This window comes from Veillonella parvula (assembly GCF_018378075.1).
Lineage (GTDB): Bacteria > Bacillota > Negativicutes > Veillonellales > Veillonellaceae > Veillonella > Veillonella parvula_K.
Genome location: NZ_JAGZYE010000001.1, coordinates 1 through 461,373, shown reverse-complemented (window position 1 = coordinate 461,373; position 461,373 = coordinate 1). Strand labels below are relative to the sequence as shown.

The window sequence follows — 461,373 nt, the reverse complement described above, 5'->3', positions numbered from 1 at the left end:
GAGACGAGCTCTCTCGTGTCGAGTGTGGCTTTAATAGATGAAAGTTGCCTAATTGGGGAATTGACCATTCAAGCTGGATTGACTCATTCTGAGCAGTTGGTACCTCATATTGATATGCTATTACGAGCTTCTCAAGTTGAAAAAAGTGAATTAAAAGGTATTATGGTTAGCATTGGACCTGGTTCTTTTACAGGCTTACGTATTGGTATGGGGACAGCTAAAGCTATGGCTTATGCCTTACAAATTCCTTTATATGGCGTAATGACCATGGACAGTTTAGCTCGTAATGTAGCTTATACGGACCGCACGATTTGTACCGTTATCGATGCTCAGAAAAAACATGTCTATGCAGGTATCTACAAATATGATGGTAATGAATTGGTCTGCAAAGAGGAGCCTTTTGTCATTGCTGCTAATGATTTATTAGATCGACTCCGAGCCTCTGAAGAATATGTAGTGTTCCTTGGGGATGGCGTTAAGCGAATAGAGAAGCTACTAGATGAAAGTGATACAAATTTAACGATTTTAGATATATCGCAACGTATTCCAAAAGCTAGTTCTCTATTACTAGCTGGCCGTAGATTGGTAGGCTCTGAAGAGAGTTCTGACCCTATGGATATGGTTCCTTATTATATTCGACGATCAGAAGCAGAAGTGTTATGGGAAGAACGCCATAAAAATAATCCTGAAATGTTGAAACAAAATCCTACAGTTGTAGTTACTGAGGCAGCAGGAGTCGAATAATGGAGATTCGTTTGGCTACAATAGATGATGCTCAAGCTATCTATACTATTGAACAACAGTCTTTTTCTGTTCCTTGGAGTTTAGAATCTGTTCTCGTTGAGTTAGAAGGGGCATCAAATAAATTATATATGGTAATTTGTGAGGAGAACAAAATTGTTGGATATGCAGGTGCTTGGCTTGTATACGATGAAGGTCAAATTACGAATATCGCCATTATTCCTTCCGCACGAGGTAAGGGATACGGATCAAAACTTACAAAACAATTAATAGATGAATGTCTTATGAGAGGTATGAAAGAAATTTTCTTAGAGGTGCGCATATCTAATCTTGCAGCATTGGCTATGTATAGAAATTTAGGATTTTCTGTAAAAGGAATTCGTAAAGATTATTATTCAGAGCCTATGGAAGATGCTTATATTATGTCTCTCGTTTCAGAGGAAATAGAATGAGTATATACACATTAGCCTTGGAAAGTAGCTGTGACGAAACCTCTGCTTCTGTCCTTAAGGACGGGCGCACTGTTTTGTCTAATGTTATTTCAAGCCAAGTGCCAATACATAGAAAATTTGGTGGCGTTGTACCTGAAATTGCATCACGTCATCATATAGAACAAGTGATACCCGTAATAGACCAAGCATTACGTGATGCAAATGTGACTTTACAAGATATCAATCATATTGGTGTTACGTATGGGCCAGGTCTTGTAGGGGCTTTATTAGTTGGTGTAGCTGCTGCAAAAGGGTTATCCTTTGCTACAGGGATTCCCTTGGTGCCAGTGCACCATATGGAAGGTCATATTTTTGCTAACTTTTTAGCTAATCCAGAACTGGAGCCTCCGTTTTTAAGTCTCGTTGTATCTGGTGGTCATACCATGTTAGTACATGTAAAAGGATATGAAGAATTTGATGTTCTTGGTCAAACACGAGATGACGCAGCTGGCGAGGCTTTTGATAAGATTGCACGGGTTATGGGATTCCCTTATCCAGGGGGCCCTCATATCGATGCCCTTGCCGTTGAAGGGAATCCAGAGGCTATTGAATTTCCAAAGGCTTTAAGTGAACCAGGTAATTTTGAATTTAGCTTTAGTGGTTTGAAATCCGCAGTTTTAAACTATTTAAATAGTAAGCAACAAAAGAATGAGCCTATTAATCAAGCTGATGTGGCCGCATCATTCCAGAAGGCCATCGTAGATGTGTTAGTAGAAAAGACGAAAGATGCCGCACATACTTTAGGTGAAAGTCGTATTACTATTGCTGGCGGTGTATCAGCTAATAAAGGATTACAAAAGGCTTTAGAAGCTATGTGTGTAGAAGAAGGCTTTACTTATTACAAACCACATAAAATTTTGTCTACTGACAATGCGGCCATGATTGGATGCCGAGCTTATTATATGGCGCAGGCCGGAAAATTTTGCGATTTAACATTGAATGCAAAGCCCAGTGTTGAAATTGGATACGTATCTTGGAAAGAGGATTAATCGTGGATATTGGTCAAGATATTTTAAATAGAACACCATTAGGACCATTACAAACCTCATTACTTGAGCATATTAGTAAACTCATATCCTTTGGCGAGTCTTTAACTCGTCAAAGGATACAGATTTTTACACCCCTACTAGAGACAGGACAAGGTGAGAAATCACAACAATGTGCAGATATGCTATGCATAGAACGCAGTGATCAAGGGATTACTACATGTCAATTAAAAGGCAGTCATACGTGGCATGCTATGATGAAAGATGGTCAACCACTTATCGGGTTAGATGACAAGCAGCGTCAATATGTCTTTCCTATCGTAGACAACGGAGGTCGTATTATTGGGGGTATATCTTTTACATTATCACCATCTATTAAGGCAGAACAATATGAGCAAGAATATTTTTTGTCTGATACGATGCAACGTCTTATGCTGACGGCTACTGATGAACAAATATTGTCTTACGAACCCATGTCCTATTTTGATGGTTTAATTATTTTCGACGACACTTATAAAATACTGTATGCTAACGATGCAGCTATGAAGTTAGTAGATGTATTAGGCTTTGATCGTCGCTTGGTAGGTTCATCAATTTTTAGCAGTACCTTAAAGATGTCCGCTATACAGCAGGTATTATTAGATAGAAGTATACGTACAAATGAAGAAATCTATCAAGATATGGTAATTCGTCAGCACATGATTCCTATTGCTATGGGGCGCAATGAAACGAGGTGCTTTTTAGTTCTTCATGATTGTACTCGTGAAAGTAAACAGCAACAAGAATTATTGGTTAAAAATTCCATTATCAAAGAGGTTCATCATCGTGTAAAAAATAACTTACAAACTGTAGCAGGGTTATTGCGTATGGAGGCGAGACGCTCTAGCTTGCCAGATGTAAAGCAAGCACTCCAAGAGGGGATTAATCGCATTGAGAGCATGGCTCTAGTTCACGATATAGTGTCTCATTACGATGAGGATTATATTGGTATACGATCAATTTATGATGAATTATGTCGTTTGTTGCGTATGAGTATGGTGCGACAAGACCAAGAGGTTACTTTTACTTACAGTGGTGAAGATATGCTAATTTCTTCTCATATGGCGAGTTATGTATCTCTTATAATTAATGAATTGATTACGAATAGCTTAGAACATGGGTTAGACGGGAATCGTGGAAATGTTCATCTAGCAGTTACTGATGCAGGTAGTACAATTAAACTGGCTTTTACAGATAACGGAAAAGGATTGCCTAGTGATTTCTCTGTTTCTTCTAATAAACGGTTAGGTTTAACAATTATTAATAATTTAGTTACTCATGAATTAAAAGGAAGTTTATCCATAGAAAATACTGGAACAGGTGTATTGGTGACGATATATATGAAAAAGGAGGCATAAATGCGCGTTTTAATCGTGGATGATGAATCCCTAATACGTATGGATTTACGAGATATTATTGAGTCTTGTGGTCATGAAGTCGTTGCAGAAGGTACAAATGGTGTTGAAGCTTTAGCACTTTGTAAAAAACATAAGCCAGATATTATATTGATGGATGTTAAGATGCCAGAATTAGATGGTATTGAGGCGGCACGTCAAATTGGCTTTCACCATGAAGCACCTGTAGTATTATTAACAAGTTATAGCCAGCAAGATTTAATCGATAAGGCTCGAGATTCTGGTGTATATGGCTATTTAATTAAACCAGTACGGGAGGAACAGTTAGTTCCTACCTTAGAGATGGCTTTAGGTCGCTATAAAAGTGATGCTCAGTTGCGAGAAAAGATGGCTGAGCTAGAACAGTCATTAGAAGATCGTAAAATCATTCAAAAGGGAACTGGTATATTAATGGAACTATATTCTATATCTGAAGTGGAAGCGTATAATCGGATCCGCACTTTAAGTATGAATAAACAAATATCTATTATAGAAACATGTAATCTCATCATTAAACAGTCTAATAAGTCAAATAATATCTAAAAAGTCAAAAAATCAAAATTAGTACTTGCAATTATTTTAACTTCGGTTATAATAATACTTGTGATTAGCACTCAATGAGTTAGAGTGCTAATAAATTATGGAGATTAACTAGTAAAAAGGAGTGACATTATATGTTAAAACCATTAGCTGACCGCGTTCTTATCCGTCTAGAAGCAAAAGAAGAAAAAACTAAAAGTGGTATTTTCCTTCCTGATACAGCTAAAGAAAAGCCTCAAGAAGGTGTAGTTGTAGCTGTAGGTGCTGGTAAAGTATATGACAATGGTCAACGTGTAGCTCCAGAAGTTAAAGTTGGCGACACTGTTATGTTTGCAAAATATGCTGGTAGCGAATTAGAAATCGATGGCGCTATTCATTTGATTATTAGCGAACGCGATATTTTAGCAGTATTATAATCGCTGATTTATAGTCTATATGACTATAAAAACTGATGATACATTTTATATTGCTTAAGGGCACATATATTTCGTTACATTGGATAGTGTTACTATTTAGGAGGTAATACATATGGCAAAAGAAATCTTGTTTAATGAAGAAGCTCGTCGCGCTTTAGGCCGTGGCGTCGATCAATTAGCAAATGCTGTAAAAGTTACATTAGGTCCAAAAGGTCGTAATGTTGTGTTGGATAAAAAATTTGGTTCCCCAACAATTACAAATGATGGTGTAACCATTGCTCGCGATATTGAACTTCCAGATCCATTTGAAAACATGGGGGCTCAATTAGTAAAAGAAGTTGCTACTAAAACTAACGACGTAGCAGGTGATGGTACTACTACCGCAACAGTATTGGCGCAAGCTATGATTCAAGAAGGTATGCGCAATGTAGCAGCCGGTGCAAACCCAATGATTTTGAAAAAAGGCATTGAAACAGCAGTAAAAACTTTGGTTGAAGAAATTAAAAAACGCTCTATCAAAGTTTCTGGTAAAGCTGAAATTGCTCAAGTTGCAAGCGTATCCGCTGCTGATGAAGAAATCGGTGGTTTAATTGCTGAAGCTATGGAAAAGGTTGGTAATGACGGTGTTATTACTGTTGAAGAATCCAAAGGTTTGCAAACTGCATTAAATGTAGTAGAAGGTATGCAATTTGATCGTGGTTACATTTCCCCTTATATGGTAACTGACCCTGATCGTATGGAAGCCGTTATGGATAACCCATATATCTTGATCACTGATCGTAAAATCAGTGCCATCGCAGACATGTTGCCAACACTTGAAAAAGTAGTAAAAGTAGGCAAAGAACTTCTTATTATCGCTGAAGATGTAGAAGGGGAAGCATTGGCTACATTAGTAGTAAACCGTTTGCGTGGTACATTCAAAGCTGTAGCTGTTAAAGCTCCTGGCTTTGGTGATCGTCGTAAAGCTATGCTTGAAGATATCGCTATCTTAACAGGCGGTACTGTTATTACTGAAGATATGGGTCGCAAGCTTGATTCTGTAGAGCTTGAAGATCTTGGTACAGCTCGTCAAGTTCGCATCACTAAAGATGAAACTACAATCATCGATGGCGCAGGTGATAAAGATGTAATTGCTAAACGCGTTAACCAAATCCGTGCACAAGTTGAAGAAACATCTTCTGATTTCGACCGTGAAAAATTACAAGAACGTCTAGCTAAATTGTCCGGTGGTGTTGCAGTTATCGAAGTAGGTGCTGCTACAGAAGTTGAAATGAAAGATAAGAAACTTCGCATTGAAGATGCATTGAATGCAACTCGTGCAGCTGTTGAAGAAGGTATTGTAGCTGGTGGTGGTACTACATTCATCGATATCATCCCTGCATTGAATACATTGGAAGCTACTGGTGACGTTCAAACTGGTATTAACCTTGTAAAACGCGCTGTAGAAGAACCACTTCGTCAAATCGCATACAACGCAGGTCTCGAAGGTTCTGTAGTAGTAGAAAAAGTTAAAAATACTGAAGCTGGTGTAGGTTTTAATGCCTTGACTGAAGAATACATCGATATGGTTAAAGCTGGTATTGTTGACCCTGCAAAAGTTACTCGTTCTGCCCTTCAAAATGCCGCATCTATCGCATCTCTTGTATTAACTACTGAAACAATCGTAGCTGATAAGGTAGATGAAAATGCAGCAGTTCCTGCAATGCCTCCAATGGGTGGTATGGGCGGTATGATGTAATCAGCTGGTTAGAATTAATTTTATAAGAAATATAATAATCCTAATGAATTGTGAATTACATTTTTCATATTCATTAGGATTATTTTTTACTGATAAATTAATCTATTGTAAGGGTGTAATATTTTAAATAAGATATTATTATATTCAAGCTGACCAGATTTAAAGTGACTAGATTATGTTGATTACATCGATAAAATTGATTTTGTATACAATGTATGATATAATTCTATAGAATTTAATAGTGAGTCTTATTGACATAGTTATTCTCTAATAGTATAATTAGTGTATCGAATTTATTCGATTTGTTATATTTGAATTGAAAGAAGGATCACTATGTTGAACTTTATTTTTAAAAGTAAACCTAATTATGTAAATTTTGGCTTATTGATTTATCGCCTTGCATTGGGCATTTCCATGTTTTATCATGGTTATTTAAAATGGCTTAGCGGAGCTGAAGGGCTCTACAAAGTAGGGACTATGTTAGCACCTTTAGGTGTATCCGGTGGTTATGAGATGTTAGGCACTATGGCAGCACTTGCAGAAATGATTGGTGGTATTCTCATTGCAGTAGGATTATTTACACGTATTGGTGCTACTCTAGTTGTAGGTACTTTAGCAACTGCGACTATTGTGAGTTTGAATGGTAGTTTCTTTAGCTGGGACTACCCATCTCAATTAGGCTTTGGTGCACTTATGTTATTCTTTGCTGGTGCTGGTCGCTTTAGTTTAGATAAAGCTTTATTTAAATAATTAGGAAATTAGAATAAAAGACTCATCGGCTGATGAGTCTTTTATTTATGTAGAAAGGTTATCATGAACAAAAAAACAGTTCCATTCACGTCAGAACAATTAGAAAATATTATTGCTCAGTATCCAACTCCATTCCATATTTATGATGAAGAAGGAATTATTGAGAATATGAAATCTTTCATCAATGCATTCTCTTGGAATAAGGGATTTAAGCAATATTTTGCAGTTAAAGCAACTCCAAATCCGTATATCATGCGTTTGTTACAAAAGCTTGGGGTTGGCGCAGACTGTTCTTCCTTAGCGGAACTACTTTTATGTGAAAAAGTGGGTATTACGGGCCATGATATTATGTTCACATCTAATGATACACCATATGTGGAGTATAAAAAGGCACTTGAAATGGGTGCAATCATCAATCTTGATGATATTACACATATCGAATATTTAGAAAAAAATCATGGCTCTTTGCCAGATACATTCTGCGTGCGTTATAATCCGGGTTCTTTAAAAGAAGGGGGCAATACAATTATTGGCCTTCCTGAAGAAGCTAAATATGGTATGACACGCGAACAAATATTTGAAGCGTACAAACAATTACAAGCTAAAGGTGTAAAACACTTTGGTATTCATACAATGGTTGTTTCTAACGAACTTGATATTGACGGTTTAGTTGGTACAGCAGAGCTTTGCTTTAATCTTGCTGTAGATATTAAAAAAGAACTTGGTATCACTGTTGAATTTATTGATTTAGGTGGAGGTGTAGGTGTAGCTTATAAACCAGAACAAACACCAGTAGACTTCCGCGTATTAAGCAAGGGTGTAGAAGAAGCGTATAATCGAATTTTAGTAGCTAATGGACTTAATGATGTAGCATTGGCTTATGAATGTGGGCGTATGGTAACAGGTCCATTTGGTTATCTTGTTTCTACTGCTATTCATAAAAAAGATATTTATCGTCATTACATCGGTTTAGATGCTTGTATGGCAAATCTTATGCGTCCGGCGTTGTATGGCTCTTATCATCACATTACCGTAATGGGGAAAGAAAATGCTCCCAAGGATCATGTATATGATGTAACAGGCTCCTTATGTGAAAATAATGATAAATTTGCTATTCAACGAGAGCTGCCAAAAATTGATATTGGAGATCGTGTCATCATTCACGATGCTGGTGCACATGGACATTCTATGGGTTTCAATTATAATGGTAAATTACGTTCTGCAGAGTTATTGCTACATAAAGATGGCTCTGTTACACAAATTCGTCGTGCTGAAACATATGATGATTTATTTGGAACTCTTGATTTTTCAAACCTATAATTTAATATTGAGAATCGAATAGGATGAGAATTAATATTAATAAAAACCTATCAATATATGTAATACTTGATATTCTTTTAATTCCTGTATATTTTAGTAGGAATATCTTGCTATCATTTAGATAAGAATGTATAATGAGTGTAGATTGTTATGCACATACTTGCTAAGTTGGCGAGAATTACGGCGGTATTCACGTTAGTGCGTACCGCCTTTTTATATGTGTCAGTATATACGTTTTATATATAATGAGTGTATGTTTCTTATGGTTACATACAAATAAAAGGAGTGAACATTTTGGCTGAATTACTTCAGATAAAAGATTTAAAGGTATCTGTTGAAGAGAAACAAATCTTAAAAGGTATTGATTTAACAATTAATAAAGGTGAAATTCATGTTGTGATGGGGACAAATGGTGCTGGTAAATCTACACTTGCTAATGCAATCATGGGTAACTCTACATATACAGTAGATAGTGGTTCTATCATTTTTGATGGTAAGGATATTACGGAAGATGCAGTAAATGATCGTGCAAAAGCGGGTATTTTTATGTCCTTCCAAAATCCAATTTCTATTCCTGGTATTACTGTAGAAAACTTCATTCGTACAGCTAAATCCACAATTACTGGTGAAAATGTACGTGCATTATCTTTCAAAAAAGAATTGAAAGAAAAAATGGATGAATTATCCTTTGATTTATCTTATGCGCAACGTTATGTAAATGAAGGCTTCTCTGGTGGTGAACGCAAGAAGAATGAAATTCTTCAAATGTCCATTTTGAATCCTAAATTGGCTATTCTTGATGAAACTGATTCTGGCCTTGACGTAGATGCGGTTCGTATCGTATCTGAAGGTGTACAACGTTTCCATAACGAAGAAAATGCTGTATTAATCATTACTCATCATAACCAAATTTTACAAAAACTAAAACCAGACTATGTTCATGTGTTGATCAATGGCAAGATTGTTAAAACTGGTGATGCTTCTCTTGTACGTGAAATCGAAGAAAAAGGTTATGACGCATACAAAGCATTAGCATAGGAGGCATAATGGAAGAAAGAAAGAAAACCCAAGTCGCGGATATGGACCGTGGCGTCTATGATATAAAGAACGAATTTGAATATTCTTATATCTCTGATGCTGGTTTAACAGAAGATATTATCCGTGAGATTTGGTCTAATAAAAATGAACCAGAATGGATGCTCGATTTCCGTTTAAAGTCTTTGGAAATCTATAATCGCATGGGCATTCCAAATTGGATTCCTGATATCTCGGGCTTAGATATGGCAAATATTCATACATATGTTAAGCCTAAAGTAGATATGAAAGAAAACTGGGATGAAGTTCCAGAAGAAATTAAAAGTACTTTTGACCGCTTAGGTATTCCAGAAGCGGAAAAAACATCTCTAGCTGGTGTTGGTGCTCAATATGATTCTGAAGTTGTTTACCACAGTATTCAAGAAGATCTTGTTAAGCAAGGTGTTATCTATACTGATATCGAAACAGCATTACATGAACATGAAGAAATCGTAAAAAAATACTGGATGACATTAATTCCACCTACAGACCATAAATGGGCTGCTCTTCACGGTGCCGTTTGGTCTGGTGGTTCCTTCATATACGTTCCTGCAGGTGTACAAGTAGAGATTCCATTGCAATCTTACTTCCGTTTGAATGCACCAGGTGCTGGTCAGTTCGAACATACGATGATTATCGTAGAAGAAGGGGCTAAATTGCACTTTATCGAAGGTTGTTCTGCTCCTAAGTATGATGTGTCTAACCTGCATGCAGGCGCTGTTGAACTGTTCGTTAAAGATAATGCTACATTGCGTTATTCTACAATTGAAAACTGGTCTAAAAACATGTACAACCTTAACACAAAACGTTGTGTAGTAGGTAACAATGGTACAATTGAGTGGGTATCTGGTTCCTTTGGCTCCAAAGTTTCTTGTTTGTACCCAATGAGTATTCTCAACGGTGAAGGTGCACATGCTGAATTTACAGGTGTAACATTCGCAGGTGAAGGACAATTCCTCGATACAGGTTGTAAAGTGGTACATAATGCACCATATACAACAAGTAATGTAAACTCTAAATCCATTTCTAAATCCGGTGGCGCTGCAATTTATCGTGGCCTTTTGAAGATTGGCCCTAAAGCTGAACATTCCAAAGCAACAGTTTCTTGTGAATCCTTGATGCTTGATGCTGAGTCTCAATCTGATACAATTCCGGCTATTATCGTAGAAAATGACAATGTGGATTTAGGTCATGAAGCTAAAATCGGTCGTATTTCCGACGAAGCAATTTTCTATCTTATGACTCGTGGTATTAGCGAAGAAGAAGCTCGTGCGATGCTAGTTCGTGGTTTCGTAGAGCCAATCTCTAAAGAATTGCCACTTGAATATGCAGTAGAAATGAACAATCTAATCAATCTTGAATTAGAAGGTTCTATCGGTTAAGGAGGAATTATGAGCGAATTACTATTTAATGAACTCCCTAGACCGACATTCAGATGGTTGCGCGTTAATCATACTGTAAGCTCTCTAGCTGGAGAAGATACAGCGGTACAATCCATCGCTGTGGAAGCTAATAAAAATATACTTTCACCATTACCTGTTGGTACAGCATTACTAGATGGTAATTATGAAGGTGCTAATAAAGAAGCTGTTCATGTATTAGTTGAAAAAGCGGAAGGCTATGCTATCAATGTGCCTCCTAAGGCGAAAGAAGTTGTAGGCATCCGCATTGATGCTAATGCTCGTGTAGCAAACCGTTTCCAATTTATCGTTGGTGAAGGTGCTGAGCTAGAAGTACAATTCTATGTAACTGGTTCTGGCGATGCATTGACAAATGTTAGCTATTTAAACGAATACGATGTGAAAGAAGCTGGTAAGGTTGTAGTAAAAAAGGTAAATCTTTTGCCTGAACATGTACAGCATATCGAGCATCGATACACTAAATTAGAAGAAAAAGCAGATGTAGAATACATCAATATTGAAATTGGTGGCAGTGAAAACATCTTGAATTACTATCATGATTTAGTAGGTCAAGAATCCCGTATGGTTCATGACATTGCTTATCTTGGTAATAAAGAGCAAAAATTTGATATTTCTATGGTTATGAGTCATGGTGGTAAAAAATCATTTAGTGATATTCATACCTTAGGTGCTCTTAGTGGCAATTCTAAAAAATCCTTCAGAGGGACCCTTGATTTCCTTAATGGAGCAACAGCTTCTGAAGGTGCAGAAGAAGATACTTGCTTATTGTTAGATCCAACTGTAAAATCTGTTTCGTTACCACTTTTATTGTGTAAAGAAGATAATGTAGTTGGTAATCATGCAGCAAGTGCAGGCCAAATTGATCATAATAAATTGTTCTATATCATGAGCCGTGGCTTTAGTGAGGTAGAGGCAAAACATATCATTGTTGAATCTATGATTCGACCTATTATTGATCGCATTGGTGATGAAACGATTGAAGAAGCAGCGTTAGCAGCTGTACGTAATAAAATTTAAAGAGGCGTTTTTATGAGACCAATTGCAGAAGCATACAAAGACTTTCCTATATTACATAAAGAGCATAATGGGCATCGTGTTATCTATTTAGATAGCGGTGCTACTGCTCAAATTCCACAGTCCGTAATTGACCGTGTTGTGGAACATATGACACAACGTAATGGTAACCCACATCGTGGTTCTCATATTTTAGCCATTGAAGCATCTGAAGACTATGAAAATGCACGGGATCGCGTAGTTGAATTTATCAATGCTCGCGAACGAGAAGAGGTTATATTTACACGTAATAGTACGGAGTCAATGAACTTGATTGCCCACAGCTATGGCCTTCATAATGTGAAAAAAGGTGACAAGATTGTCATTACTGTTGCTGAACATCATGCGAATCTTGTAACATGGCAATATGTGGCAGAACAGACGGGGGCAACCTTAGAATACATGTATCTTGATGAACATGGGCACTTAAAAGATGGTGAAATCAATAAAATTGATGAAAAGACTAAAATTGTTGCTTTCGCTCATGTTAGTAACGTGCTTGGTATGGAATTCCCAGTAAAAGAATTAACTGAGAAGGCTCACTCTGTAGGTGCTATTGTTGTTCTAGACGGTGCTCAATCTACACCTCATAAAAAAATTGACGTACAAGCATTGGATTGCGATTTCTTCGTATTCTCTGGCCATAAAATGTGTGCATCTCAAGGGATTGGTGTACTATACGGTAAACGTGATTTATTAGAAACTATGCCTCCATTCCTATTGGGTGGCGATATGATTGAGTATGTAAAAGAGCAAACTGCTACATTCAATGAGCTTCCATATAAGTTTGAGGCAGGTACTCCAAATGCTGATGGTGCCGTTTCCTTGCATGCAGCTATTGACTATTTGGAATCCTTTGGAATGGATGCTATAGAAGCCTATGAAGAGGAGTTAGTAGCTTATATTCTTCCTAAGATTGTTGAATTGCCACATGTCCATGTTATTGGTTCTCAGAATCCTAAGGAAAAACATGGCGTTATTGCGTTCACTGTAGATGATGTACATCCTCATGATGTAGCTACAATTTTGGATTCTAAGGGAATCTGCGTTCGTTCCGGTCACCATTGTGCACAACCATTAGGTGCGTTCTACAATGTATCTGCATCTACTCGTTTAAGTATGTACTTATACACTCGCAAGGAAGATTTAGATGCATTCCTTGAAGTATTAAAGACTGTTCGTTCAGTAATGGGTTTTAAAGATTAGGAGAATTACCACTAATGGAAATGGATCAATTATATACGGAACTTATTTTGGAACATAACCAAGATAAACGTAATAAGCATGAATTATCTGAATTTACAAATTCTGAACATGGACATAACCCTAGTTGTGGTGATGATCTAACATTACAACTCAATGTAGTAGATGGTATCATTAAAGATGCTGCATATACAGGTTCTGGCTGTGCTATTAGCCAAGCATCTGCATCTATGATGATTGATATCATTAAGGGCAAATCTGTTGAGGAAGCACTTCGTTTAGTAGAAATTTTCTTGGGTATGATTAAAAAAGAGATTACCGATGAAAATGAGTTAGAAGAATTAGAAGATGCTATGGCTCTACAAAATATTTCTAATATGCCAGCACGTGTAAAATGTGCAGTTCTTGCATGGCATACATTGAAAGAGGCTTTAAAGAAATAATATGAAGAAAACGATATTATTTGATTTAGATGGAACCTTAACTGACTCTCAAGAAGGTATTCTTAAAAGCATTAAATTTGCATTGGAACATTTCGGTTATACTGTACCTGATGAAGAAACATTACAATTGTTCTTAGGACCACCATTGGTAGATGCTTTCCAAGAACATTGTGGTTTGACCTTTGAGCAAGCGGAAGAAACATACTTTAAATTCCGTGAACGTTATGGTACCATCGGTAAATTTGAAAATAAAGTATATCCGAATATTGTAGACTTATTGGCTAAATGCAAAACTGAACAATATACTATAGCTGTAGCTACTGCAAAACCAGAACATTATGCTAAAGATATTCTTGATCACTTTGAATTGACACCATACTTTGATGTTATTGTTGGTGCTAATTACGAAGCGGGATTGTTACACAAAAAAGAAATTCTTGAAAAAGCTCTCACGCTATGTGGTAACCCATTAACTGATGAAAATGGTCGTCGATTGACATTCATGGTTGGAGATCGTAAGTACGATGTAGAAGCAGCTAATGAACTTGGCTGTATCTCCATTGGCGTTACCTATGGTTATGGTACGGAATCTGAGTTAAAAGAAGCGGATGCCGAATATATCTGTGACGATGTTGATGAAATTGCTGATGTTCTCAATCTTGAAGAAATGATGGTTCGTAGATAAGCTATATAAATAGAATTACATATCAACCCAAATAAAAAGCTAGAGGAAATCCTCTAGCTTTTTTGCATCTTCATTTTATGTTATTTTTTTAGGCCACTTTTTTTAGCTAATGTTTTGATAACCTTAGCACTTTGTTTTTTCAACTTGCCCCCTGTTTGTTTGAGTTGGATACGTGTACGAGAAACACGACCAAGTGTAGTAATCTTAGTTTTGCGACGTGGCTTCATATCACGTTCGTTACCAAAGTCGCCACGTTGCACACTCGTTGCCTTTACTTTTTCAGCTCTAAAAGATTTACGTAGGGCTTTCATAATTAATGTAAGTGGTAATGTTTGCTCGAAGGAATACAAATCAACTGCTACATAACCAAGTGCAGGATATGTGTGCAATGTAAAGTGAAAACCTGGTGCGACAGAAAGGAGGGCGATTTCCTCGTCCATAACTTGACAACTGATTTCATCTACATCAAGTTCAGCTAAGTCAAATGCGGTTGCTACACTTTCCTGTACAGCTGTAGCGGATGAAATTGCGTCTTCATCGCAGGAATATAAATCAATTAACAGTTCTTGTCCTAATGCTTCTGCCATAACAACACCTTCCTTCAGAAAATAATATCTCATTTATTATACATAGATTTAAGGATTAAGTCCAATTATATGAGAATACATTAAAAGTCAAACGTTATTTTTATAAAATTTGACTTTTATATTGACTAAGGTCAAAAAGTCAAATATAATAGAGTTATGTTAAAGAACAAATAGTCAAAACTATAGTAAATAAACTTTAAAGGGGTGTTTTTTATGAGTATGATAGCTGATAAAATAGAAAAATTTATATTAGACCGTATGCGTGAAGAACAAGAAAAGCTAATTTTAAAGCGTAATGAATTGGCTGATGAATTAGATTGTGCGCCATCCCAAATTAGTTACGTATTAAGTACGCGTTTTTCTAATGAGCGCGGTTTCGATGTTGAGTCAAGACGTGGCTTGGGTGGATATATTCGAATCAAAAAAATTAACCCAGAAAGTTCAGATTCTTTACCTGCTGTTACAACTTATCGGATTTATGAAGGTCCAAATACGGTAGAACGATTAATTGATATGCGAGATGTAGATCAATCATTATTTCAATTATTACAATCTGAAAAGATTACCCGTCGTGAAGCTCAATTGATGCATAATTCTTTTGCTACATTAATTGAAAATGTAGACGTAGAAGAACGTAATGATGCTGTTCGTCAATTATATGCATCAATGGTGGACACTTTGCGGAAGGAGTGATGATTTGTGTTATGTGATCATTGCCATAAAAATGAAGCTACTATCCATATGACTAATATCATAAATAATCAAAAGACTGAGCAACATCTTTGCAGTAGTTGTGCCACCAAGTTACAACAAGCTGGGAAATTATCTCCTTATAGTTCTTTTATGAATGATATGTGGGATAATAACTTTTTTACTAATGATTTTTTTAAGAATATGGTGTATCCAGATAACTTATTAAAAGCTCATCAATCTAAGAGCTGCCCTCAGTGTGGTATTACTTATGATGAATTCAATCGGGTAGGTAAGTTTGGCTGTGGTCAATGTTATGAGACTTTTAATAGTGAAATAAATCCATTATTAGAACGAATACAAGGTAGTTCTGAGTATGAAGGGACTATACCTAGTCGTGGTACTAATGTATTTAAAGCAAAGTATGAAGTAAAGCAATTGCGCCGCCAATTAGATACAGCTATTCAAGCTGAAAACTTTGAAGAAGCTGCAATTTTGAGAGATAAAATTAAAAATCTAGAAGTTATCATTGATGGTGATAACGAATAGGAGGTTCTTATGTTAGATACTATATTGGACTCTCCGCTAAGTCAGTGGCTGTGTCAGGATACAGAGGCGACAGACCACATTGTAATTTCAAGTCGTATACGATTGGCGAGAAATTTTGATGATATATTGTTTACGAATCGTGAAGATACAGTTTCCTTAGAAAAAGTGAATACAATCTCTCGAGGCCTATTGCCAATATTAAAAAAGGCTGATGAGCACCAATATACAAATATTAGCCTTGAGCAATTAAGTCAACGTGAGCGTGCTGTCTTAGTTGAAAAGCATTTAATGAGTCCTGCTTTAGAGGAACAATTACCGTATCGTAATTTGATTGTATCTGATGATGCTTCTATCGCAATTATGGTAAATGAAGAAGATCATTTACGTATTCAATCTATGGCTCCAGGACTTAAATTGCAACAAGCTTATAATCATGCGGTTCAAATTGATAAAGCTATCGAAGCAAAATACCCTTATGCCTTTGATGAGCGATTTGGTTATTTAACTGCTTGCCCCACTAATGTGGGTACAGGTTTACGGGCCTCTGTTATGTTACATTTACCCGCATTGACGTTATCTGGTCGTATTACGAGACTCATTCGTAACATAATACAACTAGGTTACTCTGTACGAGGGTTGTATGGGGAAGGTTCCGAAGCTTTAGGTTGTATTTACCAGATTTCTAATCAACGAACGATGGGTATTAGTGAAGAAGCAACTATTGAGCAATTGATTAAAATCGTAGAAGGAATTATTGCAGAAGAACGAAAGTCTCGGCAATCTTTATTACACAACGATAAAGAAGGTTTGGAAGATATACTTTGGCGATCCTATGGAATTTTACAATATGCACGACGTGTAAGCGGTAAAGAGGCACTTAGTAAGCTTAGCGACATTCAATTAGGTGTAGATTTAGAAATATTACCATTCTGGGGTAAAGATACTTTTAATGAGCTTGTTGCTATAACTAGACCAAACTTCCTCTCTAAATACTTAGGTAGTGAAAATTTGACAGATACCGATCGCGACAGCTATCGTGCAAAGGTGATACGTCAAAAACTTTCAAATTAATATAAATACATAAATAATTAATGCATGATTATTTATTTTGTATAGATTGATTTATATAATTTTCTTAGTTTACCGTTAAGAGATTTGTAAAAAATAGTAAATATTAATACTAGATAGCATAATAGATTAATAGAGTTTAATAATATTTTTGATATTCCAATGGTTATTTCACCATTGTTTATATATATTTGAAAAGAAATAATTACAATTTACATAGATAGATGAGGTGATATTATGATGCAACGGTTTACAGACGATGCACAGCGTGTTCTTTCGTTAGCTCAAGAGGCTGCTTTGGAGTTAGGACATGACTATGTTGGTACTGAACACGTACTCATTGGCCTTACAAAGGTTAAAAATGGTGTAGCAGCTAAAGCTTTAGAAGAGCTTGGCCTTGTTACAGAAGATATTTTTGAAGCTGTAGAAGAACATGTAGGACGTGGTAATAAAAAGGCAACGTCAATATATATGACACCTCGCGTTAAACATGTACTTGAGCTTGCCATTCAAGTAGCAAATCAAATGAATCACAATTACGTTGGTACTGAGCATATTCTATTGGGCCTACTTAGCGATGGTAGCGGTGTTGCAGTTGCTATTTTACGAGCTATGAATATACGTAGTAATGATGTAGTAGAAGCAATTCGTAGTATTCTTGGCTCGAATAAAGGTAGCAATAATGGTGGTCAAGAGGGAATAAATAGCAATAATGATTTAGGTGAGCTGTCAGATTTTGCAACTGATCTTAATGAGTCTGCTAAACAAGGTAAGATTGATCCTGTTATTGGCCGCGATACGGAGATTCAACGAGTCATTCAAATTCTCAGCCGTAGAACTAAAAATAATCCTGTTCTTATTGGTGAACCAGGTGTAGGTAAAACAGCTATTGCCGAAGGCTTGGCACAGCGTATTGTGACTGATAATGTACCGGAGATTTTACGTAATAAACGCATTATTTCTCTTAGTATTGGTTCTATGTTAGCGGGTGCCAAGTACCGTGGTGAATTTGAAGAACGGTTAAAAAAAGCCATTGATGAAGTACAACAACATGATGATATGATTATCTTTATAGATGAAATTCATACATTGGTTGGGGCAGGTGCTACTGAAGGCGCTATGGATGCAGCTAATATCTTAAAGCCTGCTTTGGCACGAGGTGAATTCCAAGTTATCGGTGCCACAACACTTGATGAATATAAGAAATATATAGAAAAAGATGCTGCTTTAGAGCGTCGTTTTCAACCCGTTCAAGTAGGAGAGCCTAACGAAGAGGATGCTCTTGAAATTTTAAAGGGATTAAGAGATCGGTATGAAGCTTTCCATAAGGCTAAGATTACAGATGAGGCATTAACAGCAGCTGTGTCTTTATCTAGCCGATATATTACAGATCGATTCTTACCTGATAAGGCTATCGATGTAGTCGATGAAGCTGCATCTAAGGTTCGTATGAAAGTATTTTCTTCAGCACCTGATGTTAAAGCATTAGAGGATCGCCTCAATACAGTTAAGAAAGAAAAAGAAGCTGCGGTTACGTCTCAAGATTTCGAAAAGGCTGCAAAGCTTCGCGATGAAGAACAATTACTATTAAAAGAAATTGGTGATAAAAAATCTATTGCTAAAGAAAAAAGCGATCAAAAGTTAATAGTAACAGAGGAAGACATAGCTGCTGTAGTAGCGCAATGGACAGGCATTCCAGTGGCTAAAATTGCAGAAGAAGAGTCTGCAACCTTACTACATTTGGAAGAAGAACTTCATAAACGCGTAGTAGGTCAAGATGAGGCTGTTACTGCTGTAGCTAAAGCTGTACGCCGTGCAAGGGCTGGATTAAAAGACCCAAAACGGCCTATTGGTTCATTCTTGTTCCTTGGGCCAACTGGTGTAGGGAAAACTGAGCTAGCAAGAGCGCTTGCATCCTCCTTGTTCGGCGATGAATCTGCTATGATTCGACTTGATATGTCTGAATATATGGAAAAACATACTGTGTCTCGCTTAGTCGGTGCCCCTCCAGGTTACGTAGGCTATGAAGAAGGTGGACAATTAACAGATGCGGTACGTCGCAAACCATATAGCGTTATCCTCCTCGATGAAGTGGAAAAGGCACATGCAGATTTCTTTAATATTTTGTTACAAGTTCTTGATGATGGTCGTCTTACTGATAGTCAAGGAAGAACTGTAGATTTCAGAAATACAGTTATTATTATGACAAGTAACTTAGGTGCTAAAGCTTTACATAAAAACTCTCCAGAACTTGGTTTCTTAGCGGCTAAAAAATCTGATTTCAATGTAGATGAAAATAAAGAAATTGAGTTTAAAGAGGCTAAGAAGTCAGTAATGGATGCGGTGAAACGTCATTTTAGACCTGAGTTTTTAAACCGTATTGATGAAATGATTGTATTCCATCCATTAACAGAAGAGGACTTAAAAGAAATTGTAACTATCTTGATGAGTGATGTTACAAAACGCCTTGAAGCGCGTGATTTACAATTAGAAATCTCTCCTGAGGCTATGCATTTACTTGTTAAGGAGGGCTCTGATTTCACAATGGGGGCTCGACCATTAAAACGTGCTATTCAACGTTTAATTGAGGACCCAGTGTCCGATCTTATTTTGAAAGGAGATGCAAAAGAAGGTAAAATTATTAAAGCAGATGCAAAGGATAACGATCTTGTTGTATCAATATGATAAAAATACAAATTATACAGTTGATGACTACCTTTCATATAAAAAATATAAGTTAAATGGTATACTATAAAATGATGATAGTTAACCATGTAGTAAAATTATGCATAAAAGGTCATGAATGGTTATCATTCATGACCTTTCTTTTTAAATGTATTGAGGTGTTATGGCAAAAGCAAAATCTGTATTCTTTTGTCAAAATTGTGGGGCTGAATCCTCTAAGTGGATGGGCCGTTGTCCACAATGTGGAGAATGGAATACATTAGTTGAAGAAATAATTAAAGAAACTAAACATAGTCGAACACCTTCTCGAGGTGTTGGAAATCAAACGGCGAAGCCTACCGCCTTGCCAGATATCGAAATTTCTTCTATTGCACGCGTATCTACAACCTTTGGTGAAATTGACCGTGTATTAGGTGGGGGCATAGTGCCTGGTGCTCTAATGCTTTTAGGTGGTGATCCTGGTATTGGTAAATCTACTCTGTTACTACAAGTATCCCAGAAGGTAGCCGATACAGTAGGAGCAGTTCTTTATGCATCTGGTGAAGAGTCTCAGTTACAACTTAAACTTCGAGCAGAACGACTGCATATTAATAGTGAACGGTTACAAGTTATTGCAGATACTGATCTAGATCATATATTGGAGCAAGCTGAAGCAATGACTCCTTCCTTACTAGTCATTGACTCTATACAAACTATGTATACTGGAGATATAGATGCTGCGCCAGGCAGTGTTAGTCAAGTTCGTGAATGCACATCTCGCCTACTTCGCTTCTGTAAAGAACGAAATATACCTACTGTAATCATTGGCCATGTAACAAAGGAAGGCAATATTGCAGGGCCTCGTATGTTAGAGCATATGGTAGATGTAGTGCTTTACTTTGAAGGGGAGCGTTCTTATCAATTCCGTATATTACGGTCCATTAAAAACCGTTTTGGATCTACATCAGAAACAGGCATTTTTGCTATGGTAGAGGAAGGGTTACAGGAATTGTCCAATCCGTCTGCTTCTCTTTTAGCCGAGCGTTCCGATGAAGAAAGCGGCAGTGCTGTTATGATTTACCTCGAAGGGGTTCGCCCCATCTTGGTAGAGGTACAAAGCTTGGTCGTTACTACGGCTTTTGGTATGCCTAGACGTACGGCGATTGGTTATGATCTTAACCGGTTAATCGTATTATTAGCAGTCTTAGAAAAACGCTGTGGCTTTACATTAGGTAATAAAGACGTGTATGTAAATGTTATCGGTGGTCTCAAGGTAAATGAACCTGCTTGTGATTTATCTATGGCGGTTGCCATTGTGTCAAATCTGAAAAATCGAATCGTTCCAACAGATATGGTAATTTTAGGTGAAGTAGGCTTAACTGGTAATGTTCGCAGTATTCCTCGCATTGAACAGCGTATAAATGAAGCCAAGAAATTAGGTTTTAAAAAGTTTATTATTCCTGAAGGCAACTATAAACAAATTAAGGATAATGATAGTTCTATCAAAATTAAAGGTGTCAAATCTATACAAGAGGCGATGCAACTCGTATTTTCATAATTAGGAGGTGATTTCATGATTTATCGGATTTTACGCTATGTAATAGCCATTTTAGTAGGTACAGCAGCCTACGTGGGAATGGATAGCTTAGCACCTATTATTGACCCATATTTGGTTTCTCAATTTGAATCTTTTGGGGACATGTCGTTAACAATTGCACGTATTGCAGTATTAATCGTAGGTACTCTATTAGGCCTTGTTATTGGTTATCTGATTTCATCATTTATTCTGAAACAAGGTTTAGTAATTGCTAAAAGATTAGAGCGTATTCTTACTCATATTCCAAATCAAGAATTGATTGCAGGCACCATCGGTTTATTATTCGGCCTTATTATTGCAAATCTAATTGGTGTTGCATTCAATCAAGTACCTATTATAGGACCTTATATTCCTATAATTTTGAGTGCTATTTTTGGATATAGTGGACTTAAAATCATGGCTCGTAAAGGACCCGAAATGTACAATAATTACGTACAACAATGGGGAGGAGATAGCACTAAAAAAACAAGTCGTTTTAAAATGTTTTCAACTCATAAATTAGATAAATCCTCTAGTACGCCAAAATTACTAGATACTTCAGTTATCATTGACGGTCGTATCAAAGAACTATGTGCTACGGGCTTCATTGAAGGCCCTCTTATGGTGCCACTATTTGTATTAAATGAGTTACAGGTAATTTCTGACTCTGCGGATGCTACGAAACGCAACCGTGGTCGACGTGGCCTTGATATTTTGAAGGATATGCAAGATGCCAATAAGGTAGCTATAGAAGTTGTTGAAGATGATTATGATGATCTTGTAGAGGTTGATTCAAAACTTATGCGACTTGCTTTAGATAAGCAGTGGAAATTGATGACTAATGACTTTAACTTGAATAAGGTGGCTCGTGTACAAGGTATTGAAGTGCTTAACCTTAATGAATTGGCAAATGTATTAAAACCTGCTCTAATCGCTGGAGAATGGATTCGCGTTCAAATCATGAAAGAAGGTAAGGAAGTACACCAAGGTGTGGCTTATCTCGACGATGGCACGATGATTGTCGTAGAGGATGGTAAGCCTTATGTTGGTCAAAATGTAGAGGTTATGGTTACATCCATATTACAAACGAGTGCAGGACGGATGATTTTTGCTCGTGTAGATGGAGGACAAAATGGGCAAGGCAATTAGTTGTATCGTTCTCGCTGCAGGTGCTGGTCGCCGTATGGGATACAAAGAAAATAAGATATTTATTCCTTTAGGGGGACATTCTATTATTCAACGTACCATACAAAATGTAGAAAAGATTGAAGGTTTAAAAGAAATTATTCTTGTTGTAGCTGAAGGCGAACAAGAATATATGTCTAACCATATTCAAGGGTTGGATTTGCATATTCCTGTAAAGATAGTATTTGGTGGAAGAGAACGTCAAGATTCTGTGGCATATGGTCTCAAAGCTGTATCAGAAGATAGTAATATTGTGCTAGTTCATGATGGAGCGCGTCCATTAGCATCAACTAAACTGTTTGATTCTGTTGTTAGGGCCGCAATAGAATATAGAGCTGCTACTGTAGGTGTCCCTGCTACGGATACGATTAAACGGGTTAATACAGAGCATACCGTAATAGAAACCTTGAAACGCAGTGAGTTATACCAAATTCAAACACCACAAGGCTTTCAAAAAGATCTATTTAAAGAGGCCCATCAAAAGGCTCATGACGAAAAATATTTAGGCACTGATGATGTGTCCCTCGTCGAGTATTTAGGTAAGCCTGTACATATAGTAAGTGGAGACTATTGTAATATTAAGGTGACCACACCTAATGATATTGCAGTAGCAAAACGATATTTAGGAATTGAGGATAAGCGTATGCGCGTTGGATTTGGTTATGATATTCATCAATTAAAAGCAGGGCGTCCTTGTATCTTAGGTGGTGTTCATATCGAGTCTGACCTTGGTCCTGATGGTCACTCCGATGCAGATGTTCTCATTCATGCATTGATGGATGCCATGCTAGGTGCCGCTGGTTTACGGGATATTGGATACTATTTTCCACCTGAAGACGACCAGTATAAAGGGATTTCTAGCATGCTTTTACTAGAAAAAGTAAATTTCTTATTGAAAGAACGTGGGTTACAAGCCTATAATATTGATATTATGGTTATTTCTGAGACACCTAAATTAAAACCTCACATCGATATGATGAAGTCTAATTTACAGTCTATTTTAGAGATACCATTAGATCGTATTAGTATTAAAGCGACAACAAATGAAATGCTAGGGGCTATTGGTCGCCGCGAAGGCATTGCTGCACAAGCTGTCGTTTCTGTATATGAAGGAGAGATTTAATCATGAGTTCCATGAAAGTTCGTTTTGCTCCAAGCCCTACGGGTCCATTCCATATTGGTGGTGCTCGTTCTGCTTTATTTAACTGGTTATTAGCACGTAAGGAAAAAGGCACATTTGTATTGCGCATTGAAGATACAGATTTAGCTCGTTCTACACGTGAAAGTGAAGAGAATATTAAAGCTTCCTTACAATGGCTTGGCATGAACTGGGATGAAGGCATTGATGTAGGTGGTAATAATGGTCCTTACCGTCAAACAGAACGTCTTGATTTATATAAAGAAGTAACACAACGCTTATTGGATGAAGGTAAAGCTTATGAGTGTTACTGCACACCTGAAGAGTTAGATGCGGTGCGTCAAGATCAAATGGATCGTGGGGAAACACCAAAATACAACGGTCATTGTGAACACTTAGATGAAGAGACAAAGGCTAAATACATTGCTGAAGGTCGTAAACCTACAATTCGTTTGCGTGTACCGTTGAATAAAACATACGCTTTTGATGATATGGTACGTGGGCATGTATCCTTTGAGTCCAATGGTGTAGGTGACTTCGTTATCGTTAAATCCGATGGTATTCCTGTATATAACTTTGCTGTAGTAATGGACGATCATATGATGGGGATTACTCACGTTATTCGTGCAGAGGAACATCTATCCAATACACCTCGCCAAATGGCTATCTATGAAGCTCTTGGTTGGGAGGTCCCTAAGTTTGGTCATATTTCTTTGATTCTTGGTAAAGATTACAAAAAAATGTCCAAACGTCATGGTGCTACCTCTGTTGAACAATACAAACAATTAGGGTACTTGCCAGAAGCACTTGTAAACTTCTTGGCACTTCTTGGTTGGGCTCCTGAAGGTGAAGAAGAATTCTTCACACAAGATGAATTAATTCAGGCTTTCTCTATGGATCGGGTAGCGAAAAATCCTGCTGTGTTTGATATTGATAAATTGAACCATATAAATTTCCACTATATGAAGAATTTGAGTGATGAAGAGTTATTCCATCTTTGTTTACCGCATTTGAAAGAGGTTGGTTTAGCTCCAGATAGCTTGAATCAAGCTGATATTGATTGGTTGGCATTATTATGCTCTACATTCCGTGATCATATTAGCTATGGTGCTCAAATTAAAGATCATGTAGGCTTGTTTATGGGCGAAACAGTATTCCTTGAAGAGGGGCATGAAGAGGAGTTGCGTGCTGTATTGAATGAAGAAACAGCTCCAACAGTTCTCGGCGCTTTCCGGAATGCATTGGCTGAACTTGATGAAATTACACCTGAAGTTGTAAAAGCAACAATCAAGGCCGTAATGAAAGAAACCTCTTTAAAAGGTAAATTCGTATTTATGCCAATCCGTGTAGCTTTAACAGGTCAAATGCATGGTCCGGATTTGAATAATATTGTTACATTACTTGGTAAAGAAAAGTGCTTACATCGTTTAGATAATGTAGGTGCATTAACAAAATAAATTTGATCAATTAATCAAAGGAGTTCACGTAACAAGTGTTATGTGAACTCCTTTTGTATGTGTTGTTAATATTCTATAGAAATGCTATAATAATCGGCGTATTAAATTTTGATTTATTATGAAAGCGAGTGTTTTTATGAGTGTTATTCGTTCTATTAATCACTTATTCAATAGTTATCTATCCTGGATAGTACTATTGATGGCTGTTTTAGCATATATGCTACCTGCAGTATTTTCTTGGATGACTCCATATATTGCTTACATGCTACAGTTTGTTATGTTTGCGATGGGGTTAACATTAACGGCTCAAGTCTTTATTGATGTATTTAAGCAACCAATGAAGGTTATTCTCGTATCCGTAATCCAATTCTTATGGATGCCATTGGCAGGTTTCTTAGTAGCCTTAGCATTTAATTTTCCTCCAGAAGTTGGGATTGGTTTTATCTTGTTGGGTGCATGTCCTGGTGGTACTGCTTCTAATGTAATGACCTTCCTTGCAAATGGTAATGTTCCCTTATCCGTATCAGCAACAACTGTATCCACATTATTGGCACCTATTTTAACGCCTTTATTTGTCGTATTATATGCAGGTGCAACATCTTCTATTGAAATTCAATTTATGCCAATGTTTATATCCATTGTAAAAATCGTGTTAGTACCAATTATTTTGGGGATTGTATTGAATTACTTTATTGGCGCAAAAATTGAACCTGTAAAATCTGTATGTCCAACCATTGCAGCTATCGCGGTATTGCTTATCTTGGCAGCTGTAACTGCAGTTAACCAAAAGCAAATTGCCGAAACTGGTTTCATTATTTTTGTAGCGTGTTTAGTACAAAATTTGAGTGGTTATGTTGTGACATACTTTATATGTAAAGCTCTTAGTATTGATGTGTCTTCTCGTCGTGCTATGCAAATCGAAGTGGCTATGCAAAATTCTGCATTATCCGTATCTTTAGCACTAAAACACTTTACACCACAAGCTGCGGTAGCAGGTGCAGTATTCTCCATTATTCATAACTTTACAGGATCTATTTTTGCCGGTATTTGCCGTAAACATGATGATCAAGATAAATTAGAAAATGCTTAATATTAATTGATTTGATGTAATGACATTATTATTACTTGTGTGCTATAAAAGCTATTGTTATGAATGATAATAGTAATTTAATATTCTGATTATATATCCTCATCTTTCTAATTAAGCTATTTAAAATACCTATGTATGATATGTGAATAGCTGCCTATGAAAGATGGGGATCTTTCTTGTAAATATTGACATTCTATAGCTTTATTGGTAAAATATTTTTATATATGAATATAGATTATTTTAATAGCTGAGACTGAAAGAAGTACTCTACAACTAACTTTTTAGCGAGAACCGATGGTGGGAGGGTTCATGGATAGGTAGATGAAATGCATTCACGAGCTGACACTCCGATTATAGGTAGGTTTGTCCGGCGACGCACCGTTATGCGATGAGTGGGTATCGCTATTGGTACCTAACAGAGTGGAACCGCGGACCATCGTCTCTGTATGAGATGAGAGGTCTTTTTTATTTTACAAAATTGGAGGCATCGGTAACGATGAGAGAAATTACTGTTTATAATACTATGACGCGCCAAAAAGAGGTTTTTAATCCTGTAACACCAGGTGAGGCAAAAATGTACGTATGTGGTGTCACACCATACAATCATCCTCATATTGGCAATGCTCGTCCTTTTGTGACTTGGGACGTAATTCGTCGCTATATGAAACATGTAGGCTATAAAGTAACCTATGTACAAAACTTTACTGATGTGGATGATAAAATCATCAATACTTCTAATGGTGAAGGCGTCTCTTGGGATACCATTGCAAATCGTTATATCGATAGTTATTTTGAAGTAATGGATGCATTAGGTGTACAACGGGCTGATATGTATCCACGTGTATCTACGCATATTGATGATATCATTGCTATGATTAAAACATTGATTGACAAGGGCTACGCCTATGAACTCGATGGCGATGTATATTATAGTGTGGAGAAATTTGAACATTACGGTGAGTTATCTGGTCGTACATTAGACGATATGGAGGCAGGCGCACGTATTGAAGTAGATGGTCGTAAGAAGAATCCTATGGACTTTGCTTTGTGGAAAGCAGCAAAACCTGGTGAACCTTATTGGGAAAGCCCATGGGGGAATGGTCGTCCAGGCTGGCACATTGAATGTTCTGCTATGAGCCAAAAATATTTAGGCACAGAATTTGACTTCCACGGTGGTGGTAGCGATTTGATTTTCCCTCATCATGAAAATGAAATTGCTCAATCAGAAGGTTGCTCTGGTCAACATCCAGCAGTGCGCTACTGGTTGCACAATGGTTTTATCACTATTAACTCTGAAAAAATGTCTAAGTCCTTGAATAATTTCTTCTTGGTAAAAGATATTTTAGAACAATATAGTCCTGATGCATTGCGTTATTTCTTATTGAGCACGCATTACCGTAGCCCATTAGATTTCTCTGATGAGCGTCTAGAAGAAGCTAATAAATCTTTGGAACGGTTAAGCACAGCTATTGAAAACCTTCTTTACCTTGAAAAATGTGAGCCAGGCTCATGTGATGAAGCTCAACGCTTATTAGAAAAAGCGAAAGCATACGAAGAAGAATTTGAGGATGCTATGAGTGATGATTTCAACACTGCTCTAGCAACTTCTAGTATGTTCGGTCTTGCAAAAGAAATTAATATCTACTATCAAGCTGTAACAAGTAGAGAAGGCGTTGTTTGCCAAGAGGCAATTGCTGAAGTGAAACGAATCTTCAAATTTATGACAGATGTTATTGGTGTTCTTGAAAAAGCTTGGGAAGGCAATACGGGTGCTAATGCTGCTGAATACGAAGAATTAATGCAAGTTATTCTTTCTGTACGTCAAGCTTGTCGGGACCAAAAGCAATGGGCATTAGCTGATTGTATTCGCGATCGATTAGCTGAGATTGGTATTACTATTGAGGACTCCCCTCAAGGTGCACGGTGGAAAAAACGTGAAGTTTAAACAATTTCAATTCTTAAAGAATGAAGCGATAAAAAAACTGACGGCTCTTGAAGAAGAGCCGCTTCGTTTGCGTAATCGGACTATAGAAGAGTGCCTAAGTGCTGATGCAGTTATGCTAGCTTATATCGGCGATGCAGTATACTCCATGTATGTACGCGAACGAGTAGTGCAAATGAATATCACAAAGGTACAGGTATTGCATACAATTGTTACTGAATTTATTTGTGCTAAATCACAGGCGAAAGTATTGCTAGAAATAGAAGATGCTTTCACAGAAGAGGAACAAGCTATTGCACGCCGTGCTAGAAATAGTAATGTAAACGTGCCTAAAAGTAGTACTGTTCAAGAATATCGCAGTAGTACGGCCTTTGAAGCAGTACTAGGATTTCTTTATGAAACGCGCCAAGAAGACCGCTTACAGCATATCTTGGGGCAAGCCTTTTCTATAACTCTACGAGGTATGTAGTATGGATAATTATATTGTAGGTCGCAATGCGGTTAAAGAAGCCCTTAAAAGTGGCCGTTCTATTCAACGTATTCTGGTCAGTGAAGATAAGGTAAAAACAGGGTTAGCTGATATTGTAGGCCTTGCTAAATCTCAAGGAATTGAAGTTAGACCTACACCAGTTAAACAGATGAATAAGTACGATTTGGAGGTACCACATCAAGGGGTTATAGCTCTTGTATCGGCCGTTCAATTTAAAGAATTGGGAGAGGTATTACAAGAAACGACACATGAGGTTCCTTTACTCATCTTAACGGATGGGGTTGAAGACCCACATAATATGGGAGCTATCATTCGTACTGCTGAATGTGCGGGAGCTACGGCTGTACTCATTCCTAAACGACATAATGCGCCTATTAATGCTACTGTTGCAAAGACATCTGCTGGAGCTATTGAACAAATTCCACTTGTACAAATTGGCAATGTAGTGCAAACCATTAAACAACTTCAAAAACAAGGATTTTGGGTAATGGGGGCTCATATGGAAGGTGATCGTACCTTGTATGAAGCAGATATGACAATTCCTACGGTTATAGTCATTGGTAATGAAGGTAAGGGGATTAGTCGCGTTGTAAAAGAAGCTTGTGATTTCCTTGTAACAATTCCTATGTATGGAAATTTGAATTCTTTGAATGCATCTGTTGCAGCTGCAGTTCTTATGTATGAGGCGGTACGTCAACGCCAGGCGAAATAATCATGCTAAAAGATATTTTAATTGTAGACGGCTATAATGTTATTTTTGCTTGGACTCATTTGAAAAAATTGGCTCATGAGTCTTTAGAACATGCGAGAATGGAGCTTCGAGATAGATTGTTGAACTATGGTAAATTTAAGGGTTACGAAGTAATCCTTGTATTTGATGGTAAGTATACAAAATCTGGAGGTTCCATTGAATCTATTACAAGTGGATTTATCGAAGTGTATACTGAGGATGGAGAAACGGCGGATTCCTTTATTGAACGAGAGGTATTTTTACGTAAAGGCAAATATACTAATGTATATGTTGTAACCTCCGATGGGGCAGAACAGAATCAAATTCTAGGCTCTGGCGGGTTGCGCATTCCTGCTCGTGAGTTGCAAAATATGATTCGTATTGCTAAGGAAGAAGAACGACTTCAATATGCTCATGAACATAGACGTGATCAATTCTCAGTGCGTCGTAATGAAGTGGGAGGTTTATTATCTCCTGAAGTTGCTGAAAAGCTCGAGAAATTGCGTCGAGGTCATTGATAGTTGAAAATCATATACCGTTCCAGTATAATAAATATATTGGTTTTTCTCGCTCAATTGTAAGGAGGAGCTTATGAAAATGATTCATACACGCAAGTCCGATTACAATTTCAAGGAAATGACCGATGAGCAAGTTGTGGTCATAGCTCAGGAAGAGCAAAATGAGTTTGCAATCGATTATATTGTTAATAAATATAAGAACTTTGTAAGAGCTAAGGCTCGCTCCTATTTTTTGGTAGGTGCCGACCGAGAGGATATCATCCAAGAAGGGATGATTGGACTCTATAAGGCGACGCGAGATTTTAAACATGATAAATTAGCGTCTTTTAGAGCCTTTGCGGAACTTTGTATAACTAGACAAATTATTACAGCTATTAAATCGGCTACAAGACAAAAACATGCGCCTTTGAACTCCTATATATCCTTAAATAAACCGGTGTATACAGAGGACTCTGAGCGTACATTGATTGAAATGCTATCTTCAACAAAGATTACAAATCCTGAAGACCTCATTATCAGTCAAGAGGAACTAGATGATATTGAGCGCAATATTGGTCATATTTTAAGTGATCTCGAATGGGAAGTCTTGGAAGGATACCTTGATGGACGTTCCTATCAAGAAATGGCTGAGGTCACAGATCGTAGTGTTAAATCTATTGATAATGCGCTACAAAGGGTAAAACGTAAATTAGAGAAGTATTTAGAACATCGTGTATTGGGCTCGCATCGAGCATCACAGGAAGGATGACAGTCGTGACAAATTTCTTAATGATTGTAGAAGTAATCGTATCTATTTTATTAATTGTAGTAGTTGTTGCACAAAATAGCAAAAATGCAGGCATGGGCGGTGCTGTTTCTGGTGCGGCAGACTCTTCTTTTGGTGGTAAGCAACGCGGTTTAGATGCTTTCTTATCTAAATGTACGATTATATTGGGGATTATCTTTGCTGTGTTGAGCTTAGTGTTAGGGGCAATGATTAATCAATTCTAATGATGAAAGCCTGCTTTGCAGGCTTTTTCTTTTTTCATCCTAATAAGGGGGTGCAGATTTGAAGAAGAAGGTATTGGACTTTTATAAATCTATACAACCACATGCATACCATATTGAGGATGCAGCAATGGATAATCGTATTCGAGGTGGCAAAGATCTTGAAATGTTTATTCGATCTGCGAAAATGCTCGCCCGTGAAGGCGTATTAACTTCATCTCGACCAGATGTATACCGATATGAAGATCAACAGCATGAAGAATATGAAGGTATCTACAAAGGATATCGTAAATCTTATGGATTTGTTATTATGCTAAATGATGAAGATATTTATGTAGCAGAACAAAATAAAGGAACTACTATGCATAATGATAAGGTACGTGTTCGTATTGTACCATCAGATTATACAAAGCATAAACGTGAAGGCATCATCGTTGATGTTATTGAGCGTGCTAATGAAACCATAGTTGGTACTTACGACAGACAACAACACTTCGGCTTTGTTGTACCAGATGATGAACGTATTGGAACAGATATTTTTGTAGATTTAAAAGATACTTTAGATGCTCGGAGTGGAGCTAAGGTACTAGTAAAAATTACAAAATGGCCTGAAGGCAATAAAAAACCTGAAGGAATTATAACAGAAATTTTAGGCTATAAGGGGGATGTAGGCCTAGACATTAACTGTATTATGGCTAATCATAAGATTCCTTTTGCATTCCCTAAAGAGGTAATTGAGGCAAGTGAGAAGATAGATACTATTGTTCATGAAGATCCGAAGCGGTGGGATCTTAGAGACTTACAAATGGTAACTATCGATGGAGAAGATGCAAAAGATCTTGACGATGCTGTAAGTGGTCGTAAATTACCAAATGGTAATTATGAGCTAGGCGTACACATTGCGGATGTTAGTCATTATGTTACTTCAGGCCAGCCTATTGATAATGAAGCATACAAGCGGGGGACTTCAGTTTACTTAGTGGACCGCGTAGTACCAATGTTACCAGAGGTATTATCGAATGGTATTTGTAGTTTAAATGCCCATGAAGATCGCTATGCTATGACGTGTATGATGGAAATTGATGATTCAGGTACAGTTGTTAATTATCGTATTCGTCCGTCTATTATCCATGTAGGACGTCGTTGCAGCTATAAAGAAGTTTATAAAGCGTTAGAGGAAAATATTGTTCCTGACGATTTAGTAGATTTTATTCCTATGCTTCGTGACTTAGCAGAAATTTCTAAGATTTTAAATCGTATGCGTCGTCGTAGAGGGGCATTAGACTTTGATTTTTCGGAATATAAGGTATTACTTGATCTCGATGGTACACCGTTGCGTATCGTAAAACGCGATCGAACTATGGCAGAGCGGCTTATCGAAGAATGTATGCTCATTGCTAATGAGACGGTAGCTACGCATTTAAAGGATACTCAACGTACATCGGTATATCGTATTCATGAACATCCTAGTGAAGAAAAATTGGATTTATTCCAAAAGGTATTACATTATTTAGGTCAAACTCTTGTCCTTAGTGCTGATGGTGTAACACCACGAGATTTCCAAAAAATCCTTGATGTAGTGAAGGGACAAGATATCGAGCAAGTGGCTCAAATTATGACCTTACGTTCTATGCAGCAAGCGAAATATAGCATTGAAAACGTCGGCCATTTTGGGATAGCATCCACTTGCTATACGCATTTTACATCTCCCATTAGACGTTATCCGGATTTGATGGTACATCGACTTTTAAAAGCGGATATGCACTGGAAGGGTGGATACTCTAAACGAGATGTAGATGAAGCTTTCTTAGCTGGTGCTGTGGAACATTCTTCCATACAAGAACAAGTGGCAACCGAGGCAGAACGAGAAACTACGGATCTAAAGAAGACTCAATACATGGTTCCATTTGTAGGTGAAGTTTTTGAAGGCACTATTGCGAGCATAACCTCCTTTGGCATGTTCGTAGAGTTAGAGAATGGTATCGACGGTCTCGTGCATATTAGCATGATGAACGACGATTATTATTTCTTTGACGAAGAACATTTTGTTCTTGTTGGTAAGCGGACAGGTAAAACCTATCACTTAGGTGAAAAGGTTACTGTTACACTTGTAAAAGCCGATGTAGAAAAGAAACAAATCGATTTTGTTCTTGGTGAAGTAGATAATCTGATGGCTATCCAAGAACAATTGAGTAGTGGCTCTGACCATGCTACTAGTCGTGATGGTTTTGGAAATCTAAAGGGGCGAAAGTCATCCCGAAAAAACGGTAGAAAAACTTCTAAACGAGATGATTCAAAAGCTGGGCGTTCTAGATATGATGCTTTCAGTAAAAAATCTAAAAAAGGTAAATCGAGTCGCAAGAAGTCAAATAAAGCTACAAAACGTAGTCAATCTAAAAAATCTAAAAGTAAACGTAAACGATAGAGGAGAATATGGCAAAGAAATCTAGCCCATCGCTTATTGCTGACAATCGTAAGGCGCGTCATGATTTTCATATTCATGAAACCTATGAAGCTGGTATTGCTTTAACAGGAACTGAAATAAAGTCTATTCGTCAAGGTAAGCTTAATCTTAAGGACAGCTTTTGTCGTATAGATAAAGGGGAAATTTTATTGTATGGTGTACATATCAGTCCGTATGAACAAGGTAATCGTTTTAACCATGAACCGGAGCGGACACGCAAGTTGTTGATGCATAAATCTGAAATCAATAAGTTACATGCTCAAGTTAAGGAAAAAGGATTTTCTTTAGTGCCGCTAAACTTTCATTTCAGTCACGGTTATGTAAAGGTTACTGTAGGTCTAGTAACTGGTAAGAAACTTTATGACAAGCGTCAAGATATGGCGGAACGTGATGCCAAGCGCGATATTGCTAAGCGAATCAAAGAACAACAAAAATATTAAGAGTCATAAGGAATCAAGTCGATATGGCTTGGTTCTTTTTTATATATTTGTTAACTATATTATTTTTAGTGGTTGATAAAAATACAGTGAGAATTTATAATGTAAACAATAAGAGGTGTTTGTAGTTGACATTTTCTAAGTAGAGGAGATATATTATGAATCAGAACATTCGGTACATTACAGAGGTTGCTATTTTAACTGCCATGATTACTGTATTAGGGGCTATTAAAATACCTAATGTCATTCCAGGTATAGAGTTTCAACTATCAGCCCCGTTGGCGGTAGCGATATGTGCCGTATTCGGATTTAAAAAGTATATTATAAGTGGTTGTTTATCTAGTCTAATAGGCTTAGCATTAGGTACTCAAACTATTTTAAATGTTATGATTGCTATGCAATTCCGGCTCATTGTGGGACTAATCCTTTGGATTTGCCATAATCACATGATAGGTATTATGGTTTCTGGTCCAATTGCATCTGCTTTAGCGCGATTATCCTTGTCTTTATACGTTGGTAAGGCTGCATTACCGATGATAGCTCTCGCAGTTCCAGGTATGATCTTTACAGTAATTATGGCACCAGTATTTGTGAAAGTATTCCATAAAATTCACAACCAAGTACCTCAAAGTAATGTAGTTAAAGGTAAGGTATCATAATGGACGAATTATATAGTGTGCGTATGCGCGCGGCTCAAGGTGGTCCCCATGAAAACGGGGGCCACCATATTTCTGGCGCAGAACGCATTGTGACCTTAAATCAAGTTGGAGCTATCGCTCAGTCTTTAGCCGAACGAGCACTACATCATAGTAAGGGGACAGCTGATTTTATCAATATTACAGTGGACTTGATTCCTTCAGAAACAATTACATATATAGAATGCTTAAAAGTAAATGAACATTTTGCTAATACTGTTGCTGAGGCGCATCAATTAGCTGTTGAACTTTTACAGGGCGCTGATATTAGTGAAACTGCTGTTAAACATGCTATTTATCTATTAGAAGGTTTAGATTCATCTATGCGAGGTGCTATGTTGGTTGACGCAATTTCTGGTGAGCGCATAGATTCTGGTAACCGTGGTGTTCGCGTGAGTCATATGGACTCCTTTGATTCTGAAAAACTAGGGGATAATGAACATATGAGAGAGGCCTTAGTATTGGCCTCTAAAGTACAATCTGCTGAAGGGATTGTAGGTGAATTATGTTGGTCTGATGATCCTGATTACACAGTAGGCTATGTGGCTTGCAATGATATTTACCATCGAATTCCTAGCATGAAAGAATTTGGATCTAATCTAGGAGGGCGTGTATTTTTTGTTAAAACAAATACTGATGTGGACTGTGTAATCAAGTATTTGGAAAAAGCACCAGTACTTGTTCAGCGGTGATTGTATGTATAAATTCTTCCAAGAGCAATTAGATAATAAAATCAATAACCTAAATTTGCGCACATTAACGGAATATTGCCCTATAGACGCAGTACGGGTTAGAAGAGATGATAAAGAATATTTGATGATGGCATCAAATAACTATTTAGGGCTTACTTTTGATGAACGTGTAATAGAAGGGGCCATTAAAGGGGCTCAACAATATGGTACTGGATCAGGTGGATCGCGTCTAGTATCCGGTACATTTCCCTTGTTTACAGATCTTGAAAGAGAACTAGCAAAATTTAAGAATACAGAAAAAGCCCTCGTATTTAATACGGGTTACATGGCAAATGTAGGAACCATTTCTGCCATAGCAGATAAGAATACTATTATTTTTAGCGATGCTTTAAATCATGCTAGTATTATAGATGGTTGTAGACTGAGTAGAGGATCTGTAAAGGCTTATAACCATTGTGATGTAGACGAATTAAAGTATTTATTGAAAGAAGTAGAACGAAATACAAGAAAGCTAATTGTCACAGATGGTGTATTTAGCATGGATGGCGATATAGCTCCATTGGATAAGCTCTACGAGCTTAGCCGTGAGTATAATGCTTTACTTATGGTAGACGATGCTCATGCGACGGGTACCATTGGTAGCGGTCATGGAACGGCTGCTTATTATGGTCTTGAAAAAGAAGTGGATATTCAGCTAGGTACATTGAGCAAATCGTTAGGTTCTGTTGGCGGCTATGTAGCTGCTAATAGCACCATCATTGATTATCTTGTGAATATGAGTCGTAGCTTTATATTCTCCACTGCATTATCTCCTGCTGACATAGGGGCAGCCCTGGCTGCATTACATGTTCTTGAGTCTGATACATCTGTTTTAAGGCGACTACAAAATAATGTGAACTATATGGCAGATTGCTTAAATTCTATAGGAATATATGCTACGAATGATACTCCAATTTTCCCAATACTTATCGGTAGTAATGAGGATACTCTAACAGTATCAAATTATTTATACAATGCTGGAATTATAGGTACAGCGATACGTCCGCCTACAGTTCCTGTTGGTGAAAGTAGAATTCGTTTAACCGTTACAGCTGCTCATAATAAAGAACAAATTGATTATGTGTGCCAATCACTGCATAATGCTTTGAAGCAATTAGACTCATGATAGTAGATAATATATCTAAATAAAGACAGTATTAAAAGAATCCTAAATTGATTGGTTAATTAGTCTATATTAGATAAATCGAGTAGTCTAAGAAGAGTGAATATATCTGAACTGTAAAGGTTTCATACAATTGACAGTAATACCAAATAGGCTTATAATTATTAAACCGACGCACGGGGATGTAAAGGTTTCGACAGGGGTGCGTGTGGTATAGATAGCGAGTCGGCGTTCCATGAGGCCGTTAAACGGTGGGAAAACATTTAAACGCAGAAGAAAATTTTGCATTAGCTGCATAAGCTACGTCCCTCATACTTGTGCCTACCAAGTGTGAATGGACGTCAAACAGTAGGCTGGTCTAATTTAGTTGTTCATATGAATTAGGCGAGACAATATGAACTGGGGTTGTGTAGCTTGTCTGTGAGCGATAGCAACCTGAGACTTAAATCATAGACTGTGCTCGGAGAAGTCTATATGGCAACACTTTTGGACAGGGGTTCGACTCCCCTCATCTCCACCAAAATAGAAGCGTACATTTTAAGAAATAAGTCTGCGCTTACAGATAAATTTGTGATTATTCGGCTATAATTGATATAGAACAGCCGATTAAATGGTTTTAAAACCGTCTAGGTAGATTCTTAGGCGGTTTTTTGTATATTAAACATAAAATTTTCATATTAATTTAAATAAAGAATCTTAGAGGTGATAAGACATGGAAATTTTACTTATGTCATATTTAGCAGGAGCAAAAAGTATAACAAAAAAGTATCTTTCAAAAATGGTTTCAAATAAAATAATTTTTATTCCTACTGCTGGAAATGTTGAACCATATACTGGATATATTGATGAAGGTGTTGAGATGTTAAAGTCTTTAGGATATGAATTGGAAATTATTGATATTTCTAAATATGATGAAGATTATTTAAAGAATAAACTTTCAAAGACTGAATGTATCTGTATATCTGGTGGTAACACATTTTATCTATTACAAGAGCTGAAAAAGAAAAATCTTATAGGCCTACTTTATGAAAGAATCAAAGAAGGCTTATTATATATTGGTGAATCTGCTGGCGCAATTATTATGTCTGAAAATATTGAATATAATCAGATAATGGATGATAAAAGTATAGCATCTGAATTAGATGATTATATGGGTGTAAATGTATTTAATCATTATGTTTTACCTCATATAGGGGAATATCCATTTGAAGAGACTGCTCAGAAAACATTAGATACTTATCAAGATAAGATACCATTAGTGCCGATAAACAATAATGAAGTAATCTTAGTTGAGGATCATGGTTATACGGTATTAACTGAAAAAAAGTAAACTAGTAATATATAGTTTTATAATTCTAAAACTATTTAAGTTCATATTGAATATAAAATGTCAATAGTTTTTAACATTTTTGTTGTATACAATATATGTGGGTTTAATCAGATTTTATCTATGTTCTACAAAGGTAGAGGGGTATCGGAAAAATTGACTTTATCTATATAATCCTGTAAAATATATAAAGAAATTTATGTAATTATGACACATAGATGATTAGTTTCGTGTAAAGGAGTACAGATAATGAAGTTCCGTTATTCCCGTATGTTAGCGGCTCTCGTTGTATCCGCTGTAATGGTTGCTGGTTGTGGCAGTAATCAACAGCAAGCAGGTGACGTGAGTGTCAATGCATACAAAATTACTGCAAGTGATGCACAGGTAAACCAAACCTATGCTGGTACGGTAGTTGCAGAAAACTCTGTAGCTGTACATGCTCGTGTAACTGGTTACGTAGTTGAAAAATTTGTTAAAGGCGGGGAGCAAGTTGTAGCTGGCCAGCCATTATATCGTATCGATTCTCGTCAATACGAAGCTACTCTTGCTAATGCAGAAGCACAAGCAGCTCAAGCTAATGCAAACTATAAAAATGCTGAAGTAGACCTTAATCGTTATGAAACATTAGCTCAACAAGATGCTATTGCGCAACAACGTGTAGATACACAACGCAGTACTGTAGAACAAGCTAAGGCAGCTTATGAAGCATACCAAGCATCCGTAAAAATTGCTCAAGATAACTATGGCGATACAATGGTATATGCACCATATTCTGGTACATTACGTATGGATGATATCGATATGGGGACATTTGTACAAGCAGGTTCTACAACATTAGTAACTATTGATTCTATCGATCCTATCTTTGTTGAATTTAGTATGACAGAGCAAGAATATCTTGACTTCATGAAAAATCCAACTGGCGATGATTCCAATGGTCCAAATATTCAATTAAAACTTGCTGATGGCGAAACGTATAATCAACCGGGTTCTATTGTTCAAGCCGCAAAAAGTCTTGATCAATCAACAGGTAAGCTTGTGTTGAAAGCATCTTTCCCAAATCCTGATCATTTGTTGTTGCCAAATATGTTTGCTACAGTGATTTCTCCTGGTCAAAAACTTAAAGATGCTATTCTTGTTCCTAGTCGTGCCATTCTTCAAATCATGGATAAAAACTTTATCTATGTTGTAAATGCTGATGGTGTAGTAGAACAAAAAAGTGTTGAAGTTGGCGGTACAAGTGGTAGCGATACAATTATTAAAGCCGGTTTAGCACCTGGAGACACAATCATCGTTGATGGCTTAACTAAGGTTAAAAACGGTGTGAAGGTTAATGCTAAATTGCTTTCAAAAGAACAATTAAAAACTACAAAATAGAAGGGGGCTAGATCGTGTCGAAATTCTTTATTAATCGACCTATCTTTGCCATTGTAATAGCCATTGTTATTACCTTGGTAGGTCTCATTTCTATGATGAACCTTCCGATAGCTCGATATCCACAAATTTCTCCACCTACAGTTCGTGTAAACACTGCCTATACAGGTGCAACGGCTCAAGTTGTTAATGATACGGTAGCCAGTGTTATTGAAACACAAATCGTAGGCGTACAAGATATGGACTATATGACATCTAGTAGCTCTAGTAATGGTAGTTACTCTTTGACTGTTCAGTTCAATCAAGGCACAGATGCCGATATGGATACGGTTAATACACAAAACCGTGTACAAGCAGCACTTGCTCAATTACCTGCAGAGGTACAAGCAGTTGGTGTTACAACTACTAAATCTTCTGGTGATATGGCTATGGTATTTTCCTTGAACTCACCTGATGGTACTTATGATTCTACATTCTTAAAGAACTATAGTACCAACTATATGATGGATGCTATTAAAGCCATTAAGGGTGTAGGTTCTGTACAAGAGTTCGGTTCTGACTATGCTATGCGCATTTGGTTAGATCCTGCCAAAATGCAAAACCTTGGTGTTACTATTTCTGAAGTAACGGCAGCTATTAAGGGTCAAAACTTACAGGCTGCAGCAGGTACAGTAGGTCAAAATCCTACTAATGGGGAACAAGCATTCCAATATCCTATCAAAATTGAAGGTCGTCTTGTGACACCTGAACAATTTGGTAACATTGCTATTAAAAGTTCCAATGGTAAGGTGTTACATTTAAAGGATGTTGCACGCATTCAAATTGGAGCTAAAGGCTATGACTTTATTGCTAAGTCCGCTCATAAAGAGGTAGCAGGTTTTGCTATTTCTCTTCAAAATGATGCGAATGCATTAGAAACAATTGCTAATGTTAAGAAGGTGTTGGATGAACAATCTAAATCCTTCCCACCAGATATGCAATATAACGTAGTTGTAGATAATACAAAATTCGTAAGTGCTTCAATTAATGAGGTAGAGCATACCTTTGTAGAAGCATTGCTACTCGTTCTTTTTGTAGTATATGTATTCTTACAATCTTGGCGCTCTACAATTATCCCGATGATTGCTGTGCCAGTATCTTTGCTTGGTACATTTGGGGCATTCGTATTATTAGATTTCTCCATCAATACATTAACTCTATTTGCCATGGTATTGGCTATCGGCCTCGTAGTTGACGATGCTATCGTAGTAGTAGAAGCGGTAGAGTACGAATTACAATATAATGGTTTGTCTCCTAAAGAGGCGGCTATTAAAGCGATGGAAAATGTACAAGGCCCTGTAATTGGTATCGCCTTTGTATTGGTAGCGGTATTCGTACCGGTTGCCTTCATGGGTGGTATGACAGGTATCCTTTACAAACAGTTTGCTTTAACAATCGCTGTATCTGTTGTTATTTCTGCGATTGTCGCTCTTGTTTTGACACCAGCCCTATGTGCTACGATGTTAAAACCTCACACACCAAAAGAACGTGAAGACTGGGTACATCGTCAGTTAAACAAATTTAATGCAGCTTTAGAGCGTTTTAGCAATTGGTATGGTATCCAATTGGCTCGTTTAAGCCATCGTTTGAGCTTAACTGTTATTGCATTATTAATCTTTGCTGGTGGTACAGGTTTAGTATTCCACTTCTTACCAACATCCTTTGTACCTGCAGAGGATAGTGGTTACTACATGATTGCTGTTAATGAGCCACCTGGTGCTACATCAGAACGTACTATGGCTACACTTGAAAAAATCGCATCTTTCTTGGAAGGTAAAAATGATCCTGAAAAGCCTAAGGATGAACAATTATTCCAAGAAGTATTTACTGTAGCAGGCTTTGACCTTTTAGGTGGCGGTCAAAAATCTAGTGCTGGTGTAATTTTTGCAACCATGTCTGACTGGAAGTATCGTACAACACAAGCTACATCCATTAATGCTATGATTGGTCAAACATTTGGCTTTGCTGCACAAGGTGTTCCTGAAGCTACAGTTATTGCATTGAATCCACCATCTATTCCTGGTCTTGGTACTACTGGTGGTTTTAGCATGTACATCATCAACAAAGCTGGTGATAGCCCACAAGTTATGGCGGAACGTGCTAATGAATTCTTAGCAGAAGCTCGTAAGAGCCCTGCCATTCAATCTGTTTACACTACCTTCGATACATCTACACCATCCTTACAATTTGATGTAAACCGCGAAAAAGCGGCCCAAGATGGTGTGGCATTAGCAGATATTTTTACTACATTACAAGGTTTCTATGGTAGTATTCAAGTCAATGACTTTACTACATATGGTAAAAACTACAAAGTAGTAGTTCAAGCTGAAGACGCTTATCGTCAAAATGCAGATCAGCTTAATATGTTAGCTGTTCGTAATAGTAAGGGCCTTATGGTTCCAGTTTCTAACTATATTACGAAGGAACAAACTGGTATGCCATCTAGTATTACACGTTTTGATAATGCTATGGCTGTACAAATCGGCGGTTCTCAAGCACGTGGTTACTCCTCTGGTGATGCTATTAATGCATTGAAAGAGGCGGCAGCTAAAACGTTACCAGCTGGTTATACATATGACTGGGCAGGTCAATCTCGTGAAGAATTGAAAGCTGGTTCTCAAACCATCATGATTCTTGGTTTAGGTCTAGTATTTGTATTCTTAATCTTGGCTGCTTTGTATGAATCTTGGAAGGTTCCATTTGCCGTATTGTTCTCTGTACCATCTGGTATGATTGGAGCTTCTTTAGTTCCATTCTTGTTGAATTTTACAGGTAGATATTCCTTAGCTAACGATATTTATATGCAAATCGGTCTTTTGACCCTTGTTGGTTTGGCCGCAAAAAATGCGATCTTAATCATCGAGTACGCTAAGATTCGTGTAGACGAACGTGGTATGAACGTTGTTGATGCCGCTATCGAAGCTGCAAAAATTCGTTTACGTCCAATCTTGATGACATCCTTTGCGTTTATCCTTGGTGTATTGCCATTGGCATTGTCTTCTGGTGCTGGTTCTGGTGCTAGAACAACTATGGGTATTACAGTAGTAGCAGGGATGACAACAGCAACATTGTTTGGTATCTTTATCATTCCAATGTTGTTTATCATCATTGAAACACTTGGGCCTGGTTTATTGACAAACCGCAAAAAAAATCACGACTAATCATCTACATTAGATAATTTTGTAGAATGATAAAAACACGCCACTACTTAGTAGTGGCGTGTTTTTTTATATAATTTATGATATAATAATAGAGTTAAAAATCGGATTGACGTAAGTCGATATTAAGTGTGAAATTAATATAAAAGAGGTATATTATGAGTGAAGTAAAAACATATGTAGCAGGTCATAAAAGCCCTGATACAGATTCCATTTGTTCTGCTATTTCTTTTGCTAATTTGTTAACTCAAATGGGTACACCAGCAACTCCAGTATGTGCAGGTGAAGCGAACAAAGAAACAACATACATTTTGAACCATTTTGGTTTTGAACATCCACAAATCGTTAAGAACTGGGAAGAATTTGCTCCAGAAGGTGGCAACTTATACCTAACAGACCACAATGAATCTAAACAAATCATTGACGGTTACAAGTCTATGAATATGTGCGGTGTTGTGGATCATCACCGCATTGGTGATTTCGAAACTGATGGTCCTGTATTCATGCGTTTAGAACCAGTAGGTTGCTCTAATACAATCATTACTAAATTATACATAGAAAACAATCAAGAAATTCCTAAAGGTATTGCTGGTTTGATGTTATCTGCTATCATTTCTGATACTGTATTATTCCGTTCTCCAACATGCACAGAAACAGATAAAGAAATGGCTCATAAATTAGCTGAAATCGCTGGTGTTGACATCGAATCTTATGGCCTTGATATGTTAAAAGCTGGTGCAGACATTTCTGATTTGACTAATGATGATATTGTTCGTACTGATATGAAAGAATTTTCTGAAGCAGGTAAAACAATTTCTATCGGCCAAATTTCTGTTATGGATACAACAGATGTATTGGCTAAACAAGGGGAACTTGTAGCGGCTTTAGAAGCTCTTCGCAGTGCTAACAACTACGATGCATCTTACATTATGGTTACAAATATTCTTGATGAAAGCACTACATTGCTATTCAGTGGTGATGTTGAGGCTGTAGTAACAAAAGCATTCGAAAAAGAAGTTAAAGACAATGGTGTATTCTTGCCAAATACTATGTCTCGTAAAAAACAAATCGTACCACCAATTCTTGGTGCTATGAAATAGTATAGTAGTATACAAAGATAAAGAACGTTGCTTGCAACGTTCTTCTTCTCTATTTATATGATTATCAAACTATAGTATTTGTAAGGGCGATAGGGGTGTTCCGATGAATTCATTACTAACAGGTTTAAATAAAGAGCAGCAACAAGCCGTTCAACATACGGAAGGCCCTTTATTGATTTTAGCTGGTGCTGGATCTGGTAAAACAAAGGTGTTAACCGTTCGCATTGCACATTTATTAGCTCAAGGTGTTAATCCATATGAAATCTTGGCGATTACATTTACCAACAAAGCGGCTAAGGAGATGAAAAGCCGTGTAGAAGGTCTTGTTGGTGATGTAGCCAATCGCATTTGGCTCAGCACATTTCATAGCTTCTGTGCGAAATTCTTGCGTTTTGAATTAGATAACTTCTTAGGTTATAACAGTAACTTTACAATCTACGATACATCTGACTCTCAAGCTGTTATTAAGGCTGCTTTAAAAGCATTAAACCTCGACGATAAATACTATCCTGTAGGGGCTATGATTGGTGCCATATCTGATGCAAAAAATAAATTGTTATTTGCCTCAGATTTTAGAAAGCAAGCAAGAGACTTTTACCAAGAAAAGGTTGCTGATGTATATGAGTATTATGAACGGGAATTGCGTAAGAATAATGCTCTAGATTTTGATGATCTTTTATTGGTAGCTGTTAAATTATTACAGTCCAATGAGGCTGTGTTAGATAAATATAGCAAACGTTTTCGTTATGTTATGATCGACGAATATCAAGATACGAACCATGCTCAATATTTATTGGCTAAATTATTAGCCTCTCATTGGAAAAATATTGCCGTTGTAGGTGATGCTGATCAAAGTATTTACGCATGGCGTGGCGCAGATATTCAAAATATCTTGGACTTTGAAAAGGATTATCCGAACTGTACATCCATCAAGTTGGAACAAAACTATCGTTCTACAAAGATTATTCTTGATGCAGCCAATGCGGTAATTGAAAATAATGAAGGCCGTCCTAAGAAAAATTTATGGACAGATAAGACAGAAGGGGCTAAAATTCAGCATTTTACGGCTCAGTCTGAACATGAAGAAGCTGCTTTCATCGGCGATACTATCGCTAAAAAGCACGATATTCATGGTGTGCCTTATGGTGATATGGCTATTTTGTACCGTACAAATGCTCAATCTCGTGTACTTGAAGAAGCGCTGATTAAACGGGCTCTGCCATATACGATGGTAGGGGGCACGAAGTTCTATGATCGTAAAGAAATTAAGGACGTTTTAGCTTACTTACGCGTGTTATATAATCCATTCGATGATTTGAGTTTATTGCGCATCATCAATGTACCTAAGCGTAGTATTGGTGCTACTACAGTGGCAAAACTACAAGATTATGCTCGCGCAAATGGCACGTCCTTGTTTATGACATTAACACAGTTGCATCTAGTAGATACGATTAAAGGTAAGACAAAGGAAAAGTTAGAGGAATTTGGTATCCTTATCTTTACTCTCGTAGCTGAAATGGAAGATAAAACGGTACTTGATATCTTAGAATCTATTCTCGATAGAACCGGTTACTTGGCACAATTAGAAGAGAGTACAGATCCACAAGATCAGGCTCGCGCTGAGAATATCGGTGAACTTTTATCTGTAGCTAAAGACTTCCAAGATACAAATCCAACTGGTACAGTGGAAGACTTCTTGGAACAAGTAGCACTTGTAAATGATGTTGATTCTTTCGAGCAAGAAGAGTCTAAAGTTACATTGATGACATTACATGCTGCGAAAGGTTTGGAATTCCCTATTGTATTCTTAGGTGGCTTGGAGGAAGGTTTATTCCCTCATAGTCGCACCTTGATGAACCCTGAGGAAATTGAAGAGGAACGCCGCCTTGCTTATGTAGGTATTACTCGTGCTGAAAAGGAATTATATATTTCTAATGCCACTACGCGTACCGTATTTGGACGCACTAGCAGCTATTTACCATCTCGTTTTATCGATGAAATTCCAGAAGAGTTAGTAGATGGTTTGCGTGCTAAGCGTAAAGTACCTGATGATATTAAGCGTCATGTACCGCAACATATGAGTGTTACAAGCCGACCAGTTACAAAGCCAATCGTTCGCAATGAAGTGATTGCTGATTGGAATATTGGCGATACGGCTATTCATAGCAAGTGGGGCAATGGTAAAGTCATCAATGTTGCCGGCGAAGGGGCTGGTATGAAGCTGACAATTGAATTCCCCACACAAGGTGTACGTGTAGTAATGGCAAAATTTGCACCTGTTAAGAAGGGATAAAATTTGTGTATGGCAGTTAACCTCTCTACCTTACTTGTAAGGAACGTATAGAGTGTTACTGCACTATAAAAGGGATGTAATATGAATCCGAAAGATAGAATTAAAGAGTTACAACAAGAGCTAACTCATGCGCAGTATTTATACTACGTAAAAGATGCTCCTACAATGAGTGACTTTGAATATGATAAAAAATATCGTGAGCTTGTTGATTTGGAAACAGCTCATCCTGAATATATTGTGCCATCATCGCCAACACAACGGGTAGGCATGAAGGTAGAAGGTTCCTTTGAAAAGGTCGTCCATGGCCGCCCTATGTTGAGCTTATCTAATGTATTTAGTGCTGATGAAGTACGTGCATTTGCTAGTCGTGTAGAGAAGGAATTAGGTCATAAGCCTTCTGCTTATGTGGTAGAACTTAAAATCGATGGTTTAGCTGTTAATTTGCACTATGAGAACGGCATGTTTGTACGTGCCGTAACACGTGGTGATGGTCGCGTTGGTGAAGACGTAACTGCTAATGTGCGTACTATTAAATCCATTCCTTTATATCTAGAGGATGCGCCAGAATTTATCGAGGTTCGCGGTGAAGCATATATGCCTCATAGTGAATTTAAACGTATAAATGAAGAACGTGATGAAGAGGGCTTACCTACCTTCGTAAATCCTCGTAATGCAGCAGCTGGTTCTTTGCGTCAACAAGATCCTGCCATTACGGCTAGTCGTAATTTAGCATTCTTTGCCTATGCAATCGGTTCTGAAGTGGGAGCTAATATTCATAGCCAAGAGGAATTGCTCCAAAGTCTAGAAACGTTCAAGTTTTCTGTAAATCCTCATTACCGCGTATGCAAAACAATTGACGAAGTCATAGAGGCTATTAATTATTGGGGTGAAAAGCGCCATGAGTTGCCATACGATACAGACGGTATGGTAATTAAGGTTAATAGTTTCGATGACCAAGAGGTACTTGGCAGTACTGCGAAGGATCCTAAGTGGGCTACAGCTTACAAATATCCACCAGAAGAGGTAGAAACCGTTCTTAAGGATATTACTATCAATGTAGGACGTACAGGTGTTCTTACTCCAACTGGTGAATTGGAATCTGTATTCGTATCCGGTACAAATGTAAGTCGTGTTACATTACATAATCAAGACTTCATCAATGAAAAAGATATTCGCATTGGTGACCATGTCATCATTCACAAGGCAGCCGAGATCATTCCAGAGGTTATTCGCGTAGTTCCTGAAAAACGAACTGGTTCTGAAGTGCCTTTTACAATTCCTAATACATGTCCTGTATGCGAATTTCCTGCAGTCCGACGTGAAGGTGAAGCCGCTGTTCGTTGTACCAATAAACATTGTCCTGCCATTGAAAAGGAACAAATTATCCATTTTGCATCTCGCGATGCTATGAATATTGATGGTCTCGGGCCTAGTATTGTAGAAAACCTAATCAATAACAAATTAATCACCAATGTTGTTGATTTATATCATTTAACGGTCGAACAACTAGTTACCATGGACCGAATGGGTAAGAAGTCTGCTGAGAATTTGGTAAAAGCTATCGCAGATTCTAAATCTCGCGGATTAGATCGTGTACTATATGGTCTTGGTATTCGACTAATTGGATCTAAGGCAGCCGGAACAATTGCAAGTGTTGTAAAATCTATGGAACGATTCATGACTATTACTAAGGAAGAACTCGTTGCAGTAGAAGAGATTGGTCCTACAATGGCAGATAGTATTGTTGAATACCGTCAAGATCCTGCTCATGTAGAAATCATTGAAGGCTTAACAGAAGCTGGACTTAAGATGACTGTAGATGTTGTTGAAGCAGCAGGCAACCAAATGGAAGGCGAAATCGTCGTTCTCACAGGTAAACTTGAAATTATGGGTCGCAGTGAAGCTGGTAAGATTCTTGAAGCTCATGGGGCTAAGGTTACAGGTTCTGTTTCTAAGAAAACAACCCTTGTTATTGCTGGCGAAGACAGTGGTAGTAAACTTACTAAAGCAAATGAATTGGGTATTCGTGTTATGAATGAAGAAGAGTTTGTAGAACTCCTACGCGAACTGGGAGAAATCCAATAATCATACATTCTACAATATTTTGAAAATATATATTATTTGCTTTATAATAAATAATTATGAAAGGATGTGTCTCGATGAAAATCAGCCAAGAGGAAATTAAAAAAATCGCCTTACTTTCACGCTTGGAAGTTAAGGAAGAACATATGGCACATGTAGAAAAAGAGTTGTCCGACATCTTGACTTATGTTGCTGAACTAGATGCATTAGAACTTGATGGTGTGGAGCCTATGGCTCATGCAGTACCATTGCACAATGTATTTAGAGAGGATGAAACAAAACCATCCCTTGATCATGATTTAGCTTTATCCAATGCTCCAGAAGCAGAGGATGGGTACTTTAAAGTACCTCGCGTTGTACAAGAATAGGAGGTTTCGCTGTGGCAACAATTCATGAATTACACAAGAAACTAGTGAATAAAGAAATCAGCGCTGTTGAATTGACGAATGCTGTTATTGCACATAAAGCGAAAGTGGAACCGACTGTACATGCGTACTTATCCGATTCTCATGATCGTGCTTTGGCTACAGCTAAGCTTGTAGATGAAGCAATTGCTAAAGGTGATGCTATTTCCCCATTGGCAGGTATTCCTGGTGCAATTAAAGATAATATTTGTATTAAAGATGAACCTGCAACATGTGCATCTAAAATGTTGGAAAACTTTGTGCCTCCATACAATGCGTCAGTTATTGAACGTTTACAAAACAATCATTATATTAGCCTTGGTAAACTTAATATGGATGAATTTGCTATGGGTGGCTCTACAGAGAACTCTGCATTAGCTAAAACATCTAATCCTTGGAATGCTGATTGCGTACCAGGTGGTTCTTCTGGCGGTAGTGCAGCAGCTGTATCCAGCGGGTCTGCTATTTGGGCTCTTGGCTCCGATACTGGTGGGTCTATTCGTCAACCAGCGTCCTTCTGTGGCGTTGTAGGCTTAAAACCAACATACGGTAATGTATCTCGTTATGGTTTAATCGCCTTCGCATCCTCTTTGGACCAAATTGGACCTATTACTCGTGATGTAACAGATGCTGCTTTAGTATTAAATGCCATCTCTGGTCATGATGCGAAAGACTCCACATCCATTCCAGGTGCTCGTGTAGATTACACTACAGCTCTTGTAAATGATGTACAAAATCTTAAAATCGGTGTGCCAAAAGAATTCTTTGGCGAAGGTCTTAATAGCGAAGTTCGCAAAGCTATGGAAGAGGCCATCGAAACGTATAAAAAATTAGGTGCTGAAATCGTTGAGGTTTCCTTGCCTAACTCTAAATATGCATTATCTGCGTATTATATCATCGCATTAGCAGAGGCAAGCTCTAACTTGGCTCGTTATGACGGTGTAAGCTATGGTATGCGCGTACCGGCGGATAATTTAGTAGAAATGTCTACTAAAACTCGTACAGAAGGCTTTGGTCCAGAAGTACAACGTCGTATCTTGTTAGGTACATATGTATTGAGTGCTGGTTACTATGATGCTTACTATTTGAAAGCATTAAAAGTTCGCCGCCTCATTAAAAATGAATTTGATGAAGCATTCTCCAAAGTGGATTTGATCTTAACACCAACTGCACCTAATACGTCTTATAAATTTGGTGAAAAAGCAAATGATCCATTGGCAATGTACTTAGAAGATATCTGTACAGTACCAGCAAACCTTGCAGGTATTCCAGGTATTAGCATTCCAGCAGGTATGAGCAGCAGCAATTTGCCAATTGGCTTGCAATTGCTCGGCCCTGCTATGGGTGAAGAAACATTGTTACGTGCCGCTTTCACATTTGAACAAGCACGTCCAGACTGTCAATTAGTAGCACCAACTGGGGAGGTTTCTCTATGAGTAGTAAATACGAAACAGTCGTTGGTTTAGAGGTTCATACAGAGCTTAAGACTAAGTCTAAAATCTTCTGTGGTTGTACCACTGAATTCGGCGGCGATCAAAATACACATGTATGCCCAGTATGCCTAGGTTTACCTGGTGCTATGCCTGTGTTAAATAAACAAGTAGTAGAATTTGCTATCAAAGTAGGTTTAGCATTGAATTGTGAAATCCTTAACTTTAACAAATTTGACCGTAAAAACTACTATTATCCTGATTTGCCTAAAAACTATCAAACATCTCAATATGATTTGCCAATTTGCCTAAATGGTCATTTAGATATTGAGGTTAATGGTGAAACTAAACGCATTGGTATTACCCGTATTCATATGGAAGAAGATGCAGGTAAACTCGTTCATAGTGGTAATACTATTTCCGACTCTAAATCTTCTAATGTTGACTACAACCGTACGGGTGTACCTCTTCTTGAAATCGTATCTGAACCAGATATTCGTTCCGGTGCAGAAGCGCGAGCATACGTTGAAAAATTACGTTCTATTTTACAATATTTAGAAGTATCTGACGGTCGTATGGAAGAAGGTTCTTTGCGTGGTGACTGCAACGTATCCGTACGTTTACGTGGCACTACAGAATTTGGTACACGTACAGAAACTAAAAATGTTAACTCTTTAACTGCAATTCAAAAAGTTGTTGAATATGAAGCATTGCGTCAAGCTAAGTTAATCGAAGCTGGCGGCAAAGTAGATCAAGAAACACGTACTTGGGATGATGCTCAAGGCATTACTATTGGTATGCGTAAGAAAGACGAAGAAAACGACTACCGTTACTTCCCAGAACCAGATTTGGTACCAATCGTAATTACAGACGAAAAAATCGAAGAAGTGCGCCGTGCATTGCCAGAATTACAAGATGCTAAAATTGCACGCTTTGTATCTGAATATGGTTTGTCTCGTGAGGATGCTACAATTCTCACAGTATCTCGTAAGACTGCAGACTTCTTAGATGATACTGTTAAAGCAGGTGCAGATCCTAAAACTGTGGCCAACTGGATGCTTGGTGACTTGTCCAAGATGATTAATGAAAGTGGTTTAACATTTGCTGAATCCAAGGTAAGTCCTGAAAACTTGGCTGGTATGATTGCTCTTATCGATAAAGGTACAATTTCCGGCAAAATTGCGAAAAAAGTTATCGTATCCATGTGGGAATCCGGCAAGGATGCTGATACTATTGTAAAAGAGGAAGGTCTAGTTCAAATCACAGATACTGGTGCTATTGAAGAAATTGTTAAGCAAGTTATTGCTAATAATCCACAACCAGTAGCAGACTTCAAGAGTGGTAATGGTAAGGCTATAGGCTTCTTAGTTGGTCAAGTTATGAAGGAATCTAAAGGCCGAGCTAATCCGGGAATGGTAAATGAATTACTTAAAAAATTCTTAAATGACTAATCTACGTGTAAGCATATATTAACATTAATCAATATATAAAAATACAATCCCTTCAGATATATGGCTTTATATCTGAAGGGATTTCTATTTGCCATTATGATGGTAAAATATGGTATAATAAATTGTATAAAATCAATTAGTATTTGTTCATATAAAGGAAATACATATGAATGATCAACACAATATAAACAATAATCAAAATACATATAGAAATGGTAAATCAGATGATACTTATAGTCGCAGTACTTATTCTGGTGAACCTAATACACGCGTATTATCCGACGATGAGAGACGAGAATTTGATGGTGTAACTATTGAAGAGGTAGGCGATTCCGTCCATGTAGATTCAACGCCAACTAATATCAATGACGAGCAACAATATTACGATGAAAACAATCAATATGAACCGAAAGTTAAGGTGTATAGCTTTAATAGTACAAGCTGGCTTAGTCGAATTATATTGTTCATTGTTTTAGGGATTATTTTGGCTGCTGTTGTATTCTTTGGCAGTATCATTCTCACTGTCGCATCTGTTGTTATTTTAGTGGGTGCTATTATTTCTATTATATTTAGTCTCTTTTAATGGTATAATACATATATTATGACTAGACGGTGGCTGAGCCATTCGATGATTTAAAGGGGACCTATGAACGTAGTTTTATCCACATTAAACTCAAAATTTATACATTCTTCTCTGGCTTTGCGTTATCTCAAAGCGTATGGGCAGGCTCACGGACAGGCATACGATATAGTAGAATATACTATTAATATGCCTGTTTTACATATTCTTAGCGATATTACAGAGCGCAATATAGATATATTGGGCTTTGCTTGCTATATCTGGAATATTGAGATGACTTTACATGTAGTAGACATGGTGAAAGCTGTGCGACCAGATATTAAAATTATTTTAGGTGGGCCGGAGGTGTCTTTCACAGCCGATGAAATCTTAAATCGTTGTGCTGCTGTGGACTATGTCGTACAAGGTGAGGGGGAAGAAGCTTTTTATCAACTTATTAGTGCACTAATCGCTGGCAATGATGGCTTAGAAGAGCAGATTCCTGGCGTACGTGGTCGACACATTTCTGGCCGACTCCTGGGCTCTACTGATACGGTGGAGGTAAAAGATCTGAGTACTATACCATTCCCATATGTAGAAGAGGATATGATAGATTTAGAACATAAAATCATCTACTATGAATCCTCTCGAGGGTGCCCATTCTCTTGTCAGTACTGTTTATCTGGCAATAAAAATACAGTTCGCTTTTTTCCGCAGGAAAGAACTTTTAAAGAACTACAGTGGTTTATCGATCATAAGGTAAAACAAGTTAAATTTGTTGATAGAACTTTTAACTGTGCGCCACATCATCATCGACCTATGATGGAATTCATGCGTGATGCCGATACGGAGACGAATTTCCATCTAGAAATGGAACCAGAGCTAATGACGGAATGGGAAACAAATATTCTTTGTGAAACACCACCAGGCCGTATTCAAATTGAGGTAGGGGTTCAAAGTACACATAAGAAAACCTTAGATGCTATTAATCGATATAATGATTGGCCGTATATTCAAAAGGCTATTCGCCCTATTATTGAAGCAGGCCGAACTCATGTGCACATGGATTTAATTGTAGGCCTGCCTTACGAGAATAAACAGCGGTTTGGATTATCCTTTAATGATCTTTTTAGTTTACAGCCACATGCGTTACAAATTGGATTTTTAAAACTGTTAAAAGGTTCTGGTGTACGCCGTATGGAGGAGTATCAATATATTAGTGATCCCTTAGCGCCATATGAGGTATTAAGTACTCACGTGCTCCCTTATAGAGATATACGTTTCTTAAAACACTTTGAAGATGTCTTTGAACGCTTTTATAATAGTGAACGATTTAGAACTGTGTTTGGCTATATTGGTAGTAAGCTTATAAAAGAACATACTGATACATCTATAACTGGGGAAGATACAGAAACTAATCATGTACCACCTATGAAAAAGTATGATCCTTCTAAAGTGGAGACAAAAAAAGATGCTTTTTCCTATTTTTGTGACATGACACAGGCTTGGCTCGATGCAGGTAATCATAAGATTAATTTGAAAGATATAGATCAAATAGAGTTCTTGTACAATTTTTTCTTGTCTAAAGGTGATACAGTAGCTGCCGAATTATTACAATATGATACACTCGTTAGCTATCGTGGTAAGGTCCGCAGTGAAGCCGTAGGTTTACCAAAACAGACAAAAGAACTTTTACAAGAAGGGGAAGCATTTTGGCGCAATGAAGAAATTGCATCTCAGTATATCCCTAACTATACATTTAAAGAGTGGCGCAAAATTCGTCAACAATATGTAGAAATGCCTATGTCTGAAGATACGGCTAAAGTGTTAGGTATAAAGAATGTACCAAATGTACCTTTTACAGTTGTAATCGACGTAAATAAAGAGGTAAAACCTTTTATACGTCCTGAAATAGAGGCTTGTTAGTAATATAAAAATAGTTTATCTAATTTTTTATAATCAAAAGATTAGAGAATTTATGATAGTTGAAATATTACATAATAAGCGATGATTGGTTAGTTTAATAGGAGTATTATGACCGATACAACGAGATCAAAACGATACCGCATGGTATCTAAATATTATAAAGAAACATATGGGGAAAAGGTTTATAAATTACCTGTAGCACTACCCTTGACCTGTCCTAACAGAGATGGTTCGGCTGGTGTTGGAGGCTGTACCTTTTGTGGTGAAATTGGCGCGGGATACGAAAATCGTCCTGCCTGGATGACGGTGCGCATGCAATTAGAGGAAAATATTGCTCACATAGGCCCTAAATATAAAGCAAAGAAGTTCATCCCTTATTACCAAAACTTTAGTAATACCTACTTGAATCTTGATGATTTTAAAAGCTATATTGAACAAGGTTGTATTGATAAAGCCGTGGGCATTGCTATTGCAACAAGACCCGATTGTATTGCCGATGAATATCTTGAGATATTAGCTGATATTAGGGATCGCTTTCATAAGGATATCTATATTGAGCTAGGTCTTCAAACGGTTAACTATGATACATTAGAGAAAATTAATCGCGGTCATGATTTAGCCCAGTTTATTGATGCCGTATTACGGATTAAGCGATATGGATTTAACATAACTACTCATATGATAGTTAATTTACCATGGGATACAATGAAGGATACAATCGAAGGGGCTCGTATTTTATCTGCACTCGGTGTTGATCAAGTGAAACTACATGCTTTGTATATTGTAAAAAATACATTGATGGCCAAGTGGTATCAAGAGGGTCAGTTTACCCTAATTAGTGCGGAAGAATATGCTGATCGGGTTGTTAATTTTGTACGTCATTTACATCCTGACATTGTTTTACAGCGTCTTGTAGGGAGAGCACCTGAAGATAATACGCTTTTTACAAACTGGTCTATGGGTTGGTGGCGCGTACAAGATTTAATTGATGATAAACTAGACGAACTAGATGCTCATCAAGGTGATCTCTGTGATTACCTAAATGGTAAAGCAGTTCGTAAATTTATAGATTAGGAGGTTGTATGAGCGAACAAGTATTTACATTTCCTACATATGACCTAGCACAATCCATACTAGGTCAACATAATCGATATCTGCATATGATGCTTGAAGTCATCTCTGCAGATGTAGTGGCACGAGGTGATACGGTAGTTATAAAGGGCGATGAAAAACAAGTAGAAGCTCTCTATCGTACCCTTGAAGAATTAGTATTCCTTTACCGTGAAGGTAGTACCATAACTGAGTCTCAAGTGCGTATTGCGGCTAAACTTGTGGCTAATGGTAAAGCTGATGCCGTACATACTATGTTTGAGGATACTTTATCCGTTAATATGCGTGGTAAAAATATTACGCCTAAAACGGAAGGTCAAAAATACTATGTAGATAGTATCCGAAAAAATACTATTACTTTTGGTATTGGTCCTGCTGGTACAGGTAAAACATTCCTAGCAGTAGCTTTAGCTGCATTCTATTTAAAAAACCGCAATGTAGATAAAATTATTTTGACACGCCCTGCTGTAGAGGCAGGTGAACGGTTAGGCTTCCTACCTGGTGAATTACAAGACAAGGTTGATCCTTATTTAAGACCTCTTTATGATGCATTACATGAAATGTTTGGTATCGAGCAAGTACAACGTTTTATGGAACGTGGTACTATCGAGGTAGCACCACTAGCGTATATGCGTGGCCGTACATTGGAAAATGCCTTCGTCATTCTCGATGAGGCTCAAAATACGACGGCAGAACAGATGAAAATGTTCCTAACTCGTCTAGGCAACAACTCTAAAATGGTAGTCAACGGTGATAAGACACAAATTGACTTACCTCCACGTGTTGTGTCTGGCCTCGGCGAGGCTGAAAAGGTATTGCGTCATGTACCTGGTATTAATATGGTTTACTTTAGCGATCAAGACGTTGTTCGTCACGATTTAGTAGGTCGCATTGTAAAAGCTTACGATGCATATCACGAACGTAAGTTAGCTGGTGAGACTACAGAATCTAACGCAGTATCCAAAGAGAATGTAGCGAAAGGATAAGTATGTATATACACATTAGCTATGATGAAGGAATTCAAGAGGATTCCAATATTGAGGCTGTTATACGCAAGGTCTGCGATGAAGTGAGTCGCGTATATGGCCTCGAAGAAGATGAAATGAGTATTTTACTCTGCAATAATGCTAAAATTCACGAGCTTAATAAGGAATATCGAGGCATCGATAGACCAACGGATGTATTGTCCTTTGCCCTCAATGAAGGGGATGATTACGAAGGTAGTAAAGAGGAACATCACTTACTTGGTGATATGATTATTTCCTTAGAGCGTACTCGTGAACAAGCTATTGAATATGGACATAGTTTTGAACGGGAATTAGCATATTTAACGACTCACAGTTGCTTACATATTTTAGGCTATGACCATATGAACGACGAAGATAAAAAAGAGATGCGCACAGAGGAAGAATTTATCCTAGGTAACTTGGGTTATGTGCGGGAGGATGCACCATATAATGAATAAGAACGAACATTTTAAATCAGGCTTTGTTGCCGTTGTAGGACGCCCTAATGTAGGTAAATCTACCTTAATCAACGCTCTTATTGGCGATAAGATTGCTATCGTATCCGATAAGGCTCAAACAACGCGTAACCGTATCATCTGCGTATATACGGATGAATCCAAACAAATCGTATTTATGGATACACCTGGTGTGCATAAACCTAAGCACAAGTTAGGCGAATTCATGGTAGATGCTGCTATTGAGTCCTTAAAAGAAACGGAAGCCGTTTTATTTGTCGTAGCAGGCAATGAAAAACGTGGTCCTGGGGATAATTTTATTATTGAACAATTGAAACGTGTAAAGGTTCCTGTATTTTTGGTAGTCAACAAAATTGATACACTCAAAAAAGAAGAGCTTTTAGAAGCAATCGTTTCTTATCAAGATGCATATCCTTTTGCAGGTGTCATTCCTATTTCTGCAAAAGATAAAGAGAACTTATCTGAAATTCTTAAGGTTCTAGAGGAAACCTTGCCGGAAGGTCCACAATATTTTCCGGAGGATATGATTACGGATCAACCGGAACGCCTTATTATTTCCGATATCATTCGTGAAAAAATCTTGTTAGCTACACGAGATGAGATTCCTCATGCTATCGCTGTAGACGTAGATGAAATGAAAACACGTGATGATGGTACTACCTATATCCGCGCTACAATCTACTGTGAAAGAGACTCTCAAAAGGGAATTATCATCGGTAAAAAAGGTGCTTTGTTAAAACAACTTGGCGCTGAAGCGCGCGCAGATATTCAAAAGCTATTAGCTACAAAGGTGTACTTGGACCTTTGGGTTAAAGTAAAAAAAGATTGGAGAAATAAATCTGGTATGTTATCTGAACTTGGTTATAGAAAATAATTTGATATAATAAAAAGAAATAAGTGTTTCCATATTCATATGAAAGGAATAAAGATGGATAGTGTAGATGGCCTGTTACCCATAGGGTTTGGTCTGTTATGTATTTTTTTAATTAACTTTTTTGTGGTTGCAAAGTTCTCCTTTGCACGCCTTCGTAAAGAACATGTAGAGGATATGGACATCCTCTTGGAGAAGGATAGAGAATTTTTATTAAAGCTTTATCAAAATCCTGAGTATTTTTTAAATACTACACAGTTTTTGATTCTATTCTTTATTTTGGCCCTTGCAGGCACAGGTACTTTTGTATTTGATAATATTGTTGATCGTATAGTGGCGGTTCTTAATATTCATAGTACTTGGATGCATTTGGTACTAGATATTATTCTATTACTATTAATTAGTTTAATCGTCCTAATTTTCGGTGAAATTGTACCTAAAGCATTGGGCTTATCCTTCCCTACAAAATACGTAAATACCTATAGCCGTATCGTCGTGGCTGCAGGTAAATTGGTGTATCCATTTATTTGGATTGCTAGTAAAATCTCCAATGTTATTTTAGGCTTTTACAAAACAAAATATTTAACAGAGCTTGATCTTGTGTACTCAGAAGAAGAAATTCGCATGATGATTTCTCGAAGCCACGAGGAAGGGCAACTGGACCAAGTAGAGTCTGAGTTAATCGATAATGTTTTTAACTTCGTAGATCGCATGGCGAAAGAGGTTATGGTGCCTCGTCAAGATGTAGACTGCGTATTCGTTGAAGATGGTTACGATGAAGCGATGAAGGTTATCCGCTCTAAAGTACATACACGTTATCCACTCTGTGTAGAGGATAAGGATCACATTATTGGACTCGTTCATATTAAAGATTTAATGGAACGCCCTAATCAAGCCCGTAAGGATTTGCGCAATATTAAACGAGACATTCTTACTGTTCCAGAGGTAATGAAATTATCTACCTTGTTGCAATATATGAGAACGCGCCGTATATATCTAGCTGTAGTAGTAGATGAATATGGTGGCATGGTTGGTCTAGTAGGCTTAGAAGATATTATCGAAGAGTTGGTTGGGGACATACAAGATGAGCATGAGCCGCATTTACCAGCTACGATGTCCTATGCAGATGGTTCCTTCGAGTTTGATGGCAAGGTCCTCGTAGACGAAGTAGAAGAAATTATGAATATTGAAATTGATAATTCTGATTCTGATACAATAGGTGGCTATGTCTTTGGTTTATTAGAACGTACACCAATCGTAGGTGATACGGTGGATGCTCATGGTTACACCTTTGAAGTTACTCAAATGCAAGGATATCGTATCTCTCGCATTAAAGTAACACCTATACCAGTAGAGGAACCAACGGAAGAAGAAAATGAAGAAGCTTAATGGTGGTTTTAATACGCCAGCCATCGTCATAAGTCGAAAAAAGTATAAGTTGTATTCCGTATTTACGTTTATTACGCCTAGCTTGGGACTTATTAAAGCATCGATTCCACATAAGCGAATGATGACGATGCGCAACAGCTCCTATTTACGTCCATTTAGTGCCATGTATATTACAGTTGTACCGGATGGGGAATATGTAAATGTTACGCAAATTGATGGCTCCTATGTGGTGGAATCCTTAGATGTAAACCTCGATAATATTGCTTATGCAGCAGTAGCGAGTGAGCTCATTCAAGAGTTATTTGCCATGTATGACGTAGATCGCAAGGTCTTTGATACTGTTGTAAACTATTCCAAGCAAATTCGACGTCGCAATGTACAATTGGGAACGATAATGCTCGGATGGCAACTATTATCTCTCGCAGGGGTTGTCCCTAGTGCTAATGCTTTTAACCATCAAGACGGAATTGAGCCATTCTGGATGCAGGTGCGGGAAACTACAAATCTTAGCATTTCTCGTTCTGTGAAAGCTACATTACCTCAGATTCTAGCTTACCAGTGGGGTGAAGATACGCCTTTAGAATTTCCCAAAACAATTTGGAAGGAACTTGAAAGGCTATTATTTGCATACTGTGAGCAAGAAATTGGTAAACCATTGCAAAGCGTTAAGTTTTTAAATTCCATAATTTAATGTGAAAAGCATCAATCATAGTATTGGTGCTTTTTCTGTATCTATGGTTACATATGAAAAAATATAATACTAATAGACATATGTGCATCTGTAGTTGACACTTTTAATAACAATTATTTATAATATAACAATGTTATATTATGTATTTTTACAGGAGGTCATTATGCAGCTTTTGGGAAATCTCAAAATACATTTTCTAGCGCTCGTACTAACTGTAGTCGCTGAATTTATAGGCATAAAAAAACTAGGTCCTGTTGTATTATTGCCATTATTGTACACATTGATTCTAGGTTTATTAATTTCTATTCCTAAGTTTAAAATTCTTACGATTAAACAGATGGAAAAATCTGCCGATTATATCGGTATCGCCGTTATGATCTTGATGGTAAAAGTAGGACTTGGTATCGGTCCAAATCTTGGTATTCTTACAAGTGCTGGCTGGGCATTGTTATTACAAGAGCTTGGTCACTTCTTCGGTACTATTGTATTTGGTTTACCAGTAGCTTTGCTAGTAGGCATGCGTCGCGAAGCAGTAGGTGCTTGTTACTCTGTAGACCGTGAGCCAAATGTAGCGATTATCATCGATAAATTCGGTTTTAGCTCTCCAGAAGGCCGTGGCGTTATGGGCATGTACATCTGTGGTGTTCTTATCGGCGCTATGTGGTCATCTGTATTGGCGGGTATGTTAGCACAATCTGGCTGGTTTCATCCTTTGGCATTAGCTATGGGCGCTGGCGTAGGTAGTGCTAGTATGATGGCGGCAGCTACAGCTCCAATCATTGCAGTATATCCTGATTACGAACAACAAATTATGGCTCTTGCAGGGGCTGCAAACTTGTTGACTACTGTTCTAGGCGTATACTTTGGTTTATTTGTTTCTTTACCAGTTATGGAGAAAACATACAACTTCTTTACAGGTCGTACCCGGGAACAAGATTTAGCAGAGGAGGCAGCACATCATGAGTAAAAGTGAAAGATTAACACAGTTTGTCATCGTTATCTGTATTGCTGCTATCATCACTGCAGTCGGTAATGTAATGGATGGTAAACTTCTATTTAGCGATAGTTTAGTTGGCGTAGCTATCTTGGCAGCTCTTGCTACAATCGGTGCTTTGATCTCTAACTTGCCATATGCTAATAAATTGCCTATGGTATTCTGGGTGTCTTTAGTTGGTGTTATTGCATCCTTACCAGGTATGCCTGGTCAAGAATGGATTATCGCAAAAACTAGCCAAGTTACATTCTTAGCTACTACAACACCTGTACTTGCCTATGCAGGTTTATCCTTAGGTAAAGACCTTGGTGCATTCCGTCGCTTATCTTGGCGTATTATCCCTGTTGCACTAGCTGTAACAGCAGGTACTTTCATCTGTGCAACAGCATTAGCCCAATTAGTACTTCATTTAGAAGGTTTAATTTAATACTAAATCATAATGTTAGATGTCTAAATTATGTTAAGATATAATTATAGAATTATATTTTAGAAGATATCTATACATCATGATGACATGATCGACCGTATTTTATACGGTCGATTTTATAAAGGAGATATTATGAGCCGTATGACAAAGGAAGAAGTAAAGCAACGTGTTTGTAAAGCTATTGTTGATGCACAACCGCGTTTACGAGAATTGGCTGAATCTATTATGGCTGAACCAGAATTGGGTTTTAAAGAGGTAAAAACCTCTAAAAAGGTTCAAGCTATGTTTGATGAACTTGGCATTTCTTATACTACTGGCCATGCATTGACAGGTGTAAAAGGTAGAATGAAAGGTCGAGATAGTAAATATACGGTTGCAATGGTGGGGGAATTAGATGCCATTCTCTGTCCTCGCCATCCTCGTGCCGATGATTTAACAGGGGCCGCCCATTGCTGTGGTCATAATGTACAAATTGCGAATATGTTTGCTGTCGCTATGGGTTTACAAGCTGTGGTGGACGAATTAGCTGGCGATGTTGTATTATTTGCTGTTCCGGCAGAGGAAATGATTGAAATTGATTACCGCAATAAATTGCGTGAGCAAGGTAAGCTTAAGTATATGGGTGGTAAGCAACAGCTCATCTATGAAGGAGCTTTCGACGATATTGATATGGCTATGCAAATGCATGTGGAGACAGCCAAAACACCAGCTGGTGAAATGGGGCTTGGTAGTACCTCTAATGGTTTTGTATCTAAACTGATTGAATATCACGGTAAGGTAGCCCATGCAGCACAAGCACCTCATGAAGGCATCAATGCTCTTAATGCTGCTTTGATGGGGGTTATGGGGGTTAACTCCATTCGTGAAACTTTCAAAGAAAGCGATTATTTCAGATTCCACCCAATCATTAATCAAGGTGGTACATTGGTAAATTGTGTGCCTGATTATGTTCAAGTTGAAAGTTACGTGCGTGCCTCTAATATTGAAGCTATTGTAGATGGCAATCATCGTGTAAACCGGGCCTTAAAAGCCGGTGGCGATGCAGTAGGAGCCACATGTGTTATCCATGACCTACCTGGTTATTTACCGATGCGTAATGATGAACGTATGAATGCTCTATTACGAGAAAATTCAAATCCTATCTTTGGTGAAGCCAATATATACCAAGGCCCACATATAACAGCTAGTACAGATATGGGGGACGTATCTCACTTGATGCCGGTCATCCATCCATGGGTTGGTTGTATAAGTGGTGTACTACACAGTGCGGAATATGAAATCTCTGTACCTGATGTAGCGTACATTAAAACAGCACAAGCATTGGCTATGACAATCGTAGACTTACTATACGATGATGCAGCAGGTGCTAAAGATATATTAGACAACTTTACACCAGCCTTAAATAAAGAAAGCTATATTGAACTCTTAGACCGTATTGCTAAGGGTGAATAAAATAAACCGCCTATCGAAGATGAATTGATTTATCTTTGGTAGGTGGTTTACAATTTATTTATATAACTATAATAGTTCATTTAAGTTTATATTCTCATATATTATATAAGTATATTTAGTATATGTTAGAGGCGGTTATGAAAGAGAATATTGCTTTACTACTAGCCATCTTATATCTGATTTATAGATATAAGACTTATAAGAAAGTTAATAAAACAATAGAAGACAGAATAGAAAATGTACACAAACTATTCTTTAAACGGATACAGCATGCTTTACAGTGTTCTGAAGAAGAGGCAGAGAAAGTTGGTCTAGCATTAGATAAATATTTTGTACCTTTAGAAAGTAAATTCTATAAAATGGATGATAATACTTACTCCTTTATTGATGCAGGCGGCCTTAAAGGACTATTCTCAATAGATAAAAATTATAATTTAGTAACATTAGTATATAATAATGTAGATTTATTAGCTTTAGAGCAAAATTAGTAAATTAGATTAATTAGGATTAAAGCAATCCTATAATAATAACATTAATGTTATACCTTTCGTATTTATATCTGAGGAGTTAAAGAGTTTTTATGCCCATTAGAAAGCTTATAAAGATAACTTGTACAGTAGTTTTATCGTTACTAGTAATTATTCTACTTTTTATTGGAATTAGAATATACGAATATCAAATATTTATAAACTCTCTTGTAGATTATGGCAAACAAACAGGGCTCAATAAAAATATGACTGGTTTTGCTACAGATTTTCCCTATATATATTCTAATGGTGATTTCGGTATAGTTGTTGTTAACGTATTACCCTATGGAACAGTACGAATTATTCCAAATCATAAAGGCTTTAGTAAAATATTTGAATCTCCAGCAGATAGTAATTTAGAGTATTTGCAAAAAGCATATGGGGATGAACTTATAATTTTGGACAGTATTGATCAATTTTCAGAAGATGAAAGAAAGATTATATCTGAGATAACTAAGAAGGACTCAAAACCACGATATGATCGTGATACTTGGGTTACTAGATCATACTAATTTAAGGTAAGTATGCTCTTAAATTAATTTGGAGAATAAATTATGTTCGAGATAGTAACAATTTTAGGGCTTATATATTTGTTATATCGTATTAGATTCTTTTATAAAGAGGATAGTATATTTACTAAATAAGCCATGTGAAAATATTCTGGAGGATGAAGAAGAAAAAATGAGGAGTAATTAAATCAATGAACTTTATATATTATTTTGCTACTATATCCTTATTTTTAGCATTTGCCTATAGTGTAATTCAATATATCCGAAGATCTAATGAAGACATAAATGAAAAATATAGATTGATTAGTTTTGGCATATTTTTATTTGTATTGTTTACGGATTTAAAGTTCTTGGATACTATAAATAAAGAATTTAAATACCTAATTGAATTTTTATTGCTATCATTTAGTACATACCTGTTTTCACTAATTTATAAAAATAGTGACAATAAAAGGACTTATTACCTATTTTCTTTTTTTACAATATTGTTATTTTTAATGGCTATCTTATTCTCTATGTAATTGAAAATTATATATATATAATTGTAGTTATGTTTATTTTATGGATTGTATTGCATTAACTAAATTATGTTATTAGAATACATTTTTTATGGCTAGACTATTTCCTCAGGGGGAAACGTGTGGAAAAACAAATAGTAAATATATTTTTATTTTTAGGTTTTAATTATTATATGATTAAATCTTGGGGTACTCGGAAGGTTACAGTTTTAACACTAATTGGCAACTATTTCTTAATCAGTATTTTAATAGAATCGTATTTTGGTTTGCCTAAATTCATTGAGGACTTTAATGCACTATTTATGCTTGGAATAGGTATGGTAGGTACTTATATCTTATGGCGTAAAAATAAAGCTGGAACACTAACGGAGTATGAAAAAAGAGGATGGATTCTGACTCGTACTTTCTTAGCATTATTTGTCTTAGCTGTATTAGTATTTGCTTTAATATTTATATTTATGGAGTATATTTATGGGATATATATTTAGTGTAATAATATATTGAGTTCTAATCTGGAGATTAAATAGTAGAAATATTACCTCTGAAAATAATTATAGTCTTCGTTATAGAGTTAGTAATTTTTGGATTGGTAAGTCTCCTGATTTTAGGTATTTTTATAGAAAAGAGATCTCTATACTTGAGCGATTAAATAACTTGTAATATTAATCTCACAATAATGATCATTTTAAGTTGATATTTTTTATATTTTATTTGATTAAAAATATTTTCTTATATTTTGATAGATAATAGTTAAAGTTTTTGAGGATATTTATGGATAAAATACAAATTATAGAATCTGAATTAATTTCTTTGCAGTATGCTGATGAACAAATGTTGGACTTTTTAGTTACTGATTTAGGTAATAGAGCTATTTTAGTGGCAGAGACATTTTATCTAGAATTTAAGTATTGTACTCAAATTAATATAGATAATGATTTAATGAACACACTTTTTTTACCTAGATTTAAAACTGGTAAATCTAGTCTTTTTATTCAAGATATTTCTATAGAGACTAAAGACGTTCGATCAAGAGGTGTTATAAAAAATAGACATGTTGATAAAGGTTATGCTACAGCAGTAGGCTATGAGTTTACTATTAACTTTGCATTTATGGATATAGCTATCGATTGTTTAGATTTTAGCTTAGTGAAGAAAAAAGATTTAGAAAGAGATATTGATTCGTTGATACATTATAAAGAAATCGAGTAATAGAATGTTAATCATTAGTTTTATTAATAATCTTTGATTTCATTCTTATATAGTTGATATATTTACTTGTGTTGACATTCATCCCTCTGTATTGCTACAATATTATCTATAATATATGCGATGAAGCAGAGTAGTAAACCTCTCTAGCGAGTGAGGATGGTGTAAGCTCACATTTGGTTGAAGGCGCTGTAGAGCATTGGCAGGAACGCAGAAATCTGTTAGTAAAGGCCAACATAGAAAAAAGAGGGCGCAAGCCAAATAGGGTGGAACCGCGGGTATACTCGTCCCTGTAACGTTTTTCGTTACAGGGACTTTTTTGTTTGTAACGAAATGGTTGATTTTATGTCGGTTGTGTAAAGTGGAGGCAGCAATGACATTTCAAGAGATTATTTTAAATCTACAAAAATTCTGGAGCGATCAAGGTTGTATCGTTCAAAATCCATATGACATCGAAAAGGGTGCAGGTACAATGAACCCTGCTACATTTTTGCACGCTATTGGTCCTGAACCATGGTCTGTATGTTATGTAGAGCCTTCTCGTCGTCCAGCAGACGGTCGTTATGGTGATAATCCTAACCGTTTGTTCCAACATCATCAATTCCAAGTTATCGTGAAACCATCTCCAGATAATATCCAAGAATTGTACTTACAATCTTTGGCTGCATTAGGCATTCACGCAGAAGACCACGATATCCGCTTTGTTGAGGATAACTGGGAATCTCCAACATTGGGCGCTTGGGGCCTTGGCTGGGAAGTATGGCTCGACGGTATGGAGGTAACTCAGTTTACATATTTCCAACAAGTTGGCTCCATCGACTGTAAACCAGTTTCCGTAGAAATTACATACGGTCTAGAACGTTTGGCTATGTACATTCAAGGCGTAGAAAATGTATATGACCTTAAATGGAATGAAAATGTTACATATGGTGACGTTTGGCATGCTAACGAAGTTGAACAATCCGTATATAACTTTGAATTAGCTGATACAGATATGCTTTTCAAATTGTTTGATATGTACGAAGCAGAAGCAAAACGCGTTTGCTGTGCAGGTTATGTATTACCAGCTTACGACTATGTATTGAAATGCTCCCACACATTCAACTTGCTTGATTCCCGTGGCGCTATTTCTATCAGCGAACGTACAGCTTTCATCGGTCGCGTACGTGCATTAGCTCGTATTTGTGCACAACAATACCTTGCTAAACGTGAAGAATTAGGTTTCCCACTTTTGAAAGGAGATAAATAAGATGGCAAAGGATTTATTATTTGAAATCGGTGCAGAAGAAATTCCTGCCGGCTTTATGCCAAATATCTTAGGTCAATTGAAACAATTGGCTGAAACAAAATTAAATGATGCCCATCTTCCTTTTGAAAGCATCGCAACATACGGCACACCACGTCGTTTGGCTCTTATCGTTAAAGGTCTTGCTGATACATCTGCCGAAATCAGTGAACGTCATAAAGGTCCATCTGCGTCCATCGCTTATGATGCTGACGGTAATGCTACTAAAGCGGCTATCGGCTTTGCTCGTGGTAAAGGTCTTGATGTAGCAGATCTCGTTGTAGAAGATGGTTATATTTACGCAGAAACTAAAACTGCAGGGGTTCCGGCAAAAGATATCGTTACAGAAATGTTGCCTCAATTGATTACAGGCCTTAACTTCCCTAAATCTATGCATTGGGGGAATTTAGATGCTAAGTTTGTACGTCCAGTACGTTGGCTTGTAGCATTACTTGATGAAGACGTAATTCCTGTAGAATTTGCTACTGTTCAATCTGGTAATGTAACACGTGGTCATCGATTCTTAGGTGCTGATGAAATCACTATTAAAAATGCAGCATCCTATGTAGACACATTAAAAGAAAACTTTGTTATGGTCGATCAAGATGCTCGTCGCGAATTGATCTCCAAACAATTACATGATATGGCAGCTTCTAAAAATGCATCCATCGTTTGGGATGATGATTTGTTAGAAGAAATCAACTATCTTGTTGAATGGCCTACAGCATTGTGTGGTGGCTTTGAAGAGTCCTACTTGGCACTTCCAGATGCAGCTATTATTACACCTATGAAAGACCATCAACGTTACTTCCCATTGGTTGACCAAGACGGCAAATTGTTGCCAATGTTCTTAACAGTTCGCAACGGCTCCGATCATTCTATCGAAGTAGTTCAAGCTGGTAATGAACGTGTATTGCGTGCACGTCTTGATGATGCTAAATTTTTCTTTAACGAAGACCGCAAGAAACCTCTTATCGACCGTCAAGATGGTTTGACTAAAATTGTATTCCAAGAAGGTCTTGGTAACTTAGCAGATAAAACTGAACGTTTACTTAAATTGGGCCGTGTGTTTGGTGAAGAATGTGGCTTGCACGAAGATACAGTTGTTGTATTGGAACGCGCTACAGAGCTTGCTAAGACTGACCTTACTACAGGTATGGTTACAGAGTTTACTGAATTACAAGGTGTAATGGGGAAAGAGTATGCTTTACTTGATGGTGAATCTCCTGAAGTAGCAGAAGCTATTTTTGAACAATATTTACCTCGTTTTGCAGGTGATGTATTGCCTCAAACGGAAGCAGGTAAAGTATTGTCCATCATCGATAAAGTAGATAATATCGTAGCTACTTTCAGCCGTGGATTAATCCCTACAGGCTCTCAAGATCCATATGCATTGCGTCGTCAAACAATTGGTATCTTGAACATCTTGCTTGGTAGCGAATGGAATATCAGCTTGCGTCCAATCTTCAAAGCATCTATGGAATTGCTTAATGTGCCAGCTGAAAAACAAGAAGAATTACTTGGTCAAGTAGAGGAGTTCTTCACACTTCGTTTGAAAAATATCTTCCTTGATCGTGAAGTTCCTCATCATGTAATCGACTTGTTGTTGTCTAACAATGAATTATCCGTTGCTGATGCTGAAGGTCTTGTAAATGCATTGTTAGCAAATCGCATCGATGAAAACGTTGAACTTGTTCAAGCTTATACTCGTATGTACAATCTTGTAAAAGATGTGGAATATACTGGTGTTAATAGCGATTTGTTGAAAGAAGATGCTGAAAAAGAATTGTTCGAAGCTGCTTCTAAAGCATCTGAAGCAAGTAGTGCTGCTTGGGAAGCTGGCGATTATGATGCAGTCGTGGCAGTTCCAGCTACTTTAGTTCCAGCCATCAACAAATTCTTTGAAGATGTAATGGTTATGGATAAAGATGAAGCTATTAAAGCTAACCGTTTACAACTCGTTCGTTTAGCATACAGTGTAATGGCTATTATTGGAGATATTAGCTCATTAAAATAATATATTATAGTAAAAATTTAAATTTTTACTATGATATACAAGAGAAGAGGTACCATGCGTACCTCTTTTTTGCTTTTACGAAGAATATGCAAATTTTATGCAGGATTTTTAGAGACTATAGCGAATACTTTATAATATACAAAGTTGTATGAGGAGATAGATGATTATGAATCATGATGAATTATATAAAGCCTTATGTAAGGTGCCAAGCGGCAAAGAAAAGTCTCGTGATAGAATTATTATTGAATTATATATGCGTTCTCAAGGAGCATCACAAAAGCAGTTAGTAGATGCTCTAAATATGCGTCCTGCTACTGTGTCGGAGCAGACAGACATACTCATTGAATTGGGATATGTTACAAAACATATTGATTATATGGACAAACGTATATCTGTAGTTACTTTAACAGATGAAGGGAAACGGTTAGGCAAATCTCTTTTACATACATATAACGAATTTCTTAATGTAATGTTCTCTGATTTATCGGATGAAGATCAGGAGAATTTATACCGCTTATTAGGTAAGTTAAAACGACCAATTATACGTAAATAATACGTAAATATTTGGATTATTAAAATAATATAGAAAATACTTGCTAACAGTACGTGATTTATGATACTATATTGCTGTTAATTTGAGACAGTCCGCTGCCTATAAGGTGTAGGTATTGAATGTCTGCAAACAGGAGGAAACAATGAACATTATTAACGTACTTGAACAAGAACAACTTCGTACAGACATCCCTACATTCCGTGCTGGTGACACAGTTCGTGTACACGTAAAAGTAGTGGAAGGTACTCGTGAACGTATCCAAGTGTTCGAAGGTTTGGTAATTAAACGTCAAAACGGTGGCGTACGAGAAACTTTTACAGTTCGTCGTATTGCATCCGGTGTAGGTGTAGAACGTACATTCCCACTTCATAGCCCACGTTTAGCTAAAATCGAAGTTATGCGCCGTGGTGTTGTTCGTCGTGCTAAATTGTACTACTTACGTAACCTTACTGGTAAAGCTGCTCGTATTCGCGAAAAACGCTAATGTTCATAAAAGGCTGCCGTTGGCAGCCTTTTATTTTTGCTAAAATTAGATATGAATAGTTCTATTTCATTATTATCTGAATTAAATTATTATAATAGAGAAATATAGAGCTATAAAAGATAGATAAAAATATAAAACATACATATAAATATAAATATAAAATATACTAAGTATTTCTAAGAGTTTAAGTATCTCTAAGAGATGTATATGAGTATGTAGAAAGGAAATACTATGGCAGATTCACCTATCGTACATTGGTTCCCTGGTCATATGGCGAAAGCCACACGTATGATTACGGAGTATATCAAAAAGGTAGACGTAGTTATTGAGTTACTAGATGCGCGTATTCCTCGTTCTAGTGCGAACCCAGTCATCACAGAACTCGTTGGTCAGAAACCTCATATCGTACTGTTAAATAAAGTAGATTTAGCAGATCCTAAAGCTACAAAGGAATGGACTGAGTTTTTTACAAAACAAGGCATCACCGTATTGGCTATCGATTCTAAGTCTGGCAAGGGTAATAAGAAGTTAATATCCACTGTAGAGCGTTTGAGTAAACCTATCATCGACCGTTGGGTTGCAAAAGGTATTCGTAGCCGTTCTGTACGTACTATCATCTTAGGGATTCCTAACGTTGGTAAATCTACATTGATTAACTCTTTAGCTGGTTCTGCTGCAACGCGTACAGCTAATAAGGCAGGTCATACACGTGGTCAACAGTGGGTTAAAATCGGTAAAAATCTTGAATTGCTTGATACACCAGGTGTATTATGGCCAAAATTAGAGGACCAACGTGCCGCGGCTCGCCTCGCTATGACAGGTGCCATTTCCGATGATGTTTATGATTTAGAGCATGTTATAAAACAGCTATTAAATTACTTATTGACGAACGCGCCAAATATTTTGGTAGAGCGTTATAAATTAAAAGAAGAAGAGATGACCGATGTTGATACGATTCTTGAAAGCATCGGACGTCGTCGAGGTTGTCTTGTAAGCGGTGGCATTGTAGATTTTGACAAGGCTCGCCGTATTATCTTGCAAGACTACCGCAATACTAAGTTAGGTACAATTACTCTCGATCAAGTTGATGAAGAACCGTACTACCCTGCAGATGGTGAGGAGAGTCATAATGGATAAGGATGTATTTTCTAAGTTAAAAGTAGCAGATATTAAAGCTCTCTTTGAAACTGAACAAGCCTTAGAGATTTTGTCTTTTGCTCAAGAGGATACTCGTAGTTCTGTACAGAAATTGGCTGCTTCTTATATTAAGCGTCAAGAAAAAGAGTTAAAAGAACAGCAACGTCTTATGGGTATGTATGACTATGAAGGCATGTTCTATGATCAAGGTATCTATCATGTGGCTGGTGTTGATGAAGTGGGGCGTGGTCCTATTGCGGGGCCTGTCACGGTAGCTGCTGTTATCTTGCCACCTATGACATTAATTCCAGACCTTAATGACTCTAAAAAACTAACCGAAGAAAAGCGTGAAGCGCTCTATGATATCATCAAGGACGAAGCCGTTGCTGTTAGCTGTATTTCCTACGGCCCAGAAAAGATTGATGAACTCAATATTTATGAAGCAACGCGACAAGCGATGTATGAGGCTATTCGTACGCTCAGCATACCAGCTGAAGCAGTAGTAGCCGATGCTATGAAATTGCCTGATTTGAGGATTCCCGTTGAATCCATCATTAAAGGTGATAGCAAAAGCGCTAATATTGCTGCTGCATCCATCATTGCAAAGGTTACGCGAGATCGATATATGAAGAGTCTTGATGATGAGTTCCCTGGCTATGGCTTTGGTATTCATAAAGGTTACTATACGGAATTACATAAAGAAGCTATCGAGCAACAAGGGGTAACACCACTACATCGAAAGAGCTTTGAACCTATTAAATCTATCGTTCGTTGGGTTAAACCTGAGTAATTTCTAAGTATTTATTATGGATAATAAATTTATTTTATAATTAGACTATCAAGTTAAGTCCTATAGTTGTATTAGTTTTATTCGTATTATCACATTATAAATTGCATATAGTTCATAACTGTAAAGAGGTTCCTATTGGTCACCTATGTGACTATTAGGAACCTCTTTTGTATTTACTTTTGTTACCTCCATAATTTACGCTACAAGTAAGTATTACCTGTTGAAAGATTAATATAGTATAGATATTAAATTCTATGAGTTGTTGTTGCAGATACACCTTATTAGGAGGTATATATGAAAACGATTAGTACTGGTAAAGCTTTTAATGAACTCGATTCAAAAGAACTGGGCAAATGGGGAGAACGAGTAGCTACCAATTATATTGAAAAAATGGGACTTACAGTAGTAGATACAAATTATCGAACCCGTTTAGGCGAAATAGACATCATTGCTAAACGTGATTTAGTCTATCATTTTATAGAGATTAAAGCTCGCCGAGGTATGCAACATGGACTAGCACGTGAGGCAGTTACCAAGAAAAAACAAAAGCATATTAAACGAGCTGCTATGTTGTTTCTATATGATCTTAATCAAAAAAAGCGCCGTTGGAAGGAAATATCCTTTGATGTAATAGAGGTGTATTTACACGAAGACTTTCAAAGTTCTATTCATTATTTACCACAGTGTTTTTAGTGAGGTCTGTTTATGTACGCAAAATTATATGGAGCCACCTTGCACGGCATTGATGGATGCATCATTACTGTAGAGGTCGATATATCACAAGGTTTGCCGGTTTTTGATATCGTTGGTCTACCTAATCAATCGGTTAAAGAGGCTCGTGAACGAGTGCGAGCGGCCATTAAAAATAGTGGCTACGAATTTCCAATGAGACGTATCGTAGTCAATTTAGCACCTGCCACAATTCGTAAAAGTAGCGCTGGACTCGACTTAGCGATTGCTTTAGGGATTCTGCTTGCATCAGGACAGATAAAGGGGCGTAAAGCAAAGATTTCGGCTTTATTTGATAAGAGTCTGTTTATGGGAGAGTTAGCGTTAGATGGTTCGCTATTACCAACCTTTGGGACTTTAGCTATGTCGCTAGCAGGATTAGATGCTAACTATTCAAAAGTTTATACAAGTATTGAAAATAGTAAAGTGCTACAAGCTATTCCTAATTTAACCATATATGGTGGATCATCACTACAAGAAATTATTACTATTTTAGAGGAACAAATTAAGCCAAAGGTAGTTGATAAAAATAAACAAATAAGTATCAAAAAAGAAAAAGTAGATAAACACAATGCCAATAAATCAATTCTAGGGTCTTTAGAGTCTATGCCATTAACCGGAAGCAATGAAAATCTAGATACAATCAGTAAACCACAAGTAACTATGATTAGTAATAATTGTGTTGATACGTCTGTTACGGATGAAAGTATAACTATAAAGACTAATCAAACATATACAGTTGATTTTGGCGATGTACAAGGTCAAGAGTTAGGAAAACGAGCAATGCTCATCAGTGCTGCAGGTCATCATCATTGTATTATGATAGGACCTCCAGGTGGGGGTAAAACGATGATGGCCGAACGATTGCCGACCATATTGCCTCCTATGACTTGGAATGAAATCGTTGAAGTGAGTCGCATACAAGATGTAATAAGTTTGCTGGGCGATAATGGGCTAGTTACATCTAGACCTTTTAGACATCCTCATCATACGGCTACTTTAGCTAGTATGGTCGGTGGAGGAATACAGGGACGTCCTGGAGAGGTAACATTAGCTCATGGAGGCGTATTATTTATGGATGAAGCGCCTGAGTTTCAACGCCAAGTAATCGATGCATTACGACAGCCTTTAGAGTCTAGAACGATTACTATAAATCGGTCTCAAGGAAATTATATATATCCAGCTAATTTTATTTGTATTCTTGCGGCCAATCCTTGTCCTTGTGGGTATTACCATGATCCTCATAAGGAATGTGTCTGTACAGAAACGATGGTTAAAAACTATCAGCAACGGTTATCAGGGCCGATTATGGATCGTATTGATTTGCATATTCCCGTTGAGAGACCGACCCTTGAACAGCTGTTAGATACATCATCTTCAAATATGACGAGTGAAAGTATGAGACAACAAGTTATCATGGCCACTGCTATGCAACAGAAACGATATGAAGGTTTTGACTTTAATTCGAATGGAGCAGTTCCTCTTAAGGCAATTAGTGAACTATGCAATATTACAGATAAGGCTTGGAGTGTTTTAGGCAATATATTTGACCATTTTCATTTAAGTGGGCGAGCTTTTGATCGCATATTAAAGGTGGCTCGTACAATTGCTGATTTAGAAGAAAATCCAAAAGTAGAACCACATCATATTTCTGAAGCAATGTTATTTAGAACTGGCAAATAAAGTATTTATCTCATAAATTTAGTAGTTGTTTATTTGCCAAAAGTAGTTGTTTGATTCTATATAAAATTAATGATTATATACTTAGAAAGAATTACTAGGTGTTTATATGATTAGATACGATGACAATATTTATATTGCAGGATTACAAAGCTTATACAATGTTGGAGCCACATATGTAAGGCGTTTTATAGAGGATTTTGGATCCCCTTATGATGCGTGGCAAGCTATTAAGAATGTAGAAAACTTAAAATCTTATACATATATTTCTGCATCTGATAAACGTGCCATTTCAGCATCGGCTAAAGATGAAAAATTAGAGTATATTATCCATAAAGTAGACGAATACCAGATGGATTTTACTACCTTTTTAGACAAAGACTTTCCGTCTATCTTAAATCATATATACAATCCGCCAGCCATTTTATTTATGAGAGGTAATCGGGCACTCTTAGATGGACGATTAAATCGCATTGCTATTGTTGGAGCAAGGAGTTGCTCCTTATATGGACGGAATGTGGCGAGAATGCTCGGCAAAGAATTAGGTAAATACAGTACCATTATTGTTAGCGGTGGGGCCCGTGGTATAGACTCACATGGTCATGAAGGCCTTCTAGCTAGTCAGGGGTATGGAATCATTGTTATGGGTTGTGGTTTAGATATTACCTATCCTCGAGAAAATGCAAAATTATTTGATCGTATGTTACAAAATAATGGGTTACTTCTATCCGAATACCCGCCAGGTACACCGCCGTCCGCAAAACATTTCCCAGCACGGAATCGTATCATTAGTGGATTATGCAGAGGTGTTATCGTAGTGGAGGCCAAGTCTAGTAGTGGTTCTTTGATTACGGCAGATATGGCGGTTAGTGAAGGTCGAGATGTATTTGTGGTACCATGTAATCTATTAGACCATACGGCAGACGGAAATAAATTCTTAATGAAAAATGGTGCATATGTACTGACTGGTTATGAGGATATAGTTGAACAATATCATTTAACATTGCGGGAATATTTTTCTAGTGAACAAAAATTTTTACCAACAAGGAATAATGAAAATAAAGGTGTAAAAGATAGCGTTCAAATAGGGAATCATAGTCAAAGTGTTGATAGAAAAGGGTGCTCTATGTTAAGCTTTAATGTGGATAGGAGTGTAATATTGAGTGAAATACCTCATGATCGATGTATTACGGTTAGTGATATTTTGAAAGCTACTCGTATTCCATTACAACAACTACAGCCCTTATTACTAGAGTTAGAAATGGAAGGGGCTATAGAGAATCATCCGCCGAGAGGCTATATTAATATGACTAGGAGTGATATACTTGTCCATTAAACGATCTATCGTTATTGGCGAGCCGAAAGCAGCTAGTACTAGTAATGACACAAAAAAGAAAAATACTAAGAAAGAAAGTACTACGATAAAGCGTAAGGTAGCTAAGGAAGCCCTTACTCCAATGGGGATTGTACGGGATAAATCTGTACTACAAACTTCAGTGCCACCGGAGCAACGGGAACCTCGCGTATATAATCCTGATGGCAAAGTATTAGTAATCGTAGAGTCTCCTGCTAAATCTAAAACAATTGAAAAATTCTTAGGTCCCAACTACGTTGTAAAAGCGAGTATGGGCCATTTACGAGATTTGCCTAAATCTCAAATGGGCATCGATATAGAGCATGATTTCACGCCGCGCTATAGTAATTTGGTAACACGTAAAAAGGTTATTGATGAACTAGTTTCTTATGCTGATGAAAGCAGTGCCGTATTGCTCGCAACTGACCCTGACCGTGAAGGGGAAGCTATTTCTTGGCATTTAGCGTACATTCTAAATGTAGATCCTAAGTCTACATGTCGTATTACGTTTAATGAAATCACTAAAAATGCCGTAGCAGAGGCTTTGGAGGCTCCACGTACCATCGATATGAATATGGTAGATGCTCAACAAGCGCGCCGTGTATTAGATCGTATCGTAGGTTATAAATTGAGTCCATTACTTTGGAAAAAAGTATGTAAGGGTCTCAGTGCTGGTCGTGTACAATCTGTAGCAGTTCGACTCATCTGTGAACGAGAGCGCGAAATCCAAGCCTTCGAACCACAAGAATATTGGACCATTAAAGGTAATTTTGAAACACCTAAAAAAGAATCTTTCACAGCGGAGTTGACACATATTAAAGGCGAGAAAATCGATATTACTACTGAAAGCGATGCACAAGCGGTGGTTGATGCTATTGGCGGTGAAGATGCAGTAGTGACAAATATAGAAAAGCGCAAACGTTCTCGTAAAGCGGCCCCCCCGTTTACAACATCCACCTTGCAACAAGACGGCGTGCGTAAATTGAACTTTGGTGCTAAGCGTACGATGATGATCGCCCAACATTTATATGAAGGTTTAGAAATTGGCTCCTATGGCCACGTAGGTTTGATTACGTACATGCGTACAGATTCTACGCGTATCTCTAAAGAGATGCAAGTTATGGCTAAGGACTTTATTCTTCGTAACTATGGGGAGGAATATTATCCATCTAAACCAAATGTGTACGGTTCTAAAGGTTCTGCACAAGATGCGCATGAGGCGATTCGTCCTACATCTCTCGAGTTAACACCTAAAATGGTGGAACCATTCTTGAGTCGTGATGAACTTAAGCTATATACGTTGATTTGGAATCGCTTTATGGCGAGCCAAATGGCGCCTCAACAAAATGAATCCACAACGATTGAGTTGAATGTTAAAGATGACTATACCTTTAAAGCAACTGGCTCTCGTGTTATCTTCCCAGGTTTCAGTGCTGTTTATGAAGATGTGAAAAAAGAGGATGCACCTCAATTGCCAGCTCTGAAAAAAAATGATGCTGCCCATACGGTAGAGGTATTGCCTGAACAACATTTTACACAACCACCTCCACGTTACTCCGAGGCGAGTCTCATCAAGACATTAGAAGAACTTGGCATTGGTCGCCCTAGTACATATGCACCAATTCTAGATACTATCGTAAGCCGTAACTATGTGGAAAATACGAATAAACAATTCGTGCCTACTGAGCTAGGCTTTGTAGTGGTAGACTTCTTGATTACATATTTTGAAAAAATCATCAATACTGGCTTTACCCGTGATTTAGAAGAAGAACTTGATGCTATCGCATCTGGTAAGGATACGTATGTAAAAGTATTATCTGATTTCTACGAGGTCTTTGCGCAAGAACTAGAAGATGCAAGTGATGTAGAGCGCATTGAAATTGCATCTATGGAAAGCGATGAGATATGTGAACTCTGTCATAGTCCAATGGTATATAAATTTGGTCGCTATGGTAAGTTCTTAGCATGCTCTAATTTTCCAGAATGTAAAAACACAAAACCTATTACAGTGGGAACTGGGGTAATGTGTCCTAAATGTAAAAAAGGGGAAATCGTAGAACGTAAGTCTCGTCGCGGACGCATTTTCTATGGCTGTAATCGATACCCACAATGCGACTTTACACTATGGGATAAGCCAACTCATGATTTCTGTGAAACATGTGGTTCTATAATGGTTGAAAAGACATATAAAAATGGTACAGTTAAAAAGTTCTGTTCCAATGAAACTTGTCCGACTCGACCACCAAAGAAAACAAGAAAGAAAAAGAGCGAAGCTAGTGAAGAACCTGTAAAAGAATCTAAATAGTCTAGTAAAGCTAAAAAAGAGGAAACTACAAGTGAATAATAAAAATGTTATTGTTATTGGTGCAGGCCTTGCAGGCTCCGAAGCGGCTTGGCAACTCGCTAACCGAGATATTCATGTAGACTTATATGAAATGCGCCCTGTGAAGAGTTCTCCGGCGCACCAAACAGATCAATTTGCAGAGCTCGTATGTAGTAACTCGTTGCGCGCTGGTAATATTGAAAATGCGGTAGGCCTTTTGAAAGAAGAAATGCGTCGTTTAGGTTCTATCATTATGGAATGTGCCGATGCAACTGCTGTACCTGCCGGTGGTGCATTAGCCGTTGATCGTCATTTATTTAGTGAAATGGTGACTAAGAAGGTAAAGAGCCATCCTAATATTACAGTTCATCACGAAGAGGTAACTGAGATTCCTACAGAGGGAACTGTTATCTTTGCTTCTGGTCCACTTACGTCTGAAGCATTAGGAGATAAGATTAAAGCCTTAACTGGTGAAACAGGCTTTTACTTCTACGATGCTGCTGCACCTATCGTAACGGCTGAATCTTTAAACTACGATAAAGTTTTTGCTGCTTCTCGTTATGACAAAGGCGATGCGGATTATCTTAACTGTCCTATGACAGAAGAGGAATATAAAGCGTTCTGGAATGAGCTTACAACAGCTGAAGCCGTACAGCCAAAGGATTTTGAAAAAGAAATCTACTTTGAAGGTTGTATGCCCGTAGAAATCATGGCAAGCCGTGGTGAAGATACATTACGTTATGGACCATTAAAGCCTGTAGGCTTAGTGGATAAACGTACCAATGAGGAATCTTACGCAGTGGTACAATTGCGTAAGGAAAATAAGGAAGGCACCATGTTTAACTTGGTAGGCTTCCAAACTCATTTAAAATGGGGCGAACAAAAGCGTGTATTCGGTATGATTCCAGGACTCGAAAATGCAGAATTTGTTCGTTATGGTGTTATGCATCGCAATACATATATCAATTCTCCTGAACTATTAAATCACGCATTTCAACTAAAAAAAGAACCACGGCTATTCTTTGCTGGTCAAATGACAGGTGTAGAAGGCTACTTGGAGTCCGCTGCTAGCGGTCTCATGGTAGGTCTTCAAGTAGCTCGCTATTTAGAGGAAAAACCGTTTATTGAATTCCCTAAGACGACGGCTATTGGTTCTCTTAGTCACTATATTTCTAACTACGAAGGCTCTAACTTCCAACCAATGAATGTCAACTTTGGCATTATGGAGTCGTGGCCTCAAAAAGTACGTAAGAAAAAAGAAAAAAATGCACTGATTGCAAATCGTGCTTTAGAAGAACTTGATGCTCTAAAAGCTAAAGAAAATTTATAAGAAATATCCTTATAGAAAATAGCCATTTAAGAAATAGTTTTATTTCAAAAAATAGTAAAAGTCCTACATTCAATGGTAAAACCAATGAATGCAGGACTTTTCTTTTTATATGTAATTTATTTACGTTTTTTAGTTTTTACTGTTGGCTCTATAGTAACAAGTACTTTTTGATTTTTCTTTTCTAGATAGCCTAGATAGATGAATACACAGATACCGACAATGATAGCTATTAAACTCGTCATTTGAGCAGATTTTAGACCTAGCGTTACGTTTACGTAATCGCCACGTAAGAACTCTAAGAAAAAGCGAGCCGTAGAATAGAGAATAGCATATAGTACGAATACCTGACCCTTAGCATGCTTAAAAGATCCAAATAATAGAAGGACCACAAAGATAAGAATATCGATTTGACCTTCCCATACTTCGGCAGGCCATAGTGGTTGATTACCGTAGGTGCGGTAGGCAAGGGTACTTTCAGGATAGATAATACCATAATTACCGCCCGTAGGATGACCAAAAGCATCACCGTTTAAAAGGTTTGCCATACGACCTACGGATTGCGCCAAAATCAATGCAGGGGCAAATAAATCGGCAAAAGCCCAAAAGTCAATCTTGTTTTTACGAAGATACCAATAGCCCGCAATTGTGCCTAGTACTACGCCACCTTGAATGGCCATGCCTCCTTGCCAAACAAAGGGAATTTCCAATAAATGATTACCGTAATAATCCCAATCAAAGAAAAAGACATCCCATAGGCGAGCACCGATGAGACCAGCTACGGCAACAGTAATGGAAAAGTCGATGATGTGTTCATGCCAACCGCGGCCATCCTTTTTCAAAAGTACATAGGCAACAGAGGCACCACAGATGATAGCCAAAGCTAACATGGTACCATAGGCTCTAATAGGGAAGTCCCCTATGAAAAATAAATATTGATGCATACAAAACTCCTTATGTGATAATTTTTATTAGTACATAGATTAAATTATAAATTACATATATCCTTCATGCAAGAAAAGAGATGAACTATATATAATATGGTATAATATAGAAATTGGTATTGTATCCCAGTATGGGACCTAGAATTAGGAGAGTACATGATTCGTAAATCTATTATTATAAAATCGTTAACAGCTTTAGTAATGTCTGCATTATCTAGTACATTCGTACATGCAGAGGTATTGGTTCCTTTGGATCAATTTTTAGCCACTACTACACGACATTACGAAGTAAATCAATATAAAACAGCATATACCGTGTATGTTCCACAAAGTGAATTACAAGGTGAGAAGGTTGTTTTAAATCCTACAGCCGTAGGTGAACCTGTTAAATTGCCCATTACCAAAAAAGATGGTATATCCTATGTAGATATTGAGTCTGATCCAGCTATGCTAGGTGTTAGTTATACAAAAAATAATGGTCAACTTATTTTAGGCCCTGCACCAGAAGCATCTACGGTGAAAGCGCCTTATACATTGCAAACACCATTGGCGTGGGCTTTTGATCCATGGACAGCGGAGGGCGCTCCATATCAGGCAAAACTCAATACGAGTGGTGATAATATCATTTCTCCAAGTTGGTTTAAATTACATAGCTTAGGTTTAGAAGCAAGTCCAAATGTAAATATTGATTATGTGAAAGCGTATAAGGATAAAGGCTATCATATTTGGCCGTTAATTACTAATCGGTTTGACTCTAATTTTACAAGTGGTATTTTGTCGGATCAATCGGTATGGAAGAAATTTGCTCATAACCTTGTTCAATATGCCTATATATATGGGTTTGATGGTTATAACTTTGACTTTGAAAACATTAATTATGCTGATCGTGATCGTTTAACAACATTTGTAGCATATTTGTCTAATCATTTACATCAGTATAATATTAAAACTTCTATCGATGTGACTGGCTATTCTGATAGTCCAGAATGGTCATTAGTGTATAACCGTAAAGCTTTGGCAGATACAGTAGATTATGTAGTTCTTATGGCGTATGACGAAACTTGGGCTAAGAGTACTACTGCAGGTCCTGTTGCAAGTTATCCTTGGGTCCGTAGCCATACAGAAAGAATGCTATCTGAAGTTCCTTCTCAAAAGTTAATATTAGGCGTACCATTCTATATGCGCTTATGGCATGAAACGAATGGTTATGCAAAAAGCGAGACATTGACTATGAAGAATACAAGTAATTACTTTGCTAATTACAGAGATAAAATGACTTGGGACGATCGATTAAAGTTATACTATTTATCTATTCCAACAGCTTCTGGTTCAGATCGTATTTGGTTTGAAGATAATACATCGTTAGGCTTAAAACTTGATCTGGTAAAAGAATTACACCTTGGTGGGTTTGCAGCATGGCGTAAAGGGTTTGAAGATATTTCTACGATTACTATGATTCAAGAAAAAGACTTAGGACGTGGTATTCCTAAATCTCCTACAGCAGTTGTTCCTGAACCTGTAGTTCAAGAAGCTAAACCATTAACAAAGCTTGAACAATACAAATTACGCTTAGAAGAAAAAGAAAAAGAAAAAGCAGCTAAAGCGGAAGCAAAACGGAAAGCTAAAGAAGAGAAAGAAGCTGCTAAACGCAAAGCAAAAGAAGAAGTTGAAAAAGTAAAAGCTGAGAAAAAACGCTTAGAAGAAGAGGCTAAAGCTAGAAAAGAACACAATAAACAAACTGTTAAAGAGCAAAATGATTTATATACTAGTCATAGTTCTGATCAAAATACAAGCCCTAAAAATGATTTAATAAAAACTATTCAAGTCGTAAAACGCTAGTGTTTGACTGCTTTTACAGTACGTAGTAAAATAAAAATATTAATTATAAAATGGCAACCTATGAGGTTGACCATATGAGGAGGCCCCTACATGAACGAAAAGTATGTAGCCCAAGATATTGAAAAAAAGTGGCAACAGTATTGGGAAGATAACCATACATTTAAAACAGAATATGATGAATCTAAAGAAAAATACTATGTATTAGAAATGTTCCCGTACCCATCTGGTAACTTACACATGGGTCACGTGCGTAACTATTCCATCGGTGACGTAGTAGCTCGTTTCAAAAAAATGAAGGGCTTCAACGTGTTGCATCCAATGGGCTGGGACTCCTTTGGTATGCCTGCTGAAAATGCGGCTATCAAACATGGTATTGCACCTAAAACATGGACTCTTGATAATATCGAGAACATGAAATTACAACAAAAAGCTCTTGGTTTGTCCTACGATTGGGACCGTGAAGTAGCGACTTGCAAAGAAGATTACTATAAATGGACTCAATGGTTCTTCCAACAATTTTATAAAAAAGGCTTAGCGTACAAAAAAGAAGCTAAAGTAAACTGGTGTGAAACTTGTCATACTGTATTGGCAAACGAACAAGTCATCGATGGTGCTTGCTGGCGCTGTGATAACCCAGTTGAGAAAAAAGACTTGTCTCAATGGTTCTTGCGCATCACTGAATATGCAGATCGCTTGTTAACTGATTTGGATACTCTTGATCACTGGCCACAACGCGTTAAATTGATGCAAAAGAATTGGATTGGCCGCTCAGAAGGTACGGAGTTTTCCTTTGAAGTACCGTCTATTAATGAACGTGTATCTGTGTATACGACCCGTGTAGATACAATTTATGGCGTAAGCTATGTAGTACTGGCTCCTGAACATCCATATGTAGAACGCATTATTGAAAACGCTCCTAATAAAGCTGAATTAGAAGCTTTTATTACACGTATGCGGAATATGAGCGATATCGACCGTACATCTACAGAGGCACCTAAAGAAGGTATGTTCACAGGCTCTTATGCAGTAAACCCTATGTCTGGCGAACAAGTACCGGTTTGGATTGCTAACTATGTATTAGTAGACTACGGTACAGGCGCTGTAATGGGTTCTCCTGCACATGATGAACGTGACTGGGAATTTGCTCATAAATACGATTTGCCAATTAAACAGGTTGTAGCTTGTGAAGGCGAAGAATATAGCCTTGAAAAATGGCAAGAATGGTACCATGAAGATGGCATTCTAGTTAACTCTGGCGATTATAACGGCCAAACATCTGCAGAGGCTCGTAAAAATATTACAGCTGCTCTTAATGAACGCGGTATTGGTGAAGGTAAAGTAAACTTCCGCCTTCGTGACTGGTTGATTTCTCGTCAACGTTACTGGGGCGTGCCAATTCCTGTAGTATATTGTGAAAAATGTGGTGAACAACTCGTTCCTGAAGAAGAGTTGCCAGTACGCTTGCCAGAGAATGTTAAATTTGAATCTGGTGCCGTATCTCCATTAGCTACATCTGAAAGCTTCCTAAATACTACATGTCCTAAGTGTGGTGGCCCTGCACGTCGTGAAACAGATACAATGGATACATTTATCGATTCTTCTTGGTATTTCTTGCGCTATGCAGATGCTAAAAACGATCAAGCTCCATTCGATAAAAAAATCGCTAACTACTGGATGAATGTAGACCAATATATCGGTGGTATTGAACATGCTATCTTGCACTTGTTGTACTCTCGATTTTTTGTGAAAGTTATTCACGACTTAGGTCTTATCGAAGCTAACGAACCATTCCGAGGCTTATTGACGCAAGGTATGGTTCTTAAAGAAGGCAGCAAAATGTCTAAATCTAAAGGTAATGTAGTTTCTCCAGAAGAAATCATCAATACCTATGGTGCAGATACTGCTCGTTTGTTTATTCTATTCGCGGCTCCTGTCGATCGTGACCTTGATTGGTCTGATCAAGGTGTTGAAGGCTCTTACCGTTTCTTAGGTCGTGTATGGCGTATCATTGATGCGTATAACGAAGAAGCTAAGAAGAATGTAACCGGTGAACTTACAAAAGACGAATTCGGATTACGTCGTGAGTTACACCGTGTCATCAAAAAGGTTACGGAAGACTTAGATAATAATTTCAACTTTAATACAGCAATTTCTGCAATCATGGAACTTGTGAATGCTATGTACGCTCATAAGGACAAAGCAGAGACTATCAATAGCGCATTAGCAAATGAATTGACTCGTTCCTTATTGCTTCTTTTAGCGCCATTCGTTCCTCATATTACAGAAGAGTTATGGCATGAATTGGGTGAAGCTACATCCATTCATACTGAAAATTGGCCTGTATACGAAGAAGCTGCGCTTGTAGTAGATGAAGTAGAAGTAGTATTGCAAGTAAATGGTAAAGTTCGCGATAAACTTACTGTTTCCGTAAATATTACGAAAGAAGAATTAGAAACAATGGCTAAAGAGTCTAGCCGTGTTCAAGAGTTTACAGAAGGTAAAAACATTGTAAAAGTTATTTATGTACCAGGTAAACTTGTAAATATCGTTGTTAAATAAATATAAATGATGATATTTTTGGTTAATAATGTAAGCCCCCAACTACATAGGTAGATGGGGGCTTATTTTTAAGAGAGGTAACTATGGCAAAACGTAACGATTATATTTCCTGGGATGAATACTTCATGGGTGTTGCCATTTTAGCGGCACAGCGTTCTAAAGATCCCAACACACAAGTAGGTGCCTGTATTGTGAGCAATGATAATAAAATATTGTCTATTGGCTATAATGGGATGCCATTAAATTGTAGTGATGATGATTTCACATGGGAACGCGATACGGCGGATGATAATAAATACTTTTATACCGTTCATAGTGAACTGAATGCCATACTTAATTATCGGGGCGGTTCTTTAGAAGGTTCTAAAATATATGTAACACTTTTCCCTTGTAATGAATGTGCGAAAGCCATTATTCAAAGTGGTATTAAGGCCGTTATCTATCGTGATGACCTATATAAGGATACGAAAGAGGTAAAAGCTTCTAAACGAATGTTAAAAACCGCAGGTGTAGAAATTATTGAATACAAGCCTACAGGCCGCACTTTGAATATCACATTGTAATGTAATAAAAATTTAATTGCTTTTAAAATCCCCTATATACAGTTGTATATGGGGGATTTCGTTATCTTTTATTTATGTTTATACTTGTAAGCGACCATCGATCATGATGTCTACTTCTTGGCCATCACGTGTATAGCCTTTGATATTCATATGTTCATGACCAATCATAAAGTCTACATGTGTTAAAGAGTGGTTCAAACCACGTTCTTTTAATTCGTCGTCAGATAAACCATCACTGTTTTTGAGGCATGTAGGGTAAGAGGCTCCAATTGCTAGATGGCATGATGCATTTTCATCGAATAATGTTTCATAGAAGATTTGATTAGATTGGCTGATTGGACTAAAATGATCAACTAATGCAACTTCGCCAAGGTAGTGTGAGCCTTCATCTGTCTCAACTAATTCTTTTAGTACTTCATAACCTTCTTTGGCAGTGTACTCTACAATTTTACCTTCTTTGAAAGTGAAGGAGAAATCAGAAATCGTATTGCCATGGTAAATTAAAGGTTTTGTGCTATATACAATGCCGTTTACACCATTGTACTGTGGTGCAGAGAAAATTTCTTCGGTAGGAATATTAGCATTGAAGATAGTACCATCTTTAGACGCTTCTTCACCGCCTTGCCAAATATGACCTTCTGGTAATTCTAGTAAGAGGTCAGTACCATTTTCACAAGTGTAACGCAATGCTTTTAAGTCTAGTTTATTAATTGCTTCGCGACGATGGCGTAATTTAGCCATGTGGTGACGGTATGTATCCTTTGCCTCAATGCCTTCGATGCGACAAAGTTTAAGCAAAGTTGCCCACAATTGGTCAATTTTTTCTTCATCGGTACCTTCATAACCGAGTAAATCTGCCCATAAGACAGTTGGCACAGAAGCAACGCACCAAGTAACAGACGAATTCATAATAGCTGTGTGATAGAAGGATAAGGCTTTGTTTAAATTACGAGAATGTAAAGAAATACGTTCTGTCGGGATGCCAGCAAGGGCTTTAGGGTTGGCACTAATTAAAGATAAGAATGCCGCTTTATCATCGATATATTGCTTATAGAATTCAGGAATCCAGTTAGCAGGTTTTTCTAAGACTGTTTCTTTGGCATGCATTAAACGTTGACGTGCAATAGGTGAACAGCGCCAGTTGAGGACAACCTCTTTAGCCCCCAATTGATAGGCTTCTTCTGTAACGATAACTGCAAAGTCTTTATTTTCCACATCAACAGAAATAACTAAAGTTTGATCTTGTTGTAAATTTACGCCGTATTGTAATAATGTACGGGCATATTTTCTTAATGTATCTTGATTCATTGAGTCTCCTTATATTCGACATCAATTATAAAACTCCTGCTTGTGTGACCAATAGAGTCAACGGTAGGAGTTTACTTTTATATTGGAAAATCCTTTAGTAGGAGGTGCATTATGAAAAGTAAATTGAAGCCGTATACGATAATTATATTAATCCTATGTATTTTAGTAGGAATTTATTTCCTATGGCCTATTATAACAGATGAAAGCGATTCTGTCCTAGCTGAAGGGGCAATAGATGGAAATTCTTCTATATCAAATGTAGAACAATTGCCCAATAAACCAATTGCGTATATTACAGGTGCTGTTGTATCACCAGGATTGTATGAATATGAAAATTCAGCTACTTATGGAGATATGGTAAAGCTTGCAGGTGGGCTACTACCTTATGCTGATATAGAATCAGTCAATATGGCAAAACCAGTAAATGCGGGAGATCATATCCATATAGTATTTAACTTTCACGGTAATCCAGAGGTTTTATTGCGCGGTAACAAGATTAATATCAATACGGCAACTGCAAAGGAATTAGATTCATTACCAGGTATTGGCCCAGCTATGGCGAAGAGAATTGAAGAATATCGTTCGCAAAAGGGTCCCTTTACATCCATTGAAGGTATTAAGGGGGTGAAGGGCATTGGTGACGGAGTATTTAAGAAGATTAAAGACAAAATTACAATTTAGTCATCAAGATAGCAAGAATGATGAACCCTTCTTTGATGCAAATGATGTTAATTGGAACACTAAGGTTTTAACCCATAGTCAATGGGCACATACTATATTGGGTTCTATAATTATGGGTACAATATTAGGCTATGGTCAGTATTATCCTGTACTTATGCAGATGCACTACATCTTTGCTATTGGGTTAGCTATTATAGTTGTGGGTATTTTCAAAGCATTACAATCGTCTGAAAGATGGCATTCACTTAGCAAGTTAATCATCTTAGTCTTTGTTTTAGTTGGTTTATCTTATTATCAAACAGATTTACAAATTATTAATTATAATAGTTATACATCATACTATTTACAGCAAGAAGGAGAATATCTAGGTACTGTTGTATCATCTCCTGAAATAGTAAATCTAGATGGACAGAAATATTACAAATATAATGTTACTCTTCATAGATTACATCCTTATAAAGATACCGCAAAAAACTCCTATATAAAGGCTCAAGGACGTTTGCAAGTATACTCTAAGGTATCAGCTACAAATAACAAAATAAAATTGGGAGAACAAGCCATTATTGAAGGAACTCCAAAGTCTTTATTTCTCATCGAAGAGGAAGGTCGAATCAATCTTCGAGGCAGATATATGGGTTCTAACACAAGAGGACGAATCTACGATGGAGTTTATCGACCTGCCAGTGCTAAAGATTTACAAACATTTTCATATAAAAAGAGTATTTATGAAGAAATATATAGGAGAAGTTTATATTTATGTGGTCAAATACGAGAATCTATTGAAAAAAATATTGCTAGTAATCTAGATGGCCCACAAAAGGTATTAGCACAAGCCTTATGCTTGGGTGGTCATTATAGTGAGCTAGGGGAAGAGCGAATAAAAGATTTTGCTTATACGGGTCTCATCCACATTCTTTCTATCTCTGGCTCACATATTGCACTGCTATTAGCCTTAATTTACGGTTTAGGAAGACTCGTTAAATTACGGAAGCGCACATGCTTAATTTTAGGTATATTAGTAGCTTGTACATATTGCTGTATCATTGGTGGAGATGCACCAGTTATACGTGCAACGATGATGAGTATACTCATGTGCATGGCTTATGTAAAAGGACGATTATATCAAGCTAAACAGGCTTTATGTATATGCGCTATTATATGTCTTGTATATGATCCTTTTTCTTTATTTGATGTAAGCTTTCAGTTATCCTTTGGTGCAACCTATGGTTTACTCATATGGGGAAAGGTACTATATGAACGGATACAGTGGTTACCAAGGTGGATAAAAACACCTTTTGTATTATGTGTATCCGCACAGTTACTCATATTGCCATTACAACTCTATTACTTTCACTATATTAGTATTGCTAGTTTGCTAGCAGCCTGTATAGTAGCGCCCCTATTAGATATATCCATAGTTTTAATTTTTGTAAGTACTTTAGTCAGTTACGTATTCCCTATATCGTTAATATGGTCTTTAGTAGATGTACTATTGCGAATATCTTTATATTTAAATCATGTGTTAGGACGTAGTTATAGTCTACTTTGGCTTGGTATGATGCATCTTTATTGTGTTTATATATATTATGCTCTATTAGGTTTATTTACGTATTTTTTGACACATAAGAATAAGTATACTGTATATATAGTGATGTCCTTATTATGTATGGTTGCAACCTTTGGTGCTTCATACTATGTGACTCAGTATCATAAGGACACAATAATCCATTATATTCCTATGAAACAGTGTAATGTGTTACTTTGCATAGACCCAAACCATAGAGGAGCATATCTATTAATCGATGCACCAGATTATATTAAAACTATACCTAATGAAAGACTTATTAATCAGGCCATAAGGGCATATGGTGTAAAGCCTAAAGATGTAAAAGTTGAGTACTTTCACAGTAACGGTTCTGCACAGGTGGTATATAAAAATGGTATGAACCAAATCGTCGTATATAATGGACAAAGTAGAGAAAAAAATCTAAAATTAAATGATAAGACTAATGTGTTATATATAACGAGTCGATCCAGTGTAATGAATGAAATAGGGCGTATTTCACCTCATAGTACAATTCTATTTGGTAGTCCCCACGGTGCGTTACGCGATGTGGATCCATCAACAGAACATATGTATATAATGGGATACGGCTATATCAAAGATATCTATCTGTGAAAGGAGGAAACATGGCACATATTCAACTCATTTATGGCGATGAGCCACAATTAATTGAAGAAGAGAAACGCAAATTTTTAAGTGCCTATCCAGACCTTCCAGTGACCGTATTAGACGATGAGGCGGGCCCACAGAAGATTAGTGAAAAGCTCTGTGAAGATTCACTCTTTGGGGATCAAAAAGTGTTTTGCTTAGTTAACTTGCCCATTATTCGTAAAAGCGGCAAAAATAGTGATGCTTGGGTCCCATTATATGAGCTCATCATGGAATATAATGGGGATAATCCAATTGTTTTGATTTATCATGACATGATAGATAAACGAATCAAGCAGAATAAAGAGCTTTTAAATAAAATACCGAATCTTGAATGCAAGCGCCTTGAAGGGGCAGACCTTGTGATGTGGATTCGTCAATATTGTACATCTCATGGCTTTAACATGACGCCTGATGCACAAGAATACGTAGCTCATCTCATCGATTTGTGGCAAGATGTACCTGTTTCTTTTATGAGAACTGAGTTTGACCGATATTTCTTGCAAATTACTGGGGAAAAAGTAATTACCAAAGAATTCCTAGAGGAAAATGGCAGTGACTATGGTGCTAAAAATATTTTCACCTTTAAAGAGGCTTTGTTGAAACGAGATATTGATACATTGCTTGAATTATTTCCGTTTATGTTCGGCTATAAAGAATTAGATCGTGCTATGAGCTATATTGAGGGGCAGTTACGTTTGCAGCTACTGGTTAGCGAATGTCGCCAAGCGGGAATGTCTGTTCAAGCCATACAAAACTTATGTAAGGACCATGATTCGTCATTTAAACCGTATCCGATTAAGTTGGCTTACGAAGCAAGTCCTAGAATTTCAGTTAAGGCCTTGCGAGCTTTATTAAAAGGGCTCTATGAGATTATTTTAGATAGTCGTAGTAGTAAGGGCGATATTTGGCGATTTAGAGATTTATGTATTACCTATTGTGGGTATAAAGGATAAAAATGAAAGTACGTTATCGTGTTGTACCAAAACGGAATAAGAAATCATCCTTCTATGTGAACTGTCATAGCCAACATGTGACGATTCAAGCAGCAGACTCTGCATTTTCCACATTGCTTAGTCTACGTGAAAGGTTGTCTGCATGGTATAAGGAAAAAAATATCTCTTTTGATGATATTCCAACAAATACAGATACAGCTTGTTGCTTTGCTTGGAAAGTAGATACTGAAACGGGTGAAGGGTTAGATACCTATTATTATGGCGGTGGCTGTGGTGCTGGTGAATGGATTGAAGCGGCTGAAGCACAACGTGAAGCTGAAGAGGTTAAAAATCAAGAACCTAGAGGCAAGTCTTTTGCGGGTTATGACCAACAAGATGAATATGATGATGTAGACGAAGATGATTTTGCCCCATTTGTAGAAGCTATTGAATTAGGCTATTTCAACAATAGTCCAGTTGTTGTGTCTCGTTCTAATCATACGGCTGCCGAATCTAGCAGTAGTGATACTATCGCATCTGTGAGTAGTACACCTAAAGCAAGCAAAGGCTTTGGACCTAAAAAAACTACAAAATCTACGGCTAAAGGAAGTGAAGGGGATGGTAAATATCCTCGTCGTGTACCAAAGGATGCACCTACTGATGAAGGCATGATTTTAGGACCTAAAATTGAAGGGGTCACATCTAAAATCATGGGGACCTTGGATACACCTAGTGTAATTTTTGAAGGTGTCTTTGTTGGTTTAGATAAACGTGATACTAAGACGGGTAAAAGTATCGTTAACGGCAGCATTGTAGATGATACAAATAGCATTAAATTTATCAAGTTTACGAACAGTCCTGAAGAAGGGGATGAATTATTAAAACAACTAAAAGGCTTACAACGGGTTCGCGTACAAGGTAGTGTCAGCTTTGATGATCGTTTTGACAAGGATTATATCCTTTCTATTCGCAGTATTGAAGCAATAGAAACTACTAGTGTGGAACGAACTGAAAATCGTCCGGACTCTCGTGTGGAACTCCACTTACATACTAAGATGAGTGATAAAGATGCTCTCGTATCTGTAAAAGACTTGTTTAAAACAATTAAAAAATGGGGTCATCCTGCGGTGGCTATTACGGACCATGGCGTAGTACAAGCCTTCCCAGAAGCGCAAGCTCTTGGTAAGGAGTTAGGTGTTAAAGTTATCTATGGTGTAGAAGGTTACCTCATCGAAGATGAAACGGTAATAAAAGATGAAGAGCCTGTACTAGATAAAAAGAAAAAGAAAGAAAAAGATAAACGTTACCATATTATTTTATTAGCTAAGAATATGGTTGGTTTGCGTAATTTATATAAAATGATTTCCATTTCTCACCTTGAACATTACAAAGTTCGTCCGCGTTTGCCTCGCTCCGTTATTGAAGAACATCGTGAAGGTATTATCATCGGTTCTGCCTGTGAAGCAGGGGAGCTTATGCAATCCATTGTTCGTGGAGCTACAAAAGAAGAGCTTTTGGAAGTAGCATCCTTCTACGATTATCTTGAGATTCAACCACATACTAACAATACGTTTTTGGTTCGTAAAGGTCTCATGCCCGACGAGCAGGCACTTATTGATATGAATAAGACCGTTATCGAATTAGGAGAAGCCTTAAACAAACCTGTATGTGCTACTTGTGACGTTCACTACCTGACACCAGAAGAAAAAATTTATCGTGAAATCATGTTAACTGCATGTGGTTATCCAGATGCAGACGAACAGCCAGATTTACATTTACGTACTACAGATGAAATGCTTGCGTCCTTCCCTTATTTAAGCGAAGAGAAAGCATACGAAGTAGTCGTTACTAATACACGTGCTATTAATGATAGCATTGAAGATATTAAGCCAGTGCCTGATGGTACATATTCACCTAAGATTGAAGGTGCTGACGAAGCTTTCACAGAAATGTGCTATAGAAATGCGAAGGCTATTTATGGTGATCCATTGCCTCGTGTCGTACAAGAACGTCTCGATTATGAATTGGATTGTATTATTTCCAATGGTTACGGCGTATTGTATTACATCGCTCATAAGCTGGTAAAAAAATCTCTTGATGATGGGTATCTCGTAGGTTCCCGTGGTTCCGTAGGGTCATCCTTTGCCGCTACCATGTCTGAGATTACAGAGGTAAACCCATTACCGCCTCATTATGTATGCCCTAACTGTAAATATTCAGAATTCTTTGAAAAGGGTGAATATGCAGGGGGCTTTGACTTGCCTCGTAAAGACTGTCCTGAATGCGGTCATGCTTTACAAACAAATGGACATGATATTCCATTTGCAATTTTCCTTGGTTTTGAAGGTGACAAGGTTCCAGATATTGACCTTAACTTCTCCGGTGATTACCAAGCAAAAGCTCACAAATATACGGAAGAACTATTTGGTCGTGACAATGTATTTAAAGCCGGTACAATTGGTACTATAGCTGATAAAACTGCTTTTGGTTATGTTAAAAAATACGCCGAAATTCGAGATATACAAGCCCGCAATGGATTCTTTGAACATTTAGCGAAAGGCTTTACAAATGTAAAGAATACTACGGGACAACACCCTGGTGGTATTATGGTATGTCCTCGAGATATGGATGTGCATCATTTTACGCCCATACAACATCCAGCGAATAAAAAGGAAAGTGGCGTATTAACGACACACTTTGATTATCACTCCATCGAAGGTCGTATGACTAAGCTTGATATTCTGGGCCATGATGATCCCACAATTATTCGTATGCTAGAGGATTTGACAGGTATCGATGCTAAGACAATACCATTTGATGATCCAAAGACATTGAGCTTGTTTTCCTCTACAGAGGGGATTGGTTTAACACCTGAACAATTGCAAGGTGACCAGGTAGCCAGCTTAGCCGTACCAGAATGTGGTACGAAGTTTGTACGGGGCATGTTGGAAGACTCTCGTCCGCAAACCTTCTCTGACTTAGTACGTATCTCTGGTTTCTCTCATGGTACGAATGTATGGCTCGATAATGCGCAAGACCTTATTAAAAATGGAACTTGTAAGTTAAACGAAGCTATTTCCACCCGTGACGACGTAATGAACTTCTTGATTCATCGTGGTATGGATAGAAAGCACAGCTTCTTCGTTATGGAAAACGTACGTAAAGGGAAGGGGATTGAAAAACGAAATAAACAAGGTCAAGCTACAACGGAATTTGAAGCAGAAATGCGTGAAAATAATATTCCTGAATGGTTTATTGAGTCTTGTAAAAAGATTTCCTATTTATTCCCAAGGGCCCATGCGGTAGCATATGTAATGATGGCCTTCCGTATTGCATGGTTTAAGGTATACCATCCATTGGCATTCTATGCAGCATATTTCTCCATTCGCGCGAAAGCCTTCGACTTACGAATCATGACAGGAGACCTTAAAACACAATTGACCGAGTTTAACCGTATCAAGGCTCTTGATCGTGCTGCCAGCCCTAAAGACAAGGACCTTATGAGTGCCTTGGAAGTATCTATGGAAATGTATCAACGAGGCTATCGTTTTATTAATGTAGATATTCAACATTCTGAAGCTAGACGCTTTAGCATTAAGGATGGAGCTTTATTGCCACCATTCTTAGCTATTGATTCACTTGGTGAAACAGTGGCTGATGCTATCGTCGAGGAAAGAAATGAACGTCCATTTACATCTCTAAAAGACTTACAACGCCGTTGTAAAGTATCAAATACCATCATTGATCTTATGAAAGACCTCAAATGCTGTGGTGAACTACCTGAAGATGAACAAATGTCACTCTTTGGAGCATAACAAAATACAAGGTAAGACTCAAATACAAAGTAAGCACTATATCTCAAATGTCGATATAGTGCTTATTTTTATGTAGTTTGCTACAATATAATTAATATATAATCATTGGTGCAAGGGAGTGTTGGGAAATGATAGGTAGTTTATTAAAATTATTAGGAATCTATTCATCAAATAGTAGTGTTTCTAAAGTGCCTAAACTAAATACAAAAGTAGAAGAAAATAGTAATACTTTTAACATAACTGATCGACTTTCGAATCAAGCTGATGATATTAAACTTTGGTATATTAAGCCAGAAGATAGTCCTGAATTAGAAGAATCAGATATTCCAGGTGTATACTTTAACGAATTCCGGGAATATGTAGATGAAGAGGGAAATGTATTATCTCCATCGGAGGTCAATGCAATACGGTATAAAGACGATTACGAGGATGATTATTATAGATAACAAGAAATAGTTAATCTGTTATATGTATATTGAATCAAGTTGGTGAATTATGAGAATTCCAATATATGAAGCGTTAGCACACTATAAAAAGAATGAAGAGCTACCTTATACAGAATATTTTGGATTAGGATTTTTTTCTGATATATCATTAGCTGAAGAGGCTCTAGTTGAATCTAAAATATTGTCTGGATTTTCTAAGTTAAATGATAATTCCTTTTCTATAAAAAATCACTATTTAAATAATTGTGCTCATATAGGTGATGATATTAACTATGAAATAGTAAATAACAAAATTTATGGTGTTTGGTATGATTACGATATAGATCCATATTATTCCAGTTCTGGATACATAGGTTTATTTAGCACTTTAGAATATGCAGAGAAAGCATTAAAGTGGTATAAGACCTGGGATATATTTAAAGTATATGGTTTAGATTGTTTAGGAATTGATACAATTACTCTCAATTTAAGGGGCTGGACTGAAGGTTTTATAACAGTATATGATTAAAATTATGCAATAAAAGAGGTATCATCGAATGATGACACCTCTTTTTGAAAGTTTTGCAGTTTATTTATTTTGGCAGATTTTGTAAATTTTGCAATATTAGTATAAGGATTTATATTTCATCCAGTTTGTTTTGGCCATTTCTTTAAGCTCTGTACCACGGCCATCAAGGATTGCATTTATTAAATATTTGCTAAAGCCTTTAGCTTGTTGATATGCAATTTTAGGAGGCATAGCAAGTTCTTGTTTATCTACGCGAACGTTAACGATGACTGGGCCATTATGGTTAAGGGCTTCCATGATTTTTTCATCAACTTCGCTAGAGTTATGAATGCTCACACCTTTGATACCAGCAGCTTCAGCAAGTTTACCGAAATCTGGATTTACAAAGTCTGTAGCGTAGTCTAGATAGCCGGAAGCCTTCATTTCCATAGCGATAAAGCTAAGTTCTTCGTTATTGAATACAAAGATTTTAATAGGTAAGTTAAGTTGTTTTAATGTTAACATTTCGCCCATCATCATTGTAAAGCCACCATCACCAGAGAGGGAGATGACTTGACGATTTGGACAAGCATTTTGAGCGCCAATAGCATGCATCATAGCATTAGCCATGGAGCCGTGGCTAAAGGATCCTAAAATACGGCGTTTACCATTTGTTTTTAGATGGCGAGCAGTCCAAATAACTGGAGTCCCTACGTCAAAGGTAAAGATCGCGTCTTCTGCTGCTAGTTTATTGAGGCGATTTACGAAGTATTGAGGGTGAATTGCTACACCATCTGGCTCGGCAACGGCATAACTATCTAAATCACCTCTAAATTTAGTGTACGCTTTACGCACTGTGTCGATAAATTCAGTATCACCACGTTGGTCTACAAGAGGTAATAATTCTTTTAACGTATCTTTTACAGTACCAATGATACCTTGTGTAAGAGGTACGCGACGACCTAAAGCACTAGGATCTCTATCTACTTGTATTACTTTCGCATTTTCTGGATAAAATGGACGGTAAGGGAAGTCTGTACCAAGCATTACCAATGTATCACATTGTTCAATAGCACGGTAGCCAGATGTATAGCCTAATAGGCCAGTCATACCTACATCATATGGATTATCCCATTCAACCCATTCTTTACCTCTGAAAGCATGTACAACCGGTGCTTGCAAGCGTTTTGCTAATTCTACCACTTCGTCATGGGCACCTTCACAGCCGGCACCACAGAATAGGGTAATACGTTTGCCTGTTTCTAAATGAGCAGCCATTTCTTCAATATCTTCTCGTTGTGGAACGATATGAGGTAAACGAGGTGGGGTCCATACAGGTAATTCGTCAATTTCCATTTCCATAACGGCAACGTCACCAGGAAGAACGATAACTGCAACATCTTGGTTACCAACAGCAGCGTTCATAGCACGGAATAGAATTTCCGGCATTTGTTTAGGATTGGATACAAGTTCGCAGAAACAAGAACATTCTTTGAATAGATTTTCTGGATGTGTTTCTTGGAAATAGTTCAAACCTACTTCAGATTGAGGAATGTGAGAAGCAATGGCCAATACTGGAACACGATTGCGATGACAGTCGAAGAGACCATTAATCAAGTGTAAGTTGCCAGGACCAGAGCTACCAGCACATACAGTTAGTTTATGAGTTAGGGATGCTTCTGCACCGGCAGCAAAGGCTGCTGTTTCTTCATGTCGTACATGTTCAAAAGCAATTTTACCATTGCGGCGTAAACTATCATTTACAGAGTTTAGACTATCTCCAGTGATACCGTAAATGCGTTCGATGCCCGCATTGGCTAAGACTTCTATAAGTACATCAGAAATTCGTTTTTTTGCCATATTATCACCTATATTTAATAATTACTATCATTAAAATATGGTTATTCAAACCATATATACTATATTAGACTTGTTTAACTTGTAATTATGTGATAAAAGTTACTATTTACTGTATACATAGTTTATATATGTTTATATTAAAAGTAAATATATATTATTATTTATATTATTCTAGTATTTGTGTTCTAAAAATTATATTTTAATCAAATTATTTAATATTCTTTCTCAATACAAAACTATTATTCTTGCATAACATTAATAAAAGTGTTACTATTAATTCATAAACAAAATAGATAAGTCTTTGGGGATAGGTGAAATTCCTTACCGGCGGTAAAGTCCGCGAACCTTTTTGGTATGAATCGGTGCAATTCCGATACCGACAGTAGAGTCTGGATGAGAAAAGACGAGGCACATTTGTTGTGCGCATTTATGATGACCCAAGGACTATGTAATAGTCCTTTTTTTATTGAGGTGATATGGTGGATGACGTAGTATATATGAAGCGCGCCATTGAACTGGCAAAATTAGCCACAGGTCACACCTCACCAAATCCTTTGGTTGGTGCTGTTGTGGTAAAAGATAATACAATAATCGGTGAAGGTTATCACCATAAAGCTGGTACAGCTCATGCTGAGGTGCATGCACTAAATCAAGCAGGTGATAATGCCAAAGGTGCTACTTTATACGTAACATTAGAGCCATGTTCTCATTATGGAAAAACACCACCTTGTGCGCTTCGTATCATTGAGGCTGGCATAGCTAAAGTAATAGTAGGTAGTACAGATCCAAATCCACTAGTTTCTGGAAAGGGAATGGAGTTACTTCGTGAAGCAGGTATTAAGGTTGTTTGCCCCGTATGTAGTGATGAATGTGCTGAACTAAATGAGCATTTCTTTACCTATATACAGACAGGTAAGCCTTTTGTCACTATAAAAAGTGCTATGTCATTAGATGGGAAAATTGCTACATCTACTGGACAATCTCAATGGATTACAAATGAGTCCTCTCGTCGCGATGGACATGTGTTGCGTGCCACGCATGATGCCATGCTCGTTGGAATTGGTACAATTTTGGCAGATAATCCACAGTTAAATTGTCGTTTAACGGATAGTGAATTATCAGATGCGTTATTAGATAAAAGCATACTTGATGAACCGATTACGATTCATCAACCAGATGTAATTATCTTGGATAGTCTTGGTAGAACACCTACTACTAGTCGCGTCTTTGAAATAAATAATCGCAAGATTCATATATTCGTATCTAAAGGTTGTCCTAAGGATCGGATACAAGTATTAGAACAAGTTGGTGCTCAAGTAACCGTAGTAGAATCTATTTCTACTCGTAAAAGCAAGAGCACAGACATTGTGATTGATATTAAGAAATTATCTATCGATGATATTCTTACAAAACTAGGTGAACTAGGTTACACATCTATTCTTGTTGAAGGTGGATCTGCAATTATCAGTTCCTTTGTGGAAACGAAGAACTTTGATAAGGTCGTAACATATATTGGAAATACCATTATTGGTGGTAACGATGCAACACCAGCTGTAGGAGGTCGAGGTTTTGAAAGTTTAAAGGCTTCGCCACAACTAACTTTCACCAAGATTAAAGTATTAGATAATAACATTCGCATTGAAGCGTATCGTCAAGGAAGGAGGGGCGCTTATGTTCACGGGAATCGTTGAAGAAATTGGCCGCGTCGAGAACATTAAAAAGGGCCCTAAATCCTTAACCATAACAATTCGAGGAGAAAAAATTTTTAGCGATTTAAAAGTTGGTGATTCCGTAGCTGTTAATGGGGTGTGCTTGACGGCCACAACGATTGGCAATAGTATATTTACAGCGGATGTGATGCCAGAATCCATTAAGATGACTACGTTTACTAATTTGAAAGTCCATCAACCAGTCAACTTAGAGCGAGCTATGCTTGCTAATGGTAGATTTGGTGGTCACATTGTGGCAGGCCATGTAGATGGTACAGGTCGTATTATTAATCGTGAACAAACCGATAATGCCATTATCTTTACTATCGAAACTCCAAAATCCGTTATGGATTATGTTATCTATAAGGGCTCCATTACCATCGATGGAATTAGCCTCACAATTATGCGACGAACAGAAAGTAGTTTTTCCGTCTCTATCATTCCTCACACTTTGAGTGAAACTATTTTAGGTTTTACTCATATTGGAACAGAGGTCAATTTAGAAACGGATATTGCTGGACGATATATTCGTCATTTTATGAATCTTGGTAGTGAACCTACCGAAGAAAAGCCTAAAAAATCTATGCAATCCCTCTTAGTAGAGAATGGATTTATATAAGTAAGGAGCGTTCCTATGAGCGAACAATTACATTCTATTAATGAAGTCTTACAAGACCTTAAAACTGGTAAACCTGTTATTATCGTTGATGATGAAAGCCGTGAAAACGAAGGTGATCTTATCATTGCTGCAGAGTTTGCGACGCAAGAAAACATTAACTTCATGGTTAAATACGCTCGCGGTATCGTATGTACGCCTATGCGCCGCGAAGCGTTAGAAAAGTTTGGCATTCCTGCAATGGTTACTAAAAATACTGATAACCATGAAACTGCTTTCACTGTTACTGTTGACCATGTAGATACTACAACCGGTGTATCTCCAGCAGAGCGTGCCTATACAATCCAAAAATTATTAGATCCATCTGCAAAACCTCAAGATTTTCGCCGTCCAGGTCATGTGTTCCCACTTGTCTATAAAGAGGGAGGCGTATTGGTACGACAAGGTCATACAGAAGCATCTATTGATCTTTGTCGTTTAGCCGGGTTACAAGAGGCTGCCGTTATTTGTGAAATCACAAAAGATGATGGCGATATGGCACGTTTACCGGATCTTATGGAATTTGCTAAAGAACATGACTTGAAAATTGCTTCTGTAGCAGAACTTATAGAATATCGTAAACAACATGAAGATATGGTTGAGCTTGGTGCTTGTTCTAAGTTGCCTACTAAATTTGGTGATTTTAATATCTTTGTATTTAAAAATGAATTAGATCATAAAGAGCATTTAGCTATCGTAAAGGGCAATGTTCAAGATTGTAGCGATGTGCTTGTACGTATTCATTCTGAATGTTTAACAGGCGATGTATTTGGTTCTAAGCGCTGTGATTGTGGCGAACAATTAGACAATGCGTTGCGCGCTATTGAAAAAGAAGGCAAAGGCGTTGTTGTATATATGCGACAAGAGGGCCGTGGCATTGGTTTGACCAATAAAATTAAAGCCTATGCATTACAAGAACAGGGCCTTGATACAGTAGAAGCAAATGAACAATTAGGCTTCCCTGCAGATATGCGTGAATACTCCTTAGCGGCTCAAATTATCCGTTTCTTGGGTATTAAAAGCATCCGCTTATTAACTAACAATCCCGAAAAGCGTCATGGCTTAGAACATTGGGGAATCAATGTAACTAGCCGTGTACCACTCATCATTGCTGCAAATAAATTTAATGCAGGCTATTTAAAAACAAAAGAAGAGAAAATGGGTCATATGTTAGAAGACTAATTAACTTTCACCATATAACTCGGTCGTTACATATATATTTCCTTAGATGGAATAAAGGAGGTCAATATAATGATGGTTCAAGAAGGTAACTTATTAGGTACTGGTAAGAAATTTGCTATTATCGGTTCTCGTTTCAACGAGTTCATTACATCTAAATTAATCGGAGGCGCTGAAGATTGTTTACTTCGTCACGATGTTAAACAAGAGGATATTACAGTAATTTGGGTTCCAGGTGCTTATGAGATTCCTTTGATTGCTAAGAAAGCAGCTTTATCTGGTCGTTATGATGCAGTTATTTGTGTAGGTGCTGTTATTCGTGGGGCCACTACTCATTATGATTATGTATGCAACGAAGTAGCCAAAGGTATCGCACATGTATCTTTGGAAACTGGTATTCCTGTTATGTTTGGTGTAGTAACTACTGAAAACATTGAGCAAGCTATCGAACGCGCAGGTACAAAAGCGGGTAATAAAGGTTATGATTGTGCGATGGGTGCAATCGAAATGGTTAACCTTATCGATCAAATCTAAGAATTGTATATATAACACTCAGTATCTTATGGTACTGGGTGTTTTTATATCATCGAAAATATGTTCTTTTAAATTTAAATAAGACTAGACGAACATATATTCTCTATTATTGAAAGTTAAATATTTGACATGATATACTATATAAGCAATATAAAAGTAATACCTTAATAAAATCAGTAGAAATAAGGAATGATAGAATGGATTATATAAAACGTTTTACAACCCGAGAAGGGGTTCGTATGTCTTTAGCTGTAACAACCGATACAGTTGAAACAGCTCGTGTACGTCATGATTTATGGCCTGTAGCAACAGCTGCTTTAGGTCGTGCTATGACGGGAGCTATTTTATTAGCTGGGGATTTTAAAAACCATGAAAACGTAAGTCTTCGTATTAAAGGTGATGGTCCACTAGGTGTAGTTCATGTAGATGCATTCTCTGATAATACGGTTCGAGGCTATGTAGATGATCCACATGTTGATGTACCTTTAAAGCATGCTGGTAAGCTTGATGTTGGTTCTGCCGTAGGTCATAATGGGGAAGTGCAAGTGACTCGTTTCACGCAGTTAGCGCAAGACTATACTTCTACAAGCCCGATTCAAAGTGGTGAAGTAGCAGAGGATTTGGCATATTATTTATATGCATCTGAACAAGTACCGTCTACGATTAGTTTAGGTGTATTAGTAGATCCAGATTACCATACGGTTGTAGCTGGAGGTTTTATCGTACAAGCCTTACCGGATGCTACAGATGAAGCATTAGCACAAGTAGAAAAGAATATTAATGAACTTGGTCCTATTACAGAATATTTGAAAGCAAACCCAGATGGTAAAGGTCTTATGGAACGTGTTCTCGATGGTTTAACTGTGAATGAAGTATATAATGAACCAATTCATTTCCAATGTCGTTGTGGTCGTGATCGCTTTGCCAGTGTGCTAATGACATTACGTGAAGAAGATAAGAATGCTATTTTGGAAGATGACGTAACAGAGCTTGTTTGCCATTATTGTAATGAAAAATATCATTTCACACGTGAAGAGTTACAAGATATGTTCATCCCAAAAGGTCCAATTCAATAAAAACTTTATAATATGTAGAAAAAATACAGGCTACTAGGTTTTTCCTATAGCCTGTTTTTCTATTCTATGAGAAAATAAAAGATAGAGTTATTAATAATAGGAGGTCACAATGAGTGCAATTGGCATAATTGGTGGTACTGGTGTTTATGATCCGTCCATCTTTGAAAATATTCATGAAGAATCCTTAATGACACCATATGGTGAAATAGATTATGTACAAGGTACATACCATGGGAAAACTGTAATCTTTGTAGCTCGTCACGGCAAAGATCATACAATTCCTCCACACAAAATTAACTATCGTGCTAATATTTGGGGCCTCAAAAAACTAGGCGTTACATTTATTATCTCCACGACAGCAGTAGGTTCTATAAATGAGAACTTTAAGCCAGGTCATTTTGTGTTGACTGACCAATTCTTAGATTTTACAAAGAACCGCATCACTACGTTTTATGAAGGTGGGGACCGTCCAGTGGCACATCTTGATGTAACAAATCCATACTGCCCTGAATTACGTGATATTCTTCAAAAGGTAGGTACGGAACAAGGCCTTACGATACATAATGGCGGTACCTATGTATGTACTGAAGGCCCTCGTTTTGAGACTCCTGCAGAAATCAAAATGTTCCACATGCTCGGTGGCGATACAGTAGGTATGACAAATGTACCGGAAGTAAATTTAGCGAATGAAGCTGAAATGGCATATGCTACGATCTCTATGATTACCAACTATGCAGCAGGTATTTCTGAATCTGCTTTGACACATGCGGAAGTTGTAGAAATGATGGGCAATATGGCGGCTCAACTAAAATCTCTTATCTTAGGAGCTATTGATGCAATCGATGTGGATGCTCGTTATGATGCTCATAATCGCATGCATGAATATGGTGGTTTTAAACTATAATCAACTCATAATGATACACAATAGTTTATCGAAGGAGAAGTTATGATTAATATTGAATGGCGTAAAGATACGCTGGTACTATTAGATCAAACTAAATTGCCTACTGAAATTACATACGTTCACTGTACAGATTGGCGCCAAGTGGCCGAAGCTATTAAAATGCTTCGCGTTCGTGGCGCACCTGCTATTGGCGTAGCTGCTAGTTATGGTCTCATTTTAGCTGCTATGGAAGCAGGACGTTTAGAGGCGCCATTTAGTGAACAACTTACAAGCTTATATGAGTTTAGTGAGATCTTAAAAGAAACTCGCCCTACGGCAATCAACTTAGCTTGGGCTGTAGATCGTGTCATTTCTCTTGTGAAAACTAATGTTGACAGTATGTCCTCAATGAGTGAAGTAGTAGACCTCATTACAAAAGAGGCTATTATCATTCACGAAGAAGATGTGTCTTTGAATAGACGTATGGCCGAAGCAGGGGCTACATTATTTGAAGGTAAAAAGAATATTCGCATCTTAACTCATTGTAATGCGGGTGCACTAGCTACAGGTGGTCTAGGAACAGCACTTGGTGTTGTTCGTAAATTACATGAAAATGGACAACTGGAACGCGTGTATGCTGATGAAACACGTCCATTATTACAAGGTGCTCGACTCACAGCCTTTGAACTTTACGAGGATGGTATTCCTATTACTCTTGAAACAGATAATATGGCAGCCTATGCGATGCAACATGGATTAATTGATGCCGTTATCGTCGGTGCTGACCGCATCACTACAAAAGGGGATGTAGCCAATAAGATTGGTACCTATGGTGTGGCTGTACTAGCTAAATTCCACAATATTCCGTTTTATGTAGCCGCTCCTTATAGTACATTTGATTTTACTTTGGAAAATGGTAGCGATATTCCTATTGAGATGCGTAACGATGATGAAGTAACCGCTTTACACGGTGTTCAAACAGCCCCTAGTGGTATTGATGTACTTAATCCTGCATTTGATGTAACACCTCATGAACTTGTAACAGCGATTATCACCGAAGAGGGAGTATTGACTCCAAATTATGAAGAATCAATCGGTAAGCTACGCCAGATTGTAGAATCTAAATAATCTATTATCTTAATGATTAGCTTATTAAGCATTCAAAATATAAGCAATATATTATCTATATAAGTAAGTATCTACAACGATATTAACAACATTATATAATATCAATAAATCTAAGTAGATTTACTATCAACTATTTATTTTATTGTATCTACTTGTATGAGTAAAAGGAGATATTATGCAATCTTTAATTAGAGACATAAATTTAGCAACAGAAGGTCGCAAAAAAATTGATTGGGTTTCTAACTTTATGCCTACATTAAACACATTAGGTGACCGTTTTGAAGCAGAACAAACTTTCAAAGGCCAAACAATTGTTGTTAGTGTTCACTTGGAAGCAAAAACAGCATACCTTGCGACTGTATTAAAACGCGGTGGTGCAGATGTAATTGTAACGGGCTCCAATCCGTTGTCTACACAAGACGATGTAGCTGCAGGTCTTGTAGATATGGGCATTACTGTATATGCTTGGTACGATTGTACTGATGAAGAATATTTTAACTTCCTCCATAAAGCACTTGATCATAAACCACATATTATCATTGATGATGGTGGTGATTTAGTAAATCTATTGCATACTACACGACAAGATGCAAAAGAACGTTTGTTAGGGGGGAGTGAAGAAACTACAACAGGTGTACATCGTTTATATGCATTAGAGAACGCTAAACAATTAACATTCCCTATGATTGCTGTAAATGACTCTTACTGTAAATATCTTTTCGATAATCGCTATGGTACAGGTCAGTCCGTTTGGGATGGTATCATGCGCACTACGAACTTGACTGTAACAGGTAAGAACGTTGTTGTTGCTGGTTATGGCTGGTGTGGTAAAGGCGTTGCGATGCGCGCAAAAGGCCTTGGTGCACACGTATATGTAACTGAAGTAGATCCAATTAAAGCTATAGAGGCTGTATTTGATGGCTTCAAAGTATTGCCTATGATTGAAGCCGCTAAGGTTGGGGATATCTTCTGTACTGTAACAGGTTGTAAAGATGTTATTGTAAAAGAGCATTACAAAGTGATGAAAGATAAAGCTATCTTATGTAATGCTGGTCACTTTGACTGCGAAGTGAATGTTTCTGATCTTACTGAACTTGCTGTAAGCCACGAAAGGGTTCGCCAAAACATCGAAGGCTATACTATGTCTGATGGTCGTAAACTCTATGTATTGGCTGAAGGCCGTCTAGTAAACCTTGCAGCTGGCGATGGTCACCCTGCAGAAATTATGGACTTGTCATTTGCTATGCAAGCCCTTGCTGCAGAGTATATCTTGAAAAACGGTAAAGAAATGGATCCAAAAGTATACGTATTGCCTCATGAATTAGATGTGGAAATCGCTAAACTTAAGTTGAACTCCATGGGCTATGACTTAGATTCTTTAACACAAGAACAAATCGATTATCTAACAAAAGTAAACTAATACTGTATTGAAATATAATGGTTTCTGTAATACATTTTGTATCTAAACTATACTAGCTTTCAAATTAAACAAATATAACCGAGCTATCATGGCTCGGTTATACCTATGAGGGAAGACTATGTCTGATTTATTGATTACTCATGTAGACGTCCTCACCGATGAGGGGGTTCTAAAAAATCATGCCATTGCAATTAATAATGGTTATATTACAGCTATTTTAAACGATAGTGAAGCTGAAAAGGTAAAAGTCTCTGCTAAGGAAGTACTAGACGGTAAAGGTCAATTGGCTACGCCAGGTCTTGTAAATACACATACTCATATTGCGATGGGTCTATTTAGAAACTATGCAGATGATCTTGAGCTTATGGAATGGCTTGAAACGGCTATTTGGCCAACAGAAGCAAAATTAAATGACGATTATGTACGGTACGGCACACAACTCGGTATTGCTGAAATGTTGCGCACTGGTACCACTACATTTAGCGACATGTATTTCTTTATGAATACTACTGCTGAGGTGGTAAAAGAAACAGGTATTCGCTCTGTATTGTCACGTGGCTTAGCCGGTGTATCCCCAACAGCAGATCAAGCATTAGTTGAAAATGCTGACTTATTCCGCACTTGGAACGGCTTTGATAATGACCGCATCAAAGTATTGCTTGGACCACATGCACCATATACTTGCCCTGATGATTATATGGAAAAGGTGATTGCCTTATCTCATGAATTAAATTGTGGTATTCATATGCACTTGTCCGAAACAAAAGGAGAAGTGGAGACTGTTATGAAAGCTACTGGTAAGACACCAATTGCGCATATGCATGATTTAGGTTTATTCTGGAATACTACCTTAGCCGCACACTGCGTTCATGTGACAGACGAAGATATGGCTATTATGTCTGAAAATAATGTAGCCGTAGCGCATAATCCACAATCTAATTTAAAATTAGCTAGCGGTATTGCACCAGTACCTGAAATGATTGCCAAAGGTATTACGGTTGGTCTTGGTACAGATGGCTCCGCTTCTAATAATAATGCTGATATGCTTGAAGAAGTACGTCTTGCAGCAACATTACATAAAGCACGTCTTTATGATCCAAAGGCTATTCCTGCTCAAGCCGCATGGAACATGGGCACTGTAGAAGGTGCAAAAGCATTGGGATATACAGATCTTGGTGTATTAGATAAAGGCTATCGTGCAGATATCGTGCTATATGATGTATCTGGTATGCACTGGATGCCTCGTTACAATGATTTAGCAGCTCTTGTATACTCTGCTAATAGCTCCGATGTAAATACTACAATTGTGGGTGGTAAAGTTCTTATGAAAGACAAAGAACTGCTTACAATTGATGAAGAAAAACTACGGGCAGAGATTGATAAAGCTCAGGTATATTTTAGTAATTAGCAGTCAATCTAAACACAAAACCCACTCATGATAATCATAGAGTGGGTTTTGTGTTATATATTATATAGATTTATTTAATTGCTTTCACCAAGAACATGGGTACAGGAATATAAAACTCGTCTTCCTCATTGTAAATACGCGGACCTACAGTTAGATCAATGGTAACAGAACTAGCACCTAATTTAGTAAGTAGTTCTTTATCCCATTGAGGTCGTGTATAAGACGAAATGTCGAGCATATGATAAATGGTATGACACCGTTCTTTTAATTCGTTGCTTACATGTTCATGGGCATGATGAACAGATTGTGGTACATTATGATGATTACGAGCATGTTCCGCATCATAGTTTAAAATCAAACCGCCTGGGCGAATGACGCGAAACCATTCGGCATAGGCTTTGTCAGGATGGGGTAAATTCCACGTTACATTTCTGGCCACAACGATATCAAAGGTATTAGTATCAAATCCTAGATTCTCTGCATCCATCACAGAAAAGGTTGCATCACAATCGAGGGACTCTGCTAGTTGATTTGCCTCATCTATCATATTAGGTGTAATATCAATGCCATGCACTGTATGACCAAGCTGAGATAGTATAATACTAAAAAAGCCGGCTCCACATCCAATATCCAATATTCGTAAAGATCTATCAGAATCAAATATATGACAAGTTAATTCTTCTCTCCATAATTTTAGTTTGGGACTTTCTAATTCTTTTGCACGTAAAGCGCCAAAATCGTGAGATCGATCTGCCCAATAGGCTGTAATAAATTCTTTATCATCCTTCATAGGATGGTTGCGTTCAAAAGTATCATTCATAATTTAGTTCTCCTCATATTCTATAGTATGTATAGTACCATAAAATAATAATGAACTATACAGCAAAAATCACATTAACTCCATAAATACTTACTATTAGATATGATATAATACTCCTATGTTTTTATTTTACTGAAAGGGCAGGGGCTATGATATTACAGACTGGACAACGTACAGATATTCCTGCTTTTTATGGGCAATGGCTAATCAATCGTATACGTGAAGGATTTGTAGATGTTCGTAACCCTTATAATCCCCTACAGGTGACACGGTATCCAATTAATCAAGAGGTGGTAGATGGTATTGCATTCTGTACAAAGAATCCTTTACCGTTTATTCCACTACTAAATGAAATTGTTGATTACAGACAATACTGGCATATGACTATAACGCCTTATGGAACCGATATTGAACCCTACGTGCCAACTTATGCGTCTGTTATAGAAGGATTTAAACATATTTCTAAACAGCTTAATTCTCAATCTATGGTGTGGCGCTATGATCCTATCATTTTAACTAATGAATATACCGTTGATTTTCATTGTGAAAGCTTTTACAAAATGGCTCAAGCCCTTAAAGGTTATACAGATACAGTTGTTGTTAGCTTTTTAGATATATTTGATAAGGTGGTTCAGAATTTTCCAGAAGGATATAGACCAAGTTTAGATATTCAAACTAAGATCATTAAAGAATTTGTTTCCATAGCTCATTCCAATCATATGAATCTTAAAACCTGTGGAGAAGGAGTTATCTTTAAAGAGCTTGGTGCTGATACAGAGGGGTGTTTAACCTTAGATTGTTATGAAAGTGCCTGGAATATAAAATTAAAAGCACCTAAACGCGCGCCAGCACGACCAGAATGTAATTGTTATTTACATGGTGATATTGGTGCCTACGATAGCTGTAGCCACTTTTGTCGTTATTGTTATGCTAATACTAATCGAGCGGTGGTTCGATATAATCGTTTACATCATGATCCAAATTCTAGTTTACTTATTGGAAGACTTTCAAAAAGAGAAATTATTAAAGAAAGTACGGAAAAGAGCTGGATTATAAACGAAACTGTAACACAGGATAGCTTATTTTAGAGAGAATTACGAGGAATTACTAAATTAAATGAATTGACTTATCGTGTAAAATAGATACCAAAGGGGTTGTCAAGCAGGTATCTCAGGAATATAAGAGAGTGTAAATGTATTTTTTGTTTAGTTTAAAAGGAGGTGCATTTATGATAACGTATAAGAAAGATAGTAAAGATAATTTACTATCACCTGACTCGTCTATGCCCGTGTTAGCAATGTGTTATGACTTTGATAAGACATTAACCCCTGACGATATGCAGGCACAAGGTTTTATTCAATCGGTAGGCTATAACGAAGAGCAAATCAAACAATTTTGGCATGAATCAAATCAATTGGCTAAAAAACATGATATGGATAATAACTTAGCCTATATGTACAAAATGATTCAAGAAGCAGTAGGCCATTTCTATGTAACAAAAGATAAGCTCATGGAATACGGCAATCAAGTAGAATTATACGAAGGGGTACGGACTTGGTTTGAACGCATTTGTCAATATGGCTTAGAACAAGGCGTTAAGATTGAACATTATATTATTTCGTCTGGCTTAAAAGAAATGATCGAAGGCACTGAAATGGCAAAAGAGGGGGCTTTCACCAAAATCTATGCCAGTGCATTTATGTTCGATGATAAAGGTGTAGCTGTTTGGCCCGCACAAGCCATTAACTATACGAATAAGACACAATTTTTGTTCCGCATTCAAAAAGGAATTCTCGATATTAATGATACTGGTGTTAATGATTACATTAAGCCTGAAAATCAACGTGTGCCGTTCCGTAACATGATTTATATTGGGGATAGCGATACAGATATTCCTTGTATGAGTCTTGTGAACGCTAATGGAGGTCATTCTATAGGTGTTTATGATCCATTTAAGAAGGATAAAGAAAAGGTATATAAGATGATGCGTCATCATCGTATCCGTTATTATGCACCTGCAGACTATTCTAATGGTTCAAAACTAGATACCTTAGTGAAGCAAATTATTCGTAAAACCGCAGCCTATGAAGTATTAGAAGGCGAATATATTCATTGTAAATACGAAGCCGAGGAGTAATATGGAACAATCTAAATTAACTAGCGAATGGATTCAAACCTTTAACAGATTAGGTTCTGAAGGTAAATTAAAACCTACCGTACCATATCACGATTTATTTAACCGAAAGGAGTTAAAAGGATTTCCGTTACACACATTACCTATGTGGACGGTAAATTTTCCAACAGGTTATATTACGTGTTGTGATCCTCTAGTAACATTGCCAAGCAAACCAGATACATATCTTAGACAGGTAACACCAGGTACGTATTTGTTAGAGACTAAGATAATTGAAATGGAACCAAATGAGTATCGTTATGTAGCTAGTCGAGTTGTTTTTAGTGGCAATGAGCCTGTATACTATGAATTAGCATTAAAAGGGACAGAGGACTTAACCGATTTAGATGATGGAGATACCTATATTGGATTTCCTGTAGATTCGGGTTTAGCTACAATTGTAGATGCACAAACAATTGAAACATATAATAAGTTTTATGAACAATGGCATATAAACTATCCTGAAAAAAATATATACGATGACTATTATAGTGATTTATTCCAATTAAATGCTATGGCCTATCCACAATACCAACGTTCTAAAGGTGATTGGATTAACTTTACAATTCCTGATACAGAATTGACAGTACCGATGATTCAATCTGGATTTGGTGATGGTTTATATCCAGTATACTGGGCATTTGATAAAGATGGTCAAATCTGTCAAATTATTATGGAATACATTGATTGTAGCGAAGCATATGAATAATACACTGGGTGTATAGTTAAGGAACTAATTTTATAAATCAAAATATATAAAAATAAGGCGCTTAGATAACTAAGCGCCTATTAATATGTTTATATTCATCTGAGAAATTAGATACCAAAAACCCAGTTAACTAACACGCGAATAATACTTAAACCAACAACCATTTCAGCAAGAAATCTTAAAGAACTCTCCATGCCATTTCCTAAATGTTTTAAACCGCCAATTTTGGCTTTACTTACAATATCACACCAGCACATAAAATTCCTCCATAAGAGTATGAGTAAATCAGATAATTTATATTACTATTTTACAATCTGATTCTAAAAAATTCAATATAAATTTTATGTAATAATAATACTTTATTGGCATATAGAATAATTAAGAATATGAAAAGTATAGTTTATTTAAAGAATATAAATATGTTAATATGAAATCAACTATTGATGTGTTGTGTAATGGAGTGCTTTATGAGAAAGTTTATATTAAGCTTTGCAATAGCATTGGTTGCATGTAATATAATAGCTGCAAAAGAATATATTACATTAGAATCCCAAACTGGCAATACCATTGTTGATGAAAAAGGACAATGGATATTGGGCCCATATGATAACTTACATGTGGAGTATATAAAAGGATATAATAATAACTATGTATATGGATCATTTTATGAAAATGGTCAAAAACGATATGTAAATTTAGTTGAACTAGCCTATTTACCAGTAGGGTATGAATATGAGTTCTATTATAAATTTGCTAAAGCTTTCACTAATGGGGGCTTTAAATTATTAAACTTAGATGGTACATATGCTATTAATGATGTTATTACTGATTATGATGATTTAAGTGATACTATAATATTAGGTAAAAAAGGAGAATATTGGTATGTATATAATAGAGTAAGCGGCAATCCAATTATTGATAGTCCTATTAGAAGTATCAAAGAGAGTATTACCAAATATTGGTCTAGAAAAGATAAAAAATATCTTTATAAATTATATACTATAGATGATTATACAAAATATCTTACAGAAAATGGTGTTTTACTTAGTGTTGATGAAGCTATAGACCTTATTAACAGTAATGATTATATAGAAATACGTAATAATGATGGTGCGGGAGGTGATTCATATTCTGATGAGAATTTTTATAGTAGAGCTCCATCAGATGTTTATGATTTATTTTCAGAAGTAGATGATAAAGGTAATACTTTATATGGTATGAAGACAAAGGATAATATAATCGTTATTCCTCCTAAATATAAATCTATAAAACATTTAGGTAAAGAGTTTAAGTACTTTGTTGTGACTGATGAAAATAATAGGTATGGTATTGTAGACTCATTAGATCAAACTATAGTTGCTACGAATAACTATTCTTATGAAAGATTAAGTGATCGTAGCTTTATTTTGAAAGATTCATATGGTAATAGTATTTTTAATGCTAGTTCAGGTGTATTTTATGCTGATGTTTTTGATAGTATAGATACATCAAAGCCTAATTATGTATTAAATAAAGTTACTACAGCAACTTATGATAAAATAAAATATGTAATTGATACAAACTCAGGTTATAAATTATTTAAATTACCACATTATGATGACGATATAACATCATTTTATAAAGCTTTATTTGTTTATAAATCTAAAGGGAAATATGGCCTAATGGATTATAACGGTAATATAATTATTGAACCTAAGTTTGATAAAGTTACTATTGATGAACCTGAGTTAGCGGAATATATAAAAGAAATAGATTCATATGATAAATAATTAATTTTTTACTGATTATTTTGATTAACTAAAATAAACTAGCTTATAGACTTATAGGCTAGTTTTTGTTTTGAACACAAATTACTTCCGATAACGATATATTATCGGAAGTAATTTATATAAGAAAATTGGGCCTAAATGGCCCAATCCTTTATTTCATCAAGTTTTTTGCTTATTTACGTTTAAATGTGTATGGTTCGTATTCTACATCATTATGACGGTTAGTCCACCAGTTCCAACCAATTCTTGCTAATTTCCAGGCAATAAATCCTACGATGATCCCTAATACTAAACCTGTTAATACATCTGTTGGATAATGCGCAAATAAGTAAACTCTAGAGAACGCTACTACTATTGAACCTAACAATGCTAAAATCCCTAAATATCGCTTCTGAGGCGCTATTTGAGTTAAGCCTAGGTAAATGGTCATAGATGATGCAAATGAACCAAAACTATGACCTGATGGGAATGAATAGCTTGTAGCTTTTGGTAGTGCAGATTCTAACGGCACCGTTACATTTGGAAAATCAACAAATGGTCTTAATCTCGCTACATTTGGTTTTAAACCTTGGTCGCCAATTATAAATACAAATCCTAAAGCAATAATAATTGCCACGCCTAAAACGCGATATTTTTTTTGTAGCATTAATAATAAGGCTATTATAATCCATAATGCGCCATTACTTGTGATTTTTGAAATAAATGCCATAATTGGTGTTAAAAAACTATATACAAAATGTTCATGTACATAGAAGATTAAAGAGTGATCAAATTGTAAAATTGTGTCCATAAATTCCTCTTCTATTCTACTCTCATCTAAATGATAATTATTGAGAATATCTTATGCTTTTTATTTTAATAATTAATCTATACTAATTTATTTACGTCTATAATGATTTCTCATTTACAGCCCAAATTATAGCCTAAACTATTTATATCTAATGGTCAATAGTTTAGGCTATATTTCATAAAAACTATAATTATGTTTTCTTTTTGTCACCTTTTTTTACTGCTGCTTCAGATGTAGTAGGCATTGTAATAATTGTATCTACTGGGTCATATACAGACTCAAAGGAATCGGTTTGAGTAACCCAGTTGCCATATGTAATGGTTCTATATGTATTCATTTTCAAGCCTACATGTCCTTCTTGTACCTCTTTTTCTTTTAAAGATGGATCTACCTTAGTTATTGTTTTATTAGGAATCTCACTGTAATCGCCTACAGAGATAGATACATTTTTTGGTTTATCTTGAGCTGTACCAATAATATAAATAGTTAAGGTTCCATTATTCATAACGCTTAAGATATAAATAGAATGCTGATATGGATTTCTAAACTTAAAATCTAAATAGCCCCAAGCTACAGTAGCATCTCTGCCAGCTTGAATATATCCAACTGGTTCAAAGTGAGGAGTTCGTTCAACAATATTCATTCCGGATAATAAAGCTGTATTAAAAATAGTAGAACTTACTTGGCAAATACCGCCACCAATGCCAGGAACTAATTTGCCATCAATCATAACAGGTGCATCATCATAGCCAGCTTCTGCAGTACGTTCGCCTACAACATCGTTAAAGGAGAATTGTGCGCCTGGCTTAATGAGTGTACCATTTATCTTATCAGAAGCTAATTGGATATTATGTGTTCTGCTTTCATTACCTGGATTATACTCCGTTGTGAAAGATGCTAATACAGTATTTAAAGGTTTTAGATCAGTATCGGTAACTTTTACTGTATTCTGCGTAGTAAATACCATAGAAAGTGAATTTATACTATCGCCAGATTGTAAATCATCTTTCAGCTTTTTGAGGGTGGCATCGATATCAATACGTTTACCTTCTTTTGCGGGATGTATTACTACTTGTCCATTTTCAACAGTAAGATATGCATCATGACCAGGTGTATCTATTGTTTTTGCTAACTCAGTGAGATATGTTTTCCCCTTTACTTCGTCTAACTTATATTGTGGTTTAAAATGATAACCATAAAATAAGCCATTAAATCTATGTGACAGTACTGTCCACATATCATCCTCATAGCCGTATGTAGAAATAGCTTTTACCATACCCTCTGTATCGAATTGAATGCCTAAATCATGATATGTAGCTTGTTGTTTTTTATTATTTCCCATATCGATAGATATAGTCTGAGGTATCTTATCGTTCAACTCTTGTAAACGCGCTTGTAATTTGTACTTTGGTGTATTTGATAGATCTGTATCGTTATAATATACACCATAAGAAATATTTTCTGTTGGAATGTATGAGCAGCCAGTTGTACCTAAAAGAACAAGGACCGTTCCTACTAATATGTATTTTTTCGTCATGTATTGGTAAATTCTCCCGAATAAGTTATCATATTCTCTAATTATAGCATATATAGATCTAATCTATGGTACAATTATATTGATATTTTAGGGGTAAGGGTGAATTATGTCAGAGTCTAAGAAACAACAAAAACATTTCTATTTGCGCAATAACGATGCGCTTATGAATAGTACAAAGTTGTCTATGAAAGCAAAACAAAGCATATTGTTATCTAAGGCCGAGAATACTGTTGATGCTTACGAATCGGATTGGGACGATTTTGTAGATTGGTGTACCTATCAAAAGGTATCTTATTTTCCAGCTACACCAGAAACCATAGTAAATTATATTAACGATCTAGCAGATTATGCAAAGGCAAATACAATTTCACGTCGTATAAGTGCTATATCTGAAAATTTTAATGCTTCTGGTCAAAGAAATAATCCATGTATGGCACCTATTGTAAAACAGGCCTTACGTGGCATTAGACGGTTAAAAGGAACGTTTCAACAAGGGAAAACACCAGTTTTATTAGAAGATATTGAAGATATTATAGACTGTATGGCTAAGCTAGATGTTCCGGAACTTCAATTATTGCGTGATAAAGCTATTCTTTTGATTGGCTTTATGGGTGCCTTCCGTCGCAGTGAGATTGCGGCTATTACAGTAGAAAATCTTCAATTTTCACCACAAGGTGTTGAAATCTTTGTAGCATCCTCTAAGGCCGACCAAGAGGGTCAAGGTGCAGTAGTAGCAATTCCTCATTTATCTGGTTCTCCGTTAGATGCAGTACGAGCCTTACAACAATGGTTAAGTGCTTCTGGTATTACTGAGGGACCTGTATTTAGAGGGTTTACAAAAAATATGTCTTTACGTAAAACAGCTATATCCGATAAGATGATTTCAGAAATCGTAAAAAAATATATTTCTCTTATTGGTCTAGATCCGACCATGTATGGCGCCCATAGTTTACGTCATGGCTTTGCAACGACTGCAGCAGCTTATGGCGTTGAAGAACGTAATATTATGAGGCAAACACGTCATCATAGTGTAAATATGGTTCGTCGTTACATTAATGAGGCAAACAAATTTGTAGATAATCCTATTTCAACGATCTTTGAAAAACGATTTAGATAACAAAAGGCAGCTATCTCTATTAGAGTAGCTGCCTTTTTGTGTGGGAATAACCCATATATATTTAGTTTTGAGCCACATAGTCCAAAGCTCTAACTGGACTATCAGATTTCTTTGTTGGTACTTTTAAAACCGTACCAGGTACAAGAGCACCAGAATCACTAATATTGTTAAGTTCCTTCATGGTATATACCATTTCACGAACATCCATATCTTTATGAGCTGTACGTGCTGCAATATCCCACATCGTATCGCCTACTTGAACCTTTACTTCACGTACATTATGTGTATTTACCTCTGTTGTAGGATTTGACATATTATAACCAAATAATACTGTTAAGCACATTCCTACCATCATCAATATATTTTTCATCTCATACCTCACATTTATATCGAACATAATATCTGAGAACATTTGTTTGTTTACATGCTTATAATAGCACACGAACGAATGTTCGGTCAAGTGTTTTAGAACAAATGTTTGCAAAAACTTTTAAAATTGCCTATAATAGGTATATAAGTTAAGTAAATATCTTATATTTTTATTATATAGTACATTATGTGGTAATTTTTACTCATAGATATATTGATACTATTTTGACCTTAGATTGGCTTTGGAGGTTTATCATGAGACGCCCTGCTACAGATATTAATACAAAACAGCGCCGTATATTAGACTTTATAAAAGATTCATTACATAATGAATATCGTTGTCCTACAGTTCGTGAAATCTGTACACATGTAGGCCTAAGTTCTACTTCTACTGTTCAATCTCACTTAAATGCTCTAGAAAAATTTGGCTATATTAAACGTGATCCCAATAAAAATCGTGCTATTACTGTATTAGAAGATACTAAACCTTCTATTTCAGTAGCCGATAATGAAACGTCTAGCTCTGATAACTTTGAGTTTTTAGGTGCTGGACTTAAACAAGTACCTCTTATCGGCACTGTACAAGCAGGTATGCCTATTACTGCAGTAGAAAACCTAGAGTCCACACTTACATTGCCAGTTCAATTGACTGGTGATTCTGACTGTTTCTTATTACGTGTTCAAGGCGAATCTATGATGAATATCGGTATGTATGAAGGTGATATGCTCATCGTGAGGCATCAAAATACTGCTAATAACGGTGATGTTGTTGTTGCTCGCATTGATGATGAAGCTACAGTAAAACGTTTTTATAAAGAAAATGGTCACATTCGTTTGCAACCTGAAAATGATGACTTTGATCCAATTATTGTAGATGATTGTCATATTGAGGGCCTTGTAATCGGTCTTGTACGAGATAGAATATAAGCAACAAAAAAACGGCAACATATTGTTGCCGTTTTTTGTTGCATGTATAAAATTTATTTTTAATGTAAACTATTTTCTCTCCGTAGAGTAGCAAAAATAGCACCTGATATATTATGCCATACACTAAAAATAGCCCCTACTAGCGTTGCTAATGGGTTTAATGCAAAATTTGTTGCTGCCAATGTTACGGCTAAACCACTATTTTGCATTCCCACCTCTATTGCTAGCGCTGTAGTTTTATCATATCTTAATTTAAGCAGTGCTCCTACACCTAATCCTAGTAGTAGACCTAGTATATTATGTATACCAACAACAATAAGTGTTTCAAGCCCAGAAATCAATAGTTTATCTTTGTTGATAGCAATAATGGCTGCTATTAACAGTATAATAGCAATCATTGAGAAGATCGGACTAATGCTGGTTAAAGTATTGATATGTGATTTACATACATATTGGATTACTGCGCCCAATAAGATTGGCACAATAATAACTTTTACCATAGTAATCATCATAGGTAGAACTTGAACATCTACCCATGCACCACCGATATATAAGATTAATAATGGTGTAACTATGGGAGCTATTAATGTTGAAGTAATTGTCATTCCTACAGATAAAGGGACATCACCATTGGCAATATAGGTTATAACATTACTGGCTGTCCCACCGGGACAACAACCTACTAATATTACACCAATAACAATATCTGGTGATAATGTGAATATATGGCAAATTCCCCAAGCTAATAGAGGCATTATCGTATATTGTGCAAGTACACCAATACAAATATCTTTTGGATGCCTAAAGATACTACATAAGCTTTCAAACTTAATAGTAAGCCCCATTCCAAACATGGCTATACCAAGTAAAAAAGGTGTATAAGCGATTGCCCAAGTAAAGTATTCTGGTACTATATAGGCAATGCATGAAAAGCCTAGGATTATAAAAATCAAGTATTTGGAAAGAACGTTGTTGACTGTAAGTAAATAATTCATAACTTCTCTCCTTAATTTGGATCGTATGAGAAGTTATCAATAAGTCGTGTAGAACCAATATATATGGCTATAGCCACTAATACTGGGGCAGTAACCTCTTGTACAGGTTGCATAGTCTTAGCATCAACAACTGAAATATAATCTATTTTAGCAAGCGGTTCGGTTTGTATAGTGTCTGTCATAGTATCAATGATACATTTAGCAGAGCAACCATATTGTATAGTTTGTGTTCCCAATTGAATAGCTTTATACAATATGGTAGCGGCTTTCCGTTCTTCGTTAGACAAATATGTATTACGAGAAGATTTTGCTAAACCATCTTTTTCACGAACAATGGGAACACCAATAATATTGACAGGAAAATTTAAATCAAAGACCATTTTACGTATAATGGCTAATTGCTGTGCATCTTTTTCACCAAAATACGCATTTGTTGGTTGAGTAATATTAAAGAATTTTGCCACCACAGTGCAAACGCCTTTAAAGTGAATTGGTCTGCGAATACCACACAATGTATCAGATAAATCCGCAATGTTTACAAATGCCTTTTTATCTTGGTACATTTCCTCCGGATTTGGAGAAAAAATAAGATCGACACCATGTGATTCACATAACTTTTTATCGCTATTAATATCACGCGGGTAAGTACTTAAGTCTTCATTTTCTCCAAATTGAATAGGATTTACAAATATAGAGACAATGACCTTATCGTTATTTTTTCTAGCTTGATCTATTAATGCAGCATGTCCTTCATGTAAGAATCCCATGGTTGGTACAAAACCAATTGTGTAACCTTCTTTTCTCCAGCTATTTACTGTATTCCGTACATTTTCGATAGTTGTTATAAATTCCATTATATTCCTCCGTTATATTGTAAATACGAAGATAGTCCTATACAGTCTACTGTAATTCGATCAATGACAATTATTTTTGATCAACTAATAAACCATGTTTCTCATAGTTTTTTATATGACTTATCTTATTATTGTTATCTACAAATACAACGAGAGGATTATGGCTCTCAACTTCGCTTTCATCAAGCTGTGCATAACACATGATAATTATCTTATCATGTACTTGTACATGTCGTGCAGCAGCACCATTTAAACATATAACACCACTACCTGCTTCTCCGGCAATAGTATATGTACTAAAACGTGCTCCATTATTAATATTTACAATTTGAACTTGTTCATATTCTCGTATTCCGGATGCATTCAATAAATCTGTATCAATTGTAATGCTCCCTACATAATCAAGCTCTGCTTGTGTCACAGTAGCCCTGTGAATTTTACCTTTTAACATTGTTAGTATCATGCTAAACTCCTTGTGTTTTAAATGTACCCGCCATATTGGTCGGTTCGAACTTTCACAATTTGTCTGTTTATCATGAATTAACAGTAGACTAGAGTATAGTTAAAAATACTATCTCCAGAGAAATTATACCATAATTGTAAATTTTTACATTAAAATACAATTAATATAATACAAATAATGTGACTCTAATCAAAAATAACAGTGATTGTAGTATAAAATAAAAACCAGTAGCTACAATGTAGTTACTGGTTTTTATTTTATACTAATATTTTATTTTAGATATTCTGCTAATGCTTTATCAATATATGCTGCTTCATCAGCCGTTGGTTCACACATTGGTAAATTAAATTTTCCCACAGGTAAGCCAATTTTACGGGCTGCATATTTAACAGGAATCGGATTTGTGGTGATGAACATCGCTTTTATAATTTCTGATAAAGCTTGATGAATACGAATCGCTTCGTAGTTATGGCCAGATTCATAAGCTTGAATCATAGCATTCATATCTTTGCCTGCTACATGAGATACTACAGATACAACTCCACATCCTCCAACAGATAACATCGGTAATGTAAGACCATCGTCCCCACTATATACCATGAAATCATCTCCAGGCATTAAACGCTTAATTTCAGAAGCAATCATTAAATTACCACTTGCCTCTTTGATAGCACAAATATGTGGATATTCGTTATGTAGTTGAACTAAGGTAGTTGGGAAAATACCTGTCCCTACACGACTTGGTACATTATACACCATAATTGGCAATGTAGTAGCTTCTGCAATAGTTTTAAAATGCAAATATTGGCCTTGTTGGTTCGGTTTATTGTAATAAGGTACTACAACTAGCAAACCATCGATACCATCGATTTTAGAGACTTCCTTTACAAATTCTGCAGAAGCCATTGTATCGTTACTACCTACGTTAGCAATAATCGAACCTTTATGTCCACATTCTTTTGCAATCGCATTAAATAGAGCTAATTTTTCGTCTCTAGACATAGTTGGGTTTTCACCCGTTGTGCCACAAACCACAAGACCATCAGAGCCATTATCTAACAGATGATTGGCGATAGCAACACAATTTTCAATATTTACGGATCCATCACTATTAAAGGATGTCACCATAGCTGTTAACACTCGACCAAAGGTTTTCATATATGTCCTCCCCTTGATAGATTAAAATGCTTGTTTTTCCACCAAGTACTCAGCAATTTGCAACGCGTTAAGAGCTGCACCTTTACGAATTTGATCCCCTACAATCCAGAAGTTCATAGCTTTGTCATTATATAAGTCTTTACGAATACGACCAATTTCACAGTTGTTTTGATTAGATGTATACAATGGCATAGGGTAAATTTGTTCAGCAGGATTATCTTTAACTTGTAACCCAGGGAATTTTTCACATGCCACCTTGAAAGCCTCTACAGATACAGGTTCTGCTGTTTCTACCAAGACAGATTCAGAATGGGAGCGATATACAGGAACACGAACTGTAGTTGGGACTACTTGAATAGTTTCGTCATGAAGAATTTTTTGCGTTTCGTAAACCATCTTCATTTCTTCTTTAGTATAATCATTTTCTAAGAACACATCAATTTGTGGCAATAAGTTGAATGCTACAGGATAGTGTTTAGGAGCAGAGCCGGTTGGCAACAGATTGGCTGTCATTTCTTCGCCTGCAGTATATTGTTTTACTTGATTTTCAAGTTCTTCAATACCTTCTTTACCTGCCCCAGATACAGCTTGGTATGTACTTACAACTACACGTTTAATTGGAGAGAGATCATGAAGAGGTTTTAATCCTAAACTCATGATAATTGTAGAGCAGTTAGGATTTGCAATGATACCTTTATGTTTCAAGATATCTTCTGGGTTAACTTCTGGTACTACGAGTGGAACTTCAGGATCCATACGGAATGCACTAGAGTTATCGATTACAATAGCACCGCGTTTAGCGGCTTCTGGCGCTAATGTTTTAGATATAGAGCCACCTGCAAATAGCGCAATATCAATATTATCAAAAGATTCAGGTTTTGCTTCTTCTACAATATATGTTTTACCATTCACAGTAAGTTCTGTACCTGCAGAACGAGCGGAAGCTAATAGTTTTAAGTTTTCATAAGGAAAGTTACGTTCTTCAATAAGTGTAATAAATTCAGCACCTACTGCACCAGTAGCACCTAGAATTGCAATATTAGGTTTTTTCATTGATACATCTCCTTGCACAAATATTATAAATAATGTTCTAAACCGTATGTTAAGCCAGTTTTAGAACTAATTTTTTTACATGCTAATACTACGCCTGGCATAAAAGATAAACGGCTTAAGCTATCATGACGTATGGTTAATGTTTCATCATAACCACCAAATAAAACTTCTTGATGAGCCACATAACCTGGAAGGCGTACACTATGAATTGTTACATCGTCAACCTTAGCACCACGAGCACCTGGTAAGCTTTCACGAGTTAAATCCTCATCAGCAGTTACCTTAGCAGCTTGTTTAGCATCGTTAATCAATTTAGCTGTTAAAATAGCTGTGCCAGAAGGCGCATCGTATTTGTGATTATGATGTAATTCTATAATTTCTACATTAGGGAAATATGGAGCGAGCTCTGCAGACACTTTCATCATCATTACCGCCCCAAGAGAAAAGTTTGGCGCCACTAAGCAATTTGCTTGATTGGAACGACCTATTGTATCAAGTTCATCACGTTGTTCTGCGGTCAATCCTGTAGTACCGATGACTACATGAATACCAGCGGATAACATTTTCTTCGCGTTTTCATAAATAACTGCAGGATTAGTGAAATCTACAATCACATCAGGTTTATTTATATCTAATACCTCATCAATTACCTCATCAATGGAGGCATTCATCTTGATACCTAATTGTTCGATTCCTGCTACAGAGCCTACATCTTCCCCTGCCTTAGTCGGATCAATACCACCAACTAATGTTAAATCAGGATCGTTATGTACTGCTTTGACCACTTCACGACCCATTTTGCCGCCAGCGCCATTTACCATTACTCGAATCATATATACCTCCAAAAAAGCCAGTGGATGCATCCACTGGCCTTATAGATTATATAGCTATATATACTCTTATGAAAAGCTCAATGATAGCACTCCACCAATACAAGATTGATGACAGTTGTCTATCTATTAAATAGACAACCAGAACGATGAGTCGCAATCATCGAACTTCGGCAAGCATCCCTTTTATCATGGATCAATGCATGCCTACTCCTCATGATTACTCTTAATACTCGCACCTCTATCAATATATTCATTTAATACTATTAGTATAAGTAATTATGCGATTTTAGTCAATTAAAATGGTCAATAAGTTCTTTCGCCGCCGCAAGTGCTGTAGCAGACATTCCCTTACCAGACATCATAGACGCGATTTGAGTTACTCGTTCGTCCTCATTTAAGACTACTAATGTAGAGATTGTACGATCATCTTGCTCGATTTTAGATAGATGATAGTGTTGTTTCGCAATACTTGCAGTTTGAGGCAAATGAGTAATACAAAATACTTGATTTGTTCTAGATAAATTAAGTATTTTTTCTGCCACCTTAAGTGCTATATCACCACTGATACCAACGTCAATTTCGTCAAATACCATCGTTTTAAAAGCGTCACTACGGAATACTGATTTAAAGGCTAATGCAATGCGAGCTAACTCACCGCCAGATGCTACTTTATGTAGAGGTAATAACTGTTCCCCTTTATTCGCAGAGAATAGCATTTCAATAGACTTTGCACCTAATGAGGATAACTCAGTCCCCTCTTCAATATGAAATTGAATATCCCCTTTGGGCATCCCTAGATCCACTAATTCTTGATGTAAGGCCGTAGCAATATCTTTTGCATTTTTTTGACGTACCTCGTGTAAAACTGTTAACGCTTCTTCTGCTACCTTTTTTGCTTCTTCAAGACGAGTTTCTAATTCATCTTGAGCAAATACAAGGTCTTCTAGTTCTTCTAAACGAGATTGCGCCTTTTCTTCGTATGCTAGAATATCTTCTACGGTTTCACCATAATTTTTCTTTAAGCTATAAATTGTGGTATCTCTGTCTTGGCAATATTTATAACGCTCTTCATCGTAGCTGATAGTATCCCTGTAACGATCTAAAGATTGTGCAGCTTCTTCTAGTTGGAAATAAGCAGAGTCCACCATTTCTGAGACTTCTTTTAACTCGCTGTCATATTTTACTAGATCATTAACCTCTACCTTAATCGAGTTAATCGTATCAAGTAATGGTTGACGTCCATTATAAAAGGCATCATAACAAGAACCTAAAACCTTATCGATATGTTCAAAACTGTCAAGACGCTTAAGTTCTTCTGCAATAGTTACATCTTCACCAACACTCAGACCAGCATCTTCAATTTCATCGATTTGGTATCTAAGCATATCAAGCTCCCGGGCTCGCTCAGACATATTTTCTTGTAAATGATCTACATCTTGTTTTGCTTGCTTATAAATTTTATACGCATCAGTATAAGCTTTATAGGCTTCCTTTCCTTCTTTATTAAAAGTATCTAAATATTCATGATGTGTATCAGCGTCTAGTAAACGTTGGTTGCTATATTGTCCGTGAATATCTGCTAAGTATTGACCAATCTCCTTTAAAGCTTTTAAAGGTATTGGTTGATCATTAGCCAATATACTAGATTTGCCATTACGGTTAAAGGATCTTGATAGAATTAACTGGCCTTCTTCTATCATGATATTTTTAGACTCTAATAGGTCTTGAATACTTTGGTGATTAGCAATATCAAATATTCCATCAATAACAAAACTATCTTTACCGTGACGAATAAACTCGCTACTTGCGCGTTCTCCTAATAGGATACTAAAGGCATCCATAAGAATGGATTTCCCTGCCCCAGTTTCGCCGGTAAAGATAGTAATGCCATCATTAAATGAAATATTCATTTGCTCAATCAACGCAAAGTTGCGAATGCTCATTTGCGTTAACATATTATTAGTCCTTCATTAAATCTTGAATTTTCGCTAAAATTGCTGGAACTTCAGCTTCGGATTTTGCAATTAACAAAATAGTATCGTCCCCTGCTAATGTACCAATAATTTCAGTCCATTTTGCATGGTCGATAGAAAATGCTACAGATTGAGCAGAACCAGGGATTGTATGTAATACAACTTGGTTTAAACTGTGATCAACTTTAATCAAAGAATCTTGGAATAGTCGGTTAATACGACTACGAGATAAAACTACATTTTCCTCTGGAGATAATGCATAACGATAATGTCCATCGCCTGTAGGAATTTTGATTAACATTAATTCCTTAATATCACGAGAAACTGTAGCTTGTGTAACTTCAATACCTTCTTCTAGTAAAGCCGCAGCTAATTCCTCTTGTGTTTCAATCGCCTTGGACTGCACGATCTCTTTAATTTTGTTATAGCGATAGCGTTTCATTTTGAACTCCCTTTTTTAAACCTTGCACATAAAAGAGAATAGTATCTTTCTGATAATATTATACCATATATTCATAATTAATATATGGTATAAATCGCATATATTATACGTCTTATGCATATTATATTAATATTTAAAATATTGTTAATATTCTATATATTGATAACGTACAAATTCATAGCTCATAAGGTTCATCTATTTATAGGGAATTAATAATTTAAAAATAGAAAAATATACATGTATAATTAAAATCCCCTATAAAGGGGGGGTTACTAACTGAGTATGAGTTTTATTCATAATGAATAAAGATATATTTCGTTTTATCGTTTTTGCAATATAAATAACTCAGGTGGATTATGTATTTGGTTCATCGGATGCCAATGGCATACATTATATATTTTCTGATCTAAATCTGATAAATACGATTTAAGAGACTGCATTTCTTCAAATCCCTCTGTTGTTCCAGGGTAAGCAACTATTGTAATAACTCCAGACTTGGAAAGTTTGTGTAAACCTTCATTTATGGCATCAATGGTTTGATGCGGTTTTGTTACAACTTGGTGATCTCCTCCAGGTAAATATCCTAGATTAAAAATCATTAAATCAATAACTTCATCCTTTAATTGATGAGCTACTGCCAAATCATGAGAGTCATGAATAAACGTTAAACTCACTTCTGGCGCAATATCATTTGATTGTAAAAGCTCCTTGCTAGTTTTAATAGCTTTCATTTGAATATCAATTCCATATAGATGGCATGCCTTTTGTGCCCGTTTAGAAAGGTATAAAAGATCATGGCCATTACCACATGTAGCATCTACTACCACTTTGGCATTTTCCATACATCTATCCCAGATTAAATGTTGGAATTGAACAGCATTGTTAATGTTAATCACAAAACCACCCCACTTGAGATTTGGTTATAACAATTCATCTCGACGAGATGCTAACTTTTTAAATAGTGTACCAAAGAAACATTGATCCTTGTATCGTACAAATAAACAATATACAGGGTTAGAGCTTATATGTAAGGTTTCTTTATTTGTAAAAGTATAGTCAAATGTACCATCAATACAAATATGTAATTGTGGTTCTCTTTCCGGCATTGTAATTTGAATCGTATCATGTTCCTCTAAAACAAGGCTTACACCTTGAATTAAATGTGGTGCTACTGGGGTGACAATGATAGATCGATTATCTGGTTTCATGATTGGACCACCAGCCGATAGATTATAGCCGGTAGAACCTGTAGCAGAGGAAATAATTAAACCATCCGATGGATACATTTGCGTGTGTTGATTATTTATGGACATATTAATTCGAGCCATTTTAGCAGGCTCAGCACGTGTGATAACAATTTCGTTAATGATAGGAACAAGTTCTTCCTCTTTACCCTCATGACGTTCTATATAAGCATATAAATGTCCACGCTTTTCAATATTATAATCACCATTAGCAATACGTTTAATATGACTTTGCATTTGATGAATTTCAATTTGATTTAAAAAACCTAGTTCGCCAAGATTAATACCACAAACAGGTACATTATATGGATAAATTTGTCTTGCAAGATGGATGATGGTACCATCACCACCAAAACTAAAGGCAATATCGATTTGTTTAAAGATTTCTGGGCGACTTAAAATATGAGTTTCAGGAATCTTAAGTACTCGTGCAGGTGCATCTGATTCGAGATCATCTGGCAAAAATACTTCGATACCTTCATCTTTACAAATATGTGCAGCCATTTTTAGAACTGCCATAATATTGCTTTTCCCCATATTGGGAAAGAATCCGATACGCATAGTAATCTCCTATAATGAATGGGCTTCTGCAACCACTGTATCAATCAAAGTATCATCAATGGTTAAGGCCCCTTCTTCGTACTTTTTAAAATAACCTAAAAACTCTATATTACCTTCCATACCTTTAATTGGTGAGAAAGTTAAGCCATGTGTATACAATCCACAATCATACGCAACGTGTAAAATACGATGTAAAACTTCTTTATGGATTTCACTATCTCGCACTATACCGCCCTTACCAACATTTTCTTTACCAGCCTCAAATTGTGGTTTTATTAAGGCCACAAGTGAGCCCGTATCTTTTAATAAATTAGTAGCTACTGGTAAAACTTTGTCTAAAGAAATAAATGCTACATCAATAGAAATAAAATCAACAAGTTCACCTATTTGTTCAGCAGTAACAGTACGGATATTTTGTTTCTCCATATTAATTACACGTGAATCTTGGCGTAATTTCCAAGCTAATTGATTATATCCTACATCGATGGCAAAAACCTTAGACGCACCGTTTTGTAATGCGCAATCTGAAAAACCACCTGTACTAGCTCCTATATCAATCATCACAGCCCCATGTAAATCGATAGGGTAAGTTTGAATAGCCTTTTCTAATTTAAGTCCTCCACGGCTTACATAAGGTAGGGTATTGCCTTTTACAATAATATTAGCATCCGCAGGAATCTTGGTGCCTGCTTTATCTATGCGCGTAGTATCCATAAATATAAGGCCCGCCATAATAGCTGCTTTTGCTTTTTCTCTACTTTCAAAAAGGCCTCGATTAACGAGGAGTATATCTAATCGTTCTTTATTGTTCATATTACACCATGATAAATACAATAAAACTGAATAAAGGCCACGAGAATACCGAGAATTAAACCACCAAATACTTCGATAGGTGTATGTCCCAACAACTCTTTTAATGCTTCTTTACGTGTAATGACAACAGGTATATTTTTTTTTGTAAAATAATCTACAATTTGATTAAGTATTTGAGCTTGTCGTCCTGCCTCTAATCGTACACCAGACGCATCATACATAACAATAATTGAAAATACTAAGGATAATATAAATAGATCCGTTACACCATTTTTAAGGTAAATCGCTGTTGTTGTAGCAATTACAAATGATGTATGTGAACTTGGAAAACCACCAGATCCAACAAGGCGTTCTGGACGGAATTTACCATGTTTTAAGAGTTGCCATACAAATTTGATAGCTTGAGCCGTAAACCAGCCCCAAAATGCAGCTTGTGCGATATAATTATGTGCTATTTGTGGTAATATATCAATCATTGTTTATACCTTCTACAGGTAATACCCATTAATTCGTACGTTCTAAAAGATAATCTATTAATGCTGATAGTATAGTTGTATCATAAGAAACCAAATTTAACGCATCATGAGCTTGGCTACCTACTAAGTAGGATTGATGTTTTGCTTGCTCTAAACCTAGTAAAGATACATAGGTAGATTTATGTTGGCGAATATCACTACCGGGTGTTTTCCCTAATTCTTCAATAGTACCGGTTACATCTAAAATATCATCAGTAATTTGGAATAATAATCCCAGGCAATTAGAATATTCCATAAGGGCTGTTCGCGTAGTATTATTAGCACTTCCAAGAATAAGACCTAATTCTACAGAAGCGTTAAATAGTGCACCTGTTTTACCAGTATGTAAAACCTTTAATTCTTCTAAAGGAATATGTTTATCTTCACTGAGCAAATCAAAGGCTTGTCCCCCAACCATACCTTCTGGACCAGCAGCAGTAGCAACACATTTTATAGCATCTAGTTTTTGCTGTGCACTAGCAACTGTATTTGAAGTCATCAATTGAAAGGCATATGTTAATAACCCATCACCGGCTAAAATAGCAAGTCCCTCACCGTATACTTTGTGATTGGTCAAATTACCTCTGCGATAATCATCATTATCCATAGCTGGTAAATCATCATGAACTAATGAATACGTATGGATACACTCCATAGCACATAGAAATTCCTTATAATCAGCTGGCTCTTTATGAAGCATTTCCAACACAGCCTTAGTTAAAATAGGTCGTATTCGTTTGCCACCTTGCATTAAACTATAATTCATAGATTCATAAAGTTGTTCAAATTCTTGATTTGGGCTATTAAGTACTTCGCCTAACCATTGTTCAATATTTTGTTTGCTAGATGCTAAATAATCTTTGAACATAGAATCTCCTTATTCGCTGATGCGGACTTCTTCGATAATTTGTTGTACTTCATCTTCAACAGAGTCAAGCATTTCAGCACATTCTTTTACCAAAGTTAAGCCCTTTTTATATTGTGATAAAAGCTCAGAAATGGTCATATCCCCATCATCTAATTGCTTAACAATATCTTCTAAGGCCTTATATTTTTTCTCATAACTTTTTAGTGATGCGGCCATCCTTGTGCGCCTCCTTTACCGTAGCAGTAATATAACCATCAGCTAGTGTAACTCGTATATCGTCATTTGGTTGTAATTGGGCAACCGAAGTAATAGGTTTGTTATCATGCTCAACCTTTGCAAAACCTTTAATCATCATTTGTAATGGATTTAGTGACTCTAACTGTTGTGCCAATAATGCTAAGCTATGTCTCTCTGCATTACATCGTTCTTTAGTTGCATTAGTTAGAGTTTGAGAAAGCTCTTGTAAGTGTGATTTTTGCTTATGTAAAAATTGCAGAGCTGGAATGCCAAGTTTTCGATTAAAGAGCAATGTTAAATCTGTACGTTTTTGTTGTAGTGTATAGCGTATATATTCGTGTAAATACTCTTCTTTTTCTGTCAACTGATCTTGTAATATAGTAATTGGAAGTACTGCCATTTCTGCAGCATGGCTAGGCGTAGCACCACGTACATCAGCTACATAATCACATAAGGTGTAATCTGTTTCATGACCTACCGCCGAAATAATCGGTGTATGAGCATTATAAATTGCCTCTACAACAGCTCTATCATTGAAACACCACAAGTCCTCCATAGATCCACCACCACGACCAACGATGATGACATCAATATCTGGATCAGCATCTGCCGTAGCAATTCCTTTTGCTATAATTGGGCCTGCGGTACTACCTTGTACAGGAACGGAAAACAATTTAAATTGAACTAGTGGATTGCGTTGTTTACTAACATGTAGAATATCATGTAATACAGCACCAGATTGGGATGTAACAATACCAATGCAACTCGCCATATAGGGTAAACCTACTTTATGGCTATCATCAAAGTACCCCAAAGCAGTTAACTCTCGTTTTAGAGCGTCAAATTCGAGCTGTAACGGACTTTTAGCACCTATTTGCATATCTGATGCAATGAGATTTAAACGGCCCATTTTATTGTAAAAGTTAACAGATGCTTTTACAGTTACTAATAAACCATTTTGAATGGCATTAGCTAGTCCCTTTTGCATGACGGTACTAGACCACATTGTCACATCAATAGCAGATTCCTCATCTTTTAAAGAAAAATACATATGACCACTGCTATGACGTTTTGCATTAATAATGGTACCACTTACATATACATTCTTTAATAGATATTCACGATCTAAGGTACGTTTTATGAGATTGTTTAATTGTGTAATGGTTAATACATTCACGATTATCCTCTAGATTCTTGTAAATAAGCAGCACCAAAAGCATTACCTGTGGCATTATCAACAGAGAATTGTGGTTGCGCCACATGTAATTGGAGATGATTTCGTTTACAATAGGTTTCCATCCGCTTACGAAGTAAACTATTACTCATCACACCACCTACAGCAATGAGTGCACGTACAGGTTTCTCTTTAGTATGATAAGTAATCATTTTTTCTAGAGCATTTCCAATGGAAGTAAAAACAGCTCTAGCTAACTTAGATTTATCTATATCACTCATAGCGTTATTTATACGCCGCATAGCAGCACTACAAGGACCGGCAAAGCTAATCCATCCGTCTTTTACAGATGATGGCAATGGTTCATATTCTGTAGTTTGTAATGCTAATGCCTCTAAATGTTTACCTGCAGGAAATGGTAAGCCCAACGCGACACCTATGCGATCAACATATTGTCCCCCTTGTAAATCTCTAGAACCACCAACGATATGAGATTCAAAAATACCGTTTCCTTGATAATGGCAATATAATAGTTCTGTCGTGCCACCTGATAGATGTAATGCCAAAAATGGGTCATTAGGAATATTTTTTAAATCCCTCAAAGCAGCTAATATATGATTCTCTTGATGTGCAAAAATATGTAAAGGCACATTCATAAGATGACTCAAGGTTTGCCCCTGTCCTAACCCGACCATAAAGGCAGGCATATAAGAGCGTTCTTCACGGCGCGGAAAGCCACTAACACCTATGCCGCTAATTGGTACCTGAGGCAACTCTGACATTAACTTAGGCAACGCCTTTGTATGCTGAAAGACCATATTTGATTGTTGTAGTCCTCGCTCACCCAGTTTTACCTCTAAGATTTTACGTGCTTCCCCTACTATGTGAAAGTCGCTATCTACAATGGCACAACTTGTGGTGTAACAACTCGTATCAATGCCTAAGTAATATCGTTTCATTATTTACTCTTATTATATGCATCTAAGATTGCATTAATTAATTTATAAGATGCATCAGAGCCAAACTCTTTAGCTAATTGAATGGCTTCATTAATAGCAATAGATGGCTCTAAAGGTTCCACTTTATTGTTCATTTCCCAAACTGCAATACGTAAGATAGAACGATCCACCTTATCTAAATTTGCTACTTTACGAGATTTACAGAATGGCTGTAATGTAGCATCAATTGCTTCAACATTTGATAGTACACCCTCTATAATACTATTTGCATATGCCTTATCCATTGCTTTATGAATGTTTCCTTCGGGAAATTGAACATCATTTTGATCAGTATGAAATTCATTGGCATATAACATTTGGAATGCGTATTGACGAGCCTCTCGCCGATTTCGCTTAGTTACCATGTAAAACTTGCTCCTTTTCTTTTACAATACCTTCAATATGCACATCAACCTTAATATGATCAAGATCTAGCATATTTTTTAAGGTTTGTTTGATTTCTAATTGCAATTGTTTCGATAATTCAATGAGATTATATCCATACAATGCTTTAATATAAATATTAATTTCAATAAAACCTTTACGATGCTTTACATTGATACCAGGTAAGCTACGCTGACCAAAAGCATGGGTAATACCCTCTACCAACTCATCGTAAAAGCGTGGGCTTAAAGAATGAATACCAGGAATGGTTCCTAAAGTTTTTGTTGCTACATCAATGATGACAGAATCTGCAATATCAATGGTATCCGTGTCTAAACCATAATTTAATTGATTATCTGAACTCATAGAGATACCTCCTATGGCTGTTGAGGTGTTACTAAATCATCAAAAATAATGTCTTGTACAACTACATCAATAGTTTGAACCTCAATTTCTGTATAAGAGACTAAAGCAGTTTTAATGCGCTCTTGTAGACGTAAAACAACATCAGGAATACGATATCCATACTGAATGCACACATATAGTGTAACTGATATTGCTCCTTCATCGTTAAAGGATATCTTAACACCTTCATGATCGGATTTACGTCTAAAAAAAGTGTTAACGCCATCATTAAAGGTGGAACTCATATGATGAATTCCCTTTGTGTCAAGCGCTGTCATTGTTACAATTGTAGCATATACATCATCATTAATCTTAATCTTACCCGACTCTAGTTCAGTATTTTTCTTGGTCATACTGGCCTCTTTCAAAAAAAGCACCTGTCCCTATATATAATTACATAGACGACAAGTGCTTACAGTGCAAATGTTACGATATATGGGGAATAAGATTCCTTGAAAAGATCTTGCCCCAATACATATCAATGAGTATTAGGCACGTTCGATGTATTGTCCTGTACGAGTATCAATACGAAGTACATCATCTACTTCAATGAAGAGAGGTACTTTTACAGTGTAGCCTGTTTCTAATACGGCTGGTTTATTACCACCAGTTGCAGTATCGCCACGGATACCAGGATCTGTTTCAACTACGCGAAGTTCAACAGCTACAGGTAAATCAATACCGATTACGATACCTTGGAAGAACATGATGGATACTTCCATATTTTCAAGAAGGAAGTTTTTAGCATCACCTAATTGTTCAAGGGTAAGTTCAACTTGATCATAAGTTTCGTTATCCATGAATGTATAAGAGCCATCAGATTCATATAAGTATTGCATACGACGACGATCAACATGTGCTTTAGGCACTTTTTCACCTGCATTAAATGTACGCTCAACTACAGAACCAGTTTGCAAGTTTTTCATTTTAGTACGTACGAATGCAGCACCTTTACCTGGTTTAACGTGTTGGAAATCAACTACTTGCCATACATTACCGTCAATTTCAACGGTTACACCTGGACGAAAATCATTACTGGAAATCATCTAACTCTTCTCCTTCTAAATACCTATTTCAATTAACTCTTTTGGACTATGTGTCAACACCTCATAGCCGTCAGATTTGACGATGACACTATCCTCTATTCTCAATCCGATAGTACCTGTTATATAAATGCCAGGTTCTACCGTAATGATCATATTTTCTGTAAATACCGTATCGGATTTAGTATTGGCTACTGGTTCTTCGTGAATCTCAAGACCTACGCCATGTCCAGTACCATGATTAAATTCCTTGGTATATCCATGTTCTTTAATATAATCACGACAAACTGCATCAAGTTCTTTACCAGTAATACCAGCCCGAACTGCAGCTACGCCACGTTTTTGTGCTTCTAAAACTATACCATACAGCTTCTTTTGTAATTCAGAGGCAGGCCCCATTACAATAGTTCTAGTCATATCAGAATGATAACCCTTATATACTGCACCAAAGTCAAAGGTAACAAAATCACCTGCTTCAATGACCTTATCACTGGCTACACCATGAGGCATACTAGAACGATTACCAGAAGCAACAATGGTTGCAAAGGAAGGTTCCTCTGATCCACGTTTTAACATTTCTGATTCTAATATAATGCGCGCTTCGTTTTCTGTCATCTCTACCTTTAGTTGTGGTAGCAAGGCAGCAAAAGCATCATCACCAATTTTAGCGGCTTTACGCAATAAGTCTAATTCGTCTTCACGCTTAACCGCACGTAGTTTTGCAAAATTGATAGATGTAAAATTAAAGCGTTCATCTAATGTATCACATAAAGTTTCATACGTATCCACAGGCATTTGTTTGCCTTCTATACCGAATAAACCTTCGTGAATATGATGTTCATTGAATATATCTACAAGAGTATCCATAACAGTTGTTTCATATTGAATAACTGTGTACCCTTCACATTGTTTTGTTGCTTGTTCAGTATATCTGAAATCAGTAATCATAAAGGCTTTATCTTGAGTAATGATAGCAAAGCCTATAGTACCAGTAAAGCCTGCAAAATAATGTAGATTTATAGGGCTTATTAAAATGACGCCTGTTAATTCTTGCTCTTTAATATACTGTTGTAGCAGATTTAATCCATTCATAATCTTGCTCCTAGTCTATAAAGTACAATTAATCTTACCATAAAATACCTATATTGAATAGAATTTTATGCTATTTTTTAAAGCCCTCTATCTGTTCAACGGTCAATTCCATTGCAGAACCAACCTCTTCAATGCCACTTAAATCAATATGACCAATCGTAAGACGTTTCAAATATGTTACAGTACCACCTGCAGCACCAATCATGCGCTTAACTTGATGATACTTACCTTCTTCAATTGTTACATGTACTGAATGTAACGATACAAATTCAATTTCTGCCGGTTTACATTGCGTACCATCTCCAAGAAGAATTCCCTCTTTAATACGTTGTATACCTTCATCAGATAGCGTTCCTTCAAATTCTACGTAATAAACCTTAGGCACATGTTTATTACCATTGATGATAGAATGTCCCCACACACCATCATTAGTTAATAGTAAAAGTCCTTCTGTATCCTTATCTAATCTGCCTACTGGAACTACTCCCATTTTTATGAATTCTGGAGGGAGTAAATCCATAACAACAGGGTGACTAGAATCTTCTACGGCGGTAACATAGCCCTTTGGCTTATGAAATTTTACATAATATAGTTGAGTAGTACTAACAATCTTACCATCAACAGCAACTATATCAACATCAATATCAATATGAGTATCTTTTTTCGTTGTTATACTACCATTGATGGTAACCCTTCTATCTTTTATGATTTGATGGACTTCTTTTCGACTACCATAAGCTTTATTGGCTAATAATTTATCTAGTCGCATTATGCATGACCTTGTAATACATCTACGTGTGCTGTATCATTGAGCAAGTTTAAAATATTATGATCAAATTCTCCCATGCCATTATAGAATATACGATTTATTGCTGTATTACCTTGACTAAAATTCCAACAATGACTAATGGAAATATCTAATAATTTACACAATAATGTTCGTATAGTTCCACCATGACAAGCAATGAGAAGTGTTTCCTCCTCATTATTAACATTGATGAATTCCTCTAGACCTGCCCATGCACGGTCTTGTAAATTCTTAAAGCTTTCACCATTAGGAACCTTAACTAGATGTGGTCGCAAATACATTTCATCTATCAAACCAGGCCAACGATCTTCGATATCTGAAAATAACATAGCTTCCCAATCACCAAAATTAAGTTCTCGTAAGCGTTTATCTACCGTAATAGGAGTAGTACGTTCACCGCGAATGACTTCAGCTGTAACTAAAGCACGACTCAAATCACTAGATAATATGCGATCAAATTTAACATCTTTAAGAGCCTGACCACATGCCTTTGCTTGATTTAAACCATTTTCATTAAGTGGAACATCTGTGATGCCTTGGTATTTTCCCATTTTGTTCCAATCAGTTTCACCATGGCGCACAATATACAATGTCTTCATAGTCTTCCTATACTTTCAAAATATCTGTTAATTTTTCTACTAACCTAACATTAGTATCATGATCTTTTATTGCAACGCGAACCCATTGATTATTTAATCCCATATAAGAATCACAGTTGCGAACAATCATATTATATTTTTTAAGCGCTTCATTAATCGACTCTGCTGTTATTCCTTCTTGTTCAATGTGGAACAACATAAAATTAGCTGAAGGCGGATATATAGTAATACCATCTATAGTATCTAATGAGTTATACATAAAAAGTTGCTCTTCATGTAATACTTGTTTTGTTCGTTTCACATACTCTACATCATTCAAAGCCGCCTCTGTATAGGATTGAGCTAATGTGTTAACAGACCAAGTTGGAATAAAACTATTTAGTTGCTCAATGATAAGAGGATTGCTGAAAGCAGCACCAATTCGTAGCCCTGGCACGGCATAGAATTTTGTAAAAGAATGAACCACGATAATATTATCAAACTCGTTAACTAGGGAGCGCATGGAGTATTCATTATCTTGTAATGTGTCGTTACCAACAAAATCGATAAAGGACTCATCTATAACAAGTAAACTATTAGCATCTTTCAGCATGCTTGCAATAGTACGAATATGATTCTTATCAAGTAACGTACCATCTGGATTATTGGGATTACCTAGAAATACAATAATACGACCATCTTGCCCCTTTAACTCAGCTGCAAAAGTTTCTAATGCTAAATAAGGAACCTCAAAATAAGGTTTTCCATGTTCATCTTCCCGTGGTCTATAATAAATATCGCGTACTGGAATTCTACTTGCTTCTAAAGCTGCTTTATATTCAGAAAAACCTGGTGCGGGAACAAAAGCGCCCGTATAGCCAGGTAACCGACAAATTGCATATAATAGCTCTGCCGCTCCATTGCCAACTACAATTTGATTTTTATTCATACCATAGATATCAGCAATGGCATTTAATATATCATCATTTGTAGCATCCGGATAATGTGATATATATCGCAATTGAGATTCTAATGCAGATAAGCCTCGTTGGCTAGGGCCTAGTGGATTGATATTAGCACTAAAGTCAATAACCTCATATGGTTCAATTCGTTGTTCATGGGCAAACTGAAAGATATTGCCCCCATGTATTTTAGACATACTATTCTCTTTCTATGAAATACTTTATCGTTTGATATAAGTTAATCCTTCATTCGTAGTTTCAACCGTATCTACATAGGTTAATTGTGGCAACTTACGCAAAATCTCATTCTTACAATCATTAATACGACCATAATCAACGGGGAATAATAGTCCCATAATGGTTCCGCTATGAGCGATGATTGTTCCTACACTATTATAAGAATTACCTACATCGTGAAAGTCATATAAATTAGGTTTATATAAAATACGCTGATTGCCAAAGGCACTCAATGTAGCAGCTTGGCCAATAAGCTTTATATCATGCGTTGTAAGCCCCTGTTTAAACAAATCAAAGGATTCTTGTATAATAGATTCTTTTTCTAAAATTTTATTTTGTAAATCTGCTTGTTTATTAAAGCTAACTGTATCAATGCTACCGCCTTCGTCAAAAACGAGGATTTTTAAAGGTGGGCACATACCTAATGGCTTAGAGATAGTCCCTTTAATATAATCAAACTGAGTTACACCTTGATAAAAAGAGGCATCTGTAGGCTCTACAGATAGACAAATTTGCTCAAGTTCTTTTAATGATAAATCATAGTCCATGGCCAAAGCTGTAGCCATAGCTGTTACAGAAATATCTGCCGAACTTGAAGCCATGCCTTTTCCTTGTAGAATATCGGATCTTACATACACAGGCGGGCAAATTTGATTTTTCTTTTTTTCTTGGACCAACTCTTGTACTAATTTACGAGCTTGTGCAGACTTTGGTTGAAGTGCACAAAATTCTTTAGAAAAAGGTTGTATTACATTACTCAATGCATAGGAGTATCGATTAATTGGACATGTCACTAAAAATGACTGACCATCAATAGAACCTTGTAGAAATTCCCCACATGTACCTGGGGCTCTTACATAATAGGTCACATTAAACTCCTTTCACATCAAATAAAGTATACGTTCTAAAAATATTAAAACTTTGAAAATCAAAAATTTAGAGTTAGAACATAGTTGGATTATTAACTACCGTAGCTGATAGTATAGATACAATTATGCTATATACCAATATCAATAATACTTCAGTTACTTCCACAACAAATCCATATGTATCACCAGTAGTGCCACCTAACGCTTTTACAATATAGCGGTTTAATAATCGGTTAATAATATACGTAATAAGCATGCTAACAATATTGATTTGGAAAATACCTATAGTAGCATATACTAACACACCTAATCCTACCAAATATCCTACATCAGGTGCTGATAAAATTGCATAAGCACCATATAAAAGTGTATATAATACTAAACCGATTAATAGTAATAGAATAGGCATAAAGAACGTAGATATGGTGTTATAAGTAATAACATGTTTAGGTGCTAAATTAGCAAATGCTGCCCCCATCCCCTGTTCTCTAGCATATGGATAGGATCGAATACTAAAAACCATAGACCAACGGCTCATTAAAGGCATCATAATGAGTGCCATAGGTATAAATTCAGCCGATGGAATCGAAGCTAATAATTGCCATTTCAAAAGTGTAACAAATACAAAAGCAACAACTCCAAAGGCGCCTATACGACTATCTTTCATGATTTCTAGTTTACGTTCTCTTTCACGGCCGGAAAACAAACCATCGCTTGTATCCATCAAACCATCAGCATGAAGGCCACCAGTTATTAAAAACTCAGCCACAACGATAATTAACATCAATGGCATAATCGGAATAAATGGCGATAATACGCCATATAATATAGCTAATATGAGACCAATAATAAGGCCCACATAAGGAAAGGCTACAACAGATTTACCAAAGTCCTCTACAGACCATTCAGTTTGATTTACAATTTTTAAACGCGTTAAAAATTGTAGTGCTATAAAAAAAGGTGTCATTATACATTCATCCCATAGGTAATGACTGTACTAATGATAACCATTAGTATAGTCGTAACATACATCATATAAATTGTTCGAGTAATATGGTTACGGTTTAGCTTTTCAATAGGATCCCCCATATATTCACGGAAGATCATTTTTTTGAAATACTGATTGTAACCACCTAGACGGATATGTAAGGCCCCTGCCACAGGTGCTTCTGCATACCCCCCATTAGGACTAGGATGTTTTTTTGCATCACGTAAACCGATTTCTATTGCCTTTTTAGCATCAAAGCGTAAAAAGAATGCAGAAATTACAAATAATACAAAGGTAATTCGGGCAGGAATCCAATTTAATATGTCATCAAAGCGTGCAGCTACGCGACCAAAGTACAAGTACTTTTGATTCTTATAGCCTAACATAGAATCCATAGTATTAGCAGTTCTATAAAGAATAGCCCCCATAGGGCCACCGATAATAAAAAAGAAAAAAGGTGCAATAATACCATCTACCGTATTTTCCGCAATCGTTTCTACTGTAGCCCGAGTGATTTCGCTTTCATCTAAGTCTTCCGTATCTCGTCCCACAATCCATGATAAACGTTTGCGAGCATCTACAATATTACCTTGTTTTATTAACTGACTAATGGTAAAACCTGCGCCAGCCAATGAACGTGGAGAAATGGCAATGTAGAGGATCACTACTTCGAAAGCATAGTATACCCATTCGTCTACTACTCCACCTAGCCATAACAATAAAGATACTATGATATATACCGATATAAGAATTAAACCTACTGCAATACCACCGTACCACAATTTCTTCGTATCATTATCAGTGTCTTTATAAAGAACGGCTTCAAAAAAAGATATTATACGTCCAATAATGGCCACTGGATGATATTTACTATTGGGATCTCCAATAATTAAATCCAATAAAAATGCTAAAACTGGTATGCACACAAAGTTATACTTTGAAAACCAGTGAAAAATTGCTAAATGTTCCATATATCTCCTCTACTATCCCAAGGTAGACATAATATAATCCATATCTAGATGTTCCTCCACAATATCAGCTAAGCGATTATATGCCGCATTTTTATGGTCAAAATAATGGAATACTACATCTAATGGTTGTAATCCCTTGCGTTCACGTAATTGATTGATAATAAAACGTCTAAACTCGTCATTATCAAATACACCGTGAATATATGTACCCATTACTTGATGATTACCATCAATAAAACCATCAATAACATTGACAGCCTCTTCACTGCGACTTGTAATTGTAAAGCAACGAGACACCGAATCTGCTAGTGGCGTAGTATCCCCCATATGAATTTCATAGCCTACTAATTTTTCACCCCTGAAAGTACCATTTAAAAACTGTAAATTAGATACATTGAATTGTACTTGATGGGTAGTTTTTTGAGCCTTCATAGTCGTGGAGGATTCAACAAGGCCAAGTCCTTCAATTTCCTCGATATCACCTTCCATATGATGCGGATCATAAATAGTTTTACCTAACATTTGGTTACCGCCACAAACACCGATAACAGGTGTACCTTGAGCAGCCAATTTTTTGATTTCATCAGCAAAGCCTGTATCACGTAAATATGTTAAGTCAGCCAATGTATTTTTAGAACCAGGTAATATAATTAAATCTGGCGTACCGATAACATCTCCAGGGCCTACAAAACGGACAGATACATCTGGCTCATAATTAAGTGCATCAAAGTCTGTAAAATTAGAGATTTTAGGTGTTTGCATAACTACGACCTGAATATCTTTAGTACCACTATTGCGTTTGTTCTCTAATGCAACAGAATCTTCTTCATCAATATCGAGGTTCTCAATGGCAGGAATAACACCTACCACTTTTTTACCTGTTTTTTCTTCAATAAATGTAAGAGCTGGTTCTAATAGTTTGATATCACCACGGAATTTATTGATAACGATACCTTTAATAAGATCGCGTTCTTCTGGTTCTAATAATTCTAAGGTACCAACAATGGACGCAATAGCACCACCTCGGTCAATATCTGCAATGAGAAAAACTGGAGCTTGAGTCATCTTGGCAATACGCATATTTACAATATCATTTGCTTTTAAGTTAACTTCTGCAGGACTACCGGCACCTTCGATAACCATCATATCAAAATTTGAGTCTAAGAAATCAATAGATTCTTTAACCTTATCTAAAGCGGTTAGTGAATATTTTGTATGATATTCTTTGGCACTATATACGCCAACAGGTTTCCCCATCAATACAACTTGAGACGATTGATTTCCTGTAGGTTTTAATAACACAGGATTCATTTGAACAATTGGATCAATACCAGCGGCTTCGGCTTGAGCGACTTGAGCACGGCCAATTTCATCGCCCCATTTTGTCACATAAGAATTGAGGGCCATATTTTGTGCTTTAAAAGGAACGGTCTTAAAACCTTTTCTATAAAAAATACGGCATAATGCAGTACAAAGAATACTTTTACCTACATTAGAACTCGTTCCTTGAAACATGATTTTCTTAGCCATTTATATGAACCTCCTGTGATTTCAATTCAATGGTAACACCACTAATTGTTAAATAGAGTTTATCTGCAACAGAAGCTACTGCTCGATTCACACGACCAGCAATATCTCTAAAATATCTAGCCAGTTTATTATCCGGCACAATACCTAACCCAATTTCATTGGTCACAAATATAACTGTTTTACCTTCACATGATTGTATCGAGTCTAATAAAGTGTCTAATTCTGAAAGTATTGTCTGTTCTAACCGATTAGCATCTTCTTGACCACGAATGGAGCCATAAGCCATCATGTGATTGGTAGTGAACATGGTTAAACAATCTATAAGAATTACATCTGCTGATTGACTGATATTTTCCCATTCATCAGCTAAATGTAAAGGTACTTCAAAATTATTCCATATTTTTCCTCGTCGCTCTTGATGTTTTTTGATGCGATCCACCATTTCCTCATCAAAAGCTTGGCCCGTAGCTACATAAGCTTTTGGCCCCTTTGTAGCCAATGCTAAACGTTCAGCAAATTCACTTTTTCCACTGCGTGCCCCACCGGAACACAATATAATTTGTGATTTCATAATGCACCTATACAAGAATTTATAATTTCAGTATCATTATAAGTATAACAAAGGAGCGATACTATGGAAATTATGAATATGAAACTAAAAATGATGGCTACGCTATGGGATAATACATATCGTGTTGCCATCGATGACGGACAAGGTAAATATATTGGTACTGCACGAGTAGTAGTGAATGTTCCTCTACCACCAGAAGCTTTACCTGAAAATGCACCGCAAGTTGAAGCACAACTATTAGTATTAGTTGAAGACTTTGATTTCGGCGCTGATAAAATTATAAACTTTGAAACAACATTAGCCAATTTATTAAGAGAAAAATTCCGTTATGAAATTCCTCATATCTTCTTTTACTATCCTAGCCCTCAAGATGTTTTAAACCAAACAATTTCACAATAGGTCTATAACGAGCAAAAAGCTATGTAAAATACATAGCTTTTTTTGTTTATTCAGCTCCAAGTTCTTCCTCTACACGACACAAGATAAAGCAAAGGTCGGATAGACGATTTAAGTATTTTAAATTAGATTCGTGAACACTTTCACCAGCGTCTAATACTCGCCATAAAGCGCGTTCCGCACGTCGAGTAATCGTTCTAGCTACATGTAAATAAGCAGAAGATTGTTTTTCACCGGGAATGACAAAACTAGATAAAGGTTCTAACTTTGCATCAAAGCGATCAATAACTTTTTCTAAATGCTTTACATATTGCTCAGTAATTACCGGAGCAGTATTTAAACTTGCAATATCAGCCATTAATGTCCATAAGTTTCGCTCAATATCGTATAATTCAGCAGCAACACGTGGATTTTCAGCATAAGCGCGAGCCAATCCTAAAAAAGCTTGTAATTCATCGATTGTACCATAAGCTTCTACGCGTAAAGATGATTTCTGTACACGTTCTCCCGTGTATAAACCAGTTGTACCAGCATCACCTGTTTTTGTATAAACACTACTTGCCATATGATTACCTCCTATAGATATACATGGATGTAGAAATAAAAGCTAAATGATCCCAACCTTGAGATTATTTGTATTCAGGGAACCAAAGATGAATTTCACGAGCAGCAGCTTCTGGAGAATCAGAAGCATGTACTACGTTAGCATCCATTGTTAGGGCATAGTCACCACGAATACTACCAGGGGCAGCATCTACAGGATTTGTTGCTCCGTTTAAAGCACGTACGGATACAATTGCGTTCTCACCAGCTAACACAAAAGCAAGAACTGGGCCTGATGTAATAAAATCAACTAATTCACCAAAGAATGGCTTTTCCTTATGTTCTGCATAGTGTTCTTCCGCTAATTCACGAGGTACTTGTAAGAGTTTTAATGCTTTAATAACAAGGCCTTTACGTTCATAACGGCTAAGGATTTCACCACTTAATTGACGTTTAACTGCATCTGGTTTAATTAAAACTAATGTTTCTTGCATGATACCCTCCAGTAGATACTAATTATAATATTACCTTTTCTTTATACTTTGGATTCATAGCTTGTTTCTTTAACTTTTGAATACGTTCTTCCGTGCGAGGATGTGTACTAAAAAGATTGCTCAAGCTTTCACCAATTCCCATCATAGGGTTAATAATAAACATATGGGCTGTAGCATTACTTGCATTAGGCAATGCACCATGTTTAGAGTAGTAGTCAATTTTTGCAAGTGCAGAAGCCAGTGCTAATGGGTTGTGACACATATCTCCGCCTCCCTCATCAGCTAAAAACTCACGAGTACGGGAAATACTCATCTGAATAAGACCAGCTGCGATAGGTGCAATAATGATCGTACCAAGAAGCGCCAAAGGGTTAGTGCCTTCTCGATCATCGGAGCGCCCAAATATGGCAGTGAATTGAAGTATATTGGCTATCATAGAAATAGCACCAGCCATCATAGCTGCAATTGTACTAATCAATGTATCTCGATTCTTAACATGTGTTAATTCATGTGCAAGCACACCTTCTAATTCTTCATCAGTTAATAGACGTTGGATGCCTTCTGTAACAGCAACTGCTGCATGACTAGGATTTCTACCTGTTGCAAATGCATTCGGTACTTCACTGGGAATGATATAAACCTTTGGCATTGGTAAATTACCATTTTTAGTCAATTTCTCTACCATTGCATATAGTTTTGGATTAGACTGTACAGTAACAGGTTGAGCATTGTATTGGGCTAAAACGATTTTATCGCTGTACCAATAAGACATAAAATTCATACCCATGGATATGACAAACATCATAATCATACCGCTTCTGCCGCCAATCATATCACCAATAACCACTAAAATGGCCGTTAGCGTAGCTAACAAAAGTGTTGTTTTTATATTGTTCATAGTTTCCTCCAATTATTGTTATGGACTATGCCTAACACTATAATTATACCATAAACTATATAATTAACGCTCCAGTTGTATCAGCTTCTAAGCAATATATTTTATTTTCAATCTCATTTGCTGTGAATACAGCCCCCATAGCCTTTGCTACCTCTTGTACATGAGCTTTATCAACATATGCAATTAGAGTAGAACCCGATCCACTGATAGTTGCACCGTAAGCTCCAGCAACTTTTGCGGCTTCAAAAACTTCATCACAATGAGGAATCAATGTCTTACGATAAGGTACATGCAAGTTGTCATCTAAGGCAACAGATAAATTACTTAATTGATGCGTAATTAAGCTTGTTACAAATAATGAAGCATGACTTACATTTTGTACAGCTTCTTTGAATGGAATATGATTTGGTAGCACAGAACGAGCATACTCAGTAGATACCATGACTTCTGGTACTACAACAGCAAAATGTAGCTCCGGAGGAATAGAAATGACCGTGTTTAGTACCTTATTTTTTAAACCTGTAGCACAACATAAATTTCCGTAAATAGCTGGCGCTACATTATCTGGATGACCTTCCATACGATTTGCTATAACCAGTAACTCTTCTTTTGAAAGTGGATGCTTTACTAATGCGTTCGCCAGTAAAAGTCCCCCTACTATAGCCGTACTACTACTACCTAGTCCACGAGAGGGAGGAATCAAGGTTTCAGAAGTTATATGACCATATCGAATTGGTTCTTGAGCAGTAGCAAAAACTTGATCCATAGCGAAACCAATTAGATTCTTTTTATGATCTTCAGCGCGTAAAATATCTGCACCAAAACCTTCAAAAGTATATGTATATTCTGTAGCATTTTCATCTGGTGTAAAGCTGAATATATTATAAAGATTTAGTGCTAATCCTAAGCAATCAAAACCTGGGCCACAGTTTGCACTAGTGGCAGGTACTTGTACACGAACAGTATTCATAATTAAGCTTCCATAATACGAATAACACTATTAACAGCCTTAACGGAGCGCAAGCTATTAAAAGAGTCTATAAGATTTAAAATATAAGATCTTGGGCATTTAGATGTAACAATGGCAAGAACTGCAGTTTCTGGATCCATATTTCGTTGAACGATGGATAAAACAGAAATTTTTTGTTCTGCTAATTTTGCAGAGATTTTTGCTAGAACACCTGTTTTATTATCCACTGCTAAACGCAAGTAGTAGCTAGATTGGATTTTACCTGGAGAATAAATATCTTTTTGATCATAATAGAACGGTTTCAAGCGCCCTGTTTCATTATAAGAGACATTCTTTGCCACTTCCATTATGTCAGATACTACAGAACTACCTGTCGGTAAGCTACCTGCACCACGACCATATAGCATGACATCATCGATACCATTGCCCTTAACATAAATTGCATTGTAGGATCCTCGAACAGATGCTAATGGATGTGTCGTAGGAATAAATGCAGGATATACATTTAAAGATAATCCTTGAGCAGTTTCTTTAGCAATACCTAATAATTTAATATTGTAACCAAACTCTTTCCCAAATTTTATATCTTCAGTATCAATACAAGTAATACCTTCTACAGTTACATCTTCAAAGAAAATACGACGGTTAAAGCTAATAGATGCAAGGATTGCCAATTTACGAGCTGCATCAAGGCCTTCTACATCAGCTGTAGGATCTGCCTCTGCATATCCTAAATCTTGTGCTTCTTTTAATACATCTTGGTAGCTTAAACCTTCTTCAGACATTTTAGTCAAAATAAAGTTTGTAGTACCATTCATAATACCAATGATTTCAGTAATACGATTACCGGCTAACGATTCATATAATGTGCGGATTATAGGAATACCACCTAGAACAGATGCTTCAAAACGTAGATCTACCCCATTTTTACTCGCTAAGTCTAATAAGTATGGACCAGCTTCTGCTAATAAGTCTTTATTGGCAGTTACCACATTCTTCTTAGCTTTTAAAGCTCCTTCTACGCAATCCTTAGCAAAGCTTGTACCACCCATCAATTCCACTACCATTTGGATGGAATCGTCTTTTAACACTTCATCAATATCAGTTACATATTTAGCTGTTTCTGGTAATGTAATATGACTATATTTTTCTGGATTTCGTACATAAATTTTTGAAATTTCAACATTGACACCTGTACGATTTTTAATTAATTCAGCATTGTCTTGCAATAAGTTAAAAGTACCTTGTGCAACAGTACCAAAACCTAATAAAGCAATTTTTATAGTGGTCATAATCGTCCTACTCTCTTAATTAGCCTATGCTTGGCCTAAAATTTCTACCTTGATAATACCCTTCATAGAGCGAATATCTAGCAATAAATCTTCTAATGAACCTTGTAAATCCTTGGTTTCAAAAGAAATGCTACTATTCGCAATGCCTTGTAATGGAATATCTTGATTAATCGTTAAAATACTACCGTTACGTTCAGCAATGGCTTTCAAAACGCTTGATAACATACCAGATTCATTTGACATAGAAACATAAATACTAACAATTTTCCCTTGAGCAATTTCAAAAAATGGAAAAACATAATCCTTGTATTTATAATACGCAGATCGACTTAAATCCATTTTTTCAACTGCTTCGTTAATTGTTTTAACCTCACCTAGTTTTAGAATTTCTTTTACTTTTATCGTCTTTTTTATAGCCTCTGGTAAAATATCTTCTTGAACCAGATAAAATTTATCTTTTTTTGGTTTAGACATAGAGCACACTCCCTTATTGTTCTCTTGAAGTTTCTTGGGCAACGAATTGTCGTCCATATAATGTTAATACTGCATACATACCGATGAAGAATGGCATATATTCAGCCACAACACGCCATCCTACAGCGATGATGCCCACTGTTCCATTAGGTACAAAGGCACTAAATAATACTACAAATAGACCTTCTGCAATGCCTGTTCCCCCTGGGGTTGGTGCAAAATACAAAATAAGATTTAATAAAATCATGCGATCTAAAATATCGATAATAGGAATATCTGGTGTGAAAGCATACATTAAAGCGGGTGCAATACAATATAAGCATAATAAACTCAAACCAGATTCAATAAAAACTATTAAAGATTGGACAGGTTGTTTATAAAGTAAACCAAGACCTTGATTTAATGTTTCTAATTTAGAAAGCCAATCTTTAGTGTTATGTGCTTTAAATCGTTGTGCTAGATTATAGACAAATTGACGCATATATTTAGTCTGTAATATATAAGTTCCCACTAAGGCCGCTATAACAGCAAGCACGGCAAAAATCAAAAGCATATCACGAGAGATATATGGAATTTCAATAGCATCTCGTAAGAATACTAATGGCAGCATAATGACCAAAAACATAATGGAAAATACGGTACGTATTAATACAATCGGTGTACCTTTAGATATAGGTACGCCATAACTTCTCAACACCAGTACTTGCGCGACAGCACCCCCGCTAGCTCCAGGTGTCAACATAGCCATAAAATAATTACTAAAAATAACTCGTAGCACTGCTCGTATCGATAACTTGTAACCACCAATTTTTACGAGCCTTTGAAGTCGTAATCCATCAAAATACATACCTGCTACTAAAGCAACTACAGCTAATAATAAGGAAATACTATTAAAAGATGATATGGCTTTCAATGCATCTAAATCAATAGTATAGTAAATGATACCAATTGATACAGCCAACAACAAGAGAAACATAAAGATGCCTCTCTTCATCATTTTACTCATACCAAGTCTCCATAATTAATGAGCTCTATATCATGTTGACTTATATATAATCGCGTATGACTGGAACAGAGTGCTTGCAACTCATCTTCCCAATGATAACCCCAATTATAAAGCTTACTAAGAATACTACTATTACTACCTGGGTGAACCATCAATTCATGGGTACCAGAATGTTTATTTACCGCTTTTAGGATACCCATTAGAGATTTCTGATTTATATGGCCTCCATTTACCATGCCCCAAAAATATTGGGTTGTAGTCATACAATTATTTCGTATGATTGGTCGCGCATTAGCCGCAACCGTTGATAAACCAACTTTACCAAGAAATCGAATTGGGGAATACATATAATTCATAAAACCAGTAGACTCATCGGGTATACGTATAGCATGTATACCAAAGGATTTTGCCTGTTCAATCACAATTGGCAATACCGTTGGTAGAACATGCATATGTTGATGTCCATCAATATGAGTTACCCTTAAGCCGGTATCCATTATTTGAGCTATTTGTCCATGAATCTCTTTACGTAATTCACTATAATTGATTTTGCCAGAGTAAATACGTTTAATAAATTCTACATAGTTCTCTGGAAATACACCTTCTGGTGTGAGAAGTGATGAAACTTCTGATGGATCACATACTGGTTTCACCCCACCTACCAAGGTAATATGAATACCAATGCCCAACTTAGGGTTTTGTTTTGCCATACTTACGGCTTCTGTAAAAGCTTCTCCTCCTGCCATTAAAGAGGTACTGGTAATAATACCCCTACGATGACCATCAATAATACCAGCATTAACTGCACTATGAAGGCCAAAATCGTCTGCATTTACAATTAATTTGGACATAGTTATCTTCCTTTTCATGAAAAAAAGGGAGAACTTTGTTCTCCCACAAAGGATATATGTTATTGTACCAAATACACAACTAAAAAATCAATACAAAAGCCCTCTACTTGTATACTAGTAGAGGACTTTTTATAAGGTCATAAATTTTTATCATATATACTAAGGCATCAATTGTTCTTGTACTTTATACATACATAATGCAGCAGCTACGCTTACATTTAAGGATTCCATATCACCATACATAGGAATCATAATACGATTTGTACATAGATTCATAACCTCTGGTGTTACGCCATTCCCTTCGTTTCCTAATACTAGCATAGTTCGCTTAGCATAACGTACAGTATGATAAGGATTGGAATGTTCTAAAGCAGTTACATAGGTAGTCATATTAGACTCAGTTACCATATCATGTAACAGAGATAAGGTAATATCCTCATATAAAGGTATTTTATGTAAGGCGCTCATAGTACTGCGCACTGTCTTGTCATTAAAAGGGTCCACAGTTCCTTTCATCAAAAATATACCTTTTACACCTGATGCAACTGCTGTACGAATTATGGTACCTAGATTGCCAGGATCTTGAACTCCATCTAATGTAATATATAAGCCATCATCAATGTGAATGCTTTCCATATCGTATTTTGGTTTTGATACAATAGCAACTACACCTTGTCCATTTACGGTATTATCCACCTTATCAAATATTGGATCTTGTGCAATAAATTTAGGTACAAATTGAACAGTATCTAAGTCTAATAAATCTAATACATGTTTATCTTGCGCTTTAGATTCACGTATAACAATTGTTTTCACTGCCCCCATAGCTGCAATATCTCGAATAGATCGAATACCTTCAACAATGTACTCTCCATATTTTTGGCGATTTTTACGCTGCCCTAATGAGATAATTCGCTTAATAGTCTTATTATCTTTAGATTGGATACATTCCATACTAACTCCCACTGTGTTGATTATTCCAGAGATTATAAAAGGTCCCTTTTAAGTTGATAAGTTCATCAAAAGATCCTATTTCTATTATTTTACCATATTCCATATACACTATTTTATTGGCATCTTTTACTGTTGAAAGGCGATGAGCAATACTTACAATTGTTTTACTACCTCGAATATTTTCAATACTTGCTTGAATTTGCTTCTCCGTATGACTATCAATGTTAGCCGTTGCTTCATCTAACAATAGAATAGGTGTTTTTTTAATCAAGGTACGGCCAAAAGCCAATAATTGTTTTTGCCCATCAGATAATAAGGAGCCTAAATAACCAACCGGTGTGTCATACCCTTCCGGAAGGTGTTCAATCATAGAATCCAAATTAACTTGTTTTGCTGCATTGACCATATCCTCATTAGAAATTGATGTATCAAAAAGTGTTAAATTATCTCTAATGGAACCCTTAAATAGATAAGCTTGCTGAAAAACATATCCCATTAAATGACGAAGCACAGAACTATCATATTGGGCAATATTTATACCGTTAATATAGATAGCCCCTCTTGTTGGTTTATAGATTCCCATCAACAATGATAAAAGTGTTGATTTACCACTACCAGAAGGACCTACAATACCGATGAATTCTCCAGCTTTAATAGTGAATGTAAAGTCCTCTAGCGCATAAACGTCGTTATTTTCATAGGAAAACCATACATGCTCGAATTCAATAGTCTCTATATGTATAAATTCATCAGGAACTTCATTAGCCATCTGACGCTCTTCTTCCTCTAATAAGGGAACTAATCTTTCAGCACCAGCTAATGCGCTTTGTAGGGAGTTATATTTATCTGCAATTTCCTTTAATGGTTGGAAGAATCGGTCCATATATTGTATAAAGGCAAATACTGTACCAGCATCAGCTACGGAGTCTATTAAATTCGTAGTTGTAAAAATAACAATTAACGCAACAAAGAATAGACCATCTACGAGCGGTCTAAAAATAGAAAATGTGGTAACCTCAAAAAGACCTGCTTCTAAGAAACCTTTATTAACAGTATTATAACGTTCCTCAATTGCTCTTTCGCCACCATAGGATTTTACGATTACAATATAATTTAACAGTTCCTTGATGCTTGCATTAGAAGCAGCTACAGAACGTCTTACCTGACGGAATGCTTTGCGAGAAAACTTTTGAAACACCCAAATAATTCCACCCATTATAGGTAGTAAAATTGTCATGATTATTGCTAAAGGTACATTAATGGCATACATAAATCCTAATATACCAATAATCATTAAACCGCTACTTGCCAAATTCAGAATTACATCTGTATATAATGTACGTAATGACTCTACATCATTAGTAATGCGAGTTACCCAATTCCCAATTGGCAACTTATAAAATTCATCATGTGGTTTATTAAGAATCTTTTGGAATATAATACTACGAATATTATAGATAATTTTTTGACCAAAACTTTTTAAAAAGTAATTCTCTACAAAGATAAACAATACACTACCAATTATAGTAAAGCCATACATTAAAGCATAGTATTCAATAACAGCGATATCATTAGTGGCAAATCCAAGATCGATAACTTGCTTAGTTAAATATGGGCGTAAAAGTAATAGTACTAAATTTCCTGCGAGCGCAACAGTTGCTAAAAATAGAATACCTAAATAAGGCTTAATGTAGCCAGTTATATAGGAGAATAGAGCCCAGTCATTTCTTAGATCACGCTTCTTCATGATGGCCCCCTCCATTCTGCGCTTCATATAAGGTACGGTATAAACCATCGTTACCTAATAATTCCTCATGAGTACCTTCTTCTACGATACGCCCCTCATCAAATACTAGTATTTTATCTGCTTTCTCTACAACCTCTAATCGTTGTGAAATACATAGAATCGTCTGATCTTTTACATTATGTAATGAATTTAATATGGTTGTAACTGTTACTGCATCTAAAGCGGAAAAACAATCATCTAGCAATACATATGGCGCATTTTTATAAAAGCCGCGAGCCATATTGATTCGCTGCTTCTGCCCACCCGATAAATCATGACCTTCTTCAGCAAGCTCATGTAAATCATCGTTTAACAAATCGCCTAAATCTCTATATAAATCTGCCTTTTGTGCTGCCACTTCTACAGTTTCGTGCATAGGTAAATTTTTGCCAAATTTAATATTATCTGCAATGGTCGTACTTAAAAGGTAAGATTGTGTTGGCACATAAGCAATTGAGTTTCTAAGCTTTGATAAAGAAACAGTAGCTAAATCTTGACTGCCAAAATAAATAGATTTTTCCGGACACTCTTGTAATCCAATAAGCAATTTAAACAATGTACTTTTGCCAGAACCGGGTTTACCAACTAAACCAATAAAAGAACCTTTTGGTATTGTCGTTGTCAACTGAGATAATGCATGCCCTTTAGAGTTTTCATAAGTAAAATCTAAATATCGAATATGAATATCCTCAAGCGGCAATACTTCATCGGTATCATCTATTGTTTCTGTAGGCAAATGTAAGAAATCCATAATACGATCTAAAGAAGCAAGACCTTTTTGTACAATCGAGATAAGGCCACCAAACCCTATTAAAGGTCCCACAATTAACATTATGAATGAATTAATAGTAACAAATTCGCCTATAGTCATTTTGCCTTCTACAGCTAAATGTCCACAAATAAAAATACTAATACTGATACAAATAAAGGGTGCAATTCTTGTCAACGGTGTTAATATTGCATCTAGTAGTGCAACATCCATATTCTTCTTATAATTAAGTTTATTTATTTTTTCAAAAGAATTAGAGATAATGCTTTCACGATTAAAAGCGCGAATAACATCCATCCCTTGAAATAACTCTTGTCCAAATTCTGTTAAATCGCTATAAGTAGCTTGTGCACTACGTTGTTTAATACGTAGCTTTCTGCCTAGTACAAATATAGCCACAATAATTAAGAATACAGGTGTCATAATTTTAAAAGCTAATACAGTATTAATCTTTTGAATTAAAATTATGGAGCCCACAATGGAATAGAAAATAATATCCACTATAATCATTACACCTAGACCAAGGGCAACACGTAGCGATGTTACATCGTTAGTCATGAGCGCCATAACCTTACCAGGTCCATTAGCCTCATAGTACGTTGTTTTTACTTGTAATGCTTTACTACACAAAATCTCACGAAAAAGATACTCCATACGACGAATAGAGCCTAATAGGGTTCTGCGTGAGATAACTTTTAAAATAGTGATAATAATAAATAATAAAATGAAATAAAAAATATAAGTGACTAACCCTTCCTTATTATTGCTCAACGTATCTATAGCATTACCAATAAATTGAGGAACAAATAAAAAAGCCACGTCAATTGCCATCAACATAGTTAAGCCAATGGCATAGATCCAGCCTTCACGCCGGAAAAACTGCATAAATAAATCTATTGGTTTCATAGGTCCTCTCTAACATATCCTATTAAGTCTAATCAAAATCATTGCCTATATAATTACTAGTATCATTATATTGTAAATGAATTTAAATCAATACTGTAAAAGCTAAATCAACAAATTTTATGACGTTAACTTTTCTCTTTATAGTATACACATTTTTTATGATACATTAATACACCTATACGTATAACAGTTAGATTAAATATTTTATTACAGTAGTAGTTCTATTTCATCAATATTAATATTAGTTAAATGGCCTCTTTAAATTTTTACAGTAATCAATCGTAACGATCTTTTTAATTAATACTATATCGAATTTTTTAGTTTACTTATGGTAATGTAAATGTTATACTATGCATATAAAGAAATTATATTTTACATAATTAGAATTAAAACTCTTAGGAGGAATACAACATGGAAAAACGTACTGGCGTAGTAACATTTGCAGGTGGCCCTATCACATTAGTTGGCCCAGAAATTAAAGTAGGTCAACAAGCTCCAGACTTCACTGTATTGAGCAATGACTTGCAAGCTAAAACTTTAAAAGACTTCGAAGGTAAAGTAAAAGTTATCTCCGTTGTTCCTTCCCTTGATACAGGTGTTTGTGATGCTCAAACTCGTTGGTTCAACCAAGATGCAACAGCACTTTCCGAAGATGTAGTCGTATTGACAATTTCTATGGACTTACCATTCGCTCAAAAACGTTGGTGTGGTGCTGCAGGCGTAGATAAAGTTGTTACTTTGTCTGACCACAAAGATGCTTCCTTCGGTGAAAACTATGGTTTCTTGATTGAAGAGCTTCGTCTTTTAACTCGTGGCGTTGTAGTAATCAACAAAGATAACAAAGTAACTTATGTTGAATATGTACCTGAAGTAACTCAAGCAGTTAACTTCGATGCTGCATTAGAAGCTATTAAAGCTGATATCTAATCTTAAGATTTTTGCTAATAGCTTAATATAAAGGTAAAAAGACCGTACGGTGTACGGTCTTTTTTATGTAGTATAGTATTTAGATTTTTATTGTAGGTGAATTATATATGTGGATTCGTATTTCTAAACTATTATTAACGATAAAAAATATAGCCCTTGTAGGCGTTGGTATTGCACTTTGTATTGCACTTATTAATACATTGATTAGTCTTGTCTATGTTACGTGGGCGAATATTCAAGGTTATAGTACATACTCTTTATTGATTGAAGAACTAATTACCTTCTTTCTATACTTTGAGTTTATTGCACTCATCGTCAAATACTTTAAAAATAACTTCCACTTTCCACTTAACTTCTTTTTATACATTGGTATAACTGCAATTGTAAGACTTCTAATTATCAATCATGAATCATCATTTGATAATTTAATTTGGTCTGTTGCAATTTTTGTACTTGTATGTAGCTTAGTATTAGTAGAAAAATTTATTGGACATAACGAATAAAATTTGAATCGTTATGTTTGAATATATCTAATTTATTTAGATATATTTAAATGAAAAATGGCCTCTACCGTAGTAGAGGCCATTTTTATTAATAAATTGATTTTATTAGAAGATATTTTTAGCGTAGTTAGCGTACTTAGCTTCTAATTCTTCCATTTTATCATTCATTTCAATTTGTAATTGGGATGCTAGATTATATTCACCATCATTAAGTGCATCAATTAAACGAGTGAATAAGGATTTACGATCGTCACTATCTTTAGCAAGGTAGAAACGTAAGTCATTAACTTCTGCAAAGCGTTTATCATCTACACTATTTCGGCTATCAGTATGAATTGCAACCATGCTACGAACTGTATCCAAATTATTTGGAATTAAGCGATTAGCCAATACTAGTTTCCAACGTTTAAGAATGGAGGCAATAAAGGAGTCCATTAAATCTTTAGCAAATGCATTGCCTTGAGCCAATGTTTCTACTAATTCAGGATTATTTTGGTAACCCTTTATGTTTTCCCATACAGTAGCTGGAGCAACACCAAACATTTGATTACGTTCTTCTTGTGTGAAATCATCAAACACATCTTTTTCAGTACGGTATGCACGATTTGTAGCAAGATAATCAGATGTTTCACCTACTTCTTTGGAAAGCTCTGCTTCCAATTGAGCTTGTGTTTTACCAGATGTAATGGCATATTTCATACCATCAAATGCAGAAATAAAGATCAATGCTAAAGCAGTATATGTATTGGTGTAAGGATTTGGAGAACGCAATTCATAACGTGTCGCCATAGGATTATCGATATCTCGAATTAAACCGCAAAGGATTGTACGGTTACGGCTAGGTTCAGATGGATCAGTACCTAAAGATGTAACAATACATACTGGCGCTTCAAACCCAGGTTTTAAACGGTTTAAAGAATCTGTTGTAGAGCTGATGAATGGATTAATGGCTTCATAGTGTTTTAAAAGTCCCATAATTGCACCAATGCCTAAAGAGCTAGCAGATTCTTTACGCATATCTTCTGGGCTAAATAAGTTAACAACTTTACCAGATTTTAATTTAGCCATAACACCAAAATGAGTATGTTCACCAGAACCAGCTACACCAATTATTGGTTTTGCATTAAATGTTACATCAAGACCATTTTCACGGAATACTTCACGAACAATGATACGAGCTTGTAATTCATTATCTGCTGTTTGTAATGGATTATTTGAGAATTTCCAGTCGATTTCTAATTGTTCTAATACAACTGCTTCATGACCATCTTCATCAAGTTTAGCTTTAACACCACCTACTTCTTTATGACCCATTTCAGCAACCATACCATATCTATCAAGGCGTTCAACAGCTTGTTCTAAAGCAGTGCGAACTGTACCATGAGTACGTTGCCAGTATTGTTCTTGTAATTTTTGAGATACGGATAATTCTTTTTTTGTAACTGTTCTAGATGGAGTTTTTACCCAGAATTCTAGTTCTGTTGCTGATGTGAAAATGATATCTACAACTTCATCAGCTTTCACATGCGGCATACCGGGTAAGCCATGTTCTTTAATCAAAGCCAATAATTCAGCACGAACATAGTCGCAGCTGCGTTTCAAAATAGAACGAGAATCTACATAGCGATAGTTATGCATCAAGAATGCAGGAATACGAAGTGTACCAGTTGGTAAGCCTGTAACAGGATCAATATTTTCGTAGTTGTAATCAACAAACCAGTTTACACTTGGATCGCCCCACATATCTACACGAGCATTATTTAATGTAGCAATATTTGTAAGTACTACAGAGGAACCATCTGTTTGAACAGCACGACCTTCAAAGAAAGATTCGTAGTCATCGAAGAATGCTGACATAGGAATCTTTTCATCAGTATCATTACCTGCTAAGTCAATCCCTACAAGAGATACGAACTTGATTTCAGGATGTTGTTCTAATAATGCAAGAACGCCTTCTTTCCCATATTGACCCGCTGGAATGTAATATAATAATTCGTTAGTTGTCGACATATTTGTTCCTCCTAAAAGAAAAAGACTCCAACAAATAAATATATAAATCTATATATCTAAAGTGGAGTCTTCGTTGACCAATTATTTTATTGAGTTCATATTATCATATGTTGAAAATATATGTCAATAACTTTCTATAGAATTTCATTATTCTCTTAAAGTTACATCTAACACACTCAATACTATCAACTCTAATCAATAACTGTATATAGAATGGTCGTTGATATCACTATATATTATCCAAGTAATTCTTTAACAATATTATTGACAACCTTACCATCTGCACGCCCTTTTGTTTTTGGCATTACATGTTTCATAACATTGCCCATATTTACGTTATCACCACATGCAGCAATGGCTTCTTGTACAATTGTACGAATTTCATCTTCTTTCAATTGCTCTGGTAAGTATTTTTGCAATACAGCCATTTCTTCTTTTACATGACTAATTAAGTCCTCACGTCCCGCTTTTTCAAATTCTGTTAAGGAATCTTGACGAGTTTTCATTTCTTTAGCTAAAATGCCAAGAATGCCAGCATCATCTAACTCAATTTTGTCATTGATTTCTGTATTTTTTATGGCACTATTGACCATACGAATTACAGATAACGCTGTTTTACCTTCTTCACGAGCTTTCATAGCTGCTTTCATATCTTCCTTTAATTGATCTTTTAAACTCATACTTCCTCCTTATGTATATAATAAAGAAACCCTAATTCTGGATTTCATAAAGCCATGAAAAGGCAGAATTAGGGTAATCATCTTATGCTCTGAATTTGCGTTTTCTTGCTGCTTCAGATTTTTTCTTTCTTTTTACGCTTGGTTTTTCATAGTGTTCGCGTTTTCTTACTTCAGACAAAACACCCGCTTTTTGGCAGGAGCGTTTGAATCGACGAAGAGCACTTTCAAGCGTTTCGTTTTTACCGACTTTGATTTCAGACATCTATATCCCTCCCTCCAAAAATAATCTCGGGAAGTGCTGATAATTTACATACGCACATATAATATTATATGTATAGGTATAGATGTTGTCAATATTTTCAAGTATATTTTATAGGTTTTTTAATGAGTATTATAAAAAGAATGCATAATACTCAAAATTAGGCTTCTGGCCAGCCCATTTCTTCTCCACCTAAAAGGTGTGCATGCATATGGAATACAGTTTGGCCTGCTTTTTCACCAGTATTAAAAATTAAACGATATCCATCTTTAGAGATACCAAGCTCTTTTGCTACATCACGAACAAATGGCAGTAACCCTTCAACATAATCTGCATTCTTTTCATTAAGATGTGCAATATTAGACACGTGATTTTTAGGTACGATTAATACATGAACTTTTTTTACAGGTTGAATATCATGAAAAGCATAGAATTTATCATTTTCTAACACTTTTTTAGACGGAATTTCACCATTGATAATTTTGCAAAAAATGCAGTCACTCATAATCTAACTCCTTACTCAATAATTAAATAATTATCTTCTAAACCTACAACAGTTCCACCAACGAGATCACCAATTTTACGTGTCCCATCAGACTTAACTTTACCATTTATATATTCATTTGTTAAGCCCGTGTAGTATCCATTCTCTTCCTTTTCGATGAGAATCTCACCAGGCTTACCAATGCGAGATTTTGCGTATCGTTCATAACCAGATTGGCTAAGGCCATTTAAAAGTGCTACACGAGTCTTCTTAACAGCTTCTGGTACTTGATCCGCCATGGTGGCTGCAGGTGTACCCTCACGAATGGAGTATGGGAAGGCATGAATGTGCGTAAATCCAATTTCACGTACTGTATTCAATGTTTCTTCGAAGTCTTCATCAGTTTCTTGAGGGAAACCAGCAATAATATCAGTTGTAATTGATAAATCTTTAATACGAGAACGTAAACTTGTAATTAAATCTTTATATTCTTGTAATGTATAATGGCGTTTCATCAACTTTAATACATGGTCAGAACCTGCTTGTAATGGTAAATGTAAATGAGGACAAACACGTTTATTCGTAGCCATTAATTCTACTAACTCATCAGAAACCTCTACGGATTCAATGGACCCGAAACGAATGCGGTATAAATTAGGAATCTCTAATAAAGCTTTTACCACATCAGCTAATGTTGGACGACCTGGTAATTCGACACCGTAATTACCCAAATGTATACCAGTTAATACGATTTCATGGAATCCATGATCTACTAAACGTTTTGCCTCTTGTACAATATCATCAACTTTACGAGATTTTAATTTTCCTCGAGTATAAGGAATGATACAAAAGGCGCAATAGTTATTACAACCTTCTTGAATTTTCATGAACGCACGAGCTTTATCAGATTCATTACCATATAACGGCATTTCCTCGAAGTTAGATTCCTTCATGATATCTCGAACAGCATTAATTTGTCGTTCTGTAGATTCTAATTGCTCTACTAATTCAACAATTTTAGAACGATTATTGGTACCAATAACGAGATTAACACCATCTATAGCGGCAATCGCATCTGGATCAAGCTGAGCATAACAACCAGTTACAATAACATAGGCATCTTCATTTTGACGTTTCGCCTTGCGGATTAATTGACGGGATTTCTTTTCCCCCATATTCGTTACAGAACAGGTATTAATTACATATATATCAGCTTTTTCATCGAAGTCTACCGCTTCGTAATTATTTTGTAAAAATAAACCTTTCATGGCATCTGTATCATATTGGTTTACGCGACACCCTAAGGTTGTAAAAGCAACGGTTTTCATTGCACCTCTCTATTCGTATTTTATTTATAATTCTAATTCATATTGAATCATCGCTAACGATCCAATAGCAGCAGTTTCAGCCCGTAAAATTGTATTTCCTAGCGATACTGATTTTCCACCATATTTTATAATAGCATTGATTTCCTTCTCTTGATAGCCCCCTTCAGGACCTATACAAATTAAAACATCAGTTACAGACTTATCGGAATGTAAAGTTTTAAGTACATCTTTGATAGTCTGACCTGCTTCATTTTCATAGGCTACCAATTTCAACGCATCAGATTCAATGTCTAATGCTTGTAAAAGCGTCTCTCCTACTACGAGTGTAGGCAAGTGATTTCGTCCACATTGTTGAGCTGCTTCTAGCATTATTTTTTCCCAACGATTTACTTTTGATTGAAGCTTTTTTTCATCATATTTAGCTACGCAGTTAACTGTCGGCACAAGATAAATTGTATCCACATTTAACTCCGTCGCCTTTTGTAGGACCCACTCTAGTTTTTCACCTTTTAATAAGGATTGAACCAGGATAGTACGATACGATGCTACATTTCCTTCTACATATTCAATCAGTTTTGCTTGCGCTTTACCGTCTACTTCTGCTGTAATTTGAAATATACCACAACGATTGTCGCTGCCGGTTACAGTTATAGGCTTCTCCATATTATGGCGAAATACATGTAGTACATGATGGGTCACATCTTTTGGTAATTCTATTATTTCATCTAATGGTGTAGGAATAAAAATCTTTTTCATCGTTTTTCTAGCGCAAACGTATGCCAAGGCCCTTCAACGCGCTCCTCAATAATATGCCAATGAGCCTCAATATATGGCATGATTTCATCATAACGATCATCAATAATGCCACTAATAATCAAAATGCCCCTATCATCCAGTTTCTTACCAATTTGAGGTAATAGTATTTTAAGGGGATCCACTGTTAGATTAGCTAAAATTAATTGGGCAGTACCATTGAAATCACTATCCAAATTACCACAAATGATTTCAGCAGATACATGATTATTCTCACAGTTAATTCTAGCTTGATTTGCAGCATACTCTTCTATATCTATACCAACTAAATTTTTAATACCTAAATGGGCTGCTACTAATAAAAGAATACCTGTGCCAGTACCAATATCCAAACAAGTAACTGTATCAAGATCCATAGATTTACTATAGGATTTTAATAACTCTGCACAAGTCCGTGTTGTCTCATGAGCCCCGGTACCAAAGGAAATATCTGAATCGATTTCAATAATAATTTTATTATCTACATTATTGTATTCCTGCCATGCTGGTTTAATGACTAAGTTAGGTAAAATTTCTGTAGGTTCAATATACTGTTGCCAAGAGTTTAACCAAGTTGACTCATCAAGAATATGTGTATCTATCGATATAATTCCAATATTTGCTTCTGTAAGACGTTTTTTCAAATCAGACTTAATCATATCGGCATCTAGTGATGGATCACTGTACATAGACAATTTTATTAAATTAGGCTGATTTTCAACATCTTCTTCTATAATTCCATTGTCTGCATAATCGTCAAAAAGAGTAGTCACCTCATCGGTGGCTACTCTTTCACAGACAACGGATATTTCTATCCATTGCATATATGCTCCTTTATAGGGAATGTGATGGAACAAACCATTCCTTCACATGAGCTGTTCATTTCGTTAAACAGTCCTTGATTTTTTCAAAGAGACTTTTGCTCACTTGTAAGTTATTTACATCTTCATTACTTTCATTTGCAAAGCGTAACAATAGCTCACGTTGAGTGTCTGTCAACTTCTTAGGCGTTTGGACGGTTACCACAATGTGTTGATCACCCCTTTGGTTAGGGTTACGCAAATATGGAATACCTTTGCCCTTTACGCGGAATGCCGTTCCCGTTTGAGTACCTTCCGGAATCTTTAACTCTACTTTACCATCTAAAGTGTTAACTTGTATAGTCGCACCAAGAGCAGTTTGAGCAAAGCTAATATTTACACGGCTAATAACGTCATTACCATTTCGTTCAAATTCCTTGTGAGGACGAACAAAGATATATACATAGAGATCCCCTTTAGGACCGCCTAAAATACCAGGTTCCCCTTCATTAGCTACACGTAAACGAGATCCGCTATCTACACCAGCTGGAATCTTAATGGAAATCTTCCGTTTAGCCAACATTTCACCAGTACCACGGCATTTAGAGCAAGGTTTTTCAATGCTTTTACCCGTACCATGACAGCGGGAACAAGTGCGAACGGACTGCATACGTCCAAATGGAGTATTTTGAATAACCGCTTCTTGACCAGAACCATGACAGTTTGGACAAGTATCGACACGAGAGCCTGGTTCACCACCAGTACCATGACAGTGATCACATTCTTCATGACGATGCACTTCAATTTCCATAGATTTACCAAAGGCTGCATCTTCAAAGGAAATATCAATATCTTCACGCAAGTCATTACCTTTTTGAGGGCCTTGTTGTTGGCGTCCACCACCAAACATGCCACCAAAAATGTCGCCAAAGATATCACCAAAGCCTCCAGCTTGACCACCAAAACCGCCAAAGCCACCTTGGAAACCACCGGCACCAGCGCCGCCTCCTTGTTTGAAGGCGTCGTGGCCGAATTGGTCATATTGAGCTTTTTTAGTTTCATCAGACAATACTTCGTAAGCTTCGTTAGCTTCTTTAAACTTTGCTTCCGCTTCCTTTGGATTATCTTTATTTACATCTGGGTGGTATTGGCGTGCCTTTTTACGGAAGGCTTTTTTGATTTCATCTTGAGAGGCATTTTTACTAACCCCTAGGATGTCATAATAATCTCGTGCCATTCGTTACCAACCCTTCTTATTTCTTGTCATCATCCACTACTGTGTAATCAGCATCAACAACATTGTCATCAGCTTTTGTTTGTTGTTGACCTTGTTCAGCACCGCCAGCTGCTTGTTGAGCTTGTTGAGCTGCTGCATACATTTGTTCTGCTAATTTATGTAATGGTTGTTCCAAAGCTTCACTATCTTTTTTGATATCTTCGATATTGCCAGCTTCGATAGATTTTTTCAATTTATCTTTCGCTTCTTCTACTTCTTTCATCAAAGCAGCGTCGCCTTTACCTTCAAGGTCTTTCAATGCTTTCTCAGCTTGATATACTAGGGAGTCCGCATTATTTTTAATATCTAATTCTTCTTTTCTAGCTTTATCTTCCGCTGCATGAGCTTCAGCTTCTTTAACCATGCGATCAATTTCTTCTTCTTTCAAGCCGCTAGAAGAAGTAATAGTAATCTTTTGTTCCTTTTGAGTACCTAAATCTTTAGCTTTTACATGTACGATACCATTAGCATCGATGTCAAATGTTACTTCGATTTGAGGAACCCCACGAGGAGCAGCTGGGATACCATCCAAGTTGAAACGACCCAATGTTTTATTATCTGCTGCGAACTCACGTTCACCTTGCAATACATGAATATCTACAGATGGTTGATTATCTGCTGCAGTGGAGAATACTTGAGATTTAGATGTAGGAATTGTAGTATTACGATCAATAATACGTGTGAATACACCGCCCATTGTTTCGATACCAAGAGACAATGGAGTTACGTCAAGTAACAATACGTCTTTTACTTCACCTACTAATACGCCACCTTGAATAGCAGCACCGATAGCTACACATTCATCAGGGTTAACGTTTTTTGTTGGTTCCTTACCCAATACTTTTTTAATAGCTTCTTGTACAGCTGGGATACGACTAGAACCACCAACTAACAATACTTTATCGATATCGGATGCAGATAAACCAGCATCACTCATAGCTTTACGAGTAGGTTCTATAGTAGCTTGTACCAAATCAGCAGTTAATTCTTCAAATTTAGCACGAGTCAATGTTACATCCAAATGTTTAGGACCAGTAGCATCAGCTGTGATAAATGGCAAGTTGATATTTGTGCTAGCTACGCCAGACAATTCAATTTTTGCTTTTTCAGCAGCTTCTTTTAAACGTTGATCAGCTAATTTATCATTGGATAAATCGATACCAGTTTCTTTTTTGAACTCTTCAATAAGGTAGTTCATAATGCGTTGGTCGAAGTCATCCCCACCAAGGTGGTTATTACCAGATGTTGCTAATACTTCAAATACACCGTCACCAAGTTCAAGGATAGATACGTCGAATGTACCACCACCAAGGTCAAATACAAGAACTTTACCATCTTCATCTTTATCTACACCATATGCAAGAGCAGCTGCTGTAGGTTCGTTGATGATACGAAGTACTTCAAGACCTGCAATGGCACCTGCGTCTTTTGTAGCTTGACGTTGAGCATCTGTAAAGTATGCAGGAACTGTAATAACAGCTTGTTTTACAGGTTCGCCCAAGTAAGCTTCTGCATCAGCTTTGATTTTTTGAAGAATCATTGCAGAAATTTCTTGAGGAGTATAAGATTTACCTTCTACAGTTACTTTGTAGTCTGTACCCATGTGACGTTTAATAGAAATGATTGTATTTTCTGGGTTAGATACAGCTTGACGTTTAGCCAATTGACCAACTAAACGTTCTCCATTTTTTGCAAACCCAACAACGGAAGGAGTTGTACGTGCACCTTCTTGATTTGTAATAACCGTAGGTTCGCCGCCTTCCATAACAGCAACACAAGAGTTTGTTGTCCCTAAATCAATACCAATTACCTTTGCCATAATATATACCTCCTAAAACTTTATAATCTATTCAACAACTTTTACCATTGCTGGACGTATACAACGACCATCAACAGTATAGCCAGTTTGCAAAACTTCACACACCGTATCGGATTCATATTCATCTGACGGTACACGCATAATCGCTTGATGGAAATTTGGATCAAATGGTTGACCCATAGCTTCAATAACAGCTAAACCATGTTTAGATAACATAGCCATCAAATTTTGATGAATCATAATGAATCCATCGAGGAATACTTTTGCTTCCCCTTCTGCAGGACTTTGAACGGCCCGTTCAAAGTTATCCAATACAGGAAGAAGGTCCGTTAATACATCCCCTTTTACATATCCAGCAAGTTGCTCTTTTTCCTGGTTAGTACGACGTTTGAAATTTTCAAAGTCCGCTTGTAACCGTTTATAGCGATTATCAAAGTCGGCTTTAAGTTCTTCTAACACTTGAGCAGCATCAGCCACAGCTTCTTCAGTTTTTTCAACAGTTGGTTCCTCTACATTCGTAGTATCCTCTGTTTCCTCCACTGTTTCTTGTTTAATGTCTTGTTCTTCAGCCATTATTTGCCCTTTCTGTTTTGTTCTTTTACCATAGTTTCCATTATATGTTTCATATGGGACAACATGCCGATGATACGTCCGTATTCCATCCGCGTTGGACCAAGAATAGCAAGAGTTCCGATAGGCTGATCTTGATTCGTAAAATCAGCTTGTACCACACTCATTGAATGTAGCGCTTCAGTTTCATTCTCAATACCAATCTTGACCTTAACAGGTGTTGGAGAATCATCTTTTAATAACTGTCCTAATTGATTTTGTTCTTCCACTAAGGAAAGCAAGGGTTGTACCTTCTCAACAGACTTAAACTCTGGTTGATTTAACAACTCTGTGGTACCTACCGAATAGAACAACTTACGTTTATTAATAGCTCGTAATAATGTCTCCGAAAGGATTAATAAAATTCCCTGCGGTCCTTCCATATGGACCAATATAGATCCTAAAGCCTCAGCCGTTACATGACCAATACTTACATTCTGTAGTGCATTGCTAAATTGTATGGCTAGACTTTGTAAAAGCTCTGGTGAAACACTTTCACCAAAGTACATCAACTCATTATCGAGTGCTCCTGTTTCAGTAATAACTACCATAATGGCTTGATGACTATCTAGCGGTAATACATGAATGTATTTGATTAATGCTCTATCATGGGCTGGTGCTAAGAATAAACTCATGCTATGACTTACCTGTGAAAGTAGTTTAGCCATATTTAGAAAGAGTTCACTCGTTGATCCATTGGAACGCTTCCATAACATTTCAATTTTTTCAGCATCCTGTAATGGAACAGGTTGTCGACTCAGCATAGAATCAACATATAAGCGATAGCCCTTAGCTGAAGGAATACGTCCAGCCGATGTATGAGGTTGCTCTAAATAGCCTAATTCCTCTAAATCGGACATTTCGTTCCGCACCGTAGCAGGACTGATGCCAAGATCATAATTTTTAGCAATCGTTCGAGATCCTACAGGTTCTGCGGACTTAACATAGTCTTCAATTATGACTCGCAAGATGCGCTGTTTTCTTTCATCCATAATGACACCTCTTGTTAGCACTCATTAACTTTGAGTGCTAATCGCATGTATAATATTACCATATTAAAAAAAATTGTCAAGCTAAAAAATGCCAAAAAAGTCAAATAGTATCAATTTAGTCAAAAAGACAAATCAATATTTTTGATTAATTAGTCAAAAAATCAAAGTGCAACAATAAGAAAACACTTATACTATCTACATTTATGACATATCCCAAAATTTAAAGATTAGAATATGTAGTTCTAATAAAATTTCTATTATTAAAACCTGAAATAGTATAAGTGTTTATATATAATAATTTAGTTGTCAATAAACTCTTAGTTAAAATACTTTTTTGGCCCAAGAATTTACGGACTATAAACTATAAATCAATTAGAACTAAAATGTACTAATTGATTTATAGTTCTACCCCTTCTAATGGATTGCCTAGACGCTCTAACAGTTTCCCCATACGTTCACGAGGTTCACCATATTTAGCATACCAATCAATCAAAATATCTACAGCTTTTTTAGATTGCTCAATAGTTAGTTTTCTTGCTAAAATTTTTCCTGCTTCAGGTCTCATGCCTGTATTACCACCAACAGCCAACATAAAACCTTGAGATGTACCGATAAAGGCAATATCTTTTACCATTGCATCTGGGCAGTTACGTCCACATCCACTGATGCCGATTTTGCACTTGTGAGAGGTTTTTCGGCCGTAATGTTTTCTCTCTACATAATCAGCCAATTCTTTAGTTTCCATTTGTCCATTTTTACAATGGCCTTTACCTACACAAGCAATTAAGGAATTAACACCTCTATGAATAACAGTGGTCACGCCATCAGGCAATTCAGAAATAAACTGTTCCTTATCATCTTTTTCAATACCTGTAATTTGTATACCTGTTACAACATGACGGAAGGATCCACCATATTTTTCAGCAAGTTCTATGCATGCTTTCATTTGATCTAAAGTAAATTCATTATGTAAACCGTGTAATATTACAGATGTCTTCATCGCTCCTCCTCAAATCTAGCATGCTTATTCACCATCATCCTATTTATACTAACATATTAGATTTTGAGAAACTGTGAGAAATTACTCACGAATAAATTGACTAAATACATAGTTCCCATGCTTGGCACCTTCAGCGGTTAAATGATAACTTGCATTTTGATACTCTAATAGACCTTTACTAACTAAATCCTCTAAAGTAGTAGCAAACAAATCATGGATAGATACGCCAAATTTATCTTCGAATTTTTGCTTATCAAGGCCCCATTTAGTGCGAAGAGCTAAAAAACAAAAATCCTCTTGAGCTCGTTCTAAAGTAATCGTCTCCGTATCGATAGTAGGCATAATATATCTGTCAACAGATTGTATATAGGGCATTACATTACGATTATTACTACGGCGTACTCCGTCATAGAAGGAATGAGCACCAGCACCAAAGCCTAAATAATCTATATAGTGCCAATATTTTAAATTATGACGACTATAGGAATTAGCCTTGGCGAAATTTGAAATCTCATATCGTTCAAAGCCTAAATCTTTTAATCCGTCCATCATCATGTCATACATGGATTCATCAATGGTTTCACTAGGAATAGAAATAAGGTTCTTTTGTACTAAATGATATAAATAGGTCCCCACTTCTACTTGTAATCCATAAGTAGAAATATGATTAATAGGCAACTCTTCTACGACTGCTAAATTACGTTTAATATCGTCTAAGGATTGTCTTGGTAATCCATAAATCAAATCAATATTAATATCAGCAAAGCCCGCCTCTTTAGCATCATAAACGGCTTGTTTTGCCTGTTCCCCGTTGTGACTGCGATGAAGCATGGTAAGTGCCTTATCGTCAAATGTTTGAACACCAAAGCTAATACGATTAAAACCAAGCTTAACTAATTTCGTTAAATAATGTAAATTTACTTCCCCAGGATTCGATTCAATAGTCATATGACAATCGTCAGTAATTGTAAAAGTATTTTTAATTTTATCAAGAATCATCTGTAGTTGTTGAATCGATAATTCTGTAGGCGTACCTCCACCAAAATAAATTGTATCAATAGCTTTAGATGTAGACTCTGGATGTTCAGAGACCCATAAATCGATTTCTTGAACTAAAGCATATACATAGGTTTCGTAATAATCTTGTAAATTTTGATAAGCAGGAAAATCACAATACATACATTTCTGTTTACAAAAAGGGATATGGACATACAACCCCATATCCCTCAGTGTAGACAGATTCAGAATATCAGAATCTGTTTTCATTTTATTAGTCCTCAACCTTGAGAATCGCCATGAATGCTTCTTGCGGGATCTCTACGGAACCGACGGACTTCATGCGTTTCTTACCGGCTTTTTGTTTTTCAAGTAATTTACGCTTACGAGAAATATCACCACCGTAACATTTTGCCAAAACGTCCTTACGCCAAGCTTTTACAGTTTCACGAGCCACAATTTTTGTACCTACCGCCGCTTGAATTGGAATTTCAAACATTTGACGAGGAATCAATTCTTTCAATTTCTCAGCTAATGCACGTCCACGTGTAGCTGCACGGTCCTTGTGTACAATAATGGACAATGCATCTACAGGATCACCATTTAAGAGAATATCCATCTTAACCATTGGAGATTGTTTATATCCAATCAATTCGTAGTCAAGAGATGCATACCCCTTTGTAGCAGATTTTAATTTATCAAAGTAATCATAAATGATTTCACTCAATGGCAAGTGATAAACGACAGATACGCGTGTTTCATCCAAATATTCCATAGATTGATATTCACCGCGTTTATCTTGAGATAATTCCATGATAGTACCAACAAAATCTTTAGGTACAATTGTAGTCGCCTTTACATAAGGCTCTTCAATGTAATCAATTTCTGTTGGAGGTGGTAATTTAGCTGGATTATCGACTTCGAGCATTTCCCCATTTGTTTTGTACACTTTGTAATTTACCGATGGAGCCGTCGTAATAAGCGTCAAGTTATATTCACGTTCTAAACGTTCTTGAATTACGTCCATATGCAAAAGACCGAGAAACCCACAACGGAAACCAAAGCCCAATGCCAATGATGTTTCTGCTTCATATTCTAAGGCAGCATCATTAAGCTGTAACTTTTCTAATGCATCCCGAAGGTTTTCATAATCTTTAGACTCTGTTGGGTAAAGGCCACAGTACACCATAGATACAGCCTTACGATAACCAGGCAATGGTTCTGATGCAGGATTATTAGCTAATGTTACAGTATCGCCTACATGGCAATCTTTTACATTTTTGATGCTAGCTGCAATACAACCTACTGAGCCACATGGTAATTCTTGCACAGGTACAAGATTTGGAGTAAAAATACCGAGTTCTGTAACATCAAAGTCCTTTTTATCATGCATCATGCGAATTATATCTTTTGCTTTTATGGACCCTTCTTTTACACGGACATAGGCAATAGCACCTTTATACGCATCAAAACGGCTATCAAAAATCAAGGCTCTTGTTGGCTCATCAGATTTATCTGGTGGTGCAGGAACTTTATTTACAATAGCTTCTAAAATATCAGGAATACCGATACCTGATTTGGCAGAGCATAATACAGCATCAGATGCGTCTAAACCAATAATATCTTCAATTTCTTGTTTAACACGATCAGGATCTGCTGACGGCAAATCAATCTTGTTAATAACAGGAATGATTTCAAGATCATGTTCTAAAGCGAGATATACATTTGCCAACGTTTGTGCTTCTACACCTTGAGCAGCATCAACAACAAGTAATGCCCCTTCACAAGCGGCAAGAGAACGAGATACTTCATAGCTGAAATCGACGTGGCCCGGAGTATCGATGAGATTCAAAATATATTCTTCACCATCTTGAGCTTTATACAAAATACGAACAGATTGCGCTTTAATAGTAATGCCGCGTTCACGTTCAAGGTCCATGGAGTCCAAAACTTGAGCCTCCATTTCACGTTTTTGTAATGTACCAGTATATTCAATTAATCTATCAGCAATGGTTGATTTACCATGGTCGATATGAGCTATAATACAGAAGTTTCGAATCTTTTTCGTTGACATACCATGTAAACAAGTTCAAAGAACTTGCATTCTCCTTTCTAACATACGTGATCGATAACAGCACCTCCCAATAATTGAGTGCCATTATAAAAGGCTACAGACTGACCTGGGGTAATAGCCCGTTGTGGTTCTTCAAAAATAACCTCCATTGTATCGTCATCGAGGATACGTGCTGTGCAAGGAGAAGGATTAGCTGCATAGCGAATTTTTCCTTCTGCCTTCAATTCCTTATGAATTGTATCATCTAAGAAGTTATAGAACTTACAAATCATGCGATTTGTAAAGAGATGTTCGTTAGGACCCACGATGACCTCATTACGATCCCCATTAAATCCAATAACATATAAAGGGTGTTTATAAGCAATACCAAGGCCTTTACGTTGACCAATCGTATAATTAAATAAGCCGTTGTGCTTACCTAATACCTCACCATCTTCGGTAACGATATTACCAGACTCTGGCTTACCCTTCATTTCTTCTACCACAAGCTTTTGATAATTCCCATGAGGCAAGAAACAAATATCTACACTATCTGGTTTTTTAGCGACTGGCAAATCATATTCAGCAGCTAATTTACGTGTTTCAGTCTTACATTGACCACCTAATGGGAACATAAGATGACTCAAAATACGTTGGTTCATATTGTACATAACATAACTTTGGTCTTTTGTAGGATCAACACCTTTATGTAACTCATATAGACCTGTTTTTTCATTATAATTTACTTGTGCATAATGACCAGTTACCATATGTGTGGCACCTAATTCAAGAGCACGATTGAGCATCAAGTCAAACTTGATGTTCTTGTTACAAAATACACAAGGATTTGGCGTACGACCATAGGCATATTCTTTTACAAAGTAATCTACTACGTTTTCGTAGAATACATCACGAGCATCGATAACATGATGCTCGATACCAAGAAAATCACACATCTTCTTAGCATCAGTTACGGCAAGAGGCACCTCATCATAGGGCGTACCACTCACCCATAACCATAGGGTAATACCAAATACTTTATAGCCTTGTTTTAATAGCATTGCAGCAGTTAAAGAACTGTCTACGCCGCCACTCATAGCTACAGCGATAACTTTTTCCATACTTTCTCCTTTTAATGATCTCTTGATCATAAAACTAATCAGGGTGAAAGCCTGACGTGTAAAACACTAGTTCGGTGTAAAAGTCCGAGTAGTATTGCTATAAAATTATAGCAACTTATATTATAGCCTAGAAATAGGTATATTGAAAAGATTTGAAATAAAAAGAATCCCTTTCACAAAAGAAAGAGATTCTAAACATTATCTATGTTTTAATAGTTCTTCAGCAGCTCCTAAAATACCAAGCATGGAATGTTCAAATACTAGGCCACCCTGCATGAAAATTGTATATGGTGGACGTATAGGACCATCGGCACTGAGTTCAATAGAGGAACCTTGTACAAAGGTACCACCAGCCATGATGATTTTATCTTCGTACCCAGGCATATCCCCAGGAATAGGATGTACGTGAGCATCTACAGGAGAATAGGCTTGCATACCTACACAGAAATGCTCCATTTCTTCCCCATTTTTCAGATTAATGGCTTGAATCAAGTCATAGCGATCAGCATTTACCTTAGGGAATACATCATAGCCTAGTAACTCACCTACAGCAGCCGTATATACAGCACCTTTAAGAGCTTGTAATACTACGTGAGGTGCCATAAATAAACCTTGGAAGAACAAGCGATAACCAGGAGCATATGAACCCATATGATCACCAAGTCCAGGAGCTGTCAATTGATATGCTGCATCCTCTACAAGGTTTTCTCTACCAACAATGTAACCACCAGTTGGTGCTAAACCGCCACCTGCATTTTTAATGAGAGAGCCAGCCATAATATCAGCACCAGCTTCTAATGGTTCTTGCAGCTCTGTAAATTCACCGTAACAATTATCTACGAAACAAATCGTTTTAGAATTTTTAGTTTTTACAGCATCTACAATAACCTTAATATCTGCAATAGATAAAGGTTCACGTGTGCTATAGCCTCGAGACCGTTGAATCACTACTACCCGCGTATTATCGTTAACAGCGTTAGCAATAGCTTCAACATCATAAGTATTATCTTTCAATGGTACCTCAGTATAGGTAAAACCTTTTTCTACTAAAGAACCACGTACTTCACGAGCGGCACCGATAACGGATTGCATCGTATCATAAGGAGCCCCTACGGCATAGATAAACTCTGTCCCTTTAGAGCCATTTCCCATCAAAGAAATTAATGTAGTAGCTAACGCATGTGTACCAGAAACAAAATGAGGACGAACGATAGCCTTTTCACCTTTAAATACATAGGCAAATACTTCATCTAATTTTTCACGCCCTACGTCGTTATATCCATAACCAGTAGTACCAGTGAAATGATAATCAGATACTTGGCATTCCTTAAAGGCTTCTAATACTTTTTTTGTATTGGCCAATGCAATAGGTTCAAATTTCTTAAATTCTGGTTCAGCCATTTCTAGGGCTTTACTGCGTATTTCTTCTAATGTCATGCTAATCCTTCTCTACGGATTAAATCCATAGCTTTATTAAATATAAAATCTTTAGATGTATTGCTATCAATATGTATCCATTCTATATATGGCATACGTTTATACCATGTAATTTGGCGCTTAGCAAAGTGACGTGTATTCTTCTTAATTAAGTCACGACACTCATCTAATGTTATATTGTCATTTATATAGTCTACAACCTCTTTATAGCCAATACCTTTAAAAGCTTGGCAATCTGGATTCACTCCAGATTTTATGAGTTGTTCCACCTCTTCAATCAAACCTGCATCAAACATCATATCAACGCGTAAATTGATGCGTTCATATAATTTATCACGATCTCTCATGAGACCGATAACAGGACCTTTATAGGATACACCATCTTTTGTCTGATTTCGCAACGAATCTACATCACCATGATGCAATATCTCAATAGCTCGATACAAACGATGTTTGTCGCTATATTGTATCTCTATATTATGCTCTTTACCTAATGTGAAAGCATATTCTCGTAAGCCTTCAATACCTTTTGTACTATAGAGCTCATCGAGTTCTGCTCGCAAATATTCGTCAGGTTTAACATCATTAAAGTTGTAGTTTTCCAATAATGATTGGACATACAGTCCTGTACCACCAGACAGAATAGGAGGGATATTTCTATCTTTTAATCTTGCAATTATTTCTTTAGCTTGATCTTGAAAAATAGATACCGAATATGAATCATTTGGTTCCAGTATATCGATGAGATGATGTTTCACCCGATTAAGTTCATCCACCGATGGTTTAGCGGTACCAATATTAAGTTGTTTATAAACCTGGTAAGCATCACCAGAAATAACCTCAGCATGTAGCTGTTCTGCTAATTCCAAGGTAAGATCTGTTTTGCCTACCGCAGTAGGTCCAACGATGGTAATTAAGGGATTCACAATAACTCCTTCATATATATTCCATAACCTATACGGCTATATTTTCCCCCCACCCATTGGTGAGGTGGATATTTCTGAAAGACAGAACTAAATGGTCGTTCTTTAATAATAACACCATAAGAGGCAACACGCATAGCTTCCTCCATAATTTTATCATCAATACGACTTTCCACAGTATGTCCACGAAGTGGTTTAAATTGAGGACTATCCTCTACAGGGACCTCAAACATAGGATCAAAATAAATAATATCTATACTTTCATCTGGTAGATTAGGTACATAGTTTTCAAAGGTATCATAACTTACCTCAATACGACGTAATGCGTCCGTCACACTTTTCACATTATGCGAATAATGAGATAAACCATAAGATGTGGCAAGCCATATAGATAGAGAACCTTCTAGACCTTTTATTTTAGCCTGAGGAAAAGCATAGCTCATGACGATACTGTCACTACCAAGACCAATTGTACAATCAAGAAACGAAAATTCTTCTTTATCAGTTATTTCATTAGTACTTAGTATTGTCTGAACAGCATTAATTAAATGATCTCCTTCTCCACGTTGCAAACGTAGTATACGTAATTGAGCCATGGATAAATGAAAGCTATGTTGCTGATTATCAGGAAAATGAATAGTTAAGCCATTACCAGAAAGAACAGCAATAAAATCACATGGATGAGCATTAAATAATGCTGGTATAGATAATTTTCCTCTTTTTATATAGGCCATATGCATAGAGGAAGCCAAAGCTTTGGCTTCCTCTTGAATGGCCTCATTAGATTTTTGAGCTGTAGTTAATATATTCATATTAAGACCGTAAGAATAATTTACCTAATTCATCAGGTGTAAATTTGATAATCGTAGGACGACCATGAGGACATACATATGGTTTTTCGGTACTAAATAAGTCCTCAATTAAGGTAGTCATTTGATACATATTTAAATTATGACCTGCCTTGATGGCCCCTCTACAAGATGCATAAGCTAACATTTCATGTCGTAATTGGGCCTTAGTAGGCTGTTGATGATCATGTAAGTAAGAGAATATATATTGCAGAATTTCAAATGCTTTTGACTCTACTAAATCTACTGGAGCCCCTACTAATTTTATCTTAGTAGGACCACCTAACTCTACATCAAAGCCAAGATCAAGTAATGTTTCTCGTTCTTCCTCTACTAAATTCATTTCATCATTTGTGGCCTCACTATACTGAGGAACCAAAATAGATTGCATAGGAATCGATTCAGAAGACTTACACAACTTATCATAACGCACACGCTCATGTGCAGCATGTTGATCTATGATATATAGATCATCACCTTTTTTAGCTAATATATAACAAGATGCAACTTGACCCATTGGTAAAAAGCCCGAGTTTTGAATTGTACGTTCTTCTATCTCTTCGTTACGAATATCGTGAGACAAGGATTTAAACTTCTCTACATCTTCCGAAGTATAACTAGTGTATGCAGTAGGAACAGCTTCAAAACTTTCATCTACAAAAGAGGATTGTTCATAAGTAGCCTTAGGTGCAGGTGGTGTATACCCCTTTGTTTTAAGATTTTCCACAAACTGCGAAGTTTCACCGCGCATGACTTCATAGCCTTTTGTACGGCGTCCACCAAAAACCTTATCATAATCTATAGCTGTTGCTATATGTTCAGCTGACTGCATCGAATCGTGTACAACAGTAGGTGCTTGATAAGAATCATAAGTAGTATTACCAGCTAAGAATGTACTATTAGAACTAAAATTCTTAATATCACTATTACTAGCAATATCATTACCATATTTATCGGATATGTTAGCAACTGTACCCGTCATATAAGATGATGACTCTCGTTCGTATCTCTCATGGAGTGGATTATTTAAAGCATTTAAGATACCGTGATATACGGCTTTAAATATAATCTTATCATCTGAGAATTTAACTTCACTCTTGCGAGGATGTACGTTTATATCAACCATTCTCGCAGGCACAGTAATATTTAGTACCACTAAAGGATGACCATTTTTCGGCAATAGTGCATGGTATGCATTATCGATAGCCTTCATTATGGTTTTATCAGAAATCACGCGATTATTGACGATAATGGTCTGCCATATCCTTGTACTTTTAAGAAGTGTGGGCTTACTCACTACGCCATCGATATAGATAGAATCACTTTCATAGGCAACAGTAAAAATATCTTCTTTGGTTTTATATCCATATAGCGCAGCTACAGTATCACTAATATCGCCATTTCCTGGTGTGATAATAGCTACCCGATCATCGATGATAAGCTTAAAAGAAATATGTGGATTACTTAGAGCTAATTTCCCTACAATATCTTGAATTTTAGAGGCTTCTGTACGCTCCGTTTTTAAGAATTTACGACGAGCCGGTGTATTATAAAATAAATCTTTAATTTCGATAGTTGTACCAGGTGCCGCACCATAAGGAATGCAATCGGTAAAGGTGCCGCCATCAACAGTAATACGAGTCCCCAAATCAGAGTCTGCTTTACGAGTAGTCAAAGAGAAATGAGATACAGAGGCAATACTAGCCAAGGCCTCCCCACGGAAGCCTAGGGACGCAATATCAAAGAGGTCCTCTACTTGTTGAATTTTAGAGGTTGCATGACGTAGAATCGCCAAGCGAGCATCTTCCTCCGTCATACCGATACCATTATCAGTAATCCGCATATAGGCCACACCGCCTTCACCAATTTCAACCTCAATATTAGTGGCAGACGCATCAATAGAGTTTTCAATGAGCTCTTTAATAACTGATGCGGGACGTTCAACGACTTCACCGGCAGCTATCTTATTGATTGTCGTTTCATCCAATACGTGAATGGTTGCCATTATTTCCCGCCTCCTTTACGAGCTTCCTCTTGTAGTTCATATAATTTATTTAATGCTTCAATTGGAGTCATACTCATTACATCGACTTCCAGTAAGCTATCTACTACGGAATGGGTAAATAAATTGCCTAGTGGAGAATCACTAACTTGCTTAACCGCTGGTTTTGCCACATTAGTAAGTTGAGCACCCATAACTCGATTATTTAAGTCACTTGCATCATGACTTTGATCTTCCAAGGATTCTAAAATCACTTCAGCTCGTTTTAATACAGAGTTAGGTAGGCCCGCCAGTCTGGCAACATGGATACCATAACTGCGATCTGCACCACCTTTAATGATACGACGCAAGAAAGCAACATCTTTCCCTTTTTCTTTAACTGCAACGGTATAATTTTTTAATTTACTATAGCTTTCTTCTAAGCAAATCAATTCATGGTAGTGCGTTGCAAATAAAGTCTTGCTATGAATGTGCTTACAAATATGTTCCACTACGGCTTGTGCGATACTCAAACCATCAAAGGTACTCGTACCCCGACCAATTTCATCGAGAATAATTAAACTATTATGGGTAGCATTTTCTAAAATATACGCTACCTCTTTCATTTCTACCATGAACGTGCTTTGACCAGTAGAAATATCGTCGCTAGCACCGACACGTGTAAAAATACGATCCACAGGTGAGATAGACGCTTCACGAGCAGGGATAAAGGAACCAATCTGTGCCATAATCATTAAGATAGCCACTTGACGCATGTAAGTAGATTTACCTGCCATATTAGGGCCTGTAATGAGTAAAAATTCTTCATCATCATGATTTAGAACGATATCATTTGGTACAAATACCTCACGTTTTAAAAACTTTTCAATAACTGGATGACGACCATCACGAATATTGATTTGACCATTCATTACAATAGTTGGACAAATATAATTTTCTTCATAAGCAACCAAAGCAAGAGAGCACAATACATCAAGGTCTGCAAGAGCACGTGCCGTTTCTTGCACATCTTTGATAACGAGTTTAATGTCATTGCGTAATTGTTGATATAGTTCGTGTTCCAACGCGATGATTTTATCTTTCGCACTGAGAATTTTAATTTCAAATTCTTTTAACTCAGGCGTAATATAGCGTTCAGCATTGGCCAGGGTTTGTTTTCGTATGAAATAGTCTGGTACTTGTTCTGATTTACTATGGGATACCTCGAAATAGTAGCCAAACACTTTATTATAACCAGTCTTAATTTTTGAAAGCCCTGTAGCTTCTTTAATATCCGCTTCCATCTTAGCAAGCCATTGCTCGCTATTAGTCGCTAAAGAACGTAGCTCATCTAAATCAGCATTAAATCCATCTTTAATAACACGACCGTCTTTTAATGTCAACGCTGGTTGCTCTGCAATAGCTCGACATAATAAGTCATAAATATCTTTATGATCTTGCATGCGCTCATTAATAGATGTTAAAGCTAGACTTGAACATGTACCTAATACATTCTTAATATCAGGTAGAACTGCTAATGACTCACGAAGAGCCGTTAAATCTCTGGGAGACACAGATCCGGTTTCAACACGACCAACGATGCGTTCAAAATCGTAAATACAATCTAAAAAGTTACGAATATGAGAACGTTCAGCACCGCGTGTAATAAGTTCTGAAACGGCTGCTTGACGACGTTGTATTTGATTTATATCAGTTAATGGACTTTCAAGCCATTGTTTTAAAAGGCGTGCCCCCATTGGTGTCAACGTACGATCTAGTACATCCAGTAAAGTACCTTTTTGTCCACCATCGCGTAAATTATGAGTAATTTCAAGGTGCCGCAAAGAAGATGTATCAAGAATAAGGCGATTACCTACACTTAATTGATGTACATAGTTGATATGAGAAATTTCAGATTTAATGATATCCTCTAAGTACAAAAGCATATAACCTAATGCTTCCCATACATCCTCTTCCATAAGGCCTAAATCACCGAAATGAGTTACAGCTTTTTCAGCTACTTCACGTTGTGTATAGTATGTAGAAAAAGGAGAAAATACGACATTACTAAATTGATTTTCAATAAAATCCTGAATATCTTGCGGTAATATCGTTCCTTCAGGCAATATGATTTCACTTGGTCTATACATGCTGAGTGCATCGTACATATCACTGCGTTTTTCACAATCAGTAATGCGGTGCCAAATAACTTCCCCTGTAGATACATCAGAAAACACAAGAATCCACGTATCTTTTACCATATAAAATAATGATAAAAAGTTATTTGACCGTGCATCGTTACCATTTTCTGTCATCACTGTACCAGGAGTAACAACTTTAATGACATCGCGCTTAACAATGCCTTTAACTGCTTTAGGATCTTCTAGTTGTTCACAGATAGCAACTTTATATCCTTTTTTTACAAGCGTTTCTATGTAGCTTTCAGCCGCATGAAAAGGAACGCCACACATCGGTGTGCGTTCCTCATCTCCTGTAGGACGACCTGTTAAGGTAATATTAAGTTCACGTGATGCGACTAAAGCATCCTCATTAAATAATTCATAAAAATCACCTAATCGAAAGAACAATAATTCTTCAGAGTATCTAGATTTAATATCTAAATACTGCTCCATCATAGGTGTTTGCTTTTTACTCATATTCACCTCATATATTATGAGTCATATCACAGATTCCGCTTATATTCGTATATTCCCATACGATTATTAAACAAATATATAAACGGGTATAATAATTTATAAACAATAGGTGCTAAGGACAACATACTTCCTGTAAAATTAATCAATCCAGTCTGTTTAAGCTTAGGATTCATAACTACAATTTTATGACCGTCCTTAGTTCCCCACTGAAAAGAAACATTCATTTTACTAAGCATATCATGTTGTTTAGTGCGTTTCGCCACATATGGAGAAATCATATCAAGATATAACGTAAACTCTTCAAAAGAATCAGTCAGCAAGCCTAAAAACTGCTTCATTTCATCCAATGTAAGATACATAACTACACCTTCACTAACAAGCAGTAGTTTTCGTCCATTTATCTCAATATTTTTAGTCCACAATTCATCAGTTATAGAACTCACTAAATTATGGACTCGTTCATGAGGCTCAAAAAATTGTGTACGTGCTTCAATCACTCCGGCAAAATCGATATTATACCAATCAATATAACCGTTGTCGACTCGATAAAACATAGTATCTAAACCGGCACCTAATGATACGACGATACAATCTGGATATAGAGATATAAAGTTTCGTATCTCTTCATCGATTACTTTTGCTCGTCCTAAAATTCCATAATAAGACATCTTAACATCTTTAAATTGATCAAAATCATAATCAATATGCTTTAAAATATCCCAGGATTTCTGATCCTTTAATACAGATTGATCTGACTCATAATCTTTCGCTCTTGCATATAGTGTCAATAATGCCGTTTCGCCTACAGCGTTTAAATCAAGTTTCATAGTTACACCTTCTTTGTAAAAATACAAAATGTAAATGGTGTTCATACCTATGAATGTCTTCAATATACAACTTTTATATTATTTTATTATTATAACACATATGATTTCTAATCAGCATCTATGGTAAAAAAGAACATCGCCACCACATGTTTAGCAAACTAATTTTAGATAAAAATTCTAACCTTAGAGTTAACATAATAGTGACGAGTTCTTTTTGATTCTAATAGTTTATTTTACAATACTACCATAACAAACCCATGTTTGAGCTTTATCGATATGAGCTGGTACAGTTTGACCAATTGATAGGGAGTCATCCTTAGGGAATAAAACCATTTTATTACCAGATGTACGACCGAACCACATGTCTTCATCACGAGGACTTGGTCCCTCTACAATAATATCAAATACTTGTCCTTCCATAGGTTTATTTAATTCATAAGAGATTTCATTTTGTACATCCATCAATGTTTGTAAGCGAACGCGCTTAATCTCTTCTGGAATTTGATCATCCATAGTTGCTGCTGGCGTTCCAGATCGCTTAGAGTAGATAAACGTATACGCCATGTCATAGCGCACATCTTTTAATAATTGTAATGTAGCTTGAAAATCTTCCTCAGTTTCTCCTGGGAAACCTACAATGATATCCGTAGTCACCACCACATCTTTTATTTTTTCACGGCAATAAGAAAGTAATTCTTTATAATGCTCTACCGTGTAATGACGATTCATTTTCTTTAAAATACGATTGGAACCAGATTGAATAGGTAAATGTAAATGCGTCACAATATTGGATGACCTACCAAGAGCATCAATCATAGACTTACTCATATCTTGAGGATGACTTGTCATATAGCGAATACGTTCTATACCAGGAATACCATCAAGAGCATCAACTAATGTACCAAAATCTGTACCATCTTTAAAATCTAGGCCATAAGAGTTTACATTTTGCCCCAATAAAGTGATCTCTTTAAATCCTTTAACCCCTAGGTCTGTAACCTCTTTAACAATGGCCTCTACAGGACGGCTAATCTCTCTACCACGTACATGGGGAACAATACAATAGGTGCAAAATTTATTACAGCCATTCATAATAGGTACCCATGCATAAAAAGAGCCATTTGGTTTTGCCTCTAATTCAGGCAATACAGAGTTATCCATATCTACGCTGATTTGATGCGTATGTCCATGTTGTACTTCTTCAATCATCTCGTTAATATGTTGAATATTATGAGTACCCAATACAATATCAATATGAGGAGCTCGTTTAAACATTTCTGCTTGATTTTTTTGAGCCATACATCCTGTGACGGCGATAATCAAGTTTTTATTATTACGTTTTAGTCTTTTTAGCTCACCTATACGCCCATAAACTTTAGTTTCTGCATTTTCACGCACTGCACAAGTATTTAGCAGAATTAAATCTGCAGTTTCAACATTCTCTGTTGGTATATACCCAACAGATTCCAGCTGATGCGATAATCGCTCAGAGTCGGCGGTATTCATTTGACAACCATAGGTGTAAATATAATAAGACTTCATTCTAACTCCTACACTTTAACAATCTTACGTTTTGTTTCAATAATATTCTTAACTTTAATGGACATGCGTTCAATAGACATGCCGGTAATATATTCAATTTCATTGCGAACAGATTTTTGTACCTGTTGCATCAACGGTTTAACAGGATATCCATGTTCAATAACTACAGCCATATCAACAACAAGACCGTTTTGACCTTTGTCGCTTTTTTTAAAAGAAATTATACTGGTCTCATCGACACCAGCTACTTTTTTTAACCCATTTCTAATCAATTTAATAATTACTTCATCGTCAAAAGTGAGTCGACCATAGTAGCTAAAAGCAGGCCGTACAACAGAACGTTCAAATCCTTCAGAACCAATTTGACCTAAGGTATCTTGATCTTGTTTTTTCAAAGTCCTGCGGCGCCACATGGTTTTGATTGGATCAATCAAATACCCCCTAAAGTGTGGCTTTAATTCCATAGTCGGCACAGGAATTATATGTTTACCCTCTTTAAGACGTGCATGTTGTGCCTTTTCAATTTCCTTAGGTGTTGCAACATCTTCTATACGAATATATCGATCAGGTTCTTGTAAGCCTAAAGCTTTAGTAATCTTCTTAACCATATTATCAGAAGTGCCGATAATCATAAGCTTATTAGGTTTAATCTTATCTAATTGTTCTCGTACGGATTTAACTTGTACTTCGTCTTGAAAAATAGCACGACGAACAGCTTTTAAACGACTAGACTCTTTTTTTGCAGAAAAGCCAGCTACAATTTTATTATCATGAATCAAAATACCATCATCGATGATACATTCAATTTTATTTTCATGAGCAACTACGAGGGCACGATGACTTTTACCTGTGCCACTACTACCTACAAAAGCAACGACTTCCATAGCCTACCTCGTCATTTATAACAAACTAATAAATTCTGATACATCCTTACCAGATACTAAGTAATCACCAAATCTATCAGGTTTCTTGCCTACAATACCATGGTAATCAGAACCACCAGTAATAAATAGCTTATGCTTTTTAGCGAATTCTTTATATCGCTCCACATCATCATCATTATGCTTTGAGTGATATACCTCCATACCATCAAAATCATAATTTAACATTTCCAACACATATTCATCACTGGTAACCAATTTAGGATGAGCCATAACAGCAAGTCCTCCAGCTTTATGTATAATATCAATAATATAAGGAACCTCTACTTTTACCTTAGGAACATAGCAAGGACTATCTTTTCGAAGAATACCTTTAAATACATCATTAATATCCTTGGCATAACCACCATCAATTAAAAGTTTACCAATATGTGGGCGACCATAAGCTTTAGTATCAGGAAATTGTTTAATGAGCTCTTCTTTTGTAATATAATATCCTTCATTATTACAACGACGGATAATTTCATCGATACGTTCTTCACGTTTTCCTTTAAAAAACGTAATAAAATCGATTAAATCTTTATTATTTTCATCAAAACAATATCCTAAAATATGAATTGACTTATCTTTATAATCAGCACTAAATTCACAGCCATTTACGATTTTAATAGATTCATTAGGATCTAACTTCTTTTGAGCAGCACGCAATGCTTGAATGCCGTCTATTTCATCATGATCGGTTAAAGCCATCATAGATACATTACAGTCTATGGCATGTTGCAATAGATCTTTAGGTGTTTCAACACCATCTGAAAAGATGGAATGCATATGAAAATCTACAAGCATATAGCACCTCCATTCCAAATATTCTATCATTTAATTATGACTTATTTAATCTATTAATTCAAGTTTAGAAAGAAAAATTGCGACCCTAATGAACATTCACTAGAATCGCAATTCTATTATAAGTTTTGAAGCAATTCTGTTACTTTATCAGATACAGAATCAATAGCACATGGAAGAGCTTCTCCAGACTTACGGATTTGAATTTCTACTTCGTTATTCTCAAGAGTATTTTTACTTACTGTAATGCGAAGTGGATAACCAATCAAATCAGCATCTTTGAACTTAACACCTGCACGATCTTTACGATCATCTAACAATACATCTACACCAGCATTTTGTAATGCAGTATAAATAGTTTGACTAGTAGACATTAATGCTTCGTCTTTTGCATTAATTGGAACAATAACTGCTTCAAATGGAGCGATAGAACGTGGCCAAATAATACCATTTTCATCGTGATATTGCTCAATAGCAGCAGCTAGTGTACGAGATACACCGATACCATAGCAACCCATAATCATTGGATTAGGACGACCATTTTGATCTAAGAATGTAGCTTGTAATGCTTCAGAATACTTTGTACCCAATTTAAATACTTGACCCACTTCGATGCCTTTAGCATGTTCTAAAGCACCCCCACATTTAGGACACACATCGTCCTTCGTGATTAAACGAATTGGAGCAACAATAATATCTTCTACATTAAAGTCCCGTTTTGGATTGATATTAACGTAGTGAGCATCTTTTTTATTAGCGCCACCACAAACATTGTAAGTTTCCATAACAGATTCATCAACAACAATAGCAAATTCTTCTGTTTGTTTTAAACCAATAGGACTGATGAAACCAGCTATTAAACCTACTTTTTCCAATTCTTCAGGGGTGGCCATCTCAGGCTCTACAGCACCAAGAACGGCATGTTGTACAGCGACTTCATTTACTTCATGGTCACCACGAACAATGGCTAATACCACTTTACCATCAATAGAAAATACTACCGCTTTGATAGTTTTATGTAATGGTAAATTTAACATGTCTGCCACAGCTTCAATAGAACTTGCATTTGGTGTATCCACAACAGATAACTCATGAAGAACTTCTTCGTCTTGCTTCATGATACCAGGCTTGCCGATTTCAATGTTAGCTGCATAATCACACTTAGTACAATATACGATATCAGCTTCACCAGCTTCGGCAATGGCCATGAACTCATGCGTACCACTACCACCGATTGCACCACTATCAGCCTCTACTGGGCGGAATGTAAGACCACAACGTGTAAAAATACGTGTATATGCATCGTACATAGATTTATAGGATTCATCTAAACCCGCTTCATCTACATCAAAAGAATAAGCATCTTTCATAATGAATTCACGGCTACGCATCAAGCCATAACGTGGACGACGCTCATCACGGAATTTACTTTGAATTTGATATAAGTTGACTGGTAATTGACGATATGAGTTAATCTCATTTTTAACGAGGGTTGTAATCATCTCTTCATGTGTTGGTCCTAGACAAAACTCATTATCATGACGATCATTGATACGCATCATTTCTGCGCCATATGCGTTCCAACGGCCAGACTCTTTCCAAATTTCTGCAGGCTGTAAAATTGGCATCATAATTTCTTGAGCACTAGCACGATCCATTTCTTCACGTACAATAGCTTCAATCTTTTTAATACTTCTCCAACCTAATGGTAAAAAACTATATAAACCATTTGCAGTTTTACGCATAAAACCAGCGCGAAGCATAAGCTGTTGGCTTACTACATCAGCGTCAGATGGAACCTCACGCAATGTAGGTGCATATAATTTAGTGGCTAACATAAAGACTCCTCATCTAAATTTTCTAAATATTGGTCAATTTCTCTAAACAATGTATCTACTAATTCGGCTTCTGGTACAGTCTTAATAACTTTCCCTTTACGGAAAATAATACCTTGACCATCACCACCAGCAATACCAAAGTCGGCCTCACGCGCTTCCCCTGGACCATTTACAACACACCCCATAACGGCAACCTTAATAGGCGCTTTTATGGATGCTAGACGTTCTTCTACAATACCAGCCATATCAAATAAATTTACTTGGCAACGACCACATGTAGGACAAGATATCATAGTGGCCCCAAAATTTCTTAATCCTAAGCTACTTAAAATACTTCTACCTACTTCAATTTCGTGAATTGGATCTCCAGTTAAGGATACCCGTAATGTATCACCAATGCCATCGAGCAATAATGCACCAATCCCCATAGCAGATTTAATAGTGCCTTGTTTAATAGTACCAGCTTCTGTTACCCCTAAATGTAACGGATAAGGAATCTTATCAGATAACTTACGATATGCTTCCACCATTAGAGGTACTTCCGTGGCTTTAATGGATAATTTCATTTGACGATAATCGAGTTTTTCTAAAATTCTTACGTGTTCTAAAGCTGTTTCAACCATACCATCCGCTGTAGGATGTCCTCCATGAGCATCGAGAATATGCTTTGGTAAAGAGCCTGCATTAACACCAATGCGAATTGGGATTTGTTTAGGTTTTGCCTTTTCAATAACGGCTAAAACCTTATCTTCACCACCAATATTTCCTGGATTAATGCGCAATCCATCAACATTATTTTCAATAGCTTCTAAAGCTAATCTATAATCAAAGTGAATATCGGCGATCAAAGGAATTGAAATGCCCGCTCTAACAGCCTTTAAAGCCTTTGCAGATGCCATTGTAGGAACGGCGACACGAACCAGTTCACAACCAGCCTCTGCTAAATGATTAATTTCTGCAATTGCCTTCTCTGTATGTACTGGATCCGTAGTAATCATAGATTGAATACTTACCGGTGCATAATCGCCGATTTTAACTGTACCTACATAGATACCATTTGTTGGTTTACGTACAATCATTGTAATCTCCCATCTGTCTTATAGTAAACGGAAAATATCCTGCGTTGTTACATATAAGAATAATGCTACCATTAAGGCAACCCCAACCATTTGTATATACATAAGAGCTTTAGCAGGTAATCTACGGCCTGTTATAGCTTCCGCCAAGATAATAATCAAGTGACCACCATCTAAAACAGGTAATGGTAAAAGATTAATAACCCCTAAGTTAATACTAAGGAATGCAGCAAAACTTAATAGTGGTGCAAATCCTGATTGTGCAATAGTACCTGCCATTTGGGAAATTCCTACTGGACCAGATAATTCGGCTGCTTGTGTGCCACGAATCATATCATAAATCCCACTGACCATAGCAACAATAGTTTGCCCCGTCCGACTAACAGCAAGGCTCAAAGATTCACCAATACTATAAGTTTCACGAGTAAAGCTAGGGTAGATGCCAATCTTAGGACTATCTTGTTCCATTTTAGGTATTACCGTAGTCTCTATAGTTTTTCCTTCACGCTCTACAACAACAGTTACACCATGGTTTGCTGTGCCTTGTAAACTAGGACGAATATCATCCCAAGTACTAATTTTTTTACCATCAATCGTAATAATTCTATCGTTAGCTTCTAAATGAGCCTGCTCTGCAGAACTACCCGCAATAATGTTACCAATTACAGGTTCATTTGTATATGTAAGATTTCCTACAGTCACATTTAGGCCAAAGAAAAGTACAATGGCTAATATAAAGTTAAATACAGCCCCTGCAGAAATAACAATAAATTTTTTCCACGCAGGTTTATTATAAAAGAAGCGCTCATTAAGAGGCTCGTCAGGTGTCATACCAGCAATACGATTAAATCCTCCAAGAGGAATTATACGAATAGAATATAAAGTTTCCCCTTTTTGTACTTTAAATATAGCTGGACCAAAACCTATAGCAAATTCATCAACTTGCATACCTGACATCTTAGCTGTAATAAAATGGCCTAATTCATGAATAAACACGATTAAACCAAATACAAATATTGTGGCTAATGCCGTAATCATATATTCTCCTATAACATCAACGATGTTGCCTTTTCACGGGCCCATCTATCGATGGATAATAAATTATCTAATGTAAAATCATCTTCTGGTCCCATAGATTCAAGAACAAAAGTAACGACTTTATAAATATCACCAAAGGCGATTTTATCTTCTAAAAAGGCATATACTGCCGTTTCATTAGCTGCATTAAATACAGCAGGTTTAAATCCACTAGCACGTCCCACCTCATACGCAAGTCGAAGTGCAGGAAAATCGTCATACCGTGGAGGTAAAAACTCCAATTGTAGTGCTTGACTAAAATCAAGATGATTCATACTTAAAACTTCACGTTTGGGATACGTCAAAGCATATTGAATGGGCTCGCGCATATCTGGATTACCCATTTGCGCTAATATCGCACCATCCTTCATACGTATCATAGAATGAACAATACTTTGAGGATGTACTACTACATCAATATGATCAAAATCAAAACCAAATAACCAATGAGCTTCTATTACCTCTAAGCCTTTATTGAATAAAGAGGCAGAGTCTATAGTTATTTTATTACCCATATTCCAGGTAGGATGTCGCAAACAATCTGCAGCAGTTGCAGTTTGAATTTTACTAGAATCCCATGTGCGTAAAGGTCCACCAGAAGCAGTGACAATTAAAGAATCAACATTGTCACGTTTCTGTCCTTCTAAGCACTGAAATATAGCACTATGTTCACTATCGATAGGTAGGATTTGTACGCCATGTTCTTTAGCTAAAGCCGTAATTAATGGACCTCCAGCAACAAGAGTTTCTTTATTAGCAAGACCTATAGTCTTCCCTTGTTTTATAGCTTCCACTGTAGGCTCAATTCCCGCAGCACCTACAATAGCAGTAACAATCATTGTTGCTTCTTGAATTGTAGCTGCTGCAATGAGGGCTTCCTTACCACCTATCAATTTTGTAGGACCTGTATAGCGTGCTTGTAATTCTTTAAAAGCACCTTCATCTACAAGACCAGCCACCAAAGGTTTATATTCTTTAATCTGATGTTCTAAGAGGTCAATATTATGATGTGCCACTAAGGCAACCACCTTGAATTGATCTGGATGTTGAGACACCACATCAAGCGTCTGTGTACCGATTGAGCCAGTACTGCCGATAATACTTAGGTATTTCATAAGTGTACCTCTATAAAATTAGTACGAAAATAGCAATATATATACTAATGTAATGGGAGCCGCAAATAATAAACTATCAAAGCGATCCAATACACCGCCATGACCTGGTAATAATGTACCAGAATCTTTTACATTACATAGTCGTTTAATCTTTGATTCAAACAAATCACCTAATGGTGCTAATATACCGCTAATCATACCTACATGGATTCCCATCCACCAAGGAATGCCAACGATATACGAAAATACTGCACCTGTAAGGATACAGCCGATAAATCCACCAATAAAACCTTCTAGTGTTTTATTAGGACTAATGGATGGTACTATTTTACGTTTACCAAAAGCTCGACCTGAAAAGTATGCAAAGGTATCGCTAGCCCAAGTAGTAAACAATAATAACCAAAGTGTAATAGTGCCCCAGTTATATAGTTCAAAAGGCATTGATAAATCCATGTAAATTGAGTCATGACGAATCAAGAGTAATGAAGTCATACCCATACCAATATATAATAAACCAAATACACTAAAGGATACACTAGACATCGAGTACTTAGTTTCACCAAATGTACACAACATATAATTGGCAAATAAACTTAATACTAAAATAGCTATAGCTATAATATACTGATGACATGCAAGAGCAATCATTAGCAATAAAATGCTAATATATCCCCATATAATGGATATCCGAACACGTTTAGCTTTACCAAGTAATACAAACTCACGCCACCCTAATAAAGCTAAAAGTGTAATTAGCACATCATATACTAATCCACCAAATGTAATGGCCCCTAAGGCAATAATAAAACCAATAACAGCGGTAATAACACGTGTTTTTAACATTTTTTATTCCTCATCACATAAGCCACCAAATCGGCGTTCTCGTTTCTGATATGCCGCCACAGCTTCAAGTAAAGTTTCCTTAGTAAAATCTGGCCAATGCAAATCGGTAAACCAAAATTCAGCATACGCTAGTTGCCATAACAAAAAATTACTAATTCTAAAATCACTACTAGGACGAATTAATAAATCTACATCACTAAACTCTTTAGTGAATAATTGAGAACTTACATATTCTTCAGTAATTTTGTCCATTGTAATAACCCCATCCGCAACGGATTTTACAATGTCGCGGATAGTTCTAACTATTTCATCACGCCCACCATAGTTAATCGCTAACTGTAATGTGAGGCCTGTATTATTCTGAGTTAATAATTCTGCATCTTGAATGATTTTTTGTAGGTTTTCTGAAAGCCCTCCAATAAAACCAATAAATCGAATGCGTACATTATGTTCATGCATATACTTAACATTATTATTTAAGTATTCTTTTATGAGAGACATAAGTAAAGAAACTTCCTGTTCAGGACGTTTCCAGTTCTCCGTGGAGAAACCATATACCGTAAGAGCTCTAATTCCGATCTCATCTGCGGCCATAACAATTTCTTTTAATACATCTGCACCAGCACGATGCCCCATGGAGCGCGGCATGCCTCTGCGTTTAGCCCATCGTCCATTACCATCCATAATAATAGCAACATGTTGTGGAATTATATTACGATCAATGACAGGCGTATCAGAACGTTTACGGTTAAATAATTTCTTTAGCATAGTCTACCTCGATAGAATTTCCGAAGTCGCTGGCAATCATTGGTCTATATAGTAGTATATGTAAGCACTCATCAACCTTTGTAATACGTGCCACATAAAATCCTTTATCTGAAATTTCAAAGAAGCGATTAAAGGATCCACCAATCATTACCTTAAAAGGAATATGGGCAGCCTGCAAACGAGACTTTGCAAGCTGCCATGGTATTCCAATAAGGCTATTAGAATCAAACATTATACTTCTAATACGTCCTTTTCTTTTACTACTTTTAACTCATCGATTTGCTTAACTTTAGCATCGGTAAGCTTTTGGATTTGATCTAAACCGTCTTTAGCATCATCTTCAGTAATCGTTTTAGCTTTCTCTTCTTTTTTTAATGCTTCATTTACATCGCGACGAATGTTGCGCACTGCAACTTTTGCATCTTCAGCCTTTTTATGAACTACTTTAACGATTTCTTTACGACGTTCCTCAGTTAATTGAGGAATACTTAAACGAATTTGTGCACCATCATTACCAGGGTTCAAACCTAAATCAGATTGTAAAATTGCTTTTTCAATAGCACCAATCATTGTTTTATCCCAAGGTGCAATCACAATCATGCGAGGTTCAGGCACGGAGATATTCGCAACTTGATTAATGGGTGATGGACTTCCATAGTAATCAACCATTACTTTATCAAGTAGTGCTACACTAGCACGGCCTGTACGAATAGATGCGAATTCATGTTTTAAAGCCTCAATAGACTTATTCATGCGGTCTTCTGCTTGTTGTAACAATTCTTTAATTTCCATATGAATTATTCTCCTCGAACAATGGTCCCTATTTCTTCACCTTTAGCAGCTTTTGTAATATTACCAGGAATATCCATGCTAAATACAATAATAGGAATATTGTTATCTTTACATAAAGTTGTAGATGTAGCATCCATTACTTTTAATTCTTTTGTGATAATCTCGTTATATGTTAATTCATCAAATTTAACAGCATTAGGATTTGTCTTAGGGTCAGAATCATATACGCCATCTGCAAATTTCTTTGCCATTAAAATAGCATCGGCTTCAATTTCAGCGGCCCGTAATGCAGCTGTTGTATCTGTAGAGAAGTAAGGTTTACCAAGGCCAGCACCGAAGATAACGATACGTTTTTTTTCTAAATGACGAATAGCGCGACGACGAATATAAGGTTCTGCAATTTCTTGCATTTCAATAGCTGTTTGAACACGTGTATCTACACCAGCTTGCTCTAATGCATCTTGCAATGCTAAGGAGTTCATCACTGTTGCTAGCATCCCCATATAGTCAGCAGTAGCACGATCCATACCTTGATTGCTACCAGCTAAACCTCTCCATAGGTTACCGCCACCAACAACAATCGCGATTTCTAAATCAGTGGATTTTGCTAAAGCAGCAATTAACAGATGCCATTACTTCTGCTACGAAGTCATCTTGGCGTTTTTCAATGCCTTCACCTAAACCATAGCGAACAAAACGACGTACGTTGATGTTTTCACCGATTTTTGCAATACTTTCATTAATGATGTCTGTAACAGTTTTATCGCCATCTTTAATGAATACTTGTTCTAATAGGCAATTTTCTTTATAGAATTTTTCAATACGACCTGCAACCATTTTTTCTAAAACAGCTTCAGGTTTTGGTTTACGACCAGCTTTAACGTCTTCTTCAGCTTCTACTTTAGCTTGTTCCAATAATACTTGTTTTTCGTGTTCAATTACTTCAGTAGGAACTTCTTCACGGTTCAAGTATGTAGGATTTACAGCTGCAATTTGCATTGCGATGTCGCGTGCTAAATTTTGGAAATCATCAGTTTTTGCAACGAAGTCAGTTTCACAGTTAACTTCCACTAAAACACCGATACGACCACCAGCATGAATGTAGGATTGTACTACACCTTCAGCTGCAATACGACCAGCTTTTTTAGCTGCCGCAGCCAAACCTTTTTCACGAAGAAGGTCAACCGCTTTATCGATATTACCGTCAGTTTCAACCAATGCTTTTTTAGCGTCCATCATACCTGCGCCAGTCATGTCGCGCAATTCTTTTACCAAAGCAGCAGTAATTGCCATTATTTTGTTCCTCCTAGTATTAATTAAGGTAAGGATATAGTCCTTACCCCAATTATATATGTTATAGATTTATCTTTCAAATGCTAATACGACAACGATTAAGCTTTACCGTCTCGAACCATTTCTGCGGAATCAGCTACCATGTTATCTAATGCTTCTTCAAAGGATTCGCCTTGACGACCTTCAAGAACAGCGTCAGCCATTTTACCAGCCAACAATTTAACAGCGCGAATAGCGTCATCATTTGCTGGGATTGGGAAATCAACTTCGTCTGGGTCGCAGTTAGTGTCAACTGTTGCAACTACAGGAATACCCAATTTTTTAGCTTCTGCAATAGCGATTTTTTCTTTTTTAGGATCTACTACGAAAAGAGCACCTGGCATTTTAGGCATATCTTTAATACCGCCAAGGTATTTTTCCAATTTATCCATTTCATGACGAAGACCGATAACTTCTTTTTTAGGCAATACTTCGAAAGTACCGTCTTCTGCCATAGCTTCCAATTGTTTTAAACGTTTAATACGAGTTTCAATTGTTTTGAAATTAGTCAACATACCGCCCAACCAACGTTCGTTAACGAAGAACATGTTAGCACGGATAGCTTCTTCTTTAATAGCTTCTTGAGCTTGTTTTTTAGTACCTACGAACAAGATTACTTCGCCTTGGGAAGCAACTTCACGCAAGAAATTGTAAGCTTCTTCTACTTTTTTAACTGTTTTAGACAAATCAATGATATAAATACCATTGCGTTCAGTGAAGATGAATTTCGCCATTTTAGGGTTCCATCTTCTAGTCTGATGACCAAAGTGTACACCAGCCTCTAATAATTGTTTCATTGATACTACTGCCATTGTGGCACCTCCTGTTAATTAACCTCCGCCGCTTCATCCTTCGGGTCACCCAAAATTAGGCACAGTACCGAAGTCCACTGACGTGCATATTTTTCATACCTAATAATTCTAACAAAAAATCATGGCAAAAGCAAGCAAGGAGTGAGGAATTCTTTAAGTATTCCTCACTCCTTATTTTAAATACATTCTCTTTCTTATTGATGTACGATCTTATGTTCAAATTTGAATTATAGAATATTATGAAAATATTTATTTAATTATTGCGAATGAATTCAATCATACTTGCACGATCTTCAGCACCAAATACTGCAGAACCAGCAACTAAAACTGTAGCCCCCGCTCTTTTAATCGGTACACAAGTAATATCGTTAATACCACCGTCCACCTCAATGACTGCCGTTGAATTGTCTACTTCTTCTAACAATATCTTAGCTTGTTTAACTTTTTTTATGGCATTTTTAATAAAAGATTGTCCTCCAAATCCTGGATTCACAGACATAATTAAAATCATATCTAAATCTGCAGCTACATCTTCTAGTAGAGATACAGGTGTACTAGGATTCAATGCTACACCAGCCTTCATCCCACACTGCTTGATATGTTGAATCAAACGATGCATATGAGGTACAGTTTCTTGATGAAAAGTAAAATATTCTACACCAATTTTTGCAAATTCTTCTACATAATCACCAGGATTAGTAACCATCAAATGCACATCAAATGGTAATTTTGTATATGGACGAATGGCTTTCACAATGGGAGCACCAAAGGTTAGATTAGGAACAAAGTGTCCATCCATGATGTCGATATGTAATAAATCAGCCCCCGCTGCTTCAATAGATTTTAATTCCTCGCTTAACACCGCAAAATTTGCGGAAAGCATAGATGGTGCAATTTTTATCATATTAAAACCTCTTTCGTTGACTTTCTATATCATTACGTATAGACATATAAGCATCATATCGTCCTTGATGAATATGACCAGCTTCTAGAGCAGCTTTAATCCCACAAATGGGTTCATGTTCATGATAGCAAGGACTAAATTTACAAGTATCAACATATTCACCAAATTCTGGGAATAATGTAGGCAATCTTTCAAGGGAAACATCATTAAATTCAATAGCACTAAATCCAGGTGTATCCATGATAAAAGAATCTGCATCTAAACTATATAAAGAAGCGTGACGAGTGGTGTGTTTGCCACGTTTAATCTTATCACTTACCTCCCCAGTCTGGAAGGCGAATTTTGGGTCTACTGCATTTAAAAGACTACTCTTACCAACACCAGATGGACCTGCAAAAGCTGTTACCTTATGTTGAAGCACATGACGTAAATCATCGATGCCTGTCATATTATATGTGGATGTCATCAAAACCTTATAACCAATTGATTTATAAAGATCAACCATAGTTTCCGTCTCTGAATCCATCAGGTCACATTTATTGATACATAGCACGATAGGTATATCCGCATGTTCAATCATAACGAGCATTTTATTAAGTAATAGCTCATTAATATCTGGTTCATGGGCAGCCACAACTAATACAACTTGGTCAATATTAGCTACTGCTGGACGTACCATCGAATTATGACGTCCATGGATGGATTCAACGAACCCATCCTCCGAAATCGTAACGCGGTCACCCACAAGTAAACTATAACGACCTTTCTTAAGTCTGCCACGAACCTTACATTCATGAATGGTGCCCGTATCATCTTGTACATAAAAGTACCCATTCATATTTTTGACAACAATGCCTGTAATCATAGTACCTCTTATAATGCAGTTTCTTGCACTAATGCACCATTGAGGTATACCTCAATACGTACATTACCTACACCGGACACTTTTCGAACAATACGATCTCCAGGTTTATTGGTATCATCATAAATTACTGCGGAACCTTCATCATCTTTTACGACAATTTTAAGTTCTTGATTTTTAAAACCAGCTGGTACAGTAACATCTATAGTACCAGTTGTTTTATTACCACTGTTTCCATCTTTTTTATCAGATTTCTTTTTATCATCTTTGAACTCAGTCGTAAGATTTAATGTGGAGCCTTCGTCAATTTCATCGCCAGCTTTAATGCTTTGCTCTATAACCACAGATTTTTCTTCCACAGATCCAGATACTTGGTTTACACCTAGTTGAATATTACTCAATGTATCACGAGCATCTTTTAATGTCATACCAACAAGATTAGGTACTTTGACTTTCTTAGCCTTCGCTTTATTTACAACGAGATCAATTGTTGTCCCTTTAGACACTTTAGAATCTCCGGAAGGACTCTGAGCAATGATTACACCATCTTTTTTACCATCTACAGATTGCTGTGTTATTTTTCCCACAACTAAACCTAAATCTTTAAGTCGTTGACGGGCTTGATCCACAGTTAAATCAGTTAAATCTGGCACCGTAATATCGCCTACACCTTTAGAAACCACAAGATGGATTGTTCGTTGCTCTTTAACCTTCTCTCCAGCTCCAGGAGTTTGAGAAATAACTTGACCAGCTGGCACATCTGGATTTGTGACTTCACTTGTAGACACACGCAAATGTTTATCTTCTAAGATATTTTTTGCTACAGAAACTTGTTTGCCTACCACATTAGGTACATCTACTGTTGTATTACTCCAGAAATTACCGTAGCTTAAGAAAGCACCTAAAAATGCTACTAAGAAAATGACAGCAGCACCTAGAACGATGTATTTTTGTGGAATCGATGCAATTTTACTTAACATACTCTTCTTTTTATCCTCTTCTTTTCGTTCTTCTTGAATCGTACTAAGATCTTCAAGTGCTTCAGGATCAACAGCAGGAATCATTTGTGTAGCAAAGTCATATGGTTCATGACGTTGTGTTTTGCCCATCGTAAAACCTTGAGATAATCGCAAATCACTGATCATATCAGAGATAGAATCAAATCGATCAGCAGGATTTTTAGATAATGCTTTCATAACAACAGCTTCTAAAAGCGGAGGAATTGATGGATTATATCGTGTTGGAGGTTCTACCTTCTCACGAACATGTTTTAATGCTACCGCAATTGGCGTTTCCCCTTCAAATGGTACACGACCTGTAAGCATTTCATACAATACGACACCCAGAGAATAGATATCTGTATTGCCGTCTACCGGTTTACCACTAGCTTGCTCTGGTGATAAATAGTGTGCTGAACCCAAAATCGAATTCGTATACATAACTGTGTTAGTTGCATTTATTGCACGAGCAATACCAAAGTCAGTTACTTTAACGCGCCCCGTATTGGTAATAATAACATTATGTGGCTTTATATCACAATGAACAATGCCCATTGTATGCGCGTGTTCTAAGCCTTCAGCTATGGCGATAGTAAATTTAACAGCCTCATCTATGGACAGTCTTCCATGACGAGTTATATATTTTTTTAAGGTTTCACCATCTACATATTCCATGACAATGTAATGTAGATTTTGATCAAAACCTACATCATACATATTTACAATATTTGGATGATTTAATTTACCTGCCGCTTGTGCTTCTCGTTTAAATCGAGTCACAAATTCGTCATCATTTGCAAAATTAGCATGCAATACTTTTATTGCTACTTGTCTACCTAGTAAGGTATCTTCTCCAAGGTATACATCAGCCATTCCACCAACGCCAATTTTATCAACAATTCGGTAGCGGTTATCTAGAAGTATGCCTTTTATATTCATAGTACTCATTATTTCTCCATTTCTAGATTAGATTGTTCCCACCACAATGGTCACATTATCTCCTGCTCCGACTTCATATACAGCTTCCATCAATGATTCAATAACCAACATATCATCATCCGTTGATTGTAATGCAGAGGCAATTACATCATCGGATACATAGCCACTTAATCCATCAGTGCAAAGTAAAATACGATCACCGGGAAGAATAGATTCTACGCCACTATCAACCTCTAAGATTTCATCAACACCAACTGCGCGAGTTAATAAATTCCGTTGAGGGTGATTTAGCATTTCATCCTTTGTAATCTCTCCAGCTGTTAATAATTCTTGTACCATAGAATGATCCGTAGTAATTTGTCGTAAATGACCATCTCTATATACATACAAACGACTATCACCAACACTTGCCCAGTAAAGTTGATTACCATTTATAGCTGTAACTACAGCGGTAGTACCCATACCAGCAAGACGTTCTTCACAAGCAACGCGATTTACAATACGTTGATTAGCGTGAATAATAGCATCACATAAGTCTTGTTGACCTATCGTTTCAAGGGAGGACAAATATTCTTTTATTTCATCTACAGCATAGGTACTTGCAATTTCACCACCGCTATAACCACCCATGCCATCAGTAACAGCACAAATATGGCCATCAATGAAGAAACGGTCCTCGTTACGCTGGCGCACAAGCCCAATTTTACTTAAACCAACAAAATTATTCATGATTCTCCTTTTTCCGACCATGAGCAGCCTTTAACTGCCCACATGCGGCTTGGATTGCATCGCCCATTTCCTTTCGTACCGTTACTGATACACCATAGGAACTGACGATGTCTTTAAATGTATTCATATTCGTAATAGATGGTTTATATAATTCAATATGTTCATTGCCATTAACTGGGATCAAGTTAACATGACAATTTGGGAAATCTTTACAGATTTTCCCCAAAGCATGAGCCTCATCCATAGATGCATTTACAGAATCTATAAGAATATACTCAAAGGTAACACGACGCTGTATCGTATTATAATAGTATTTTACCGCATCTAAGACTTCCGTCAATTCATAACGTGCCCCAACGGGCATAATACTACGACGAACTTCATTATTTGTAGCATGTAATGAAAGTGCTAAGGTTATTGGCAAACCTTCATCAGCTAATTTATAAATATTAGGAACCCAACCACAAGTGGAAATCGTCATCTTACGATAACTAATATTACAAATCATAGGATCATGTAGTAGTTGTAATGCTTGTAATACATTATCATAATTTTGTAACGGCTCCCCTGCGCCCATAACGACAACAGAATGTATTTCCTCTTTAGTAAGAGCCCCAAATATGACAACTTGTCCAATAATCTCAGCGACTGTTAAATCTCTGTATAAGCCACCTTGTGTAGAAGCACAGAATACACATCCCATAGCACACCCCACTTGAGAGGAAACACATACAGAATACCCATAGTGTTGCTCCATCAAAACTGCTTCCACACGACTTTGATCTGACATCTCTACAAGTATTTTGCGAGTCTTTCCATCAGGGGCAATAGACTCTGTAATTAATGTAGGTAAAGAAATAACACAATTATCACCTAGCCATTGACGCAAGTCTTTCGGAAATTGTGTCATGTCTTCAAAATCAAAAATATATCTATGATAGATATAGTCAATTAACTGTTTCGCTCGAAACTTTTGTATATTATGGGTCTTAAAGATAGATTGTAATTCTTCTAAAGACTTACCCAATAATTCTATCATGGTGCTCCATTTCTTATATTATGATAAGCGTTTCATGCGAGCCATAAAGAAACCATCCATATGATCTCGCGGTGGATAGGTTGTAATCATACCATCTATAGCTTGTGGTGCCCCTTTATATGATACAGGATCGATGATAAAGTTCTTATGAATTGCCAAGAATTTATTTAGAACAGCTTCATTTTCACCACTATTCATAGTACATGTGGAATATACTAAATATCCATTAACCTTAACCATTTCAGAAGCTTTTTCTAATATTTCAAGTTGTAACGGCGGCAACTCAATAAGTAAAGACTCTGTTTTACGCCAACGCATGTCTAATTTCTTTTGTAATATACCTAGACCAGAACAAGGAGCATCAACTAAGACGCGATCAAATTGTTCTTTCCAATTATCAGGAAGATAACGACCATCTTGAAGCTTAGTAGAAATAATAGATACACCTAATCGCTCAGCATTTTGATTAATCAGTTCTAATTTATGGTCGTAAATATCACAACTCATAATAGCTCCTGTATTATTCATAAGACTTGCCATATGCATAGACTTGCCACCTGGTGCAGCACAACAGTCTAAGATAAGCTCTCCTGGTTGAGGATCTACCACATGGGCTACTAACATAGATGCTTTATCCATAAAAGTAATATGACCTTCTAAAACAGGTTTAGCTTTTTCTAAATGACCTTGATGTCCATCAATATAAACTACTTCAGGAATATATGTATCCTGTTCTACAATCCAATCTAAATCTTCTAATTCTTTTAAACAATCCTCAATAGATACTTTCACTGTATTTATGCGAGCCGTCAAACGAGGTTGTTCATTAAACCAAGAACAAAGATCTACGGTCTTATCTTTTCCCATTTCTTTTATCCATAAGTTGACAAGCCATAATGGTTGATTGTAGATAAAGGAAATTTCTTCAGCTTCGGACTTAGCTAGTTCACCGATAGAAATGCTATCACTTTCACGTAAAACCGAACGCAAAACAGCATTTACAAAACCAGATAAACCTCTAGTTAGCTTTTTGGCGAGTTTAACAGATTCGTTAACAGCCGCACTTTCAGGAACCTTATCCATATAGATAATTTGATAAATACCAAGTCTAAGGATTTCCACAACCATAGAAGATAGTTTCTTTAAGGGTCGCTTTGCAAAGTGAACAATAATAGCATCCAAGTAATTTTTTCTACGAATGACCCCATACACAAGTTCAGTAAAGAATCTTCGATCTAAATCGGATAGATGATATTTCTGTAAATACTCTTGCAACTTTATATTTGCATAAGCACCATTGCGATTAATTTCACTCAATGCTTTTACAGCGAGCAATCGAATATTTTGTTGTTGATTAGTCTTTACCTCTATCATTACTATTCCTACCAATCAATTGTTCTACTACTGCTCGAACACGTTCAGAATCGACTGTTGTATTACAACATGGCCCATTAGGACGTTCATTTAATACCCCAATAACTGGGATGGGAAATACATCAGCCATTCCACTTGCTAAATCTCGTTCGCAAGCTATTGCTACAATAGCTTTTGGGCGTGCTTCCTTTACCTTCATCCGCGCTAAGGTGCCTCCAGTGACAACTATAAATTGACAACCATAGTCCTTAGCCACTTGCAACAAATTACCAACCTGGCATCGCCCACACTGCTTACAATTATATACATCATGTGTAACCTTATGAACACACGAACTTTCTTGTAAACAGTGAGGAGTTAATAATAATATACGTTCTGGATCTACCGTATACATATCTAGCATTACTAAATGATTGATTAAATCAATCATAGACTGGCGGAGTTGATCCTTAGTAACCCCTCTCACCTTACCAATCGCCAAAGTTAATGGAAATAATCCATAAATAAACTGATTGGCTAGTCTTAAAACAATAGGATGTAACCGTATAATACCTGTGCTAGCAACAATTAAAGATAAGCACAAAATCCATATAATAGCAATAAGTATAGATATAACTACACTACTTATAATTGATGCAAATGGATGCAATTGTAAAAGTCCTGGTTCTAATATATACATTAGAAAGGCTAGTACTGCTGTGAGCAAAGCACATGTAATAGTTGATAAAATCAAGTATAACGGATACGTTTCGTACTGCTTATATTGAGTCCCCAAAAACGATACCTTCCTTTATTTGATGACCATTTATAAAATCAATTGCAGAAATGTGTTTTTTATTTTCTGGTTGGACTTCTGTTAATAGAATTATATTTCCATCACCACAAAATACACCTAAACCGGCTATTTTAGATACGATTGTACCAGGCACAGTTGTGGCTGATATAGCAATTGGTACATGTTTTCCATGAATATCTATCAAACAGTGAGTCGTATCACTGGGAACCACTTCTCCAGACCATACTTTTAAACGTTTTCCATCGAGATATGTATAACATCCAGGTGCTGGATTAAGTCCTCTAATAAGGTTTGCAATTTCATTAGCCGGCTTAGACCAGTCGATCTGCCCCATTTCCTTTGTAATCTTAGTAGTATGTGTAGCCATTGTATCATCTTGTGGTGTAGCCACAATTTCTCCATTAACCCAACGAGTTAATACAGGTACTATAGTTTCACCCCCCAGTACAGCTATACGTTCAAATAACTGTCCTGTCGTTTCACCGGGTAAAATATCTGTCTCCACAATGTCGATGATATCACCTGTATCAAGTCCATCATCCATATGCATTATGGTAACACCCGTTTTAGAGTCTCCATTAAGAATTGCATAGTGAATTGGCGCAGCGCCTCTATAACTAGGTAAAATAGAGGCATGAACATTAATACAACCATATTGCGGCAATCGAATAAGCCAAGGAGGTAAAATTTTACCATACGCAATAACAATCACTACATCTGGTTGTAATGCTTCTAATTCGGCTCTCACTTGTTCATCACGCAAAGTGACTGGTTGATATACAGGCAAGTCATGCTCTAAAGCAGCTACTTTTACAGGGGGCATTTGAACTTGTTTACCACGCCCTTTTTGTTTATCAGGCTGGCAATACACACCGACAATAGAATGACCAGCTTGAATCAAAGCCTCTAAGGTAGGCACAGAAAAGTCTGGTGTCCCCATAAAAACGATGCGTAATTGTTTATTATCAGACAATTTCTTTCTCCTCTGGATGATCAGTAATTAATCGTAAGTTAGTTGCTTTTTCAATAAACAAATGACCTTCCAAGTGATCAATTTCATGTTGGAAAATACGCGCCAAAAAACCTTCAGCTTTTATAGTTACCTTCTTATTATGTGGATCAATACCTTTAACGGTGACTTTATTAAATCGTTCCACATCTCCGAAATATCCTGGCACACTTAAGCATCCTTCAGGTCCAACTTGAGAACCTTCAGCATGAGTGATTTCAGGGTTAATTAGCGCAATAAGACCACTACCAGATTGGTCATCTACAACGATAATACGTTTAGCTACAGCCACTTGAGGTGCTGCAAGACCAACTCCTTCAGTCTTATACATAGTTTCAGCCATATCATCGATAAGGACTCTAAGTTTTTTATTAACATGTTCTACAGGTTCCGCCACTTGTTTTAAAACGGGATGACCTGCTTTCACAACATCTAAAACAGCCATTGATACTCCTACACTACACGGGATCCACGTCAATCAGCAGTCCTTCTTGCGTGAAAATCCATGAGTTATATATATATTCTTTCAAATTTGTTAAATCTGTACCGCGAATCATAATAGCTAAACGATACATATCGCGCACTTTTTTTATAGGCGCTTCATAAGGACCATTAATCAAAATATCCTGATTTCCTTTATAAGACTCCAAGTCATCGACAATACGATTTGCTATAGACTCTAATATTTTCATATCTTGATGACGCACTACCATATGAATCATTTCGCGAAATGGAGGATATCCTAAAGCTTTACGATTTTTAATTTCTTCATTGTAAAAGCCTATATAATCATGAGCCTTACTCTTTATTATAGCATAATTTAAAGGATTATATGTTTGTATTACAACGCTACCCGGTTTTTCACCCCTACCGGCACGTCCAGAGGTTTGAGTAAGTAAATCAAAAGTTCGTTCTGAAGCTGTATAAACAGGAATATTCAAAACTGAATCGGCTGTTAAAATACCAACAGCTGTTACATCTTTAAAGTCATGACCTTTAGATACCATTTGTGTTCCCAACAAAATATCATATTTATGAGCCCCAAAGTCATGTAAAATATCTTCTGCTAATTGCTTTTTTTTTGTCACATCTTGATCAAGACGAGCAATGCGGGCCGATTTAAAGTGACGACGTAACTCTTCCTCTACCTTTTGTGTGCCTGAACCAAAAAACTTAATCCTCTTACTATTACATTTGGGACAAACAGTTGGAATTGGTTCATGATGTTCACAATAATGACAACGCAATTCTTCACCAGCTTGGTGATAAACCATAGCTACATCACAATGAGGACACATAATAGTTTCCCCACAATCCCGGCACATAACAAAAGTACTATAACCGCGTCTATTTAACAGAATAATCATTTGATTATGCTCATCCAATGTATGTTGAATTAAGCGACTCATGGCATCAGAAAAAACGGAGTAATTTCCATGAAGAATTTCTTCCTTCATATCTACTATAGTAACCTTCGGCATAGGTTGCTCAAAAATGCGATTTGGCAACTCTAGTAAATGATACTCCCCTTGCTTAGCTTTATAATACGAAGTAACAGATGGTGTAGCAGAACCTAAAATAACGGGACAACCATGTGCCTCAGCACGCCACAATGCCACGTTACGTGCATGATACCGAACCATATCCTCTTGTTTATAAGATGGATCATGTTCTTCATCGACCACAATAAGGCCGATATCCTCAGCTGGCGCAAATACGGCAGAACGAGCGCCAATAATAATGTGACTATCCTTACGGCGCAAACGCTCCCAATTATTGTTCCGTTGTTGTACCGTCAATTTACTATGAAATACTACGACTTCGTCACCAAAAGTTTCTACAAATCGTCTCACAATTTGATCAGTCAATATAATTTCAGGTACTAAAATAATAGCCGTCTTATCCTGACTAATACATTTTGCTGTAGCACGTAAATATAATTGAGTCTTACCACTACCAGTGACACCATGAAGTAAAAAGGTTTTATGTTCATGGCTATTCATTGCAGCTTGTATTGGTCCATATACAGCTTGTTGAGCTTCAGTAAGAGGAATATTAACTTCTTCTGTTAAAAGCTCATCAAATGTTGTTTTTGTGGCTTTAAAACGAGCTTCAACGACAATACCTTTAGCTTCACTCACTTGTTTAATGACCATACGAGAATAGCCTTTAGCTAGCAGTAATGCCTTAGATGCTCCGCCCACTTCAAGTAAGTATTTTGCTAATTCTCGTTGTTTCTTTTTCCGTTCACTAAATTGTGCCACCGAAAATTCTGGCATAACTACTAACCATTCTTCCTTTGGTGCCTCGTAAGATTTTAATGTCTTATTCACTGTAAACAATCGCAATGCATCGCCATAAGAGAATAAATAATACTCATTTAGACGACGGGCCGTATCCATCATTTCCGGTGTAAACCAAGGTTCACTATCTAATACTTGCACAATATTTCGTAAAGTGAACTCTGGTGGCTCAACTAACTCGTCGTAACCAATAAGAATGCCTTCTTCACGACTATGTCCTAAAGGAATGAGTACGCGCGTACCAGGTAAAACATTACCAAACTTTTCAGGCATTAAATAGCTCAAAGGTTTATGAAGTTGTTTGGCTGGTCTGTTAATTATAACTTGTGCTACGCGCATACATTATTTCCTTTCGTTTATTATAAAAGGTCTCAGTAGAAATTCTACCAAGACCTTTTGTATTATAAGCCAGCTTCTTCTTTTAGAATTTGTGCTTTATCTGTACGTTCCCAAGGTAAATCCACATCAGTTCTACCAAAGTGACCATACGCTGCAGTTTTGCGATAATGAGGCTTTAACAAATCAAGCATTTCAATGATTCCTGCTGGACGAAGGTCGAAATGTTTTTTAACAAGCTCTTGAATTTTTGTTTCCTCTATGCGACCTGTACCAAAAGTATCAACTAAAATAGATACAGGATGAGCAACCCCAATTGCATAAGCAACTTGCACTTCACATTTATCAGCAAGACCTGCTGCTACAACATTTTTAGCTACATAACGTGCTGCGTATGCTGCAGAACGGTCCACTTTGGATGGATCCTTACCAGAAAATGCACCGCCACCATGACGGGCCATACCACCGTATGTATCTACAATAATTTTACGGCCAGTTAAACCAGCATCACCATGAGGGCCTCCAATTACGAAACGACCAGTTGGATTGATGAAGTATTTAGTATTTTCATCAACGAATTCAGCAGGCAACGCTGCGTCAATTACATAACGCTTCAAATCGGCTTTAATTTGTTCTTGGGTCACTTCAGGGCTATGTTGCGTAGAAATAACAATTGTATCAATGCGCTTAGGTTTACCATCAACATATTCTACAGTAACTTGAGTTTTACCGTCTGGACGTAAGTAAGTTAAAGTCCCATCCTTACGAACTTCTGTAAGTCGACGAGATAAACGATGTGCCAAGGAAATTGGCAAAGGCATGAGTTCAGGTGTTTCATTAGATGCATAGCCAAACATCATACCTTGGTCACCAGCACCGATTTTATCAAGCACTTCACCATTGCCATCTTTTGATTCAAGTGCTTCATCAACGCCCATGGCGATATCCGCAGATTGTTCATCGATGGATACAAGTACACCACAAGTATCACAATCAAAACCAAATTTTGCACGAGTATAACCAATTTCACGAATTGTATCACGTACGATGCGAGGAATATCAACATATGTATGAGTAGAAATTTCACCTACTACATGAACTAAACCAGTAGTAACTAAAGTTTCACAAGCCACACGAGCAGTTGGATCCTTTTCAATAATCGCATCCAAAACAGCATCAGAAATTTGGTCAGCTATTTTATCTGGATGGCCTTCAGTAACAGATTCAGAAGTAAAAAACATATGTTTTTCAGCCATTTTATCCTCCTAATACGAAAAAAAGTCTCTCATGCACTCATGAGAGACCCTCCCATCTAACGACATTTGTCATAGGAATTAGCACCTTTTCCGCTTGGAATGGTTGCTGTAGCTTCACAGGGCCTATCCCTCCACTACTCTTGATGAGTTACAAAAATATTATAGTGTATTTACAGTGAGAAAGCAAGTCATTATTATACCTCTCTTGCCTCTTTTAAAGCTAAATCATGTTCGGCCTTATGAAGGGCACTTTCAAACTGACGATACATATGATGACGGCCCAGAATATCCAAGAAATCAGATTTATACATCTCTCTACGTATATCGTAACTCACATCACTAAGCAAAACTTCTATGCCTCTTTTTTGAAGTTCTTCAATAATACCTCGTAAAATACGTAAACCCGTTAAATCTACAAATGGTACTTTTACAAAACGAATGATTAAATATTTAGGATCTTTATGTATAGAGTTTAACGCTCTATCAAATGCACTTATAGCGCCAAAGAATAATGGGCCATCTACAGTGTATACCATTATTTCTGGATGGATTGTAATCTCATGCCTAATCTGAGCTGATAATTCGGCACTACTTGCTTCATGCACATCAATTGTATTAACCATTTTACGCATAAACTGCAACACTGCAAGTACTACACCTACATTTACAGCTACTACTAAATCCGTAAAAATAGTCAGGAAAAAGGTAAGCAATAATATTATTTGATCTGGACGAGGTGCGAGAACAAGCATTCGTATAAAACGTGGTACATCACTCATATTGTAGGCTACTACAAATAATATGGCTGCCATAGATGCCAACGGAATATACACTGCATATGGGGCTAAAAATAAAAGAATGGCACCTAATGTAATGGCATGAACAATACCTGCCACCGGAGAATTACCACCTTGACGAATATTTGTGGCAGTTCGCGCAATAGCACCGGTTGATGCAATTCCACCAAACAATGGCGCAAATATATTAGCTAATCCTTGTCCAAATAATTCAGTATTAGATTCATGCTTGGTTCCACTCATACCATCAGCAACAACTGCAGACAATAAGGATTCAATAGCGCCTAGCATGGCAATTGTAAAAGCCGGCCCGATTAAGGATAAGATTTTATCAAAACTCAATTTTGGTACAGAAAATTCTGGCAAACCTTGAGGTATGCCACCAAATGCACTACCAATGGTTAAAACCGTAGGAAATTGGTAGATGGCTTGAATAACCGTAGCAACAATCATAGCTACAATGGGAGCTGGAACTTTATTAATATATGGGATTCTAGGTAAAACTAACAGTAGACTTAAGCTTAAGATCGCAATCCCCAATGTAGGTAAGTCAGAGTATGGTAAGGACTGAATCATAGCCCATAATTTTTCATGGAAATGAGCCATATAAGGCAACGGTGGAAATCCAAAGAAATATGGCCATTGCCCCACCCAAATTGTAACACCAATACCCGCTGTAAAACCCATAATAACAGGTGTGGGTATAAACCGAATGACTGTCCCTAACTTTGCAACACTCATTAAAACCAGAATAACTCCTGCCATCATGGTCGCAATTTGTAAACCTTCAAAGCCATAATTGACAACGATACTGCTCAATAGAACGATAAATGCCCCTGTAGGGCCCGCAATCTGAACAGGGGAGCCACCAAACAAGGATACAAATATACCTGCAATGATTGCCGTATAAATGCCCGCTTGCGGTGTAACTCCACTAGCAATAGCAAAGGCCATTGCTAAAGGCAGAGCCACAACCCCTACGACCAATCCGGCGATAATATTATTACTCCATTTTCCTTTTCCTAATGAGCCGTCTAAATATGCTTTTTGTATAGCAAACATGTAAGAAAAACACACCCTTTTTAAAACAACACACACAAGAATTAATTTATATCAGCTCTGTTTGCTACTAAATCAATAACTTCTCTAAGGATATGTCGAGCAAGGTCAGATTTTTTCATATTAGGCATTTCTTTAGGCTCTTTATCAGGATATAAAAAATAGCCTTCATTCGTATCTACATTAAAACCTGCATTCGATTTGCTTACATCATTGGCTACAAGCATATCTAGATTTTTTTTAGCCACTTTATCATGACCATACTTGATTACATGTTCTGTTTCTGCCGCAAAACCAACAAGAATTTGATGACTTTTTTTAGAGCCCAACCCTTGTAGAATATCTGGATTTTTTACAAGTTCTATGGTCATAGACTCCATTTTTTTTATTTTTTGCTCTGCTTTATGAAGGACTCTAAAGTCAGAAACAGCGGCAGCCATAATAACTACATTAACATCATTATAACGAGCTTCAACAGCCTCCTGCATAGATACCGCGGAATCTACAGAAATAAAGTCTACGCCATTTGGTATAGGCAAGGATGTGGGAGCACTTACTAATATCACCTTAGCCCCCATGCGTGCAGCCTGTTCTGCAATGGCATACCCCATCTTACCGCTAGAACGATTTCCAATATACCGAACAGGATCAATACTCTCCTGTGTTCCGCCAGCTGTAACAAGTATAGTAGTACCTTCAAGCTCATTGGTGCTGCACATTTTAGCTTCTAGCCAATCCACAATTGCTTCGGGCTCCGGTAAACGTCCTACACCAGTGATGCCACAAGCTAACCAACCTTCTGCAGGGTCCATAATATGGTAGCCCAAAGAACGTAATCCTTCTAAATTGCGTTGAGTAATAAGATTATTATACATTTCTGTATTCATAGCAGGACAAAGGTACTTAGGTGCTGTGGTGGCCATAATTGTTGTAGTTAACATATCATCAGCAATGCCTGCATAAATTTTTCCGATCACATTTGCTGTTGCAGGCACAACTACATATGCATCTGCCCAAGTGGCCAGTGCAATATGTTCTACATCCCACTGATGAACTTGTTCAAACATGTCTAAAGCTACAGGATGTCCACTAATTTCACCAAACGTTAAAGGTGACGCAATATGCGTTGCATTTTGTGTCATTACAACCTTTACTTCAGCCCCTTTTTTACGAAGTCTGCTTACCACTTCAATTGCCTTATACGCTGCAATACCTGCAGATACTGCGACAATGATATGTTTTCCGCGCATGTTCTTCTCCTTTTAAAAATTCCTTGTATCATTGATACAAGGAATTGATTTTTTATTTAATGCCTTCTTTAGTGCGTTTATATGTCACTTCACCTTCAGCAATTTCATAAAATGCCAAAGATACAGGCTTGTCAGTCGCATGTGTAGATTCTGCTAAGCAAGGTTCACCATCTGTTAATTCGCGAGCGCGTTTAGCCGCTAAAGTCACCAATGTATATTTGCTATCTACTTGGCTTTCCAATTTTTTTAATGGAGGTTTTACCATCATACTATCACTTCTCCTTAGACTCTTGATATTGTTTATAAATATATTGAATTTGCTCTTTATTACGACTAATCTTACAAGACTCAGCTCGCAAGATAGAGGCAACCTTTAAAGAAGCCTCTGCTAAATCATCATTTACGACGATATAGTCATAACGATGAGCTAAGGCTAATTCTGAACAAGCCAATGACAATCGTTTATCAATGACTTCTTTAGCATCTGTGCCACGATTATGTAAACGTTCAGATAACTCCGATAGTGACGGCGGTACAATGTAAATAAATACAGCATCGCTAAAACGTTCCTTAACCTGCATAGCGCCTTGAATATCGATTTCTAATAGTACACTTTTCCCATCATCTAATAAATCCATTACATGCTGTTTTGGAGTACCATAGTAATTATCATATACCTTAGCATATTCTAAGAATGCGTCTTCACTAAGCAAAGACTCAAATTCCTCTTTAGAGCGGAAGAAATAGTTAATTCCTTCCCTTTCACCCACACGTGGAGCACGGGTTGTCATAGAAACGGAATAAACTAAATTAGGCATTTCTTTACGAATATTCGCACAAATCGTACCTTTACCTGCGCCAGATGGCCCGGATATAACGATTAATAATCCTCTGTCTGACATATGCACTCCTATGATTCCACTGTATCTACATCCACATCATGTTGCACAAGTCGATGTGCTACGGTTTCAGGTTGAATTGCAGATAATACAATTTGACCACTATCCATAACTAATACAGCACGTGTCTTACGACCATATGTGGCATCAATGAGCAATCCCTTATCTCTAGCATCTTGAACCATCCGCTTTATAGGGGCGGATTCAGGACTAATAATAGCCATAACACGGTTAGCAGATACCATATTACCAAAGCCTATATTCAGTAATTGAATACTCATTCATAGACCTCCTATTACTCTACATTCTGTACTTGTTCTCTAATTTTCTCTAACTCACATTTAAGTTGAACCACAAACTCAGTAATAATCGAATCCATTGCTTTGGAGCCGATTGTATTTACCTCACGATTCATTTCTTGCAAAATAAAATCAATCTTACGACCGATTGAATTTGTATCTGCAAGTGTATTTTTTAATTGTACCACATGAGAGGTAAATCGGACAATCTCTTCCGTAATATCCGTCTTATCAGCTAATAGAGCAATTTCTTGTATAAAACGATCTTCACTAATACTCGCTTCTAAAGAAATTAAATATTCCTGAATCTTAGTTTTTATATGCTCCCGATATGCTTCTACAGCACCAGCTTTATTAGTGTCTATTTTAGTAATTATATATTCAAGTGTTCCGATACGTTCTAATAAATCCTGATTGATATGTTGACCTTCCGCAGTTCGCATTGCTATTAAAGCATCTAATGCTTGAGTAGTTGCTTCTTTTACAATATCTGAAAGTACCTCTTCAGCAATTGGTGTATCTTGTTGTTGAATCCATTCGTTAGAAATCGAATTCACAGCTTGTAATGGTACTTTTTTGGGGTCATCATAGAACTCCTCTTGTACCAATAACTCTTGTATTTGTTTTCTCAATACACTATTAATGGTGAAAGTTTTAGGTCGCTCTCCTGCATCTTGAATAGAAACAGATACCTCAACCTTACCACGAGTAATACGATCTTGTATCATTCTACGAATAATACTTTCAAAAGGATTCATTTGTTTTGGACTACGAATAAATAAATCCAAGAAGCGTGCATTTACGGACTTAATTTCTACAGTACAGGTAATACCATCTTTGGTTGCTGTGCCCGAACCAAAACCGGTCATACTTTTCATAAGTCATCCTCCTTAGTAGTTTTTATTATTGTACCACGAATTACACAATCCGTGTTTAAATACTAAGAATTATATGTACACTATGGTATACTAAACTATACTTCTAAATATATTTGAAAGGAGTACTATGAATTTAGACGGACTTACCATGTCTGTACTCGCTAAAGAAATAAACGAGCGATTACAAACAGGTCAAATACAAAAACTATATCAAATAGATAAAACTACATTATTATTTAAAATTCGAGCACTCAACGAAGACCAAAACTTGATCATTACCGTAGGTGCTACACCAGCAATGTATCTTAGTCAACCACTGCAAGATTTACCAAAAGAACCAAGCTCACTTTGTATGTTCTTACGAAAGCATATTGAAGGTAGCCGCATTGTAAAGGTGGAACAAATCAATGGCGACCGAATCATGTGCATCCAAACGGATAAATTGGAAATGGATGGTTCCATTACGAGTACCTACATTTATGTTGAATTAATGGGCAAATATTCCAACTGTATTTTTGTACAAGACGATGTTATTTTAGAATCTTTAATTCACGTCTCTCCACTTATGAACCGTGAACGTTCTATTAGTCCTAAATTACGATATGAACTACCGCCAAATGCTAATCGCGTAAGCTTAATGGACTTTGATTGTGATGAAATCAAAAATCTACTCACCTCTTTTGGTAATGGTTCCGTACAGCAATCTATTCGATCTATCTTTAACGGCTTTGGCAAGCCTTTATTGGATGAAGTTTTATATATTTCCAAGCTGAATGGTGAAGAAATCATAACAGATTTAGATACTTTCCAATTAGATATGTTTACTAAATCTTTGTATCACCTCAAAGAAAAGCTTGAAAATAGCAATGGTTTATTTACTTTAATCAACGATAACAATAAAAAGGCTTACGCAAGCATTTTATTACATAACTATAAGGTATTAAAAGAATACAACACTATTTCTGAAGCCTTAGAAGAATCCATTCATAACACAAAAGCAATTCATACAGCTGATAAAGAGTTAGAAAAAATCTTAATAGCAGCCATCAAAAAGGAAGAAGGTCGCCATCAAAAGATTAAAGATGAATTAGAAGATACTAAGAAAATGGAAACCTATAAATTATATGGTGATCTTTTAATGATAAATGCACACCTTCAAGTGCAATACGAACCGTCTATTGAATTGCAAAATCTTCTTTCCGAAGAAAATGAAATCTTAACTATTCCTTTAAAGCCAAACTTAACAATTGTGGAAAATGCACAATGGTACTATAAGCTTTATACAAAACTAAAAAATCGTATGGTTAGCGGCGAGTACCAACTCAATGCAAGTACCACAAAACTAGCATACTTACAATCTATTCTATACAGTATCTCCTTAGCCACTACTCGTGAAAGCTTAGAAGAAATACGCAAAGAATGTATGGATGCAGGCATTATAAAAAAATCAAAAAAACCATTATCTTACAAACTAGGTAAATCTAACTACATTCACTTAACAATTGATGAAGGTGAAATATTCATCGGTCGTAACAATCAGCAAAACGAATATTTAACACACCGATTTGCAAAGCCAACTGACATTTGGTTCCATACACAAGATATCCAAGGTTCCCACCTTATTTTGAGACTCAATATTGAGCCAGACGATATGATTTTATCTAAAGTAGCACAATATGCAGCCTACTTTAGTAAAGCTCGTGATACTAGTAAGGTCCCGGTAGATTATACATACATTAAAAATATCAAAAAGCCACCTGGATCTCCTTTGGGATTTGTTATTTTTAATACCCATCAAACTATGATTGTGGAGCCTAAAAAACCAGAAAACTATAGAGAATGATAAAAGCGAAGGTATCCCTTCGCTTTTATTTTTGGCTTATTATTTTGCTCACATTATTTTTTACATATTGATCTGAAATTTGATATTACTTATCTTAAGTTTTCTATGGAATTAAAATATAAAAAGAGGCTAGATATAATATGATATCTAGCCTTTGTTTAAACTATTGGTTTTCTTCTGTACGTTGTTCAGTTTGTTTCAAACTTTCACGATTTTGACGCAAGCTTTCCAATGTTTTCTCCAAGTTGTTTTCAACATATTTAAGAACATCACCAGCATATTGAATAGAGCTAGCTTTCAGCTCATCAGAGGATTGATTTGCTGCATTAATAATTTGATTAGCTTGTTCTTGAGCTTGTTTTACAAGTTCACTTTCAGCTGTCAATTTAGCAATGTAGTCTTTAGCTTGATCGATCAAAGTTTCAGCCTGACGTTGAGCATCAGCTAACACTTTATCTTTATCTGCTACAATACGACGAGATTCTTCAAGTTCCAAAGGTAAGGATTCCTGAATAGAATCAATAATACGCATAATTTCGTCTTCCTCAACCATACGTTTTGTAGTCATAGGAATACGGCTGCTAGATTCAATAAGAACCTCTAAATCTTCTAATAATTTTTCTGTTTTCATACAATTCACCCCTATTTATTATGGACCGTATTAAAGCGTTCTTCAAGTTTTTCCTTAACATCATCCGGAACAAGACCATCTAGCTTACCACCAAATTTAGCTAGTTCACGAATACCCGTGGAGCTGACAAAAGAGTATTTGTTATTTGTCATAATAAATACTGTTTCAATGTCATCATCCAAATATTTTGCAAATAATGCGCGCTGAAATTCATATTCAAAGTCGCTCAATGCACGTAATCCTCGAATAATAATAGTAGCATTCTTGGATTTAACATACTCATTGAGCAAGCCACCTGTACAATCAATTTCAACATTAGGAATATGTTTGACAGAATTTCGAATCATCTCAACCCGTTCTTCCATAGAAAATAAGGAATTTTTATTCGGATTTGAGCTGACAGCAATGATTAATTTATCAACCAATCGGCTGCCCCGTTCAAAAATATCAACATGTCCATTAGTAACTGGGTCAAAACTACCCGGACATACACCTATACGCACAGGTTTAGCTCCTTTCGGCTGTCTTTACAAAATAGGAAACTACCGTATAACCAAATTTCTGTTCTTTTATACATTCCCATAATTCTGGTAAGGTAAAAACCTCATCCTTATGATGTTCTAATAATAAAACACCTTCAGGTTTTAACAAATCATAGTTTACAACCAAATCTATGGTATCTTGTATAAATCCATTTTCATATGGCGGGTCAGAAAATATATAATCGAACTGTCGCCCTACCATATAATTTTTTAATTGTGAAAGTTTCCTCGGAATAATTTCTAACCGATCATCCACACGACAATGTTTAGCATTCTCTAAAATTAGTTTTCCCGTTTTAAAGTCCACTGCTACTGCATGTGCTGCACCACGACTTAAGGCTTCAATTGCTACTGCACCAGTGCCAGAAAATATATCTAGTACATCAGAACCAAATATACCTCTATTTGCTAATACATTAAATACACTTTCACGAACACGATCAAGTGTAGGTCTAGTATCTAACCCTTTAGGTGCTTTTATGACATGTCCCTTAGCAGTTCCGCCAATAATTCGCATACAACCCTCACAAGATTATACTCATTAATTATAGTATATAAATAACCAAATTAAAAGTATCTTTTATTTATGATACTTCAATTTTAATATCACGCCCCATCAACTCAGCTAATGCTATGGATGGAGATTTTTTTTCATATAAAACCTCATATAAAGCCTTTGTTATAGGCATTTCAATTTGATGTTTACAAGCCATTTTATAAATAATTTCTGTTGCGAAAAATCCTTCTACAACCATATTAGTATGATTAACAATAAAATCCATCGTCTTACCCTCGGCTAGTTTTTGACCAGCCGCACGATTACGACCATGTGGGCTCATACAAGTAGCAATCAAATCCCCCATACCAGCAAGACCAGCATAAGTTTCTTTTTGGGCCCCTAAGGCCACCCCAAAGCGAGTCATCTCATGAAGACCACGTGTTAATAGTAAAGCCTTACAATTATCCCCTAAAGCTAAACCATCTGCAATACCCGCTGCAAGGGCAATGATGTTTTTCGTGGCTCCTGCTAGTTCAACACCAATCATATCAGTATTTGCATAAATTCTAAAGTTTTGACTACATAATGCCTTTTGCAATGTTGTAGCCACTTCTAGATTCTCTGTACTCAACACAGAGGCAGCAGGCAAATTACGCCCAATCTCTTCTGCATGATTAGGTCCAGACAAAACCGCTAAATTACACCCTATGGTAGCAAAAACCTCTTTCATCACAGTCGTCAAAAGTTTCCCACTGCTTCGTTCTACACCTTTTGAACATAGAATATAGGCTTGATTTTTATGAGCATACGGTTTAATAGCCTCTAAACTGGTACGTACATGTACAGAAGGAGTAACCATTAATACCACTTCAGCATTACTAATACAAGCCTCTAAATCAGAACTATATTGTAATTCTTCTGGAAGTTTTACACCTGGTAAATAGTCTTTATTCTCTAAGTCTTTTGCAAGTTTATCCGCAAATTCTGGACGACGACAATATATAGTTGTAGTATTTCTAGCTAAAACGGATTTAATAGCAAGGGCCGTCCCCCAACTACCAGAGCCGATAACAACAACATTCATTCTTTAATCCTTTTTAATACGCTCTACTTTTAACTCGTTTCCAGCAAGTAGACGCTTAATATTATCCCAGTGACGTACAATGACAAACAAAGCTGCTAACCCGCCAAAGCCAACAAACCAGAAGGATTCTCCAGTAAAATACATCAGTACTGGTACTAATGCAGCGGCAATGATAGAGCCTAAAGATACAAGTTTAGTGAAGTATACGATAACACCCCATACCAAAAAGCAAATCAATGCTACTATTGGAGAAAGTGCAACAAGAACACCTAAACCCGTGGCAACACCACGACCACCCTTAAACCCCAGGAAAACAGACCAGTTATGTCCCATCATCCCAAGAATACCACCTAAGATCATAAACATAGGCCCATAAGGTGAGAGTAGCACAACTCCTGCTGCCCCTTTTAAAGCATCACATAAAAATACAGGTAAGGCTGCTTTAAGTCCGATAACTCGATATGTATTAGTAGCGCCAATATTTTTAGAGCCATATTGTCGTACGTCTGTATTAAAGAAAAGCTTACCTATAATTAATCCACTAGGAATTGATCCGATAAGATATGATAATACAGCATATACAATAATCATAATATCCATTAGTCTTCATCATCCCGTTTCTTGCCACGTAATACTAAACGAATCGGAGTTCCTTCAAAACCAAAGGACTCACGCAATCGATTCTCTAAGAAACGCATATAAGAGAAGTGAATTAGCTCTGGTTCATTTACAAATAAAATAAATGTAGGCGGCTTAACACTAGCTTGAGTCATATAATAGATTTTTGGAATTCTACCATTGCGAGATGGTACAGGATTTACGGTTTGTGCATCTTGTAATAATTGATTTAACGTCCCAGTAGATACACGGCGGTATTGTTGTTCAGATACAAACTTCAACATATCAGCTAAACGGTGAATACGTTGCTTAGTTAAAGCAGAAGCAAACAGGATAGGTGCAAACTGTAAAAAACCTAATTCATCATAAATATCTTCAGTAAATCGCAATGTTGTTTTGTCATCTTTTTCAACAAGATCCCATTTATTCACAACAATGACTACGCCTTTACCCGCTTCGTAAGCATAACCTGCAATTTTTTTATCTTGTTCTGTAACACCATCTTGAGCATCTAGTACAAGAACTACAATATCAGCACGATCTACTGATCGCAAAGATCGGACAATACTATATCGTTCAACGGCTTCTTCGATTTTAGACTTACGACGCATTCCCGCCGTATCAATAAGTACAAATTTTTGGCCCTCATGAGTCCAATACGTATCAATGGAGTCTCGAGTAGTACCTGCTACATCAGATACAATTACACGATCTTGTCCTAATAATGCATTAGTCAAAGAAGATTTACCTACATTTGGACGACCAATAACGGCAACATGAATAGTATCTTCATCATCTACATTAGTGCCAACTGGTGGAAAATGTTTAACAGTATCATCCAGCAAATCACCTAAATTCATAAGATTTTTAGCGGAAATGCCAATGGGGTCTCCCAAACCAAGATTGTAGAATTCATAAATATTCGGCTCTTGATTTACACTATCAATCTTATTAACTACGAGTACAATAGGTTTTCCACTAGCTCTAAGAATATTTGCAACTTCTTCATCAGCAGGTACAATACCTTGTTTACCATCGACGACAAATAAAATTACATCCGCTTCTTCAATAGCTAATTCAGCTTGTAATCGCATCATCTTAGGAATAACATGACTATTTTCAGTAATGAACTCGATACCACCAGTATCGATCATTGTAAACTCACGATTTAACCACTCTGCATCGAAGTAAATACGGTCCCTTGTTACCCCCGGAATATCTTCAACGATAGAGATACGTTTATTAACAATGGCATTAAAAAGTGTAGATTTACCTACATTTGGACGGCCTACAACAGCCACTAATGGTTTTGCCATAGTTTCACCTCATTATCTAATCTAATACATTACTATATTTTATCATATTCTAAGTAAAGTACGCAAAAAGGCTAACCAAGGAAACCTTGGCTAGCCTTTTATTAGACAATGAATTATTCAGCGTCTTCTGCAGTTTCTTTTGATTCCATCAACTCAGTCAAAGCCAAACCCAATTTCTTTTCATCTTTGTTAAGAGAAATGATTTTAACTTCAACTTCTTGACCACGGTTCAAGTAATCTTCAACTTTCGCATTACGTTGTTTTGTAATTTGGGAAATGTGAAGTAAACCTTGGATGTCGTCATTAACAGCTATGAATGCACCGTAAGCTACTAAACGAACAACTTTGCCTTTAATAACATCGCCAACATGCAATGTTTCTTCAGCAACGTCCCATGGGCTCTTAGATAAAGCTTTTAAGGACAAGGATAATTTATTGCTTTCAGCGTCGAAAGATTGTAATTTAACTTCGATTTCTTGGCCAACGGAAAGAACATCTTCCACTTTTTTGATTTTTTGCCAAGAAATATCGGAAATGTGAAGTAAACCTTCAATACCGCCGATATCTACGAATGCACCATAAGGCATAATTTTACGAACGATACCTTTATAGTTTTCGCCAACGTTGATATTTTTCAATGCTTCAGCTAATTTAGCTTGACGTTCCACTTCCAATACTGCACGACGAGAAAGAACCAAACGGTTTTTCTTTTCATCGATTTCAAGTACTTTAGCTTCAAATTCTGTACCAACCAAGTTGTCCAAGGATTTCACGAAATGAACATCACCTTGGGACAATGGAATAAAACCACGAAGAGATTTAACTGTTACTACTAAACCTGCTGGGATAGCATCAATACCTTTACATACGATAGCTTCATCTTTTTCTTGTGCTTCGATAACATATTGCCAATCTTCATCTTTAGCCAAGCGAGTCATGGAAAGATAAATAGGATTATCTTCTTTGATGTGATTCATGATAACTGCTTTAATTTCATCACCATTTTTTAACACATCTTTGGCAGATTCTGGTGCTGGATAAGAAATTTCAGTTCTGTTCAAAATGGCTTCAGTTTTGTAGCCAAAAGATACATAAGCTCGTTCATCTTCGACTTGAACTACTGTACCTTCTACAACGTTCCCTTTCTTAAATTCTTCTTGACCTTCGGCTGCTAATAATTCTGCAAAATCTTTCATTGTCTCAATGACCTCCTTAATAATCCAGTCGGGAGTCGATGCTCCTGCTGTTACTCCTACCGTCTGTACTCGGTTAAACCATTCCAGTTGTAATTCAGTAGAAGTTTCAATGTGATACGTTGTACATCCAACGTCACGACAAACCTCTGCCAATCGGTTTGTGTTGCCGCTGTTCTTACCGCCTATCACTATCATAAGATCTACATTACGTGCTAAATCAACGGCAGAATTCTGTCGTTCTTGCGTTGCATTGCATATCGTTTTGAAAACCTTAAGATTCTTAGATTTTTTCTCTAATATGTCTATTATACTGTTAAATTTGAATTGTGAAAAGGTTGTTTGTACAACAACGCCCATTTTTTCCACAACTTGTAGTTTTTGAGCGGATTCTTCATCTTCGATGATTATTCCTTCGTTATTTGCCCATAAATTAATGCTTTTGACCTCAGGATGGTTTTTTTCTCCCAAAATCACCAAAGTCATACCTTCATCTATAACAGACTTTGCATCTTGCTGTGCCTTTTTTACATGTGGACATGTGGCATCCACAACATGTAATCCTTTTTCTTCTGCCTCTTCATAAATAGCAGGTCCTACACCATGAGAGCGAATAATCATTGTGCCTTCAGCGATATCAGACACTTCTTGAACAGGGCTTACCCCTTTATCTTCAAGACGACCTACAACTTGAGGATTGTGAATAATAGGTCCTAATGTATAGCTTTTACCATCGCTATTTGCAGCTTCATTTGCCATTTCGACAGCCCGTTTTACACCATAGCAAAAACCATGGTTTTCAGCCAAAATTATTTCCATAAAGTCTCCTCTATACAATTGTTATGATAAGAATCTATCATTCGTTGGATTTCACTTTTAACACTATCATTTACTTTTTGAATTGCTTCTGGAGTCGCTTTAGCTTTTTCAACTGGGATTGGTTTACCAATAATACAAGCCACTTTATTACGTTCCATATTGTGAGAGCCAATGATAGCAACAGGCACTATGCTAACACCTGTTCTAAGAGCAATTGATGCTGCACCATCATGGAATCTACCAAGTTTACCACTTTTTTGACGGTTTCCTTCTGCAAATATGCCTAAAACCTTATTGTCTTTAAGTAGTCCCATGGCATGACGAATAGCAACTTTATCAATAGCACCGCGATTTAACGGAAATGCACCAAGCCATGTACAAAAAAAACGTGAAATGGGATTCACAAATAATTCTTGTTTAGCCATAAAGTGTACATGTCTAGGCAAAGCATAGCCGCAGATAGGGGGATCGTTATTACTTAAATGATTAGGCACCACGATAACAGGCCCTTCCATTGGAAAATTATCGCGACCATATACTTTCAACCCATACCCTACCTTATAGCGAAGCCAAAAAGCGGTACGCCATAACCAGGTAGAAAATTTATTCATGATTGATTGTCTCCTGTACTAAATTCAATATATATGCCACAGTTTCATCGAAATTCATATTACTAGAGTCTACAACTACTGCATCTTCAACGCATACAAGTGGAGACTCTTCACGATTTTTATCCATTTCATCACGACTAACAACATTCTTTTTAATTTCATCTAGTGTTTGCTCGTTTGATGTACCTTGTACTTCTAACCATCTACGTTTTGCACGCGCATCTACAGAAGCGGTTAAATAAATTTTTAGCTCTGCATTAGGTAATACGACAGAACCGATATCACGTCCATCTAATATAACTCCCCCAACGGCGGCCATCTCTTGTTGGCGTTCTACCAAATATTGTCGAACCCCTTTATAAGAAGCTATAGTCGATACATTATCATTAATTTGCTGCTGGCGAATTAATGATGTAACATCTTTCCCTTTAATATAGACCTTGCATGCTGTTGCAGTAGGCTCTAAAGTCAAATTTAAAGAAGGTAATAAAGCTTCTACAGCAGCTTGATCCTTAACATCGATTTGACTATCAAGAACTGCCCATGTAACACCGCGATACATGGAACCTGTATCGATATATAAATACCCTAATTCATTGGCCACTACTTTAGAAATGCTACTTTTACCAGCCCCAGCAGGACCATCAATAGCAATGGCAATTTTTTTAGTGTTCATAATAACCTCTATTCTTTATCACCGTGTACGGCATGCATAGCCGCCACATAGCCTGTGGAAAAGGCAGCTTGTAAATTATAGCCTCCTGTAAAAGCATCTATGTCTAGTACTTCACCAGCACCATATAAACCACCAATCAATTTAGACTCCATAGTTTTAGGATTAAATTCTTTTAATGAAATACCACCTGCTGTAACAATAGCTTCCGCTACAGGTCGTAATTCCTTAACAGTTACTGTCATATGTTGCAATACATGGCATAAGCGCAAACGCTCTTCCTTTGTAATTTGATTAATTGGTTTAGCCGGATTTAACTCAGCAAGCTTTATAACAATGGGAATAAGATTAACAGGTAGTAAATCCTTCATCCCATTAGACAATTGTTTTTTAGAGTATAAATCAAAATCCTTTTGCAAGCGCTTATCCAATACTTCTGCAGTTAAAGCAGGTTTAAGATTAATTTCAATGGTAACTTGAGGATTTTTCTTACGAAGCAACTTACCTACCGTGTGACTTAATGATAAAATTGTAGGCCCCGTAAGACCAAAATGAGTAAACATCATTTCCCCAAATTGTTTTGCTTGTACCTTACTTTTAGAAATTACGGAAACCTCAACATTACGAAGACTAAGCCCCATAATTTCCTTTACCCACGTTTCGTTTGTAACGATAGGAACCAAGGATGGACGAATATCAGTAATAGTATGTCCCACTTTTTCGGCTAAAACGTAACCATCACCAGTAGAGCCTGTCAATGGATAAGATGCACCACCAGTACAAATAATAGCAGCATCACAAGCATATTGTTCCTTATCCGTTGTAACACCAACTACACGATTTTCCTGTACAGTAATCGATGTAACAGGTTCATTTAAATGAACTTGAACATTATACTTTTTTAGGATTTTCATAAAGATATTGCGAACTTCTAATGCAGAATCGGATTCAGGAAACACTCGTCCCCCACGTTCTACTTTAGTTTTTAACCCCCAGCTATGCAAAAGGTCCAGAAGATCTTCATTACTAAAGCGTTCATAGGCACCGTACAAGAACTTACCATTACCAGGCGTATTTTTTATAAATTCGGTCATATCTGCACTATTCGTAATATTACAGCGACCTTTACCGGTAATGCCCATTTTCTTGCCAACCATATTCATTTTTTCCAATAAGATGACGCGTGCTCCTTCACGGCCTGCTATAACAGCTGCCATTAGACCTGCCGCACCACCGCCAATGACTATGATTTGCTTCATGCCTTATCTGTCCCCAATGCTTTTAGCGCTTTTACTTCACGAATTGTTAGTTGACGAGAAGCGCCTCGTTTCACACCACCTAAAGTAAGACCAGCATACGCAATACGTTTTAAATTATGAATACGATAGCCAAAGTGTTCAAACATACGACGAACTTGACGATTACGACCTTCATGAATTGTAATTTCTACTTCATGTACACCATTATGATCATCAAAACCTAAATCTACAATTGTCGCAGGTGCAGTTATACCATCTTCAAGCTCTACACCATTTGCAATAATTTGTAAATCATCATCGCGAACACGACCTTTGATGCGAACTTCATAAGTCTTTTCCACGCCTTTAGATGGGTGCGTTAGATTTTGTGCCAACTCTCCATCATTCGTAAGCAGTAACAAACCTTCTGTATATAAATCGAGACGACCAATAGGGTAAATTCGTTTCGTTTCATTTTTTATATAATCTAAAACTGTTTCTCGACCTTGAGGGTCAGACACAGATGTAATGACACCCTTTGGTTTATTTAACAAATAATATACTGGTTTCTCTTGAGCCAATAATTGGCCATTAACCTTAACCTTATCTTTTTGTGGATTAATTTTGACCCCTAATTCGGTTACCTTGCGACCATTGACCTGTACTTTACCTTCTGTAATTAGTTCTTCTGCCTTACGCCGTGATGCAATACCACAACTGGCAATATATTTTTGTAATCGTTCCATGCTATCCTTCTGTTTCCGAAACTTCTTGATGTAAGGCTTCTATCGATTCTACACCAGCACTTCTCAAAAATTCATCAGTCGTGCCATATAGAATCGGTCTACCTACAGTATCCTTATGACCTAATTCAGCTATAAGAGATCGAGTTAATAATTGTTTTATAATTTTATCGCTATTTACACCGCGCACCTCTTCGATTTCAGCCTTTGTAATAGGCTGCTTATAGGCGATAACAGCTAATGTTTCCATAGCCGCATTAGATAATTTATCTTCTCTTTTACGAATATGCCCAACATAATCAGCACATTCAACAGCGCTTACTAATTCAACACCAGCTCCAGATATACGTATTCGAATACCTCGATTCTGTTCTTCTAGTTCTCGTTGTAATTCTTCTATATATTTTTGTGTCGCCTCTGTGGAAAGCCCAAACACTTCTGCTAACATATCTATCGATATAGGCTTTGCCGATGAAAACAAAACGGCTTCTAAATGCATCGTTGGTAAGCTCATATGGCCCCCTTTCTACACGGCCCTCTCTAAGGTAGCAGTGAATATAATATCATCATCTTCATAGCGCATTTCCATAACTTGTTGTTTTAATAATTCTAAAACAGCCATAAAGATAGTTACCATACCACTTTTCGTATCAATTGCTACTAATAACTCCCTAAAATATAGACATTCGCCACGATGTATACGACTAGACAAGGATATAATCATGTCCTCTAAACTATACGTATCCTTTTCAACCTTTACCTCACGAATTGTCTCTTCTTCTGGTAACTCTTTAGCCCGTTTTATAGTTTGATAAAAAATTTGATATAACTGTGAAAGTTCCAAATTATATACACTATCTAATCCAAGCACACTCGTTTCTTCAGGACGACTAAATATATTCGCAGATACAGCGGTACGCTCCATTAATAGAGATGTAATATCCTTAATTTTCTTAAATTCTACTAATTTTGCTACCAACTCGTCACGTGGATCCTCTGCTTCATCAGGCTCAGGTTCAGCCTTAGGTAATAACATGCGTGATTTAATCTGTAATAAGGTAGATGCCATAACAAGAAATTCACTACTATAATGAATATCAAAATGGTTCCAATTGTCTAGATATGCCAAGTATTGACTCGTTATTTCAACGATAGGAATATCGGTAATTTCTATTTTATGTTTTTCAATGAGATGCAAGAGCAGATCAAGGGGACCTTCAAAAACGTCCAACTTGTAGTTATAATCTCCCATAAAACCCAATCCTCAGAAAAAATGTTTTTAACTATATAATTATAAAGCATTTATAGTAGTACTTTCAAATAATTGTTTTTTTTACACTCATCTGCTATCTTTATTATTGTAATTATTTTATATTAAAAAAAGATACGTTATTGTGTATTCCTTTTAGAGAGGATTTATTATGTCATCGAGTGTGAGGCAAATTGGGCGAAATCCAATTTTTCGCTTTGGTATTATAGGTATTGTTTTATATATCATCTTATTTTTAATTTATGAGCCCATAACCTTAGGGCTTGATGTAGAGGATATTACGATTTTAGCTGTACCAACAATTGTAGGTACCTTTTTATTTCAATATTTTATGGGGTGTACGGTTTTCCACAGGCCTTTTTTAGGGTATGGCCTAGTCGGAATCTTATGGGCACTTACCTTTCCTCTTTTATTCCATTGGTCCTATGTGAAGCCATTATACTTCTATGAATTTGCTAATGATTTTTTATTTGGCTTATTAATTTTCATGGGATTATCAGGCATTCAGTTTTTACTGAACCAAACAAATCGCTTCCATAAAACAACATCCTTAATCATGGCTATCATTTCCATGATCTTGAGCTTAATACCATTCTTACAAATTGGCTATTACATGACTACTTGGCATTGCTTAACGCCAGCCAGTCTGCTAGCCGTATATATGACCAATCCAGAAGAAGCATTTGGTTTTTTAAAGAATGCAGCTGGAATACCTGGTCTTATAACAATAAGTATTGGTCTTATCTTATGGACTTATTTATTGTACTGGTCTAACTTAGGGATGAAAGCAGTAGTAAACTTAAATACTACACGCCCTATGCGCTCAGCTATGCTTATCGCATCCCTTGTAGCTTTTTTAGTATATGTACCATTCTTTTTGTTCCCACAAACCTGTATTGTGGCGAACTGGATTGCTGCAGGCGATTATGTAAAACAAATGCAACAATATAATGATAATCACCACTTAGTATTTGATTCCTTTAATTTAGACACAAAGGAAACAGCGGTGAACAAAACACCTGGTACTATTATTCTAGTCATTGGAGAATCTAGTTCTCGAGATTATATGAAAGTATATAATCCAAACTTCCCATATGACGATACTCCATGGCAAGGCAATATGCGTTCGGACAATAAAGACTTTGTCTTCTTTGATAATGCCTATTCATCGTACGTACAAACAGTACCAACCTTGGAGCGTGCACTATCTGAACGAAATCAATATGATGATAAACCATTTCTTGATTCAGCCAATATCTTAGATATTGCTAAAAAAGCGGGATACACGACTTCTTGGTTTAGCAATCAAGGTGTATTCGGTGAATATGATACAGCTATTTCATTAATGGCTAAGACTGCAGACACAACAAAATGGGCCCATGAATCTTATGCATTCTCAGATCGATATGATGAAGCTCTATTGCCATTATTAGAAACTGTAGATCCTACCAAAAACAACTTTATCGTTATACATATTATGGGTAGTCATATTTATTACAATGACCGTTACCCTCATGAATTTAGCAAGTGGAAACAAGGTCCGTATCCTGATGGTCAAGAAGCATATGCTAACAGCCAATTATACACAGACTGGTTATTACAACAAATTTACAATTATGGCAAAGACAAATTAAACTTACAAGCCATGGTGTATTTCTCCGATCACGGTGAAAGTTTAGACAAATCGCATAACCCTGATACATTTGATTTTGTTATGACACATATTCCATTCTGGGTATACCTATCTCCACAATATCGCTCAACCTATCCACAGACTGCTGAGGTACTTGCAAAACACGAGCATCAATTCTTTACTAATGATTTGCTATACGATACATTAGTTGGTCTCATGCATGCTCCAAGTCAACGATATGATGCAACACGAGATTTTAGTAATGCTCAATATCGATTTAATCTACATAACTTAACTACATTACTTGGTGAACAACCATTAGCAAATGATCCTGTTAATGCAAACAAGTAGTCTTTAATTAATATTGTAGCCATTATTTTTCTATTATATTGAGTTATTTTACTAGTAAAATAACTTGATATAATCAAAAAGAGATGAGTTAAACTCATCTCTTTTTTTTTGCAAGTAAAAGCTCTATATCATTTTCAGTATAAATTGTTATATTCTTTTCAAGTAGAGCCTCTACAGTACATCCATGGCCATTTTTCATTGTTCTAGTAAAAGTTCCATCATAAATGCGCTTATATCCACAGCTAGGACTTTTCGCCTTCATCAAAGCTTGCTTGCAACCATATTTTAGTGCAATATCAACTGTTAATTGAGCACCTCTTACAAACTCATCGGTAACATCAGCTCCATTAACAGTACATATACGTTCACCCTGCCGCTCCGCAGGATCACGAGGCGTACTAAGTCCCCCTAACACTTCCGGACATACAGGTACTAATTCATAATATTCCTTTAGAGCCTCTATCGTTTCTATATAATTGTCTTTGCCATCATATCGACAAGGTACACCAAATAGGCATTCACTAATTAATAACTTAGGTTTCTTATTCATAGATTTATCTATCTCTTATATATTTATACGTAACTTATAGTAATAATTTTCACAAATCGTTTTAATTGTATATAAGAAAAAAGACTAACCATAAGTTAGTCTTAATTGGTGCCGAGGACCGGAATCGAACCGGTACGGTTGTTTCCAACCGACGGATTTTAAGTCCGTTGCGTCTGCCTGTTCCGCCACCCCGGCATGGGTAACGATTGTGGAGGCGGCACCCAGAATCGAACTGGGGAATAAAGGTTTTGCAGACCTCTGCCTTACCGCTTGGCTATGCCGCCATATAAAATTGGAGCGGGAAACGAGATTCGAACTCGCGACCCCCGCCTTGGCAAGGCGGTGCTCTACCGCTGAGCTATTCCCGCATATAAATGGTGCCTCAGGACAGAATCGAACTGTCGACACACGGATTTTCAGTCCGTTGCTCTACCAACTGAGCTACCGAGGCATAAATGGCGACCCCGATCAGATTTGAACTGACGATCTTCGCCGTGACAGGGCGACATGTTAACCGCTACACCACGGGGCCGTAACCAAAGTACTTGCTTAGTATATCGGTTATCAGGACTTTTGTCAACACTATACTACAATATTTTTAATAAATTCTTCCTCATTTTTTAATATGGTAGATTCCCTATGTCCTGGCTCAACAATCAAATCCTTGGACAAAGTTAAAAGATATTTCAAACTCTTAATCAAATCAGCTGGATCACTTTTATAATTATCTGTATTTCCCACATTTTGCTTAAATAAGGTATCACCAGTAAATAGATACCCTTCAATTTCTAAACAAACCGATCCCGCACTATGCCCAGGTGTATGATGAACTAATATATCAAAAGGATCTAAATTTAATTGCCCCTCTACTAAATCATTACAATGTGTATACATTTTTTTCTTATATACACTTGGTCTCCGTCGAATTAACTGTAACAACTCTTGATCTAAAGGATGTAAATAAGCGGGAATATTATAATGTGTACACACTTCATCCAAGGCTGACACATGATCACAATGACCATGTGTCAATAAAACTGCTATGGGTTCAGAATCTGCAACCATATCAATAATATGGTTACAATGAAAGCCCGGATCAATAATTATAGATTTTCCCTCTTTGATAAGCACATAACAATTTGCTTTATAAAGCCCTAGAGGACGTTTTATAACTTCCATATAGTTCCCGCCCTCCTATAGAATACGATATCGTTTAGGAACCTCTTTTTTAATAAAATACCCTTCCCAAAACTGAGGGTGAAGCATAACTAAAATCGTAAATAACTCCAAACGACCTAGTAACATGTCTACAATAGCAATACATTTAGCAGTATCCGGCATAACATTAAAGGAATCAGTAGGACCAAAGCCACCAAACCCTAGTCCTACATTGCTAAGAAAGGCCGTAACCACTTGCATAGAATCATATGTATTAAGACCAGTACAAGTCATTAGAAAAACAGATATCACATAAATCATTAAATATAAAAATAAAAATTGATGTGTCATCTGGATCCATTTAGTAGGCATCGGTTTGCCATTAATACGTACTACTTGAACCATATCAGGATGAATTGATTTTCGCAGATAAATTATAGAACTCTTAATCAAAATAATAAGTCGTATAATTTTTACACCGCCCGTTGTAGAACCACTACAACCACCAAAAAATGTACAAATAAATAACATCATCTGTGCTGCAGCAGGCCACAAATCATAATCACTAATAGCAAAACCACTACCAGTTTGAAGCGAAACTAAATTAAAGGCAGCATTTCTAACAATCTCTAAAGGACTAGAATAGCTAGATTGTAATGCTAGAGATATTGATACAATGGCAATACCAATAAACACTACAAGCCAGTACATACGTGTTTCAAAATCATTAATTAAAACGCGAATTCCTTTTTGAAGTGCATTGTAATACACAGAGAAATTGCCACCAGCAAGAAACATAAAGAATATAAATACGAAACAAATATAATTACTTTGTTCATAAATAAAAGCCCCTGCTGATGTCGGTGCAAATCCACCTGTGGCAATAATAGAAAAGGCATAGTTTAACGCATCAAAAGGTTCAATGCCGCCAGCCCACAGCATAAGAAAGCAAAGAGCAGTAAAGGCAATATACAACTGCCAAAGCTTGGTGGCCATTGATTGAATACGTGGCATTACAACGCCAGGCTTTGGTACAGATGCCTCTGCATTAAAGAAATGTGCTGCATCTGCTCCTAAATTCTTTAAAAATGATAAGATAAGGACGATGATCCCCATCCCTCCAACCCAGTGCATAAGACCACGCCACAATACAAATGTGTTTGGTAACGCATCAACACTATAAATAATAGTTGCACCAGTTGCAGTAATACCCGAAGTGGCTTCAAATAAAGCATCAAAAACATTAGTCAATATGCCACTCCCCAAAAAAGGTAAAGCCCCCAAAATAACCGTGAATATCCAAGTAGAGGATACAACTAAGAACCCATCACGAATACTAAAGCTTTGACTTTCACAACCGTAATAAGATAAAAGCGTCCCCAAAACTAAAGAAAGGCTTGTAGTTATAAGGAATGACCAATATGCAGTTTCAAATACAACACTGTATATAAAAGGGATTAAAGTAAAAACCCCAAATATATAGAGTAGTCGACCCACTAAGGACATAACGATTTGAATTCGCATAGCCCCTCCTTACTAAGTAAGATATTTAAGCAATTTGCTTACCGATTCAGGTAATGTAAAGAGAACGATATGATCACCATCTAAAATTTGAGTATTACCACGAGGTACGATAGCTTCATTTTCCCGTAAAATTACACCTACTAAGGCCTTCCCAGGTAAACGTATATCTTTCAATTGTTTACCTGCCACAGGCGATTCATTGGTAATTTCAATTTCGATAGATTCGGCTTTACCACCTTCAAAGGTGGAAATAGATACAACCCCTTCTCCACTTCGTACAAAGCGCAAAATTTGACTTGCTGTTAATAAACGTGGAGAAAATACAACGTCAATACCTACTTGCTCCATCAGCATAATATATTCTGGCCGTCCCACACGAACAACGGTTTTTGGGATGCCCATATGCTTACCTACGAGTGCTACTAGTAAATTAAGTTTATCGTCATCAGTTAGAGCAATAATTACATCACTATCAGCAATTTCCTCAGCTTCAAGCAAATCAAAATCAGTGCCATCTCCATTGATAACCATAGCTTTATCCACTTGATTTGCCAGGTTCTCACAACGGTCAAAGTCTTTTTCAATAACCTTCACAGAAAAACCAGCTTTTTCTAGTAATACAGTTAAGTTCCGACCTAAGAGACCTGCCCCAATAATGACAGCCCGTTTATAGAATGTATTATAATTATGGAACCAAAGGTTCTCCACTTCAGAAACGGACTCTTTCAAACCTAGGAAAAATACACTATCATCAGCCTGTAATCGACTTTCACCATGAGGAATAATCATTTCACCATAGCGTAAAATACCAACTAACAGAACACCTTCAGGAAAGCGAATCTCTTTTAATGGCTGTCCTAATAGAGGAAATTCATTATTCAATTTGAATTCCATAAGGCGCACAGCACCCTGTCCGAACTCCTCAACATCTATAGCTGATGGTGTTTCTAAAATTCGTAATAACTCTTGAGCTGTAACCATTTCAGGATTGATGAAGAGATCAACACCTAATTGAGCTCGTATCTCCTCATCCATATGTTCCGCCACACTATTATCGCGAACGCGTGCAATAGTCGTAGGAACACCTTTTATTTTTGCTACCGAACAGGATAGCATATTAACCTCATCTGAATCAGTAACAGCAATAAACATACCAACATCAGACATATCGATTTCATTCAATAATTGAACATCACTGCCATTCCCTAGAACTAGACTAACATCTAACGTATTTTCAAGATTATGAATGCGTTCTGGAGAACGGTCGATGACATATACATCATGATCATCTTGAATAAGTCGTTGTGCTAATGAATAACCAACCTTACCAGCACCTACAATGACTATTTTCATTGACTTTATTCCTCATCTTGGGACTCATTATTAGCAGGCGGTGTCCACTGCCGACCTATGTCGGTAAGTAATGTCCACCCCTCCTCTTGAACAATCTTTTTCTCTTTCATTAAATGCCCCAAAGCACGTTTGAAGGCAGATTTGCTAATGTTAAATTTATCTTTAATCAACATAGCAGAAGATTCATCACTATAAGGCATCTTACCCCCACGATTTAACAGGTACCCCATGATAATATCTCCATCTGAAACAAGAGCCTTTTCCTTTGTAGGACGCATAGAGACATTAACGCGACCATCATCACGTTTGAAAGTAATACGGCCTTCAATCATTTCCCCTACTTTTAACTTTCTCGTCATTTCGGAACGATGCAAAAAGGCAATCCAACGCTCAGGGGTAATAAAAAAAGCCCCCTCACTAGTTAAATTATAGATTGCCCCCTTTACAAGTTGTCCTACCATAGCTTCTGTTGCAGCTTTAGAAGCACGACGCATTTCATCATCTACATCCATGGATACCGCCAAACGACCGGATTTATCAGTATATAGACGAACCCATACTTTTTCACCTACCTGAGGTCTACCACGCATCTCCGCATGAGGCATAAAGATACCACGTTCTGTACCTACCTCAACAAAACAACCAAAATTTGTAGTATTGATAACCTCAACATAACCAATTTGGCCAACCTTCATGGCTGGTAGACGCATAGAGGCAGTTAAACGACCTTTTGGATCTCGATATAAAAAAACCTCGACTTCATCTCCGATAGCCACAGGAGCAATTTGTTGATCTTTATGAAGCAATATATCATCATTAGTATTGCCAGTTTGACCATCTAAAAAAGCACCTTGATCACTAGTACGCAACACTTTTAATGTGGCAATTGTATTTTCCAACAATTCTGTAGCCATATTATACTCCTTCAAATGGAACTCGACCAGCATCATTCCACAATTCTTCTAGACTGTAGAATTCACGCAATTCATCACCACCAAAGACATGACAAATTATATCGCCAAAATCCAATAAGATCCATTCACCTTCACGATAACCTTCTCTATGCTGTACTGTTATACCTAATTCGGCTGCTTTATCTTCCATTTCATCAGCAATACTTTGAGATTGCTTACTATTATTTGCACTAACAATTAAGAAATAGTCGCCTAACATAGAAATTCCTTCTAAATCAAGAATCTCAATATCTCTCCCCTTTTTATCAAATGCAGCTTGTGCAAGCTCTAATACGATTTGTTTAATATCTTCTTTCTTTTTCATTATTTAGCCTCTTATCTTATCGCTTACTACCGCTCTCCTCACCAGGTTCTGTTGGCTTTGTAATAGTGCCACCATTATGTTCTGATTCAGGTGCAACCTTCGACGTACTATTAGTTGGTGCAGATATAAATTGTGTCATTTCATTAGCTGGCAAATTACCCATTGTTATCCCTACTAAACGTTGAGCTTCCGTAGGGTTTACCTTCCAATAAGTCGTTTCACCTATAAGCTCTTTTTCTCCAGGAAGAATATAGAAATGAATTTCTTCCTTATTAATTTTGCTCGCATTGTATACCAACTTAATAGCATCTAAAGTAGAAATATTACTATCATAATGATCCCAAATACGCCAAATATGCCATGCATTTGTTAAGAAAAATGCATTATGTTCTTGTTCCACCCACAATTTTAGGAATCTTTCTTGTCGTTGCACACGAGTAAAGGTATCGTGTTTAGGATCTGAATATCGTAAATACGCTAAGGCATTATTACTATCTAAAGTTTGGTAACCACGTCGCAAATCAATATCTATATTGCCTTCTGCATCAATATGTTCCATCAGTTGTTCTACATAAATTTGCTGATTTCCTAACACATCATTAGTTTTCTTGAAGGCAGTTTGATTAACTACTACATAGTACGGGATTGAAATATGGAACATATCCTCAATAACAGCTTTAGTAAGTTCAATGCCTCCTTTTTCATAAATACTATTTAACATAGTCGCATCGGTTTGATCACGATTATCGATTTTACTATTACTTGGAATGCCGATAACGTCCATCGTTTTTTGATCAAGGTTTACAGATAATAGGAATAGACTATCACCTTGACTAGGATTATTGTCATCAGTGCCGATAACCAAAATATATAAAGGTTTATCTAAGCCTTTTTGCTCTACTGATACAGTATTTGCGTCCTGTTTATTTCCACTATCTGTCACGGCTTCAGTAGCTTCAGTAGTTCCTACAATTGCTCTATATGCATAAGATACACCACTATATATGCCATACCCTATCCCACCGAGCAAAGTGAAAACTACAACAATAGCCAAAATAACTCTAGGCCACTTCACAGATGGCTTTTGTTGACGTCTTTTTCTACGTCGGCGAGCTCTTGCACGTTCACGTTCGTCCATATAAAAACTCCATTATTTACAAGATTTTAATACATCATTACGACCAAGAATGGTCAAAGGATAAATTGAAAGATGTTGCTCAATAAGGTGGTTAATAGTATTGTCAAAACCAAGCAATACAGCCTTATTTAGATCTTTTTTAGCCACATTTCGAAGTTCATCAACACCTGGAAAATCACGATTGGGTTCAATATAATCTGCTAAGAATATAACTTTATCTAATTTAGACATTCCCACCTTACCAGTTGTATGAACACGAATAGCTTCTAAAATCTCTGAATCGGTTATAGAGAACTCAAGTTTAGCTCGAATCATACCTGCTAATCCATGTAAAAGATTACCATTGGCTAATAATTCTTCATCAGCTTTGTAATTATTCTCCTTCACCAAATCTTGCATCTCTTTCAAAGGCATTTCTTTAGCACAATCATGTAGCAATGCCGCTAATCGTGCTTTTTCTACATCAACATTATAAAGTTTAGCCAACTGAGTTGCGGATTCAACAACACCTAGAGTATGCTTAAAACGTTTTTTCCCCATCCATTGGCTTACCCTATGTTGTATTTCATCAAACGATAACATCATTTATTCCTTCCCATATATATGGTTTTCTTCTATATAATCCACTACACATTTAGGCAACATATAACGAACGGTCTTTCCAGACCGTAAGCGCTCTCGTAAATACGTAGCAGACAATTTCATTTCAGGCACTTCCATAACATGTATTTTTTCACGTGCTTTAGATCCTAACTCATCCAAAGTAGAATCAATAGCACTTGATCCATCTGGCCTAGTAGCTCCAATAAAATGAACCTCATCTATAAGTTCATCTATAAATTTCCAAGTCGGTAATGCACGAATAGTATCAGTCCCTGCAATAAAGTAAAATTCAACAGTAGGACCATATAGTTTTTTAAAATATTGAATCGTATCAACGGTATACGAAGGGCCTTCTCGGCGCATCTCTACATCAGAAATTTCAAAATTTGGATTATCCGAAACTGCGGCCGCCGTCATAGCATAGCGATGATGACTATCAATCACATCATGTTGCTTATGTGGTGGAATACGAGCAGGTACAAAGATAACCTTTTCTAAATTAAAGCTTTCACAAGCCACCTCTGCAATCATTAGATGACCTAAATGAATGGGATTAAATGTTCCACCAATTATACCTATACGACGTTTATCTACCATAATGTGGTCACTCCCTTAATGACAATGACACAAATAATGATGAATATGAGCAATGCTTTTATATAGGATATCCATTCATATCGTCCCTTTGGTGTTTGAATGTATCTATAGTATGCCCTTAAAAAATAATATAATTTCTTCACGTCCGTACTTGGCCTTCTCCAAATACAAAATATTTATAAGATGTTAGAGCCTGTAACCCCATAGGACCTCGAGCATGGAGTTTTTGTGTACTAATGCCAATCTCAGCACCAAAGCCAAACTCAAAGCCATCTGTAAAACGTGTAGATGCATTATGATACACAGTAGAGCAATCCACTAAATTCATAAACACATTAGCACGCATAGGTTCATCTGTGATAATAGCCTCAGAGTGATGTGTAGTATACCGATTCACATGATCAATAGCTTCTTCAAGATTTTCAACGATACGCACATTTAAGTCCATATCATTGTATTCTATGCTGAAAGACTCTTCTGTTAGAGGAATTGTATTTACCATATATTGAGCTACAGCCTCATCACCATGAATACGAACACCATATTCTAGTAGTGCTATATTAAGGCGTGGTAAAAACTCTCTAGCCACAGCTTGATGAACTAGTAAGGTTTCCATAGAGTTACATACAGATGGACGTTGGACTTTAGCATTGACTGCAATTTCTAAAGCCATCTCTAAATCAGCAAATTCATCAACAAAGGTATGACATACACCGCTACCAGTTTCAATAACAGGGATACTACTATCTTCTACAACACGACGAATAAGTCCAGCACCCCCACGTGGAATGATTACATCAATATATTCCCGTTGTTGTAAAAGTACTCCAACCAGATCTCGATCAAGCACCTCAACGAGTTGAATAGAGTCACCATTAATACCTAACGACTCTAAGGTATTCCGCATGATAGACACGATGATTTGATTCGTGTGAAATGCCTCCTTACCACCTCGTAAAATTGTAGCATTTGCTGTCTTTAAACAAAGAACACCTGCATCTATGGTTACATTAGGACGGGCTTCAAAGATAATACCAATTACACCAAAAGGTACGGATCGCTTTTCAATAATCAAACCATTAGGACGAGTGATTGTTTCTATAATGGAACCTACAGGACTTTCAAGAGCAGCCACTTGACGCACCCCTTCTGCCATTAAAGCAATGCGACTAGGTGTCAAAGTCAATCGATCTATCATAGTTCGAGGTAAATTATAGTCAACAGATTTTTCTAGGTCTAACTCATTAGCCGCCATAATTTCATCTGTTTGTGCTTCTACAGCATCAGCAATTGCTAACAATGCAGAATCTAAAGTTTCTTGGTCGAGTTGGGCTAATTCAAAAGATGCCGTTTTAGCTCTCTGGCCCATATCTTTACAAATTTTTTCATACTGGTTCATAGGATTTCCTCAGTGTAATAAAACTAGATTATTACGATGTACAGCCTCATCATAGGTCGTATTAATACCCAGAATCTCGGCTATATCATTTGTATTGTGACCTTTAATCGCCTTCATATCATCAATACTATAATTAATAAGTCCACGACCAATTTCCTTATGATCATGATAAATGGAAATTGTATCACCAGGTCCAAAAGTCCCCTCTACTTCAATAATACCAGCGGGCAGAATGCTAGCACCCTTATCTAAAACAGCGCGAGCACACCCGTCATCAATCGTAATGGAGCCTTTTAATCGTTTACCAAAAGCTAACCAATGATGTTTACCAGATAAACTTGCATCATGGGCTTCAAAGAGTGTCCCAATTTGTTCACCCTTACATACACGACGAACAGAATCCTCTACTTCACCTGAGGTAATAACCATTGGTACACCAGAATTTGTTGCCATATGAGCAGCTTTAATTTTTGTATACATACCACCCGTTCCCATATTAGAACCAGCACCACCTGCAATAGCATAGGTTTCATCGTTAATTTCAGAAACAGTTTCTATCAAAGTAGCATCTGGATTAGTGGCTGGGTTAGCTGTATATAAGCCTTCAATATCTGACAAAATGATAAGTAAATCTGCATCTACAATACCTGCAACAGTAGCAGATAATGTATCGTTATCACCGATTTTAAATTCTTCGATAGCAACCACGTCATTTTCATTAATAATAGGAATAACGTTAAGTTGCAATAAAGTATGTAATGTATTACGCAAGTTAAGATAACTATGTCGTCCAGTACTATCCTCTTTCGTTAAAAGAATTTGCCCTACGGTTCGACCATATTCTCGAAACATGCGCTCGTACATATGAATGAGAATACCTTGACCTACTGCAGCAGCTGCTTGTTTTAATACGAGATCTCTAGGCTTTTCTTTAAAGCCTAAAGGGGCAAGACCTGCACCAGTAGCACCAGAGGAAACAAGAATAATCTCTTTACCTTGATTAGCCAAATCTGATAATTGGCGCACTAATCTTTCAATACGCTCCAAATTTAAATGTCCGTTAGTGTAACAAAGCGTACTGCTACCAACTTTGACTACAATTCGTTTTGCATTAACGATGGCGCTGCGCATAGACTAACCTCCTAAGGTTGAAATTCTTAACTACGATGTATACAAATTTTTATGATCTACTAGATATAAAATTATTTTGGCAAAATGATTTTAGGTTCTTTTTTAGCTTTATATAAAACACCATTAAAACCAATCACTTGAACTAGTTCAGCGCCAAGCATATCTGCTAAGTCTTGAAAAATTGTCTTATCTTCAGGACTATTATTATGTAATTTAACCTTAATAAGCTCACGTGCTGTAATCGCTGCACGAGCACTATCTATAACGCTATCCTCTAAACCATTTTTACCAATTTGGACAACCGGTGGTATTGTAGCCGCCAATGAACGTAAATACCGTTTTTGTTTTCCTGTCATTATTACTCCTACTCTTGGAAAGTAAAGCGCTGATCGCCGATTACAACTTCATCACCGTCTTTACAGCCTTTTTCCTTCAATTTTGCATCAAGCTCCATAAAGCGCCAAATGCGTTGAAATCTACGAAGAGATTGATCATCGTCAAGATTTGTCATAGCTACTAATCGTTCAATACGTTTACCAGTAATGTAGAAAGCAGCATCATCACCACGAGTAATGACAAATTCTACATCTTGTTTTGCTTCGTATACAACTGTGTCATCATTTGCTTCAGGCTCTGGTTCGTAGTTTTCTACATAGTAGTAAGCTCGTTCCATAAGCTCTGACAAACCTTCACCACTTAAGGCGTTAATGAGAAATACTTCATAGCCTTTATCTTCAAAATATTTTTTTGTTTCGGGAATCGTCGTGTCATCAAAGACCATATCGATCTTATTGAGAGCTACAATTTGTTTCTTATTAGCCAATTTTTCAGAGTATTTACGTAACTCTTCATTAATCGCATCAAAGTCGACCTTAGGGTCTCGGCCTTCCATACCAGATACATCTAGAACATGAATTAAAATATTCGTACGTTCAACATGACGTAGAAAATTGTGACCTAAACCTACACCTTCACTAGCCCCTTCAATAAGGCCCGGAATATCGGCCAAAACAAAGCTACGATCTCCAGAAATTGTAACTACCCCAAGTACTGGTGTTAGTGTAGTAAAGTGATATGCTGCCACCTCTGGTTGAGCTTTAGATACTTTTCGCAAAATACTAGATTTACCAACAGATGGATAACCTAATAAACCTACATCAGCTAATACTTTAAGCTCTAATTGTAACCAGAATTCTTCACCAGGTTCACCCTTTTCTGCAAAGGTTGGTGCACGGTTAGCACTAGTTTGGAATCGAGCATTGCCACGGCCGCCACGACCACCTTTGGCAATAACAAAGGTATCGCCATCGTTGACAAGATCGCAAAAGATTTTTCCTGTTTCCTCATCTTTAATTACTGTACCCAATGGAACTGGAATGATAAGAGGATCGGAACCTCGACCGTGCTTATTAGAGCTTTCACCATTACCGCCAGCTGGTGCCTTAAACTGACGTTTATATCTAAAGTCTACAAGCGTATTAATATTCTTGTCAGCTTTAAAAACAACATCCGCACCTTTACCACCATCACCACCACTAGGGCCGCCATTTGGAACGTATTTTTCTCGACGGAAGCTGGACATACCATCCCCACCGTCACCAGCTTTAACAAAGACGCGCGCTCTATCTATAAACATAATTTAACTCCTATGCATTATTGCTGTAATAGCTCTAATGCTTTTTTAATTTGAATATCATCTAATGTACTAGATGGATGTACACCTTTTGGTAAATCGATTTCTACATCAGGTTTAATACCTGTTCCATCAATAACACGATCACTTGGCGTGTGGTACTTAGCAATAGTTACTTTAATTCCTTCATCATCTAAACTAGGGAAAATAGTTTGAACGGTACCTTTACCATATGTATTAGTACCTACGATAGTGCCTAATTTACGATCTTGAACAGCCCCTGCTATGATTTCTGATGCACTAGCAGAGCCCTTATTAACTAAAACAACCAATGGCATAGCTACATCAGGTCCATCTGACTTATAAGTATCCTTTTTACCTGATCGATTTTGTACTGTTACGAGTGTACCTGGAGGCATAATATAGTTAGATATCTTTTCAGTAGTAGATAATAAACCGCCTGGATTATCTCGTAGGTCCAAGACAAGAGCCTTCATACCTTGAGATTGAAGCTCTTTATATTGAGTGGCAAAATCTTCTGCGGTATTTTCTGCAAACTGACTAATACGAATATATCCAACTGTGCTAGTAAGCATTTTACTTTTAACAGTAGGCAAAACTATGGATTCACGAGTGATATCAAAATGCAACTTTTCACCATTACGTTCAATATCTAGAGATACAGTAGTACCAGCTTCGCCACGAATACGAGAAGATGCTTCCTCTACCGGAATTTCAGTAGTGGATTGTCCATCGATAGCAATAATGTGGTCTCCAGGTTTAATTCCAGCTTTAAAAGCTGGTTGGTCTTCCATTACGCTAACTGCATATAGACCTTTATCATCAGTACCAAGGACCATACCAACACCAGCATATGTTGCAGATGTTTGCATTTTCATAGATTTATATTCTTCTGCATTTAAATAAACACTATGCGGTTCTCCCAAAGAGTCAATTAACCCCTTTAGCATACCATCATAAAGGGTAGTTTTAGCCATAGGTGTCATAAAAACTTGACTCGCAGTATAATAGGCTATAAATAATCTTGGTAGCCCCCAGAATGAACCGGAAAGATACCAAAATGTAAGCCACATAATAACAATGCCAGAGCCTATATATTTCAATAGACTCCATAACACTGTACGTGTATCAAATTTCATATTATAAATATCCCATAGGATCCACAGGATCCCCACTTATACGAACTTCAAAATGTACATGTGGCCCTGTACTATTACCTGTGCTACCAGCATAGGCAATAACTTGACCCTTACCTACATCTTGCCCTTCAGAGACAGCAAGTTCAGAATTATGTCCATAAAGAGTAGACATGCCATTACCATGATCGATAACTACGGCATAACCATAGCCACCCATCCAACCCGACCAAGCAACAGTACCACCATCTGCAGCATGAACAGGTGTACCTTCATCAACACCAATATCAATGCCAGAATGATAAATTGTAGTGCCCCAAATCGGATGTGTACGATAGCCATATGGAGAGGTAATTTCACCACTTACAGGCCACCCAAGTTGACCAGACCCTTGTACCCAAGAGTAAGTTGGTGAAGATTGTTGAGCCGCTGCTGCAGCACGAGCAGCGGCACGCTCTGCTTGACGTGCTTTCAATAACGCTGTAATCTGTGCAGAAGATGCATTTAATTCTTCTACTGCTTGCATTGCTGTAGCACGATCATTTTGAGCCTTTTGAAGAACTACCTCACGTTCTTTCTTCTTTTGCTCTATTTCAGCTCGTTTTGCCGCAGCTGCTTTTTCAAGCTCAACTAGTTTTGCGCGAGACTGTTCTAGTGCTTGCTTTCGAGCCGCTATTTCAGCGCGCTCTTTTTTGATTTCCTCAATTAATTTAATATCAGAATCAATAATTCGTTTTAAAATTTCTAAACGATTAGCAAAGTCTGTAAAATCTTTAGATCCAATAACTACATCTAAGTAACTTAAACGACCATTAATATAAATATCACGTACACGCTTATAAAATACGGCTTCTCGCCCTTCTAGTCGCTTTTGTGCTTCAGCAAGTAATTTTTCATTCACTGTAATATCATTTTCAACAGCTATACGTTGTTGTTGAATAGAATCCAATTGTTGCTGAGCCTGACGTAATTGTTCTTCGATTTGACGTAACTGTTCGGATACACTGACTATTACAGTTTCAGCATCTGCCTTTTTAGCATTTTGTTGATTAACTTGTTGTTGAATTGAATCAAGTTGATTTGTTAAATCTTCGTCCTCTGCAACGATGTATAATGGTGTTCCCAATACCACTATACCAGTCAAAATTGCCGCTACGAAGCGAGATTTAAATATACTATTATTCATAAACATTACACCTTCATGTATTGTTTCAAAGAAATAGTACTACCAATAGCACCTACTACTATGCCGCCACCTAAGATATAAAGGGCTACATCATAGAAGAATGGGAACATTGGTACTAAAGGGAAGAATGCTAATGATTCAGAAACTTCCATTGTGATGAAGTGATAAAATTCACCAACGCAAAGAACGGCAATGATAGCACCAATTAAGCCTAACAACATGCCTTCAATCAAAAATGGCCAACGAATAAATCCATTAGTAGCACCTACATATTTCATGATTGCAATTTCTTTACGACGTGCGAATACAGTCAACCGAATTGTATTTGAAATGATGAATAGTGTTGCAGCTGCTAGGAAAGCAATCAATACAATCCCACCAATACGAATTACTTGCGTAATGCGGAAAAGCTCTTCTACAATATCTTGACCATAGTGTGTACTTTCTACGCCTTGGAATGTCGTAGCTAATTTTGCAGTTGCTTTTACATCGCTAGGATTATCAAAGGTTAACACATATGAGTTAGGCAACGGATTTACATCACCTAAAGCATTCACCAATTGTTGCTGATCACCAAGGCGTTCTTTGAACTCCTTCATAGCTTGCTCTTTATTAACAAATTCTAAATGCTTTAAGTTAGGTATAGCCTTAATTTGCTTTCCTACTGCCATAATTTGATCAGTTGTTAAGCCATCCTTTAAGTAAATACTTAACTGTACTTGATTTTCTAGACTGGATGCCATGTTATTCAAATTAATGACACCACAAAGGAATACACCGAGCATAAATAAGGATAAAGCCACTGTAGAAATGGACGCTAATGTCATAAGTCCATTACGTTTCATAGACTTCAGTGCTTCTTTAAAATAGTATTTTATCGTTCTAGGCTTCATTAATTTCTGCACCTCTCATATTATCACTTTGAACACGGCCGTCTTTTAAACGAATAACGCGTTTATTCAAGTATGAAACAAGATCCATATTATGGGTAACCATAATAACGGTAGTGCCGAAATTGTTAATATGCTTAAACAATTCAACAATATCCTTACTAGTATCAGGATCAAGGTTACCAGTAGGTTCATCAGCAATTAATACTGTTGGGCGATTAACAATTGCACGCGCAATAGCAACACGTTGTTGTTCCCCGCCAGAAAGATCCTCTGGTAAATCATTAGCCTTCTCAGATAAACCAACAAGGTCTAATACATGACTCACCTTTTCTTTAATAATTTTTGGTTTTTCTTCAATAACTTCAAGAGCAAAAGCAATATTCTCTGCTACCGTTTTATTAGGCAATAATCGGAAGTCTTGGAATACAACGCCAAGCTTTCTCCGCAATTTAGGAATTTTACTGCGCTTCATACGCGTAACATCAAAGTCATCAACAATGACAGTACCAGCATCTGGCACTACCTCATGTGTTAATAACTTAAATAATGTTGATTTCCCTGCACCACTGTGACCACAAACGAGAACAAATTCACCATCGTTAATGGTTAAACACACATCGTCTAATGCAACAGAACCATTATCATAGACTTTACTAACATTCTTAAATTCAATCATGGGATCCCCTTTGATTATTTACGAGCGATTACACGTTTTACGGCTTCTACAATATCATTGGCAGTTAAGCCATACTTTGCCATTAGTTCTTTTGGTGTTCCACTCTCCCCAAATGTATCTTGGACACCAACGAATTCCATAGGTACAGGCTTATTAGATACTACTACTTCAGATACAGCAGAACCGAGGCCACCAATAATATTATGTTCTTCAGCTGTAACGATAGCACCAGTTTCCGCAGCGGCTTTTATAATTGCTTCAGCATCAATAGGTTTAATAGATGCCATATTAATAACACGTGCAGATATATTAGATTCAGATAAAGTTTTAGATGCCTCTACAGCAGGTCCAACTAATGCACCACAAGCAATAATTGTAACATCAGAACCATCTACCAAAATAGTAGATTTACCTGGCACAAATGAGTAGCCTTCTGTTGTTACATCATCTACACCAGCACGCCCCAAACGAACGTATACTGGGCCGTTATAAGATGCAGCCCATTCGATAACAGCCTCTGTTTCACGCTCATCAGCAGGCACCACTACAGTCATATTTGGCAATGTACGCATACAGGAAATATCCTCTAAACTTTGGTGCGTTGCACCATCCTCACCAACAGTAATGCCCGCATGTGTAGCACATACTTTCACGTTTAATTTAGGATAGCATACAGCATTGCGAATTTGTTCAAATGCACGTCCTGTAGCAAACATGGAGAAAGATGATACAAATGGAATCTTACCTGCCGCTGCAAGTCCAGCACCAACAGAAATCAAGTTTTGCTCTGCAATACCTACGTTAAAGAAACGTTCCGGGCACACAGCTTTAAATGTATCTGTTTTAGTAGATTTGGATAAATCCGCATCTAGTACGATAATATTAGTATTCTCTTTACCAATGCGAGCTAGCGCATTACCATATGCTTCACGTGTTGCTTTACCCATTATTGCACCCCCATAATTTCATTAACAAAGGCTACACCTTGCTCTTCACTTGGTGCTTTACCATGCCAGCCTGCTTGACCTTCCATCTCTTCAACGCCTTTACCCTTTACAGTATGCATGATAATACATGTTGGGCCTTCTGTGAAAGCTTTCGCAGTTTCAATAGCATTATGAAGCTCATCAAGGTCATGACCATTAACTTCAATAACATTCCAATTGAAAGCTTTGAACTTTTCTGGAATTGGTAATGGAGAAAGAACTTTAGTAATATCACCATCAATTTGAAGACCGTTAAAATCGACAAAAGCTGTCAAATTATTCAGTTTATAAAAGCCAGCAAACATTGCAGCTTCCCACACTTGACCTTCTTCAAGCTCACCATCACCAAGAATAGAGTATACACGGTAATCTGCATTATCAATTTTGCCTGCCAATGCCATACCACAAGCCGCAGAAATGCCTTGTCCTAAAGAACCTGTAGACATATCTACACCTGGTGTGTGTTTCATATCAGGATGGCCTTGTAACATATGATTAATTTTACGTAAGTTCAAGAGTTCTTCTTTAGGGAAATAACCTTTTTCAGCCAATGTAGCGTATAGTGCAGGCGCTGCATGACCTTTAGAAAGGACAAAACGATCTCTATTAGGAGCTTTTGGATTTGCTGGATCTACATTCATCTCAACATAGTACAACAAGGCCATCACATCGGCGATAGATAATGAACCACCTGGGTGACCGGATTTCGCTGCCGTTACAGACTGTACAATACCAACGCGAATAGCTTTTGCCTTCTCTTGAACTAATTGTTTAACATCTTGTGTTAATGTAGCCATAGAGACCTCACTTTCTGGATAAAATCCAATATATTAATAATCTTTAAGTAATGAAATAGCAATTTCTGCATTGCGTTGGGAATCTACACGCAATGATTCAATGCGGTCATAAGATGCTTGATACTCCTCACGAGAATTCAACAATTTATGACACCATTGATATAAGGCTTCTTCACGCAAATGAGTCATTGTGCCAATAGGCTCTTGACCAATCATATGTAAAAAGCTTGTAATTTTAGGATCATAGGAAATACCAATAACTGGTTTTCCCATTAAAGAACTAAAAACTAAAGCGTGAAGACGTATACCAATCATGAGGTCCACATTTCCAGATAATGACACTTGTTGCTCTGTAGAGAACGGACCTTCTAGCACAATAGCGCCATTCGGCATATAGCTGGCAATGATCTTAGCCTCTTTTGTATCCTCAGGATGTGACATAGGAATAAAGATAATTTCCACATTATCTTGTTCTTGTAATCTGCTCAATACATTAGCTAAGGATTCTCTATACTCAGTATCCTCTTTCCAACTACGAACCGCTACACCAATTCGTTTACGTTGTTCATCTGCTTCAGATATTTTAGAAATATATCCTTTCAGAATATGAGAGCCAATTGAAAGATCTGCTGGTTGCATGGCCAATACCGCATCTGCAGTAACTTCTACATCTTCAATTCCCAAAGAAACTAGTTCATCCTTTGAAATAGAATCTCTAACTGTAATAGTATCTACAAAACGCAATACAAATCCAACGGCACGACGTGTTGATGAACGATTTAAAGGACCAATACCTTGGGAGTATAGCATTACTTTTTTCCCAAGCAACTTTGCTAACGCCATAATACTTAAGTAATAGTAAGTATTGCGAATACTAGTAGCATCTTGTAATAAACTACCACCACCACTAATAACAAGATCCGAATGAGCAATTGCTTTTAAGATACCCAATGCAGAGAATGTACCTACAGCATTAATATTATGCTTTTTACTAGTCTCTTTAGGATTACCAGAAATTACAGTAATATGTGCATCAGCCTCTTCTTTACGAATAGCATCGATAATAGCACAAAGCATGGCCTCATCACCAGCATTACCAAAGCCATAATAACCAGAGATAACAATATTACTCATGGTCAACCTCCCTAGCTTGGAACCATTGTGTTACGTACATCATAAACCGTACTGCGATGATAAGAAGCACTCCAAAAAGGGCGCCAATTAACAAACCATCATAACCACGCATGATGGACATGAACACTGGCGTTCTAAGATGACAGAAGGTTTCAACCATCGAAGCAATGCCAATAACACCAGCTAGAGTTAACAAGAAATGAATTACTGTAGGCCACTTACGCATGAACGCAAAGGTAGCTAGCATTAAAGCAGGATGACCAATAATGAACTCTTTTTCACGCGGTCTCGCATACATTGTATTTTCAAGAAAACGACGTAGCATAAGTTCAAAGCCTGGTACAGGAACACCTGCAGTGTGTCCACTACGGCCAACAAATACCCATACTGCACCACCAAGTGCTGCTATTATAAAGAATACATATAATTTAACATCCATAGTTAAGAATTCCACTACAAATGTTTTCGCTTCTTCTTTGGAATTAATCATGCGGCCGTTCCACAATGGGAATCGTTGAAGGTACGCAATAATAACTAAAATAATTGGCAGAACAAAGGTCAACTTAACACCTCTAAAGAGAGCAAACTCCATAAAGAATTTCGTATTGCCCAATAAAGATGCGATATACATTCCGCCAATAGCAGCAAATAATGCAGCAATTACAAGATATAATAAGGCAAGAATCGTAGACTTAATGGCACCTAATGGACGTGCACCATCATAACGGCGCCACTCTTCCATCAAGCGTATCATAGCACCTACAGGAGCCATAATAGCACTAGATAGAGCCCATATTTGAGTAATTAAGGTACCACTTGTAAGAATAAATACAACAATGGATGCCAAAGAAATTCCAAAAAAGGCCACAAGTTGCGTATGCTTAGACATTGGTAACATCATTTGTAGAACATATACAAAAAGTGCTATAGCCCCGATCATTGTAATAACTACTAATAATGGATTTGGTGTATAAGCAGGATAAATATCCGCTGGACCAAATTCATAACCTTTTACAGCCAATTTCTCTGTAGCTATGTTAATATAGTTGATTGTAGTCTGTAATACAGTTTCATTATTTATACCTGTTTCATACATCGGAAACAAGTTAAAACGAATATTTCGCTCTATATCACTAATGTAAAAGCGTTGTGCCGCTTCTTCAGGGGTAATTTTCTTTAACTCCTCTTTAGCGATAGTATACACACGACCTACACTATAATTATTTTTGGCCGCCATTTCCAAGAAACCTTGTTGTGGCTCATACTGCAACTGATTTACAGCTTCGATACCAACTAGTGGAATATGGTTTTTATTTAGTAATGCTAATGTTTCATCCGTTAAATTAGGTGCACCTAGAGCTTCTTTACCAGCAAAAATCATCCCTGTTACATGAGGAATGCCTTCAAGTCGTTTAAATACATATTGAATATCTTCAGATGTTACGTTTCTATAGTTTGTTGGACGAACGATAACATTGAAACCACGATCTACAACCTCTTGTGCTTGCAACTTTGAAATACCAAGATTCATCTTTGCATAGCTATCTGCTGTTGCACCATACAATTCAAGAACAGGACCAATACTTGTATTAAGCTCTTTCACCTTGTCCTTGCCAATACGGTGGTATAAATCCTCTCGAATTTCTTTATAATAACCTTCTTTACCTGAAATTAATGCCACATAAGTCGCCCCAGGTTTAATCGCAGCGCCATTAACACGAACAGAGTCCATCTCTTCAGAGCTTAATACTTTAACTTGGCCCGCATCTTTTGCTTTTTCTAACGTGCGATCATAAATAGCAAAAGCAGTCACACCAGCATTACGTAATGCATCAAAAGCTTCTTGTTGACTACGCTTTTCAAAGGCGCTGGCTCGTAAAACTGCATCATAGTCTACAATATTTTCAATATGATTTTGAGATTTCTCAATCTGATGGCGTTCAAATACTAAGTATAAGGAAGATAAAAGACCTATAATAATACAAAGTATAAGAATCCATGAGTACTTACTTTTTTGTGCGTTCCGATGATTCACGACAAATCCTTTCTAGTTGAGTACAGGTTTAACTTTAATGAGAATTTCACCATTATCAACAGTTAAACTTTCCGCTTTTACAGGAATTGGAAAATTGTTAAAGTCATAAATTTGAGTACTTTCTAACACATTAGATGTCATACCAGGAATTGTAGCACCATTTATGGTGAACTTTTTAGGTGAAAACAATAATGTATTGCCCTTTAACTCTAAATTCCCATCTAATTTAACATCCCCTTTAAACACCATGCCTACATTCATTTTACCGGTTAGGCTGATATTATCTTTACTAATGTCAACTTGTACGTCTTGAATATCACTACCTGCTTCATTACTTAAGAAAGTCCCTAAATCAGCTTTATTAATAGTCCCATCAATACTAGCATTCCCAACACTAACGATATCAATTTGTTGACTAGCTAATAAAGAAATTGGATTAACAAAAATTTGTTTAGCATCAAATCGGAAGCTAGCAAAATTCAATTTACCCAGTTTAATATTCTCCAAAGTGCCATAAACACGATCCACCTCACCATATAAAATTTTGAAAGCAGGTTGAGCCTCAACATTTACTGTTTGAGCCGTTGGTTTCAATGTTTCATTTAATTGACTTTCAATACGAGAGCCAATAAAAGATGGTAATAAAAATTGGGATGCCACTACAAGAGCAATAATTAGCACTAATAGGAATAGTAAAAACTTTTTCATAGTATCTCCTAAATTGTTAAGTTAGCCTCTTTTTTTAAGAAACCTTCGATAAATGGGTCTAAGTTGCCATCCATAACAGCTTGAACATTACCAGTTTCTACACTAGTACGATGATCCTTAACAAGATTATATGGATGGAATACATAGGAACGAATTTGACTCCCCCACTCAATTGCTTGGTAGGTACCTCCAATCTGTTCTTTAAGTTCAGCTTGCTTTTCGAGCTCTAACTCAAATAGTTTCGCCCGTAACAAACGTAAAGCTTGTTCTCTATTCTGCATTTGAGAACGTTGTGTTTGGCATTGTACTACAATACCTGTTGGCTTATGGGTCATACGAACAGCAGAATCGGTTTTATTAATATGCTGACCACCAGCGCCACTAGCACGATATGTATCAACTTGAACGTCTTTCATATCGATATTAATTTCTACAGTATCATCGATTTCAGGCATTACATCGACAGCAGCAAATGATGTATGACGTCGAGCCGCGGCATCAAATGGTGAAATACGAACGAGACGATGCACACCTTTCTCAGACTTCAAGTAACCAAAGGCATTTTCACCTTTAACAAGGAATGTAGCAGATTTTATCCCTGCTTCATCACCAGGTTGTTCATCCATTAACTCGATGGAGAAGCCAGATTTTTCAGCCCAGCGCAAGTACATGCGAATTAACATAGAACACCAATCTTGTGCCTCCGTCCCACCAGCACCAGCATGAAATGTTAAAATAGCATTATTTGCATCATATTCACCACTTAACAATAAAAGTACTTCTTGCTTTTCCAAGGTTTCTTCTATTTGCTTAACATATTCCTTGATTTCACTCTCCATGGAGAGGTCATCTTCATCTATAGCCATTTCAAGCATCATATTAGCATCTTCAATATCACTAACAAGTTGCTTATAGCTTTCTACAGCATTTTTTAGTTGTGTGGCCTCTTGAGAAATCTCACGAGCTTTATCTGGATTATCCCAAAATGTAGGATCACTCATCTGTACATCAAGTGTAAATATTCGGTCTTCCTTCTGAGCGATGTTAAAGTGAATCCCTCATCCCATAAATACGTTCTTCTAGATTAGAAATAATCGGTTTTAAATCTTCTAACAATTTATGTTCACCACCTTTAGTTAATTAGCCTATTACATCAATAAACTATTACCTTAACAAAATAGAAAAATGGCCGTTGCCCAGTGGAAATCCCTTTGAGCAACGTGCCATTCACAAATCTTAATCTATGTTTTGTGGCTCCAACACATCTTCATGATGGGATTGTGCACCTTCTAAGTGATCAACTGGTTCTTCGATTTCTTGAATCAATTGTGCACGAATTTTATATAATGCCATGATTGTCTCATCTTGAATAGCTGCAATCATGTTTTGGAACATATCGAAAGCTTCAAACTTATATTCTACCAACGGATTCTTTTGACCATATGCACGGAGGCCAATACCTTCTCGTAGCATATCCATATTATCCAAATGTTCCATCCATTTATTATCAACAACGCGCAACATAATCGCCTTTTCAAGTTGACTAAACATAGCCTCTCCAAGCATATCAACGCGATCTTGATACTCTTCATGAGCAATTTCTAATAAGCGTTCTAATAAGTCTTGACGACTATATTCTTCCATATCTTGAGAAGACATAATCTCCTCTGTTAAGAAATATTGACTTAAATGTTTATAGAGACCTTCATAATCCCATTCTTCTGGATAGAGCTTTTCATCAGCATAAGCATCTACAGATTCGGTAACAAGCTTGTCAATCATTTCATTAATTGTTTCACGCAAGGATTCGTTACGTAAAATACGACGTCGTTGTTCGTATAATACTTCACGTTGTTGATTCATAACATCATCATACTCGAGTACATATTTACGAATGTTATAGTTATGATCCTCTACTTTCTTTTGAGCACGTTCAATAGATTTAGTAATCAAAGAATGCTCGATAGGTTCATCCTCTTCCATACCAAGTTTATCCATGATACCTGTAATATTGTCAGCACCAAAGATACGCATTAAGTCATCTTCTAATGATAAGAAGAATTGAGAAGAACCAGGATCCCCTTGACGACCAGCACGGCCACGTAATTGATTATCGATACGTCGGCTTTCATGGCGTTCTGTCCCCAAAATTGCTAAACCACCTAGTTCTGGCACACCTTCTCCAAGAGTAATATCTGTACCGCGACCAGCCATATTAGTAGCGATTGTTACCATTCCCATTTGTCCAGCAGCTGCAACGATTTCTGCTTCTTGTTCATGATGTTTAGCATTCAATACTTTATGAGGTACACCTGCACGCAACAACATGTCTGAAAGTTCTTCAGACTGTGTAATAGATGTAGTACCAATCAGAATAGGTTGCCCTATTTGGTGGCGTTCTACTGCATTTCGTACTACAGCACGATATTTAGCAGCTTTAGTTTTAAAAATTTGATCAGGCAAATCCATCCGGATTAAAGGCTTATTTGGTGGAATTGGTATAACCTCTAATCCATAAATATCAATAAATTCTTTTTCCTCTGTTTTAGCAGTACCTGTCATGCCTGATAATTTATCATACATACGGAAATAGTTCTGGAATGTAACAGATGCTAAGGTTTGGCTTTCGCGTTCAACTTTCAAACCTTCTTTAGCCTCAATAGCCTGATGCAAACCATCAGAGTAACGGCGTCCAAACATCAAACGGCCCGTAAATTCATCGACGATAACAACTTCACCATCTTTAACCACATAGTCTGTATCACGATGCATCATAGCATAGGCACGCAAAGAAGCACCAAGCAAATGATTCAACTCGATATTTTCTGCATCATATAGGTTTTCAACACCAAGCATTTTTTCAACCTTTGCGATACCAGAATCTGTAGGGGCAATAGTTTTTTGTTTTTCATCGATAACATAGTCTTCATCTTTTATAAGGTGAGGAACAATTTTAGCCAATTTATAATAATTATCAGTGGAACGTTGACCAGGGCCTGAGATAATTAATGGTGTTCTTGCTTCATCAATAAGAATGGAGTCTACTTCATCCACAATGGCATAATTCAATGGTCGTTGTACCATTTGAACAACATCGGTTACCATGTTATCGCGTAAATAGTCAAAACCAAACTCATTATTTGTACCATATGTAATATCACACGCATAGGCTTCTTTACGTTGATTAAAGTCAAGATTAGCCACAATAAGACCCGTGGAAAGTCCTAAGAAATTATATAAACGTCCCATTTGCTCGCTATCACGAGTCGCCAAATAATCATTTACTGTTACAACGTGTACACCCTTACCGGTCAATGCATTCAAATATACGGGCAATGTAGCTACTAATGTTTTACCTTCACCAGTACGCATCTCCGCGATATTACCATTATGAAGGCAAATGCCCCCCATTAACTGTACATCGAAATGACGCATGCCTAAAACGCGTTTAGATGCTTCACGAACTACAGCGAATGCTTCTGGCAATAGGTCGTCTAACGTTTCCCCTTTTTGCAAACGACGTTTAAACTCATCAGTTTTTGCCACTAAGTTAGCATCACTTAATTTAATATAATTAGGTTCAATTTCATTAATATGATCTGCAATAGCACGCATTTTTTTAATTTCTTTTGCGTTATTATTGCCTAATAGCCTTTGTAAAAAGCTTAACAAACAAATCACTCCTCTACGGGACATCTTACATTATTTTATCTAACTTATTATAACGAAAAAGCCTTGAATAGTCAAAGAATTCAAGGCATTTCAAGATTATTTATAATATTATTTTGGCAAAAAAGGTGGATGACTATTTTAAGTCATCCACCTTAATATAATAATCGGCTGATTTAAAGTAGAAAGGAGTTAGGATTAAGTTCAGCCGACATTATATATTATTGAAGTTCTGGCTCGATCAAACCATAGAAACCATCATGTCTACGATATACAACGTTCATCGATTCAGTTTCAGCATTGAAGAACATAAAGAAATCATGACCAATAAGATTCATTTGTAAAATCGCTTCTTCAACATCCATAGGACGCACAACAAAATGTTTGCGTTTTACAACTTCAATAGTTTCTTCTTCCACAGGAGTTGCCAAAGCTTCAGGATGGAAAGCTTCTTGTTTTTTGAAACGTTTAGCCAAACGAGTTTTATACTTATGGATTTGGCGAACAATTTTATCCACTACTAAATCAATAGCTGCGTACATATCATCGTTGGTTTCCACACCACGAAGAACGATTTTATCAACAAAGCATGTAAGTTCAATTGTAGATTTATCTTTTACAACGGATAAAACCGCTTGTGCATTTAACTCATCATCGAAGTAACGAGTCAATTTACTCAATCTTTTTTCGATATATGCTCTTAAGGCATCTGTCACTTCAATGTTTTTTCCTCTAATTGCTACTTTCATAAGTCAACACCCTTTCTAAAAATCATCCACGAGATGCGAGTGTGTGGTATTATATAACCTTATCTCTCGTGTTATATTTAGTATTTCTACATCCAACTGTAAAACTCCTTCTTTTTTATGTAAAAATTTTATATTTTTTGTAGAATTATGTATAAAATGTATATAGAAAATCCAAAAACCCCGATAGTATATACTATCGGGGTCCAATTATATATTGTTTTATAATTTTTTTGGTATGTAGTTACGCTTTAACAACGTTAGCGGCTTGAGGTCCACGGTTTCCATCAACAATCTCAAATTCTACATTTTGACCTTCAGTCAAAGATTTGAAACCTTCGTCTTGGATTGCAGAGTAGTGTACAAATACATCGCTACCGTCTTCACGTTCAATAAAACCATAACCTTTTTCTGCGCTGAACCATTTTACTTTACCTAACATGGTAACATCCTCCTAAAAATATATATATTGTCTTGCTGTCTTGCTCTATATGTGTATCATAACACAGCATGTATAAAATATCAAACAACAATATTTACATTTTTAATGAATATACAAACACCAGAAACAAGAATATCATTTGCTGTAAATCTTAACAATCCCTATATCTATACATGTTATAAATAATTATATACGCCCTATAAATTAATTGTATATTTTTATAATCATAAAAATATGTGAATTAAAAATTATTATTTTTAAAAATGACTGTATAAATTATTGTTATATCACAAATATTTATAGCAATAATCGTGTTTTTCAGATTAATCTACCCTGTAAAGCTTTATACAAACTCTTTATAATTAATAAATTCAGTCTAAAAGTTATCAAATATATTAATAGATATTAAGCTATACATATATAATAAAAATTAATATAAATTGATAGGTTAAATTTAATGTAAAAAAACAGGAAGCAATTTCTAATTCTAGAATTTGCTTCCTATAATTATATTATTTAATCTAACAAAATTTTATCTAAGAATGATTTTGTTCTTTCATTGGTAGGTGCATCAAATACGCGTTCAGGTGTATTATCTTCTAAAATCAAGCCACCATCAACAAATAACACTCTATCCGCTACCTTTTTCGCAAAGCCCATTTCATGAGTAACGATGACCATCGTCATACCTTCCTCAGCTAAAGACTTCATAACATCTAGCACTTCACTAACCATTTCAGGATCAAGAGCTGAAGTAGGTTCATCAAAAAGCATTACTTTTGGTTTCATAGCTAAAGCGCGAGCAATAGCAACACGCTGCTTTTGACCGCCTGACAAAGAATCAGGGTATGCATTGGCTTTATCCGCCAAGCCTACTCGATCAAGTAAAGCTTGACCTATCTTCTTAGCCTCTTCCATAGATGTTTTACGAACCTTAGTTTGAGCTAAGGTAAGGTTTTCCATAACCGTCATATGCGGGAACAAATTAAAGTTTTGGAATACCATTCCTACTTCAGCACGAACGTCATTTAACTTTTTCTTATCAGAAAGATCCATGCCATCTACGATAACCTTACCAGATGTAGGTTCCTCTAAATAGTTCATAGTGCGCAGTACCGTACTTTTACCAGAACCAGAAGGGCCGATGATTACAACTACTTGACCTTGTTCAATATGTAAATTAATACCTTTTAGTACTTCATTTTTACCAAAAGATTTATGTACATTTTCTAATTTAATCATTTAATGCTATATTTCCTTTCAAGATATCCAACTAATTGTGAGATAGTCACTGTCATAATAAGGTAAATCACAGCAACCGTACCCCAGATTTCAAAGGATGCATAGGTTTTAGCAATGATTAATTGACCACGACGTGTCAACTCCTCGAAACCGATAACAGAAACTAAAGAGGAATCTTTCAACATGGCAATAAATTCGTTCCCTAAAGGAGGAATAATTGCTTTAAAAGCTTGAGGCATAATGATGTAACGCATGGTTTGTCCCCAAGTTAAACCAAGAGAACGACCGGCCTCCATTTGACCTTTATCAATAGATTGAATACCAGCACGAAAAATTTCAGATACATAAGCACCAGAGTTAATACTACATGCGGTAACAGCCGCAATATATGGATCAATCCGTTGACCTGTAATCATAGGCAAGGCAAAATAGATTAGGAAAATTTGCACCAGTAATGGTGTACCACGAATGATATCTACATAACATTTTGCAAGCAATCTAACTAATCTAAATTTAGATAAATTTGCTAAAGATACTAAAAGACCGATAAAAAAGCCACAACCTACAGACATGGCTGTAATTTCTACAGTCACTAAAGCACCTTGTAACAAGAGCGGTAAATTATCCGCAATTAACCCCCAATTAAAACTCATAATCTCTCCTATTATTTAAATTCTAAAACTACTGGCATATCAGCAGGTGCATCTACATTAAACCATTTTTTATATAATGTATTAAATTCACCATCAGCCTTCATATCAGCAATTGCTTTATTGATTTCTTCTTGCAATGCTTTGTTATCCTTATTAATTGCTAAGCCCAAATATTCTTTAGTATTTGGATATGCCATAAATTTAATATGTTGGTCAGGATGCTTAGTACTGTAATATTGAGCTACAGGTAAATCGATTACAGTTGCATCTACTCCACCATTCTGTAATTCTAACAAAGCTTCATTACTATGGTCAAATTCTTTTACAGTAGTACCTTCAATTTTATGAGCTAAATCTGCACCAGTAGTACCTAATTGGGCTGCAATTTTTTTACCCTTTAAGTCATCAAGAGAATTCATAGCCGTTCCATCTTTATATACTACTGCTAAGGCATTTTCATAATAAGGAGAAGAAAATAATACTTTTTCACTTCTCGCTTTTGTAATAGTCATACCAGATGCAGCAACATCAATATCATGTGTGTTCAAAGCTGGAATCAAAGCATCAAAAGCTACATTTTTTAGCTCCACATCTTTATTAATACGTTTACCGATCGCACGAATCAATTCAATATCAAAACCTGTATAATCTTGAGTTTTTTCATCTTTAAACTCAAATGGAACAAATGTAGCATTAGTGCCAACGACAAGTTTATTAGATGTAAGTTGATTAGAGGAACCACATCCACCAACTAAAGAAGCCGCCATCACTAACATACAACCGCCAAGAATTATTTTTTTTACTTTGCTATTTAACATATTATCAACCTCATTATTTTAACTTACTACTACTTTATAATAGTATATAGATTCAGTATAATTATGTCAATAATTTTGTATATAATTTTAGATACAATCGCAAAATCGCTATATTTATATTTTAATTTTATACATTGTTTGTATAAATATTACGGTTATGTATAAAAACTTTCCCATAGTTAGTGGTTTTCTATAGATTTTATAATATACAACTGTATAAAAAAAGCACATGAGAAAAGCCTCATGTGCCCCTATACGGCTGACCTGGTCTTTGCCCCCACACTCGCCTGCTGGAAGGTTCGCTCATAAGTCCAAGACTCCCCACTACTACCTCTCTCGATTTTATCGGCAGGACTTACACCTAAGCCGCACCATGCTCACAACCCTTTGGGCTGCTTATGTGGATCGTTTTGCCTGCGACTAGCCTCGACTTTCAACCACAGACCCGTATAGACGTATTATAAAGAATAACAGTATTCATGTCTAGTTTTACTATTATTTTAAAAAATTTTTGATTATATAGTTAAGTAGCCAAACATAATTTTTACCAAACATATTATCGCATAATTCTTAGAACAATGAGAATAAATTTTGCAACCCCTATTTGTTGATGTATAGAAAATTGGAATAGAAAACCTAAAATATTCTTCATAATATTTTAATATTTCTAAAATCACATTTTTTAAGTACCATATCTAGTGGATTCTTAAATTGTCAATTAGTTTTTGTATGCCAAATATGAATACAACATATTTGTAAGAACATACGTATCATACACAAAAAATTATTTATGGTGTATAATTTGTATACTGTTAAATTAGAACGGCCTAAAGTTGTACGATATGAACATAAGTACGAGGGGTTGTACCATATGTTCAGTTTGTTAGTTAGAGGGGTTTATTATGTTTATGTTATCATTGATGCAACCATCAGGTTTGTATGAACTGGAGAAAGACAGTTTAGAAGCCATAAGCGCACAACTTTTACAGATGATACAAATGAAAAGCTATCATCTCTATACACATTCTATTCAGGTTTCAAACTATGCTGTTAGCATCGCAGCTAAAATGGGTTTACCATTAAATGAAATTGAACAGATTCGTCACGCAGCTTTACTTCATGACGTGGGTCTATTAATGGTTCCTAATGCATTAATCCAAAAATCTCCATATCTTAATAAGCAAGAAATGTCTAAGTATAAACAACATGCTGCAAGTGGTGCCAATATGATTGAAAACTATCCTTGCTGCCAACAAATTTTGCCTTATATTCGTTACCATCATGAAAAATGGGATGGCTCTGGTTATCCTAAACATTTACGTGGTGCGAATATTCCATTGGGAGCTCGAATTATTGCTGTAGCAGATTACTATGATACAACAGTTAATCCTTCTACTGAATTTTGGGCGAAAACAAAAGCTAAAGCAAAAGAAGAACTCTTTAGTGCGTCTGGTTCCCTTTTTGATCCAGATGTTGTCAAAGCATTTATTGATGTACTTGGCTAATATGAAATCAAATATTATATTCCTACATTTAGTAATAAAGATTAGAAACTACCACTAGCCAGCGTAAGGGCATCAACGCGTAGCGCTTTATGCTTTTGTAAGACTTTTGCTACAGCTTCAATTGTGGCACCTGTAGTATATATATCATCAACAATTAATATATTCTTATTGGTAAAATCAATATCCTTATAATCAGCACATATAACAAAGGCATCATCAATATTTTGATGTCTTTCTTTATTTGTTAATCCCCACATATCTCGAGAAGTATCAAACTTGTATATACAATCTAACCATTTAAAGTTTTTTCTATCTATTTCCCATAAAGAATGAGCCCATTCAAAAAAGAATAAATCTACTTGATTATATCCTCTCTTAGCTTTTTTCTTTTCGCTAGACGGTACAGGAACAATATAATCATACATAATTTTACAATTACTATTCACAATATTAGACTCATTATATTTCATGTAAAAGTTGTACGATACTAAAAAAGGAGCGGCCCCTTTGGACTGCTCCTTTTTTTCATTAAATTTTACATCGTAAATCATAGACTTTAGACCACCACGATATTCGGCCAACACACATACATCATCTACATAGTGTAAAAATTTATGTGGTACATGACGAATATGTAATAGATCTGTAAAACAAGCTTTACACCAATCCCCTTGTGTTGCCACAGGAGCACCACAGTGAGGGCATACAGGTGGAAATAGGAAATCCCAAAGACTCATTACGAATCACATCTCCCTTGTAGTCGTTCTTTAAACAATGTGTAACGTTCATCGGCATTAACAGTACGCACAGCACGTTCAACTGCGCTCGTAGTACCAACGATGATTACTTTACGCTTTGCCCGTGTAACAGCAGTATACAACAAATTACGTTGTAACATACCACCATAACGTGGAACAAATGGAATAATAACTACACCATACTCACTACCTTGACTCTTATGAACTGTAATAGCATAAGCAGGCATAATCATATGTGCTTCATCGATAGGTAGACGGACCTCTTTATGGATAAATCGGATACAAATATCGGTCCGCGTAATAGCATAGATAACGCCAATTTCGCCATTAAACACTTCTAACTCATAATCATTGAGAATTTGAATAACCTTATCCCCAACGCGATACGTAATACCATTGACACGAACTTCTCTTTTATAGCTGTCTGGAGGGTTTACGGCTTGTTGTACATATTGTGAAATCAATGTACTACCTGCTTCACCACGGCGCATAGGAGAAATAATTTGAATATCTAATTCATCCTCTATCGTCTCTTGTTCACGTTTATATACATCAATGATGGCTTTCATCATCATATCATAAGATTTAACAGGAATAAAAGAAAACTCTTCGCTCACACCTTCCAGGTTAGGCATTTCACCACAGTTAATTGCGTAAGCACTTTCAACGATAGTATTACCAGAGCTTTGACGATAAATCTGATTAAGTCGTGTATAGGGCACACAATCACTATCTAATAAATCTTTTAATACGAACCCAGCACCTATAGGTGGTAATTGATCTACGTCACCCACAATAATGACATGGGCTTCCTTTGGAATAGCAGCCATCAAAGAATAGAATAAACGCACATTAAGCATAGATGCTTCATCGATGATAATAACATCTATATCTAGAGGATCATCTTCATTCTTTGTAAAGTCATAGGAGTCACTACCTTGAACAGGTACCAATAGACGATGAATTGTAGTAGCTTCAAACTCAGTGGCCTCGGTCAGACGCTTTGCAGCACGTCCCGTAGGAGCACAAAGTATAATGCGCCCCAATCCACCGAGTTGGAAACCTTTTACTAGTGCCTTGATGATAGTTGTTTTACCTGTACCAGGACCACCAGTTATAAGAGAAAACTTTTCAAAAAATGAGAGCTGTATAGCTTCTTTTTGAGCATCACCAAAGATAATGTAGTTGTCTCGTTCAAACTTTTCAATAAAACTAGAAATATCTAATGCTATTGGATCAGCTTCTAATAGAAACTCACGAGTATAGTGGACACCTTCCACTTCAGAAACATACATCTCTGGCGGATAGATATATAAGATATCTTCATAATACGTACTATACAGTGCACCTTGTTCCAGCAGGCTTTCAATAAAGTTCGCAATATCATCTACATCAGTTTGTAATAAATCGTCAAGTCGACCGATAAGTTGGTCTACTGGTAAACATGTATGACCTTGATTATCTAGACTACGTAGAATCCATTCTAAACCAGCCTCTAAACGGCGTGTATCACTACCATTAATACCAAGATGCTCTGCTAGTGTATCGGCCGTACCAAAAAGCATATCCGGTGCTACACGTAATAATGTATAAGGATTATCCTCTATAACTGCGACAGACTGCACACCATAATAGGTATATACAATACGACTCCATTTCGATGAAATGTGATGACTTTCAAAAAAATGATTTAAATCAGATAAAATACCTTCGCCAAGTAAGGTATTGAATAGCTCATCCTTAACACTCTTTCGGAGACCTGGAACATCTTTAATCTCTTCTGGACGTTCTTCCCGTAAAATTTCTAAAATACGAATACCGAAATATTCTAGTACCTTCTCTACGGATTTTTCACCAAAACCTTTTATTCCTAGATTCAACAAATAAGTCTTGGCAGCACCCATATTATCAGGTTTTAACTTTTCAACACTGCTCGCATCAAATTGGCGGCCGTACTTTTCATGTTCTACATAGCGGCCCCGTACTTCGATGTCTTCCCCTTCTTTAGGAGACTCAAATTTGCCAGTACAAGTAATGTATTCCTCATTATAATCTTTTAGGATAAACACGCAATATGTACGTTGTGTATTCTCATATATAGTTCGGTATACAAATCCTCGTATGGCGTCCATTATTTCTCCGTATTCGGCAAAGCTTCAATAATTTCTTGCACTGCATCGGTAATACTGCCTTCGTTACCAATTTTAATATGTGCTACTTCTTCATATAAAGGATAACGTTCTTCATATACATTAAAAATATATTCGATACTTTCTTTTACAAGCGGACGAATCTCTAGATCCAAATCATCTAAAATATGATTTACATCGCGGTTAACAAATACAACAAGACCATTATTGCGCATCAATTTAACAGTTTTATCATAGGTAACAGTGCCGCCACCTGTAGCAATGACAGATGGTTTATTGTGAATTAATTCTTTGATTGTACTATATTCATATTCACTGAAAGCATCTTTACCATCGTAAATATAAATATTTTGAACGGATTTACCTACCTTGTCTTGAATCGTTTGGTCTAGATCGAAAAAGTCGCGGCCTAACTCTTTTGCTAGAACCTTACCAACAGTAGTTTTACCTGCGCCAGGCATACCAATGAGAAAAATATGCTTATGCATATGCTCCTTTAAGAACTCATTACTCATAGAAACGACGGTTTTTATATAATTTTCAACATAAGGTGCTAAAACTTTATCTTTACAATTTTGAGTATGTAAAGCAATGATACTTTCATCCCGTTCTTCATCAATAAGTGGTAAGTGATGTTCATCCTTATATTTACCAATTTCTTTAATCAGTGTGAGTCGCTTCTCAAACTCCGTAACTAATACAGAATCAATACTATCTATCTGTTTTCGAGCTTCTTTAATATCCATGAGAACCCCCTTTTATGCATTAGCCAAAATAGCTAGAGCCTGTTCTTCATCTACCTTCATTTGATCGATAAGATCTTGTAAATTATTAAATTTAACTTCCCCTCTAATATAAGAAATGAACTGTACAATTACTTCTTTTCCATATATATCTTGGTCAAAGTTAAAAACGTGTACTTCACATCTATGGTACTGATTTCTAAAGGTTGGATTATCTCCAATATTGCCTACCCCATCATACCAAATACCATCAATACATACACGATTAGCATAGACTCCGTCTGGAGGTGTAGCCATTTCATTAGGAAGTAATAGATTTAATGTAGGAAATCCTAATGTGCGTCCCCGTTGATCACCTTTAATCACAGTTCCTTTAAACTGGAATGGCCTACCTAGCCAATGATTTGCATCCTCCAAATGCCCTTCATGAATAGCTTTTCTAATTTCTGTACTAGAAATAGGTGTACTACTACCATCACAAGGTAATAAAGGCTGTACAAGAACTCGTATATTCTTATCCGCTACCACTTGTTTCATATATTCTGGATTACCAAGCCCCTTTGCACCAAATGTAAAGTTCTCACCGATTACAATAGCTTCCACATTCATATCATTGCAGAGTTCATGTAAGAATTCATCTGCAGTCATTTTTAATAATGCTTCAGTCATAGGTAACCGCAAAATATAGTCAACTTTGAGTTCTTCTAGCACAGTATCCATAATCTCTTCTTGAATCACTCGTTTAGGTACTCGTTCTGGATGTAATATAGTCAATGGATGATGCTCGAAGGTAATGATGATACTAACCCCATCGACTGATATAGCCTCTTCAACAGCCTTATGTATAACTCGTTGATGACCTCGATGAATGCCATCAAAGGTACCAAGGGCATATACTTTTGTATCTTTGATTTGACGTAGTTCATCAAACGAATGTAGTTGCTTCATACTTATCCTTCAATAAAAATATTTTTTTCCACTTTTAATGTGTGGTTGTTTCGTTTCATAATACCAATAAAACCATTCGGTCCATAAGCTCTATAGAGCTGACCTATTTCTGTGAAAGCAAATTCTTTACCAATCGGTAACTGCTTGCCTTCTATCATCATTCTTAATTGTACACTATTTACAGTTACTTTTGAAAGATGAGAAACAGCCGTATCTGTTGGCAACAACAGACTTTCACCATGTAGCATCAATTCTTCGGCCATCTTAGCAGAGCCGATATCAAAAGGGCCTACTTGAGTACGTGCCAAAGAAGTCATAGCGCCAGGAATACCTAAAGCAATACAAATATCGCGTAATAACGAGCGAATATAAGTCCCCCCTGAGCATGTCACACGAACCGTGAAAAAAGGGAATCCATAAGCAATGAGCTCAATATTTTTAATATGAATTTGACGTAATGGTAGCTCTACAGGAATACCTTTACGAGCATATTCATAAGCTCGAATACCATTTACTTTAATGGCAGAATACTTAGACGGCCTTTGGTCCTGAACGCCAGCAAATTTTCTCAAAATACTAACCAATTCTTCAAAGCCTGGTTTAACCATCGTTGTCGAGATTTCTGTAGATTGAATAGCTCGATTCAATACAATACCATCTCGCAATAGCATATCATTATCTGGCAATACAGGTTGTCCTGAGCTATCTTCAGTATCTGTAAAAGTACCCAATTTACATTCTGCTACATAGGTTTTATCAAATTCATCCGTGTATTCTATAAGGCGCGTAGCCTTACCAAGAAACACAGGCAATACACCATAAGCCATAGGATCCAATGTACCGCTATGACCAATGCGCTTTTCCTTTAGAATACGACGACAAATAGCAACGGCATCATGGCTTGTAATGCCAGGTGGTTTTAAAAATGGTAATATCCCATCCATTATTAAATTACCTCAATGAGAGCTTGTTTTGCCTCTTCTAATGGTAGATTAATAGTGCAACCTGCAGCACGAATATGACCACCACCACCAAAATGGCTTGCTACAACGTTCACATCAATACCTTTGGAACGTAAACTTACACGTGTTATATCATCAGCTTCTGCTTTTAATAAAATTGCCACGTCTACAGTATCAACATTTCTAATAATATCTACAAAACCATCTGTATCATCGCCAAGAATAGTCATAGCCTCACGATTCAACTCGATGGTAGCAATCGTATCATTCTTGTAAAACTCGATAGTTTGCATAACTTGTTTTGTTAATTCTAAACGACTGGCAGATACGGCTTCTATGGTTTCAGAAATAACATTTGGTCTAGCCCCTGCAGCTACACATTTGGCAGCCATCTCAAGAGTATTTGCTGTAGTATTGCTAAATTTAAAGAAACCACAATCTGTAGCAATCGCCATATATAATGCAGTACCCATAGATTCAGTGATAGGCCAATTCCATTTTGTACATAAGTCGGTAACAATTTCACCAGTAGCAGCAAAGTCAGGCTTTAAATATAGATGGTCCGCGAATTCTGTATTAGAAATATGGTGATCTATATTAAAAATAGGTGCACTCCAAAGTGCACCTACTTTGCCAATTCGCTCATACGTGCTAGCATCCAAAACCATAAGCATATCAATATCAACTGGATTAGTTTCAAAATACGCTACATCATGAATGTGGTCCGTATATCGTAAGAATGTGTACTTCTCAGGAACTACATCATCCACTACCATATATACAGTTTTACCTTGTCCTACAAGGGCTTCGTAAAAGGCTACCATGGACCCAATAGCATCACCATCAGGTCTAATATGGACGGTTAGCATAATAGAATTAGCTTCACACAGAGCCATATGTAATTGATTAATAGTAATCTTACTCATGTTCTGTATCCTTTTTGTTAATTTATTTCTTCATCCTTTTTGATTTCATTCAAAAGGGATTCAATATGCATGCTATAGTCTAAAGACGTATCCTTATCAAAGGTGATGGAAGGAATATGGCGTAATTTAAGTACTTTACCAAGCTCTGTACGAATATGACCTGCTGCATGCTTTAATGCGATAAGGGTATCTTCTTTTTCCTTATCGGAACCAAACAAGGAGACATAAATCGTAGCTTCACGTAAATCACCTGTTACATGAACATCGGTAATAGTAGTGAAGCCGATACGCGGATCTTTCAATCCGCGCATCAACATTTGACTTACCTCTTGTTTGATAAATTCTTGTAATTTTCTGACACGAACATCACTCATATAAACCTCCTATAATTGAGGTGCAATTTCTTCCATCAAGTAAGCTTCAATAACGTCGCCTTCCTTGATGTCGCGGTATCCTTCTAAGGAGATACCACATTCAAAGGATGTTTTAACTTCCTTAACTTCATCTTTAAATCGACGTAAAGAATCAACCTTACCTTCAAATACAACGATGCCGTCACGAATTAAACGAACTTCAGAGTCGTTAGTAATACGACCTTCTGTTACATAAGAGCCAGCTACAATAGCCTTTGGTGTGGAAATAACCTGACGCACTTCTGCACGACCTACGACAACCTCTTTAAATTGAGGCGCCAACATACCGCGCATAGCAGATTCAACGTCATTGATAGCATCATAAATTACACGATATGTACGCAAGTCAACCTTTTCTTGTTCCGCTGCACGTCGAACATTAGCATCAGGGCGTACATTAAAGCCCATTACAATCGCATTAGATGCAGATGCCAACATGATATCCGATTCATTAATGGCACCTACTGCAGCATGAACAATAACAATACGAACCTCAGGGTTTTTGATGCCTTCTAAAGATTGACGCAATGCTTCTACAGAACCTTGAACATCGGCTTTGATGATAATATTAAGATCCTTCAACTCGCCTTGTTGAATTTGGTTGAAAATATCATCTAATGTAACTTTATGTGTAGCTTGCAATTCTTGAACCCGTTGCTTAGCAATACGTTTTTCAGCAATTGCACGTGCTTCGTTGTCATCCATACCATTTATAATTTCACCGGCTTGTGGAACTTCGGAGAAGCCCAAAATTTCTACCGGCATAGACGGACGAGCAACTTTTACTTTTTCACCGCGCTCATTTGTCATGGCACGTACTTTACCGTATGCAGTACCAGCAAGTACTGTATCACCTACACGAAGAGAACCTTTTTGTACCAAGACAGTACATACAGCACCACGACCTTTATCAAGTTGAGCCTCGATAACTACGCCATATGCCTTACGGTTAGGGTTCGCTTTCAATTCCATAACCTCTGCTACAAGCAAAATATTTTCAAGTAAGTCATCAATACCTTGTTTTTGTTTAGCAGATACAGGAACCATGATGACATCGCCGCCCCATTCTTCTGGTAAAAGACCATGTTCAGACAATTGTTGTTTAACATGGTCTGGGTTAGCACCTGGTTTATCCATTTTGTTGATGGCTACAATAATAGGTACATCTGCAGACTTCGCATGATTAATGGCCTCGATAGTTTGTGGCATTACTCCATCGTCAGCAGCTACTACGAGAACTGCGATATCTGTAGATTTTGCACCACGTAAACGCATAGCAGTAAACGCTTCATGACCAGGTGTGTCAAGGAATGTGATTTTATTATCCTTGTAGCGAACTTGGTACGCACCGATATGTTGAGTGATACCACCAGCTTCGCCAGCTGTTACATTAGTTTGACGAATTACGTCCAACAAAGATGTTTTACCATGGTCAACGTGACCCATAATAGTTACTACAGGAGGACGTGGTTTTAACGTTTCTGGTGCATCTTCAATTTCGATAACATCTGTAGGATCTTCTTCTGGTTCTACTTCAGTTACAGTTACACCGAACTCTTCAGCTACAATAGTAGCTGTATCTACATCAACCTCTTGGTTAATGCTGGCCATAACACCTAAAAGCATCAATTTCTTGATGATTTCAGATACTTCACGACCCATTTTTTCAGCTAATTCTTTAACAGTTAAAGGACCGCTCAATTCAATTTCTGTAGCAATTGCTGCTTCAGCTTTACGTTCAGCTTCTGCTTTTTGCTGTAAGTACTGCTCGTTACGATGTTTTACGCGATTCTTCTTTTTTTGCATAGATGTAGATAACAAGGATTGAGGGCGGTTATTGCCACCTTTTTTATTTTTCTTGTTACGGCGATCATTATTAGAATTGCGGTTATCGTTATTGCGGTTGTCGTTATTACGATTATCGTTGTTGCGATTATCATTATTACGCGCATCATTAGAACGAACGTTATTACGGTTATCATTATTGCGGGTATTATTAGGGCGATTGTTAGCGCGGTCTCCACCATGTTGGTTACCATCGGATTTGCGTGTAGGCTCAGAGATTTGTACATGACGTACATTGCCTTTTTTATGGTCCTTTTGTTTAGATTGATCGTCTTGTTTTTGACCAGATTGTTTATGTTTATCTTTTTTCTGTTCGTTAGAACGATTTGGATGTTGTTTATGTGACGCAACTTCTTGTTTATGAGCTGCAGGAGCAGACTTTTGTTCTACCTTTTTTTCTATTTTTTGTGCTACTTTAGGAGCTTCAGATTTTTTACCTAATTGTTTTTTTACAATTTCATAACCTGAATCATCTACAGAATTAACTGCTTTCGTAACATTGATATTATTTTGTTGCAAGATAGAAATGACCTGCTTACTTTCTACGCCGAACTCTTTGGCGATTTCATGAACGCGCTTTTTGGACATCTACATACCCCCTTATTATCGATCAATCTCTTTAAGTAATGCCTTTGCAAATCCATCATCTAGTACGGCAACTACTACCCTAACTTCCTTACCAATGGCCGTTCCTAAAGCCTCTTTATTGGCAATACTGTGAAGTGGAATGTGATGGGTTTCTGCTAATTGAGTATATTTCTTTTCATTATTGGCTGCACAGTCACCAGCGAGAAGTACCAATTTCGGTTCCTTTCTCTTTATAGCTTTTTCTACGATAAAATCACCAGAAATAACTTTTCCTGCTCGTTGTGCTAAGCCTAAGAGATTCAAAATTTTATCTTCATTCATGTATATCAGTGATTACTCATTCTCTTGTAAATCACGTTGTAATGCTTCGTATATCTCTTTAGATACACTATGTTTTAATGATCGTTCTAATCGTTTTGCCTTATAAGCCTGCTCAAAACACGACATAGACTCACATAAATAAGCTCCACGTCCTGGTGCTTTACCGCTGCGATCAATAGTGATATTGCCGTCTGGACTCAAGGCTACGCGAATCAACTCTCGTTTTGCCTTAGGTTCACCACAACCTACGCAAGTACGCATAGGTTGGGATTTTGGTTTCATGACTATTCACCATCCTCAGCATTGCCAAAACCTGTGAAAGGTTCTTCAGCAGCTTGAGTTTCGCTTTTAATATCAATTTTCCAGTTAGTCAACTTAGCAGCTAAACGAGCATTTTGACCAGCCTTACCAATAGCTAAAGATAATTGATAATCAGGTACGACTACATAAGAAGCTTTTTCTTCTTCGCTTACATCTACCGATACAACCTTCGCAGGGCTTAAGGAGTTAGCAATATAAATTGCTGGATCTTCATCCCATTTAACAATGTCTATTTTTTCATCGTGTAATTCATCAACAATATGTTGTACACGTTGCCCTTTAGGACCTACGCAAGCACCTACAGGATCAATATTTTCATCACGACTATATACGGCGATTTTAGAACGCATCCCCGGTTCACGAGCTACAGACTTAAGCTCTACTACGCCTTCAAAGATTTCTGGAACCTCTAATTCAAATAGACGTTTTAATAGACCTGGATGTGTACGAGAAATCATAATTTGAGGGCCTTTCGTAGTTTTCTTAACCTCTACGATATAGCATTTAATACGATCCCCTTCACGGTATGTTTCAGTAGCAATTTGCTCTGTTGGAGGTAAAATTGCTTCTGTTTTACCAAGGTCGATAAACACATTTTTACCTTCGACACGTGTAATAACACCAGTGATGATATCACCTTCACGACTGTAGTATTCCTCATATACTACACTGCGCTCAGCCTCTTTCAAACGTTGAATAAGCATTTGTTTTGCAGTATGGGCAGCACTACGACCAAAGTTAGCAGGAGTTACATCGACTTCTACTACATCACCAATCTCAAAACGCTTATCTTTTTTGCGAGCATCCAACAAGCTAATTTCTGTTTCAGGCAATTCAACAGTTTCCACAACTTGTTTTTTGGCCATTACTTTATAAACACCTGTTTCGCGGTCAATCACAACGTACGCATCTGGATTAGATGTTGGTTCTTTGCGATATGCTTGCAGTAATGCAGCCTCTAAGGATTCAAAAATAACCTCAGGAGCAAAACCTTTTTGTTTTGTAAGCACCATTACCGCTTGAATTAATTCTTGACTCACTCGTATGCCTCCATATATTAAAAATCAAGATGTAATCGAATTTGTGCAATAGCAGAACGTTCAAATGTTATGCTTTCACCATTAATAGTAAAGTCGATAGATGTGTCCGTAAAACCTTGTAATGCACCAGTAAATTGTTTACTGCCATTAACAGGCTTAAACAACTGAATATCTACATCACGGCCATTATACCGAACTAAATCCTTATCTTTCTTTAGAACTCGATCAAGGCCAGGAGAAGATACCTCCAATAAATAATTTTCCGTAATTGGATCCTTTTCGTCGAGGACAGCACTTAATTTTTCGCTCACCAACTGACAGTCATCCAAATCTACACCACCTGGTTTATCAAGGTAGACACGTAAATACCAATCCCGTTCACGTACATAGTCTACATCGACGAGTTCCATATCGGTGCCGGCTATAATACCTTCAACTACAGAGGATACAAACTCCTCCACTGCTTCTCTTTTCATAGCCATCGCCTCCTTACTTACTACATCTTGTATATATCTCTTGATTCTAAATACTCTAAAATTGAGCTAATCATAAATGAAAGAGTGGACATAAGCCCACTCTTTTAAAAGATTATATAAAAGTCATATATAGTATATCACATTTGCTGTGTATATACAAATTCTACGCTTTTGAATGGGTATTAAAGAAACCAATCCCACATAAGTCATTCTATAAAAACAAAAAATGACAAAAAATAGCATAGTTAAATCTATCCAAACTTTAATCAATGCGCTCATTCAAGCCTTTTAGTATAGCACCTAAATGCTCACGCAATAGCACTGCTAAATCATCTAGATTTTTTGCATCTAAATGATGGTCGATTTCTGGATAGCTTTTATAGCGAAGTTCCGCAAAGTATTCATCACGCAATTCATTATAATACAATAGTAAGCCTGTACACTCATCCATCTTGTGGTATTCGCCGATGATAAAAGACCCATTAATCATGCGAATCGCATGGGCTGGATCAATATCGCGTACAAAACCTTCTAACTCCTCAGGCATAACTTGTGAGAAGTCCCATTCAGGAATCCCTCGGCGACGATAAGTAAAAGTAAAATTATTAGCAGGTTCTATTAACATATTGGTTAACCCTTTTACACATCGTTCTTGTAGCCCTGTCCAAAAAGACTCTAAATCGGCTCGCACAAAAGAAATGTCCACAAAGGAAAATAGTGGCATTTCTATATGTACTGTATAGTCCTCTACCTCTTTATCATATAAGGCAGACCAACGCCACCCCAATTCATTTTGATAGTGGAAAATAGGCACCTTTAATACGTCTTCACCAGCACTAATACGATTAGCTAATATTGTATAGTCACTTTCAGTAGATGTAACTAACGTAAAGCCGTCAACAGTTTGAGGTAACCAAGAATAGTCTAAGGCTTTACAAGCTTCAATAATTGTTTCCATATAACGCCTCATATCTTTCTTGATACTGTAAGACCGCCTTTACATAGCTACGGGTCTCAGGGAACGGAATCGTATCGACCATTCCATTCCAGTTATTTTCACGAAGCCACGATTCCACATGACCACGACCAGCATTGTAAGCAGCTAATGCTAACACCTGATCACCATTAAATTCCTTTAACAAGTGACCTAAATACCACGTACCTAACTCAATATTTATAGTAGGCTCTTTAAGTTGACGATCTGTATAGTTACCATGCCCCACTTGCTGTGCCACCCAACGAGCCGTATCTGGCATGAGTTGCATCAATCCAAGAGCCCCCGTTTCAGACTCCGCTGTGTTTTTATACTTGCTTTCTGCTAAGATAACACTAGCTACCAAAGATGGAGGTACCTGCTCTTTCTCAGCTGCAGCTATAACTTCCTCTTTATAGTTAAAGGGATACGCAATCTGACGCGCCAAATGGTCATCTAGATATGTAAAATAAAACCATCCTAGTACGACACAAGATAGTGCTGTTGCCGTTGCACGTTTCATATATCCCCCTTTCTATATAGAAACTATACATAGTCACCAAGATATAAAATATAACAAAATACTAGGTTAATATTATACGAAGTTTTATGGGCTTATTATACCATTTAATAGTAATTTTTATATACCAATTTTGACACATAAAATGACTATCATTGAGGTTCTTATAAAACTGATTCGATGCGCTCATCCCAAATGTTATCTAATTGTTCCCTTAAATTTAAAGGTGTACCATTATTGTCAATAATTACATCCGCGTAAGACCGTTTATCCTCAAGACACATTTGACTATTAATACGAGCCAATGCCTCCTCCTCAGTCAATCCATTGCGGCTCATTAAGCGCTCAATTTGAGTCGACTCATTCACATATACGAGCCACACCTCGTCCATCATGGTATACCATTCTCCCTCGATAAGTAAAGGGATATCATATAGTAAAACTGGTGTATGTAGCTCCTCATAATGAGCTGTAAGTTCCATAATTCGATTTTGAATATGCTCCTTTAAACAACCATTCAATTGTTGGCGCTTTTTTGCATTATGAAAGACAATAGCTCCTAATGCTTCTCGGTTTAATGTCCCATCATCGCGTAATACATCGGTTCCAAATGCATCTACAACTGCTTCTAAACCCTTTGTACCAGGTTCAACAACTTCACGAGCCACAATATCAGCATCGATATATGGTATACCTTTATCCTTAAAATATGTAAGAACTGTACTTTTGCCAGATGCAATGCCACCAGTTAAGCCAATTTTAAACATATATACCTTCTATTAATTATAAATACATATTACTTTACTAATGCCCAGTTTTCTGCATGGTGTACGTCTACAATAAGAGGCACTTGTAACTCTACAACAGACTGCATTGTACTACGTAGTAACTCTTCTATAGCTTCTAATTCAGAGTTCACCACTTCAAGTACTAGTTCGTCATGCACTTGTAATAAGAGTCGAGACGTAAAGTTTTGTTCTTCTAACTTTTGCTCTACTTGGTTCATAGCTAACTTAATGATGTCTGCGGCGGTACCTTGAATTGGCGTATTCATTGCGGTCCGCTCAGCAAAGGAACGACGGTTAAAGTTACGACTATTAATATCAGGTAACTCGCGTTGACGACCAAACATAGTGCGAACTTTGCCGGTTTCATGAGCCTCTTGAACCATTCGATCCATATACTCTTTAACCTTAGGATAACGGCTAAAATAAAGATCAATATAGTTTTTAGCTTCACCCCGTGTAATACCAAGGTCACGAGATAAACCAAAGTCAGAAATACCGTAGATAATACCGAAGTTAATGGCCTTCGCATGGGAACGTTCTTCGCTAGTTACCTCATCTTGAGATTTACCAAGCACCTCTGCCGCCGTAAATCGGTGAATATCCTTACCTTCCACAAAAGCTTTAATCAACGCTTCATCGCCAGACAAATGAGCTAAGATACGCAACTCAATTTGAGAGTAATCGGCACTCACCAATGTATCATATCCAGCACCTGGATAGAATAAAGCGCGAATTTCACGGCCTTTTTCGGTACGAACCGGAATATTTTGCAAGTTCGGATCAGATGAGCTCAAACGACCTGTAGCCGTAACCATTTGATTGAAAGTTGTATGAATACGATGTGTCTTATCATTAATAAGAACTGCCAAACCTTCGCAATAGGTAGATACCAATTTAGCAACAGAACGGTATGCCAAGATTTTTTCAACAATCGGACTTTCGTGACGAAGCATATCCAATACTTCCGCATCTGTAGAATAGCCAGTCTTAGTTTTCTTGATGATTGGCAAGTTCAACTTTTCAAACAAGATTACACCCAATTGTTTAGGTGAATTAATATTAAACGTTTCTCCTGCTAGTTCATAAATCTCTTCTTGTACTTGAGTTAGCTCCTCTTTAAAGCGAGCCGTTGTTTCCGCCAACTTCTCTGTATCAATATAGATACCATTTTTCTCCATCACAACTAAGGTATGAATCAAAGGTAACTCAATTGTCTCATATAAAGACCATAACTCTTCACGGCGCGCAGACTCACAAGCAACTTCATTCATAGCGAGTAATGCTTTCACCATGGACACGCATTCTACGTCTACACTACCGTTAGCAATGCTAGGTACAGAAAAGCGCTCAGTTAGGTATAAATAACCATAATTAGTACGCGTAGGATCTAATAAATAAGCAATGAGCGACATATCGTGAACACGAGCAGTTTTATCAGCATTAAATAAGGAAATTTCAGCTGGCACATCTGCACCAAAGGCTTCAATAATCTCCTTGGTCTGAGTTGTAACGATGGCTTTGGCACCTTGTAATACAGCTAAAACAGCTTTAGTATCATCTGTTTTTACAATAGTATCTCCATTAGATAGATAAGCATTCGTTACCGTTCTAAATGGAGTTTTACCATCTAATATAACATGTACTGCTACCGTTTTATCTTTATAAAAATCAGCGGTTAATGATTTAGCATCCGCTAAATCATTTAAAGAAATCTCTTCTTGTGGTGCAAATAAAGAACCTGGATCACCAAGAGCTACTTCCTCACACCCCATTACTTGTGCAATGCGAGGTGTTAATTTAGTAAAACCTAAAGTTTCAAATAACGGTTGTACTTCAGAGGCATGAAAGTTTTGTACAAAATCTTCTACTTTATAAGATAACTCCATGTCTGTTTTTATTGTAGCCAACTCACGAGACAAGAAGGCTAACTCTTTATTCTCTACAAGGCGCTCTTTTAATTTCTTACCAGAAATATCTTCAATATGATCATATACAGATTCAAGATTGCCGTATTCGGTAATTAATTTAAGCGCTGTTTTCTCACCTACGCCTGGTACACCTGGAATATTATCGGAAGAGTCACCCATAAGAGCCTTCATTTCGATAACCTTATCAGGACCATAGCCATAAAGTTCTTCCATATTATCTAGAGTAACCTCTAACATATCAGAAATACCTTTTTTAGTTAAGAACACATGGCTATGTTCTGTTACAAGCTGTAAATTATCGCGGTCTCCTGTAATAATTTGAACAGCCATATCAGGGGCTCCAAACTTCTTGCTTAAAGATCCGAGAATATCATCCCCTTCAAAACCTTCTTCTTCGATGACACAAATGCCTAATGCTTTTAATACATCTTGAATTAAACTAAACTGCGGACGTAAATCCTCAGGTGCATCTGGACGATTTCCTTTATACTCGCTATACATTTCTGTTCGGAATGTTTGACGCCCTTTATCAAAAGCTACGGCAATATAGTCAGGATTAATCTCTTCATACAATTTAATGAGCATTGTTAAGAAACCATATACTGCATTCGTTGGCGTTCCCAGAGCGGATTTCAACGGTGGTAATGCAAAAAATGCACGAAATAACAAACTGCTGCCATCTATAATCATTAATTTTTTCATAAGACACCTCACTTAATTCTATTCTTCATTATAACATAAGGACCCTTTTAACTTTCATAAATAAAAATTAATATATTGTTACACTAGAAAATGAGTAAGTAATTTGATTTTAAAAACCACATATATACTTTTGTTAATAAACAGTAGAAAATGTTTTACAAATCATGTCATTAAGGAAAATATTGGGCTGAAAAGTCCTTGCGTATCAATATTTGGTATGATATAATCATTCAGGTATAAGAAACGATTTTTAAGGAGGTGACTCAATTGCCAAATATTAAATCCAGTATTAGAAGCGTAAAAACGGATGCTGAACGTCGTGCGAAAAATGCCGCTGTAAAATCTCAAATTCGTACAGCAGCTCGTAAAACCGTTGAAGCTGTTCAAGCAGGCGCAGTAGAAGAAGCAAAACAAGCACTTGTTCATGCTACTAGCGTAATTGATAAAGCAGCCTCCAAAGGTGTACTTCATAAAAACACTGCAGCTCGCAAAAAATCTAACCTTGCAGCTAAAGTAAACGCTTTATAATTTTAAAAGCAAGCAAGACAGTCTCTCGGTTATCCGTTGAGACTGTTTTTTTATGCCTTTTTTCTATTTAGTCATAAAAAAATTTTTCGTTTGTTATACAGTTATATTTTATTACGCCCTATGGGCAGATTAGAGGACTATTACTATGAGAACACTATTATTAATGCGTGGTGCTCCTGCTAGTGGTAAGTCTCAGTGGATTCGTGACAACAATCTTGAGGCTTACACCCTTGAAGCCGATCATTTCCGTATGCTTTTACGTAGCCCTTCCCTTGGTGAGAACGGCTGGTATATTTCACAAGAGGATAATGGTCCAACATGGAAGCTCCTACTAGATTGTTTAGAAAAACGAATGAGCAATGGCGACTTTGTTGTCTTAGATGCTACTCACACTACCTCTAAAGCTATTAATGCTTACAAAGAATTGCTTAACAAATATAAATATACTGTATATTACTATGAACCTAATACATCCTTAGAGGATTGCTTGGCCCGTAATGCGGCACGCACCGATTACAAACGTGTGCCAGAGCAAGTTATTCATTATATGTACAAAACGATTAAAACAAGCACATTACCAAACTTTTGCAAAAGAATTAACTCTATTGATGAAATTAACAATTACTTCACGGCTAATCTAACAAATAAATATAATCGAGTACGTATTATCGGTGATATTCACGGTTGCTACACCGCATTACAACAAGCTATTACACCATGGGATGAAAAGACATTATACATCTTCTGCGGTGACTATTTAGAACGCGGTATTGAAAACAAAGAAATGATGTACGAAATGATGCGTCTCAGCACATTACCTAATACAATTATGTTAGAAGGTAATCACGAGCGACATATTGCAAACTTTGCATTCCATACAAATTTAGATCGTTCCAAACGCTTTATGAAAGATGTGGTAGCACCTATCGTAAAAGATATGACGAAAAAAGAAGTAGAATCACTCCAACGAGAACTACGACTCTTTTATAAATCACTTCGTCAATGTTATCCATTCAGCTTCCATGGCAAAAAATATTTAGTTTCCCATGGTGGCCTCTCCTATGTGCCTAATATGACCTTCATAGCCACCTCAACATTTATTAATGGTTTTGGAGCTTACGAAACAAATATCGCTAATATTTACGATACTAATTACGAACAAGGCATGTGTCAGGACTTCATTCAAATTCACGGTCATCGTGGTGTTCCAGATGGAAAGTACTCCTTCTGTTTGGAAGGAGAAGTAGAATTTGGTGGAGAACTAAAATACATCGATATCACTGCAAATACTTTCACAAAAAATGGAATAAAAAACGATGTATATGATAAAGATTATATGCGCCATGAATTCCAAAATATGACACAACACATCATCTTCACACAAAATGAAGATATTAATATTATTGGCAATTCAAAATTAGTAAAAGTAAAACAGTGTTTCCCTAACCTATATTCCTTGAACTTTACCTCTCGTGTATTCCATAAGCGATTATGGAATGAAAGTACAGTACACGCTCGTGGATTATTTGTGGATCGAATTACAGGAGATGTGAAATTACGTAGTTATAATAAATTCTTTAATCTTGGTGAACGCCCAGAAACAGAGTTAGATAATCTAGCTAATACTCTTTCTTTCCCAGTTGAAATTAGAACTAAAGAAAATGGTTACCTTGCTATTCTTGGCGTTATCAACGAAGAATTAGTATTTGCCTCTAAATCTACAACAGAGGGTATACATGTGGATTTATTTAAAAAACTATTCCATAGATTACCTGAAAATCTACAAGCAAAAATCAAAGATTTATTAGCACGTAATAACTGCTCCATGATATTTGAAGTCATCAGTCAAGAGGATACTCATATCATTAAATACGACCAAGACCATCTCTATGTGCTTGATATGATTCAAAATACTCTAGACGTAAATGGTAAGCATATAGATGTCCCATTCTCTAGAGAAAAATTAGCTGAACTATATACAATTTTACAAAAATATGACACTGACTTGATTTCCATTGTTAAAACAGTTCAACAAATTTCTACCATGGATGAGCTCCAAGACATTATAAATGAGGAACTAAATTCATGCCATGAATCTGAAGGCTTTGTATTAGTCGATAGCAATGGTTTTATGACTAAATTCAAAGGGCCTTATTATAATATGTGGAAACACAGACGAAATCGCATTCTAGAACCGTATCAAAAATTTGGTAAAATTCCATATGAAAACTGTAAAAATGAAGATGACACTAAATTTGCAAACTTCCTTGGTTCATTAGATTATGATGTAGTATGTAAATCTACCATACTTGATATTAAAGATATGATGGAAAGTCAAGGCTTGTTATAGTTAAATAAACTCATCCTGTTTTAAGGATAAAAGCAAAAGGGACTATAACCAAATAGTCCCTTACTACTAAAAATAGCTATTAGTTGATTATATATAATCAACTAATAGCTATTTTTTCTGTATTTTTTTAAGGAAAAATGGCCCAAAGTACACATTCCATTGGTATATGATTTAGTAGGTATGAAAAAGAACAAAATAAATGAATTTAATTATAACAAATTATCCATACAATTTTTTGATAACAGTATTATAAGATTATATTCAATTATATATAAGAAATAGTTTCTATACAAAGCTACACTTTCAAAGAATTAAGAAATGAAGAACCAATCCCCCATTGTTTCAATCCAAAGTTTTGTAATACTGTTTCGCCTATATCCGCAAAACTATGTCTATCACCCAAAGCTACGGAATGACTCATACTTGGACTATAAGCTAGCAAAGGCACCATTTCTCTCGTATGATCTGTACCTTTCCAAGTCGGATCATTCCCATGATCTGCAGTGATGAGAAGTAAATCATCATCTTTAAGCAAGTCCAACAAACCGCCTAATTGGTAATCAAAGTCTTCAATAGCACGCTTATACCCTTCTACATTGCGCCGATGACCGTACAGACTATCAAATTCAACAAGGTTGACCATCATGAACCCCCGTGTAAAGCTTTGGCCCAACAGATAAGGAACTACGTTCATACCATGCGCGTTAGACTTTGTCGGATATGATGCATCCCAGCCAACATGAGCATAAATATCGCCGATTTTGCCCACTGCCACTGTTGGAATGTTTGCGTCTTGTAACTCTTGTTGCACCATTTTCTTTTCAGGCATACGACTGTAATCATGACGATTTGAGGTGCGTACAAAATGACCTGGTGTACCAATAAAAGGTCGAGCTATAATACGCCCCACATAATAATCACCGACACATACTTTATCGCGTGTAATTTGACACATGCGATACAAATCTTCTAAGGGAATGATATCCTCATGCGCTGCAATTTGAAAAACCGAATCCGCCGATGTATATACGATTGGCTTACCAGTTCTTATATGTTCTTCTCCGAGGCGTTCAATAATTTCCGTTCCAGAGGCTACCTCATTACCAAGAAATCCATAACCCGTTTCTTTTATGAAAGCATCCATCAGTTCCTTCGGAAATCCATCATAAAATGTCGGAAATGGCACCGTTACAGGATGCCCCATCATCTCCCAATGACCACTTGTCGTATCTTTGCCAGTACTCGTTTCAGCCATACGACCATAAGCGCCAATAACAGGCTCATCAAACGCTGATATATCAGCAATATTAGCTAAACCTAGAGATTTTAAATTTGGACAGCGAATAGGTCCTGCTACCGCTTCGATATGTCCTAATGTATTCGAACCTTCATCGCCAAATTTAATCGCATCGGCTGCATGCCCTACACCGACACTATCCATTACTAGTAGAATAATTCGATTATACATATGTACTCCTAAATCTATATGAGATTAGTTACTCATATAATGTAAAAATACTTTATAACATATTACAGTTAAAATCATCAATATGAATTAATAAAATACATATTATATTGAGAGATAATATTTCTAAAAATTACTTAAGATATGGCATAGCAAGCATGAGGGCCGCCAAAGATTTGCTATCCTTAATAGTCTCATTCTTGATAGCCTCCAATAGTTCTGGCAATGTGTAGTATTCTAACTCTACATATTCATCAGGATCCCAATTAGTTTCCCCCATGGTAAGGTCCTTCGCAAGATATAAATGTAATACTTCATTGCAGAAACCAGGACTCGTAGCAATTGTCCCTAACGAAATCCATTGAGCTGCACGATAGCCGGTTTCCTCAGCAAGCTCCCGTTTAGCACAAACAATCGGTTCTTCATTTGGATCCAATTTTCCTGCTGGTACCTCCAGTAGCGTCTGTTGCAAAGCATATCTAAATTGACGTTCCATAACAATCTTATTATCCCCTGTGACTGCCACAATCGCTGTAGCACCTGGATGATGCACAACCTCACGCCATGCATCCTTTCCGTTCACATCGGCTATATCATAGGTAACTTGAATCAACTTACCATTAAATTTCATTTCGCTGGATTTCTGAATTTCCTTACTAATTGCCATATATACCTCTAATCTTCTATTCTATGTAAAAACCCGAGCATTCTTATACGTTGTAAAATTTCCTCTAAATACACTTTATTAGGAACAATAAAATCAATATTATCCCGCGTATGACGCTGAACTGTAATATTGTCATCCATAATAGCAAGAATCTTTTCTCTTGTTGTAGGCTCCACCATTTGCTTTATTACAAAGAGAAATCCATTATCTATATCTTGTTGTACTTTATTGTACATGTCTCCTATACCAATATAGGAGCTGCCTTCTTTTTCTACTATAGTAGAAATAAAATCTATAAAACGTTGAGGTATATACACCTTATTATCTTCGAAAGCAACTCTTTCATATGGTTCGGCGTACATATCGAGATTATCTACAATAATCAAATATAGTAAACGAGAATAAACTCTGTCCATTTCGATAGTATAACCAGGCAACTTTCTATGTATATGATCTACTATATCCTGAACAGTAAATATATCCCCTCGATCCATAACCTCTTTAATAGCAATATGGATACTATCCGTCATATTAGAAGGAATACCAGTATTGACAACGCTGCAATAATATAATTTTGATAATACATCTATACTAACTCGTTCATTACGAACAATTTTTTTAGTATGTTTATTTTTCGTTAACAGGGACATTCTAAACTGCGTATCATAAATGTAATCATAATATTGCTCTTTTGCAATATAATCATCATTTGCCAATTGAGCTATATTATCGTGAATATCCTCCGGTAACCAACTTATGAAAGATCGTGAAAGAAATACATCCCCTATATAGGCACAACCTTGGTCATTGGCACGTTTTATAAATTCATGTACATATACAGGATCATTAAAAGGTTCTAAATATTCATGGGCCACATAATAATCGTTAGAGCTTAACACATTTTGGATATTATCAATTTTATAGCTCGCTTTTTGACTTATCCGATTATCCATCCCCATCGTATCAGCTACAAGTTTCAATATATTCTTCGTATATAAAGTCCTCTCCATCAACGGTAGCTCTAACTCTTTTTGCTCTGCATATTGCATGATTTCTCGATACTGCTCTAATCGTTTCCATCCAGGATAGGTATTATACGATACATAAGCTACACCGTTATCGGATAAATTCTTATTACAGATAGATAGAATTTTATCTTTTACCACATCCGGAACCCAGGACCAAATACCATGTACAATAATATAGTCAAAAATACCGAACGATTCATCAATATCCAGAATATCCTTCTCAATCAAATGTATATTGGTAAGTCCCATCGACGCAATCAGTTCATTTCCCATCTTAATCTGGGAAGACGATAAATCAATACCCGTAAAAGACGCTTCAGGATAGTATAAAGCTTGAGAAATAATATTTCCACCAAACGAACATCCAAGCTCAAGGACACGCGCCTTTTTTAAAGATACAGGATTTAATCCAAATAACAAAGCTCGCGCTGCTAATGTGTTCAACGAGGTTGCCCCAAAAGGTTGAGAAATATATACTACATCTTCATAACTCTTTTTAAGAACCTTATTCTCATCCAATACGTGCATAGTATTTTGTGTAGTCTCAATGTCATTCCCCATAACTGATGTACCTACATTCTTTTTTTGTTTTGACTCCTGTTTCATAAAGCCTCCCGAATTGTTCTACTAACTATAATAAATATTATATAGTATTATTGATAATAATTACAGCTGAGGAGAGAAATAAACACACAAAAACCGCCCAACAAAGTTGAGCGGCTTTTACTAATTTATACTAAAGCATAAATTATTTACATAGTCCCGGTGCTTCCAATGCCACCAGTTCTTACACCTGTAGCGTCATCATCGTTTGTAATAAGGTATTTAGAGAATATACCTTGAGCAACGCGTTCGCCTTTTTCAAGGGTAACTGGTTCTTTGCCAAAGTTTAGAAGGGCAATCATAATATGACCTTCGTTGTCCTCATTGTTGTAGTAATCACTATCAATGATACCTGTGCTATTCACAAGTGCTAGATGGCGTTTAATAGCCATACTAGAACGAATATGAATGGCAAGGTATTCATCGTATGCCATGAAAGCTTTAATACCTGTCGGAACGAGCACTACTTGGCCTGGTTCTAATGTAACAGCTTCAGCACATTCAATATCATAACCTGCGCTTTCAGTTGTTTTACGTGTTGGTAAGTTGATATCTTGTTCTTCAAAAGCAGAAACTACTTCAAAGCCACGAATATCCATGTAACACCTCTTATTTTAAACAATCTTTACGGGACAAGTTTACACGGCCTTGTTTATCGATCTCGATAACTTTTACCATGATTTCATCCCCTACACTTACTACGTCTTCTACATTTTCAACGCGTTCTTTTGCAAGTTTGGAAATATGTACAAGACCTTCTTTACATGGTAATACCTCTACGAATGCGCCAAAGGCCATTAAACGAGTTACTTTACCAAGATATACTTCACCTACTTCAACCTCTTTAGTAAGGTTAGTGATGATTTCTTGAGCTTTCGCAGCCCCTTCTTGTTCTACAGAAGCGATAAATACTGTACCATCATCTTCAATGTCAATTTTAGCGCCTGTTTCTTCGATGATACTGCGGATTACTTTACCGCCAGAACCGATTACGTCACGGATCTTATCAGGATCAATTTTCATTGTAATAATACGTGGAGCGTATTGAGACATTTCTTGACGTGGTTCAGCAATTGTATCAAGCATGATACCCATGATATGCATGCGGCCTTTGTGAGCTTGTTCTAATGCTTCTTGAAGGATTTCACGGGATAATCCGGAAATCTTGATATCCATTTGAATTGCTGTTACGCCTTTAGCTGTACCAGCAACTTTAAAGTCCATATCTCCAAGAGCATCTTCCATGCCTTGAATGTCAGTTAAAATTGTATAATGTTCCCCTTGAGTTACAAGACCCATAGCAATACCTGCTACAGGAGCTTTAATAGGTACACCAGCATCCATCAAAGACAATGTAGAACCACATACGGAAGCCATGGAGCTAGAACCATTTGATTCCAATACTTCAGATACTAAACGCAACGCATATGGGAAGTCTGCCTCGCTCGGAATCACAGGCACCAACGCGCGTTCAGCCAATGCACCATGACCGATTTCACGACGCCCAGGGCCACGGGAAGAACGAGTCTCCCCTACGGAGAAAGATGGGAAATTATAATGATGAATATAACGTTTTTCAGTTTCAACACCAAGGCCATCAATGGTTTGTTTTTCGGATAAAGGCGCTACTGTTGTGACATTCAACACTTGAGTTTGACCACGTGTAAACAAGCCAGAGCCATGTGTACGTGGTAATACGCCTGTACGGCAAGAGATTGGACGAACTTCATCAAGTTGACGGCCATCTGGACGGATTTTTTCAACAGTAATCATATGACGCACGATTTCTTTTGTCATTGCATCAAATGCTTTATTTACATCAGCCAAGTTATCTGGGTAGATCTCTTCAAAGTGAGCTAATACATCTGCACGTACTTCATTTTCTTGTGCATCACGTTGTTGTTTATCTGCACAACGAACTGCAGCATCAAGTTTATCATGACCATAGGCACGAACTGCATCACTAATTTCAGCAGGAACATCTTTACATTCAAATACGCGTTTTTCCTTACCTACTTTTGCAGTCATATCTTCTTGGAATGCTACGATTTTTTTGATTTCTTCGTGAGCTGCCATGATAACTTCAAGAATGATATCTTCCGGTACTTCTTCAGCGCCACCTTCAACCATGAGGATAGCATCTTTAGTACCAGCTACAACGATATTAAGATCTGTTTCTTCTAATTGTGCTTTCGTTGGATTTACAACAAATTCACCATTGATACGTCCCATACGAACGCCTGCAATAGGACCATTCCAAGGAACATCAGAAATAGACAATGCCGCAGAAGCACCAATCATACCACAAATGGCTGGATCACAATCTTGGTCCACAGACATAACTGTTGCTACTACGTGTACTTCGTTACGTACACCTTTATTAAATAATGGACGAATAGGACGGTCAATCAAGCGGCTATTCAAAATCGCAGACTCAGGTGGACGTGCTTCACGTTTAATGAACCCCCCTGGTAAACGACCAACAGCATACATTTTTTCTTCATAGTCTACTGTAAGTGGGAAGAAGTCGATATCCTTCGCCTCTTTAGAACCTGTAGCAGTAACGAGTACACGAGTATCGCCATAGCCAACCATTACGGCACCGCCAGCTTGTTTTGCAAGTTCCCCAGTCTCAATCGTAAGAGTACGACCAGCTAGGTCCATTTGGAATTGTTCCATTCCTATTCCTCCTAAAAATCTTCTTATATGTATACCTTCTAATTATATATCAATTAAAGCTAAATAGCCAATTCAAAATAAAAAAGCCGTCCTTTAGGACGGCTAATTTTATTATTTACGAAGACCAAGGCGTTCGATAAGGGAACGGTAACGTTCGATATCTTTACGACGAAGGTAGTCAAGCATGTTACGGCGTTGACCAACCAATTTCAACAAACCACGACGGGAATGATGGTCTTTTTTGTGCTCTTTCAAGTGTTCAGTTAAGTATTGAATGCGACTTGTTAAAATCGCAACTTGTACTTCTGGAGAACCAGTGTCACCTTCATGAGTAGCGTATTCTTTAATTACTGCTAATTTAGCTTCTGTAGTTAACATTAATGTTACCTCCTAAAAAATTATAATCCCGATAAGCTTAAGTAACCGTTGGAGAATCGAATACTTCGCTTACGATATGTCTTACGACCTAATTTAGTATACAGTATCTGCCCTATCTTGTAAAGCAAAAATACAGTAATTGAACAAAAGATAGATTAGAACTTCCTTCTATTATTTAGCACCTAGCACCATGCGGTCGCTCAGTGCATTTTCACCAGCTACCTCGAACTTTTGAAGTAAGTCCGCAACAGTTAATTGTTTCTTTTCTTCCCCTTTTACATCGTAGATGATTCGACCAGCGTCCATCATGATGAGGCGATTACCAAATCGCAATGCATCACGCATATTATGGGTAATCATAAGAGTTGTTAGATTATGTTCTGCAACGAGTTTATCAGTTAGTTGCAATACATTTTCTGCAGTTTTAGGGTCAAGTGCCGCCGTATGCTCATCTAGCAATAAGAGTTCTGGACGAAGCATGGTAGCCATTAACAATGTAATAGATTGACGTTGACCACCAGATAGTAGGCCCATACGAGCAGATAAACGATCTTCAAGGCCTAAGCCTAATAATGCAAGCCGTTCCTTGAAAAATGCTTGTTCACTATCTTTGAAAGCCCATTTAAGACCTAAACGTTTACCACGACGCATAGCAAGAATCAAGTTTTCCTCGATTTGCATATTACCAGCAGTCCCAACCATAGGGTCTTGGAACACACGACCAATGTATTTAGCGCGTTTGTATTCTGGCATTTTTGTCACATCAATTTCATTAATTGTAATGGATCCTTCATCTACTGGAAATACACCAGCAATGGAGTTTAGCAAAGTACTTTTACCAGCACCATTACCACCAATGACAGTACAAAAATCACCCTCTTCTAGACGAAGATTAATGCCTTGTAATGCAGTCTTTTCATTAATTGTGCCCTTAAAGAAGGTTTTTACCATATTTTTTACTTCTAACATAGTGTCCTCCTTAACGAGCCAACCATTTTGCTTTCAATGTAGGTAAGGAAAGCGCGATGGCAACAAGAATTGCAGTGAATAATTTCAAATCATTTGGTGGCATACCCATGTAGAGAACTGCAGCAATAACAATACGATATACAATAGAACCAAGTACTACGGCGATGAGACTGCGTACGAAAGATTTCGTACCAAACACTACTTCACCGATGATTACAGATGCCAAACCAATAACGATGGTACCAATACCCATACCTACATCAGCAAAGCCTTGGAATTGACCAATGAGAGCCCCAGACATACCAACAAAACCATTGGAAATCAAAAGACCAAGAACGATCATATTATCAGTATTTACGCCTTGAGCGCGAATCATTTGAGGGTTAACACCTGTAGCACGTAAGGCTGTACCAATTTCGGTACCGAAGAACCAAAATAAGAGCAAACATACAACTACAGCTACTATAATACCTACGATGGCTGCAGACCACATATTCGGCGTATGGAAAAATCCACCAAGAATCGTATAAATTGTATCCATACGAAGCAAAGATACATTAGCTTTGCCCATGATGTGAAGGTTTACAGAGTACAATGCAATCATTGTCAAAATACCAGCCAATAATGCAGGAATTTTTAATTTTGTATGAATCCAACCTGTTACAGCACCGGCTATCATACCACCCACACCGGCAAGTAAAATGGAAAGGATTGGATTCATACCACTTGTAATTAAAATAGCAGAAATGGCTGCCCCCATTGGGAACGTACCTTCCACGGTTAAGTCAGCCACATCTAATACGCGGAAGGTTATGAATACACCGACCGCTAACAAAGACCATAAAAGGCCTGTGGTTATGGTGCCTACCACTAAATCTAACATCAAATTCTCCTCTATTGTTTCATATCTTTACGAAGAGCTTCAGGAATCGTAATACCTAATTTTTTAGCACGTTCTTCGTTAACAGTTAACTTAATCTCTTTTTGTGTCTCAATAGCTAAATCTGCAATTTTTGCTTCTCCTGCAAGAACTTTAGCAGCCATTAAACCTGTTTGATAACCCAATTGATAGTAATCAACAGAATAAGTTGCTACACCACCAGTCATTGTCATACCTTCATCGGCAGCAAATACTGGAATTTTAGCAGCATCTGTAATTTGTGCTAAGTTAGCCATAGCAGATGCCAATACATTATCTGTTGGCGTATAGATAGCTTGTACATCTTGGTTCACAAGATTTGTAGCGGCTTGTTGGATATCATTTACATTGGAAACAGTTGCCTCTACAACAGTAATACCTTTTGTAGCAGCATACGCTTTCATTTTTTCAACTTGCAATTGGGAGTTGATCTCAGAGGATGTATAAATGGCACCAATACGCTTTACATTCGGTACTAATGCTATGATAAGATCAACCTCTTTTTCAACAGGTGTCATATCAGATGTACCAGATACATTACCACCAGGGTGTTCGTTAGATTGAACGAGTTTAGCTGTCACGTAATCTGTAATAGCTGTACCCATGATTGGCATGTCATGAGAAGCATTTGCCATCGTCTGAGCCGCAGGCGTTGCAATAGCTAATACTAAATCTTTTTTATCAGATACGAAACGTTGTGCAATACTATTTAGATTAGATTGATCGGCCTGTGCATTTTGTTGGTCAATTTTAATGTTTTGACCATCCTTAAATCCTTTAGCTGCTAAACCATCTACGAAACCTTTATTAGCAGCATCAAGAGATGGATGTTCTACTAATTGAATAACACCAATTTTCTTTTGGTCATTAGTTGCAGTATTGGAACCACAACCGCCTACCATTGCCATAACAGCAATGGCACTAAGTGCCACTGCAATACTTTTTTTCCAGTTCATGTATAACTCCTTACCAGTTATGTATTAAATCATAGTCGCCTTGTTCATCAAATCCTCTGGTAAGGTGATGCCCAATTTTTCTAATTTATCTTTTCCCACAACTAATTTAAATTCTTTCTGCATTTCGATAGGCATATCTTCAACTTTAGCTTCGCCAGTTAGAATTTTAGCTGCCATCAAACCAGTCTGGTAACCAAGTTTGTAGTAATCTACAGACAAGGACATAACTGCCCCACCTTTTACGTGGTTATCTTCACCGCCAAACACAGGAATTTTTGCTGGATCGGTAATAGCTACAAGATTGCTCATCGCAGAAGCTACCACATTATCTGTTGGCACATAAACTGCATCCACACGTTGAGATACTAGGTTTTGTGCCGCTTGTTGAATATCGTTTACATTGGAAACTGTAACTTCTTCAACTTTAATACCCTTTGTAGCTGCATAAGCTTTCATCTTCTCCACTTGAATTTGAGAGTTTACTTCGCTTGAGCTATAGATAGTACCAATTGTTTTCGCATTTGGCATTACTCGTAAAATTAGATCTACTTGTTGCTCTACTGGATTCATGTCAGACGTACCAGATACATTACCACCAGGTTTTTGATTGGATTTAACAAGTTTAGCTGCCTCGTAATCAGTAATTGCTGTACCTAAGATGGGAATATCATGAGTTGCATTCGCCATGGATTGAGCCGCTGGCGTAGCAATTGCTAAAATCAAGTTTTTCCGATCGGATACAAAACGCTGTGCAATACTATTCAAATTAGATTGATCAGCTTGCGCATTTTGTTGATCAAAAGTAATCTTTTCTGCCAAACCTTTTTCTTTTAGCGCATCAACAAAGCCCTTATTTGCCACATCTAGTGCAGGATGTTCTACCAGCTGTACAACACCAACTTTATATTCACCATTCGATGTAGTTCCATTTGAGCCACAGCCTGTAAACGCCAACAATGCTGCCGCCGTGAGCGCTAGGGCAATACCTTTTTTCAAGTTCATGGGGATTTCCTTCCTATCTGCAATGACTATAATACATCTATTATAAACAAATTTCTTTACTACATCAATGTAGCAGGTTAAAGTATTTTACATTTGTCCATTTATAGAACACATTAAGATACGAAATCCTTTTACTTTTCAAGAGACGCTAACATGTCTTCTGTTAGATCATTAGCTGCCAAAATATAGTCCTTAAGAGTCCCTTTGTCGAGAGCTACCTTCATAACAGGCACTTCAAATGGATCCAATATGACGCACATTAGAATTTCACCCGTTATATAGTAACCAACCACTGCTTCCCCTTCTTCAGGATCTAAGGTTTCACGTTTTACAGTAACACAGTATGATTTCATAACCTGCGCTGCTGCTTCTGCTACCTCTTCACGATTAGCAATATATTCTTCAACCTTCGTTTCAGGGATGTCAAAAATATCTACCTTTACAGTCTTGACCTCTGTAGCCTCTCCTTTCGCAGACTCTATAGCTGCGCCTAATTCTGTTTGCTTCATATACACCTCACAAAGAATGGACTTTTACCATTGGTGAAAGCCCCATTATCTTAGATTGATTCATCAGCTGCATTTAAGAACGCCACATAGCATTGTTTAGCCTCGTAAATATCAGCCTTAGATGTAACCTCCCAAGGAGCATGCATGCTAAGAACGGCTACACCACAGTCGATGACATTCATACCATAAAGAGCCATGATGTACGCAATGGTGCCACCACCACCTAAATCAACCTTACCGAGCTCTGCTGTTTGGTATGTTACATTGTTAGATTCCATGACACGACGGATAAAGCCCATATACTCAGCATTCGCATCATTAGAACCAGCTTTACCACGAGAGCCAGTAAATTTATTAAATACTACACCCATACCAAGGTAAGAAGCATTTTTCTTTTCATACGCCGATGCATAAAGCGGATCATAGCCTGCACTTACATCGGAGGATAACATACGAGATTTCTCCAACGTACGACGTACACTTACAGAATTAGGTTTACCCATAAGTGTTAAAATTTCAGCCACTGCATTTTCAAAGAAGCGTGATTGCATACCTGTAGCACCTACAGAACCAATTTCCTCTTTATCTACAAGTAAGCAACAAGTAGTACGCTTTACATTATCCACTTCAAGCATTGCTACCAAGGATGTGTAGGCACACACGCGATCATCTTGGCCATACGCCATTACCATGGAACGATCAAAGCCCATATCACGTGCTTTACCAGCTGGTACAATTTCTAGTTCTGCAGACAATAAGTCACGTTCAATAAATCCATACTCTTTTTCAAGAAGGCTATTAATAAATTTAGTAACCCCTTCTTTTTCTTCGTCTTTAACTGGACGGCTACCGATGAGTAAATCAAGAGCTTCCCCTTCAATTACTTTAGCTGCATTTTTTTGCATTTGTTCTTGTCCCAAATGAGGCAACAAGTCAGTAATACAGAATACAGGATCGCTTTCCTTATCACCAATATTAATATTGATACGAGTACCATCTGTTTTTACCACAACGCCATGAATAGCAAGAGGCATAGCTACCCAATGATATTTTTTAATACCTCCATAATAATGAGTATCCCAAAATACTAAATTACTATCCTCATATTGTGGATTTTGCTTTACATCGATGCGTGGAGAATCAATATGAGCACCTAAAATATTCATACCCAATTCAATATCATCAGTACCAATATTAAATAAAGCAATAGATTTATCCATATGTGTGTAATAAATCTTATCACCAGCTTTAATTGACGTATTGCTTTTAATAATGTCATTTAGATTTACATAGCCCTTTGCTTCTGCAAATTCTACAGCTTGCACAACGCATTCACGTTCTGTTTTACCATTATCTAAAAATTGACGATATGTATCACTTAAAGCATATACCTTTTCCATAGTGGCATCATCATAATTATGCCATGCATATTTACGTTCCATAATCTATCCTTTCTAAAAGTTCATATCCTAATATATAGTACAGTTCAGAAAACGAACTTGAATTTACATAACTATTTTTGGCGGACTTTTTCTTGTTCCGCCTTACGATACTCTAAATATTTTCGCTCTTTTTCGCGATTGATTTCAGACTTCTGAGTATATAGAGAACGAATTTCATCCGTACAATGGGTCACTACCTTAGTAACATAGAATTTACTACTGCCGGACTTAATCGTATACTTTCCAACTTTAAGTTGCACCGCAAAATCGCCATGTTTAGGACATACTCCAATGGCTAGGTGCTTATCCCCTTGTAATCGTTCAGGTCTTGTCGTTTCTAAACGTGTTTGACAGTACGGACAGAAGGACATACGTACTCTTCTATCATGAACAATACGTTTTTTCTCAGAAAAATTTTCATACATAAAAAAGGTAAGAATAGGAGGATATAGGAAAGGATTACTGCTTTCCTTGCGAATTAGATCATAATGTAAAATTCCTTGTGCAATATCTAAAGTCTGACAAATGTGAGCTGTAAAAACTGCATCATGCAAGGCATTATGAGCAGATAAATGCTCCGTCGATATATTGAGATCCTCCATAGCATGCGCCACAGAATACTGTTGACTTGTTCCATAGCGTTGATAAGAATAAATCATTTGCGCATCTACCCATTGATCATAAGATAATGCTTTCATCTTATGAAGCATAAGATTTTCTCGAAGGATAAGAATATCGTCTGATCCCCAAGAAAGCAGCATATATTCATCACCACACCATTTTTGAAAGTACTGCATAGCCGTCTTGAATGGCACACCATGATTGAGCTCATGGGTGGTTATCCCTGTCAACTCGCGCACATGTTTATGCATCCGTGGCAGATATTGAGGTTTGATGAACATCGTAAAATGATCTATAATGTCCATCTTTTCATTCAGTTTTACCGCTCCGATTTGAATGATTTCCCCTGTCAACGGCATTTTTGTGCGCTTCATAAAGCTAATGTCATTGCTATAGGGTTGGTTCCATTCTAAATCAAATACAATATAGTTCATACGTTTATTTCGATTCTAAAAGCAATGTTTCCGCTGCTTTAATAACCTGTTCTTCAGAAATTACAGATAAACCTTTATAATTTCCTTCTTTAATAATTTTTTTCATGCTTTTACCAATCTCATAAGAATCCATCGTTTCTAAAACGATAGCATGAGCTTGATAAGGTCCATAAAAGAATGGATTTGATGGACCATACAGTGCCACAATTGGCACACCTTGACTGATTCCTACATGCATTGGTCCAGAGTCATTAGTAATTAATAGATTACAACGGCTCATAGCCGCTGCCAAAGGACCTAACTGGAATTTTCCGGTAGCCACAATAGGCTTTGTTTCCATTTGTTCTACTACGGGCTGCACCATTTCAAGGTCCATAGGTCCGCCAAAGAAAACCGTCTTATAACCTAAACGACCAAAGTAATCTGCTACATGAGCAAATCGTTCAGCTGGCCAACGTTTCTCAGGAACGGCGCTACCGATATTAAAACCAATGAGTATATCAGTATCAGTTAATCCATGACCAGAATAAAACTCTTGAGCCTGACGACGCCATTCTTCACAGGTCTCAATATGTAAACCAGAGTTAGAAGTATCTGTTACACCTAATTGCTCTAGTACATTAATGTACATATCCGCAGCATGACGAGTTTTACGATCTAAGCGCGTATACTTTGTCATAAATGGTCTAAAGAGGAAATGACTCATACCAGTTGTAATAGGTGCATGAATCTTCCATGCTAAATATGAAGTACGCTCATTGGGATGTAAATTAATGACAATGTCAGGTTTTCCCTTAGCATTGATTTCACGAGCCACTTCATTGAGACCTAAGATGCTATTATGGCGCCCTTTTTTATCTACAACAATAAGTTCATCAATATTTGGATTATATTCCATTACTTGTTGTAATTTTTCATCTATTACATACGTAATATGACTATGAGGAGCCGCTTTGCGAAGCACTTCTAAAAACGGAGTCGTTAATATAACATCGCCTAAATGCATTAAAAAGGTTACCACAATGCGCTTATAATCTAGTTCCATTATAGTTCCTTTCCAAGTACTTGTTCATACACTGACCATACCGCGTCTACAGGAATTTGTGCCATACAATCTGGATCATCTACTAGTGGTTGCTCAGGTGTAGCCTTAGAAGTAGGTGAAATAATGAGATGTACATGACTACCACCATAAGGACCTGTACGCTTAGGTGATGTTGTACCAAACATGGCAATCAAAGGACGCTTCAAAGCATTTGCAATATGCAATGGTCCCGTATCGGCACTAATAAAAATCTGACAATGACGAATCAACTCAATGAGTTCAGGCATGGTTGTAGATCCAACTAAATTGATGAGATTCTTATGTTTTACATAATTTTCTATGAAAGCACCTTTATCTACATCATCAGGAGCACCGGCAATAACAACCTTCTTACCAGATTCACATAAACGAATACAAAGTTCTCCAAAATTTAGAAGTGGCCACTCCTTAACAATCCATCGTGCCCCAGGTACAACTACAATATATTCATCATCTACACCATGGCATTTCAACTTTTGTTTTATGGATTTCTCAGCCTCAACGTAAGCTGGCATCGGAAATTCAATCTCCTCCACCTCACCACCAAGGGCGCGTACGGTATCCAGATAGCGTTCAATAACATGGTCGTATTTATGCTCACCTACTAATGCTTTATTAACAAGATTACTGCCCTCACGAAGCTCCCAGTAGCCATATTTTTCAGGGGCACCAGATAATAAAGAAACAATAGCACTTTTTGCGATACATTGAAGGTCTAAGGTCATATCAAAATGACGACTATGTAGCTCCTTGCGCAATTGATATAAATACGTAGGCTTCTTTAGTTGTTTTTTGTCAATGATAATCACGTCATCAACCCATGGTGTACCATGTAAGAGGCTAGCGAATTGCTCATGAATAGCCCATGTAATACGCGCATTAGGCCAATTCTTGCGCACAGCGTACAAGGTAGGCAATGCGTGAATTACATCACCTAAGGAACTCATCTTGATGATGAGTATATTCTTGTAATCTTTCATATAGCCTCCCCAATACAACACAACAAACCCAAATATATTCTTCCGAAATAAACTAAATGGAATAAATGATTAAATTATTGTTTTAATGAAATCCAATAGATTAGAGCCTTTAAATAGGTACCCCTTAATGCCAGCAGCCTCAGCTGCATCAACATCACGCTGACTATCACCGATAAGAAAACTATCTGATATATTTACATCATAATCCTTAATGGCTTGCTTAATCATGCCAGGTTTAGGCTTTCTACATTCACATTCTACTGCATAGAGAGGAACAATACCTTCTTTATGATGTGGACAGTAATAGAAATGTAAAATCGGTGCTCCACTGCGATCTAGTTCATGAGCCATATAGTCATGTAAAATCTGAACATCAGATTCTTTATAATAACCACGAGCTACACCACTCTGATTTGTCACTACAATGAGATCATAGCCCTTACTATGAGCATAAGCAAGGGCCTCTTTTGCACCATCTACCCACTCTAAATCGCTGATTTTATATAGATAACTAACATCCTTGTTAATAACACCATCGCGATCTAAAAATAATACCTTGCGCATTAGCGTAAATACCCTTCGTTATTATCTAATAGTTCACAATATTCTTTAACGGCATCTTCCATTTTATGGAACCCTTTGTCATAGCCAGCAGCTAACAATTTAGTAGTATCAGCCTCTGTAAAGCTTTGGTATTTACCCTTTAACACCTCTGGGAATGGCACATATTCAATTTTGCCTTGACCATTGTAGTCGATAACAGCTTGCATGAATTGATTAAAGCTATGAGCATTACCTGTACCACAGTTGAAAGTACCAGAGATTTCAGGATGCTCCCAGAAATAGAAGTTTACATTAACTACGTCTTTTACATAGATAAAGTCACGTGTTTGACCACCATCTTCGTAGCCATCTGTACCTTCAAAGAGATTAATAATACCTGTTTCTTTATTTTTGTAGAACATTTGACGTACTAAAGAAGCCATTTTATCTTTATGGGCTTCATTAGGACCATATACATTAAAGTAACGTAGCCCAACAACTTGCGCAGTATATTCACCTTCATATTTGCGTACATAACGGTCGAATAACAATTTAGAATACGCATATGGGTTAAGCGCTTCTTCAGCTTCCGGTTTTTCTACGAAACCATTTGTACCATTACCATAGGTAGATGCAGAGGAGGCATAGATGAATGGAATGCGACGGTCTTGGCAATAATGGAATAGATTTTTAGAACCTTCATAGTTGTTCTTCATCATGTATTTGCCATTATATTCCATTGTGTCTGCACAAGCACCTTCATGAAATACGACTTCAATAGGGCCAACGTCGAATGTACCATCAGCAATAGCACAATCAAAATCATCACAATCGATGTAATCTAGAAATTCTAGATTTTGAATATTGCGAATCTTACGACCATCTGTAAGATCATCTACGATGAGAATATCTGTACGACCACAATCATTCAGTGCTTTCACAATATTACTGCCAATAAAACCAGCACCACCTGTTACGATAATCATAATTTGCCCTCCTTAGCCATAGTAGCTATTTTCCCTACAATATCTGATGTAGAGTAACCTTCTTTAAATGAAAGAACCTCTACATTGTCAACGGACTCGCGTCCAATAATATCTTCTATTTTGTAATCTCCACCCTTAACAAGAGTATTGGGACGTAAGTACGCTAGTAATTCAGCCGGTGTATCCTCTTCAAATAGTACTACACCATCAATACATTGCAACGCACTCAACAAGGCCGCTCTATCCGCTTCACTTACGATGGGCCGTGTTTCTCCTTTTAAACGTCGAACAGATACATCAGAATTTAATCCAATGATTAAATGATCACCTAGCTGCGCAGCTTCTTGTAAATACGTGATATGTCCACGGTGAAGAATGTCAAAACAACCATTTGTAAACACTACAGTTTCACCTTTGCTTTGCCATTGTGAAACGAGTTCTTTCATCTCTTCCTTCGTATATAATGGCTTAGATTGAATACTATGTTTATAGGAATGCCATAAGTCTAATAACTCAGAACGATGTATTGGATACGTACCAACCTTAGATACTACGATACCTGCTGCACCATTGGCGATATGTAAGGCTAAACGCATCGATAAACCACTTGCAAGACAGGTCATCATCATGGATACAACGGTATCTCCTGCACCACTCACATCAAACACCTCTTGTTGAGTAGCAGGATTATGCCATGTGCGGCCATCCTTTGCAATAACCGTAATACCCTTAGCAGATCGAGTGGCCACAATATAGTCTAAATCTACATCAGCAAGTACAGACTTAGCAGCCTCTACAATAGTAGCATCATCATTTTCTAATGTACGGCCTACACATTCACCAAGTTCTTTCACATTCGGTGTAATACATGTAGCACCATTGTATTTAGACCAGTCTGCCCCCTTAGGATCTACGATAGTTTGCACACCATATTCCTTAGCCAAACCAAAGATTGTCTTCAATAAGGTAGGTGTACAAACGCCTTTACCATAGTCAGATACGACAATACCATCAATCCCCGCTTTACATAGATTTTCCAACCAAACAGACAATTGTTGCTCTTCTTGATTGGTTAAATTTGTAATTGTTTCAAAATCAAGGCGCATCATCTGTTGACGATCACCCAATATGCGCATCTTAGTAATAGTAGAGCGGTCATCACTAGTGATTAAACCAGTCGTATCGATTTTATCAGTATCAAGTAAATTTTTTAATAAATGGCCATGGTCGTCATTACCTGCTAGTGCACCAAGATATACTTTACAGTCTAAATTAGACAGATTAGATGCAACATTACCAGCTCCACCAAGGACCTCTTTCATCTTGGACACGCGGTTTACAGGAACCGGTGCTTCTGGAGAAATACGACTTACATCACCAAAAACATAACGGTCTACCATTACATCGCCTACAACGGCAATCTTCAAGTTTGGCAGTTGCTTTGTTAAAAACTGACTAATGGTAGTATTTATCATAATCCACCTATTCCTTATCAAAATTACATATGTTCCTAATTTAAATAAATTTTTAATTGAAACAATGTGTATCTATGAGTAAAAACCTATCGGTTAATAGTCTTCTTCAATAATTTCGCACATAATGTGGCCAGCTAGGATATGCATTTCTTGAATGCGCGCTGTCACATTACTGGGAATAGCCAGCGTAATATCACATAGTTCGGCCAATTTGCCACCGCCTTCCCCAGTGAAAGCAATGGTATGCATACCGATAGAACGGGCCATTTCTGCAGCTTTTACAACATTCTTGGAGTTACCAGATGTAGAAATACCGATGAGAACATCACCTGTACGGCCTAAGCCCTCTACTTGACGTGCAAAAACAGATTCAAAATCATAGTCATTCGCAATAGCTGTTAATGCAGATGTATCAGTAGTTAATGCAATGCCTGCAAGAGAGCGCCGTTCCTTTTTAAAGCGACAAATCAATTCAGCTGCTAAATGTTGAGAGTCCGCCGCAGAGCCACCATTACCACAGAACAAAATTTTATTACCATTTTCTAAAGCCGCTTTACAGCGATATCCGATTTCTTGAATGGTATCCATATGTTCCATCGTTTTACCAAACACTTCAAGATGCTCTGTAAAACGATCAGCAATGATTGGATTTAAATCAGTCATTATAAAATCTCCTTTAATAGTCTATCTGCATTTTTCCAGAATAACTTTTCACATTGTTCCACAGATAAACCTGCCTCTTTAAAAGCATCATAAAGACGACTCATTTGAGACATATCTGCAATCTCTGTGTCGGGTGGAATCCCATCGAAATCAGTTCCTAATGCCACTACATCTTCACCGCCCTTGTCGATGAGATATAGACCATGTTTAACAATATCTTCAATGCGACTAATTGGCGATGTGCCGAGAAAATTCTGTGCAAAATTAAGTCCTATAATACCTCCCTTATTAGCGATAAGTCTAATAAGATTATCTGGCAAATTTCGCATATGAGCCCGAACTTCCCGTGCATTTGAATGAGATGCTATAAAAGGAACCTCTAGAATATCCCCTAATTGCTCTGTACCAGCATCGTTAAGATGAGAGCAATCAACAATTATCCCTAACTCTTGCATAGCTTCTACAAATTCAACACCTTTAGATGTTAATTTTTTATGTTGCTCACCACAATGTGGCTCGCCAAGTCCATTTGGATAGTTCCATGTTAGCGTTATAAGTCTGACTCCATCTTGGTAAGCTTGTTTAAGTTTATTTAAATCGCCACCTAGTACGCCACCTTCCTCAATAGACATAAGTGCCCCAATCTTACCAGTCTTGTATACAGACTCTACATCTTGATAAGAGAGCACATGTTGTATGTGCTCTCCATAGTGATGAATTTGTGATACACACAAATTACGCATCTCTTCATAGCGGCCATAAGGGTCATTCGTCTCACCCATATTAATAAAGAGTGCAAAGTCTTGTATCTTGCTATGAGCCTTTTGTAATTTTTCTATATCTATTTTCCAAGTATTACAATATAAATCACCACTATGAGGATGATCTAGCAATTGCATCATCGTATCACAATGTAAATCTATCATAAAGCCTCACACATCGCTAATTTCAAAACTATGTATAACCAATCAGTAATACAGAATCAATTATTCTTCTACGACAGGTTTGCGTTTTGGCTTTTTAGCGTCTAACTTCTTCAGAGCTTTTAACTCTTCCATAAAGCTATCAATATTATCAAACTTACGATATACACTGGCAAAACGAACATATGCAACTTGATCTATATCTTTCAATTGTTGTAACACGAGCTCACCAATGCGATCAGTTGTAACCTCTTGGTTAATTTCATTTCGAATGTCACGCTCTACATCATTAACTACTTGCTCCATCACGGACATAGGAACTGTACGCTTATCACACGAGCGCAATAACCCATTCAGGAGCTTACCGCGGTCAAATAATTCACGTCGTCCATTTTTCTTCAATACCATTAGTGGTACTTCTTCTATAATTTCATAGGTAGTAAAGCGACGGCCACAATTGATACATTCACGGCGACGGCGAATACTATTACCTTCATCAGTCGTTCTAGAGTCTGTTACCTTCGTGTCTGTGTGTTGGCAATAAGGACATCTCATCTGTTACTACTCCTTTTCTACTAATCATTCTAAAATAACGCATAATACGCCCATTTTCTCTATATTATATAGTACCATGAAACCCTTGAAAATACAAAGAATCCCTAGGATTTCCTAGGGATTCTTCCATTATTCTTCAATTTTTCATCTTATGAAATACTTGAGAAATAATATTTTTAATTTTAAATGATTGTTAGCTTATCGTTTTAAAGCATCTTCAATACGAAGCAAGCAGTCACCAGATTCGATACGGCTACCTTCACGTACAAGGATTTCTTCTACGATACCGTCGATAGGAGCTGTAATTGTTGTTTCCATTTTCATTGCTTCTGTAACGATCAATGGTTCACCTTTAGTTACAGATTGACCATTCTTAATAAGGATCTTAACAACGGAACCAGACAATGTAGCACCAATTTCACCAGGGTTAGATTCATCCGCTTTGCGACGAACAACACCAGTTGTCTTAGCATGTTTATCATGAACCTTAATGCTACGAGGTTGACCATTAAACTCGAACAATACGATGCGATTACCATCTTCATCAGGTTCAGAGAAACCATTCATCTTGATAATCAGTGTTTTACCTTTTTCAATGGTTACTTGAATTTCTTCGCCCCGTTTCATACCAAAGAAGAATGTTGGAGTATCTAATACAGATACATCCCCAAAGTCTTTTACAAATTTATTGTAATCTTGGTAAACCTTAGGATACAAGCAATATGCACTAATATCTTCATCAGTTGTTTGGGCTCCCATTTCGCTTAATTCATGACGAATATGTTCAAAATCTGTTGGAGGTAATACAGCACCATGGCGAACTGTGATTGGGCGAGCACCTTTCAAGATGATTTTTTGTAATTTTTCAGGGAAGCCTTGATATGGAGTACCAAGACGTCCTTCAAAGAATTCAACTACGGATTGAGGGAAATCCAATACATCGCCTTTTTCGTAGATATCTTTTTCAGTTAAGTTGTTTTGTACCATGTACAATGTCATATCCCCTACCACTTTAGAGGATGGTGTAACTTTAATGATATCACCAAACATCATGTTTACTTGGTGGTACATTTTCTTAATATCTGTCCAACGATCACCAAGCCCTACCATTTTAGCTTGTTGTTGCAAGTTAGAGTATTGTCCACCTGGCATTTCATGTTGATATACTTCAGTATTAGGATATGCTTCTGCTTTATCTACACCTTTGTAATATGGTCTGATACTACCAAAATAATGAGACATTTCTTCCATATAGTCGATGTTCATTTCTGGTTGACGTTCATGACCAGACAATGCATAGTACATGGAATTCATGCTAGGTTGAGAAGTACCATTAGCAAAAGCAGAGTACGCTAAGTCGATTACATCAACACCAGCATCTACAGCGCGGCCATATGTATAGATAGAGTTGCCAGAGCCTTCATGAGTATGCAAGTGAATTGGAACAGAGACAGCATCTTTCAAGGCAGATACCAAGTTATAAGAAGCTTGTGGTTTTAAAAGGCCGGCCATATCTTTAATGGCAATAATATTGGCACCAGCTTTTTCAAGCTCTTTTGCCATATTTACATAATAGTCCAAGTTGTATTTTGTACGAGCACCATCAAGGATATCGCCAGTATAGCACAATGCAACTTCAGCTATTTTATTTTGTGCACGCACTTCATCGATAGCAACATGCATATTATCAAGACTATTCAAGCTATCAAATACGCGGAATACATCAATACCATTAGCAGCAGCCCGTTGAATGAATTGACGAACTACGTTGTCTGGATACGATGTGTAACCTACGGCATTTGCACCACGAAGAAGCATTTGAAGCAATGTATTTGGCACTTCACGACGGAACATGCGCAAACGCTCCCACGGATCTTCATGTAAGAATCGGTATGATACGTCAAAAGTAGCACCCCCCCAACATTCTAAGGAGAATAAGTTAGGTACACCTTTTGCAGCATGACCAGCTACGCGAGCCATATCGATTGTACGAAGACGTGTAGCAAACAAGGATTGATGGGCATCACGCCAAGTGGTATCAGTGAAGAATACTTGTTTTTGTTCCGATAACCATTTACTGAATTTATCTGGTCCAAGTTCATCAAATTTTTGTTTTGTACCAGATGCTGGACTTACATCCAAAGTAGATGGCATTTGAATCGGTTCAAAGTCAGGAACCTCTTGAGCCCCTGCACCAGAATAGCCATTAATTGTAACATCAGCAATGTAACGTAATAATTTAGTACCACGGTCACGATCTGGTTTCAATTCGAATAATTCAGGATGTTCTTCAATGAAGTTTACATTGTAAGAACCACTTTGGAATTCAGGATGTTCCAATACATTAATCAAGAAGTGAATATTTGTTTTTACACCGCGAATACGGAACTCTTTTAAGCAACGAAGCATTTTACGAATAGTTTCTTCGTTGTTAGGACCAAATGCTGTCGCTTTCACAAGCAAGGAGTCATAGTAAGGTGTTACAACGGCACCTGTAAAAGCATTACCAGAATCAAGACGGATACCAAAACCACCAGAGCTACGGTACGCTAAGATTTTACCGGTATCAGGCATAAAGTTGTTTTTAGGATCTTCTGTGGTAATACGACATTGGATAGCAGTGCCTTTACAAGGAATTTTATCCTGCTCAGGAATACCTACTTCAGGGCTATGTAAACTAAAGCCTTCAGCGATTCTAATTTGAGCATGAACAATGTCAATATCTGTAATCATTTCTGTTACAGTATGCTCTACTTGAATACGTGGATTAACTTCGATAAAGTAGAAGCTACCATCAGCAGTTACCAAAAATTCTACAGTACCTGCATTCACGTAGCCAACATTTTTCATGATTTTAACGGCAGCATCACATACAGCTTTACGAGTTTCTAATGATAACGCAAAGGCTGGCGCCATTTCAACTACTTTTTGGTGACGACGTTGAACAGAGCAATCACGTTCATGCAAATGAACTACATTGCCATGTTCATCACCTAAGATTTGAACTTCAATATGTTTAGGCTCTACGATAAGTTTTTCTACATATACATCATCATCGCCAAACGCAGCTTTCGCTTCAGATTTAGCACGATCATATGCATCTCGAAGATCTTCTTTATGATGAACTTCACGCATACCACGACCGCCGCCGCCATTAACGGCTTTAATCATCAATGGAAAACCATGTGTATCAGCAAATTCTTCTAGTTGAGCATAATCTTTTAAAGCCCCATCAGAACCTGGGATCATCGGAATTTTTGCTAATTTAGCTTGCTCACGAGCATTTACTTTATCACCAAACATATTCAAATGCTTGATTTTAGGCCCAATAAAGATAATTCCTTCTTCTTCACAACGACGAGCAAAGCCTTCATTTTCAGATAAGAAGCCATAACCTGGATGGATAGCATCGATGTCATGTTCTTTTGCAATACGGATGATATCTTCAATATCAAGATATGCGTCAACTGGTTTTTTACCTTCCCCTACGAGATAGGCTTCATCGGCTTGGTTACGGTGCAAGGATAATGTATCCTCTTTAGAGTAAATGGCTACAGTTTTAATTCCCATTTCATTACATGCACGGAACACGCGGATCGCAATTTCTCCACGGTTGGCAACCAATACGGATTTAATTTTTCTCATGTATTGCCTCCTACTAGCTTCCACAAATGTGAACTATCAGCTTTCATTTTTATTAATATATGAATATTTCCTATACTTATAGATAAATCAATATTGAGGAAATCCTCATCAAAATTTATGATGAGGTTTTATATTCATAATAATATATACTTATTATACAATATTTTCATTATATTTAAAGGATTATACCAATTATGAAAGTATAAAATATATTTTTTACTGTTCATTACAAAAAATCATATGTCTTTCAATAATGCACATCGAATAAATTCCATTTTATATTACTTACCACCTAGAAAATGATTCATTAATCGATTTAATTGCTCTTGATCAGCTGCCCCCATCAATTCTCTAGCTGAATGCATTGCTAAAAGAGGCAAGCCTACATCAATAGTACGCATTGGTAACATAGCTGATGAAATGGAACCTACTGTAGATCCACCTGGAATATCCGAACGATTTACATAAATCTGATACTGTGCATCCGCTTCTTCACAAAGGCCTTTAACGATAGCAATGGCCTTAGCATCCCCAGCGTAAGATTGGCTACATGCAATCTTAAGGGATAGCCCTTTATTAAGTACAGGAATATTCGTAATGTCATTTTTCTCTGGATAGTTTGGGTGTAATCCGTGTGCTACATCGGAGGAAATCATAAAGCCTTTAGAGATAAAGCTGTCCATCTCTTGATTAGAATATCCTAATGCGTCATACACGCGTTTAACGAGATTTGGTAATATCATGCCAGCCCCACCTTGTTTCGTACGACTGCCCACCTCTTCGTTATCAAAGAGTATAGCACAGCGAACACCATTAACATTCATTTTTTTGGCTTGAATAATACCAGATAATACACTAAAGCAAGATGTTAAATTATCTAAACGAGGTGAGCTAATGAAATCACCTTCCGTACCGAGTACACAGCCTTGTTCCGTAGGATATAAAGTCATTTCATAAGATAATATTTCGGAAGGATCGCAATCTACTTCATCAGCTAAAAACTTTGTCCACTCATCGTATTGAGTATCTGATTCTGAAAATAAACTTGGATTATTTCTATTATTTAAAGGTTTTGTAGGATTATCTTCATTATTACGTTCCATCATCAATATAGGAAGCATTTCTTTTTGACGATTTAGTTTAACCCCATCATTAACAGAGCGATTCATATGAATAGCTAGGTTTGGAACAATAGCGATAGGCCGTTTTGTATCGACTAGAACAGAATCTACGTCAAAGGCATTTTTTCCTTTTAACACAACCGTACCTGCTGCACCTAATGGACGATCAAGCCATGTATTTTCTATAAGACCGCCATACATTTCTACATTTAACTTTGTGTATCCTTTCATAGAGGTTATAGGGTTTGGTTTAACACGAATAGCAGGAAAATCTGTATGAGCCGACGCAATACGTAATGTATGTTCTGGTTTCTTCCCTATATGAAAGGCAAATAAGGTGGTGCCGAACACGTTAACTACATAAGAACCAGAGTCTAACTGCCACTCATCTTCTAAACTGAGCTCTGTAAATCCTGAGTCCAATAGCATTTGTAAACTTGTATCTACTGTGTGATACGGAGATGTACAAGCGCCAATATACTTTAATAATTGTTCATTATCAAACTTCATAGGTCCCTCCTATGCACAAATCATATAAAATTTGTACAATTAGCTTGAATAATTTATTATGTATATTATTTTACAATATTTACATTAATTATCTATTAACTACTCATATTTTATCACAAAAAGCCGCCCCTATCGGGACGGCTTTTTATATACGATGTAAATGCATAGTACACTAAGTCTAATAGGTTTAAAGTACATGCCATTACAATCCTATAAAATTGTCAGTACTAAATTTTACCACATACCAATCAACTTCATCCATACAGAGCCAAGACCCATGAAGATAATTAAGTTGATTACAGATGTGAAGAAACCAAGTTTCCACCATATATTTTGAGGAACATAACCAGTATTAAAGATTACTGGAGATGGACCTGCTGCATAGTGAGTCAAAGACATACACAAGTTAGATGTGAATGCAATCATCAACAATGTCAACATAGGTGGGGCACCTGCAGAAATAGCGATTGCAGAGAATGCTACGAACATCGCAGAAATATGTGCTGTTAAGGATGCAAATACATAGTGAGCATATGTATTAACAAGAACAGCTACAACAAAGGCAATTACCCAAGAGCCTTCTGGAATATAACCACCCACTTGAACTGTAGCCCATTTGATAAAGCCCAATTTGGAAAGGAATCCGGCAAAGCCCATCAATGTACCCATCCAAACCAATGTATCCCAAGCACCCTTTTCACTCTTAACATCGTCCCAAATTAGAACGCCTGTAGCAAGTAAAATAGAAATACCTAAGAATGCAACAGTTGTAGCATCAAGTTTTGTAAATTGAGACGTAGCCCACAATACTAATGCTAAAATAAATACGCCAAGCATTACCCATTCTTGGAAAGAAATCTTGCCAAGACCTTTTAACTCTTCACGAATCATTTGTTGAGCTTCACGAGCATCTTTGATTTCCGGTGGATATACTTTATAAATGAAATACGGCATAATAATCAATGCAATAATACCAGGTACGATAGCTGCCATAGCCCAGTCGCCCCATGTAATACCAATACCAAAAGATTGAAGCGCTAATGCTGCAACCAATGTATTACCAGCCATGGATGTTTGGAACATCGCAGATGTAATCGTATTTACTTGGTAAATTGATTGCATCAAGAAAGAACCAATTTTACGAGGTCCATCTTGTGGTTCAGAACCGAAAGCTTTTGCTAAGCTAGTTGTAATTGGCATGATTACACCGCCTACACGAGCTGTGTTAGATGGTGTTGCGGGAGCTAAAATCAAATCAGACAAAGCCAATGCATAGGCCAAACGCAAGGAGCTACTACCAAAAGCAGAAATCAAATTATAAGCAATACGTTTCCCCAAACCAGTTTTAATAAAGCCACGAGAGAATAAGAAAGCACCTACAATTAGCCAGATTGCAGAGTTAGCAAAACCTGAAATACCTTCACTAATCTTTAATGTGCCTGTCAATGCAGCAACAGTAATAACAACGATAGATACGCCACCAATCGGTAACGGCTGAGTAATGAAGCCTACGATAGTAGCTACAAAGATTGCAAATAAATGCCATGACTGAGGAGTTAATCCCTCTGGAGTTGGAACAAACCACAGACCTAAACCAAAGGCTGCTGGAATGATCCAGTTCAATAGTTTTTTCATACACATACGTCCTACATAGGAAAACATTAAAATTAAACCAATATATGCCAATACACCCTATAGTATCATGTTAAGAAAAATAAAAATCTATACTAACTATGTTCAGCATATCTGTAGTAAGAGAATTAAAGATATAATTCTATCTTCCTACCATAAATATAACATAATTCACCATAAAAAGATGTGATAAAAAGCTGTGCATTTATAAATACACAGCTTTCATCATCATATGAATCCTATTCAGGTAGAGATACGTCCTCTAAATTTGTTTTTTCGATAGACTCAATATCACCTTTATCGCAAAGGTTTGCAATAGTTGGGTCAATTGGTAAACGGTTCAACAATAATAGACCGTATTTTTGAAGGATTTCTTCGATGTGGCTTTCACCAAAAATTTGATAATCCTTACCGTTATCTGGGCAATGGAAGTAAGAGTAGTTTTCCACCACACCAATAATAGGCACTTGCATTAAATCAGCCATTTTAACTGCTTTTTCAACAATCATGGATACCAAGTCTTGAGGAGATGTAACGATAATAATACCGTCCAATTTCAAGGATTGATATACAGTAATCGCTACGTCACCTGTTCCCGGTGGCATATCAACAAATAAATAATCGATGTCTTTCCAAATAACATCTGTATAAAATTGTTTTACTACATTACCTAAAATAGGACCACGCCATAAAACAGGATCTGTATCGTTTTCCAAAAGGAGGTTAACAGACATAACGTCAATACCGCCTTTAGATTTTACAGGATACATACCGATTTCGTCAGCATATGCCTTTTCCTTAATGCCAAACATCTTAGGAATAGAAGGACCTGTAATATCCGCATCGAGGATACCTACTTTGTAACCTTTACGCGCCATTGTAATGGCCATCAAGCTGGTAACGGAGGATTTACCTACGCCACCTTTGCCAGATACTACACCAATTACATGTTTAACAGAACTAAGCTCGTGTAATTGAGCTGTAAGATCTTGAGGTTGTTGAGACGCGCCACCACCGCAACCAGAAGATTGAGATGGGCATCCGCCACAATCACTGCTGCTACCGCAACCCATAGTAAACACCTACTTTCTTTGAGGCTATACCTCACATCTATATTAAAAACTTTTTTATATGGTAAACACAATGTATCTACGCCTACATTGTATCACGTTATATCAAAAATTATCAATATATTACTCACCACAAAATTCTTTAGTTAACCCGCCGAGAATTTCCATCCCCTTTGTAATTTCCTCTACTGTTGGTACCGTATAGCTCAAACGAAATGCATGACCTGCTCCTGCTCCATCTGCTGCAAAGGCACCACATTTAATAATCCCAACATTGCGGTCCATACAAGTTTCAAAGAATACATCACAATCTACATCCTCAGGCATCGTCATCCATGCAAACATACCACCTGTAGGTTGTGTCAAATGAACTTTAGAACTCGCATACTTTTTAAAAGCGTTAAGTAAAGCTTCACATTTCATTTTATATACTTTTCGTACATTATCTAAATGAGCATCGTAATCAATGGTATCAAGAACCTTCGCTACCACCTTTTGAGTTACTAATGGCATTTGACCGGCCGTATTATTTTTTAATGCTTGGATAGCTTCAATAATTTTAGCTGGACCAAATAAGAAGCCGACACGCAAGCCTGCAGATAATGTTTTAGAATAAGAACCTGCATACAGAACACGATCTTCTGTGTCGAAGGATTTGAACGTTGGAATGTATTCTCCGGCAAAACGAATTTCACCATATGGATCATCTTCATAGATAAATAAATCATATTTAGATGCAATAGCATAAATCTCCTTACGGCGCTCTAAAGGCATAGTAATGCCTGTTGGATTTTGGAAGTTAGGAATTAGATAAATATATTTACCTTTACCAGATCGAGCCGCTTTTTCTAACTCACCTGGAATCATACCATACTCATCAGTTTTAATACCTATTGCTTTACCGCCCATGTTTCGCACAGAGTTAATAGCACTGGTGAAAGTAAATTCATCCATGTACACTTCATCGCCTGGTTCTATAACTGTGATTGGTACAAGACCTAATAATTGACCTGCACCATTGGAAATAATGAGACCTTGTCCTTCCGGATTCATCTTATGAGTTTGTACTAAACGTTCTAATGTAAGTTCTGCTAAATGTGCATCACCTTGCATTGGACCATATTGTAAAAGACTCATAGGATTAGAATGCACAACTTCATCAAAAGCCTTTTCGATGATCTCGACAGGAATTGCTTCTGGCGCAGGATTACCAATACCAAAGCTAATAAAGCCTTCCACACCTACACCACGTTCAAATACTTCACGAATAAAATTAGGACCTTTCAAGGTTACACGTTCAGGAAAAGAAAAGCTCATACTATCGCCTCTTTCATATATACTATGTAGAAAACACTTCTAAGTAGAAAATATTACTAACATCAAGAATTAAGAATATTACATTATTAAAACGTAAGCAGCCTATAGTTAATTAGTTATTTTGTAATGCCTTACCTAATTAGACTTTATATTACGCATTAGGATCATGCTCTTGTTCCGCATTTTTCTTATTAATATAGTTCTTATATACTTTCCAAAGAATGAAGTATACAACACCTGCAACAAGAACAATAATTCCTAATCGTCCCATATTTTCTTGGAAATTTACAATATCTGTACCAATAGCTACCTCTAAAGCCGTAGATGGAAATTTACCAATCAAGTTTGCCAATATATAATCTCTAGGTTTGATTTTACTAATGGCCCCTAAGGCGGTAATGACCCCAGATGGAAAATACGGTAAGGATCGTGCAAATAACATGACCACAAAACCATTTTTACCGGAAAAATCATCTACTTTCATCAATACCGTACTCTTAGCAATCAACTTGTCCGCTGTATCACGTAAGAAGTAACGCATAATATAAAAGCTAATGACTACACCAATTGTTTCAGCCAACCAAGAAATAATGATCCCTGGCCACATACCAAATACTAAACCATTAGCTGTAGATATGAAAATTGACGGTAAAAAGCCTACGGCGTTAACAAAAATATCGAGGACCATACTCACCAACATGGCCATAGGGCCAAAACTTTGAATATACTCCGCTACCTCTTCCATAGAGCCACTTGTTGCTAAGTGCCACATGGTCGGATAAAATGTAGGATCTACAATATTTATAATAATTAATAAAACAATAAAACCTATGCCTGCTATTAACTGTACCCAACCTTCACCAGAAGGTTTTAAATTTCTTTTACTCATATATACCTCGTATAAAAAAGACTAGCTTCATTATATCACGTATTCTATAGAACAGTTATAACTAGTTACATTTCTTTAATTTTAATCTGAATAGCTTTTTTAATATATTTAAAATTGATAACCGATATAGCATTAGAGGTGTATACATATATCTATAAAATATGTATCATTACATTAGCATAAAAATTATCGAAAGATGTATAATACTATTATAACGAGAATTTTCTTAATGAAAGAAGGTATAATATGGTATCAGCAGGTCAAACAGCTACGGCTACTGTAACAGTTACAGAATCTAATATTGCTAAAACAATGAAATCTGGTTCTTTAGATGTCTTTGCCACACCAGCCATGTGCGCTTTAATGGAAGAAGCGGCTCAAGCAGCAGTACAACCATACTTAGAAGAAGGTGAAGGCACTGTAGGTATTGCTTTATCCATCACCCATGAAGCCCCTACTCCACTTGGTGCAACAGTAACGGCTAAAGCTACAGTTAGCGCCGTAGAAGGACGTAAAATAACCTTTGATATTGAAGCATCTGATGGTGTTGGTATCATTGGTCGAGGAACTCATGAGCGATTTGTTATTAACAACGAAAAATTTATGGCTAAGGTGCATAGTAGAGCAAACGCTAACTAAATATAGCTAGAATATTTATCAATCAAAATCATTAGTTTACTAATATCTTTAGCAGAATAAAAAACGGCATCTATCATACGGTAGATGCCGTTTTTATATACTTTCATGTTTGCATAATTAAATCATATTTGCATAGTTAAATAATTAGCAAATTTTAACTACCCAGCCTTCAGGAGCTTCGATTTCACCATGTTGAATGCCAAGTAATGTGTCATATAATTTTTTAGTGATAGGACCCATATCATCCATGCCAGCAGGAACATTAATAGTGCCTTCTGGAGTATCGATTTGACCTACTGGAGAAATAACAGCCGCTGTACCACAAAGACCAATTTCAGCAAAGTCTTTTAATTCATCTTTATGAACAGGACGATGTTCTACAGTCATACCAAGGTAGTGTTCTGCTACATACATCAAAGAACGACGTGTAATGGATGGCAAGATACTATCAGATTTAGGTGTAACTAATTTACCATCTTTAGTAATAAAGATGAAGTTAGCACCACCAGTTTCTTCTACATGTGTACGAGTAGCCGCATCAAGATACATATTTTCTGCATAGCCTTCATTATGAGCATCAGTGATAGCATACAAACTCATAGCATAATTCAAACCAGCTTTAATATGGCCAGTACCATGAGGAGCTGCACGATCAAAATCAGTAATACGAATTTTGATTGGTTTAGCACCACCTTTAAAGTAAGGGCCTACTGGTGTTGTAAACACACGGAATTGATATTCATCAGCAGGTTTTACACCGATAACGGAGTTTGTACCCATCATGTAAGGACGAATATAAAGGCTTGCACCATGACCATATGGAGGAACAAAGTCTTTATTTGCTTTTACAACTTCTTTTACAGCTTCGAGGAAACGACCTTCAGGTAATGTAGGCATTACAAGGCGTTCACAGGATTGATTCAAACGTTCTGCATTCAAATCTGGACGGAAGCATACGATGTGACCATCTTTTGTATAGTATGCTTTCAAACCTTCAAAAACAGTTTGAGCGTATTGGAATACACCAGCACATTCATTAAGGACAACGTTAGCATCAGTAATTAGACCACCTTCGTCCCATTTACCATCTTTATATGTAGTCAAATAACGGTAGTCGGTTTCTACATAACCAAAACCGAGATTATCCCAATCGATATTCTTGCTCATAACAATAACCTCCATTTATATTGATATACACTTAATCTTATCACTATCATCTTGTATTTTCAATAGATTCTATAGAGATGATAAATTATATATACAGATATAGTATCTATTAAGATATATCATCTATATATAGGTAACATATTAATAGATATGTATATTATCAAATAGGCCCCTAGCTATACTATCGTTGAATATAAAAATTGTTTTTTACAGTATAGCTACCGCCCTATTTATATTATAATAATTTCAGATATACATTATCTTATTTTACTAGAGGTCCCTATTATGAACGAAGATAAAAATTTTTTAATTCCTAATCCTAAAAGTATCATTTGTATCGGCCTTAACTATGCTGATCATATTGCTGAAACTAGTCTAGCTACACATGATTTTCCAGAAATCTTTATGAAAACATCAAATGCTCTTGCAGGTAATCATGATACAATTACTATTGAAGACGAAACTTTCCATTACGATTATGAAGGAGAATTAGTTATCATCATCGGTAAATCTGGTAAAAACATATCTCCTGAAAAGGCAATGGAACATATCTTAGGCTATACCATTGGTAACGACGTATCTGCCCGTACATTACAGTTTAGAGGTTCTCAATGGATCCTTGGCAAATCGTTTGATCACTTTGCTCCTATTGGTCCTAATATTGTATCTCCTGATGATTTTGACTTTGAAAGTGCTACTATTACGACAACAGTAAATGGTGAAATACGTCAACAAGCAAAGCTAGAACAAATGATTTTTAAGCCTTATAACATTATTGCCTTCTTATCAACATATATGACACTCCAAGAAGGTGACATTATCTTTACAGGTACGCCTAGTGGTGTAGTATTAGGTAAGAATGAAAGTAAGTATTCTTGGTTAAAACCAGGAGATATTGTTACAGTTTCCATAAGCAGTATTGGTACCTTAGAGAACAAATTTATTTAAAATAAGTACATTGTTAAAGTATTGTATTTGCTCGTATTCTAATTATTACGATATCTATTTACATTACAACTAAATATATCTAAACGCAAAAAAAGATTACTTCTATATATGTCTAACTATACATAGAAGTAATCTCTTTTATTATTATCTATGTTTTATATTTACTATTACTTTATTTATGCTCCGACTCTAGGTCTAGCATATATTTCTTGCGTTCAATGCCCCCTGCATAGCCTGTTAACTGTCCATTACTGCCAATAACACGGTGACAAGGAACGATGATAGAAATCGGATTGTGCCCTACGGCACCCCCTACGGCTTGAGCAGACATCTTTTCTTTACCTTGTTTTGTAGCAATCTTTTTACCAATATCTCCATAAGTCGTAGTCTCCCCATAGGGAATTGTCTGTAATATAGACCAAACAGATTTACGGAACTCTGTACCCTCTAGCTCAATTGGTGGTGTAACAAAAGGCTTTTTACCAGAGAAATATTGATCTAGCCACATAATAGTCACCTCAAAAGGACCTGTTTTTTGTTCTATATAATCTGCATCATCATACGTAGGTGCGTGACTTTCATCAACAAAAAACAAATCTGTTAAGTATGATAATGTACCAAGCATAACCATAGTTCCTAATGGGCTTTCATAGGTGTATTTATAATTCATAGTACATTAACTCCTTCTTAAGATAACAAATCATTCAATACCTTTTGTATGTCATTATTAAATGATACTGTATTTTGCTGAATATCAAATGGAATCGATTGTTTTTCAATATTAACTGGTACATATAGTGTGTCTATATTGTCATGTGCCATCCGCATAAATGGATATTTGATAATCATCGGCGTATTATAGCCAACACCAAGTTCTAACAATACAGTTTTCTTATCTTTATAATTCTCTATAAAACTTGCATATTGTTTTTGAGCCGCATACCAACCTTCGTCTTGCACAAAGGCACCGTCGACCCGTAAATTCATCGTCATTAGTTCGCCACATCTAGGACAGTGAGGAATTAATTCTGTGGGAATTTTCATATCCTTTTGTTCTTTCACCATACGACGCACTTGTTCTTCATTATCATAAGTCTTTTGATGACATGGCTTAGAGCATTGCCACAAGCCATAATCACCTTGCATGTAATAAAATCTATTTTTATCCACTCCAGCAAATTGCATTTGATGATCTACATTAGTGGTAATCACAAAGTAATTCTTATTTTGTAACAACTCCATCAACCGAATATAAGGTTCACCTGCTGAAATATCATAGCGATTATAGTAGATATGACGGCTCCACCATGCCCAATATTCTTCCATGCTTTCAAATGAATAGAATCCACCAGAATACATATCTGTAATACCATACTTTTTGTGAAAGTCATCAAAGTATTTATGAAAACGCTCACCACTATAGGTCAGACCCGCTGCAGTAGACATACCTGCCCCGATACCAACGAGTACCGCATCAGCAGTATTCAAAAATTCTTTTACACGTTCTATATTATCCCAATAATTTGTTGTAGATGTCATAATCTATATCCTTAAATACGTTAAATACCACTTGGATTTTACTATTTGTTTCTTTTAAATACCTACGTACCGTATCGATAGCAATTTGGGCCGCCAATTCATTAGGAAATCTAAACTCACCTGTAGAAATGCAGCAAAATGCAATGGACTTCAAACTATAAGCATTAGCTAGCTCCAAGCAAGATCTATAGCACGATGACAATTGTTCTTTTTCTAAGTCTGTAACAGTATCATAAACAATAGGCCCTACCGTATGGATAACATGACTGGCAGGTAAATTAAAACCATAGGTCATACGAGCTACACCTGTCTTTTCAGGCATATCCATATACTCAGTCATCCTAGCACAGGCCATACGTAACTCAATACCAGCAAAAGTATGAATGGCATTATCAATACATTTGTGATTCGGTAGAAAACAACCGAGAAACTGCTCATTAGCTGCATTGACTATAGCCTTTACCGCTAGACGCGTTATATCACCTTGCCACAAATAAATTTGTGGTTCTCGTTCTTCCATATCATTAATCGTAACGATGCCTTTTTCATGAGCCAATGTATTTAAATATTCATCCTCTACCTTCATCCACTCAGCGGGCATGGCTCCTGCAGGACGAATATTACATAGTGCTCTAAATAGAGTAAATTGTTCTTCTTCATTTACTGGAATATCTATATGTTCGTTATGTTTCTCTTTATATTCTGCTACTAATCCCTCTAAAATATAACGTAATCGTTCTTGCTGTGTCATATATAACTCCTGAATAGAATTAACTAGATTATAACCTATTATATAGCAAAAAACTGCTAGCACTTAATATGCTAGCAGTAACTTTACTGATTAGTATTGTATCAAAAACTAAGGTCTTACAAAAGCTTGTCCACCATGGTTAACGAGGATATCCCCATCTAATACTTTAGTAGTAACCCCTTGTAGACTGCCTTGGATTTGGCTCATCATAAAGCGATAGCCTGGACTGTTCAAGTGTTTAGTAAGGGCTTCCTGATCGCTATAGATCTGAATGACGTACCAGCGATTTTTTGCGTTTCTTTCACGAAGCACATAACCAGCTTTATAACCCGCATCATCTCGAACGGCACGTTCCATATCTAGTTGATATTGTCGTTGTACCGTATCGATTTCATTGCTATCAACAGTAAACTCAGTTAAGGTCACTACTGCCTTACCATCATTTACAATGGATAATGCTTCTTTCTTTTCAAATAAAAGTACAGACTGCACATCGTACATCTTACGATTTGTTAATTTAGAACCGACTTCATTAACAAATGTTTGATAATGGTCAGATTTGCGATGTGTTTCAATAGCAGCTAAATCTTTATAGATTTCAACTACATAAGACTCCGAAGGATTACCTTTTACATGCGCCACATTCATGGACAATGTATTAGGTTCTTTTTCCATAGATGCTGTCAGATTAGCTACACCTGCACTATTATAAGTGCCTTGTAACTCTACAGGTACTTCGAAACGATACATACCTACGCTAGGTGCTGTATCTACAGATTGATCCCGTTCCATAACAAGAGCTGCAAAAGATGTACTTACACCTAATACGGCAATAGCAGATGTTAGTACAATACGTTTTAATAAATTTTTATTCATATATACTCCTTTACATATATCTTGATAACTTCTCGGCAAACAAACCAATACGCTTATAAGTTAACAACTCACATACTCTTGATGTAAATTGTCCAAATCTACGGTAAAAGAAATTAAAAGTTAGATATGCTGGTATTGTACTGATAGTTTTAGGCAAGCGACGAAATATATTTTTTATGGAATATAACTCTTTATAGATCCAAAGATAGCCTTTTTCTAATTCTTCTTTAGACATACCTAACGGTGATACAACTACGTGAGACGTATTATATTTTGATAAATCATAATCAAAAATTCTATTTTGAGCTTCCATTCTCTTGTAGAATTCAGTACCTGGGTATGGTGTGACAATATGTGATGTAATTGTATCAATTTTCTGGCTAATAATCCAATCTAACGTATTTTTAAAAGTCTCTGGTGTATCTCCATCTAAGCCAAATACAAAGCTAGCATTAACCATAATACCACGCTTATGTAATTCGTTAATAAGTCGTTCAAACTCTTCACGATTATTCTGCATTTTATGAACGCTAGATAAAGATTGAGGGCTGATACTTTCAAAACCAATAAATAAACTCTGACAACCAGTTTCTTTCATTAAATCCATCAATTCAGGGTGTTGCCCTATTTTCATAGTAACCGCTGCATTCCAGTTTAACTTCAAAGGTTTAATACGTTCTAAAAACTGTTTAGTCCAAGAAATATTACCAATAAAATTATCATCAATAAACATAATATGTTTTGTACCTAATCGTTTGATATCTCCCAACACATCCTCTATATTGCGATTAATATATTGGTGTGTTCCAGAGCTATTATAGCAAAAATCGCACTTATGAGGACAACTTCTACTAGTAGAAACAACGTTATACCATAAGTAATCGGTCTTATCTATCAAGTCATATGCAGGTGATGCAATATCATCTCCAGATTCTAAAGGCGCAGAAACATATTGAGATTGCAACCGACCATGTTTAGCATCTTCTATAATTTGAGGCCATGTATTTTCTGCGAAACCTATACAAAGACTATCAAATGCCTCCTTAGGTACGGTATCGAATGCTGTCGTAATATGTATACCACCAGCAATCACCTTAGCCCCTTTCTTTCTATATATAGCTGCAATTTCAATTGCTCTAGGCAATACATCAACAGTCACCGCAATACCTACTAAATCAGGTACATCATTAAAATCTAGTTCTCTAATATTTTCATTTTCAATTGTGACCTCACACTCATGCCGAATAATATTAGCCACAGTTAATAACCCTAAATGTGGGGACATACGTATTTTTAAATCTGTATCCATAGGACGCTTCAACATACGTGGTTGAATCAATTTAACTTTCATATAAAACCTCTTATATAACAAATGCTTTTACATTATTATAAAAGATTATGAGTCCTTTTGCATATAAAAACATCCTATCTATTAAAACTATATTGAGTAATATTAGTTCCAACAAATAGGATGTTAAGCTTATATTGTTATATATTCAATAGTTGTACCATGCTCTTCAATAAGTTTAACTAGTTCTTTGCCTTGAAGCCACACAGTCGCATCATTTTGGTTCGGATGTATGCCGATTACATTATTTTCGTAGTCCGCATCAATATAATAATGGACCTTACGGTCCTCATCATGGAGCAAGCAAAATGGAGATACGTGACCTGGTTTAATCTTCAATATATCCCATAGTTCTTCTTCAGAACCAAAGGAAATTTTTTTAAGTTTGTGGTCCTTACGAAATTGTTTTAAATCTACACGCTTTGATCCACGAACAGTAATTAAATAGTAATGCTCTCGTTTATGATCTCGTATAAATAAATTCTTCGCATCCCAATCAGGATATGGCAACTGCACATTTGGCTTATCGTCCATACTAAATAATGGTGCGTGATCTGTAATTTCAAAATCGATATGATGGTCACGCAAACAATCATATACGCCTTGTTTATCTAACATGTAATACCTCTAATACATCGGTTATTCTTTGTGAAAGTAACTAGCATAATGAAAGTATCTATTATATCTAGCTAAATATATCTCCAAAATTAGTTTGGAATCGTATAGGTTCCATCAAATACAAATAAATGAGGGTTCTCATGTACAAATACATCTTCAAAGATACCATCATATGTATATACTGCATCATCTTTTTCATCGAGAAAATCAAAGAATTCTGGATTATTCTCAGATTGTTGTAATAAGTACCATCGTTCCGCTCTATCAAATGGTACAGTACCACCAAAGAAATCTAGTACTGATTGGAAATTATCTGCCAACTCTTTCATATTGAATAGACGCAACCCCACTAAAGTATCTTCCCATACGATACCTGTAGAGTTATAGAAAAACTGGTGATGACCACCATTATTGACCTCAGCAAAATACCAACATATTGCATTAAGATATCGTTGCTCTAATGTAAACTCTTTAGATGTTTCTATATAATCATCATAAGAGCCATAAATATTTATGGTCCAATATGCAGGTTCATTAATAGTCCACATATCATCAGTTTCTTTAATTTCTTCAACAGTTATAGTCCGATGCTGAGATACACCTCTCCTATTCTTCTGTTTTTCGGCTACGTATTTACTATAAGCAGAACACAATTCTGGGTAATCAGACTCACACCTTTCAAAATCTATCTGCATATAACACATATCAATAATCTCAAAAAAATATCCTGTTATATTATTTCGATTCTCACTAACAGCTAGGCGTATACCATTATCTACAAGTGCTAGCATATGTTGCATATTATTGGATGTATAAACCTCATGATTATTAGAAACAATAGCGCCATAGGAGTAAGCACAGCGATAATACCACACAGCATCTCTATACTCTTCATCTATAGAGTTTAATACCTTGATAGCTTCTTCCGGTTTATCATTATTGTTATACGCTCTACCAAGCTCACCTAATAAAGGTACAGGTAGATTCTCGATGCCCACACCAGTTAATGTCTCAATAATCAGCTCCTCTTGTCCTATATCATTAAGATCTTTAATAGTTTGTAATTGCGCCTCTTCAGAAAAAGATAAAAAACGTTCAACACTTAACGACATACAATACGCATCCCTTCATCCCAATTAATATGTATATGAAATCATTCTAAAGTAGTAATATTAACCAACACACAAAACAATAAACTTTACTTAATGGTGATTGATTTATAAGATGGGTTATTTACTTAGCTGCCACAACATACATAAAAGACAGGGATACCATCTTCATTATCGATGAGGCCATGTCCCTCGCACTCATGTCCCTCGTATTCTATGCCTTCATAGAATATATGATCGCCTAATTCTTTATTGGCCATTAAATTTTGTAACTTAAAGGTAAGTTCTTCTCCCGTAAAATATTTACCATTATCAGCAGTAATATGGGCCATGATTTCTACTTGCCACATGTTATCTTCTTTTTCTTCTTCTAGTAACTCTTCACCGTTTAAACGTTCATTATTATGAAGCTGATTTTCACTTTCTATCCATGCTTCATAAGTCACTAAAATTTCAGGCTCTTCTAATAGCGCTAATGCACTTTCCTTAGCGCCATACTCAGCATACTCCTCTAATATTTGATTAAACTCTTTAGAAAAATTCTCTTTAGTATATGATTTTTTATTGAATACCCAATGCACTGCACTGTAAGAAGGATAGTTATCCTCTGATATTTCAAGTTGCTCTGCGTCAAGTTTATTAATTTCAGCATTTTGGCTCTTATTAACGAACGTTTTAATCGTTTCAAAAATCATAGGATAATCCTTTTCATACTCACTTGGCTTTATAAAAGATAAAATATATTCTACCACTTCACAGCACCAGCTCAATTGTTTTTCTAAGTGTGCTTCTTTTGTCTTTTTCATAGCAGTTTCAATTAACTGTAAAGCTTGCTGCACATGTTCAGAATGATAACTTTCACCATGTGCTAAAGAGGCATGCGCATAACCCTTACGATAATACCAAGACCAATCACGGTAAGACTCATCAATACGTTCAAATAACTCAACAGCCTCTGCTGCACGGTCATTATTGTTGTAGATACGTCCTAAGGTACTTAACAATATAGGAGATAAATTATCGATGCCTATATTAGTTAAAAGTTCCATAGCACGATCAATATCTAGGTCCTCTTGTTCATTAATAAGTTTTACCTTATCCTCATCACTTAACGCTTGAAACTCTTCATCCGTAATGTCTTCTATGCTTATATATAATTGCTTAATAAAATCCCCAAAACTATCTGCTAAAAGAGTGATAGAGTAATCCCCTTCTTGGTCTACTCGGACTACCTTAGGCTCATCTGTAGGACCACACTCACGATAATCGAGAAAAATCATATCGTGACCGCCAGAAATCGTATCCGCCACCACGACACCAATAGGAGGATATTCCCATTTAGACATCCAAAATTCGTTGCCAAATTCTCCAAAAATAGATTTCTTTTTATCTCTATCAATGCCATATATGCCTGTCACATATACACACTCACCATCATTATTAATAAAGCAGTTCTTATTCAATACACCGCCATTATGATTGTTAAGTAATTCAATATATGCTGCAGGTAATGTATAGCCTAGCTCAGTTTCAGCATCTTTAATATCCTTATCGGTAACAGGTTTACCTATATAGGATTCAAATGCATAATCAACATCGTTCCAAAATCCGGTCCAATCAAAGTCTTTTAGATTACTCATAATACTCGCTCCTAGTTAATAGATTATTTTAACCAAATGGTTTCTCATCACTGTAATATTCTTTAATTAAAGCTTTTACCCTGCGTCGTATCAAAATGGTATCAACCATATAGGAAAAAATGATATAAGGAGATACATTTATAATCGCTATAGGGGCTAAAATAAGTGCTACTCTCAATAAGTCAAGGGAATATGCATACCATTTAAAATCAATGGTATTTAAAATTGGTGTGACATAGTCAAAGACTTTTATCTCCCATTGCATTAAGGAGTTTAATTCTTCACTAGTTCCTAATAGCCAAACAAAACTTACAGCAAAGATCAGACAATATAATATACCAACTGGAATCAATATCTTCGCTCTCTTTTTTAATAGCTCACGGCAAATCGCATCTTCTTCCTCTGGTGTTACATCATATACCATATTGTATTGAATCTGAATCCGTCTAAATCGATAGCGAATATACTTATATAAGAGGTTATTCGGTCTGTATAACATGATATGCTCCACATATACGTCATAATGGGGAAAACATTAAGAATATATCAGCCATCTACGGCAAAATAATACAAATCTTGGATTAGTCATTTTCAATATCCTTTACTAGCTTTCCGTATTATGTCTTAAATCTAACACGATTTCCCAGCTATCTAATGCTGGAACCTTATGATGTGCAATAAAATCTTCTATTATCTGTAATACCTCTTGATGGCCCAATTCATTTTTACCATATATGATAGCGCCCTGCTCGCCATCATTAGTTACACTAAGTTCTATATGTAATAAATCAGTATCTTCATCACAGCAAACTTGTACAAAGTTATACTGTTTATTATCTATTGAGATTTTATTTGATGGGGATACAATCACAAAATCTTGCTCTTGATCCTGAATAGCATATAGATTTTGCTCAACTTCATTCAGTGTAATACCTTCATATTTATAGGTACCTATATCAATTGACCAATTTGTATATGTTTTCTCAAATGAATCTGTCGTCATATGTATCGCCTCTCCTTTACAATATAGACTAAAATAAGGTTTCTAATTGACCTGACATATCCGCCATAAATTCATCAAATTTACAAAGTTCTCGTAACTCTTGATGTTCTATATCATAGCAACTTATCTTCTTAGTTTTAGTGTCCCATACAATTTGCCAATCGTTATACTCGCCTAGTTCTTTAGATAAACGCAATAGATTACGGCGACCTAATTTAAATGGAATTGTATCAATAAGTGGGAAGAACTCTATAGATATAAAATCGGAGTCTGGTAATTCAAAGTAAAGATGTTCACCTTCTAAAAAATTCACTAATGCTTTTGGTAATTTAAATGGCTTTAACTGATCTATTTTATTCTGTATATCATGGAACTCCGTAGGCTCTAAGGATTTAAAATACTCTGCCATTTCCATATCGCCTTTTTCAACGGCAATGCTATAGGGACGCATACCATCCTTTTCTGTGATGGTAACGTCAGCATTATGTTCTACCAAGTATTTGCACATCTGTAAATCCACATAACGAGCCGCAACGCACAATGGGGTTGGCTTAAAGGGATATACAGAATCAGGCTTATTGTAATTAATATCTACACCATTATGAATAAAGAAATCTAGAACCTCATAATTTCTATCTGTAATGATATTTCTGAAAGCTTTACCGCCATACTTCTGTACCGTATGACCTAAGTCATGAATAATTTGTAGGTTCTCATATTTCTTGCCATATAAAGCAGCTTGAAAAGCATCTACTTTCACACGGTTCAAAGCGTGAATATTAGCACCATGAGCCACAACATAGTCTATACTCTCTTTATTACCATACTGTACCGCTAATAAGAAACTTGGATTTTCTTCATCATTAAGATTAGCACCATGTTCTACTAACCATTGAATACTTGGCAAGCAACACATGACAAGAGCTAATTCTAAAGGTGTATGCTCACTATATTCATCAATTTCTATGACTTCATGAATATCCCAACCAGCCGCTAACGCCGACACAAGTGCAGGTAGATTACCCTCAATAATATCCGTCACTATTTTAGGCACAGATTCAAACGTACCTAAATCTTTTAACTGTATCATATATCTCTCCCATGAACTATATTTTTTAAATGATTATCACTAATTACATTATATTATATTTATAAGTATGAGTGTATAGTAAAAGCCCCTCGTATAAGCGAAAGGCTATCATATACCAAATACAATTCTAAAATCTCAATTTATCTTTTTCATAACGAAATAACAAGAACATTAATAAATTTTAATCCATGCACATTTAAAAATTGCATTCCACAGATAGTCTATTTACCATGACGCTTAGAAAATAGACAGATAGTCTCTTTATCACTTTTCTATCATGCTCTTTAATAGCTTTCGAAGATTTTCAAATCTAATCTCAGCCACAAAACGCACCACCTTCTATTTTGATAAAACTAATCTTATAAATATTATCTAACAGCTTCAAACTCTTCACAATTCAGTTTTGCTTTTAAATCTCTAAAATATATTTTTTGTTGTCGTTTCAAATACAAACTTATAAATGGCTTAAATATTAGTTTTTTAGAGACAACAGTTTCTGTAAAATCTAGAATCGTTTTATCATCCTCCACATAGAACTTTCCGACCCAAGCCCCCTTAATATTTTTATTTTCTATCTCAAATATCCATGACTGGTATTTAATACATTCTGTAATTCTAAAATAAGTTTCAACTCCATTCTTGGTAATCTCTATAAAGTTATTCTCATCTATAATTCTTACATCTTTTAAATCACTTCTCCAGGAAAAATCCTTTAGATTCGTCACTGTATCCCACACTACTTCTATTGGATATAGTAATGTAGCTCTCATATTAGACACTGCCATAGTAATCACCTCAAATATATTAGAAAAACACATAATCAATAAAAGATGAATTAAACTCTTTAACCTACTTACATATCACTCCATACCCATTAGTAAAATTCATATTAATATAAGTAGCATTCATAACATGATAATATTCAGATACATATTCCAATGCTATACTTAAAATAGTGTATTTTTATTTATTTGATGAATTGTAAAATATATTGCGACAAATAAAAAGACTCATATTGGAGATCTCGTGTAAAATGTAAATAACCACAACTACATGACACGGAGGTCTCTAATATGAGCTATATACATCTTACCATAGAAAAACGAAGTCAAATAGAAGTTTTACGAAGAGAAGGATACTCTGTTCGTAGGATTGCTAGCTTAATCGGGGTTCACCATTCTACTGTAGCAAGAGAATTAAATCGCGTTGAAGGTGAATATTCTGCGATTAAAGCACAACAATTAGCAATTAGTGAGTCTGCTAATAAAGGCAGACCAACAAAGTTAACACCTCAATTAGCGGCTTTAATTGAATCCAGGTTACAACAAACTTGGTCTCCAGAAGAAATAGTTGGTGCTGAATTAGTTGGAGTTCTAAGCTTTAAAACAATTTATTCTTGGATCCATCGTGGTTTTCTTGCTGTAACAGAAACAGTACTTCGCCGGAAAGGCAAAAAGCCTGGTACACAAGAAAAGCGTGGACGGTTCAATGTGAAAAAGACCATTAAGGACCGACCTCAAGAAGTTGAAAACCGTAAGACTTTTGGTCATTGGGAACTAGATACAATGGTGTCTTCTAGAGGTCAAAGTAAAGGTTGTTTAGCTACATTTGTTGAACGTAAAACTCGATTTTATGTAGCAATAAAAATGGATGACCGAACTAAGGATTCTATGTTTTTAGCTATTAGTTCCCTATACAACACATTAACAAGTAAATTACTTAAAACCTTTACAGTGGACCGTGGTAAAGAATTTGCGTGCTTTGAACAGGTTGAAAACGAGTTTGGGATACCAATGTATTTTGCTGATGCCTATGCAGCATGGCAACGTGGCTCTAATGAAAATAGTAATGGTTTACTTCGAGAGCTTTTTCCTAAGAAAACCGATTTAGCTAAAGTAACACTAGATAAACTAACAGAAGCACTAGTGCTGATTAATAATCGACCTAGAAAATGCCTTAGGTTTAAAACACCATTTGACATGTTTAAACATGAGATTAAAAAATTGATTTAATTTTGTCGCATTACTTATTGCAATTCATCATATACAAAAGGAATTTCCAACACAATCATAACCACCCGTAGAACGGGTGGTTTGCTCTGACCCTATAAGGGTCTTTCTCTAATGGTGGCCCTCTAAAGAGGGCATTGAATGATCTGACAACCACTCTATTACCACTGGCTACCCCCTACTCGGGGGCTTTTATTTTGCCTATTTTACTGGCTCACCCGTAAACGGGTCGGTATATTCTTTAAAGTTTAATGTATCTTGTGCTATATCCTCTTGTAGTTGATTGCGAACATACTTTTTATCGCTCCTTCATATCGTCCCACCGTATCCACATAATATCCTCTACACCAGAAATGTCTATTTCCATACTTATATTTTAAATTTGCGTGTCTATCGAATATCATGAGGCTACTTTTGCTTTTTAAATATCCCATAAAACTCGATATACTTAAATGTGGTGGAATCGTTACTAGCATATGGATATGATCTGGACAGCATTCTGCCTCGATAATTTCTACATTTTTTCTCTTACATAAATCTCTTAGAATTTTACCTACATCAGCTTTTATCCGACCATAAATTATTTATCTTCTATATTTTGGAGCAAAAACAATATGATATTTACATCTCCATTTACTATGTGATAAGCTTTTTACGTCATTCATTGACAGTGAACCTCCTATGTTGAAATGTTGTGGTTGCCAGACCAACTCCATTCTAGCACTAGGAGGTTCTTTCCTTTTCTCTAAGAATTTTTACTGACCTCAGTTTAACTGGGGATTTAGTTATGCCTATTCGGCGTACAAGTAAAAACAGCTCTTTTTATACGAAAAGAGCTGTTCTATTTTATGAAAGAGAAAGTCACTAGTGACCTTTGTGCTTCTCTCTACGTTTTTGCTGCTTGCGTTCAAATTTCTCTTGTTTGAGGAATTGCTTTTGGACACTAGATTGATGTTTTGAAATCTTTTTCCTTTCCTCATACTGCAACTGCAATAGTTCTTTCGACTTAGAAGAAACTTTCTGCTTTACCTGCTTCTTTACAACACGTTGTAGGCGTTTCGGATTCTTAATCTTCACATACTGTTTGACTGTTGACTCTGAACTAAAAGATAAGCGAGCAAACTGAGTTTGTAAAATCTCAAGAATTTCATCATCTTTCGGTTCCTGACCAAATGTCACACGACAAACTTGATAAGTTTCCTGATACGCTTGTTCAAACAATCCATGCCAAAATCCATCTTCAAAATAAACTGTCAATCTAATTGAAATTGTTTCCACGACAGCACCTCCTTAAATCTATCCCTAAGAATGGACAACCAAGGAGGAAGGTTACTGATAGGCTTGCCTACGTCTGGACTACCAACCAGAACTGTGTTTTTATCTTAGTTAGGACTATTATAGCATATTTATAATCTATTTTTATTGCTTCTTCAAATGCCTATCAAAAAAATGAATCGTAGCCAACCAAGAATCCTTGCTCTCTTTCATCAGTAAACGCCAATCTTTTCGATAACGATGATTTGGTTGATAGGCCACCGTCAACATGTGACCTGTTTCATGATATTTTTTAAATATAATGTAGTGTCCTTTATAATGGGAGACAATATCATCAATTGCTGACGAAGCATCCCATATTTCATCAACAGTACTTCCGAGCAATAAGATTGGTGAATGAATTTGACCAACATCTATTCTAGCAGAGCAATCTTTAGGGAAGGTTTTTCTAAAAAGTTTACTGAACAGATAATCTCTAAGTCGAAACTTTTGATAGGAAAGTTCTTTTTGCAAATGCGTCCAAGAGGAAGTATGAGAGTTCCATTTTCCTTTTATTCCTTCATACACCACATCAGAGGGGGAATTTAGTACCAAGCATTGAACGTCATTAAAAAGGCTCTCCTCAGCTAAAACGAATTCTGCTCCCTTAGACCGTCCATAGATTCCAATGCTTTCACTATCTACTTGAGGATGCTGACGTAGATAATCCTTTGCTCCCACAAGGCACTCTAAAGGAATACGTTCCAAATGTTTTGGTAACCCCTCTAAACCAAAGTAGGCAACTGCTAAGCAAATATAACCTCTGGAAGATAGAAGCTGAGCCATATTCTGTGCCTTTTCAATTCTTCCTTCACTACCGCTCACAATAATCAATGCCGGTGCTTTTAGTGACTTTTTATCATAAAATAGTCTCCCTTGAAAATGTTCCCCGTAAATATCTTGATGACTAATTTGCGAACTCATGTAACGTCTTGAGAAGGTTCTCTCTGCAATAACAGTATTTCCTTGCATAATTTTGATTTTCACAAAAAATTGATCCAGTAAAGGAATTTTAGAAAGAGAACTTGGGAGTTTCTTTTTCTTATTGGTCAAGGGCTTAGCATTAAAAAATAGTCCCATTGTTGAAATGCCTTCATAAGAGCCAGAACAAGATGGAGTTTGTGAAATATCAATAATGCCATTCTTATCTGATACAAAAGTCCCTGTTGATCTCCATAAAACATCATGAGCTAAAAGCATGGGAGCATTGATACAATAATAATCAGTTAGGTACATCTCGACTCGATATGTTTCTCTTGGTTTTAAGCCATTGATGACAATATTGAAAGATTCGTCTGCTAACTCAGACTCTGAGATAAGTTCAATTTGTATAGTCATATCTTCCTCTTTTTGTTAATGCTATTAACAATGTGTTTTTAAAATTACCGTGATTTTTACCACGGTAATTCTCGCCATACCTGTTCAACATCATCCGTCAGTTTTATAACCATTTGAAGGTCCTCCTCACTATAGTTTCTTAAAACTGAAAAAATGGCTTTTTCAATATGCTCCTGTTGCTCTTTATGGATATTAAAAACTTCAACCACTTTTTTGGATAATATCAGATATTTATTTTTTTGCTTAATTGTAGAATGAAATTGAACACATAAAAAATCCATAGTGAACCTTGTGTTATGATTTAGGTGACTAATCAAAATATAACCGAGGTAATCACTATGGACTACAATAATCATAACACGACATTACACACAAACAAACACTTAAACTTCGAAGAACGATTTTATTTAGAAAAGAGAATCGTTCTAGGAGATAGTATTGCTGCAATTTCACGTGCACTGGGCCGTTCTAGAACAACTATTTATACAGAATTAAAACGTGGTACTGTAATTCAAATTCGACATGGTAAATCTCAACTTGTATATTTAGCTGATTCTGGACAAGCAACATATGAAAGACAACGTGTTGGCTCCTTTAATACCATGAGAATTGGTGCTATAGAATCTTTTATAAATTAGATTGAAAGCAAGACTCTAGCTGATCGTTGGTCATTTGATGCTGCTGTTGGATATGCTAAACATAAGGGGTTGTTTGTGCGTAATGAAATGGTTTGTACTAAAACTTTATATAACTATCTTCACAAAGGTGTATTAGGTATAAAAGCAATTGATTTACCATTGGTAGTACGGCGTTCCCAACGAAAATCTATTTCTAGAAAACATAAGCGAGAACTTGGTAAATCCATAGAACTTCGCGATCCTACTATTGAAACGCGCGAGGAATTCGGACATTGGGAATTAGATACCGTCCGTGGAACAAAAGATAAGACAGACCATATTTTAATCTCTTTACTTGAGCGTAAAAGCAGATTGTATGTGGCTTTACGATGTCCCTCAGCGCGTGCTACTGATGTAAAAGAAACACTGCATGCATGGTTAAATACGTTTAAAGATGTTAATCTAGCTTGCTTATGTAAAACAATAACTGCAGATAACGGTTTAGAGTTTTCAGAGATATCTAATTTAGAAAATGAAACCTTGTCTATTTATTTTGCTAGACCTTATTCTGCTTGGGAACGTGGATCAAACGAAAGGCATAATGGTTTACTTCGTAGATGTATACCGAAAGGAATGCCAATAAAAGCCGTTTCAGAGGAAACAATTCAACGAACACTTCAATGGTGTAATAATTTGCCACGCAAGCTTCTAAATTATAGAACCCCCTTGGATGTCTTTCTTGAAGAAGTTAATAGAATTGTAGATTTGGATACTGTTCAATTTCATATTGCAATTTAAAATTTAAAAATTTAACTTTGTTAACAAGTTTTATTATAAGTAAAATTACAAATGATGCTATTAGTCCCTTAATAATATCTTCAGGTATTGTTTTTACCATAACCAATATATAATTGTATCAGACATACACTACCCTCCGAGTTTTTTGGTATTAAACCACTCAAAAGTAATACCATCAATTATATTAACTTCAAAAGGTTTACTTTTCCCATAACAAATACCATTTTTTACCAAATACGCCTCAACATAATGTCTACCTACATAGCAAGTTTCTTCTGTTCTTATTCTTTTTCCTTGTTCAAGCTTAGAATTATAAAAGTCTCCTCTTAAGCAATTCGCATTTATTGCTTCGTAACCAGTATTGGTTATTTGCCAGTATATATCATAGTCTTTTATATTAAGTGTAAGTGCATTGACTTCAAATCTAAGTTTTCCTTTTTTATTCAAAGCTTCACCACTTTTTATTTGCTTAAATCTGAAACCACGCCAACTGTAATATGCTTTTATCTCTACGTTAGTCTTAGCAATACTTGATAATTTCCATTTAGGTTTTTGATGATAACTTAAAGAATTTAACGAGATTCCAATTTCATTAGTATTTTTACGCAAACTTCTCTGCATATAAAACAAACTCTCATTTAAAGACATTGCTTTATTATCTATGCTAAAGTCAACTTTAAGTTGATCATACCACTTCAAAAAATTTTCAAAGTATTTTCCATCCTTATCCCATTTCAAAGATAATTTTTCTTTTCTATTAACCGGATTATAAATACAAGGATTTTCATTTTCATATTCAACTCCACTCAAAAGATTTTTGACTACATTCAATAATAATGTTTTAAAATCATCACTAATAATCATACTTTCAGGATAAATTTTTGCAACCAAAGTAGTAATTATAATGGAAGACGGTTTTTGTTCCATATCATCTTCAAACATAACTTCTGCATGTCTCTTTAATAATTGCACAATTCTTTGTAATGGAGTTTTTATTTTATAATCTGGAATTTCTTCTATATTTGCATAAAATCGTTTAGCATAGGATTCTTTTATAATTTGAAAATCGCTTTGTTTTTTGAACCAATCGGAATATACTTTAGGACTACTAACTTCCCAGTCAAATGTTATATCATCATAGTTATCACTTCTTTTATCTGAAATTGCAATATTTCCATCATCCGTATCATTCCAAGGAACAGCAGGTAAAATATCTATATGAAAATTTGATTCATCTACATAATTTAATGTCCAACACCTATTGCTTTCTTTTGGAAAATTTTCCATACTATGCTTTAACGAGTAATTTTTAACTACTTTTCCAAGTTCGTCTTTTAATTCTCTTTGAGTCTGGTGATTTCTTCTTTTTTTCGTCATATTACAAACAATATCTATATCATACGCCCCGTCTTCAGTAAGAGGTTTAATTGCTGTTCCTAATTTAATAGAACCTTGTAAGTAAATATCCGGACTATATTCTGCTAGGTCAGATTCTTTTATATAGTTTGCAATTGCCTTATACCTGTTTGATGCTTTTTCGTAATTTGATTCAGAAACATCAATTTCATTAATAAGCTCTTTTATCTCCTTCGACATTTCAAATTTTTTCATTTTATTCCCCCTCTCTTATTAAATAATATATTGCGAATGAGCTCCTATTTTAAATGATTTTCCTCTTATATCAACACATTCCTTTTCAATGTCTTCTCTATCTACAAGCTTAATTAAATCATTCTCTTCTTTTACATATTTACGTATCATATCAGTATATTCATCTGGTAAATGAATCTCGTAAATATCAAATAATAATATCTCATTCTTTTTAAAATGCTTAGAATAAGCCATTTTAGGTTTTATTTGCTTTAAAAACTCTATTCTCATGCTACTTAAGACTTCTATAGGCAATATGTTATTTTTTATAATTTCTTCATAAAACTCTCTATATACCGCCACTTCCCTATTTTTTCTACTATCAAACCAATTTAGAACTTTGCTAATATTTTTTCCTTTTATACAAAATCTTAAATCTTCTTTTTCATAAAAACCTCGTTCATTTTCAAAAATAATATTCAATTTCCTTTCAATAGTACTAAACGAACTACAAACCTTATATACTCCACCAACAGGTTGCAGTTGTTCTATTTTACTTCCCTTAATTAAAAGATATTTATCATCTATTTTTATTTTATATAAATACGCAATACTAAACCTAATATCTTCGCTCCAATGTATCAACGATTTTACAAACAACCCTATTCTTCTATAATTAGCTGCAAATATACCAATCAAAAACCAAATTCCACTGCTAATCAAATTAGTTCCTATATTTTCTAACACTTATATCCCCACACTTTCATTATTACTCCCACTCAATTTCTTCATTCACTTTTTGGTGAATATCTACTCTATTAACAATATCAATTACATTTACTAGCCAACCATTCAATGTACAACTTCTGATAAATTCATCAATTCTATTAACTCCATTCATTTCTTTGAGTGTTACAACAACACCAAACCTAACTCCTACGCCATCTTGAGGAGCTAATCGGTTATTTGTTTTTATTTCCATGCCCCAATTCTTATTTCTATAAGAATCTTTTGGTATCATTCTTTTTGTAGCACTCTCTGCAATATACTTTACATTATCCCATTTTCTAAACTGCTTTCTTGCTTCACCTTCCACAAGATAATTTCTTTCTCCATCTAATGTGTCTTCTGTATTCTGTTTATCACCTTTAATATCCTTAATTTTTTTATCATCTCCTATTCGACCAAAGTGCAAATTCAATTCCGTATTTGTATAGTCCACCCCCTGCAATCTATCACACAGTGGAAAATAGCACATTGTAGCCTTTGCAATATAGGGGTACTTATTATCCTTTAGAGGAACAGGAAAATCATAATTATAAGTATTCCATTTTTCACTAATATCTGATACCACAAATTTTATTTCATCATCTTTTGTTTGAATAATTTCATTTATATGAATGGGTACAATTCCATGCCCATATAAGGCAACTTCTTCAGGAGTTGGTTTTTCATCCCAACCTCTCGCTGCATCAATAATCATAGCTTTTGCGACTTCCCTGTTAAGCCCTAATACATCAATTAAATAGGATAATTTTCTTGCAATCCAAGGTGCAGCATAGGAAGTACCGGCAACACTTGCCGCCCCTAAAGGTTCACAAACCCTAATGTATTCTTCTTCACTACCGCCATAATAACTTACGTCTGGCTTTGCAAAGAAAGATAATACTAATCCTTTACGAGCATATTTAGTAGACATACCATTCTTACTAACTGAATTTACAACTATACTATTAACAGAATCTGCCGGAGATCCTATTTTTACTATATCTGCACTTGGTTTATTTGTTCCTGCAACAACAAATATTACATTGTTTTCAAACTGAATTTTATCTAATGTTGCAGCTTCAGCAGAAATAAAGTTGTCATTAATTTCCTGATTACTACCAAGTGAAATATTCCAGACTTTTATATCTGAATTATTTACTACAATACTCTTTATTTTCTTTATTATTGAAAATGAAGAAAATTCAGCACCTACCGCTACTCCAAAATGCCTAACCTTAAACCTTCCACAACCATCATCCAGCCAAGGATTTAATCTTGCTCCATCAACAATAATGGAAGACACTGCTGTCCCATGATTATAATCTTTTGGATTTTTTGGTATATCTTCTGAGACCATATCATGATATTCAACCCAATCACTAAAATAAACACTTTCATCAAATAAGGTATCTATCACCCCAATTGTTGGTTCAATAGATGGGGATGGTATAGTTACCATTTTTGTTTGATACTCATTGATAAAATCATCAGGTGATAAATTTGATAAATCAACGGTTGCCATTGAAACAAGATAAGGTGCTTTTTCGAAAAGTAGTCCTACCTGCTTTTCGTCTAAGTAAACAGTTTGATTATCTAAAATTCTGCTACTTAAAATATCTATCCCTAATCTTTCAAATAATAGTTTGGTATCTTTTCTTACGTCATACAAAGTTATAATGCTCTGCTTTACATCTATCGTAGGTAACTCTACTTCAAAAGAATCAATGTATGATACATCTGCAATCACCTGTTTAAATATTGACATACTCACAGAAAGATCTTTAAAAACTCGTGGATTGACAATATTTTTATCTTCAAATATATTCTTGCTGATCTTGCCTGCAAATTTTTGGGACAATATATTTAAAGTATTTGAAATCAATTCTATACTTTTTATCAAATCATACTCATCAAGAAAATATGTTATGATGTGTTTGCTCTTATCTCTATTAAATTTTGCTCCAACAATTGCTTCATTAGAATCCGCACCTTTAAAAAGTCCGGCGATTCGATTACTTTTTGCAACAATTTTATTGTAATAAACGCTAACTAAAATCCCTTCAAATGGTTTTGTTTCTTTATCCCAAAATTCTTTAATCTGAATTAGCTGAGATTTTAATCTTAACAAATGCTCTGTACTGACTTCCACTTTCCCGTTCATGGCTATACCACCACGCATACCATTTTTACTGGTTTGCAAAAAGCGTTTCCCTTTTAATTCCAAGACATTATTCACTATCTACTTCCTCCTTCTTTAACTTTCTTGAGACAGCACTTTTAGACTCCCCTTTTAATTTTTCTATTTCTCTTACAGTGAATCCTTCCTCATGAAGCTGGTTTATATCCTTTTGATCTAAACTTCCTATCAAGCTATTGTATAATCTTTTCAAATAATCATACTCAGAACTAACATCGCTAAATGCAAGTGATGTTTTTATAATGTTTTTTAATTCTCCAGGATAAGGTATTTTTTTTGCTGTCTTCAATATTTTTTTAAATAATCTTGTATCTTTGGATATTCCTTTAAAATTCTTGATAAACGAAGAAAAATAATATTCCGCTACTTCTATTAAATCATCATCACTATATCTGTTGAAATTAATAACTGCATCAAACCTTCTGACTAATGCCTTATCAAAATTGGAATATAGGTTAGTAGTTGCAATAAGCACTATTTCTTTATTAAGATCTGTTAATCTGTCTAATTCTCTTAAAATCGTAGATGTTACTCTTCCCATCTCTCTAATATCATTAGAATTAATTCTATCCAAAGCAATAACATCAATTTCATCAAATAAAACCACAACCTTATTTGCATTTGGAAGCATATTTATTTCTCTAAAGACTTTTATAATGTTTTTATTAGTCTGCCCCAACTTGCTATCTATCAGATTTTCAAAGTCCACTCTAAAAAGAGAGCGATCCAGCAATCTTGCAACATTTTTTGCTGCTTCTGTTTTTCCACTTCCCGGTAATCCTTCAAATAAAAATTTATTAATACCAACATTATGATTTACAGCATTAATAATGCCTTTTATATCCTCTGTTATTTCAAGCGGTAAATTTAAAGCCTCTAAATTTCTTATTTCAACTTGCTTTAAAAACTCACTTTCAAAATCACTACTTTGTGGTGAATATAAATTTGATTCAGATATTAACCCCATAATATATTCGGATAACTGATAATCTCCTATGCTATCAAAATATCTTGCTATTGCTATCGCTTCATTTCTAAAGGAATTTTCGTTCCTTTCCACATGGTATTTTATTAAATTCAAAACATTTTGTTTTTTCATATTGCTATACCTCCTATTTTCTTTTTTATTATATCATATATTGGGACATAATTCTATACTTATGGGACAAATATTCAAACTTTTGCTTTTTATGTCAAAGGTTATATTAGTGAACTGCACCCCAAAATTTGGACACAATTTTGGGAGGTGCAGTTTTTTATGTCAAAATACTCAAAAGAAGTAAAAGAAAAGGCAATTTATCTTTCTGAAAAAGGATGGGGTCGATTTAGAATTGCTAAAGAGCTTGAGGTGCCAGAAAGTACTATAAAAAATTGGCTACACAAATTTAACCTTAATCATAATTTGACCCATAAAATTGGTACACAAGTATTTTCAGCAGATTTTAAACGTAAAGTTCTTGAAGCTAGGTGGAAGAATAAGTTATCCTTTAAAGAAACAGCAGAATTATTTAATTTAGATAACCCTAGTCTAATTGCTACATGGCAAAAGCGGTATTTAGAAGAAGGGATTTTGGGGTTGCAACCCAAGCCTAAAGGTAGACCACCTATGAAGACTAAGAAAGAAATTAAGATACAAGTAGATTCAAGCCAAAAATCAGATAAGGAACGTATTAAAGAACTGGAAGCTGAAAATGCTCGATTAAAGTATGAAATATCTTTTTATGACGACTTTATGAAAGAAATGCGTGAAATTGCTAAACCTAATCGAGCCGTAAAAAAAAGCACAAGCAATTGCCATTGAAAGATTAAGAAAAATATATCCGCTTCAGTTTATGCTCAAATACTTTGGTATTAGTCGAAGTACGTATTATGCGCGCCTAGCCAGCATAAATAAAGGGGACAAATATATAGAGGAACGAGACGCTATTCGTACCCTTGTATCGATGAACAAGGGTCGTTACGGATATCGACGAATCACAATAGCATTACATAAATTAGGCTTCAATATAAATCATAAAGTTGTGATGCGTATTATGAAGGAAGAAAACTTAACATGCAAAGTTCGTCTAAAGAAGTATCGTTTATATAGAGGTACAGAAGGAAAAATTGCTCCTAATATTATTAAGCGAAACTTTACTGCAACAAAGCCAGATCAAAAATGGACCACAGATATTACCGAATTCCACTTGTTTGGGCGTAAGGTTTATTTATCACCAATCTTAGATATGTATAATGGAGAAATTGTATCCTATGAAATATCAGAACGACCTGTATTAACACAGGTGTTATCTATGCTGGATAAAGCCTTTAAGAACAGGCCACATAGCAAAGGTTGCATCTTACATTCAGATCAAGGATGGCAGTACCAGCATAGCAGTTATCAAGAAACATTAATAAATCACGCTATCATCCAAAGTATGTCTCGAAAAGGAAACTGTTTGGATAATAGCGTGATGGAAAACTTCTTTGGCTTACTAAAATCAGAGTTGTTATATTTAGAGGAATCTACTTCCTATGAAGATTTTATCAACAAATTAAAAGATTATATTGATTATTACAATACAAAACGTATTAAGCTCAAATTAAAAGGAATGAGCCCGGTAGAATACCGAACTCATTCCCAAAGAATAGCTTAATTATATCTGTCCAAGAAAATGGGTGCAGATCAAAAAGCGACCTTCACCCAAGGTTTTGTTAAATATCAGTACATTCCCCAAATCTAAATCACAGTTGTTAAAACATATTTCTCCTGAGAATGCTTTTTCTTCACCATCTACCAATTGATACATTTCGTCAACTGTTAACGTTAATGTTTTATTATGAATTTTAATTCTATTTACTTTACTACCATAAAGACTGAAAAGGATATTACTATGTCTATCATGTATAAAATCCATATTATCCCTCACAAGATTAAATCTAAAATTGTAATTTAAATGAATTCTAGGTTTTTCTATTTTAAATTTGATTATATGGGCGTCCTTTCACTCTTGGTAAGCAAAGCCACTGCCTCAGCGGTTCGGCGTTTCCAATCACACTTCGTCTTTCCCTCGTGTTCTTGGACGCCTATCGTATGGGCAGTGCTAATGCTCACTGCGTCGCTTCGCTCCTAGTAAGCAAAGCAACAGCTTCGACATGCGCTGTCATAGGGAACATGTCTACAGGTTGTACTTCTTGTAGTTCATAGCCGTAGTGTGTTAGTATTTCAATGTCTCGTGCCATGGTTGCAGGATTACAGGATACGTAGACAATACGTTTTGGTTCCATACCCGCCGCAGAGGTTAGTACTTCTTCTTTACAGCCCGCCCGGATTGGATCGAATACGATAACGTCAGGTCGTACGCCTGCTTTGTAAAGTTTTGGCATTTCTACGGCCGCATCGGCAACGATAAACTCTGTATTATCATAGCCATTGCGTTGGGCGTTTTCACGAGCATTGATAATAGCAGGTTCTACGATTTCAATACCGATAACATGTTTTGCCTTATGTGCCAAGAATAGTGAAATAGTGCCTGTACCACAGTACGCATCAATAACTGTTTCATTTCCTTTTAGATCCGCATAAGCTAGCGCTTGGTCATACAGCACCGTAGTTTGTTCAGGATTAACTTGGAAAAAGGAATGTGGAGATAAGGTAAACCGTAAATCCTTGATATGGTCTGTAATCGTTCCATCCCCATAGAGAACAGTATTTTTAGGCCCTAATATAACATTAGTACGCTTCCCATTTACATTATGAACAATGGTTTCCACTTGGGGAACTCGTTCAGTTAATTTTTCAACCCACTTCTCTTGATGTGGCAAGTGTTCTGTCGCGGTTACAAGGATAATCATCCATCCAGATTGTCCAATGCGACCGATTACATGACGTAGCACACCTTTACCAGTATGTTCATCATAAGGCTCAATATCAAATTCTTTAGCAATTTGGTAGCAAGCTTGAGCAATGATATTATTACCTTCATCTTGAATGGGACAATTCGTACCTTGCACAATATCATGTGATCCCATCGCATAGAATCCCATTTGAATATTCCCTTTAGTCCCACCCACAGGCATTTGCATCTTATTACGATACGCCCATGGTTCTTTAGGTCCCAATGCTGGTTTTACAAGTTCTGGATTTTGATGACCAATGCGTTCGATAACGTCCTTCACCTTTTGTGTTTTTAGTGAAAGCTGGCCTTCATAGGTAATGTGTTGCAACTGACATCCACCACAAAAGCCATAGAGATCACAGCGCGGATCGATACGATTAGGAGCCATGGTAACAATTTCTAACAGACGCCCTGTAGCATAAGTCTTTTTCACCATATTGATGGATACTTTCACGGTTTCCCCAGGCAAGGCAAAGGGAACAAAAACCGTAAAGTCATCTACACGACCTACACCTTCACCACTACTACCGATACCATGAATAGTAACTAATACTTCATCACCTAACTTAACTGGAGCATTGAGTATGGCCTGTTGCTTCTTAGATAATGTACTAGTAACTGATTGACCTGTATTCGCACGATTACCATTTCTACGTTGTTGTTTAGATTTCTTTTTACGAGATGTACAACTTGTACCGTTCATTACGAGTCTCTTTTCTTCCAAATTTTAATCATGCCAGTTACGATAAGTACGAAGAATACAGTGCCAAATTTCACGAGCAATTCTTCACCTTGAATATATGGCATAAGAAGTGGATCTTCCACAATCATTTCACCAGCAACCCAACCTAATAACGCACCACCAGCCCAAAGAATGACAGGAAACTTATTGATGATACGAGCAAATAGTGTGGAGCAGAACACAATGATGGGAACAGTAATCAACATACCAACAATAACGAGCTCTAAATGTCCTTTAGCGGCACCAACTACGCCAATTACATTATCGATACTCATCATCGCATCAGCCACAATGATTGTCCAAATGGCTCCCATTAAGGAATTCTTAGCTTCGATATGTGCCTCTTCATCTCCGCCTTTTAAGAGTTGAATGGCAATCCATACAAGTACAAGGCCACCACCTAAGTGAATAAGAGGAATTAAAGTAAGTGCTTCCACTAAAAGAGTGGCAAATACAAGGCGCATTCCAATAGCCCCTACTGTACCCCAGATAACGGCTTTCTTTTGTAATTCTGGCGCCAATTTACCCGCTGCCATACCAATAACGACGGCATTATCTCCTGCCAATAAAATATCGATCAAAATAATTTTGCTAATCGTTATCCACGTTGCAGCTTCTAAAAATTCCATTCTATACTTACCTCAATTCACTCTGCTAATTCAATAACTATCCCTTAACTATACCACAAATTCTCTATTTTCTCATCTAAAAGAAAGCTCTTAGATTACCACTGTTATTCTTAAGATTAGCCTATAAGGTTCTTTATAATGGCTATACTTTTACGAAAAAATATCTCTCCTCCTATGACTAGAAGAAGAGATTTATTACATTATTTTTTAAGTTTCTTAGCTAACAAAGATGCCCCTACTACGAGGATAACAGCTCCGACTTTGATGAGTAATGCATACGGTTCTACGGTATGTGAAATTAATTTATCTTCCACACTCATCGCTGCACCCACCCAGGCAAGGATACCGCCACCAACGTAAAGGATGATTGGAAAGCGTTCGATCACTTTTACAAATAAAGTACTACCATAAATGATAATAGGTACTGTAATAAGCATACCAATAGCAACTAATGTCATATCACCACCAGCGGCACCAACTACACCAATAACATTATCAATACCCATAATTCCATCTGCAATAACAATGGTCATGATAGCAGCGCGCAAGTTATCTTTAGCCTCAATATTGTGCTCGCTTTCATCATCAACAACAAGCTTGTAACCGATCCATAAAAGAAGGATACCACCTACTAAACGTAAAGCAGGAATATTGTTCAATGCCTCTACAAATAGGAATGCCATAACAAGACGTAAAATAATGGCGCCAGCTGTGCCCCAGAAAATCGCCTTCTTCTGTAAATTTGCGGGTAAGTTGCGAGCCGCCATACCAATAACAATGGCATTATCACCAGCTAATAAAATATCAATAACGATGATTTGAAGCATCGCCAATAATCCTTGTACAGTTAAGATGTCCAATGTATCCTCCTTAGAATAAAATAACAGTGTATATATTATAATCGATATAGTAAGGTAGTGTAAAATTCAATTATCAACATATATATACGTTTTTATCATAACTCTATCTTATTAAATAAGATAGTTTATATAAGCTCATTTCTCCCCTTACATAATCATAATATGGGCTCTATTTCTTTATATATTTAATTCCTTTTTTTCTTAGGTTTTGGCTATTAAATTAAGCTACTTTATGGTATGGTATAGTATATCGTTACTAGGGAGGTTAGTATGTATCAAACATATTCTATACTGCAAAAATTATGGTTGTTCATAAAACTATTTACTCCAATGTGCATCACTCAATTTTCCCTGATTGGGGCTACCTTCATCGCCATCTTTTTAACGGGGCAATATAGTACGACTGATTTAGCTGGTGTCGCTACGGGATATAATTTGTGGCTCCTCTTCTATATCTTTGCACAAGGTACATTAATGGGTATCACGCCAATCATTTCTCAACTATTAGGAGCTAAGAAAACAGATGATATTCCAATAATCTTTCATCAAGGCCTTTTCATCGGTACAGGACTAGCATTTTTAATTTTATTAATTGGTATATTCGGCTTACGCCCTTTATTGACATATTTAAATCTTGAACCCGCTGCCACCGAGGTATGTATTAGTTATCTGAAAGCCTTTGCACTTGGTTTATTCCCATTACTCTGGGTAAATACCTTGCGTAATACAGTCGATTCTCACGGATTGACGCATTACTCCATGGCCATTGTCTTTACAAGCTTTGTGATTAACGTATTCTTAAACTACGCACTCATCTTTGGACATTACGGCTTTCCTGAAATTGGTGGCGTTGGAGCTGGCTACGGTATTGCTGGTGCCTGTTGGACGAACTTTATTCTATTTAGCTTAGTCATTCTATTGCATCCTAAGTTAAAAGGCTATCGCATCTATAAAGATTTCCATAGTCCTAATTTCCACTATATCCGTGAACAATTACAAGTTGGTATTCCCATAGGTTTTTCCATCTTCTTTGAAGCTAGTATCTTTAGCATTGCTGGTCTCTTAATGGTTCACTTTGGATCTGCTGTAGTAGCAGCTCATCAATCGGTTATTTCCTTTACTAATGTATTCTACTGCTTACCATTAAGCATTGCCATGTCTTCTACCATTGCCGTTGCTTATGAACTCGGTGCAGGGCGAAAAAAGGAAGCCATTCAATACTCTTATATTTCTCGTGTATTGGCCATCATCATAGCCGTTCTCATTTGCGCCTTTACGTTCACTCATATGGATAATATTGCTGATCTATTTACCAATGATGATGAAGTATATGAGCTTATTTATCACTTCCTTGGGTATGGCGTATTTTTTGCTGCCATCGATGCCATAGGTACTCCATTACAAGGTATTCTAAGAGCCTACAAGGATGTTAAAGTAGTTCTTTACATCTCACTCATTTCCTATTGGGGTGTATGTTTTCCAACAGCTTATACCCTTGCTAAAAATCCTAATTATGGACCATTTGGCGTATGGATTGGCTTACTCTCTAGCGTACTAGTAGCAGGTATATTATTCACATGGCGTACATGGTACATTCAACGTAAACAAAACTAAATAACAGTTAATACAGTAAAAGAGCATCTTATGTAAGATGCTCTTTTTTATTTCAGTATATCTTGTTTTTCTACTTTGGACATACGGAAGAAATTATATAGTGTTTCTGCCGTCTTATAATTCATAGATTCTACATTTGCTAGTTCATCAATAGATGCCTCTTTCATGGCCTCTAAACTATTAAAGTGAGCCCATAAGGCCTTACGGCGTTTAGGACCGATGCCTTCAATATGATCTAGAATAGATTCAAGATTTCGCTTGCCCCGCAACTTACGGTGATAAGTAATGGCAAAACGATGGGCTTCATCACGAATTTGTTGGAGTAATTGAAGTTCCGGCGTGTGATGACTCAAAATGATACTTTCAGATTGCCCTTCTACAAAGACCTCTTCAATACGCTTAGCCAAAGAGATAACTGGCACATCAGTAACACCTACTGCACGAATCAACGGCAAAGCTGCATTGAGCTGACCTTTACCACCATCGATAATAATGAGGTCTGGCATAGGCCAATCTGTTTCATTACCATAGCGTCGTTCCATAATTTCAGCCATAGACTTAAAGTCATCAGATTTACCTTGCGTAGTTTTCAATTTAAAACGACGATATTCCTTTTTCGCTGGCTTGCCACCTTCAAAGACAACCATGGACGCCACGGTTTCAGAGCCTTGTGTATGGGAGATATCGAAACATTCCATGCGTTCCGGTAAGCGTGGTAAGTCGAGAATCTCGGCTAGCTTCTTAATCGCTCCGCCAGTCTTATCGATTTGGTGCTGCCACTGACGGCGACGTTCTTCAAGGAAGGTTTCCGCATTTTCATGCGCCATCTTAATCATATCCATCTTATAGCCACGTTGTGGCACAGATACATCTACATGTTGACCTTTGAGCTGTGTAAACCATTCTGTTAATAAGTCTCTATCTGTACTCTCCATAGGTAGTAACAACTCTTTAGGAATAAAGTTTGTATCTCCATAGTATTGCTTGATAAAGTCTGTCATAATGGTTTCTGAACTATCGCCATCATGTTGCACAAAGTAATTCTCACGGCCTAACAGACGACCACCGCGGATGAATAGCAACTGTACACAGGCCATCGATGTATCTACAGCCAATCCTAAGACGTCTAAATCGCCACGTTGAGTAACCATGCGTTGCTTTTCTTGTATCTTTTCAATGCTAGACAATTGATCACGATAACGTGCAGCATCTTCAAAGCGCAAATCTTCTGCAGCAGCCTCCATCTTTGATTTAATTTCCTTTAGCAATGGTATAGGTTTACCTTCAAAAAGTTCTATGATTTCGTCAATATACTTCCGATAATCGGGTACCGATATTTTATTAAAACACGGCGCCTCGCAGTAATGCATATGATACTGTAAGCATGGGCGTTCTACCTTCATAGACTTACAGGTACGCAATGGATAGTACTGTCGTATTAATTTCAGTACCACATGAACAGATGTGACATCTGTAAAAGGGCCAAAGTACTTGGCTCCGTCCCGCTCTAAACGACGCGTCATATATACGCGTGGGTAATCCTCTTGCACAGAGACTTTTACATATGGGTATGTCTTATCATCACGAAGTCTAATGTTATATTTCGGTTCATGCTCCTTGATAAGTGTATTCTCCAAGATGAGCGCTTCCATCTCCGTTTTTGTTTGAATGACTTCCACATCGACGGCTCGTTTCATCATGGCCGTAACCTTTGGTGCGCGATTTGCATCGTTACGCACATAGGAACGCACACGATTTCGCAAGTTAATAGCCTTACCTACATAAATAATTCGGTTATATTGATCACGCCACAAATATACGCCTGGTGTAGTTGGCAAATGGCTAACCTTTTCCAGTAATTCTTCAGACGGCATATTTCCTCCTTTCCTTGTAGATTTTTAGATGTTTTATTTCTTATTTTTTGCAGCTTTCATAAATTTCTTAGTCTGTTCCAATACAGGACCTAAGAATTTCCCGGTATAGCTTTCTTTCACCTTAACAATTTCCTCAGGCGTACCAATTGCCACGATAGTGCCTCCGCGATTACCACCTTCAGGACCAAGATCAATAATGTGATCAGCCATCTTAATAACATCTAAATTATGTTCGATAACGACAACTGTATCGCCACCCTCTACGAGTTGTTGCAATACGTGTAATAACTTGCGAATATCCTCGGCGTGAAGACCTGTAGTAGGTTCATCTAGGATGTATAGCGTTTTACCTGTGCTGCGACGAGCTAATTCAGTAGCTAATTTAACGCGTTGTGCTTCACCACCAGATAAGGTTGTTGCGGCTTGACCTAAACGAATATAGCCAAGACCCACCTCTTGCAAGGTAACCATTTTACGATTGATCTTCGGAATAGCGCTGAAGAACTCAACCGCATCATCTACCGTCATATCTAGTACATCTGCAATAGATTTACCTTTGTATTTAACCTCTAAGGTTTCTCGGTTATAACGGGCTCCCTTACAAACCTCACAAGGTACATACACATCTGGTAAGAAGTGCATTTCAATTTTAATGATACCGTCACCACGACAAGCTTCACAACGGCCACCTTTTACGTTAAAGCTAAAGCGCCCTTGTTTGTAACCGCGCATCTTTGCTTCCGGTGTTTGACTATATAGTTCGCGTATGGCATCAAATACACCTGTATATGTAGCTGGATTGGAACGAGGTGTACGTCCGATAGGGCTTTGATCAATATTGATGATTTTATCGATATGTTCAAGACCACGGATTTCTTTATGAGCCCCTACTTTGTGGTTAGAGCGATATAATTGATTAGCTAAACCTTTGTAGAGAATTTCATTAATCAAGGTAGACTTACCAGAACCGCTGACACCAGTAACAACATTAAACAAGCCAATAGGAAATTTTACATTTACATTTTGTAAATTGTTTTCCTTAGCACCGCGAATTTCAATGCAGTTCTTACCTGGTTTACGGCGTTCTTCCGGAAGAGCAATAAATTTACGACCACTCAAATACTGACCAGTAATAGAGTCTTTTACCTTCATAACTTCGTCAACAGAACCAGCGGCAATAATTTGACCGCCATGCTCACCTGCACCTGGACCAATGTCCACGAGATAGTCAGCCGCACGCATCGTATCTTCGTCGTGTTCTACAACGAGCAAGGTATTACCTAAGTCCCGCAAGCCTTTTAAGGTATCGATAAGTCGATCATTATCTCGTTGATGTAGACCTATGGACGGTTCGTCTAGGATGTACAATACACCTACCAAACCAGAGCCGATTTGCGTAGCTAGACGAATACGCTGTGCTTCACCACCAGATAATGTGCCTGCACTACGGTTCATTGTTAGGTAATCGAGACCTACATTATTAAGGAAACCTAGACGAGCATTGATTTCCTTTAAAATTTGAGCACCAATCACTTGTTCACGTTCAGTTAACTGTAGATTACCAAAGAAATCGAGTGCTTCTTTAATAGTTAACTGCGTTACTTCGTTGATATTCTTATCCCCTACAGTAATAGCTAATACTTCAGGTTTAAGACGAGCCCCATGACATGTAGTACACGGCTTAATAGACATAAACTTTTCAAATTCTTCACGCATAGAGTCTGTAGAGGCTTCACTATGACGGCGCTTAACCATCGGTAAAATACCTTCGTACTCAGTAAAGAATTCCTTTATCTCACCTCTCATATTTTCATAGGTGAAACTTACCTTATCCGTCGTACCGTACATCACCTTTTTCTGTAATGCTTTCGGCAATTCATCATAGGTGGAGTCTAAGGAATATCCATTAGCTTTTAATAGACCTTCTACTTGACGCATAAACCAAGCATTAGGATTGGAGCTCAAGGCTTGCACGCAACCATCGGCAAAGCTAATAGATCCATCTGGAATAATGCGCTCCTCATCAACCTCCATAGTAGAACCAATCCCTAAACAAGATGGACACGCACCAAACGGACTATTAAAAGAGAACATACGCGGTTCAATTTTAGGTAATGAAATATGACAATCTGGGCACGCAAAATGTTGGCTATACATGTGTTCAGGTCCGTCTACCTCTTGAATCACAACGATGCCTTCTGCCCATTTTGAAGCGGTCTCCATAGAGTCAGCCAACCGAGATTCAATGCCTTCTTTTACAACGAGACGGTCCACAACGATATCGATGGAATGCTTCTTATTTTTCTCTAATACAATTTCTTCGTCCAAGGTACGCACTACACCGTCTACTCGAGCACGAACAAAGCCTTCTTTGCGAAGTTGTTCAAACACCGATTTATGTTCCCCTTTTTTACCTTGAATCATAGGGGCCAGCACTAAAATCTTTGAACCTTCGGGAAAGCTCATTACATCGTCGGTCATTTGTTGTATTGTTTGCTGGGTAATAGGCTTACCACATTCTGGACAGTGTGCATGACCTACGCGTGCAAATAAGAGACGTAAATAGTCGTAAATCTCCGTTACGGTACCAACCGTAGAACGAGGGTTGCGACTCGTCGTCTTTTGGTCGATAGAAATGGCGGGAGATAAACCTTCAATATAATCGACATCGGGTTTATCCATTTGTCCCAAAAATTGACGTGCATACGCAGACAGGGACTCAACATAACGTCGTTGTCCTTCTGCGTAAATCGTATCAAATGCTAGGGATGATTTACCAGAACCACTGAGGCCAGTTAAGACGATAAACTGATCACGTGGCAAGGATATATCAATATTTTTTAGGTTATGCTGACGCGCACCTTTTACAATCAATTGATCTTTCATTATCTTTCCTATTTAAAGAGATGATACCAAACGGCATCATCTCTCCGATTACTAACATGAAATAATATATGTATATTATCGCACATATAGTCTATATAATCTATGTGTTTTCTTACAATCTTTTAAAATTGCTCTTAAGATTTACTTTTTGGACTCGTCCGCTTTCTAGATTTGGTAGAAGCAGGCTTCTTCAACTTGCTATCTCCTGCACTATGCATATCGGACCATTGTTGACGTAATACGCCCAATTGATCACGTAATTTAGCAGCGGATTCAAATTCAAGCTGCTTGGCGGCGGCCTTCATTTGACGATCTAGCTCTTCAATCTTATTGTACAATTCTTCCGGTGTTATATCTGCCACCTTAGGTGCTGATGTATCTTGAACATATGATTCGTGTCCATGGTCCATGCCCTCTGAGGATTTTTTTTGTTTTCCTTTTTTCGGTGAAAGTCCCTTTCCCTCGGTAACCATATCTTCTTCGATTTTCGTTAATTCGATAAGCTCTTTTACATCTTTAGATACAGATTTAGGCGTGATATTATGTTCAATATTATAAGCCTCTTGCACGGCACGACGACGATCGGTTTCATCGATAGCTCGTTGCATGGAACCTGTTACACGATCTGCGTACATGATAACATGACCATTCACATTACGAGCCGCACGACCTATAGTTTGAATCATGGCCGTATCGGAACGCAAGAAACCTTCCTTATCCGCATCTAAGATAGCAACCAAGGAAACCTCTGGCATATCGAGACCTTCACGAAGCAAGTTAATACCAACTAATACATCGAATACGCCAGCCCGCAAATCACGAATGATTTCAGCCCGCTCAATAGTAACAATATCGGAATGAAGGTAACGAACTCGTACGCCCATTTCCTTCAAAAATTCCGTTAAGTCCTCAGCCATCTTCTTCGTCAATGTCGTAACAAGAACCCGTTCATTCTTGGCAGCTCGTTTGTGAATTTCTCCAAGCAAGTCATCCATTTGCCCCTTAATAGGACGAATTTCTATAGATGGATCTAATAGGCCCGTAGGACGAATGATTTGCTCTGCAATATTCGTTTCTACTTCCATTTCGTATGGGCCAGGTGTAGCCGATACGTATACAATTTGATTGATACGCTCTACAAATTCATCGAATTGAAGAGGTCTATTATCTAATGCAGAAGGAAGACGGAAACCGTATTCGATAAGAGATTCTTTACGGGCACGGTCACCATTATACATAGCACGAATTTGAGGCATCGTCACATGCGATTCGTCCACCATGATGAGGAAATCATCTGGGAAATAATCAATCAATGTAAACGGTGCTTCCCCAGCCTTACGTTCAGACATATGACGGGAATAGTTTTCGATGCCCGAGCAATAGCCCATTTCTTGCATCATTTCTATATCGTAACGGGTACGCTGTTCTAAGCGCTGAGCCTCCAATAGACGGTCAGCAGCTTTTAACTTCGCCAACTGCTCATCTAATTCGGCTTCAATACGCTCTACAGCAATATTCATCTTCTCTTTCGTCGTTACATAGTGAGATGCTGGATAGACAGCAACGTGTTTTCTTTCCGCAATAACTTCACCCGTCAAGGAATCTACCTCTACGAGGCGGTCGATTTCATCACCAAAGAGCTCCACACGAATGGCTCTTTCACTATAAGCGGCAGGGAAAATATCAATTGTATCCCCTTGTACACGGAAGGTACCGCGGATAAAGTTCATATCATTTCTCGTATATTGAATATCTACGAGTTTAGATAAGATTTCATCGCGCGATTTAGTTTGACCTAAGCGCAAGGACAATACAAGATCAGAATAGTCCTCAGGGTCACCTAAGCCATAAATACAGCTAACAGAGGCAACGATAATGACATCGCGGCGCTCAAAAAGGCTCATCGTAGCACTATGTCGCAGTTTATCGATTTCATCATTAATAGACGCATCCTTCTCGATATATGTATCACTAGAAGGAATATAGGCCTCCGGTTGATAAAAATCGTAGTAAGATACAAAGTATTCTACCGCATTATTTGGAAAGAAACTTTTAAATTCACTACATAATTGAGCCGCCAAGGTTTTATTATGAGCAATGATCAAGGTCGGCTTTTGAACTGCTTCAATAACCTTAGCCATTGTAAAAGTCTTACCAGTACCAGTGGCACCGAGCAAAACTTGCGCCCATTCACCACGTTCAATACCTTCTGTTAAAGATTGAATCGCGGTAGGTTGGTCACCTGTAGGCGTAAAGGGCGCCTCCACTTTAAATGGTTGGCCCCCCTCGTAATTATATGTACTATGCTTCATTACTGTTCATCCTGATGTTTACGGATGGCTTTCATTTCTTCATCCGTCAAACGACGACCTACATTTTCCGCTTGATTCAACGTATCCTCACCTTCTAAGACTTCGATGAGCATAGCAATAGAAAAGCGATCTAGTGTAGGTGTGGTCTTCTGGATTTCATCAGCCATCATCCAATCTGATTCAGTATAGTTATTAATACGTTCTGTAATTTCTTCCCAGTTTGAAAGTAGCAATCTCGTAATGGGGCGATATAGTTCAATACCGAAGTACTCGATTAAGCTAACTATCTTATTCATATTTTCTAGGCTAACATTACATTCATTTTTTTTATTTTCAGATTCTACATATTCAAGTAAGAATTCCCGGTTATATTTATTTGTCACCTTGAATCATTCCTTTATTAAATAGTGCATTAGCAAATTCTTTTGCATTAAATGGACGCAAGTCATCCATACCTTCGCCAACGCCAATCCAGCGTACGGGTACGCCCAGTTCCTCTTTAATAGAGATAACTACGCCGCCTTTTGCTGTACCATCTAGTTTAGTTACTACAATACCATTTACTGGTACAGCTTGACCAAATAATTTAGCTTGGCTTACTGCATTTTGACCCGTAGTACCATCTAAAACGAGCAATGTTTGATGCGGCGCACCTTCTACGTGGTTATTCGCTACGCGCCCCATCTTTTTAAGCTCTTCCATAAGGTTAACCTTAGTATGTAGACGACCAGCCGTATCTACGATAACAAGGTCTGCATTACGAGCTTTCGCAGCTTCCATTGCATCATATACAACGGCAGCAGGGTCTGCGCCTTCTTTATGTTTAACAATCGGCACACCAACGCGATCAGCCCAAATGGATAATTGGTCAGCTGCAGCGGCACGGAATGTATCACCTGCAGCAATGATAACCTTTTTACCTTCTTTAGTATAATAGTTAGCCAATTTAGCGATTGTCGTTGTTTTACCAACACCATTTACACCAACTACGAGGATAACCTCAGGATGGTGCAAAGTAATTTCATCTTCTTGATCGATGAGCATTTCCGTGATGCGGTCTTCCATAAACGGCATTACATCGCCTGTATGATTGATGATACCTTCTGTTACACCACGACGAATTTCTTTCATCAAGTATTCTGTCGTCTTAGGGCCTAGATCACTAGTAAGCATAACTGCTTCTAAATCATCTAAAAAATCATCATCGATTTGCGCATAACCAATAACGATGCTTTCTACATTTTTTACAAAAGACTTACGAGTTTTCTCTAAACCGTCTTTAATTCTATCAAAGAATCCAAATGCCATTATGCTAGATCCTCCTTCACATCTTCAAATGCTACTGTTAATAATCGCGATACACCGCGTTCCACCATGGTTACCCCTTGAAGTACTTCGGCAGCTTCCATCGTCTTTTTACGGTGAGATACAACGATAAATTGTGTTTCTTTATTTATTCGATTTAAGTAAGAGCTAAATCGTTCAACATTAGCTTCGTCAAGCGCCGCGTCAACTTCGTCAAGCACACAGAACGGAGCTGGACGATAGTCAAGGAATGAGAACAATAAAGCGATAACCGTAAGAGCACGCTCACCACCCGATAAAAGTGTCAATTGTTGACGCTTTTTCCCTGGTGGTTGAATGTAGAAGTCGATACCACCCGTCAAGATATTATCTGGATCAGTAAGTACAATTTGCGCAGTACCACCGCCAAACAATTGGCTGAATACTTCTTGGAATCTACGGCCTACCACATCCAATACATCATATAGCTGTGTACTCATCGCCTTATCCATTTCGGCAATAACCGCCTGTAATTGCGCCTTTGCCGTATCTAAATCAGCTAATTGTGTGGTTAAGAAATCATAGCGTTCTTTAGTCTCTTCGTATTCCTCAACGGCATTTGGATTGACTGGACCCAATTCGGCAATTTCGGCTATCAAACGAGCTTGCTCATCCTTCCAATCGCTAACGGAGCCTTCAATGCGAAGGACTTGAGCATCTTCCAAAGTAAAGCCTAGCTCTTGTAATTCTTCTACAAAGCGCTCACAGTCCATGCGATGACGTGTAATTTTACCTTCCATATCAACAAGGCGACCTTGCACCACTTTGTAGCGTTGATTCAATCGGTCTTGCTCACTGAGGATAGATTCCATTTCCTCGCGCCCCGTAGATGTTTTATCATAAGCTTCATCGCGAAGGGCACGTAATCGTTCAACCTCAGCCGTAGCAGAGGTCAACTCTTGTTCTGCAACTTCCTGAGCCAGAGGGATATCCTCTTCATAGCGTTGTGTAGTACTAACTAACAAATTACGAAGTGGTGTTAAACGCTCAATAATACTAGAAATAGACTGATTACGCTGTTCACGTTGTGATTCCCGTTCCTGAATGGTATGTCGCAAGGTATCACAAGTAAGGCGAGCTTCTGTAAAAGCTTCATACGCCTCTTGTTGCACCTTTTGCAACACGGTTAATCGACCCATCAACGCCCCTTGATTACCATCCATACCATGATCCTCTTGCAAGGAAGCTAATGCTGTTTCTTGATCTTTCAAGTTAGCTGTTGTAGTAGCCAAATCAATATCAATTTGTACTAAACGTTGCTCTTCTTCATGGAGAACACGTTTCTTACGATCCAGCTGATTTTGTATATTTTGTACCTTTGTTTCACTAGCCACATAGAGTAAGTTCGTATGTTGATAGCTTTCATCAAGAGTCGCTTGATCCTTTTCAGTCTCTTCAACCCGTTTTTCAAGGCTTTCTAAGTTAGCTATTAAGGAGCGAATTTGTTCTTCAATTTGTACCAGTTCTTGTTCAAGACTAGCAGCCTCTTCCTTGCGGCTCAATACAGAAGCACGCTTACGTTTTGTGGCACCACCGGTTAGAGAACCACCAGGTTGAAATTGTTCCCCTGTAAGAGTTACGATGCGCAATTGCTGATTGTATTTTTTCTGTAATCCAATGGCATCATCCATGGAAGACACTACCAAGGTGCGCCCCAATAAGTATTGGAAAATATGGGCGTATTTATTATCAAAAGAAATACAATCAACAGCAGTGCCTAATACACAGCTTTCATGTAAAGCCGGTGTATCATATGGTTTACCTTTAACAGAATCCATCGGCAAGAAGGTTACGCGACCACCTTGGATAGATTTCAAATAATTGACACCCTCCGCAGCAGCGCGAGCTGTAGTAGTTACAACGTGGTTAACACTACCGCCTAAGGCCGTTTCGATAGCCGTAGTATATTTCTCCTCTACCGTAAAGAGATCGCCAACAGCGCCCGTGATCTGTTCGCGCCAAGAACCTTTACCATTGAGGATGTTCTTTGTGCCTTCTAAGTAACCTTCGTGCTGTTCCTCCCACTGTGCTAATAGTTCTAATCGACCTTTTGCACGTTGTTCTTGAGTGCGCAGCTTTTGTAATTCCTTACGCTCTTCACGCGCTTTTATGACCGCATCCTTAGCATCATCAACGAGGGCTTGTCGTTGAGCAGATAAGGCATTAAACTTTTGACCTAGCGCTTCAAATTCAGAACGAGCGACTTGTAGTTCACTATCTACCTGTGCTATTTCAGATTCTAGAATAGCACATTGATTTTTACTTTCCCCCTTGCGAGCTTCTAAGCTCCGAATACTAGCCTTAGCCGTTTCAATAGCACTCACAACTTCTAATTGACGTTTCTCAAAAGCCTCTCGATTGGATTGCAAGGATTGGAACTTAGCTTGTTCTGACCTTACATCTTCAACAGCCTTTTTGTAACTCGCTTCTAATTCTTCTAGATTAGACTCTTTTTCTACTAATTGAGCACTTTCATCTTGAATCAATTGATTTAAGATGCACAATTGTTGCTCCTCGCCCTTTTGCGTAGCCTCTAGCTCGCTAATGCGCATAGACGTTTCATCTAATTCACGGCGCGCTGTTTTTAGTTGCTCTTCTAAGAGACGTAAATGACCAGATAAGCGTTCTTCATCGCGTTGCTTTTCAGTATATTGAGCCTCCCACAACTTAAGCTGTTCCTGCTCTTTTGACGAGGACGATTGCAATTCGTGACGACGAGCCTCTAATTTAGACAATTCAGTTTGAAGCTCAATTTCTTCATCTTTAAAGGCAATATTATCGTTTTCAAAACGTGTTAAAAGACGATCAGAGGTCTTATAATTGTGGAAGCCTAATGCCCCATCATAATCGCGCTTTGCGCGGCTTAAGGTCATATATTTTTTAGTCTTTTCCGCTTTTTCAGACAAAGGTCCTAATTGCTCTTCAATGGTAGCCATTACGTCTCGTACACGCTCCATATTACGATCTGTACTGGCAATACGACGCAATGCATCTTCTTTATTGATCTTAAAGCGAGAAATACCTGCTACATCTTCAAAGATAAGGCGCCGTTCTTCAGGTTTAGAATTTAAAATAGCATCAATTCGGTTCTGCCCAATGATAGCCATGGAGTCTCTACCAAGACCGGTATCTGCTAGTAAAAGATGTATGTCCTTTAAACGACAAGATCGCTTATTAATGAGGAACTCACTTTCACCAGTGCGGTATATACGGCGTGTAATGGCTACCTCAGCCATATCTATATCTAATTGTTGGTCACTATTGTCAAACACAAGTGTAACCTCAGCAGCGCTCATAGGTTTGCGCTTTTCCGTACCAGAGAAAATAATATCCTCTGCTTTTTGACCGCGCAAATTACGGACATTGGATTCTCCCAATACCCATTTCATAGCATCCGTAATATTACTTTTACCACTTCCGTTAGGACCAATAACGGCAGTCATTCCTGGTGAGAATTTTACAATCGTTTTATCCGCAAACGATTTAAAGCCCTTTAATTCCAACCGAAGTAATTGCATGACTGCCTCCTTTCTACCAACAACCCTAAATAATCATATCTTTTATTATAACACATATTGCAGGCCATCAATACAGCAACGAACGGTATTTCTCGTGCGTTCTTCACACCATTCAAATGCATACTGCGGATACTGAATCTGAAAGTATTTAACGTTTCGATTATTAAGGCCTCGCACCTTAGATGTTAAGCATCTCGGATAAGAAATAACAATATTATGCTGTACTGCAATACCATTATTCCTAATATAATTTGTTCTATCATTATTAGTGTTATCTATATATCCACTATTATCAGCATTATAAGCACTAACTCCACTAAATCCTAGATTTTCATAAGTAGCGTAGTCAGTTAGATTAAAACAATCGTTACTTAGTGCGTACGTATACTGAGATGCATGCTCATCAATACAACGTTCAATTCGCTGCTTATACTGTTCGTTCACAACCAGCTCCCCCATAGCGGGCTCATATGGCCCCGCTACTAAGCTATTCCTAGAATCTAATTCTTCTGTACTTTGTAAACCCGTGCGAATGACTTCAATGCCATGCTGTTCAAACCAATCTTTTAAAAATGAACAATACTGTATAGCTAGCTCAGTACTTAGTGGTTTATATTCTCCAGCTCTATACTGTTCGGCTAGCTCTGTATTTTCTATAACTAGTACGGGATAGATACGTACAAAATCAGGTCGTAATGCGGCTACTGCAATGGCCGTTTCTATTATGGTTTGCCAAGTCTCTCCTTTTAGTCCCGGTAAAAGTTGAACCCCAACGGTCATATCACGATGTTTTAATCGTGTAACAGCCTCTACTACCTCTTGTGCCGTGTGCCCCCTCTTAGCATCGACTAAAATACCATCATTCATAGACTGCACACCAAGTTCCACAGTTTTTACTCCATAAGACTGTAATAATGTAATCGCTTCATCTCCTACAGCATCGGGCCTTGTAGAACAGCGTATGCCATCAATGAGGCCCTGTTGAAGCATTTCATAGGCAGGCATTAATAATTTATGTTGTAAATCTTTAATAATAGCCGTAAATGATCCACCATAAAAGGCAACCTCCCAAAACTTTTCATTCCGCTTTGTTCCTACATAGTCTTTGATTGTTTGTTGTATATATTCTGGAGTTAGGTGACTAATACCAGATTGGCCTGTAATACGAGATTGATTACAAAATGTACACACATAGGGACAACCTACGTGAGGTATAAAAAAGGGAATCATACCAAATGGTTTCATAGACACCTCCTCTTCTTATGTAAAAATTATTATTCATCTATTATTATATAGATTATTGTTCATCTATCATTATATAGATCATTATTCATCTACCATTATATAGATTATTACTCACATACTATATATTACTCACATACTATTATACAAAAAAAGCGCCATTCGGCGCTTTTCTATTTATCAGCCATCAACTTTTCTAAAGTCAATTGAGCCGCATGTTGTTCTGCAATTTTTTTACTTTTACCAGAGCCGGCCTCGTAAGTAACACCATTAATTTCAACCTCCATATGGAAGGTTTTAGCATGATCGGGACCACTTTCACTGAGCAAATGATAGACAATATGTTTATCCCCATCACGTTGCACATATTCTTGTAATAATGTCTTATAATCTTTGCCCCGCTTACCTTCTAAGGCTTGCATGATATAGGTAGTTAAATGCTTTAAAACAAAGGCCATAGCCGTTTGATAATCTGTAGAAATATAAATGGCACCGATGAGAGACTCAAAGGTATCCGCTAATATAGAGTTTCTATCGTTACCACCGGAAGCGCGTTCTCCATGACCGAGCAATAAATATTGTCCTAGTTGCAAAGAACGACTCACAGATGCTAAAGAATCCTCACACACTGTAGCGGCCTTAATTTTCGTTAAATTACCTTCAGCCATATCTGGATATGTCTTAAATAGGTATTCCCCAATAATAAGATCCAAAACAGCATCGCCTAAAAACTCTAATCGCTGATTGTGATGAATATGCTTTGATTTATGTTCATTCGCATAAGAAGTATGTGTAAAAGCACAATCTATAATGGATATATCTGACACAGGTATGTCTAAACGAGCAACAAGCTCATGAAGAGATTCTTCACGAGCTTGTGTTATCTTACTCTTATGCGTTTCGATAGTAACCATTAAGCTTCATAACGGCGAATGCAAAGTGTACCGTTATGACCACCAAAACCGAAAGAGTTAGAAAGTGCACATTTTACTTGAAGTTCACGTGCGCCTTCACGAACATAGTCCAGATCCAAACCTTCATCAGGATTGTCACAGTTAATTGTAGGGTGAACTTTACCAGTTTCAATCGCCATTGCCATTACGATAGTTTCAATAGCACCAGCAGCCCCCAATAAGTGACCTGTCATGGATTTAGTAGAGTTAACAGCGATATTTTTAGCGTGATCGCCGAACAATTCTTTAATAGCCAATGTTTCATTTTGGTCATTAAGGCCAGTAGATGTACCATGAGCATTGATGTAGTTAACGTCTTTAGGATCAATACCTGCATCTTTAATTGCTAATTCCATACATTTACGAGCTTGAACACCACCTGGAGCTGGTGCAGTGATATGGTAAGCATCACCATTGCTACCATAGCCCACAACTTCAGCATAGATATGCGCACCGCGTGCTTTTGCGTGTTCTAATTCTTCAAGAACTACGATACCAGCACCTTCACCCATTACGAAACCATCACGGTCACGGTCAAATGGACGGGACGCCTTTGTTGGCTCATCATTGCGTGTAGACATAGCTTTCATAGCCGCAAAACCAGCTACAGCAGCCGGAGATACCGCAGCCTCAGTACCACCAGCAAACATCACATCAGCATCTCCACGTTGGATGATACGGAATGCATCGCCAATCGCATTTGTACCAGAAGTACAAGCAGTTACGTCTGTAATAACTGGACCTTTAAGACCAAGGCGAATAGATACGCGTGCAGATGTCATATTTGCAATCATCATAGGTACTGCAAATGGACTTACACGGCCAGGACCTTTTTCGAATAATGTTTCATACACCTCATGGATAGAGTCAATGCCGCCTATACCTGTACCAACTACAGTACCACAGCGATCTAAATCTGCTTTATCTAAATCAAGATCAGCATCTTCACAAGCAAGAACAGCTGCACCGATAGCAAATTCTACAGAACGGTCCATACGACGAGCTTCTTTCTTGTCTACCCCATAGTTTGTAATATCAAAGTCTTTTACTTCACCCGCAATGCGTGTTGCATAGTCAGATGCGTCAAAGCGTGTAATCGGCCCAATACCAGATTGACCTGCCAATAACGCATTGTAGAAGTTCTCTTTACCGATACCTACAGGAGTCACTGCCCCTAAGCCAGTAATTACTACACGTTTTTCCAATTATTCCACCTCTTATAGCTATACAGCCCTTTAAATTAATCAATCTCTGCTACTTGCTGTTTTAATTGAGCAAAGATATCTTTAACTGGCATAATCCTATCGACTTTTCTCATATTATTGCCAGAGAACACCAACCCCGTTTCCACATCACCTTGTTGTGCGCGAGAAAGAGCACGGATAATGCAGAATTTATGGGAACAATGTTTTAAACAGTTATCACACACCGTTGGAGGCGCTACAGTACCATCTAAAACAGATTCAGCAAATTTGTTTTTTATTGCTTGACCAGGCAAACCAACAGGACTTTGAATCAATACTATATCCTCAGGGTTTGTAGCTCGTACATACATTTTTTTCAATTCATCAGATGCATTACATTCATCAGAAGCAGCAAAACGGCTACCCATTTGAACACCACTAGCGCCGATTTTTAACATTTTAACGATATCATGGCCATCTAGAACACCACCAGCAGCAATTACTGGAATGTTTTTTACCGCTGCTACAACTTCGGGAACGATTTCTCGAGCGGAACGATCCGTCCCCAAGTGTCCACCAGCTTCACAGCCTTCTACGATTACAGCTGCAGCACCTAAACCTTCAGAAATGCGAGCTAATTTTGCGGACGAAACAATTGGTACAATAGGAGTACCAGACTCTTTGCCCATTGCGAACATATCTCTTGAAAAACCAGCACCTGCTACTACAAGATCAATGCCTTCTTCGATGGCAGTCTTTACTAAGCCAGCAAATTGAGTTGCTGCTACCATCGCATTTATACCAATAATACCCGTAGGTGATAATTTTCTAGCTAATTGTATTTCGTATCGTAATTCATCGAAAGGCAAGCCCGATGCCGCAATAAGGCCGATACCACCTTCATTTGCAACGGCTGCTGCCAAGCGAGCTGTAGACAATCTAATCGCCATACCACCTTGAATAATAGGTACTTTGGCCACTAGATTCCCAATGCGAAGTTCAGGGAGCTTCACTATCAAATCCTCCTGTAAATAAAACCGGTTGGGAGGCCACTCGGCCTCCCGTTCGGTTGAATTGTTAGCTTTACAGCTTATTTAGCAGAATCAATATATTCTACTGTATCCTTAACGGTTTTAATTTTTTCTGCAACGTCGTCAGGGATTTCAACATTGAATTCTTCTTCAAATGCCATGATCAATTCAACGATATCTAAGGAGTCAGCGCCTAAGTCGTCGATGAATGTAGAATCAATGGTAACTTCAGCTTCATCAACGCCTAATTGTTCCACAACGATTGCTTTAACTTTATCGAAAGTGTTCATTAGTGGTTCACCTCCTTTCAAAGTGTATTTATATATAGTCTAATTTTACAACTACATTACCATGCCACCATCAACATTGATGACTTGACCCGTAATATAATTAGCAAAATCGCTAGCAAGGAATGTTGCTACTGTTGCTACTTCTTCGGCATCAGCCATACGGCCCAACGGAATTTGAGTAACCATAGCTTCTTTAACTTTTTCTGGTAATACATCAGTCATATCTGTATTGATAAAGCCTGGTGCAATAGCATTAACTGTAATACCACGGCTAGCCAATTCTTTAGCACAGGATTTAGTAAAACCAATTACGCCCGCTTTAGAAGCAGCATAGTTAGTTTGACCAGCATTACCTATAACACCAACAACAGATGTCATGTTAATAATATGACCAGAACGTTGTTTCATCATGATTTTAGATACTGCTTTAGTTACCAAGTAAACACCTTTTAAGTTGATATCGATAACAGCATCAAAATCTTCGTCTTTCATTCGCATTAACAAACCGTCACGCGTAATCCCCGCATTATTCACGAGAATATCAATGTGACCAAATTCTTTATGAGCTTCTTCCACCATGGAAGCAACTTCATCAGCATTGGCTACATTAGCTTTAATTTTAATGGCTTTGCGGCCTAACGCTTGTACAGCTTCAACAGTTTCTTGCGCTGCACCTTCGCTACCGCTATAGTTTACAACAACATCAGCACCAGATTGTGCTAGATTGATAGCTACAGCGCGACCAATGCCACGGGATGCGCCAGTTACAATGGCTACTTTACCCTCTAAATGCATTTTATCGAACCCCCTTCAAAAATTCAAGCGTTTTCTCTAAGGATGCAATGTCTTCAACATTGGCTAATTCCATATCTTTGTTAATCTTTTTAGTAAAACCTGTAAGTACTTTCCCAGGCCCCACTTCAACAAAGCGAGTAATACCAAAGTTTACCATTTCAGCTACACAATCTTCCCATAAAACAGGGTTAGCGGCTTGAGTAACTAAGGACTCTTTAATGTCATTGGCATTAGTCAAAATCTTACCAGTAACATTTGCAACTACAGGAATTTGTGCATCACTCACTTGGATCTTATCCAATTCTTCCTTTAACCGAAGAGCCGCGGGTTCCATCAAACGGCTGTGGAATGGAGCACTCACCGGAAGCATTACTGCACGTTTCGCTCCTGCTTCTTTCATTTTTTCAGCTGCTGTTTCCACCGCTGCAGTTTCACCGGCAATAACGATTTGTCCAGGGCAATTGAAGTTAACTGCTTGTACAGAACCTACAGAAGCATTTACTTCTTCACAAATTTCTACAACTTGCTCACGAGGTAATGCCAAAATTGCCGCCATAGCGCCTTTACCCAATGGCACAGCTTCTTGCATATATTCACCGCGTTTATGAACTACATATACTGCGTCTTTAAAGTTCAATACACCGGCTGCTACTAGAGCACTATACTCACCAAGACTATGCCCGCCTACGATATCAGGCGTAAAGCCTTGTTCTTTTAGAATTTCATAACAAGCTACGGATGCAGTCAAAATAGCTGGTTGTGTATTTGCTGTTTTAACGAGCTCTGTATCAGGACCTTCGAAGCATAATTTACTGATGGAATAACCAAGTGCTTCGTCAGCCTCTTCAAAACGTTGTTTTACAATAGGATACGCATTATACAAATCTTGTAACATGCCTACTTTTTGAGAACCTTGACCAGGAAAAACAAATGCCGTTTTCATTAGGGGCCTCCTTATTTACTAAGACCTTGAAGATTCTTAATCACTGTTTCAGCTTCAGTCATGATATCTTTAATGATAGTTTCACATGGTTTAACATCTGTTAACATACCAGAAATTTGACCGATCATTACAGAACCTTCTTTTATATTACCATCAATAGCAGCTAAACGAAGTGTGCCAGCGCCTAATGCTTCCAATTCCTCTTTAGAACCACCACTAAATTCAAGGGATTTATATTTATGAGCTAACGCATTATCTATAATACGTACAGGATGACCTGTTGTTAAGCCAGTCATAACTGTAGCACGATCTTTTGCTTTCAATACAGCATTTTTATAATTTTCATGGGCAATACATTCTTCGGATAATACGAATCGTGTCCCCATTTGTACCGCTTTAGCACCTAATGCAAATGCCGCAGCCATACCACGACCATCTGCAATACCACCAGCAGCAATAACTGGTACATCTACAGCATCAACTACTTGAGGAATTAATGCCATAGTTGTAATATCACCTACGTGACCACCAGACTCTGTACCTTCAGCAATAATTGCATCAATACCGCCACGTAATAAGCGCTTTGCAAGTAATACTGATGCAACTACAGGAATAACTTTTGTACCAATTTCTTTCAAAGCGGGAACATAAACACCAGGATTACCTGCACCTGTAGTGATAACAGGAACACGTTCTTCCACAACTACTTCCATAACCTCTTTTACAAATGGAGACATGAGCATAATATTACAGCCAAAAGGCTTGCTAGTGCGCTCTTTTAATTTATGGATTTCATTACGGAAAATATCAGGAGGCATATGACCAGCACCAATAATCCCAAGGCCACCAGCTTCAGAAACGGCTGCCGCTAATTCTGCAGTACCGAGCCAAGCCATACCACCTTGAAAGATTGGATACTCAATCTGCAATAAATCACAAATGTCAGTCTTAATCATCTTGATGTGTCCTCCTTAATACCATTTCAAGACCAGGCTTGCCCATGTTAGGCCTGCACCAAATCCTGCAAACGCAACATTATCACCGCGTTTGAAACGTCCCTCGCGATTAGCTTCATCAAGTGCAATCGCTACAGACGCGGCAGATGTATTACCATACTTATGTAAATTAACAAAAACTTTTTCCATTGGCAGATGTAAACGTTTGGCTGCCGAATCAATAATACGAATATTCGCTTGATGAGGAATGAAGTAATCTAATTCGTTTAACTCCATACCAGCGCGTTCTAAGGATTTTAAAACCGTACGCCCCATCGTTTTAACGGCAAATTTATATACTTCAGGGCCATCCATATGAATAAATGTTAAGCCCTCTTCTACGCGTTGATCATTTGCCACCACAGCAGTGCCACCTGCAGGAATGCAAAGCGCTGGTCCGCCAGTGCCATCGGCGCCCATGTCAATACCTTTAATGCCATAGCCTTCAGGTACTTCAGATACTACTGCAGCCCCAGCACCATCACCAAAGAGGATACATGTACCACGATCATTCCAGTTTACTCGACGGGAAAGGATTTCCGCCCCCACGACGAGTACTTTTTTATAAATACCAGAACTAATATAACTAGCGGCAGTAATCAATCCATATACAAACCCAGAGCATGCCGCTTGTAAATCATAGGCTGCAGCGTTTTTGGCGCCTAAGTTCGCTTGCAATACACAAGCTGCCGAAGGAATAATCATATCTGGTGTTAAGGTAGCAAAGATAATCATGTCGATTTCCTCTGCAGTGACATTAGCCATTTGCATAGCTTTTTTTGCTGCCTCTGTCGCCATATAGGATGTATTCATACCTTCCGGTGCAATGCGTCGTTCTTCTATACCCGTACGCTCTCTAATCCATTGATCATTGGTATCAACCATTTTTTCAAGATCAAAGTTTGTTACTACATTGTCAGGAAGGAAGCTCCCAGTACCAATGATTCCTACAGGTTTATTCATCATAGTCATACTTTAAGGCTCCTTCAATATCCATCGTTTCTCTTATGTGTTGAATAATTTTACGCTCTACTAAATCACTAGCAATTTCAATAGCAGTTTTTATTTCTTTTGCTTTAGAACTACCATGAGCAATCATGAATACCCCATTAACTCCCAAGAGCGGAGCACCACCATTTTCTGTGTGATCCAAACGTTTTGCCATCTTTTTCAAAGCTGGCTTTACAAGCATAGCTCCTATCTTGGCGAAAATACTTCCTGCCATGATACTATCCTTTACTAATTGCGTAAGACCTGTTACTAAACCTTCCGCAAATTTAAGTACCACATTGCCTACGAAGCCATCACATACGACAACATCAACGGCACCTTTAGGAATATCACGACCTTCAATATTTCCTTTAAAATTGATAGTCTTCATACCCTCCAAAATCGGATACGTCGCCAATACGACATCGTTCCCCTTTGTGGCCTCTTCACCAATATTTAACAATCCTACAGTAGGATTTTCTTTTCCTAATAAAAGCTTAGCGTATTCAGACCCCATTAAAGCACCTTGTACAAGATGTTTAGGTTTACTATTAGAATTTGCACCAGAGTCTAACATAACTGTTATACCACTTACCGTTGGCATTGGAGTTGCAATGACAGGGCGGTCAATGCCCTTAATGCGACCGAGACCAAACAAAGCCGCTGCAACAGCAGCTCCCGTACTCCCCGGAGCAATTACAGCATCACAACGATTATCGCGAACCAACGAAGTAGCGACCACAACAGATGCATCTTTTTTCTTGCGCAATGCTTGACCTGGATGTTCATCCATGCCGATTACCTGGCTAGCATGATGTACAGAAATACGTGGATTCTTAGCTTCATTATTAGCTTCTAATATATCAAAAATTTGCTGCTCATCGCCGACGAGCACCACTTCAATGTGTTGATTTGCTCGTACGGCTTCAATGGATCCAAGTACAGTCTCCATTGGAGCAAAGTCGCCACCCATGGCGTCTATTGCAATTTTCATAATTTACACCCTATTCTCTACGGATTCCATAATAAATTTTGCGCGAAACACTTCTTTTATTTTATCTCTTATTATAACCCAAATAAAGAACTTATTACCTCGGCGACGAACAATTTCTGCTTTCGCTACCAAATTAGTACCAGATCCTACCGGGTTTTTATATTTTATATTTCCAACTTCCGCAGAGCAAACAGTCGTCCCCATAACCACTTTTGCAAGGGAATTTGCTTGCGCATATAAATACTGCGGTTCTACATATCCGAATTGATCTTCCATATCAGCCGTAGTACGCAACATAGATAATGCTTGGTGCCCCTCGGTGACATCAATCAATTCGCCAACCACTTCATATGATACATGTTCTGCCATTTCATGTGATTGACCTGTAGCCATAACACGAATGCGTTCACGCAATTCAGGAATACCCAATTCTAGTCGATCGAGACGAATTGTTGGCACACTTACACCAAAGTGTGTTGCCAATTCTTCATCAGTAAGAAATGGCGTAATATTCAGTTTTTCTTGTAACTGCTTCTGGCGCTCTTGCTTCTTTAACCGACTCATGGGACCACCTTTTATGACCTAGTATTAATATTACATCCTAAGTATATACAATAATTCCCTTATTGGCAAGACTTTTCATACATATAGTAAGATATTTTCATAGCATATACAAAATATAGTTGTTTTTTTATATTTTAGTATTATTGTTTATAAAAAATAAAAATGTGTCACCATCTTATAGAATAATCTTACTATAAAATAGTGACACTTGCTATTGATAACAAAACATATAAAAATATGAGTGTATATTTTGAAAGCATATAAAAAAGACGCCTACAAAGTAGGCGTCTCTCTCTGCTCACATATTAAGCATTAGCTACTACTTGTTCACCTTTATAGTGACCACATGTAGGGCAAACACGATGAGGCATCTTAGGTTCGTGGCATTGTGGACATGCTACATAACCAGGAGCTTCTAATTTCCAATTAGCACGACGACGATCGCGACGGCATTTAGACAATCTACGTTTAGGTACTGCCATTATCTGCACCTCCTTAGTACAATCATTAGGATAATCTATCATCTTTCTCATCAAGCAAAGCACGTAACTCTGCAAATCGAGGATCCACCACAAAGGATTCACAAGAACAAGGTGAAACATTTAAATTTGCTCCGCAATGAACGCACAATCCTTTGCAATCATCCTGACATAACACTTGAGAGGGCTCATTGATGATTAATGTATCCCTAATTAGTTCAGTTAAGTCAATTTCTTCTCCATCAAAAGAATTCACATCATCTGCAGCATCTCGACAATCACTAAAGATTTCCTCAAAGAAATCTTTTCGATAATGTTCTGTGGTATTTAAACAACGGGAACAATCATAATCGCCTTTAGACTGAATCGAACCTTGAACGATGTAATTTTGACCATCAAACCAAAACTCACCACTAATGGTTATATCATGACGGCTCCAAGGAAAAGCAGTTACGTCACCAAGCTCAGAGGCTGATATCGTATAGCTATAAGGAAATTTCTTTCCTATATGTTCTTTTGCTTGCTCTACTTGCAGTTTCATAATCTTACCTCGACTCATAATATTATAAACATGACATGGTGCTTTGTCAAATAAAAAAGACTATCTCAAGTGGACTCAAGATAGCCTTTTGGTAAGTCAATTACATTTTTTCGAATTGGTCTTTACCAACACCGCAAATTGGGCAAACATAATCAGCTGGTTGATCTTCGAATTTTACGCCTTCAACAGCTTCGTCATAAACCCAACCACATACTACGCATACATATTTTTCCATGTGTATTTCCTCCTTCACTTGAAAATTATTGTTTAATGTTTATCTTTAATTAATTCAGATACTCTATCTGTAATGTAGTATATCAAAGACATCGAAACTTTTCAATACTCATTTTCTTATTTTCTCATTTTTTATAATATTTAATAATCATAGATACTATGCGGTTTTCTACTACTTAACTCATTTGAAATATATTATCATTTAGTTTTTTTATCTTTAGACTACTGCTGAATATTTTATTTTAATCCAATAATTGGAAATTAATTTTGAAAGCATATTGTTTAAATAAATAACTATAATAACCTTATCTAAGGTGTACATAATTACTATATTATACTATTATATAGAGAAGAGATTATATGATTACATATAATCTCCAAATAATATTATGCTTAATCTCTTTAGTATATAAGTATATACTGATGAATATTCTTGACTTTATTAATACTCTAATTTTATATAAGAAAATAAAATCATTCTTATATAAAATTCTCGTATAAAGGTATAATAAAGTTTCAGTAAATCTAATTGTTATCATAGGAGGCTTTATGAGAACAGCATTAACACAACTTTTACAAATCGAATACCCTATCATCCAAGGTGCTATGGCTTGGGTATCTGAACACAAACTAGTTGCTGCCGTAGCTAATGCAGGTGCTACAGGTGTAATTGCTCTTGGTGGTCGTGATGCAGAATGGACGCGCAACGAGATTCGTGCTTGTAAAGACTTAACGGATAAGCCTTTCGGAGTCAATCTCATGTTAATGGCTCCCAATAAAGACGAATTAGTGGATATTATCATTGAAGAAAAGCCTGCATTTGTAACACTTGGAGCAGGCAATCCTGTACCATATATTAAACCATTGCAAGATGCAGGCATTAAAGTTATCCCTGTTGTCCCATCTCTAAAACTTGCTAAACGCATTGAAGAAGCTGGTGCTGATGCAATTATTATTGAGGGTATGGAAGCTGGTGGACATATTGGTAGCCAAACAACCATGTCCTTGATGGAAAATATTTTACCTGAGATTTCCATTCCTGTTGTTGTAGCAGGCGCTATCGTAGATGGTCGTGGTATTGCAGCAGCATTGTTGATGGGTGCTGAGGGTGTACAAATGGGTTCCCGTTTTTTGTTAGCTGAAGAATGCCAAGCCCACATAAATATGAAAGAAGCAATTATCAAAGCCACAGATACAGACTCTGTTGTAACGGGTCTCCTCTCCGGTCACGGTGGAGTACGTAGCTTGAAAAACGAATTCACTACACGTTACTTAGCTGCCGAAACAGATGGTGTCACTACTCCTGAAGAACGCACCAAAATGTCCCAAGGCACTAACAAACGTGCTGCTATCGATGGCGATGTTGTAAATGGTGCTGTACAAGTTGGACAAGGTTTAAACCGACTTACTACTATTGAACCTGCTCACACTATAGTACAAACAGTAATGAACGAAGCTATTATGTCTATTCGTAAAGCACAACGTCTTATTGAAATCGTATAGTTAATAAATTAGGAGTTCCTTATGTTACCATTTCACGGAAAATACCCCAAATTAGATCCCAAAAGTTGTGTTATGCCTGGTGCAGAACTTGCAGGTGATGTTGAACTAAAAGAATATGCTTCCATTTGGCAAAACTGTGCACTTCGCGGTGATGTAAATAAAATTGTAGTAGGTCGCTATTCCAATGTACAGGATAACTCTGTATTACACGTTGATGACGACAGGGCTTGCATTCTTGGAGATTATGTAACAATTGGCCATGGTGCAATAGTACACGCTAGTACTATCGAAGATAATGTATTAGTTGGAATGGGCGCTATTGTATTAAGCGGTTGTCATATTGGCTCTGGCTCTATTATTGCTGCTGGTGCAGTCATAAAGGAGAACACTGTAATCCCACCTAACTCTTTAGTTGTTGGAATCCCAGCTCGCATAGCTCGTACAGATGAAACGCAAATCGAACGTATTCACAATCAAGCACTAAAATATAAACACTTGTGGACTGTAGAATATGGCATGCTTCCTGATGCGGGTGGCGAGGAATACGATAAGAACGCCAAAATCGTATAATTACATATACATTAAAAGCGGATAGTTGATTAACTCAACTATCCGCTTCTTTTCTATATATTATATTTAACTTTTATTAACTGCTATTTAGTGCTGCTTAGCGCTATTTAATTTTGATTGAATAATTTGCTCTACCATAAGGGCTGTCCCCATTGTTAAAGCTATAGGAAACAACATCTCTACAGAGAAACGAGATAATTCAAGCATAAATACACAAGATGTCATAGGCATTTTTTGTGCAAGGCCTAAGAATACTACGGCCCCCACAAAAGCAGACATTCCCAAAGATACTGGCGCTATAGCAATAGCCCATACGGTACCAAATACGATTCCCAAAGTACTACCTAACATCATAGATGGTGTAATACGACCACCATATGCACCAGCGGCCAAAGCAAGTAAAACAGCTACCCATTTGGATCCAAATAAACCCAATGCATATGTCCATGTGATATCGTTCGTAAAAGTCAACTCATTGCCTGCTTTACCATTTCCAAGAATTTCAGGAAAATACATAGCTAAAACACCAATTAGTGTAAATGCTACGATAGAAATGGGAATCATTACAGGACTACTACGATGAATGGCGGGTAGCTTACTTTGTGTAATATTAAATAAAACAACACCAATTGCAATAATAGCGCCTAAAACGATAGAAAACTCTACATAATGACTCCCCAAACTGGGTTGTGCCATTGTATATTGTATAACATCTCCTACACCAGCTTGTCGCGTCACAAATGTAGCCAAACCACAACATAAGAGGGCTGCACTCATAGCCCGTATATTCCAAGTAAGAAGCAAAGTTTCTAATGTGAAAATTGCCGCAGATAATGGTGAATTATAAACTGCAGCTAAACCAGCGCCTGCAGCACATGCAACTAATAATTGACGGTCTTCTTGTTTTATATCAAAATGTTTAACTAAAAAGGTAGTAATACCAGCGCTAGCCTCACGTGGTGCAACTTCTCGACCTAATGGAGAACCAATACCTACCGTAATTATTTGCAGTGTTGCATGTAAAACAGTAGTAATTGGATTCATATCCATTTTACCAGAAACTGCCGTTTTTATATCTACAACGCCTTTACCATATCTGTGAATCAAAACCCAACCTACGCCACCTATCACGCCACAGACGATTAAGGGTATTAATCGTTCTATCGGTGATACTCGAGCCACAGCTGCACCAAAGCTCAGATGATCAGCAGAGGAGTAATTATATACGAAATGTTGGATTCCATGTAATAAATGCGTATAGGAAGCCCCTACTAGCCCTGCTATAAAGCCAACTATAATAATGAGTCCTATAAATCGTTTATCATATATCATATTTACTCCATCGCTAATACAATTTCCCCAGCCGCTAATGTCTTTTTAACATCAATGATACGCTGATTTGAAGAACCTCTGAAGCGCAAAGCAGGATCCTTAAGTTCATCTACAAAGCGGCCATCTACGAGAATGTCGATTTCTTGTAATAAAGCACTTCGCAACTCATCTTCTAAGATATCATCTATTTCATAGCCGGAATAGGCCCAAATCTTCTTTTCTGGCGCCGCTGCTCGAACAGCTCTCACCACCGGTAATAAGCCTTGTACATTTTGAAATGGCTCCCCACCTAATAATGTTAACCCTGAACATGTAGGATTCTTCACATAGGAAACCACTAAATCTGTCTCAGCTTGCGTCCATACCTTACCAGCATTAAAATCTTGGTATTCTTCATTAAAACAATTATAACAACAATGTGTACAACCTGTTACAAATATAGATGTACGAATCCCTTCTCCATTGGCAATATCATATTGTCTTATTTGCCCATATCTCATCATAACCTCCATAGTAGTGCCTATCAACTTTGATCAACACTATATAGATATATTTCAATTTCTCATATATACAGTAAAAGCTGTGCCTTAGGCACAGCTTTTACCATTTAAAACTATCGTATTTAGAACTAAAATCGTATCCCACATCATTAGATGTCTATGATAATTATATTAATCTATATAACAGTTTATCTTAATATGCTTAATATACAGAATAATTATTAAAACTATAACTCTAATAATCTTAAATGTGCATTACACGATCTTTAATTTCCTTTGTGCGCCCTTCATTCCAGAAGTTTTCGCCAAGGTATCCACAAGTACGACGGATAACAGTTAATTTATCGCGATTTGTATTGTGGCAACGAGGGCATTCCCACTCGTTATGTTCATTTACCTTAATTTCTCCATCAAAGCCACATTCGTGACAATAGTCAGACTTGGTATTAAATTCAGCATAAGAAATATGATCATAAATATATTGAATCATAGTCAAAACAGCTGGAATATTATTAGTCATATTAGGAATTTCTGCATAGGAAATACAGCCACCTGTAGATTTCTTTTGGAACTCAGATTCAAAGGAGAACTTATCAAATACATTAATCTCTTCTCGTACGCTTACATGATAACTATTAGTATAATAACCCTTATCCGTAATGTCCTCAATAATACCAAAACGAGCGCGATCCAAAGAAGAGAATCGATGGGTTAAACTTTCAGCAGGTGTACCATATAATGCAAAGCCCATGTTATGTTTAACTCGCCATTCATCAACAGCTGCATTTAAGCGATCCATAATCTTCATCGCAAAAACGCGACCTTTCTCGCCTGTATTCGATTCACCGGTAATTAAACGAGTTGCTTCATAAATACCAATATATCCCAAGGAAATAGTCGCATAACCGCCAGTCAAGAATTTGGCAATTTTCTCGCCTTTTTTAAGTCTTGCAATAGCACCGTGTTGCCAATGGATTGGTGACACATCACTCACTACGTCCTTAAGTAATTCATAACGAAGCATTAGTGCTTTTTCTGCCAACTCAAGTCGTTTATCTAAGATTTCAAAATATCGTTCTTCACTACCGCGGGCTAGAATGCCAATTTGAGGTAAGTTTAAACTTACTACACCAATGTTAAAACGTCCATCAAACTTGTATTCACCATTTTCATCCTTCCAAGGAGATAAGAAGGATCGACAGCCCATAGGACTAAAGACATTACCTGAGTAGTTTTCCTTCATTTTTTTTGCAGAAATATAGTCAGGGTACATGCGCTTAGCCGTACATTGTGCTGCCAATTCAGTTAAGTAATAGTATGGACTATCTGGTGTTACATTATGCTCATCAAGAACATAAATCAACTTAGGAAAGGCTGGTGTAATATATACATCGGCTTCGTTTTTTACACCTTTAATACGTTGGCGCAAAATTTCTTCTGTAATAAGAGCCGCTTCCTTCGCGTATTCATAGTCTGGTTGGAAATACATAAATAATGTAACAAATGGAGATTGACCATTTGTGGTCATCAATGTATTGATTTGGTATTGAATAGTTTGGATACCATCTTTAACCTCTTTACGCGTACGTTTCCACGCTATTTCACGAGCCTTTTCCATATTAGGCTCCATGCCATAAATCTCAACTTGCTCTTCAATAACATTATTGAGGATTTTTTCATAAGATTTACGTACAAATGGTGCCAAAATACGGTCAATACCATTAATACTTTGACCACCATATTGACCAGATGCTACTTGTGCAATGATTTGTGTTGTTACAGTACAAGCAACTTGGAAAGACTTAGGTGTATCGATTTTTTTACCATTAATTACTGTGCCATTTGTAAGCATATCTTCCAAATTAATCAAGCAACAGTTAAACATAGGTTGAATAATATAATCCATATCATGGAAGTGGATAGCTCCACTATCATGGGCTTCCAAAATATCGGTAGGAATCAATTTACGACGAGCAATATCCTTAGATACTTCACCAGCAATTAAATCCCGTTGGGTAGATACAATAGCAGCATCCTTATTAGAATTTTCATCAAGAACACTGATATTACTACGATCTAATAAACCAATTACATCATCATCAGTTGTATTTTGACGACGTTTAAAAGCTTGAACAGCTTTGTAACCTTCATAGGCACGTGCCGTTGCAGGATTATGATACTCAATCAACTTATAATACACTTGATCTTCAATAGCATAAATTGTCATGTCTTTTTGAAGCTTAGTAGCATATTCCTCAATTTCATTTGCAATACGCTGTGCCAAGCCCTCTTCGTACAACCCAGTACTACTATGTTCAGCTTTTTCAATAGCCAAAGCAATCTTGTTTTTGTCGAATGGTACCTTCGTGCCATCACGCTTAATGACCTGCAACATATTGGCAACCTCCCCATCTTGTTACTGCCAAAATATATGTTAAGAAGTATAAAAAGTATGTCTAATCACACTTTTTATAAATTTATATGTAAAAATGTAAAGAATTATTAGAAACCCCCTCTATTTTTACCGCCTTCTCAGTATACTATATATGGTGGTTGTTTTCAACCCTAAATACAATATAAAGTAAAAATAGGTCCCTTTATCTATGCCAATATGACATGGATAAAAGAACCTATATAAATTATAATGCAAAGCCAAATAGACGAGTTAAGAAATTACCCTTTTTCCCCACCCAACTAGATGGGACAGAAGGATAAAATGTGCGATTAGCTAAGAGGTCGCGTTCATTAAGATGGATATTTGGCAACAAATCTTTTTTATACGTATTGTCTAATTCAGAAATTGCTTCCACATAACCTTGGTACGTCTCAACATCACAGCCATCGCTGTAACCAGTACCAAAGAAATGAATTAAACCATTTCGATATAATTCAATGGCCCTATCATAGTTAGCGTTACCATGATCAAAAGATGCCATATTACATTGAATCAAAATACCTCTATCAACCCATGCTAGTAATTGTTCAGGTTTAGTAAATAATTGTCCATAAGTTTCTACTTCACTAATAATAGGTACAAGCCCCATATCTAGTAGACTTAATAACCACGCATTAATATGATGCACTTTGCTATTTTGTGGAAGAGCAACTAATATAAAATGGCTATCTCCCAACGTATATTGATTGCGATGAGAAGCTATATATGCAACCATTTCATCACAAAGCATTACGCGAGCTCCACTGTGAATAGTTATATCTACTTGTTGCTCCTTAACCATAACTTTTACTTTATTAACTAAAGAGTTTATAGCATTCCATGTGTTCAGATCCATAGATACTGTTACATCAGGCGTACTAAAAATATCTGTAATACCTTGTTCAGACAAGGACTTAATCATTTTTACTGATTCTGCCATTGTTTGAGGCCCTTGTGGGCCTAACACAGCTGGCAAAATGCAACCATGTAAATCAACCACGCGACTCATAATCTTTCCCTTCTACTTTCGATTTTCTTTTCAAAATCGACCTCTTTTATAAAGTTCATGTTCTTCTCATTTAAGTTTATAATTCATTTTACATTCACGATTATAACAAGGGACCGGTCGCTTGTATAGTGGTTTTTCTATAAAAATAAATAAATTATTATATGTTCATTTAATACAATTTTTATATATTCATTTATCCTTCATAAAATATGACCCATAATTTCTACAATTATGAGTCATATTTTACACATTATTATATTAATAATTATTTAATTTTTAAATGTACTTTTATCTTTTATCATGACTAATATAATAAGTTAATTTCACTACCGATATACCGATGATTATACCAACTGTATCAATCAGTACATCAGACAGTTGAGAGCTGCGTCCTAGAGAAAATAATTGTATAAATTCATCTAGACTAGCTATTACTATACCCACTACTATTGTTTTTACTACTGTGCCATATTCAATATAGCGGCGTAGAACTACATATAAAACACCACCAAGGATTATGAACTCTGTAAGGTGGGCTAATTTTCGAATAATCCTATTTAAGGCCCATATATTTCCGTAAAAGCCTAATTTATTAGCTATAGGGGCAATCCACTTTGCAAAAATAAGACTAAACCCATCAGAGGTTCCTCCATTTTGCAAGGAATTATCCCATATAAAAAACACAATTAGACATAACACAATATATAGTATCCAACGTTTCATACTACTCTCCTAAACGCCACAATACATATAGCTGTATTAATCTCTATCAAAAATATCTCGTGTATAAACTTTATCTTTTACACCTTCTAAGCTACTATCCCAGCGATTAGCTACAATGACATCACTAATACGCTTAAAATCTTCAAAATTACGTATAACTGGCGAATTAAAGAAATCTTCTGCATCTAGTGTAGGTTCATATACTACCACAGCAATCCCTTTCGCCTTAATACGTTTCATAACACCTTGAATGGCTGATGCTCTAAAATTATCAGAGTTCATCTTCATGGTCAAGCGATAGATACCAACAATTTTCGGATTTTTAGCAATAATAGTATCTGCCACATGATCTTTACGTGTTCTATTCGCATCGACAATGGCAGAAATTAAGTTTTGTGGTACATCATTATAGTTAGCTAATAATTGCTTTGTATCTTTTGGCAAGCAATAACCACCATAACCAAAGGAAGGATTATTATAAAAATCTCCAATACGAGGATCTAAACAAACCCCCTTGATGATTTGACTTGTGCTAAGGCCACGTACTTCAGCATAGGAGTCTAACTCATTGAAATACGCTACACGTAATGCTAAATACGTATTAGCAAACAATTTAATTGCTTCCGCTTCCGTAGAATCAGTATATAATTGTGGAATATTTTCTTTAATAGCACCGTCTGCTAGTAATTGGCCAAAACGACGTGCTCTGTCAGAATCCTCGCCCACAACAATACGGGATGGATGTAAATTATCGTATAAGGCTTTACCTTCACGCAAGAATTCTGGCGAGAAAATTAAATTCTCCGTATTAAATTCTTTACGCATTTGTACCGTATAGCCCACCGGTACAGTTGATTTAATAATCATTACTGCATCAGGATTAATCTCTAGCACAGTTTTAATGACTTGTTCAACAGAAGATGTATCGAAAAAGTTTTTTTGAGGATCATAATTTGTAGGTGTCGAAATGATAACATAATCTGCACTGTTAAAAGCTTCTACTGGGTCAAGTGTAGCTTTGAAGTTTAACTCCTTAGTAGCTAAATACTCTTGCAATTCAGCATCTACAATAGGTGTCTCTTTGCGATTTAACATATCTACTTTTTCTGGGATGATATCGAGGGCCACCACTTCATTGTGTTGAGCTAACAACACACCATTGGAAAGGCCTACATAGCCTGTACCAGCAATTGCAATTTTCATTTATTTGCCCTCCATCATATAGAAATCTTTATACCATATGGCAAAACGCTTTAACCCTTCTCGTAAGGTTGTATTAGGTTTAAAGCCAAAATCTGCTTCTAACGCACTTGTATCAGCATATGTAACAGGCACATCCCCTGGTTGCATGGGTACTAATTCTTTATGCTCCTCAAAATTATAATCTTCTGACAATACGCCAGCAGAAACCAATTCCTCTGAAAGAATGCGCACAAAATCAAGTAAATTTTCTGGGTTGCTATTGCCGATATTATAAATAGCGTACGGTGGAACTGGCAAGCCATCCGCACCATTGCGACGCTCTGGTGCAGTAGACATAACCTTAGAAACGCCTTCTACGATATCATCGATATAGGTGAAATCACGCTTACAATTGCCGTAGTTAAAAATTTTAATTGTCCCACCATTACGTAATGTATTTGTAAAACCAAAGTATGCCATATCTGGACGACCTGCAGGGCCGTATACAGTGAAGAAACGAAGCCCTGTGCTAGGGATGTTATATAATTTAGCATACGAATAAGCCAATAACTCATTTGACTTTTTTGTAGCTGCATAAAGAGATACAGGATTATCTACTTTATCATCTATAGAGTATGGGATTTGTTTATTTGCACCATATACAGAAGAAGATGATGCATACACTAAATGCTCTACACCTCTTTCACCATCGTCATAAGAATGACGACAAGCTTCTAGAATATTATAAAATCCAATAATATTAGACTCAATATAGGCGTCGGGGTTAGTGATAGAGTAACGAACCCCTGCTTGAGCTGCTAGATTCACTACAACTCGTGGTTTATAGATAGCAAAAATTTCATCAACAAAGGACTTATCTGCAATATTCCCTTTTTTAAAAATCCATATATTCTTATTATCTTTGCTAAGTTCATCAATCTGTTGCAATCGATACTCTTTCAATGCTACATCATAGTAATCATTAACAGAATCTATGCCAATAATTTGAGTCCCTTCTGCTTCAGATAGTAAGGACATAACTAGATTAGCCCCTACAAATCCAGTGGCACCCGTTACAAGGATTACCGTGTTGTTTAAATCTACATTTTTTGAAAGCATATGTACTCCTTTCATAGTTCTGTTAATTATGTCGTTTTACTTTACTTAAGACTTTTTTATAGCCAGAAGCAATAATTATGCGCTCAGATGGAATGACGTATAAAATGGCCACATATAATACAACACATAAAAGCATACAGACGACGGTCCACCATACTGCATCATAGAGATGTAAAATACTATAGGCAATTAACCCAACTATAGATGCTGTAATGAGATATACACTGATATTAGATATTATGCGAAATGTACTCATATTGACAAATAAAGCTAATAGCAACATAGAAGCTGCTAGCATTTCCATTCTTACTAACGATCGAGCATATACAAAGGTACTGAAATCATATTGAATACAAATATAAATAACTGGTATTAAAACTACTAGATGTAGTATTTGAGTCCAAAATGATAGATTAGGCATCCCTTTTGCACGAAATATTTCGGAAATCAAATTAGCTGTTACAGTCATAATAGCCGAACTCAATGCCCATGAACCTAATACAATGCCCGCTAACGTCCATTGTGGCCCTAGTAAAAGCTGGACAACAAAGTCTTGAAATACAAATAAGCCTACACCTAGAGGTACCAAAAATAGAGCCATATAGCGTTGGAATGTAAAGAATGTATTCGAAAAGGCCTGTTGATTATTTTGCACACGACTTAAAGCCGCGAATAATACAGGAGCCAAAGATGCTGTAGCCATAGCCATTACAGTCGTAACAATAGCCATTGGCATCTTATATATACCCAAATAATAAGCATCTAAAAAACGGCTAATAATGAATGTATCCACCCAAGCAGTGAGCCATATAGAAAATGCTTCAGCTAAAGACCATGCACTATAGTTAAACATGTTCATAAAGACGCGGCTACTAAAAAACAGATGAATTTGATTCTTCCGACTCTTTAATAATGCCAACACCGTAAATAGCTGAGACCCTAGCATACCAGCAATTAAAGACCAATAATCGTACCCCATAAGCGCCATTGGTATAGATATCAATATAGGTGTAAGAATTGTTATGAGCCTAATATTTAAAAGAAACTTGAAATTAAAATCTCTTCGATACAATGCCATTTGGACACTACTAAAAGCAGATAAAGGAATCATAGCGCCCATCACGGCTAAAGGTATACCTAAGCCATCATTACCTACTAATACAGCCAATTCATCACGACCGATTATGATAGCGCTCCATAAAACTAGAGAAAACACTAGGTTGGCAATAAATGCCACATCTGTAGCCTCTTGCTTATCTTGGGCACTTTCAAACTCATGCTGAACAAGAAATTTTTGAAAACCCGCATCAGCAAGCATTTCCGCAAAAGATATAACCATCATAATCGTCGCCAATATGCCGAATGCGGTCGGTGCTAACATATGGGCCAATATTATATTTGTCAGTGGTGTAATAAGCTTTGCCAAAACCTCTGTAATAACAGACCATTTAGCAGCAGCTACGATTTTAGTATCCATTATTTCTTATTGATATTCTTAATGCCTCTCAAGAATAGTTCATGATGAGCTTCACATTCCAAATAATTTTGTATTGCTAAATAACTCGTTTTGCCCAAAATAAGTTCTACCAATTTTCGGCCCAATAAAGCATTAATAGCGCGTACAATAAATGATCTACCTAAAAACTCACGCAAATAACGTTTTACATGTGTATCAGCAAAGACCTTATAAGCTTGAGTCACAAAGTGAGGGTCTTTAATTTCTTCACTACGTTTTCTATAAGCCTCTAATGTTTCTGTAGCTTCAACTTCTGTGGCTAATCGTGTACCATTATCGGTTCTACGAATAGGCAATTCAGACACCACAAAATCATCCTTAGTTACGTCTACAGTAACTAGTATTGAATCTTTAATAAATTCTTGATGGTTTACAAAAAAATCGGAATTAAAGATAAAGTTGCCTTGTCCATAAATGATAGTGCCTCCCTGGTAATCTTCACGAGACCCTACACAATGATTATGTTGACAGATAACGAGATTCGCTCCACTATCGACAAATTTACGGCAATATCTCTGTAGCATAGGAGATGGATAGCGATAGAATTCCTTGCCGCCGTGATATAGAACGATGACATAGTCGCATTGTGCCTTTAAAACTTTCACTTCGTCAAAGCTTTCTAGCACATCAAAAGGATTAGCCCCCATTGTATGACAAGTAGCCATAGTAAACTCATTCTCTGTACAAAGATAGAATCCAATACGTATATCATCTTTTTCAAAGATAAATGGCTTCTTAGCCTCTTTCAAATTAGCTCCAGCTCCAGCATGAGCAATCTTATGCTGCTTCAACAAATTTAATGTTGTCGTCAACCCTTCCACCCCTTGATCTAAGGAGTGGTTATTAGCCAGTGTTAAAAATAACGGCTCTAACACCTTATATCCATTAATTGTTTTTGTAGGCGCAATTAAATTATTACCAAATTTTACGATGGGTGTCTCTATATCAGTAAGAGGAACCTCTAAATTGAAAACATTTAAATCCGATTGCTTCAAAATTTCATAAAGCTCTTTTCCTACAAAAGCTTCTCCATTACCGTTTTCAAATAATGTTTTATTAATATCCGTAGGAACTAAATCAGCCCCGATGTACATTCTCAAGATGTAACCACTCTCCTAATTCATAATCCTTTGACATAGGACGAAATCTTTCAAATCCAGCACCAGGAAAAAATGTTAATTCTCCAATAAATAGATGCCCTTTAATTTCATAAAAATCAACACGCAAAAATGGACACCCTTTGCTAAGCTCCATCGCAACCTGTTGCATTTCACCATATGTGTCTGGCTTTGGAAACTTTGTAGGTAACGGTGGATAATGTCCAAAATGAATTCCCATAGGATTCCAATCGATATCATAGAAGTTCATACGCGTTCCTGTTTTAGAAAAACGATTAGAACATACTACTGTTAACTTTGGTTCACCATGAAAGCAATACATCTTATAATCTAATATGTCATTGCTACCTAACTCCGACAAATATTCCTCTCCGATAATACGTCGAGGAACATTCTTATAAGGCCACTCTCTAGCAATACGTGAATAATCCCGTTTTAAGAATGTTCTTAATTTAGCTTTTGCTGCTTCCCAATCAAGTGTTGATTTATCTTTACAAATAACGATGCCTCCACTATCATGTGTACATTTCAAAACGAATTGATTAGGCAATCTATCAAGATCAATATCATCTACAGAGTTCCATACGGAAATCGTAGGTATTATATACTGATTACCTACACGTTGAGCAATAAAATGTTTAGCTTCATGTTTATCAACCATCACTGTTTGTATTGGGTCTCTAAAATTAACCTTAAGCCATTGTAACTTTTCGCTGAAAGTTTTTGGATTTTCTAGATCTAAAGGGTATCCCATATACTTAGGAAATACCTTCTTCAAAAAGTCTTCATCAGACAAAGAGTCATAATAACCCGATTTAATTAATACCCTCGTACGATAGTAAGGTTTTGTTAGAAAGGACATGCCAACATTACACAATTTTCTGAACTTCATGTTTTCGTCCTTTCCGAAGCAGTTGCACTTCTAAATAAAACAACATCATATAAAAATAAGTGCTCTTACTTTCATAAGAAACCATACCCATATCCATAACAATCTGTGAAAGGAATAGAATGAGTACCATTATATATTCATTACTATGGATATCACGATAGCGAATTAAATTATAAGCCACATAGAGATACATTGAATAATAGGCTAGTAAACCAATGACACCCGTGCCAGCTAATAACTCAATATAATTGTTATGCAAGTAGTAATTATCTTTGCCATACACGAAAAAAGTATATACAGATGGATTATTGATACCTACACCAGTTATGGGAGATTGATAAAATAAGTCCCATCCAATATCTACCAAAGCTAACCGAATAATAGTGGATGAGTCCCCCCCTGTGCCTGTAAAGGCTTCTACCATGTTAGACATTCGGTCTAATACTTCAGAGAACATCGGCAATTGCAATACCGCAATACCTATAATGGTAAGACCTAATAAGGAACCAATAACTTTTACAATAGAATTGACCGCATTAGCACTACGAAAACTTTTAAAAATAAAGAGTAATACTGTACCAACACCGACAAAAACTAAGGCCTTACGACTACCTGTAGCCGCTAAAATACCAAGTGTTGGTAATGCAATAATATGCCACCAACGAGGACGATCGTATAGCATATAATACAAGGTCATAACAATAGCATTGGCACCCAATAGCCCTACCGTATTCGCATTCAATGCATCATTAGCAATACGTGCTGAGGATGATAAAACAGTAATAAAATAATCTAAACCGTAGAAATAAACAGTATAGAAACAAACTATATAGCCTGTCCACATGCCAATCTTTAATAATGTATCCACCGATTTCTTATCTTGATAACACATGTATAAAATGATGAGCATAAAGAATATCTTGACCATATCAAAACTTCGGCTCATAGCTACGGAAACATCTGTGGCATTAATCGCACTTAGATAACAAGCACCAATAAAAATTAACATATAAGCATGCATCCAATTAAACCGCAGTTTTATAACACCCTGTTCTCGTATAAGATAAAAAATGATGAGGCCAAATAAGCATACAAATAATACATACGCACCATAGTTCGCTTCGCCAAGGGCAAAGGAAATGGTCAACGACAACACTAAAAAGATTAGAGTTATGAACCATATCATGCGATCAGCAAGAGCCGTAATATTTAACTTCAATGGTTCTCCTCCTTACAACTCATAAAACTTCTAACCAACGTTTTGCGATTTTCCATAATGGAAATTCATCGCGTACTTTGATGGCATTCTGTGAAAGTTTAGCCGCTAGTGCAGGATCTTTTAATATACTGCGCATAGCTTCATACATAGCCTGCGTATCACCTACAGGCACAAGGATACCATTCTCTCCACTTTTAATTACCATACGAGCACCGCCTACAGGACAGTCTGTAACTACTGCCGGCAGACCCATGCCCAATGCTTCCAACATAGAATTTGAAATGCCTTCAAAATCAGAAGATGATACAAACATGGAACAAGGGGCTACCTTTTCTAAAATATTGCTAGCAAATCCAGGCAATAAAACGCGATTCTCTAAATTAAGAGACTTAATTTGAGCTCGTAGTTCATCCTCTAATACACCTTGACCATAAATGACAAGTTTATATTCTGGAAACTCATCTGCCAACATACTAAAGGCTTTAATCATCATAGGCAAATTCTTTTGCGGATGCAAACGACAAGCTGTAACGATTGTCTTTTCTCGTTCTCCTTCTATAGGTGGCGGCAATTTACCATTAATAGGATTGGGGATAATAACACCGCGATTTTGGACAGATTTTGGAAAATAAGAACGAGCATCTTCCGTCTGAAATACTAGTGCATCTGCAAATCGAAAAGCAAAATTGCGCAACGCTTGTTGATGCCACCCAATAGGTACCATACGCGGGTTATTGCGTTCAGAAAAAACAATGCGATTTTTTATAAACCAAGAACTAATCGATAAGATAAAACTCGATGCAGACAAAAAAGATAAGCATGTCGCATTTGGCCTAGTCTTTAAGATTTTGATTAGTTCTTTTATTTCTTGCATAAAGCGAATGACTTTATTAGAGCTTGTAGTATGAATTTCGATTTGTTCAATACCTTCCTCTAACGCATATTCATTACCATATCGATTAGGGCTTGTTTGGATAACTGTAATATGATGACCATCATGTACCCACTGACGAGCCAACTCTGTTAAGATTCGTTCAGCCCCATCATTACCAAGGGAGATGGTGACAATTATTATTTCCTTTTTCATAAGCCTTCCTCTTGGATATATTCTGCCAGTCTTACATAGGCTTGTGCCATTGATACCTTAGGTTGCCAACCTAAAGACTTTAACTTCTTAGAACTTAAGAACATATGCACTGTCGGTGCATAGCCGAGCCCTTGTACATCTTTTGGAATATCAAAGATGACTTCACTCTTATCATTGCTAACATGAGTTGCCACTAAATGAGCAATGCTTGCAATAGAACGCGTCTCCTCATCATGACAAACATTATATGCTTCACCATGTAGTCCCTCTTTTAAAAGAGTTAAAAGCCCAGTTAAGGCATCGGTAATATAGCAATAATTCGACATAGAATCACCCTTTGTATGAAGTACAATAGCTTCTTTTTTAATAGCACTCTTAGTAAACTGCATAAAAACGCGATTATCAGCTACTGGAACACCTGGACCAAAGGTTTGAGCTAGTCTAGCTATTACAGCAGGAACGCCATATTCCACAGCATAGGACTTACAATAACATTCACAAAGTCTTTTGCTTTCGGAATAAGAACTACGAACATTTAGGTGATCCAAATAGCCTAATCTTTCCTCTGTCATAACTTGGCCAGATTCATACGGTACCCCATATTGCTCCATACTGGATAAGTAAACTAGTTTCTTTACCTTTTGACGGCGACCTAACTCAAGCATGGCCTCCGTACCATAAAAAGAGGTACGGATAGTTTCTACAGGATGTTCTACAAAAAACTTAGACTGTGTTGGTGCGGCTCCATGCAAAATATAATCACATGGCACATCAATAGATTCTAATGAACCATCTACTAGGGTTAATGACTTATTGTCTAAATACTCACCGAGAATATTTTTTGCCTTTTCATGGCTTCGCACATGACCAATCACTTTTAAATCCAGGTCATGAGTCTCATTGGCAAGTATAAGTAATTTTATAAACATCGATCCAATAAGCCCCGTTGCACCTGTTATAAGAATGCATTGATGACGGAGGAAATGAAAGTAATTTTTTTCATGTACTAAAGCCGTTAACTCGCGTTGAATAACGGAATTACTCATCTTTTAATCCTCCTAGCTCACGATTTTTAATAATCCCTGTGAACATATAATAATCAGATGGAGTTGTAATCTTTATATTTTCAGTTTCCCCTAACACAGGATATAGAGTATATCCATAGTGCATCATCATCGATGCGGAATCAATAAAGTCATGAATGCCCTCATCTTTTGCACGGTTATGAACTGATATAATATCATCTAATCTAAAACTCTGTGGAGCTTTAGCCATAAGACATTCATTGCGATTTAAAATATGCTTAATAGAACCATTTTGGGTAACCATAACCGTTTCTATAGCTGGAGTAACAGTAATGGCAGACCCCTTTGACTCAACAGATTCTATGTTTCTCTCTATGGTAGAGTTATCTACAAGTGGACGAACCCCATCATGAATCAATACAGTCACCGCGTCATCAGGGAATAAACGCTTAGCCTCTACTAGCCCATTATATTGGGATTCCAAAGCACTTTCACCACCAGGCACAATGGATAATACCTTTTGTAACCCCGCCTTTTCTATGAGTTGTTTAGTATGATCAATCCATTCTACTTTACAGGCAAGAACAATCCCATCAATAGTCTTCGTTTGTTCAAATACATCTAAGGTTTGAATCAAAATCGGTCTACCGTTCCATTCTAAAAATTGTTTTGGCGTCTTACTGTTTTTCATACGAGCACCTACGCCCCCCGCAAAAATTACTGCTATTCGTTTCATAGGCCCTCCTTATGGTTGAGCTTCTTTCTTAGCATAATGTATGCCTTTATACTCCTTGTAAGGTGTGTGTAAATCAGCAAATACTGCATCATGTTTTGCTACACGTTGCTCTACAGGTGGTAATTGCATATAGTCTCCCCAAATGAGATGCAAATATCTCTCATACCCTTTCATAACAGGTATTTGATGACCTTCAAAGTCTTTATATACAACATAAGCAAAGTCCTCTCTAGGATGACGTAGCTTCATACCTTTTAAGCTACCGATTAACTCCGTACACTCATCACTCGTATCAAAGTCGTATTGAGACATTCTCTTTTCTGCAAATCGCCAAATATGATAGCGTATAGATTGACTGGAAAAAATCTTATAAATATAACCAGCTAAAGCACGATATGTAGGCCCTTTATTATCTGGTAAACGCTGTGCATTAAAGAGTGCAAAAGTCATAGCCCACATCAACTGCAATGCACGACTAATTTTGCCGGGTGCACAGCCATCGATAGGCATAATTTCAAGTGCCAAACCATGACAAACATCTTCAAGCATACTATGACGATTGATAAAAGTCGTATTATTGTCTCTAATAGAAGCTCCTGCATCATGATAGATGTGATTGCGATCGGTACGACAATACGTAAATCGTTCAGTATCAGCATATTTTGGCCATAATTCAGCTAACTTTTCATAGTCTGGACGAGGCATGAAAAGATCTAAATCATCATCCCAAGGGATAAAGCCGTTATGACGTATAGCCCCAATGAGACCACCGCCGCAAAGATAAAAGCGCAAATTATGTGTATCACAGAACTCTTTAAAGTACAGTAACATATTCAGCTCTTTTTCTTGTATTTCCTTTGTCATAGATGTACTCATGGGGACCTCTTTCAACGTAATACAGCTAATACTGTATCAATCATCGTTTTTATATCTTGTAAAAAAGAAAACTCCTTAATACTCCTTAAATTCCAAGCCATCTTGCCCTGTAAAACCTCATTTATATAGACTTCATCAACATTCTGAGCATTTTGTAAAAGTTGATCTTCATCTTTATAAGTAATACTAGCAACACTGGTAACACCAGCAGGTAATAATAAGGTAGCTTTCATTTCATCTGTATAAGCAGCCACATAACGTGGAACCTCAGGTCTTGTACCGACAAAGCTCATATCTCCTAAAAGGATATTAATAAGCTGAGGCAATTCATCGAGACGACAGTTGCGAAGCATATTGCCTACCTTCGTAACACGCATATCATTTTGTGATGTCACTTGTGCACCTAAAGATTCCGCATTCTTTACCATAGTACGGAACTTATAGATGCCAAAGGTACGACCGTACTGTGTCACTCGAGTTTGACGGAAAAAAACCTCTCCCTCACTATCTCGTTTAATCATGATGGCTAGTACCAAGAATATAGGGCTTAATGTAATAAGCATTCCCGCTGCCATTACGCGGTCAAAAATGCTTTTACAAAGAAGGCTTATACGCCTTTGATTTAATATTTCAAAATAGGGACGAACCGCTTCACACTGAAGCTCTTTTGGTAGATCATGAAAGTTCTTTACTAGCATTCGGTAATAATCCTTTTAAACTGCTCAATGATATATTGCACTTCTTCATCTGTAAGGAGCGTATGAAGTGGCAATGTAATTTCATTTTTAAATTGGTCATAAGCATTTGGATAATCATCGATTGTAAAGCCTAAGTTTTTGTAAGCCGTATGCATTGGAATTGGCTTATAATGGACATTCGTCGCAATGCCAGCCTCAGCCATAGCTTCAATAACCTTGTTGCGGTATTGCGTATCACGGCCGTCTAAACGGACTAAATACAAGTGACCACTACTTTCATGCTCATCTGTATAATGGTTCAACAATGTAACAGGTAAATCCTTAAATGCTGTATCATAAGCTTCAATAATTTCTTTACGACGTGCCAAAAGTTTTGGGTATCTTTCAAATTGAGCTAGCCCAATAGCCGCCATGATATCCGTCATATTACATTTATAATAGGTACCTTTAATATCATATTCCCAAGCACCTGCTTTTGTTTTTGCAAGAGCATCCTTATCTTGACCATGCAAAGATAGCAATTGGAATTGCTTGTAAATAATTTCATCATCAATACCATCTATATGACGCCATGTAGCACAGCCGCCTTCAGCAGTAGTAAAATTTTTTACTGCATGGAAGGAAAAGCTACTAAAGTCTGCAACATTACCTGTTTGTACTCCTTTATATGAGGCCCCAAAGGAATGAGCACAATCAGCCACAATAGGAATATGACCTAATGCTTTTTGAATATCATTAGCAGGTGTAAAGAGAGATTTCTTTTCATCCACAATGGAGCGTAGTCGATCATAATCGCAAGGTACACCTGCAACATCAACGGGAATGATTGCTTTTGTTTTTGGTGTAATAGCGCGAGCTACTGCATCGTAATCCATTTCATAAGCATCTTTCTGTGTATCAACAAGCACTAATGTGGCGCCCACATGAACAACAGGACTTGCACTAGCTGTATAGGAATAGGCACTAGTTATGACTTCGTCTCCAGGTCCAATCCCCAATACGCGAAGGGACATTTCAAGCGCTGCCGTAGCAGAGTTTAAACAAACGGATTTAGGTGTACCTAACTGATGAGCAATCTTTTTTTCTAATTCTTTAGTACGAGGACCTGTCGTAATCCACCCACTTTTTAAGGCTTCAACGACTTCATTAATTTCTAACTCTGTAATATCTGGAGGAGAAAAATTAATTCTCATATAAATCACCTCAATACTTTCTGTACCATATTGATACGCTTGATTTATCACATAGAATACTGATTAAAACAGTTATATTAAGCATCAATTACGATAGATCCTAAAAGAGGAATGCCCACTTGTGAAAGGCGTTTCTTAGCTTCAATCAAATCTTTTGGACTAGCTACTTCATTTTTAACAACTAGTATTACACCATCTGATTTTTCAGCCAATACAACGGCATCTGTAACAGACAATACTGGTGGTGTATCGATGATAATCACATCATATTCATCACGTACATACTCAAGAATCGTAGGTAATTTGCTGGAGTCTACAATGTCAGATGGATATTCAACAACTTCACCAGCCGTAAGCACATCCAAATGAGGCACTACATTACGATGAATCGTCAAATCTTCATCCATCATTACCGCATTTGTAAGACCTTTATTTTGTACATTAAAGGCTATATGTTGTGCTGGATTGCGTAGATTGCCATCTACTAGAAGAACTTTATTATTATTTTTAGATAAAGCTAATGCTGTATTAGCTGCCACTTCAGAAGTTCCTTCACCACTAGTAGCTGCAGTAATGCAAATAAGTTTACATTTATGTTGGTTACATACATATTGAAGATTGCTACGCAATATACGGTATGCTTCCACAAGTGGCGTATCACCACGTTCATTAGAAATTAGTCTAATCATATTAACCTCTCATTTTGCGCAACAATGCTACGATACGATTACTAGGCTCCTCGTATTCTTTTTCGTTATGATTTGGAATTACGCCCAAGTTTTGAATGCCAAGAATATCATTAATTTCTTGTACAGATTGAACTTTGCGATTACCGAAGAATTGGCCCAATGTATAGAGGCAACCAAAGATGAAGCCTAAAATGGCAGAGCCTAATAGAATAAGAATCTTACGTGGTGCAATCGCCTTTTCTGGCAATGTAGGAGGATCAACGATTTGAACTTCATTTGGTACCATAACCTCTGCTACCTTCGCTTCTTCTAAGCGAGTGGATAACATTTGATAGATATCTTGTGCCACATCTACATCACGTTTTGCTTGGATATAACCACGTTCTTTTTCAGGTAGTCCTTTTATAGCTTCTTCGTTTGCTTTATCTAACTCAGCTAATGTAGATTGTTTACCTTGAGCTACAGCTAACGCAGCTTCATTTTTAAACTTATCCGCTAGCAATCCTTGTTGTGCAGAATTGCTTGAAGGTGCTTGTTGAGATGCAATGGCATTAATTTCAGCATTTAGACCACTTTTAGCTTCTTCAATTTGTTGATTAATTTCTTTCATCGCAGGATGTTCATCAGTATATTTACCAACGTAAGAAGCTTTACGAGATTCTAAATCTGCTAACTGACCCTTGTAGGCTTGAACCGTAGCACTATCAGCGATGCTTTTACCTGCAGAACCTAATTGCTCATTGATACTGCCAAGTGCAGCTTGTGCCGTTTCTAAATCGAGTTGATTTTGAGCCTTCTCACGATCAATTAGAGTAATCTTATCAGTTAAGCCTTTCATCTGATCAGCTGTAGAGTACACCTTATTATCTACTTGGAATTGTTGCAATTTATTTTCTGCTTGCTCTAATTCAGATTTCGCAGTAACAACGCGTTTTTGTAAGAATTCACGAGTAGTTCGTTGTTCAACATGAGAAATTTCGGCAAGACGTTTCAAGAAGGTATCAATAAGTAATTGATTAGCTTCTTGTGCTTGCTCAGGACTCTTACCAGTTACGCTTACTTGTAATAACTCGGTTTCTTTATACGGTTTAGTTTCAATGCGAGTTTTAACAAAATCTTCATATGTTGGCGCATTACCAGTACCTTCAGGATCTTCTATAGCAGCAATCACTGGCTCTACTACATTACGACTTTTTAAAATTTCTGCATCTGTGTTCATCAATTGACGAGACATAGAATCAGAATAGGCATTAGCACTAGATAATACAGAATTGCTCAAACCTTGAGCTTGTTTAATGCGCAACATCGATGTAGATTGATATGTAGATGGTGCAAGAAAGGCATACGCACCACCTAAAACCATACATGCTACCGTAATATTAATAATTTTACGGCGCTTTTTAATGAGGACTCTGCCCACCTCTTTTAAATCAATAATTTGTTCCACCCATATACCCCTTTCTGTAAAAGTATACAAACAACAGGGTCTCTCCCACTTAGAATATTAACTGTACCCACCCTTCTCAATAAAGGCACAATGTATCAAAATTAAAATGGTCTTATACATATATCGGGTAATAAATGTATCGTCCATGACCTATACATTATGATTTGGGTCGTATGTAGGAATGATATCCTGCAACACATTAATTACATCTATATCAGTTTTACATGTATCAAAACGCTCTATTTCACGACTTAGCCATTCTTGATTAACATCTTCTAGAGCTGCTTCAAAAATTTTCTTATGCGTAGTAGTATTCGTACCTTCTCCGGCAGTTAATAGTTCTTCATATAACTTTTCACCTGGACGTAAGCCAGTAAATTCAATACGAATATCCTTATTAGGCTCAAAGCCAGAAAGGCGAATCATATTCTTAGCCAAATCGACAATTTTAACCGGTTCACCCATGTCTAAAAGGAACACTTCGCCCCCATTACCCATGGCACCAGCTTGAAGTACTAATTGACTGGCTTCAGGAATAGTCATAAAATAACGTGTCATCTCTGGATCTGTAACGGTTACAGGGCCACCGGTTTCAATTTGTTTACGAAATAAAGGAATAACCGAACCACGGCTACCAAGTACATTACCAAAACGAACTGTTATAAACTTAGTATCATATGTATGATTCATACCAAGTACAACTTTTTCAGCAACCCGTTTTGTAGCGCCCATAACACTAGTTGGATTCACCGCTTTATCCGTGGAAATCATAACAAATCGATCTACCCCATGAGCTCCGGCTACATCCGCAACATTACGAGTACCATAAATATTATTTAATACCGCAGCAATTGGCTGTATTTCCATAAGCGGCACATGTTTATGAGCTGCTGCATGAAATACTACATCAGGATTATAGTTATTGAAAATTTGTTCTAATTGATTCTTATCGCGAATATCTGCAATGATTGGAACCAAGGTATCTTGGGGAGCAATATTGCGCAATTCTTGATGAATAAGATAAATACTATTTTCACCATGACCTAGGAGCAATAGCTTTTTAGGTTTTACACGTAAAACTTGACGACAAATTTCAGAACCAATAGAGCCCCCCGCACCAGTAACTAAAACTACTTTATCTTTAAGATATGTTTCAACCTTGGACGTATCGAGCTGAATCTCATCACGTTCCAATAAATCCTCAATTGAAACAGGATGTAAATGAGATACAAGAACTTCATCATCAAGCAATTGGTACATCCCCGGTAAAATATTGATTTTACATTTTAAAGGAGAACAGATTTCCATGATTTCTTGAATAATATCTCGCTTCACGGAAGGCATGGCAATAATAATTTCTTCTACCTTATACTTAGCAACTAATGCTGGAATATCTTCACGATTACCGAGAATTCTAAAACCATTCATAAGACGATTATGTTTAAACATATCATCATCAACATAACCAATCACTCGACGAGAACGCTTATGATATCGTTCAATTTCACGAGCTATAGTTGCACCCGCATCACCGGCTCCTATGAGCAATGTATTCACTTGGCCACTTTCACCATCGTCCCCACTGCTATAGTGAAGGGCCACATAATGAAGCAACATACGTCCCATACCAACAGCGCCTGTAGTAAGGAACCATGTAATAAAATAGATGGAACGTGGTAATGACTTACCAAATACAAACATAGAGAAATAGAATAAAGCCGTACCAATTGTAGTCGCTACAAATACTGCTAATACCTCTCGCATCCCTGCATAGCGCCAAATACGTGTATATAAATGCATTATCAAGAACATCAACATATACGAAATAAGTAATAACGGAAGTGCATCCACCATTTGATTAATATATTGAGGTTCTATGTGTCCATCAAATCGAATAAAAAGACTGATAAAAGCAACGATTACAATCGTCACAATATCGGTAATAAACAATATGGATGGTAATAAATATGAACGCAAAAAAACGCCCCCTTATATGATAGATATCGCCTTATCTTTAATCCTTACCTATTCGTGATACCATGTAAGCCCCTGTTAAGATTGGAGCAATATCACGAGCAAAGTTGATGCGACTATTCTTAGTTAAGTAAAGAATATCACCTTCACGCATGATGTAGTTTTCAGACATATCTCCAGTTTGTAAAATACGATTCAAATTGATAGGAATCGGTTTCTCTGGATTATCTTGATGAATCAAGTAAATTTTCTTCTTTGCTGTATCCCAGTTAAAACTACCTGCAGCCCCAATCGCATCAATAACTGTACTAGATTTAGTCAACGTATAGGCGCCAGGCTTATTAATTTCACCAAATACATATACGCGAACGCCGCCCAATTTCGATACATTTACTGTGATATCAGGATTAATGATATAACGAGACAGACCTTGCTGTAACTCAGCTGTAAATTCATCTACAGTTAAGCCATCTGCTTTTACGGCACCAACCATAGGGAACGATACATATCCATCTGGTCTAACGGTATACACAATATCATTACCATTACGCGTACCAAGCTCTGCCTGCTGAACCACTTGAATATTCAGTTCATCTCCTTGACGCAGACGATATTCTTTATCAGAGCTAATTACGGATGCACTAGTTTCCAATGGGGCATGGCCTTCCATTTGTACATTCTTAGCATTATAAGGCTGATTAGTATTTATATTAACTGGCGCAGCCATAGCCATTGTTGTAGTACATAAGAATGCAGCCATCATCATATACTGTTTCTTCTTCATACTTACCTCTTTTTCTATTCAACTTATTTAATTCATCACTTAATTATTGATGTATCTTATATCTAAAAAATCAGTCATGCTATTTTATCATTTTTTTAAATATACTTCTACAAATCTAGTATGTTCCAAGCGAACTTCATAAAACCTTCAACAACTATTCCTTAAAAATACAGTATTTTCAATATATGTTCATTAATTATTATTTGCTGTTTTCATTCCTAATTCACTAGTTTTATTATTGAAATTTGTAAAAATAATAAAATATATTTAAACTCACTTCATTATCAGCTCACATAGTTCTTCTATTTATATCAGAATTAGTGATAAAAAAATAAGGTGTATATACTAGAAATCTAGTATATACACCTTATTCAAAGTTTTTGACACTAATGATCGCTCTATATAATTAATTATTCAACACGACCGCCTAAATAAGCTTCCATAACGCGAGGATTATGGCGAACTTCATCAGCAGAGCCAGATAATACCATTTTACCAGTCTCCAAAACATACGCATAATCAGCAATCTTCAATGCTTGACGCACATTTTGTTCTACTAAAAGAACTGTTGTTCCATCAGCGCTGATTTCTTTAATGGTTTCAAAAATCTCATTTACTACTAAAGGTGCAAGGCCCATAGATGGTTCATCTAATAATAACAATTTTGGACGAGCCATAAGTGCACGACCAATAGCTAGCATTTGCTGTTGACCACCTGATAAAGTACCACCCAATTGATAACTTCGTTCATCAAGAATAGGGAATCGTTTAAATACCTTTTTGATATCTGTTTCGATTTCTTTATCTTTACGTGTATAAGCACCCATTTCAAGGTTCTCATAAACACTCATATCTTGTAGAATTTGACGTCCTTCAGGAACTAAGGAGATACCATTTTGTACAACTTGATGGGTTTGGCGACCTGTAATATCTTGACCTTCAAAAATCACTCGACCAGATGTGGGTTTTACAAGTCCCATAATAGTCTTCATCGTCGTAGTCTTACCAGCACCATTAGCACCAATAAGAGATACAATGGAACCTTGTGGAACTTCTAAACTTATATCTTTTAAGGCTGTAATATGTCCATAACCAGCCACAATATTTTCTAGTTTTAACATATTACACCTCCTCTTTACCTAAGTATGCTTCAATTACAGCTTCATTATTTTGAATTTCTTGAGGTGTACCTTCAGCAATTTTCTTGCCAAAGTTAAGTACTACCAAACGATCACAGATATTCATCATCAATTCCATGGCATGTTCGATAACCACAACGGTAATACCTAGGTCACGAATCTTGCCAATCAATTGACGCAGAACTTCAGTTTCACTATCATTCATACCTGCTGCCGGTTCATCAAGCAAGATTAACTGAGGGTGTGTCGCTAAGGCACGAGCGATTTCAAGACGACGTTGCTTACCATACGGTAATGATGTGGCAACCTCTTCTGCATCTGCTTCAAGACCTACAAGCTTTAAGAACTCATAAGCAATACCACGACAACGCTCTTCTTCAATGCGTTGACGTTTTGTTTTCAAAAAACTAGATAAGAAGCCAGAGCCAGTACGACAATGCATACCGGTTAAAACAGTTTCAAGAGCTGTCATATTGCCAAAGAGACGAATATTTTGGAATGTACGAGCAATCCCCATTTCAACAGTTCTATGAGGCTTGATGCCTACAACAGACATACCATCAAATACAATTTCACCAGAACTTGCAGGGAATACACCAGTAATCAAGTTGAATAGTGTGGTCTTACCAGCACCATTTGGACCGATGACACCAAATACTTCACCTTGTTTAACGCCAAAAGATACTCCTGTGAGGGCTGCAACGCCACCAAAGCTTTTACTTACGTCATTTAATTCTAATAGCATTCAGTTCCCTCCTATCCTTGTTTTTCTTCTTGTTGTTTGCGTTTATATGCTTCAAAACGTTCTGTTAATACTTGTGACTCTGGAATATATAGAGCCTTTTTAAAGCCTAATTTGCGACTAATTTTATCTACCATAGATTCTGTCAGAATACCATCTGGACGAACGGCCATCAAAATGACTAGTAATGCACCATAGATGATGTCCCGATAGTCGGATAAGAAACGCAATACTTCTGGTAATAATGTAAGAATAAAGGAACCTAATACGGAGCCCCATACTACATTGGAACCACCAAATACAGGGAATAACAAAATTTGTACTACTTTATGGTAGCTGAAATCTGTAGGATTAATAAAGTTTGTAATATGCGCATACAAACCACCGCCAATACCAGCGATGAAAGCACCAATGATAAAGGCCATCATCTTGTAGTATACAACGTTAATACCCATCAATTCTGCTGCATGATCATCAGCCTTAATCGCTGCAAAGGCACGACCCACACGGCTATTATTAATCCGTACACAAAAGGCGATAATCAATACTAAAATAGCTAACAACATAATGATAGCCATTAGATTGCCCCATGCAACAGCATCAATGCCCATTAAACCATCGATATCAAGTTCATAGGCTAAGTTTGTTAATTCTTGAGGAATGGATGGAATACCAGAAAGGCCTAATGCACCATTAGTAATATCCAAATTCAAGAAAATAACACGCACAACTTCGCCAAAACCAAGAGTAGCAATGGCAAGATATAATCCGCGAAGACGTGTTGTTGGTAAACCGATAATAACGGCTACAAGGCTAGCAACTAAACCACCAATGATAATGCCTAAAACGATAGGCAAATCAGCTTTCAAAGAAAGGATAGCGCCTACATATGCACCAACGCTCATAAAGCCAGCAGCCCCTAAAGAAAGCTGACCACTTGCAAGTGTGAAATAAATTGAAATACCCATGATGGCATTGATGATGAAAAACATCACGATCTGTAGATAATACGGGTTCAATAAATCCATTATGGTCTCCCCCCTTTATCTTTAGATCCAAACAAGCCTTGTGGGCGCCAGAATAATAATAGGATGATGAGACCAAAGGCCACAGCATCACGGAATGTAGATGCGCCATATGCAACAGAGAAGATTTCTGCTACGCCTAAAATGAAGCCGCCAACCATGGCACCTGTAATATTACCAAGGCCACCTAAGATAAGTACTGCAAGGCCTTTAAAGCCTATAATAACCCCCATCGTAGGCTCAATAGCATTAAAGGACAAGCCTACCAACACGCCTGCAGCAGCACCTAAAGCAGATGCAATCATAACTGTAACAGATATAATCATTGTTGGATTAATACCCAAGAGAGCTGCTGTTTCCGTACTCATAGATACAGCGCGAATAGCCTTACCAATCTTAGTTTTCTTAATAACTATATTAAGAATCAGCATTAAAACAATAGAAACGCCTAAGCCAATAATTTGTACCATGGAAATTTTGAAAGCTCCAAAGTCGATTAGGCCACCAATATAGTCTGGTGGGAACGATCTAGTTTGAGGGCCCCAAAGCAATAATGCCAAACTTTCAAGGAAAATAGAAACACCAATGGTACTAATAAGTGGTGCCAAGTGAGACACCTTTTTCTTACGAAGTGGACGAAGCGCCACAAATTCTAAAAGATAACCAAGGATAGCACCGACAGCCATAGCTACGATAAGGGCTACAAAAATGTTAACGTCAAAAACAGTTACCATAAAAAGACCAACGAAGGCACCTATCATAAAGATGCCTCCGTGTGCCATGTTGATGATATTTAAAACGCCAAACACAAGTGTTAAGCCAATAGCGAGTACAGCATATAAGCTACCGAGGGTTAACCCGTTAACTAATTGTTGTAAAAACACTATACTACCTCAACTTTTATTTTTTTAATGCGTCAAATTGACCGTTTTTAATTTGTAAAACTTGAACTTCCATGGAAGGGTCGCGTTTTTCGTTGAACTTGAATTGACCAGTTACACCAACAAAGTCAGCAATATTTTTCAAAGCTTCTCGGAATTTTTCACGATCTGTAGTGGAACCTGCTTTTTTCAAAGCTGCTTCATAGAGGTATACCGCATCATAAGCTTGAGCTGCGAATTGGTCTGGTTCTTTACCGTATTTATCTTTATAAGCTTTACGGAAATCTTTTACCTTTTGATCGTCTTTGTTAGGGAACCAAGGTGTACCTACGATAACGCCATCAGCTGCAGCACCTGCAATTTTAATGAATTCAGGGCTGTTAAAGCCATTGGAACCAACTACAGGTTGATTCATACCCATTTCACGCATTTTTTTCATGATTAATGCGCCTTCTTGGTAAAGAGAAGCAACTACGATAACATCAGGTTTTGCTTGTTGAATCTTAGTTAATTGTGCAGAGAAATCAGTATCTTTATCTGCAAATGTTTCAGTATCAACGATTTGTACGCCTTCAGATTCCAATGCTTTACGAGCTGTATTATTTACAGATACCATTTGGTCATTATTGTTGGAGTACATAATAGCTGCAGTTTTGAAGCCTAAAGTTTTATGTGCTTCTTTAATTGCAGTATCTACTGCCAAGGATTCAGGTACAGCATTACGGAAAATGTAATCGCCGATATCTGTAATACCTTCAGCAGTTGTAGATGTACCAAGAGCTACGATTTTACTTTTGTTTGCTACAGGACCAGCTGCCATCATTTCACCAGATAACATTGGGCCGATAACAGCTACAACTTTATCCTTAGAAATTACTTTATTCATTGCATTAATTGCTTCGTTTTTATCACCTTTAGTATCTTCTACTAATAAGTTAATTTTTACAGCATTTGCATCTGCATTGATTTCGCTTACTGCCAATTCTGCACCAGCTTTAATGGACTCACCATATGCTGCTGCACCACCAGTTGTTGTTGTCAACAATGCGATTTTAGCTTCATTGCTATTTGCATTACCTGCATCTTTATTGCTGCCACAACCAGCAGCAACTGCCATTACACCAGCAAGGCCAAAAATGACTGCTTTTTTTAACATGGATTTATTCATGTTACACCCTTCCTTTAAAACATAAAACTTTGATTCTATACCTATATTATGAGAAATTTCAATCTTTTGTCAATTAAAAGAAAATGATTTTAATTCCTTAATAATATATACATTAAAAAGCTATTCACATAGCCGTTCCCACTTCTCATATAATGAATCCAACTCAGTTTGAGTCTCTTCAATTTGTATGGAAATTTTAGACATTTCATCTAAATCTTGTTGTACTACAGGATTAGCTAATTGCACCTCATACATTTTCATCGTCGCCTCGAGGCGAGCAATTTCAGCTTCTACCTCAGCTAATTGTTTTTCTACCATATAAGCATTTGGCTTCTTCTGATTTTCCTCTGTAGCTTCTGATACTGAAAGCATTGACTCATTAGTAGGAGTAGCTTTACTATCACGCTTACTGCTATCAGAGTTTTTCCCATTAGCCAATGCTAATAAATCTTCTTGCTCTTTCAGCTTTTCCTTATAGTATGAATAATTACCGAGATACTCTGTAATTTTACCTTCATCTAGAATTACTGTTTTTGTAGAAACTTGATCCAAGAAGTATCTATCATGAGAAATAATAAAACAAGTCCCTTCAAATTGTTGCAATGCTTCCTCTACAATTTCTCGTGTAGGAATATCTAAATGGTTTGTCGGTTCGTCTAAAATTAGAAAATTATCTCCTTGAAGAAATAATTTAAGCAAAGCTAAACGAGCGCGCTCACCACCAGATAATTCACCTACTAGCTTAAATACATCGTCCCCTTTAAACAGGAAAGCCCCCAGCACATTACGAGCCTTATCCTCGCTGTAGTTAAAGTGATTCATGATCTCTTCCACTACCTGCCAAGAATCATGCAATTCTTCGTGTTCTTGTGAGAAGTAACCGACTTGTACGCGATTGCCAATATCCACATGACCAACTTCAGGGAATAGTTCTCCTACAATGGTTTTCACCAGTGTAGACTTACCCGCGCCATTAGGTCCAATAAGCGCTACTGATTCACCTCGTCGAACAACTAGAGAGATATCATCAATAATGCGACTTTCACCATATCCGACAGATAAGTGATCTAAGACTAAAACCTTATCAGCACTCATCGCAGCAGGAGGAAAAGAAAATTGTAAATGATGTGAAGTAACAGGTGCCTCTAGCCGCTCTAATCGATTTAGTTGAGACTGACGACCACGAGCCATTTTAGACTTGATACCAGCGCGGTATTTATCTATATAAGCCTCTGTTTTCTTAATATACTCCTGCTGTTTTTCATAGGCCACCATATCAGCCTTTAAACGTTCATCACGTTGTTGAATATAGCGACTATAGTTACCACGATAGGTTGTAGCCTTGTGATTATCTAACTCCACAACACCTGTGACGATACGATCTAGAAAATATCTATCATGGCTGACAATGAGAATACCACCTTGATAGGCAGATAAGTACCCCTCTAACCACTCCAGCATATCCATATCTAAATGATTAGTCGGTTCGTCTAAGAATAAAAAATCAGGACTACGTACTAACGCTTTAGCTAAATTGATACGCGTTTTTTGACCACCTGAAAAAGCATTAGCCGGCTTATCTAAGTCATCATCAGTAAAACCAAGACCATAGACTATGCGCTTTGTCTTTTGCTCGTAGTCATAACCACCTAGCCATTCTAGACGATTCTGTAAATAATCTAAGCGTTGTAAATCCGATTCGCTAGCCTTTTCGGTTTCCAAGCGACTAGTGAGCTCTTTTAATTGTTTTTCCAATGCATGAACATCAGCCCAAGCCTTTTCGATTTCCGTAGCAAGGCTATCATCTCCAAGATTTACATCTTGTTGTAAATAGCCAATACTAGCAACAGGCGACTTGACTACATTACCTTCATCGAGTTCTTCATAGCCTAATATGCACTTTAACAAGGTAGATTTCCCAGCCCCATTAGGGCCTACCAATGCGAGTCGATCCCCTTCTTTTATCTCAAAAGACACATTGGAAAATACTTGGCGCACTCCAAATGATTTTCCAAGGTCTATCATTCGAATGCGTTCCATTCACAACCTCCTAATCATTTACTCTTCATTATACCACAGTTGCCCTCACTAACATTAACATTTCTATAGAATCTTTTGTTTTTCGACTATGACGGAATAATTTTCCTAACAAAGGGATATCTCCCAAAATAGGTATCTTTTGTATTTGATGTTGATCTCGATTGTCCATGAGTCCACCAATAACTAACACTTCTCCTGGTTGTAATCGTACTCTTGTATGTGCTTGACGTGTGCTTATTTTGTAGGCTTTCATTTCAGATACCATAATAGGTGTACTCACTTCTGCATGTATTTTAGCATCTACACCACCATCAGCAGTAATGATAGGAGTGTAATTCAACTTAATGCCCACCTCTTCATAACGAGTAGAACGCTTTCGTTCGCCATTCACTTCTGACTCCTCTATAACAGGTATTCTTTCACCTATCAAGATATGCGCAGTCTCACCATTGAGAGCCATGATAGATGGTTTTGCAATTAGAACGGCCTTACCTGAGCTTTCCATAAGACTTAGCTCTGGCTTTACAAAGAACTTATAGGCTTCCCCAGTCGGTGTTTTGCCAAAGGTAACGGCACCATAGGAATGTGTTTTATCTTCTCCATGAGCGGTCAAGCTAAGCCAAGACCATCTAAAACCTTGTTCCTTAGCATAGGATTGTTCCATAGCAATGATGGTAGCTTCCAATTGCACTTGTTTTGGTTCCTTGTCGATAGCACGTACTAAGTTTTCTACACGTCGCTTTTCTCCGCTCGTCAAATGCATAATTACTTCATTTTGTTCTGAAAGCACTGCCATTTTATCGTTTTTTACCACTGTGCCTACCACATTTTTCAAAGACTCAGCCGGTAAATGTTCAGGTGATATAACATATAGTTCTCTTTTTTCAAGTGTTTCATCATCAGAATCAATAAGAAGGGTATTATGCTCCTTCGATACGGAGAAATGATATAACTTACCTAATTCATTAATAATCCCTTCTGGGGATTCTCCCGTTACAGTGGCCGTAATACTCTCTTTTAACGACTCTACACCAATAACAGATATACCGTAACTACGACAAATTCCTAAAACGGTTTCCTTTAAGGATGCATTGCGTACAGAAATCGTTATGAGTTTGTTCTCAATATTTTTTTCATTTTTAGCTACTTCACCACTATTTACGATGTTTTCAGAACTACTAGTAGTTATCCTATCAGTACCATTAGCAAATACCATGAACGGAGTTACAAGCATTACGACCATCCATAAGCTTATTTGCAATATAACTGTCACTATAATCTTATCTATATATTTTAGACCTATAAAGCTTACTCGATTCTTAGCCACCGTGATGAACCTCCTTCAATAATTTCTACACCACTTGCAGTTATCTTAGATACTGATATTTCTTTCCACACACTTCCTATACTAACCATTTGTTCCTCTGTACCTTTTCGTAAAATAGCAATATTCTGTTGTCCCTCAATAATACCTATAAGCTCTATGGGATGTTGTTTGGTAGGATTACTTATAGAAGGTTGTATACTAGATTCAACTCGTCTAGCACTAATATCTTTAGCTTTTAATTCAATATAATTACCACTATGCTTTTTATTATTTCTTATTTGTTGATATTTTTCATTTCTACGACTTTTATCTTCCGCTTTTCCAAAAGTACTCATTTCATCATCGGACTCATATAAGTTGTTATTTATATCAACGAAATTGCCATTGCTATCTTTAGTTATCTTATTCTGACCAAGTAATTCATCTATAGGAATATCTTTAAAAACCTCTCGCCAAGGATTTGCTCGCTCAACACCGGTAATATCATATAATAATCGTCCATGAACATCGCTTTTTACCTCTCTATCCTTTACATTTTTTATATCACTTTCATCTTTAAAATAGTTCTTTCCTTTCCCATTTCTATTATCATGTGTTGTTTCTTTTGATAATTTTTCTGAGCCTCGTTCAATTTGATTAGCATCTCTACCATTAGATTGATCTAAACTAATATGAACATTTTCCTCCTCATGTGGATAAAAAATACCAATACCTAAAAGGGTAACCGTAATGATAAAGAAAATACCAAGTGCAAACTTATAGTGGCGCATAATAAAATGCTGCTTATCAATCCACATTTTCATACGTTCTATATAGTCTCGTAAATTCATAATCCACCTCCTGCTGACATATTCTAGGAGGCTCTTTTAAAATCCTACAAAAAAATGACTCTACCAGTCACCACGGTGACTAATAGAGTCATTCATTATATTGACAAATCAAAACTATTTGTTCTTTATTTACTACTAAACCCATCTGGATGAGATGTATGCCAATGCCATGCATCTTTGATAACATCAGCAACATTACTAAATTTAGGATCCCAACCAAGTAAATTTTTAATTTTTTCAAAGGACGCAATTAATGTTCCTGGATCACCAGCACGGCGATCACCATATTGAACAGGAATATCGATACCTGTAACCTCTTTTGCAGTCTCGATGATTTCCTTTACAGAGAATCCATTGCCACTACCAAGATTAAATACTTGAGATTCTCCGCCTTTACGTAAGTAGTCCATAGCCAATACGTGAGCAGTTGCTAAATCATTGACATGAATATAGTCGCGTACACATGTACCATCAGCCGTATCATAATCAGTACCAAATACAGTTATATGCTCTCTTTTACCGCGAGCCGCATCTAACACAAGTGGAATCAAATGAGTTTCAGGATGATGGTCTTCTCCAATCATACCAGACGGATCTGCACCGGCCGCATTGAAATAACGCAACGCAACATATGTAGAACCATAGATAGAACTATAATCAGACAACATTTCTTCTATCATCAATTTAGTGCGACCATATACATTTGTTGGTTGCAGTTGAGCATCCTCACGAATAGGCACTACCTTTGGCTCACCATACACAGCAGCCGTACTAGAAAATACAAAATGCTTTATACCTGCGGTACGAGCAGACTCAATAAGGTGATAGGAACCAACTACATTATTTTCATAATAAATAGCTGGATTTTGCATGGATTCACCAACTTGTGAGTGAGCAGCAAAATGCATTACACCTAGGATGTTATGTTCTTTCATAATGCCTACTAGTTTAGGATCTGCAATATCCATATTGTAGAACTTTACCCCTTCAGGAATAGATTCTACATGCCCTCGAGATAAATTATCTACAATGATTGGTGTATATCCTGCTTGTTGTAAAGCACGTACAGTATGACTCCCAATATAACCAGCACCACCTGTTACTAAAATATTCATAGTTCCCCCTCATGAATTATGTACATCCTTTGCTCGAGCCAATTTGGGCCCAATGAGACGCTTATAAACCTCTACCCCTGGTTGATCAAAAGCATCAACGCCCGCAAAAATGGACTCAAAATAAACGGCCCAACAATGCATAAACATAATTTCCCCTAAATGGAATGCGTTTAATGTTGGTACAGTTATAGTCATGTTAAAACGATTGTCACTAGACAAGGCTTCTCTATTAGCATCTAAAGCAATGTTTAAAATATCACAAATGCCTACATCAGATAGAGAGTGTAAACGTTCATATTGACTATAAGAATCTGGAACAATGAGATTATGTTTCCAGTCCTTAACCTTAATAAATTGAACTACCTTATTTAGGCGCCCCTCTTGATGCTCTTGAACTTGAGCATGCATATCCATAGTGCCTACTGCAGCTACTGGCGTACGGCCATATGGTAGACAAGTATTACTCATTTTTCCAAGAGATTCGGATAGGAGCTGTACATACCAATCAGATAATGAGTGGAGTGCTTCACTATAAGGCATAAACACCTCTATAATACGACCATATCGTTCAGATGCAATATATTTCAATAATGCACTTAAAAGGCCTGGATTTTTAAAAATGTCTTCTTCTTGACATGCTACATCCATAGATGCAGCACCAGCTAAAAATCCTTCAATATCAAATCCTACAAGAGCGGCCGTTACAAAACCAACTTCTGTAAATACAGAGAAACGACCACCTACGCCATAAGGAATACTATAGGTCTTCCAATTATTTTCTATCGCCATAGATCGTAAAATCGTAGGATGTTCATCATCAGATACATCTGTAACAGCTATCACTTCGTAGTTAATATTACGATCTTGTAAAGCCTTCTCCAAAATCATGAAGTTAGCCATTGGTTCAATGGTAGATCCAGACTTAGAATTAATAACGAGCATCACCTTATAATCAGGACCTTTTTTCTGAGCTTGACACTCTATCGTACGAATTAGCCCTACTAAGTAATCACCATCCACATTAAAGCCTGCAAAGTACATCCTAGGATAGCCGTCGCGTTCCTCTGCACTGTAGTTATTCCAAAATGCTCCACACTGCACATCAAAAATAACTTTGCTCCCCAAATAGGAGCCCCCAATACCTACGGATACAACCGTATCAATATTATGGCGTGCGTAGTCACGTAATTCGTAAAGCCGCTCTAACATATCTGGTGTATTGATACCATCTTCTGAAATATATGGAAGTTGGTAAAACAACACAGGTTCAGGTAAACCATCTTTAGAAACATGACCTTCTTCGAAGCCTGTAGAACGCAAAATATTTGTATGACGCCATACATTTTGTATAGCCCGTTCAAAATTATTCACATCGCGTTCTTGTATGCAACTTTCATTATATATATTAGCATAATCTAACTCAAAACCTGATTGTAATCGCAACATCAAATATCTCCTTCACTGACATTTTATGTACAATATTCTTTTATTATACCATAAAAGAATGAATAAAATATTAGTTTATACAATCATTTTACCCACAAACCATAACCGAATCCAACTGCATATACAGACCAAAGTAATGCAAAAGGAATGGCTAATTTAAATTTAATTTTTAATGTCTTATGACGCCATAGGACCATGCCTAATAAAGCACCAACACCCCCAAAGGCAAACGCTAAAAATAATAATGTAAACTCTGAAATTCGATCATATCCATTAATGGCACATAATTTATCATATCCATACAGACTAAATACGATAAGATTCCAAATACCTACGGTCACCCAAAATTGCGTATCACTCATATCCCCAAACCTTATTTTTCTTACTTATGATGAGCTTTAAAATATTCCAATGTCTTTTGTAAACCAGCTTCTAATGTTGTAGTGGCAATAAAACCAAAATCACGTTCAGCTTTCACATTACTTAAGCGCGAATGTTTAATATCCCCTATACGTTCATTTTCATAATAAACCATAAAATCTGTCCCACTAATAGCCCGGAATCGCGTAATCAACTCATTCACAGATGTTCCCATATTGGTAGATACATTATAAATACCTGTGCATTGACCATTCTCCATAGCCTTAATATTAGCATCTACCACATCATCTACATAAATGAAATCTCTAGTTTGCTCACCATCACCAAATACAGTTAATGCTTGCCCTTTGACAATCAAGCGGTTGAAAATACTGATAACACCACCTTCACCGCCATCACCTTGACGTGGTCCATATACATTTGCATATCTAAAGCATACTGTATTTAATCCAAAAGCTTCATGATAAATTCGCAAATAACCTTCTGCAGTAAGCTTTGTCAAGCCGTAAAAAGACGAAGGCATACCACTCAAGTCTTCAGTCAATGGCAATACTGCCAAGTCGCCATATACAGCAGCTGATGAAGGCATTAAAAATTGTTCAACATTCACTTTACGACAAGCATCGAGAACATTAATAAGCCCTATTAGATTTACATCACAGTCATAACTTGGGTTCTCCATAGAGGATTGTACCATTGTTTGCGCCGCTTCATGGAAAACAATAGACGGCTTAAACTCTTCAAATACAGATAGTAATTTTGGATCTCGTACATCCATCTCAATAAATTGAGCATCTTCATGTACAAAGGAGCGCATACCTGTAGATAAATTATCTATAACGAGTACATCATGACCTAATTCAATTAATCTATCAACTAAATGGGAACCAATAAATCCGGCCCCACCAGTAACACATATATTCATAGCGCCCTCCCTTCTAACATCTTTAAATACCTGCACCTTGTTTTGCTAGTGCATCAGCCATTTCATTATATGTATCGCCCGTATGAGCAGCCACCTTGTGAAAGTAAACTCGCACACGATTTTTTATAGAATCATAAAATGCTGAGTACTCTTGGGTTAGCTCATTATTACGTTTCCATCCCTTAGTAGCCCACATTTCTATGCCCATATAATCATAGTAAAGTGAACATTCAGAAATCCCATTATCAACGGCGTATTTCATAACATGCATAGCAGCCAACAACTCGCCAGCTACATTCCAAAACGATGTATATCGTTTATCAGTAGAGGAAAAAGAAAAAGTTTTCCTCTTGCCATTCAAAAAGATAACCCCACCTGCCCCAACAGTATTGGTCTCTTTATTATAACTACCATCGATATACGCAACCATATAGTTTGGAGTAGTAAAATCTGGTTTCACAACATTTGCTGATACTTTACTTTGAATACTAGAACTAGAAACTATAGGCCTAGAATTTTTAGATTTAAACTTCACTTCTTGTGGCGATTTAAGTTCACTCTTTTTAGCGCTCATAAAATCACTTAAAGACAAACCTGAATCCTCTACAAAAGCACGTGCTTCGGCTTCTGTCGAAAATGATTTGTAGATAGCACCACCATAGCCCTTTACTTGTTTTTCACAGTCAGACCATGTAGTGTAAACTCCTGGTACACGACCCTGACGAACAGCATAAAACTTTTTTGCCATACGCCCCCCTTAATGGTCCATTGTCAGTTCAACAAATTCAGCATTTACAACAGATGCCAAATCCTTTGGATTTACCTTCATTTGCATACCGCGTAAACCTGCGCTTACATATACAAACTTTTGGGGTTCCATAGTAGCATCAAAATAGGTAGGAAATGCTTTTTTCATGCCTACTGGAGAACATCCACCGCGCAAATAACCTGTAATACCTAACAAATCCTTAACATGAACAAGCTCTACAGACTTATTATGACTAACACGTGCTGCCTGTTTCATATCTAACTCTTCAGCCACAGGAATACAGAATACTACATATCCAGTTTTGTCACCTTTGCCAACTAATGTTTTAAAGACTTGTTTCTCATCGAGTTTTAATGCTTCTACTACATGAAGGCCAGCAGCACGCTCTTCAGACCACTCATATTCGCTAATACTATAAAGTATCTTATGAGTATCTAAAATACGTAATGCGTTTGTTTTTTTATGTTTCTCTTTACTCATCATAACCTCCATATACTAGCATAGCAAATAAATTTAATCATTACATAATATATTTCTATAGACAAATATAATTTTTCATTACTATTTATTTACGATTTTATTAATATTTTTTAATTCAATACGCAAGGTACCATCATCATTAGTTTTTATCTCAATAAACTCACGATTTTTCATATATTCTACAGGAAATGAAATCTCAATACCTGTATCTGTTTTAATCTTATGATGCTCTCCAACCTTCGTGGCAAACTCACGATTGACTGGCAAAGGACGCAGCATATCCGCATCAGCTAATTCTTTTTTTGCCGCCTCTTGTTGAATAGGATTCGCTTTAAATACCTCTTCTACAATACGAACAGGATCAACGGTATCTGATACTTCTGCATTTTTAGCAATCATAGATTTAGCGGTTGTCAACTCAACAACGCCATCAGACTCATGAGCTTGAGCCACCTTATCTACGATAGTCTTTACCTTTCTCACCGTATCTCGCGAGGATTGATTAGTCCCTAATTGCAAAACCTTATCTGCTAGGATATAGGATACCTCACCATCAAATTCCCCTTTAGGTTCAAAAATTCGAACGCTAAAATCATGCAAATTAATGGATGCAAAGGCACGTAACTTCTGTGACGGCATCGGCAACACAGCCTTATGAGAAACGAGTTCTGTAGCCAATGTACCATCATCTTCACTGAATAATTGATGGGTAAAAGCATCATGAGCTTGACACAAAAGAATACAAACATAAGGCGTATCCGTAACGGCTTCACAGATAATTGTATCAATAACAACAGAATCAGTAGCTTGTTTCATGTATGAAAATAAGCTTTCACCTAAATTCTTACATAAATCAATAAACTTAAGCTCTCCATTTTTATAATCTAATAATTGTTTGCCCACAGGGCTCGCATCATGTAAGGTTCCGGTTCTAGCCCCTGGATCTTTAAAAGCCTTAACTACATGATTTGCTATATAATCTTGTATAGCTTGATCCCCAACCTTTAATTCATGTTCAGAATATACAGCTAACGAGGATGTAAAGTCGAAAATCTCTAGCGCCGCCTTATTAATCTGCATGATGCCTCCTTGTAGTACAAAAAATGTTTACCCTTTATTATACCACTCTTTTAGCTTTCGTTTATCTACTTTTGAGCATTCCGTAAGGGGTAGCATAGGAACTTCTATTATAGCTTTTGGCCACTCCACAGAAGGCCTTTTATTATGAATAAAGTCTATAACTTCATTCAATCTAGCCTCACCATCTAGCACCATATAAACTACGTAGTCTTCCCCTCGTATCTCATCAGTAATATCAATTATAGCAACCTCGGAAACCCCTTGTAAGGATTGTAAATACAATTCCATCTCTGGAATAGAAATTTTATATCCCCCTTTATTGATTACGTCGCCTGCTCTCCCATTAAACATTAGATAACCATCGCTATCAATGTATCCACAATCATTTACAGTATACGTATTAGGAATCCCTTCAATACGATAATTTGTTGTCACATAAATGACATTATCATTCTCTGCGATTTTCACGGTTGGAAATGGTCTCCCTACCGTACCTTCTCGCGCTAACCATTCTTTACCAGTGCAATACGTTATATAGTTAAGCTCTGATGCACCATAATACAAGATAAACTCCATATCAGGGCATATATGTTGTAACTGTTCCATTAATTGTCGATCCAGAACTTGAGATCCCGCAATGATGTATTTAATGGATGATAATTTACTTTTACAATGTCGAACCAATAATCGTAGTTTCGTTGGTAATGCATATATATGGTCTACATTGTATTCCTCTATAAGCTGCATCCATCTACTAGGACGCAAGGAACTCGTTGTAACAACAGTCCCTCCAGCCCATAAAGAGGCAATGACCATATTGCTAACACCTGTGAAACTAAAGCTTCCCTGTAAAAAGATTTTAGTATCTTTATTTATATGAAAAATATCATTTTGAATATCAAAAAAATCGCGCCAAGACATTTCTCGTCTCCACAAAGGTTTTGGTTGTCCCGTAGTCCCCGATGTAAGTACCCCAAAATCAGCTAATGGCGGTACACCTTCATAGGCTATAACACGAGCTAGCTCATCTACATAAGCCGTATCCATCTCATTGTGACATACCATAGGAATATTACCTTTATGTAATGCCCCAAGCCACTGTGTAAGTTGTTCAACAAACGACAGTTCCTGAATTAAAAGAATCTTAGTATTTAATGTCTTTTTAGACTGAGTAAGATTTACAATGCGACTTGTATTATTAATACCGACCGATAGAATAGCATCATATAGTTCACCATATGTATATTGTATGTCATCTACGATTAAAGCCATTTTATGGGGCTCTAAATCTTTATGCTGTTGTAAGCGTTCAATAATTGTCATATTACATGCGTTCCATAATTAAAGCCGTACCTGTGCCCCCTGCACCAGCAATAGCACATAAACCATAGCGACCACCACAAGATTCTAAAGCAGCCATACAGTGAAGCACTAATATGGCACCAGAACATCCATAGGGATGTCCATAAGCTAAGGCACCTCCAAGCATGTTATATTTTTTAATGTGATTAGGGTACGCCTTGTTAAAAAGAACATCAATGATGGCAAAAGCTTCATTCCATTCCACCACATCAATATCATCCATAGTTAAACCTGTACGTTTTAAAATGCCTTCTGTACTTTCAAGAGCGCCCTCCGGACTAAACTGAGGATTTCCTGCCCAAGGTTTAACGCTATAAATTTTAAAAGGACCTTTTTTATTAGATAAATATACAAAGGCCGCTCCATCATGAGTTAAACACGCATTGCCTGCATTTGTAATAGAGTCAGCTCCCAACAAAGGTTTCATCCTAGACAAGAGTTTCTCGTTCATCGTAGGTCGAATACATTCATCTATACATCTTTTACCATCTATAGTAATAGGTATAATATATGACTGTAAATATGGGTTATCTAAAGCAGCTGATGCTCTTTGATGACTGCCAATAATATGTGGATATAAATCTTCCTTTGTTACATTGTGTTTATGGATAGTCCGCTCAGCCCCTTCGAGCATGGCTAAAGGCGATTGATCTTGGGGCGTAAATTGAGCTACCTTATAGGTTCCTTTTCGATCATCCCCTGATGCATACACTCGCTCTGGCTGTAACGACGAACTTTCAATACCGCCTGCAATAGCGGAATCCATAATACCAGACAAAATATGTGCATAGGCGATCTCAATACTCATCAAAGCTGAGGCACATTGCATATCAACGGTAATAGCAGGCACAGAATTTGGTAAATTACACATAAGACCCATGAGACGGCCAAGGTTACCACCGGTACCAACTGCATTACCACAGAAGATTCCATCTATATGTGAAATAGTATAACGATTAATTATTTCATCAATTACTTGAGAGCCTAAAATCTCGGGTCTCATATGTTTATATTGTCCATTTAAAACGCCGATAGGACTTCTAAGCCCACCATGAATATATACTGACATATATACTCCTTCTATTAAAAGTAAAAAAGAGGCATCCCGCAGAATGCCACTTTAATTGTATTCTAAATTTTAACTTTAGTTGCTAACCAAGAAGCAACCAGACATTTTACGATATCTCCAGGAATAAATGGGAACATGACTACAGGCAAGGCCGCCCAAAGTTCTGTTTTTGTAACAATCATAAAACCTGCTACACCAAAAAGGTACACTACAGGAATGGTAATCACAAGAGATCGCCAGGCATAAGAGAAAAAGCTTTTTTTAGAACCTTTAAATATACTTAGTAATGTATATGCAACTGGCCAAGAAAAAATAAAGCCACCTGTTGGTCCCAACAATTTGCCAAGACCAGCCGTTCCTCCAACGAATACTGGCAAACCTACTGCACCAAGCAAAATATAAATAATAAATACGATAAGTGTATCTTTAGGCTGTAACAATAAGCCGGTCAATGTAGCTACCAAAGTCAAAGCCGTTACCATAGCGGGGCTAAATGGTAAGGGAAAAGAAATATATGCTGAAATACATAATAAGGCTGTTAATAAAGCCATTTTTGTTAAACGTCTTGTTTCCATAATTACCTCTAACTAATACATCTTTGTTTCAAAGATGATGAATCTTCATTTTCACCAAAAAATGTAGCCGAAAATGCCAATGTATCACCAATGTAACCTTCTACATGAGCATCTTCAGGATATTCCACCAAAGTTACCTTGTCATCTGCAATAACAGGTGCATGAAAATAAATCGTCATTTGCAGAGCAGATTTACTAATATTCCAAAAATCCCACATCGTTTCTAAAATCATGCAGCCAGGAACAACATAAGGATTCTCACGATGGATTGGATTCGTATCATTAATATCATTTACAAATCGTATGACCTCTTCCTTAGAGAACGATATAGCACCACTACTTTCCTCTTGATGTATTGTAGCGCGAATGCTGAATTGTTTCGGCACCGGTCGTAAATCAACCATCAAGAAGCCAGACGTATCCATAATACCAATTGTGGTGGTTTTTGCTACTTTCGATACAATTTCACATACGGTTCTATCACTACCTGAGGAATCATAATGCATATGTTTAATAACGCTGTGTCCTGGTAGATTCAAATCATTATTACATAATGCTTTAAATAATGTTTTCATATAATCACAGTCCTTTTATTTATTCAATATCTTGATTATAATCAACATTATTTCATTCGTCAACAAAAGGCATTATCCATATGTTAACAAATAACAAATGAATTTGAAACTATAACCAAAAAGAGCCTATGACATATATCATAGGCCCCTCACGTGGAAGTCTCATAAATTATCTATTTTAGATCCAATTCCTTTAGGTAAGCTTTAAAGCTTTCACCCAATTCTTCGTTGCGCAATGCATACTCAACAGTGGCTTTTAAATAGCCCAATTTATCCCCTGTATCGTAGCGAATACCTTCATATGCTAATGCATACGTATCCGTTTTAGAGGCTGCCAATGCATCAGTTAATTGGACTTCATTACCTACACCAGGCTTAGTAGCTTCTAAGATATTGAAAATATCTGGTGTTAAAATATAACGACCTAATACAGCGAGTCGAGATGGAGCATCCTCTTTCTTAGGTTTTTCCACCAAGTTATCAACGCGATATAAATTATCAGCCAATGCTTCACCAGATACAATACCATAAGAACTAACTTTATCTTCCGGTACAAATTGAGCGCCTAAAATAATACCAGGATGCTCATTATAGCAATCAATCAACTGTTTTAAGCATGGATTTTCTGGATTGTAAACAATATCATCACCAAGTAACACTGCAAATGGCTCATCACCAATAAATGCTTTTGCACACAATACAGCATCACCAAGTCCACGAGGTGCTTTTTGACGAATAAAGTGAACTTTAATGTCCGCCAAATCCTTGATCATAGCCAATGGTTTATTTTTACCTTGACTTTGTAATAACAATTCTAATTCAACACTACTATCAAAATGGTCCTCAATAGCACGTTTATTACGACCTGTAATAATTAGAATTTCTTCAATCCCAGAATCTAAAGCTTCTTTTACAATGTATTGGATAGCAGGTGTATCGACAATAGGAAGCATTTCTTTTGGTTGTGCCTTGGTAGCTGGTAAGAAACGTGTACCAAAACCAGCTGCTGGAATTACAGCTTTTCTAATGCGTTGCATAGTATTCTCCTAACTAAAAGTCTTTACCTACAAATTTAATTTTCCATTGATCATTTTTATTTTTATGTCCATCTTTATATGTTAAGTACATATCGAAGGAGTGTAAATCACGATGCCATGTATAATAGACAGAATCAATATCCCCACTCATCATGTTATTCTTAACACTTACAGAAATATCATCTAGGCGAGTCAATTTATACGTACCGCCATAAATAAGCTCTTTTGGAAGTTCTGTCGTGTCAAAACGATAAGGGGAATTATTGTAGGTTATATTTCGTTGATTATAGCTAACCCATACATTAGCACGATTACCAACTTTAGATTGGAATCTAGCACCCCAATAAGGCATGCTACGGATACTACCATCATAACCATAGTAGTCACGTTGGTAACCACCTAAGAAGCGTAAATCAGCATTTTTACCAAGCTTAATCGGATCATGAGAAACCTCTGCATAATATTCTTTATGAGAACCTTTTACAGAGCCCTCTTTCCAATAACCAGCATTAACCCCACCACGTACAGTAATTGGAGAATTTCCTACATGATATGTATGAGTATCCAAACGAGCTTCACCTATTTTTTCTACCCATACTGTTTCATCATTATATTCATTAGATTCCTTGCTATAACCAACAGAAGCAGTCCCCCAAGGTAAATAATGACGATATCCCACCTGTGGTTTAAAACCAGATTTAGAATACCAACGATAGTCAATATAAGCTTCACCATTTTTACCGATAGGATATTCTGTACTACCATGTAAGCCAATACCATCATCGTTACTATACGTAGGTTTTGGTATTAAGGAAAAAATACTAAATTTGCCTTCTTTGTCATGACGCAATGAAGTCGTATAAGATGGCAAGGATAATACTTTAAAGTTTTTAATATAAAAGGATGGTTTTTTAATAACGACTTTATCACCAGGATATACCTGAATATCTTGACCCTCCACACGATAATCTGGAGTATGAACAAAAGCCATTGCATGTTTTGTAGTGACCATGCCCTTTTCCATATGGCCTATTTGTCCATCAAAAGTGGCGTTATTGCCCTTTACATAATAGGGATCGCTCCATCCCATGGCTTGGTCTGCCTCAAAGTGACGATCGCTAGTGCGATACGTCATATTTTGACCTGTAATATCTTTTGTTTTACCGCCATCTTCCAAATAGCGATAGCCCCCAACAGTACGATATTCTGTGGTTTTAGTATTACCTTCAATACGGGGGGCCATCAAAGTTTGATTGCCTTGAGACACCACAACATCGCCTTGAGCATATACATCACCTGTAGAGCCAGTATAAGACATTTTATTAGCATCGATACGTGTAGGCAACTGTTCAGCAGGAGCAGCAGATTTCGCTTTTTCACCACGACGTACAACACGGATATTACTATATTCAGGTGTAGATGCTTTAGAAATTTCTCCTGCATAGGATTGACCTACGCTATCCAATGTATCTTGATATACAATAGTTGACTCAGTAGCGGCCCATACAGGTTGTGCTAAACAAACAACACATGCCGCTGCCAGCCATTGTACTTTACGTTTCCTCATGGTTACTAGAACTCCTATTACTTTAAGAATTTGTTAATTATTGATTACGCTTTACAACAACGATAGGTTGAGAAACATTTTCTACAGGTTCTTCTGGCTCCTCAACTGCTGTAGTATCTTCAGCTACAGCTGCATTTTCATCAGTATCATTATTTTCTACATATTCTTCAGATTCACCTGTTGTATTAGGTACAGTTACAGCATCAGCTAATTCATCATCACTATGAGCTAAACCATCGCCACCAATAACAAGACCTTGAATTGTTACGGAATCTTGAGGTTGTACATATACAGTAGCACCAGCTGGGTACTCAATATTTTTACCTTTGATGAAAGCGCCCCCTACAAGCCCAACAGGACCGAGTAGAACTGCGCCCGCTACAGATGCACCTGCTGCTTTAACTTCACTACGGGTTTTATCCTTAGCCTCTTTACCTTGTACAGCAGTAAATTCTGTACCATCAATAGCTGGGATTGTATCAAATGTAATATCTAACGCACCATTACGACCAAAGGAACGAGCCTTTTTCAAAGAAGTAATTGTTCCGGAACCTACAGTGCCCGCAGGTACTAATAAGACATTGCCATCCATTACATTTTCTGCAACAGTAAAGGATATAGTGTCACCTTCATGACTAGTTTTAGAAGAAACCGCTTCATTTAGAGTCACTTTGAACACTTGATTACCAGACAATGTACCTACTTGGTTAGTAAGAGCCACATTGCTACCATATACCTTTGTCTTCAAAGAAATAATACGTTTTTGTAAGGACCCGCTACCAATGCGACCATTAACGCTACGTTCCATCTTTTCTACACGGTCTACAAGAGATCCTGCGTTAATGCTATTTTGATATGTATATTCCAATGCATCCATTTCTTCGCGCAAAGAAATATTAGTACCACTGCCTTCTACAGAATTGTAGAGGGAGTCAACACGTTTACTCAATGTTGCGGAATTACCATTGAAACCAGTACCATACACGGTTTCATCAAGTTGATTAATGCGGTCCACAACAGCACCATCTTGTACGGCTCCATATACAGTAGTTTCTAAAACATTTGTTTTTTCAGTTACTGTACCAGGAGCGGCAAATGCAGTGCCTGAAATTAGGGATGCCATTAAAAGTGTAAGTACTTGTTTCTTCATAAATTCCTCCACAATGTATCTAATGTATAACTGTTATACAACAGAATAAGCACGGGCCTAAGACCGTGCTTATTCCCTGAGTCTATCAATTTATATGCTCAGTGGCCATTAAATTTTCAAATCAATAATCGCAGATACACCTACGCCTTGAACACGAGATGCACCAACTGGGTTTGTGCTATTAACAGGAACTAATCCTTTTACACGAACCATACCATTAAAGCTACCTTCTACTTGAGCAACAGCTTTAACTTCTTCAATGCTAGAAGCAGGCCCAGTAACTTGAGCCGCACCGATATAACCTTTTGTACCAATACTGATAATAGGAACTACTTTAGTTGTATATTCAGTACTCAAGTTATTTTGTTTCAATAATTTATTTAGGAAAGAGTCAATTTGTGGACCAAATTTGTTAACAACAATGCCGATACCACCAATTTTAGCTGCACCACCAAGAATGCTGCTAAGTCCACCAGCTTGAGTTGTCAAGATACCACCAAATGCAGTTGTAGTTAAACAAATCCCTAGAACAGCTGTAATAATCTTCTTTTTCATAATAAGCCTCCTATAGATACTTATATTTTAACAAATTCTATACATAGATTCTAGTGAAAGTATAAGAACTTACACATAAAGATACTAACATAATATAGATTTTCGATGAATTCTTAATGAATTTTACGCAACTTAATTTAATGCTACCATCAATGATAAATCGTGTCAACATCTAATACAAGCTACATCTAGAAAGCTCAAAAATTGAAATAAAAAGATTAACAAAATGATATAGTTTAATTACTTTTATTAATTATAAATTTAACAAATTCGTGGAACCTGATCTTCGCCTAATAAATCAATCAGACGAACACCTCCAATAGCCGTTTGTAGACCAACCTTACCAATATTTTTATCTATAGTCTTACCAATTAAAACAGCTTCACTGCCCTCTTTAAAGCTATGAAGAATCTTAAGGACTTCGTCTGTAATAGATGGCTCTACAATAAGAACCACTTTCCCTTCATTCGCTAAATATAAAGGGTCATACCCTAATATATTACATACTGACTGTACCTCTTCATGAATTGGTATAGCCGTTTCTTCAACCTTAATGCCTACTTGACTCTGATCAGCGATCTCTTTTAAAACGGTACCTAGGCCACCACGAGTGGGATCTCTCAACAAAGCAACTTGAGTTCCTACTTTATCTAATACTGCTTGAACCATCTTATTTAGTGGTGCACAGTCAGTTGTTAAGGAGTCAGATAAATCTAAACCAAACCGTTGCCCCATAACGGCAATGGAGTGATCTCCAATAGCACCTGACAAAATGATATCTAGCCCTGCTTTTACGCGATGTGGACCAATATCTATTCCATCTGGAATCATGCCAATACCAGCAGTATTAATGTAGATTTTATCTACTTCGCCCTTTTTAACGACCTTTGTATCACCTGTAACAATTTGAACATTTGCGGCTTTTGCCATTTCTGACATAGTGCGAAGAATTTCATCTAGCTCTTCAAAGGCCAAACCTTCTTCTAAAATAAGACCACAACTTAAATATTGAGGTATCGCACCATTCATGGCTAAATCATTCACAGTTCCACAAACAGCCAACTTGCCAATATTACCACCAGGAAAGAACGCAGGTTGCACCACATAAGAATCTGTAGAGAAGGCCATGCGCCCGGCTGTAACAGGAAACTGGGCACCATCGTGTAGGGGCGCCAATAAATCATTTGTAAAATATTTCAAAATAAAACGGTCCGTCAACTCATGACTAAATCGTCCACCATTACCATGGACTAAGCGAACTCGTTCCATATTAATCCTCCCACGTCGATCCACCACTAGAATAACCATATTTATACCATGCAGCACAGCTACCCTCTACAGATACCATACAGGCACCTACTGGATGATCTGCGGTACAGCTTTTACCAAATAACGGACATTCACTAGGTTTAATAAGGCCTTGTAAAACACGTCCACATTGACAGCCTTTAGGATCAAGGGATGGTTTATCTAAGTTAATAGGTAGGACAAGCTCTACATCGTAAGCTGCATATTCACCCTTTAATGCTAAACCAGAGTTAGAAATAACACCAATACCACGCCATACATCATCGCATACTTCATACACTTCCTCGATCATAGCTTGGGCTACAGGGTTTCCCTTCTGCATAACTACAGAATGATACGTATTGCCCACCACAATATTACCAGACTTACGTTGCTCTAAAATATTAGCTATGGCAGATAATATTTCTAAGCCATCAAAGCCAGCGATACAAGATGGAATACCGTATTCTTTGGGCAAAAATTGGTATGGTTCTTCACCAATAATAACACTCACATGGCCAGGTAGAATAAATCCATCAATATGACCTTCTTGTTTATCTAATAGTGCACGCAATGCTGGAGGCACTAATTTATGAGATACTAAAAAGAATACATTCTTAAGTCCTGCTGCGTGAACGGCTTTCACAGTAGCACATATAATCGCAATAGTCGTTTCAAAGCCAATAGCTAAGAATACTATTTTCTTTTCTGGATATTTTTTGCTAAGTTCTATTACTTCTAAAGGCGTATAAATAACATGGATATGAGCTCCTTTTGTTTGAGCTTCATTGAGACTACTATAGCTACCTGGAACCTTTAACATATCCCCAAAGGTAGCAATAATAACATCCTCACATTCTGCATAGGCTAAAGCCTTATCCATATAGGTTTGATCAGTTACACATACTGGACATCCTGGTCCACTAACAAGTTCTATGCCACTTGGCAATAATTGACGAAGACCTTCTCGGAAAATCGATACTGTATGCGTACCACAAACCTCCATAAGCCGCACAGTTTCACCGGGCTTATGAAGCGCATTGATGCGCCTTAACAAAGCATCAGCTGTGTGCTGCTTTTCCTGCAAAGTAAGCTTCTTCAAGTTCTTCTAACTCCTTAAAGGCCTCTAATGTTTTTTGAGCCTCTTCTTCATCAACAATTTGTACAGCAAAACCTGCATGAACTAACAACCAGTCCCCGACCTTTGCATCTGGTACGAGGAGCAAGCTGCAGTCACGGGTAGCACCTGTCAATTCAACGGTACCAATAGCATCATTCACAGCAATCAATTGCGCTGGTACAGCTAAGCACATATTATCTCCTTATCTATATCATTTATAACAAGTTTTATATACATTTACTTCAATAAAACAGCTCCGAAATATATGAATAAAATTAATATTATTGTATCACAGTTACACTCATTATTTAGTGATAGTGTGCACAAACAACTAGAACTTAAACTAGCTATGGCACTCACATAGATTAAACAATATTCAGGACATTACTAAATAAATTTATCTAAGAATAAGAGCTATATGACAATTTATAATTGATTTCCTAACCACAGTTGTCCTAAAGCAAGTCCACCATCATTAGAGGGAACCGCTTCATTCATATATAAATTACCTATATGCCACGTCTTATATATAAATTCTAATAGTTTACGATTTTGAAATACACCACCAGACATGGCTGCATCACTAATATTATATCGCTCCATCAAGTCTGCAGCCGTTTCGCATAGTGCGATTGCCATTGTTTTATGAAATGAAGCGGCTAAATGAGCTCGACATTCACCACGAACAACGCCATCCATAATAGATTGAATTGTAGGTGTAAAATCAAGAATATGTCCGTCATAATTGTAAGCAAGTAGTGATCCTTTTTCATCACCACATAGAGTTTCTAAGGAAATGGCAATTTGTGCATCATAACTATGCACCATACCAAGACCTAATAAAGCACCTACAGTATCAAATAATCGCCCACAGCTTGTAGCTTGAATCATGGGCATCGTAGATTGTAATGCTTTATCTAAAATTTCCCATCCCTTTGGAAGTTCTTTCATCCATTCTTGATATACAAAAGGGATATCATCGCCATAATAATTACGAATATACCATAAGGCTTGTCGCCAAGGTTCAGAAACAGCCTTTTCTCCACCAGGCAATGGAGCCGCATGAATATGTGCCAATCTCTGATATTGATTGCCTTTACAAAGGAGGAATTCTCCCCCCCATATAGTCCCATCTGGTCCATAGCCAGTACCATCCATAGCAATTCCTAGTACCAGCCCCCTTAAATTGTGTTCTGCCATAACAGAGGCTATATGAGCATGATGATGCTGAACAGGTACAACAGAAAGATGGAGACTTTCACCTATTCTTTCACCTAACCGAGAAGAGAAAAACTGGGGATGACTATCTATAATAATCTTTTCTGGTTGTATAGAAAATAAATTTTTATATCGTTCAATGGTCCATTCTAAGGTTTTATGAGTAGATGCATTCTCTAAATCTCCAATATGGGGTCCTACAAGAACTTCACTACCTTTATTCACAGCAAACGCATTTTTCAAATCACTGCCCATAGCTAATATCGAAGTTTGTTCTAAACCGTCACAATGAATTGGCTCAGGTACATAGCCACGACTGCGACGAATAAATCGAGGTTTATTATTGATGACCACCACCACAGAATCATCAAGAGGAGCATAGATTTCACGATTATGAACGAGGAAATAGTCTGCTACCTCACCTAGTTCATTAAACGCTTGGTCGTCGTTATATAATACGGAATCACCACTTCTGTTACCACTGGTCATAACCCAAGCTGCATCAGAGGGCAATAACACCTCATGCATCGGTGAATAAGGCAACATCACACCCAACATATGATTGTCAGGTGCAACGTGAGGACTTAACCGAACAGAACTATTATGATTTCTTTCTAATAACACAATAGGACGTTCCATCCCCGTTAATACATCTAGTTCTACATCGTTAATATGTGCTAACTCAATCGCCATATCTAGAGATCCCACCATTATTGCTAATGGTTTATGCGGTCTATTCTTCCGCTTACGTAATCGTTGTACAGCAGCATCATTTCTAGCATCGCAAACAAGATGATACCCTCCTACACCTTTTATAGCGATAATACTACCTTCATTGATCAATTCCCGCGTAGTATTCCATACATTTACCATATCTACAGCCGTGCGATTTGGCTTGTATAAAGTATAACGAGGCCCACAATAAGAGCATGCATTTGGTTCAGCTCTATAACGACGCCCCTCTATATCTTCATATTCAGCCTTACAATCTTCACACATGGGGAACTCATTCATCGTCGTCCGTTCTCGATCATAGGGCAAAGATTTAATTATCGTATACCTTGGTCCGCAATTTGTACAATTGATGAAAGGATATTCCTTTCTACGTTTATCTTGTTGTAACTCTTTAAGGCAATCATTACAAGGCGCAGTATCAGCACTAATAAAGGTACTCACGGATTCACCTAAAGGGGATGCCTGCACAACAAAATCACTTTCATGCATATTAAGTGTAAGATGCTGTACAGTTTGACTAGTAATACGACATAAACGAGGTTGCTCCTCTTGAACAGCATCTAAAAATAACTGCAATTCACCTAGAAAACCTTGAACTTCAACATACACGCCTTGACTATCATTATATACAAAACCTGTTAATCCTAGAGAATGGGCCAACATAGAAACAAGGGGTCGGAATCCGACCCCTTGAACTATACCGGTATAGCGAATTCCCCAGCGTTCTGTAGTTTGATTACTATTTTGTTTCATATAAACTCCTACTATACTCGGAGAATCAAATGTAATTAACCTAATGCAACAGGAATACTGCCATCAATACCAGCTTGTTCTAATTCGGCTTGAATCATAATAGCACATTCGATGCGTTTCTTCTGTAAACGACAACCAAATTCATAAGGTGTTTCTAGATCGCCACCCAATGTAATGTTGTTAGCATGACAACCACCGGAACAGAAGAATTTCGCCCAACATTCAGCACAAGTTGGTTTGGAGAATACATGTGTATTGCGGAAATCTTTAGGAATTTCTGTATTTTGTAAACCATCATACACATTACCAAGCACATATCCATCTTTACCTACAAATTGGTGACATGGGTAAATATCGCCATTAGGTACGACTGCCATATATTCATGACCTGCCCCACAACCGCGAAGGCGTTTCGCCATACATGGCCCACGATATAAATCCATGCGGAAGTGGAAGAAGTTAAACTTCTCACCCCAGCCTTCTAACTGGCGTTGTAAATAAATATCTGCTAATTTTTCATATTCTTTCTCTAAAGCTGGCCAATCTTCTTCACGAAGCACATAGTCCCCTTCTTCACCGACAACAGGCTCCATGGACAAATGCTCAAAGCCAAGATCAGACATTGCCATAACGTCTTTAGTAAAGTCTAAGTTTTTATGAGTATATGTACCACGTACATAATATTCAAGACCGTGACGTTGTTTTACTGCGTTGATAAGATTTTTAGCAATATATTTATAAGACTCTGCACCACTACCTGCTACTGGACGCATTGCATTATGTACGGATTCACGACCATCCAAAGACAAAACTAAACTCATCTTGTGTTTGTTTACATAGTCGATTTTATCTTGTGTTAAAAGCATACCATTCGTAGTCAACGTAAGCTTAAATATCTTATTGTGCTTTTCTTGAATGGATTCAATGTATTCAACCGTTTGCTTAACAACATCCCAATTCAACAATGGCTCACCACCGAAAAAGTCAATTTCGCAATGTTGGCGAGGTCCACTCATTTTAATAAGAAAGTCCACAGCACGTTTTGCTACATCAAAGCTCATCAATTCTCGTTTAACACCGCCGTAATCCCCTTGACTAGCAAAGCAATATTTACATGCTAAATTACAATCATGAGCAATATTTAAGCATAATGCCTTAACAATAGGTTTCTCACCTACTACAAGTTTAAACTCTTTACTCATCGGTGCAAATAATTGCTCCGCTTTGATGAGCTCATCTAACTCGTCCATAATCTCATCTAGTTCTACTGCATCTTCTTTAGCATCTAACGCAGCATGTACAGCATCGCGATTAGTGCCATCATATATGTCAAGAACTCTATCGATGAGTTCGTCGATAACATGGATAATACCGCTATTTACGTCTAAGCAGTAATAGTTATCCTTCATCCGAAACTTATGGATCATTGGTTTTAATTCTAACATGGTACCTCCAATTGATTTGTATGGTAAAAGCTCTAGTATATAGAACTTTCTAGATAATTGTACCACATTTCCACACTAAACGTTATAAAAAGAGTCATAAAGATATACTATACAATGTATGTCTTTAAAACATAAATAAAAAAGGCCCGCTAAGCGAGCCTCTTCATTATTTTTGTTTGCAAACTTGGTTACCAACTGTGCAGCTTGTTTTACAAGCGGATTGGCAAGATGTTTGACATTCCCCACAACCGCCAGTTTTAGCAGTTTTTTGTAAGGATTCAGTGTTGATAGTACGAATACGTTTAGCCATGATTATCCTCCTCAATACTTATCGAATGATATTTATTTTATCATATTTATAAAAAGCCTGTAAAATACTATTTCGTTATATTTTCGTCTACAACTTCAGCTTATTTGGTTTCTACCACTTCAGTTTCTCCTAATTGATGGTCTGTAACTTTTGCGTCTCGCATAGCTTCACCTTTAGTTTTCTTAGGAGCATCCTTACGCAATACTTTTCGTAAAGCCATTGCCACTGGTGTTACAATTACAGCAGCAAAAACTGCTTCTGGAATACCATGTGTAACAGACAAGAATACAATAGAGCCTAATACTTGATCTGGACTAAGATTCATTTTAAGAGCAAACATATCTGCATAGAGTAAGAAGATTAATCCCATAACCATGATCGTATGAAATACAGTCCCCATAAAAGCAGAAACAATAATACGCGGACCTTGCGGTGCTTTCCACAATAATAGATATACCAAATATGCTAATACTGGGAAAAGTATACGCGGTAATACGGAAATGATTGGATTAATAAATAGTGGGGATAAAATATTAGGAGCTGTAATATTTTGCCACAAACTATAGCAACCAAAGATAAAGCCAACAAAGGCCCCCACTTTTGGTCCTTCTACAATAGCACCAATTAGAGTTGGTACATGTAAAGTTGTTACATTTAGCGGCCCTAATGGAATAATACCATAACCAGAAAGCCCTAATGCAATAGTGATACCTGCTAGTAGACCAATAATTGTTAATTCTCGAATCGTAATGCCACTTTTTTTCTCTTTCTTGACCTCTTTACGTTCAACTTGCTTCAGTTTTTCATTGTCGTGGATTGATACAGTTGAGTTATCATCCAATGGACGTTCAATGTTGTTCATAGATCCTCCTTCGCTCTCATTCCTTACGGATATAAGTCGAAACTAGAAATTAAATACGTTCACGGCGTCGTGAAATAATACCACGCTCTACCAATGCACCTATAATCACTGCTCCACCTGTCATACCAGCTTCTAATAAAGTTGGAGTTACAAACACTAGTGGATTACCTTGGTACGTTGGAAAAACGGTGGGAACTAAAGATAAAATAAATTCTGGAATATAACCACCATACAAGATATGGGCGTTCATAGCAAGCCATATGCCTGCAGTAATAATGATACGCAACAAACGTACACCCTTATATGCTAAATCTCTTGGATACAAATAGAATACAAAGGCCAATAAAGAAACTAATAATAATACAAGTTCAGCAAATAATATATTTACATTCATGGATGATGCATACATAAAATATACCATCGGATCTTGTAAATCTATATATAGGATTGAGCCAATATACAAGAACGGAATCGGTATAGTATAGGCAATTATATCTAATGCTTCATCAATCATACCCCATCGATAAGTACGATTGAAAAACTTCGTAGCTAATAAACCACATAACTCAATGAGAACTTGAACGATAAAATACACCACAAATAAAAGTAATGATTTTGCTAATCCATTATCTACATTAAAGCTAAATGGTGTATGAAGAAACGAAAATACCGTCCACCAAGCCCAACTATAAGCATGATACCCCATGCTTAGCGGTAAATCATCGTTAAACTTGGCATTCTTTAGTCGTCGCACCATAATTGGTATGACTAGCGACAAAACTGGAAACACTAAAATGGATAATGATAATGCCCCACTTAATGAAAGTACTGTTGTAATAGCACTTACAAAAAGTGAACAAATTAACGTAAATAGCCAAAAACTTTTATTCATTACAGCCTCCCACTAATCGAGTTAAGCCATAAGCTATAAGCAAGCTAAATGTGACACTTAAATACATAGCTAATAAAAAGGCTATATCACGACCTACTGTTGGCCATCCCCACAACATGGATAAATCAACACCTAAAAAAATACCTTTATAGCTGATACCATGAACGACAACCCAACTCACTACATAAGCAATGCGACTTATAGATCTACCATCATCAAAGGTACTGCTTTTAAATGATAAATAGGCCCAAGGCATACATAAGGATAACAACAAATACCATACTAGTGCTACGGTCGCACTCGATCCATTATGAATCATATATGCAATAATGGGGATTACCACAATAAATAGATTCAAATAGAAGGAGCGTTTACAAATATCTATCAAAATGTTCATATAAATCTCCTACAATATGTAATCTCCTTGTATTTTACAATAATCATAGATAAATGTCATCAAAAAAGAAAAACCTCCATACAGGTAAATCAATACCTATATGGAGGTTCTTTGATTAAGCTACTACAGAATCAGCTGTTACATCAATTGTAGGAACAGTTTCCTTTGGTTCATCTTTTTTCAACAATGGGGTCATGCTTTCTAAGCCGATACCCAATGTGAATAGATTATGCAACCATGCTGTTTGGCTTGGCGGCATAATACCGAGTACGCCACCACCTACAAGAGCACCATTGAAACCAACGATACCATTGTAATTTGCTTTGATGCGTTTCATCAATGCCATAGAAATGCGGCGTAAATCTACAAGAGCTTGTAGATTATCGGAAGAAATAGTAACATTTGCAATTTTTTGAGCAATTGGAGCGCCTTCATTCATAGCGATACCAACATGTGCTTCAGAAATTGCTGGGGAGTCATTAATACCATCCCCTACCATCATAACAGTATAGCCTTCAGCTTTTGCTTGTTTTACATAAGCCGCTTTATCTTCTGGCAATACTTCAGCATGCAATTCATCGATGCCGAGTTCGTCAGCTACACGTTGTGCATTACGTTTGGAGTCACCAGTCATCATGACAATCTTTTTAATGCCTAATGCATGCAAATCAGCTATAACTTGTTTTGCCTCTTCACGTACAGGGTCTTTAATGCAAATAACCGCTGCTAGTGTACCTCCAATAGCGAGGTAAATATGGGAAGATGAATTTGGTAAATTATTGAACTTTTCTTGTTCATCTGCAGGAATCTTTGTTTTTTCATCATCAAAGATGTAGTGAGCACTACCAATGCGTACACGGTAGCGGCCAACTTTAGATGCAATACCATGAGCTACAACGTATTCTACGTCGGAGTGCATTTCCTTGTGAGGCAAGGAATGCTCCTTAGCAGCACGTACAATTGCTTTTGCCATGGAATGAGGGAAATGTTCCTCAATACATGCAGCCAATTTTAACATTTCATCTGCATCATGACCATTAAATGGAATGATTTGTTCAAACTCAGGTTCTGCTTTTGTAAGAGTACCTGTTTTATCGAATACAATCATATCTGCTTGTGCAATTTGTTCTAAGAATTTACCACCTTTAACAGTGATACCGCGTTTAGATGCTTCTTGCATAGCGGAAAGTACTGCTAATGGAATGGATAATTTAAGAGCACAAGAGAAGTCAACCATTACGAAAGACAATGCTTTCATCACATTACGAGTCAACAAGTATGTTAAACCAGCACCAATAAAGCTTATTGGAACTAATTTATCAGCCATGCGGTATGCTTGTTGTTCCATACCGGATTTCATTTGTTCAGACTCTTCAATGAGGTTAACAATTTTTTCGTAACGAGAAGATTTAGATGTGCTACGTACTTCTACAATAGCTTTGCCGTCTTCAACAACAGTACCTGCATATACAGAACTGTCTTGATCGCGACGAACTGCTTCTGGTTCACCAGTCATGGAGCTTTCATTAACAAGAACAACACCATCGATAACGACGCCATCCAAAGGAATCACTTCGCCTTGGCGAATAATAATTTGATCACCTGCCACAACTTCGTTAACTGGCTTGCTCACTTCAATGTCATCAACTAAAACCCATACTTTATCTACGTTCAAGGACATGCTTTGAGCGAGATTTAATACAGATTTACGGTGAGTCCATTCTTCTAAGATATCACCAATACCTAATAGGTACATAACAGCGCCAGCTGTAGGGTAATCCTTTTGAAGTAATGCAGCACCAATAGCTACACCATCAAGTACTTCGACAGTTAACTTACGTTGCCACAATGTTTTAATAGCCTTACCAATAAATTTAATACCATCAAACCAAGCCCATGCAGCTGCAATAGGCGCAGGAAGCACTGCTTTTTTACCTAAGTAAAGTGCAGTACGGTTGATCATCATTTCACGGTATTTTTTATTTACCAAGCGAGGAGAATATTCGTTTAAAGCAGGAGCTTCAGACAAATCTAAATCGCGTAGACCTAGCACTGCATCACGCACAGCATCAAGATCGCCAGTATGTTTAATGGCGATTTGACTGCTACGAGTGTAGAAGGTTACATCTACAATTGCATCATTAAGGAGTAATGTATCCTCTACATAAGCTGCTTCAGCCTCTGTAAAGTGATGACCAGTTACCTTAACATGCAAGCGATTTCTGAGTTTTTTTACTACAGAAAATTGTAACATATGTGCAATCCTCTAATTATTTGTTTTCTTCAAAGATTTCTTCGTTGCGTGCTTCGTTGATTTCTTGAGCTTCTGCCAATACATCAGATGCGGATGCTTGTACTTTTTCAGCTGTTTCTAATACAGTTTCTTTAGCGCGAAGACCAGCTGCTACGATACCAGCATATACTTTTTTAGCATCTTTAGAAGTTAATACTTTAAGACCTACAGTACCCAATGCAAGACCTGCTGCGAATAAGTTAGCGTTTTTAAGATTTTTTTGATCGATGTTGAACATGATAATATTCCTTTCTACTAAATATGATAAAAAATTTAATTACTATATTTGAAAAGAGGAGCCATTATAGAGACCCCTCATTCAAATTCAGAATTCGTATTAGCTTACTTAGCAGTACGTTTAATGCCTAGTGCTTTATTGGAACCATCACAGCTGCAGTTACCACCGCAACCAGAAGATTTTTTAGAGCCAGACTTGGAGCTACCGCCACCACAGCCGCAGCCACCTTTACCAGACATTTGTTTGTAAAATTTATTACCGATATAAGCTAATGCTAATACAACTATGAGTCCTATAACAAGATTATCCATTATTATGCCTCTTTCTCAATATCTACTAAATTATAATATGTGTATTAGTGATAAACAAGATAAAAGCAATATCTAAAGGATATTTCCCTTTTCTCATTATCATTTAACCACGAATATTGATAATTATCAAGTATTATTTTTAAATTACTTATAACAAAATCGCAATTTTTAAATTCATTTTTGTTTAAAGAATCTAAAAGTGGCTAAACTCTCCTATTTAGCGATTTTAGATTAGAAACCTAATGCGCGACCTATGTTATAGAAGATGAAACATGCAATCCATGCAAATGTATTTTCATAGCAGAACATGAATGCAACCCATTTCCAAGAACCTGTTTCACGTTTGATAACAGCTAATGTTGCCAAACAAGGTGGGTAAATTAATACGAACAACATCATTGTTAATGCAATCAATGGTGAGAAGTTTGGATCATTTTGTAAGTAATCAGTCAATGGAGCTGGATTTTTATCATCACCACCTACTGCATATACTGTACCCAATGTAGAAATTACTACCTCTTTAGCCGCTAAACCAGCTACGAGAGATAAGCCCATTTTCCAGTCGAAGCCCAATGGTTCAAGTACTGGGTTGATTGCTTTACCAAAGGATGCTGCATAGGATTGTTCAATTTTTTCAGCAGCTTGTTCTTTATCAAGTTTGTCATTTTCAGCATCTAAGTTAGCACTGTTTTTATACATTGCCCATGCTGCTGGGAACAAGTCTTTATTTTCATCTTTAATATCATTGAATAATTCAGGTGCTTCAGAATCATCCTCTACTGCTACTTCAGGTTCATCTTCTCCTGCTTGCTTAGCAGCATCAGTAGCATCTTGTACAGTAGATTTCATATCTTCAACAATTTTATCAACTGCATCTTTTTGGTCATCTGTAGCAATACCGAATTGAGATAATGTAGCTGCATCTTTTACTTCATACTCTTGAGCAACTTGTTCTTTCACTGCATCATAATCTTTGGAGTATTCTACATCCATTGGATATGCAGTGATGAACCAAATCAAGATGGAAGCAGCCATAATGAAAGTACCGGCTTTAATGATGTACAATTTAGCACGTTCATACATGTGCATCCATGTAGCTTTCAATGTAGGCAAATGATATGGAGGTAATTCCATTACAAATGGTTCTGCTTCACCAGCAAATAAGAACTTACGGAAAATTTTTGCAAAGATAATACCGAAGATGATACCCAAGAAGTATACAGAGAATACAACTAAAGTACTATCCCAACCATTTGGGAAGAACGCATTTGCAAATAAGATATACACTGGCAAACGTGCAGAACAACTCATGAATGGTGTAATCAAAATCGTAACCATTCGATCCTTGTAGTTGTCGAGGATACGGGCACCCATTACGGATGGTACGGAACAACCGAAACCCAATAATAAAGGAATAAAGGATTTACCATGTAAGCCACATGCGCGCATTACACGGTCAATAACGAAGGCTGCACGAGCCATATAACCTGTATCTTCCAAGAAAGAAATGCCAAGGAAGAGTAATAAAATTAATGGTAAGAATGAAAGTACCGCACCTACGCCGGCAATAATACCATCAGATACGAGTGACTGTAATTGGCCCTCTGGAATAGTCTGAACCGCATAAGCTTGTAATGCAGCGAAACCATCCTCGATCCAACCTTGAGGAATACCACCAACGAAGTTAACGAACGCAAACAATAAGTACATAACAACCATGAAGATTGGTAAGCCCCAAATTCGATGCGTTAAGATTTTGTCATAACGGTCAGAGCGTGTTTCCAATTGAGTTGGCGCTTGTGTTAAACATGTATTATATACTTCTACTGCAAAGCGGTGACGATATTCTTGGAAGACAATATCAAGATCAACTTGATCCTTAATTTCTTCACGAATAGCTTCAGCCTTTTGAATAACAGCTTCCGTATTATCAAAGCGCATAACTTTGCCAATAACGTCAGCATCTTTTTCTAACAACTTAACAGCAATCCAACGAAGTGGATATGTAACAGTGCCCGCTTGTTTTAGCAATTCTACAAGCTCACTAATTTTACCTTCTAACAAATCACCATAGTTAATTGTTACACCAGGAGCTTTTTGAGAAGCAGCTACACTAATTGTTGCTTCTAACAAGTCTTTTGTACCAATGTTTGTACGACCTACTGTGCTAACAATTGTAGCCCCTGTCATTTCTGCCATTTTTTTTAGGTCGTATTTGATGCCCATTTCTTCAGCAACGTCAGCCATGTTTAGAGCAATAACCATTGGCTTTTCAAGTTCCAATAATTGTGCAGCTAAATATAAGTTACGTTCCAAGTTAGATGCATCAAGAACATTAACAATAACATCTGGGTTATCATTTACGATAACATTACGCGCTACTAACTCATCCAAGGAACGTGCAGTTAAGCTATATGTACCTGGTAAGTCAATAAACAATAACTCATGGCCATCAAAGTTCGTATGGCCTTCCTTTTTTTCTACTGTAACGCCGGCATAGTTACCAACGTGTTGCTTCGCCCCTGTGATATTGTTAAACATTGTAGTTTTACCACAGTTAGGGTTACCTGCTAAGGCAATGCGAATTTGCCCATTCTCTGCCATGTGAACCTCCTATTGAACCTCTACATCAATCATGCCAGCTTCGCTTGTACGAAGTGCTAATTCAAAGTTTTTTACTTTGATTTCCACCGGATCCCCCAAAGGGGCAAACTTCATAACATGGATTTTTGTACCATTTACAAGACCCATGTCAATTAGACGATGCTTAACATTGCCACTGCCATGTAGTGCAACAATAAGACCAGACTCACCTGGTTTCATGTCTTTTAACTTTTTGATAGCCATACGACACCTCCTAATTATTGTACCTAACAACCTCATATTAAACACACCAAATAATAATGCGTATTAATATCTTAAATTATTATATCAAATCAAGCATTAATTTCAACAATTATTATCATTTTTATGGTTATTTTTTATCTCATATCTATATTTTATTATCATATTTAATATGAGATTATCTATATAATTATCTAATAAAATACTGAATACTAGCTGAAATTTAATATTTCATAGCTATATATTTAGATACTGTAATCAATAAACTCTATTAAGATTATCATTTACAAATACTCTCACATTCTCAATTAATAGTTTATAAACAGTTTAAATGTAGCTATTTTAATATTTTCATTTCTCATTTTACTTAGTTATATCAGTATTTTTCCATATATTATCAAAAAAATATACCCAAAATACTATAATATTTATTGAGCCTAGAGTATGTTAAGACTATACATCTTCCAAGTTCAATTCATTTGCCCCTAATATGTGCATACGTTATAATTAATATAATATGTATTATAGAAAGGACGATTCATGAAATCTTTTAAATCTTTAGGTGTTTGTGATGAACTTATCCAAGCCCTACAAAAACAAGGTATAAAGGAGCCTACGCCAATTCAAGAACAATCCATTCCTGTCGTCTTTAAAGGGAATGATGTCATAGCCAAAGCTCAAACCGGCACGGGGAAAACACTAGCATTCTTACTGCCAATTCTACAACGTGTACATACTGATGTTCATCAAGAACAAGTGCTTATCATTGCGCCTACACGAGAACTAATTAAACAAATTTCCGATGAAGCGAAGGAAATAGGTTCTATTTTAAATGTAGATATCCTCCCTCTTATCGGCGGCAAAACAATCGAGGCACAGTTACAACAGTTAGGCCGCCGACCTCAAGTCATCTTAGGTACACCTGGTCGTCTATTGGATCATGCAAAGCGCGGTTCTCTCCATCTAGACTGTATTCGTCGTGTTGTACTAGATGAAGCAGACCAAATGCTTCACATGGGCTTCTTACCAGATATCGAAAATCTCATCGGCCAAACAGATGCCAATAGACAACTATTACTATTCTCCGCTACAATTCCAGATAAAATCCGAAATCTCGCAAAGGCATATATGTCTAAACCCGTTTCAGTAACGGCAGAAGGAAAACACATCACTCTCGAATCAATTGATCAACGAGTGTATATGATGAATCCTGAAGAAAAAACACAACGGCTCATCAAAATGATTGAAGATGATAATCCGTTTTTAGCTATAGTTTTCTGTAATAAACGGGAAGGTGCCATTCGTTTATCCTACGAATTAACTGCAGCGGGGCTCAATATAGCAGAAATGCACGGTGACTTGACACAAGGTCGTCGCACACAAATTCTGCGAGACTTTGCAAAAGCTAAAACACAAATCTTAGTGGCTACCGATATTACGGCTCGCGGTATCGACATCGAAGGTATCACACATGTATATAATTACGACGTACCTCGCGATGTAGATTACTACATCCACCGCATTGGCCGTACAGGTCGTGCTGGTAACTCTGGCGTGGCTGTAACCTTTGCGACACCACAAGACGAATCATGGTTACGACGCATCGAACGAGCTATCCAAGCTACACTTACAAAATATACTAAGGATGGTCAGATCAAAACTAAGGGCAATGCTAGCACTGCTCCAAAACGCACAAAATTAGCTAGTAAACCTAAGATTACAAGCACTTACCAATCCACTAAGGCTAAAGCTCACAAAGCACGAGGCCATAAAGGCTCCAATACACGCCAACGCCGTGCTTCTACCTCCCAAACTGGTCGTCGTGGCAAACGCAGATAAAATTCAGCTTAATATCCTAAACTAAATGAAGCAATTTTTCTTCTACAAGAACAGTTTCAAAAAAAGACGCGCACAGCTAAGCTGTACGCGTCTTTTTATTATCACTGTAAAAATAGTTGTTTCTTGGTAATCTTAGATAACTAAAAACTTTACAATAATCTATATTCGATTATATATATTTACCGATAATAAGTTACCTTTTATTGGTTACTTTATTTGTTGGCATAAATGCTCGGTACCCCATCTACATCAGAACATTGGGTCTTACATTGAGATCGATTGCTACAAATCCAGTTTGTTCGACCTCTCACCTCTTGTTTCACAAAGTAACCTACGTTACATCTAGGGCATTTATATTGTTTATCTTCATCAGATACTTCAATATTACCTTCAACACTAGAAGTATCCCCTTCTACTGGCTGAGTATGTTTACACGTAGGATAATTCGTGCACCCTAAAAAGGCACCAAATTTACCATTCCGCTGTTGCAAACGTCCTTTTTTACATTTAGGACATACAGGTAAGGAAGACAAGTCTACGCTTTCACTATCCATAGGGCGCTTACGATTTTGACTCGTTATAGTTCGCACCACATTGGGCATCATTTGATCAGAGCTTACTACTTTATCAAAACCAAGTTTATCAATTAATAATTTTAAAAACTTAATTTGATCCGCTAAGAAGGAATCTAATGTATCCTCTCCTTCGCTCATAAGTGCTAAGCGTTCTTCCCAAACAGCTGTTTCATCAGGATAAAGCAGCTCTTCTGGCAGAGCATCTACTAAGAGATAGCCCGTTTCCGTTGGAGATAAGACTTGCTTCTTCCCTGACGTTTTCATAAAGTCTCGACTGATAAGCTCATCAATAATGTTTGCCCGAGTTGCTTCTGTACCAATACCAGATACAGCCTTTAATTGCTTTTTCAAGTCTTCATTTTTTACGAATTTATGAATTTCCTTCATCGCTTGTAGTAATGTGGACGGCGTAAAACGGGATGGTGGTTTCGTTTGTTTAGACTCTATAGAAGAATCCGTATATAAAACAGTATCGTTCTTTTTAACCGCTGGCAAGTGGTCCGTTTCTTCAATAACCTCTTTTTTAGGGTCTGATTCAGCCCCACGCTCATCGGTTAGATCGGGCTCGTCATTGTCCGTCGTAGATTTAGACTTATGTCGTTTATAAAGCAATTTCCATCCTTCTTCGATAACTACACGACCATTAGCTACAAACTCTTCCTTACTTTGTTCTACTACAATTTTAGTTTGCTCGTAAATATGCTCCCCATAAAATTGCGCAATATAAGCTTGACTGATGAGGAAATAAATATTTCGCTCCTCTTGGGACAAACTATTTATATTGCAAGCCACCGTTGTAGGAATAATAGCATGATGGGCGGTAATTTTCTTTTCATTCCAAGCACGGCTCTTAATAGAACGATCTGCATCGGCAGCCCACTGTGCTAATCTCTCATCACCTGCATTTTGTAGATTGTTGAGGATTGCATTGCGATCATCATATTGATTGGGTGGTAAATATTCACAATCAGAACGTGGATAGGTAGTTAATTTCTTTTCGTATAATTTTTGCGCTGTATCAAGTACAGTCTGTGGATCATAAGAAAAGGCTTTACCTGCCAATACTTGTAAGGATGATAAGGATAAAGGCAATCGTTGTACATCTTTTTTCTTAGACTTTGTAACACCTTTAATAAAACCGTCTGGTCCAGCTTGTAAACATTCTACTAATTCATCAGCAATAGCTTTATTAATGAGTCGTCCATCTGGGTCAAGCCCCTTTTGTTCGTCTGTAGGCTGCCAAGTCGCCCAAAACACCCCATTAGGATGGTTATATAATACCTTTACAGTAAAATAGTCTACTGGTTTAAATGCAGCTAACTCTCGTTCTCTACGTACAACAAGAGCTAACGTTGGCGTCTTTACACGACCAATTGGCAATGTTACCTTATGACCTTTATAACGTTCAGATAATGTATAGGCCCGAGATAAATTCATCCCAATGAGCCAGTCTGCCCGTGCTCTTGCCAATGCAGATTGATATAGATTGTGAAAGTCCTTGTTATCTCTCAAATCATCAAGAGCGGAACGAATGGATTTTTCATCGAGGGCATTTAATAGAATACGCTGTACTGGTTTTGTATTACCTACATAGTACAAAACTTCATCAACTAAGAGTTGCCCTTCCCGATCCGGGTCACCTGCGTTGACGATGACATCAGCTTTGTCGATAAGGTCTTTTACAATCTCAAACTGTTGACGGCTGCTATCTGTGACAAGCAATTTCCACTCAGCTGGCACGATAGGCAAATCTTGAGGACGCCAACGGATATATTTATCATCGTAATCTCCGGGCTCAGCCTGATGCAGTACATGACCTACTACCCAAGTCACCACATCATCCCCTTGGATAAAATAACCATTCCGTTTTTGGATATTCTTATTTTCTGGTAAGCATTTACTGATTTCGCGAGCCATGGATGGCTTTTCTGCAATAAATAACCGCATGGATCCCCTCCTTAACCTGAAGATAACGGCTAACCCCAAGCCGTTCTATGAAATCTCATTATACTACAATTTAGTGGTCATAACTAGAAAAATCATGTATAATTTTTACGATATATAGACTGTGAAAGTAGAGCCTAAAGATTTATCTGCTTTCACAACATATTAATAGAGGTGAATCATGACATTTTTAGAAGAGGTACAACGTCGTCGTACGTTTGCAATCATATCTCACCCGGATGCGGGTAAAACAACATTAACGGAAAAATTACTATTATATGGTGGTGCTATTCACTTAGCAGGCTCCGTAAAGTCTCGTAAAACTGCAAAACACGCCGTATCCGACTGGATGGAAATCGAGAAACAACGTGGTATCTCTGTAACGAGTTCCGTATTGCAATTTGACTACGATGGTTGTCGCGTAAACATCCTTGATACTCCTGGTCACCAAGACTTCTCTGAAGATACATACCGTACATTGATGGCTGCTGATAGTGCTGTCATGCTTATTGACGTAGCAAAAGGCGTAGAGGCCCAAACAAAGAAGCTATTTGCTGTATCAAAAGAACGCGGTATTCCTATTTTTACATTTGTAAACAAAATTGACCATTTCGGTCGCAGCCCATTCGATCTAATGGAAGAAATCGAAAATGTTCTCGGTATTCGTACGTGTCCTATGAACTGGCCTATCGGTATTAATGGCGAATACAAAGGCGTATACGATAGAGAACACGAAACTATAGAGCTCTTTGCAAAAGACGAAACACATGGTCAAGAAAAGTTAGCTTCCGAAAAAGGGGCGTTAACGGATCCTCGTATGAAAGAGTTATTAGGTGACGATGTATACCAAGCATTGCTTGACGATATTGAGTTGCTCGATGTTGCTGGCGATCCATTCGATTTTGATAAGGTTCGTGCTGGTGAATTAACGCCTATGTTTTTCGGTTCTGCTATGACGAACTTTGGGGTAAAACCATTCTTAGAAAAATTCTTAGAACTAGCTCCATCCCCTGCTCCACGACAAGCGGTAGAGGAAATGGTACAGCCTACTAGCGAAGACTTCTCTGCTCTAGTATTCAAAATTCAAGCAAATATGGATCCTAATCATCATGACCGTATCGTATTTATGCGTATCTGCTCTGGTAAATTCGAAAAAGGTATGTCTGTATTACATCGCCAATCTAATAAAACAATCCGCCTATCTCAGCCTCAACAATTTTTGGCTACGGAACGTACCATCGTAGAAGATGCATACCCTGGCGATATTATTGGTGTCTTTGATGCCGGTACTATGGGCGTAGGAGATACGCTTTGTGCACAAAAGCATAAAGTAACCTTTGGCGACTTCCCTGTCTTCCCTCCTGAGTTTTTTGCTCGTGTATCCCCAAAAGATACTATGAAACGTAAGCAATTCCAAAAGGGTATGACTCAATTGGCTCAAGAAGGGGCTGTTCAAATCTTTGAACAACCAGTTGCCCTTGATTCCTTCGTGGTCGGTGCCGTAGGTATGCTTCAATTTGAAGTTCTTGAGTACCGCCTCAAAAATGAATATGGTGTAGATTTATTAAATCATACTTTGCCATATGGTGTTGCTCGTTGGATTGACGGCGAAGTTGATATTGCATCCTTGAAAGGTATAGATAATGCGATGATTGTAAAAGATAATCGCGATCGCACCGTTGTTCTTATTTCCAATGAATGGCAAATGGGTTGGGTTCAAGAGCGTAATCCGGATGTAACATTCTTAACGACCCCTAAATTACACCATGAGTTATAACTTCTAATTAACTTATTGCTAGGTCTATACATTTTAGTTATATCTTAACATGCATTTATAGAGCGAATTTATCGCCATATATAATTTAGAGTCTTACTAAATCAACATAAAAATATTAAGTTTTAGAACTGGAGTATATTTTATATGATTATAAATATAAAAAATATATTCCAGTTTATTTTTTTATAACAAGAAGGAAAATCACAGATTTAAGTCGAATATATATAGTATGATTATGTACATAAGTAATATATACTATTACTTTTCTATATTTATATGTATAATCATAAAAATAGCTTTATTAATATTATTGTTTTTTTGTGTTGTTATGAGTGTTTAAAGATAAAAATGTAAACTTTTTATACGTTATATATTCTATAGTATTTTTTGACCATTCATGATACCATAAAATTCAGATTTATTTTTTATTTTAAAGGAGTGATTTTATGCCACTTATTGACTTAGCCTTAGTCAACAATGTATGGACCTTAAAACTGTCCATGATTCAAACTGTAGGTCTTGCTGTAATTACCTTATTCATCGGTACTTGGATCAATAAGCATTCCAAGTTCTTACAACGTATGTGTATGCCTGCACCAGCCGTAGGCGCTCTTCCATTTGCATTTTTAACTGCTATTTTGTCTTATTATAAAATCTTAAACATTACCTTTGAAGGTTCCTTACAAACATTTCTAATGCTTGCCTTCTTTACCACTATCGGTTTAATGGCATCTTTAAAAGTCCTCAAAAAGGGTGGTATTTTTATTATCTTCTTCTTCCTTGCTTGTGCGGTGTGGATTGTAGTACAAAATACTGCAGGTATTATGATTGCCAAAACATTAGGAATTGAGCCAATTATTGGCATCATGGCTGGTTCTGTATCTATGATTGGTGGCCTTGGTACAGCTGGTGCCTTCGGTCCATATTACGAACAATTACTTGGTATCCCTGGTACCGCTTCCGCAGCAGTTGCAGCTGCAACATTTGGCATGGTAGCTGGTACAATCCTCGGCGCGCCTGTAGGTGAACGCATTATTAAAATGCATAAAGTTAAAACACCTTATGAAAATCCTGAATTAATGGAGGATGAAGGCATCGATATGATCGAAGATCACGTTGAGAGCGGCGGCAAACAATTTAACTCTCAAGATCTTTTAACAATTTGTATGTGGATTGGCCTTGCATTAGGTATCGGTACCATCGTAAGTGCTGGATTGTCTGTTCTTACTCCACTACCTGCATATATTGGCGCTATGATTTGTGCAGCAGTAATTCGTAACTTTGGTGACTTTACTAAAGCATACAAAATCAACGATGCAGCTCTTGATGCAGTATCTAATGTAGCATTATCCTTATTCGTAACAATGGCTATCAACAGCTTGAAATTAGTTCAATTAATTGATCTTGCTTTACCGCTTATTACAATCTTAGTTGTACAAATGGCACTTATCTGTGTATTTGCATACCTTATTTACTTCCTCTTTGGTCGCAACTACGATGCAGTTATGCTTGGTGCCGGAGCTATCGGTTTCGGATTGGGTGCTACACCAAACGCATTAGTTAACATGTTATCCTTAGCAAGTAAACACGGCCCATCTCCTCGTGCTTGGCTCGTAGTTTCCTTAGTAGGTGCATTCTTAATTGACTTTGCGAATGCTTTCCTCATTACAACCATGGCTGGCATTCTTTACTAACTAAAAAGGACCCATTCGGGTCCTTTTTTCATGAAAAAGAGCTTACTGGAATGATATTTTATCAGTCCAATAAGCTCTTTATGTATTATACTATTTGATTAATGCTGCCCATGCGTTGGCTACATCAGCAAATTCTTGAAGTGTAAAGGTCTCACCTCTTCGTTGACCATCAATATTTGCTTTTGCTAATAACTCTTCAATTCTATCTCTTGTTAAACCCGTTGTCTTCATCGTATTAGAGAATGTTTTACGGCGTTGCGCAAAACCAGCTTTCACAACGCGAAAAAATAGTTTCTCATCAATCACATCTACAGGTGGTTTATCACGCAATACGCAACGGATAACAGAACTTGTCACCGCTGGAGCTGGCAAAAAAGATTTAGGCGGTACATCAAGAACAATATCTGGTTCCGTATAATACTGAACAGCAACAGATAATGCGCCATAGTCCTTTGTACCGGGCTTTGCTATCATCCGTAAGGCCACCTCTTTTTGCACCATCACAACTAGACGTTCAATAGGTAGTTTACTTTCCAACAAAGACATAATAATAGGTGTTGTAATATAGTATGGCAAATTGGCAACCACTTTAAATGGTTTATGATTCATAATCGTTGGCACATCAAGCTTTAACACATCACCATGAATGATACGTACATTGTCATAAGATGCCAATGTCGTATCTAGTACCTCCAATAAGCGACGATCTAGCTCGATAGCCGTTACATCTGCCCCACTTTGAGCTAAACCTTGTGTCAACGTACCAATACCAGGGCCGACCTCTAGAACAGGTTCTCCCACGGTTAATTCCGCAGCATGTACAATTTCATCGACTATACCTCGCTTAATAAGGAAGTTTTGTCCTAGCTTTTTGCTCATTTTAATATCAAAGCGCTTACATATATAATGCACAACCTCTGGGCTTGCAATTACTGATTCTAACATCTTAACTCCTATTTTAACAATTTACTGCCTCTTCATAAGCATCTCGGGTTATACCATAATGATTTAAACGGTATAAAAATTGCTTTCCATTACCGTATCCAATACCTAATTTAGCACCAATAACCGCTCGACGAGCTGCACTATCAGGCATACCAGACAATCCGTGACGCACTAAGTCCACCATAGTAAATTCGTTAGATGATTCTAGAGATTCTACGTGTAATGTAGATAGAGCCTTTCTAATTGACTCTGGAGATGCTTGTTCTATGCCAATATCATCATTTGCAAACGCTTCGTCACGAGGCACAAAAGCATGTTGTGCATTAGGGAATTTTTTAGTTAAAACGCGTCGGATTCGCTCCCCTGCTGTATCAGGATCAGTTAATATAATAATGCCACGTTTCTCATAGGCAACACGAATCATATCGATAACACCTCTTCTGAGGGTAAATCCTTCTGTAGCAATGCAATCAGCGTCTACAGCTTGAGCGATACGTTGTATATCAGATTTTCCTTCTACGACAATGACTTGTTTTAACATATATCCCCCTTTTATTCTATTAATACATTGTAACATATATATAACATTGCTTAAATACTTATAATCGAGTAGTATTAATAGTGTAATATATAAAAGGAGGCCAATTATGACCTTACAACAATTAAAGTATGTCACAACAATTGCCAATATAGGCAGTATTAGTGAGGCAGCCAAGAGATTATTTGTGTCTCAACCGAGTCTCACCAAGGCTATTAAAGAACTAGAGAAAGAAATGGGTATTACCATTTTCGATCGTACAAATAAAGGAATTACCGTATCTAAAGAAGGGGAACGCTTCCTCGGCTATGCGCGCCAAGTGTTAGAACAAGCAGCCCTTTTAGAGGAGCAATATAAGAGCCAAAGCGGTGGTAAAAAACAATTTTCTGTGTCTACTCAACATTACTCCTTTGCAGTCAATGCCTTTGTAGAGCTTTTAAAAGGCGCTGAAATCGATCAATATGATGTATCCTTACGAGAAACACAAACCTATGAAATTATCGATGACGTGGCTCATATGAAGAGTGAAATTGGTTTGCTCTATTATAATGATTTCAACCGTCCTGTATTAGAAAAATTAATTCACACTAACGAATTAACCTTTACTGAATTATTTACGGCCCATCCTCATATCTTTATTGGTAAAACGCATCCATTAGCCCATAAAGAGGTAGTCTCTATGGACGAATTAGAGGAATATCCATATATTTCCTTTGAGCAAGGCGATCACAACTCCTTCTACTTCTCTGAAGAAATCTTCAGTACCGTAGTGCGCCCAAAACATATCCGTGTTCGCGATAGAGCATCTTTATTTAGCCTATTACTTGGCCTTGATGGATACACTGTATCTAGTGGTGTAATCGATAAAGAGGTAAATGGTGAAAATATCATTTCCGTTCCACTTGCCGAAGAAGGTTTAATGCACATTGGCTACATTACTAATAATAAAATGCAACGCAGCCGTTTAGGTCAAGAATATATCCACGCTCTAGAACAATACGTTAGTAATTACGGTAGACATATTCAATTACCAGAAAACAAAAAATAATTATATATCATATTATTTATAGAGCGATACAACACTATTGTTCAATTTAGATGTATCAGATAATCCATAAAGAAGGCACTCTCTATTTTAGAGAGTGCCTTCTTGGGTATAACTTAAAGCATAAAATCACTCATAGACATAACTTTAAACTATATACAACTCAAATATATTGATATTTTTATATATAATCATACTTAGCTATAATTAACCTATCAAAATTATCGGTTTAATCGTTTATATAAGGAGGATTATTATGTCCAAACATACAGCACCATTCCACTTTGATATCGTAGGTTCCTTCCTACGCCCAGCAGAATTAAAAGAAGCACGCGAAGCTTTTAATAAGGGAAATATTACTCGAGAAGAATTAACAGCCGTTGAAGATCGTCTTATTACAGACCTCATTCAAAAACAGAAAGCAGCTGGCCTACCAGTGATTACAGATGGCGAATTCCGTCGTGCCTATTGGCATCTAGACTTCATGTGGGGCTTTAACGGCGTAAAAGAAATTGAACTGGAACACGGTTACAAATTCGTCGGTCAAGAAACAGCGCCAGGTTCCCTCGCCCTTACTGGCAAAATTACGGGAACAAACCACCCATTCGTTGAACATTTCAAATTTGTAAAACAATTTGAAGACGAAAATACTACGGCGCGTCAAACGATTCCTGCTCCCTCTCAGTTTTTGGCAGAGTTATTCCGTGAAGACAATGGCATTACAACGCGCTCCTTCTATCCAGATTTAGAAGAATTGATTCAAGATATTGCTGCCGCCTATCGCCAAGTAATTAAAGACCTTTACGATGCAGGTTGCCGCAATATTCAATTTGATGATTGTACTTGGGGTATGTGTTGTGACCATGCTTACTGGACAGGTCGTCAAAAGGATAAAAGTGTAACCATTGAAGGTGAAACCGCTAAATATTTACGTTTGAATAACTTAGCTCTTGAAGGTCGCCCTCACGACTTAGCATTTACTACACATGTATGTCGTGGTAACTATAACTCTACATGGGCCGCTAGTGGTGGGTACGAACCTATTGCCCCTATCCTATTTGCCAAGGAAAATGTAGACGCTTATTACCTAGAATTTGATGATGATCGCTCTGGAGGTTTTGAGCCATTGCGTGAAGTTTCTCCTAATAAAAAAGTTGTATTAGGTCTTATCACATCTAAACGCCCAGAGTTAGAAGATAAAGAAATCATCAAAGAACGTATCAAAGAAGCTACAAAATATATTCCACTTGAAAGACTTTGTTTATCTCCTCAATGTGGCTTTGCTTCTTGTGAAATCGGCAATCAATTGACCGAAGAAGAACAATGGGCTAAACTCGCATTAGTCAAAGAAATAGCTCATGAAGTTTGGGGTGATTAAATGAATGAACATACTATATATTTAGGCGGTGGTTGCTTCTGGGGCCTTCAAGGGTATATCAAAAAGATCTCCGGTGTCCTTTCTACCGAAGTAGGTTATGCCAATGGTCCTACAGAAAATCCAAGTTATGAAGATGTATGCCACAATAGCGGGCACGTAGAAGCTCTCAAGGTCATTTACGATGCTGATATACTATCTTTAGATCACTTAATTCAATATTTTCTACGTGCTATTGATCCCTTTAGTGTCAATAAACAAGGTGGTGACGTAGGCATTCAATATCGTACGGGTATTTATTATACTGATCCAACCGATAAAGCCGTTATTGAAAGTACCTTAGCACGTGCTCAAGCCTTTGAAGGTAAACCATTTGCTATTGAAGTATTGCCTTTAGAGAATTACTACTCTGCTGAGGAATACCATCAAGATTACTTAGACAAAAATCCTAATGGCTATTGTCACATTCCATTGGGGTTATCTGATGAACCACTCATCGATGATAATACATATGCTAAACCTTCCCAGGAAGATTTAGAGGCATTAACGCCACAAGAGTTTGAAGTAACTCAAAACTCTGCTACAGATGCACCTTTCAGCCATGAACTAACAGATGAGTTCAAAGCAGGTCTCTACGTAGATATTACAACTGGAGAACCCCTTTTTGTATCAGCCCATAAATTCGATTCTCATTGTGGCTGGCCTAGCTTTACTAAACCAATAGCTAAAGATGTTATCAAGTATTACCAAGATAACTCACATGGTATGAATCGCATAGAAGTTCGTAGCCGCATCGGTAATGCTCATTTAGGTCATGTATTTGAAGATGGTCCTAATGGCTCTCTTCGCTACTGTATCAATGGATCATCTTTACGATTTATCCCTAAAGATGAATTAAAAGGTACAAAGTACGAATATCTAATTCCATATATTGAAGACTAAAAAAGGACGCCTTAATCATAAGGCGTCCTTCTACTATATCTATTATAATTGAATATTACTGAGCTAAGTAGGTCCAATAAAAAGAGAATATATCTTATAGATATACCCTCTAAATCATCATATTAGTCCAAAACGTACACTGTAACGTCTTGGCGACCAAAGTCCATAGCCTCCCCATAAGAGTCCATTACAAGGTCGATTTTGTTACCTACTATAGCACCACCTGTATCGGCAGCAATAGCTTCACCGTAACCAGGAATAAATAAACGTGTACCCAATGGAATAACATCTGGGTCTACTGCGGCAATGCCACGTACTGCAGGTAGACCCGTAGCGGTAATACCAGCACCATCACCATCGCCAGCAAGATAAGCAGATGCTTCCATTACGATAGCGCGAGATGCACGTCCTGCTACATTACGAGATGTAGTCACCTCACGAGTGCCCTCTTTAATAATTGTAGGTACCATTGCACGTTGTGTTACTTTAGATACATCATTAGTTTTAATAACTGTACCATTACTATATAGTGTTTCACGTTGTACTCGTTCTAAGCCAGGTTGACCAACTTGAACAACCTCTTCTTCGCCCTTAGCCATAGTATCATCTTTTTGACGAACCACTTCAACAGCAACTTCTTGATCTACTGTAGATAGAGAGCGGCTTGTTACTTGAGCAATTGTTATACGTGTACCACTTAAAACAGATCCATTTTCATCGCCCACTACTACATAGTTAGGTGCTTTGAAACCAAGCTCATTAGCAACACCTTGAGCAGTTGTTTCTGTAGTGAATACAGCTCTTGTTTTACCATTTACAGTTACATAAACTGGAATAGCACGAACAACCGTTAAGGTTGTTCCATTTTGAACTGTAGATGAACTAGAAATAACTTTATCATTTGGATTTAACTTAACCCCAGCATCGCGTACAATGCCTTCGTTAGAATTTAAATGCGTTCTAACAGTGTGTGCTGCACCATCTACCATAACGGTAACGGTTTTATCATTATAAGAAAAACCGGTCATGGTTACAGCTGTTACAATCAATCCGGCAACAACAGACGAAATATATCGCTTGTGTGTCTTATGAATTCTCATGTTGTAATCCCTCCTGTAATGGTATTATTCTACTACAGATAGATACAACCTGTCAAACACCATAAGTTAACAATAAGACGAAACCCTTTATAAATACTGAATTCGTAATAGATTGTATTTTGTATTTTTTAATAAAAGTCCACTGTATGCGTACATATCTATATTTTTAAATACTATACAATATATTCCGAATTGTGTACATATATACAACACTAATACCACATATAGTATATACAGATTTTTTATTACTAAATTTGTATTTTTATGTGTTTTTCAATTGTTACCAATATTTTCTAGAACACTCAAAACTTCACTTTCTCCTCATTTTTAAATGTATAAGAAAGTAAAAAAGCCCATATAATGGGCTTTTTATATGTTATGTAATTGTATTAAAATTCATTACCTAATATATTAAGGTTTTTTCATCATCTATTCATTTTTAACATCGGTTGTAACCGTTCAATGACCGTCATTGACTCTCTGTGTTCATGCTCAATAGCAGTTTTCATTAGCTCCTCTTGAGCAGATATAGGATTCTCTCGATCATTGATTTTATGATACGAACCATCTGCTCTCATAAAATGAGCTTTTAATGTATCATCTAAATATAAATCTAAAATACTTTTTACCCGTTCTTTATGGCGTTTATCTTCAATCGGAATCATAAGCTCTACACGTTCATTCAAATTTCGAGGCATCCAATCTGCACTAGATAGGTACAGACTTTCATTCCCTCCATTACGGAAGTAGAACAAACGATGATGTTCAAGAAAACGCCCCACAATAGAGCGTACTGTGATATTATCACTAACACCGGCAATGCCAGGACGAAGCGTACAAATACCACGCACGATAAGATCGATACGAACTCCAGCAGAAGAAGCTTCATACAACTTAGCAATGACCTTTTTATCGAGCAGAGAATTCATCTTACCAATGATATAGGCTTCTTCCCCATTCTTAGCAAACTCGATTTCACGGTCAATAAGTTCCATAATTTTTTCACGTAAATTTAAAGGCGCTACAATAAACTTATTCCAAATCGGTGGGTCAGAATATCCAGAAATCAAGTTAAAAAAACGTGACGCATCATCACCATACTCATCATTACAAGTAAATATACCACAATCAGTATACATCCGAGCTGTTTTACCATTATAGTTTCCCGTTGCTAGATGGACATACCGCCTAATACCATCCGTTTCCCGGCGTACCACCATAGTAATTTTAGAGTGTGTCTTAAGACCTTTTAAACCATAAATAACATGACATCCCGCTTTTTCGAGTCGACGAGCCATATGAATATTGTTTTCTTCATCAAACCGCGCCTTAACCTCCATAAGGACGGTTACTTGTTTCCCATTATCTGCCGCTTTTATTAAGGACGCAATAATCGGAGAATCCCCACTAACGCGATATAATGTTTGTTTAATAGCCAATACATCAGGATCTATCGCTGCTTGTGCAATAAATTGCTCAACCACTGAAAAAGATTCAAAGGGATGATGAACAAAAAGATCTTGCTTCCCAATAATAGAAAATAAGCTATCACCTTCATAATCAACTAATTCACTAGGAATCTTAGGATCAAACGGTTCATATCGGAGCTTATCATAACCTGGATAATTACAGAAATCAAAATACATACGGCAATCCAAATGTCCATCAATGCGATATACGTCCTTTTGCTCTAATTCTACACTTGTAAGGACAAAATCTAATAAGTGATCCTTTATCTCTCCACAAACTTCAAGACGTACCGCATCACCACGACGGCGACGCCGCAAGGATGCCTCTACTTCAGATAGCAAATCTGTTGCTTCTTCCTCATCTATTTCAAGATCTGCATCACGAGTAATACGGAAAACCATATAATCTTCAATACCATAACCTTGGAAAAATTGATTTGCATAATAAGTAATGACATCTTCTAGATAAACAAATCGATGTTCCTTATTGCCACGGCTTGGAACTTCAATGATTCGATCTAATACAGATGGTATTGGCAAGATAGCAATCTTGTAATCCTTAGTCCCATCCTCTTGTATTTGAAAGATACGTACAATTGCATTAATGGTATGATTTGTTAAAAATGGAAATGGGTGCCCCGAGTCAACAGCCAATGGTGTTACTACGGGGTATATATGTTCCTCAAAATAATGGCGTAGCCAGGCTTTTGTTTTTACATCTAGCTCATCAGGATGTGTAAAGAAAAAACCATAACTTTCTAGTTCAGTCAAAACATTATTTAAATACATACTTTGCATAGCAACAAGGCGTTGTACAGATTCATCTATCGCCTTTAATTGTGCCTTTGCATCCATATGAGCCGCATCATATTTAACAATGCCATTCACAACTTGATGACGTAAACCAGCCACTCGAATCATAAAAAACTCATCTAAATTAGAACTAGCAATAGCAATAAAACGCAACCGCTCCAACAGCGGAGTATTTGTATCTATGGACTCTAATAGTACACGCTGATTAAATTTTAGCCAAGATAATTCACGATTAAAATAATATTTAGCATTACTGAACATGGCGGTCACCTCCTCTTACAAGCATAAGTTCCATACCAAATACTTCTGTAAAATATTCAGCATCTCGATTAAACGTCCACCATTCTAAAGAAATATCCTCATTAGTGCGACAGAATACATACAATACATTATCGCGCTCTTCCAATATAACATCTGAGATTTTTTGGTTACTCCCTGCATCGAGAGCACAGGCCACACGAATGATAGCTACTAACTTTGTAACTTGAATCTTTTGTAATTCTGTCAAAGAATTAAAATATGTATCATCATCTGATGGAGTTCCCTTATAGTGATAAAATACGACATTTGCCACTACTTGTTTTTCTTCTTCTGAAAGCCCGAAAATATCTGTGCCCATCACAATATGATACGCATGCTCTCCATGGTTTCGTAAATTAACAAACTTACCTACAGAACACAATATAGCTGCAATGCGGCATAAGTAACCCCACCGCTCCGGTAAACCTTTATGGCGTAATGTTTTACAAAACAAAGAACTGAAACGTTCCACCTCAGCATCATGAATGCTGTCAGTATGATATCTAGCGGCAACAGCACGAGCTAGCTGAGCATTTTGCTCACGCAATTGGTACATAAAGGGATTATTTTCAGCTTCAACTCCATAGAACCAGCTTATTCCTTGTGAAAAGGAGAAGCTACTAAAAATCAACGATTTAGGCTCTATAGCCGTTATAATTTCATTAAATAAAATCATAGTAGGCATCAAAATATTCGCCTTATATTCAGGTAGTTTATATCGATTGATCAACTTAGTGGCTGTTACACCATCAAAGGATTTGATGAAGCCCTTAAAACGTTCTGGTTCAATGGTAATAATATCGTCCTTATTACTGCCATCTCCCATGAGACGCGCCATATATTGAGCTTCATCGCCAGATAAAATGACACTATTAATATTAAAAGTTTTAAGCTCCTCCCGCAATGGGCCTATCATGCGATGTAAATACTCAGTAATAGCCATTGGAAACGATGTAGAGGAACGTTGGTTGCGATTAAAAGATTCCATAACACGTAATGACCCGCTATGCATATTGCGCTGGAATAATAAGCTTTCACCACGCCAAACAGTCAAGCCTACACCACCAGAAGTAATATCAAGGAATAATGTTGCCTTTGTAGGATCCGTCAAGCGGTACTGATTAGTCATCTTGTAGTATAGTAAGGCATATTTGTAATACACCTCTTTAGGCATGTCGATAACCTCAACACGCATACCTGTTTGAATATAAATTTGGTCCAGAATACTACGACGATTAGCGGCTTCACGTATTACAGTAGTACCATATAATCTAGAGCGACTCACACCGTAATCAGCCATTAATTGTTTATATCCCTTTAAGATATGACAAATTTCCTCAATCGTTTCAAAACTTAAACGAGAGGTTTGGAATAATTCTTCCCCAAAGGTTACCTCCCTAGCTGCATAATCTATAACGCGTACATCATCGATACCCTTGTATTCTAAAATAGTAATACTCATGCTACTGGAGCCTACATGTAGCACTGCATATCGTAACGCTTTTGGTAATGCCATTATGCCTCCTTACGAGCTTCCTTCCACTCTATTTCTAATGTTTTCTTGAATTCTTTTTTAAAAGATTTTCCTAATTTCTCTACAGCCGCTTTTGTCACACTTATATCGCGACCGTTCAAATAGGTTACTACTAATTGTACACTAGTATATTTTAGATTCACGGATAAATGGAGAATGAATTGTTCATGACTTTCATCAAGAGCTTCAGCCAAGGCTAGAATAATAGATATTTTTTGTCCCAACAAACGCTGTTCTTGATCTAACAATTTACCGTATAAGAAGTTTTTATACTCTTTTGGCGTCAAACCATGAGAGTTCATAACAAGAAACGCGCTAAAAGCTTGTTCAACATGGGAAAGCCCATATAAATTACTATTGACAAGCATATAGCAGCCATGTCGGGCATGACTATAATAATTAATCCGTTTACCAATATCATGTAATAAACTAGCAGCAGTCAAACAGCGTCTTGTATTTTTATCAGCTCTATGAAGTGGTTCTAATTCATCATACAGTTTAATTGCTAAATCTGTAATATATTTAGCATGAACTAACTCATGTTTAGTCATACCTAATAATACATTCTCTGCAGAATGTACTAAAATATCATCAATAATAGAGTTACCACCTAAGTAGTGCGCTCCATAATAGTCGTAAAATAAACCTTCTCGCAAACCACACCCACCAACAACGAGTGTTTTAGTATTTACGTAGTTAAATAATTCTTCTACGATAGTGAGACCTGCAATAATGATATCAGCGCGCTCCGATGATAAACCACTAATCTTTTTGCGTTCCTCTAGAGTTTTACCTTTTACTTCTTCCAAAATTTCATGGAATCTATGATATGGAATTTCATAATTATGTAGCTTTGTAATGGGATAAGATAACTTGCGTTGATCCATTTTAGCAATATTACGAGCAGTGCCACCGATACCAAGGAGCGGTAATTTCACATTGCGAAGCCATGCATGTTCCTTAATCGTTTTCTTTACAACTTTCGTCAGTTTATCAAGTTCTTTAGGAGTATATTCATCCCCCTTCTGATAGGTGCCTGTTAAGGTAAGGGCCCCTATCGGCAAGCTCACCGATTTTGTAATATGACGATTTCGTACAAGGGTTATCTCGGTACTGGCACCACCTAAATCAAAAATAATAAAATCCTTAAGTCCAATGGTATTGATAACGCCAAGAAACCCCAGGCGAGCCTCTTCTTCACCAGCAATACATTCTAAATCCAAACCCGTTCGTTCTTTTACGGATTTAATAAAAGCATCCCCATTTTTAGCCAAACGTACTGCTGCGGTAGCAACAGCTTTAATCGTATTTGCCTCCATTGCATCAGCCATGTGTACAAAACCTTTTAGAGCACGCAAGGAACGTTCCATGGCTTCTTCGGTCAATTCGTGAGTTCCCCACATATTCTCACTGAGACGCACACTTTCTTTTTCTTGATATATCAGTCGATAACTACCAGTCTTAGAAATTTCATATATGACAAAACGAACTGAGTTCGATCCTAAATCTATAAATGCAATACGTTTCATGTTGCTATCCTCATCTTACTTCTGTTCAGTCTGAATATACTTTAGTATACCATAGAAAAACGCGATTCTCACCGATAAGGGAGAACCGCGTTTTATAATTTATAATTTATAATTCTAATTTACTTTTATCGTGTATTCTAATACTTTAGCATAGAAAATCTTAGTGATTAGAATCCAACAAATATTTTATTCGCTAATAATCTTATGAACTAGTTTCTACATTTACTCGATGCCAAATACTCGTTTACCATTATTAAAAGCAATTTCACAAAACTCATCTACATCGAGCCCTTTAAGGCTTGCAATTTCTTCTGCCACAAACTGAGTTTTACTTGGATCATTTCGACGGCCTCTAAATGGTGGTGGTGTCAAATACGGTGAATCGGTTTCAATGAGGATTCGTTCTAATGGCACTTGTCTTGCCACGTCCTTAAGATTTGTAGACTTAGGAAATACTACAGGACCTGCAAAGGAAATATAAAAGCCCATTTTAATGGCTTCTTTTGCCATCTCCCAGCTACCAGAATAGCAATGGAAAATGCCCCAGTTATCCTTCCCTTCATTGCGCAAGATATTCATAATATCACCATGTGCATCGCGGTCATGGATAATAATCGGGAGATCTACTTCACGAGCAAGCTCTAACTGACGAATAAATACGCGTTTTTGTGTTTCACGGTCAGAAAAATCATAGTAATAATCTAGTCCAATTTCACCAATAGCACGTACCTTATCATTGTTAAGAGCTTGTTCCTTATAAAACTCGTAGTCTTCTTCTGTAAAGTCCTTTGATTCATGGGGATGAGTCCCTACAGCAGCATATAATTGATCGTACTGTTTAGCCAAAGCTAAACCAGACTCAACGGTACCTCTGTCAACACCAGGAATCATAATATATTCTACACCTGTATCAAAGCAGGCTTGTAACATCTCATTACGATCATTATCAAAGCGCCCATCATTTACATGAGCATGTGTATCAAAAAGTTTCATTATTTAACCACACTTCCTGCCGGTAATGATTCGATATTTGTTACCTCTAAATGTTCTTCCCAATCAGAGGCGGACAAAATCATACCATAAGACTCAATGCCCATCATCTTTTTAGGAGCCAAGTTAGACAAATAGATTACCTTTTTACCAACCATAGTCTCCGGTTCATAATATTGGGAAATACCACTTAATACGGTGCGTTCTTCAATACCGATATCCAATACAAATTTCAACAACTTCTTGGACTTAGGCACCTTTTCACAGCTTATAACTTTAGCTACACGAAGATCGAGTTTCTCAAAGTCATCATAGGTAATATTTTCTTTTAATGGTGGAATATTAGATGTATCTACAGCTTCTTCAACTTCTTCTGTAACAACTACATCTACCATTTCAGGAACTTCAAAACGTGGATAGATAGGCTCACCTTTTACAACTTTAGTACCTGTTGCCAATAATCCCCAAGTTTTAGCATCTTCCAACGTAGCCGCTTCAAAACCTGTAAGCCCTAATTGTTCCCAGATTTTTGGAGCTCCTACAGGAATTACAGGGCTTACTAAGATGGCAATGATACGCAATGCCTCTGCCAAGTGATACATAGCAGATTGCAAGCGCGCTTTATCATGAGCATCTTCAGATTTAGCCAATACCCAAGGCATTGTTTCATCAATGTATTTATTCATGCGACCAATAAAGGACCATACAGTTTTGATAGCTTTATTAAGCTCCATATTTTCCATCGCCGCTTCAAAATCTTTTGCAGTTTGAACGGCTAATGTAGATACATCACGGTCCAAATCGTCCATATCATCGCATTTTGTAATCACACCACCATGGTATTTTTCAATCATCGCAATAGTACGGTTTAATAAATTACCTAAATCATTAGATAAATCTGCATTAATTTTTGTAACGAAGTTAGGTAACGTAAAGTTGCCGTCATTACCTAACGTAATCTCGCTTAATAAGTAATAACGCAAAGAATCTGCACCATATGTATCAATCAATGGGATTGGATCGATTACGTTCCCCAAGGATTTACTCATCTTTGTACCATCTACAATCATCCAACCGTGTCCAAATACCTTTTTTGGTAATGGCAACTCAAGGCTCATGAGCATCATAGGCCAAATAATTGTATGGAAACGTACGATTTCCTTCCCCACTAAATGGAGATCTGCAGGCCAGTATTTTTTATATAGTTCACCATCACCATCAAATGGAGAGAGTGCACTAATATAGTTCACTAATGCATCGAACCAAACATATACTACATGTTTAGGATCAAATGGGACCTTGATTCCCCAATCAAAGGATGTACGAGACACCGCCAAGTCTTCTAGACCTTGCTTTACAAATTGAATCATCTCATTACGACGAGATTCAGGCTGAATAAAGTCAGGATTCTCTTCAATAAACTTAAGCCATTGATCCGTATATTTACCGAGTTTGAAGAAATAACTTTCCTCTTTAACACGCTCTACAGGGCGACCGCAATCCGGACAAGTATGATTAGGTCCTAGCTTCTGCTCTGTCCAAAAAGTTTCGTCCGGTGTACAATACCAGCCTTCATATTCGGCTTTGTAAATATCGCCCTTCTCATAAGCTTTTGTAAATAACGCTTGAACAACCTTTTCATGACGTTCATCGGTAGTCCGAATAAAATCGTCATTGGAAATATGCATTTTTTCCCACAATGCTTTAAAACCATTTACAATATTTGTAGTATATTCAAGAGGAGTAATGCCTTGTGCTTCTGCAGCACGTTGGATTTTTTGGCCATGTTCATCTGAACCAGTCAAAAAACGTACATCATATCCTGCTAATCGTTTAAAGCGTGCAATTGTATCGGCTACAGATGTACAATACGTATGACCAATGTGCAACTTAGCACTTGGATAATAAATAGGTGTCGTAATATAATACGTTTTCTTTGTGTCTCCCATGATGAGCCTCCTTCTAACCTTCGAATGGGAAGGTTTAACGTTCTACAATATTATATACATCCCGGCGGGAAACGTTAAAACGCTTTGCCACCTGGCGAATAGCTTCTTTTTTAGGTACCCCAGTATCTACAAGGGCTTGCACAGCATCTTCATAAGATACTGGTTCATCCAACACTTCACAAGTATCGGACTCCACTGTATCAGCACCGCTTACGATGAGGACGAATTCACCTTTATAGGTGAGCTGTTCTAAATCCTTTATAAGGCTTTCTAGATCGGTGCGTACAAAGGTTTCAAACTTCTTCGTCAATTCCCTTGCCACCGTTATAGAGCGATTACCAAAGACTTCATACATATCTTGTAAAACCTCTTGTAATCGATGCGGGGCTTCGTAAAACAGCAAGGTTCCCGTCACTTGTGAAAGTCTTTTTAATTCTTCAATACGATGTTTTCCCCGTTTAGGCAAGAACCCTGCAAAGGTAAAGGATTTAGTATCTAAACCTGATGCAATAAGTGCTGTTAACGCCGCATTGGCTCCTGGTAATGGAACTACAGCTATGCCTTCTTCAATGGCCTTTGTTACAAGGTCTGCCCCTGGATCAGAAATAGCAGGCATACCCGCATCACTAACGCAAGCAATCGACTGTCCTTCTAACAAAAGCTCCAAAATATAAGCACCTTTTTCCTCCTTATTATGTTCATGATAAGAAATCAAAGGCTTTTTAATATCAAAATGTTTTAACAATATGCCCGTATGACGTGTATCCTCAGCCGCGATAGCATCTACCTCACCCAAAATACGAACAGATCGATACGTCATATCTTCTAAATTACCAATCGGTGTAGGCACCAAGTATAATGCGCCCCATTCATTATCGTTCATACCAAGAGGACACCTCCTTCGTGTACACATTCGTTTTTTTGTAAACGATGAGTGGTGGCTCAAGTACAAGACCTGCCTGACCTTGAAAAATAGACTCTATCAAAACTAATTTTGCTGGTTTATCTAGCATACCATGAACAAACCGAATTCGTTTTGCTTGAAAGTTAAACCTTTCTAGTTCATGTAATACATATTGCAACCGACTAGCACTATAAATCATCCACAAGCGACCTTTACATTTAATAAAAGACTGTACCGCTTTCAGAACATCACATAAAGTTGTATGTCCATCATGAAGTGCTAAAGTACGCTCTTCAGATGTAGGCTTTGCACCGCTTTCACAATCATAAAAAGGGGGATTAACAATAACACCATCAAAAGGCTTATCTTGTATATCTCGATATGTCATATGCCGATAATCACCACATAACATATTTACCACATCTTGTTTACGATTATGTTCTACGCTACGCTTAGCCAACTCAACGAGAGTTTCATTAATTTCTATACCTGTAATATGACCTGCCCCTAATGACGTACCTATAAGCGGCATAACCCCTGACCCCGTTCCAAGATCAACATAGGTATGACGACCATTAAAACGACAAAAATGAATGAGTGCTATGGCGTCAAAGGAAAAGCGAAACATATCAGAACGCTGATAAATCTGTAAGCCATCGATAATTAAATCATCAAGTCGTTCTTGATCATTCATCAGGCAATGCCACCTCGGACCATTTCAAATCGATAGTACGGCCCGCTTCGAGCTGTACCTTTACAGTATGTTTATGATGATTTACCTTTAAAACTTTACCAATACCTTCATCGGTAACAACCTCCTTACCAATGCCAGGAGGTGCTATATCTTGAGGAGATTGAGTGCGTTCCTTCTTCACATATAGGTCGCCACCTTTTTTATATAAATCATCTTCGTAGTTAAGACAACACATCAATCGACCGCATACACCGGAAATCTTCGTAGGATTTAAGCTTAAATTTTGATCCTTTGCCATGCGAATCGATACAGGCGTAAAGTCACCTAAGAAATTTGAACAACACAAAGGTCGACCACAAGCACCGATACCATTTAGTACTTTAGCCTCATCACGGACACCTACTTGGCGTAACTCGATGCGCGTTCTAAATATAGTTGCCAAATCTTTAACGAGCTCACGGAAGTCAATACGGCCATCTGCAGTAAAGAAGAATATAATCTTATTCATATCAAATGTGTATTCCACATTAATAAGTTTCATCGGTAACTTGCGTTTTTCAATTTTTTCGAGACAAATTTCAAAGGCTTTTTCTTCGCGCTCTTTATTCTTCTCGATTTGTTTCAAATCCTTAGACGTCGCCTGTCTAATAACAGGCTTAACAGGGGCAACAACAGAATCTTCATAGACCTCTTTAGGTCCAATCACAACTGTGCCATATTCTACACCACGTGCTGTTTCAACGATAACTCCATCCCCAACGGATAGTTCTAATTGTTCAGGCTGAAAATAATAAATCTTTCCCGCCTTTTTAAAGCGTACGCCAACTATGGTTAGCATTTAATCCTCCTCCCGAGCATCATGAAGGGCGATACTAAGACCGTCCACCACGAGAGCGGTTTTTATATGTAAGCACAAAGCCCGTTCTGCTTGCAATGTTTCGGTAATAACCTTAGCCAATGCTTGCATAGACCAGCGCGGTAATAATCGTAATAATTGAGTTTTGTATATAGGTACTTGTAATTGCGTGTCTTGAGCCCCCATTTTAAGAGCCATCATATCTCTACTTACAAGGCGTAGCCAGTGCATCAATTCCGTTAGGCTTTCACGAGATAAGCTTTCACAAGCTAAGGAAATCATAGAAAACCATCGCGTTTCAAAAGCTAATATGTCCATCACCTTAACGGCTAACTCTAGCATTTCAATGCGACCTTGTGTCGCCAGTTTTTCCACCAATTGTGGATTACCATGACCAGCTAATAAAGCCTGTTCTATATCACCGGTAATTCCACGCGCTATAAGAGCGGTGCGAATCGTATCTACATCAACACTGTTAAAACCAACTCCCATACATCTAGAAATGATGGTAGGCAATACGGTGTTAATCTTGTTCGTAATAATGATGAAGTACACCTGTTCGGGTGGTTCTTCAATGGTTTTTAGCATAGCATTTGCCATAACTGCATTGGCTGTGTGAAAGTCCTCCACAATGACAACGCGGTTCCCATTGCCCGCCACAGACAGATGATCTTGTAATAATGAATACCACTGCTCTACCTTTAAGGTTGTTTTCATAGGGCGAATCCAAAAGGCATCACCCTTATCCATATAGATAGGTAATCCTTCGGCTTCGATACGTTTTTCCGTATCCCCATTTGCTAAACGGGCTTCCTTAACCTCTGCTAAATAAGATTCCCCCTTAGGTTGAGAGAATACTTGACGCCCTAGTAATAAAGACGCTAGGCCTATGGCCATATCTAGCTTGCCAAGACCAGATTCGCCATAAAACAAGAGACTATGAGGTAATGCATTACGACTTACAAGTTCAGATAGGTGTGCCTTAATCGAATCTTGACCAATTATAGAATCAAAATATGTCATAGTGCCTCCTATCAATACATGCTCAATATTAATATTATATAGGAAAAAGGCGACTTTTAAAAGAGTCGCCTTTTTCTAAGGTAGTAGATTTTCTACTACACTATATACATCATTATGAATTTCTTCAATAGTACGCAACGTATACTGACTAGACTTAGCTTTATAAGCACAAGGTATGCGGTGCCATTGATAACGCTTTACTAATTCTTCATACGCACCGTGAACGGCTACTAAATATGCATGATTTCCTTCGTGAATATCACCAGTATTGCCTCCTGTTTTACCAGTGCGCTCCGCCATAAGGGCTTCGCTCACTTCAAGGGGCATATCCAAAAGGCATACCGCATCAGGTTTAGGCAAGCCAAATTTTTGGAACTCAAAATCTTCAAGCCAATCTAAAAATGCAGTGCGTTCCTTCGGATCATCGTATTTTACCATTTGGTGCACCATGTTAGACGTTGTATAACGATCTGCAATGATGATCCCCCCATTTTTGTAAAACTGTTCCCAGTCAGTTTTGAAGGAAGCAAATCGATCGATGGCATACATAGAGCTTGCCACATAAGGATTTACATCATGTACATCCTTACCAAATTCACCGGCTAAATACATTTTAATAGGCATAGCGGCGCCGCTATCATAGTTTGGAAAGCTCACAGACTTAACGGCATGCCCTTCTTTGGTCAAGCGTTCTACTAAGAGTTTAGTTTGTGTAGCCTTACCGCTGCCATCTCCACCTTCTAATATAATCAAAGTCCCCATAATTACTCCTGTAATACCCAAATTGTTTCCAATGTCATATCATCAGCACCATTCGGTACAAAACCTAAAGCCTTGCGATTCTCTATATATTGTAACACAGAGGCACTAATCTCTTCACCTACTGCTACACAGGGAATACCTGGTGGATAATAAGCAATTGTCTCCCCTGCAATGCGATGAAGTGCTTCTTTTAAAGGTACTTGCTCACGATTTGCATACATAGCATTGCGAGGGGTTATGCGCACAATAGGCGCTGGCAGCAGCGCAGAATCTTTACTAATGTCTTGCAATTGCTCTTCCTCTGTTTTATTAAATTCTTTAAATGCACGTAACACCTTTTCACTTACAGCTTGTACAGCCTTAATAAGAGCAGTTACAGACTCGTTTGTATCACCTATGGTAATGAGCACTAGCACATGATGAGCTTGTACTAACTCCACCTCAATATGATGTTCTCGTAACATCCGTTCAAAAGCAACGCCTGTGAGCCCTAATTCTTTAGCATCAATCAGCACCTTAGTACAATCATAATTTATTACCCGCTCTTGAATATCTGTGTATTCCATAGTAGCAATACCAGAAATTTTATTGAGTTCCTCACGTAAGTACATACTCAACTCTACTGCACGACTTACTAAATCATTACCTGCTGTGGCTAATTGATGGCGCGCCATATCTAAGGAAGCAAGGAAAATATAATTTGGACTCGTGCTTTGTAGCATTTGATGCATTTGCGTAATACGCCGCTTATCAATTTTTTTACCTTGCCCTAATAACCAAGATGTTTGTGTCAAAGAGCCAACAGATTTATGTGTACTTTGAGCCACCAAATCTGCTCCAGCCTCTATAGCTTCTATAGGTAAACTTTCAGAGAACGGCAAATGAGGCCCATGAGCTTCATCAACAAGTACAATAAGGCCCCGCTTATGAGCCTCTTGTATGATATTAACAATATCTATGCCCACGCCATAATAGTTTGGATAAACTAAAAGAATCGCCTTTGCCTCTGGATGTGCATCCATTGATTTGATAGCATTTTCTAATGATACACCTAGTGGAATCCCCCAGCGTTCATCAAAATCACAGCCCATATATACTGGTTTGGCTCCTGAGAGAACAAGCCCACTAATAACAGAACGATGTGCTTCTCGAGGAATGATAATGATTTCATCAGGCCCTACAGTCCCCATAATCATGGCTTCGATCAAAGCTGTAGTACCATTAATAGAAAACCAACAACCATCAGCTCCATATAATTCGGCTGTTAAGTCTTGCGCTTCTTTTAATTCCCGTTCAGGTTCATGTAAATCATCTAAAGCATACATAACACCTAAGTCATAGGGTAATGCTGCTCCCATCCAGTTCTTTAAAAGTTGAGGTGCTTCAACGCCTATCTTATGACCTGGCGTATGAAAGGGCACGAAATGTTGTTCTTTATATGATTCTAAAGCCTCTACAAAAGGCATTTTTTCTTGATTACTCATATGTACCTCGTAAAAAGGGCATGAATCTCAATGAGACTCATGCCCTTATGCATGTATTTATCGCTGTGGACGACGTTTAGGATTGAATTGATTCATGCCTTTATCAATGCCTACCTCTAGGGTGCCTAATACGGCTTTTACCGTATCCTTAATACCTTTTTGTACCTTCTCTTGCGACTCTTCACTAAATGGTGCTAAAACGTGATCAATGACAGTCCATTGTGGTAACGGACGTCCAATTCCCACGCGGAATCGAGGAAAATTTTCTGTTCCTATATGGGAAATTAAGGATTTAATCCCATTATGTCCACCCGAACTACCGTTTGGTCGAATACGCAACTTACCTATAGGTAAATCCATGTCATCATAGATACAATACACATCAGATGGATCAATTTTGTAGTACCGCATTAACGGTCCTACAGACTCACCACTTAGATTCATAAATGTTTGCGGCTTTACAAGCAATACTTTTTCACCATCTACGGTAATACTACATACCTCAGCACGTTGCTCCTCTCTCCAAGGCGTGTGAGGGACACTATCGGCAATGGCATCAATAACCATAAATCCAATATTATGTTTTGTCTTTTCGTATTGCTTGCCGGGGTTACCGAGGCCTACTACTAATTTCAAAAATCACCTATTATTTATCAAATAAATTACTTACAGACACTTCATGGAAGATACGCATAATTGCTTCACCCAACAATGGAGCTACGGATAATTGCGTAATATTTGGTAAGTTGCAATTTTCCGGCAATGGAATAGTATTAGTAACGATAAGTTCCTTAATATTGGAATTTGCAATTCGTTCACTTGCCGGATCTGTCAACACTGCATGTGTAACAGCGGCGGTAACGGATTTAGCACCGAATTCTTCCAATGCTTTAGCACCTTCAACCAAGGATCCAGCTGTATCTACGATATCATCGATAATAATACAGTTTTTACCTGCCACATCACCGATGAGATTCATAACTTTAGCCACACCTGGTTCAGGGCGTTTTTTCTCAATGATTGCAATCGGTGCACCAATGCGGTCAGCCAAATCACGAGCTCTTGTAACACCGCCAAGGTCAGGAGATACAACGATAATATCTTCCATATTTTTTTCATTAATATATTTAGCCAAAATAGATGCGCCAAACAAATGATCTACAGGCACATCAAAGAAACCTTGAATTTGTCCTGCATGCAAATCAATTGTTACAAGACGTGTAATACCTGCCGTTTGCATCAAATTAGCTACTAATTTAGCTGTAATCGGCTCACGACCACGAGTCTTACGGTCTTGGCGAGCATAGCCATAGTAAGGAACTACTGCAGTGATATGACGTGCAGAAGCTCGTTTTAACGCGTCAGCCATAACCATGAGTTCCATTAAATTATCATTTACAGGATAGCTAGTTGGTTGAATGATAAATACATCTTTGCCACGTACGCTTTCATCAATCATTATTTGTACTTCGCCATTGTTAAAACGACCTACAAATGCTTCACCTAAAGGCAACCCTAAATAATCACAAATTTCCTTTGCCAATGCAGGATTTGCATTACCTGTGAAAATCTTGAGTTTTTTGCCGTCTTCAAATGCCATTTTGTTACCCTTTCATTTGCTCCTATACTGGTTACTTATCCATAATCTATACATTACAGATACACACTATTGCCTTTTTATTGTATACTATTTTGACCTAATTGTGTTAAAAAATATGAGATTTTTTTTATTTCTTTTTGAAAGTATCCTCTGTTACCCAATTTTCTTTCACAATTTGCTTACTGCGCCCTACAGCCAAGGCCTTATCTGGTACATTTTTAGTAATAGTAGAGCCCGCACCTACATAGCTATAATTACCTACTGTTACAGGGGCAACTAAGTTACTATTACAACCAACAAATGCACCATCACCAATAGTCGTACGATGCTTAACTTTCCCATCATAATTCACGGTAATAGTGCCACAGCCAATATTAACACCGGCCCCAACATCACTATCACCGATATAGGAGAGATGTGGGAACTTAGTACCTTCCCCAACATTAGAGTTTTTAACTTCTACAAAGTTACCTACATGAACCTTATTACCTAAAACTGTATTTGGACGCAAATGGACATATGGACCTACATCTACACCGTCTTTTACTTCACAGTCATGACCATAAGTAAAGTGGATAATCGTATCATTGCCGACTTTTACATTCGTCAAACGAGTGTGTGGTCCAATTTCACAACGCTCACCAATCACGGTATCACCTTCAAGAATTGTACCAGGATGCAAAATTGTATCTGCACCTACTGTTACCTCAGGAGCCACATAGGTATTTTCAGGATCAATAATTGTTACGCCAGCAGTCATTAACTCAACATTTTTACGATGTTTTAATATAGCTTCAGCCTCTGCTAATTGCAAACGTGAGTTTACACCTAAAGATTCTTCAAAATCCTTAGTCATGTATGCACTTACCTTGTCGCCACCATTTACGAGAATACCAACTACATCAGTAATATACAATTCACCTTGGGCATTATCATCAGATAATTGATCTAAGCAAGGCCATAATTTTTTACTATCAAAAGCGTACATACCTGTATTTACTTCTTGAACCGCTAATTCTTCAGGTTTACCATCTTTCTGTTCTACGATACGAACTACAGAACCCGCTTCATTACGAATGATACGTCCATAACCAGTTGGATTCGGCATATGAGCAGTTAAGATTGTAGCTGCTGCACCGGAATTTTTATGTTCTTCTAAAAGTGCTTCTAAACTTTCTTTTGTAACCAGGGGAGTATCACCGCATAACAATAAGATTGTACCATCATAATCACCAAGTACTGGTTGAGCCATCTTAACTGCATGACCTGTACCATTTTGTTCTTCTTGACGAACAAATTCAGCACGCTCTCCCAAGTAATTTTGTACTGCATCGCCACCAAAACCAACGATAACAACATCGCGATTGGTACCAATGGATTGAACCGTTTCAAGAACGCGTTCTACCATCGCCTTACCGCCGACCTTGTGTAACACTTTTGGCAATTTAGACTTCATACGCGTGCCCTTACCAGCAGCTAAAATAAGGCTTGCAATATTCATAGTAATCTCCTATCTGTTATCTCTTATATCTCTAAACCATTTTAAATATTATTTACGTCATTATTTAGCCCATAGGTCAATACTCAATATAAACCATTATATCAGCCTATAATCTTCCTAATATTAATGATTTACTCTGCATCTAACACAGGCTCTATACTAATTTTCTTTGTATTTTCATCGATACCATAAAAAGTAAATAGTGATTCATAATCATCGATCAACTTCGGACTTGGTTCAGCTGTAGCTACAAGAACACCTGTGCCAACAACGACGCCACTCATTTCAAGAACTAATTCTTTAAGCCCCTTAGCGGTACCGCCAGCTTTCATAAAGTCATCGATAATTAACACTTTCGCATTTGGAGGAATTGCCCGTTTAGTTAGAGTCATAGTTTGAATGCGCCCAGAGGAACCTGTTACATAATTGATACTAATAGCAGAACCTTCTGTTACCTTACTATCACGTCTAGCAATAACAAGTGGTTTATTGAAAGCTCTCGCTACCATTACAGCCAAAGGAATCCCCTTTGTTTCTACAGTCAAAATATAGTCTGGTTCACGGTCCACGAAACGAGTCATAATAATCTCACCCAGACGTGTCATTACATGCCAATCATATAAGATATCAGACATATAAATAAAACCACCTGGAATGATGCGATCTGGCTCCATTAAACGAGCTTGCACATCGCGTAGAATATCGTTCGCTTGTATTCCCTTGCGATGCGGAATAAATCGTACCCCACCAGCTACACCGGCCACCGTTTCTAAGGTCCCCAGTTGAAAGTGTTCCATAGACTGCCTTACACATGTTAAATCTTCACTAACCGTTGATTTAGCCATGCCAAAAAAGTCGCAAAAGTAATTTAAAGGAATCAATTTTTGCGGTGAATCAACTAACAGTTTTGTCATTGCCACCATTCGTTCTACGCGCCGTACTTTATCCATAGGATTATCCTTTACCATTCATCATATAACTATTAAGTATGCTTATTAATTTAACATCATGAGTCATCATCATATATCTATTATTTATTATACCATATTTTCCGAATATTCGAGGTTTTGAATACATTATAATTCGGTAAAAGAAAAACTCTCTAGCATGTTATACAAGAATATGATTGTAGTCTATACATCTATCATATAATCATATAAAACTAGAGAGTTATCATTATAAAATATAAACCTTTACAGATTGACGTCCAAACTGCAATGCTTCTGCACGAGAATCAAAGGCTAAATCAATGCGATGCCCTTTAATAGCACCACCTACATCGTCAGCTACAGCATAGCCATAACCTTCAATATATAATCGCGTTCCCAAAGGAATTAATTTAGGGTCTACAGATACAAGTCCCTTCCGTAGACGACTGCCTGTAGCTGTATATTTTCCGTTGCCAGGATCTTGAGATGAATAGCCACTAGCCTCCATCGTTAAAACTTTAGAGTATTTATTAGGCACTCCATTATGATCGCGTTCTGTGCCATGTCCACCATAACGAGTCTCCATCTTTTCTAAAGCATTCATCGTAGCAGGACCAACACGACCATCTACAGCGAGCCCTTTAGATTTTTGAAATTTTCGAACAGCTTGTTCTGTATTATGACCGTAAATGCCATCTATAGAATCATGTAAAAAACCTTGATGCTTTAACATGGTTTGCACCTTACTAACGTGATGCCCTCGTTGCCCCCGATCAATAGTTTTTGCTAATGATACAGAGGATACCATTACAATCATACAAACAAGCGTACATGCAATAATTATTTTTTTTATCATATACACCTCACCTTACATTAAGTAGTATACTATACAGTTTTAAATAATCTATAAACCATAAAAGTTCTATTAATATCAATAATTCATATATATTAAATTATAGTTATAGTATAGTTTTAAGGGTGTATTACATATATATCATAAAATTATAAGATACCAATGAAAATCTCCATTATATCCTGCAAGAATATTCGCTTAGATTACTTCTAAAGTCGGAAATACTCTTCAGTCTATAATGGAGATTTAATAGTTTTATTCAATTTTAGCAGTTATGGTATACACCAATATGACATTCTTTTCGGTTTGCACCAACAAGTCTTAAGAAGATGTAGCCGAATAATGCAGAGATTAATGAGCCAAGTATAACGCCACCTTTTGCCATTTCTTGAGCGTGACCGGGTTCAAATGCCAAGATAGATACGAAGATACTCATTGTAAAGCCTATACCACATACAATCGCAGTACCATATACATGCTTCCAATTAGCTTCTGTCGGCATTGGTACAAGGCCACATTTCACCATCGCAAATACTGCACCAAAAATACCTATTTGTTTCCCTATAATAAGGCCTAATGCAACACCAAGCACTACAGGATGCGTTAAGTCATTAACAGATACATTACGTAAATCTACACCAGCATTAAAGAATGCAAATATTGGTACAATTAAAAAACTAACCCAATTGGACAATAAATGTTCCCAATGTTGCATTGGGCGAACATACTTACGGCCTCGTTTGCCTTTTGAAGGAATTGTCATAGCTAAGATTACACCAGCCATAGTTGCATGTAAACCAGATTTTAATACACAATACCAAAGGATAAACCCTAGAATGATATATGGTAAAGGTCGTACATATCCTTGCTTATTACAATAGATTAAAGCAGCTACAACTACGACAGCTGCACCTAAATACATCATGTGAATACTTGACGCATAGAAGATTGCAATTACGATGATAGCAATCAAATCATCTATAACGGCAAGAGCTGTTAGAAATACTTTCATTGAATTCGGTACTCTAGAGCCTAATGCAGATATAATACCGATGGAAAATGCAATATCCGTAGCAGTTGGTATTGCCCAACCATGTATATATTCAGAATGAAAACCTGCAATTAAGTAGTAGATAAAAGCGGGCGTTAGAACACCAAATAATGCGGCAATGCCTGGCATCACACGCTTAGCATTAGTATTAAGCTCACCTGATACTAATTCACGCTTAACTTCGAGACCTACAAAAAGGAAGAAGATTGCCATCAATGCATCATTAACCCATTCTAAAATTGTTAGATTACCTATATGGTGATTAACGATTTGAAAGTATTGTTCAGATGATGGAGAGTTCGCTAAAATTAAAGCGAGTACTGTTGCTCCTAGGAGTACAGATGTAGCTGCACCTGGAGAACGTAAGAAAACAAAAATGCGTTCCATTTGAATCCTTTCTATACTTACAAAAGATTATTTTATTAAATTTTACCACGCATCTTGCGTATTTGATAAGCTAAAATTAGGACAATCGCACCTAGCAAGCCTGCCGTGATTGATCCTATAAAGATACCTACCTTAGCCATTTCTTGTGTTATACCTGGTGGGAAAGCCAGTGTAGCAACAAAAAGGCTCATAGTAAAGCCAATACCACACAAAATAGCTGTCCCATAAATTTCAGGCCACGTCGTTTTTGTAGGCATCTTAATTGCCTTAGATTGAACCAAAATGTAGACGGCAGAGAATATACCTAATTGTTTTCCTAAGATTAAACCGAATGAAACACCTATGATTACAGGATGGAATAAATTATCTATGGAAAAATCAGCAAAGGATACACCAGCATTTAAAAAACTAAATAATGGTATAATTAAGAAGTTTACCCAATTGCGTAAAGCATGGGCCCATTCTTCCATAGGATATACTACCTTATCTATAACTTTACCTTTAAAAGGAATTGTCATAGCCAGTACAACACCAGCAATGGTAGCATGCACACCAGATTTTAAAACTAAATACCAAAGAACTAATCCTAGAACACAATACGGAAGTGGTCTTAAATAGCCTTGCTTATTAGTATAAATCAGTAAACCAGTTACAGCCGCAGCAGCTATTAAATCCATAAAATTAACGCCTGCCCCATAAAAGAGAGCAATAACGACTATGGCAATCAAGTCGTCAATAATAGCTAATGCAGCTAGAAAGGCTTTCATCGCTGTAGATACCTTATTACCAAGCATTGTAATAACGCCTATAGCAAAAGCGATATCTGTAGCGGTAGGAATCCCCCAACCATGTCTATATTCTGGCATATATCCAGCCGCAAAATAATACACAATAGCTGGCGTAATAACACCTGCAAATGCGGCTAATACGGGAAGCACACGTTTCGCCTTCGTATCAAGCTCCCCAGAAATCATTTCCTTCTTGATCTCTATACCAACATAAAGGAAAAAAAGAGCCATTAAGGCATCATTTACCCACTCCAGTATAGTCATTGGACCAAGGTGTATTTGCATGACTGCAAAATACTGTGCTGCAATCGGTGAGTTCGCCACAAGAACGCCTAAAATAGCAGCGGACAGCAAGGATATCCCACCAGCAGACTCTGACTGGAAAAATGCTTTTATAAAATTCATAATAACTACCACTTTCTGAGTCATAAATAATAATACGTATTTTTATGTATATAAAAACAACTATATTTATTATTATATCATTTCAGTTCGAAAATAATCAATATTGTTTACTTTCTTTAAGTAAAGAGATAAAAAATACAATAAGTGATACAGTTAAACAAATAGCAGCAATCGTATTCATAACAGGATTTTGCCAAAGTGGTAGAAGCAATCCTATAAGAACAGATATACTACAAAATAATGGTGTACGCCAAATATGCTTTTCCTCTACCGATACTTTAGATAGAATTACATCTGATTTTTTATACTTTCTAATAATAGTCATCATAAGTCCAGTCACGATACCAATAATGAGAACAATATCCCATATAGCCCACAATATCTTCAGAGCCATCGTATTATGATTATGAATATGTAGGTTAATCATAGTCGTCATACCTGTAAAATACCATGGAACTGCTTTAGTAGAAAATCTATCATTACTAGAATCGACATACAAGTTAGCATATACAGGCTGTCCAAGAAACATAGCTGGATCATCATCATTTTCTGCACCTAAATAAAATGCATAATGGTAATTGTTAAACTTAGATGGATAATCCATAGAAATAACTTGTCGATCTGGATATACTTTCATTATACGAGAAATTGCTTCTGATGGTTGCAATATTTCAGATTGTCCAATCGAAAGTTCCTGTTTAGCATTATGAAGTACATCGGCATTATAGTTATCATTTGCAATAAAAAAGCCCCCAATCCATACACCTGTTATACATAATATAAATCCCCAGACCGTTGCAACTATTGAGTATTCACGATGTAATGCACCTATTTTCATTTTCTTAGATAAAACAGAGGCTTTAGAATAACTTTTACGAAATGGACCATATAAAAAAATCCCTGAAATAATAGTGAGACTACATAAAAATGATAAGAATGTTACAATATATATGCCAATTTTACCTAAATCTAATCGTGTATGTAATTGATGAAGAGTATGTAACATACTACGAATCCAAGGATGTACAGGAGGCTCATTATGTGAAGTAATCAGTTCTTTAGATATAGGATTATATAAAACATAATCCCCACCCATTCCCATGCGAGCTGGAGGTGCTACCGTAGCCGTAGATTCAATAATACGATACCGTAAAATATGTGTAGCCCCCATAGCAGGGGATATATTCAAAATATCTTTTGATGGATATTTCTGTTTAACAAGTAGTGCCCCCTGATCAGCATACTTAAATATAGATTCTTCATGTTCATTCATCGACATTATAGCTGATGAATGATGTGTTGTTCCACCTTGAGCCCATGCATTTAACTCAGTTCGAAACATGAGTACTAATCCTGTAATACAAAACATTAAGAAGAAAATTAAGGAAATGATAGATAACCATTTATGAACTTTATATACTTTTGACATACGAATTCCTCCTTTTCTATTATTTTATACATCTAGATTGAAAGTAATTCAATACATTTACTACTATAGGTATAATCATAGATATATCTATGATTACTTGAATGTATATGTAAATATATGATACAATATTTACATCGTGCGGGCGTAGTTCATCGGTAGAATGCGAGCTTCCCAAGCTTGAGAGGAGGGTTCGATTCCCTTCGCCCGCTCCATATAATTTGTGATGTAATGTATATCACAAATTATATGCAAAATATTATAATATATATACTTTTTGTATTGTTTTTTAAGGAGATATCCATGAAATTAAGTGCAAGAAATCAATTAAAAGGTACTATCGTTGAGATCCAAGAAGGCGCTGTAAATGCAATCGTAAAAATCAACGTAGGTAATAATAATATTGTTACTGCTGACATTACTATTCAATCCGTTAAAGAATTAGGCTTAGCAGTTGGCAAAGAAGTTGTCGCTGTTATCAAATCCACTAGCGTAATGGTTGGTGTAGAATAATAAAGAATTAGAGCTGCTTAGGCAGCTCTTTTTTTGTATATATATTAAATTCCTAATAAGTTGTTATTAATATATAGGCTCTATGATTTTGTGATCATGGGGCTTGTTATTTACATAAATATGGAGTTGCTCAACTAGTTTACGGTTCGATACCATTGGTGCTGCGCACCGCGGTATCGATTAGATAAAGTTTATTTACATATATTTAAAGTAGCTCAACTGCTTTACGGTTCGGTAACATTGGCACGTTGTGCCTCGTTACCGTATGGATTAGTTAGATACTACCATTAGCCGCGGCTTCCTATCAATCCTCACTGTGGATTTCCCTTCTCTGCTTCGCAGCTCGGTAAATCTTACGTTCGGAAGCACTCATATGGTTCGGCTGCGTCGCTTAGCTCTAAGACCTC

Annotated in this window: 428 protein-coding genes, 6 tRNA genes, 1 other RNA gene, 3 pseudogenes, 3 riboswitches and 1 other annotated feature (2 of these 442 cut by a window edge); of the genes and pseudogenes, 121 read left to right on the top strand and 317 right to left on the bottom strand. The window is 36.9% G+C overall.

Going from position 1 to position 461,373, the window contains the following annotated elements; all coding sequences use genetic code 11:
* On the top strand, positions 1–2 hold a 2-nt sliver of the coding sequence (gene tsaE / locus KH286_RS02190; RefSeq protein WP_278617552.1) for a tRNA (adenosine(37)-N6)-threonylcarbamoyltransferase complex ATPase subunit type 1 TsaE. 493 nt of this gene lie to the left of the window's left edge; a 2-nt sliver of its 495-nt coding sequence is all that appears in the window; its start codon lies off the left edge, out of view; its stop codon straddles the left edge of the window (only 2 of its three bases are visible, at positions 1–2).
* Positions 1–744, top strand: partial view of a tRNA (adenosine(37)-N6)-threonylcarbamoyltransferase complex dimerization subunit type 1 TsaB gene (gene tsaB / locus KH286_RS02185; protein ID WP_105086741.1) — the 3' portion only. Its footprint begins 15 nt before the window's first position; only the last 744 of its 759 coding nucleotides appear in the window; the start codon falls outside the window, past its left edge; its stop codon occupies positions 742–744. The genes tsaE and tsaB overlap by 17 nt, the downstream gene beginning before the upstream one ends.
* Positions 744–1,193, top strand: coding sequence for a ribosomal protein S18-alanine N-acetyltransferase (gene rimI / locus KH286_RS02180; RefSeq protein ID WP_278471635.1), 450 nt, complete (start codon positions 744–746; stop codon positions 1,191–1,193). Before tsaB ends, rimI begins: the two co-directional genes overlap by 1 nt.
* Positions 1,190–2,221, top strand: a complete 1,032-nt coding sequence (tsaD, locus tag KH286_RS02175; RefSeq protein ID WP_118091281.1) for a tRNA (adenosine(37)-N6)-threonylcarbamoyltransferase complex transferase subunit TsaD — start codon at positions 1,190–1,192, stop codon at positions 2,219–2,221. Before rimI ends, tsaD begins: the two co-directional genes overlap by 4 nt.
* A 2-nt stretch (positions 2,222–2,223) precedes the next feature.
* Entirely contained in the window at positions 2,224–3,615 is a 1,392-nt protein-coding gene (locus KH286_RS02170) for a sensor histidine kinase (RefSeq protein WP_118091280.1), read from the top strand.
* Positions 3,616–4,194, top strand: a complete 579-nt coding sequence (locus tag KH286_RS02165; RefSeq protein ID WP_004696048.1) for an ANTAR domain-containing response regulator — start codon at positions 3,616–3,618, stop codon at positions 4,192–4,194. It begins immediately after the preceding gene.
* 131 nt (positions 4,195–4,325) lie between these two features.
* Positions 4,326–4,607 (top strand): co-chaperone GroES, encoded by a 282-nt coding sequence (gene groES, locus KH286_RS02160; RefSeq protein ID WP_118091279.1) that lies wholly within the window; start codon positions 4,326–4,328, stop codon positions 4,605–4,607.
* Between the two features lie 112 nt (positions 4,608–4,719).
* Entirely contained in the window at positions 4,720–6,345 is a 1,626-nt protein-coding gene (groL, locus tag KH286_RS02155) for a chaperonin GroEL (protein WP_004696042.1), read from the top strand.
* 333 nt (positions 6,346–6,678) lie between these two features.
* Positions 6,679–7,095, top strand: coding sequence for a DoxX family protein (locus KH286_RS02150; protein WP_123137904.1), 417 nt, complete (start codon positions 6,679–6,681; stop codon positions 7,093–7,095).
* A 63-nt stretch (positions 7,096–7,158) separates the two neighbouring features.
* Complete coding sequence (locus tag KH286_RS02145) at positions 7,159–8,415, top strand: diaminopimelate decarboxylase family protein (protein WP_008601096.1); 1,257 nt, start codon at positions 7,159–7,161, stop codon at positions 8,413–8,415.
* Between the two features lie 294 nt (positions 8,416–8,709).
* On the top strand, positions 8,710–9,453 hold the full coding sequence (sufC, locus tag KH286_RS02140) for a Fe-S cluster assembly ATPase SufC (protein ID WP_004696035.1): 744 nt from the start codon (positions 8,710–8,712) through the stop codon (positions 9,451–9,453).
* An 8-nt stretch (positions 9,454–9,461) separates the two neighbouring features.
* On the top strand, positions 9,462–10,871 hold the full coding sequence (sufB, locus tag KH286_RS02135) for a Fe-S cluster assembly protein SufB (RefSeq protein ID WP_278617551.1): 1,410 nt from the start codon (positions 9,462–9,464) through the stop codon (positions 10,869–10,871).
* A 9-nt stretch (positions 10,872–10,880) separates the two neighbouring features.
* Complete coding sequence (locus KH286_RS02130; protein ID WP_008714047.1) at positions 10,881–11,927, top strand: SufB/SufD family protein; 1,047 nt, start codon at positions 10,881–10,883, stop codon at positions 11,925–11,927.
* 12 nt (positions 11,928–11,939) lie between these two features.
* On the top strand, positions 11,940–13,169 hold the full coding sequence (locus tag KH286_RS02125; RefSeq protein ID WP_004696029.1) for a SufS family cysteine desulfurase: 1,230 nt from the start codon (positions 11,940–11,942) through the stop codon (positions 13,167–13,169).
* 14 nt (positions 13,170–13,183) lie between these two features.
* Entirely contained in the window at positions 13,184–13,609 is a 426-nt protein-coding gene (gene sufU / locus KH286_RS02120) for a Fe-S cluster assembly sulfur transfer protein SufU (RefSeq protein WP_004696027.1), read from the top strand.
* A 1-nt stretch (position 13,610) separates the two neighbouring features.
* Positions 13,611–14,294, top strand: a complete 684-nt coding sequence (locus tag KH286_RS02115) for an HAD hydrolase-like protein (RefSeq protein WP_004696982.1) — start codon at positions 13,611–13,613, stop codon at positions 14,292–14,294.
* A gap of 80 nt (positions 14,295–14,374) precedes the next feature.
* On the opposite strand, the gene KH286_RS02110 is transcribed toward KH286_RS02115, so the two are convergent.
* Positions 14,375–14,881, bottom strand: coding sequence for an S-adenosylmethionine decarboxylase family protein (locus KH286_RS02110; RefSeq protein ID WP_004696023.1), 507 nt, complete (start codon positions 14,879–14,881; stop codon positions 14,375–14,377).
* A gap of 213 nt (positions 14,882–15,094) precedes the next feature.
* On the opposite strand from KH286_RS02110, the gene KH286_RS02105 reads away from it, so the two are divergent.
* From KH286_RS02105 to trmFO, 56 genes are all read left to right on the top strand, one after another.
* Positions 15,095–15,574, top strand: a complete 480-nt coding sequence (locus KH286_RS02105; RefSeq protein ID WP_004696020.1) for a CtsR family transcriptional regulator — start codon at positions 15,095–15,097, stop codon at positions 15,572–15,574.
* Positions 15,575–15,580: 6 nt separating this feature from the next.
* Positions 15,581–16,120: a UvrB/UvrC motif-containing protein gene (locus tag KH286_RS02100; RefSeq protein WP_123137905.1), complete on the top strand. Its 540-nt coding sequence runs from the start codon at positions 15,581–15,583 to the stop codon at positions 16,118–16,120.
* A 9-nt stretch (positions 16,121–16,129) separates the two neighbouring features.
* Positions 16,130–17,191, top strand: coding sequence for a protein arginine kinase (locus tag KH286_RS02095; protein ID WP_123137906.1), 1,062 nt, complete (start codon positions 16,130–16,132; stop codon positions 17,189–17,191).
* A 234-nt stretch (positions 17,192–17,425) separates the two neighbouring features.
* On the top strand, positions 17,426–19,873 hold the full coding sequence (locus tag KH286_RS02090) for an ATP-dependent Clp protease ATP-binding subunit (RefSeq protein ID WP_123137907.1): 2,448 nt from the start codon (positions 17,426–17,428) through the stop codon (positions 19,871–19,873).
* 163 nt (positions 19,874–20,036) lie between these two features.
* Positions 20,037–21,410: a DNA repair protein RadA gene (gene radA, locus KH286_RS02085; protein WP_004697141.1), complete on the top strand. Its 1,374-nt coding sequence runs from the start codon at positions 20,037–20,039 to the stop codon at positions 21,408–21,410.
* 15 nt (positions 21,411–21,425) lie between these two features.
* Positions 21,426–22,577: a PIN/TRAM domain-containing protein gene (locus KH286_RS02080; protein ID WP_004696009.1), complete on the top strand. Its 1,152-nt coding sequence runs from the start codon at positions 21,426–21,428 to the stop codon at positions 22,575–22,577.
* Positions 22,561–23,736, top strand: a complete 1,176-nt coding sequence (locus tag KH286_RS02075) for a bifunctional 2-C-methyl-D-erythritol 4-phosphate cytidylyltransferase/2-C-methyl-D-erythritol 2,4-cyclodiphosphate synthase (RefSeq protein WP_077708469.1) — start codon at positions 22,561–22,563, stop codon at positions 23,734–23,736. The genes KH286_RS02080 and KH286_RS02075 overlap by 17 nt, the downstream gene beginning before the upstream one ends.
* Before the next feature lie 2 nt (positions 23,737–23,738).
* Positions 23,739–25,208 carry a glutamate--tRNA ligase gene (gene gltX / locus KH286_RS02070; protein WP_123137908.1) on the top strand — a complete coding sequence of 490 codons (1,470 nt, stop codon included), beginning with the start codon at positions 23,739–23,741 and terminating at the stop codon, positions 25,206–25,208.
* Positions 25,209–25,326: 118 nt separating this feature from the next.
* Entirely contained in the window at positions 25,327–26,298 is a 972-nt protein-coding gene (locus tag KH286_RS02065) for a bile acid:sodium symporter family protein (protein ID WP_008601073.1), read from the top strand.
* A gap of 240 nt (positions 26,299–26,538) precedes the next feature.
* Positions 26,539–26,745, top strand: a binding site (T-box leader).
* Positions 26,746–26,794: 49 nt separating this feature from the next.
* Positions 26,795–28,243 (top strand): cysteine--tRNA ligase, encoded by a 1,449-nt coding sequence (gene cysS, locus KH286_RS02060; protein ID WP_123137909.1) that lies wholly within the window; start codon positions 26,795–26,797, stop codon positions 28,241–28,243.
* Positions 28,233–28,709: a Mini-ribonuclease 3 gene (locus KH286_RS02055; RefSeq protein WP_123137910.1), complete on the top strand. Its 477-nt coding sequence runs from the start codon at positions 28,233–28,235 to the stop codon at positions 28,707–28,709. Before cysS ends, KH286_RS02055 begins: the two co-directional genes overlap by 11 nt.
* 1 nt (position 28,710) lies before the next feature.
* The gene (gene rlmB, locus KH286_RS02050; RefSeq protein ID WP_024061847.1) at positions 28,711–29,442 is read left to right on the top strand and encodes a 23S rRNA (guanosine(2251)-2'-O)-methyltransferase RlmB; all 732 of its coding nucleotides are present in this window, start codon (positions 28,711–28,713) and stop codon (positions 29,440–29,442) included.
* A gap of 2 nt (positions 29,443–29,444) precedes the next feature.
* A complete protein-coding gene (locus KH286_RS02045) occupies positions 29,445–29,978 on the top strand; it encodes an NYN domain-containing protein (protein ID WP_004695995.1) in 534 nt (177 codons plus the stop codon).
* A gap of 73 nt (positions 29,979–30,051) precedes the next feature.
* A complete protein-coding gene (sigH, locus tag KH286_RS02040; RefSeq protein WP_119563007.1) occupies positions 30,052–30,726 on the top strand; it encodes an RNA polymerase sporulation sigma factor SigH in 675 nt (224 codons plus the stop codon).
* A gap of 5 nt (positions 30,727–30,731) precedes the next feature.
* Positions 30,732–30,968 (top strand): preprotein translocase subunit SecG, encoded by a 237-nt coding sequence (gene secG / locus KH286_RS02035; RefSeq protein WP_004695991.1) that lies wholly within the window; start codon positions 30,732–30,734, stop codon positions 30,966–30,968.
* A 58-nt stretch (positions 30,969–31,026) separates the two neighbouring features.
* Positions 31,027–33,390: a ribonuclease R gene (gene rnr, locus KH286_RS02030; RefSeq protein WP_278617550.1), complete on the top strand. Its 2,364-nt coding sequence runs from the start codon at positions 31,027–31,029 to the stop codon at positions 33,388–33,390.
* Positions 33,391–33,398: 8 nt separating this feature from the next.
* Positions 33,399–33,869, top strand: a complete 471-nt coding sequence (gene smpB / locus KH286_RS02025; protein WP_004695987.1) for an SsrA-binding protein SmpB — start codon at positions 33,399–33,401, stop codon at positions 33,867–33,869.
* Positions 33,870–34,024: 155 nt separating this feature from the next.
* Positions 34,025–34,525 carry a hypothetical protein gene (locus tag KH286_RS02020; RefSeq protein WP_101928323.1) on the top strand — a complete coding sequence of 167 codons (501 nt, stop codon included), beginning with the start codon at positions 34,025–34,027 and terminating at the stop codon, positions 34,523–34,525.
* Positions 34,525–35,253 (top strand): 6-carboxyhexanoate--CoA ligase, encoded by a 729-nt coding sequence (locus tag KH286_RS02015; protein WP_101928322.1) that lies wholly within the window; start codon positions 34,525–34,527, stop codon positions 35,251–35,253. Before KH286_RS02020 ends, KH286_RS02015 begins: the two co-directional genes overlap by 1 nt.
* A 4-nt stretch (positions 35,254–35,257) precedes the next feature.
* The gene (gene bioF / locus KH286_RS02010; protein WP_101928321.1) at positions 35,258–36,418 is read left to right on the top strand and encodes an 8-amino-7-oxononanoate synthase; all 1,161 of its coding nucleotides are present in this window, start codon (positions 35,258–35,260) and stop codon (positions 36,416–36,418) included.
* 175 nt (positions 36,419–36,593) lie between these two features.
* Positions 36,594–36,935: a transfer-messenger RNA gene (gene ssrA / locus KH286_RS02005) on the top strand.
* Between the two features lie 192 nt (positions 36,936–37,127).
* Positions 37,128–37,745, top strand: a complete 618-nt coding sequence (locus tag KH286_RS02000; protein ID WP_123137912.1) for a Type 1 glutamine amidotransferase-like domain-containing protein — start codon at positions 37,128–37,130, stop codon at positions 37,743–37,745.
* A 246-nt stretch (positions 37,746–37,991) separates the two neighbouring features.
* Complete coding sequence (locus KH286_RS01995) at positions 37,992–39,119, top strand: efflux RND transporter periplasmic adaptor subunit (RefSeq protein ID WP_077708465.1); 1,128 nt, start codon at positions 37,992–37,994, stop codon at positions 39,117–39,119.
* Positions 39,120–39,133: 14 nt separating this feature from the next.
* Positions 39,134–42,316 carry an efflux RND transporter permease subunit gene (locus KH286_RS01990; protein ID WP_077708464.1) on the top strand — a complete coding sequence of 1,061 codons (3,183 nt, stop codon included), beginning with the start codon at positions 39,134–39,136 and terminating at the stop codon, positions 42,314–42,316.
* Between the two features lie 155 nt (positions 42,317–42,471).
* Positions 42,472–43,413: a manganese-dependent inorganic pyrophosphatase gene (locus KH286_RS01985; RefSeq protein WP_077708463.1), complete on the top strand. Its 942-nt coding sequence runs from the start codon at positions 42,472–42,474 to the stop codon at positions 43,411–43,413.
* A gap of 103 nt (positions 43,414–43,516) precedes the next feature.
* The gene (pcrA, locus tag KH286_RS01980) at positions 43,517–45,706 is read left to right on the top strand and encodes a DNA helicase PcrA (RefSeq protein WP_077708462.1); all 2,190 of its coding nucleotides are present in this window, start codon (positions 43,517–43,519) and stop codon (positions 45,704–45,706) included.
* A gap of 81 nt (positions 45,707–45,787) precedes the next feature.
* A complete protein-coding gene (gene ligA / locus KH286_RS01975; RefSeq protein WP_077708461.1) occupies positions 45,788–47,791 on the top strand; it encodes an NAD-dependent DNA ligase LigA in 2,004 nt (667 codons plus the stop codon).
* Positions 47,792–47,865: 74 nt separating this feature from the next.
* Complete coding sequence (gatC, locus tag KH286_RS01970) at positions 47,866–48,156, top strand: Asp-tRNA(Asn)/Glu-tRNA(Gln) amidotransferase subunit GatC (RefSeq protein WP_004696952.1); 291 nt, start codon at positions 47,866–47,868, stop codon at positions 48,154–48,156.
* Between the two features lie 11 nt (positions 48,157–48,167).
* Positions 48,168–49,628, top strand: coding sequence for an Asp-tRNA(Asn)/Glu-tRNA(Gln) amidotransferase subunit GatA (gene gatA / locus KH286_RS01965; protein ID WP_077708460.1), 1,461 nt, complete (start codon positions 48,168–48,170; stop codon positions 49,626–49,628).
* Positions 49,625–51,073 (top strand): Asp-tRNA(Asn)/Glu-tRNA(Gln) amidotransferase subunit GatB, encoded by a 1,449-nt coding sequence (gene gatB, locus KH286_RS01960; protein ID WP_123137913.1) that lies wholly within the window; start codon positions 49,625–49,627, stop codon positions 51,071–51,073. Before gatA ends, gatB begins: the two co-directional genes overlap by 4 nt.
* A gap of 166 nt (positions 51,074–51,239) precedes the next feature.
* Positions 51,240–51,656, top strand: coding sequence for a DUF308 domain-containing protein (locus KH286_RS01955; RefSeq protein WP_123137914.1), 417 nt, complete (start codon positions 51,240–51,242; stop codon positions 51,654–51,656).
* Between the two features lie 63 nt (positions 51,657–51,719).
* The gene (locus KH286_RS01950; RefSeq protein WP_123137915.1) at positions 51,720–53,558 is read left to right on the top strand and encodes a B12-binding domain-containing radical SAM protein; all 1,839 of its coding nucleotides are present in this window, start codon (positions 51,720–51,722) and stop codon (positions 53,556–53,558) included.
* A 108-nt stretch (positions 53,559–53,666) separates the two neighbouring features.
* A complete protein-coding gene (locus KH286_RS01945) occupies positions 53,667–54,632 on the top strand; it encodes a TIGR01212 family radical SAM protein (RefSeq protein ID WP_123137916.1) in 966 nt (321 codons plus the stop codon).
* An 8-nt stretch (positions 54,633–54,640) separates the two neighbouring features.
* Positions 54,641–55,654 (top strand): PhoH family protein, encoded by a 1,014-nt coding sequence (locus KH286_RS01940; RefSeq protein WP_024061834.1) that lies wholly within the window; start codon positions 54,641–54,643, stop codon positions 55,652–55,654.
* 2 nt (positions 55,655–55,656) lie between these two features.
* Entirely contained in the window at positions 55,657–56,133 is a 477-nt protein-coding gene (gene ybeY, locus KH286_RS01935) for an rRNA maturation RNase YbeY (protein ID WP_021148196.1), read from the top strand.
* Entirely contained in the window at positions 56,126–57,025 is a 900-nt protein-coding gene (gene era, locus KH286_RS01930; protein ID WP_077708456.1) for a GTPase Era, read from the top strand. The genes ybeY and era overlap by 8 nt, the downstream gene beginning before the upstream one ends.
* Before the next feature lie 54 nt (positions 57,026–57,079).
* On the top strand, positions 57,080–58,411 hold the full coding sequence (locus tag KH286_RS01925) for a hemolysin family protein (RefSeq protein ID WP_004695947.1): 1,332 nt from the start codon (positions 57,080–57,082) through the stop codon (positions 58,409–58,411).
* On the top strand, positions 58,398–59,102 hold the full coding sequence (recO, locus tag KH286_RS01920; protein WP_278617549.1) for a DNA repair protein RecO: 705 nt from the start codon (positions 58,398–58,400) through the stop codon (positions 59,100–59,102). Before KH286_RS01925 ends, recO begins: the two co-directional genes overlap by 14 nt.
* Before the next feature lie 163 nt (positions 59,103–59,265).
* Entirely contained in the window at positions 59,266–60,069 is an 804-nt protein-coding gene (locus KH286_RS01915) for a DUF3100 domain-containing protein (protein WP_012864410.1), read from the top strand.
* A complete protein-coding gene (locus tag KH286_RS01910; RefSeq protein ID WP_077708453.1) occupies positions 60,062–60,523 on the top strand; it encodes a hypothetical protein in 462 nt (153 codons plus the stop codon). Before KH286_RS01915 ends, KH286_RS01910 begins: the two co-directional genes overlap by 8 nt.
* Before the next feature lie 132 nt (positions 60,524–60,655).
* Positions 60,656–61,975, top strand: a complete 1,320-nt coding sequence (locus tag KH286_RS01905; protein ID WP_077708452.1) for an amidohydrolase — start codon at positions 60,656–60,658, stop codon at positions 61,973–61,975.
* A gap of 137 nt (positions 61,976–62,112) precedes the next feature.
* Positions 62,113–62,463 carry a hypothetical protein gene (locus KH286_RS01900; RefSeq protein ID WP_227065298.1) on the top strand — a complete coding sequence of 117 codons (351 nt, stop codon included), beginning with the start codon at positions 62,113–62,115 and terminating at the stop codon, positions 62,461–62,463.
* Positions 62,464–62,555: 92 nt separating this feature from the next.
* Positions 62,556–63,014, top strand: a complete 459-nt coding sequence (locus KH286_RS01895) for a hypothetical protein (protein WP_255263888.1) — start codon at positions 62,556–62,558, stop codon at positions 63,012–63,014.
* A gap of 637 nt (positions 63,015–63,651) precedes the next feature.
* Positions 63,652–64,017 carry a hypothetical protein gene (locus KH286_RS01890; RefSeq protein ID WP_038150263.1) on the top strand — a complete coding sequence of 122 codons (366 nt, stop codon included), beginning with the start codon at positions 63,652–63,654 and terminating at the stop codon, positions 64,015–64,017.
* Positions 64,018–64,300: 283 nt separating this feature from the next.
* On the top strand, positions 64,301–64,738 hold the full coding sequence (locus tag KH286_RS01885; protein ID WP_004697174.1) for a hypothetical protein: 438 nt from the start codon (positions 64,301–64,303) through the stop codon (positions 64,736–64,738).
* Positions 64,739–65,108: 370 nt separating this feature from the next.
* Positions 65,109–65,984 carry a glycine--tRNA ligase subunit alpha gene (glyQ, locus tag KH286_RS01880; protein ID WP_004697243.1) on the top strand — a complete coding sequence of 292 codons (876 nt, stop codon included), beginning with the start codon at positions 65,109–65,111 and terminating at the stop codon, positions 65,982–65,984.
* Position 65,985: 1 nt separating this feature from the next.
* The gene (gene glyS / locus KH286_RS01875; protein WP_004697286.1) at positions 65,986–68,037 is read left to right on the top strand and encodes a glycine--tRNA ligase subunit beta; all 2,052 of its coding nucleotides are present in this window, start codon (positions 65,986–65,988) and stop codon (positions 68,035–68,037) included.
* 166 nt (positions 68,038–68,203) lie between these two features.
* Positions 68,204–68,590 carry a MarR family winged helix-turn-helix transcriptional regulator gene (locus KH286_RS01870; RefSeq protein ID WP_004697491.1) on the top strand — a complete coding sequence of 129 codons (387 nt, stop codon included), beginning with the start codon at positions 68,204–68,206 and terminating at the stop codon, positions 68,588–68,590.
* Between the two features lie 142 nt (positions 68,591–68,732).
* Positions 68,733–69,074, top strand: a complete 342-nt coding sequence (rplS, locus tag KH286_RS01865; protein ID WP_004695921.1) for a 50S ribosomal protein L19 — start codon at positions 68,733–68,735, stop codon at positions 69,072–69,074.
* A gap of 231 nt (positions 69,075–69,305) precedes the next feature.
* Positions 69,306–70,211: a ribosome biogenesis GTPase YlqF gene (gene ylqF, locus KH286_RS01860; RefSeq protein ID WP_004697388.1), complete on the top strand. Its 906-nt coding sequence runs from the start codon at positions 69,306–69,308 to the stop codon at positions 70,209–70,211.
* Complete coding sequence (locus tag KH286_RS01855; RefSeq protein ID WP_004697109.1) at positions 70,204–71,001, top strand: ribonuclease HII; 798 nt, start codon at positions 70,204–70,206, stop codon at positions 70,999–71,001. The genes ylqF and KH286_RS01855 overlap by 8 nt, the downstream gene beginning before the upstream one ends.
* Positions 71,002–71,295: 294 nt before the next feature.
* Positions 71,296–71,694, top strand: coding sequence for a YraN family protein (locus KH286_RS01850; protein WP_004696986.1), 399 nt, complete (start codon positions 71,296–71,298; stop codon positions 71,692–71,694).
* A gap of 12 nt (positions 71,695–71,706) precedes the next feature.
* Positions 71,707–73,413 carry a YifB family Mg chelatase-like AAA ATPase gene (locus KH286_RS01845; RefSeq protein WP_004697347.1) on the top strand — a complete coding sequence of 569 codons (1,707 nt, stop codon included), beginning with the start codon at positions 71,707–71,709 and terminating at the stop codon, positions 73,411–73,413.
* A gap of 106 nt (positions 73,414–73,519) precedes the next feature.
* A complete protein-coding gene (dprA, locus tag KH286_RS01840) occupies positions 73,520–74,746 on the top strand; it encodes a DNA-processing protein DprA (protein ID WP_004697297.1) in 1,227 nt (408 codons plus the stop codon).
* A complete protein-coding gene (gene topA / locus KH286_RS01835) occupies positions 74,736–77,069 on the top strand; it encodes a type I DNA topoisomerase (protein ID WP_004697212.1) in 2,334 nt (777 codons plus the stop codon). Before dprA ends, topA begins: the two co-directional genes overlap by 11 nt.
* Before the next feature lie 31 nt (positions 77,070–77,100).
* Positions 77,101–78,417 carry a methylenetetrahydrofolate--tRNA-(uracil(54)-C(5))-methyltransferase (FADH(2)-oxidizing) TrmFO gene (gene trmFO / locus KH286_RS01830; RefSeq protein WP_101928296.1) on the top strand — a complete coding sequence of 439 codons (1,317 nt, stop codon included), beginning with the start codon at positions 77,101–77,103 and terminating at the stop codon, positions 78,415–78,417.
* A gap of 116 nt (positions 78,418–78,533) precedes the next feature.
* Here trmFO and lgt read toward each other — a convergent pair whose 3' ends face one another.
* Positions 78,534–79,358, bottom strand: a complete 825-nt coding sequence (gene lgt, locus KH286_RS01825) for a prolipoprotein diacylglyceryl transferase (protein WP_004697043.1) — start codon at positions 79,356–79,358, stop codon at positions 78,534–78,536.
* A 156-nt stretch (positions 79,359–79,514) separates the two neighbouring features.
* On the opposite strand from lgt, the gene KH286_RS01820 reads away from it, so the two are divergent.
* The 3 genes from KH286_RS01820 (at position 79,515) to KH286_RS01810 (ending at position 84,319) form a co-directional block, all read left to right on the top strand.
* Complete coding sequence (locus tag KH286_RS01820) at positions 79,515–81,197, top strand: glycosyl hydrolase family 18 protein (protein WP_278617548.1); 1,683 nt, start codon at positions 79,515–79,517, stop codon at positions 81,195–81,197.
* A 90-nt stretch (positions 81,198–81,287) separates the two neighbouring features.
* Positions 81,288–83,756, top strand: a complete 2,469-nt coding sequence (gene leuS, locus KH286_RS01815) for a leucine--tRNA ligase (protein WP_004697073.1) — start codon at positions 81,288–81,290, stop codon at positions 83,754–83,756.
* 83 nt (positions 83,757–83,839) lie between these two features.
* A complete protein-coding gene (locus KH286_RS01810; RefSeq protein ID WP_004697136.1) occupies positions 83,840–84,319 on the top strand; it encodes a deoxycytidylate deaminase in 480 nt (159 codons plus the stop codon).
* Positions 84,320–84,397: 78 nt separating this feature from the next.
* Here the strand turns inward: KH286_RS01810 and KH286_RS01805 are convergent, their stop codons facing one another.
* The gene (locus tag KH286_RS01805; RefSeq protein WP_004697444.1) at positions 84,398–85,627 is read right to left on the bottom strand and encodes an aminopeptidase; all 1,230 of its coding nucleotides are present in this window, start codon (positions 85,625–85,627) and stop codon (positions 84,398–84,400) included.
* 111 nt (positions 85,628–85,738) lie between these two features.
* On the opposite strand from KH286_RS01805, the gene KH286_RS01800 reads away from it, so the two are divergent.
* The 6 genes from KH286_RS01800 (at position 85,739) to KH286_RS01775 (ending at position 94,224) form a co-directional block, all read left to right on the top strand.
* Positions 85,739–86,308, top strand: coding sequence for a helix-hairpin-helix domain-containing protein (locus KH286_RS01800; RefSeq protein ID WP_004697355.1), 570 nt, complete (start codon positions 85,739–85,741; stop codon positions 86,306–86,308).
* Positions 86,265–88,487: a ComEC/Rec2 family competence protein gene (locus KH286_RS01795; protein ID WP_004697097.1), complete on the top strand. Its 2,223-nt coding sequence runs from the start codon at positions 86,265–86,267 to the stop codon at positions 88,485–88,487. Before KH286_RS01800 ends, KH286_RS01795 begins: the two co-directional genes overlap by 44 nt.
* Before the next feature lie 11 nt (positions 88,488–88,498).
* Positions 88,499–89,476, top strand: coding sequence for a DNA polymerase III subunit delta (gene holA, locus KH286_RS01790; protein ID WP_004697054.1), 978 nt, complete (start codon positions 88,499–88,501; stop codon positions 89,474–89,476).
* A 2-nt stretch (positions 89,477–89,478) separates the two neighbouring features.
* On the top strand, positions 89,479–93,270 hold the full coding sequence (locus KH286_RS01785) for a PolC-type DNA polymerase III (protein WP_278617547.1): 3,792 nt from the start codon (positions 89,479–89,481) through the stop codon (positions 93,268–93,270).
* A 128-nt stretch (positions 93,271–93,398) separates the two neighbouring features.
* The gene (locus KH286_RS01780; protein ID WP_004697299.1) at positions 93,399–93,716 is read left to right on the top strand and encodes a hypothetical protein; all 318 of its coding nucleotides are present in this window, start codon (positions 93,399–93,401) and stop codon (positions 93,714–93,716) included.
* A 49-nt stretch (positions 93,717–93,765) separates the two neighbouring features.
* Positions 93,766–94,224, top strand: coding sequence for a hypothetical protein (locus tag KH286_RS01775; protein ID WP_278617546.1), 459 nt, complete (start codon positions 93,766–93,768; stop codon positions 94,222–94,224).
* A gap of 96 nt (positions 94,225–94,320) precedes the next feature.
* Here the strand turns inward: KH286_RS01775 and poxB are convergent, their stop codons facing one another.
* A complete protein-coding gene (gene poxB, locus KH286_RS01770; RefSeq protein ID WP_004697269.1) occupies positions 94,321–96,063 on the bottom strand; it encodes a ubiquinone-dependent pyruvate dehydrogenase in 1,743 nt (580 codons plus the stop codon).
* Positions 96,064–96,356: 293 nt separating this feature from the next.
* Positions 96,357–96,472: riboswitch (FMN riboswitch) on the top strand.
* 67 nt (positions 96,473–96,539) lie between these two features.
* On the opposite strand from poxB, the gene ribD reads away from it, so the two are divergent.
* The 9 genes from ribD (at position 96,540) to KH286_RS01725 (ending at position 106,055) form a co-directional block, all read left to right on the top strand.
* Positions 96,540–97,754, top strand: coding sequence for a bifunctional diaminohydroxyphosphoribosylaminopyrimidine deaminase/5-amino-6-(5-phosphoribosylamino)uracil reductase RibD (gene ribD / locus KH286_RS01765; RefSeq protein ID WP_004697371.1), 1,215 nt, complete (start codon positions 96,540–96,542; stop codon positions 97,752–97,754).
* A complete protein-coding gene (locus KH286_RS01760; protein ID WP_004696980.1) occupies positions 97,735–98,391 on the top strand; it encodes a riboflavin synthase in 657 nt (218 codons plus the stop codon). The genes ribD and KH286_RS01760 overlap by 20 nt, the downstream gene beginning before the upstream one ends.
* A 15-nt stretch (positions 98,392–98,406) precedes the next feature.
* Positions 98,407–99,609 (top strand): bifunctional 3,4-dihydroxy-2-butanone-4-phosphate synthase/GTP cyclohydrolase II, encoded by a 1,203-nt coding sequence (locus KH286_RS01755; protein WP_004697328.1) that lies wholly within the window; start codon positions 98,407–98,409, stop codon positions 99,607–99,609.
* Between the two features lie 69 nt (positions 99,610–99,678).
* The gene (gene ribE, locus KH286_RS01750) at positions 99,679–100,140 is read left to right on the top strand and encodes a 6,7-dimethyl-8-ribityllumazine synthase (RefSeq protein ID WP_004697404.1); all 462 of its coding nucleotides are present in this window, start codon (positions 99,679–99,681) and stop codon (positions 100,138–100,140) included.
* 197 nt (positions 100,141–100,337) lie between these two features.
* Positions 100,338–101,216 carry an Hsp33 family molecular chaperone HslO gene (hslO, locus tag KH286_RS01745; protein WP_021148164.1) on the top strand — a complete coding sequence of 293 codons (879 nt, stop codon included), beginning with the start codon at positions 100,338–100,340 and terminating at the stop codon, positions 101,214–101,216.
* A gap of 109 nt (positions 101,217–101,325) precedes the next feature.
* Positions 101,326–102,120, top strand: coding sequence for an S-methyl-5'-thioadenosine phosphorylase (gene mtnP, locus KH286_RS01740; protein WP_004697166.1), 795 nt, complete (start codon positions 101,326–101,328; stop codon positions 102,118–102,120).
* 42 nt (positions 102,121–102,162) lie between these two features.
* Positions 102,163–103,227, top strand: coding sequence for an S-methyl-5-thioribose-1-phosphate isomerase (mtnA, locus tag KH286_RS01735; protein WP_004697241.1), 1,065 nt, complete (start codon positions 102,163–102,165; stop codon positions 103,225–103,227).
* A 175-nt stretch (positions 103,228–103,402) separates the two neighbouring features.
* On the top strand, positions 103,403–104,647 hold the full coding sequence (locus KH286_RS01730; protein WP_004697218.1) for an adenosylhomocysteinase: 1,245 nt from the start codon (positions 103,403–103,405) through the stop codon (positions 104,645–104,647).
* Between the two features lie 118 nt (positions 104,648–104,765).
* Positions 104,766–106,055, top strand: a complete 1,290-nt coding sequence (locus KH286_RS01725) for an amidohydrolase (protein WP_004697167.1) — start codon at positions 104,766–104,768, stop codon at positions 106,053–106,055.
* A gap of 70 nt (positions 106,056–106,125) precedes the next feature.
* Here KH286_RS01725 and KH286_RS01720 read toward each other — a convergent pair whose 3' ends face one another.
* Positions 106,126–106,875, bottom strand: a complete 750-nt coding sequence (locus tag KH286_RS01720) for a class I SAM-dependent methyltransferase (RefSeq protein WP_004697068.1) — start codon at positions 106,873–106,875, stop codon at positions 106,126–106,128.
* A gap of 149 nt (positions 106,876–107,024) precedes the next feature.
* Between KH286_RS01720 and KH286_RS01715 the strand changes: the two genes are divergently transcribed.
* The 3 genes from KH286_RS01715 (at position 107,025) to KH286_RS01705 (ending at position 109,757) form a co-directional block, all read left to right on the top strand.
* Positions 107,025–107,963: a DUF1848 domain-containing protein gene (locus tag KH286_RS01715; RefSeq protein ID WP_004697023.1), complete on the top strand. Its 939-nt coding sequence runs from the start codon at positions 107,025–107,027 to the stop codon at positions 107,961–107,963.
* A gap of 140 nt (positions 107,964–108,103) precedes the next feature.
* Positions 108,104–109,012 carry an HAD family hydrolase gene (locus tag KH286_RS01710; protein WP_004697132.1) on the top strand — a complete coding sequence of 303 codons (909 nt, stop codon included), beginning with the start codon at positions 108,104–108,106 and terminating at the stop codon, positions 109,010–109,012.
* 1 nt (position 109,013) lies between these two features.
* The gene (locus KH286_RS01705; protein WP_004697361.1) at positions 109,014–109,757 is read left to right on the top strand and encodes a DUF4241 domain-containing protein; all 744 of its coding nucleotides are present in this window, start codon (positions 109,014–109,016) and stop codon (positions 109,755–109,757) included.
* Positions 109,758–109,864: 107 nt separating this feature from the next.
* On the opposite strand, the gene KH286_RS01700 is transcribed toward KH286_RS01705, so the two are convergent.
* Positions 109,865–110,014 carry a hypothetical protein gene (locus tag KH286_RS01700; protein ID WP_004695850.1) on the bottom strand — a complete coding sequence of 50 codons (150 nt, stop codon included), beginning with the start codon at positions 110,012–110,014 and terminating at the stop codon, positions 109,865–109,867.
* Between the two features lie 210 nt (positions 110,015–110,224).
* On the opposite strand from KH286_RS01700, the gene KH286_RS01695 reads away from it, so the two are divergent.
* Positions 110,225–111,526, top strand: coding sequence for a hypothetical protein (locus tag KH286_RS01695; protein ID WP_004697133.1), 1,302 nt, complete (start codon positions 110,225–110,227; stop codon positions 111,524–111,526).
* A gap of 172 nt (positions 111,527–111,698) precedes the next feature.
* On the opposite strand, the gene KH286_RS01690 is transcribed toward KH286_RS01695, so the two are convergent.
* Entirely contained in the window at positions 111,699–112,316 is a 618-nt protein-coding gene (locus tag KH286_RS01690) for a phosphatase PAP2 family protein (protein ID WP_004695848.1), read from the bottom strand.
* A gap of 190 nt (positions 112,317–112,506) precedes the next feature.
* Positions 112,507–113,853: a VanW family protein gene (locus KH286_RS01685; protein ID WP_004697477.1), complete on the bottom strand. Its 1,347-nt coding sequence runs from the start codon at positions 113,851–113,853 to the stop codon at positions 112,507–112,509.
* A gap of 106 nt (positions 113,854–113,959) precedes the next feature.
* On the opposite strand from KH286_RS01685, the gene KH286_RS01680 reads away from it, so the two are divergent.
* Positions 113,960–114,970: a site-specific integrase gene (locus KH286_RS01680; RefSeq protein ID WP_004697469.1), complete on the top strand. Its 1,011-nt coding sequence runs from the start codon at positions 113,960–113,962 to the stop codon at positions 114,968–114,970.
* Positions 114,971–115,031: 61 nt separating this feature from the next.
* On the opposite strand, the gene KH286_RS01675 is transcribed toward KH286_RS01680, so the two are convergent.
* Positions 115,032–115,340: a LysM peptidoglycan-binding domain-containing protein gene (locus tag KH286_RS01675; RefSeq protein ID WP_004695842.1), complete on the bottom strand. Its 309-nt coding sequence runs from the start codon at positions 115,338–115,340 to the stop codon at positions 115,032–115,034.
* A gap of 254 nt (positions 115,341–115,594) precedes the next feature.
* On the opposite strand from KH286_RS01675, the gene lexA reads away from it, so the two are divergent.
* Positions 115,595–116,266, top strand: a complete 672-nt coding sequence (gene lexA, locus KH286_RS01670) for a transcriptional repressor LexA (protein WP_004695840.1) — start codon at positions 115,595–115,597, stop codon at positions 116,264–116,266.
* Between the two features lie 59 nt (positions 116,267–116,325).
* On the opposite strand, the gene KH286_RS01665 is transcribed toward lexA, so the two are convergent.
* The 29 genes from KH286_RS01665 to cobU all read right to left on the bottom strand — a co-directional run bounded on the left by KH286_RS01665 (position 116,326) and on the right by cobU (position 140,885).
* Positions 116,326–117,261, bottom strand: coding sequence for a bile acid:sodium symporter family protein (locus KH286_RS01665; RefSeq protein ID WP_004695838.1), 936 nt, complete (start codon positions 117,259–117,261; stop codon positions 116,326–116,328).
* An 11-nt stretch (positions 117,262–117,272) separates the two neighbouring features.
* Complete coding sequence (gene panC, locus KH286_RS01660; protein WP_004695836.1) at positions 117,273–118,115, bottom strand: pantoate--beta-alanine ligase; 843 nt, start codon at positions 118,113–118,115, stop codon at positions 117,273–117,275.
* A gap of 70 nt (positions 118,116–118,185) precedes the next feature.
* Positions 118,186–118,578 (bottom strand): aspartate 1-decarboxylase, encoded by a 393-nt coding sequence (gene panD, locus KH286_RS01655; protein ID WP_004695834.1) that lies wholly within the window; start codon positions 118,576–118,578, stop codon positions 118,186–118,188.
* A gap of 270 nt (positions 118,579–118,848) precedes the next feature.
* Positions 118,849–119,736 carry a 4-hydroxy-tetrahydrodipicolinate synthase gene (gene dapA / locus KH286_RS01650; protein WP_004697130.1) on the bottom strand — a complete coding sequence of 296 codons (888 nt, stop codon included), beginning with the start codon at positions 119,734–119,736 and terminating at the stop codon, positions 118,849–118,851.
* Positions 119,737–119,757: 21 nt separating this feature from the next.
* On the bottom strand, positions 119,758–120,789 hold the full coding sequence (locus KH286_RS01645) for an aspartate-semialdehyde dehydrogenase (protein ID WP_004697069.1): 1,032 nt from the start codon (positions 120,787–120,789) through the stop codon (positions 119,758–119,760).
* A gap of 23 nt (positions 120,790–120,812) precedes the next feature.
* A complete protein-coding gene (gene dapB / locus KH286_RS01640; RefSeq protein WP_278607179.1) occupies positions 120,813–121,622 on the bottom strand; it encodes a 4-hydroxy-tetrahydrodipicolinate reductase in 810 nt (269 codons plus the stop codon).
* 76 nt (positions 121,623–121,698) lie between these two features.
* Positions 121,699–121,871, bottom strand: a riboswitch (Lysine riboswitch).
* A 41-nt stretch (positions 121,872–121,912) separates the two neighbouring features.
* Positions 121,913–123,577 (bottom strand): DNA repair protein RecN, encoded by a 1,665-nt coding sequence (gene recN, locus KH286_RS01635; protein ID WP_278607178.1) that lies wholly within the window; start codon positions 123,575–123,577, stop codon positions 121,913–121,915.
* Between the two features lie 4 nt (positions 123,578–123,581).
* The gene (argR, locus tag KH286_RS01630; protein ID WP_004695825.1) at positions 123,582–124,037 is read right to left on the bottom strand and encodes an arginine repressor; all 456 of its coding nucleotides are present in this window, start codon (positions 124,035–124,037) and stop codon (positions 123,582–123,584) included.
* A 320-nt stretch (positions 124,038–124,357) separates the two neighbouring features.
* Positions 124,358–124,933: a tRNA (mnm(5)s(2)U34)-methyltransferase gene (locus KH286_RS01625; RefSeq protein ID WP_004695822.1), complete on the bottom strand. Its 576-nt coding sequence runs from the start codon at positions 124,931–124,933 to the stop codon at positions 124,358–124,360.
* A 24-nt stretch (positions 124,934–124,957) separates the two neighbouring features.
* Positions 124,958–125,842, bottom strand: coding sequence for an NAD(+)/NADH kinase (locus KH286_RS01620; protein ID WP_119562958.1), 885 nt, complete (start codon positions 125,840–125,842; stop codon positions 124,958–124,960).
* Positions 125,843–125,851: 9 nt separating this feature from the next.
* Positions 125,852–126,655, bottom strand: coding sequence for a TlyA family RNA methyltransferase (locus tag KH286_RS01615; RefSeq protein WP_105086508.1), 804 nt, complete (start codon positions 126,653–126,655; stop codon positions 125,852–125,854).
* Positions 126,652–127,131 carry a divergent PAP2 family protein gene (locus tag KH286_RS01610; RefSeq protein ID WP_105086509.1) on the bottom strand — a complete coding sequence of 160 codons (480 nt, stop codon included), beginning with the start codon at positions 127,129–127,131 and terminating at the stop codon, positions 126,652–126,654. Before KH286_RS01610 ends, KH286_RS01615 begins: the two co-directional genes overlap by 4 nt.
* A 28-nt stretch (positions 127,132–127,159) precedes the next feature.
* Entirely contained in the window at positions 127,160–128,038 is an 879-nt protein-coding gene (locus tag KH286_RS01605) for a polyprenyl synthetase family protein (protein ID WP_278617545.1), read from the bottom strand.
* Between the two features lie 9 nt (positions 128,039–128,047).
* Positions 128,048–128,254 (bottom strand): exodeoxyribonuclease VII small subunit, encoded by a 207-nt coding sequence (gene xseB, locus KH286_RS01600; protein ID WP_004697322.1) that lies wholly within the window; start codon positions 128,252–128,254, stop codon positions 128,048–128,050.
* Complete coding sequence (gene xseA, locus KH286_RS01595) at positions 128,229–129,452, bottom strand: exodeoxyribonuclease VII large subunit (protein WP_008713905.1); 1,224 nt, start codon at positions 129,450–129,452, stop codon at positions 128,229–128,231. The genes xseB and xseA overlap by 26 nt, the downstream gene beginning before the upstream one ends.
* Positions 129,453–129,454: 2 nt before the next feature.
* Positions 129,455–130,408: a metallohydrolase gene (locus KH286_RS01590; protein WP_008713902.1), complete on the bottom strand. Its 954-nt coding sequence runs from the start codon at positions 130,406–130,408 to the stop codon at positions 129,455–129,457.
* The gene (gene nusB / locus KH286_RS01585) at positions 130,408–130,812 is read right to left on the bottom strand and encodes a transcription antitermination factor NusB (RefSeq protein ID WP_008713900.1); all 405 of its coding nucleotides are present in this window, start codon (positions 130,810–130,812) and stop codon (positions 130,408–130,410) included. The genes KH286_RS01590 and nusB overlap by 1 nt, the downstream gene beginning before the upstream one ends.
* A complete protein-coding gene (locus KH286_RS01580) occupies positions 130,802–131,197 on the bottom strand; it encodes an Asp23/Gls24 family envelope stress response protein (RefSeq protein WP_278617544.1) in 396 nt (131 codons plus the stop codon). Before KH286_RS01580 ends, nusB begins: the two co-directional genes overlap by 11 nt.
* Positions 131,198–131,208: 11 nt before the next feature.
* On the bottom strand, positions 131,209–131,589 hold the full coding sequence (locus KH286_RS01575) for an Asp23/Gls24 family envelope stress response protein (protein WP_004695801.1): 381 nt from the start codon (positions 131,587–131,589) through the stop codon (positions 131,209–131,211).
* A 135-nt stretch (positions 131,590–131,724) separates the two neighbouring features.
* Positions 131,725–132,282, bottom strand: a complete 558-nt coding sequence (gene efp, locus KH286_RS01570; protein WP_004695799.1) for an elongation factor P — start codon at positions 132,280–132,282, stop codon at positions 131,725–131,727.
* A 15-nt stretch (positions 132,283–132,297) separates the two neighbouring features.
* A complete protein-coding gene (locus KH286_RS01565; protein ID WP_278617543.1) occupies positions 132,298–133,371 on the bottom strand; it encodes a M24 family metallopeptidase in 1,074 nt (357 codons plus the stop codon).
* Between the two features lie 70 nt (positions 133,372–133,441).
* A complete protein-coding gene (locus KH286_RS01560) occupies positions 133,442–134,140 on the bottom strand; it encodes a pseudouridine synthase (RefSeq protein WP_008713895.1) in 699 nt (232 codons plus the stop codon).
* Positions 134,140–134,778 (bottom strand): alpha-ribazole phosphatase, encoded by a 639-nt coding sequence (gene cobC, locus KH286_RS01555; RefSeq protein WP_004697091.1) that lies wholly within the window; start codon positions 134,776–134,778, stop codon positions 134,140–134,142. The genes KH286_RS01560 and cobC overlap by 1 nt, the downstream gene beginning before the upstream one ends.
* Positions 134,779–134,785: 7 nt before the next feature.
* Positions 134,786–135,916, bottom strand: a complete 1,131-nt coding sequence (locus KH286_RS01550) for a pyridoxal phosphate-dependent aminotransferase (RefSeq protein ID WP_278607196.1) — start codon at positions 135,914–135,916, stop codon at positions 134,786–134,788.
* A 24-nt stretch (positions 135,917–135,940) separates the two neighbouring features.
* Positions 135,941–136,825, bottom strand: coding sequence for a serine/threonine protein kinase (locus KH286_RS01545; RefSeq protein WP_021148137.1), 885 nt, complete (start codon positions 136,823–136,825; stop codon positions 135,941–135,943).
* A gap of 73 nt (positions 136,826–136,898) precedes the next feature.
* Positions 136,899–137,792: an adenosylcobinamide-GDP ribazoletransferase gene (gene cobS, locus KH286_RS01540; protein ID WP_278617542.1), complete on the bottom strand. Its 894-nt coding sequence runs from the start codon at positions 137,790–137,792 to the stop codon at positions 136,899–136,901.
* On the bottom strand, positions 137,792–138,784 hold the full coding sequence (gene cbiB, locus KH286_RS01535) for an adenosylcobinamide-phosphate synthase CbiB (protein WP_278617541.1): 993 nt from the start codon (positions 138,782–138,784) through the stop codon (positions 137,792–137,794). Before cbiB ends, cobS begins: the two co-directional genes overlap by 1 nt.
* Before the next feature lie 12 nt (positions 138,785–138,796).
* Positions 138,797–140,314 (bottom strand): cobyric acid synthase, encoded by a 1,518-nt coding sequence (locus KH286_RS01530; RefSeq protein ID WP_004697395.1) that lies wholly within the window; start codon positions 140,312–140,314, stop codon positions 138,797–138,799.
* The gene (cobU, locus tag KH286_RS01525; RefSeq protein WP_004695782.1) at positions 140,307–140,885 is read right to left on the bottom strand and encodes a bifunctional adenosylcobinamide kinase/adenosylcobinamide-phosphate guanylyltransferase; all 579 of its coding nucleotides are present in this window, start codon (positions 140,883–140,885) and stop codon (positions 140,307–140,309) included. Before cobU ends, KH286_RS01530 begins: the two co-directional genes overlap by 8 nt.
* Before the next feature lie 63 nt (positions 140,886–140,948).
* Here cobU and KH286_RS01520 point away from each other — a divergent pair, with 63 nt between their 5' ends.
* Positions 140,949–141,284: a hypothetical protein gene (locus KH286_RS01520; protein WP_004695781.1), complete on the top strand. Its 336-nt coding sequence runs from the start codon at positions 140,949–140,951 to the stop codon at positions 141,282–141,284.
* 46 nt (positions 141,285–141,330) lie between these two features.
* Here the strand turns inward: KH286_RS01520 and KH286_RS01515 are convergent, their stop codons facing one another.
* The 11 genes from KH286_RS01515 to KH286_RS01465 form a co-directional block, all read right to left on the bottom strand.
* A complete protein-coding gene (locus KH286_RS01515; RefSeq protein ID WP_004695779.1) occupies positions 141,331–141,846 on the bottom strand; it encodes a cob(I)yrinic acid a,c-diamide adenosyltransferase in 516 nt (171 codons plus the stop codon).
* Positions 141,847–141,910: 64 nt separating this feature from the next.
* A complete protein-coding gene (gene ndk, locus KH286_RS01510) occupies positions 141,911–142,318 on the bottom strand; it encodes a nucleoside-diphosphate kinase (RefSeq protein WP_004695778.1) in 408 nt (135 codons plus the stop codon).
* A gap of 22 nt (positions 142,319–142,340) precedes the next feature.
* Positions 142,341–143,216: a zinc metalloprotease HtpX gene (gene htpX / locus KH286_RS01505; protein ID WP_278617540.1), complete on the bottom strand. Its 876-nt coding sequence runs from the start codon at positions 143,214–143,216 to the stop codon at positions 142,341–142,343.
* Between the two features lie 55 nt (positions 143,217–143,271).
* Entirely contained in the window at positions 143,272–144,186 is a 915-nt protein-coding gene (thrB, locus tag KH286_RS01500) for a homoserine kinase (RefSeq protein ID WP_278617539.1), read from the bottom strand.
* Positions 144,187–144,188: 2 nt separating this feature from the next.
* Positions 144,189–145,478, bottom strand: coding sequence for a homoserine dehydrogenase (locus tag KH286_RS01495; RefSeq protein WP_004695772.1), 1,290 nt, complete (start codon positions 145,476–145,478; stop codon positions 144,189–144,191).
* A gap of 24 nt (positions 145,479–145,502) precedes the next feature.
* Positions 145,503–145,952 carry an ACT domain-containing protein gene (locus KH286_RS01490; protein ID WP_004695770.1) on the bottom strand — a complete coding sequence of 150 codons (450 nt, stop codon included), beginning with the start codon at positions 145,950–145,952 and terminating at the stop codon, positions 145,503–145,505.
* 13 nt (positions 145,953–145,965) lie between these two features.
* Positions 145,966–146,958 carry a lysylphosphatidylglycerol synthase transmembrane domain-containing protein gene (locus tag KH286_RS01485; RefSeq protein WP_004695768.1) on the bottom strand — a complete coding sequence of 331 codons (993 nt, stop codon included), beginning with the start codon at positions 146,956–146,958 and terminating at the stop codon, positions 145,966–145,968.
* On the bottom strand, positions 146,955–147,809 hold the full coding sequence (locus KH286_RS01480; protein ID WP_004695765.1) for a ChbG/HpnK family deacetylase: 855 nt from the start codon (positions 147,807–147,809) through the stop codon (positions 146,955–146,957). The genes KH286_RS01485 and KH286_RS01480 overlap by 4 nt, the downstream gene beginning before the upstream one ends.
* Positions 147,810–147,968: 159 nt before the next feature.
* The gene (locus KH286_RS01475) at positions 147,969–148,763 is read right to left on the bottom strand and encodes a TrmH family RNA methyltransferase (protein WP_278617538.1); all 795 of its coding nucleotides are present in this window, start codon (positions 148,761–148,763) and stop codon (positions 147,969–147,971) included.
* Between the two features lies 1 nt (position 148,764).
* Complete coding sequence (locus tag KH286_RS01470) at positions 148,765–150,510, bottom strand: ABC transporter ATP-binding protein (protein ID WP_278617537.1); 1,746 nt, start codon at positions 150,508–150,510, stop codon at positions 148,765–148,767.
* Entirely contained in the window at positions 150,497–152,224 is a 1,728-nt protein-coding gene (locus KH286_RS01465) for an ABC transporter ATP-binding protein (protein ID WP_278617536.1), read from the bottom strand. Before KH286_RS01465 ends, KH286_RS01470 begins: the two co-directional genes overlap by 14 nt.
* Positions 152,225–152,635: 411 nt before the next feature.
* Here KH286_RS01465 and tpx point away from each other — a divergent pair, with 411 nt between their 5' ends.
* Positions 152,636–153,151, top strand: coding sequence for a thiol peroxidase (gene tpx / locus KH286_RS01460; protein ID WP_004695758.1), 516 nt, complete (start codon positions 152,636–152,638; stop codon positions 153,149–153,151).
* A gap of 107 nt (positions 153,152–153,258) precedes the next feature.
* On the top strand, positions 153,259–153,654 hold the full coding sequence (locus KH286_RS01455) for a phosphate-starvation-inducible protein PsiE (protein ID WP_004695756.1): 396 nt from the start codon (positions 153,259–153,261) through the stop codon (positions 153,652–153,654).
* Between the two features lie 105 nt (positions 153,655–153,759).
* On the opposite strand, the gene KH286_RS01450 is transcribed toward KH286_RS01455, so the two are convergent.
* From KH286_RS01450 to KH286_RS01195, 52 genes and pseudogenes are all read right to left on the bottom strand, one after another.
* Positions 153,760–155,664: a glutamine synthetase gene (locus tag KH286_RS01450; protein ID WP_278617535.1), complete on the bottom strand. Its 1,905-nt coding sequence runs from the start codon at positions 155,662–155,664 to the stop codon at positions 153,760–153,762.
* Positions 155,665–155,900: 236 nt separating this feature from the next.
* A complete protein-coding gene (locus KH286_RS01445) occupies positions 155,901–156,344 on the bottom strand; it encodes a GatB/YqeY domain-containing protein (protein WP_004695753.1) in 444 nt (147 codons plus the stop codon).
* Between the two features lie 82 nt (positions 156,345–156,426).
* Complete coding sequence (gene rpsU, locus KH286_RS01440; protein WP_004695751.1) at positions 156,427–156,606, bottom strand: 30S ribosomal protein S21; 180 nt, start codon at positions 156,604–156,606, stop codon at positions 156,427–156,429.
* 157 nt (positions 156,607–156,763) lie between these two features.
* Entirely contained in the window at positions 156,764–157,108 is a 345-nt protein-coding gene (locus tag KH286_RS01435) for a histidine triad nucleotide-binding protein (protein WP_195394787.1), read from the bottom strand.
* A gap of 11 nt (positions 157,109–157,119) precedes the next feature.
* On the bottom strand, positions 157,120–158,415 hold the full coding sequence (gene mtaB / locus KH286_RS01430; RefSeq protein WP_195394786.1) for a tRNA (N(6)-L-threonylcarbamoyladenosine(37)-C(2))-methylthiotransferase MtaB: 1,296 nt from the start codon (positions 158,413–158,415) through the stop codon (positions 157,120–157,122).
* Between the two features lie 24 nt (positions 158,416–158,439).
* On the bottom strand, positions 158,440–159,171 hold the full coding sequence (locus tag KH286_RS01425) for an RsmE family RNA methyltransferase (protein ID WP_024061686.1): 732 nt from the start codon (positions 159,169–159,171) through the stop codon (positions 158,440–158,442).
* Positions 159,168–160,031: a 50S ribosomal protein L11 methyltransferase gene (locus KH286_RS01420; protein ID WP_278617534.1), complete on the bottom strand. Its 864-nt coding sequence runs from the start codon at positions 160,029–160,031 to the stop codon at positions 159,168–159,170. The genes KH286_RS01425 and KH286_RS01420 overlap by 4 nt, the downstream gene beginning before the upstream one ends.
* A 55-nt stretch (positions 160,032–160,086) precedes the next feature.
* Positions 160,087–161,244 carry a molecular chaperone DnaJ gene (gene dnaJ, locus KH286_RS01415; RefSeq protein ID WP_278617533.1) on the bottom strand — a complete coding sequence of 386 codons (1,158 nt, stop codon included), beginning with the start codon at positions 161,242–161,244 and terminating at the stop codon, positions 160,087–160,089.
* Positions 161,245–161,260: 16 nt separating this feature from the next.
* The gene (gene dnaK, locus KH286_RS01410) at positions 161,261–163,102 is read right to left on the bottom strand and encodes a molecular chaperone DnaK (RefSeq protein WP_101928259.1); all 1,842 of its coding nucleotides are present in this window, start codon (positions 163,100–163,102) and stop codon (positions 161,261–161,263) included.
* A gap of 27 nt (positions 163,103–163,129) precedes the next feature.
* Positions 163,130–163,675 (bottom strand): nucleotide exchange factor GrpE, encoded by a 546-nt coding sequence (gene grpE, locus KH286_RS01405; protein WP_024061688.1) that lies wholly within the window; start codon positions 163,673–163,675, stop codon positions 163,130–163,132.
* Entirely contained in the window at positions 163,675–164,703 is a 1,029-nt protein-coding gene (gene hrcA / locus KH286_RS01400) for a heat-inducible transcriptional repressor HrcA (RefSeq protein ID WP_101928258.1), read from the bottom strand. Before hrcA ends, grpE begins: the two co-directional genes overlap by 1 nt.
* A 397-nt stretch (positions 164,704–165,100) precedes the next feature.
* Positions 165,101–165,703: a nitrite and sulphite reductase 4Fe-4S region gene (locus KH286_RS01395; protein ID WP_024061690.1), complete on the bottom strand. Its 603-nt coding sequence runs from the start codon at positions 165,701–165,703 to the stop codon at positions 165,101–165,103.
* Between the two features lie 81 nt (positions 165,704–165,784).
* Complete coding sequence (gene hemW / locus KH286_RS01390; protein WP_101928257.1) at positions 165,785–166,969, bottom strand: radical SAM family heme chaperone HemW; 1,185 nt, start codon at positions 166,967–166,969, stop codon at positions 165,785–165,787.
* A 4-nt stretch (positions 166,970–166,973) separates the two neighbouring features.
* Positions 166,974–168,773 (bottom strand): translation elongation factor 4, encoded by a 1,800-nt coding sequence (lepA, locus tag KH286_RS01385; RefSeq protein WP_008600869.1) that lies wholly within the window; start codon positions 168,771–168,773, stop codon positions 166,974–166,976.
* 38 nt (positions 168,774–168,811) lie between these two features.
* On the bottom strand, positions 168,812–169,873 hold the full coding sequence (mnmA, locus tag KH286_RS01380) for a tRNA 2-thiouridine(34) synthase MnmA (RefSeq protein WP_039964943.1): 1,062 nt from the start codon (positions 169,871–169,873) through the stop codon (positions 168,812–168,814).
* Between the two features lie 198 nt (positions 169,874–170,071).
* A complete protein-coding gene (locus KH286_RS01375) occupies positions 170,072–171,310 on the bottom strand; it encodes an aminotransferase class I/II-fold pyridoxal phosphate-dependent enzyme (protein WP_004695726.1) in 1,239 nt (412 codons plus the stop codon).
* On the bottom strand, positions 171,307–172,236 hold the full coding sequence (gene miaA, locus KH286_RS01370) for a tRNA (adenosine(37)-N6)-dimethylallyltransferase MiaA (RefSeq protein ID WP_278617532.1): 930 nt from the start codon (positions 172,234–172,236) through the stop codon (positions 171,307–171,309). The genes KH286_RS01375 and miaA overlap by 4 nt, the downstream gene beginning before the upstream one ends.
* A complete protein-coding gene (locus KH286_RS01365; RefSeq protein WP_021148121.1) occupies positions 172,233–173,045 on the bottom strand; it encodes a class I SAM-dependent methyltransferase in 813 nt (270 codons plus the stop codon). The genes miaA and KH286_RS01365 overlap by 4 nt, the downstream gene beginning before the upstream one ends.
* 1 nt (position 173,046) lies before the next feature.
* Entirely contained in the window at positions 173,047–175,086 is a 2,040-nt protein-coding gene (gene mutL / locus KH286_RS01360; protein WP_004695719.1) for a DNA mismatch repair endonuclease MutL, read from the bottom strand.
* On the bottom strand, positions 175,086–177,719 hold the full coding sequence (gene mutS, locus KH286_RS01355; RefSeq protein ID WP_021148120.1) for a DNA mismatch repair protein MutS: 2,634 nt from the start codon (positions 177,717–177,719) through the stop codon (positions 175,086–175,088). The genes mutL and mutS overlap by 1 nt, the downstream gene beginning before the upstream one ends.
* Before the next feature lie 26 nt (positions 177,720–177,745).
* The gene (locus tag KH286_RS01350) at positions 177,746–178,546 is read right to left on the bottom strand and encodes a class I SAM-dependent methyltransferase (protein ID WP_278617531.1); all 801 of its coding nucleotides are present in this window, start codon (positions 178,544–178,546) and stop codon (positions 177,746–177,748) included.
* A gap of 228 nt (positions 178,547–178,774) precedes the next feature.
* The gene (miaB, locus tag KH286_RS01345; RefSeq protein WP_060919772.1) at positions 178,775–180,088 is read right to left on the bottom strand and encodes a tRNA (N6-isopentenyl adenosine(37)-C2)-methylthiotransferase MiaB; all 1,314 of its coding nucleotides are present in this window, start codon (positions 180,086–180,088) and stop codon (positions 178,775–178,777) included.
* An 8-nt stretch (positions 180,089–180,096) separates the two neighbouring features.
* The gene (locus KH286_RS01340) at positions 180,097–180,972 is read right to left on the bottom strand and encodes an Asp23/Gls24 family envelope stress response protein (RefSeq protein ID WP_004695710.1); all 876 of its coding nucleotides are present in this window, start codon (positions 180,970–180,972) and stop codon (positions 180,097–180,099) included.
* A gap of 15 nt (positions 180,973–180,987) precedes the next feature.
* Positions 180,988–181,815: a PHP domain-containing protein gene (locus KH286_RS01335; protein ID WP_004695708.1), complete on the bottom strand. Its 828-nt coding sequence runs from the start codon at positions 181,813–181,815 to the stop codon at positions 180,988–180,990.
* A 116-nt stretch (positions 181,816–181,931) separates the two neighbouring features.
* Positions 181,932–183,650 (bottom strand): proline--tRNA ligase, encoded by a 1,719-nt coding sequence (locus tag KH286_RS01330; RefSeq protein ID WP_008600855.1) that lies wholly within the window; start codon positions 183,648–183,650, stop codon positions 181,932–181,934.
* Positions 183,644–184,729 carry a flavodoxin-dependent (E)-4-hydroxy-3-methylbut-2-enyl-diphosphate synthase gene (ispG, locus tag KH286_RS01325; RefSeq protein ID WP_004695704.1) on the bottom strand — a complete coding sequence of 362 codons (1,086 nt, stop codon included), beginning with the start codon at positions 184,727–184,729 and terminating at the stop codon, positions 183,644–183,646. The genes KH286_RS01330 and ispG overlap by 7 nt, the downstream gene beginning before the upstream one ends.
* A gap of 18 nt (positions 184,730–184,747) precedes the next feature.
* On the bottom strand, positions 184,748–185,764 hold the full coding sequence (gene rseP / locus KH286_RS01320) for an RIP metalloprotease RseP (protein WP_278617530.1): 1,017 nt from the start codon (positions 185,762–185,764) through the stop codon (positions 184,748–184,750).
* A gap of 8 nt (positions 185,765–185,772) precedes the next feature.
* Entirely contained in the window at positions 185,773–186,918 is a 1,146-nt protein-coding gene (locus tag KH286_RS01315; protein WP_278617529.1) for a 1-deoxy-D-xylulose-5-phosphate reductoisomerase, read from the bottom strand.
* Positions 186,919–186,936: 18 nt separating this feature from the next.
* Positions 186,937–187,761: a phosphatidate cytidylyltransferase gene (locus KH286_RS01310; protein WP_008713850.1), complete on the bottom strand. Its 825-nt coding sequence runs from the start codon at positions 187,759–187,761 to the stop codon at positions 186,937–186,939.
* A gap of 3 nt (positions 187,762–187,764) precedes the next feature.
* Positions 187,765–188,529 carry an isoprenyl transferase gene (locus KH286_RS01305; RefSeq protein WP_008713849.1) on the bottom strand — a complete coding sequence of 255 codons (765 nt, stop codon included), beginning with the start codon at positions 188,527–188,529 and terminating at the stop codon, positions 187,765–187,767.
* Positions 188,510–188,761, bottom strand: a complete 252-nt coding sequence (locus KH286_RS01300; protein WP_004697100.1) for a hypothetical protein — start codon at positions 188,759–188,761, stop codon at positions 188,510–188,512. Before KH286_RS01300 ends, KH286_RS01305 begins: the two co-directional genes overlap by 20 nt.
* Entirely contained in the window at positions 188,761–189,321 is a 561-nt protein-coding gene (frr, locus tag KH286_RS01295; protein WP_008713847.1) for a ribosome recycling factor, read from the bottom strand. Before frr ends, KH286_RS01300 begins: the two co-directional genes overlap by 1 nt.
* Positions 189,322–189,326: 5 nt before the next feature.
* Positions 189,327–189,941 (bottom strand): annotated as a pseudogene (gene pyrH, locus KH286_RS01290) (UMP kinase); the annotation flags it as partial.
* Entirely contained in the window at positions 189,916–190,614 is a 699-nt protein-coding gene (gene tsf / locus KH286_RS01285) for a translation elongation factor Ts (protein WP_278617528.1), read from the bottom strand. The gene tsf and the pseudogene pyrH, both read right to left, overlap by 26 nt.
* Before the next feature lie 98 nt (positions 190,615–190,712).
* A complete protein-coding gene (gene rpsB, locus KH286_RS01280; protein WP_004695687.1) occupies positions 190,713–191,465 on the bottom strand; it encodes a 30S ribosomal protein S2 in 753 nt (250 codons plus the stop codon).
* Between the two features lie 253 nt (positions 191,466–191,718).
* Positions 191,719–192,369, bottom strand: coding sequence for a ribulose-phosphate 3-epimerase (rpe, locus tag KH286_RS01275; protein WP_008713843.1), 651 nt, complete (start codon positions 192,367–192,369; stop codon positions 191,719–191,721).
* A 1-nt stretch (position 192,370) separates the two neighbouring features.
* Positions 192,371–193,234, bottom strand: a complete 864-nt coding sequence (gene rsgA / locus KH286_RS01270; protein WP_012864314.1) for a ribosome small subunit-dependent GTPase A — start codon at positions 193,232–193,234, stop codon at positions 192,371–192,373.
* An 8-nt stretch (positions 193,235–193,242) separates the two neighbouring features.
* Positions 193,243–195,168: a Stk1 family PASTA domain-containing Ser/Thr kinase gene (gene pknB / locus KH286_RS01265; protein ID WP_278617564.1), complete on the bottom strand. Its 1,926-nt coding sequence runs from the start codon at positions 195,166–195,168 to the stop codon at positions 193,243–193,245.
* A 27-nt stretch (positions 195,169–195,195) separates the two neighbouring features.
* Positions 195,196–195,897: a Stp1/IreP family PP2C-type Ser/Thr phosphatase gene (locus KH286_RS01260; protein ID WP_004697417.1), complete on the bottom strand. Its 702-nt coding sequence runs from the start codon at positions 195,895–195,897 to the stop codon at positions 195,196–195,198.
* On the bottom strand, positions 195,890–196,936 hold the full coding sequence (rlmN, locus tag KH286_RS01255) for a 23S rRNA (adenine(2503)-C(2))-methyltransferase RlmN (protein WP_278617527.1): 1,047 nt from the start codon (positions 196,934–196,936) through the stop codon (positions 195,890–195,892). Before rlmN ends, KH286_RS01260 begins: the two co-directional genes overlap by 8 nt.
* Before the next feature lie 18 nt (positions 196,937–196,954).
* Positions 196,955–198,310, bottom strand: a complete 1,356-nt coding sequence (gene rsmB / locus KH286_RS01250; protein WP_004695675.1) for a 16S rRNA (cytosine(967)-C(5))-methyltransferase RsmB — start codon at positions 198,308–198,310, stop codon at positions 196,955–196,957.
* Positions 198,291–199,085, bottom strand: coding sequence for a DUF116 domain-containing protein (locus KH286_RS01245; RefSeq protein WP_004695673.1), 795 nt, complete (start codon positions 199,083–199,085; stop codon positions 198,291–198,293). The genes rsmB and KH286_RS01245 overlap by 20 nt, the downstream gene beginning before the upstream one ends.
* Positions 199,069–200,079, bottom strand: coding sequence for a methionyl-tRNA formyltransferase (gene fmt, locus KH286_RS01240; RefSeq protein WP_278471514.1), 1,011 nt, complete (start codon positions 200,077–200,079; stop codon positions 199,069–199,071). The genes KH286_RS01245 and fmt overlap by 17 nt, the downstream gene beginning before the upstream one ends.
* A complete protein-coding gene (def, locus tag KH286_RS01235) occupies positions 200,072–200,560 on the bottom strand; it encodes a peptide deformylase (RefSeq protein ID WP_012864309.1) in 489 nt (162 codons plus the stop codon). Before def ends, fmt begins: the two co-directional genes overlap by 8 nt.
* 13 nt (positions 200,561–200,573) lie before the next feature.
* Complete coding sequence (priA, locus tag KH286_RS01230) at positions 200,574–202,757, bottom strand: replication restart helicase PriA (RefSeq protein ID WP_278471512.1); 2,184 nt, start codon at positions 202,755–202,757, stop codon at positions 200,574–200,576.
* Between the two features lie 62 nt (positions 202,758–202,819).
* Complete coding sequence (gene metK, locus KH286_RS01225) at positions 202,820–204,010, bottom strand: methionine adenosyltransferase (protein ID WP_004695665.1); 1,191 nt, start codon at positions 204,008–204,010, stop codon at positions 202,820–202,822.
* A gap of 49 nt (positions 204,011–204,059) precedes the next feature.
* A riboswitch (SAM riboswitch) is annotated at positions 204,060–204,160 on the bottom strand.
* A 44-nt stretch (positions 204,161–204,204) separates the two neighbouring features.
* Positions 204,205–205,869, bottom strand: coding sequence for a SulP family inorganic anion transporter (locus KH286_RS01220; protein ID WP_060919763.1), 1,665 nt, complete (start codon positions 205,867–205,869; stop codon positions 204,205–204,207).
* A gap of 41 nt (positions 205,870–205,910) precedes the next feature.
* A complete protein-coding gene (coaBC, locus tag KH286_RS01215; RefSeq protein ID WP_278471509.1) occupies positions 205,911–207,116 on the bottom strand; it encodes a bifunctional phosphopantothenoylcysteine decarboxylase/phosphopantothenate--cysteine ligase CoaBC in 1,206 nt (401 codons plus the stop codon).
* Between the two features lie 52 nt (positions 207,117–207,168).
* Complete coding sequence (rpoZ, locus tag KH286_RS01210; RefSeq protein WP_004695660.1) at positions 207,169–207,384, bottom strand: DNA-directed RNA polymerase subunit omega; 216 nt, start codon at positions 207,382–207,384, stop codon at positions 207,169–207,171.
* Between the two features lie 4 nt (positions 207,385–207,388).
* Positions 207,389–208,018, bottom strand: coding sequence for a guanylate kinase (gene gmk / locus KH286_RS01205; protein ID WP_101928236.1), 630 nt, complete (start codon positions 208,016–208,018; stop codon positions 207,389–207,391).
* Positions 208,019–208,026: 8 nt separating this feature from the next.
* Positions 208,027–208,296 (bottom strand): extracellular matrix/biofilm regulator RemA, encoded by a 270-nt coding sequence (gene remA / locus KH286_RS01200; RefSeq protein WP_004695657.1) that lies wholly within the window; start codon positions 208,294–208,296, stop codon positions 208,027–208,029.
* 14 nt (positions 208,297–208,310) lie between these two features.
* Positions 208,311–209,192: a YicC/YloC family endoribonuclease gene (locus tag KH286_RS01195; RefSeq protein WP_278471504.1), complete on the bottom strand. Its 882-nt coding sequence runs from the start codon at positions 209,190–209,192 to the stop codon at positions 208,311–208,313.
* Between the two features lie 127 nt (positions 209,193–209,319).
* Between KH286_RS01195 and KH286_RS01190 the strand changes: the two genes are divergently transcribed.
* A complete protein-coding gene (locus KH286_RS01190) occupies positions 209,320–211,035 on the top strand; it encodes an Rqc2 family fibronectin-binding protein (RefSeq protein WP_278471501.1) in 1,716 nt (571 codons plus the stop codon).
* A gap of 163 nt (positions 211,036–211,198) precedes the next feature.
* Here KH286_RS01190 and KH286_RS01185 read toward each other — a convergent pair whose 3' ends face one another.
* The 13 genes from KH286_RS01185 to KH286_RS01125 all read right to left on the bottom strand — a co-directional run bounded on the left by KH286_RS01185 (position 211,199) and on the right by KH286_RS01125 (position 222,254).
* Positions 211,199–211,666, bottom strand: a complete 468-nt coding sequence (locus tag KH286_RS01185; protein WP_004693228.1) for a hypothetical protein — start codon at positions 211,664–211,666, stop codon at positions 211,199–211,201.
* 11 nt (positions 211,667–211,677) lie between these two features.
* On the bottom strand, positions 211,678–212,169 hold the full coding sequence (gene coaD, locus KH286_RS01180; RefSeq protein WP_004693226.1) for a pantetheine-phosphate adenylyltransferase: 492 nt from the start codon (positions 212,167–212,169) through the stop codon (positions 211,678–211,680).
* Between the two features lie 4 nt (positions 212,170–212,173).
* Positions 212,174–212,725 carry a 16S rRNA (guanine(966)-N(2))-methyltransferase RsmD gene (gene rsmD, locus KH286_RS01175; RefSeq protein ID WP_278471499.1) on the bottom strand — a complete coding sequence of 184 codons (552 nt, stop codon included), beginning with the start codon at positions 212,723–212,725 and terminating at the stop codon, positions 212,174–212,176.
* A 67-nt stretch (positions 212,726–212,792) separates the two neighbouring features.
* Positions 212,793–213,791, bottom strand: a complete 999-nt coding sequence (locus KH286_RS01170) for an NAD(P)H-dependent glycerol-3-phosphate dehydrogenase (protein ID WP_278471497.1) — start codon at positions 213,789–213,791, stop codon at positions 212,793–212,795.
* A 3-nt stretch (positions 213,792–213,794) separates the two neighbouring features.
* Positions 213,795–214,391: a glycerol-3-phosphate 1-O-acyltransferase PlsY gene (gene plsY, locus KH286_RS01165; protein ID WP_101928233.1), complete on the bottom strand. Its 597-nt coding sequence runs from the start codon at positions 214,389–214,391 to the stop codon at positions 213,795–213,797.
* On the bottom strand, positions 214,391–215,725 hold the full coding sequence (gene der, locus KH286_RS01160) for a ribosome biogenesis GTPase Der (protein WP_101928232.1): 1,335 nt from the start codon (positions 215,723–215,725) through the stop codon (positions 214,391–214,393). The genes plsY and der overlap by 1 nt, the downstream gene beginning before the upstream one ends.
* Positions 215,726–215,838: 113 nt before the next feature.
* Positions 215,839–217,737: a bifunctional 4-hydroxy-3-methylbut-2-enyl diphosphate reductase/30S ribosomal protein S1 gene (locus tag KH286_RS01155; RefSeq protein ID WP_278617526.1), complete on the bottom strand. Its 1,899-nt coding sequence runs from the start codon at positions 217,735–217,737 to the stop codon at positions 215,839–215,841.
* Positions 217,728–218,348: a lysophospholipid acyltransferase family protein gene (locus KH286_RS01150; RefSeq protein ID WP_008600814.1), complete on the bottom strand. Its 621-nt coding sequence runs from the start codon at positions 218,346–218,348 to the stop codon at positions 217,728–217,730. Before KH286_RS01150 ends, KH286_RS01155 begins: the two co-directional genes overlap by 10 nt.
* Entirely contained in the window at positions 218,341–219,024 is a 684-nt protein-coding gene (cmk, locus tag KH286_RS01145) for a (d)CMP kinase (protein WP_004693214.1), read from the bottom strand. Before cmk ends, KH286_RS01150 begins: the two co-directional genes overlap by 8 nt.
* An 8-nt stretch (positions 219,025–219,032) precedes the next feature.
* Positions 219,033–220,280, bottom strand: coding sequence for an NAD(P)/FAD-dependent oxidoreductase (locus KH286_RS01140; RefSeq protein WP_024061799.1), 1,248 nt, complete (start codon positions 220,278–220,280; stop codon positions 219,033–219,035).
* The gene (locus KH286_RS01135; RefSeq protein ID WP_004697430.1) at positions 220,277–221,005 is read right to left on the bottom strand and encodes a pseudouridine synthase; all 729 of its coding nucleotides are present in this window, start codon (positions 221,003–221,005) and stop codon (positions 220,277–220,279) included. The genes KH286_RS01140 and KH286_RS01135 overlap by 4 nt, the downstream gene beginning before the upstream one ends.
* A gap of 1 nt (position 221,006) precedes the next feature.
* Complete coding sequence (scpB, locus tag KH286_RS01130) at positions 221,007–221,516, bottom strand: SMC-Scp complex subunit ScpB (protein ID WP_004693207.1); 510 nt, start codon at positions 221,514–221,516, stop codon at positions 221,007–221,009.
* Positions 221,517–221,528: 12 nt separating this feature from the next.
* Complete coding sequence (locus KH286_RS01125) at positions 221,529–222,254, bottom strand: segregation and condensation protein A (RefSeq protein WP_024061798.1); 726 nt, start codon at positions 222,252–222,254, stop codon at positions 221,529–221,531.
* A gap of 169 nt (positions 222,255–222,423) precedes the next feature.
* Here KH286_RS01125 and KH286_RS01120 point away from each other — a divergent pair, with 169 nt between their 5' ends.
* Positions 222,424–224,256: a phosphoethanolamine transferase gene (locus KH286_RS01120; RefSeq protein WP_024061797.1), complete on the top strand. Its 1,833-nt coding sequence runs from the start codon at positions 222,424–222,426 to the stop codon at positions 224,254–224,256.
* 94 nt (positions 224,257–224,350) lie between these two features.
* Here the strand turns inward: KH286_RS01120 and KH286_RS01115 are convergent, their stop codons facing one another.
* From KH286_RS01115 to KH286_RS00950, 34 genes are all read right to left on the bottom strand, one after another.
* The gene (locus tag KH286_RS01115) at positions 224,351–224,806 is read right to left on the bottom strand and encodes a DUF523 domain-containing protein (protein ID WP_120054741.1); all 456 of its coding nucleotides are present in this window, start codon (positions 224,804–224,806) and stop codon (positions 224,351–224,353) included.
* Between the two features lie 106 nt (positions 224,807–224,912).
* Positions 224,913–225,001 (bottom strand) — tRNA-Leu (locus KH286_RS01110).
* Positions 225,002–225,015: 14 nt separating this feature from the next.
* Positions 225,016–225,090, bottom strand: a tRNA-Cys gene (locus KH286_RS01105).
* Positions 225,091–225,099: 9 nt separating this feature from the next.
* Positions 225,100–225,174, bottom strand: a tRNA-Gly gene (locus KH286_RS01100).
* A gap of 7 nt (positions 225,175–225,181) precedes the next feature.
* A tRNA-Phe gene (locus KH286_RS01095) sits at positions 225,182–225,257 on the bottom strand.
* 5 nt (positions 225,258–225,262) lie between these two features.
* Positions 225,263–225,338, bottom strand: a tRNA-Asp gene (locus KH286_RS01090).
* A 50-nt stretch (positions 225,339–225,388) separates the two neighbouring features.
* A complete protein-coding gene (locus KH286_RS01085; protein WP_021148086.1) occupies positions 225,389–225,985 on the bottom strand; it encodes an MBL fold metallo-hydrolase in 597 nt (198 codons plus the stop codon).
* 15 nt (positions 225,986–226,000) lie between these two features.
* On the bottom strand, positions 226,001–227,488 hold the full coding sequence (locus tag KH286_RS01080) for a TrkH family potassium uptake protein (RefSeq protein ID WP_120054740.1): 1,488 nt from the start codon (positions 227,486–227,488) through the stop codon (positions 226,001–226,003).
* Between the two features lie 12 nt (positions 227,489–227,500).
* Positions 227,501–228,841 carry a Trk system potassium transporter TrkA gene (gene trkA, locus KH286_RS01075; protein ID WP_008713810.1) on the bottom strand — a complete coding sequence of 447 codons (1,341 nt, stop codon included), beginning with the start codon at positions 228,839–228,841 and terminating at the stop codon, positions 227,501–227,503.
* Positions 228,842–228,846: 5 nt separating this feature from the next.
* Complete coding sequence (locus tag KH286_RS01070; RefSeq protein ID WP_024061794.1) at positions 228,847–229,755, bottom strand: CvfB family protein; 909 nt, start codon at positions 229,753–229,755, stop codon at positions 228,847–228,849.
* Between the two features lies 1 nt (position 229,756).
* On the bottom strand, positions 229,757–230,119 hold the full coding sequence (gene rsfS / locus KH286_RS01065; protein WP_021148083.1) for a ribosome silencing factor: 363 nt from the start codon (positions 230,117–230,119) through the stop codon (positions 229,757–229,759).
* A gap of 16 nt (positions 230,120–230,135) precedes the next feature.
* Positions 230,136–231,257, bottom strand: coding sequence for an LCP family protein (locus tag KH286_RS01060; RefSeq protein WP_278617525.1), 1,122 nt, complete (start codon positions 231,255–231,257; stop codon positions 230,136–230,138).
* A 12-nt stretch (positions 231,258–231,269) separates the two neighbouring features.
* A complete protein-coding gene (yqeK, locus tag KH286_RS01055; protein WP_004693186.1) occupies positions 231,270–231,839 on the bottom strand; it encodes a bis(5'-nucleosyl)-tetraphosphatase (symmetrical) YqeK in 570 nt (189 codons plus the stop codon).
* A 3-nt stretch (positions 231,840–231,842) separates the two neighbouring features.
* Positions 231,843–232,457, bottom strand: coding sequence for a nicotinate-nucleotide adenylyltransferase (gene nadD, locus KH286_RS01050; protein ID WP_004693184.1), 615 nt, complete (start codon positions 232,455–232,457; stop codon positions 231,843–231,845).
* 139 nt (positions 232,458–232,596) lie between these two features.
* The gene (locus KH286_RS01045; protein WP_278617524.1) at positions 232,597–233,856 is read right to left on the bottom strand and encodes a glutamate-5-semialdehyde dehydrogenase; all 1,260 of its coding nucleotides are present in this window, start codon (positions 233,854–233,856) and stop codon (positions 232,597–232,599) included.
* Between the two features lie 9 nt (positions 233,857–233,865).
* Complete coding sequence (gene proB / locus KH286_RS01040) at positions 233,866–234,987, bottom strand: glutamate 5-kinase (RefSeq protein WP_004693178.1); 1,122 nt, start codon at positions 234,985–234,987, stop codon at positions 233,866–233,868.
* 71 nt (positions 234,988–235,058) lie between these two features.
* Positions 235,059–235,343, bottom strand: a complete 285-nt coding sequence (gene yhbY / locus KH286_RS01035; RefSeq protein ID WP_004693176.1) for a ribosome assembly RNA-binding protein YhbY — start codon at positions 235,341–235,343, stop codon at positions 235,059–235,061.
* Between the two features lie 8 nt (positions 235,344–235,351).
* Entirely contained in the window at positions 235,352–236,623 is a 1,272-nt protein-coding gene (obgE, locus tag KH286_RS01030; protein ID WP_004693173.1) for a GTPase ObgE, read from the bottom strand.
* Positions 236,624–236,640: 17 nt separating this feature from the next.
* Positions 236,641–237,780 carry a S41 family peptidase gene (locus KH286_RS01025; protein ID WP_008600791.1) on the bottom strand — a complete coding sequence of 380 codons (1,140 nt, stop codon included), beginning with the start codon at positions 237,778–237,780 and terminating at the stop codon, positions 236,641–236,643.
* Between the two features lies 1 nt (position 237,781).
* A complete protein-coding gene (locus tag KH286_RS01020) occupies positions 237,782–238,963 on the bottom strand; it encodes a murein hydrolase activator EnvC family protein (protein WP_004693169.1) in 1,182 nt (393 codons plus the stop codon).
* A gap of 5 nt (positions 238,964–238,968) precedes the next feature.
* Complete coding sequence (gene ftsX / locus KH286_RS01015; RefSeq protein WP_004693167.1) at positions 238,969–239,856, bottom strand: permease-like cell division protein FtsX; 888 nt, start codon at positions 239,854–239,856, stop codon at positions 238,969–238,971.
* Positions 239,846–240,532: a cell division ATP-binding protein FtsE gene (gene ftsE / locus KH286_RS01010; protein ID WP_004693165.1), complete on the bottom strand. Its 687-nt coding sequence runs from the start codon at positions 240,530–240,532 to the stop codon at positions 239,846–239,848. Before ftsE ends, ftsX begins: the two co-directional genes overlap by 11 nt.
* Before the next feature lie 14 nt (positions 240,533–240,546).
* Positions 240,547–241,479: a transketolase family protein gene (locus KH286_RS01005; protein WP_004697368.1), complete on the bottom strand. Its 933-nt coding sequence runs from the start codon at positions 241,477–241,479 to the stop codon at positions 240,547–240,549.
* Positions 241,479–242,315: a transketolase gene (locus tag KH286_RS01000; protein WP_012864276.1), complete on the bottom strand. Its 837-nt coding sequence runs from the start codon at positions 242,313–242,315 to the stop codon at positions 241,479–241,481. The genes KH286_RS01005 and KH286_RS01000 overlap by 1 nt, the downstream gene beginning before the upstream one ends.
* A 33-nt stretch (positions 242,316–242,348) precedes the next feature.
* Positions 242,349–243,449, bottom strand: coding sequence for a polysaccharide pyruvyl transferase CsaB (gene csaB, locus KH286_RS00995; RefSeq protein WP_004693157.1), 1,101 nt, complete (start codon positions 243,447–243,449; stop codon positions 242,349–242,351).
* A complete protein-coding gene (locus KH286_RS00990; protein WP_120054738.1) occupies positions 243,442–245,484 on the bottom strand; it encodes a DUF5693 family protein in 2,043 nt (680 codons plus the stop codon). Before KH286_RS00990 ends, csaB begins: the two co-directional genes overlap by 8 nt.
* 12 nt (positions 245,485–245,496) lie before the next feature.
* Entirely contained in the window at positions 245,497–246,192 is a 696-nt protein-coding gene (locus tag KH286_RS00985) for an LmeA family phospholipid-binding protein (RefSeq protein ID WP_004697145.1), read from the bottom strand.
* Between the two features lie 8 nt (positions 246,193–246,200).
* A protein-coding gene (prfB, locus tag KH286_RS00980) for a peptide chain release factor 2 (protein WP_206669385.1) occupies positions 246,201–247,308 on the bottom strand; the annotation gives its coding sequence in 2 pieces (ribosomal slippage) (positions 246,201–247,250 and positions 247,252–247,308; 1,107 coding nt in all).
* Between the two features lie 120 nt (positions 247,309–247,428).
* Entirely contained in the window at positions 247,429–249,864 is a 2,436-nt protein-coding gene (gene secA / locus KH286_RS00975; RefSeq protein ID WP_004693148.1) for a preprotein translocase subunit SecA, read from the bottom strand.
* Positions 249,865–250,082: 218 nt separating this feature from the next.
* Complete coding sequence (gene hpf, locus KH286_RS00970; protein ID WP_008600782.1) at positions 250,083–250,610, bottom strand: ribosome hibernation-promoting factor, HPF/YfiA family; 528 nt, start codon at positions 250,608–250,610, stop codon at positions 250,083–250,085.
* 241 nt (positions 250,611–250,851) lie between these two features.
* Positions 250,852–251,049: a cold shock domain-containing protein gene (locus tag KH286_RS00965; protein WP_004693056.1), complete on the bottom strand. Its 198-nt coding sequence runs from the start codon at positions 251,047–251,049 to the stop codon at positions 250,852–250,854.
* A gap of 516 nt (positions 251,050–251,565) precedes the next feature.
* Positions 251,566–252,291 carry an amino acid ABC transporter ATP-binding protein gene (locus KH286_RS00960; RefSeq protein ID WP_012864269.1) on the bottom strand — a complete coding sequence of 242 codons (726 nt, stop codon included), beginning with the start codon at positions 252,289–252,291 and terminating at the stop codon, positions 251,566–251,568.
* The gene (locus KH286_RS00955) at positions 252,288–252,944 is read right to left on the bottom strand and encodes an amino acid ABC transporter permease (protein ID WP_004693053.1); all 657 of its coding nucleotides are present in this window, start codon (positions 252,942–252,944) and stop codon (positions 252,288–252,290) included. The genes KH286_RS00960 and KH286_RS00955 overlap by 4 nt, the downstream gene beginning before the upstream one ends.
* An 11-nt stretch (positions 252,945–252,955) precedes the next feature.
* Positions 252,956–253,762, bottom strand: a complete 807-nt coding sequence (locus tag KH286_RS00950; RefSeq protein WP_058948486.1) for a basic amino acid ABC transporter substrate-binding protein — start codon at positions 253,760–253,762, stop codon at positions 252,956–252,958.
* A 902-nt stretch (positions 253,763–254,664) separates the two neighbouring features.
* On the opposite strand from KH286_RS00950, the gene KH286_RS00945 reads away from it, so the two are divergent.
* Positions 254,665–255,267: an HD-GYP domain-containing protein gene (locus tag KH286_RS00945; protein ID WP_004693025.1), complete on the top strand. Its 603-nt coding sequence runs from the start codon at positions 254,665–254,667 to the stop codon at positions 255,265–255,267.
* 41 nt (positions 255,268–255,308) lie between these two features.
* Here KH286_RS00945 and KH286_RS00940 read toward each other — a convergent pair whose 3' ends face one another.
* From KH286_RS00940 to polA, 16 genes are all read right to left on the bottom strand, one after another.
* Entirely contained in the window at positions 255,309–256,004 is a 696-nt protein-coding gene (locus KH286_RS00940; protein WP_058948485.1) for a ComF family protein, read from the bottom strand.
* Positions 256,004–258,157 carry an SF1B family DNA helicase RecD2 gene (locus tag KH286_RS00935; RefSeq protein ID WP_278617523.1) on the bottom strand — a complete coding sequence of 718 codons (2,154 nt, stop codon included), beginning with the start codon at positions 258,155–258,157 and terminating at the stop codon, positions 256,004–256,006. The genes KH286_RS00940 and KH286_RS00935 overlap by 1 nt, the downstream gene beginning before the upstream one ends.
* Positions 258,157–258,921, bottom strand: coding sequence for a shikimate kinase (locus tag KH286_RS00930; protein WP_004693019.1), 765 nt, complete (start codon positions 258,919–258,921; stop codon positions 258,157–258,159). Before KH286_RS00930 ends, KH286_RS00935 begins: the two co-directional genes overlap by 1 nt.
* Positions 258,922–258,933: 12 nt before the next feature.
* On the bottom strand, positions 258,934–259,866 hold the full coding sequence (locus KH286_RS00925) for a bifunctional riboflavin kinase/FAD synthetase (protein ID WP_004693017.1): 933 nt from the start codon (positions 259,864–259,866) through the stop codon (positions 258,934–258,936).
* Positions 259,867–259,868: 2 nt separating this feature from the next.
* Complete coding sequence (locus tag KH286_RS00920) at positions 259,869–260,810, bottom strand: tRNA pseudouridine synthase B (RefSeq protein ID WP_004693015.1); 942 nt, start codon at positions 260,808–260,810, stop codon at positions 259,869–259,871.
* A gap of 2 nt (positions 260,811–260,812) precedes the next feature.
* Positions 260,813–261,754: a DHH family phosphoesterase gene (locus KH286_RS00915; RefSeq protein WP_004693013.1), complete on the bottom strand. Its 942-nt coding sequence runs from the start codon at positions 261,752–261,754 to the stop codon at positions 260,813–260,815.
* A gap of 17 nt (positions 261,755–261,771) precedes the next feature.
* The gene (gene rbfA, locus KH286_RS00910; RefSeq protein WP_004693011.1) at positions 261,772–262,128 is read right to left on the bottom strand and encodes a 30S ribosome-binding factor RbfA; all 357 of its coding nucleotides are present in this window, start codon (positions 262,126–262,128) and stop codon (positions 261,772–261,774) included.
* Between the two features lie 9 nt (positions 262,129–262,137).
* Positions 262,138–264,600, bottom strand: a complete 2,463-nt coding sequence (gene infB / locus KH286_RS00905; RefSeq protein ID WP_004693008.1) for a translation initiation factor IF-2 — start codon at positions 264,598–264,600, stop codon at positions 262,138–262,140.
* 15 nt (positions 264,601–264,615) lie between these two features.
* Complete coding sequence (locus KH286_RS00900; RefSeq protein ID WP_004693007.1) at positions 264,616–264,921, bottom strand: L7Ae/L30e/S12e/Gadd45 family ribosomal protein; 306 nt, start codon at positions 264,919–264,921, stop codon at positions 264,616–264,618.
* A 12-nt stretch (positions 264,922–264,933) separates the two neighbouring features.
* Entirely contained in the window at positions 264,934–265,203 is a 270-nt protein-coding gene (gene rnpM, locus KH286_RS00895) for an RNase P modulator RnpM (protein ID WP_004693005.1), read from the bottom strand.
* Positions 265,204–265,205: 2 nt separating this feature from the next.
* The gene (gene nusA, locus KH286_RS00890; RefSeq protein ID WP_004693004.1) at positions 265,206–266,282 is read right to left on the bottom strand and encodes a transcription termination factor NusA; all 1,077 of its coding nucleotides are present in this window, start codon (positions 266,280–266,282) and stop codon (positions 265,206–265,208) included.
* A 17-nt stretch (positions 266,283–266,299) separates the two neighbouring features.
* Positions 266,300–266,758: a ribosome maturation factor RimP gene (gene rimP, locus KH286_RS00885; protein WP_004693003.1), complete on the bottom strand. Its 459-nt coding sequence runs from the start codon at positions 266,756–266,758 to the stop codon at positions 266,300–266,302.
* Between the two features lie 262 nt (positions 266,759–267,020).
* Positions 267,021–267,716, bottom strand: coding sequence for a hypothetical protein (locus KH286_RS00880; protein ID WP_004693002.1), 696 nt, complete (start codon positions 267,714–267,716; stop codon positions 267,021–267,023).
* Positions 267,700–268,254: a lytic transglycosylase domain-containing protein gene (locus KH286_RS00875; RefSeq protein WP_004693001.1), complete on the bottom strand. Its 555-nt coding sequence runs from the start codon at positions 268,252–268,254 to the stop codon at positions 267,700–267,702. The genes KH286_RS00880 and KH286_RS00875 overlap by 17 nt, the downstream gene beginning before the upstream one ends.
* Before the next feature lie 161 nt (positions 268,255–268,415).
* The gene (gene coaE / locus KH286_RS00870; protein ID WP_004693000.1) at positions 268,416–269,018 is read right to left on the bottom strand and encodes a dephospho-CoA kinase; all 603 of its coding nucleotides are present in this window, start codon (positions 269,016–269,018) and stop codon (positions 268,416–268,418) included.
* Positions 269,019–269,047: 29 nt separating this feature from the next.
* Positions 269,048–271,669: a DNA polymerase I gene (gene polA / locus KH286_RS00865; RefSeq protein WP_004692999.1), complete on the bottom strand. Its 2,622-nt coding sequence runs from the start codon at positions 271,667–271,669 to the stop codon at positions 269,048–269,050.
* A gap of 267 nt (positions 271,670–271,936) precedes the next feature.
* Between polA and rpsT the strand changes: the two genes are divergently transcribed.
* Together rpsT and KH286_RS00855 are read left to right on the top strand one after the other, a co-directional pair.
* On the top strand, positions 271,937–272,197 hold the full coding sequence (rpsT, locus tag KH286_RS00860; protein ID WP_004692998.1) for a 30S ribosomal protein S20: 261 nt from the start codon (positions 271,937–271,939) through the stop codon (positions 272,195–272,197).
* A gap of 145 nt (positions 272,198–272,342) precedes the next feature.
* Positions 272,343–274,547 (top strand): RNA ligase, encoded by a 2,205-nt coding sequence (locus KH286_RS00855; protein WP_008713789.1) that lies wholly within the window; start codon positions 272,343–272,345, stop codon positions 274,545–274,547.
* 295 nt (positions 274,548–274,842) lie between these two features.
* Here KH286_RS00855 and KH286_RS00850 read toward each other — a convergent pair whose 3' ends face one another.
* From KH286_RS00850 to KH286_RS00720, 27 genes are all read right to left on the bottom strand, one after another.
* Entirely contained in the window at positions 274,843–276,015 is a 1,173-nt protein-coding gene (locus tag KH286_RS00850; RefSeq protein WP_278617522.1) for a phosphopentomutase, read from the bottom strand.
* Positions 276,016–276,145: 130 nt separating this feature from the next.
* Complete coding sequence (locus KH286_RS00845) at positions 276,146–276,679, bottom strand: NUDIX hydrolase (RefSeq protein ID WP_058948475.1); 534 nt, start codon at positions 276,677–276,679, stop codon at positions 276,146–276,148.
* Between the two features lie 8 nt (positions 276,680–276,687).
* Positions 276,688–278,313 carry a class I SAM-dependent methyltransferase gene (locus tag KH286_RS00840; protein WP_058948474.1) on the bottom strand — a complete coding sequence of 542 codons (1,626 nt, stop codon included), beginning with the start codon at positions 278,311–278,313 and terminating at the stop codon, positions 276,688–276,690.
* A 146-nt stretch (positions 278,314–278,459) separates the two neighbouring features.
* Positions 278,460–278,909: a dUTP diphosphatase gene (dut, locus tag KH286_RS00835; RefSeq protein WP_021148054.1), complete on the bottom strand. Its 450-nt coding sequence runs from the start codon at positions 278,907–278,909 to the stop codon at positions 278,460–278,462.
* 10 nt (positions 278,910–278,919) lie between these two features.
* On the bottom strand, positions 278,920–280,989 hold the full coding sequence (locus tag KH286_RS00830; protein ID WP_278617521.1) for a polyribonucleotide nucleotidyltransferase: 2,070 nt from the start codon (positions 280,987–280,989) through the stop codon (positions 278,920–278,922).
* Between the two features lie 111 nt (positions 280,990–281,100).
* On the bottom strand, positions 281,101–281,367 hold the full coding sequence (gene rpsO / locus KH286_RS00825; protein WP_004692991.1) for a 30S ribosomal protein S15: 267 nt from the start codon (positions 281,365–281,367) through the stop codon (positions 281,101–281,103).
* Between the two features lie 171 nt (positions 281,368–281,538).
* Positions 281,539–282,336 (bottom strand): ABC transporter ATP-binding protein, encoded by a 798-nt coding sequence (locus KH286_RS00820; RefSeq protein WP_119562894.1) that lies wholly within the window; start codon positions 282,334–282,336, stop codon positions 281,539–281,541.
* Positions 282,337–282,346: 10 nt separating this feature from the next.
* Positions 282,347–283,219, bottom strand: a complete 873-nt coding sequence (locus KH286_RS00815) for an ABC transporter permease (RefSeq protein ID WP_004697183.1) — start codon at positions 283,217–283,219, stop codon at positions 282,347–282,349.
* 11 nt (positions 283,220–283,230) lie between these two features.
* Positions 283,231–284,211 (bottom strand): ABC transporter substrate-binding protein, encoded by a 981-nt coding sequence (locus KH286_RS00810; protein ID WP_012864241.1) that lies wholly within the window; start codon positions 284,209–284,211, stop codon positions 283,231–283,233.
* A gap of 24 nt (positions 284,212–284,235) precedes the next feature.
* The gene (locus KH286_RS00805) at positions 284,236–285,213 is read right to left on the bottom strand and encodes an ABC transporter substrate-binding protein (protein ID WP_278617520.1); all 978 of its coding nucleotides are present in this window, start codon (positions 285,211–285,213) and stop codon (positions 284,236–284,238) included.
* Between the two features lie 131 nt (positions 285,214–285,344).
* Positions 285,345–285,722: a hypothetical protein gene (locus KH286_RS00800; protein WP_024061486.1), complete on the bottom strand. Its 378-nt coding sequence runs from the start codon at positions 285,720–285,722 to the stop codon at positions 285,345–285,347.
* Between the two features lie 50 nt (positions 285,723–285,772).
* Positions 285,773–287,164, bottom strand: coding sequence for an aminopeptidase (locus KH286_RS00795; protein ID WP_004697029.1), 1,392 nt, complete (start codon positions 287,162–287,164; stop codon positions 285,773–285,775).
* A gap of 71 nt (positions 287,165–287,235) precedes the next feature.
* Positions 287,236–288,219, bottom strand: a complete 984-nt coding sequence (locus tag KH286_RS00790; protein ID WP_316138617.1) for a 3'-5' exonuclease — start codon at positions 288,217–288,219, stop codon at positions 287,236–287,238.
* A 4-nt stretch (positions 288,220–288,223) separates the two neighbouring features.
* Positions 288,224–289,264, bottom strand: a complete 1,041-nt coding sequence (locus KH286_RS00785) for a glycosyltransferase family 9 protein (protein ID WP_077708350.1) — start codon at positions 289,262–289,264, stop codon at positions 288,224–288,226.
* Positions 289,264–290,283, bottom strand: coding sequence for a glycosyltransferase family 9 protein (locus KH286_RS00780; protein ID WP_278617518.1), 1,020 nt, complete (start codon positions 290,281–290,283; stop codon positions 289,264–289,266). Before KH286_RS00780 ends, KH286_RS00785 begins: the two co-directional genes overlap by 1 nt.
* Before the next feature lie 69 nt (positions 290,284–290,352).
* A complete protein-coding gene (locus KH286_RS00775) occupies positions 290,353–290,847 on the bottom strand; it encodes a D-glycero-alpha-D-manno-heptose-1,7-bisphosphate 7-phosphatase (RefSeq protein WP_004692981.1) in 495 nt (164 codons plus the stop codon).
* Positions 290,847–291,812: an ADP-glyceromanno-heptose 6-epimerase gene (rfaD, locus tag KH286_RS00770; protein ID WP_077708349.1), complete on the bottom strand. Its 966-nt coding sequence runs from the start codon at positions 291,810–291,812 to the stop codon at positions 290,847–290,849. Before rfaD ends, KH286_RS00775 begins: the two co-directional genes overlap by 1 nt.
* On the bottom strand, positions 291,809–293,287 hold the full coding sequence (gene rfaE1 / locus KH286_RS00765) for a D-glycero-beta-D-manno-heptose-7-phosphate kinase (RefSeq protein ID WP_278617517.1): 1,479 nt from the start codon (positions 293,285–293,287) through the stop codon (positions 291,809–291,811). The genes rfaD and rfaE1 overlap by 4 nt, the downstream gene beginning before the upstream one ends.
* Before the next feature lie 93 nt (positions 293,288–293,380).
* Positions 293,381–293,950 (bottom strand): D-sedoheptulose 7-phosphate isomerase, encoded by a 570-nt coding sequence (gmhA, locus tag KH286_RS00760; protein ID WP_008600733.1) that lies wholly within the window; start codon positions 293,948–293,950, stop codon positions 293,381–293,383.
* Positions 293,950–294,876, bottom strand: a complete 927-nt coding sequence (locus KH286_RS00755; RefSeq protein ID WP_077708347.1) for a dipeptidase — start codon at positions 294,874–294,876, stop codon at positions 293,950–293,952. Before KH286_RS00755 ends, gmhA begins: the two co-directional genes overlap by 1 nt.
* Before the next feature lie 60 nt (positions 294,877–294,936).
* A complete protein-coding gene (nrdR, locus tag KH286_RS00750; protein ID WP_004692976.1) occupies positions 294,937–295,428 on the bottom strand; it encodes a transcriptional regulator NrdR in 492 nt (163 codons plus the stop codon).
* Positions 295,429–295,626: 198 nt separating this feature from the next.
* A complete protein-coding gene (locus KH286_RS00745; RefSeq protein WP_278617516.1) occupies positions 295,627–299,073 on the bottom strand; it encodes a pyruvate carboxylase in 3,447 nt (1,148 codons plus the stop codon).
* A 281-nt stretch (positions 299,074–299,354) separates the two neighbouring features.
* Positions 299,355–300,704: a M18 family aminopeptidase gene (locus tag KH286_RS00740; RefSeq protein WP_008600727.1), complete on the bottom strand. Its 1,350-nt coding sequence runs from the start codon at positions 300,702–300,704 to the stop codon at positions 299,355–299,357.
* 234 nt (positions 300,705–300,938) lie between these two features.
* Positions 300,939–302,339, bottom strand: coding sequence for an anion permease (locus tag KH286_RS00735; protein WP_008600725.1), 1,401 nt, complete (start codon positions 302,337–302,339; stop codon positions 300,939–300,941).
* A 236-nt stretch (positions 302,340–302,575) separates the two neighbouring features.
* Entirely contained in the window at positions 302,576–303,409 is an 834-nt protein-coding gene (locus tag KH286_RS00730; RefSeq protein WP_004697392.1) for an Mrp/NBP35 family ATP-binding protein, read from the bottom strand.
* Between the two features lie 120 nt (positions 303,410–303,529).
* The gene (locus KH286_RS00725; RefSeq protein ID WP_278617515.1) at positions 303,530–304,723 is read right to left on the bottom strand and encodes a PLP-dependent aminotransferase family protein; all 1,194 of its coding nucleotides are present in this window, start codon (positions 304,721–304,723) and stop codon (positions 303,530–303,532) included.
* A 151-nt stretch (positions 304,724–304,874) separates the two neighbouring features.
* Positions 304,875–305,612 carry a TVP38/TMEM64 family protein gene (locus tag KH286_RS00720; RefSeq protein ID WP_004692970.1) on the bottom strand — a complete coding sequence of 246 codons (738 nt, stop codon included), beginning with the start codon at positions 305,610–305,612 and terminating at the stop codon, positions 304,875–304,877.
* Between the two features lie 246 nt (positions 305,613–305,858).
* On the opposite strand from KH286_RS00720, the gene KH286_RS00715 reads away from it, so the two are divergent.
* Complete coding sequence (locus KH286_RS00715; protein WP_008713760.1) at positions 305,859–306,251, top strand: thioesterase family protein; 393 nt, start codon at positions 305,859–305,861, stop codon at positions 306,249–306,251.
* Positions 306,252–306,395: 144 nt separating this feature from the next.
* On the opposite strand, the gene KH286_RS00710 is transcribed toward KH286_RS00715, so the two are convergent.
* A complete protein-coding gene (locus KH286_RS00710; RefSeq protein WP_004697304.1) occupies positions 306,396–307,418 on the bottom strand; it encodes a branched-chain amino acid aminotransferase in 1,023 nt (340 codons plus the stop codon).
* A gap of 285 nt (positions 307,419–307,703) precedes the next feature.
* On the opposite strand from KH286_RS00710, the gene KH286_RS00705 reads away from it, so the two are divergent.
* Positions 307,704–308,366: a fumarylacetoacetate hydrolase family protein gene (locus KH286_RS00705; RefSeq protein WP_278617514.1), complete on the top strand. Its 663-nt coding sequence runs from the start codon at positions 307,704–307,706 to the stop codon at positions 308,364–308,366.
* A gap of 172 nt (positions 308,367–308,538) precedes the next feature.
* Here KH286_RS00705 and KH286_RS00700 read toward each other — a convergent pair whose 3' ends face one another.
* The 12 genes from KH286_RS00700 to KH286_RS00645 form a co-directional block, all read right to left on the bottom strand.
* Positions 308,539–309,036, bottom strand: a complete 498-nt coding sequence (locus KH286_RS00700) for a methylated-DNA--[protein]-cysteine S-methyltransferase (RefSeq protein WP_155086262.1) — start codon at positions 309,034–309,036, stop codon at positions 308,539–308,541.
* A gap of 17 nt (positions 309,037–309,053) precedes the next feature.
* On the bottom strand, positions 309,054–309,905 hold the full coding sequence (locus tag KH286_RS00695) for an SIR2 family NAD-dependent protein deacylase (protein WP_278617513.1): 852 nt from the start codon (positions 309,903–309,905) through the stop codon (positions 309,054–309,056).
* Positions 309,877–310,656, bottom strand: coding sequence for a protein-ADP-ribose hydrolase (locus KH286_RS00690; protein ID WP_058948462.1), 780 nt, complete (start codon positions 310,654–310,656; stop codon positions 309,877–309,879). Before KH286_RS00690 ends, KH286_RS00695 begins: the two co-directional genes overlap by 29 nt.
* 108 nt (positions 310,657–310,764) lie before the next feature.
* Positions 310,765–311,532 (bottom strand): putative quinol monooxygenase, encoded by a 768-nt coding sequence (locus KH286_RS00685; protein ID WP_058948461.1) that lies wholly within the window; start codon positions 311,530–311,532, stop codon positions 310,765–310,767.
* A gap of 10 nt (positions 311,533–311,542) precedes the next feature.
* Positions 311,543–312,883 (bottom strand): B12-binding domain-containing radical SAM protein, encoded by a 1,341-nt coding sequence (locus tag KH286_RS00680; protein WP_058948460.1) that lies wholly within the window; start codon positions 312,881–312,883, stop codon positions 311,543–311,545.
* Between the two features lie 129 nt (positions 312,884–313,012).
* Positions 313,013–313,498, bottom strand: coding sequence for a prolyl-tRNA synthetase associated domain-containing protein (locus KH286_RS00675; protein ID WP_058948459.1), 486 nt, complete (start codon positions 313,496–313,498; stop codon positions 313,013–313,015).
* An 89-nt stretch (positions 313,499–313,587) separates the two neighbouring features.
* The gene (locus KH286_RS00670) at positions 313,588–314,610 is read right to left on the bottom strand and encodes a DMP19 family protein (protein ID WP_024062155.1); all 1,023 of its coding nucleotides are present in this window, start codon (positions 314,608–314,610) and stop codon (positions 313,588–313,590) included.
* A gap of 125 nt (positions 314,611–314,735) precedes the next feature.
* Complete coding sequence (locus KH286_RS00665) at positions 314,736–316,247, bottom strand: SMI1/KNR4 family protein (protein ID WP_058948458.1); 1,512 nt, start codon at positions 316,245–316,247, stop codon at positions 314,736–314,738.
* A gap of 28 nt (positions 316,248–316,275) precedes the next feature.
* Positions 316,276–316,746: a hypothetical protein gene (locus KH286_RS00660; RefSeq protein WP_024062119.1), complete on the bottom strand. Its 471-nt coding sequence runs from the start codon at positions 316,744–316,746 to the stop codon at positions 316,276–316,278.
* Positions 316,747–316,851: 105 nt separating this feature from the next.
* Complete coding sequence (locus KH286_RS00655; RefSeq protein WP_024062120.1) at positions 316,852–317,250, bottom strand: hypothetical protein; 399 nt, start codon at positions 317,248–317,250, stop codon at positions 316,852–316,854.
* Positions 317,251–317,278: 28 nt separating this feature from the next.
* A complete protein-coding gene (locus tag KH286_RS00650; RefSeq protein WP_058948457.1) occupies positions 317,279–318,340 on the bottom strand; it encodes an ankyrin repeat domain-containing protein in 1,062 nt (353 codons plus the stop codon).
* Between the two features lie 368 nt (positions 318,341–318,708).
* Positions 318,709–319,125 (bottom strand): hypothetical protein, encoded by a 417-nt coding sequence (locus KH286_RS00645; protein WP_044117164.1) that lies wholly within the window; start codon positions 319,123–319,125, stop codon positions 318,709–318,711.
* Between the two features lie 288 nt (positions 319,126–319,413).
* On the opposite strand from KH286_RS00645, the gene KH286_RS00640 reads away from it, so the two are divergent.
* A complete protein-coding gene (locus KH286_RS00640) occupies positions 319,414–320,352 on the top strand; it encodes an IS30 family transposase (RefSeq protein ID WP_058948456.1) in 939 nt (312 codons plus the stop codon).
* A 198-nt stretch (positions 320,353–320,550) separates the two neighbouring features.
* Here the strand turns inward: KH286_RS00640 and tnpA are convergent.
* The 4 genes and pseudogenes from tnpA to KH286_RS00620 all read right to left on the bottom strand — a co-directional run bounded on the left by tnpA (position 320,551) and on the right by KH286_RS00620 (position 323,282).
* Positions 320,551–321,014: pseudogene (gene tnpA / locus KH286_RS00635) on the bottom strand (IS200/IS605 family transposase).
* 199 nt (positions 321,015–321,213) lie between these two features.
* Complete coding sequence (locus tag KH286_RS00630; RefSeq protein WP_024062706.1) at positions 321,214–321,627, bottom strand: YjdF family protein; 414 nt, start codon at positions 321,625–321,627, stop codon at positions 321,214–321,216.
* 141 nt (positions 321,628–321,768) lie between these two features.
* On the bottom strand, positions 321,769–323,001 hold the full coding sequence (locus KH286_RS00625; protein ID WP_058948455.1) for an acyl-CoA thioesterase/bile acid-CoA:amino acid N-acyltransferase family protein: 1,233 nt from the start codon (positions 322,999–323,001) through the stop codon (positions 321,769–321,771).
* 56 nt (positions 323,002–323,057) lie between these two features.
* Positions 323,058–323,282, bottom strand: a complete 225-nt coding sequence (locus KH286_RS00620; protein ID WP_278472342.1) for a hypothetical protein — start codon at positions 323,280–323,282, stop codon at positions 323,058–323,060.
* Positions 323,283–323,339: 57 nt separating this feature from the next.
* Between KH286_RS00620 and KH286_RS00615 the strand changes: the two are divergent.
* Positions 323,340–324,416: pseudogene (locus KH286_RS00615) on the top strand (IS30 family transposase).
* Between the two features lie 129 nt (positions 324,417–324,545).
* Here the strand turns inward: KH286_RS00615 and KH286_RS00610 are convergent.
* From KH286_RS00610 to KH286_RS00595, 4 genes are read right to left on the bottom strand one after another with little or no spacing between them, the layout of a single operon-like run.
* Positions 324,546–326,027 (bottom strand): nucleotidyltransferase, encoded by a 1,482-nt coding sequence (locus KH286_RS00610; protein WP_024051167.1) that lies wholly within the window; start codon positions 326,025–326,027, stop codon positions 324,546–324,548.
* Between the two features lie 18 nt (positions 326,028–326,045).
* On the bottom strand, positions 326,046–326,753 hold the full coding sequence (locus KH286_RS00605; protein WP_024051168.1) for an HU-CCDC81 and SPOR domain-containing protein: 708 nt from the start codon (positions 326,751–326,753) through the stop codon (positions 326,046–326,048).
* Between the two features lie 22 nt (positions 326,754–326,775).
* Positions 326,776–329,010: a S8 family peptidase gene (locus tag KH286_RS00600; RefSeq protein WP_024051169.1), complete on the bottom strand. Its 2,235-nt coding sequence runs from the start codon at positions 329,008–329,010 to the stop codon at positions 326,776–326,778.
* Entirely contained in the window at positions 329,003–330,070 is a 1,068-nt protein-coding gene (locus KH286_RS00595) for an ATP-binding protein (RefSeq protein WP_024051170.1), read from the bottom strand. The genes KH286_RS00600 and KH286_RS00595 overlap by 8 nt, the downstream gene beginning before the upstream one ends.
* A gap of 159 nt (positions 330,071–330,229) precedes the next feature.
* Here KH286_RS00595 and KH286_RS00590 point away from each other — a divergent pair, with 159 nt between their 5' ends.
* On the top strand, positions 330,230–330,772 hold the full coding sequence (locus KH286_RS00590; RefSeq protein WP_058948452.1) for a helix-turn-helix domain-containing protein: 543 nt from the start codon (positions 330,230–330,232) through the stop codon (positions 330,770–330,772).
* A gap of 31 nt (positions 330,773–330,803) precedes the next feature.
* The gene (locus KH286_RS00585) at positions 330,804–331,607 is read left to right on the top strand and encodes an IS3 family transposase (protein ID WP_058948451.1); all 804 of its coding nucleotides are present in this window, start codon (positions 330,804–330,806) and stop codon (positions 331,605–331,607) included.
* Here the strand turns inward: KH286_RS00585 and KH286_RS00580 are convergent, their stop codons facing one another.
* From KH286_RS00580 to KH286_RS00565, 4 genes are all read right to left on the bottom strand, one after another.
* The gene (locus KH286_RS00580; RefSeq protein WP_024062202.1) at positions 331,608–331,868 is read right to left on the bottom strand and encodes a hypothetical protein; all 261 of its coding nucleotides are present in this window, start codon (positions 331,866–331,868) and stop codon (positions 331,608–331,610) included.
* 193 nt (positions 331,869–332,061) lie between these two features.
* A complete protein-coding gene (gene rlmD, locus KH286_RS00575; RefSeq protein ID WP_278472357.1) occupies positions 332,062–333,552 on the bottom strand; it encodes a 23S rRNA (uracil(1939)-C(5))-methyltransferase RlmD in 1,491 nt (496 codons plus the stop codon).
* Positions 333,552–334,220, bottom strand: coding sequence for a TerC family protein (locus KH286_RS00570; protein ID WP_101928184.1), 669 nt, complete (start codon positions 334,218–334,220; stop codon positions 333,552–333,554). The genes rlmD and KH286_RS00570 overlap by 1 nt, the downstream gene beginning before the upstream one ends.
* Positions 334,221–334,420: 200 nt before the next feature.
* Positions 334,421–335,080, bottom strand: a complete 660-nt coding sequence (locus KH286_RS00565; RefSeq protein WP_278472361.1) for a TerC family protein — start codon at positions 335,078–335,080, stop codon at positions 334,421–334,423.
* Positions 335,081–335,350: 270 nt separating this feature from the next.
* Here KH286_RS00565 and KH286_RS00560 point away from each other — a divergent pair, with 270 nt between their 5' ends.
* Positions 335,351–336,694 carry an MATE family efflux transporter gene (locus KH286_RS00560; protein ID WP_101928182.1) on the top strand — a complete coding sequence of 448 codons (1,344 nt, stop codon included), beginning with the start codon at positions 335,351–335,353 and terminating at the stop codon, positions 336,692–336,694.
* Between the two features lie 47 nt (positions 336,695–336,741).
* Here the strand turns inward: KH286_RS00560 and uvrC are convergent, their stop codons facing one another.
* The 20 genes from uvrC to KH286_RS00460 form a co-directional block, all read right to left on the bottom strand.
* The gene (gene uvrC, locus KH286_RS00555; protein WP_101928181.1) at positions 336,742–338,568 is read right to left on the bottom strand and encodes an excinuclease ABC subunit UvrC; all 1,827 of its coding nucleotides are present in this window, start codon (positions 338,566–338,568) and stop codon (positions 336,742–336,744) included.
* Between the two features lie 33 nt (positions 338,569–338,601).
* Positions 338,602–341,454 (bottom strand): excinuclease ABC subunit UvrA, encoded by a 2,853-nt coding sequence (uvrA, locus tag KH286_RS00550; RefSeq protein WP_278472365.1) that lies wholly within the window; start codon positions 341,452–341,454, stop codon positions 338,602–338,604.
* 134 nt (positions 341,455–341,588) lie between these two features.
* Positions 341,589–343,766 carry an excinuclease ABC subunit UvrB gene (uvrB, locus tag KH286_RS00545; protein ID WP_004697449.1) on the bottom strand — a complete coding sequence of 726 codons (2,178 nt, stop codon included), beginning with the start codon at positions 343,764–343,766 and terminating at the stop codon, positions 341,589–341,591.
* A complete protein-coding gene (locus tag KH286_RS00540; protein ID WP_227036835.1) occupies positions 343,766–344,062 on the bottom strand; it encodes a hypothetical protein in 297 nt (98 codons plus the stop codon). Before KH286_RS00540 ends, uvrB begins: the two co-directional genes overlap by 1 nt.
* Positions 344,063–344,138: 76 nt before the next feature.
* A complete protein-coding gene (gene ftsY / locus KH286_RS00535; RefSeq protein ID WP_004693455.1) occupies positions 344,139–345,074 on the bottom strand; it encodes a signal recognition particle-docking protein FtsY in 936 nt (311 codons plus the stop codon).
* Positions 345,074–348,628, bottom strand: a complete 3,555-nt coding sequence (smc, locus tag KH286_RS00530) for a chromosome segregation protein SMC (protein WP_278472368.1) — start codon at positions 348,626–348,628, stop codon at positions 345,074–345,076. Before smc ends, ftsY begins: the two co-directional genes overlap by 1 nt.
* 45 nt (positions 348,629–348,673) lie before the next feature.
* Positions 348,674–349,873: an elongator complex protein 3 gene (locus KH286_RS00525; RefSeq protein ID WP_024061460.1), complete on the bottom strand. Its 1,200-nt coding sequence runs from the start codon at positions 349,871–349,873 to the stop codon at positions 348,674–348,676.
* A gap of 170 nt (positions 349,874–350,043) precedes the next feature.
* A complete protein-coding gene (gene rnc / locus KH286_RS00520; protein ID WP_004693448.1) occupies positions 350,044–350,784 on the bottom strand; it encodes a ribonuclease III in 741 nt (246 codons plus the stop codon).
* Positions 350,784–352,028 (bottom strand): beta-ketoacyl-ACP synthase II, encoded by a 1,245-nt coding sequence (gene fabF / locus KH286_RS00515; protein ID WP_004693446.1) that lies wholly within the window; start codon positions 352,026–352,028, stop codon positions 350,784–350,786. The genes rnc and fabF overlap by 1 nt, the downstream gene beginning before the upstream one ends.
* A 35-nt stretch (positions 352,029–352,063) precedes the next feature.
* Positions 352,064–353,020: an NAD(P)H-dependent flavin oxidoreductase gene (locus KH286_RS00510; RefSeq protein ID WP_278472371.1), complete on the bottom strand. Its 957-nt coding sequence runs from the start codon at positions 353,018–353,020 to the stop codon at positions 352,064–352,066.
* Between the two features lie 77 nt (positions 353,021–353,097).
* Positions 353,098–353,328 carry an acyl carrier protein gene (locus KH286_RS00505; protein WP_004693441.1) on the bottom strand — a complete coding sequence of 77 codons (231 nt, stop codon included), beginning with the start codon at positions 353,326–353,328 and terminating at the stop codon, positions 353,098–353,100.
* A 51-nt stretch (positions 353,329–353,379) separates the two neighbouring features.
* Positions 353,380–354,123, bottom strand: a complete 744-nt coding sequence (gene fabG, locus KH286_RS00500) for a 3-oxoacyl-[acyl-carrier-protein] reductase (RefSeq protein ID WP_004693439.1) — start codon at positions 354,121–354,123, stop codon at positions 353,380–353,382.
* 1 nt (position 354,124) lies between these two features.
* A complete protein-coding gene (gene fabD, locus KH286_RS00495) occupies positions 354,125–355,066 on the bottom strand; it encodes an ACP S-malonyltransferase (RefSeq protein ID WP_278472373.1) in 942 nt (313 codons plus the stop codon).
* An 11-nt stretch (positions 355,067–355,077) separates the two neighbouring features.
* Positions 355,078–356,022: an enoyl-[acyl-carrier-protein] reductase FabK gene (gene fabK / locus KH286_RS00490; protein ID WP_004693435.1), complete on the bottom strand. Its 945-nt coding sequence runs from the start codon at positions 356,020–356,022 to the stop codon at positions 355,078–355,080.
* A gap of 15 nt (positions 356,023–356,037) precedes the next feature.
* On the bottom strand, positions 356,038–357,033 hold the full coding sequence (locus KH286_RS00485; protein ID WP_012864189.1) for a beta-ketoacyl-ACP synthase III: 996 nt from the start codon (positions 357,031–357,033) through the stop codon (positions 356,038–356,040).
* On the bottom strand, positions 357,017–358,045 hold the full coding sequence (gene plsX, locus KH286_RS00480) for a phosphate acyltransferase PlsX (RefSeq protein ID WP_004693432.1): 1,029 nt from the start codon (positions 358,043–358,045) through the stop codon (positions 357,017–357,019). The genes KH286_RS00485 and plsX overlap by 17 nt, the downstream gene beginning before the upstream one ends.
* A 3-nt stretch (positions 358,046–358,048) precedes the next feature.
* Positions 358,049–358,609 carry a transcription factor FapR gene (gene fapR, locus KH286_RS00475; RefSeq protein ID WP_004693429.1) on the bottom strand — a complete coding sequence of 187 codons (561 nt, stop codon included), beginning with the start codon at positions 358,607–358,609 and terminating at the stop codon, positions 358,049–358,051.
* 305 nt (positions 358,610–358,914) lie between these two features.
* Positions 358,915–359,091 (bottom strand): 50S ribosomal protein L32, encoded by a 177-nt coding sequence (gene rpmF, locus KH286_RS00470; RefSeq protein ID WP_004693428.1) that lies wholly within the window; start codon positions 359,089–359,091, stop codon positions 358,915–358,917.
* 25 nt (positions 359,092–359,116) lie between these two features.
* A complete protein-coding gene (locus tag KH286_RS00465) occupies positions 359,117–359,629 on the bottom strand; it encodes a YceD family protein (protein WP_004693424.1) in 513 nt (170 codons plus the stop codon).
* Between the two features lie 100 nt (positions 359,630–359,729).
* Positions 359,730–359,864: a rubredoxin gene (locus KH286_RS00460; RefSeq protein ID WP_004693422.1), complete on the bottom strand. Its 135-nt coding sequence runs from the start codon at positions 359,862–359,864 to the stop codon at positions 359,730–359,732.
* 548 nt (positions 359,865–360,412) lie between these two features.
* Here KH286_RS00460 and KH286_RS00455 point away from each other — a divergent pair.
* Both KH286_RS00455 and KH286_RS00450 read left to right on the top strand, forming a co-directional pair.
* A complete protein-coding gene (locus tag KH286_RS00455) occupies positions 360,413–361,366 on the top strand; it encodes a nitronate monooxygenase (protein ID WP_004697213.1) in 954 nt (317 codons plus the stop codon).
* Positions 361,367–361,387: 21 nt separating this feature from the next.
* The gene (locus KH286_RS00450) at positions 361,388–361,936 is read left to right on the top strand and encodes a gamma carbonic anhydrase family protein (RefSeq protein ID WP_004693416.1); all 549 of its coding nucleotides are present in this window, start codon (positions 361,388–361,390) and stop codon (positions 361,934–361,936) included.
* 87 nt (positions 361,937–362,023) lie between these two features.
* Here the strand turns inward: KH286_RS00450 and KH286_RS00445 are convergent, their stop codons facing one another.
* From KH286_RS00445 to KH286_RS00160, 58 genes are all read right to left on the bottom strand, one after another.
* Positions 362,024–363,268 (bottom strand): chloride channel protein, encoded by a 1,245-nt coding sequence (locus tag KH286_RS00445; protein WP_155086274.1) that lies wholly within the window; start codon positions 363,266–363,268, stop codon positions 362,024–362,026.
* A gap of 2 nt (positions 363,269–363,270) precedes the next feature.
* Positions 363,271–363,768 carry an anaerobic ribonucleoside-triphosphate reductase activating protein gene (gene nrdG / locus KH286_RS00440; protein ID WP_004697282.1) on the bottom strand — a complete coding sequence of 166 codons (498 nt, stop codon included), beginning with the start codon at positions 363,766–363,768 and terminating at the stop codon, positions 363,271–363,273.
* A gap of 244 nt (positions 363,769–364,012) precedes the next feature.
* On the bottom strand, positions 364,013–366,163 hold the full coding sequence (gene nrdD / locus KH286_RS00435) for an anaerobic ribonucleoside-triphosphate reductase (RefSeq protein WP_004693410.1): 2,151 nt from the start codon (positions 366,161–366,163) through the stop codon (positions 364,013–364,015).
* A gap of 244 nt (positions 366,164–366,407) precedes the next feature.
* Positions 366,408–367,211 carry a tyrosine-protein phosphatase gene (locus tag KH286_RS00430; protein WP_008600644.1) on the bottom strand — a complete coding sequence of 268 codons (804 nt, stop codon included), beginning with the start codon at positions 367,209–367,211 and terminating at the stop codon, positions 366,408–366,410.
* A gap of 288 nt (positions 367,212–367,499) precedes the next feature.
* Positions 367,500–367,934 carry a VanZ family protein gene (locus tag KH286_RS00425; RefSeq protein ID WP_278472375.1) on the bottom strand — a complete coding sequence of 145 codons (435 nt, stop codon included), beginning with the start codon at positions 367,932–367,934 and terminating at the stop codon, positions 367,500–367,502.
* Positions 367,935–367,970: 36 nt separating this feature from the next.
* Complete coding sequence (locus KH286_RS00420) at positions 367,971–369,137, bottom strand: nucleotide sugar dehydrogenase (RefSeq protein WP_278472378.1); 1,167 nt, start codon at positions 369,135–369,137, stop codon at positions 367,971–367,973.
* Positions 369,138–370,235: an NAD-dependent epimerase/dehydratase family protein gene (locus KH286_RS00415; RefSeq protein ID WP_155086276.1), complete on the bottom strand. Its 1,098-nt coding sequence runs from the start codon at positions 370,233–370,235 to the stop codon at positions 369,138–369,140. It lies immediately after the preceding gene.
* A gap of 22 nt (positions 370,236–370,257) precedes the next feature.
* A complete protein-coding gene (locus KH286_RS00410) occupies positions 370,258–371,712 on the bottom strand; it encodes a lipopolysaccharide biosynthesis protein (RefSeq protein ID WP_278472381.1) in 1,455 nt (484 codons plus the stop codon).
* Complete coding sequence (locus KH286_RS00405) at positions 371,712–372,845, bottom strand: CapA family protein (RefSeq protein ID WP_227037153.1); 1,134 nt, start codon at positions 372,843–372,845, stop codon at positions 371,712–371,714. The genes KH286_RS00410 and KH286_RS00405 overlap by 1 nt, the downstream gene beginning before the upstream one ends.
* Positions 372,829–373,761 (bottom strand): ATP-grasp fold amidoligase family protein, encoded by a 933-nt coding sequence (locus tag KH286_RS00400; protein WP_205112300.1) that lies wholly within the window; start codon positions 373,759–373,761, stop codon positions 372,829–372,831. Before KH286_RS00400 ends, KH286_RS00405 begins: the two co-directional genes overlap by 17 nt.
* Positions 373,739–374,980: an O-antigen ligase family protein gene (locus KH286_RS00395; RefSeq protein WP_004693397.1), complete on the bottom strand. Its 1,242-nt coding sequence runs from the start codon at positions 374,978–374,980 to the stop codon at positions 373,739–373,741. Before KH286_RS00395 ends, KH286_RS00400 begins: the two co-directional genes overlap by 23 nt.
* A 19-nt stretch (positions 374,981–374,999) precedes the next feature.
* Positions 375,000–376,067 carry a glycosyltransferase gene (locus tag KH286_RS00390; RefSeq protein WP_205112299.1) on the bottom strand — a complete coding sequence of 356 codons (1,068 nt, stop codon included), beginning with the start codon at positions 376,065–376,067 and terminating at the stop codon, positions 375,000–375,002.
* Positions 376,064–377,113, bottom strand: coding sequence for an NAD-dependent epimerase/dehydratase family protein (locus KH286_RS00385; RefSeq protein WP_278617512.1), 1,050 nt, complete (start codon positions 377,111–377,113; stop codon positions 376,064–376,066). The genes KH286_RS00390 and KH286_RS00385 overlap by 4 nt, the downstream gene beginning before the upstream one ends.
* Entirely contained in the window at positions 377,106–377,828 is a 723-nt protein-coding gene (locus tag KH286_RS00380; protein ID WP_205112297.1) for an IspD/TarI family cytidylyltransferase, read from the bottom strand. Before KH286_RS00380 ends, KH286_RS00385 begins: the two co-directional genes overlap by 8 nt.
* 9 nt (positions 377,829–377,837) lie before the next feature.
* Complete coding sequence (locus tag KH286_RS00375; protein WP_278617511.1) at positions 377,838–378,704, bottom strand: LicD family protein; 867 nt, start codon at positions 378,702–378,704, stop codon at positions 377,838–377,840.
* An 11-nt stretch (positions 378,705–378,715) separates the two neighbouring features.
* Entirely contained in the window at positions 378,716–379,402 is a 687-nt protein-coding gene (locus KH286_RS00370) for a sugar transferase (RefSeq protein ID WP_278617510.1), read from the bottom strand.
* The gene (locus KH286_RS00365; protein WP_004693383.1) at positions 379,396–380,595 is read right to left on the bottom strand and encodes a DegT/DnrJ/EryC1/StrS family aminotransferase; all 1,200 of its coding nucleotides are present in this window, start codon (positions 380,593–380,595) and stop codon (positions 379,396–379,398) included. The genes KH286_RS00370 and KH286_RS00365 overlap by 7 nt, the downstream gene beginning before the upstream one ends.
* Positions 380,596–380,672: 77 nt before the next feature.
* A complete protein-coding gene (locus KH286_RS00360) occupies positions 380,673–381,284 on the bottom strand; it encodes a CpsD/CapB family tyrosine-protein kinase (protein WP_004693382.1) in 612 nt (203 codons plus the stop codon).
* 1 nt (position 381,285) lies between these two features.
* Positions 381,286–382,731, bottom strand: a complete 1,446-nt coding sequence (locus KH286_RS00355) for a GumC family protein (RefSeq protein WP_278617509.1) — start codon at positions 382,729–382,731, stop codon at positions 381,286–381,288.
* A 150-nt stretch (positions 382,732–382,881) separates the two neighbouring features.
* Positions 382,882–384,708 (bottom strand): polysaccharide biosynthesis protein, encoded by a 1,827-nt coding sequence (locus KH286_RS00350; protein WP_278617508.1) that lies wholly within the window; start codon positions 384,706–384,708, stop codon positions 382,882–382,884.
* Positions 384,709–384,745: 37 nt separating this feature from the next.
* Positions 384,746–385,489 carry a polysaccharide biosynthesis/export family protein gene (locus tag KH286_RS00345; RefSeq protein WP_156697465.1) on the bottom strand — a complete coding sequence of 248 codons (744 nt, stop codon included), beginning with the start codon at positions 385,487–385,489 and terminating at the stop codon, positions 384,746–384,748.
* A gap of 410 nt (positions 385,490–385,899) precedes the next feature.
* Entirely contained in the window at positions 385,900–386,610 is a 711-nt protein-coding gene (locus KH286_RS00340; RefSeq protein ID WP_008600622.1) for an ABC transporter ATP-binding protein, read from the bottom strand.
* A gap of 1 nt (position 386,611) precedes the next feature.
* On the bottom strand, positions 386,612–387,373 hold the full coding sequence (locus tag KH286_RS00335; protein WP_008600621.1) for an ABC transporter ATP-binding protein: 762 nt from the start codon (positions 387,371–387,373) through the stop codon (positions 386,612–386,614).
* Between the two features lie 11 nt (positions 387,374–387,384).
* Positions 387,385–388,398: a branched-chain amino acid ABC transporter permease gene (locus tag KH286_RS00330; RefSeq protein WP_278617507.1), complete on the bottom strand. Its 1,014-nt coding sequence runs from the start codon at positions 388,396–388,398 to the stop codon at positions 387,385–387,387.
* Entirely contained in the window at positions 388,398–389,279 is an 882-nt protein-coding gene (locus KH286_RS00325; RefSeq protein ID WP_024061206.1) for a branched-chain amino acid ABC transporter permease, read from the bottom strand. The genes KH286_RS00330 and KH286_RS00325 overlap by 1 nt, the downstream gene beginning before the upstream one ends.
* A gap of 16 nt (positions 389,280–389,295) precedes the next feature.
* Complete coding sequence (locus KH286_RS00320) at positions 389,296–390,444, bottom strand: ABC transporter substrate-binding protein (RefSeq protein ID WP_118091540.1); 1,149 nt, start codon at positions 390,442–390,444, stop codon at positions 389,296–389,298.
* Positions 390,445–390,564: 120 nt separating this feature from the next.
* Entirely contained in the window at positions 390,565–392,484 is a 1,920-nt protein-coding gene (locus KH286_RS00315; RefSeq protein ID WP_278617506.1) for an ABC-F family ATP-binding cassette domain-containing protein, read from the bottom strand.
* 28 nt (positions 392,485–392,512) lie between these two features.
* On the bottom strand, positions 392,513–393,811 hold the full coding sequence (locus KH286_RS00310) for a type II secretion system protein GspD (protein ID WP_278617505.1): 1,299 nt from the start codon (positions 393,809–393,811) through the stop codon (positions 392,513–392,515).
* Positions 393,793–394,641: a hypothetical protein gene (locus KH286_RS00305; protein ID WP_278606834.1), complete on the bottom strand. Its 849-nt coding sequence runs from the start codon at positions 394,639–394,641 to the stop codon at positions 393,793–393,795. Before KH286_RS00305 ends, KH286_RS00310 begins: the two co-directional genes overlap by 19 nt.
* Positions 394,642–394,766: 125 nt before the next feature.
* Positions 394,767–395,756: a UDP-glucose 4-epimerase GalE gene (galE, locus tag KH286_RS00300; RefSeq protein ID WP_278617504.1), complete on the bottom strand. Its 990-nt coding sequence runs from the start codon at positions 395,754–395,756 to the stop codon at positions 394,767–394,769.
* Between the two features lie 9 nt (positions 395,757–395,765).
* Entirely contained in the window at positions 395,766–397,202 is a 1,437-nt protein-coding gene (locus KH286_RS00295) for a glucose-6-phosphate isomerase (protein ID WP_278606832.1), read from the bottom strand.
* Between the two features lie 83 nt (positions 397,203–397,285).
* On the bottom strand, positions 397,286–397,564 hold the full coding sequence (locus KH286_RS00290) for a DUF1294 domain-containing protein (RefSeq protein ID WP_008600612.1): 279 nt from the start codon (positions 397,562–397,564) through the stop codon (positions 397,286–397,288).
* A gap of 20 nt (positions 397,565–397,584) precedes the next feature.
* Positions 397,585–398,508, bottom strand: a complete 924-nt coding sequence (locus KH286_RS00285; protein ID WP_278617503.1) for an NAD-dependent epimerase/dehydratase family protein — start codon at positions 398,506–398,508, stop codon at positions 397,585–397,587.
* A gap of 22 nt (positions 398,509–398,530) precedes the next feature.
* Complete coding sequence (locus KH286_RS00280) at positions 398,531–399,256, bottom strand: viroplasmin family protein (protein ID WP_008713648.1); 726 nt, start codon at positions 399,254–399,256, stop codon at positions 398,531–398,533.
* A gap of 9 nt (positions 399,257–399,265) precedes the next feature.
* Positions 399,266–399,757, bottom strand: a complete 492-nt coding sequence (ybaK, locus tag KH286_RS00275) for a Cys-tRNA(Pro) deacylase (RefSeq protein WP_058948419.1) — start codon at positions 399,755–399,757, stop codon at positions 399,266–399,268.
* An 81-nt stretch (positions 399,758–399,838) separates the two neighbouring features.
* Complete coding sequence (locus tag KH286_RS00270; protein WP_024061215.1) at positions 399,839–400,837, bottom strand: nucleoid-associated protein; 999 nt, start codon at positions 400,835–400,837, stop codon at positions 399,839–399,841.
* A 27-nt stretch (positions 400,838–400,864) separates the two neighbouring features.
* The gene (locus tag KH286_RS00265) at positions 400,865–402,160 is read right to left on the bottom strand and encodes an AMP-binding protein (protein ID WP_278617502.1); all 1,296 of its coding nucleotides are present in this window, start codon (positions 402,158–402,160) and stop codon (positions 400,865–400,867) included.
* 1 nt (position 402,161) lies between these two features.
* Positions 402,162–403,268, bottom strand: a complete 1,107-nt coding sequence (locus KH286_RS00260; protein WP_120054617.1) for an acetyl-CoA C-acyltransferase — start codon at positions 403,266–403,268, stop codon at positions 402,162–402,164.
* Between the two features lie 62 nt (positions 403,269–403,330).
* The gene (locus tag KH286_RS00255) at positions 403,331–403,843 is read right to left on the bottom strand and encodes a biotin transporter BioY (RefSeq protein WP_278617501.1); all 513 of its coding nucleotides are present in this window, start codon (positions 403,841–403,843) and stop codon (positions 403,331–403,333) included.
* A gap of 8 nt (positions 403,844–403,851) precedes the next feature.
* Positions 403,852–404,418, bottom strand: coding sequence for a hypothetical protein (locus tag KH286_RS00250; protein WP_278617500.1), 567 nt, complete (start codon positions 404,416–404,418; stop codon positions 403,852–403,854).
* Between the two features lie 173 nt (positions 404,419–404,591).
* A complete protein-coding gene (gene galU, locus KH286_RS00245) occupies positions 404,592–405,455 on the bottom strand; it encodes a UTP--glucose-1-phosphate uridylyltransferase GalU (protein WP_004693334.1) in 864 nt (287 codons plus the stop codon).
* Between the two features lie 13 nt (positions 405,456–405,468).
* Positions 405,469–407,022: an organic solvent tolerance protein OstA gene (locus KH286_RS00240; protein WP_004697340.1), complete on the bottom strand. Its 1,554-nt coding sequence runs from the start codon at positions 407,020–407,022 to the stop codon at positions 405,469–405,471.
* Positions 407,023–407,059: 37 nt separating this feature from the next.
* The gene (locus KH286_RS00235; RefSeq protein WP_038125303.1) at positions 407,060–408,172 is read right to left on the bottom strand and encodes a hypothetical protein; all 1,113 of its coding nucleotides are present in this window, start codon (positions 408,170–408,172) and stop codon (positions 407,060–407,062) included.
* Between the two features lie 108 nt (positions 408,173–408,280).
* Positions 408,281–408,727 carry a hypothetical protein gene (locus tag KH286_RS00230; RefSeq protein WP_004697051.1) on the bottom strand — a complete coding sequence of 149 codons (447 nt, stop codon included), beginning with the start codon at positions 408,725–408,727 and terminating at the stop codon, positions 408,281–408,283.
* Between the two features lie 261 nt (positions 408,728–408,988).
* Positions 408,989–409,996, bottom strand: a complete 1,008-nt coding sequence (hypE, locus tag KH286_RS00225; protein ID WP_278617499.1) for a hydrogenase expression/formation protein HypE — start codon at positions 409,994–409,996, stop codon at positions 408,989–408,991.
* 1 nt (position 409,997) lies between these two features.
* A complete protein-coding gene (gene hypD, locus KH286_RS00220) occupies positions 409,998–411,116 on the bottom strand; it encodes a hydrogenase formation protein HypD (protein WP_278617498.1) in 1,119 nt (372 codons plus the stop codon).
* Positions 411,076–411,327: a HypC/HybG/HupF family hydrogenase formation chaperone gene (locus KH286_RS00215; protein ID WP_004693324.1), complete on the bottom strand. Its 252-nt coding sequence runs from the start codon at positions 411,325–411,327 to the stop codon at positions 411,076–411,078. Before KH286_RS00215 ends, hypD begins: the two co-directional genes overlap by 41 nt.
* 233 nt (positions 411,328–411,560) lie before the next feature.
* Complete coding sequence (gene hypF, locus KH286_RS00210) at positions 411,561–413,840, bottom strand: carbamoyltransferase HypF (protein ID WP_278617497.1); 2,280 nt, start codon at positions 413,838–413,840, stop codon at positions 411,561–411,563.
* Positions 413,841–413,875: 35 nt separating this feature from the next.
* Entirely contained in the window at positions 413,876–415,285 is a 1,410-nt protein-coding gene (gene scfB / locus KH286_RS00205) for a thioether cross-link-forming SCIFF peptide maturase (RefSeq protein ID WP_004693319.1), read from the bottom strand.
* A 166-nt stretch (positions 415,286–415,451) separates the two neighbouring features.
* The gene (gene scfA, locus KH286_RS00200) at positions 415,452–415,595 is read right to left on the bottom strand and encodes a six-cysteine ranthipeptide SCIFF (protein ID WP_004693318.1); all 144 of its coding nucleotides are present in this window, start codon (positions 415,593–415,595) and stop codon (positions 415,452–415,454) included.
* A gap of 100 nt (positions 415,596–415,695) precedes the next feature.
* Positions 415,696–416,457 carry an ECF transporter S component gene (locus KH286_RS00195; RefSeq protein WP_004693310.1) on the bottom strand — a complete coding sequence of 254 codons (762 nt, stop codon included), beginning with the start codon at positions 416,455–416,457 and terminating at the stop codon, positions 415,696–415,698.
* Positions 416,458–416,506: 49 nt separating this feature from the next.
* Positions 416,507–417,349 carry a hypothetical protein gene (locus KH286_RS00190; RefSeq protein WP_278617496.1) on the bottom strand — a complete coding sequence of 281 codons (843 nt, stop codon included), beginning with the start codon at positions 417,347–417,349 and terminating at the stop codon, positions 416,507–416,509.
* Positions 417,342–417,746: a hypothetical protein gene (locus KH286_RS00185; protein ID WP_105086580.1), complete on the bottom strand. Its 405-nt coding sequence runs from the start codon at positions 417,744–417,746 to the stop codon at positions 417,342–417,344. Before KH286_RS00185 ends, KH286_RS00190 begins: the two co-directional genes overlap by 8 nt.
* Positions 417,747–417,861: 115 nt before the next feature.
* Positions 417,862–420,000, bottom strand: coding sequence for a heavy metal translocating P-type ATPase (locus KH286_RS00180; RefSeq protein WP_278617495.1), 2,139 nt, complete (start codon positions 419,998–420,000; stop codon positions 417,862–417,864).
* A 16-nt stretch (positions 420,001–420,016) separates the two neighbouring features.
* Positions 420,017–420,277, bottom strand: a complete 261-nt coding sequence (locus tag KH286_RS00175; protein ID WP_004697111.1) for a DUF6110 family protein — start codon at positions 420,275–420,277, stop codon at positions 420,017–420,019.
* A gap of 104 nt (positions 420,278–420,381) precedes the next feature.
* Positions 420,382–420,588 carry a FeoB-associated Cys-rich membrane protein gene (locus KH286_RS00170; protein WP_004697259.1) on the bottom strand — a complete coding sequence of 69 codons (207 nt, stop codon included), beginning with the start codon at positions 420,586–420,588 and terminating at the stop codon, positions 420,382–420,384.
* A 231-nt stretch (positions 420,589–420,819) separates the two neighbouring features.
* Positions 420,820–423,192 (bottom strand): ferrous iron transport protein B, encoded by a 2,373-nt coding sequence (feoB, locus tag KH286_RS00165; protein WP_004696974.1) that lies wholly within the window; start codon positions 423,190–423,192, stop codon positions 420,820–420,822.
* Positions 423,193–423,201: 9 nt separating this feature from the next.
* Positions 423,202–423,435, bottom strand: coding sequence for a FeoA family protein (locus KH286_RS00160; protein WP_004697076.1), 234 nt, complete (start codon positions 423,433–423,435; stop codon positions 423,202–423,204).
* A 537-nt stretch (positions 423,436–423,972) separates the two neighbouring features.
* Between KH286_RS00160 and KH286_RS00155 the strand changes: the two genes are divergently transcribed.
* Positions 423,973–425,271, top strand: coding sequence for a DEAD/DEAH box helicase (locus tag KH286_RS00155; protein WP_278617494.1), 1,299 nt, complete (start codon positions 423,973–423,975; stop codon positions 425,269–425,271).
* Between the two features lie 212 nt (positions 425,272–425,483).
* Here the strand turns inward: KH286_RS00155 and KH286_RS00150 are convergent, their stop codons facing one another.
* On the bottom strand, positions 425,484–427,793 hold the full coding sequence (locus KH286_RS00150; RefSeq protein WP_004697350.1) for a DNA topoisomerase 3: 2,310 nt from the start codon (positions 427,791–427,793) through the stop codon (positions 425,484–425,486).
* Positions 427,794–427,971: 178 nt separating this feature from the next.
* Between KH286_RS00150 and KH286_RS00145 the strand changes: the two genes are divergently transcribed.
* On the top strand, positions 427,972–429,567 hold the full coding sequence (locus tag KH286_RS00145) for a peptide chain release factor 3 (protein WP_004697298.1): 1,596 nt from the start codon (positions 427,972–427,974) through the stop codon (positions 429,565–429,567).
* 446 nt (positions 429,568–430,013) lie between these two features.
* Positions 430,014–431,261 (top strand): sodium/glutamate symporter, encoded by a 1,248-nt coding sequence (locus KH286_RS00140; protein WP_004697267.1) that lies wholly within the window; start codon positions 430,014–430,016, stop codon positions 431,259–431,261.
* A 90-nt stretch (positions 431,262–431,351) separates the two neighbouring features.
* On the opposite strand, the gene rsmA is transcribed toward KH286_RS00140, so the two are convergent.
* Together rsmA and rnmV are read right to left on the bottom strand one after the other, a co-directional pair.
* Complete coding sequence (gene rsmA / locus KH286_RS00135) at positions 431,352–432,206, bottom strand: 16S rRNA (adenine(1518)-N(6)/adenine(1519)-N(6))-dimethyltransferase RsmA (RefSeq protein WP_004697159.1); 855 nt, start codon at positions 432,204–432,206, stop codon at positions 431,352–431,354.
* Between the two features lie 13 nt (positions 432,207–432,219).
* Complete coding sequence (gene rnmV / locus KH286_RS00130; protein WP_004697202.1) at positions 432,220–432,747, bottom strand: ribonuclease M5; 528 nt, start codon at positions 432,745–432,747, stop codon at positions 432,220–432,222.
* 106 nt (positions 432,748–432,853) lie between these two features.
* Between rnmV and KH286_RS00125 the strand changes: the two genes are divergently transcribed.
* The 3 genes from KH286_RS00125 (at position 432,854) to msrB (ending at position 436,106) form a co-directional block, all read left to right on the top strand.
* Positions 432,854–433,792 carry a LysR family transcriptional regulator gene (locus tag KH286_RS00125; protein ID WP_004697127.1) on the top strand — a complete coding sequence of 313 codons (939 nt, stop codon included), beginning with the start codon at positions 432,854–432,856 and terminating at the stop codon, positions 433,790–433,792.
* A 253-nt stretch (positions 433,793–434,045) separates the two neighbouring features.
* Positions 434,046–435,167, top strand: coding sequence for a 5-methyltetrahydropteroyltriglutamate--homocysteine S-methyltransferase (locus KH286_RS00120; RefSeq protein WP_004693284.1), 1,122 nt, complete (start codon positions 434,046–434,048; stop codon positions 435,165–435,167).
* A complete protein-coding gene (msrB, locus tag KH286_RS00115; RefSeq protein WP_004697196.1) occupies positions 435,168–436,106 on the top strand; it encodes a peptide-methionine (R)-S-oxide reductase MsrB in 939 nt (312 codons plus the stop codon). It abuts the gene before it with no gap.
* 122 nt (positions 436,107–436,228) lie between these two features.
* On the opposite strand, the gene KH286_RS00110 is transcribed toward msrB, so the two are convergent.
* The 20 genes from KH286_RS00110 to KH286_RS00015 all read right to left on the bottom strand — a co-directional run bounded on the left by KH286_RS00110 (position 436,229) and on the right by KH286_RS00015 (position 460,456).
* Positions 436,229–437,206, bottom strand: coding sequence for a 3D domain-containing protein (locus KH286_RS00110; RefSeq protein ID WP_004693280.1), 978 nt, complete (start codon positions 437,204–437,206; stop codon positions 436,229–436,231).
* A gap of 425 nt (positions 437,207–437,631) precedes the next feature.
* A complete protein-coding gene (gene ppk1, locus KH286_RS00105; protein WP_004697370.1) occupies positions 437,632–439,749 on the bottom strand; it encodes a polyphosphate kinase 1 in 2,118 nt (705 codons plus the stop codon).
* A complete protein-coding gene (locus KH286_RS00100) occupies positions 439,739–441,304 on the bottom strand; it encodes a Ppx/GppA phosphatase family protein (RefSeq protein ID WP_004697172.1) in 1,566 nt (521 codons plus the stop codon). The genes ppk1 and KH286_RS00100 overlap by 11 nt, the downstream gene beginning before the upstream one ends.
* On the bottom strand, positions 441,304–442,851 hold the full coding sequence (gene ppx / locus KH286_RS00095) for an exopolyphosphatase (protein ID WP_278617493.1): 1,548 nt from the start codon (positions 442,849–442,851) through the stop codon (positions 441,304–441,306). The genes KH286_RS00100 and ppx overlap by 1 nt, the downstream gene beginning before the upstream one ends.
* Positions 442,852–443,073: 222 nt before the next feature.
* Positions 443,074–443,844, bottom strand: coding sequence for a TatD family hydrolase (locus KH286_RS00090; RefSeq protein WP_008713599.1), 771 nt, complete (start codon positions 443,842–443,844; stop codon positions 443,074–443,076).
* Positions 443,844–445,790: a methionine--tRNA ligase gene (metG, locus tag KH286_RS00085; RefSeq protein ID WP_008713598.1), complete on the bottom strand. Its 1,947-nt coding sequence runs from the start codon at positions 445,788–445,790 to the stop codon at positions 443,844–443,846. Before metG ends, KH286_RS00090 begins: the two co-directional genes overlap by 1 nt.
* 34 nt (positions 445,791–445,824) lie before the next feature.
* Complete coding sequence (gene rsmI, locus KH286_RS00080) at positions 445,825–446,673, bottom strand: 16S rRNA (cytidine(1402)-2'-O)-methyltransferase (RefSeq protein ID WP_008713597.1); 849 nt, start codon at positions 446,671–446,673, stop codon at positions 445,825–445,827.
* A complete protein-coding gene (locus tag KH286_RS00075) occupies positions 446,663–447,388 on the bottom strand; it encodes a tRNA1(Val) (adenine(37)-N6)-methyltransferase (RefSeq protein WP_008713596.1) in 726 nt (241 codons plus the stop codon). Before KH286_RS00075 ends, rsmI begins: the two co-directional genes overlap by 11 nt.
* On the bottom strand, positions 447,381–448,226 hold the full coding sequence (locus KH286_RS00070; protein ID WP_008713595.1) for a PSP1 domain-containing protein: 846 nt from the start codon (positions 448,224–448,226) through the stop codon (positions 447,381–447,383). Before KH286_RS00070 ends, KH286_RS00075 begins: the two co-directional genes overlap by 8 nt.
* On the bottom strand, positions 448,227–449,267 hold the full coding sequence (locus KH286_RS00065; protein ID WP_060919003.1) for a hypothetical protein: 1,041 nt from the start codon (positions 449,265–449,267) through the stop codon (positions 448,227–448,229).
* Between the two features lie 75 nt (positions 449,268–449,342).
* Positions 449,343–450,029: a dTMP kinase gene (locus KH286_RS00060; RefSeq protein ID WP_278617492.1), complete on the bottom strand. Its 687-nt coding sequence runs from the start codon at positions 450,027–450,029 to the stop codon at positions 449,343–449,345.
* A gap of 2 nt (positions 450,030–450,031) precedes the next feature.
* A complete protein-coding gene (locus KH286_RS00055; RefSeq protein WP_278617491.1) occupies positions 450,032–451,513 on the bottom strand; it encodes an aminotransferase class I/II-fold pyridoxal phosphate-dependent enzyme in 1,482 nt (493 codons plus the stop codon).
* Positions 451,514–451,570: 57 nt separating this feature from the next.
* Positions 451,571–452,149 carry an aminoacyl-tRNA hydrolase gene (gene pth, locus KH286_RS00050; RefSeq protein ID WP_008600525.1) on the bottom strand — a complete coding sequence of 193 codons (579 nt, stop codon included), beginning with the start codon at positions 452,147–452,149 and terminating at the stop codon, positions 451,571–451,573.
* A gap of 10 nt (positions 452,150–452,159) precedes the next feature.
* Positions 452,160–453,113 carry a ribose-phosphate diphosphokinase gene (locus KH286_RS00045; protein ID WP_008713587.1) on the bottom strand — a complete coding sequence of 318 codons (954 nt, stop codon included), beginning with the start codon at positions 453,111–453,113 and terminating at the stop codon, positions 452,160–452,162.
* A gap of 127 nt (positions 453,114–453,240) precedes the next feature.
* Positions 453,241–454,614, bottom strand: a complete 1,374-nt coding sequence (gene glmU / locus KH286_RS00040) for a bifunctional UDP-N-acetylglucosamine diphosphorylase/glucosamine-1-phosphate N-acetyltransferase GlmU (RefSeq protein WP_077708284.1) — start codon at positions 454,612–454,614, stop codon at positions 453,241–453,243.
* A gap of 131 nt (positions 454,615–454,745) precedes the next feature.
* Positions 454,746–455,564 (bottom strand): pur operon repressor, encoded by an 819-nt coding sequence (gene purR, locus KH286_RS00035; protein ID WP_004697116.1) that lies wholly within the window; start codon positions 455,562–455,564, stop codon positions 454,746–454,748.
* A 226-nt stretch (positions 455,565–455,790) separates the two neighbouring features.
* On the bottom strand, positions 455,791–456,399 hold the full coding sequence (locus KH286_RS00030; protein ID WP_024060198.1) for a peptidoglycan-binding protein: 609 nt from the start codon (positions 456,397–456,399) through the stop codon (positions 455,791–455,793).
* 262 nt (positions 456,400–456,661) lie between these two features.
* Complete coding sequence (gene nhaA / locus KH286_RS00025) at positions 456,662–457,834, bottom strand: Na+/H+ antiporter NhaA (RefSeq protein WP_024060197.1); 1,173 nt, start codon at positions 457,832–457,834, stop codon at positions 456,662–456,664.
* A 35-nt stretch (positions 457,835–457,869) separates the two neighbouring features.
* Entirely contained in the window at positions 457,870–459,027 is a 1,158-nt protein-coding gene (gene nhaA, locus KH286_RS00020; RefSeq protein WP_004693243.1) for a Na+/H+ antiporter NhaA, read from the bottom strand.
* A gap of 97 nt (positions 459,028–459,124) precedes the next feature.
* Positions 459,125–460,456 (bottom strand): PepSY-associated TM helix domain-containing protein, encoded by a 1,332-nt coding sequence (locus tag KH286_RS00015; RefSeq protein WP_278617490.1) that lies wholly within the window; start codon positions 460,454–460,456, stop codon positions 459,125–459,127.
* Positions 460,457–460,594: 138 nt separating this feature from the next.
* On the opposite strand from KH286_RS00015, the gene KH286_RS00010 reads away from it, so the two are divergent.
* A tRNA-Gly gene (locus KH286_RS00010) sits at positions 460,595–460,668 on the top strand.
* An 88-nt stretch (positions 460,669–460,756) separates the two neighbouring features.
* Positions 460,757–460,966, top strand: a complete 210-nt coding sequence (locus tag KH286_RS00005; RefSeq protein WP_004693239.1) for a TOBE domain-containing protein — start codon at positions 460,757–460,759, stop codon at positions 460,964–460,966.
* The last annotated feature ends 407 nt before the right edge of the window (positions 460,967–461,373 follow it).

Excerpts from the sequence above, each read along its gene's own strand:
- KH286_RS00590 (WP_058948452.1), top strand. The coding sequence starts at position 330,230 with ATGTCAAAATACTCAAAAGAAGTAAAAGAAAAGGCAATTTATCTTTCT.
- KH286_RS00915 (WP_004693013.1), bottom strand. The coding sequence starts at position 261,754 with ATGAGTAAGATTACTATTAATCAATTACATATGGCTCTGTGTGAAGCT.
- KH286_RS00460 (WP_004693422.1), bottom strand. The coding sequence starts at position 359,864 with ATGGAAAAATATGTATGCGTAGTATGTGGTTGGGTTTATGACGAAGCT.
- rfaE1 (WP_278617517.1), bottom strand. The coding sequence starts at position 293,287 with ATGATAAATACTACCATTAGTCAGTTTTTAACAAAGCAACTGCCAAAC.
- KH286_RS01195 (WP_278471504.1), bottom strand. The coding sequence starts at position 209,192 with ATGAAAAGTATGACCGGTTTTGGTTCGGGCACAGCAACCAAAGATGGT.
- glmU (WP_077708284.1), bottom strand. The coding sequence starts at position 454,614 with ATGAATATTGCAAGCCTTATTTTAGCTGCTGGTAAGGGCACGCGTATG.
- KH286_RS00110 (WP_004693280.1), bottom strand. The coding sequence starts at position 437,206 with ATGAGAATTCATAAGACACACAAGCGATATATTTCGTCTGTTGTTGCC.
- KH286_RS00950 (WP_058948486.1), bottom strand. The coding sequence starts at position 253,762 with ATGTTAAATAGCAAAGTAAAAAAAATAATTCTTGGCGGTTGTATGTTA.
- KH286_RS02075 (WP_077708469.1), top strand. The coding sequence starts at position 22,561 with ATGGGCAAGGCAATTAGTTGTATCGTTCTCGCTGCAGGTGCTGGTCGC.
- dnaJ (WP_278617533.1), bottom strand. The coding sequence starts at position 161,244 with ATGGCACGAGATTATTATGACATCCTAGGGGTTAGTAAAAATGCCTCT.
- KH286_RS00400 (WP_205112300.1), bottom strand. The coding sequence starts at position 373,761 with ATGAAGTTCAGAAAATTGTGTAATGTTGGCATGTCCTTTCTAACAAAA.
- hslO (WP_021148164.1), top strand. The coding sequence starts at position 100,338 with ATGGATTATATAAAACGTTTTACAACCCGAGAAGGGGTTCGTATGTCT.
- cobS (WP_278617542.1), bottom strand. The coding sequence starts at position 137,792 with ATGACACCTTTTTTTATAGCACTACAATTTTTAACGCGTTTAAAAATT.
- rbfA (WP_004693011.1), bottom strand. The coding sequence starts at position 262,128 with ATGAGTGATGTTCGTGTCAGAAAATTACAAGAATTTATCAAACAAGAG.
- glyQ (WP_004697243.1), top strand. The coding sequence starts at position 65,109 with ATGACATTTCAAGAGATTATTTTAAATCTACAAAAATTCTGGAGCGAT.
- KH286_RS01810 (WP_004697136.1), top strand. The coding sequence starts at position 83,840 with ATGGCAAAACGTAACGATTATATTTCCTGGGATGAATACTTCATGGGT.
- gmk (WP_101928236.1), bottom strand. The coding sequence starts at position 208,018 with ATGTCAGACAGAGGATTATTAATCGTTATATCCGGGCCATCTGGCGCA.
- KH286_RS01550 (WP_278607196.1), bottom strand. The coding sequence starts at position 135,916 with ATGTCTAAAATACATGGGGGCAATATCTTTCAGTTTGCCCATGAACAA.
- rlmN (WP_278617527.1), bottom strand. The coding sequence starts at position 196,936 with ATGATAGAATTATTGGGTAAGTCTTTAGAAGAATTACAATCTATCTTT.
- dapA (WP_004697130.1), bottom strand. The coding sequence starts at position 119,736 with ATGAAAACCTTTGGTCGAGTGTTAACAGCTATGGTGACATCCTTTAAT.
- efp (WP_004695799.1), bottom strand. The coding sequence starts at position 132,282 with ATGATTTCCAGTAATGATTTTCGTCCAGGTGTAACCGTTGAAATTGAC.
- KH286_RS01910 (WP_077708453.1), top strand. The coding sequence starts at position 60,062 with ATGAGTAAAAGTGAAAGATTAACACAGTTTGTCATCGTTATCTGTATT.
- KH286_RS00145 (WP_004697298.1), top strand. The coding sequence starts at position 427,972 with ATGACATTTTTAGAAGAGGTACAACGTCGTCGTACGTTTGCAATCATA.
- grpE (WP_024061688.1), bottom strand. The coding sequence starts at position 163,675 with ATGGCTGAAGAACAAGACATTAAACAAGAAACAGTGGAGGAAACAGAG.
- KH286_RS00160 (WP_004697076.1), bottom strand. The coding sequence starts at position 423,435 with ATGGCTATCAAAAAGTTAAAAGACATGAAACCAGGTGAGTCTGGTCTT.
- KH286_RS00290 (WP_008600612.1), bottom strand. The coding sequence starts at position 397,564 with ATGAGTGATACGCAATTTTGGGTGACCGTAGGTATTTGGAATCTTATC.
- KH286_RS02115 (WP_004696982.1), top strand. The coding sequence starts at position 13,611 with ATGAAGAAAACGATATTATTTGATTTAGATGGAACCTTAACTGACTCT.
- KH286_RS01955 (WP_123137914.1), top strand. The coding sequence starts at position 51,240 with ATGAATGATCAACACAATATAAACAATAATCAAAATACATATAGAAAT.
- KH286_RS00345 (WP_156697465.1), bottom strand. The coding sequence starts at position 385,489 with ATGAAGAAGAAACAGTATATGATGATGGCTGCATTCTTATGTACTACA.
- KH286_RS00125 (WP_004697127.1), top strand. The coding sequence starts at position 432,854 with ATGACCTTACAACAATTAAAGTATGTCACAACAATTGCCAATATAGGC.
- KH286_RS00775 (WP_004692981.1), bottom strand. The coding sequence starts at position 290,847 with ATGCGCAAGGTATTATTTTTAGATCGCGATGGTGTTATTAACAAGGAT.
- KH286_RS00670 (WP_024062155.1), bottom strand. The coding sequence starts at position 314,610 with ATGTCGTTAAGTGTTGAACGTTTTTTATCTTTTTCTGAAGAGGCGCAA.
- scfA (WP_004693318.1), bottom strand. The coding sequence starts at position 415,595 with ATGGCTAAACGTATTCGTACTATCAACACTGAATCCTTACAAAAAACT.
- groES (WP_118091279.1), top strand. The coding sequence starts at position 4,326 with ATGTTAAAACCATTAGCTGACCGCGTTCTTATCCGTCTAGAAGCAAAA.
- yqeK (WP_004693186.1), bottom strand. The coding sequence starts at position 231,839 with ATGTTATCGTTTGATGAAATACAACATAGGGTAAGCCAATGGATGGGG.
- KH286_RS01580 (WP_278617544.1), bottom strand. The coding sequence starts at position 131,197 with ATGAGTTCAGATAATCAATTAAATTATGGTTTAGACACGGATACCATT.
- nusB (WP_008713900.1), bottom strand. The coding sequence starts at position 130,812 with ATGGTAACTAAGCGAAATCGGCGAGAGGCTCGTCAATACGCATTCCAA.
- KH286_RS00410 (WP_278472381.1), bottom strand. The coding sequence starts at position 371,712 with ATGGATACTAAAATCGTAGCTGCTGCTAAATGGTCTGTTATTACAGAG.
- cbiB (WP_278617541.1), bottom strand. The coding sequence starts at position 138,784 with ATGGAACATTTAGCAATTTTTCACTGGTTTTCAAAGTATAACTTTGTG.
- uvrA (WP_278472365.1), bottom strand. The coding sequence starts at position 341,454 with ATGAAAGATCAATTGATTGTAAAAGGTGCGCGTCAGCATAACCTAAAA.
- KH286_RS00140 (WP_004697267.1), top strand. The coding sequence starts at position 430,014 with ATGCCACTTATTGACTTAGCCTTAGTCAACAATGTATGGACCTTAAAA.
- xseB (WP_004697322.1), bottom strand. The coding sequence starts at position 128,254 with ATGGCCGCATCACTAAAAAGTTATGAGAAAAAATATAAGGCCTTAGAA.
- KH286_RS01125 (WP_024061798.1), bottom strand. The coding sequence starts at position 222,254 with ATGGGAGATTATAACTACAAGTTGGACGTTTTTGAAGGTCCCCTTGAT.
- KH286_RS01780 (WP_004697299.1), top strand. The coding sequence starts at position 93,399 with ATGATAGGTAGTTTATTAAAATTATTAGGAATCTATTCATCAAATAGT.
- htpX (WP_278617540.1), bottom strand. The coding sequence starts at position 143,216 with ATGAACAATATAAAAACAACACTTTTGTTAGCTACGCTAACGGCCATT.
- KH286_RS00820 (WP_119562894.1), bottom strand. The coding sequence starts at position 282,336 with ATGTTAGAAGTAAAAAATATGGTAAAAACCTTCTTTAAGGGCACAATT.
- galE (WP_278617504.1), bottom strand. The coding sequence starts at position 395,756 with ATGAATATTTTAGTAACAGGTGGTGCTGGTTATATTGGGAGTCATACT.
- KH286_RS00230 (WP_004697051.1), bottom strand. The coding sequence starts at position 408,727 with ATGAAAAAGAAGATTATTACAGCTGTTCTAGGGATTTGTTTAACTACA.
- metK (WP_004695665.1), bottom strand. The coding sequence starts at position 204,010 with ATGGCTGAAAAACATATGTTTTTTACTTCTGAATCTGTTACTGAAGGC.
- holA (WP_004697054.1), top strand. The coding sequence starts at position 88,499 with ATGGCACATATTCAACTCATTTATGGCGATGAGCCACAATTAATTGAA.
- KH286_RS01800 (WP_004697355.1), top strand. The coding sequence starts at position 85,739 with ATGAAAAGTAAATTGAAGCCGTATACGATAATTATATTAATCCTATGT.
- KH286_RS01895 (WP_255263888.1), top strand. The coding sequence starts at position 62,556 with ATGCCCATTAGAAAGCTTATAAAGATAACTTGTACAGTAGTTTTATCG.
- KH286_RS02130 (WP_008714047.1), top strand. The coding sequence starts at position 10,881 with ATGAGCGAATTACTATTTAATGAACTCCCTAGACCGACATTCAGATGG.
- KH286_RS00640 (WP_058948456.1), top strand. The coding sequence starts at position 319,414 with ATGAGCTATATACATCTTACCATAGAAAAACGAAGTCAAATAGAAGTT.
- KH286_RS01465 (WP_278617536.1), bottom strand. The coding sequence starts at position 152,224 with ATGAAACCAATAGATTTATTTATGCAGTTTTTCCGGCGTGAAGGCTGG.
- KH286_RS00925 (WP_004693017.1), bottom strand. The coding sequence starts at position 259,866 with ATGAAGCAACTACATTCGTTTGATGAACTACGTCAAATCAAAGATACA.
- mtnP (WP_004697166.1), top strand. The coding sequence starts at position 101,326 with ATGAGTGCAATTGGCATAATTGGTGGTACTGGTGTTTATGATCCGTCC.
- KH286_RS02015 (WP_101928322.1), top strand. The coding sequence starts at position 34,525 with ATGGACGAATTATATAGTGTGCGTATGCGCGCGGCTCAAGGTGGTCCC.
- KH286_RS01855 (WP_004697109.1), top strand. The coding sequence starts at position 70,204 with ATGGATAAGGATGTATTTTCTAAGTTAAAAGTAGCAGATATTAAAGCT.
- KH286_RS00285 (WP_278617503.1), bottom strand. The coding sequence starts at position 398,508 with ATGAATATATGTGTTACTGGTGGGGCCGGATTTATTGGTTCCCATTTA.
- KH286_RS00695 (WP_278617513.1), bottom strand. The coding sequence starts at position 309,905 with ATGACATCTACAACAAATTATTGGGATAATATAGAACGTGTAAAAGAA.
- KH286_RS00360 (WP_004693382.1), bottom strand. The coding sequence starts at position 381,284 with ATGATTAGACTAATTTCTAATGAACGTGGTGATACGCCACTTGTGGAA.
- KH286_RS00525 (WP_024061460.1), bottom strand. The coding sequence starts at position 349,873 with ATGAAACCATTTGGTATGATTCCCTTTTTTATACCTCACGTAGGTTGT.
- KH286_RS00155 (WP_278617494.1), top strand. The coding sequence starts at position 423,973 with ATGAAATCTTTTAAATCTTTAGGTGTTTGTGATGAACTTATCCAAGCC.
- KH286_RS01705 (WP_004697361.1), top strand. The coding sequence starts at position 109,014 with ATGGAACAATCTAAATTAACTAGCGAATGGATTCAAACCTTTAACAGA.
- panC (WP_004695836.1), bottom strand. The coding sequence starts at position 118,115 with ATGGAATTTATAACAACTATCGAAAATGTACGGAATACAGTAAATAGC.
- KH286_RS00740 (WP_008600727.1), bottom strand. The coding sequence starts at position 300,704 with ATGAAGTTTGATAATGAACAATTATTAAAGTATATTGGCGCTTGTACA.
- KH286_RS01495 (WP_004695772.1), bottom strand. The coding sequence starts at position 145,478 with ATGACCACTATAAAAATTGCTTTATTAGGTTTTGGTACTGTTGCACAA.
- KH286_RS01470 (WP_278617537.1), bottom strand. The coding sequence starts at position 150,510 with ATGAAGAAGCGTGATCTAAGAAATGACTGGGCTCTATTCTCCTATATA.
- obgE (WP_004693173.1), bottom strand. The coding sequence starts at position 236,623 with ATGTTTATAGATAGAGCGCGCGTCTTTGTTAAAGCTGGTGACGGTGGG.
- KH286_RS02125 (WP_004696029.1), top strand. The coding sequence starts at position 11,940 with ATGAGACCAATTGCAGAAGCATACAAAGACTTTCCTATATTACATAAA.
- rimI (WP_278471635.1), top strand. The coding sequence starts at position 744 with ATGGAGATTCGTTTGGCTACAATAGATGATGCTCAAGCTATCTATACT.
- KH286_RS00415 (WP_155086276.1), bottom strand. The coding sequence starts at position 370,235 with ATGCTTTCAAAAAATGTAGATTTAAACAACACGGTAATCCTTGTAACG.
- ftsX (WP_004693167.1), bottom strand. The coding sequence starts at position 239,856 with ATGAAGCCTAGAACGATAAAATACTATTTTAAAGAAGCACTGAAGTCT.
- KH286_RS01620 (WP_119562958.1), bottom strand. The coding sequence starts at position 125,842 with ATGCGTATCGGATTCTTTCCCAATATGGGGAAAAGCAATATTATGGCA.
- rnpM (WP_004693005.1), bottom strand. The coding sequence starts at position 265,203 with ATGAAACCAAAATCCCAACCTATGCGTACTTGCGTAGGTTGTGGTGAA.
- KH286_RS01310 (WP_008713850.1), bottom strand. The coding sequence starts at position 187,761 with ATGTTAAAAACACGTGTTATTACCGCTGTTATTGGTTTTATTATTGCC.
- KH286_RS00485 (WP_012864189.1), bottom strand. The coding sequence starts at position 357,033 with ATGACTATGATGAATAAACCTGTAGGAATCATTGGTACTGGGAGCTTC.
- KH286_RS00715 (WP_008713760.1), top strand. The coding sequence starts at position 305,859 with ATGGTATCAGCAGGTCAAACAGCTACGGCTACTGTAACAGTTACAGAA.
- rplS (WP_004695921.1), top strand. The coding sequence starts at position 68,733 with ATGAACATTATTAACGTACTTGAACAAGAACAACTTCGTACAGACATC.
- KH286_RS01685 (WP_004697477.1), bottom strand. The coding sequence starts at position 113,853 with ATGACGAAAAAATACATATTAGTAGGAACGGTCCTTGTTCTTTTAGGT.
- thrB (WP_278617539.1), bottom strand. The coding sequence starts at position 144,186 with ATGAATACTGTTCGTGTACAAGTACCTGCCACTAGTGCAAACTGTGGC.
- KH286_RS00875 (WP_004693001.1), bottom strand. The coding sequence starts at position 268,254 with ATGAAACGTGCAACGGCAACAGCACTATCTTGTGTCGTACTAGGATGG.
- KH286_RS00840 (WP_058948474.1), bottom strand. The coding sequence starts at position 278,313 with ATGAAACAGGAGTCAAAACAAAAAAAGAATGTAGGTACATCAGTTATG.
- KH286_RS00730 (WP_004697392.1), bottom strand. The coding sequence starts at position 303,409 with ATGGGTTGCGGTAGCAGCAGTGATTGTGGCGGATGCCCATCTCAATCT.
- KH286_RS01450 (WP_278617535.1), bottom strand. The coding sequence starts at position 155,664 with ATGTCGACAACTAACGAATTATTATATTACATTCCAGCGGGTCAATAT.
- pknB (WP_278617564.1), bottom strand. The coding sequence starts at position 195,168 with ATGAATATAAAAGGCATACTTCTAGATAACCGCTACCGAATTGTTGAT.
- KH286_RS00655 (WP_024062120.1), bottom strand. The coding sequence starts at position 317,250 with ATGACGACAGATTCATTTGAGAAAACATATACAAATTGGTCAATTGAT.
- KH286_RS00690 (WP_058948462.1), bottom strand. The coding sequence starts at position 310,656 with ATGACACAGCAAGAACGATTACGTTATATTTTAGAGGGATTAGTAGCA.
- KH286_RS00680 (WP_058948460.1), bottom strand. The coding sequence starts at position 312,883 with ATGAAAGTTAAATTGATTCAACCACGTATGTTGAAGCGTCCTATGGAT.
- pcrA (WP_077708462.1), top strand. The coding sequence starts at position 43,517 with ATGAATTCATTACTAACAGGTTTAAATAAAGAGCAGCAACAAGCCGTT.
- KH286_RS00780 (WP_278617518.1), bottom strand. The coding sequence starts at position 290,283 with ATGAAAGATTACAAGAATATACTCATCATCAAGATGAGTTCCTTAGGT.
- KH286_RS01135 (WP_004697430.1), bottom strand. The coding sequence starts at position 221,005 with ATGGAACGATTACAAAAATATATTGCCAGTTGTGGTATTGCATCACGG.
- KH286_RS01820 (WP_278617548.1), top strand. The coding sequence starts at position 79,515 with ATGATTCGTAAATCTATTATTATAAAATCGTTAACAGCTTTAGTAATG.
- KH286_RS01085 (WP_021148086.1), bottom strand. The coding sequence starts at position 225,985 with ATGGAAGTTATAAAACGTCCTCTAGGGCTTTATAAAGCAAATTGTTAT.
- KH286_RS00880 (WP_004693002.1), bottom strand. The coding sequence starts at position 267,716 with ATGGAAACAATTATTGAAGCTTGTAAAGCCTTAGACTATTCTTGGTTA.
- era (WP_077708456.1), top strand. The coding sequence starts at position 56,126 with ATGAATAAGAACGAACATTTTAAATCAGGCTTTGTTGCCGTTGTAGGA.
- infB (WP_004693008.1), bottom strand. The coding sequence starts at position 264,600 with ATGTCCAAAAAGCGCGTTCATGAAATCGCCAAAGAGTTCGGCGTAGAA.
- remA (WP_004695657.1), bottom strand. The coding sequence starts at position 208,296 with ATGAGTATTCAATTACTGAATATAGGCTTTGGTAATATGGTATCTGCT.
- feoB (WP_004696974.1), bottom strand. The coding sequence starts at position 423,192 with ATGGCAGAGAATGGGCAAATTCGCATTGCCTTAGCAGGTAACCCTAAC.
- KH286_RS00660 (WP_024062119.1), bottom strand. The coding sequence starts at position 316,746 with ATGTTATACAGACCGAATAACCTCTTATATAAGTATATTCGCTATCGA.
- KH286_RS00560 (WP_101928182.1), top strand. The coding sequence starts at position 335,351 with ATGTATCAAACATATTCTATACTGCAAAAATTATGGTTGTTCATAAAA.
- KH286_RS00570 (WP_101928184.1), bottom strand. The coding sequence starts at position 334,220 with ATGGAATTTTTAGAAGCTGCAACGTGGATAACGATTAGCAAAATTATT.
- KH286_RS00735 (WP_008600725.1), bottom strand. The coding sequence starts at position 302,339 with ATGAAAAAACTATTGAACTGGATCATTCCAGCAGCCTTTGGTTTAGGT.
- nadD (WP_004693184.1), bottom strand. The coding sequence starts at position 232,457 with ATGGTAGATAAACGTCGTATAGGTATAATTGGTGGAACATTTAATCCC.
- KH286_RS01375 (WP_004695726.1), bottom strand. The coding sequence starts at position 171,310 with ATGACATTAGAAGAAATACGCAGTAAAGCCCTAGAAATGGCTGAACCA.
- ybaK (WP_058948419.1), bottom strand. The coding sequence starts at position 399,757 with ATGAGTAAAGAGAAACATAAAAAAACAAACGCATTACGTATTTTAGAT.
- KH286_RS01900 (WP_227065298.1), top strand. The coding sequence starts at position 62,113 with ATGAAAGAGAATATTGCTTTACTACTAGCCATCTTATATCTGATTTAT.
- KH286_RS00260 (WP_120054617.1), bottom strand. The coding sequence starts at position 403,268 with ATGTCAGTATATATTCATGGTGGGCTTAGAAGTCCTATCGGCGTTTTA.
- KH286_RS00045 (WP_008713587.1), bottom strand. The coding sequence starts at position 453,113 with ATGGCATTTGAAGACGGCAAAAAACTCAAGATTTTCACAGGTAATGCA.
- uvrB (WP_004697449.1), bottom strand. The coding sequence starts at position 343,766 with ATGAAGCATAGTACATATAATTACGAGGGGGGCCAACCATTTAAAGTG.
- KH286_RS00445 (WP_155086274.1), bottom strand. The coding sequence starts at position 363,268 with ATGATATATGATAAACGATTTATAGGACTCATTATTATAGTTGGCTTT.
- leuS (WP_004697073.1), top strand. The coding sequence starts at position 81,288 with ATGAACGAAAAGTATGTAGCCCAAGATATTGAAAAAAAGTGGCAACAG.
- KH286_RS00930 (WP_004693019.1), bottom strand. The coding sequence starts at position 258,921 with ATGGATATTAAAGAAGCTCGAAAACAGATAGATAGTATTGATTCTGTA.
- plsY (WP_101928233.1), bottom strand. The coding sequence starts at position 214,391 with ATGGATATTATGATTATTGTATATGCTGTATTATCATATCTTATCGGA.
- nhaA (WP_024060197.1), bottom strand. The coding sequence starts at position 457,834 with ATGGAACGCATTTTTGTTTTCTTACGTTCTCCAGGTGCAGCTACATCT.
- poxB (WP_004697269.1), bottom strand. The coding sequence starts at position 96,063 with ATGGCAAAAAAACGAATTTCTGATGTACTTATAGAAGTCTTAGCCAAT.
- KH286_RS00710 (WP_004697304.1), bottom strand. The coding sequence starts at position 307,418 with ATGAGCAAGAATATCGATTGGGATAATCTCGGTTTTGGTTATGTAGAA.
- KH286_RS00645 (WP_044117164.1), bottom strand. The coding sequence starts at position 319,125 with ATGGCAGTGTCTAATATGAGAGCTACATTACTATATCCAATAGAAGTA.
- KH286_RS01170 (WP_278471497.1), bottom strand. The coding sequence starts at position 213,791 with ATGAATGTTGTTGTTATCGGCTCTGGTAGTTGGGGGACGGCCCTTGCT.
- rlmD (WP_278472357.1), bottom strand. The coding sequence starts at position 333,552 with ATGAACGGTACAAGTTGTACATCTCGTAAAAAGAAATCTAAACAACAA.
- KH286_RS00685 (WP_058948461.1), bottom strand. The coding sequence starts at position 311,532 with ATGAATAAAAATTTATTAAAACGTATTGTACTAACATCTGCTATTGCC.
- tpx (WP_004695758.1), top strand. The coding sequence starts at position 152,636 with ATGGAAAAACGTACTGGCGTAGTAACATTTGCAGGTGGCCCTATCACA.
- ribD (WP_004697371.1), top strand. The coding sequence starts at position 96,540 with ATGGTGGATGACGTAGTATATATGAAGCGCGCCATTGAACTGGCAAAA.
- def (WP_012864309.1), bottom strand. The coding sequence starts at position 200,560 with ATGGCTGTTTTAGATGTTGTGAAAGCAGGTCATCCCGTTTTAAAACAA.
- rfaD (WP_077708349.1), bottom strand. The coding sequence starts at position 291,812 with ATGATTATCGTAACAGGTGGTGCTGGTTTTATTGGCAGTAATATTGTG.
- galU (WP_004693334.1), bottom strand. The coding sequence starts at position 405,455 with ATGCAACGCATTAGAAAAGCTGTAATTCCAGCAGCTGGTTTTGGTACA.
- KH286_RS00945 (WP_004693025.1), top strand. The coding sequence starts at position 254,665 with ATGTTTATGTTATCATTGATGCAACCATCAGGTTTGTATGAACTGGAG.
- KH286_RS01340 (WP_004695710.1), bottom strand. The coding sequence starts at position 180,972 with ATGGAAGTCGTTGCTTTTGTAGGTAGTAGTGGCACAGGTAAAAGTCAT.
- lexA (WP_004695840.1), top strand. The coding sequence starts at position 115,595 with ATGAGACGCCCTGCTACAGATATTAATACAAAACAGCGCCGTATATTA.
- sufU (WP_004696027.1), top strand. The coding sequence starts at position 13,184 with ATGGAAATGGATCAATTATATACGGAACTTATTTTGGAACATAACCAA.
- KH286_RS00030 (WP_024060198.1), bottom strand. The coding sequence starts at position 456,399 with ATGATAAAAAAAATAATTATTGCATGTACGCTTGTTTGTATGATTGTA.
- cysS (WP_123137909.1), top strand. The coding sequence starts at position 26,795 with ATGAGAGAAATTACTGTTTATAATACTATGACGCGCCAAAAAGAGGTT.
- KH286_RS01755 (WP_004697328.1), top strand. The coding sequence starts at position 98,407 with ATGAGCGAACAATTACATTCTATTAATGAAGTCTTACAAGACCTTAAA.
- cobU (WP_004695782.1), bottom strand. The coding sequence starts at position 140,885 with ATGAAATCACAAATTATATTGTGTTCCGGTGGGGCACGCAGTGGAAAA.
- ribE (WP_004697404.1), top strand. The coding sequence starts at position 99,679 with ATGATGGTTCAAGAAGGTAACTTATTAGGTACTGGTAAGAAATTTGCT.
- KH286_RS00265 (WP_278617502.1), bottom strand. The coding sequence starts at position 402,160 with ATGACAATTATTGAACGCTTACAACAGCATAAAGATTTAGAGCCCCAT.
- rpoZ (WP_004695660.1), bottom strand. The coding sequence starts at position 207,384 with ATGATGGTAAAACCTCCATTAAAAAAATTGGAAAGCCAAGTAGATAGC.
- KH286_RS01305 (WP_008713849.1), bottom strand. The coding sequence starts at position 188,529 with ATGCTAAAGAAATTATTTAACCGTAAACGTTCTGATACGCCTGTCATT.
- KH286_RS00070 (WP_008713595.1), bottom strand. The coding sequence starts at position 448,226 with ATGCTAACCATAGTTGGCGTACGCTTTAAAAAGGCGGGAAAGATTTAT.
- KH286_RS01480 (WP_004695765.1), bottom strand. The coding sequence starts at position 147,809 with ATGTCCAAATTAATTGTAAATGCAGACGATTTTGGCCTTCATAGTGCA.
- purR (WP_004697116.1), bottom strand. The coding sequence starts at position 455,564 with ATGGATAAAGTACGGCGCGTAGAACGAATGGTGGCAATGACAAAACTG.
- KH286_RS00335 (WP_008600621.1), bottom strand. The coding sequence starts at position 387,373 with ATGCTATTAGAATTAAATGACGTAAGTAAAAGCTTTGGTGGCGTTGCA.
- KH286_RS00280 (WP_008713648.1), bottom strand. The coding sequence starts at position 399,256 with ATGGCAAAAAAGTTTTATGCTGTTCGTCAGGGTCGTGTACCAGGAGTT.
- rsmI (WP_008713597.1), bottom strand. The coding sequence starts at position 446,673 with ATGAACGATAATGAATGGGGCGCATTATACTTGGTGCCTACACCGATT.
- nrdG (WP_004697282.1), bottom strand. The coding sequence starts at position 363,768 with ATGAGATATGGGCAAATAAGACAATATGATATTGCCAATGGAGAAGGG.
- KH286_RS01645 (WP_004697069.1), bottom strand. The coding sequence starts at position 120,789 with ATGAAAAAACCTAATATTGCAATTCTAGGTGCTACTGGTGCAGTAGGT.
- KH286_RS00215 (WP_004693324.1), bottom strand. The coding sequence starts at position 411,327 with ATGTGCTTAGCTGTACCAGCGCAATTGATTGCTGTGAATGATGCTATT.
- KH286_RS01785 (WP_278617547.1), top strand. The coding sequence starts at position 89,479 with ATGAAAGTACGTTATCGTGTTGTACCAAAACGGAATAAGAAATCATCC.
- KH286_RS01025 (WP_008600791.1), bottom strand. The coding sequence starts at position 237,780 with ATGAAATTTGATACACGTACAGTGTTATGGAGTCTATTGAAATATATA.
- rpe (WP_008713843.1), bottom strand. The coding sequence starts at position 192,369 with ATGATAAAAATTGCACCATCTATGCTTTCCGCAAATTTTGCGGTGTTA.
- KH286_RS00465 (WP_004693424.1), bottom strand. The coding sequence starts at position 359,629 with ATGAAACTGCAAGTAGAGCAAGCAAAAGAACATATAGGAAAGAAATTT.
- trkA (WP_008713810.1), bottom strand. The coding sequence starts at position 228,841 with ATGAAAATAGTCATTGTAGGTGCTGGTAAGGTTGGTTATTCATTAGCA.
- yhbY (WP_004693176.1), bottom strand. The coding sequence starts at position 235,343 with ATGACAGGAAAACAAAAACGGTATTTACGTTCATTGGCGGCTACAATA.
- KH286_RS01260 (WP_004697417.1), bottom strand. The coding sequence starts at position 195,897 with ATGAATAATTTTGTTGGTTTAAGTAAAATTGGGCTTGTGCGCCAGCGT.
- hypF (WP_278617497.1), bottom strand. The coding sequence starts at position 413,840 with ATGAAACAAAATAGTAATCAAACTACAGAACGCTGGGGAATTCGCTAT.
- coaE (WP_004693000.1), bottom strand. The coding sequence starts at position 269,018 with ATGTTTAAAATTGGCTTAACTGGTGGCATTGCATCTGGCAAAAGTACA.
- KH286_RS01475 (WP_278617538.1), bottom strand. The coding sequence starts at position 148,763 with ATGGAATGTATCCAATCTAAAGATAATAAGACTATTAAGCGAATTATC.
- KH286_RS01000 (WP_012864276.1), bottom strand. The coding sequence starts at position 242,315 with ATGGCTACATTAACACAAGATGTTAAACAATTAGTTCAAGAGAAGGCA.
- KH286_RS01020 (WP_004693169.1), bottom strand. The coding sequence starts at position 238,963 with ATGAATAATAGTATATTTAAATCTCGCTTCGTAGCGGCAATTTTGACT.
- KH286_RS00705 (WP_278617514.1), top strand. The coding sequence starts at position 307,704 with ATGAACGAAGATAAAAATTTTTTAATTCCTAATCCTAAAAGTATCATT.
- mtaB (WP_195394786.1), bottom strand. The coding sequence starts at position 158,415 with ATGAAAACCGTTGCTTTTACAACCTTAGGGTGTCGCGTAAACCAATAT.
- KH286_RS02105 (WP_004696020.1), top strand. The coding sequence starts at position 15,095 with ATGAGTATGATAGCTGATAAAATAGAAAAATTTATATTAGACCGTATG.
- KH286_RS00965 (WP_004693056.1), bottom strand. The coding sequence starts at position 251,049 with ATGTTAGGTAAAGTAAAATGGTTCAGCGCAGAAAAAGGTTATGGTTTT.
- nrdR (WP_004692976.1), bottom strand. The coding sequence starts at position 295,428 with ATGAGATGTCCTTATTGCCAACACACAGACACGAAGGTAACAGACTCT.
- fabK (WP_004693435.1), bottom strand. The coding sequence starts at position 356,022 with ATGATTAAGACTGACATTTGTGATTTATTGCAGATTGAGTATCCAATC.
- KH286_RS00065 (WP_060919003.1), bottom strand. The coding sequence starts at position 449,267 with ATGACATATTTTGATTCTATAATTGGTCAAGATTCGATTAAGGCACAC.
- KH286_RS00650 (WP_058948457.1), bottom strand. The coding sequence starts at position 318,340 with ATGATACAGTTAAAAGATTTAGGTACGTTTGAATCTGTGCCTAAAATA.
- KH286_RS00075 (WP_008713596.1), bottom strand. The coding sequence starts at position 447,388 with ATGAATGATCAAGAACGACTTGATGATTTAATTATCGATGGCTTACAG.
- KH286_RS01520 (WP_004695781.1), top strand. The coding sequence starts at position 140,949 with ATGGAAATTATGAATATGAAACTAAAAATGATGGCTACGCTATGGGAT.
- bioF (WP_101928321.1), top strand. The coding sequence starts at position 35,258 with ATGTATAAATTCTTCCAAGAGCAATTAGATAATAAAATCAATAACCTA.
- KH286_RS02110 (WP_004696023.1), bottom strand. The coding sequence starts at position 14,881 with ATGGCAGAAGCATTAGGACAAGAACTGTTAATTGATTTATATTCCTGC.
- KH286_RS01940 (WP_024061834.1), top strand. The coding sequence starts at position 54,641 with ATGAGCGAACAAGTATTTACATTTCCTACATATGACCTAGCACAATCC.
- nhaA (WP_004693243.1), bottom strand. The coding sequence starts at position 459,027 with ATGAATTTTATAAAAGCATTTTTCCAGTCAGAGTCTGCTGGTGGGATA.
- KH286_RS02095 (WP_123137906.1), top strand. The coding sequence starts at position 16,130 with ATGTTAGATACTATATTGGACTCTCCGCTAAGTCAGTGGCTGTGTCAG.
- KH286_RS01805 (WP_004697444.1), bottom strand. The coding sequence starts at position 85,627 with ATGAATCAAGATACATTAAGAAAATATGCCCGTACATTATTACAATAC.
- KH286_RS01300 (WP_004697100.1), bottom strand. The coding sequence starts at position 188,761 with ATGTTTGATTCTAATAGCCTTATTGGAATACCATGGCAGCTTGCAAAG.
- fapR (WP_004693429.1), bottom strand. The coding sequence starts at position 358,609 with ATGAGTCGGTTAAAGAAGCAAGAGCGCCAGAAGCAGTTACAAGAAAAA.
- ligA (WP_077708461.1), top strand. The coding sequence starts at position 45,788 with ATGAATCCGAAAGATAGAATTAAAGAGTTACAACAAGAGCTAACTCAT.
- rlmB (WP_024061847.1), top strand. The coding sequence starts at position 28,711 with ATGGATAATTATATTGTAGGTCGCAATGCGGTTAAAGAAGCCCTTAAA.
- KH286_RS00940 (WP_058948485.1), bottom strand. The coding sequence starts at position 256,004 with ATGAGTCTTTGGGATTTCCTATTTCCACCTGTATGCCCTCACTGTGGT.
- smpB (WP_004695987.1), top strand. The coding sequence starts at position 33,399 with ATGGCAAAGAAATCTAGCCCATCGCTTATTGCTGACAATCGTAAGGCG.
- KH286_RS00170 (WP_004697259.1), bottom strand. The coding sequence starts at position 420,588 with ATGGATAATCTTGTTATAGGACTCATAGTTGTATTAGCATTAGCTTAT.
- dapB (WP_278607179.1), bottom strand. The coding sequence starts at position 121,622 with ATGATTCGAGTAATGGTAAATGGCGCTGGCGGCAAAATGGGTCGTGAA.
- KH286_RS01590 (WP_008713902.1), bottom strand. The coding sequence starts at position 130,408 with ATGAAACGATATTACTTAGGCATTGATACGAGTTGTTACACCACAAGT.
- KH286_RS01695 (WP_004697133.1), top strand. The coding sequence starts at position 110,225 with ATGAGAAAGTTTATATTAAGCTTTGCAATAGCATTGGTTGCATGTAAT.
- rpsO (WP_004692991.1), bottom strand. The coding sequence starts at position 281,367 with ATGTTAACTACAGAAGCTAAATTAGCAGTAATTAAAGAATACGCTACT.
- rsmB (WP_004695675.1), bottom strand. The coding sequence starts at position 198,310 with ATGATAGAGGTAAAGACTAATCAACAACAAAATATTCGATTGCTCGCT.
- KH286_RS00700 (WP_155086262.1), bottom strand. The coding sequence starts at position 309,036 with ATGAATTATAAATACACCTATGAAAGCCCATTAGGAACTATGGTTATG.
- rpsB (WP_004695687.1), bottom strand. The coding sequence starts at position 191,465 with ATGGCAGTAGTATCAATGAAACAATTATTAGAGGCTGGTGTACACTTT.
- KH286_RS01680 (WP_004697469.1), top strand. The coding sequence starts at position 113,960 with ATGTCAGAGTCTAAGAAACAACAAAAACATTTCTATTTGCGCAATAAC.
- KH286_RS01530 (WP_004697395.1), bottom strand. The coding sequence starts at position 140,314 with ATGGCTAAGAAAATCATGTTTCAAGGAACGAGTTCTAATGTAGGTAAA.
- rsmD (WP_278471499.1), bottom strand. The coding sequence starts at position 212,725 with ATGCGAATTATTGGCGGAACTGCTAAGGGACATGTCATAAAAGCACCT.
- KH286_RS01330 (WP_008600855.1), bottom strand. The coding sequence starts at position 183,650 with ATGTTAGCCACTAAATTATATGCACCTACATTGCGTGAGGTTCCATCT.
- mutS (WP_021148120.1), bottom strand. The coding sequence starts at position 177,719 with ATGAGTAAAAAGCAAACACCTATGATGGAGCAGTATTTAGATATTAAA.
- KH286_RS01120 (WP_024061797.1), top strand. The coding sequence starts at position 222,424 with ATGTCATCGAGTGTGAGGCAAATTGGGCGAAATCCAATTTTTCGCTTT.
- KH286_RS00540 (WP_227036835.1), bottom strand. The coding sequence starts at position 344,062 with ATGAATAAGATAGTTAGCTTAATCGAGTACTTCGGTATTGAACTATAT.
- KH286_RS01490 (WP_004695770.1), bottom strand. The coding sequence starts at position 145,952 with ATGTCTAAACCAAAAAAAGATAAATTTTATCTGGTTCAAGAAGATATT.
- KH286_RS00815 (WP_004697183.1), bottom strand. The coding sequence starts at position 283,219 with ATGTTAGATTTAGTGGTAGGCACCATAACCACAGGCCTTTTATGGTCT.
- ftsY (WP_004693455.1), bottom strand. The coding sequence starts at position 345,074 with ATGGCATTTGGATTCTTTGATAGAATTAAAGACGGTTTAGAGAAAACT.
- KH286_RS01420 (WP_278617534.1), bottom strand. The coding sequence starts at position 160,031 with ATGCAATGGATAGAAATATCCGTTGTCTGTGAAAGAGTAGCCACCGAT.
- ndk (WP_004695778.1), bottom strand. The coding sequence starts at position 142,318 with ATGCAAGAAACATTAGTTTTAATTAAACCAGATGCAGTTAAACGTCAA.
- KH286_RS00235 (WP_038125303.1), bottom strand. The coding sequence starts at position 408,172 with ATGAAGAAACAAGTACTTACACTTTTAATGGCATCCCTAATTTCAGGC.
- radA (WP_004697141.1), top strand. The coding sequence starts at position 20,037 with ATGGCAAAAGCAAAATCTGTATTCTTTTGTCAAAATTGTGGGGCTGAA.
- ppx (WP_278617493.1), bottom strand. The coding sequence starts at position 442,851 with ATGAAACGTATTGCATTTATAGATTTAGGATCGAACTCAGTTCGTTTT.
- KH286_RS02165 (WP_004696048.1), top strand. The coding sequence starts at position 3,616 with ATGCGCGTTTTAATCGTGGATGATGAATCCCTAATACGTATGGATTTA.
- rnc (WP_004693448.1), bottom strand. The coding sequence starts at position 350,784 with ATGGTTACTATCGAAACGCATAAGAGTAAGATAACACAAGCTCGTGAA.
- msrB (WP_004697196.1), top strand. The coding sequence starts at position 435,168 with ATGAATGAACATACTATATATTTAGGCGGTGGTTGCTTCTGGGGCCTT.
- rnmV (WP_004697202.1), bottom strand. The coding sequence starts at position 432,747 with ATGTTAAAACAAGTCATTGTCGTAGAAGGAAAATCTGATATACAACGT.
- KH286_RS00175 (WP_004697111.1), bottom strand. The coding sequence starts at position 420,277 with ATGTTCAACATCGATCAAAAAAATCTTAAAAACGCTAACTTATTCGCA.
- KH286_RS01690 (WP_004695848.1), bottom strand. The coding sequence starts at position 112,316 with ATGGACACAATTTTACAATTTGATCACTCTTTAATCTTCTATGTACAT.
- KH286_RS01605 (WP_278617545.1), bottom strand. The coding sequence starts at position 128,038 with ATGTTCAAAGATTATTTAGCATCTAGCAAACAAAATATTGAACAATGG.
- KH286_RS00805 (WP_278617520.1), bottom strand. The coding sequence starts at position 285,213 with ATGAACTTGAAAAAAGGTATTGCCCTAGCGCTCACGGCGGCAGCATTG.
- smc (WP_278472368.1), bottom strand. The coding sequence starts at position 348,628 with ATGCAATTACTTCGGTTGGAATTAAAGGGCTTTAAATCGTTTGCGGAT.
- KH286_RS02000 (WP_123137912.1), top strand. The coding sequence starts at position 37,128 with ATGGAAATTTTACTTATGTCATATTTAGCAGGAGCAAAAAGTATAACA.
- KH286_RS00255 (WP_278617501.1), bottom strand. The coding sequence starts at position 403,843 with ATGGAAACAAGACGTTTAACAAAAATGGCTTTATTAACAGCCTTATTA.
- KH286_RS01925 (WP_004695947.1), top strand. The coding sequence starts at position 57,080 with ATGGATAGTGTAGATGGCCTGTTACCCATAGGGTTTGGTCTGTTATGT.
- scpB (WP_004693207.1), bottom strand. The coding sequence starts at position 221,516 with ATGAGCTTACCAACGATGCATTTAGAAGCCGTTTTGTTTTCATCGGCA.
- mnmA (WP_039964943.1), bottom strand. The coding sequence starts at position 169,873 with ATGGAAAAAGTTATCGCTGTAGCTATGAGTGGCGGCGTAGACAGTTCT.
- KH286_RS02150 (WP_123137904.1), top strand. The coding sequence starts at position 6,679 with ATGTTGAACTTTATTTTTAAAAGTAAACCTAATTATGTAAATTTTGGC.
- miaB (WP_060919772.1), bottom strand. The coding sequence starts at position 180,088 with ATGAAGTCTTATTATATTTACACCTATGGTTGTCAAATGAATACCGCC.
- KH286_RS01720 (WP_004697068.1), bottom strand. The coding sequence starts at position 106,875 with ATGAATGATACTTTTGAACGCAACCATCCTATGAAGGATGATAAAGAA.
- ylqF (WP_004697388.1), top strand. The coding sequence starts at position 69,306 with ATGGCAGATTCACCTATCGTACATTGGTTCCCTGGTCATATGGCGAAA.
- glyS (WP_004697286.1), top strand. The coding sequence starts at position 65,986 with ATGGCAAAGGATTTATTATTTGAAATCGGTGCAGAAGAAATTCCTGCC.
- KH286_RS00305 (WP_278606834.1), bottom strand. The coding sequence starts at position 394,641 with ATGAATTTACGAGACTATATAGAACGTATGAAAATGTGGATTGATAAG.
- KH286_RS01115 (WP_120054741.1), bottom strand. The coding sequence starts at position 224,806 with ATGAATAAGAAACCTAAGTTATTAATTAGTGAATGCCTATTTGGTGTA.
- fabD (WP_278472373.1), bottom strand. The coding sequence starts at position 355,066 with ATGAAAACGGCATTTGTTTTTCCTGGTCAAGGTTCTCAAAAAGTAGGC.
- ppk1 (WP_004697370.1), bottom strand. The coding sequence starts at position 439,749 with ATGTTCAGTAATGCTAAATATTATTTTAATCGTGAATTATCTTGGCTA.
- KH286_RS00505 (WP_004693441.1), bottom strand. The coding sequence starts at position 353,328 with ATGAACACTTTCGATAAAGTTAAAGCAATCGTTGTGGAACAATTAGGC.
- KH286_RS01045 (WP_278617524.1), bottom strand. The coding sequence starts at position 233,856 with ATGAACCAGTATGAAAAAATTTGTAAAGATATGGGCCAGAGAGCTAAA.
- KH286_RS01335 (WP_004695708.1), bottom strand. The coding sequence starts at position 181,815 with ATGCTTGTAGATTTTCATATGCATTCCATCTTTTCAGATGGTGTTGAA.
- KH286_RS02090 (WP_123137907.1), top strand. The coding sequence starts at position 17,426 with ATGATGCAACGGTTTACAGACGATGCACAGCGTGTTCTTTCGTTAGCT.
- priA (WP_278471512.1), bottom strand. The coding sequence starts at position 202,757 with ATGCGCGTAGCACAAGTTATAATTAACAGACCAGCCAAACAACTTCAT.
- rseP (WP_278617530.1), bottom strand. The coding sequence starts at position 185,764 with ATGATTACGGCATTAGCCACAATATTTGTATTTGGTTTAATCGTGTTT.
- KH286_RS01445 (WP_004695753.1), bottom strand. The coding sequence starts at position 156,344 with ATGAGTTTAAAAGATCAATTAAAGGAAGATATGAAAGCAGCTATGAAA.
- proB (WP_004693178.1), bottom strand. The coding sequence starts at position 234,987 with ATGCGCAGCGCCATCGTTAATGCAAAACGAATTGTAGTCAAAGTTGGT.
- KH286_RS00180 (WP_278617495.1), bottom strand. The coding sequence starts at position 420,000 with ATGTTACAATTTTCTGTAGTAAAAAAACTCAGAAATCGCTTGCATGTT.
- KH286_RS00845 (WP_058948475.1), bottom strand. The coding sequence starts at position 276,679 with ATGGCAATTAGTAAGGAAATTCAGAAATCCAGCGAAATGAAATTTAAT.
- KH286_RS00580 (WP_024062202.1), bottom strand. The coding sequence starts at position 331,868 with ATGGATTTTATACATGATAGACATAGTAATATCCTTTTCAGTCTTTAT.
- KH286_RS01315 (WP_278617529.1), bottom strand. The coding sequence starts at position 186,918 with ATGAAATACCTAAGTATTATCGGCAGTACTGGCTCAATCGGTACACAG.
- KH286_RS01845 (WP_004697347.1), top strand. The coding sequence starts at position 71,707 with ATGTACGCAAAATTATATGGAGCCACCTTGCACGGCATTGATGGATGC.
- groL (WP_004696042.1), top strand. The coding sequence starts at position 4,720 with ATGGCAAAAGAAATCTTGTTTAATGAAGAAGCTCGTCGCGCTTTAGGC.
- csaB (WP_004693157.1), bottom strand. The coding sequence starts at position 243,449 with ATGAGTAATATTGTTATCTCTGGTTATTATGGCTTTGGTAATGCTGGT.
- KH286_RS01515 (WP_004695779.1), bottom strand. The coding sequence starts at position 141,846 with ATGGCAAGTAGTGTTTATACAAAAACAGGTGATGCTGGTACAACTGGT.
- gmhA (WP_008600733.1), bottom strand. The coding sequence starts at position 293,950 with ATGACTGATTTAAATCCAATCATTGCTGATCGTTTTACAGAGCATCTT.
- KH286_RS01220 (WP_060919763.1), bottom strand. The coding sequence starts at position 205,869 with ATGTTTGCTATACAAAAAGCATATTTAGACGGCTCATTAGGAAAAGGA.
- nrdD (WP_004693410.1), bottom strand. The coding sequence starts at position 366,163 with ATGTTGCAGGTCATTAAGCGTGATGGCACGAAGGTACCATTCGACAAA.
- lgt (WP_004697043.1), bottom strand. The coding sequence starts at position 79,358 with ATGCATCAATATTTATTTTTCATAGGGGACTTCCCTATTAGAGCCTAT.
- metG (WP_008713598.1), bottom strand. The coding sequence starts at position 445,790 with ATGGGAGACACAAAGAAAACGTATTATATTACGACACCTATTTATTAT.
- KH286_RS01775 (WP_278617546.1), top strand. The coding sequence starts at position 93,766 with ATGAGAATTCCAATATATGAAGCGTTAGCACACTATAAAAAGAATGAA.
- sigH (WP_119563007.1), top strand. The coding sequence starts at position 30,052 with ATGAAAATGATTCATACACGCAAGTCCGATTACAATTTCAAGGAAATG.
- KH286_RS01725 (WP_004697167.1), top strand. The coding sequence starts at position 104,766 with ATGTCTGATTTATTGATTACTCATGTAGACGTCCTCACCGATGAGGGG.
- lepA (WP_008600869.1), bottom strand. The coding sequence starts at position 168,773 with ATGTCAACGAAAAAGATTCGAAACTTCTGTATTATAGCTCATATCGAC.
- KH286_RS01760 (WP_004696980.1), top strand. The coding sequence starts at position 97,735 with ATGTTCACGGGAATCGTTGAAGAAATTGGCCGCGTCGAGAACATTAAA.
- KH286_RS00320 (WP_118091540.1), bottom strand. The coding sequence starts at position 390,444 with ATGAATAAATCCATGTTAAAAAAAGCAGTCATTTTTGGCCTTGCTGGT.
- KH286_RS00190 (WP_278617496.1), bottom strand. The coding sequence starts at position 417,349 with ATGAATAAAAGTTTTTGGCTATTTACGTTAATTTGTTCACTTTTTGTA.
- hypE (WP_278617499.1), bottom strand. The coding sequence starts at position 409,996 with ATGGAACGAGTTCGCTTAGTCCATGGTAATGGTGGACGATTTAGTCAT.
- rsfS (WP_021148083.1), bottom strand. The coding sequence starts at position 230,119 with ATGAAAAAGAAAGAAGATATTAAACAAATCGTATTAGAGCTTGCACAA.
- KH286_RS01560 (WP_008713895.1), bottom strand. The coding sequence starts at position 134,140 with ATGCGACTAGATAAATTATTAGCCAATAAAGCTTATGGTAGTCGAAAA.
- KH286_RS00425 (WP_278472375.1), bottom strand. The coding sequence starts at position 367,934 with ATGAAACGTTGGATACTATATATTGTGTTATGTCTAATTGTGTTTTTT.
- KH286_RS01615 (WP_105086508.1), bottom strand. The coding sequence starts at position 126,655 with ATGAACAATAAAGAACGATTAGATATACTCCTCGTTAATCGAGGCCTT.
- KH286_RS01915 (WP_012864410.1), top strand. The coding sequence starts at position 59,266 with ATGCAGCTTTTGGGAAATCTCAAAATACATTTTCTAGCGCTCGTACTA.
- KH286_RS00150 (WP_004697350.1), bottom strand. The coding sequence starts at position 427,793 with ATGCGGTTATTTATTGCAGAAAAGCCATCCATGGCTCGCGAAATCAGT.
- dprA (WP_004697297.1), top strand. The coding sequence starts at position 73,520 with ATGATTAGATACGATGACAATATTTATATTGCAGGATTACAAAGCTTA.
- KH286_RS01945 (WP_123137916.1), top strand. The coding sequence starts at position 53,667 with ATGACCGATACAACGAGATCAAAACGATACCGCATGGTATCTAAATAT.
- KH286_RS01675 (WP_004695842.1), bottom strand. The coding sequence starts at position 115,340 with ATGAAAAATATATTGATGATGGTAGGAATGTGCTTAACAGTATTATTT.
- rimP (WP_004693003.1), bottom strand. The coding sequence starts at position 266,758 with ATGAAAAGAGAAGCAGTGGAGGAGTTTGTATCCTCTGTAGTTGAAGGT.
- mtnA (WP_004697241.1), top strand. The coding sequence starts at position 102,163 with ATGATTAATATTGAATGGCGTAAAGATACGCTGGTACTATTAGATCAA.
- KH286_RS01985 (WP_077708463.1), top strand. The coding sequence starts at position 42,472 with ATGAGTGAAGTAAAAACATATGTAGCAGGTCATAAAAGCCCTGATACA.
- hpf (WP_008600782.1), bottom strand. The coding sequence starts at position 250,610 with ATGAAAGTAGCAATTAGAGGAAAAAACATTGAAGTGACAGATGCCTTA.
- KH286_RS00665 (WP_058948458.1), bottom strand. The coding sequence starts at position 316,247 with ATGAGTAATCTAAAAGACTTTGATTGGACCGGATTTTGGAACGATGTT.
- cmk (WP_004693214.1), bottom strand. The coding sequence starts at position 219,024 with ATGAACACTAAAAAAATTGCCATTGCTATTGATGGTCCTGCTGGGGCT.
- KH286_RS02145 (WP_008601096.1), top strand. The coding sequence starts at position 7,159 with ATGAACAAAAAAACAGTTCCATTCACGTCAGAACAATTAGAAAATATT.
- KH286_RS01715 (WP_004697023.1), top strand. The coding sequence starts at position 107,025 with ATGATATTACAGACTGGACAACGTACAGATATTCCTGCTTTTTATGGG.
- KH286_RS00610 (WP_024051167.1), bottom strand. The coding sequence starts at position 326,027 with ATGAAAAAATTTGAAATGTCGAAGGAGATAAAAGAGCTTATTAATGAA.
- KH286_RS00370 (WP_278617510.1), bottom strand. The coding sequence starts at position 379,402 with ATGCTAGTAAAGAACTTTCATGATCTACCAAAAGAGCTTCAGTGTGAA.
- KH286_RS01190 (WP_278471501.1), top strand. The coding sequence starts at position 209,320 with ATGAATTTAGACGGACTTACCATGTCTGTACTCGCTAAAGAAATAAAC.
- KH286_RS00985 (WP_004697145.1), bottom strand. The coding sequence starts at position 246,192 with ATGAAAAAGTTTTTACTATTCCTATTAGTGCTAATTATTGCTCTTGTA.
- KH286_RS00800 (WP_024061486.1), bottom strand. The coding sequence starts at position 285,722 with ATGAAGCAAACAGAATTAGGCGCAGCTATAGAGTCTGCGAAAGGAGAG.
- KH286_RS01730 (WP_004697218.1), top strand. The coding sequence starts at position 103,403 with ATGCAATCTTTAATTAGAGACATAAATTTAGCAACAGAAGGTCGCAAA.
- KH286_RS00455 (WP_004697213.1), top strand. The coding sequence starts at position 360,413 with ATGAGAACAGCATTAACACAACTTTTACAAATCGAATACCCTATCATC.
- KH286_RS00195 (WP_004693310.1), bottom strand. The coding sequence starts at position 416,457 with ATGAACAACATTGAACGTCCATTGGATGATAACTCAACTGTATCAATC.
- KH286_RS00295 (WP_278606832.1), bottom strand. The coding sequence starts at position 397,202 with ATGTTGCGATTACAATCAGGTTTTGAGTTAGATTATGCTAATATATAT.
- KH286_RS00960 (WP_012864269.1), bottom strand. The coding sequence starts at position 252,291 with ATGATTAAATTAGAAAATGTACATAAATCTTTTGGTAAAAATGAAGTA.
- recN (WP_278607178.1), bottom strand. The coding sequence starts at position 123,577 with ATGTTAACGCAAATGAGCATTCGCAACTTTGCGTTGATTGAGCAAATG.
- KH286_RS00675 (WP_058948459.1), bottom strand. The coding sequence starts at position 313,498 with ATGTTAGATAAACAAGGCGTATATGATTGTTTGCGTGACCATCATATC.
- KH286_RS00090 (WP_008713599.1), bottom strand. The coding sequence starts at position 443,844 with ATGAAACTTTTTGATACACATGCTCATGTAAATGATGGGCGCTTTGAT.
- KH286_RS01080 (WP_120054740.1), bottom strand. The coding sequence starts at position 227,488 with ATGCGAATTCAAATCGTTATGTCCTTAGTGGGTCGACTACTCTATATA.
- ftsE (WP_004693165.1), bottom strand. The coding sequence starts at position 240,532 with ATGATTGAATTTAAGAATGTTAGTAAAGTCTATGATAATGGTTCTGTT.
- KH286_RS01185 (WP_004693228.1), bottom strand. The coding sequence starts at position 211,666 with ATGAAAACAGAAAAATTATTAGAAGATTTAGAGGTTCTTATTGAATCT.
- KH286_RS00375 (WP_278617511.1), bottom strand. The coding sequence starts at position 378,704 with ATGAGTACATCTATGACAAAGGAAATACAAGAAAAAGAGCTGAATATG.
- KH286_RS01005 (WP_004697368.1), bottom strand. The coding sequence starts at position 241,479 with ATGGGTAAAGCAACACGTGAAGCATATGGTAATGCGCTAGCTCGCATT.
- KH286_RS00850 (WP_278617522.1), bottom strand. The coding sequence starts at position 276,015 with ATGTATAATCGAATTATTCTACTAGTAATGGATAGTGTCGGTGTAGGG.
- KH286_RS00430 (WP_008600644.1), bottom strand. The coding sequence starts at position 367,211 with ATGAGTCGCGTGGTTGATTTACATGGTTGCATTTTGCCAGCTGTGTTA.
- KH286_RS00015 (WP_278617490.1), bottom strand. The coding sequence starts at position 460,456 with ATGTCAAAAGTATATAAAGTTCATAAATGGTTATCTATCATTTCCTTA.
- KH286_RS01350 (WP_278617531.1), bottom strand. The coding sequence starts at position 178,546 with ATGAAACTTGATTTAAACGCTGTAGGCGAAACGGCATTATTGACACTA.
- KH286_RS02045 (WP_004695995.1), top strand. The coding sequence starts at position 29,445 with ATGCTAAAAGATATTTTAATTGTAGACGGCTATAATGTTATTTTTGCT.
- KH286_RS00790 (WP_316138617.1), bottom strand. The coding sequence starts at position 288,219 with ATGAACTATATTGTATTTGATTTAGAATGGAACCAACCCTATAGCAAT.
- KH286_RS00270 (WP_024061215.1), bottom strand. The coding sequence starts at position 400,837 with ATGCAGATTAATAAGGCGGCGCTAGAGATTTTCGACTTTACATCCTCG.
- KH286_RS01700 (WP_004695850.1), bottom strand. The coding sequence starts at position 110,014 with ATGTGCTGGTGTGATATTGTAAGTAAAGCCAAAATTGGCGGTTTAAAA.
- KH286_RS00830 (WP_278617521.1), bottom strand. The coding sequence starts at position 280,989 with ATGGAACAATTCCAAATGGACCTAGCTGGTCGTACTCTTACGATTGAG.
- KH286_RS01610 (WP_105086509.1), bottom strand. The coding sequence starts at position 127,131 with ATGATTGATATATTACCACAAATAGCACATAATTATATCGCACAAGCT.
- tsf (WP_278617528.1), bottom strand. The coding sequence starts at position 190,614 with ATGGCAATTACTGCTGCTTTGGTAAAAGAATTGCGCGACATGACTGGC.
- uvrC (WP_101928181.1), bottom strand. The coding sequence starts at position 338,568 with ATGCCGTCTGAAGAATTACTGGAAAAGGTTAGCCATTTGCCAACTACA.
- KH286_RS01485 (WP_004695768.1), bottom strand. The coding sequence starts at position 146,958 with ATGAGTAAAATGATGAAGAGAGGCATCTTTATGTTTCTCTTGTTGTTG.
- recO (WP_278617549.1), top strand. The coding sequence starts at position 58,398 with ATGAAGAAGCTTAATGGTGGTTTTAATACGCCAGCCATCGTCATAAGT.
- KH286_RS00955 (WP_004693053.1), bottom strand. The coding sequence starts at position 252,944 with ATGAGTTTTAATTGGGGGTTAATTGCGGATAATTTACCGCTCTTGTTA.
- KH286_RS01950 (WP_123137915.1), top strand. The coding sequence starts at position 51,720 with ATGAACGTAGTTTTATCCACATTAAACTCAAAATTTATACATTCTTCT.
- KH286_RS02065 (WP_008601073.1), top strand. The coding sequence starts at position 25,327 with ATGAAAGCGAGTGTTTTTATGAGTGTTATTCGTTCTATTAATCACTTA.
- KH286_RS01070 (WP_024061794.1), bottom strand. The coding sequence starts at position 229,755 with ATGGCTACAGAATTGTTGGAAAATACAATTGCCACATTAAAAGTGTTG.
- KH286_RS00250 (WP_278617500.1), bottom strand. The coding sequence starts at position 404,418 with ATGAAAACATTATTTAAAGCATTATGTAATAATGATTTGAATCTACCA.
- KH286_RS01995 (WP_077708465.1), top strand. The coding sequence starts at position 37,992 with ATGAAGTTCCGTTATTCCCGTATGTTAGCGGCTCTCGTTGTATCCGCT.
- KH286_RS00935 (WP_278617523.1), bottom strand. The coding sequence starts at position 258,157 with ATGGACGCCATACGAGGATTTGTATACCGAACTATATATGAGAATACA.
- tsaD (WP_118091281.1), top strand. The coding sequence starts at position 1,190 with ATGAGTATATACACATTAGCCTTGGAAAGTAGCTGTGACGAAACCTCT.
- KH286_RS01425 (WP_024061686.1), bottom strand. The coding sequence starts at position 159,171 with ATGAAAAAGATTTTTATTCCTACACCATTAGATGAAATAATAGAATTA.
- KH286_RS00900 (WP_004693007.1), bottom strand. The coding sequence starts at position 264,921 with ATGAATGAAGATAAAATTTTGAATCTCTTAGGCTTAGCACAACGAGCA.
- KH286_RS01365 (WP_021148121.1), bottom strand. The coding sequence starts at position 173,045 with ATGAATATATTAACTACAGCTCAAAAATCTAATGAGGCCATTCAAGAG.
- KH286_RS00330 (WP_278617507.1), bottom strand. The coding sequence starts at position 388,398 with ATGGATTTATTGAACCCGTATTATCTACAGATCGTGATGTTTTTCATC.
- KH286_RS01155 (WP_278617526.1), bottom strand. The coding sequence starts at position 217,737 with ATGGAAATAATTTTGGCTGAAAACCATGGTTTTTGCTATGGTGTAAAA.
- rpmF (WP_004693428.1), bottom strand. The coding sequence starts at position 359,091 with ATGGCAGTACCTAAACGTAGATTGTCTAAATGCCGTCGCGATCGTCGT.
- hrcA (WP_101928258.1), bottom strand. The coding sequence starts at position 164,703 with ATGGATGAAAGAAAACAGCGCATCTTGCGAGTCATAATTGAAGACTAT.
- KH286_RS01455 (WP_004695756.1), top strand. The coding sequence starts at position 153,259 with ATGTGGATTCGTATTTCTAAACTATTATTAACGATAAAAAATATAGCC.
- KH286_RS00120 (WP_004693284.1), top strand. The coding sequence starts at position 434,046 with ATGTCCAAACATACAGCACCATTCCACTTTGATATCGTAGGTTCCTTC.
- KH286_RS00745 (WP_278617516.1), bottom strand. The coding sequence starts at position 299,073 with ATGAGAAAAATTAAATCCGTATTGGTTGCCAACCGTGGAGAAATTGCG.
- KH286_RS00620 (WP_278472342.1), bottom strand. The coding sequence starts at position 323,282 with ATGGATTTTTTATGTGTTCAATTTCATTCTACAATTAAGCAAAAAAAT.
- KH286_RS00240 (WP_004697340.1), bottom strand. The coding sequence starts at position 407,022 with ATGAGGAAACGTAAAGTACAATGGCTGGCAGCGGCATGTGTTGTTTGT.
- ispG (WP_004695704.1), bottom strand. The coding sequence starts at position 184,729 with ATGATTGTACGTAAACCAACAAATGGTATCTATGTAGGTACAGTTAAA.
- argR (WP_004695825.1), bottom strand. The coding sequence starts at position 124,037 with ATGAAACGCTATCGCTATAACAAAATTAAAGAGATCGTGCAGTCCAAG.
- KH286_RS02020 (WP_101928323.1), top strand. The coding sequence starts at position 34,025 with ATGAATCAGAACATTCGGTACATTACAGAGGTTGCTATTTTAACTGCC.
- KH286_RS01565 (WP_278617543.1), bottom strand. The coding sequence starts at position 133,371 with ATGAATGGATTAAATCTGCTACAACAGTATATTAAAGAGCAAGAATTA.
- KH286_RS00720 (WP_004692970.1), bottom strand. The coding sequence starts at position 305,612 with ATGAGTAAAAGAAATTTAAAACCTTCTGGTGAAGGTTGGGTACAGTTA.
- KH286_RS01905 (WP_077708452.1), top strand. The coding sequence starts at position 60,656 with ATGAGCCGTATGACAAAGGAAGAAGTAAAGCAACGTGTTTGTAAAGCT.
- KH286_RS00795 (WP_004697029.1), bottom strand. The coding sequence starts at position 287,164 with ATGGAACGTAAATATGCATGGCATAATTATGATGATGCCACTATGGAA.
- KH286_RS00755 (WP_077708347.1), bottom strand. The coding sequence starts at position 294,876 with ATGATAGATTTACATTGTGATACGATGATGCAATTGCTAGATCATCCT.
- KH286_RS01575 (WP_004695801.1), bottom strand. The coding sequence starts at position 131,589 with ATGACCAAGAAAAATACTGAACTAGAGTCGGGTAAGATTAAGATTAAT.
- KH286_RS00005 (WP_004693239.1), top strand. The coding sequence starts at position 460,757 with ATGAAATTAAGTGCAAGAAATCAATTAAAAGGTACTATCGTTGAGATC.
- KH286_RS00420 (WP_278472378.1), bottom strand. The coding sequence starts at position 369,137 with ATGAAAATTGCAATTGCTGGTACAGGCTATGTAGGCCTTTCCAATGGT.
- hemW (WP_101928257.1), bottom strand. The coding sequence starts at position 166,969 with ATGAAAACAGATTCTGATATTCTGAATCTGTCTACACTGAGGGATATG.
- KH286_RS02080 (WP_004696009.1), top strand. The coding sequence starts at position 21,426 with ATGATTTATCGGATTTTACGCTATGTAATAGCCATTTTAGTAGGTACA.
- KH286_RS00595 (WP_024051170.1), bottom strand. The coding sequence starts at position 330,070 with ATGAAAAAACAAAATGTTTTGAATTTAATAAAATACCATGTGGAAAGG.
- KH286_RS00920 (WP_004693015.1), bottom strand. The coding sequence starts at position 260,810 with ATGGATGGGATATTACCATTTTTAAAACCACCTGGCATTACAAGCCAT.
- KH286_RS01710 (WP_004697132.1), top strand. The coding sequence starts at position 108,104 with ATGATAACGTATAAGAAAGATAGTAAAGATAATTTACTATCACCTGAC.
- cobC (WP_004697091.1), bottom strand. The coding sequence starts at position 134,778 with ATGAAGACATTGTATATTGTGCGCCATGGTGAAACTGATTGGAACAAA.
- KH286_RS01150 (WP_008600814.1), bottom strand. The coding sequence starts at position 218,348 with ATGAATAAATTTTCTACCTGGTTATGGCGTACCGCTTTTTGGCTTCGC.
- KH286_RS01870 (WP_004697491.1), top strand. The coding sequence starts at position 68,204 with ATGAATCATGATGAATTATATAAAGCCTTATGTAAGGTGCCAAGCGGC.
- KH286_RS01850 (WP_004696986.1), top strand. The coding sequence starts at position 71,296 with ATGAAAACGATTAGTACTGGTAAAGCTTTTAATGAACTCGATTCAAAA.
- polA (WP_004692999.1), bottom strand. The coding sequence starts at position 271,669 with ATGAAAAAATTAATGATTATAGATGGCAGCAGTTTGTTATTTCGTGCA.
- KH286_RS00390 (WP_205112299.1), bottom strand. The coding sequence starts at position 376,067 with ATGAAAAAGGAAATAATAATTGTCACCATCTCCCTTGGTAATGATGGG.
- KH286_RS00385 (WP_278617512.1), bottom strand. The coding sequence starts at position 377,113 with ATGAGTAATTCCGTTATTCAACGCGAGTTAACGGCTTTAGTACATGAA.
- KH286_RS01060 (WP_278617525.1), bottom strand. The coding sequence starts at position 231,257 with ATGGACGAACGTGAACGTGCAAGAGCTCGCCGACGTAGAAAAAGACGT.
- KH286_RS00185 (WP_105086580.1), bottom strand. The coding sequence starts at position 417,746 with ATGAACATTTTGATAGATATTTGTAAACGCTCCTTCTATTTGAATCTA.
- rsmA (WP_004697159.1), bottom strand. The coding sequence starts at position 432,206 with ATGTTAGAATCAGTAATTGCAAGCCCAGAGGTTGTGCATTATATATGT.
- KH286_RS00725 (WP_278617515.1), bottom strand. The coding sequence starts at position 304,723 with ATGAGCTTTTCTTTTCCTGAACGTGTAACCTTGAAAGGTCCTAATTTT.
- KH286_RS00810 (WP_012864241.1), bottom strand. The coding sequence starts at position 284,211 with ATGAACTGGAAAAAAAGTATTGCAGTGGCACTTAGTGCCATTGCTGTT.
- KH286_RS00055 (WP_278617491.1), bottom strand. The coding sequence starts at position 451,513 with ATGAGTAATCAAGAAAAAATGCCTTTTGTAGAGGCTTTAGAATCATAT.
- mutL (WP_004695719.1), bottom strand. The coding sequence starts at position 175,086 with ATGGCAACCATTCACGTATTGGATGAAACGACAATCAATAAGATAGCT.
- KH286_RS00380 (WP_205112297.1), bottom strand. The coding sequence starts at position 377,828 with ATGAAACGAATAGCAGTAATTTTTGCGGGGGGCGTAGGTGCTCGTATG.
- KH286_RS00060 (WP_278617492.1), bottom strand. The coding sequence starts at position 450,029 with ATGGGGACTTTGATTATATTAGAAGGTGGAGATGGCAGCGGTAAGGCT.
- scfB (WP_004693319.1), bottom strand. The coding sequence starts at position 415,285 with ATGTTAGAATTAAAACCAATGATCCATAAGTTTCGGATGAAGGATAAC.
- gltX (WP_123137908.1), top strand. The coding sequence starts at position 23,739 with ATGAGTTCCATGAAAGTTCGTTTTGCTCCAAGCCCTACGGGTCCATTC.
- panD (WP_004695834.1), bottom strand. The coding sequence starts at position 118,578 with ATGATACTAACAATGTTAAAAGGTAAAATTCACAGGGCTACTGTGACA.
- KH286_RS00450 (WP_004693416.1), top strand. The coding sequence starts at position 361,388 with ATGTTACCATTTCACGGAAAATACCCCAAATTAGATCCCAAAAGTTGT.
- frr (WP_008713847.1), bottom strand. The coding sequence starts at position 189,321 with ATGGAAATTAAAGAATTGTTACAACAAGCAGAAGACCGCATGAATAAG.
- KH286_RS01885 (WP_004697174.1), top strand. The coding sequence starts at position 64,301 with ATGGATAAAATACAAATTATAGAATCTGAATTAATTTCTTTGCAGTAT.
- KH286_RS00585 (WP_058948451.1), top strand. The coding sequence starts at position 330,804 with ATGCTCAAATACTTTGGTATTAGTCGAAGTACGTATTATGCGCGCCTA.
- coaBC (WP_278471509.1), bottom strand. The coding sequence starts at position 207,116 with ATGCGCGGAAAACATATCATTGTCGCAGTATCTGCAGGTATTGCAGCG.
- KH286_RS00625 (WP_058948455.1), bottom strand. The coding sequence starts at position 323,001 with ATGACTATACAAATTGAACTTATCTCAGAGTCTGAGTTAGCAGACGAA.
- rsgA (WP_012864314.1), bottom strand. The coding sequence starts at position 193,234 with ATGATTACAGGCATTGTTGTCAAAAATATGAATGGGTACTTTTATGTA.
- KH286_RS01140 (WP_024061799.1), bottom strand. The coding sequence starts at position 220,280 with ATGAAGCAAATCATAGTCATTGGCGGTGGTGCGGCAGGTCTAATGGCA.
- KH286_RS00340 (WP_008600622.1), bottom strand. The coding sequence starts at position 386,610 with ATGTTAAAACTAGAAAATATTGTGGCTGGTTATGGACATATTACAGCC.
- KH286_RS00405 (WP_227037153.1), bottom strand. The coding sequence starts at position 372,845 with ATGTACATCGGGGCTGATTTAGTTCCTACGGATATTAATAAAACATTA.
- KH286_RS00315 (WP_278617506.1), bottom strand. The coding sequence starts at position 392,484 with ATGGAACGCATTCGAATGATAGACCTTGGAAAATCATTTGGAGTGCGC.
- KH286_RS00855 (WP_008713789.1), top strand. The coding sequence starts at position 272,343 with ATGAGAACACTATTATTAATGCGTGGTGCTCCTGCTAGTGGTAAGTCT.
- KH286_RS01395 (WP_024061690.1), bottom strand. The coding sequence starts at position 165,703 with ATGAAGACATCTGTAATATTACACGGTTTACATAATGAATTTACTTTA.
- KH286_RS01435 (WP_195394787.1), bottom strand. The coding sequence starts at position 157,108 with ATGAGTGACTGCATTTTTTGCAAAATTATCAATGGTGAAATTCCGTCT.
- rpsU (WP_004695751.1), bottom strand. The coding sequence starts at position 156,606 with ATGTCTGAAATCAAAGTCGGTAAAAACGAAACGCTTGAAAGTGCTCTT.
- ybeY (WP_021148196.1), top strand. The coding sequence starts at position 55,657 with ATGTATATACACATTAGCTATGATGAAGGAATTCAAGAGGATTCCAAT.
- dnaK (WP_101928259.1), bottom strand. The coding sequence starts at position 163,102 with ATGGCAAAGGTAATTGGTATTGATTTAGGGACAACAAACTCTTGTGTT.
- gatB (WP_123137913.1), top strand. The coding sequence starts at position 49,625 with ATGAGTAGTAAATACGAAACAGTCGTTGGTTTAGAGGTTCATACAGAG.
- plsX (WP_004693432.1), bottom strand. The coding sequence starts at position 358,045 with ATGAAAATTGCAATAGACGCCATGGGTGGCGACTTTGCTCCAATGGAG.
- KH286_RS00365 (WP_004693383.1), bottom strand. The coding sequence starts at position 380,595 with ATGAGAATTAATTTTTCTCCTCCAGATATTACAGAGTTAGAAATTAAT.
- der (WP_101928232.1), bottom strand. The coding sequence starts at position 215,725 with ATGGCAAAACCATTAGTGGCTGTTGTAGGCCGTCCAAATGTAGGTAAA.
- KH286_RS00100 (WP_004697172.1), bottom strand. The coding sequence starts at position 441,304 with ATGGCATTACCAAAAGCGTTACGATATGCAGTGCTACATGTAGGCTCC.
- sufB (WP_278617551.1), top strand. The coding sequence starts at position 9,462 with ATGGAAGAAAGAAAGAAAACCCAAGTCGCGGATATGGACCGTGGCGTC.
- gatC (WP_004696952.1), top strand. The coding sequence starts at position 47,866 with ATGAAAATCAGCCAAGAGGAAATTAAAAAAATCGCCTTACTTTCACGC.
- KH286_RS01665 (WP_004695838.1), bottom strand. The coding sequence starts at position 117,261 with ATGAATTATTTACTTACAGTCAACAACGTTCTTTCCAAATACTTGATT.
- fabG (WP_004693439.1), bottom strand. The coding sequence starts at position 354,123 with ATGCATTTAGAGGGTAAAGTAGCCATTGTAACTGGCGCATCCCGTGGC.
- KH286_RS00785 (WP_077708350.1), bottom strand. The coding sequence starts at position 289,264 with ATGGAACTAGATTATAAGCGCATTGTGGTAACCTTTTTAATGCATTTA.
- dut (WP_021148054.1), bottom strand. The coding sequence starts at position 278,909 with ATGGATATTCGTGGCTTTGAAGTAGTTTCTGCTTTTGAAGAACAAGAT.